The sequence below is a fragment of the Methylocystis echinoides genome (assembly GCF_040687965.1).
GTDB lineage: Bacteria > Pseudomonadota > Alphaproteobacteria > Rhizobiales > Beijerinckiaceae > Methylocystis > Methylocystis echinoides_A.
This window is the reverse complement of record NZ_CP156084.1, coordinates 493,187-945,795: the sequence shown is the minus strand read 5'-3', so window position 1 is coordinate 945,795 and position 452,609 is coordinate 493,187. Positions and strand designations below refer to the sequence as shown.

Sequence of the window (452,609 nt, the reverse complement as noted above, 5' to 3'; positions counted from 1 at the left end):
TCGGCCCGCTCGGCCCCTATCACTCGGCGATCGCCGTCTTCGCCTATCGGGCCGGTCTGTCGCTCGAAGAAACGCGGGCGATGTTCAATGAGAATGTGTTCCAGGCTTTGGGCTATCTGGACATCTGGAACGACGCTGCGCGCGAGCTGCTCGAAACGACGCGCAACGAATTCGACGTCGACCTTTCGACCGACCTCATGAAATGGGCGCGTCGCGGCGTCTTCATGTACAGCCTCGTGCATCCGATGAGCTATGTGCTATTCGATCTCTCCAAGCTCATGTGGGAGAAGGTCGGCCTGAAGCCGCCGGCGACGGATTTCAGCTATTATCAGATCTATGATCTCGCGCGCGCCGAGATCTTTCCCGTGTATCCGCCGATCGCCAAGCTTTTCGGCGTGCAGGGCGGCTATCTGTTCAAGCTGCAGAATCATCACCTCGCCAATGACGTCGGCGACTTCTTGACGCTGCCGCAATATCTCGCCGCCTGTTTCCGCACCTATGAGAAGGAAGGCGCCGAGCGTCTGGGCAATCCGCGCGTCGACGCATGGCTTGCGGACGAGAGCACGAAAAAACTGCTGATTGGACTGGCGCGGGAAAATCTGAAGGCCGGCCGCTTGCCGACGCTCTGAGCGGGGAAGTCTCTCCCCGCTTGCGGGGAGAGGGTCGAGCGGCGCGGTTTGCGGCGCCGGCTTACGCCTCCACTTGCTCCATCTCTCGGGTGAAAGCGCAAATTCGCGGGGCGATCTCGCGGCGGAAGCGCGAGCCGTTGAAGACGCCGTAATGGCCGACGCCTACCTGCAAATGATGCGCCTTGCGCGCCGCGGGAATGCCGGAGCAAAGGTCCTGCGCGGCAAGCGTCTGGCCGACGCCCGAAATATCGTCCTTCTCGCCCTCGACGGTGAGCAGCGCCGTGTGGCGGATGGACCGCAGGTCGATGAGTTCGCCGCGATGGCGCAGAAGCCCGAGCGGCACTTCATGCTTGATGAAGACGCGCTCGACCGTCTGCAGATAGAATTCCGCCGTCAGATCCATTACCGCGAGATATTCGTCGTAGAAATCGCGGTGTTTTTCGGCCGAGTCGCCGTCGCCCTCGATGAGATGGTTGAACATCTCCACATGCGCGGTGACATGGCGCTCGATGTTCATGGCCATGAAGCCCGAGAGCTGCAGAAAACCAGGATAGACGTCGCGGCCCATGCCGGCGTGGGGGAAGGGGACGGTGTGGATGCAGTGGCGGCGGAACCAGTCGATGCCGCGCTTCTCCGCGAGCTTGTTGACCGCGGTGGGATTGACGCGCGTATCGATCGGACCGCCCATCAAAATCATGGATTCGGGCGCCGCCGGGTCGCTCGCCGCCTCCATGGCCGCGACGGCGCAGATCAGCGGCACGGAGGCCTGGCAGACGCCGAGCGTATGGACCGGAACGCCGTCATCGGCGAGGAAACGCATCATCTCTTCGAGATAATCGATGTAATCGTCGAGGTCGAAACTGCCCTCGACGAGCGGGACGGTGCGCGCGTCGGTCCAGTCGGTGATGTAAACGTCGTGGCTCGGCAGGAAGGCCTCGACCGTCCCGCGCAGCAGCGTGGCGTAATGGCCCGACATCGGCGCGACGATGAGGAGCTTCGACTGTTTCGGCGCCGCGTCCGCGAATTGCCGCTTGAAATGCAGCAGGCCGCAGAACGGCTTCATCCAGACGTGCTCTTCGGCGACTTCAACCTCGACGCCGTCGACCTTGGTCGTGTCCAGGCCAAACATCGGCTTGCCGTAGCGGCGCGTCATGCGCTCGAAGAGTTCGGCGGAGGCCGCGATGCTGCGGCCGAGCGAGGTGTGATAGAGCGGGTTGAGCGGGCTCTTGATCGTGTGCAGCAGCGCGTCGGTCGCCGCACGCGCCGGCGCAAAGGCGAGATGCAACATTTCGTAAACGTGGTACGACATCCGATCCATATTCAGAGCTCTCCGCCACTCCTATCCATGTTGCACTGCACAAAACTCTTATAGCCAACTTGTTGCGGAAAGGAAAGGCTGACGCGCGCGCCCTGACCCCGCACATAATGTAAGTCGAGTTCGGCCGCCTGAAAAACAAACTATTTAACGCCCGCGGCGACCCCGACGAGCAGGATAAGCCAAAACACGGCGGCCGATAGTTTGTAAATCGTCAACGCGCGAAAAATATCGGCTGTGGTCGCCGCCCGGAGCCCTTCGCCGAGCACGGCGCCGTCCACTGTCGCGCCGCGATAGGCGCGCGGGCCGCCGAGCGCGAGGCCGAGCGCCCCGGCCATGGCGGCCTCGGGCCAGCCGGCGTTGGGCGAAGCGTGTTTGGCGGCGTCGGCGCGGGCGGCGGCGAAGGCGCGCCGCCCCGAAGCGCCCGGCGTCGCTGCGGCCGCAGCGGCGATCAGCCCGGCCGCAATGCGCGCGGGAACGAGGTTGAAAAGGTCGTCACAGCGCGCCGCCGCCCAGCCGAAGGCGAGATAGCGCTCGGATTTATGGCCGATCATGCTGTCGGCGGTGTTGACCGCTTTGTAGACCAGCGCGCCCGGCAGGCCGAAGAGGGCGAGAAACAGCGCCGGGGCGACGACGCCGTCCGAGAAATTCTCGGCGAGACTCTCGATCGCCGCGCGGGCGACGCCGGCCTCGTCCAACTCGGCGACGTCGCGGCCAACGATTTTGGCGACTTCCCGCCGCCCTGCGTCCAACCCGTCGGCAAGCTCCCGCGCCACCGCCGCGACATGGTCGTAAAGGCTTCTCTGGGCGAGCAGGGCGGAGGCGAGGAGGGCGGTGAGAAGCGCGCCGTAAGGCGCGGCGCCCAAGAGGCGCTCGATGACCTCCCCGGCGGCGAGCGGGGCCGCGACGATCAGCAGCAGCGCCGCCACGCCCTTGCCGCGGCGCATCGGGAAAGGATCGGCGGCGCGGTTGAGCCTTCGGTCGAGCCTGGCGATGAGCGCGCCGATCCAGGTGACCGGATGGCCGATGCGCTTGAACAGGGGCTCGGGGTAGCCGGCGACCGCTTCGATCGCAAGCGCCGCGACGGCGACGCCGAAGCTCATTCGGCGACGTCTCCGCACGCGCCGCAGCCCTCATGCTGAGGAGCGCCACAGGCGCGTCTCGAAGCATGAGGAGCGCCACAGGCGCGTCTCGAAGCATGAGGAGCGCCACAGGCGCGTCTCGAAGCGCGAAGGCGGCCGGCCCCGGCCCCCCGTCCTTCGAGACGCCTGCTTCGCAGGCTCCTCAGGAAGAGGGGCCTCATGTGCGCGACGCCGCCCGCAGCCGTCAGGAGAGCGGAGATCACCGACCGAACAGGCCGGTGACCGAGGCCTTGGCGAGCGCGTTCTGATTGATCGTGAAGCCGGCGATGGCGGTGCGGCCCTTGCCTGCGTCGCCGATCTTGTCGGTCTTCAGCGCATAGACGGTGATGACATAGCGATGCGGCTTGCCGGGCGGCGGGCAGGGGCCGCCGTAGGATCTGTCCCCGAAGTCGTTTTCCAGATGATGCGCGCCGGGCGGCAATTTCTTGCCCGAGGCGTCCCCGGCGCCCTGTTTGAGGCCGCGCACGTCCGGCGGGATGTCGACCACGAGCCAGTGCCAGAAGCCGGCGCCGCCGGTCGGCGCGTCGGGATCGTGCATCAGCACGGCGAAGCTTTTCGTGCCGGCGGGCGGATCGGTCCAAGTCAGTTCCGGGGAGAGGTTGGCGCCCGTGCAGCCGAAGGAGTCGTAGACATGTTTCATGTCGATCCTCTGGCCGTCGGCGATGTCGGGGCTTTTCAGTTCGAAAGCCTGCGCGCCGCCGGCTTCGGCCGTCGCGAACGTCATCAGTGCGAAGAAGGACGTCAGGCTGCGATTCATGGCCAAGCTCCTTTACATGAAATTCGGCGCCCCTTTTAACGGATCGCCGACCCTGTGTCGCGTGGGCCGCGGCGACTTGCTAAACATGGCGCATGACTGACGCGCCAAAAGATCGCCCGTTACGTCGGGGCTGGACGACCGGCGCCTGCGCCACGGCCGCGACGCGCGCGGCCTTCGAGTCGCTCGTTTCGGGCGCGCCGCCGCCCGATCCGGTCGAGATCGCGTTGCCCTCGGGCCGCCGGGTCGCCTTTGCGCTCGCCGAGTTTTCACGCGCCGCGGATTTCGCGCGCGCGGGCGTGGTCAAGGACGCGGGCGACGATCCCGACGTCACCCATGGCGCCCTTGTGCGGGCCACCGTGCGGCGGGCGGCGCCGGGGGCGGGCGTGTCCTTCCTCGCCGGCGAAGGCGTGGGCACGGTGACGCGCCCGGGCCTCCCCGTGCCGCCAGGGGAGCCGGCCATCAATCCCGTGCCGCGTCAGATGATGCGGGAGACGATCGCCGAAGCGGCGCAGAATTTCGGGGTCGGCGGCGATGCAGAGGTCGAGATTTCCGTTCCCGGCGGCGAAGAAATGGCCAAACATACGCTCAACGGGCGCCTGGGGATCGTCGGCGGCCTGTCGATCCTCGGCACGACGGGAATCGTCACGCCCTTTTCCTGCGCCGCCTGGATCGACAGCATTCATCGCGGCGTCGACGTCGCGCGCGCCAGCGGGTTGACGCATGTCGCCGGAACGACGGGTTCGACGTCGGAAGCCGCCGTGCAGGCGCTCTATGGCCTGCCCGAGGCGGCGATGATCGAGATGGGGGATTTCGTCGGCGGCCTGCTGAAGTATCTGCGCACGCATCCCGTCGCGCGCGTGACGATCGGCGGCGGCTTCGCGAAGATGACCAAGCTCGCGCAAGGACGTCTCGATCTGCATTCGGGCCGCTCGAGCCTCGATCTCGCGCGCCTCGCCGAGACGGCGCGCGGCGCGGGCGCCGATGAGGAGACGACCGCGCGCATCCATCACGCCAATAGCGGGCTCGACGCGCTGCTCATCGCCCGCGCCGAAGGGGTCGATCTCGCCGCGCCCGTCGCGCGCGAGGCGTGGAAAACCGCGGCGCGCGCGCTCGGCTCCGGGGAGATGGCGTTGAACGTCATCGTCTTCGACCGCGACGGCGCCCTCTTGGCGCAAACGCCTTTCAGGAGGGCCGGCGATGTCTGACAGAGAAGGGGATAGCGCGAATCCCTTCCTGACCTTCGTCCTCGGCGGCGCGCGCTCGGGGAAAAGCGCCTATGCCGAAGGCCTGATCATGGCGCATCCGGCGCCGTGGATTTACATCGCCACGGCGGAGGCCTTCGACGACGAGATGCGCATGCGCATCGACGCCCATCAGGCGCGGCGCGGCGGCAATTGGCGTACGACCGAAGCGCCGCAGAACTTGCCGCGAGCGATTGGGCAGGCGTCCGCAGAGGCGCCCCTGCTCATCGACTGTCTCGGCATCTGGCTCTCCAATCGCATGCTGGCGGGGGCGGACCTCGCCGCCGACCGCGCGGCGCTGATCGTGGCGCTGATGGCGCGTCGTGCGCCCACCGTGGTGGTGTCGCCGGAAGTCGGCCTTTCGATCGTGCCGGAAAATGCGCTCGCCCGCGCTTTCCGCGACGCCGCGGGGCTCCTGCATCAGGAGGTCGCGCGCGTTTCGGCGCAGGTGGCGCTGGTGGTGGCGGGCTATCCGGTGAAGGTGAAGTAGCGGCTCCTCGCCGACAATGCTTCGACGCGGCCTCGCCCTTCGAGACGCGCGCTTAGGCGCGCTCCTCAGGGTGAGGCCTAATTGAAGCAGATGAAACAGCCCTCATGCTGACCTGGGGACTCAAGCCCCCGCCGCCGTCAACCCCTTCTCGAGATCGGCGAGAATGTCGTCGATATGTTCGAGGCCAATCGAGAGGCGCACATAGCCGGGCGTCACGCCGCTGGCGAGTTGCCCCTCTTCGGCGAGTTGCGAATGCGTCGTTGTCGCCGGGTGAATGGCGAGGCTGCGCGCGTCGCCGATGTTGGCGACATGGTAGAACATCTCCAGCGCGTCGATGAAGCGGCGGCCGGCTTCGAGCCCGCCTTTCAGTTCGAAACCGATCAGCGCGCCATAGCCGCCCTTGAGATAGGCGTCGGCGCGCCGGCGCGCTTCGCCTCTCTGCTGCGAGGGATGGATGACTTTGGTCACTTCGCTGCGCTTGCTCAGGAAATCGACGACCTTCTGCGCATTTTGCACGTGGCGCTCCATGCGCAGCGTCACCGTCTCGATTCCCTGCAAAGTGAGGAAGGCGTTGAAGGGCGAGGGCGCCGAGCCCAAATCGCGCAACAGCGTCGCGCGCGCCTTGAGGACATAGGCCACGGGCCCGAGCGGCTTCACCGCTTCGACCCACACGGCGCCATGATAGCTCGGGTCGGGCGTATTCAGCGCCGGCTGGCGCGCGGGGAATTTTTCCCAGTCGAAATTGCCGCCGTCGATGATCGCGCCGCCGATCGAGGTGCCATGTCCGCCGAGATATTTCGTCGTCGAATAGACGACGATCGCCGCGCCGTGGTCGAGAGGGCGCGCGATGATCGGCGCAGCGGTATTGTCGACGATCAGCGGAACGCCGTAGTCGCGGCCGATCGCGGCGACTTCGGCAATTGGAAAGACGGTGAGCTTGGGATTGGGCAGCGTCTCGGCGTAATAGGCGCGCGTGCGATCGTCCGTCGCGCGGCGGAAATTCTCGGGGTCGGCGGGATCGACGAAGCGGACCTCGACGCCCTGGTCTCTCAGCGTATTGGCGAAGAGATTCCACGTGCCGCCGTAAAGATCGGTCGAGGAGACGACATTGTCGCCGACGCGCGCGATATTTTGCAGGGCGAAGGCCGAGGCCGCCTGTCCCGAGGCCAGCGCCAGCGCCGCAACGCCGCCCTCGAGCGCCGCGAGGCGCGCCTCCAGCACGGCCGTCGTCGGATTGCCGATGCGCGTGTAGATGTGGCCGAGCTCTTTCAGCGCGAACAGATTTGCGGCGTGTTCGGTGTCGCGGAACTGATAGGACGTCGTCTGAAAGATCGGCACGGCGACGGCGCCCGTCGTTTCATCGGCGCGCCAGCCTGCGTGCAGCGCAATCGTTTCCGCATGTTTCGATTCGACAGCCATGGCAATCCTCCCGCCGCAGCTTTCGTAAACGAAAAGCGGGCGCGAGGCGATATTTTCTTGCCGGCGCGACGGCCTCGCCCATCTAGCCCGTGGGGGGCCAATCCGGCCTGCCGCGCGCGGCGGGTCAGGAGCGAGAGCCATGCAAAAAATTCTCGTGATCTCTGCTTTTCTGTCGGCGGGCGCCGTCGCGCCCGCGCTCGCGGTGGATCAGGGAGATCCCAACCCGCCGACGTTTGAAAACGGCCAGCCGGTCATGCCGAAGGGCGCGCAGGCGACGCCGGAATTTCGCCAGGCCGAGGCGCAGGACGCCCCGGTGCAGGGGTCGGGCGTGATCCCCAAATCGACCACGCAGCCGTCCGTCGGCGAGACGTCCGGTCCCGCGGTGGGGACGCATGTCGATCCGCCGACCGTGGTGCAGAAAGACAATCCGGCCGCGCAAATGCATGCGTCGCCCACAGGCCTCGCGGGCCCGAGCGGAACCTCCGCCGGATCGCCCGGCATCGAAGGCAAGGCGGGAACTCAGGCCGGCAAGGAATGGCTGCCGCCGGAAGAGATTCGCAGCAAGAAGCCTAGCAGCTGAGGCGCGGCGCGCAGGCCAGGGCGAAGGCGTATTCCAGCGCAACATCCTCCAGCGCCTCGAACCGTCCCGAGGCGCCGGAGTGACCGGCGCCCATGTGCGTGTGCAGGAGCGCCGGTCCGCCGCCCGTCATGGCGGCGCGGAGCTTGGCGATCCATTTGAGCGGCTCCCAATAGGTCACGCGAGGATCGGTCACGCCCGCAATCGACAGGATCGCCGGATAGGCCTGAGCGCGAATATTGTCATAGGGCGAGTAAGCGGCGAGACGGTCGTAAACCTCTTCATCCGCCAAGGGATTGCCCCATTCGAGCCATTCCGGCGGCGTCAGCGGCAGATCGTCCCGCAACATCGTGTGCAGCACGTCGACAAAGGGCACGCCGGCGATGATTCCGGCGAAGAGCTGGGGCGCCTCATTGGCGACGACTCCCATCAGCAGACCGCCGGCCGAAGCGCCCTGCGCGACGATCGCGCCTTCGCGCGTGTAGCCGGTTTTCACGAGATGCTTCGCCACGGCGATGAAATCGGAAAATGTGTGGGGCTTCCGTTCGAGCTTGCCGTCCTCGTACCAGCGCCAGCCCTTCTCGGTTCCGCCGCGCACATGGGCGAGCGCGTAAACGAAGCCGCGATCGACGAGTGAGAGCACGTCTGAGTCGAAGCGCGCGTTGAGCGCATGGCCATAGGCCCCGTAGCCATAGAGCAGCAGCGGCGCGCCGCCGCGCCCGGGCGTGAAGGTCGCGCGATGCAGCAGCGTGACGGGAATCGTCTCGCCATCCGCCGCCGGCGCGAAGAGCCGTCGCGTGACGTAATTCTTCGGATCGTGTCCCGAAGGGATTTCCTGACGCTTGCGCAGCACGCGGGCGCGCGTCTTCATGTCGTAGTCGTAGGTTTCCTGCGGCGTCGTCAGCGAGCAATAGGTAAAGCGCAGCCTGTCCGTGTCGAATTCGAGGCCGGGATCGAGGCCGAGCGCGTAAGCCTCCTCCTCGAAGGCGATGGCGTGCTCCTCGCCGCTTGTCAGATCGCGGATCATGATGCGCGGCAATGAATTCTCGCGCGTCATCCACACGAGGTAATTGCGGTAGACGGTGAAGGCGACGATCATGGCGCCGTCCCGATAGGGGACGACGTCCCGCCAATAAGCGCGCTCGGGCGTCGCGAGCGGCGCGACGGAGATCCGGAAGTCGTCGGCGCCCTCGGCGTTGTTCATGACGTAGAGAACATCGCCGTGCGGCTCGACGTCGTAGCGCAATTTGGGTTCGCGCCTGGCGACGAGTCGCGGCGGCGCGTCCGCGTCCGCGAGATCGACGAGCCAGCATTCCGAGGCGTCGTGGCCGCGGATCGAGACGATGGCGAAGCGGCGGCAGCGGCTTTCCTCGAGCTCGACGAACCAGGCGCCGTCCGGCTCCTCGATGATCAGGCGGTCGGTTGCGGGGTCGGCGCCGACGTGGTGCCGAAAGACCTGCGCGGTGCGATGATTCTCGTCGACCCGCACGTAGTAGAAGGCTTTCGAATCCGCGCTCCAGACGATCGAGCCCTCGGTGTCGGTCACGACGTCCGACCGGTCCCGGCCATCGGCGAGCGCGCGGGTGCGAATGGCGTAGAGCTCGGAGCCCTTGTCGTCGACGCTCCAGGCGAGCTGTGCGTGATCGGGCGAATGGGCGGCGTCGCCAATGTCGAAGAAGTCATGGCCCTTGGCCAGCGCCTCGCCGTCGAGCAGGATCGTTTCCGCGCCGCCGTCGCGCGGGGCGCGGCAGGCGATAGGGTGTTCGGCGCCTTCGCGGAAGCGTCCGTAATAGGCGTAGGGCCCGTCGGGGTCGGGAACGTCGGCGTCGTCCTCCTTGATGCGGCCGCGCATCTCGGCCACCAGCGTCTTGCGCAACTGGCGAAGCGGCGCGACGACCTGCGCGCAATAGGCGTTTTCGGCCTTAATGAGCGCGGCGATGTCCCCCGGCAGTTTCTTTGGATCGCGCAGCACCTCGCGCCAGTTGTCGGCGGCGAGCCAGGCGTAAGGGTCGTCGAGCACGCGCCCGTGCGTCGTCATCCGAAACGGGCGCCGCTCCGCCACAGGGGGCGTCGCCGAGAAATCGAAGGCGGCGCCGTCAGTCTTTAGAGCTTCAGCCATGCCGTCCCCCCAGAAGGCCCGCGCGGCTCGCGCGCAAGCATTTCTCAAGATTTTCGTCGTTAGCCTTACCATCCGGGGCCTCGGATTTTCGAGTGGAAACCGCCATGAGCATCCTCACTCCCCATTTCAACGCCGGACCGCCGCGCAAGGTCAGCGGCAAGGGCTTTATCGCGCATCTTGTGAAGGGCTTCGCCCCGAACCTCGTCTTGATCCGACTGTCTCTGTCCGCTCTTGCCGGGGTTCTCGCCTTCCACTTCTGGAAGAACGGCCGGCGTTAGGCAAAAGCTTTGCAATTGGCCGCCCGGGCGCTGCAGCAAGACAAGGTCTTGGAAATGTCATAGTGTCCGCCCTGGCCGCGTTCGACGAACGTCGGCCGGGGAGAGTCCGAAGCCGTGCGGCCGGCTTCTAAGAACAAAAGAGACGTTATGTATAAGAGCATCAAGATCATCTTGTCGGCGGGCGCCGTCGTTGCGCTCTCTGGCGCGTCCGCATTTGCCGAAACCGTCTGGAAGCCGCCGGAGGAGGTCGCGCCGAAGGCCGCCGCCGAAGCCGCGCCCGCTCCCGCCGCCGCAACTAGTCAGGCCTCGCCGCAGTCCCCCGCGGACAAGGAAAAGGCCTGCGCCGAGCAGGCCAAGGAGAAGGGCCTGAAGGGCAAGGCGAAAAAGCAATTCAAGGCCGAGTGCGTGAAGTCCTGAAGATAATCGCAGAAGGCGCATATGAGGAGGGCGGGCTCGAAGCCCGCCCTCAGCTGAATCGACAAGCCTGCGAAGCGGCCTCGCCCCGGCCCTCAGTAAACGCGCTCGATGCAGAAATCGACGACTTCGAGCAGAGCGTCCTTCCACGGCGACGACGGGAAGATTTCGAGCGCGTCGCGCGCGATGGCGCCGTAATGGGCGGCGCGCTCGATCGTATCGTCCAGCGCCTTGTGCTTCTTCACCAGACCGCAAGCTGTCTCGACGTCGTCGTCGTTGATCTCGCCTTTCTCCAGCGTGCGGCGCCAGAACTCACGCTCCTTCTCATTGCCGCGGCGGAAGGCGAGCACGACGGGCAGAGTGATTTTGCCCTCGCGGAAATCGTCGCCGACATTCTTGCCGAGCTTGGCGGAGGAGCCGCCGTAATCCAGCGCGTCGTCGATGAGCTGGAAGGCGACGCCGAGATTCATGCCGTAGCTGCGCGCCGCCGCCTCGTCGGCCTTGGGCTTGCCGGCGAGCATCACGCCGACTTCCGCCGCGGCGGCGAAAAGCTCGGCGGTCTTGCGCCGGATCACGCCCATATAGGCGTCTTCGGTCGTCGTCGTGTCCTTGGCGGCGTTGAGCTGCAGGATTTCGCCCTCGGCGATGACGGCCGCGGCCTGTGAGACTACGGTGAGCGGCGGGACCATGCCGGGCTCGACCATCATCTTGAAGGCGTGGCCCAGCAGGAAATCGCCGACGAGCACGCAGGTCTGGTTGCCCCAAAGCATGCGCGCCGCGATCTTGCCGCGCCGCATGTTGGATTCGTCCACGACGTCGTCGTGAAGCAGGGTCGCCGTATGCATGAATTCGATGCCGGCGGCGAATTTGAGGTGGCCGTCGCCCTTGTAGCCGCACATGCCCGCGGTGGCGAGCACGAGCATCGGGCGCAGGCGCTTGCCGCCGGCGGAAATCAGGTGGTTCGCCACTTCCGGGATCGTCGTAACGTCCGAGCCCATGCGTTGGATGATGAGCTGATTGGTGCGCTCGAGGTCCGGGCGGATCAGGTCGAGCAGGCTGTCGAGGCCCGCGGCCTTTTTCTCTTCGAGCGGAATAACGATACCCACGGACCCCCCTACGGCCTGACCCTGAACGGCGGGGCAATTTACGGCCTTGCGCCCTTACCGGCAAGTCGACGCCTCGCCTCGGGCCGCGCCCCGCCTGATCGGAGGGTTATGGACGCCTTGCCGACCACGCGGCGGCCGTGTGACTAATCGCCCATCATGAGCGGGGACGACATCGACGGGTTCATGGAGGGGCGGCTGCGGCTGCGGCAGGGCCGCGGCCATCGCGCCGGCCATGACGCGGTGTTGCTCGCCGCTGCGACGCCGCCTGACGTCGACGGCCTCATTCTCGACATTGGCGCCGGGGCCGGGGCCGTCGGGCTCATGGCCGCGATCCATGCGCCCGAGGCGCGGGTCGGCCTGGTCGAGATCAATCCGCAGAGCTGCGCGCTGGCGCGTGAAAATATCGATCGCAACGGCCTTGCCGCACGCGTCAGCGTCTTTGAGGCGGACATCCTCTCTGCGACATCACGTCGCGCCGCCGGTCTCCTCGACGGGCGCGCTGCGCTGGTCCTCACCAACCCGCCGTTTCACGAGGCCGCGCGTGTGCGCGTGACGCCCGATGCGGCGAAGGCCCGCGCCCATGTCGCCGCCGCGCCGCTCTCGGAATGGGTGCGCGGCGCGCTCGCGCTGCTGGCCCCGGGCGGGCGATTCGCGATGATCCATCGCGCCGACGCGTTAGCCGATTGTCTCGCCGCCGTGGCCGGGCGGCTGGGCGGCGTGGCCATTGAGCCGATTTATTCCCGCGCCGGCGCGCCGGCGACCCGCATCCTGCTGCGCGGGGTGAAGGGCTCGAAGGCGCCGCTGGCCCTGCTGCCCCCGCTGACCCTCTGACGGGCCGGTCACCGACGTCCGCTGATCGAGATGGTCGCGCCTTCCTGCCGCACCATCGAATAGAGCCGCGCCGCGTTCCAGGGCGACAGCCGCACGCAGCCATGCGACGCCGGTCTGCCCAGCGCCCGTGTCGCATAGGTGCCGTGAATGGCGTAGCCGCCGTTGAAAAAGATCGAGTGCGGCATCGGCGCGTTGTCGTATTTGGCGGAGTAATGCATCGGCTGCAGCGCCTTGGCGGAGAAGACGCCGCGCGGCGTCCGGTAGCCGGCCCTGGCCGTTGAAACCGGCCAGCTGTAGCTGCCGCGCGCCGAATTCACATACATGCGCTGGCTGCCGAGATCGATGTGGACATTCACCCGCGCCGCGGCGCTTTGCACGCTTGCCGCGACGAACAGGGAAGCAAGAAAGAGGGCGTTGATACGCAAGGCGACCTCCCGCTTGGAAGTGAGATCCTCACAAGCGGTACATATGCGGCGTTGGCGCGACGTCCACGGCCGCCGCGCCGAAAACCGCACGGGCGCAATCACATACGGGCGACGACCACCAGCCGGCGCACCTCGCCGCGCTTATAGGCTTGCAGAAAGGCGTTGTAGTCGCGGAAGGAGACGCAGCCGTTGGAGTCGCCGTTCGGTCCCAGCATGAAGGTGTGGGCCAGGAGGCCGGCGCGGCCGTAAACCGAGCTGTTGATCGGCGTGAGCCGCAGCGCCTCCACGCCGTGGAACAGCGCTTCGCGCGGCGACAAGGCGTAGACGCTCGGCGGCGTCGGGCCGCGCATGCGCACATGCACATAGCGGGGATCGTCGAGATATTCGCGCAGGCCCGAATGCGCTTCGAGCTTGCTGCCGTCCGGCATGTAAACCGTGTGGGCCGAAATGTCGTAAACCGCGGTTCCGGCGCCCGCGCGGGGCGCCGGGCCGACGGCGTCGTTTTGAGCGGGCGCGGCGGGCGCGGCAGGATTGGTGAGGCCGCCGAAAAGACCGCCGGTGGTCTCGGGCGCGGCATAAGCGAGCGCTTGGGCCGGCGCCTGCTGCGGGCGGCGGGCGTTGCGGCCGGTCTGACCCGCATCGGGCTGCGCGGAGGGCGGCGGCGGCGCGCCGGCGCCGCCGAAGATCTTTTCGAAGAAGCTGCGGTTATCCGCCGGGGCGGGAGCCGTCGCGGGCTCGGCCAGGGCGGCCTGGCGCTCCGGCGCGGGCGCCGCCATGCGACTGGCCAGAATCTTGAGGTCGGACGGCCGGCGCGGCGGCACGGGAACGGTGTCGGCGTCGGGGGACGCGCCTTCCGCCTCGGCCATGAGCTGCGGTTCGGCAGTCGGCGCAGCGGGCTCGGCTTTGGGGGCCTCGAGCGCGGCCGTCGTTTCGACCTTCTGCCCAGGCGCCGCGGCGGTCTTGGCCCAGGGGCCGAGGCCGACGACCAGCGGCCCGTAAGGGTTGCCGGTCGGCGCCGCCAGCGTCTCGGCCGAGGCCAGCGCTTTTTGTCGGTGGGCGTGCCAGCCGATCAGAAGGCTCGACGACAGCGCGGCGCCGCCAAGCGCCACATAAGCAAAGAGCCGGCCGCGCTCTCGTGACAGGAAGCCATGTAAAATCTGGGGTTTCGTCAACATCCGCCCTCGGAAGTACCTTGCGTGGCGCGCCTCGCGGGGCGCCCAGCGGATCCGAATCACGCGCCGGGGCCGACTCAGCTGGCGCGCAAGAACGCCGCAGCAACACTCTGGAAAAGCATCGCGGCCTTGCTTGGGCTTGAATTAGGCGAATTCTTGGCCGTCCCCGGACAGCTTGGCGCAAGGCGCTATAGCGTGTCCAGGCAAAAAGAACTAGTTAAATCTGATAGTTGCGTTCTCGTTGTCTGCTTGAATTGAGGCCGCTGACAGAAAAACGCGCCGTTTCGGAAAGACGGCGCGTCGGACGCGGATCGCCTAGAGATGCGCGACCACCGCCAGTCGGCGCACCTCGCCGCGCTTATAGGCCTGGAGGAAGGCGTTGTAGTCGCGAAAAGACACGCAGCCATTCGAATCGCCGTTCGGCCCGAGCATATAAGTGTGCGCGAGCAGACCGGCCCGGCCGAAAATCGCCCCCTCGCCGCCGACCGGGGTGAGGCGCAACGCCTCGACGCCGTGAAACAGCGCCTCCCGCGGCGTCAGCATATAAAGATGCGGCGGCGTCGGCCCGCGCATGCGCAGATGCACGTAGCGCGGATCGTCGAGATGCTCGCGCAGGCCCGAATGCGCTTCGAGCCGTGCGCCGTCCGGCATGTAAACGGTGCGGGCGGAAATGTCGTAGACCGCGGTGTAACGATCGAAGCGCGCAGCGGGATTGGCGGGGGCGACGGCGCTGCGCAATCCGCCGAACAGCCCGCCCGTATCCGGCGTCGCGGCATAGGCCATGACCTCGCGATTCGGGCGACCCGGCGTCACCGCCGACGCCGTCTGGGGCGCGCCGCCGAAGAGGCGCTCGAAGAAGCTGCGCCCATCGGCCGGCGCAGCGGGAACAACGGTCGAGCCCGAAGCAGCCCGCGCCATCTGGCGCGCGGGCGCCCGCGGCTCGTCCTGGGCGAGGGAGGGCGCTTGCTCCTTGGGCGGTTCCGGCTTCAGCGCCACGGAGAGCTCCGCCGGACGGCGCGGCGGCGTCGGCGCGTCCAGAGTCGCGGCCTCCAGCGCGGCCGCCTTCTCTGTCTCGAGAGCGGCGGGCCGCGCCGGCGGGGTCGGCGCCTCTGCCGCTTGCCAGGGCTGATCGGCCGATTGCGGCTTCGCCTCCGCTCTTGCGATGAAGAGGTTTTGCGCTCTCATGCCGGCGCTGCGGGGCGCAAAGGCGGTGGGCGCATGCGGACCGATGTCCGCAAGGAGGGAGCCGCGAAGACCGGCGCCGGCCGGCTCCAGCTCGGCGACGTCGAGGGTCGGCTCGGGCGGATTTTCGGCGAAGGAGTAAAGCAGGCCGCCGGTCATCAGGGAGAGGACGACGCCGCCGAGCGCCGGTGCGATTTTGTGCGCCCGCCGCGGGGCGCGAACACGGGGAGACGACACATGGTTACGCATGGGCTAACGCTAGCGCGCATGACTTTCGGAATGGTTTCCGAGCGCTTTCGCAGCCGGATCGACTTTGCTTCAAATTGGAACGAGTCGCGCGGCCATTGACCGCAGGCGGCGGCGCCCGTAACTGCTTCTGCGCCGCGACAGGAAGCCCGCATGACCCCGATTGCCGAAGATCTCTCCCCCACGCGCTCCTTCCAGGGCCTGATTCTCACGCTTCAGAAATTCTGGGCGGCGCAGGGCTGCGTCATTTTGCAGCCCTATGACATGGAGATGGGCGCCGGCACCTTTCATCCGGCGACGACCCTGCGGGCGCTCGGCCCCAGGCCCTGGCGCGCGGCTTACGCGCAGCCGTGCCGGCGCCCCAAGGACGGGCGCTATGGCGAGAACCCCAACCGGGTGCAGCACTATTACCAGTTCCAGGTAATCTTGAAGCCGTCGCCGGCCAATCTCCAGGATCTCTATCTCGCCTCGCTCGCCGCAATCGGCCTCGATGCAACCCTTCACGACATCCGATTCGTCGAAGACGATTGGGAGAGCCCGACGCTCGGGGCCTGGGGGCTCGGCTGGGAGTGCTGGTGCGACGGCATGGAAGTCTCGCAATTCACCTACTTCCAGCAGGTGGCGGGCTTCGAATGCGCGCCGGTGTCGGGCGAACTCACCTATGGGCTCGAGCGCCTCGCCTGCTATCTGCAGGGCGTCGACAGCATCATGGAGCTGAACTTCAACGGCCGCGACGGCGCGGAGAAAGTCACTTATGGCGACGTCTTCCTGCAGGCCGAGCAGGAATATTCGCGCCATAATTTCGAGGCCGCCGATACGTCGAAGCTGTTCGAGGACTTCAAGGACGCCGAAGCCGAGTGCCGGCGCCTGCTCGATTTCGGCGCGGGCTCCGGCGACGAGCGGCATCTCATGGCGCTGCCCGCCTATGACCAGTGCATCAAGGCGAGCCACGCCTTCAATTTGCTGGACGCGCGAGGCGTGATCTCCGTCACCGAGCGGCAGAGCTATATTTTGCGGGTGCGCGAGCTGGCCAAGGCCTGCGGCGCCGCCTGGCTGCGCACGGCGGGCGGCGGCGCCAACGGCTGACGCCGTCGGAAGACGCGAAAACCAGGGCCCCCCTCGAAACCGAGGGTTTTGGCGGCGTTCCCGCATGGGGCGCGCGGCGTCCCATCGGGCGCACGACCACCACAAAATCAAAAAAATTGCGGGGCGCGTTGAACGAACGTAAAAGTTGTGCGTTTTATTGTCGCGCTCTAGCTTGAACCGGACGAATCGTTTCCCATGTCTAGGCTTCAAACGAGCGCAAACGTTGGGGTTCGTGCTGCGCGTCGGCGCACGGCGAGGAAGCTGTGCGCCATGCAACAAACCGGGTGAGAGGGTGGCGCCCTGCGTCGCACGACGGCGCGTCGGCGTTGTCCCCATCCTCTGACACGCGGGGTTCGGTCATTGACCGGGGGCATGGTTTGTTCTAGCATTGTTCCTGTTTTGCTCTGGTAGGCAGGCTGTCATGCGTCGTGATCACGGTTTTTCGCCTTTTTTGCCGCCCCGTTCGTCGAACGGTCTGACGCCACGCGGTCAGGAGCTCGATTCGCTCGCCGAGGCGAATGTCCTGCGCGGCCGCTTCTTCTCCTGGCGAGGCGTTTCGGGCCGGCGTTATGTCTGCTCCGTTTTCCAGCGGGGAGAGGAAGGTTTCATTTCCGACCTCGACGGCGGCGTCGTCATTGGCGTGGCCCGGGGCGGCGGCTCCCTTCGTCCCTTATGCGTCCTTGCGGCGCGTGACAACGGGACCAAGCCGCCGCTCGCCCGTCTGGCGCGAGAACTCGGCGTCGACGAGTGGCATGTCCATTTCTGCGCCGGGGACGCAACCGCGCGCGATCTTTCGGGGTCGCTTCTCAACTAGAGCGGCTCTGATTCCAAAGGGGGCGCCTGAACCCCGATAAAAAGGGAGCCGCGATCTCGGTTGCTCGGATCGGCGAATGCTCCGGCGGCGTGAGCGTAGGTCGCGTTTCGTGCATGGTCGTCAGGTCGTCGTTGTGTGAGCGTTGCTGCCTTGCGTGTGTCGTCGTTGCGTGAGCGTGGTCGAGCGTGCGAGTGCAAGGCGTCTTGTAAAATGCGGGTTGCGTGTGTGTCCTAGCAGCCGGGGCTTGCCCCGGCCTTTTTTTGCTCGCGCGAGAATGATGGGCGCCTCAGATGTCCTGGCCGGCGGAGGCCGCGGGGACCGTCCGGCAGGAACATCGGTCGAGCCGGCGTACGATTTCGGCGAGATCGGCGTCGTGAATGTCGAGCTGCATCAAGTGCTCGTAGGTGTTGCGCACATAGGAGGGGTTGTCGCCGGTCAGTCCCACGCCTTCGGCGACGAGACGGGTCATTTCCTCAATGGGCAGGCGGCCGGCGTATTGGCGGTGGCTGCGGTCGACGACATAGGCCAGCGCGTTGACGCAGCTCCCTTCGGCGAATCGCACGCCCACCGTCTTTTCGAGATAGACGGCCGTCACGAGCTCGCGTTCGCGCAGATAGCGGACGGTGCGCTCGCGGTCCCGGGCCGCGACGCGGAAGGCCACGCCCTGGCAGCAGCCGCCTCTGTCGAGACCGAGGACCAGGCCCGGCCGCTCCGGCGTGCCCCGATGGACGTGAGAAAAGATGCAGAGGGAGCGGTGATAGCCATGAACCCAGGCGAGGGCGCTTTCGACGTAGTCGAAGCCGGGGCGCCACATCAGGGAGCCATAGCCGAACACCCAGAGATCCTCGTCGCGGGAAAGCGTCTCCAGCAAGCCTGGTCCCCATCTGGAGCATGAAGCCCACCGGCGAAGACGAGTGGTCCGCGCCGCCCGTCGACTCTTTCAAGTCAATTCCTGCAATGCAACAGGAAAAGGCGGCGCGCCGCGGCCAAGCGAGCGCAAAGAGTCGCGCCTCGCGTCGCTTCCACAAGATATTGCGAGCGTTTTCTTGCTTTCACCCTTCTTTTGTGGCGCTCTTGACGCATGAAATTCGAACGCCTGAGACTTCTGGGGTTCAAGAGCTTCTGCGAACCGACCGACTTCCTGATCCACTCCGGCCTCACCGGCGTGGTCGGGCCGAACGGCTGCGGAAAGTCGAATCTCGTCGAAGCCCTGCGTTGGGTCATGGGCGAAAACTCGTATAAGAACATGCGCGCGTCCGGCATGGACGACGTGATTTTCTCCGGCGGCGGGTCGCGCGCCGCGCGCAATTTCGCTGAAGTCGGCCTTGTCCTCGACAATTCCGCGCGTCTCGCGCCCGCGGGCTTCAACGACGCCGACCAGATCGAAGTCACCCGCCGCATCGAGCGCGAGCAGGGTTCGACCTACCGAATCAACGGCAAGGAAGTCCGCGCCCGCGACGTGCAACTGCTGTTCGCCGACGCCGCGACCGGCGCGCGGTCGCCGTCGCTGGTCCGGCAGGGCCAGATCGGGGAGATCATCTCGGCGAAGCCCCAGGCCCGACGACGCATTCTGGAGGACGCCGCCGGCGTCGCCGGCCTGCACTCCCGCCGCCATGAGGCGGAGCTGCGGTTGAACGCGGCTTCCGAAAATCTCACCCGTCTCGAAGACGTGCTGAAGCAGGTCGAGAGCCAGGGCGACAGCCTCAGGCGCCAGGCCCGCCAGGCCGCGCGCTACCGCGAAGTGGCGGCGAAGATTCGCCAGAACGAGGCGCTCGTCGCCCTCGTCTCCTATCAGATCGCCGCCGACCAGCTGCGCGACGCGGCGCAAAAGCTCGAAGCCGACATTCTCAATGTGCAGGCCCGCACGCTGGCGCAGGCCGAGGCGGCGAAGCTGCAGGCCATCGCCGCGCATGAGCTTCCCAAGCTGCGCGACAAGGAGGCCGAGGCCGGCGCCGCCGTGCATCGCCTCGTCGCCGCCCGTCAGGCGCTCGAGGCCGACGAGCAGCGCGCCAAGCAGCGCATCTCCGAGCTGGCGCGCCAGATCGAGCAGTTCATGCGCGATCTCGAACGCGAGAAGGCGCTGATCGAGGACGCCGCCGAGGTCGCGGAGCGGCTCGAAGAGGAGCGCGCCGAACTCTTGGGCGCCGATCTGCAGGACGACGACCGCGAGAGCGAAGCGCGCGAGCGACTGGCGGAAATCGAGGCGACGCTCGCCGAGACCGAATCGGCCCTCTCCGACGTTCAGCAGCAGCTCGCCGGCGTGAACGCGCGGCGCGCGGCGATCGAATCGGCGCTGCGCGACGAAAACGGGCGCGTCGCCCGCTTCCAGGCGGAAGTCACCCGGCTCGACACGGAATTTGCGCTCATCGCCGGGCAGGGCGGCGGCGCCGAAGAGGCCCAGCGCCTCGCCGAAGCGTTTGAACTGGCCGCCGAGGAGGCGCAGGCCGCCGACGAAGCCGCACAGATGGCGGAAGAGGCGCAGCGCGAGGCGCGCGAGGCGGAGGCCGCCGCCCGTCACCCGGTCGAGCAGGCGGCGCTCAAGGCCCAGCGGCTGGAGACCGAGGTCCGCACGCTCGAAAATCTCCTTCACGCCGGCGCAGGCGGCCTGTGGGCGCCGGTCGTCGACGCCATGGCGGTCGAGAAGGGTTATGAGACGGCGCTGGGCGCCGCGCTCGGCGACGACCTCGACGCCTCGGCCGAAACCTCTGCGCCTGCGCATTGGGCGCTCACCGCCGACGCGGGGGATCCCGCCTTGCCGAACGGCGTGCGTTCGCTGGGCGAGATGGTGGAAGCGCCGCCGGCGCTGCGCCGCCGCCTCGCGCAGATCGGCGTCGTTCTGCGCGCCGAGGGCGAGAGCCTGCGCAAACTGTTGAAGCCGGGCCAGCGCCTCGTCTCGAAAGAAGGCGATCTGTGGCGCTGGGACGGCTTCACCCAGGCGGCCGAGGCGCCGACGCCGGCGGCGCGCCGTCTTACTGAAAAGAACCGCCTCGCCGAGTTGCGCGCCGAGGCGGCGCGCGCCCGCGCCGAGGCCGACGCCCTCGCCGAGGAACTGGAGAGCGCCCGCGAGGCGACGCGCCTCGCGACACTGGCCGACGCCGCGGCCCGCGACGCCCAGCGCCGCGCCCGCGCCCGTCTCGAAGAGGCGCGGGAACGCCATAGCGCCGCCGAGCGGCGAATGGCCCAGATCGGCCAGCGCCTGTCCGCGCTGGAGGAAGCCAAGGCGCAGACCCTCGCCAATCTCGACGAAGCGGCGCAGAAGCGCGAATCGCTCGCCGCCGAACTCGACGGCCTCGACGAGCCGGCCTCGCTCGCCGGCGCGATGGAAAGCCTGCGCGCCCGCGCCATGGTCGAGCGCGCCCAGGCCGGCGAGGCCCGCGCGGCGCTGGCGACGCTGCGCAACGACGCGAGCGCCCGCGCCGCCCGCGTCGCGGCCATCGGGCGCGAGATCGCCTCCTGGGCCGAGCGCCGCGACCGCGCCCAAGATCGACTCGGCGAGTTGGAGGAGCGTCTCGAATCGGCGCGCGAGGAGCAGGAGCGCCTGGCCGAGGCGCCCGACGCCTTCCTCGATCAGCGCCGGGCGCTGATGAACGCCCTCGAAGACGCCGAGGCCGCGCGCCGCGACGCCTCCGACGCCCGCGCCGAGGCCGAGACGCGGCTCGCCGAGGCCGACCGCGCCGCCCGCGCCGCGCTCGACGCAATGAGCGCCGCGCGCGAGGAGAAGGCCCGCAGCGAGGCGCAACTCGAGGCCGCGAGACAACGCGCCGCCGACGTCGAGCGCGCCATCCAGCACGATCTCGAAACGACGCCGGCCGCGCTCGCCGGTCTCGCGGGCGTGGCGGAAGGCGACGAACTCCCCGACATCGCCGAGGTCGAGCGGCGGCTCGAATCCTTGCGCGCCGACCGGGAGCGCCTCGGCGCCGTCAATCTGCGCGCCGAGGAGGAATTGACCGAGATCGACGCCCAGCGCGAGAGGATGGTCGCGGAGCGCGACGATCTCGCCGAGGCGATCAAGAAGCTGCGCGCCGCCATCGCCAGCCTCAACAAGGAGGGCCGCGAGCGCCTGCTCGCCGCCTTCGACAAGGTCAACGCCCATTTCAAGGAGCTGTTCACGCTGCTTTTCGACGGCGGCTCGGCGGAGCTTCAGCTCGTTGAAAGCGAAGACCCGCTGGAGGCCGGCCTCGACATTCTCGCCCGCCCGCCCGGCAAGAAGCCGCAGACCATGACGCTACTCTCCGGCGGCGAGCAGGCGCTGACCGCCATGTCGCTGATCTTCGCAGTGTTTCTCACCAACCCGTCGCCGATCTGCGTGCTCGACGAGGTCGACGCGCCGCTCGATGATTCGAACGTCGAACGCTTCTGCGACCTGCTGGAGGAAATGCGCAAGAAGACCGACACGCGATTCGTGACGATCACCCATAACCCGATCACCATGGCGCGCATGGACCGGCTCTTCGGCGTGACCCAGGCCGAGCGGGGCATTTCGCAGCTCGTCTCGGTCGATCTGGAGCAGGCCGAGAAATTCGCGCTGGCGAGCTGAGCCGCCGGCCGCGGCCGTCACCGGCTCACTGTCTTTGACTGCCCGTCCCGCGGCTGCGCCGGCGCCGGCCTGCCGCCGGTGCGTTCGAGATCGGCGATCAGCCGCTCCATTTCTGAAATCTCCTGCATTTGATCTGTGACGATGCGCCGCGCCAGCTCCCGCACGCGCGGGTCGCGCAGTTGCGCGCGCTCGGCCATGAGGATCGCGGCGGAGTGGTGCGGGATCATCGCGCGCAGAAAAGTCATCTCGTGCACGCCGTCCTGGGTGCGAACCAGCCAGGCGGCGGCGGCGAAGACCGTGATCGCAGCGGCGACGATCACCGAATTGGCGGGGCCGCTGCGATAGACGTCGGGCGAGAACGCAACGAGCGCCGCCGCGACGGCCGCGCCGGCGGCCACGGCCATCCAGAGGCGGCCCGCGCTGAGCCAGATATGATCGGCCTGGTAGACGTTGAGATAGCTCACGCAGAAAATGACCAGGGTCGCGACCGCGATGATAAGGGCGAGACGCGCATATGGCATGGGTTCCTCCCTGTTCCCGCCGCGCGGCGGGACCCCGTGCCGATAACCGTGCAGGGGCCGGGAAGGTCCAAGAGGTCTCGGCCCCGAAACGATCGGCCGCGATGAGCGCGGCGGCTCCGCACGAATGGGGGCGCCTTTCGCAAATGCACAAACTTTCAGCCGCGCAAATCGTCGCAACAAATGGTTTTTCCATATAAATCAAGATATTTGCGCAAAAGCGGCGCGCCTTGACTTAAGAGTGGCCGCTCAATATGTTGCGCGCGGCTCGAAAGGGCCTGGCCGCGAGGCTGGGGTTTTTCGATCAGCCGCTCCCGAAAGCCGGATAAATCCCCGAACCAAGCCGTCCCGGCCATCGTTCATTTTGCGCGCTCACGCAGGGCGCGACGGAGAGAGCCGATGACCGACGACGACAAGCGGGACGCCGAACAGGACGCGCTGAATGCGCGGCTCGAGAAGCTCAACGCCGCGCTGCGTCAGCGTGACGAGGAGCGACTCGCCAAGGAGGCGCCGCCGCCCGAGAGAAGGGGCCTGTCGCGGGCGTTGAGCGTCGGGCTCAACGCTTTTTCCGAATTTGTGGGGGCCGTGCTGGTGGGCGGCTTCGTCGGCTGGAAGGCGGACGAATGGCTCGGCACCAAGCCCTGGCTGATGATCGTCTTGCTCGGTCTCGGCATAGCGGCTGGCTTTTGGAACATTTATCGCGTGGCGAAGCCGAAGGACTGAGCCGTTCGCGAATTGGAACAGTCATCAGGCGCGGCGTATGCGCCTTCAAATCGAGGGCCGGGCGGAAACGTCCGGGCAGGGACGATGAGCACTGAAGCAGCGGCCGCGCCGAATCCGATCGAACAGTTCGAACTGCACCGCTACTTCCCGCATGAAATCGCGGGCGTCGAAACCTCCTTCACCAACGCTTCGCTCTACATGCTGCTCGCCGCGCTGGGCGTCGTGCTGCTGATGGTCATCGCCACCTCGCGCAAGGCCATTGTGCCGGGCCGTTTCCAGGCGCTCGCCGAAATGCTCTACGAGTTCGTCGCCAATACGGTGCGCTCGACCGCGGGCAAGGAAGGGATGAAATTCTTCCCCTTCGTCTTCTCGCTGTTCTCCTTCATCTTGATCGCCAATCTGATCGGCCTCATCCCGTATACTTATTCGGTGACGAGCCAGATCGTGGTGACCGGCGCCTTCGCGCTGCTCGTTATTCTGCTCGTGACCTTCTACGGCTTTTACCGGAACGGGCTGGGCTTCATTAACCTCTTCGTGCCGCATGGGGTGCCGCTGCCGGTGCTGGTGATTCTCGTGCCGATCGAGATCATCTCCTTCCTGTCGCGCCCGGTGTCGCTGTCCATTCGTCTCTTCGCCAACATCCTCGCGGGCCACGTGACGCTCGCGGTGTTCGGCGGCTTCGTCGTGCTGCTGCTCGCGGCCGGCGGCGCCTATGCGGCGCTCGCGCCGGTGCCGCTGCTCGCAATCGTCGCTCTTTATGCGCTGGAGCTTCTCGTCGCCTGCCTGCAGGCGTTCGTGTTCAGCGTTCTCACTTGCGTCTATCTCAACGACGCGATTCATCCGGGCCACTGATAAACATCCAACAATAAAAGTCGCCCCAATAGACTGGAGAAAACTATGGCTACTGAAATGCAGCTGGTTGGCGCGGGTCTCGCCGCGATTGGCACCGGCGCCGCGGCGATCGGCGTCGGCCTCATCTTCGGCAACTTCGTCAATGGCGCGCTGCGCAATCCGACGGCCGCCGCCTCGCAGTTCACCAACGCGATCATCGGCGCGGCGCTCGCCGAAGGCCTCGGCATCTTCGCCTTCGTCATCGCGCTGCTGCTGTATCTGAAGGCCTAAAGGCTTTCTCCGACCGCGCGAGGCGCGCTGCGACAGCGTGCGCCTCGCGGCTTCTCAACGCCCCTCGCAGAGGCGCGTTTTTGCGTTCCATCCGCAGCCGCGTCGAAGACTTTGGATATGTCCATGGCGATCATCTCTCCCGCCTATGCCGCCGAGGCCGAGCAGGAAACCCAAGGAACTCACGAATCCGTGGGCGCGCCGGGTGGCGAGGCTCATCATGAAGGCGTCTTTCCGCCTTTCCAGACCGAGAATTTCGCGCCGCAGCTCATCTGGCTGGTTCTGATCTTCGGCGTTCTCTACATTCTGATGTCGCGCATCGCGCTGCCGCGCGTCGGCGGCATCATCGAGACGCGCGACGCCAAGATCGCCGCCGACCTCGACGCCTCGCGCGACATGCAGTCGAAGGCGCAGGCCGCGGCGCAGGCCAATGACGAACATCTGCGCCGCCGGCGCGAAGAGGCGCAGGCCATCGGCCGCGAAGCCCAGCAAAAGATCGCCAATGAGGCCGCCGCCCAGCGTACGCGCGCCGAGGCGGACGCCGCCGAAAAGATTCGCGCGGCCGAAGAGCGCATCGGCGCCGCCAAGACCGCCGCGCTCGCCAATGTCGAGCAGATCGCGCTCGACGCCGCCGCCTCGATCATCGAGAAACTGACTGGCGTTCCCGCCGAACGCGATCGGCTCGCCGCCGAATATCAGTCCGTGAAGCGCTAAAGGAGACGCGTTCCATGCATTTCGACGCGGAATTCTACGTCGCCGTCGGCTTCACGATCTTCGTGCTCGTGCTGCTTTGGGTGGGCGCCCATTCGAAGTTCGCGGCGCTGATCGACGCCCGCATCAACCGCATCAAGGGCGAGCTCGCCGAGGCGGAGCGCCTGCGTACGGAAGCCGAATCGCTGCTCGCGTCCTTCGAGAAGAAGCGCGAAGAGGCCGAGGCCGAAGCGCGCGCCATTGTCGCGCAGGCGAAGGAAGAGGCGGAGCTGATCGCCGCCGAGGGCAAACGCCGTCTCGACGAGTTCATGGCCCGCAGCGTCAAGCAGGTCGAGCAGAAGATCGCCCAGGCCGAGGCCCAGGCGGCCGCCGAAGTGCGCGCCGCCGCCGCCGACGCCGCCGTGAAAGTCGCCGAAGGCGTCCTGGCCAAGGGCGCGCCGGGCAGGGACTTCGTGACTGCCGGCATCAACGAGGTGAAGTCGCTCGCCGAGCGCGCGCGCTATGTGTCGACCTGAATCGCTCAGGAGCGTGTTAAGATCATTGAAGGCCGGCGTCAGCGCCGGCCTTTTTTGCGTCCGCGCGCCGGCTTGTCGGCGGCGTCGGCTAAGCCTTCCGTGAAGCCGACGAGAACTTCGTACTCTTCCTGCGCCTTGCCGTTCGCCGGCGCCGACAGCGGCTCGGCGAGAAGACTGAAATCGGCGCGCGTCCCGTTGGCGGGGATGACGGCGTTGATTCGATAGTTCTTCGAGGAGACGATCGAATCGTCCTTGGTCTGGCGCAGCGCGACCCGAATGGTTCCGCCGTAAGAGCCAGGCGCGCCGGCGGGGCCGAGCATGGCGTCGCCCTCGACGCCGACGCGGATGACGATCTGGTCGCCGTTGAGGATGCATTCGCGCGCGATGTTCTTGATCGATACCTGGTGATGCACGCTCGCCGCGTCCGCGCCGGCGGGCGCGCGCAGCATCTGCGCGCCGTCCTCCGCGACGATCACGGGACAATCGGTCGTGGCGCCAGGCGTTTGCGGCGATTCCTTTTTGCCGCCGAGGGCCTCGGGCCATTTGGGGAAATCGAAGGCCGTCGCCTCCTGCGCGCCGGACGCCGCCAAGAGGACGAGCGCCGCCAATCCAGCAAAACCCTTGTTCATTCGTGTGAGCGCTCCTCTCGAGGGGCCGCCGTTTCTCATGGCAGCTTCGCGAAACCTTCCTTGAAGCCCTGCAGCGTCAAGGGCAGGCCAATGCCTTCTTCCGGCACCTGATGAATGATGAAGGTCGCCATCTTGCCGTTTTTCAGCTGGTCGACGAGCTTGTCGTCCATCATCACTTCGGCGACGCAGCCGGTTGGCAGACATTTGACAAAACCGGCGCGCCCAATGTCCGTTTGGTCGATTTTCAGACCAAGGCCGTTCGGCAACAATACGCCGAGCGGCGCGACCACGCGCAGCAGGCGGCTCTTGCCGTCGCTGGTCTTGAGCACGATCACCACCAGATTGACGTTGTTCTTGTCTTCGGCGACGACGCTTTGAACCAGCGCGCATTGTTCGGCGGCCGCGCCGGCGGGCGTCTCGCAGCGAATCTCCCAGTCGCCATATTTGGATTTGACCACGCCCTGGGCCAAAGCGGCGCCGCTGACGGCCGCGAGCGCGGCTCCTAAGATGCCCGCGACGAGATGTCGCAAGGGGCCAGGGGACGTCGCGGCGCGCAGAAGACTCATGATCTCTCCAAAAAGCAGAGGGGCGTTCCTGCGCCGACTATGTGCGGAAAAAAGGCCGCATCGCGGCGCGCCGTTGCCTAGCAAATCGAATGAGCCTGTCAAGCCGCCGCCACGCGCGCGCCGCGCCGCGCACCTTGCGGGAATCTTTTCAGCGCGACCATTTGTCAGCCGCGGTACGGCGACGCAGCAATTGCGTGTGGCTTGCGTTTGTGGTTGAACCGGGCCGGGTCGGGCAAAAGCTTGCGGCGGCGAAAGCGTGCTCGAAAATTGCATGAAAAGAATGACACTGTCTGACGAAAAGGTGCGAAAGGCGACCTGCATGTCCACGGGCAATCGAAACTTCCTTTCTGTCGGCGCGCTTGCGGCGGCCGTCGCGCTTCCGGTCGTCCTCTTCGCCGGCTTCGCCTACGCCCAGGTGGAGGGGCAGCCAACGCCGGGCGGCATCGGCCTGCCGGCGACCGTGACCGAGGTCGGCCGCGAGACGCAGTTCTTCTACAACGGCATCCTGCTGCCCATCATCACCTTCATCGCGCTGTCGGTTCTCGGCCTGCTGCTCTATGTCTCCTGGCGCTACAATGAGCAGGCCAGCCCCGTGCCCTCCAAGCTGACGCACCACACGGGCCTCGAGATCGTCTGGACCCTCATCCCCATCCTGATCCTGGTCTTCATCGCCATCCCGTCGTTCCGCATCCTCGCCCATCAGGTCGAGATTCCGGAATCCAAGCTGACCATCAAGGTGACGGGCAATCAGTGGTACTGGTCGTATAAATATCCGGAGGATCAGGGGGGCGGATTTGGCTTCGACCAGCTCATGAAGCCCGATGCCGAGCTGAAGGAGGGCGAGCCCCGCCTGCTCGCCGTCGACAATGAGGCCTATGTGCCGGTCAACGAGGTGGTGAAGCTGCAAATCACGGCCGCGGACGTCATTCACTCCTTCGTGATCCCCGCCTTCGGCGTACGCATGGACGCGGTGCCGGGCCGTTTGAACGAGACCTGGTTCAAGGCCGAGAAGGAAGGCGTCTATTATGGCCAGTGCTCGAAGATCTGCGGCAAAGACCACGCCTTCATGCCGATGGCCATCCGGGTCGTGAGCCGCGAGAAATACGACGAGTGGCTGGCCGAGTCGAAGAAGAAGTTCTCGGCCGCCGAGTCGCGCACGCGCCTCGCCTCGAGCGAGCAGGCTCGCTAACCCGACGCAAGACAACATAAGACATCGAGGACAAAACGATGGCGAGTTCGACTGCCGCAGCGCATGACCATCCGAGGGGCCTGCGCCGCTTTCTCTTCTCCACGAACCACAAGGACATCGGCACGCTCTATCTGATCCTTGCCGTCATCGGCGGCGTGGTCGGCGCGCTCATGTCTGTCGCAATCCGCGCGGAGCTCATGTATCCGGGCATCGGCGTTTTCCCGGGACTCGCGCAGCTCATCAACCACGCCGACCCCTCGATGGGCGCCGACGCCGGCAAAAATCTCTACAACGTCTTCATCACCGCGCATGGCGTGCTCATGATCTTCTTCATGGTCATGCCCGCGCTGATGGGCGGCTTCGCCAACTGGTTCGTGCCGATCATGATCGGCGCGCCGGACATGGCCTTTCCGCGCCTCAACAATATCTCCTTCTGGTTCCTCGCGGTCTCGCTGATCCTTCTGGTGCTGTCGATGTTCGTCGAGGGCGCGCCGGGCATGATGGGCTTTGGCGGCGGCTGGGTCTTCTATCCGCCTCTGTCCTCGAACATCGGCCATCCCGGTCCGGCGATGGACTTCGTCATTCTGTCGCTGCATCTCGCGGGCGCGTCGTCGATCCTGGGCTCGATCAATTTCATCACCACGATCTTCAATATGCGCGCGCCCGGCATGACGCTGCACAAGATGCCGCTGTTCGCCTGGGCCATGCTGGTGACGGCCTTCCTGCTCGTTCTGACGCTTCCGGTTCTCGCCGGCGCCATCACCATGCTGCTGACGGACCGCAACTTCGGCACCATGTTCTATGATCCGGCCGGCGGCGGCGATCCGCTGCTGTTCCAGCATCTGTTCTGGTTCTTCGGCCATCCGGAAGTCTATGTGCTGATCCTGCCGGCCTTCGGCCTCATCAGCCATATCGTGTCGACCTTCTCCAAGAAGCCGGTCTTCGGCTATCTCGGCATGGCCTACGCCATGGTCGCCATCGGCTTCCTGGGCTGCATCGTGTGGGCGCACCACATGTATACGGTCGGCCTGTCGCTCAATGCGCAGCGCTACTTCGTCTTCGCCACCATGGTGATCGCGGTGCCGACCGGCATCAAGGTGTTCTCCTGGATCGCCACGATGTGGGGCGGTTCGATCACCTTCCGCGCGCCGATGGTCTGGGCGATCGGCTTCATCTTCGTCTTCGTCATGGGCGGCGTCACGGGCGTCGTGCTGGCGAATGCGAGCGCCGACCGTCAGCTGCACGAAACCTATTTCGTGGTGGCGCACTTCCACTACACGATGTCGCTCGGCGCGGTCTTCGCCGTCTTCGCGGGCTTCTACTACTGGTTCCCGAAGATGACGGGCTATCTCTACAATGAGACCCTGTCGAAGGCGCACTTCATCGTGTTCTTCATCGGCATCAACCTCACCTTCTTCCCGCAGCACTTCCTCGGCCTCGCCGGCATGCCGCGCCGCTACATCGACTATCCGGACGCTTTCGCGCTCTGGAACTACATCTCGTCGATCGGCGCGTTCATCGGCGTGCTGAGCATGCTGATCTTCTTCTACGCTGTGTATGAAGCCTTTGCGCGGAAGCGTGAGGCGGGCGCGAATCCGTGGGGCCCCGGCGCCACGACGCTGGAATGGACGCTGCCTTCGCCGCCGCCCTTCCACCAGTTCGAGGTGCTGCCGCGCATCTCCGGACCGGGCCACCAGTAACAGACGACAACAGCCGGCGCGGGTATGACCCTGCGCCGGCTGCCGCGATAACCGCGGCCTACTCGTTCCTGTCAGTGTCAAGAGCGACGGCGATGAGCGACGCATCCTATCTCGACGACGGCCAGAGCCCGCGCATTCCGGTTGCCGCGCCGTCCGATTATTTCCGGCTCTTGAAGCCGCGCGTCATGTCGCTTGTCGTGCTGACGGCGCTCGCGGGGCTTCTGCTCGCGCCGACGCCGCCGCATCCTTTCATCGTCTTCACCGCGCTTCTCGCCATCGCTGTGGGCGCGGGCGCGTCGGGCGCGCTCAACATGTGGTTCGACGCCGACATCGATGCGGTGATGACCCGCACGCGGCTGCGCCCGATTCCCGCCGGCCGCATGGAGCCCGAATCGGCGCTCGCCTTTGGCCTCGTGCTGGCGCTGTTCTCGGTCTTCACGCTGGGCTTCGCCACCAACTGGCTGGCGGCCGCGCTGCTCGCCTTCACCATTTTCTTCTACGTCGTGATCTATACGATGTGGCTGAAGCGTTCGACGCCGCAAAACATCGTCATCGGCGGCGCCGCCGGGGCGCTGCCGCCGATCGTCGGCTACGCCGCCGCGATGGGCGACGTCTCGCTCGCGAGCGTGGTCTTGTTCGCCATCATCTTCGTCTGGACGCCGCCGCATTTTTGGGCGCTGGCCATCCTCAAGCATGAGGACTACGGCCGCGCCGGCGTTCCGATGATGCCCAATGTCCATGGCGCCGACCGCACGCGGCTCGAGATCCTGATCTACTCGCTGCTGCTCGCGCCGCTTGGCGTCCTTCCCTGGCTGATGGGCTTTGCGACAGGCGTCTATGGGGTCGTCGCGATCGTTTCGGGCCTCTATCTCGTCTGGCTCGCGGTGCGGGTCTATCGCAAGCGCGAGGGCGACGCAGCGCGCCGCGCGTCACTGCGGCTGTTCCTGTTCTCCATTTCCTATCTGTTCCTGCTGTTCCTCATTATCGTCGCCGAGCGCGCCGCGCATCTCGCCGGATACGTCTAAGCGGGACAAAAGGGAAAACACATGAGCAGCCAGCACAATGAGACGAGAGGCGGCCAGGCCGAGGACGGCGTCGTGCTGACCCCCGAGCAGGCGCGCAGCCGGCGCGCCCGCAACATCGCCATCGGCGTGGCCGTGGCGCTGCTCGCCATTCTGTTTTACGCGATCACGGTGGTCCGGCTCGGCGGCGCCGTCGCCAGTCGGGCAATTTGAGATGACCGGGCCGGCCCCAGAAAAGACGCGTCGCTCTCCGCGCGCCGTCGCCGCGGCGCTGGTGATTGGCTCTCTGGGCATGCTCGGGCTTTCCTTCGCCTCCGTGCCGCTCTACCGCGCCTTTTGCGCCGCGACCGGTTTCGGCGGCACGCCACAAGTGGGAAAAACCGTCGCCGCCACACAGGGCGAACGCCATTTGACAGTCCGCTTCGACGCCAATGTCTCGCGCGATCTGCCCTGGCGCTTCGAGCCGGAGGTCGCGAAAGTTTCCCTGCGCACGGGCGAGACGACGACGGTCTATTACAAGGTCGCCAATCTCTCCGACAAGGAGACGAGCGGCCAGGCCGCCTACAACGTCAGCCCCGATCAGGCGGGCGCCTTTTTCGTGAAGGTGCAGTGTTTCTGCTTCGACGAGCAGCGTCTGGGCCCGCATCAGACGGCCGAATGGCCGGTCGTTTTCTATCTCGATCCCGCGCTCGAATCGGACGAAACGATGCGCCGGGTGCAGGAAATCACCCTGTCCTATTCCTTCTATCCGACCAAATCGCCGGCGAAGACCAGCGACGCGGCCGGGCAGAAGCCAAAGTCCTGACCGCCGGCGACGCACGGCGGGAAGCGTATAACCTAAGAACACGCCGGGCGACCGGCGCATGACGAGGAAAACTAAAAATGGCCGACGGACACGCGAAACCTCAACACGATTATCACCTCGTCGATCCGAGTCCGTGGCCGATCGCCGGCGCCTTCGCCGCGCTCGCCACCGCCATCGGCGCCATCATGTGGATGGCGCAGCACAAGGGCGCGCCGATCTACGGCCAGACCTGGGGCGGAACGCTGTTTTTCGCGGGCTTTGCCGCGATCCTCGCGGTCATGTACGGCTGGTGGAGCGACGTCGTCCGCGAGGCGCAGGACAAGGGCGATCATACGCCCGTCGTCCAGCTGCATCATCGCTACGGCATGATTCTGTTCATCCTGTCCGAGGTGATGTTCTTCGTCGCCTGGTTCTGGGCCTTCTTCAACTCGAGCATTTTTCCCGACGACGTCTGGCAGGTGACCCGCACCGAACTGTTCCAGGGCGTTTGGCCGCCGAAGGGCGTCGAAGTGCTGAGCCCGTGGAAGTTGCCGCTGCTCAACACCGTTATCCTTCTAACCTCCGGCGCGACGCTGACCTGGGCGCATCACGGCCTGCTCCACAACGACCGCGACCAGCTCAAGAAAGGCCTGATCGCTACGATCGCGCTGGGCCTGCTGTTCACGGCCATCCAGGGCTATGAATATGCCCATGCGCCTTTCGCCTTCTCCTTCGATCCGGCGCATCCGGCGGCGACGAATTACGGCTCGACCTTCTTCATGGCCACGGGTTTCCACGGTTTCCATGTGATCGTCGGGACGCTGTTCCTGATCGTGTGCCTCGCCCGCGCCTTCAAGGGCCACTTCAAGCCGGATCAGCATCTCGGCTTCGAGTTCGCCGCCTGGTACTGGCACTTCGTCGACGTGGTCTGGCTGTTCCTGTTCTTCTGCATATATGTTTGGGGGAACTGGGGCGGCGCGATGGAGTAAGGCTCCGCGAGCAACCTCACGACCGGATTGAGACGGTCACGGCGCCGCCGTGGCCGTTTTCTTTAGCAAGCGAGCTTAGAATGGCTGAAGAGCAGGTTTATCCGCCCGCGCAAATCTACATTGACGGGTTGCTCGGCAAGTGCCCCCGCTGCAGCAAGGGACATATGATCAAGGGGCTTCTGCAGGTCGCGCCGCAATGCGAGGTCTGCGGGCTCGACTTCTCCTTCGCCGACACCGGCGACGGGCCGGCGATCTTCGTGATGACCATCGCCGGCTTCATCATTGTCGGCCTCGCCTGGTACATCGAGGTTGTTTATCAGCCGTCGTACTGGATCCATGCGCTGATCTTCCTGCCGCTCTCGGTGATCGTCTGCGTCGGGCTGCTGCGCCCAACGAAGGGTCTGTTGATCGCCCTGCAATATTTCAACAAGGCGGAAGAGGGCCGGCGCGAATCATGAGGAGCGGCGCGCGGGCGCTGTGGGGACCGGCGGTCGCGACCGCGCTCGTCTTCGCGCTGCTCCTCGGCCTCGGCGTCTGGCAATTGCGCCGCCTCGGGGAGAAAGAGGCGCTCATCGCCCGCGTCGAGGCGCGCGTCCATCTCGCGCCGAAGCCCGTCCCGCCGCGCAGCGAATGGGCGTCGCTTGCGCCCGCCGACTATGAATTCGCTCATGTGGCCGCCGAAGGCAGTTACCTTCCGGGGCGAGACGCGCTCGTCTTCATGAAGCCGCCGGAGGGCTTCGGCCTCGAGCCGGGCTATATGGTCGTGACGCCCTTCGCCCTCGCCTCGGGCGGCGAGATTCTCGTCGAGCGCGGTTTTATTCCGGCGTCACGGGCGGATGACGCCGCAGGGCGCGCGCCGCCGGCGGGCGACGTCACGCTCACCGGCCTTCTGCACGCCCCCCAGCGCCGCAACTTTTTTACGCCTTCGGATACGCCGGACCGCTTCACCTGGTTCACGCGCGATCCCGACGCCATCGCCGCCCGGCTGGGCCTCTCGGACGCCGCGCCCTTCACGCTGGCGCTCGAACGCCCCTCGAGTGCGGGGCCGAGCGGCTTGCCGCGCCTCGTTCCGGCGACCCCGGAATTCGCCAACAACCATTTGTCCTATGCGCTCACCTGGTTCTCGCTGGCCGTGGCGCTCGTCGTGATCTTTATGATTTTTGCCCGCGCCCGTCTGGCCCGCGACGGCTAGATCGCGCACACGCCAATGCTTGCGAGGCGCGCGAATATGCTATGAAAGGCGCCGACGCGCGTCCTCGCGTCGCCTGCCCGAATGGATCGAGACAGTTGCGTTATCTTTCGACGCGCGGAGAAGCCGCGCAGCTTGCCTTCGAGGATGTTTTGCTCGCCGGCTTGGCGACGGACGGCGGTCTTTACGCGCCGCTCGCCTATCCGCATGTCGCGCCGGGCGAGATCGCGGCGCTTGCCGGCGTTCCCTACGCCGAGGCGGCGGCGCGGCTCATCGCGCCTTTCGTGAGCGAGGCGGCGTCGGAGGCGGGGCTGCCGGGCCAGGCCGAGGCGGCCTATGCGAGCTTCCGCCACCGCGCCATCGCGCCGCTGACGCAGATCGCCGACAACCTGTTCGTCCTGGAGCTTTTCCACGGGCCGACGCTCGCCTTCAAGGATCTGGCGATGCAGCTTCTCGGCCGCATGATGAACGACCTCCTGGAAAAGCGGAATCTGCGCGCCACCATCGTCGGCGCGACCTCCGGCGACACGGGCGCCGCCGCGATCGAGGCGTTTCGCGGCCTGCCGCGCGTCGACGTCTTCATCCTCTATCCGCATGGGCGCGTCTCGGAGGTTCAGCGGCGGCAGATGACGACCGTCGCCGACGACAACGTCCACACGATTGCGCTGCAAGGGACCTTCGACGACGCGCAGAACATTCTCAAGCGGCTGTTTCGAAACAAGCCGTTCCGCGAACGGGTCGCGCTCGCCGGCGTCAATTCGATCAATTGGGCGCGCGTCGTCGCACAGATGGTCTATTATTTCACCAGCGGCGTGGCGCTCGGCGCGCCGCATCGACGCATCTCCTACGCCGTGCCCACCGGCAATTTCGGCGACGTGCTCGCCGGCTATATCGCCAAGCGCATGGGCCTGCCGGTCGACCGGCTGATCGTCGCCACCAACGCCAACGACATTCTCGCCCGCGCGCTGGCGACAGGGCGATACGAACCGCGCGGCGTGACGCCGACGCAGTCGCCCTCGATGGACATTCAGGTTTCCTCCAATTTCGAGCGCCTCCTGTTCGACGCGACGGGCCGCGACCATGCGGCGGTGCGCGCGGCCTTCGCCTCGCTCGAGCAGTCGGGCGCCTTCGAGATCCCGCCAGCGCCGCTCGAGGCCATTCGAGCCGAATTCGAGGCGCTGTCGGTCGGGGAGGCGCAGACCACGGCGGAAATCGCTCGGACATGGCGCGAAGCCGGCTATGTGCTCGATCCGCATACGGCGACGGGCGTGCGCGCGGCGCGCACACGGCTCGAAAAGGACCCCGCGACGCCGGTCGTCGCGCTCTCGACGGCGCATCCCGCGAAATTCCCGGAGGCGATCGAGCGGGCCATCGGCCACCGGCCGCGATTGCCCGAGCCGCTTGCAGCGCGCCTCGAGGCGCCGGAGCGTTTCACCGTTCTCGAAAACGACGAGGCGCGCGTCGCCGCCTTCATCGCCGAGCGCGCCCGCGCGGCGCAAATTTGAGCGTTACGGGTTGGACATGGCTCTCTTTGGCGTCATTGGCCGTCGCGACATGCCGATCCGGGGCGAGGGGGTGTATCTGCGCCCCTCGGAGATGCGCGACTATGTCGAATGGTCGACGCTGCGCGAGAAAAGCCGGGCGTTTCTCACGCCCTGGGAGCCCATCTGGCCCGCGGACGACCTCACCCGCGCCAGTTTCAGATATCGTGTGCGCCGCCACGCCGAGGAAATGGCCCGCGACGAGGCCTATTCCTTCTTCGTCTTTCGGGAGGAGGACGACGCGCTCATGGGCGGCCTCTCCTTCGGCCACGTCCGCCGCGGCGTCTCGCAGGCGGCGACGCTCGGCTATTGGATGGGCGAGCCCTACGCCGGCAAGGGCTATATGACCCGCGCAGTGCGGGCGGCCTGCGCCTATGTTTTCGAGCGCCAGGGGCTGCACCGGATCGAGGCCGCCTGCCTCCCCAATAACGAGCCCTCCAAGCGTCTTCTGGAGCGGGTCGGCTTTCGGCAGGAGGGTTATGCGCGGGCCTATCTGAATATCAACGGGCAATGGCGCGACCATCTGCTGTTCGCGCTTCTGGAGTCGGACCCCATCCCACCGGGAAAACCTCGCTAACCATACCGTATTTTTATTGCTGAGTTTACGTCTCGCTTCCTGTAGCTTCGCCATATTCCGGCAGACTCGGGAAGCGCGTCGTGATCCTCGACGATATTGAGACGACTCTCGTGGGCGGCGCCGCCGTCGCCCGGCTCGATCTGATGCAGACGGCGCGGCTGATGCTCGATCTGGCGCAAGCCCCGGCGCGGCCGGAAGGGCCCTATTACTTCACCTCGGTGAATGGCGAAGTGCTGGCGCGCCGGGTCTTCGACAAAGAATTCGCCCGGTTGATCGACAACGCCGACTCGATTGCCGCCGACGGCCAGCCGCTGGTCTCGGCTTCGCATCTCTTTTCGCGAAATCCGTTGCCGGAGCGGGTCGCGACAACCGACCTCTATCCGGTCGTCGCGCTGCTCGCGCAACAGACGGGCGCGAGCTTCTATCTTCTCGGCGGGAGCGAAGAGGCGAACCGCGCGGCCTTCGAGGCGACGCGGCGCGCGGCGCCCGATCTGAAAATCCTCGGCCGTTCGCACGGCTTTCTGGAAGGGCGGCGCCTCGCGGAGAAGGTCGACGAGATCAATGCGCTCGCGCCCGACATGCTTTGGCTCGCAATGGGCGTTCCGCTCGAGCAGCATTTCGTGCGCGACTATGCGCCCCGCCTGAAGAATTGAAGATCATCAAGACGTCGGGCGGGCTGTTCGACTTCATCGGAGGGACGAAGCGGCGCGCGCCGAAATGGATGCAGCGGCGCGGGCTCGAATGGGCGTTCCGGCTCGGGCTGGAGCCGAAGCGGCTCGCCAAGCGCTATTTGACGACAAACCCCGTCGCGGCGTTCCTGTTGTTGACGCAGACGCGTTGACGAGGTTTCCCCGAAGCGGGCTTTAACCGATCCGCCCTGCGAGCCGTCCCCACAGCGCATTGCCGGCGTTGAAGACGTAATCCAGCCGTGCGCTCGTGACGCTCTGCGCGCCCTTGCCGATCAGCCAGTCGGCCAGCGCCGGCGCGTGTTTCGTCGGGCAGGCGAAGGTCGCCGTCTCGCCTTGGCGCTCGCGCAGGCGCGCGCCGAAGGTTGCTTCCGCCGCGCGCAGCGTCTCGTCGGAGAGGGGCAGGGCGGCGCGCACCTCGCGAGTCGTGCGGGCCGCCTCTTCCGCCGCGATGCGGGAGAGGATCACCCGCGCGGCTTCGCGCGCCGTCTCGCTCCAGGGCGCGGCCAGCGAGGCGACGAGATTGGCCTGGGAGCGCAAAATCACGCCGTCTTCCAGCACCTTCAGCGCATTGGCGGCGAGGGTCGCGCCGGTCGTCGTAATGTCGACGATGAGATCGGCGGAGCCCGCCGCGGGCGCCCCTTCGGTGGCCCCGGAGCTCTCGACGATGCGATAGTCGCCGACGCCGTGCTGCGCAAAGAAACGGCGGGTCGTGTTCACATATTTCGTGGCGACGCGCAGCCCGCGCCCGTGCCGGGCGCGAAAGCCGTCGGCGATGTCGGCGAGATCGGCCATGGCCCGAACGTCGATCCAGGCCTGCGGCGCGGCGACGACGACATTGGCGTGGCCGAAGCCGAGCGGCGCGAGCAACTCGATTTTGCTGTCCGGGTCGGCGATTTCTTCGCGCACGAGATCTTCGCCGGTGATCCCGAAATGCGCCTCGCCGCGCGCCAGGCGGCTCGTGATTTCGGAGGCCGAGAGAAAAGCGACTTCGACGCCGTCCAGCCCGGCGATGGCGCCGCGATAGTCGCGGGCGCCGCGCCCCTGAGTCAGCTCCAGACCCGCGCGGGCGAAGAAGGCGTTGGCGTTTTCCTGAAGGCGGCCCTTGGAGGGCGTCGCGACGATGAGTTTTTGCGTCATGCCGCGCCCCGCGCTTCGGCGGCGCGCGCCAGCCGGTCGATCCAGACGGCGGCGCCCACGGCCGGAATGTCCGCCGTCGCGCCCAAGGTCTTGAGAAGCCGGTCGTAACGGCCGCCGCCGATGACGGGCTCGCTCGACGCCGCCTGCCGCGCCTCGAAAACGAAGCCCGAATAATAGTCGAGTTGCCGGGCGAAGCTCGCCGAGAAAACCATGGCGTCGAGATCGAGGCCGCGCGCGGCGATGAAGCTCGCGCGCGTGTCGAAGCGGTCGAGCGCTGCGGCGAGATCGAGCTTCGCATCCTCGGCGAGGCGGCGCAAGGCCGCCGAGGCAATGTCGGGCGCGCCCTCGACGACGAAAAAGGCTTCGGCGAGCGCGCGTTTTTCCGGCGAGATTCCGGCCCCCTCCGCGAGCGTCGCCTGGTCGAGAAAGCGCTCGGCGATCTCCGCCGCGCTGCGGCCGCCGACCGCCGTAATGCCGGCGATGGAGAGAAGGTCTTCGACGAGCCGCCGCGCGTCGGCCGGATCGGCCTTGGTCAAGGCGGCGAGCACGCCGGCCTTTTCGGCGCCGTTGCGCTGCGGCGGCGTGAAAATCTGCGACAGCGACTGGCCGCGCGCATGGCCCTTCTCGACGCGACGGCGCCACACCGGCGGCAGATCGAGCCCATCGAGAAAGGCGCCGACCAATCCGGCGTCGCCGATGCGCACGGCGAGGTCGCCGGCGCCGGCGGCGCGGGCGGCGTCGAGGGCGGCGCCGAGAATTTCCGCGTCGGCCGCCTCCCGGTCTTCGCGGCCGAAACTCTCGATGCCCGCCTGAAGAAATTCGCCTTCTCCCGCCGCGCCGTGCATGGGCGCGCGAAAGATCGATCCGCCATAGGCGAAGGCGGCGGCCCGCCCGGCCTGCGGCGCGGCGAGATAGTCGAGGCAGACCGGAATCGTGTATTCCGGCCGCAGGCACAGTTCAGCGCCGGAGGCGTCGGTGGTCAGATAGAGATGGCCGCGAAAATCCTCGCCCGAGCGGTCGAGAAAGACGCCCGCCGGCTGCAGGAGTTTCGGCTCATGGCGGGTGAATCCGGCGCGCTCGAAATGCGCGAGGACGGCCGCAAGTCTGTCGGCGCCTTGTCTCTCCGGGGCTTTCTCTGCGGCGGTCACAATCTTCCTTCCGATTTTGGCGCTTTCTTTAGCAAGCGCCCGCCCCCTGCGCACCCGCTTTCCGGCGGAAAGGTGAATACCCCCGCGGATTTTTTGCCAAGGCGCGAAAAAGCCGCGTCCCGGAGGACGCGGCTCGGTTTTCTAAGCGTATCTCACGGGCCCGTCAGCGCCGGTGCTCCCACCCCCGGCGGGAGGCTTCCGAATGGCCCCTGGGGTCGCCGCGCCAGCCTCGGTGCTCGGCCCCGCGCTCCTGGCCGCCGCCTCGCGCCGCGCCGCGTTCCTCACCGCGCTGTTGCCCGCGCTCCTGCCCGCGCGCCATGGCGCCCCGGTCTTCTTCGCCGCGGGCGCCGCCCCGCTCCTCTTCGCGGCCGCGCGAACGGCCGCCGCCGCCTTCGCGCTCTTCCCGGCCGCGCCGCGCCGCCTGCGCGTGCCGCTCGGGCTCTCCATGCCAGCCGCGTTCGCCTTCCCGGCCGCCGCCGCGCGCAGACCGGCGCTCGTCATAGGCGCCTTCCTCGCGCTCAGCCCAGCCGCGGCCCTCTTCGCCCTCTCTCTCCCAGGTCGACCGCTCCTCCATGCCGCGGCCCCCTCGAGCGCCGCGCATGCCGCGTCCGCCGCTCGGCGGGCCGGCCCAGACTTCCTCGTCCTGGGCCAGCGTCACATGCAACGCCTTGGGTTGCGGCAGCAGAAGCTCCTGGGAGAATTCATCCATCAGCTCCTCGCGCCGCGCCGCCATGCGCCGCCCGAGGGCGGCCGTGTCGACGCCGCCTTCCTGCGCCTTGTTGAAGATGCTTTCGGCGCTCTTTTCCTCTTCCTGGACGTGGTGGCGAACATATTCGCCGAGCACCGACACCTTCGCGTCGAACATGGGATCGGCCGTTGGGGTTCCCATGGCGATTTCCGCGATGAGAATCTTCGCCGTATCGTGCTCCACCTGCGCCTCGTCGAGGAGCGGGTCGTCGACGTGCTCGCGGCAAGCCGGGTAGAAAATCTCTTCCTCGAGCTCTGCGTGAATCGTCAGCTCGAGGCAGATCTGCTGCGCGAGCTTGGCTTTCTCGGCGCGCCGGCGCGCCTGCTCATATTTGTCGAAAAGCTGCTCGACCCGGCGGTGGTCGGACTTGAGCATTTCGATGGCGTCGGTCTTTTGCCCGCCGTCGCCATTCGACCGCTCGCCTTTGGCGGACACATTCTCTTTGTCCCATTCGCTTTGCTTCGCCATGGGGGTGCCTCGAGTCCTGCTGGGAATTGCCCCTTACAGCCGCTTCGGGCGTAACGCTGACGGCGATTGGCCTGTTCCAGACGGTTAAGGTCGCGAAAGGGCGAGAGGTCACTCCTTGGGGAGCTTTCCGAGCAGTTGCTCGAGCGAGTCGGAGCTGACCGCTTTCGGCGGCGAATAGGGTTCGACGACCGAGGCGACGAGGGAAATGGCGACGACGGCGGCGGCCCCGAAAATCGCCTGCGCTAGAAGCTGCGGCCGCGCGCGCTCGAGATGCGCCACGGCGAGGCTGACCTGAGTGATGAAGGCGATGATGATGACCGCCGCCCATTTCCGGTCGTCCGGATAGGCCGCCGCGACGGCGAGCCGCTGCTCGCGCGCCGAGCGCAGCTTCATGACCGTCTCGATCAGCACGCGCTGAAAGGCCGGCTCGATCTTGGCGCTGCTCGCGACGCGCGTCAGCGTGTTCAGCGCGCTTTCGGCCTCGGGTGATTCTTCGCCATTTTCCATGGCTTTCCATTCGAGGCCCACAACGGCCTCGACATAGTCGCGGATGGCGCGGGGCAGAGCGGCGGCGTCGACGCCGTGGTTATCGCTGAGCGCCCCGAGAGTGACGAGCTGCTCGTGCTCCTGGGCGAGCGCGCGATAAGCCATGCCGTTCACCTCCCAGACGTCATGGGACAAGAAGGTCATGAGCAGCCCGAACAGCGTCGCCGGCACGCCGACGAAGGGCGGTACGACGCCTTTGAGGGTTTGCGCGAAGGGGGTGACGGGCGAGGCGAAGCTGAGCCAGGCCAGAAACAGCGCGAAGGCGCCGAAGGCGCCCGTCAGCGTCAACGCCATGGCCTCCGTCGACTGCGCCATCCAGAGATGAATGATGCCAATGTGTTCGAGCACGCCCGCCCTCCCGCGAATCGCCGATCGCGGCATTTGGGCGCCGAATAGCCGGCGGCGCCAGCGCTTACTCAGATCGGAGCGGGCCAGAGCGGGCCGTCCGGCTCCCATTGCTTGGCGGGGCCGCGGGGCCGCCCCTTGCATCGCGGCGCATCCTCTGCCACATAGGTCGCGGGAGGTTGGCGTTGGACGTTTCACTCGCCAACCGGGTCAGGTCCGGAAGGAAGCAGCCCTAACGAGCTTGAGCGGGTCTTCGTCCAGCCTCCTACTTTCCGACAGGCGCGCAGCGCAGGGCCTCGCCGCTTCTGCCCGCGCCTTTTGTCTTTCTGGCGGCGCGTAACGCATGGACCAGGAGCACGACCAGCCGAGATCATCAGTCGAGGACGCCGGACCGTCGCTGTTCGGCGAGGCGGCGCCTGCGGCCGCCTATCGGGTTCTCGCGCGCAAATACCGGCCCGTGACCTTTGCGGACTTGATCGGCCAGGAGCCGATGGTGCGCACGCTCGAAAACGCCTTCGACCTCGGCCGCATCCATCAGGCCTATCTGCTGACCGGCGTGCGCGGCGTCGGCAAGACCACGACCGCCCGCATTCTCGCCCGCGCGTTCAATTACGAATTGCCGGCGACGGATGGCCGCCCGGCGATCAACCAGCCGACGATCCACATGGATGCGCTGGGGGCGCATTGCCAGGCGATCATCGATTCCCGCCACGTCGACGTCCTGGAAATGGACGCCGCCTCCCATACCGGCATCGACGACGTGCGCGAGATTATCGACAATGCGCGCTACCGGCCGGTCATGGCGCGCACCAAAGTTTATATCATCGACGAAGTGCACATGCTCTCCAAGGCCGCCTTCAACGGCCTGCTGAAGACGCTCGAGGAGCCGCCCGAGCATGTGAAATTCATCTTCGCGACGACGGAAATCGACAAGGTGCCGGTGACGGTGCGCTCGCGCTGCCAGCGTTTCGACCTGCGCCGCATCGACGCCGGCCTGCTCGCGGCGCATTTGCGCAAAATCTGCGAGAGGGAACAGGTCGCGATCGATCCCGACGCGCTCGCCATGATCGCGCGCGCTGCAGAAGGCTCGGTGCGCGATGCGCTGTCGCTCCTCGATCAGGCCATCGCCTATGGCGCGGCGCATAGCGCGAGCGGCGCGATCTCCGCCGACGATCTGCGGCTGATGCTCGGCGTCGCGGACAAGTCGCGCGTCATCGATCTCTTCGAGGCCACGATGGCGGGCGACGTGGCGACGGCGATCGCGCTGCTGGAAGATTTGTACAACGGCGGCGCCGATCCGGCGCAGGCGTTGCTCGAAATGGCGGAGTTCGCCCATCTTGCGACGCGGCTCAAGCTCGCGCCTGAAACCGCGCAATCCGCGGCGCTGACGCCCGAGGAGCAGCGGCGCGGGCGCGACGCCGCCCTGCGCCTGTCGGTCCCGGCCCTGACCCGCGCCTGGCAAATCTTGATGAAGGGCGTCGACGAATTGCGCGGCTCGCAGCGTCCGCTGCAGGCCGCCGATATGGTCCTGGTGCGGCTTGCCTATGCCGCCGATCTGCCGACGCCGGGCGAAGCCTTGAAGCAATTGGGCTTCGGCGCCCAAGGCTCGGCGCCGGCGGCCGCCGCCCCGGCGGGCCCGCCGCGCGGCGGGCCTGTGGCCACCCGCGCCGCGCCGCAGCCGCAGGCGGCAAGCGCCGCGAGGCCGGTTCTGGCGCAGGCCCCGGCAGCGCCGGCGGTCACGATCGCGAGCTTCGACGCCCTCGTCGCCCTGGCCGAGGAGAAGCGCGACATTCGCTTGAAAATCGCGCTCGAATCGGAGGTGCGGCTGGTGCGTTTCGAGCAGGGGCGCATCGAGTTCGAGCTTGCCCCAGGGGGCGCGCGCGATCTCGCCTCGCTGCTGACGCAGAGATTGCAGCTTTGGACCAATGAACGCTGGATGGTGTCGGTCGTCGCCGCGGGCGGCGCGCCGACGCTGAAGGAGACGCGCGAGGCGGAAGAGCGGCGCGTCCGCTCGGGGCTCGAGGCCGACCCGGTGGTGGCGAGCGTGCTCGCACATTTCCCGGGGGCGCAGATCGTGGCGGTGCGCAGCCGCGACGACGCCGCCAGCCAGGCTCCCCGCCTCGCCGAGGAGGCGACCGAAGTGCGCTATGACGAGGCGCCCTATGACGACCTGGCGCCCGAGGAGGATTGAGGAGAAGCACCGATGATGGACTTTATGGGCCTGATGAAACAGGCGCAGCAATTCCAGGCCAAGATGGCCGAAGCGCAGCTCGAACTCGAAAACACCGAGGTCGAGGGCGAGGCCGGCGGCGGCCTCGTGAAAGTCAGGCTCACCGCGAAAGGCGCGTTGAAGGCGATTTCGATCGACCCGAGCCTGGTGAAGCCCGAGGAGAAGGAAATTCTCGAGGACCTTATCGTCACCGCCCATATGCAGGCCCGCACCAAGGCCGACGAGGTCATGGCGGAGAAGATGAAGGCGATGACCGGCGGGCTTCAGCTGCCGGCCGGCTTCAAGCTGCCCTTCTGATTTCCTAATCGCCGCAGGGCTATTGATTTCCTCTCTCCGCTTGCGGGGAGAGGGAGCAGGCGGCGGCCGCACCCGAATTGAAAAATGGCCGAACGCGTCGCGGGTCCTGAAATTGAACGTCTGGTGCAGCTCCTGGCGCGGCTGCCCGGACTCGGGCCGCGTTCGGCGCGCCGGGCCGTGCTGCATCTCATGCGCAAGCGCGAGGAGCTGCTCGCGCCGCTCGCCGACGCCATGCGCGTCGCGCAGGAGCGCATCGTCGCCTGCTCGGTTTGCGGCAATCTCGACACCAGCGATCCCTGCACCATTTGCCGCGACGCAAGGCGGGACGGCTCTATCCTCGTCGTCGTGGAGACGGTCGCGGATTTATGGGCGCTGGAGCGCGCCGGGCTGCTCAATGCGCGCTATCACGTGCTCGGCGGCGTCTTGTCGCCGCTCGACGGCGTCGGGCCGGAGGATCTGTCGATCGCGGCGCTGATCGAGCGCGTGCGCGGCGGCGAGGTTTCCGAGATCGTCCTCGCCGTCAACGCGACCGTCGACGGACAGACGACGGCGCATTATGTCGCCGACCTGCTGGCCCCCTTCGGCGTGAAGGTGACCCGTCTCGCGCATGGCGTTCCGGTCGGCGGCGAACTCGATTATCTCGACGAGGGGACGCTGGCCGCGGCGCTGGCGCGGCGCACGGCCTTCTGATCTCCCTCATCGACTGCAGGCTACTTCGCCGGCGCCTTGGCGGCGACGATCTTGTCGAGATCGGCGACGCTGAGTTCGCCCGTATATTTCTCGCCGTTGACGAAGAAGGTCGGCGTCGAGTTCACCCCGAATTTCTCCGCGGCGCGGGCGCGCACGTCGGTGATCTTTTTATAGAGGTCCTGATCCTTGAGCACCGCCTCGAATTTCTCCTGACCAAGGCCCGCCTGCTTGAGGACATTGGCGAGCCCGTCGAGCGGCTGGTCGACAAAGGCCCAATTCTTCTGCTGGGCGAAGAGAAGGTCGACCATTGCGTCACGCTTTTCGCCCATTTCGCGCGCCAGCATGAAGGCGGCGGTCGCGAGCGGATCGAGGGGGAATTCGCGCAGGATGAATTTCACCTTGCCGGTGTCGATGTAGTTCTTTTTCAGCGTCGGATAGACGTCGCGATGGAAGGCGGCGCAATGGCTGCAGGTCATCGAGGCGTATTCGACGATGGTGACGGGCGCATTGGCGTCGCCTTCGACAATGTCGGGCAGGGCGTTGGGCGCCATCAGCTCCGTCGTCGACACCGAGCCGGAGCCCGCCTTCTCGGCCATGGCGGGCGTGAGGGCGAGAGCGAGCGCGCCGCCAGCGGCGACGGCGATCAGGCGGCGGCGGGTGATCGCGAAAAGCGGTAAGAACATATCAGGCCCATAGCTGGAATAATCGTCGAGCCGAACATAGTCGTTCGGCCCGCGATCGCAAACCCCAAAGGACGCGCAGGCCGGCGCTCAGCGCTTGCCGGTGGGGAGCCCATGCCTGGGTTGGAAAAAGTAATACACGAGCGCGATCGCCGCGAAGACGCCGCCCGCCCAGAAGACGACGTCGCCGATCTGAAGGTCCTGCATGCTGAAACTTGCAAGGCTGATGAGCAGCCCGGCGATGGCGAACCAGAGCGGCGACTGGCTGCGCTCCTCCGCCGGCTTGCGCCGGTCCGGCGTATTGTTGGACATTATTCCCTCCCCGACTCGTTTTTTGGCACGATAACCCGTCGACGGAGCCGAATGAAGGGGAGGCGGTCGAGGCCTCGTGTTCCACGGGAAGTGGGTGTCCGATGTGACCGCGTCAGCCGATCAGCGCGGATTGCAGCCAGAGCGACAGATCCTGCTCGAGCTCTTCCCGGCACTGGTCGAGACCGTGCCGGCACTCGGGATAGATGATCAGCTTCTTGGGCTCCCGGGCGCGCGCGAAAATGCGGCGCGAACAGGTATCGGGAAGAATTTCATCCTCGCCGCCATGGATCAGCAGCAGCGGCTTCGGGCTCAAGGCGCCGACGACGTCCGTTCCAGCCGTCTGGCTGCTGAGCGCGGCGACCCCGATCGCCGACGCGCTGAGCACGCCGGCGTTGATGACGACCGCGCCCCCGAAGGAGTGGCCGACGAGGGCCACGCGGCGCTTGCCGGCGCATTCGAGCCAGGAGAGCCCGAGGAGCGCGTCGGCGACGCAGGCGCGCAAATCGCCCGGGCGCCGATAGTCCAACTCCAAAGAGGCGATGCCCGGCGCTTGGAAGCGGCGCGCCAGGCGCCCGTAGACGCCGCCCGCGGGCCCTCCTATCCCGCCGCCGGCGCCGAATGCCCACAATATCGCCGAGTCGCCTTCCGCCGCGTGAACGCGTCCGCGAACCGAGCCCTCGGCGCCCACGATTTCAATGCGCTCCGATTGCGCGTCGAGCGCCTGCCGACGCACCTTTTCGATTTGAGGCTCTGTCGGCGAAAAAGTCGTGCGGGCGCTCGTGGTCACGGCAGCCTCTGAGAGACCAGGACGGCCCCGGCCAGAAGGAAGAGCGCGGCGCCCGCCAACGCCTTGGGCAAGGAAACGACCGCCTCGTCGCCGGTGTCGCTTTGGCCGAGGGTCGGGGTCATCGAGACGCCGCGCGCCGCCATGTCCCGCTCTTGCTCCGATGGCGGCGCGCCCGCCGCTTCGGCGTCCGTCCCTAGGGGGGCGGCCGCAGGGTCCGGGTTCGCCACCTTGTCCCCCGCGAGGCCTCGATCGATGCGGATCCGCAACGCATCCGAGGTCGGCGCAATTTTCTCGCGCATGTGAGAAGCCTCCAGAACGCATCCAACGCGGCCTCGCGCGTTTCGTTCCTGAGGGGGCGATGGACCCTGGCGCCAATCTCCTTGGTCAGCCGCGCGACATGGCCGGCGGTTGCAGCCTCGCAGCTTGTGAACTTTGTCCGCTGCGGGCCAGGCTCGCCGGGTCTCCTTACAGAAGGAGAGGGCGCCGGGCTCGGCGCCGCATCCGCGCACGGCGACGCTCGAAAGCCCGCCTCACGCGTCACATCTCACTCATGTCGGACATACGCATGAAGGGCGGCGCCGCCTCGCCCACCAAGAGCAGGCCGCCGCTTGTGAGAGACTCGGAGTATAAACCAGTGAATCGGGCCCGCGACGAGTCTCTCATGCAGGCCCAACTCGGAGCAGCCGTTCGGCAGGCGCTGAGGGACACGCTCGCCGCGCCGCTTCCCTTCGAGGTTGCGTTCCTGCTTGATCGTCTCGCAGCGAAGGAGCGAGCCGCGGGCCGCAGCGCGTCGGATGCGCCGCGCGGCTGTCGCCTTTAATCGCCGCAGGCGTAGCTCAACTCGCTCCGGCTGATCTGGTCGGCGACCCAGTGCACGCCTCTGGCCCTGTTTGCTTCGATGAAGGCCGAAGCCCGGTTCAATTCGTCTGCGGACAGCGAGAGATTGCACATAAGCGCGACCTGTCGGCCGATTTCCGCCTTGCGCGCCGCGGGCGTCGGCCGCGACAACACAACGCTGACCGCGACAGCCGGAGAAGGCTTGGCGTCGGCCTCGACGGTGGTCATCGCCGCCGCCGCGCAGCCAGCCAAGAGGATGAGCTTTTTCATTCCAGTTCCAGACCTTGTTCTTTGCCCCTTCGCCCGAAGGCGCAAAACACGCTGTGATTGTGACGATGATGCGGCCGCGCTGAGAAGCGAGCAAAGAAACAGGTTCAAACGTCGTTCTGCGCCGCGGCCCGCGTAACGCGCGCCGGCGAGGCGTCGGCCAGCAGTCGCCGCAAGGCCGGCAGGGTTGCGGGCTTGGTGAGCTCGGCGTCGAAACCCGCCTCGCGCGCCCGCTCTCGAATCTGGTCCGGTCCCCATCCCGTGAGCGCCACGAGCGTCGCCGCCCGTCCTTCGGGCAGGGCGCGGATGCGACGCGCGGTTTCATAGCCGTCGAGTTGCGGCATGCCGAGGTCGAGGAAGATGAGATCGGGCCGGAACTCGGCGGCCGCCGTGGTTCCCTCAGCGCCGCTATAGGCGGCGCGTACCGTGGCGCCGAAGGTCTCGAGCAGCGTCACGAGACTGTCCGCGACGTCGCGTTCGTCGTCGATTACGAGAACGCGGCGCGCACTGGTCTCGTCGAACGCTTCGCGCTTCGTCTCCGCCGTCTTGTCCGACGGCTCGCAGACGCTCAGGGGCAGACGGATCGTGAAGGCGCTTCCCGTGCCGAGGCCGTCGCTTTGCGCTTCGACGGCGCCGCCGTGCAGTTCCGCGATGCGACGCACGAGCGCAAGACCGACGCCGATGCCGCCCTGGGCGCGACCGAGCGTCCGGTCGACCTGCGTGAAGAGATCGAAGACATGCGGCAGCATCTCCTTTGGGATCCCGACGCCATTGTCGCGCACGACGATAACCGCGGCGCCGTCCTTCGCCTCGGCGCTCAGCGTGATCCTCCCGCCCGGGTCAGTGTATTTCGCCGCGTTGTTGAGAAGATTGGCGAAGAGCTGGGCCAGTCGCACCGGGTCGCCGTCGACCATGAGCGGTTCCGGCGGCATGACGATGTCGAGCGTGTGTTTGCCGCATTCAATCGACGGGCGCGCCATGTCCAGCGCATTGCGCAGCGCCTCGGCGATGTCGATGGGCTGTTTCTTGAGCTCGATCTTGCCCCTGGTGATGCGCGACACTTCCAGAAGGTCGTCGACGAGGCGGTTGAGATGCTGGGACTGGCGGTCGGCAATCTCCAGAACGGCGACATCGCGCGCCTTCCACTTCCCTTCCTCCGCATCCCTTTGGAGGACATGCACGGCGTTTCGAATGGGCGACAACGGATTGCGCAGCTCATGCGCGAGCGTCGCCAGAAACTCGTCCTTGCGCCTGTCGGACTCGCGCAATTTTTCCATAAGCTCGGAGCGGCTTCTCTCCGCGCGCACGCGTTCGGTGATGTCCGTGTGGCTGATGACGACCGCCGCGGGCGCGCAATGCGCGCGCGCCGCATGCATCAGGAACCATCGTTCCCGATCCGGCGCGTGGCATGGATACTCCATCGAGAATTCCTCGATATCGCCGCTCGATACGCGCTGTATCCCGTCCAGCGCCTCACGCGCGAAACAGTCGCCTTTCTCGGCTGCGGCGCGGCTCACGTCGAGATAATTCGCGCCGATCTCCACGGAGCCGTCATTGCCGCGGGCGAAACATTCCCAGCGGCTGTTGATCGCAAGAATTGCGCCTCCGGCGTCGATCACCGCGATCTCATGCGGCAGCGAGTCGAGCACGCCGCGCAGGAATTCCTCGCGCTTTCGGATTTTCTCTTCAGCGAGTTGACGGTTGCGCGCCTCGGCGGCCTGCACTTGCGCATCGACCGCCGCCCGGATCGCCCGAGTTCGCGCTTCGGTGAGAACGGAGATGCTGAGCCCAATGGCCGAGAAGGCGATCAGCCGCACGAGATTGTCGCTCGATAACGCCTTGAAGGCGCCCGCGGGCTCCATGAAGAAATAAACGCCTGCGACAGACGAAAGAATCGTTGCGACGAGAGCCGGGCCCGAGCCGGCGAAGGCGGCGACCAGCAGCACCGCGAAGATGAAGGTCACGAAGGGCTGGTTATGCACGACGCCGTCAAGCCGGAACCTGAGCGCCGCCGCGGCGAGGACGGCGAGGAGCGCAAAAAGATAGCGACTTGACCAATACATTTGCGCGAGCGTCTCCTGCTCAGCTTTCAGACGCATTCTGATCGCAGGACTAACTCTCCACTAGAAGCGCGGACGGACATAGGCAAGCTGATGCGCGTCATTTCCGCCGGCAGAAAACGAAACCGGACTATTTTTGCAAACTGCCGCGGGAAGCGAGAAGCATGTTTCAAGCGCTGCGTGCGCGCTGACGCGAAAAGGCCCGGTCCTGACGGGCCGGGCCTTTGTCGTCATCTCTGCAAGAAGGGAAGGGGGGGCGCCCCTTCGCTCAGTAGTTGGCGACAGCCGGAGCTGCTGCGCCCCAGTTGAAATGATAATTCACGCCGGCGCGCACCGTATTGATCTGCGGATGACGATGGTAGCCGACCTGAAAACCGAAAGGACCCGTCGAGCCGCCGCTGTTGAGGTCGGTGTAAAGATACTCCGCCTTCGCCGACCAGTTCGGCAGGAACATCCATTCGACGCCGCCGCCGGCGGTCCAGCCGGTGCGCGTGTTGTTGAAGTTGCCCGCCGAAACGCCGCCATAAGCGAAGCCGCCCGTGCCGTAGGCGAGCAGCGTCGGCGTGATCAGGAAGCCGGCGCGACCGCGGACGGTGCCAAACCAGTTTAACGCGATGCCCGAATTGCCGGCGGGCCACAAGGGCGTGAGATAGGCGCCAGGGATGATCGGATCGGGATAGACGGCGAAGTTGTTGTTGCCGCCCGAGCGCATGCTCGTGCCCTGGAAATCGGTTTCGACGCCCACGACGAAGCTTGGCCCGATCTGGTAATTATAGCCGAGCTGACCGCCGCCCACGACGCCGCCGGCGTTGCTGCCGCCATTGTTGTTGCCCGGCAAGTAGTAAATGCCGCCTGTCGCCGTGCTCACATAAGGCGTCATGGCGGAGGGATTGACGCTGTTGGCGCTCCAGCCGCCGCCGAGGTTGAGACCCGCGTAAAAGCCGGTCCACATCGGGGGCGGCGGCGGCGGGGGCACGAAGGCGGGGGCCGCTTTGCGATACGGCAGGTCGGCCGCGAAGGCGGCGCCGCTGAGCGCGGCGAGGCAGGCCGCCGTGAGAAGACCGATTTTTTTCATTACTGAACCCTTACGCTACTTCGGTTTCGGCGGTTTCAGCCGAAAGCCTTTTTTCACACTGGAGAAAACTTGACCGACGGTCGATCCAATTCGCCCCATAAGGTCAATAATCCGTCAACGGTCTTAAGACTTCGCAAACGGCGGCGCTTCGGCTATCGGCGGCGCCGGGGCGCGCCCCGCTGCCGCGCATAAAAAAGCCCGGCCAGCGGCCGGGCTTCGCGCCTTTAGCGGGCGTTCTTCTGAATGGCCTGCATGAGCGGCGATTTCGGCAGCTTGCTGCAGTAGCGCTCGATCTTCTCGGTGTTGCGCTTCACGTAGCGCGTGTCGATCACCGTGAGGTTCTTCGTCGACATCCAGTAGCCGCGCATCCAATTGCCGATGAAGTTCTTGGTGTCGGGATCGTAGCCCGCGAAGTCCTTGCAGGTAATCTCGGACATGTCGATCGTGACCTGCGCGGAGGCCGGGGCGGCGATCATGAAAGCGCCGGCGACGCCGGCGAGAATGACGTTGCGGATCATGTGGCTTGCCGTCCTCTGCTTACTTCTTCTCAGTGGCGCGCTCGAGGCCCACCATCACCGACGTGTCCTTATTGGACTTGCACCAATCCATCACGCTTGCGACGTTCTTCTGGAACAGGGCCATGTCGATGAAGCTGCGGCCGGCTCTCTGTGAGAAGAAGCCGCTCATGAAGGCGGCGAAGTCCGCCTGATCGTCCGGCGACATGGCGAGCACTTCCCCGCAGGTCACCTTCATCATGTCGATCTTCACCTGCGCCTGCGACAGCGTCGGCGCGAGCGCGCCGGCGAGCGCCAGCGCGACGATAAGTTTTTTCATCTAGCTCTCCTTAGCAATAATCCCCTGGCCGACGTGGAGCGTCGCCGCCGGCTTTCGCCGGCGACACCCCCTGCGACGGCCGCGCGGACAATGGCACAGCTGGGTAGTCAAGTCCAAGCGACGCAAGCAGCAAGCCTATCTGGCTGGCAAGTATGGACGTCGGGGGGAGACTGTCCTAGTTTCAGCCGCGCGGCCGCGTTGCAGACGCCGTTTTCCCTCTCACCCGAGATCAGAATCCATGGAATTCACGCGATTACTCGCCAATCCGCGCCGCATTTGGCTAGGCTTGGGCGGGCTCGCCGTCGCCGCCCTCGTCGCCGTCAAGCTGGCTGCGGGCGCTCAAGAGGGGGCCCCCTCGGCCCCGCCGCCGCCGAGCGTCACAGTAGCCCATCCGCTTTCCGAGACGGTTCCGCGTTGGGACGAATTTACCGGCCGATTCGCCGCCGTGCAGCGCGTGGAAGTGCGCCCGCGCGTCTCCGGCGCGGTCGAAAAGATCCATTTTACCGACGGCCAGATCGTGAAGGCGGGCGATTTGCTCTTCACCATTGATCCGCGCCCCTATCAGATCGCGGTCGACAGCGCCCGCGCCGACGTCGCGCGCATGCAGGCGCAGACCACCATGCTGTCGAGAGACGCCGCACGAGGCGAATCGCTCGTTGGCGGCGGCGCCATCACCCGGCGCGACATGGACCAGCGGCGCGGCGGCTCCGACTCCGCCCGCGCCCAGCTCCTGGGCGCCGAGGCGTCGCTGCACAACGCCGAACTCAATCTCGAATGGACGCAGGTGCGGGCGCCGATCGCGGGCCGCGTCTCCGACCGGCGCATCGACATCGGCAATCTGGTGCAGGCGGGGGCAACCCTGCTCACGACCATCGTGACGCTCGATCCGATCTATTTCGAGTTCGACGTCTCGGAATCGGATTTTCTGCATTACGCGCGCAGCGGCGCGGGCCACCAGAAGGCGGGGCAGACGCCGGCCTACATCAGGCTCGCCGACGAGACCGAGTGGAAGCGCAAGGGGACAATCGACTTTCTGGACAATCAGCTCAACGTCCATTCCGGCACGATCCGCGCCCGCGCGGTGATCCCCAACAAGGATCTGTTCCTCACTCCCGGCGCCTTCGGCCGGGCGCGGCTCAATGGCGGCGACGCGTCGGCGCTGCTCATCCCCGACGCGGCGGTCGCCTCCGACCAGACGAGCAAGGTCGTGATGGCGGTGACGCCGGATCACAAGGTCGTCGCCAAGCCGGTCACGCTCGGGCCCCTGCATAAGGGATTGCGCGTCGTGCTCGCTGGCCTCGACCGCGACGATCTCGTCATCACCGCGGGCCTCGCCAATCCCATGGTGCGGCCGGGCGCGACGGTCGCGCCGAGCGAAGCCGCAATCGTCCCGCTGGGGAATTAGCAAAACACATGCGCTTTCCGCATTTCTTCATCGAACGGCCGATCTTCGCCGCCGTCCTCTCCATGCTGCTCACCATCGCCGGCCTCATCGCCGCGCGGACCTTGCCCGTGTCGGAATATCCCGACATCGCGCCGCCGACGGTGGCGATTACCGCGACCTATCCGGGCGCGTCGGCCGAGGTGATCGCCCAGACCGTCGCCTCGCCGATCGAGCAGGAGGTCAACGGCGTCGACGACATGCTCTATATCGCCTCGCAATCGACAGGCGACGGGCTGTTGACGATCAATGTGGTGTTCAAGACCGGCGTAAATATCGATCTGGCGCAGGTTCTGGTGCAAAACCGGGTGGCGATCGCGACGCCGCGCCTGCCGGAGGAGGTGCAGCGCTTCGGCGTCGTCGTCAAGAAAGCTTCGCCCGATCTGATGATGGTCGTGCATCTGCGCTCGCCCGACGGTTCGCGCACGCAGCAATATATTTCAAATTATGCGACGCTCTATGTGCGCGACGTGCTGGCGCGCCTCGAGGGCGTGGGCGACGTCCGGGTTTTCGGCGCGCGCGACTATTCGATGCGCGTCTGGCTCGACCCCGACAAGATCGCCGCGCGCGGCATGACGGCGGGCGAAGTCGTCATGGCCCTGCGCGCCGCCAATCTGCAGGTCGCGGCGGGCGCCATCAACCAGCCGCCGGCGGCGTCTCCGGGCGCCTTTCAGCTCTCCGTGCGCACGCTCGGGCGCCTCTCCGAGCCCGCCCAATTCGCCGACATTGTGCTGCGCTCCGACGCGGAGGGGCAAGTGCGCCTGCGCGACGTGGCGCGCGTCGAGATCGGCGCGCAGGACTATACGGTCAACGCCTATCTCGATCGCGATCCGGCGACGGCCATCGCGATCTTCCAGAAGCCCGGCTCCAATGCGCTCGCCACCTCCGAGGCGGTGGAGGCGGCGATGGTCGAGGCGAAGAAGCAGTTCCCGGCCGGAATCGACTATTCAATCGTCTACAACCCGACGGAGTTCATCCAGCAATCCGTCGATCAGGTCGTGCGCACGCTCGTCGAGGCGATTCTGCTGGTTGTCGTCGTCGTCATCCTGTTTCTGCAGACCTGGCGCGCCGCCATCATTCCGGTGGCGGCCATTCCGGTCTCGCTCATCGGCAGCTTCGCGGTGATGAAGCTCGTCGGCCTCACCTTCAATACGCTGTCGCTCTTCGGCCTCGTGCTCGCGATCGGCATCGTCGTCGACGACGCGATCGTCGTCGTCGAAAACGTCGAGCGCTATCTCGACCATGGCATGACGCCGAAGGAGGCTGCGCACAAGACGATGGACGAGGTCGGGGGCGCGCTCATCGCCATTGCGCTCGTGCTTTGCGCGGTCTTCATCCCGGTCGCTTATATCACCGGCCTCCAGGGCGCCTTTTATAAGCAGTTCGCCATCACCATCGCCTCGGCGACGCTCATCTCGGCCTTCGTCTCGCTGACGCTGTCGCCGGCGCTCGCCGCCATTCTGCTGAAGCCGAGGGGCGCGGAAAAGGAGCCCGAAGGCCGGCTCCTCACGCTCCTCCACGCCTTTTTCGTGCGGTTCAACGCGCTTTTCGAGAAAATGTCGGAACGCTACGGCGTGCTGACGGCGCGGCTCGTGCGCGTGGGGCTCGCGTCGCTCATCGTCTATGCCGGCCTGATCGGCGTCGCGCTGGAGCTCCTGCGGCGTACGCCGACGGGACTGGTTCCGACGCTCGACCGCGGCTATCTCATCGCCGCCTTCCAATTGCCGCCCGGCGCCTCTCTCGAGCGCACCGACGCCGTCATGCGGCAGGCGAGCGACATGATCCTCCAGCGGCCTGGCGTGCAGTCGAGCGTGGTGTTCACGGGGTTCGACGGCGCCACCTTCACCAACGCCCCGAATTCCGGCGTCATCTTCGTCACGCTGAAATCCTTCGCGGAGCGGCACAAGCAGGGGCTCACGGCGATTGGCATCCGCGACGATTTGCGCACGGCCTTGTCGCCGATCAAGGAAGCTTTCGTCTTCGTGCTGGAGCCGCCCGCCGTCCCCGGCATCGGCACTGGCGGCGGCCTGAAGGGCTATGTGCAGGATCGCGGCGGCATGGGGCTGCCGGCGCTCGAAGGCGCGACATGGGCGCTCGCCGGCCCCGCCATGCATCTGCCCGGCGTGGCGCAGGCCTTCACGCTGTTCAATACGCGCACGCCGCAGATCTTCGCCGACATCGACCGCACCAAGGCGGAGATGATCGGCGTGCCGATCTCGCGCGTCTTCGAGACCATGTCGGTCTATCTCGGCTCCGTCTTCGTCAACGACTTCAATATTCTTGGCCGCACTTACCGGGTCATGGCGCAGGCGGATAATCCGCACCGTCTCACGCTGCGCGACATCTCCGAACTCAAGACGCGCAGCGCAACGGGCGAGATGACGCCGCTCGGCGCCATCGCCAACTTTCAGGACACGACCGGCGCCTTCCGCGTGCCGCGTTACAATCTCTATCCCGCCGCGGAAGTGCAGGTGAATCTCGATCGCGGCGTGTCTTCGGGACAGGGCATCGCGATGATCGAAGCGCTCGCCAAGCAGAGCTTGCCGCAGGGCTTCGGTTTCGAATGGACGGAGATCGCGCTCCAGGAAAAGCTCGCCGGCAATACCGCGGCGCTCGCCTTCGGTCTCGCCGTCGTCTTCGTCTTCCTGCTGCTCGCCGCGCTTTACGAAAGCCTCGTGCTGCCGCTCGCGGTCATTCTTATCGTGCCGATGTGCGTGCTCGCGGCCATGGGCGGCGTCGCATTGCGTGGGTTGGACCGGAACATTCTCGTCGAGATCGGCCTCGTCGTGCTGATCGGCCTCGCCGCCAAGAATGCGATCCTCATCGTCGAATTCGCGCGCCAGGGCGAGGACGAGGGCAAGGACCGCTTCGCGGCGGCGATCGAGGCGGCGCGCACGCGTCTGCGGCCGATCCTGATGACGTCGCTCGCCTTCATCCTCGGCGTGTTGCCGCTCGTCGTGTCGCATGGCGCCGGCGCCGAAATGCGGCAGTCGCTCGGCGTCGCTGTGTTCAGCGGCATGATCGGCGTCACTTTGTTCGGCCTGTTGTTCACGCCGATCTTCTATGTGCTGTCGCGCGCGCTCGCGATGCGGGCGCGGGGGCGCGGGCCTTAGTTCTCGAGAAGCGCGACGGTTCCCTGTCCGCCGTCGGCGCAAATGCTGACGATGGCGCGCGCGCCGGGCCCCATGGCGGCGAGTTCCTTGACCGCCTGGCTGAGAATGCGCGCCCCCGTGGCCGCGAACGGATGGCCGAGCGCAACGCTGCCGCCGTTGGGATTCATGCGTTCGCGCGGGAAGCGTCCGAGGTCCGTATCGATCCCGGCCTTCTCCTTCAAATAGGCGCGATCCTCGAGCGCCTTGATGTGACAAAGGACCTGCGCCGCGAAGGCTTCATGAATTTCCCAGAGCGCGATGTCCTCATAACGCAGGCCGCGCCGCGCCAGGACACGCGGGATCGCGAGCGCCGGGGCCATCAGCAGGCCCTCGTGGAAAATATCGACCGCGGCCATTTCGTAATCGACAAGCTTCGTGCGGGGGACAGAGTCCGGCAGCCGGGCGAGCCCTTCGCGCGTGGCGACCCAAATGGCCGCCGCGCCGTCGGTCAGGGGCGAACTGTTGCCGGCGGTGAGCGTGCCGCGCCCGCTCGTGCGGTCGAAGGCGGGCTCGAGTTTGGAGAGCTTTTCCAGCGAGGAGTCGCGCCGCGGAAAGGCGTCTTTCAACACGCCGTCGAGCGGGATAATCAATTCGTCGAAAAAGCCTGCGTCCTGCGCGGCGACGGCGTTGCGGTGGCTTTGAAGCGCCAGCTCGTCTTGTTCCGCGCGGCCGATCGCCCAATGTTTCGCCATCTCCTCCGTGTGCTCGCCCATGCTGCGGCCAGTGATGCGATTGGCGACCTGCGGCACATGCAGTCTGATGTCTTTGGGGCTCAGCGTTCGAATAAGCTCGAGCCGGTCGCGCCAGCCGCGGCGCGCAAAGCGGCGCAAGAAGACCGACAGCGCCTGGCCGAGCCCGAACTGAATGCGGCTCATGCTCTCGACGCCGCCGACCATGGCGAGCGACGGACCGCCGGCGCGCAACATGCCCGCGGCCTCGAAGACGCCGACCATGCTGGTGCTGCATTGCATGATCGTCGTGAAGGAGGGCGCGTGCGGATCAAGTCCGGCCTCTAACCAGACGTCGCGGGAAAGATTGGCGAAGCCGAGCGTCAGCGCGACGGAGCCCCAGACGCCGAAATCGATTGATCCTCTGGCCTGCGCCTTCATCGCGGCGGCGACAGGCGCAGATAATTCGAGGGCGTTGCGTTCGGCGAAAGCGCCGTCCACGGCGGCGAAAGGCGTTCGCAGCCCGGCCGCCAGCCAGATCTCGTCGGAAAACATCTCGAGCCTCGCTTTCTACTCACGCCCGAATTTGCGCGTCCGAGATCGCCGCGTCGAGCGCCGCTTGGCGTCGAAGGGTTGCAGGTTTAACCTCAACCCCTTCCGGTTGTCATTTGCGCGCCTATATTGTTAAGCTGATCGCGCAGTGAAATTATTTTGGAGCATGCGGCATGACAGTTTTTTCTTCGGCTGGTTTCCCCTCCGCCTCTGAGGCGGCCCCCCTACGGGACAAATGGGGTTGGATGGTCGCTTTTGGCGCCGTTCTCGCGCTTGCCGGCTTTGTCGCGCTCGGCAGCGTCGTCTGGGCGACCGTCGCCAGCGTCATGGTCGTCGGCGTCGCGATGGTCGTGAGCGGCGTTGTCGAAATCGTCTATGCGGTCGCCGTGCGTTCCTGGAAGAAATTCTTCCTCTGGACCCTCATCGGCCTGCTCTATGTCGTCGGCGGCGTCGCCGTCATCGAGAACCCGATGCTCGCCGCGGGATTCCTGACGCTGCTGCTTGGCGCGGGGCTCGTCGCTTCCGGCCTGGTGCGCACCTTTCTCGCCTTCCAGCTTCCCAAGGACGCGCCCTGGGGCTTCGTCGTCTTTTCTGGGATCATCACCCTGCTGCTCGGCGGGATCATCCTCGCTCATTGGCCGGTGTCGAGCCTCTGGGTTCTCGGCACGTTCCTGGGCGTCGATCTGATCTTCGCCGGGGCGAGCTGGATGGGTTTCGGCCTGTCGCTCAAGCGCGCTGGCGACAATCGCGTCGGCGCCGTTTCGAGTCAGAGCAGCGCCACGGGTCCGCTCGTCGAGGGCTATGCGCCAGGCTTCGGCCGCAAGCTTTTCGCTGAATTTCTCGGCACGTTCTGGCTGGTGTTCGGCGGCGTCGGCAGCGCGCTGATTTCGGCGGGCTTTCCCCAGCTCGGCATCGGCTTCACCGGCGTCTCCCTCGCCTTCGGTCTGACGGTCCTCACCGGCGCCTACGCCTTCGGCCCGATCTCCGGCGGCCATTTCAATCCGGCGGTGTCGCTGGGCCTCGCGACGGCCGGCCGCTTCCCCTGGAAGGAGCTCGGCCCCTATTGGATCGCCCAGCTCGTCGGCGCGACCTTCGCAGCCTTCGTGCTGCTCAAAATCATGCAAGGCAATATTGATTTCTCGCTCGCCAACGGCTTCGCCGCCAATGGCTACGACGAGCATTCGCCTGCAGGCTACACGTGGCAGTCCGGTTTTCTCATCGAAACCGTGCTGACGGGCTTCTTCCTGCTCGTCATTCTCGGCGTGACCGAAGGCCGCGCGCCGGTGGGCTTCGCGCCGATCTCGATCGGCCTCGCTTTGACGTTGATTCATCTCATTGACATTCCGGTCACCAACGCCTCGGTGAACCCGGCGCGGTCAACCAGTCAGGCGCTCTTTGTCGGCGGCTGGGCGATGGAGCAACTCTGGCTGTTCTGGATCGCGCCGCTGCTCGGCGGCGTCATCGGCGGCCTGATCCACCGCTTCGTGCTGACGGACGAGGTCTGAGGCGACGGTCGTCATCTCCCCTCGGCCTCGTCCGTCGAGACGCGCGCTCGAGCGCGCGTCTCAGGATGAGGCTGCCGACAGGCGGCGTTTCGAAGCATGAGGAGCCGCCGACAGGCGGCGTCTCGAAGCAGGAGGGGCGCGGTCGCCTGCTTGTCTGCGGGTCGCCGCTCAAAGGAGAATCTCATGCGCCTCGTGACGATCGCGGCGCTCCTTCTCGCGTCCTATCCCGCCCTGGCCGCGCCCTCGCTGTTGGGGCAATGGCGCATCGTCGCGATCGCGGGCGTCGAGAAGGTCGACATGGCGCGGACCCGCGCAGATTTTGCAGAGAACGGCCGCTACGCCTCCACCATCGGCTGTAACCGGATCGCGGGGAAGGCTATCGTTTCCTCAGACAGGCTGAGCTTCGGGCCCATGATGACGACGCGAATGGCGTGCCCAGACCCGCTCGATCGCGTCGAGCGCGCCTATCTGGCGGCTTTGCAGGCCGTCCGCGGCTACAGGTTCGAGGGCGGAAAGCTCGCCCTTGTCGGCGAAGACGGCGCGGCTCTGGTGACGCTGGTGCGCCTCCGGTAAGCGCTACGCCGGCAAAGGCGCCTCCAGCCTCCGCGCCGCAAGGCGCGCCGCCTCCGCGCCAGACAACATGGCGCCGTTGAAGCCATGTTCGCCGCCGAAAGCCGAGGCGAGAAATAGCCCGCCGATCGGCGTCGCCGGCGTGCGCGGAAAGCCCATCAGGATCGGCTCATCCGGGGGCAGGGGGGCGAAGCCATAGACGGCGCCCTCCGGCGTGTTGAGATAGCTCGACATGGAGAAGGCGTTGAGCAGCATGCGCGAAGTCACGAGGCCCGAGAAACCGGGATAATCCTGCTCGAGCCGCGCCTGAATGGCGTCCAGCCAGGCCTCGCGGCGCGAGATCCCCTCTTCCTTCGATAGGCCCTTCCAATTGTCCAAACGATCGAGGCCGAGGACGCTCAAGAGAACCGGCGGCTCGTCCCACAGGCTGGAGTCGACCGCCGTAAAATTCGAAACGGCGTGGAGCGGCAGTTCGCCCTTCGGCATGTCCGCCATCGCCGTTGCGCCGTCGCCATATTGGTCGAAGCGGCCCATGGTCGAGGGCATGTTGATCGACAGGAAATTGGAAAGGCCCACTGTCGACGGCTTGGCGCTCAAGCCGAAATTGGCGGAGAACAGCGAGGTCGACAGCGGCCGGGCGCCGAAGGCTTCCTCCATCCTGGCGCGGGCGGGCGGCGCCATCATCGCCGCCGCCGTCGTCGGCGCGCAATTGGCCATCACGACGCGGGCTTCGATGCGCTCCTCATTGTCGCCCGCGCGCCGCGCGACATGGCGCACCGCGATGGCGTTTCCATCGGCGTCGGTCTCGATCTCCGTGACGAGCCGGCCCATCCGCACCTGGCCGCCGGCCTTAGTGATGCATTTGGCGAGCTTGAGGCTCAGCTGCCGCGAGCCGCCCTTGATATAGGCGCCTCCCGAAGCGATGTAGCCGCCCTGCGCCAGCGCATAATAGATCCACCACAGCCGGCGGGGATCGTCGCCGTAATAGAGAAGATTGGCGCCGAGCGCGCATTTGAGGCCCTCGGCCCCGACGAAATCGCGCGTAAAAATCTCGTCCAGCGAATTCATCCATCCGTCAGCGGCCGGCTGAACCTCCCACAATCCGCGCGTGAACTTGGCGAGCGACCCTTCCTCGCGCGCTTGTTTCAGGTTCCACAGCGCGTCGTGAATTTGTTCCACTTCGCCCAGGAACCGCTTGATGGCGGCGTTCTTGTCGGGGAAACGCGCGGCGAGCGCGTCATGGGCGGCCTCGAAGCCCACCGGTAGTTCAAAAGGCTCGCCAATCGGGCCGCCGCTCACCTTGTAAAGCGGGCCGGTCGGAAGCCATTCGATCTCGTCGAGAATGCCGAGCCTGCTCAAGATGTCGTGTTTCACGTCCCGCGGATTTCGCGCGTCCGAGGTCTGATGCAGCGACGCCTCGACCCAGAGGTCGCCGACCTTATAGACCGAGGCCGCGCCGCCGAGGCTGAAATTGCGCTCGAGCAGGCAGACGCTGTAGCCGGCCTCGGCGAGCAGCGCGCCCGCGGTGAGCCCGCCCAGTCCGGAGCCGATCACCACGGCGTCGAATTTCTTGTCGCTCATTTTCAGGCGTCGCCTATGTTCGTGTCTGTCCGAGCCCAAACGGCGCGGTCTGGCCAAAGCCGGAATCGGCGCCAACATAACATGGCGTCGCGCGAGAGCGCGGCCTCCCGGAGGAAGCGTCAATGACAGAAGAAAGTTTCCCCGTCACGCGGACCGACGACGAATGGCGCGCGCGTTTGACGCCCGAGCAATATCAGGTGATGCGCGGGCATGGCACCGAGCGGCCGGGGAGCTGCGCGCTCAATCACGAGAAAAGAGCCGGCGTGTTCGAATGCGCGGGCTGCGACCAGCCGCTCTTCCGCTCGGGCCAGAAGTTCGAAAGCGGCACCGGATGGCCAAGCTTTTTCGATCCTTTGCCGGGGGCGCTCGGCACGACGGTGGACCGCGGCTACGGCATGGTGCGCACCGAAGTGCATTGCAGCCGCTGCGGCTCCCACCTCGGCCATGTATTTCCCGACGGCCCGCCGCCAACGGGGCTGCGCTATTGCATCAATGGGGTGGCGCTGAATTTCGTGCCGGAAATCGCGCCCGCGTGATAAGGCTTGCTGATCGCCCGATAGAGCGGGCGATGCGACAGGCAGGTGCGACAAAAATTTTTTTTACCTGCCTGTTTCCCGCCAGATGGCGCCCCGCCGCCTCCCGTCCTGGACGGGGCAGGGCGGGGCCGACCTGACCGCGCGATCACGATGCAGTCAGCTGCGCGCCCATCGTCTCGGTCTGATGGGAATGACATTATACGAAGTATTTGCAACGTATTCTCAGTTTTGTCGCCGCGCCCCATGCCTACCTCTTCGGATAGGCTAAGGGTAGCAGCCGGTCCCGGCTTGAAGAATATGCGGCGCCTGCGATCGGCGTCGTCGCGCGAGCGGGAAAGGTCAGATTGCTGCGTTGCAGCGTTGCCGGCGCGCGCGTGAATGGCTGCTTGACGGGCAATTTTTATTGCCGTCATACGGAGCGCTGCAATCAAGGACGTTCGATGGGCTCATTGCATGCGGCGGAGGGTCCGGGCGCGAGTCGGGCATCGATGGGCCGAGAGCGAACTTAAAGCGACGGTCGTTTGAAGAGGCCGCGGACGCGATGACGGCGGGACGCCTCCGCCGCGCGCGCATCGGGGGTCGATAATTTCCAGGGCCTGGCAGCACGGGCTCGAGAGGGAGTGGAGCTATATGTCGTCAACTACGTCAGCCGCCGCGCCGGGCGCGAGCGGGAAAGACAACCAGCACCTTTCGCCCAAGTCCGATATTGAGATTTCCCAGGCCGCCAAGATGCGGCCGATCGTCGACGTCGCCCGCGACAAGCTCGGCATTCCGGCCGAGCACATCCAGCCCTATGGCCATTACAAGGGCAAGATTGCGCTCGACTACATCGCCTCGCTCGAAGGCAAGCCCAACGGCAAGCTCATTCTCGTCACGGCGATCACGCCGACCCCCGCCGGCGAAGGCAAGACCACGACGACTGTCGGCCTCACCGACGGCCTCAACTACATCGGCAAGAAGGCGCTTTGCTGCCTGCGCGAGCCCTCGCTCGGCCCCTGCTTCGGCGTGAAGGGCGGCGCGGCTGGCGGCGGCTACGCCCAGGTCGTGCCGATGGAGGACATCAACCTCCACTTCACCGGCGACTTCCACGCCATCGGCGCGGCGAACAATCTGCTCGCGGCGCTGATCGACAATCACGTCTATTGGGGCAATTCGCTCGGCCTCGACACGCGCCGCATTTCCTGGCGCCGCGTCGTCGACATGAACGACCGCGCGCTGCGCTCGATCGTCTCCTCGCTCGGTGGCGTCTCCAACGGCTTTTCCCGCGAGGACGGTTTCGACATCACGGTCGCCTCGGAAGTCATGGCGATCTTCTGCCTGGCGTCGGACTTCGCCGACCTGCAGAAGCGTCTCGGCAATATCGTCGTCGGCCAGACCCGCGAGAAGAAGAACATCCGCGCTTCCGAATTAAAGGCCGCGGGCTCCATGGCGGCGCTGCTCAAGGACGCCATCGCCCCCAATCTCGTGCAGACGCTCGAGAATAATCCGGCGATCATTCACGGCGGCCCGTTCGCCAACATCGCCCATGGCTGCAACTCGGTCATCGCCACCAAGTCGGGCCTGAAGCTCGCCGACTATGTGGTGACGGAAGCCGGCTTCGGCGCCGATCTCGGCGCCGAGAAGTTCTTCGACATCAAGTGCCGCAAGGCGGGCCTCAAGCCCGACGTCACCGTGATCGTCGCGACGATCCGCGCCCTCAAGATGCATGGCGGCGTCGCCAAGGACGATCTGAAGGCCGAGAATGTCGCGGCGGTCGAGAAGGGCTTCGAGAATTTGAAGCGCCACATCGGCAACGTCCGCAAGTTCGGCGTGCCGGTGCTGGTCTCGATCAACAAGTTCTCCTCCGACACTCCGGCCGAAATGGAGGCGCTCAATCGTCTCTGCAAGGCGGAAGGCGTCGACTGCGTCGTGGCGGACAACTGGGGTTCCGGCGGCGCCGGCGCGGCGGATCTCGCCCGCGCCGTGGTGCAGACGATCGAGGCGCAGCCCTCGAAGTTCAAGCCGCTCTACGCCGACGAGCTGCCGCTCGCCGAGAAGGTGCGCACGATCGCCAAGGAGCTCTACGGCGCCGCCGACATCTCCTATGATTCGAGCATCAAGTCGCGCTTTGCGGAACTGGAGAAGGAGGGCTTCGGCCATCTGCCGGTCTGCATCGCCAAGACGCAATACAGCTTCTCGACGGATCAGAACGCCAAGGGCGCGCCCTCCGGCCATACGATCCCGATCCGCGAGCTGCGCCTCTCCGCCGGCGCGGAGTTCGTCGTCGTGGTCTGCGGCGACATCATGACCATGCCCGGCCTGCCGAAGGTTCCGGCCGCCAACAATATCGAGGTGGGCGCGGACGGCCGCATCTCGGGCCTGTTCTAAAGGCCGCGCGCCGGTCTGCCGGCGCTTCAAAAAAAACGCCGGCCGGCGCTTTGCGCCGGCGGACTCCATTGAAACCCAGAAAAGCTCGAAGGGAGCTCACAAATGTCCAATTCCAGAATTCCGGGCCGCAATTTCCTCTTCGTCCCGGGCCCGACCAATCTTCCCGACCGCGTCGTGCGCGCGATGATGGTCGCCTCGGAAGACCATCGCTCGCCCATCTTCCCGGATCTGGTGAAGCCGCTCTTCCCGCAGCTCAAGAAGGTCTTCGAGACCGAGAAGGGTCACGCCTTCATCTTCCCGGCGTCGGGCACCGGCGGCTGGGAAGCGGCGATCACCAACACGCTGTCGCCCGGCGACAAGGTGCTGGCGCAGCGCTTCGGCCAGTTCTCGCATCTGTGGATCGACCTCGCCAACCGTCTCGGCCTCGAGGTCATCAAGCAGGAGCTCCCCTGGGGCACGGGCAATGATCCGGCGCTGATCGAAGAGACGCTGAAGGCCGACAAGAATCACGAGATCAAGGCCGTCTTCGCCACCCACAACGAGACCGCCACCGGCGTGACCTCCGACATCGGCGCGGTCCGCAAGGCCATCGACGCCGCCAAGCATCCGGCGCTGCTCTTCGTCGACGGCGTGTCCTCGGTCGCCTCGCTGCCCTTCCACATGGACGAATGGGGCGTCGACGTCATCGTGTCGGGTTCGCAGAAGGGCTTCATGCTGCCGGCCGGCCTGCTGCTGATGGCGGCGAGCCCCAAGGCGATCGAAGCCGGCAAGACCAACAAGTCGCGCCGCGCCTACTTCGAATTCCAGGACATGATCAAGAACAACGAGACCGGCTATTTCCCCTATACGCCGTCGATCCCGTTGCTGCACGGCCTCAAGGAAGCGCTGTCGGTCCTCTTCGAAGAGGGTCTCGACCAGGTCTATAAGCGCCACCATCACCTCGCCGAGGGCGTTCGCGCCGCGGTCGCGGCCTGGGGCCTGAAGACCTGCGCCAAGGAGCCGAAGTGGAATTCGGACACCGTCACCGCCATCGTGGTGCCGGAAGGCTACAACGCCGCCAAGGTCATCGAGACCGCCTACAAGCGCTACAACCTCGCGCTCGGCGCCGGCCTCTCCGAGGTCGCGGGCAAGGTGTTCCGCATCGGCCATCTCGGCGACCTGAACGAGCTCATGCTGCTCGGCGCCATCGCTGGCGCTGAAATGGCGATGCTCGACAACGGCATCAAGGTCGAGGCCGGCTCCGGCGTCGCGGCGGCTCAGGCCGTCTATCGCGCCAATCCGCTGCTCAAGATGTAATTCGACAAAGCCCTCTCCCCGCACGCGGGGAGAGGGCCTCTCCCGGAGAGGGAGACCGCCGCAAGAAGAATGACAAGGGGGAAGTTGATGTCGCACAAAATCGTTTTTCTCGATCGCGAAACGCTCGACGCCAATGTGCGCAAACCGAATTTCCCGCATGACTATACGGAATATGCGCAGACTTCGCCCGACCAGATCGTCGAGCGCGCCAAGGACTGCGACATCATCATCACGAATAAAGTGCCGCTGCGCGAAGCGACGCTGAAGCAGCTGCCGAAGCTGAAGCTCATCGCCGTCGCCGCCACCGGCACCGACGTGATCGACAAGGCCTATACGACGGCCAATGGGATCACCGTCTCCAACATCCGCAACTACGCCTACAATACGCTGCCCGAGCATGTTTTCGCGCTGATCTTCGCGCTGCGCCGCAATCTCGTAAACTATGTCGACAGCGTGCGACACGGCCGCTGGGGCTACGCCAATCAGTTCTGCTATTTCGACTATCCGATCTACGACATCGCCGGCTCGACGCTCGGCATCATCGGCTATGGCGCGCTCGGCAAGCAGGTCGAGACCCGCGCCCAGGCGCTCGGCATGAAGGTTCTGATCAACGACGTCACCGACATTCCGGGAAAGGTCGACGTCGCGACCATCCTGCGCGAAGCCGACGTCGTCACGCTGAACATTCCGCTGACGCCGCAGACCAAGAACATGATCGGCGCGAAGGAGCTCGCCTCGATGAAGAAGACCGCCTGCATCATCAATACGGCGCGCGGCGGCATCATCGACGAAGAGGCGCTCGCCGACGCGCTGCGCAAGGGCGTCATCGCCGGCGCGGGCCTCGACGTCTTGACCGTCGAGCCGCCGAAAAACGGCAATGTGCTGCTCGATCCGACGATCCCCAATCTGATCATCACGCCGCATGTCGCCTGGGCGTCCAAGGAGGCGATGCAGGTGCTCTCAGATCAGCTCATCGACAATATCGACGCCTTCGTCGCGGGCGACCCGCGCAATGTGGTGACGGCGTAAGGGGCGCGCGGGCTGCGGCGGCGCCGTCAGCCGGAAGGGCGCCTCGAGCGCCCGCAACATTATCGAACGTCCCGGCGCGGATAGCCGGGACAGGCCCGGCCATGACGGGCTGCGTGGTCCGCTGGAGAGATTGATGACCAAGAAGCTTCTTTTCCTTTTCGACACCGACCCCGTCGCCAGCGTTTTCGACACTGTCGTCGGCTATGACGGCGGCGCCGATCACATCATCGGCTACGGCGCCGTGACGCCCGAGAACGTCGGCGCGCTCGTCGACGGCTGCATCTACACGCGCGGCCCGAAGGAGAAGCAATATACGGCGATCTTCGTCGGCGGCGGCTCGATGGTCGCGGGCGAGGCGGTGTTCAAGGCGGTGAAGAAGCGCTTCTTCTCCAATTTCCGCGTCTCCGCCATGCTCGACTCGAACGGCTCCAACACGACGGCCGCGGCAGGCGTCGCGCTGCTCGCCAAGGCGGGAAATCTCAAGGGCAAGAAGGCGGTCGTGCTCGCCGGCACCGGCCCCGTCGGCATGCGCGCCGCCGCCATGCTGAACATCGAGGGCGCGGAAGTCGCCATCACCTCGCGTCAGAAGTCGCGCGCCGAGGCCGCCGCCCAGGCGATCCAGGAGCGTTTCGGCTTCACGCCCACGGCGATCGAGGCCCCTGACAACGCCGCCCGCGCCAGCGCCGTCAAAGGCGCGCAGATCGTCTTCGCGGCGGGCGCGATCGGCGTGCCGCTCCTCGACGAAAAGGACTGGCAGAACGATTCGACGATCGAGCTCATCGCCGACTGCAACGCGCAGCCGCCGCTCGGCGTCGGCGGCGTCGAAGCGATCGACAAGGCCAAGGAGCGCCACGGGAAGATCGTCATCGGGGCGCTCGGACTCGGCGGCCTGAAGCTCAAACTGCATCGCGAATGCGTCGGCAAGCTCTTCGAGAGCGCCGACAAGGTGTTCGACTGCGAAAACATTTACGCCCAAGCGAAAGAACTGGCCTGAGATGAGCGCGAAGACTGAAACGATCGGCAAATTCCTCGACGAACTCGCGAGCGACGCGCCGACGCCCGGCGGCGGCGGCGCCGCCGCGCTCTCGGGCGCGATGGGCGCGGCGCTCGTCTCGATGGTCTGCAATCTGACCATCGGCAAGAAGAACTATGAAGCGGTCTCCGAGGACCTGAAAAAGACTCTGGCCCGCGCCGAAGCGCTGCGCGCCGAGCTGACAAAGGGCATCGACGAAGACGTCGTCGCCTTCAACACGCTGATGGGCGCCTATGGCCTGCCGCGCGCCACGGACGAAGAAAAGGCGAAGCGCTCCGAGGCGATCCAGCACGCCCTGAAGGCCGCGACGCTCGCGCCGCTCGCGACCTGCAAGGTCTGCTACGAGGTGATCGCTCTGTCGAAGGAAGCCGCCGACAAGGGCAATCTCAACGTGATCAGCGACGCCGGCGTCGCCGTGCTCGCCGCCAACGCCGGCCTGCGCAGTTGCGCGCTGAACGTCTTCATCAACGCGAAGTCCATCAAGGACCGCGACTTCGCCGAGAAGCAGCTCGCCGAGGTCAATGCGTTGCTCGCCAAGGCGAACGCCGAGACGGAAGCGGTCTATGAGGTCGTCAAAGGCAAGATCGGCGGCTGACGCGATGCGCGCCAACGCCGCCCAATAACCGCGAAGAACGCGAGGAAGGAACGGGGAAATGGACGTCCACGAGTACCAAGCGAAGGAAATTCTGGCGGCGCATGGCGTAGCCATCCCGCCGGGCACCGTGGCGTTCAGCCCGGATCAGGCCGTCTACGCGGCGACCGAACTCGGCGGCTCGCATTGGGTGGTGAAGGCGCAAATTCACGCCGGCGCGCGCGGCAAGGCGGGCGGCGTCAAGCTGTGCCGCACCTATCACGAGGTCCAGCAGGCGGCGCGCGATCTGCTCGGAAAGCGCCTCGTCACGTCGCAGACGGGCCCCGAGGGCAAACCCGTCCAGCGCGTCTATGTCGAAGTCGCCGATCCTTTCGAGCGCGAGATTTATCTCGGCTTCGTGCTCGACCGCAAACTCGAGCGCGTGCGCGTCATCGCCTCGAAGCACGGCGGCATGGACATTGAGGAAATCGCCCGCACCGCGCCGGACGAAATCCTGCAGGTGATCGTCGAACCGGCCGTGGGCCTGTTGCAGTTCCAGGCGCGCGAACTCGCCTTCCAGCTCGGCCTCAATCTCAAGCAGGTCTCTCGCGCGGTGCAGACGATCATGGGCGCCTATCGCGCGTTCCGCGACAATGACGCGACCATGCTCGAGATCAACCCGCTCGTCATCACCAAGGACGACAAGGTGCTCGCGCTCGACGCGAAAATGTCCTTCGACGACAATGCGCTGTTCCGCCGCCGCAACATCGTCGACATGAACGATCCCTCACAGAGCGATCCGCGCGAGGCGCAGGCGCATGAGCACAGCCTGAATTACATCGGGCTCGACGGCGAGATCGGTTGCATCGTCAACGGCGCGGGCCTCGCCATGGCGACGATGGACATGATCAAGCACGCCGGCGGCAATCCGGCGAACTTCCTCGACGTCGGCGGCGGCGCCTCGCCCGAGCGCGTGGCCACGGCCTTCCGCCTCGTGCTTTCGGACCGCCGCGTGAAGGTGGTGCTCGTCAACATCTTCGCCGGCATCAACCGTTGCGACTGGGTGGCGCAGGGCGTCGTCGACGCGGTGCGCGCCGAGCGCATCGAGGACGTGCCGCTCGTCGTGCGCCTCGCCGGCACGAATGTCGAGGCCGGGAAGAAGATCATTTCCGAGAGCGGCATCCCGATCATCCAGGCGGATACGCTCGCCGAGGCCGCCGAGAAGGCCGTCGCCGCTTACAAAAGCGTGAAGTAAGGGCGGGGGAAGGACATCATGAGCATTCTCATCGACGAAAAAACGCCCATCCTCGTCCAGGGCATCACCGGCGACAAGGGCAGCTTCCACACCAAGGAGATGATCGACTACGGCAGCAAGGTCGTGGCCGGCGTCACGCCCGGCAAGGGCGGCAAGACCCATCACGGCGTGCCGGTGTTCAACACGGTGAGGGAAGCCGTGCGTGAGACGGGCGCCCAGGCCTCGATCACCTTCGTCGCGCCGGCCTTCGCGGCGGACGCGATCATGGAGGCGGCCGACGCCGGCATTCGCCTGATCTGCTCGATCACCGACGGCATTCCGGCGCAGGACATGATGCGCGTGAAGCGCTATTTCCTGCGCTTCCCCAAGGATCGCCGCCCGATGATGGTCGGGCCGAATTGCGCGGGCATCATCTCGCCGGGGAAGGCGATGCTCGGCATCATGCCGGGGCATATCTACAGCCGGGGGCCGGTCGGGCTCATCTCTCGTTCCGGCACGCTCGGCTATGAAGCCGCCTCGCAGCTCAAGGCGCTCGGTCTCGGCATCACGACGTCGGTTGGCATCGGCGGCGATCCGATCAACGGCTCGTCCTTCCTCGATCATCTGGTCCTGTTCGACAAGGATCCCGAGACCGAGGCGGTGCTGATCATCGGCGAGATCGGCGGCCCGCAGGAGGCCGAGGCCGCGGCCTGGATCAAGGAAAACTTCTCCAAGCCGGTGATCGGCTTCGTCGCCGGCCTCACGGCGCCCAAGGGCCGTCGCATGGGCCATGCCGGCGCGATCATTTCGGCGGCTGGCGACAGCGCGGCCGAGAAGACCGAGATCATGAAGTCCTACGGTCTGACCGTCGCGCCCAATCCGGCGGAGTTCGGCACGACCGTCGCGAAGGTGCTCAAGCGCGCCTGATGCAGGCTTTGCGCCGGCGACACCGTCCTGCGGGACGCCGGCGCGGCCATCCCGCCGCCCCGAGAGGCGTTTCAAAGACGCGCATGGAGTTTTCATGACCGAGACAGAGAACACGAGACGCGCGATCAGCCTGCCCTCGGCTTTCGCCACGCGTTCCGTCACGGAGGCGTCGGCCTTTCTGCGCGAACAATTGCTCGCCGTCATCCGCCGCCATATGCCGGAGATCGAAGCCGTGGTGCGCGACAACAAGGCCGGGGCGGGGCTCGCGCCGCGGCAGATGGCGCGCGCGCTGCAGGCGCAGGGCATTATTTTCCAGCTCGTCTCCATTGCGGAACAGGCCTACGCCATGCGTCGGCGGCGCCGTATCGAGCGCGAGAAGGGCCACGACAAGCTGCTGGGCACTTTCGATTATGTGCTCTCCAGCGCGGCGAGCGCGGGGGTCGGCGCCGCCGAGGTTCACGCGCAATTGCAGACGCTGCGCATCCGGCCGGTCATCACTGCGCATCCGACCGAGGCGAAGCGCGTCTCGATCCTGGAAAAATATCGGCGCATCTATCTGCTGATGCGCGAATTGGAATCGACGCGCTGGACCGACCGCGAGCGCGAGGCGCTGGTCAAGTCGATTTACGATCAGGTCGAACTCTTGTGGCTCACGGGCGAATTGCATCTCGAGAAGCCGACGGTCGAACATGAAGTCGCCTGGGGACAGCATTTCTTCCAGGAGAGCATTTTCGATCTGGCGCCAGAGCTGCTCTCCTCCTTCGAGCGGGCGCTGAAGCGTCATTACCCCAGTGAGAAATTCGAGGTTACGCCCTTCTTCCAGTTCGGCTCCTGGATCGGCGGCGACCGCGACGGCAATCCTTTCGTCACCAATGAGGTGACGCGCCGCACCATGCGTCAGAACGCGACGGCGAGCCTGAACTACTATCGCACCCGCGTCGTCGATCTCGTGCGCATGCTGTCGATCAGCGAGCGCGCCGCCGTCATCCCGCCGGCCTTCAAGGAAGAGCTGTCGCGCCGTTTGGCGCAGCTCGACGACGGCGCGGCCATCGCCCAGCGCAATCACAACGAACCCTATCGCCAGTTCGTCACCACGATTCTGCGCAAGATCGACCATACGCTCGCGGCGGCCAACGACGAGCCGGTCTCGGGCCCGCGCTACACCAGCGCCGACAAGCTCATCGGCGATCTCTTGATGCTCGAGGCCGCGCTGGTCGAAGCGAAGAGCGAGGCGCTGGCGACCGATCTGGTGCGCCCGCTGCGCCGCGCCGTCGAAATCTTCCGCTTCAGCACGGTGCGTCTCGACATTCGCCAGAACACGACGCGCACCACCGCAGCACTGCAGGAATTGTGGCGCCTCAAGACGGAAGGGCAGACGCCGCCGGACGTGCGGTCCGACGAATGGCGCGCCTGGCTCTTGAAGGAGCTCGATGCGCCGCGCGCCGCGCCGATCCCGCGCGATGCGCTCACCGCCGACACCCGCGACGTCATCGAAATGTTCGAGGTCGTCGCGGACATGCGCGCGCGGCTCGACCGCGAAGCCTTCGGCAGCTTCATTCTGTCGATGACTTCTTCGGCCGAGGACGTTCTAGGCGTTTATCTTCTCGCCAAGGAGGCCGGCCTCTTCGCCGACGCCGCCGGGGTCGACCACCTCACTTTGCCGGTCGTCCCGCTCTTCGAGACGATCTCCGACCTTCAGGACGCGCCCGCGATCATGCGCGATCTGCTCGCCATTCCTGTCGTTCGCCGCAGCACGCAGGCGCAGGGCGATCTGCAGGAAGTGATGATCGGCTATTCTGACAGCAACAAGGACGGCGGCTTCCTGTCGTCGAATTGGGAGCTGTTCAAGGCGCAGGCGCGCCTGACCGAAGTCGGGCAGGAGATGGGCGTCGCCATCGCCTTCTTCCACGGCCGCGGCGGCTCGGTTTCGCGCGGCGGCGCGCCGACGGGCCACGCCATCGCGGCGCAGCCGGCGGGTTCGATCCGCGGCCGCTTCCGCGTCACGGAGCAGGGCGAAGTCGTCTCCTTCAAATACGCCAACCGCGGCACCGCGGCCTATCAGATGGAGCTCTTGGCCTCCTCGGTCTTCGCTCATGCGCTGCGCTCCGAGCGTGAAGAAGCGCTGGTGCCGCGCAAGGAGTTCGACGAGGCGCTCGAAGAGATCTCCGCGGCCTCCTTCGCCAAATATGCCGAGTTGGTCGCCGATCCCGACCTTGTCGCCTATTTTCAGGCGGCGAGCCCGCTCGAAGAAATTTCGCTCCTCAACATTGGTTCGCGGCCGGCGCGGCGCTTCGGCGCGAAGAGCCTCGCCGATCTGCGCGCCATTCCCTGGGTCTTCGCCTGGGCGCAAAATCGCCACTCGATCACCGGCTGGTATGGCGTCGGCTCGGGCCTGAAAGCGTTTCTCGACGCGCGCGGCGACCGCGGGCTCGAGCTTCTGCGCTGGATGTTCGAGGATTCGCGGATGTTCCGCCTCATTCTCGACGAGGTGGAGAAGACGCTGGCGCTGGTCGATCTTTCGATCGCCAGGCAATACGCCAGCCTCGTCGCCGACGAAGCCGCGCGCGAGAAGATCTTCAAGCTGATCGAGGACGAATATGCGTTGACGCGCGACATGGTCCTGCGCGTCACCGGCGATCGCGAACTGACCGAGCGCTTCAAGGAATATGCCGCGCGGCTCACGCATCGTCTCTCCGTCATCAATGAAGTCAATCGCGAGCAGGTCGAACTCTTGCGCCGTTTCCGCTCGGCGCAGGACGAAACCCAGAAGGAGGACGTGAAAGTGCCTCTGCTCATCTCGATCAGCTGCATCGCCGCGGGCCTCGGGGCCACCGGCTAAATGCATCCTGGCGCGCCTCTCAGGGTCCCTTTTCGGATCGAGGCGCATCTTTGAAACTTAGAGGAAGAAGGAAGGAAATCTTATGAGCTTTACCCTGATCGAACAGGCCACGCCGCGTCTGCACCGCTCCGAGCTCGCTGTCCCGGGCTCCGCGCCGGGCATGTTCGAAAAGGCCGCCCAGTCGAAGGCCGACGTCGTGTTCCTCGACCTCGAGGACGCAGTGGCGCCGGACGACAAGGAGCAGGCGCGCAAGAACATCATCCAGGGCCTCAATGACATCGATTGGGGCAAGAAGACCATGACGCTGCGCATCAATGGTCTCGACACGCATTATTGCTATCGCGACGTCGTCGACGTGCTCGAAGCCTGCCCGCGCCTCGACGTGGTGCTGATCCCCAAGGTCGGCGTGCCGCAGGACGTTTACGCCATCGACATGCTGATCACCCAGATCGAGCAGTACAAGAAGCGCACCAAGAAGATCGGCATCGAGGTGCTGATCGAGACCGCGCTCGGCATGGCCAATGTGGAGGCGATCGCCCAGGCGTCGAAGCGCCTCGAAGCCATGTCCTTCGGCGTCGCCGACTACGCCGCTTCGACCCGCGCCCGCACCACCGTAATCGGCGGCGTGAACCCGGACTACGGCGTCTTGACCGACAAGAACGAGAAGGGCGAGCGCGATTATTACTGGATGGACCAGTGGCACGCCGCCCAGACCCGCATGATGGTCGCCTGCCGCGCCTATGGCCTGCGTCCGATCGACGGTCCGTTCGGCGACTTCAACGATCCGGAAGGCTACAAGGCCGCCGCCAAGCGCGCCGCGGTGCTGGGCTATGAGGGCAAGTGGGCGATCCATCCCTCGCAGATCGAGCTGGCGAACGAAGTCTACACCCCGTCGGAAGCCGAAGTCACCAAGGCCCGCCGCATTCTCGCGGCGATGGAAGAGGCTGCGAAGCAGGGCAAGGGCGCCGTGTCGCTCGACGGCCGCTTGATCGACATCGCCTCCATCCGCATGGCCGAGGCGCTGATCGAGAAGGCCAACGCCATCAGCGGTTCGTAATCGACAGCGCCCCCTCCCCAACCCTCCCCCGCTGAAGCGGGAGAGGGAGCAGGTGGGGGCCTTCATCGACATTGCCGATCCGACCACGCTGATCGTGAGCGTCCCCTCTCCCGCGTGAGCGGGGGAGGGACAGGAAGGGGGTATTCCCCGACAGATTTCCGGAAGAAAGCGATCCATGTCCGCCGATCCCCGCCAGCTTCTCCGCGCCATGTTCGACGCCGCCGTCGGCGCCGCCCATCCGTCCCTTTGCCTGCCGTCGCATCTCGCGAAGATCGCGCCGCCCAAGGGACGCACGATCGTCATCGGCGCCGGCAAGGCGGCCGCCTCCATGGCGGCGGCGGTCGAGGAACATTGGAAGGGCGGACCGCTCGAAGGCCTCGTCGTCACCCGTTACGAGCATGGCGCGCCGACGAAGCAGATCGAGGTGATCGAGGCGTCGCATCCGGTGCCGGACGCAGCCGGCCGCGAGGCGGCCAAGCGCATTCTGCAGAAGGTGCAAGGGCTCACCGAAGACGATCTCGTGATCGCGCTTATTTCTGGCGGCGGTTCGGCGCTGATGGCGTTGCCGGCCGAGGGCGTAACGCTCGAAGAGAAGCAGGCCGTCAACAAGGCGCTCCTCAAGAGCGGCGCGAATATCTCCGAGATGAATTGCGTGCGCAAACATCTCTCCGCCATCAAGGGCGGCCGTCTCGCGCGCGCCGCCGCGCCCGCGCGCGTCGTCGCCTTGATGATTTCCGACGTGCCGAACGACGACCTCTCGGTCATCGCCTCGGGTCCGACCGTCCCCGACCCTACGACCCGTGAGGACGCCCTCGCCGTCATCGCCAAATACAAGATCGACCCGCCGCCGGCGGTGCTCAAGCACCTTTCCAGCCCCGATTGCGAGACGCCGAAGCCGGGCGACGCGATCTTCGATCGGGTCGAGAACATCCTCATCGCCACGCCGCAGGGGTCGCTCGACGCCGCCGCCGCCGTGGCGAAAGCCGCGGGTTATACCCCCTGCATTCTGGGCGATCTCGAAGGCGAGTCGCGCGACGTGGCGCTGGTGCACGCCGGGATCGCCAAGCAGATTGCGCTGCACGGACAGCCCTTCGAGCCGCCGGTCGCCGTCATCTCGGGCGGCGAGACGACCGTGACCGTGCGCGGCAATGGCAAAGGCGGCCGCGACGCCGAATTTCTGCTGGGGCTGACGCTGGCGCTCGAAGGCTTTGGCGATATTTCCGCCATCGCCTGCGACACCGACGGCATCGACGGCGTCGAGACGAACGCCGGCGCCATCATGACGCCGGACAGTTATGCGCGCGCCCAGGCCAAGGGCGTCGATCTCAAGGCGCTCTTCGCCAATAACGACGCCTTCACGGCCTTCGAGGCGCTCGGCGATCTCGTCGTCACCGGCCCGACGCGCACGAACGTCAACGACTTCCGCGTCATTCTCGTGCCGAAGCGGGTTGGCGGCCCCCATAAGAGCGCGCCGCAAGCCAACGAAAGCCAATCCGGGTCGAATCTGCTGCGCTGGCTGGGGCTCGCGCGATAAATCCGTTCATTGCTGCGCCGCCGCAAAGCCCTTGGAGCCGATCGCGGGCCTTGCTAGACTGCCGCGGAAATGTCGCCGGGCTTGCAAGGCCCGGCGCGGCTTTCTGCGAAAGCGGCGTCCATCCCCGGAAGAACATGAACAAGCCCGTAAGCCCTGAAAATTTCGACGCGCGCGGCGCCGCCGCCACGTTCGAGCGCTATCGGCGCGCGGATTCGCCCAAGCCCGCGATCTGGAACGACACGCTCGACCTCATCCTCGCGCATCGCTCGCACCGGAACTATCTCGATCAGCCGCTGCCGCCCGGCGCGCTGGAGACGATCGTGGCTGCCGCGCAATCCGCGTCCACTTCGTCCAATCTTCAGGTATGGAGCGTGGTCGCCGTCGAGGACGAAGCGCGCAAGACCCGCCTCGCCGACCTCGCCGGCGGGCAGAAACACATTCGCGACTGCAAGCTGCTCTTGATCTGGCTGTGCGATCTCGCGCGGCTCGACGCGCTCGCCAAGGACAAGGGCCGCGACGCGGCGGCGCTGCCCTATCTCGAAATCTTCATGACGGGCGTCGTCGACGCCGCGCTCGCCGCGCAAAACGCCGTCGTCGCGCTCGAGGCGCTGGGGCTCGGCTGCTGCTACATCGGCGCCATGCGCAACAAGCCCGAGGACGTGGCGAAGGAGCTGAACCTGCCGCCGAATGTCTTCGCCGTCTTCGGCATGACGGTCGGCGTGCCGGACCCCGCCGCCAACGCCGGCGTCAAGCCGCGCCTCGGCCAGGCCGCCGTGCTGCATCGCGAGCAGTATCAGTGGGGCGACGCCCAGCGCGAGGCGGTCGAGACGCTCGACCACGTGTTCAAGGACTTCCAGAAAGAGCAGGGCCTGCCCGAGCAGGGCTGGATCCGCCAGGTGCTCTCGCGCGTCCGTGGGCCGGATGCGATGAGCGGCCGCGATCGCATCCGCGAGGCGCTGAAGGCGCTCGGCTTCGAACTGCGGTGATGGCGATCCTTGAAGCGCGTGAGTGCGCCTTCTCCCCGGTCCAAGGCTGTCCCCACCCGTCGCCGCTGCGCGGCGACACCCTCCCCGCAAGGGGGAGGGAATGGAACACCGAGCGTGCGAATAATCTGCAGGGTTTCATGAGCGCTCGACGTTGATCCGCGCCCTCGCCGCTATCCCATCCCTCCCCTTTGCGGGGAGGGTGGCCCGCGAAACGGGCCGGGTGGGGTCCAGGGCCAACCCAGAATGCTAGCGAGAGCCGCCTCGCGTCGCTGTCCATCGAGGGCGCTTTCGTGACCGAAACGCTGGTGAAATCCGAGCCGACAGTCGACGGCGAGCGCATCGTCGCCAAGGTCGCCTGGCGCCTCGTCCCCTTGCTGACGGCGGGCTTTTTCGTCGCCTATCTCGATCGCGTGAACGTCGGCTTCGCTGCGCTCACGATGAACAAGGAAATGGGCTTCACGCCGGCCTTTTACGGCTGGGCGGCAGGGGTCTTCTTCATCACGTACTGCCTCTTCGAGGCGCCCAGCAATCATGTGATGCACCGCGTCGGCGCGCGCCGCTGGATGGCGCGCATCATGGTGAGTTGGGGGCTGATCGCGGCGATCACCGCCTTCGTCTGGAGCGAGACGAGTTTCGTCGTTCTGAGGCTGCTGCTCGGCGCGGCGGAGGCGGGCTTCGCGCCGGGCGTGATCCTTTATCTCACTTACTGGATTCCGGCCGCGCAGCGGGCGCGCATCCTGGCCGGTTTTCTGATCGCCGTTCCGCTTGGCAGCGCCGTGGGCGCGCCGATCTCGGGCGTCCTCCTCACGGTCATGGACGGCGTCGCCGGCGTCTCCGGCTGGCGCTGGCTGTTTTTCATCGAGGCGCTGCCCTCGATTGCGCTGGGCCTCGTCTGCTTCTTTTACCTCCCCGACCGTCCGGCCGAGGCGCGATGGCTCGCGCGCGACGAGCGTGATTGGCTCGAGGCGGAGCTTGCGCGCGAAGAGCCGCCTCACGACGAAAACTATTGGGGCGCGCTTCTCAACGGCCGCGTTCTCGCGCTCGGCGTCGCCTATTTCGGCGTCGTGATGGCGCTCTATGGCTTGAGTTTCTGGCTCCCGCAGATCGTCAAGGGCTTTGGCGCCAGCATCCTAGCGACGGGTTTTCTTGCGGCCGTCCCTTACGCCTTCGGCGCGCTCGCCATGTGGCTGTGGAGCAGAAGCTCGGACCACAGAGGCGAGACGGTCCGTCACACCGCGCTTGTCTGCGTCCTCGGCGCCGTCGGCCTCGCTGGCGCGGCTTACGCCCCCACGCCCCTCGCCGCCATGATCGCGCTTACTGTCGCCGCTGTCGGCTCGGTGGCGGCGCTGCCGACCTTCTGGAGCTTCGCGACCCTTACGCTCCGCCCCGCCGACGCGGTCGTCGGGGTGGCGATGATCAATTCCATCGGCAATCTGTCGGGGCTTGCCGGGCCCTGGCTGGTTGGCCTTATAAAAGGCGCGACGGGAGAGTTTTCTGACGCCCTTCTTGCCCTCGCCCTGGGGCCGGCGGTGACGGCCGCGCTGATCCTGCGCGTCGCCGGCCGAAGGCGTTGAAACGGCCCAGCCGCGCGCGTCATTTGCCGAAGCCGCGCAAAAACCGGTAGAATCGCTATTCCTGAATCGGAAAAGATCGAAATGTCGGATTTTTATCGCATCAAGCGCCTGCCGCCTTACGTCTTCGAGCAGGTGAACCGCCTGAAGGCCAAGGCGCGCGCCGGCGGCGCCGACATCATCGACATGGGCATGGGCAATCCCGATTTGCCGGCGCCGAAACATGTCGTCGAAAAGCTCGTCGAGACCGCCGGTCGCCCGCGCACGGACCGCTATTCCGCCTCCAAGGGCATCGCCGGCCTGCGCCGCGCCCAGGCGGCCTATTATCAGCGCCGCTTCGACGTGAAGCTCGATTCCGAGACGCAGATCGTTGCGACGCTCGGCTCCAAGGAGGGCTTCGCCAATATGGCGCAGGCGATCACGGCGCCGGGCGACGTCGTGCTCGTTCCCAATCCCTCCTACCCCATCCACGCCTTCGGTTTTCTGATGGCGGGCGGCGTCATCCGCTCCGTGCCGTCGGCGCCCGGCCCGGCCTATTTCGCCGCGCTCGAACGCGCGATGATCCATTCGATTCCCAAGCCCATCGCCGTCATCGTCTGCTATCCGTCCAATCCGACGGCGGAAGTGGCGTCGCTCGATTTCTATAAGGATCTCGTCGCCTTCGCGAAGAAGCACGACATCTTCATCTTGTCCGACCTCGCCTATGCCGAGGTCTTCTTCGACAATGATCCGCCGCCCTCGGTCCTGCAGGTGCCGGGCGCCATCGACGTGACGGTGGAGTTCACGTCGATGTCGAAGACCTTCTCCATGGCGGGCTGGCGCATCGGCTTCGCGGTCGGCAATGAGCGGCTCTGCGCGGCGCTCGCGCGCGTCAAGAGCTACCTCGATTATGGGGCCTTCACGCCGGTTCAGGTCGCGGCGACCGCGGCGCTCAACGGCCCGGACGATTGCGTGCGCGAGATGCGCGCGATCTACAAGAAGCGCCGCGACGTGATGGTGGAGAGCTTCACGCAGGCCGGTTGGCCGATCCCGGCGCCCTCCGCCTCCATGTTCGCCTGGGCGCCGGTGCCCGAGCGTTTTCGAGGCATGTCGAGCCTCGACTTTTCGAAGCTCCTCATCGAAAAGGCCGACGTCGCGGTGGCCCCCGGCGAGGGCTTCGGCGAGAACGGCGAGGGCTATCTGCGGCTCGCTTTGGTCGAGAATGAACAGCGCATCCGCCAGGCCGCGCGCAATCTCCGCCGCTTCTTCGAGACCGCCGATCAGCACCTTCACAACGTCGTGCCGCTCGCGGCGCGGGGATAGCGACGAAAGCCCCCTCCCCAACCCTCCCCCGCTTTCACGGGAGAGGGAGTAGATCGTGGCCTTCATCGAGTTCGATCGCGAGCGTCCCCTCTCCCGCGAAGCGGGGGAGGGACAGGGAGGGGGCGTTTCCGCTTCAGCCCTGTCCGCTGATCCGCTCGATCTGCGCGCCGCAATCCGAAAGCTTCTTCTCCAGCCGCTCGAAGCCGCGATCCAGGTGATAGACGCGATTGATCGTCGTTTCGCCGCGCGCGGCGAGGGCCGCGATCACCAGCGAGACGGAGGCGCGCAGGTCCGTCGCCATGACCGGCGCGCCGTCGAGATGATCCGCGCCCGTGACAACCGCCGTATCGCCTTCGAGCTTGATGTGGGCGCCGAGCCGGGCGAGCTCTTGCACATGCATGAAGCGGTTTTCGAAAATTGTTTCTGTGATGCGGGACGTCCCCTTCGCCCGTGTCATGAGCGCCATGAACTGCGCCTGAAGATCGGTCGGGAAAGCCGGAAATGGCGCCGTCACGACGTTGACCGGCGCGATCCCGGACCCATTGCGCGCGACCCGCAGCCCTTCATTGGTCTCGCTCACAGTGGCGCCGGCCTCGACGAGCGCGTCGAGCGCCGCCTGCAGGATATCGGCGCGGGCGCCGGCGAGCACGACGTCGCCGCCCGTCATCGCCACCGCCATGGCGTAAGTGCCCGCCTCGATGCGATCCGGCATGACAGCGTGATGCGCGCCGGATAGGGACGTGACCCCCTCGATTTCGATCGTCGAGGTCCCAGCGCCGGAGATGTGCGCCCCCATCTTTTGCAGGCACTCGGCGAGATCGACGATCTCCGGTTCGCGCGCCGCGTTGCGGATCACTGTCGTTCCGCGCGCGAGCGAGGCCGCCATCAGCGCGGTATGGGTGCCGCCGACGGTGACTTTGGCGAAATCGATTTCTCCGCCGACGAGCCCGTTTTTCGCCGTGCCGACCACATAGCCGTTTTCGATCTCGATGTTGGCGCCGAGCTTTTTCACCGCCTCCAGCAGCAGATCGACGGGCCGCGTGCCGATGGCGCAGCCGCCGGGAAGCGACACGCGACATTCGCCCATGCGCGCGAGCAGCGGCGCGAAGACCCAGAAGCTCGCGCGCATGCGCGAGACGAGCTCGTAAGGCGCCGTGGTGTCGACGATCTCACGCGCCGTGAAATGCACGGTGCGGCCGGCGTTTTCGGTGTCGCCGCGGCGCTTGCCCGAGATGGTGAAATCGACGCCGTGATTGCCGAGGATGCGCTCGAGTTGCGTCACGTCCGCCAGCAGCGGCATGTTTTCGAGCGTCAGCGTCTCCTTCGTGAGCAGCGAGGCGATCATCAGCGGCAAAGCGGCGTTCTTGGCGCCGGAGATGGGGATGACGCCATTGAGCGGCGCGCCGCCGACGATCCTGATCTTGTCCATTACGCCTCGCTGTCGTCTTTTTGCGCGGCGGCCCGCAGCGCCCGCTCCCGGGCCTTGCGACGCGCTAAATTGGCCCGGAGCGCCGCGGAAAGCGCGGCGGCGTTCTTCTTCGCAGCAGTCTTTTGAGCTTTTCCGCCTGAATCCGACGCTTTTGCGGCGGGAGGCGGCTCTTTGCCTCGTTCCGTCATGGCTTCGTCAACCGGTAAAGCTTCAAGCCTTCCTAGGGCTTCGCGGGAGGGGTGGCAAGCGTGGGCGGCGCCAGGCACAGGCGGCAGGCGCGGGGACGGCCCCCCATCATCGCCAGGAACGCGCGAGCGACGGCGGAATTCTTTCCGCCCGAGAGATTGCCCCCGCGTCTCGAAATGGCAAGTTCGCGGCGGAAAATTCAGTAAGGATATGGACGCGCCGCGACGTGGGCGGCGCGGCTATATCGCCTGCACCACCAGCGTCGCGTTGACGCCGCCGAAGGCGAAGGAGTTGGAGAGCGCCACCCGGATCGGCATTTTCCGAGCCTCATTGGGGATCGGGTCCACCCGGCATTTGGGATCGGGCTCGACGAAGTTGATCGTCGGCGGCGCGATCTGCTCGCGCAACGCGTTGATCGTCACCGTCAGCTCGAGGCCGCCGCTCGCGCCGAGCGCATGGCCATGAATCGGCTTGGTCGAGGAGACGGGCGGCGGCCTGTCGCCGAAGACCGCGCGCATCGCCTCGGATTCGGTGATGTCGTTGGCGTAGGTCGCCGTCCCATGGGCGTTGAGATAATCGACGGCCGCGGGCGCCAGTCCGGCGCTCTCCAGCGCCAGACGCATGCAGCGCGCCGGACCTTCGACGTCGGCGCGTAGCGGATCGAAGGCGTCGCTCGTCGTGCCGTAGCCGGAGAGTTCGCAGAGCGGCGTTGCGCCGCGCGCCAAAGCGGCGTCCAGCGTCTCCAGAATGAAGACCGCCGCGCCCTCTCCGAGCGTCATGCCGTTGCGTCGCGCGGAGAAGGGGCGGCAGAGGTCGGGCGTCAGCACGCGCAGGGCCTCCCAGGCGCGCATCGAGCCATTGGTGACGCAGGCCTCGGCGCCGCCGGCGATGGCGCGGTCGGCGCGGCCGGCGCGCAGCATCTCGAAGGCTTCGCCGATGGCCTGCGTGGCGGAGGAGCAGGCCGAGGCGAGAGCGAAAGTCGGCCCCTTGGCGCCGTAGCGCATGCCGAGCGTCGTCGGCGCGGCGCTCGGGATGAGGCGGGGAACGGACAGCGTGTCGGGGCGCTTTCCCTCCGCATATTCGCCGTACGAGGTGTCGTCGATCGTCGTCGCGCCGCCGATTCCGGTGCCGATGACGACCGCCGTGCGCGGCCCGCCGACCTCTTTGCGCCCGAAGCCGGCCTGCGCCAACGCCTCGTCGGCGGCGACGATCGAGAACTGGGTGAAGGGATCGCAGTAAGGGAGAAGCTCGGGCTCGAGATAGGCCGCCGGATCGAAATCGGGGACTTGCGCGGCGATCTTGATGCGCCCCGGATAGGGGCGGGCGAGCTTCAGCGGCCGGATGCAGGAGACGCCGCCCTTCGCCGCCGCCCAGAGGGGGGCCGCGCCGACGCCGGCGGCGGAGACCGCGCCCATGCCGGTGACGACAACCCTGCGGCGAGCGGATTCTGTCGTCATGCGGCTGGGTTCCTCTGCAAGAATCAATCGCGGCGCGCGCCGCTGAATCTTTTGTTTGCGCGATAACTCTGTTAAGGCCGCAGCGGCTTTGAACGCAAGCGAGGCCATGCCGTCGCCCGCGCGCCTTGCCTCGCCCGCCGCTCTCGCCTATAAGCTCGCGCCCAGCGCCTGCGTTTCCGACACCCCTGGAGGCGAGCGGCGCTTTTTCTTTTTAAAAAGGACACCGACATGGCCGAGATGAAGACGCTCGCGGCCACGGTGCGCAGCGGGACCGGCAAGGGGGCCGCCCGCAGCGTTCGCCGTGAGGGCCGCATTCCAGCAGTATTGTATGGCGGCGGCGAAGCGCCCACGCCGATTTCGCTCGACAAGAAAGCCACAACCCAGCTGATCTTCGCGGGCCACTTCCTCACGACGATTTTCGAGCTCGACATCGACGGCAAGAAGGAGCGCGCGATTCCGCGCGACTACCAGCTCGACGTCGTGCGCGACTTCCCGCTCCACGTCGACTTCCTGCGCCTGAAGCCCGGCTCGCGCCTCAAGGTGAACGTGCCGGTCCACTTCATCAATCAGGAACAGTCTCCCGGCCTGAAGCGCGGCGGCTCGCTCAACATCGTCTTCCACACGATCGAAATGACGGTGCCGGCCGACGCCATTCCGGAGGCGGTCACCGCCGACCTCGCGGGCATGGACTTCAACGATTCGCTGCATATCTCGGCGATCCCGCTGCCCGAGGGCTGCAAGCCCACCAATCCGGATAAGAACTTCACCGTGGCGAGCCTCGCCCCGCCGGCTGGCGGCGGCGAAGAGGCGGCGCCCGCGGCGGCGGCCGCTCCGGAAAAGAAGAAGTAACAACGAAGAACGCCCTCTCCCGTCGCCGGGGGAGGGCCCCGCGCGGGGAGGGCTCTGTCTCCCTTCGAGGGATCAGCGCTGGACGCCGCCATGCAGCTCTTCGTCGGCCTCGGCAATCCCGGGCGGCAATACGCCAAAAACCGTCACAACATTGGCTTCATGGCGCTGGAGGCGATCGCCCGCCGGCACGGCTTTGCGCAGGCGCGGTCGCGGTTTCAGGGCCTCGTCAGCGAGGGCAATATCGCCGGCGAGAAAGTCCTGCTGCTCGAGCCGCAGACTTATATGAACGAGAGCGGCCGCTCCGTCGGCGAAGCGGCGCGATTCCACAAGATTCCGGTCGCAGATATTGTCGTCTTTCACGACGAGCTCGACCTCGCGCCCGCCAAATGCCGGATCAAGGCCGGCGGCGGCGTCGCCGGCCACAATGGCCTGCGCTCCATCACCGCCCATGTCGGCAACGACTATAAGCGCGTGCGCCTCGGGATCGGACACCCTGGCGACAAGGCGCTCGTGCATGGCTATGTGCTGAACGACTTCGCCAAGAGCGAAGAGCCCTGGGTCGAGGCGCTTTGCGAGGCCCTTGCCGACAACGCCGCGCTTCTCGTGAAGGGTGACGACGCCGGGCTGCAGAACAAGCTGCATCTCGCCATGGAGGCGAAGGGCTTCGGCGCGGTGAAGCGGGTCGGGGAAAAGTAACCTTATTCGAAAGGCGCCCGCCGTCGTCTCTTAACGTCACGGTTGAGAAACCGACGACGTCGGGCCTGCGCGCCCCTTTCACAAATTCCGGGGAGCGCCTATATTCGCTTTGCCGCTTCACGGCGGCTATGGCGATAAACGAACACCGCAATAAACCATTCGGACCCGGGGGCGGTACCCGGCGCCTCCACCAGAGCCCGTCCCGGCGGGCTGCGGCGGGGGCGAAATAGGATCGACGAGGGCGTAAAGGGTGATTTTTCGCTCGGCATGATACCGCCGTTATCGGGTCAAACCTTATAGTTGCCAACGACAACTATGCTCCGGTGGCCGTCGCCGCGTAATGCGGCGCCCACACCGGGATCAAAGCCCTAGGGGTTTGCACTTCTAGGCGGGGCTCGGAGGCGCCTGGCAACAGAAGCCTCCACTTTCATTTTTTCCCGTCTCCCGGGGGCAGGGCGGGGCGGGGCCCGACATCGGGCTCCAGGGACAAGCGCATGGCGACCGATCTTATTCGTTACGACCTTCTCGTTCAGGACGCTATGCGCGGCGTGGTGCGCAAGGTTTTGGGAGACGTCGCGGAGAACGGCTATCTCCCCGGCGACCATCACTTCACCATCAGCTTTCGCACCGACGCCCCGGGCGTGCAGATTTCCCGCCGCCTCGCCGAGCAATGGCCGCAGGAGCTGACCATCATCCTGCAGCACCAATACTCCAACCTCGCCGTCGAAGACGACGGCTTCGGCGTCACGCTATCGTTCCGCTCGATCCCCGAGCATCTCTATATCCCTTACGCGGCCATCACCGGCTTCTACGACCCCTCGGTCGAGTTCGGACTGCGCTTCGAGACAGCCGACCTCGAGGAGGTGGAGGACGAAGATGAAGAGGAAACCGCGCCGCCGCGCCCGAGCCTGGTGAGCGCGCGGGCCGGGGACGAGAAGGCGGAAGCCAAACCAACGCCCGCCAAGGCAGAGAAACCTGCGCCCGAGAAGCCCAGGACGCCGCAGAAGGCCGAGCCGCCAGTTGGGGAATCCGACGGAGAGGGCGACGCAAAAGTCGTCTCCATCGACGCTTTTCGCAAAAAGACCTGATGGGCGAGATCGTCAATCTGCGTCGCGCCCGCAAGGACCGCGCCCGGCGCGAGAAAGACGCGCAGGGGCAGGAGAATCGCATCGCCTTCGGACGCAGCAAGGCGGAGCGTGCGCTGAGCTCTGCGCAAACGCGGCTGGAGACGCGGAGGCTCGACGCGCATAGGCGCGAGACCGGAGAAGAGCCGGCGTGAGCGACCTCCCCGGTTCGGGCCGAGTCGTCAAACATTCCATCGTCATTGCCGGGCATCGCACCAGCGTCTCGCTCGAGGACGCGTTCTGGCTTGCGCTGAAAGAGATCGCGACCGACGAGGGCGTCTCCCTCGCCGCCCTCGTCGCCCGGGTCGACGCGTCGCGGGGCGAGGCGAATCTCTCATCGGCGCTGCGGGTTTTCGTGCTGGCGCGCGCGATGGCGGCGCGGCCGGCTCCGTCGGTCACAAGGGTTCGATGATATCGGCTAGATGAGGCACGAGGCGCACCCTGTAGCGTGCGTTCTTGCAGACGAGCACCCACGCCGATTCGTCCGGCCGCGAGGCGGCGGTGTCGCGCCGGGCGCTTATCGGCGCGTCGCAGGGGTAGCCTTGCAGCCGCACATGCGCGGCGATGATGTCCTTGGGCTTTTCCTGCGCCGTCGCCAGGGCGGCGCCCAGGAACAGGAAAGCAAGGATAAGTCCGCCCCGGCCCATTCTTCTGCTCCTGCATTTCGTCGAGCCAAGACGCCAAAATGACAGGCGCGCCGAGCGCAGGCAACCGCTCTAGCGTCGTGTCTCCGGTCTCAGCCTTCGATGTCCTCGCGCTTGATCTCGAGCTCCAGCCACTCTTCTTCGGCGGCGGAAAGATCCGCTTCGACCCCGGAAAACATTTCGCTCGCCTTGGCGAATCTGGCGGGGTCCTTGGCGTAGAGCTCCGGGTCGTCGAGAAGGGCCTGCAGCTTGGCGCGCTTGGCGCGCAGCTCTTCCATCTTTGCCGGCAGCGTCGCCAGCGCATGCTGCTCCTTGAAGGAGAGTTTCGCCTTGACCGGCTGCCGCTCGGCGGGCTTTTCCCTTGGCGCTTTCTCTTTCGGGGCCTCGCGTGGGCCGCCGCCGCGCGCCTCGACGCCGCGCCCGCGCTGCGCGACCATGTCGCTGTAGCCGCCGGCATATTCGAGCCAGCGGCCGTCGCCCTCGCTCACCAGCACGCTCGTCGCGACCCGGTCGAGAAAATCGCGGTCGTGCGACACGACGATCAGCGTGCCGGGGTAATCGGCGAGCATTTCTTCGAGGAGGTCGAGCGTTTCGAGGTCGAGGTCGTTCGTCGGCTCGTCGAGGACGAGAAGATTGGAGGGCTTGGCCAGGGCGCGGGCGAGCATGAGACGGCCGCGCTCGCCGCCCGAAAGCTTGCCGATCGGCGTGCGCGCCTGCTCCGGCTTGAACAGAAAGTCCTTCATATAGCCGACGACATGGCGCCGCTCGCCATTGATCTCGACCATATCGGAGCCGCCGCCGGTGAGCGCGTCCTGCAATGTCGTCTCCGGCTTGAGGCTGGCGCGGCTTTGATCGAGCGTCGCCATTTCCAGTCCGGCGCCGAGTTTGAGCTTGCCGGCATCGGGCGCCAGGGTTCCGGTCAGGAGATTGATGAGCGTCGTCTTGCCCGCGCCATTCGCGCCGACGACGCCCAGCCGGTCGCCGCGCAGGACGCGGGTGGTGAAGTTCTCCACAATTGCGCGCTCGCCATAGCTCTTGCGTAATTTGACCGCCTCGATGACCAGCTTGCCGGAAAGCTGCGCTTCGCTGGCTTCGAGCTTGACGTCGCCCGTCGGCATGACGCGGTTGCGCCGCTCGACGCGCAGCGCCTGCAGCCCGGCGAGCCGCTTCATATTGCGTTTGCGCCGGCCGGAGACGCCATGGCGCAGCCAGTGCTCTTCATTGACGATCTTGCGCTCGAGCTTATGAGCCTGCTTCTCCTCCTCCTCGAGTTCGCGGTCGCGCCAGGCCTCGAATTCCGCAAAGCCGCGCGAGAGATGCCGCGCGCGGCCGCGGTCGATCCACACCGTCTCGCGCGTCAGATCCTGAAGAAAGCGGCGGTCATGGCTGATGATCACCATCGCCGAGCGCAGCGCGTCGAGACGCTCTTCGAGCCAGAGGATCGTGGGAAGATCGAGATGGTTCGTCGGCTCGTCGAGCAGCAGAATATCGGGCTCCGGCGCCAGCACGCGCGCCAGCGCCGCGCGCCGCCCCTCGCCGCCCGAAAGCGTCGAGGGGTCCTCGTCCCCGGTCAGCCCCAGTTCGGCGAGCAGGGTCTTGGCGACATGCGGGTCGTCGAGCGGACCGAGCCCCGCCTCGACATAGGCGGCGACCGTCGCAAAGCCCGAGAAATCCGGCTCCTGCAGCAGGTAGCGCAAGGAGGCGCCGGGCTGAAGGAACCGCACGCCCGCGTCGGCCTCGATCTCGCCGGCGGCGATCTTCAAGAGGGTCGACTTGCCGGAGCCGTTGCGCCCGACAAGGCAGATGCGCGCGCCGGGGGCGACGGAGAGATCGGCTCCGTCCAAAAGCGGCTTGCCGCCGAGGGTGAGCGTGACGCCCTGCAGGGCGAGAAGGGGAGGCGGGGCCATTGCGCGGGTGCCAGGTCTCGTGTCTTTTTCGGATTGAAGCCTTTTTCCACGGCCCGGCGCGCTTTGCCACCCCTCGCGCGCCAATCCCCGAGGAATAGACCGAGGAACAGACATGTCCTTCACGCCTGAGGAGATCGCGGCCGGGCAGGCGATCTACACGCCGGGGATGCTGAACCTTTACGATCTGCGCGTGCTGTGGATTTCGAACCGCTGGATCTGGAAATGCCCGACGCCGCGTCTGCTCGCCCATTACGACCGGCATGTCACGGCCAATCACCTCGATGTCGGCGTCGGCAGCGGCTATTACCTCGACAATTGCCGTTTTCCCGCGGCCGATCCGCGCGTCGCGCTCATGGATTTGAACCCCCATTCGCTCGCCTTCGCGGCGAAGCGCATCGCGCGCTACAAGCCTGAAACCCATGTCCGCAATGTGTTGGAGCCGATCCCCTTCGAGGGCGCGCCCTTCGACTCGGTCGGCGTCAATTATCTGCTGCATTGCCTGCCGGGCGACATGGCGGCCAAGGCCTGCGCCTTCGATTTCCTCGCGCCTTTGATGAACCCCGGCGCCGTGATTTTCGGCTCCACGCTCTTGCAGGGCGGCGTCGAGCGCAGCGCGGCGGCGCGCTGGCTCATGGCCTATTACAATTCGGACGGGGTCTTCTCCAATACGCGCGACGATCTGGCTACGCTGCGGCGCGAACTCGGCAAACGCTTTACGGATGTAAAGGTCGTCGTCGTCGGCTGCGCGGCTTTGTTTTCGGGGCGGCGCTGAGCGCGCGCTCGAACCCCACCCGGTCCCGCTCCGCGGGACCACCCTCCCCGTAAAGGGGAGGGATGGGACTGCGGCGAGGGCGGGGATCGCCTTCGACGTTTTCTCTTGCAGGCCAGGGCGCCGGGAAGCGGCGACAGGCCATTAACCGGCGAACCCCAGCGCCTTCCGCACCCGCGCCGAATAGCCGTAGAGGTCCGGCCGCTGCACCAGCCGGCCCGCCTCGTCGACGTAAGCCGTGAAATATTCGATGTGCACCGGCAGCGGCTTCGCGAGATTGATGTAGCGCTCGCTTGCGCCGACGAGCCGCTTCACCCGCTCTTCCGACCAGCCGCTCTTGGGGCCAAGCACGGCTTCGGCCAGCGCGAAAGGCTGATCGACGCGCATGCAGCCGTGGCTGAAGGCGCGATGCGTCTGGGCGAAGAGTCCGCGCGACGGCGTGTCGTGCATGTAGACCGCATAGTCGTTGGGGAAGACGAATTTCACCCGGCCGAGCGCGTTCTTCTCGCCCGGCGGCTGGCGCACGACCATCTGGCCGTTGCGGTAAGAGACCTCGTAGCCCGCGCCGACGCCGCCATGCCATTCCTTCTGGATGATGGACTGCGGGACATACCAGGACGGATTGACGATGATCTCGACCATCTCGTCGGAGAAGATCGGCGTCGGCGTCTGCTCCTTGCCGACGATGACGCGGGTGCGATGCGTCACTTCGCCGTTGCGAATGACCGCGAGTTCGAAATCGGGGATGTTCACCTCGATGCGCTCTTCGCCCATGTCGCGCGGCAGCCAGCGCCAGCGCTCCATATTGGCGATGATCTCGGCCTCGAGTTGCGACGTCGACGCGGGCGTCTGCGGGCGATGGCGCTTCGCCTTGGCGGGCGGCAGGGCGTCGGACAGGCCGGCCTCGGCGGCGGCGAGGCGGTCGTCGAGTTCCGGCAGGCCGGCGCGATGCGTGCGCAGCTCCACGAGTTTCTCGCGCAGTTGCTGATAGCCGTAGTGGGGCGGATTGAAGCTCTGCAAGGTTTCGCCCGCGCGCGCGCCGGCGGCGGCGACCTCTGCAACCGCCGCGGCGGGATCTGGCAGCGTCGGCTTCGCGCCGATCAGGCGGGAGAGTTGGCCGGGCTCGAGCCGGCCGCCGCGCGCCTGATAGGCGTAGAGGGCGACCGCTTCGGAGAGCGCCAATTCCTCGGCGACGCTGGCGGCGTTCTGCGCGGAGGGGATCGAGACGCCGCGCAGCTCGAGCCCATCCTCGCTCGCCGCGCGCAGGCGCGTGATGGCGGGGTCGGCGGCCTCGCGCCAGCCCGTTTCGTCCATCCAGAAGGGCGCGAATTGGCGCGCCGCATAGGCGCGTGCGAGCTTGGCGCGCAAGGCGCGGCGCGCGGCGTCTCGGGCGACGTCGGGCGCGGCGGTCCAGTCTGACAGCGCCAGCGCGAGTTCCCGCTGATTGTCGGGCAGAAGGCTCAGGGCGAGGTCCAGTTCGTCCGGCGCCGCGGGCGTCACGCGCAGCCGAGCGGCGGTAAGAGCGACAACAGGCGACGTCTCGTCGGCGGGAAGCGACAGGGCGTCGAAGTCGAGCGGCGCGACGGTCGGCGCCTTCTCGAGCGCAATGAGCGCAACGGCGGCGGGCGGCGCGAAAAGTTCGGGACGGTAAGGCGCAGCCTGAGCGCAGCCGAGCGCCGCCGCGAGCGCGACGCCGGAAAGGCCGAACCGGGCGAGAAACGAAAGAGCCTCCATGGCTGCCCTCGGAACAAAGCGACGCAGGCGCGCTATCGTCTAATACTGTCAAGGATATGGCGCGGTGGCCGCCGGCGCGCGAGCCCTTCGCCCAAAAAAACTACCGCGCGGCCGTCTCGGTGGGAATCGCGCCCCGCCCAGCCTGGGCGGCTGCGTGAAGAATTTCAACGACTGTGGCGCGCCTGCAACAGCATGGCGGCGACGGCGTTCGCCATCGCGGTGGGCGTGGGGCAAGGAGGAACGTCAGGCGGCGTGACGTAAGGGTCGGAAGGGAATCAGAGCCACCATGTAGCGGACAAGGTCCTCCGCGACCTCCGGAACGCGCTTAAGCTCCGTGAGGGTTCGCGGCGCCGGGATAGGCCGGCCGCTTTCTTCAGCAACATCGATCCATAGCGCCAGCGCCTCAGCGGCGTTGGTCATGGCCTCATCTACAGTGTCGCCTGCCGAGACGCAGCCCGGAAGATCGGGAAACCAGACGCCGACAGCCTTTCCTTCTTCTTCTTCGACGATGGCGACGTAGTAGGTCATGCGCGCATCAATCCTTCGGCCACCCTGCCGCTTTGTAGATTGTCCAGACCAGACCGGAACCAAGGTCTTTCTTCGGATGAGGCAAGGGGATTATGGCGCCGGTCTTCGGATTGCGGAAGACATGGTGCGAGCCGGTCACGCGGGTGAGAACCCAGCCTTCTTTTTCGAGGCGGCGTTTGATATCTCGGCTGTTCGTGAACATGCGGCGCCTTGACGGTTTGCTCAGCGCCTATTCGTATACCATCGCGTACGAGGCGGTTTCGAGCCGCGGCGTCTGTCCGCAGATCGTCGCAAAAGCGGCCGCTCAAGTGATCCCTCACCCCGCCTGCAAAAAGCTCTCCAGCACCATCTTCCGCCCGGCCTTGTCGAAATCCACGGTGCATTTGTTGCCGTCGACGGCCGCCACCGTGCCGGGGCCGAATTTCAGGTGGAACACGCGCGAGCCCGCGCCATAGCGTGACGCCGTCGAGGAGCGCGCGATAATTTCGCCGTCGATCGTCACGGGCTGCTTGGCCCGCGCGGGTTTCTCACGGGCGGGCTCGGTGCGGGCGGCCTGAGCGCGTTTCCAGCCGGGCGTCGAATAGTCGGAGCCATAGACGTCGAGATTGGCGAAGCGCGAGACGGCGTAGCCGCCATATTGCGAACCGCTCGGCGCTTCGACCACCTCGACATGGGTCGGCGGCAGATTGTCGACGAAGCGCGACGGCACGGTCGGCTGCCACAGGCCGCGAATGCGGCGGTTGCTGGCGAAGAAGATTTTGGCGCGGCGTTTCGCGCGCGTGAGCCCGACATAAGCGAGGCGCCGCTCCTCTTCGAGGCCCGCGCGGCCCTGCTCGTCGAGCGAGCGCTGATGCGGAAAGAGACCTTCCTCCCAGCCGGGCAGATAGACCGTCTCGAATTCGAGCCCCTTAGCGGCGTGCAGCGTCATGATCGAGACGCGCTCCTGGCTCTTGCCTTCCTCCGCCTCCATCACGAGCGACACATGCTCGAGGAAGCCCGCAAGGTCGGGAAACTGCTCCATCGCGCGCACGAGTTCCTTGAGGTTCTCGAGCCGGCCGGCGGCCTCCGGCGTCTTGTCCTGCCGCCACATCTCCGTATAGCCGGACTCATCGAGCACCATTTCGGCGAGCTCATTTTGCGGCTTCGCGTCGATGAGGCTGCGCCAGCGGTCAAAGTCGGCGATAAGGCTTTTCAGGGCGCCGCGCGGCTTCGCCTTCAGCTCCTCCGTCTCGACGAGCGCGCGCGCCGCCTGCATGAGAGGGACGCGCTCGCGGCGGCCATATTCATGCAGCAATTGCAGCGTCGCGTCGCCCAGGCCGCGCTTGGGCGTATTGACGATGCGCTCGAAGGCGAGATCGTCGGCAGGCTGCGCGACGCAGCGCAGATAGGCGAGCGCGTCGCGGATTTCCGCCCGCTCATAGAAGCGCGGGCCCCCGATGATGCGATAGGGCAGGCCGATCTCGACGAAACGCTCTTCGAATTCCCGCATCTGAAAGGAGGCGCGCACGAGAATGGCGATCTCTTCGAGCGAATGGTCGCGACGTTGCAATTGCTCGATGTCTTCGCCGATGACGCGCGCTTCCTCCTCGCTGTCCCAGACCCCGGTGAGCGTCGGCTTTTCGCCGTCCTCGCCGTCGGTAAACAGCGTCTTGCCGAGGCGGCCCTCATTATGTCCGATGAGATGCGAGGCGGCGGCGAGAATATGGCCCGTGGAGCGGTAATTGCGTTCGAGCCGCACGATCTTGGCGCCGGGAAAGTCCTGTTCGAAACGCAGGATGTTTTCGACTTCGGCGCCGCGCCAGCCATAGACGCTCTGATCGTCGTCGCCCACGCAGCAGACGTTGCGGCGCCCCTGCGAGATCAGCCGCAGCCACAGATATTGCGCGGTGTTGGTGTCCTGATATTCGTCGACGAGGATATATTTGAAGCGCTTCTGATAGTCGGCGAGCACGTCGGGGTTTTCGCGAAAGAGCCTGAGCGACTCGAGCAGCAGGTCGCCGAAGTCGACGGCGTTGAGAATTTTCAAGCGTTCCTGATAGAGCGCGTAAAGCGCCGCGCCCTTGCCATTGGCGAAACTCTCGGCGTCGCCGGCCGGCACCTGGTTCGGCAGAAGGCCGCGGTTCTTCCAGCCGTCGATGCGCATGGCGAGCGCGCGCGCCGGCCAGCGCTTGTCGTCGATGTTTTCCGCCTGCAGCACCTGCTTCAAGAGGCGGATCTGGTCGTCCGTGTCGAGGATGGTGAAATTGGGCTTGAGCCCGACGAGCTCGGCGTGGCGGCGCATGATCTTGGCGCTGATCGCGTGAAAGGTGCCGAGCCATTGCATCGCCTGCGCGCCCTCGCCGACGAGCATTTCGACGCGCTCGCGCATTTCGCGCGCGGCCTTGTTGGTGAAGGTGACGGCGAGGATCTCATAGGCGCGCGCCTTGCCGAGCGCGAGGATATGGGCGATGCGCGTGGTGAGCGCGCGCGTCTTGCCGGTGCCGGCGCCGGCGAGAACCAGCACCGGTCCGTCGAGCGTCTCGACCGCCGCGCGCTGCTCGGGGTTCAATCCGTCGAGATAGCGCGGCCGCTGCGCCGCCGCTGCGGCCCGGGCGGCGAGACCCCCGTCGCGCGGCGTGTAATCTTCCAGATCGGACAACCGTTTCTCCCCATGATTCCGCTTCAAGCATATAGGAGAACGGAACGCGAATCACGAATTTGGGCGATTGGGGCCCGTAAACTGAGCGGCGGCCTCGTCCTTCGAGACGCGCGCTGCGCGCGCTCCTCAGGATGAGGCCTAAGTTACTGGCTGAGACGGGAATAAACCCTCATGCTGAGGAGCCGCCGAAGGCGGCGTCTCGAAGCATGAGGAGCCGCCGAAGGCGGCGTCTCGAAGCATGAGGAGCCGCCGAAGGCGGCGTCTCGAAGCATGAGGAGCCGCCGAAGGCGGCGTCTCGAAGCATGAGGAGCCGCCGAAGGCGGCGTCTCGGAGCGCGAGGGGCGGTCTGGCCAGTTCATGACCGCCCTCAGGCTGGCGCATGGCGCCGATAGAGCCGCTCCATCGCCAGGGCGGCGGCTTCGTCCGCCTTGCCCTCGGGGAAATTGGTCACCACGACGACGCCGAGATCGTTTGCCGCGTCGATCAGGATTTTTGCGAGATTCATCCCATTCGAGCCATTGTGCTGAAGCACGGGCGCGCGGGTCCAGTCGAACTTCATGACGCCCCAGCCCAGCGCATAGTCGCCCTCCTGCGGCGTGCCGGGGCGCGGATGGGGGATTTTGCCCGTCTTGACATGCGGCGCATGGATGCGGGCGAGGGTCTCAGGCTTGACGAGCGCAGGGCCGCGCTTGCCGCGGCCGGCGTTCCATCCGGCCCAGGCCGCGAAGTCGAGCACGGACATATGGGCGACGCCGGCCGGGCCGAGCAGCGGCGGGCCGTCCGCCGCCGGCCCCCACAGCATGGGCGTGATCGCGCCCTTGTCGTCGACGCGATGTCCGACCGGAGCGTCGAACCGGCCCCGCGTCGCCTGCGGGCCGAGGCCGGCGCTCTTGAGCCCCAGCGGCGCGAAGATCCGATCCGTGATCAACGCCTCCCAGGGGCGCCCGGCGGCCTTTTCGATCATCGCGCCGGCGATGAGATAGCCGAAATTCGAATAGTGGAACGCCGCGCCCGGCGGCGTCTGCGGGGCATGGGACTTCCAGGCGGCGAAGGTCTTGAGCCGCAGCGCCGTCAGATTGAAGTCGAAGGCGTCGACGTTGAAATAGAGCTTCAGCATCTGTGGCGTGTCGCTCGGAACGCCGGAGCTGTGCGAAAGAAGCTGCTCCAGCGTCACCGCCGCGAGGCGCGGATTGATCTGCGGAACAGCCGCCCCGAGCACGTCGCCGATCGTCGCGTCCCAGGCGAGTTTGCCCTCGTCGACCAGCATGCCGGCGAGGGTCGCCGTCATCGCCTTGGTGTCGGAGCCCAGATGAAAGCGATCGTCGATTTGAGCTTTTATCTCCGTCCCATGGACGCGCACGCCGGCGACGCCGCGCGCGACAATGGCGCCGCCGCTGACGACGGCCGCCGCCAGCGCGGGAAGGCCGTATTGGCTCCGCAGCGCGTCGAGCTCCTGGTCGAGATTTTGAGGCGCGTCGAGCGCGAGCGTCGGCGCGGGAGCGAAGAGGCTCAGGAGCGACGCCAGACAGATGCGGCGGTTCATCGGGGAGAAAAGCCCGGCGCTATTTGACGGACTGGAACTGCTGCAGCGCCAGCTCCGCCTGTTCGGTCGCCTTGGCGATGCGCTTGTCGTAGCTCGTGCCCTTGGCGAGCTTGACCGCCTTGCGCAGATATTTGATGCCCTTGCGGATCGGATCGACAGGGGTCTGCCAGACGGCGCTGCGGGCGTAGTCGATGGCGTCGTCCGCATGTTCGACGAAGGAGCCCGCCTGAAGCTGCTTGCCGGCGTCGATCGCGGCCTGGGTTTCTGAGATCGCCTCCTGGAGGTAATTCGGATCGGCGTGAGCGGGGCGCGCGAGGACGCCGAGGCCGAGGCCCATGCTCAAAGCGACAATCAACAGGCGGCGCGCGATCATATTCTCACTCCTTGAAATTTGTGGCGAGGTCGACGCCCATAGTGCGCATTTTTGCGCGCGCCTCAACTTTTGGCTGCCGCGCCTCTATGATCGTGTTTTGTTCCGACGCATGGCGGAGGCGGGATCATGCGTATCTTCGTTCTGACAGGGGCGGGCGTTTCCGCGGAGAGCGGCCTCGGGACGTTCCGCGACAAATCCGGGACTGGCCTGTGGGCGCGCTTCGATCCGATGAAGCTCGCGACGCCCGAGGCCTTCGCGCGCACGCCCGAGGCCGTGCATGAATTCTACAATTTCCGGCGGCGCAACCTGCTCTCGGCTAGGCCCAACGCCGCCCATGCCGCACTCGCCCGCTTGCAGCGGGAATTGGCCGCAAGGGGTGGGGCGCTGACCCTCGTCACGCAGAATATCGACGATCTGCACGAACGGGGCGGCGCGGGGGACGTGATCCACATGCATGGGGAGTTGTTGAAGGCGCGCTGCGCGGCCTGCGGCGATCTGCGCGAGCAGCGCGCCGACCTCTCGACTGAAGATCGCTGCGCCGCCTGTGGCCGCGCCGGCGCCATGCGGCCGCATGTCGTCTGGTTCGGCGAGACGCCGCTCTTCCTTGAGGAGATCGCCGCGGCCCTTTCGGCCGCAGACCTCTTCGTGTCCATCGGAACTTCGGGCGCCGTTTATCCAGCGGCGGGCTTTGTGTCACAGGCGCGCCGGCTCGGCGTCGCCACCTGCGAAATCAATCTCGAACCCTCCGACAACGCCGCGCAATTCGACGTCAGACGCTATGGCGCGGCGAGCGCGGCTGTCCCGGCCTGGGTCGAGGAGATGCTGCGTTAGACGCCGGAACCAACCCGGCGACGTGGGGTTTGACCGCGGGGCGGGGCTCGCAGCCTCGAGTCGAGGAATTCGTGATGCGCGCGTTCGCTTTCTCGCGCCGGCCGGCGCAATGTGAGGGCCGGTCAGTTGTCGCCGGGCAATTCCGGGATCGGCAGAATTTCGATGCCGTCCTCGAGCAGGGCCTTCGCCTCCTCGAAGGTGGCGCGACCGCGGATCGGCCGGCGTTCGGCTTCGCCCTCCTCGATCGCGCGCGCCTCCTGCGGGAAGCGTTCGCCGACATCCTCTGAGCCGGCCACGACCTTGTCGCGCAATTTTCTGATCATGCCGCGCAGTCGCGCCGCTTCGTCCTCCTGGCCGCCACGCGCCACATGCGGGGCCATCACCGCACGGGTCACCGCGGTCGAGGCGCAGAAGGGGCAGGCGACGAGGCGCTGCGACGATTGGCTCTCGAAAGTTTCGCTGTCGCGAAACCAGCCATCGAAATTATGTCCTTCGTCGCAGACGAGCGCGTAATGGATCATGCCGAGGCCCCCGCCGCCAGCAGCGGATCGAGTTGGCCGACGTCGTCGAGCGCATAAAGATCGTCGCAGCCGCCAATGTGCTTTCCGTTGATGAAGATCTGCGGCACCGTCGTGCGGCCGCCGGCGCGGTCGCTCATGGCTCGACGGCCGGCCGGATCGCCGGCGACGCTGATTTCCTGGAACGCCGCGCCCTTCCGCGTGAGCAGGGACTTTGCGGCGATGCAGTACGGACAGGTCGGCGTGGTGTAGATTTCGATATGCGCCATTGGGATGGGGGGTCCTCGACCGGCGTTTTCGCTGCGCCGCTTATACGCCCGAAGTCACACGCTTGTCACGGCCCGGGCAAAGACAAGGAGATCGACCCGCGCCGCCCCCGCCCGGAGCAGCGTGCGAGCGGCGGCGTTGGCCGTCGCGCCCGTCGTCAGAACGTCGTCGATCAGGACCACGTTCCTGCTTTCGAGCGAGGTCGCGCGCTCCGGGTCGACTCGGAAGGCGCCGGCGAGATTGAGCGCCCGCTGGGCGCGCGACAGGCCGACCTGCGGCGCCGTCGCCTTCACGCGTAGCAGCGCCTGCGTTTCGACCGGCACGCCGGTTTCGCGCGAGACGACTCTCGCAAGGTCCGCCGACTGGTTGAAGCGACGCGCCGCGAGGCGCAGGCGATGTAAGGGAATGGGCGCAAGGACATCGGCGTCGGCCAAGAGTTCGGCGCCGGCGCGCGCCATCCACCGGCCCATCGGGCCCGCAAGCTCCAGGCGGTCGTGATATTTCAGTCGATGCGCGAGCGAGCGCGCCTTGTCGCTGTCATAGCGCGCCACCGCCCGCGCCCGCGCAAAGACCGGCGGGTTCGCCGCGGCCTCGGGCGAGATGAGTCCCGGCTGGTCCAGATCGCGCTCGAAGGGCGTGCCGAGCCGCTCGCAAAAGGGCCGCTCGATGAAGGCGATGTCCCGCCAGCAGGCGGCGCAGAGCGCGCCATGCTCGGCGACCGCCCGGCGGCAGACGAGGCAAACCGGGGGATAGACGAGGTCGAGCAGCCCCGAGCCCAGGCGCCGCGCCGCGGCGGCGAGAGGGGCGAAGGCTGCGGCGGCAGACTGCATCTTCGCTTTATAGCGCGGCGACCCTTCCCTGTCTCTGCCGGCGTGCGGGGCACGGGGCTATCCGAGCAACCCGCCCCGCGCCGGCGCCAGCGGATTATGCGTCAGCGCCTCGGCGTCGGGCGTGTCGATCGCCGGTCGGTTGATCAGCGCCGCATAGAGGCCCTCGACGAAGGCGCGATCGAGATCCTTCACGATGAAGACGATACGGGTGCGGCGGTCGGCGTCGGGCCAGGCGTCGAGCCGGTGCGGCGGGTGGAAGACGTGCTGGACCCCGTGGATCACCACCGGGCGTTCGGGTTCGTCGGAAAGCGCCACGATCCCCTTCACCCGCAAGAGCCGCGGCCCATGCGTATGGCGCAGCAGATCGATAAAAATATCGAAGGAGGGCGGGGTGAAGGGCGTGTCGCCGGTCAGGCAGAACGCCTGAATGTGGTCGTCGTGACGGTTGACGTCGTGATGCCGATGGCCGTGGTCGTGATGATGGCTATGGTCGTGATGCGCCGACTCGACCGCTTCGGCGTTGAGCCACTCGCGCACGCGCGGGGTCTTGGTCGCGGGATCGTAAAGGCCGCAATCGAGCAGCGCCTGCGGCGTCGCCTCGCCCTTGGCGGCGATCAGAATGCGTGCGCCGGGATTGAGGGCGGCAAGCCTTTCGGTCAGCCGCGCCGCATGTGCGGCGCCGTCCGGGAGGTCTGTCTTGGCGATGACCAGACGATCGGCGACGGCCGCCTGTTTGACCGCCTCTTCATGAGCGTCGAGCGTCGCCTCGCCATTGACGGCGTCCACCACGGCAATGACCCCATCGAGCCGGAATCGCATCACCAGATAGGGGTGGCTCATGATGGTGTGCAGGATGGGGGCGGGATCGGCGAGCCCCGTCGTCTCCAGCACGACGCGCCGGAAAGGCTTGATGCGCCCGTTGTCCAGTCGGCGCAGCAAATCTTCGAGCGTCGTGACGAGATCGCCGCGGATGGTGCAGCAGACGCAGCCCGAACTCATCATCACCATGTCCCCCTCGACCTTCTCGATGAAGAGATGGTCGAGCCCGATTTCGCCGAACTCATTGATGAGGACGAGCGTGTCGGAAAGTTCGGGCGCCGCGAGCAGCGTGTTGAGCAGCGTGGTTTTCCCGGCGCCGAGAAAGCCCGTGAGAATCGTCAGCGGAATCGGCGGCGGCGGCCGGCGCTGCGCCGCCGAAGGGCTGTCGTTCATTGAATCTTGACCTGCGGCTTGGCGGCGGTCTGGGTTTTTGCGGGCGCGGGTTTGGCGGCGGCTTTCTCGCCCCGAGGCTTGCTCACGGCTTTCGACGCGGCTTTCGGCGCGGCTTTCACGACCGGCTTGGCGGCGGATTTGGCTTTGGGTTTCTCGGGCTTTTCGTCGCCCGAAGCCGCCTTGTCGTCTTCGATGATGTTGTCGACGGGGGCCGGCGTCGCGACGGGCGCGATGCGCTTCGCCGCGCGCTTGGCGGCCCGCTTGGCCTGGCGCATGCTGACGGCGTCGGGAGCCGCCCGGCTGATCGGCGAGGCCTCGCCGCCGGCGGGCTCGGGGGCGTTGGCGTAGGCGGAATAATCAGTCTGCTCGCCGATCGGCGCGCCGGGCGCCCGGGCGCGGGCGACGGGGCCGACATAGCCCGGCGCACGGCCGGCGTAGACGGGAACCGGATCGTAATGCGGACGCGGCAGGCGCGCCAGATCCTTGGCGCTGATGCGCTGCTGCGCCGCGGCGGAATCGAGGAGCGGGATGCCGGTCGAGGCGGAGCCGATCGGAATGGACACGTCCTCGACCTCGCTCATGAACTCCGCCGTGGCCGGGCCGCGATTGCGGCACACGCTGTCGCGCATGTCGGGGGCCGGCGCGGGGCCGGCGGCGGCGAGCGAGCCCAACGAGCCGGCCGAGCCGGCGGTCTGGAAGCCGCGGTCGAGCAGAGCGGCGGCCTTGGCGGTTCTCGCGGCGGCCGAGGGCGCGCCGAGCACGACGGCGATCAGACGCTGATTGCCATGGCTGGCGGAGGCGACGACGTTGAAGCCGGCGGGGCAGGTGAAGCCCGTCTTCATGCCGTCGGCGCCGGGATAGCGGCCGAGCAGGCCGTTATGGGTCGGATGGATCTGGCGGCCGAACTGCATGGCCCCGATGTTCCAGAGATTGGCGTATTCCGGGAACTGCACGTAGAGCGCCCGGCCGAGAAGGGCGAGGTCGCGCGCCGACGTCACTTGCCGCGTGTCCGGCAAGCCGTTGGGATTGACCCAGACCGACTGCGTCATGCCGAGCTTCTGCGAGGCGCGGTTCATCTCGTCGGCGAAGGCTTCGACCGAGCCGGAGACGCCCTCGGCGATCGCGACGGCGATGTCATTGGCCGATTTCACCATCAGCATGATCAGCGCGTTCTGCAGCGTCACCTCGGAGCCCGGCCGGAAGCCCATTTTGGACGGCGCCATGCGCGCGGCGCGCGGCGACATCATCAGCGGCGTATCCATCGTGATGCGGCCGGCGCGCACCGCGTCGAGCGCGACATAGGCGGTCATCAGCTTGGTCAGGGACGCCGGATACCAGGAGGCGGTCGGCTGGTCCTGGGAGAGCACCGCGCCAGACGCCACGTCGATGACGAGGGAGGGGGTGGCCTGCGCCGGAAGGGCGAGGGTCGTCGCGAGAAGAGCGGCAAATGCGCCGAGACGCGTGAGTTTCTTCATCGTCGTCATTTGCAATTGCCTCTCCAAGGTCGCGCGGGCGGCGCCGCAGTGGGACAAATAAAGTTAATCCGAAACGGATCAAATGAGGGGAAATTGTGGCCGCAGCCGCTCAACCGCCGGCGCGGCGGCCTGGTTGAGCGCGATGCAGCCGGGCGCCCCGGCCCGCGCGTCCCGTCGCCTGCAGCACGGCCGCTGGGCGATTTTTCGGGCGTTTTTCGCCTGAATGTGCTAGCGCATGCATCGAGCGAAACAATGGAAAAGGGCGTTTCGCCGCCGTCCCTCCCTCGAGCGGACCCCGCCTTTTTCGTCCAGGGACGGCGCGGCCAGGCGCCGAAACGCTTCGACGTGATCGACAAACTCGAATTCCTCATCACCGTCGCCAGCGAAAAGAGTTTTTCGCGCGCGGCGGAGTTGTGCGGGGTCACTCAACCGACCCTCTCCGCCGGCATCAAGCAGCTCGAGGATTCGCTCGGGGTCCTGCTCGTCAACCGCTCGTCGCGCTTCCACGGGTTGACGGCCGAGGGCGAGCGGGTTCTGGAATGGGCCAAGCGGATCGTGGGGGACGCCCGCGCCATGCGCCAGGAGGTGCGGACCCTGCGCGAGGGCCTCTCCGGCCAGTTGAAGATCGCCGTCATCCCGACAGCCGAGGGAATCGTCTCGGCGCTGACGACCCCTTACCGGGAAAAGCACCCGCATGTGCGCTTCAAGGTCATTTCGGCTTCATCCACCGAAGTGCTGGCCATGCTGGACAATCTCGAAATCGACGCGGGGATCACCTATCTCGACAACGAGCCGTTGGGGCGGGTGCGAACCGTGCCGCTTTGTTCGGAACGCTACAGGCTGTTGACAACCGCGGGCAATCCGCTGGGCGACCGCGAGCGCGTGACATGGGCCGAGGTCGGCCGCATCGATCTGTGCCTGCTGACCCCGGACATGCAGAACCGACGGATCATCGAGCGACTCATTGGCGCAGGGGACGCAGAGCCCGCGCCCATCCTCGAGTCGAACTCGGTCATTCTGCTCTACGACCATGTGAAATCCGGCCGATGGGCGACGATTCTCCCGGAAAAGCTCGCAAAAACAATGGGCGCTTCGCCGCCTCTGCGCTCGATTCCGATCGTCGAGCCGGAAGCGGGCTACGAAATCGGCCTGGTGGCGCCGCAGCGCGATCCGGTGATTCCGCTCGTTGGCGCGCTCGTTGCAGAGGCAAAGGCCTTGGCCGAAAGCGGCAGATTGGCCGATTGATAGGCAAGCCCTATGGCGCAACGGCCGAGACGCTATTGATCAGGACCGGGATTTCCGGCACTGTCCTTGGAACAAAACCAATCAAGGGCGCTTGTCTTGAGCTCGACGCCCAAAGCGAGGGAAGAAATGGCTGGCGCTGCTCCTTATAGCGACGAGCGGGCGCGGGAGATCATTGCGGCCCATATGGGCCTCGAAGGACCTGCACTCCCCATATTGCATGCGCTCCAGGCTGAATTCGGCTTCGTTCCGGACTCCGCCGTCCGTGAGATGGCCAACGCGCTGAACATCAGCCGCGCGGAAATGCATGGCGTCGTCACCTTCTACCACGATTTCCATACCTCCCCGCACGGCCGCCATACGCTGAAAATCTGCCGCGCCGAATCCTGCCAGTCTATGGGCGCCGAAAAGCAGGCGAACGAATTCCTGGCCCGCCACAAGCTCGATTGGGGCCAGACGACTCCCGACGGCTCCCTGACGGTCGAGCCGGTCTACTGCCTGGGCCTCTGCGCCCACAGCCCCTCCGCCCTCTACGACAACGAACCGATTGGATTGGTCGACGCCGAGACGCTCGACGAGCTGGTCGAGGAGGCGAAAGGCAAATGACCAAGATCTACATTCCCCTGGACATGGCCGCCGTGGCGATGGGCGCCGACCGCCTCGCCGCCGCCGTCGCCAAGGAGGCCGCCGCCCGCGGCCTGACGATCGAGATCGTGAGAAACGGCTCGCGTGGAATGCTCTGGCTCGAGCCCCTGATCGAGGTGGAGACTCCCGCGGGCCGCGTCGGTTATGGGCCGGCCAAGGCGAAGGACGTCGCCTCGCTGTTCGAGGCGGGCTTCCTGACCGGCGGCGCGCACCCCCTGAATATCGGGGTCGTCGACGAACATCCCTGGATGAAGCGCCAGAACCGCTTCACCTTCGTGCGCTGCGGGATTATCGATCCGCTCTCCGTCGCCGAATATGAGGCCCATGGCGGCTTCGTAGGGCTCAAGCGCGCTTTCGAGCTCGGCGCGCCGGCCGTCATCGAAGAAGTGACGAAGTCGGGCCTGCGCGGCCGCGGCGGCGCCGGCTTCCCGACCGGCATCAAATGGAAGACCGTGGCCGACGCGCCGGCGGACCGCCGTTACGTCGTCGTCAACGCCGACGAGGGCGACTCGGGCACCTTCGCCGACCGCATGATCATGGAAGGCGATCCGCTCTCGCTCATCGAGGGCATGATCATCTGCGGCTACGCGATCAAAGGCTCGAAGGGCTACGTCTATCTGCGCTCGGAATATCCCGTCGTCGCCAAAGTGTTTCAGGCCGCGATCGAGAAGGCCCGTGAAGCCGGCTGGCTCGGCGATAACATCAAGGGCTCGGGCTTCGACTTCGACGTCGAATTGCGCATCGGCGCGGGCGCCTATGTCTGCGGCGAGGAGACCTCGCTGCTCGAGAGCCTCGAGGGCAAGCGCGGCATCGTGCGCGCCAAACCGCCGCTGCCGGCCCATGTCGGCCTCTTCGGCAAGCCGACGGTCGTCAACAACGTCCTCTCCATGGCGACCATTCCGATGATTCTGGAGAAGGGCGCCAAGCATTACGCCGATCTCGGCGTCGGCCGCTCGCGCGGCACCATGCCGCTGCAGATCGCCGGCAATGTGAAATATGGCGGCCTGTTCGAAACCGACTTCGGCATCCCGCTCGGCGCGATCGTCAACGACATCGCCGGCGGCACGCGCAGCGGGCGTCCGGTCAAGGCCGTTCAGGTCGGCGGCCCGCTCGGCGCCTATGTGCCGGTGTCGCTTTTCGACCTTCCGTTCGATTATGAGGCCTTCGCCGCGAAGGACAGCCTCATCGGGCACGGCGGCCTCGTCGTGTTCGACGACACTGTCGACATGCTCTGGATGGCGCGCTTCGGCATGGAGTTCTGCGCGATCGAAAGCTGTGGAAAGTGCACGCCTTGCCGCATCGGCTCGACTCGCGGCGTCGAGACGATCGACAAGATTAGCAAGGGTCAGGACGTCGAGAAGAACATCGAGCTTCTCAAGGACCTGTGCCACACGATGAAGTTTGGCTCATTGTGTGCATTGGGCGGTTTCGCGCCTTATCCGGTCGAAAGCGCTCTTCGTCATTTCCCAGAAGACTTCCGCAAGCCGGCCCTTGAAGCCGCTGAGTGAGGTAGCCGCCATGACGCTTATCAAAGAGATTGATTACGGGACGCCACAGTCCAAATCCGAAAACATGGTCACGCTGACCATCGACGGAAAGAGCGTCACTGTTCCGGAGGGCACCTCCATCATGCGCGCGGCGATGGAGGCGGGAACCGAAATCCCGAAGCTCTGCGCCACGGACAGCATCAAGGCGTTCGGCTCCTGCCGCCTGTGCGTGATCGAGATCGACGGCCGCAACGGCACGCCGGCTTCCTGCACCACGCCGGTCGCGCCCGGCATCGCCGTCAAGACCCAGACCCCCCGCCTCGCCGCCATCCGTCGCGGCGTGATGGAGCTTTATATCTCCGACCACCCGCTCGACTGTCTGACCTGCGCCGCCAATGGCGACTGCGAATTGCAGGACATGGCCGGCGCGGTCGGCCTGCGCGACGTGCGCTACGGCTATGACGGCGCCAACCACGTCTTCGCCCGCAACAGCGGCGAGGCGAACTTCAACTGGAAACCGAAGGACGAGTCGAACCCCTATTTCACCTATGACCCGTCCAAGTGCATCGTTTGTAACCGCTGCGTGCGCGCCTGCGAGGAAGTGCAGGGCACATTCGCGCTGACGATCTCCGGCCGCGGCTTTGATTCGCGCGTGTCGCCCGGCATGGACGAAGCCTTCATGGAGTCGGAATGCGTCTCCTGCGGCGCCTGCGTGCAGGCCTGCCCGACCGCGACGCTGACCGAGAACTCCGTCATCGCCATCGGCCAGCCGGAGCATTCCGAGATCACCACCTGCGCCTATTGCGGCGTCGGCTGCACCTTCAAGGCCGAGATGCGCGGCGAGGAAGTCGTCCGCATGGTCCCCTGGAAGGACGGCAAGGCCAATCACGGCCATAGCTGCATCAAGGGCCGCTTCGCCTATGGCTACGCCCATCACGGGGACCGTATCCTGGACCCGATGATCCGCGAGTCGATCGACGAGCCGTGGCGGGTCGTCTCCTGGGACGAGGCTCTGACCTTCGCCGCCGACCGTCTCAGCGCCGTGCAGGCGAAATACGGCAAGGGGTCGGTTGGCGCGATCACCTCGTCGCGCTGCTCGAACGAAGAGACCTATCTCGTTCAGAAGCTCGTGCGCGCCGGCTTCGGCAACAACAATGTCGACACCTGCGCCCGCGTCTGCCATTCGCCGACCGGCTATGGCCTCAACCAGGCCTTCGGCACCTCGGCCGGCACGCAGGACTTCGACTCGGTCGACGAGGCCGACGTCATTCTCGTCATCGGCGCCAATCCGACCGACGCCCATCCGGTGTTCGGCTCGCGCATGAAGGCGCGCCTGCGTGATGGCGCCAAGCTGATCGTCATCGATCCGCGCCGCATCGACCTCGTGCGGTCGCCCCATGTTGAGGCCGACTACCATCTGGCGCTGAAGCCCGGCACCAATGTCGCGATGATCACGGCGCTCGCCCATGTCATCGTGAAGGAAGGCCTCGTCAACGAATCCTTCGTCCGCCATCGCTGCGACTGGGACGAATTCCAGGCCTGGGCCGATTACGTTTCGCTCGACCGCAACAGTCCCGAGGCCCTCGAATCCGTCCTCGGCGTGAAGGCCGAAGACATTCGTGGCGCGGCGCGTCTCTATGCGCGCGGCGGCAATGCCGCGATCTATTACGGCCTCGGCGTGACGGAGCATTCGCAAGGCTCGACCACCGTGATGGGCATCGCCAATCTCGCCATGGCGACCGGCAATCTCGGCCGCCGCGGCGTCGGCGTGAACCCGCTGCGCGGCCAGAACAATGTGCAGGGCTCCTGCGACATGGGCTCGTTCCCCCATGAACTGCCGGGCTATCAGCACATTTCGGGCGCGGCCGCGCGGTCGGTGTTCGAGGCCGACTGGGGCGTCAAGCTCGATCCCGAGCCCGGCCTGCGCATTCCCAACATGTTCGACGCGGCGATCGAGGGCCGCTTCAAGGGTCTTTATCTGCAGGGCGAGGACATTCTCCAGTCCGACCCGGACACGCGCCATGTTTCGGCGGCGCTCGCCAATATGGAAATCGTGATCGTGCAGGACCTGTTCCTGGTGGAGTCGGCGCATTATGCGCATGTCTTCCTGCCGGGCTCCTCCTTCCTCGAGAAGGACGGCACCTTCACCAACGCCGAGCGCCGCATCCAGCGCATCCGCAAGGTGATGACGCCGAAGAACGGCTATGGCGACTGGGAGATCACCCAGCTCCTCGCCAACAAGCTCGGGATGAAGTGGAACTACAAGAACCCGTCCGAGGTCATGGACGAGATCGCGCGGCTCACGCCGTCGTTCCACAACGTCTCTTACGACCTGCTCGAGGAAGTGGGCTCGGTGCAGTGGCCGTGTAACGACGACGCGCCGGACGGCATGCCGATCATGCACATCGACGGCTTCGCGCGCGGGAAGGGCAAATTCGTCATCACCGAATATGTCCCGACCGACGAGAAGGTGGGGCCGCGCTTCCCGCTGCTGCTGACCACCGGCCGCATCCTGTCGCAGTACAACGTCGGCGCGCAGACCCGCCGCACCGAGAACAGCCGATGGCATGAGGAAGACGTGCTCGAAATCCATCCGCATGACGCGGAAGAGCGCGGCGTCTGCGAGGGCGATTGGGTGAAGGTTGCGAGCCGCGCCGGCGAGACGACGCTGCGCGCCCAGATCACCGATCGCGTGGCGCCCGGCGTGGTCTACACGACCTTCCACCACCCGCTGTGCAACACCAATGTCGTGACCACCGACAATTCGGACTGGGCGACCAACTGTCCGGAATACAAGGTGACGGCCGTTCAGATCTCGAAGAGCAACGGCCCCACCGAGTTCCAGGAGAAGTATCGCGAACTGTCCGACAATGCGCGGCGGATCGCGAGCACCATCGACGCGGCGGAATGATCGACATACCGTCGCCGTCTCTTCGGGTAGATTGCCTGGCGCGCCGTCACGATGTGACGGCGCGCTCTTCACGCGTGATCCCCGAGGAGACGCCGATCGCCTTTACCTATGGCGGGTCCACCCATGCGGTGATGATGGCGACGCCCGCCGATCTCGAAGATTTTGCGGTGGGCTTCGCGATCACCGAAGGGCTGGTGGACCGCGCGGAGGACGCCGGCGCAGTCGAGGTGGTGTCGTCCGAGTTGGGCGTGGAATTGCGCAGCTGGCTCGGCGGCGGGCGCCAGGAGGCCTATGCCGACCGGCGCCGCTCGATGGCCGGCCCGACGGGTTGCGGGCTCTGCGGGGTCGAAAGCCTCGAGGCGGCGACGCGCAGCCTGCCGACGCTCGACAATGCGCTCACCGTGACGGCGGAGGGGCTCATCGAGGCGATGGATCGTATGCCGGGGGCGCAGACGCTCAATCAGGAGACGCGCGCCGTGCATGCCGCGGCTTTCTGGAATCCCGGGTCCGGCGCGCTGATCGTGCGCGAGGACGTCGGCCGCCACAATGCGCTCGACAAGCTCGCCGGCGCGCTGGCGCGCCAGGGCCTCGCCGCATCGCAGGGCGTCGTGCTGATGACGAGCCGCGTCTCCGTCGAGCTCGTGCAGAAAGCCGCCCGGATCGGCGCGCCAATCATCGCCGCCGTGTCGGCGCCGACCGCACTGGCGGTTCGCAGCGCCGAAAAATGCGGTATGACGCTCGTGGCCGTGATGCGGGGCCGCGATTTCGAAATCTTCACCCATCCAGGACGCATCCTCGAACAGGTTTCCGCTCATGTCGCATGATTCAGTTGAGAAGCTCGTGAAAATGGCCAATCAGATCGGCGCCTTTTTCGGGGCGCAGAAGATCGGCGCCGCCGCCGGCATGGCCGAGCATCTGCGCAAGTTCTGGGCTCCCCACATGCGCGAGACCATCTGCGAACATGTCCGCCATGGCGGCGTCGGCCTCGAGCCGATCGCCATCGAGGCCGTCAAGATCCTCGACGCCGAGAAGAAGGGCGCGGCCTGACGCCAGCCTGTCCGTAAACGGAGCGGCGCGTCCGGCCCCCAAGACTGCCGCCCGTCGCAGCATCCCATACGCGCGGTCCAGCGCGCCTTTCCCGAGCTTCGCGCGAGAGCGAAAACCAGCATGACGACAGATTCAACTTGCCCGTGCCGCATGATCGACGCCGACAAGCGCGACTATGTCGATTGTTGCAAGCCCTATCTCGAGGCGGGCAAGGCGCCGCCGACGGCGGAAGCGCTCATGCGATCGCGCTATACCGCCTTTGCGCAAGGCGACGTCGACTATCTGGAAGCGACCTTGGCGCCCGGAACCCGCGACGATTTCGACCGCAAGGCGATCACCCACTGGGCCAGACAGTCGCAATGGCTGGGTCTCGAGGTGCTCTCGACCGAGGACGGGCAGGAGGGCGACGAAACCGGCTATGTGGAGTTCATCGCCAATTTCAGTCTCGACGGCGAACGCTATGCGCATCGTGAGCGCTCGCTCTTTAGCAAGGTGGACGGCCGCTGGTATTTCCAGGAAGAGGCGAACCGCAAAAACCAGCCGATCGTGAAAGGCGCCCAGCCGGGCCGCAATGATCCCTGTCCCTGCGGCTCGGGCAAGAAATACAAAAAGTGCTGCGGCGCCGCCGCCTGAGACTTGGTTGTTAACTGTCCATTAAGCCCGTTTGGGCATTCTCATTTTCAATGGCGCAGCTTCCGATAGAGTTGTGGCGTCGATCTGTAAAATCGCAAGCCGCGTATTCAGTCGATTAGTTGCTTCGGACGGGCTCGCGCCCGCGGCATGACGCCTTATCCGATGAGCCGGCGCGACACCGGCATGTCCCTTACATGTTCTCAGTCCAACAAGGGACATCCTCAAATGGCTAGCATTCTCGTAAACCCATCTGCGATCACCGCCCTCCAGTCGCTGCGCACCACCCAGTCGGCGTTGAACAAGACGCAACAGGAGGTCTCGACCGGCTTGAAAATTTCGAGCGCGGCCGACAACGCCTCGACATGGTCGATTGCCGAGACGATGAAGTCCGACAAGACCGTTTTGGCGACCATCAGCGACTCGCTCTCGGGCGCCAACTCCGTGCTCAACGTCGCCGCCGCGGCCGTCAAGAGCGCGATCACTGTCATGAACGACATCAAGAATGGCATTGCGCAGGCTCAGCAGCCGGGCGCTGATACGGGGAAAATTTTGACGAGCCTGGCGCAGCTCGGCAAGCAGCTCTCGAGCATCGTGGCCTCGGCGAATTTCACCGGCTTGAACGTTCTCGACGGCTCCCAGACCTCGGTGAAATTCATCGCGTCTTACACCGACGGCGCGGGCGCCAATAACTCCTCCATCGCCACAATCGACCTGACGCCGACGACGCTGATCGACAGCGCGGGCGCCGGCACGGGGATTTTGGAACAGGCGCAGGGCGGCGCGGCCGGCGCCGCGACGAATTTCACTTCGCTCGCCGCCGGCGATCTTGCTGCGGCGACGATCGCCGATACGCTCACCAACGCCGACAAGGCGCTGTCCGATCTCACGACCTACGCCGCCGAGATCGGCGCGACGCAGACCCGCGTGACGCAGCAGAACGATTTCATCAAGACGATGAGCGAGGCGTTGACCACCGGCGTGTCGTCGCTCGTCGACGCGGATATGAATGAAACGTCGACCCGCCTGCAGGCGTTGCAGACGCAGCAGCAGCTCGGCGTCCAGTCGCTCTCGATCGCGAACCAGAACGCGCAGATGATCCTGAAACTCTTCCAGTAAGGTTCGAGTGAAATCATGGCCGCGGCTCACGAGTCGCGGCCTTTGCTTAGGCTTGTGGTTGACTACTTGCTTCGGACGGGCGAGGCCCGTGGCATGACGCCTTATCCGTGGAACCGGCGCGACACCGGTATGTCCCTTGTATTTTTCTCAACCGAAAAGGGACAACGAAAATGGCCAGCATCCTCGTAAACCCCTCCGCCATCACCGCGCTTCAGTCGTTGCGCTCGACTCAGGCGGCGTTGAACAAGACGCAGCAGGAGGTCTCGACCGGCCTCAAAATCGCCAGCGCCGCCGACAACGCCTCCACCTGGGCCATCGCCGAGACGATGAAATCGGACAGAGCCGTGTTGTCGACGATCAGCGACTCGCTTTCTGGCGCCAATTCCGTGCTGAATGTCGCAGCCGCGGCGGTGAAGAGCGCCATCACGGTCATGAACGACATCAAGAACGGCATCGCGCAGGCGCAGCAGCCGGGCGCTGATACGACGGAGATTCTCACGAACTTGCAGCAGCTCGGCAAGCAGCTCTCGAGCGTCGTCACTTCTGCCACCTTTACCGGGCTCAACGCGCTCGACGGCTCGCAGACCAGTCCGCTGAAATTCATCGCCTCCTACGCGGACGGGGCCGGCGCGAACAATTCCTCGATGGGCACGATCGATCTGACGCTCACCACCTTGATCGACAGCGCGGGCGGCGGCGCGGGCATATTGGAGCAATCGCAGGGCGGCGCGGCCGGCGCCGCGACGAATTTCACTGCACTCGCGGCTGGCGATCTTGCTGCGGCGACCATCGCCGATACGCTCACCAACGCCGACAAGGCGCTGTCCGATCTCACGACCTACGCCGCGGAGATCGGCGCGACGCAGACCCGCGTGACGCAGCAGAACGAGTTCATCAGGACGATGAGCGAGGCGTTGACCACCGGCGTGTCGTCGCTCGTCGACGCGGATATGAATGAGACGTCGACCCGCCTGCAGGCGCTGCAGACGCAGCAGCAGCTCGGCGTCCAGTCGCTCTCGATCGCGAACCAGAACGCGCAGATGATCATGAAGCTGTTCCAGTAAGCTTCAGGCCGGGCGGGCCGCTATAGACGAGCGGCCCGCCTAGTCGTTTTGTTATTAACCTTTTGTTAATAGATCGATTACAGCTCGTCGCGCAACGCTCGCGCAAGCCCGTGCGCGGACTCTTGGCGTCAAAGGAACAGGGGACGCCTGCTTCGACGCCATGGATCATCTCAGCCTATTCTTCGATAATCTCAAGGCGCTCGGCGGCAAGAAGCTCGCCGCGCTCGGGCTCATCTTCGCGCTCGTCATTGGGATCGTCTCCGCCGCAGCCTATTACCTTTCGCGTCCTGCATTCGAGGTGCTGTACGCCGGGCTCGACCGAGAGGACGTGAGCCGCATCGGCGCCGCGCTGAAGGCGAGCAATATCGCCTTCGACGTAAGCCCGGAAGGGAATGCCGTGTCCGTTCCCTACGGCCAGACCGCGCAGGCGCGTATGCTGCTCGCAGAGCGCGGCCTGCCGCAGAGCGCCAACGCCGGCTACGAACTCTTCGACAAGGTCGGCGCGCTCGGCCTCACCTCCTTCATGCAGGAGGTGACGCGGGTGCGCGCGCTCGAAGGCGAGCTTGCACGCACCATCCAGCTCATTCGCGGCGTCAAGGCGGCGCGCGTTCACATCGTCATGCCCGATGAAGGTTCGTTTCGCCGGGCCAAACAGCCGCCGTCGGCCTCGGTCATCATCCGCACCGAGGGGCCCGACGATTCCAGCGCTGCTCAGGCCATCCGTCATCTCGTCGCCTCGTCGCTGCCCGGCATGACGGTCGATCAAGTGACGGTGCTCAACACGGACGGCATGATCCTCTCATCCTCCGATGGCGAAGCGACCGACGCCGTTCCGGTGAAGACGCTGGCGCTGGAGAAGAGCATTTCAAAAGACATACAGGACAATATCCGACGAACGCTCACGCCTTACCTGAGGCTCCCCAATTTTCAAGTGAGCGTGCGCACGCGCGTCAACACCGATCGTAAGCAGACCAATGAGACGATCTTCGATCCGGAGTCGCGCGTCGAGCGCTCGACCCGCACCGTGAAGGAAACGGCGCAGTCGCAAAACAACAGCGGCGCGCAGTCCACGACCGTCGAGCGCAACATCCCGCAAAACGGCGCCAGCGGCGGCGATACGAAGCAGTCGAACGACGAGAGCAAGAAAAGCGAGGAGCTCACCAATTACGAACTCTCGTCCAAGACGGTGACGACGGTAAGCGGCGGGTACACGATCGAGCGCCTCTCGGTCGCCGTGCTGATCAATCGCTCCGCTTTCGCCGAGCCAGGCAAGGAGCCGCCGAAGCCTGAAATCGTGGAAAGGCAGCTCAAGGAGATTGAAATGCTCGTGTCCTCCGCCGCGGGGCTGAGCAAGGAGCGCGGCGACGCGCTCAAAGTGTCGGCGGTCGATTTCATGTTCAACGAGCACGAAATGACGCCGGAAGAAAATCCGGGCTTCGTCGCCACGCTCCGCAGCCATCTCGGCGCGATTATCAATGCGCTGACGGCGATCGGCATTGCGGCGGTCATCGTGATCTTTGGCCTGGCGCCCGCGCGTCGCGCGCTGCTGGCCGAGGCGCCGCTGGCGCAGGAGCGCATCGAGCCGCCGCCTTTGGCGTCGCCAGGGATCGCGCCGCTCACGCCGCCCGAACCGCCGCTCGCCATTGAACCCGCTTTCGACTCGCCGCCGATGCTTCAAATCCCCGACGAAGGCCTGTTGCCGGGCTCGGCGCTCTTCGAAGGAATCGTCGAAGCGGCGAAGGAGAGCGCGCGCAAAAAGCTCGAGCGCTTGATCGAGCAGGACGACGCCCACGCCGCCGCGATCATGAAGCAATGGATGAGGTCTTAAGGCCGCGCCATGAACATTCACGACGTTTCCGCCTATCTCCTGCGCTTCGACGAGCCGCCTCGGCTGCCCCCGCCGACGCCGATCCTCGAGACATTGTTCGAGCCGTCTATAGAGGGGCTGGGCGAAGAGCCCGCGCCCGAATCTGTCGCGCCTCCTTCCGTCGATCTCGAGGCGCTGCGAAGCGCCTTCGATGAAGAGCTCGCCGCCGCCCTCGAACAGCAGCAGGCCGCGCATGAGGAGAGCTTGCGCCAGGCGCGGACGCAATGGATCGAGCAGCAGGGCGACGTCCTTGCGCGGCGACTTTCCGAAACCCTCGCCCAGGCTTTCGACGCGCTGAGGGGCGACGTCGCCCGCATTCTGGCGCCCTTTGTCGCGCGGGAAGTCGAACAAACGACGGTCGACGAGCTGACGGACTCGATTCGTCGCGCCATCGCCGACGACTCCGCGCCCGCGATCCGGCTCGAGGGTCCAAGGGATCTCATCGAGAAGATGGCCGAGACATTCGCTGCGCAACAGGCGGCGGCGATCCTCACTGAAAGCGACGGCGTCGACGTGACAGTTGATTTCGGCCTGACCAGGATCGAGACGCGACTCGAGGCGTGGATGCGCCGTCTGTGCGACAGCAGGAGCTATGGTTCATGAGTCACAACGGACCCCCGATCATCGTCAAGAAAAAGGTGGAAGCCGAAGAGGAGCATCACGGCGGCGTGTGGAAGCTCGCTTTCGCGGATTTTATGACCGCAATGATGGCCTTTTTTCTGGTCATGTGGCTCATCAACTCGACGTCCAAGGAAACGAAGGCGGTCATCGTTCAGTATTTCAATCCCCTCCAGCTCGTCGACGTGACCAAGGCGCACAAGGGTCTTCGCGATCCCGCGACGGGCTCGGAGGGAAAGAGCGCGATCAATCCGCCCGTGCCTCAAAAACAGGGGAACGGCGAGCCCAAGGATTCGGAGGCGGCGCTGCAGCGGGACCCATTGCAGGCGCTCGACGCGATCGCGCAGGAGGAGCCGCGGCCCAATGCGCGGCCGGCCTCAGCGCCGCGCGATCCGTTCGACCGTTCTCTCAAAAAGGAGATGCGCCCGGCCGCAGAGTCGGGGCCGGCCGAAGATCCGCTTTCGCACGAAAAGCCCAATCCGAAGCAGAGTCCGGCCGCCGCGGGCGAAGCTGCGGCGATGGCGAGCGCGCTTCAGACAGATATCGAGAAGATCGCGGCGCAAGAGGCGCACGCGCCGAAGGTGGAGGTCAAGCAGACGGATGAAGGCCTGCTGATCAGTCTCACTGACGACGCGAATTTTTCGATGTTCGACGTCGGCTCCATCAAGCCGAAGCCGCAGCTCGTGCGAATCATCGGCGAGATCGGCAAAATTCTCGCCGCGAGAAAGGGCGCGGTGGAGCTCAGGGGCCACACCGACGCGCGCTCTTACATGGGCAAGAACTACGACAATTGGCGCCTCTCGAGCGATCGCGCGACGGTGGTCAATTACATGCTGGTGCGCGGCGGCCTGCCGGCGGCGCGCGTCGAGCGGATCATCGGCTTCGCGGAGCGGCGGCCAAAGAACGCCAAGGATCCGCTGTCGCCTGTCAACCGTCGGATCGAGATTCTGCTGCGCGGAGCCGAGCGATGACGCATGTCGGACGCGCCGTCGTCTTTCTCGCGGCGTTGCACGCGAGCGGCGTTGCGCGAGCGGAGGATTTCGCATCGATGGTGCGCGATCTCAACGCCATGCAAAATCTCATGGCCGTGGGCAATAGCGCGGCGCGGGATCGGGCGGCGAAACAGTTCGACCTCATCGACATGGCGATTGAGACCGTCGAGCCCGAGGGCTGGCGAGACGAACGCAATGTGCGCGCCGCGATCGTGTATCTCCTGTGCGGCGGCGCTGCGGCGAGATTGCGTGAAATTCACGAGGCGCAATTCGTCGGCGGCGAGCTCGCCGGCTTGCTCGGCGCGAGCGTCGAATACGCGGATGGCCGCGAAGGCGGCATTCCCAAGGCGCTGATGGAAATGAATGCGCGCGACCTTCCGCCTGTCGTCGGCGGCCATCTGGCGCTCGTGCAGGGCGGCGCGCTGATCGGCGTCGACAATGCGCGGGCGACCGCCCTGTTCGATCTGGCGCGCCTGCTGATGCCGGGCTCGCTCGTGGAGGAAGCGGCGCTGCGGCGCGAGATCGCCATCCTCGACCCCGTGCGCGAGACCGGCAAGCTCGCGATGCTCGCCGGACGCTATATCGCCAAATACGCCGCCTCGCCCTATGCGCAGAACTTCTGGGAGGCGTTTCGCCGGGCGACGGTCGAAGAGAAGACGATCGTCGATCGCCCCGGACCCTTCGAGCCGCTCGTCGACAAGGCGCCGACGACCTTGCGCCTATCCTTTTATCTCGCATTGGCGCGAGGGGCGCTGCAAAGCGGCAAATTCGATCCCGCGCGGAAGGCGATCGACAAGGCCGCCGTCTCGGCGACGACCCCGGCCGCCCAAAAGCGGATCGACGCCTATCGCAGCATCCTTGTCGCGCTGACGGAGGAGCGGGGCGGCGAGGATCTGCGGGCGCTCGAGCAAAAGCGGCTCGAAAAGGAAGACGCCGAGCTGGTCGCGCTCGCGTCGAGCGTCGTGTCGCGGCTCTCCGCGAGAGTCGAGCCGGAGCCGCGGGCCGACGAAGCCCCCTATGAGATGGCTGAGACCGTGCGTCGCGCCCTCGCCCAAAGCGACGAGCTGTTGAAAAGGTCAGCGCGCCCATGACGAACCCTTTGAGCGACGCCATGGGCAGCGCCATGCTGTCCTTGCTGCAAGCCGGACGCATCGCGCCGGACAGCGGCGCCAATCCGCAGGACGCCCCGGCGGGCGGCGACTTTGGCCGCCTCCTCGACAATCTGAGCGACAAGACCGACGCGCCGCCAGCCGACGCGGAGGAGGAGATGGCGGCGCCGCTGACGAATGCATCGCCTTTCTCGCTGCGCTTCTTGCTGACCGCCGACGCGTCGCCTGAAACGGCCGCCGCAATCCCCTTGGTGGACGCAGCCCTGGCGGCGCCGATCGAGTCCGCGCCTTCGCATGAAGAAGAAGATGGCCGCGCCGCGCAAGAGGCGCGCGCCGAGGGGCCGCAGGGCGTATTCTTAGCGCCGGCCGCACCGCTTCCTCCGCTTCAGACGCCCCCGCCCCCCCCTCCACCCGCGACGGCGCAGCTTTCCGCCGCTCAGCCCGGCTCTGCGGAGGCGCCTGATGCGGCCGCCGTCGCGCCGGCGCCGGCGCGCGCCCTGGCGCAGCCGCTCGCTGCGCAACAGTTGGCCCCTGCGCCACAATCGGTGGCGCAGCCAACGAGCCGGTCTGCGGCGTTCCTGTCCCCGCCAGCCCCGCCGGCGTCCGGCGCGTCTCCATCCGGGACGGACGCCGGCGCGGCGAGGGAGCCGTCGCTCGACCATGTGCAGGGTCCCGCCGTCGCCATCCCGGATAAGCAGCGGCGCCTGCAAGACGCCGGGGATATTGCGACGCCAAGGGAGCTTTCTGAGCCGAGGCAGGACGGCGGGGAAGGGCGCGAGACGCCCAATGTCTCATCGAGCGACGCGCGAGAAGACCGCGCCGCGGCCGCGCCGGTCGAGGGCATATCCATCAAACTGGCGCCGTCGTCGGAACTTGCTCCCTCGCCGCTTTTGAAGATCAACGTCGGCGAGATCGTCACGCACCTGCCTGTCGTTGTCGCGCAAACGCTGGTCGCGTCGCCCGGCGCCGACAGCGCGGGCGCCGACGCGTCGGCCGCTGGCCACACCGCGGCGCCGACGTTCGAAAAGCCTGCGGAGGTTGTGAAGATTTTGAGGTTCCAGGTCGAGCCGGCGGCGCTTGGAACGATCGCCGTCAGGATGCGGGTGACGCATGCAAAAGTCGAGATTCAGCTCGACGCGGAATCCCCAAGGACATCGACTTTGCTCATGGACGCGCGCGACAATCTCACCTCGGCGATCGGCGAGACAGGCATGACGCTCGAGTCCTTCAAGGTCAATCTGAGTCCGCCTGTCTCAGCTGCTGCGTCCGGGCAGGATCGCGCGGGCGTTGACGATCAAACGGCGCGTTTTGCGTCACAGCGCGGATTCGACAATGACCAAAGATCCGATCAGCGTCGGCAGCATCAGTCGCCGGCCCGCCAGCGGCAGAGGCGCGACGAGACGCCTGCTCAGACTGGGCCTCTTGGCGTTATTTTGTAACCCGGCCCAGGCGGCGGAAACGATCTGCGAAGCCGAAATGATCCGCGCGTCCCGCGAGACCGACGTGCCGCTCGCCGTTCTCTACGCCGTCGCGCTTACCGAGACCGGCCAACGCGGCGCGCTGCACGCCTACGCGATGAACATCCACGGGCGCCCCTCTTTCAACGCGACGCTCGCCGACGCGCTTTCGACATTCGACCAGGCGCGTCGACAGGGCGAGAGCCTCGTCGACATTGGCTGCATGCAGATCAACTACCGTTATCACGGAAAACAGTTCGCCTCGGTCGAAGAAATGTTCGATCCGGGGAAGAATGTCGACTATGCGGCGCGATTCCTCGCATCCTTGCACAAGAAGGAAGGCAGCTGGACGGCGACAGTCGCGCGCTACCACGCCGGGCCCGGCAATGCGCCCGCCCAGCGCACGTATGTCTGCGCCGTCATTCGCAACATGGTCGCAAGCGGCTTTGGCGCCTGGACAGAGGCGGCCATGGCCTTCTGCGGCCCGTAGCGCTCCTCGAAAAACAGGCTCGGGCAAGTCCCATAACTTATCCAGAGCTTGTCGAACGGCAAGAAAGAACCTGATGAAATGAGCTTCGTCATTGGTCTCATCGTAACGATGGGCTGCATGCTTGGCGGCTTTGCAGCGCTCGGCGGCCATCTGATTGTCCTTTGGCAGCCCTGGGAATTCGTCATCATCATGGGTTCCGCGCTCGGGACCTTCATTGTCGCGAACCCGATCAAGGTCATCAAGGACACGGGCAAGGCCATCGTTCAGGCGATCCTCGAGAAGACCCCGAAGCGGCGCGATTACCTCGACATTCTAGGCCTTCTTCACGCCTTGATGCGCGAATTGCGCAGCAAGTCCCGCACCGAGGTCGAGGGCCATATCGACGCGCCCAACGAATCTGCGCTTTTCACAGCATTTCCAAATGTCTTGAAAAATCCCGAGATCACGACGTTCATTTGCGACTATTGCCGGCTTTACATCATCGGCAATGTGAAGACCTTCGAGATCGAGGCGCTGATCGACGAGGAAATCTCCGCCATTAAGCAGGACAAGCTGAAACCCTATCATGCGCTGACCGCAATCGGCGACGGCCTGCCGGCGCTCGGCATTGTCGCGGCGGTGCTCGGCGTCATCAAGGCGATGGGCGCGCTCGATCAGTCTCCGGAACTGCTCGGCGGCCTCATCGGCGCCGCCATGGTCGGCACATTCGCCGGCATCTTCGTCTCTTATGGAATCATGACGCCGCTCGCCTACAAGGTGAAGGTGGCCCGCACCAAGGATTGTCACGTCTTCTTGATCATCAAGCAGACTTTGCTCGCCTTCATGAATGGGGCGCTGCCGCAGGTCGCGATCGAACATGGGCGCAAGTCCATTCCGGCCTATGATCGGCCATCGATCGACGAAGTCGAGAATGAAACCATCAACGGCGGCGCAGCGGCGGCCGAAGCAGCATGATCCTCAAAGAAGCATTCAAAGAGGGCGGCGAGGAGCTGGTGCTCGTCGGGGACGCGACGATCGATCGCATGCCCGCGCTCACCGCGATCTTCGAGGAAACAGGCGCAAATTTCGCACGCTTTCTCAGCCGCTACGCCAACGGAATCGTCGTTACGACCGAGAATTTCGAAGGCAGCCGGGTTCACGAGCTGGCGGAGAAATACGGAGCGCTGGGCAAAATCTACGTCTTTAGAAGCCAGGAGAATGACACCCGCTTGGCTGTCGCCGTCGACGGGGTCTTTCGCTGCCTTACCTTCGAGCTTCTGCTCGGCTCCGGCGTGATCGACGCCACGCTCGACAGGCCGCCAACGCGCATCGAAGACCGCATCATCGCCTATTGCGTTACGAAGCTCGTCTCGGGATTTGCAGACGCATTTTCGAGCCTGTCGAGGCTTACCTACGATCGTGAGCCCTCGCTCGAGGGGTCGGGTTTCTTCGCGCTCGGCTCCAAGGCGACCGTGGCCGCGCTTGTGCGCATGACGATCCGCTATGGCGACTACGCTGGCCAAATCCTCGTCGCATTGCCGCGCAGCGCGCTCGATCCCTTCCGCGATGCGCTGTCTCGAACGCCAGGCGCGGAAGGAAAGGCGACCGACGAGAAATGGTCGGAAAACCTCTACCAGAATCTTGTGCGCACCGAGGTTCGGGCCGAGGTGCGCCTGGAGGCGCGCGGCTTCACTCTCGGCGACATATCGCGCCTCGAGGTCGGCGACGTGCTACGGCTGCCGATCGCGCCGACGGATCCCATCCGCGTCGTCGCCGAGGGACGGACGCTGTTCTGGTGCACGCTCGGTCAGAAAGACAATATGTATACGGTGAGGCTCGAAGAATTTTCAGATGAGCGCGAATCCTACATAGAAAACATCCTGGGCGTTTGAGACGGACGAAGGAGGATCGCGATGATCGACGATTTGGAAATCGATGGACTTGTTTCCTCCCCGTCTCTGGACGAGGGCCCGTCGCTCGCCGGCATTGAAGACGAACAGAAAGTAAGCTCCAAGCGCATCGACTCCATCCTGCGCATCCCTGTTGTCTTGCAGGTTGTGGTCGGTTCCGCGACGCTGCCAGTGTCAAATCTTTTGAAACTCGGGCGCGGCGCCGTCGTGCCGCTCGATCACCGCGTCGGCGATCCCGTCGACGTCGTCGTCAACGGACGCACCATCGCGCGCGGCGAAGTTGTCGTCGTCGAGGAAGACGGCGCGCGCTTCGGCGTTTCACTGACCGAGATCTGTGAACCGCAGAGCGAGCAAATACGGCTCTAGAAGTCGACTCCGGCATGACGATTCATACCCCGCAGGACGCTGGCCGCCCGTTTGGAGGCCCTGAAAAGATTGCAGCTGTGCTGCTCGCGCTCGATCGGGAGGCGTCGAGCCGGGTGTTGAAGCACTTCGACCACGGCGAACTCAAGCAGATCGCCCGCGTCGCGGCGACGCTCGACGTCGTGCCGTCGGCGACGCTCGAGGAGATTTGCACGGGCCTGATCGAGGAAATCAGCAACGGCCAGCCCGATCTGCAGGGCGGCGAGTCGGTCGCAGAGGATCTGCTGGCGAGCGCTCTGCCGGACGAGCAGGTCGCCGACATCATGTCGGAGCTGCGCGGGCGGTCCAACAAGTTTCTTTGGCGGCGCATCGGCGCGCTCTCCGATCAGTTGCTGGCGGGTTATCTCACGAATGAACATCCTCAGACGGCCGTCATTATGTTGTCGCGCGTCGATCCGGCGGTCGCCGCCCGCGTGCTGGGGCTGTTGCCGAGCATGTTGCGGTCGCAAGCCATGCGGCGGATGCTCGTCTCGAAGCCCGTCTCCGAACATGTGCTGCATATTGTCGAGGAGGCCCTGCAGGAGGACCTCTTCGCCGCGGCGAGCGCGCCCTCGACCAATGAAGTCAGCGCGCGCGTAGCAGGCATCGTCAATCAGCTCGAACGGGAGCAGATCGTGGAGATTATCGAGGGCATCGCTCAATCCGAGCCGGTTCTCGCCGAGCAGCTCAAATCGATGATCTTCTCTTTCGAGGATATCGTAGGCCTGAGCGAGCGCGCGCGCATGATCATTTTCGATCAGGTGCAGATCGACCGGCTGATCCTGGCGCTGCGCGGCGCCGACGCAGCGGTGCGCGCGGCGGTGGTCCCTTGTCTCTCCACGCGCACGCGTCGCATGGTGGAGGCGGAGCTTGCGTCCGCGTCCGAGCCGCCGCGTAAGGAAGTTGTCGCCGCGCAGCGCGAGATCGCCAGTCTTACCTTGCGGCTTTCCAGCCAGGGGCTCATCGATCTCGCCGCCGAGCGGCGCGGCGAGGCGGCCTAAGTGTCGGAAAGCGAAGACGCCGATTCCAAAACGGAAGAAGCCACCGATAAGAAAATCGCCGACGCGCTGGAACAGGGCAATGCCCCCGTGTCGCGCGACGTTCCGTCCGCCTTCGGGATTCTCGGGCTTCTCGGCGCCCTTGCCTTCCTGGCCAAAGCGAGCGTCGCGCAGCTTTCTCACTCACTTCGACTTCTTCTTGGAAACTCCGGCGCGCTGCCGCTGCGGTCGGACGGCGACGCCTCTCGCTATCTCGAGGCTGTCGCCTTCGAACTGGCGCGCTTTCTGACGCCCTTCCTTCTCGTCGCTGTGCTGTCCGGCTTGGTGGGGGCCTTCGTGCAGGGCGCGCCGCGATTGGTGCTCACCCGCATCATGCCGGACCTGTCGCGGCTCTCCCCGATGGCGGGTCTCGCCCGGTTCATCAGCCTCGCCTCGGTTCTGGAAGTTGCAAAATCAGCGATAAAGATTCTCATCATCGGAGCCGCGATGGCCATCGTCGCCTCGGGCGACCGCTCCCTTTACGCCGATGCGATGCGCATGGAGCCGGCGACGCTGCCCTCCATTGCGCTGCGGCTCGTCATTCATCTGACCAGCGTCGTCGCGATCGCGATGTCGCTCTTGGCGCTTGCGGACTTTTTCTGGACACGTTTCAAGTGGCGCCGCGATTCCGCATGAGCCGGCAAGAGCTCAAGGAAGAACTCAAGCAGTCCGAGGGCGACCCGCTGGTGAAGGCGCGCATGCGCTCTCTCGCGATGGATCGCTCGCGACGCCGCATGCTCGCCGCGGTGCCCAACGCAAGCTTCGTTATCGCCAACCCGACGCACTACGCAATTGCGCTGCGCTATGTGCGTGAGGAGGGCGGCGCGCCATTGGTGCTGGCCAAGGGGAAGGATCTCATCGCGCTCAAGATCCGCGAAGTCGCCCAGGAGCATGGCGTGCCGGTGCTGGAGCGCAAGGAGCTCGCGCGCGCCATGTACGACATTGTGGAAGTGGACAAGATGATACCGCAGGAATTCTACCGGCCCGTCGCCGAGCTGATCCATTTCCTGGATAACGTCTCGCGTTCGCGGGCGCCCGGTCCGTCATGAACCCGCGCGCCGAGGGCGTGCATGCTGGGGATGATCTGCGCCTAAAGCTCAGCTTTCTTCGCGAATCTGGTCTTCGGGCCTGAACACCTCGCTCGAGAAAACTAAAAGCACGGCGTCCGTAGAGCGGTAAGTTGTCTCCTTCCACACCGGCTCCTCGATGAGCAGGGCGTGGCCATCCGATTGCAAGGCGACGGTTTCTGTCCTCCCCCCGAGGCGCATGGTGACGGCGATTTGTCCCGATAGGCGTAGCAACAGCTGGTATCCGCGACGCTGGGCATGGCCGGCTCGCGTCGTTCCCGGCGGCGCTCTGTCGACGACAAAGGCGCGTTTGGGGAAAAACGGAAGCGCTTCAAAGTCGACCGGCAACAAGGCGCCCCTCGGCTCGGCGATTGGTTCAAACTCCAGAAGCAAAATTCTCCCATCGAAGAAGCGCGATCGTGTCCTTGGCGGGCAAGGGGGGCCGCTTGGGCGCATTGGAGGCCTGCTTTCTGAAAGCTTCAAGTGCAAATGAGTGCTGCGATCACATCGGCGGCTTCGGCTATTCCCGACCGCTCCACCGCCGGCGCAGGCGGTCTCGACAGAAGGAATTCGAGCGCCTGACGAAACTCTTCCACGCCGCAGTCCAAGGGCAGTTCAGAAAATTGCACGTGTTCCTTGGCCCATGCGACAAAGAATGGCGTCTCAGGCCAGTCCTGGCGGGTGAGCATAAGCAAGCGCACGCCGTTGCACGCGGCCTCTGCCAGCGTCCCGTACCCTTCCTTACTCACCACCGCGTCGACAGAGGCCAGAACATCGATGAACGGCATCGGAAGATCCGCAAGATTCGCCGCTCTGGGCGCGTCGATTTGGGAGGCGTCTCGGACGATCCAGAATATGTCAGCGTCTCGGGGAAGGCGAAAGGAATGATCCCCCGGCGAACCGCCAAACGTCACCAGGACGAGTTTCTGCCCGGGCGGCACATCGAGAAGTCGGCGCAACTCTGCGCCTCTGCGCGCCCCTATTCGAGCCAGCGGGCCGATCGAACGCCGGTTCGACAGATATTCCATGGGCATATGCGGTGTCGTCTGTAGAAAGACGCACGCCGACTGATAGGCCCGCTCGATCTGCTCCCCGATTCTATCGTGTGTCTTCGTGAAGAATTGCCGAGCGTCTCGCCAATTGTAACAACACAGCGCGACAGCAGGGAGCGAGAGACGTTCCGCTGCGGCGAGGCTGACATAGGGGATATCGCTCACCAACAGATCGGGCTCGAATTCGGACATTATTTCCGCGCGGACGCTCACATTTTGCGCCCACGCGTCGTGGAAGCGTCGGAACGCCGCCTCGGTCGCATCCTTGTTTACTGACAGGGGACCGTACATCTCGAGCGTCGGCTCGGGCGGCAGCGGCGCATAGTGGAGATCACAGCCGATAAATTGCTCGACCAGGGCTGGCGAATAGGCGCTCCGCACGGTGACGTGGAGATCGGACGAGGCCGCCTTAAGCCGCGCGATGAGCGGCGCGACCTGCGCCAGGTGGCCTAACCCGTGCGCCGAGACATCAACCAGCAGATTTCTGCGCTTCTTCATCGAACCCAAACAGAGATCACATCCGTTCGTCGATCCAGCGGCAAAGTCGATCCAAACCCTCTTGGAGGTCGACCTGGGGCTCCCATCCGAGGTCTGCGCGAGTCTGCTCGATTTCGCTCGAGGCGTGACGAACGTCGCCATGTCGGTATTTGCCGCAGACGTGCGGAGCCGGGGCGTTGTAGCGAGCGGCGATAATCCGTGCCGTCTCGCCGATCGTGGCGGCGCGGCCGGAGCCTATGTCATAGGGCTGCGCCGAAGGAGCCCCACAAAGGGCGACTTTGGCGAGCGCTCGGGCGACGTCGTCGATGAAAACGAAATCCCGAAGCATGCAGCCGTCTTCGTAAAGTGGAATGCTCTGCCCGGCCTTGGCGATCCTGGCGAAGAGAGGCAGGATCCCCGTATAGGAATTGGTCAGCGACTGGCCTGGCCCATAGACGTTCTGAAGGCGAAGCGTGACGACCTCCGAGCCGAAGGCGTGACTCCACGCCGACATCAAATGCTCTTGGGCCAATTTCGTTGCGCCGTAGACGCTGATCGGGCTGGGTCGCGTCGACTCGGCTGAAAACGGGCGGGGTGAAAGCCCCGGGAAATCCCATTGGCCTGCCTCGAGCTGGCTTCTCGTGCGTTGGCCAGGATAGACGAGGCCGCCTTCGGCGTTGCGCCACGCGCCTTCGCCGTAGACGGCGCGGCTGGATGACAGCACGAAGCGCTTCGGCGCCATCGCATGGCGCGCCAGTCCGTCCAGAAGCTGAGCGGTTCCCACGACATTGACGGCGGCATGGCGCGTCGCCTCCGTCAAGGATTGACCGGTGCCGGTCTCCGCCGCCAGATGGATGACGACCGTCGGATCGAAATCCGCGAAAAGGCGATCCCACGTTCCGGCTTCCGTGACATCGGCGACATGGAGAGCGGCGTGGGGAGCGAGCGCATCCGGACGACGATGGTCGGCGTGAATTTGAGGATGAAGATTGTCTACGACGACAAGCTCGTCGAAGGCGCCCGCGAGCTCTCTCGACAGGGCGCAACCGATAAATCCGGCGCCGCCGGTGATGAGACAGGTATTTTTCGACATGGGTTTTACTTTTCAGTTCGCGGCGGAAGCGCCGCTGAGCGCGCTCTCGCTGCGCAAGAGATTCCGGCGGCGATCGATTTCATCCAGCGCGTCGGTCGATTCCCATTTTCTGGCAAACCATTTCCCCGAGGCGAGGGCGCTTGCAGGGTCTGTCAGTGTCTTGGGGGTCCCATCGTTTGGATGGCTCCACTCCACATAATGGACTTCCTCATCGATCAGCGTCGAGCGAAGGTCCGAATTACCGAGAATAGTTTGGAAGAAAGTTTCGCAAGGAATGTAGCTGTTCTCGAAGAAGCGGACGACGCTGGGATTTTCGTCGATGAATCGCAAAACGTAATCGACGCATTCCCTCGACAGGCACCAATAAGACGAGCCGCCATAGGGATGGAGATTCAACGGGAGGCTCCGGACGATGAATGGCGCTGTCTTCGCCTGGCCTGAGACAAAATACTTATACTTCTTAATTCGTCGCCAGCCCTCGTAGCCCCAATAGGAGGGTTTCGTCGTCGGCTTGACGCGAGGCTGATCATTGGGGGACGTTTGGACCTGTTCGTCTCCGGAGCCGAGGCCGAGCAGACGCTTCAGCCTCGTCAGCTGATAACGCAGCTGAAGGCCGTAATCGCGCAGAATGAAATTCTCCGGGATATCGAACGGCTCATGTTGGATGAGAGATTTTCCGCCCAGCCGACCGAGCGCTTCTTCGACGTGGCGCATGGGGAGGAGCGGATAACATTGGCCGGTTAGCAGGATGGCGTAATCGAGATCAGTGGTCTGGAACCAGCGCATGCCTTCGAGGCTCGCGGCGACATGACCGAAGTCGCCCCACGAAACCTGATGCTGTTTGAGGAAAGTTACATTTGAAAGCCCGCCGAGCGCCCGCTCGAGGTCGGGACGAATGGATGATTTCTTGTCGACGTGAATGCTGCACGGCCTGCCCTCGAGAGCGTGCACCAAACGTTCTGTGAGCTCGGGGCGCTTGTAGGCCGAAATGATAAATCCCACTCTCGCCGGAGTCGAATTGTCAAGCTTCATACGGCCAGCCTCTCGCAATCTACGCAAACCTCGCCTGTCCGACATAGCTCAAAACGCGGCGAGAGACGAGCGCGTCCGTGCGCCCGCGTCCCAGCAGATGGCGTCAGAAGGGAATTAAGCGGAGACGCAAAGCGCCGCCGCATTGCGACGCTTGACGACAAATGTCTGAAATCGCCGGCGTTTCACTGATCAGGGGGCTTTTTTGGCCGTTATTGCGTTATTGAATGAGGAGATCGGCCTGCAGGGTGCCGGCGCTCTTGATCGCCTGCAGGATCGAGATGATGCCCGTGGGTTTGAGCCCGATCTCATTCAGCCCTTTCACCAGCTGTTTGAGGGAGGGCCCCGCGAGCATGGCGACCTGCCCGGCGGGTTCGGCGGCTGAAATCGTGGTCTGGTTGGTCACCGTTGTGCGACCGTTCGAGAACGGCGCAGGTTGCGAGACTTCGGGCGTTTCGCTGATGCGCACAGTGAGGCCGCCCTGGGTAACCGCGACGGGTGAAATCTGCACATCGGCGCCGATGACGACGGTGCCGGTGCGTTCATCGATGACGACGCGCGCGGGCGTTTCCACGGCGACGCGCAAATCGCCGATCTCGGCGAGAAAGCGGGTCGCCTGCGCGCCTCTGGGAAGGGTCAGCGCCACGCTGCGGTCGTCGCGCTCCCGCGCCAACGCAGATTTGTAGCGCTGGCGAGTGAAACCGTTGACGGCGTCAGCGACGCGCACCGCAGTCGCATAGTCCGGATTGCGAAGTTGCAGAATAAGCGGGCCGTCGATCCCGGCGGCGGGACGCGGCGGCTCGCGTTCGATCGTCGCGCCATTCGGGATGCGTCCGACCGTGGCGACGCCATGGGTGAGGGTCTCATTCTGGCCCTGCGCGGCGAAGCCCGAGACGGCGATAGGGCCCTGCGCGATGGCGTAGACGGCGCCGTCAAGCCCCGTCAACGACGTGAGCACCAGCGTGCCGCCCATCAAGGATGTCGCGTCGCCCATGGAGGAGACGGTGACGTCAATCGTCGTGCCCCAGCCCGCGTAAGGCGGCAGCGACGCCGTGACCATGACGGCGGCGACGTTGCGCGTGCGCATGGTGTTGTTGGGGCGTACATTGACGCCCATGCGATCAAGCAGCGCCGAGGCCGACTGCTCCGTAAAAGGCGCATTGCGCATCGTGTCGCCGGTGCCCTGCAGGCCGATCACGAGACCGTAGCCGATGAGCTGATAGTCGCGCGGCCCGACCGGAGACGTGACGTCTTTGATGCGCACATCCGCCGCGGCGGCGGGCGCGAGGAGCAGGACGGCCGCGAGGAGGATGAACCGGCGCATTTAGCCTTCGCCGACGCGGACCGAGCCGTCGCTTTGCACGCGGCCGGAGATGGAAAGGCCGCTGTCCTAATTGCGGACGCGAATGACGTCGCCTACTCCGCCCGGCTGTTGCGCGATCCCATAGGTTACGATGTGCAGTCCGGCCTCGGCAAACACGATCTTTACCTGCGCGCCCACTGCGACGATGCGTGGGGCGTCGACGGCGATCAGCGGAATAGGCTGGCCCGGCAATAGAGTGCGGCGGGCAACCTTGCCGAGCAACGCCGCGCGCGACCGCATGTAGAGCGCCTGCGCCTCCTGGGCGACGACGCCAACGCGCTCGTCGAGCATTGTTTCAGTGATCGCGTCGCCGGGATAGATCGTGACGCGCGCGACCGGGAAACTTTCCTGCGCCTCTGCGCGCGCCAAAGCGGCGGCGGCGAGAAGAACGACAAGCATCGTCCGTGCAAGACTCATCGGATGCCCTTCGAAACGGTTCCGGCCATTTCGTCGGCGGCCTGAATGACCTTGGAATTGAGCTCGAAGGCGCGTTGCGCCGCGATGAGATTGGTTAGCTCTTTCACCGGATCGACGTTAGAGCTCTCGAGATAACCCTGGTTGACGACGCCGAAACCCGGATCGCCCGGCACGCCGACAACCGGCTGCCCCGAGGCTGCGGTCTGGCGGAACAGATTGCCGCCGAGCGCCTCGAGGCCCGCGTCGTTTGGAAAGGTCGCGATCGTGATCTGACCGATCTGCTGTGGGTCGGTTTGTCCGGCGATCATCGCGGAGACGACGCCCGTCTGGCTGATCGAGACGCTCAACGCATTGCTCGGCACGGTGATCGTCGGAGAAAGCTGATAGCCGTCCACAGTGACGAGCTCGCCGTTGGCGTTGGTGCTGAACGAACCGGCGCGCGTATAGACCGTCTCGTTGTCGGCGCCGAGGATCTGAAACCAGCCGCGCCCGTTGAGGCTGAGGTCATACGGATTGCCGGTGTTGGTCATGGCGCCCTGCTGCTGCAGGCTGCGCACCGCGGCGGTGCGCACGCCGAGCCCGAATTGCGAGCCTTGCGGCACGGTCGCGTCGCGGCCGCGGTTGGAGACGCCCTGCAGCCGCTCCGTCTGGTAGAGAAGATCGGTAAACTCCGCGCGCGCGCGCTTGAAGCCCGTCGTATTGATATTGGCGATATTATTGGAGATGACTTCGATATTCTGTTGCTGGGCGCTCATGCCCGTCGCTGCGATGGCGAGTGCTCTCAAGACGCCTGCTCCTTTAGATCGCCATGCGGCTGATTTCCTGATAGGCGGAGACCGCCTTGTCGCGCAGCGCGATGGCGGTGTGCAGATCCCGCTCCGCCTGCATCACTGCGCCGACGACTTTCTGCAAGGAGGCCTTGCCGTCGACGCCGGCGATGGCCGCCGCTTCGCCGTTCTTCAGCGAGTCGACGGTCTGCGCGCTGAACTGCTGGAGGAAGTCGCCGAAGGAGGCGCCGGCGGTTTCAGCAATTGCGGCGGCTCGCGGCGCTTGCGTAAGCGCGGTTGCAGCGGTTTGAGCGAGCGGTCCGACGGCGGCGGCGGCGATGGAAGCGAGTGGAAGCATTTTTCAAGCGCCTTTCAGAAGATCGACGGTCATTGCGACAAGGTCGCGCGTCTGTTTCATCATTTGCAGATCGGCCTCATAGGCGCGGTTGGCTTCGCGCAAATCGCCCATTTCGAGGAGAAGATTGACATTGGGCCGTTTGACGTCGCCGCTGGCGTCGGCGGCGGGATTGCCGGGATCGTGCTCGATCGGAAAGGGCGTCGGATCGGCGCCGACCGAATTGACGCGCACCAGATTGACGCCATTGGCGCGATCGAGCTCGCTGGCGAAGGAAATCGTCTTGCGGCGATACGGTTCCGCTCCGGCGACGCGTCCCGTCGACTGGGCGTTCGCCATATTTTCGGAAACGACGCGCAGTCGGGCGGACTGCGCTTCGAGGCCTGAGGCGGCAATTTTTAAGGAAGCGTCGAGCGGGTCGATCATGACCGCACCACCGCGATCCACATATTGTGGAAGCTGCGCACCAGATTGGTGTCGAGCGTGAAGGCGCCGCGGATTTCGCCGGCCTTGATCATCTCCTGCTCGGGCGACACGGTGTTGCCGGAGATCGTCGTCTCCCAGCCTTCCGCCGGCTTGACGGCGGCGGCCATGGTCTCGGTCGGAGAGGGACGCATATGCAAAGGATCGGCGCCCGCCATTTCCAGCGCGCTGCGCTCCATCACGCGTGCGAAAGGCAAGGTGTCGAGCGCTTTGTAGCCCGGCGTATTCACATTGGCGACATTTTGCGCAACGAGCGATTGCCGGGTGGACAGCCAGCTTTTCTGCTGGTCGATGAGTTTGAAGAGATACACCGGCTCCATATTCGGCCTCACATGATCGAATGAGGCGAAGCTAGGCGCGGGCGCTTGTGTCTGGCTGGAGGGGTGGAGCGCCTCTTTAGGCGGTTTTTACAAATTGGCGCGCCTTAGGCCGATATCCCTCGCGAGCCAGAAGAGCGTCCTTGCGATCGACGCCCCAGCGATAGCCCGACAATCCGCCGTCGCTGCGCAAGACGCGATGGCAGGGGATGGCGACGGCGATCGGATTGGCGCCGCAGGCGCTGGCGACGGCGCGGGTGGCGGTCGGCGCGCCGATGCGCGTTGCAATGTCGGCATAGCTTGCCGTGGCGCCGGGTGGGATCGCGCGCAACGCCTCCCAGACGCGGCGCTGGAACGCGGTGCCGCGCGCGTCGAGCGGGAGATTTGCGGGTGAAGACGGCGCCTCCACGAGGGCGAGCGCTTCGGCGACAAGTCCGCGGCAATCGGCGCCGGCGTCTGTGATCTCTGATTTCGGAAAGCGGCGACGCAATTCGTCGAGAAGCGCCTCAGCGTCGTCGCCCAGCAGAATGGCGCAGACGCCTCTATCGCTCACGGCGATGAGCGCAAGGCCCAGGCTGCACGGGCGCAGGGCGAAGCGGATGGTCGCGGCTTTCAAAGTCTGATTTGCAAGCGACATCTAGCCCTCCACATTATGCCCCGAGCGCCGCGAGTTCTTCGTCGCTGAAGAGTCGCGAGCGCGTAAGAAAGCGCCTTCCGGTTCCGTTGTCGAGCGAGAACATGCCGCCCTGTCCGGGCACGACGTCGATAATGAGCTGGGTGTGTTTCCAGTAATCGAACTGCGCCGCGCCGATGTAAAACAGCGCGCCGCCGATTTCTCCGAGCAAGACGTCATTGTCGCCGATAAGAAAGTCGCCTTTCGGATAGCACATCGGCGCCGAGCCGTCGCAGCACCCCCCGGACTGGTGGAAGAGAATGTCGCCATGGTCCGCGCGAAGACGCGCGATGAAGTCGCGCGCGGCTTGCGTGGCGGTGACGCGTTGAGGCGTGTCGGGTGCGCTCAGGATCTCCTCCCTGTCCCTCCCCCGTTGCGCGGGAGAGGGGACGCTCAAGGCCCGCGCCTGCTCCCTCTCCCGCGCAAGCGGGGGAGGGTTGGGGCGGGTGCTCTAGAAGAACCCCAGTTTTTTCGGGCTGTAGCTCACCAGCATGTTCTTCGTCTGCTGATAATGATCGAGCATCATCTTGTGATTTTCACGGCCGATGCCGGACTGCTTGTAACCGCCGAAGGCTGCATGCGCCGGATAGGCGTGATAGCAGTTGGTCCACACGCGTCCCGCCTGGATCGCGCGGCCGAAGCGGTAGCAGCGATTGATGTCGCGGCTCCACACGCCGGCGCCGAGACCGTAGAGCGTGTCATTGGCGATCTGCAGCGCTTCGTCGTCGTCCTTGAACGTCGTGACCGAGACAACGGGACCGAAGATTTCCTCCTGGAAGACTCGCATGCGGTTGTGGCCCTGCAGGACCGTGGGCTTCACATAGAAACCGCCGGCGAGGTCGCCGTCGAGCAGGTTGCGCTCGCCGCCGGCGAGCACCTTGGCGCCTTCCTGCTTGCCAATGTCGATATAGCTCAAGATCTTCTCGAGCTGCTCGGACGACGCCTGCGCGCCGATCATCGTCTCGGGGTCGAGCGGATTGCCCTGCTTGATCGCCGCGACGCGCTCCAGCGCGCGCGCCATGAAGCGGTCGTAGATCTTCTCATGGATGAGCGCGCGGCTCGGGCAGGTGCACACCTCGCCCTGGTTCAGCGCAAACATCACGAAGCCTTCGACAGCCTTGTCGAAGAAGTCGTCGTCCTCGCGCGCCACGTCTTCGAAGAAGATGTTCGGCGACTTGCCGCCGAGTTCCAGCGTGACGGGGATCAGCGTCTGACTGGCGTATTGCATGATCAGCCGGCCCGTCGTCGTCTCGCCGGTGAAGGCGATCTTTGCGATGCGATTCGACGAAGCGAGCGGCTTGCCGGCCTCGAGCCCGAAGCCGTTCACGATGTTGAGGACGCCCTTCGGCAGCACGTCGCCGACAATCTCCGCCCAGACGAGAATGCTCGCGGGCGTCTGTTCGGCGGGCTTGATCAGGACGCAGTTGCCGGCGGCGAGGGCGGGCGCGAGCTTCCAGGCCGCCATCAGCAGCGGGAAGTTCCAGGGGATGATCTGGCCGACGACGCCGAGCGGCTCGTGGAAGTGATAGGCGACCGTATCGTGATCGATCTCGGATATTCCGCCTTCCTGCGCGCGCACCGCGCCGGCGAAATAGCGAAAATGATCAATCGCGAGCGGCACGTCGGCGGCCATGGTCTCGCGGATGGGCTTGCCATTGTCCCAGGTCTCCGCGGCGGCGAGAAGCTCGAGATTCTCCTCCATGCGATCCGCGATCTTGTTGAGAAGCGTCGCGCGCTCCGCGGCGCTGGCCCGTCCCCAGGCGGCTTTGGCGGCGTGGGCGGCGTCGAGCGCGGCCTCGATATCGTCCTTGTCCGAGCGGGCGATCTCGCACACTTTCTGGCCCGTGATCGGGGAGAGGTTGTCGAAGGTGCGGGCCGACTTCGCGTCCGCCCATTCGCCGTTGACGAAATTGCCGTAGCGGGCCTTGAAGGGCGGTTTCGAGGCGGCGAAAATCTCGTGCTTGGTCATGGGGCGCTTCCTGAGGGTTTCATCCCGGCGCGCGCTTTCGCGCTGTTCTTAGCCGACAGATAGTAACGCACAGGCCCGCGCCAAGAGAAAGGGTCTGCGCCGCCGCATCGCCCGAACTGGGCGCGTCAGGCGGCGACGCAACCCTGGTCAGTCCAGACAGGCTTTCGCCATCGCCTGAAAAGCCCGCGCGCGATGCGAGAGCGCGCGAGAGCCGTCGCCCGGCAGCGCGTGCTTTTCGGCCGACATCATCTCGCCGAAGGTCTTGTCGAGTTCGTCGGGCTTGAAGATCGGATCATAGCCGAAGCCTTTGTCGCCCTTGGGCGGAAAAACCAGCTCGCCGTCGACGCGGCCTTCGAATTCCTCGATGTGGCCGTCGGGCCATACGATCGCCAGCGCGCAGGTGAAATTGGCGCGATAGGGCGGGCGCGCGCCGCGTTCGTCGAGTTTGCGGCGCACCAATTCGCAGGCCGCCTTGAAGTCTCTGGTTTCGCCCGCCCAGCGCGCCGAATAAACGCCCGGCGCGCCCTCGAGCGCATCGACGCAAAGACCCGAATCGTCGGCAAAGGCGGGCAGGCCCGACGCCATCGCCGCCGCGCGCGCCTTCAGCGCCGCATTGCCCCGAAAGGTCGTCTCCGTCTCCTCGGGTTCGGCGAGGCCGAGGTCGCCGGCCGACACGGCGTCGACGCCATGCGGCGCGAGCAGTTGCTGAAGCTCCCAGAGCTTGCCGGGATTATGCGTGGCGATCACGAGCTTGCCGGCGATCTTGCGGTGGGGCGCGCCGCTCGTTGTCATGCTGCGAGCGCCGCCTTTTGCAGCGCAACAAGATCGGCCACGCCCTTTTGCGCGAGCGCGAGCATGGCCCCGAGTTCGTCCTGCGAAAACACCGCCACCTCCGCCGTCGCCTGAATTTCAACGAGGCCGCCAGCCCCGGTGATGACGAAATTGGCGTCGGTCTGCGCCGTCGAGTCTTCGGCGTAGTCGAGATCGATGACAGGCGTTCCGTTGAAGATGCCGCAGGAGACGGCGGCGACATGGTCGCGCAGCGGATTCTCCTTGATGATCGACCGCGACCGCATCCATTCGAAACAATCGCGCAGCGCGAGCCAGGCGCCGGTGATGGAGGCCGTGCGCGTGCCGCCGTCGGCCTGGATCACGTCGCAGTCGAGCACGATCTGGCGCTCGCCGATCGCGGGCAGATTCGTCACCGCGCGCAGGCTGCGGCCGATGAGGCGCTGGATTTCCTGCGTGCGTCCCGTGAGCTTGCCGGCGGAGGATTCCCGCCGCGTGCGCGTATGGGTGGCGCGCGGCAGCATCGAATATTCCGCGGTGACCCAGCCGCGGCCCTGGCCGCGCAGCCACGGCGGCGGCTTGTCCTCGAGCGACGCGGCGCACAAAACCTGCGTATTGCCGAATTTCACCAAGCAGGAGCCTTCGGCGTAACGGGCCACGCCGCGCTCGAAACTCACGGGGCGCATCTCGTCGGGCGCGCGCTTGCTGGGACGCATGAAAAACCTCTCTTCTTTGGAATTAGAAACGTTCTAGCCCGCTTTGGCGCGACTTGGAAGCGCCTCCCTTATTCATTGCTTGCGCTAATTGGAATGTGGTGGGACCATGACGCAACGGAGCTGGCCGAACAGGCTCCGATACATAAGGGAGGAAATGATGGGTGAGTCGACCTCTTCCCACGAAGCGAGAGCGCGGGGTCCGCGGCTGATCGCGCTGGCGGGTCCCTTCCAATGCGGCAAAACCACGCTTCTCGAAGCCATCGTGGCGCATGCCGGCGCCATTCCGCGTCAGGGCGCGGTTGGCGACGGATCGAGCGTCGGAGACGCCAGCGCCGAGGCGCGGGCGCACAAGATGAGCGTCGAAGCGAATGTCGCCAGCGTCGATTTCATGGGCGACCGCTATACGTTCGTCGATCTTCCCGGCTCGGTGGAATTTTCCCACGAAGCGCGCAACGTCCTTCCCGCGGTCGACGCCGCGGTCGTCGTCTGCGAAGTGGACGAGCGCAAGGTTCCTGCGCTGCAACTCACGCTGCGCCAGCTCGAGGAATTGGGCGTTCCGCATTTTCTATTCCTCAACAAGATCGACGCCACCACGATCGACGTGCGCCACGCGCTCACCGTGTTGCAGCCCGCGTCGCGCACGCCGCTGCTCTTGCGTCAGATCCCGATCTGGAACAATGGCGTCGCCGTCGGCTTCATCGATCTCGCGCTGGAACGCGCCTATGTCTATCGCGAACATGCGCCCTCCGAGGTGGTCGAAATTCCCAAAGGCGAGGCGGCGACGGAGAGGGAAGCGCGCTACTCCATGCTGGAGCGCCTCGCAGATTACGACGACGCTTTGATGGAGGAGCTCATTTCCGACATCGAGCCGCCGCGCGATCAGGTTTTCGACGATCTTACCAAAGAATTGCGGGCGGGTCTGGTTGCGCCGCTCTTCATCGGTTCGGCCGAGCGCGGCGCGGGCGTCACGCGCCTGTTGAAGGCGCTGCGCCATGAAGCGCCGGGCGTGGCCGACACGCGTGCGCGTCTCGCGCTGAAGGAAGGCGGGCCGCCGCTGGCGCGCGTTCTGCGCACGGTGCACACCCCGCATGGCGGCAAGCTCTCGATCGCGCGCGTGCTGCGCGGCGCGCTCGCCGACGGCCAGACGGTCGTGTCGACCCATGGCGAGGATCGCATATCGGGACTGTCCCGGCTGCTCGGCCCCAATCTGACCAAGGTGAGCGAGGCGAAAGAGGGCGACGTGGTCGCGCTCGGGCGTCTCGAGCACGTCCAAACCGGCGATACGGTCGTCGCCGACGGCCGCGCCGACGGCGCCGCGCTCGAGACGCGCGCCCCGGTCCCCGACCCCGTGCATGCGATCGCGCTCGCGGTGAAGGACCGCAAAGACGAAATGCGCCTTGCCGCGGCCATGGCGAAGCTCGTCGAGGAAGACCCCTCGCTCGTCTTCGTCCATGATCAGGAGATGTCGCAGATCAAGCTCTATGGCCAGGGCGAGATGCATCTGCGCGTGGCGCTCGAACGGTTGCAGTCGCGCTTCGGCGTCGCCGTCGAGGTGACGAAGCCGAGCGTCGCTTATCGAGAAACGATCCGTCACAAGGTGACGGTGCGCGGGCGCCACAAGAAGCAGTCGGGCGGACATGGTCAATTCGGCGACGTGGTGCTGGAGGTTGCGCCGCGCGGGCGGGGAGAGGGCTTCGCCTTCTCCGAGCGCGTGCACGGCGGCGCGGTGCCCAAGCAATATTTCTCGTCGGTTGAGGCGGGCTGTCAGGACGCCATGACGCATGGGCCGCTGGGTTTCCCTGTGGTCGACGTCGAGGCTGTGCTGACCGACGGCTCCTATCACACCGTCGACTCTTCCGACATGGCGTTTCGGACGGCGGCGCGCATCGGCATGAGCGAGGCGCTGGGCAAGGCCGAACCGATCCTGCTGGAGCCGGTGCTGGCGGTGAATATCTTCGTGCCGAGCGACGCCATGTCGCGCGCGACGGGCCTCGTCTCCGGGCGGCGCGGGCAGATCATGGGCTTCGGGCCGCGCGAGGGCTGGGAAGGCTGGGACAGGCTCGAGGCTTTGATTCCCGAGGCCGAGATGGACAATCTCATCGTCGAATTGCGCTCGGCGACGGCCGGCTCGGGCTTCTTCCAGGCCCGCTTCGACCACCTCGCGGAAGTCGTCGGCAAGCAGGCGCGCGACATTGTCGCGGCGCATGCCGGCCATCCGGCGCGCGCAGCGGTGGGGTGAGGCGACGCCGCTTCCGGTCCCTCTCCCGCATGCGGGGGAGGGATGGGGGTTCACGCCGGAAAACAGCGTCCGAAGGCGGCAAGGAGCCTCGGGTCGCCTTTCAACCTGATGCGGCGGCTGATCAGCGCCCAGGGCAGGCTGGCCTCCTTGCGCAGAAAGCGAATCCAGGTCTCGCCGTCAGCGACGACGGCAAGGTCGGCTGCGCCGACGAGGCCGTCGCGCACGTCGATCTTTCGGTTCGAAATGGCGATCGTCGCCTGCCGGGGCCACGCGCCGGTGAAGGTGAAATGATAGGCGGCGTCGAGACCCGCGGATTGGTTGCGTTGAAAAACATGAGTCAGCGCCGCAAGGAAACTGTCGACATTGGCTGGCCGTAAAACGGAGCCCACGCGCTTGATTTTCTTGTGCGGCAGGCGGCGCGCCACATACTCTTCCGCATCCGAGCCCGCCGAAACGTAAATCGTTTCGGCTTTCTTCCTCAGCGGATCGACGATGTCTCGCAGAAAGCCTGCCTTATCGCTCCGATAGGCGCCGATGACGTCCTCGCCGGCCGGGCAGACGGCGAGGCAATAGGCGGCCTTGTAATTGGGCTTGTACGCGAGGCTCTGCCACATCGAGACGGTCTCCGAGTCGGCGCGCTTGCCACGATAGTCGCGGGCGCTTTTCGCCTCGGCGACGGTTTCGACGAAATCCACGAAGCCGCCCATGAATTCTCGGTAGTTATGCGTATAGCAGGCCGCGAAGTCGAAATGGCCGTCGGCGGCGATGGCCCCCGTGGGGCAGGCCGCGACACAGAGTTTGCATTCGAGACAAGGGTTGTCATCGATCGGCGCGCAGACATGCGCCACGTCGACGTCGATCGCGACCGTTCCGAGCAGAATGAAATTGCCGAACTTCGGATGAATGACGTTACGATGAATGCCCATGAGGCCGAGGCCAGCGGCGACGGCGACAGGCTTGTGGGCGATCACCCACAATTTCCCCGGCCATCTGTCGGCCTCCATCGGAAAGCCCGCGGGCGCAAAGCCGGCGCGCACGCCGCGCGCCTCCAGCGCCCGCGCGAGCGCGTGGGCGGTTTCGTCGCAATCGGCGCCGGCGTGGTGGAATTCATGATTGGCCAGCGAGCGCGCGGGACTGCGCAAATTCTCGCGGCTCATCCGCACGACGAAGGAAATCAGCGTCCGGGCGAAGGGAAAAGCGGCGAGGATCTCGGCGCGCTGATCGTCGAGCGCAGGATTGTCAATCGAGACGAAGCCCGCGTCGTCCGCCCCGGCGGCGAACGCAAGGTCGCGCAGCGTAAGGGCGTCGAGCGTGGCGGCGGCGTCAGCACGTGCAATCATTGCATATACCCCTTTTTAGGCAAGCAGGAGCGTCTCAGTCTCCGTCCGGCGCGCGCGCCGTGATCTTCATGAGATCCTTCAGGTCCGACAAAAGTCTTTGCAGGCGCTCCGCGCCGAATTGGGTTTCGACCGCATGCTGCGCCTCGCGCCAGTGCGGCAAGGCGTTGGCGAGCGTCGCTTCCCCGAAGGGCGTCAGCGTCACCTTGCGCGTGCGCCGGTCTTCGCCCGCCTTGACCTTCACCAGGCTTCGTTTTTCCATGATCGCGAGGTTCCTGGCGAGGGCGCTCCGGTCCATCATGAAAGCCTCTGCGAGCTTGCTCACCGTGGCCCCCCCGGTGAGCGAACAGGCCACCAGCAGCGAATATTGCGTGGGCTCGAGCCCGGTCGACGCCATGAAGCGCCCGTAGAGCTTCGTCACGGCGCGGCTCGCGCGCCGCACATTGGCGGCGGCGCAGCTCTGGGCGCAGGCGCGGATCTCGGCGGGGTCGACGGCCATGAAAGATGCATATGCCCGTTTCTCCGCGCCGTCAATGGGCGCGGCCCCGCAGGCGCCCTACCTATTTGCCTCGGAGTCCTGTGTGGCCGCCAAGCCGTTCACTGCCGGAGCGTCGACATGCGCCTTCTCATTCTTGTGTTCGGGGCGTCTTGCATCACCTTGCCAAGCGCCATGGCGAGCGAGAGCGTGCGCGCGGCCCCGGCAAGCGACGGAGCTCATGCGGTTGCGGAGAAGAAGCCAGACCTCAAAGTCTCGCCCGCGAAGCCGCATTTCCGATGCGCGAAAAAAATCGTGCTGGGTCCGGACAAGAGCGAGACCGCCTGTCTGATGAAGAAGCGTAACGCTTATGCGACGTCACCCGGCGGGAAGGCCGCGCCAGCGCCGCAGCGCGACATGGGTGGGCGCGAACAGGAGCAAAGGAAGTCCGACCATCATTAGCGCGAGCCACGCCGACGCCGGCATCCAGTTTTGCGGCGCCTGATCGCTGGGGCCGAAGACATAGTCCACATTGACGGGGATTAGTCCCGCATCCGGCGTCGGCCCCGGCAAGAACAGATACGAGACGAGCATGAGCGCCCAGGCGAGGCCGGTCCAAGCGAGAAAGGCGCGATGGTCGTAGCCCAGTCTGGAGACCAAATAGAGAAGGAGAAACGGCAGCCAGCCGTGAAAGAGCGACAGGCCACGCAGCAGGGCCGGCGTGGCGGCATTGAACATATAGTCGGTCATGCCGGTGAGGCCGACGCCAGAAAGATTGAATCCGAAATCCACGACCCAGAGAAATTGCGGCGCGAGGATGCCGACCGCCGGCATCGAGACGAGAAGCGCATTTTCGAGCCAGACGCCGGCAAGCGTCGCCAATAAGGCCATATCGCAGAAATAGAGGAAATTGGTCGGGCCGTAATTCGCCAAATAGACCGGGATCAGCACGGCCATGAAGGCGGTGAAGGCAAGTTTGACCGGGAGAGGAATGCGCGACGACATGTCCACCGCTCTCTGAGCATCGTTCATGAACGATGTTCTAAGGCCGTGCCGGCAGTCCTGTCAAGCGCGCGCGTTCCTCTGGCGACGCCTCGGCGCGCGAGCCGCGCAGATCGCGCTGGGCCTAGGCCACGGGCGCGTGCGCGCGGGTCTTCTTGAGGTTCAGGGGCGCGTAATCGCCGTCCTGGGCGAGCTTGTCGCGCGCGCAGGACGAAAGATCGATCTGAAACCCGACGTCGAGCGGAAATTCCGCCGGATCGGCCGCCAGCGCCGCTGATCGATCGATCTGGCGGAGAAAGTCGCCGTTCTCCTGCACGCGCTCGATGAGCGGCGCCTCGCTCTTGTCGAGGATCTTCAGCAAGGGTTTCAGCCAGTAAACGAAAACCTTGGTTGAGAAGCGGTAGAAACCGTTCTGGGAGTCGTGGATCGGCACAAGCGGGTTGGGATCGAACGGCCGCGACCCGATCAGCGAGAAGTCGTTGACGCACAGCCCGTGTTTCACGGCTTTCTCCACCATCCATTGCAACGCGCAGTCGGAAAGGCTCGAATCTTCATAGCCTCCGCCCACGTCGGAATGGACGCCGGGAAACCACGCTTCCTCGTACTGATATTTCTGCGCGAGTTCCGCCTCATTGGCCTGCGCAACCTCCTGTTCGCGTTTCGGGGTTAGCTCCATGCGCGTCGGTCGGAACGGCCAGCGCTTCTCGTCGATGGCGCAGGCGTGATAGGCGTTCAGAATGATCGGGCTGATCTTGGTGTCGTGGAATTGCGTTGGAAAAAACATATTGAGAAGCTTGCCGATGAAAAATCCGAAGGGCGCGCCGAGCGCGCCGACCGTATCCCACACGCCGAGAAATTTGATCGTTTCGCCGCCATGTGTGTGGTTTTTGCGAAAGGCCTTGGACTCTTCGCTGCTCGGATGCCATTTCGGATCGTCGCTTCGATAATGTTTGTAGGCTTCTTCGAGGAGATGAAGCGCGTCGCGACGCAGAATGCCCACGTTGAAAACCATGCCGGCGAGACTGCGCACGGTGAAGGCGCCGCGGCTGAAGCCAAAGAGGAAAATCTCGTCGCCCGCTTCGTAGTTGCTGACGAGAAACTGATAAGCGTCTTTGATGTTCTGGGAAATGCCGAGGCCGAAGCCGCCGCCGGTGATGCGCTCGTCCCAGCGATTGCCGACGCCGCGCACATAATGGACGATCTGGAGGCAGCCATCGCCGTCGCCGGGGCGCGTCAATTCAAAAAGCCGCAAAACATTGGTGGGGCAGGGCTGGCCGTTGCGGCTTTTCTGGTCTTCCTTGTTCCAGGTGCCGTCGCAGAAGACCACGAGGCGCTTGTTCTTTTTCGAAACGGGCGTGGTATCGCTCATTGAAAGATCCTTGAATCAAAACTGAATGCCGCCTGAAAATCTAACTGGTCATTCGAAGGCCTGGCAACCTGAGCCGATTTTCGTCTCTCGCCTCAAAAAAAAAGCCGGCGGCCTCGCGGGCCGCCGGCGATCGCTTTCGCGGCTGAGGCGAAAAACTAGGTCAGATACTGGCCGCCGTTGATGGTCAGCGTCGAGCCGGTGATGAAGCCGGCGTCGTCGGAGGCCAGGAACACGACCGCGCGCGCGATCTCTTCCGGCTCGCCGAGGCGGCCGACGGCGATATAGGGGATGATGTGCTTGTCGAGCACGTCCTGCGGAACCGCTTTCACCATCTCGGTGGCGATATAGCCGGGCGCGATGGCGTTGACGGTGATGCCCTTGGACGCGCTCTCCTGCGCCAGCGCCTTCACGAAGCCGATGTCGCCGGCCTTGGAGGCGGAATAGTTGGTCTGGCCCGCCTGGCCCTTCTGGCCGTTGATCGACGAAATGACGATGATGCGGCCGAAGCCGCGATCGCGCATGCCGTTGATGACCGGGCGCGTGACGTTGAACAGCGAGTTCAGATTGGTGTTGATCACCGCCTGCCACTGCGCCAGCTCCATCTTGTGGAACAGGCGGTCCTTGGTGATGCCGGCGTTGTTGACGAGGATTTCGACCGGGCCGAGGTCCTTCTCGATCGCCGCAACGCCCGCGGCGCAGGCGTCGTAATCGGAAACGTCGAACTTATAAACAGGAATGCCCGTCTCGGCCTTGAACTTATTGGCCGCGTCGTCGTTGCCGGCGTAGGTCGCGGCGACCTTGTAGCCGGCGGCCTTGAGCGCCTTGGAGATCGCCTCGCCGATGCCGCGCGTGCCGCCCGTCACAACTGCTGTTCTAGACACGTTTCTCTCCTTCGTGTTCAAACATCAAGGCTGCGCGCATGACGCGCGCAGCCGCATTTTCTGCTCTTGTTGGAAGGCTCTTAGCGTTCCACGGTCAGGGCGATGCCCATGCCGCCGCCGATGCAGAGCGTCGCCAGGCCCTTCTTGGCGTTGCGGCGACCCATTTCGTGGAGCAGGGTCACGAGGATGCGCGCGCCGGAGGCGCCGATCGGATGGCCGATGGCGATGGCGCCGCCATTGACGTTCACGATGTCGGTGTTCCAGCCCATGTCCTTGTTGACCGCGATCGCCTGGGCCGCAAAGGCCTCGTTGGCCTCGATGAGGTCGAGGTCCGCAACCTTCCAGCCGGCCTTCTCCAGCGCCTTGCGCGAGGCCGGGATCGGGCCCGAGCCCATTACGGTCGGATCGACGCCGGCGGTCGCCCAGGAGGCGATACGGGCGAGCGGCGCAAGGCCGCGCTTCTGCGCCTCGGCCGCGCTCATGATGACCAGCGCCGCGGCGCCGTCATTGATGCCGGAGGCGTTGGCGGCCGTGACCGTGCCGTCCTTGATGAAGGCGGGCTTCAGCTTGGAGACGCCCTCGAGCGTCACGCCATGCTTGATGTATTCGTCGGCGTCGACCACCACGTCGCCCTTCCGGGTCGAGATGGTGTAGGGAATGATCTCGTCCTTGAACTTGCCGGCCTTCTGGGCGGCCTCGGCCTTGTTCTGCGACGTCACCGCGAAAGCGTCCTGCTGGTCACGCGTGATCTGCCACTTCTTGGCGACGTTCTCCGCGGTGATGCCCATGTGGTAGTTGTTGAAGGCGTCGGTCAGGCCGTCGATGATCATCGTGTCGGTGAACTTCACGTCGCCCATCTTGGTGCCGGTGCGCAATTGCGCGGCATGGTTGGACAGCGACATGGACTCCTGGCCGCCGGCGACGATCACGGAGGCGTCCCCGGACTGGATCTGCTGAGCGGCGAGCGCCACGGCGCGCAGGCCCGAGCCGCAGACCTGGTTGACGCCGAAGGCGGTCGCGCTGTCGGGAACGCCGGCCTTGATGGCGGCCTGGCGGGCGGGGTTCTGGCCGTGGGCGGCGGTCAGCACCTGACCGAGGATCACCTCGTCGACCGAGCCCGGCTCTACCTTGGCGCGCTCGAGAGCGGCCTTGACAGCAGCGGCGCCGAGCTCGTGGGCCGGAACCGTTCCAAGGGCTCCGTTGAACGATCCGACGGCGGTGCGCGCCGCGGAAACGATCACGATATCGGTCGTCATGTCTGTCTCCTTGCAGATGGGTCGGGCTCTAAATCAGCCCCTCATGCGCCCGGCCGGGGCGGATGTGGTTGAGCACTTCGCGCTTGCATTCGTCAAGCCGCGGCCCGTTTTGCACGGAATTGAGCGGGAGCGAAAGCCGTCACAGAGGAAAATATTGCCGCAGGCGCCCAAATGCGCTTATCGTCAAGCGGCCGGCCACGGCGTTTTTTTAGGCGGTCCGGCGGGTCGAGGGGAGCGGCGGCAGGCGTATGGCGACGGAAAAAAAACCTACGGTTATCAAGAAATACGCCAATCGTCGTCTCTATGACACGGGCACCAGCACCTACGTCACGCTCGAGGATCTGGCCGCCATGGTGAAGCGCGGCGAAGATTTCGTCGTCTGCGACGCCAAGACCGGCGAGGACATCACCCGCCCGGTGCTGACGCAGATCATTTTCGAGCAGGAGGGCAAGGACGGGCAGAGCCTGCTGCCGATCGCCTTTCTGCGCCAGCTCATTCGCTTTTACGGGGATTCCATGCAGATGCTCGTGCCGAGCTATCTGGAGTTCTCGATCGACAAGCTCACCAAGGAGCAGCAGAAGTTTCGCGATCAGCTGACCTCGGCGCTGCCGGCCGGCCCCTTCGCCGAGCCCACCCGCCAGGCTTTTCAGGCAATCGAGGAGCAGACCCGCAAGAATATGGCGGTGTTCCGCCAGGCGCTGACCATGTTCAACCCCTTCGGCCTGCCCGCCGAGGGCGTCGGCGCCACTACCGGCCCCTCGCTCGACGAGCACGAGGGCGCGGCTGGCAAGGAGGGCGGCGACGTGGCCGAGCTCAAGCGTCAGCTGGACGAGCTGAACAAACGGATCGATAATCTGTCGAAGCCGGGGTAGGGCTGGGCTATTCCCGATGGTAATCTCTTCCGCGGAGCTGCAGCTGCACGAGAGGCACCAAGCGGTTTAAATTTGTTCCACGGCGAATGCCACTCCATAAGCAATCGCGTGCATAAGCACGGACAACTTCATGATGTCGCTCGCTAACTCGTTGGATGTGGCTTCGTTACCCAAATCCCCATGAGCAACAGCGTGTCGGCGTGTTAAAACAGTATCTATATAATCATGCCACAGCGTCCTGTCAGACCTACCTTTTACTTGCATTGGTGAAATCTTGAAATCCTTGGGAGGAGTATGGTACGGATAATGATAAAATATCATCCTCCAACGGCGGATGTTTCTATTTATTAAAAAGCTTTTGTTTATGCTGTCTTCAAAAACGCCTTCAAAATATCTGCCACTTACACAAGTCAATATGGACGAGATGCCAATTTTATCGAAAACTGCCTCAACCACTGAAGCAGAAGGGTTTTTGTTCGGGTTCTCGTTGTATTGAAAAGCGTCAAGGTCAATCGAAACCGAATTTTTTTCGAAGAATTCGGTAAGCTGTGTAACCCGTTTATCTATGTGTCGCTGCTCGACTCCCTCGAAAAAAAGTATTTTATGACAAAAAGTTCTTTGTAATTTCCTTGGCATATTATGAAAGTTCTTACGAAAAAAATTAAAATCAACGATGACGCTCCTTGAGAAGTCTTTTACAAAGCCCTCCAAGTGAGATGCGATAAGAACACTCGTGGATCTGCAAATTGCATTATAGAGCGCCCTGTTTCCAGAGTTCTCATTTGCTTTAATTATTGAACCTGAAATGCATCACGTCGCCGTCGGCGACGACATATTCCTTGCCTTCCAGCCGTAACCGCCCGGCGTCGCGCGCGCCCGCTTCGCCCTTGTTGGCGACATAATCGTCGAAGGCGATGGTCTCGGCGCGGATGAAACCCTTCTCGAAATCCGTGTGGATCACGCCGGCAGCCGCCGGGGCGCGCGTGCCTTTTTCGATCGTCCAGGCGCGGGCCTCTTTCGGGCCGACCGTGAAATAGGTGATGAGGCGCAGCAGGTCGTAGCCGGCGCGGATGACGCGGTTGAGGCCGGGTTCGCTCAGACCCACGGCGTCGAGAAAGTCGTTCTGCTCCTCGGCGGCCATGACCGCGATTTCGCTCTCGATCTTCGCCGAGACGACGACCGACGCCGCCCCTTCCTCGGCGGCGCGGGCGGCGACCTTGGCGGAATTGCCGTTGCCTGCGGACGCCGACTCCTCCTCGACGTTGCACACGTACAGCACCGGCTTCGACGACAGGAGCCCGAGACCGTTGAACGCCACGCGCTCCTCCTCGGAGACTGTCGCCATGCGGGCCGGCTTGCCCTCGCGCAGCAGCACGAGGCAGCGGTTCATGAGCTCGACAAGCTCCTTGGCCTCCTTGTCGCCGCCCTTGGCCTTCTTTTCGAGCGCCACGACGCGCTTTTCCAGGCTTTCGAGATCGGCGAGCATGAGCTCGGTCTCGATCGTCTCGATGTCGCGGATCGGATCGACGCCGCCTTCGACATGGGTCACGTCGCCGTCCTCGAAACAGCGCACGACATGGGCGATGGCGTCGCATTCGCGGATATTGGCCAGGAACTGATTGCCGAGGCCTTCGCCCTTCGAGGCGCCGCGCACGAGGCCGGCGATGTCGACGAAGGTCAGCTGCGTCGGGATGATTTGCTTAGACCCTGCGATCTGGGCGAGCGTCTCGAGGCGCGGATCGGGCACCGCCACCGCCCCGACGTTGGGCTCGATGGTGCAAAAGGGGTAGTTCGCGGCCTGCGCCGCCGCCGTCTGCGTGAGCGCGTTGAAGAGGGTCGATTTGCCGACGTTCGGCAGACCGACGATGCCGCATTTGAAGCCCATATCCGTCCCGCTTGATTGGAGTTGTCCGCTTGGCGCGGGGTATGCGGGGCGGCGCGGCAAAAGGCAAGGGGGCGCGCCGGCGCCCCCTCATTTTCGACGCGCGTCAGAGGCTCTTCAAATATTCCAGAAGGGCCTTTTTCTCATCCGGAGCGAGCTTCACGCCGAACTCATGGCCGCAGCGGCTGTTGCCCGAGCCCCGTTTCGCGCAGTCGTCCGCCGTATAGGTCGAATTCAGGCCCGGCTGCTCTTTCGCGAGGCCGACATTTTCGATGTCATAGGCCCGGCCGACCTTGAACGAAGCGGGACGCTCCGAGGCCGGCTTGAGAAGGTCGGCGAGCGTCGGCACCGAACCATTGTGGAGATAAGGCGCAACGGCCCAGATCCCTTTCATCACACGGGACTCATAGGCGATCGGCGGGGCCTCGCCGGGCTTCTTGTACAAATCCCCCAGCGCCTTTCGCAGCTTTTCGAGCAGCGCGGCCCGCAACGCCGCCGGCGTCGCCGGCTTGATCGGCAGACATTCCTCGACGATCGGGCGGAACACGTCGAGACCGAAATGCAGCGGCGCCTCGAGGATCGAACCGATGACCGAAAGGCCGAGAATGGTGATGATCTTGTCTTTGGGCTTCAGCGGCTTGTCGATGCCCGGAACGAAGGCGATCGACGCGCCTTCGAGCACGCCGGTCTCGGCTTCGCGGCCGAGCACCGTATATTCCTTCGAGTCGGTGCCGACATCCTGGATGGGCGTGCGCCAGGTGTCGGGGTTGCAGACCCGCGCCGCGCCGGTCTTGATCTCGTGACAGCCCTTGGCGCAGCCGCCGTCTTTGGGGTCGCGATGGAAAATCTCGTCGCCTTTGGCGACGAGCGCGGCGTCGAGCGCCCAGGGCCATTTTGGCGGCTCGATCTGTTTCAGAAGAATTTCGAGCCTCTGCAGCCCGGCGTAGTTCAACGAGGAATCGTTGAGGTAATTGATGACGTTCGGAAGGATGGACTTCGTCGGCCGATAGACGCCGAAGACGCCGTAGACCTCGCCCACGTTACGCGCGAGGCCGAGAATGTCGTCGCCGTTGCGCGCGAAGCCCGGCCATTGCGTGATGTCCTGAACCGGGGCCTTCCAGACGAACGGATAACGCACGGGCGCATCCGCGGGGGCGATGTTGTCTCTGTTGATGCGGGTCGGCGGCTCGCCGATATCGAGCCCGGCGACGCGGTTGAAGATCATCGAAACCGCATCGGCGCGGCCGACGCCCCAGCCGGGCGCCGGCAGGGCCTTGCTCATCAGCGCGTGATAGGGCGCAAACCACGCCTGCACGTCATCGCGCAGTTCTCTGCGCGCCTCCTCGCTTTGCGCGCCGACGGCTTTGCCGAAGTCGTCGAACGCCGTCGCGTCTTTCAAAACGTGATCCACCGCCCAATCGATGTCGGCGAGGAGCGATTGAAAATCGGTGAGCGCCGGGCCGCCGTCGACTCGCCAGGAGACGCCGTCGACATCGATCTGCCGCACATGGCACGCCGAGCAGGTCATGCTGAGCGTGCGCACATTGTTTTCCGAAGCTGTGAGGAAGCCCACGGGGAGGCCCGGCGTCGGACTGTCGGGATTGGGCAAATAGCCATAACGGGCGAGGCCGTCGTCGAGAAAGCCCGAGCCATCGGCGCGTTTGAGCGCCTTGAACCAGGCGAAGGGGATGATCCGCGCGCCCTGGTCGCGGGTGTAAAAATCGTTCCGGCTTTCAGGGGTCCATTGTGCGCCCTGGCTTGCAAATTTCACTTCCGCTATCGAAGGGGTTGCGACGACGAGCGCGAGCAGCGAAACGGCGCCAAAACAAGCAAGCGATAAAGGTCTCGAGCTTTTCCTCAACATGGCTTTCTCCAATAATATTCGTAATATTTCAGGCAAATAGCAGAGTACAGCTGGGCCGACAACAGAGTCGGCGGCGTTATCGGCGCGCTTTCCCCAAGGCGCTTCGCGTCGACCGCGTCGACGCCCTGCGCCGGCTTTGCAAAAAAGCCAACTTGGCCAAGGAGTATAGCAGCGGAAACTGATATTTTGAGGAGGCATTTATGAGAAGAGCGCTGCCGGTCTTTATCTTCTTCGCACTGATCGCCGGCGTCGGTCTGGGGATTCATGCGTGGGCCGGCGGAGCGGCGGAGCACCTCATCGCGAACCCCATCGATCCGGCCAAAGCCGCCGCACTGTCCGTGGCCCTCGCCGTCCCTCAGGCTCGGGTCGCCGTCGAGTTGATCGGGCGACTTGCGGATAACGACAAGAAAAACGTCGTCGTCTCGCCGGCGAGCGTCGCCTCGGCCCTGGCGGTCGTGGCCGAGGGAGCTGATTCCAGGTTGAAGACGGCGATTCTCGCCTCGCTCGGCCTGTCTGCCGACGCGCCCGAAAAAGCGCTTGCCGCCCTGCACGAGGCCCGCGCGAGCCTCGCCGTCGACAACGGCGAGCTTTTCGCCTTCGCGGATCGGCTTCTGCTCGCGTCCGGCCTTACGCCGGCGCCGGAACTCGCCGCCCGTCTCGAGGCGCTGGGCGCCAAGCCCGCCAATGTGGATTTCTCGAACCCGGCCGCGATCGAGGAGATCGACGGCTGGATCAACGAGACGACCAGGGGGGCGATCCCTTATCTGCTTCGAAGGCAGCCGCTCCACAAAGTCGTCTTCGTCGCCCTCAACGCGCTCTATTACAAAGGCAAATGGCGCAGGGCCTTCGATGCGGCGCTCACACGGCCAGCGTCCTTTACAGGCGCCGACGGCGAAGCCAGCAAGGTCGACATGATGCAGCTCAAGGCGCCGCAGGCCTATCGCGCAGAGGGGAGCTTCGTCGGCGTCGATCTGCCGTTTCGGGACCGTTTCTCGCTCGTCGTCGTCACGACGGCCGACAAGCCCGCGAAGGCGGCGGAGTTTTCGACGGTCGCCAAGTGGCTGACGGGCGCGGGCTACGAGACTCGCGCAGTCGACCTGAGGCTGCCGCGCTTCAAGCTCGACGGCGGGCCCGTAGAGCTGCTGCCGGCGCTGGATGCGATGGGAGTGGGCGAAGCGCGGCGCGATCCGGAAGCGTTGCGGGCCTTCGGCGCAAACGCCGCGCTCGACATGGTCTTGCAGCGCGCGGTCGTCGAGGTGGACGAGGAAGGGGCGACAGCCGCCGCCGTGACCGCAGCCGTCGCGGCACGCGGAATTCCCCGTGAAGCGCCAAAAATTACGCCGATGACCGTCGACAAGCCTTTTGTCTTCGCCCTTCGCGACGGCAATACGGGCCTGATCTTGGTCGCAGGCTATGTCGCGCGATTGCCTGTCAATGCCACGCGGGGCATTTGAATCGCGCGCAAGCGGCGTGACACGCAGGGGCGCGCTTGGAAAGCTGTTGACCCCGCAGGATCGACGCCTGAAAAGCTCTTGTCGACGATCGTTAGCGAGAGGACGAATCGGCCCACCATGACGCGCGCGAAAATTAGCAGTTTTTGCCTCGCCGCTCTGCTCGCCGCGCCGGCCTGCGGCGCCGCATGGGCGCAATCCCCGGCTGCCGCTCCGGCGCCAGCGCCCGCGACCGCTGCGCCCGTCCCTGCGCCTGCGGCGCCGGCTCCCGCTCCCGCCGCGCCAGGCACGCCCCAGGCCGCCGTCTCCGGGGCTGAGGCGGGCGCGCCGAAGCCGAAGCCAAAGCCGAAACCGCCGGCGCCCCCGCGCGAAACGGCGCTTTCCGACGACCCGACGCCCGTTCTCCAGCCTGAAACCTTCTTCACGACCTCAAAGGCGTCCCAGCGCTACGCGCAGATCGTCGATCTCGGCGGCTGGCCGAGCGTCGGCGTTCCGCTGCGCGCCGGCGCCAAGGGACCGGCGGTCGTGGCGCTGCGCCGCCGCCTCGCCGCTGAGGATGACGCGGTGACGGACACGCGCAAACAAAGCTGGGACGCGGAGCTCACGGCCGCCGTCAAGCGCTTCCAGTTTCGCATGGGGCTGAAGCAGACGGGCGTCGTCGCCGGCGCCACGCTGCGCGCCCTCGACGTGCCGGCGGACGTGCGCTTCCGGCAGCTCGCGTCGAGCGCGCAGCGACTCGCCGGCGTCGATTTCCCCTTCGGCGAGCGCTACATTGTCGTGAACATTCCCTCGACGGCGGTCGACGCCGTAGAGAACGACCGCGTGGTGCGCCGCTATGCGGCGATCGTCGGCGATCCCGAGCATCACTCGCCGGAGGTGCAGGCGAAGATCGTCGCGGTGAACATCAATCCCACCTGGACCGTGCCGACCTCGATCATCAAGAACGAGATCGCGCCGAAAATGCTCAAGGACCCCGGCTATCTCACGCGCTCGCGCATCAGGGTGCTCAACAATCGCGGCGAGGAGGTTGATCCGCGCTCGATCAACTGGGCGAGCGAGCGGGCGGTGAATTACACGCTGCGGCAGGATTCGGGGACCGGCAATTCGCTTGGTTCGATCCGCATCGCAATGCCCAATCCGCACTCCGTTTATATGCACGACACGCCGTCGCGGAACCTGTTCGCCAGCGACTACCGCTTTCTCTCGCACGGCTGCGTGCGGGTGCAGGGCGTCGTCGATCTCGCCGCCTGGCTGCTCGACGGCGCCAATGGCCCTGCGCTGAGCAAGCTGGAAATAGAGGCCAAAATCGCCATCGGCGAGCGCGAAGAGGTCAAGCTCGCGCGACCGGTCCCGGTGGTGTGGGTTTACATGACCGGCTGGGCGTCCGCCGACGGCCGGGTGCATTTCCGCGACGACGTTTACCATCTCGACGAGGCAGGCGGCGTCGCGGAGCAGTGAGGCTCAGCCCCCCCTCTCTACAGCGCTCTCGTGCCAGCCGCGCAGCAGATAGTAAGACAGGGCCGAGAGCGCGCCATAGATGGCGAGGCCGGTCGCCGAGATCAGCGCCAGCGCCGCGAACATGCGCGCGATATCGAGACGAAATCCGGCTTCCACGATGCGATAGGCGAGCCCCTCTCCCTGACCCGAGGCGCCCGCCGACAATTCGGCGACAATGGCGCCGACGAGCGCGAGCCCGCCGCCGATGCGCAGTCCCGTCAGAAACTGCGGCAGCGCCGAGGGCAGCCGCAGATGCACGAGCCTTTGCCAGGCGGAGGCGTGGTAGAGATCGAAAAGGTCGCTGAGCGCGTGGTCGACCGAGGCGAGGCCGAGGGCCGTATTGGAAAGAATGGGAAAGAACGCCACCAGAAAGGCGCAGACCAGCACGGCGCTGTCGGGCTTCAGATAGACGAGCAGCAGCGGCGCGATGGCGATAATGGGCGTTACCTGCAGAATGACCGCGAAGGGCAGAAGCGCCCGCTCCAGCCATTTCGACTGCGCCAGAAGCAGCGCCAGCGCGACGCCGCAAGTGGTGGCGATGGCGAGCGCTTTCAGCGTCACGCCGAGCGTGACGGCGAGAGACGACAACAGCAGGGCGCGATCTTCGATCAGCTTGGAGAAAATCGCGGAAGGCGCGGGCAGCACATAGGGCGGAATGTTCTTCGCCGCGACGATCCACTCCCAAAGTCCGAGGAAGGCCAGAAAGACCGCAAGCGGAATGACGGCGTCGCGCAGCTTCACCGCGTCTCTCCCATGGCGTCGTGCAGGGCGCGCGAGGCGCGGCGGGCCGTCGTGGAGAAAGTCTCGCTCATGCGATAGTCGTCATTGCGCGCAATCGACGGATCGACCTCGATCTCCGCGACGATCGCGCCGCGCGGGCGCGACATGACCACCATGCGCGTCGAAACGAACGCGCTCTCGAAGATCGAATGGGTGACGAAGACAATTGTCGCGCCGAGCCGTTCCTTCAGCGTGACGAGCCCCTCGTTGAGCTTGCAGCGCGTCACTTCATCGAGCGCGGCGAAGGGTTCGTCCATCAAGACGAGCGATGGCCGCGTGATGAAGGCGCGGGCGATGGCGCAGCGCATTTTCATGCCGCCTGAAAGCTCGCGCGGCAGGGCTTTGGCGAAATCCGCGAGGTCGACTCGCTCGAGCGCCTCCATCACCAGCCCTCGCGCCTCGGCCCGACTCCCGCCGGCAAGGCGCAACGGCAGGAAGACATTGTCGAAGACGCTGGCCCAGGGGAGCAGCGTCGGGTCCTGGAAGACGAAGCCGATGTTGTCTCGCGCCGCCTCATCCGCCCAGGCGATGGCGCCGGCGGTGGGCTCTGTCAGTCCCGCGATCAGCCGCAGCACGGTCGATTTGCCGCAGCCGGAGGGGCCGAGCAGCGTCAGCGTCTCGCCCTGCCGGACCTCGAGGTTCAGGCCCGCGAGCGCCGTGACGCCATTGGGAAACGTCTTGCCGATGTCTGTAAGCGAAAGGAGCGGCGGCGAGACCGCGTCATCGCGCCGCGCCGCCGGCCAGCTCGATGGCTTTGCTTTGCTGGCGATGACGGAAGCGTCTGTCAACGCTTGGCCTCCATGCCGACCTTCTTGCCGATGAAGCGCAGCGTGTAGCCCTTCTTGTAATCGAGGTCGGCGGGAACGACGCCGGCCTTGGCCATTTTTTCGAAGAAGCTTTTCATGCGCGCATGCGTCATGGCGCCGACGCCAAGCGTTTGCGCGTCGCCCGAATCGACGACGCCACGCTCCTTCATCTTTTGAAGCGAGAAAGCAATCTGGCCGTCCGTCATCTCCGGATTGTCGCGTTTGATCGCCGCATTGGCCGAGGCGTTATCGCCATTAAGATAATTTTGCCAGCCGATGATCGAGGCGTCGACGAAGCGCTGCACGAGGTCGGGCTTCTTCTCGATCGTGTCGGCGCGCGTTTCGATCGTGGTCGAATAGCCGTCGTAGCCAACGTCCGCGAGCAGAAAGACATTCGGCCGGAAGCCGCCCTGCGTTTCGATGGCGTAAGGCTCCGAGGTGAGCAACCCCTGCTGAATCGACTTCTTGTCGGCGATGAACGGCGCGGAATTGAAGCCGTAGGGCTTCACCTTCTCGTCGCGAAAGCCATAGGCGTCCTTGAGCCATTGCCAGACCGAGGCGCGCATGTCGCCTGCGATGAAGGCCGTCGCTTTGGGAAGGTCTTCGAAGCGATCGAGGCCCTGGCCGGGATGCGACATGAAGATCACCGGATCGATCTGAAACATGCTGGCGACCGTGACGAGCGGCACGTTCTGCTGCACGGATTCGAACATCTGGATCGTATTGGCGCCCATGGCGAAGTCGACGCGTCCCGCCGCGAGCAGCAGCCGCGCGTTGATCTGCGGGCCGCCCTGCTGGATCGTCACGTCGAGGCCGTAGCGTGCGTACGTGCCGTCGGCGAGCGCCTGATAGAAGCCGCCATGCTCCGACTGCGCGCGCCAATTGGTGGCGAAGGTCACCTTGTCGAGGGCAGCCGCCGGGAGCGTGGACAGCAGGGCGAAAAAAGCGGCGAGAAGACGAAGAAACATAAAGCCGAGCGCTCCGTGGTCTCGCGGGGATAAATCACACGCCGCTGGATTTCGAGGAGAAATGAAACTTCTCGACGAGCATCGGCGGGGCCGCCGCCGCGCCGCCGCCGCCGGCCGCGCGCCATGTCCGCTCTGCCGGACCGAGCGCGACGATGTTGGCGAAGAGTTCGCCGAGCCGCTGATTGAAGCGCATATTGCGAACGGGCGCCGTCACGCGGCCGTTTTCGATGAGGAAATTGCCGTCGCGGGTGAGGCCGGTGAGCAGCAGGCTCTTGGGCTCCACCATATTCTCGTACCAGATACGCGTGATCAGCACGCCCCGTTTGACCGAGCGAATCATGTCGTCGAGCGAGGCGTCGCCGCCCGCCATGATGAAATTGCGCGCGAAAGGAATGGCTTCCGCGTCCGTCTTCTGCGCCCAGGCGCGCGAGCGATAGAGCGAAGAGACGACGCCCTTGTCGATGAAGGCGCGGGCGCGGTGCGGCACGCCTTCCCAGCCAACGCCCGCTTCCGGCGCCAGCGGGTCGGCTGGGTCGATGCGGATCGTCAGTTTCTCGTCGAAAAGTTTCTCGCCGATCAATGCGCCGCCGCCCGGGCGCGCATAGAAACTGCGGCCTTCGTCCGCGGCCCGCGCGTCCATGGCGCTCAAGGTCCAGAAGGCGAGTTCCGCCACCGCGACCGGTTCGAGGATGACCGTGTAATCGCCGGGCTCGAGATCAACGGGCTCGGTGTCATGCGCCGCCTTTTCGCAAGCCCGCCGCGCAATGCTTTCAGAATCGAGGCGCGCCGAAAAAAACTCATGTGCGCCCGCCCAGCCCGACCATCTGTCGGATTTGTTGCGCGCGGTGGCGGAAAGGTCGATTTCGCTGCGGCGTTCATAAGCGAAGAGTCCCGCGCTCGTCGCCAGCGTCTCGAACCGCCGCGCGCTGGAGGCGCAGCCGAAGGTGTCGACGCCGACGCGCGCGCCTTCGTCGATCACCCGCGCCGCCTGCGCGGCGAGCGTATCGAGCCGCAGCGCGCTGGCGTTGTCGTCATAGCGCGCCGAGCTTTCGTATTCCTGCGGGCCGAGCGGCGCGACATAGTCGGGATCGACCGGCAACATGCGCGCGATCTCCTCCGAGCGCGCGCGAGCCGCCTCGAGCGCCTCATCGTCGAGTCGCGTCGTCGTGACCGAGCCGACGCGCCCGCCGATATGGGAGGAAATGCGCAGGCTCGTCTCCGAGGTCGCGAGATTGGTGGTGGCGCCGCCGCGCGCGAAGCGCAGGCTGAAATCCTCGCCCCCGTCGATCCGCACCACGCAGGCGTCCGCGTTCGAGCGTGCGATGATGCGCTCAGTGATTGTCCTTGCGTCGTCGGAGGAGAGAAACATGCGCTTTATGCGTCGCCGCTCGTGTTCAGCACGCGCACCTGGCGGAAGCGCGCGGGCGGGCTGCCGTGGGAAACGGGCGCGACCTGCACCGGCTCCGCCTTGCCGCAGGTGAAGGTGCCGTCGAGATGATAGGTCGAGGCGTCTCCGAGCCCGTCCAGCGAATTCCAAAACGGTATCGTTCGGCCCTGATAGGCTCCGTCGCGCAAGAGCTCGCCGAGCTTGCCGTTCTTGATTTCGTAGAAGAGCTGCCCGCCGAATTGAAAATTGTCGCGCTGCTGGTCGATACTCCAGCTTCCCGCGCCGACGACATAGACGCCGTTCTCGATCCCGCCGACGAGATCGTCCAGCGTGCATTTCTCGGGGTTGGGCGCGAGTGAAATATTCGGCATGCGCTGAATCGGAAAAGCCGTGGGGCTGTCCGCATAGGCGCAGCCGTTGGAGGCGGACAGGCCGATGTAATGCGCCTGCCCGAGCGCCATCTGGAAGTTTTTCAAAACGCCCTTCTCGACGATCTTGAATTCGGCCGCTTCAGCGGGCGCGCCGTCGTCGTCGAAGCCGATGGTCGAGAGCGCGCCGGGCTGCGAGCGGTCGGCGACGATCGTCATGAGCTCCGAGCCGAAGCGCAGCGCGCCCCGCATCTGCGGCTTCACGAAACTCGTGCCGGCGAAATTCGCTTCCCATCCGAGCACGCGGTCGAGTTCGGTTGAATGGCCGACAGTCTCGTGAATGGTGAGCCAGAGATTGGTCGGATCGATGATGATGTCGTAATCGCCGGTCGTGACCGGCTTGGCCGCGAGCTTGGCCCGCGCCTGCGCCCCGGCCTCGGCGGCTTCCGTCAGGAGGCCCGCGCAGGTGACATACTCCCAGCCCGCGCCGCGCGCTGGGATCAGACTGTCGCGGGAGGCCATGCGTCCCGCGGCGCGGTCGACCGCCGTGGCGGTGAAGGTCGGATGCACCCGCGTCCGGGTCTGGCGGATGCGCGCGCCGAAACTATTGGCGAAGAGCCGCTCCTCGCGCGCGATCGACAGCGCGGCCCAGCAGAAATCGGCGCCGGCGTCGCGCGCGGCGGCGCAAACGGCAAGCAGAAGATCCGATTTCTCGCGCGACGAAATGGCGAAAGGATCGACCCCCATAGGCATGATCCATTCCGCCTCATGGGCCGGAAGCTGCTCGAGCGCGATCGGCGCGCCTTGAATGGGACGGACCGCGCGGGCGTTCTCGAGCGCGCGCTCGACGCCTGTGCGAATGGTCGCCTCGTCCAGCCGCTTCGCGCCGTAAAAGCCCCATGAGCCGTCGAGCAGGACGCGCAGGCCGAACCCGCGCGTGGACCGCTCGTCGAAATGCTCGAGCCGGTCGTCCTTGGCCTGCGCATATTCACGCAAGGTTTCGCCGAGGCGAATGTCCGCATAGCTCGCGCCGCCGCGTTTCGCGCCATCGAGCGCGAGATCGGCAAGTCTGTCGAGCAGCGCGCGGTCGAGGGCGAAGCGGCTCCCGCTCGTCGCATCGGCCCGCTCCGGGGCGTCCCTGAGGGGCGCAGCTGTTCGCGCCACTGAAGCTTCTCCTTCGGATTCAGTCGACTAATTTGAGCGCTTCGCTGGCGTTTGGCAATTCCCGTAATGCGTCGGCAGCCGCGCGCCAGCCGCACGCGGCCAGGGCTTCGCGCATATGTTCGGGGGCCGGCGCCGTAACGCTCACGGGCGGCTTGCTGTCCTGCATCGGGATCGTGATCGCCCGCGCATGCAGATGCAGCGGCGGCGCGCCCTCGCGGCGGCCATGGCCATAGACCGGGTCGCCGAGGATCGGCCACCCCATGGCCTGCGCATGCACCCTGATCTGATGGGTGCGGCCGGTGTGCGGGGTGAATTCGACGAAGGCGCGGGCGCCGTCGGCCGAGCGGCCGAGCACGCGCCAGCCGGTGCGCGACGGCAGGCCAAGCGGGTCCGGACGCATCCACCAGCCGCGCGCCGCGTCGAGACGGCCCAGCGCCAAGTCGATCTCGCCGGCGTCGCCTTCCGGGGCGCCCTCGACCACGGCCCAATAGGTCTTGCCGACGCGCCCGGTCTTGAACAGCTTCCCCAGCCGATCGAGCGCCTTGCGATGGCGGCCCAGGACGAGGCAGCCCGAGGTGTCCTTGTCGAGCCGATGGGCGAGGGCGGGGGCGCGCGGCAGGCCGAAGCGCAACTGGTCGAAGGCGTCCTCGAGGCTCGGGCCGCCCTTGGGGCCGCGATGCACGGGAACGCCCGCCGGCTTGTCGATGACGAGCATCAGCCCGTCGCGGTGCAGAAGGCGGGAAAGGAGATCCATAAACCGGGTTCTAGCAGGGGGCGGCTATCTCCGCTCGGCCACGCGGCTCGGGAGCGTCATCGCTTCGCCGATGAACCTACCATATTTGTGGAGATATTCATCCGTCAGATGCACGCCGTCGAGCTTGTAATATTCCTCATGGCCCTCGAATCTGTCGACGAAATTGTCGAATTCGAGCACATGCAGGTCGGGATGGTCGCGCCACAGCGCGACGCGGTAAAGCTCGTTCACCTGGAAATCGCAACTGTCGTAGAAACAGCGCAGCACATTGCGCTTCATCCGGCTGAAAAGATTGGGCGGCTTGAACCAGCGCTCGTTCACGCGCGGGATGGAGATCACCTCCACATCGTCGGCGTCGGCAAAATACTCGGTGAGTTTCTTGGTGAACTCGACGTAATTCGCGGCGCCGACGTGCTGAATGACGTCATTGACGCCCGTCATCAAGATCACCTTGTTCGGCGGATTGGAGTCGTAAAGCGAATAAAGCCGGTATTTGGGGAATTTTTCGCGAAGCTCCGAATAGAGAAGGCGCGAATTTCGCCCGTTGAAGCCGATGCTGCAGGCCTGCACGCCGCGTCCGCCGAGCCGTTTCGACACCACCTTGGGCAGTTCCGGAAAAACCTTGCCGTCGGAGGCCCAGGACTCGCCGACGACGAGCACGGTATAATTATTGGGTCCGTCGTTGACGAGCGAGCAGGCGACGACCGGCTCGTCCGTGCGCTTCAGGGTGAGGAGCGTCAGGCCGGTTGTGACGGCGAGGACGAAAAAGCCGCGCCGCAGGCCTGGCAGAAGGATCTCAAGCCCTTGTTTCAACAAAGCGGACGCCCCTTGGACTCATCGGGGCTCGAAACCACGACGCGCCTCAAGCTATCAGCTTTACAGGGCTGCCGCCACTTACGCTTTTTGCTCTAAGTCCACAGACTTAGCCGCCGCGTGTCAGGCGAGGGCGGGTTGCAGCGCCGCGCCGCCGGGCTCCGCAGTCGCCGTCACGCGCCGGCGGGCGACCCAGCCAGCCCGCAACCTTCCGATCGGCCGGTCGAACAGCAGCCAGATTAGCCAGGAGGCGACGAGGATGACGATGACCGCCTCCGAGCACAGGACGAAGCGATCGGCATAGGAGCCTTCGCCCGTGCCGATGGCGCCGATCACCGACCAGTGCAGCAAATAGAAGATGTAGGAAAGGTCGCCGAACATCCGGTCGGTCGAGCCGCTCTTCTGCTTCGTCGTATAGATCGCCCAGGGCGTCATCATCACGGCGATCAGGAGATTGGCCTTGCTGCTGAAGGCGAGGAGCTGGGTCTGCGTCGGATCGGCCGCGACGCTCTTGAAGAAGATCGCCGCATAGACGGCGAGCAGCGCGAAGGTCGCGCCGAGCGAGGCATAGGCCAAACGGCGGCTCGGCTTGAGGTCGTGGGTCGCGGCGGCGACGCCGATGCCGAAGAAATACAGGAAGGGCAGCACCGTCGCCGAGCCGCCGAACTTCGGCGCCAGAAGCGACAGCAGGACGCAGCCGAGCAAAACGAAGATGTTTCTCGACACCAGGAAAACGACGACCGGCGCGACGAGGTAGAACTGCATCTCCATGTCGAGCGACCAGCCCGGCACATTCGCCTGATAAGAAAGCGAATTATAGCCAAGGATCATGACGTTCGAGAAAAGCTGGCGCATCAGGCCGCCGGCCTCCGCCGGCGCGACGCCCCGCCACCACAGAAGCGCCCAGGCGATCGCGGAGCACAGCATGAAGACCGGCGCGACGCGCCAGAAGCGCGAGACGAGGAAGGTGAAATAGGACAGGCTGGTCTTGGAATAGGTCTTCGTCCACATCGTGGCGACCCAATAGCCGCTGAGGACGAAAAAGATCAGCACGGCGGACATGCCGAGATTGAACTTCGTCGTGTGGTGCACGAAGACCGCAAAGGCCAGCGCCATTCTCAGCGCGCCGGGCGACGCAAATTTGTCCGATCCAACCGCCATGACTGCTCCAGGGCCGCCGCATGAAAATCTGACAAATTGCTTTACTCCCTCCCGGCGCGATCGAGCTGTGGCAAGAGGTCGCGAAGGGGCGCGGCGAGGTGTGGCGTGGCGTCGCAGGCGAGCAGAGGCTTGCAGCGGTTGCGCGCCCCCGACGCGCCCACCTACGCCACGAGGCGCCACAAAGGCTGCAAGACATGGGTCCGCACCGCGGGGACTCCCGCCGGCAAGCGGGGGCGTGACGCTGAGCGGGCGGGGCGCGCTCAGGCGAGGCGTTAAACCTCTGTCGAAGATCAGGCGCGGTTGCTACATCTCGTTCATGCCGATCGATTCCCCCACCCCCAAGCTCCGCGTTGAGCTCCGTCAAGGCGTGGCGCGCCTCCTCATCGACAATGGAGCGAAGCGCAACGCCTTCGATCTCGAGATGTGGCGGGCGCTGCCGCCGCTCGTCGCCGCAATCGACGCCGAGCCCTCGGCGCGAGTCGTTTTGGTGTGCGGCGCCCAAGGCCTGCCCTTCTGCTCGGGGGCCGATATTTCGGAATTCTCCACCGTGCGCGCGACAAGCGCCGGCGGGCGGGCCTATGAGCAGGCCAATGTCGAGGCCTTCGACGCCATTTCGTCTTGCTCCAAGCCGACCCTCGCGGCCATATCCGGCTTCTGCATGGGCGGCGGCATGGGGATCGCCGCCGCCTGCGACCTGCGCGTCGCGCAGGAAGGCGCGGCCTTCGCCATTCCGGCCGGACGATTGGGCGTCGGCTATCCGCCCTCGGCCATGCGCTATGTGGTGGCGGCGGTGGGCGCGCAGCGCGCCTTCGAGATGTTCTTCACCGCCCGACGCTTCACCGCGAAGGAGGCGCTCGCTGCGGGGTTCCTGGCGCGGGTTTTCGAATCGGAGAGCTACGAGGGGGCGGTGGACGATCTCTCACAGACGATCGCCGCCAATGCGCCGCTGACGCTTGCCGCGGCCAAGGCCGCCATCCGCGCCGCCGCCGGACTTCCCAATGCGCCGAGCCTCGCAGACTGCGAGGCCCTCGCGGCGCGCTGTTTCGACAGCGCCGATTACATGGAGGGGCGCGCGGCCTTTCTCGAAAAACGCGCGCCGAAGTTCACGGGAAGGTGAGGTGAGCTCAGATCACGTAATCGAACGAGTCGTACGCGAGCCCGCGCAAGAGCTGGTCCATGTCGCGGGCGGGCTCGGCCGCCGCCTCGACGCCAACGACCTTCGCCGGCACGCCCGCGACCACGGAGTTGGGCGGAACCGGGTGCAGCACGACGGACCCCGCCGCGATTCGCGCGCGCTGGCCGATCTCGATATTGCCGAGGATCTTCGAGTCGGCGCCGATCATCACGCCGCGCCGGATCTTCGGATGGCGGTCGCCCGCGACCTTTCCGGTGCCGCCCAACGTCACGCCGTGCAGGATCGAGACGTCGTCCTCGACGACCGCCGTCTCTCCCACGACGAACCCCGTCGCGTGGTCGAGGAAAATCCCCTTGCCGAACCGCGCCGCCGGATGAATGTCGGCGGCGAGCGCGTCCGAGGCGCGGCTCTGGATGTAGAAGGCGAAGTCGCGTTTTCCCGCGCGCCACAGCGCATGGGCGAGGCGCGACGCCTGGATAGCGTGATAGCCCTTGAAATAAAGCAGCGGCTCGATGAGGCGCCGGCAGGCGGGGTCGCGTTCGACATAGGCCGCCGCGTCGGCGCGGAACGCGTCGCCGATCGTGGGCTCGCTGTCGAGCGCGGCGAGAAAGGCGTCGGCGATTGTCGCGGCGTCCATCGCCGAGGCGCCGAGCCGGCCGCTCACGCGATGGATCACCGCCTCTTCGAGGCTATGCCGGTTCAAAAGCTCGCCCATGAACAGGGGCGCGAGGGCGGGGTCGAGCCGCAGCGCGTCCTCCGCCTCCTGCCGCATATGCGCCCACATGGCGTCACGCTCCGCGCAAAGCGCGCCGAGTTCTTGCGGCGGGCGCTCGCTGGCCATTTCTAGAACTTCACCTGCGGCGCCTGCTGCGCCGACTCGCTCGCCGAAAATTCCGCCATCGGTTTGGCGTCCGCAAAGAAAGTCTTCGCCCACAGCAGGGTGGGAAAGGTTCGCAGCGACAAATTATATTCGCGGACGGCCTCGATATAGTCCCGCCGCGCGACATTGATGCGGTTCTCCGTGCCTTCGAGCTGGGATTGCAGCGCCAGGAAGTTCTGGTTCGATTTGAGGTCGGGATAGGCTTCGCTCACCGCGAGCAGCCGGCCGAGCGCGCCGGTGAGCTGCGCCTGCGCGTCCTGGAACTGCTTCATCTTCTCCGGATCGGTGATGCTCGAGGCGTCGACCTTCACGGCGGTCGCCTTGGCGCGCGCTTCGACGACGGATGTCAGCACGTCCTTTTCCTGTTTGGCGTAACCTTGCACCGTCGCCACGAGATTGGGAATAAGATCGGCGCGGCGCTGGTACTGGGATTGCACGGAGGCCCATTTGGCCTTGGCGTTTTCCTCGAGCGTCGGGATTGTGTTGTAGCCGCAGCCCGACAGCGACAGGGCGGCGACAATCGCGACGGCGAGGATGCGCCAGCGGGGCATGAGGCTCATATTCATCTCCATGAAATCGGGACCAGGGCGCGCCCCGGCAAGTTTAGGATAGTCACAAACTTAAGGCCTCGCTCTTCGCATGGAAAGGGCGCGCGCCTGGTCTAGAATGAGCAGGGAAACAGAGGAAGGCGCATGGTCATCGACGACATCATCGGCAATTTCGAGCTCTTGGAGGAGTGGGAGGATCGCTACCGCTATCTGATCGAGCTGGGCCGCACGCTCGAGCCGCTGCCGAAGGAATCCTACGCAGACGAGAACAAGGTGCGCGGCTGCGCCAGTCAGGTCTGGCTCGAGACGACGCGCGGGCGGGACGCCGACGGCGCGCCGACGCTCACTTTCCGCGGCGACAGCGACGCGCATATCGTGCGCGGCCTCGTCGCGCTTGTGCTGGCGCTTTATTCCGGCCGCCGCGCGCAGGAGATCGTGGAGACGGACGCGAGCCCGCTCTTCAAGCAGCTCGGGCTCGCCGAACATCTCACGCCGCAGCGCGCCAATGGCCTGCGCGCCATGGTCGAGCGCATCAAGAAGGAAGCGCGCGACGCCCTGGCGTAAAGCGGCCGTTTGCGCCTCGACGGACGGGGCCGCTTCGCACGCTGACGTTTACAGGCTGGGCCGATAATCCTCCGCGCCCCAGTGCACGAGGCTTTTCGCCCGCGCGGGGCCGGTGGCGGCGGCGCCGATCCCATAATGGCGCGCGAGCCGCGCGAGGGCGATCTTCAGCACCACCTTGCCGGAGCGCGCCGGCCATCCGCGTTCGCTTTCGACCGTCTCCAACCCCTTGAGATAGCCGCACATGTCGGTGAGCAGCCCGGCGAGATCGGGCCCGACGGCGTCATAGGCGCGCGCCAGACGTTTGCGGGCGTCCAAGGCGATCTCCGTGACCACGACGCCGGCGTCCGCTCCCCGCCGCGCGCCGGCGCCGGACGACTCCCAATTGGCGGTGACGCGCTGGAGGATTTGCGCCTGCTCGATATCGCGGCGGAAGCGCTCGCCGGCCTCGATCTGCGCGGGATCGAGGAAGGGCCGCCCATCCGCCCCCTTTCGCCGGGCGAGCAGGCGAGAGGGCTCTCGGCTTCGTTCACCAGCGTCGGCCCCGCGCCTTTTTCCGCCGGACGCCGCGCGTAATCGCCGTGCTGGGCGCGGAACGGATCGAGTTCGGGATCGTCGGCAGCCCGCCGCCGCAGGTAGGCGCGGCCGGCGTCGGTCAGATAGAGGCGACGCGCCGTTCCTTCGCGGACCCATTGCGCGAGCCCCTCCGCCACCGCCGCCTCGCCCGCCTCGGCGGCGATCCGGGCGCGGGCAACGGTGACGCCCTTGCGGGGGGCGAGCACGACGAGCGTGTTCGCGTCGAAATCGCTCGGGGCCGCGCAGGCGCCGGCCTCGCCGAGCGCCCGCGCCAGCCGTTCGAGCGCCCGCGCGGCCGTTTCTTCCCTCGGTCGGCTTGCCTTGCTCATCGCCCGTCTCCTTCCCCCGCGATCAGCCCGAAGACCATGTCGCGCTGGGCGGCGACCGCCCGTTCGAGCCTCGCGGCGCAGCGGTCGAAGGCGGGATTGCTGCGCAGGTCCTCGATGCGGGCGCAGGCGTAGCGCATGGAGGCGCGGTCGCGCGCGAAATCGCGGGCGCAGGCCGAAAGGCTGGCGCCGAGCGCGACGTGATGGAGATAGACCGCGAGATGCCGCGCGCGCGTCACCCTGGCGCGGGTCCGCCAGCGATCAGCGAGGGCGGCCACGGGCACCCCGGTCGCCGCAGCGGCGGCCGCCGCGCTCAGCCCCATGATCGGCGGGGGCGGAAAAACAGTCCTGTCGAGAAAGGCATGCATCGTCTCGGTCTCCCTCTGCGAGATCAATGTAAAGCTTAAGATGGAAAAAAATCCTATTCAAGGGAAAAAATTCTTTCCCCAGGGCGCCGATCTCGGTCGATCCTTCGCGCCTGGAGGATCGAGACATGACCAGAACCCAAAGCGCCCTTGGCTCCCTTGGCGCAAAGAGACAGGTTTTCGAGAGGCTGGAGGCGGCGGCGCGGCCCGCTGTCGACGCGGCGCTCGACGCAAGTCTCGCCGCCTATAACCGCGCCCATGCGCTGTCGCGCTTTCACCGCCTCTCGCAGGAGATCATTGCGAGCGAAACGCCCCAGGCCGCACGGCGAGTGGTTCGGGAGATCGAACGCGCCTTGCGCGCCGAGCGGGCGCGCCGCGGCCATTGGACTTATGACCTCAACCGGCATATCGCGCTCCTTGTCGCGCATCGCGCCGAAAGCGCCCGCCTCGCGCGGCTACGCGGCGCCGCGATCAGAAGCGGCGGGGCCGAAAAAGCGTAGAGTCGCTTTTCAGGCCCGCCGCCTTTGCATAAATTCAACCTCCGCTCCGCTCGCAGGCTCGCTGAATGCTCTTTGTGGAAAGAATTCTGGCGCTCGCCGCCGCCGCCGTCGTCGCAATCTGTCTCGGCGTCGGCATGATGATCCTGGCGTTCAGCCCGGCGCGGCCGGGCGGGGCCTTCAGCGCGTTGAGCGGCCCGATCGACCTCGCCACGGCGCGGCAGATCGTCGAGACCGAGATCGCGCAGGCGCCGGAATATGCGCGCTTCTTCGCGCGGCTGCGCGAAACCTTCACCGGCGATTACGAAAAGACGCTGCAGGAGTTCGCCGAGCGGCTCTCGCAGACGAAGACCGAGCAGAGCGTCGATTACTATCTCTCCGAGGCGGTGCGGCGGCTGCGCCAGTCGCGCGGCAGCCTCGCCGCCAAGGCCGATCCCGAGGCGATGTCGCGCGTCTTCGCCGAGCAGCTCGCGGTGTTGCAGGCCGTGGCGCGGGAAGACAAGAAATTATGCGTCGGCTTTCTCTATGGCGCGACCAATCAGGACTTCCAGCGCTTCGCCGCGGCGCGGCGTCCGCTCGTCGCCCAGATGGCGACCGCCAGCCTCGAGGCGATGGTGAGCGGCAAGACCAAAAACCTCGCCCGCAGCCAGCCGACCGAGGCGGATTTCAAGACGCTCGAGACGGCGCTCGCCGCGCGCGGCCTCGACAAGGCGGAAATCGATGCGCTGCTCGACGGCAAAATGCCCGACCCGCCGCTCGACGACGCCAGGATGTGCGCCGCGGGACAAACCTATCTCGAAGTGCTGCGCACCTTGCCCGAGGCGTCGCGCACGCGGATTTACGGTCTGGCGCTGGAGCTGATGGCGAAGTCGTAACGGCTCAGGCCGGTCGCCCAGGGAGCCCCCAAAGCAAAGCTACTCGTCGACCTCCTCACAGCGAAACGGTCCCCGCCACCGCGCATAGCGCCAGGGGGTGAACGCGCTGGCGCCTGCGGGCAGGCGCTCCGGAACGGGGTCGAATCCCTCGCCGCCGCCCGGCCGGCATCGGCAAATGCGCGCAAAGCCCATCCAGCCTCCCGCCCACAGGCCATGTTTTGCAATGGCCTCCTCCGCATATTCCGAGCACGTCGGCGCATAGCGGCAACTCCGCCCGGCGAAGGCGGAGAAAGTCACGCGATAGACGAGGATCAGCGCGCGCGCGGCGCCAGCGGGGAGGCTCTCCAGGAGGGAAAGGAGGGAAGACACGAACGCCATCTCTTCGTTTTCAACCAGTATCGCCGCCTCGCGCGCCTGTGACGCCCGCGCCTGTCGCGGTTGTCCACGCGGCTCCGCTCTGGCGCGAGCTGCCGGATGCGCGCCGGCGGGACAAGCCGCGGCCATGACGGACCGCACAAGCGGATAACCCAAAGAAGAAAGGCCGCCCTCGCGGGCGGCCTTCTTTTTCACCAGGCTCTTACTCCGCCGGCGGCAGCGCCGGGGCCGGCTCGGCCGCCTCGGCGCGCTGCTCGATGATCAGGTCGTCGCGGCCCGATGCGATGCCGCGGAACTTGGCCATCGCTGCGCCCGTGCCGGCCGGGATGAGACGGCCGACGATGACGTTCTCCTTGAGGCCGACCAGCGGGTCGATCTTGCCGTTGACGGCGGCCTCGGTGAGGACGCGCGTCGTCTCCTGGAAGGAGGCGGCGGAGAAGAAGGAGCGCGTCTGCAGCGACGCCTTGGTGATGCCGAGCAGCACCGGCGTCCCGCTCGCGGGCTTGCCGCCGTTCTCGATCGCCCTGGCGTTCGCCTCGTCGAGCTCGACGTGATCCACCTGCTCGCCTTCGAGGAAGCCGGTGTCGCCCGGATCGGTGATGTCGATCTTCTGAAGCATCTGACGCACGATCACTTCGATGTGCTTGTCGTTGATGTTCACGCCCTGCAGACGATAGACCTCCTGGATCTCGTTGACGAGGTAGGCCGCAAGCTCCTCCACGCCCTTGATCGCCAGGATGTCGTGCGGCGCCGGATTGCCGTCGACGATGTAATCGCCCTTTTCGACGACGTCGCCATCCTGAAGGTGAATGTGCTTGCCCTTCGGGATCAGATATTCGACCGGCTCCGCGCCCTCTTCCGACGGCACGATGCTGAGACGCTGCTTGTTCTTGTAGTCGCGGCCGAACTGAACGGTGCCCGAGATCTCCGCGATGATCGCGTGATCCTTCGGCCGGCGCGCCTCGAAGAGCTCCGCGACGCGCGGAAGACCGCCGGTGATGTCGCGGGTCTTGGCGCTTTCGACCGAGATACGCGCGACAATGTCGCCGGCCTTCACCGTGCCGCCGGGCTCGACCGCGATGATCGAGTCGACAGGCAGCAGATAGCGGGCGTCGCCGCCGCGCTGCAGCTTGGCGATCTTGCCGTCCGCGCTCTTGATGACGATCGCGGGCTTGAGGCTCGCCGAGCGCAGATTGAGGCGCCAGTCCATGACCATGCGCTTGGCGATGCCGGTCGATTCGTCGACCGTCTCCGACATCGACTGGCCTTCGACGAGGTCCTCGAAGCCGATGACGCCGTCCACCTCGCTGATGATGGGACGCGTATAGGGGTCCCACTCGGCGATGCGCTGGCCGCGCTTGACCTTGTCGCCTTCGTCGACCTTCAGCTTGGCGCCGTATTGGATACGGTTCACCGCGCGCTCGGCGCCGTCCGGCCCGAGGATCACGATGGCGACGTTGCGCGCCATGACGATGAGGTCGCCGTCCGAGTTGCGGGCGACATGGCGGTTGCGCACATGCACCGTGCCCTCGAAATTCGACTCGATGAAGGACTGGTCCGCGAGCTGCGCCGCGCCGCCGATGTGGAAGGTGCGCATGGTGAGCTGCGTGCCCGGCTCGCCAATCGACTGCGCCGCGATGACGCCCACGGCCTCGCCCATATTGACGGGCGTGCCGCGCGCGAGGTCGCGGCCATAGCATTTGGCGCAGACACCGTTCTTGGCCTCGCAGGTCAAGACCGAGCGGATCTTCACCTCCTGAATGCCGGCGGCGTTGATCGGCTCGATATGCCACTCCTGGATCATCTCGCCCGCGGGGACGATGACCCTGCCGTCCGGCGCCTTGAGATCCTCCGCCGCCGTGCGGCCGAGGATACGCGTCGCCAGCGACGCGACGACCTGGCCGGCGTCGATGATGGCGCGCATGCGGATGCCGTTCTGCGACCCACAGTCCGTGGACGAGATGATCGAATCCTGCGCGACGTCGACGAGACGACGGGTGAGATAGCCCGAGTTCGCGGTCTTCAACGCCGTATCCGCGAGGCCCTTGCGGGCGCCGTGGGTGGAGTTGAAGTATTCGAGAACCGTCAGCCCTTCCTTGAAGTTCGAGATGATCGGGCTCTCGATGATCTCGCCCGACGGCTTCGCCATCAGGCCGCGCATGGCGGCGAGCTGCTTCATCTGCTGCGGCGAACCGCGCGCGCCGGAGTGCGACATCATGTAGATCGAATTGATCGGCACGTCGCGGCCGTGCTCGTCCTTACGCACCGCGGAGATGCGCTGCATCATCTCCTCGGCGAGCTTGTCCGTGCACTTCATCCAGGCGTCGACGACCTTGTTGTATTTCTCACCCTGGGTGATGAGGCCGTCGTTGTACTGCTGCTCATATTCTTTCGCGGCGGCGCGCGTCTCGGAGACGATCTTCTCCTTCGTCTCCGGCACGACCATGTCGTCCTTTCCGAAGGAGATGCCGGCCTTGAAGGCTTCGCGGAAGCCGAGCGCCATGATGCGGTCGCAGAAAATGACCGTCTCCTTCTGACCGCAGTTGCGGTAGACGGTGTCGATCATGTTCGAGATCTCTTTCTTGGTCATCAGCTTGTTGACGACGTCGAAGGGGATCTTCGTGTGCTTGGGCAGAAGCTGGGCGAGCATCATGCGGCCCGGCGTGGTGTCGTAGATTTTCGCCACGCGCTTGCCCGCCGCGTCATAGGTCCAGCCGCGGCCCTTGATCTTCGTGTGCAGCGTGATGGCCTTGGCGGCGAGCGCGTGCTCGATCTCGCCCTGATTGGCGAAGCACATGCCCTGGCCCGGCTCGCCGTCGCGCTCCAGCGTCAGATAATAGAGGCCCAGAACAATGTCCTGCGACGGCACGATGATGGGCTGACCATTCGCCGGGTGCAGGATGTTGTTCGTCGACATCATCAGCACGCGCGCTTCCAACTGCGCTTCGAGCGACAGCGGCACGTGCACGGCCATCTGGTCGCCGTCGAAGTCGGCGTTGAAGGCCGCGCAGACGAGCGGATGCAGCTGGATCGCCTTGCCCTCGATCAGCACCGGCTCGAAGGCCTGAATGCCGAGACGATGCAGCGTCGGCGCGCGGTTCAGGAGAACCGGATGCTCGCGAATGACCTCGTCGAGGATGTCCCAGACTTCGGGCTTCTCTTTCTCCACGAGCTTCTTGGCCTGCTTCACGGTCGCCGAATAGCCCTTGGCGTCGAGACGCGAATAGATGAAGGGCTTGAACAGCTCCAGCGCCATCTTCTTTGGCAGGCCGCATTGATGCAGTTTGAGCTCCGGACCGACGACGATCACCGAGCGGCCCGAATAGTCGACGCGCTTGCCGAGCAGATTCTGGCGGAAGCGGCCCTGCTTGCCCTTCAGCATGTCGGCGAGCGACTTCAGCGGGCGCTTGTTGGCGCCCGTGATGACGCGGCCGCGGCGGCCGTTGTCGAACAGCGCGTCGACGGCCTCCTGCAGCATGCGCTTTTCGTTGCGGATGATGATGTCCGGCGCGCGCAGCTCGATCAAGCGCTTCAGGCGGTTGTTGCGGTTGATGACGCGGCGGTAGAGATCATTCAAGTCCGACGTCGCGAAGCGCCCGCCGTCGAGCGGGACGAGCGGACGCAGATCCGGCGGGATGACCGGGATTTCCTTCAGGATCATCCACTCCGGCCGATTGCCCGACTGGATGAAGGCCTCGATGATCTTCAAGCGCTTGGCGAGCTTCTTGGGCTTGAGCTCGGTCTTCGCCTCGGCGATCTCCTGACGCAGGGACGCGGCGATGCCCTCGAGGTCCATCGACTCGAGCAGCCGGCGGATCGCCTCGGCGCCGATCATGGCGGTGAACGTGTCCTGGCCGAACTCGTCCTGCGCGGTGAGATATTCCTCTTCCGAGAGGAGCTGGCGCTCCTTGAGCGGGGTGAGGCCCGGATCAATGACGATATAGGACTCGAAGTAGAGGATGCGCTCGAGATCCTTCAGCGTCATATCGAGCAGAAGGCCGATGCGCGAGGGCAGCGACTTCAGGAACCAGATATGCGCGACGGGCGCGGCGAGCGAGATATGGCCCATCCGGTCGCGCCGCACGCGCGCGAGCGTGACTTCGACGCCGCACTTCTCGCAGATGACGCCCTTGTATTTCATGCGCTTGTACTTGCCGCACAAGCACTCGTAGTCCTTGATCGGCCCGAAGATGCGCGCGCAGAACAGACCGTCGCGTTCGGGCTTGAACGTGCGGTAGTTGATCGTCTCGGGCTTCTTGATCTCGCCGAACGACCAGGAGAGGATTTTCTCCGGGCTGGCGATCGAAATCCTGATCTGGTCGAAGGCCTGCGTCGCCACGACCGGATTGAAGAGATTCATGACCTCTTGCTGATTCATGGTCTTCTCCTGGGACGCCGGGGCGCGTGAGCCGCGCCGCCTGCGTCGTAAAATCTCAAGGGTTGGCTACGCCGTCACAGGAGCGAAGCAACGAAGCATTCCAGAGCCGCCGTTGCTGCTCTGGAATGCTGCGCTCGCCATGACGGGGGACAGTCGCATCGACTATTCCGCAGCCTCCGCGGTGGACGGCGCCATCTCTTCCTGCTCCGGCGTGGCGTTGGTGAGCTCGACATTGAGCGCCAGCGAACGCATTTCCTTGATGAGCACGTTGAAGCTCTCCGGAATGCCGGATTCGAAAGTGTCGTCGCCGCGCACGATCGATTCATAGACTTTGGTGCGGCCCGCGACGTCGTCGGACTTCACCGTCAGCATTTCCTGCAGCGTGTAGGCGGCGCCATAGGCTTCGAGCGCCCACACCTCCATTTCGCCGAAACGCTGGCCGCCGAACTGCGCCTTGCCGCCCAGCGGCTGCTGGGTGACGAGCGAGTAGGGGCCGATCGAGCGCGCGTGGATCTTGTCGTCGACGAGGTGATGGAGCTTCAGCATATAAATGTAGCCCACGGTCACCTTGCGGTCGAAGGCCTCGCCGGTGCGGCCGTCGAAAAGCGTCACCTGGCCCGACGAGGCGAGCCCCGCCTTGGTCAGCATGTCGACGATGTCCTTCTCGCGCGCGCCGTCGAAGACCGGCGTCGCGATCGGCACGCCGCGCTTCAGATCCTTGCCGATCTCGATGAGCGTCGTTTCGTCGACGTGATCGAGCTCCTGATCGGGACCATAGACGTCCTTCAAGGCCTCGCGCACCGGCGTCGCGTCCTTGCTGCGCATATAAGCGTCGACCGCCTTGCCGACCTGCTTGCCCAGACCCGCGCAGGCCCAGCCCAGATGCGTCTCGAGAATCTGGCCGACGTTCATGCGGCTTGGAACGCCGAGCGGGTTGAGCACGATGTCCACGGGCGTGCCGTCCTCGAGGAAGGGCATGTCCTCCTGCGGCACGATGCGCGAGACGACGCCCTTGTTGCCGTGACGGCCGGCCATCTTGTCGCCGGGCTGAATCTTGCGCTTCACCGCGACGAAGACCTTGACCATCTTCATCACGCCGGGCGGCAGCTCGTCGCCGCGCTGCAGCTTCTCGACCTTGTCGAGGAAGCGGTTTTCGAGGCCCTTCTTCGACTCGTCGTACTGCTTGCGGACGGCTTCGATCGAGGCCATCAGCGCGTCGTCCTCGATAACGAAGGTCCACCACTGCGAGCGCGGATATTCGTCGAGGATCGCCTGCGTCAGCACCTGATCCTTCTTGAAGCTCTTCGGGCCGGCGATGGCCTTCTTGCCGATGAGGGTTTCGCCGAGGCGCGCATAGACGTTGCGGTCGAGGATCGCGAGCTCGTCGTCGCGGTCCTTGGCGAGCCGCTCGATCTCCTCGCGCTCGATCGCCTGCGCGCGCTCGTCCTTCTCGACGCCGTGCCGATTGAAGACGCGCACTTCGACGATGGTGCCCTGAACGCCCGGCGGCACGCGCAGGGACGTGTCGCGCACGTCGGACGCCTTCTCGCCGAAGATGGCGCGCAGGAGCTTCTCTTCGGGCGTCATCGGGCTTTCGCCCTTCGGCGTGATCTTGCCGACGAGAATGTCGCCCGCCTGCACCTCGGCGCCGATATAGACGATGCCCGCTTCGTCCAGGTTCTTCAGCGTCTCTTCCGAGACGTTGGGAATGTCGCGGGTGATCTCTTCGGGACCAAGCTTGGTGTCGCGCGCCATCACTTCGAATTCGTCGATATGGATCGACGTGAACACGTCCTCCTTGACGATGCGCTCGTTGAGGAGGATCGAATCCTCGAAGTTGTAGCCGTTCCACGGCATGAAGGCGACGAGCACGTTGCGGCCGAGCGCCAGATCGCCGAGGTCCGTCGACGGGCCGTCGGCGATGATGTCGCCCTTTTGCACGACGTCGCCGACGCGCACGAGCGGCTTCTGGTTGATGCAGGTCGACTGGTTCGAGCGCTGGAACTTCATCAGCCGGTAGATGTCGACGCCGGGTTTGGCCGGGTCCTGCTCTTCCGTGGCGCGGATGACGATACGCGTCGCGTCGATCTGGTCGACGACGCCCGTGCGGCGGGCGGCGATCGCGGCGCCCGAGTCGCGCGCGACGATCGGCTCCATGCCGGTGCCGACGAGCGGCGCGTCGGCCTTGACGAGCGGCACGGCCTGACGCTGCATGTTCGAGCCCATGAGGGCGCGGTTGGCGTCGTCGTTCTCGAGGAACGGGATCAGCGCCGCGGCGACCGAGACGAGCTGCTTGGGCGACACGTCCATCGCGTCGACTTTTTCGCGCGGCACCAGCATGACGTCGCCGGCGTGACGGCAGAGCACGAGGTCTTCCGTCAGATTGCCGTCGGCGTCGATCGGCGCATTCGCCTGCGCGACGTGATACTTCGACTCTTCCATCGCCGAGAGATAGGCGACCTCGTCCGTCACCTTGCCGTCGCGGACGCGGCGGTAAGGCGCTTCGATGAAGCCATATTTATTGACGCGCGCGAAGGTCGCCAGCGAGTTGATCAGGCCGATGTTCGGGCCTTCGGGCGTTTCGATCGGGCAGATGCGGCCATAATGCGTGGGGTGCACGTCGCGCACCTCGAAGCCGGCGCGCTCGCGCGTCAGGCCGCCCGGACCCAGCGCCGAGAGACGACGCTTGTGCGTGATCTCCGAAAGCGGGTTGGTCTGGTCCATGAACTGCGAGAGCTGCGAGGAGCCGAAGAACTCGCGCACCGCGGCGGCCGCGGGCTTGGCGTTGATCAGATCCTGCGGCATGACCGTGTCGATGTCGACCGAGGACATGCGCTCCTTGATGGCGCGCTCCATGCGCAAAAGGCCGAGGCGATACTGATTTTCCATCAGCTCGCCGACCGAGCGGACGCGGCGGTTGCCGAGATGGTCGATGTCGTCGATCTCGCCACGGCCGTCGCGCAGGTCGACAAGCGCCTTCACCACGGCGAGAATGTCCTCACGACGCAGCGTGCGCACCGTGTCCGGCGCATCGAGATCGAGGCGCATGTTCATCTTCACGCGGCCGACGGCCGAGAGGTCGTAGCGCTCCGCGTCGAAGAACAGCGAATGGAACATGGCTTCCGCCGTGTCCATGGTCGGCGGCTCGCCGGGGCGCATCACGCGATAAATGTCGAACAGCGCTTCTTCGCGGTTCGAATTCTTGTCGACCGCGAGCGTGTTGCGGATGTAGGGGCCGACGTTGATATGGTCGATGTCGAGCACCGGCAGCTCGTCGAAGCCCTTCTCCAGCAGCAGCGGCAGCGTCTTGGCGGTGATCTCGTCGCCGGCTTCCGCGAAAATCTCGCCCGTGCCCGGGTCGAAGAGATCTTCGGCGAGATACTGGCCGTAGAGGTCTTCCGACGACACGCGGATCGCCTTCACGCCCTTTTCGGCGAGCTGGCGCGCAGCGCGCACGGCGAGCTTCTTGCCGGCCTCCAGGATGACCTGGCCGGTGTCGGCGTCGATCATGTCGGCGACGGCCTTCACGCCCTTCATGCGCTCGGCGTCGAAGGGCATGCGCCAGTTTTCGCCATCCGCCTTGTAGGCGATGGTCTTGTAGAAGGTCGAAAGAATCTCTTCGCCGTCGAGGCCGAGCGCGAACAAAAGCGACGTCACCGGAATCTTGCGGCGGCGGTCGATGCGGGCGTAGACGATGTCCTTGGCGTCGAACTCGATGTCGAGCCAGGAGCCGCGATAGGGAATGATGCGGGCGGCGAACAGCAGCTTGCCGGAGGAGTGGCTCTTGCCCTTGTCGTGGTCGAAGAACACGCCCGGCGAACGATGCATCTGCGAGACGATGACGCGCTCGGTGCCGTTGACGATGAAGGTGCCGTTCGACGTCATGAAGGGCATGTCGCCCATGTAGACGTCCTGCTCCTTGATGTCCTTGACCGACTTCGCCTGCGTATCGGGATCGACGTCGAACACGATGAGGCGCAGCGTCACCTTGAGCGGCGCGGCGAAGGTCATGCCGCGCTGGCGGCATTCGTCGACGTCGTATTTCGGCTGCTCGAACTCGTAGCGGACGAATTCGAGCAGCGCGACCTGCGAGAAGTCGGAGATCGGAAAAACGGATTTGAAGACGGACTGAAGGCCTTCGTCGGGGCGGCCGCCCTTGGGCTCGTCGACAAGCAGGAATTGATCGTAAGAGGCCTTCTGCACCTCGATCAGATTGGGCATCGCCGCCGCTTCGCGGATGTGTCCGAAGAACTTGCGGGTGCGCTTGCGACCGGTGAACTTGCGGGCCGACGTCTGAGCCATGTCGCTTTTCGAGCCTCTCTCATGAGGGCGGCCTGCTCACATTCGAGCCGCTCTCGCCCTGTCGGGCGCCTGCCACATAGCGCCCCTTATCAACCGCGCGCGGCCCCGGCTCGAGCCGGGACCGCGATTCTCGTCTCGCCGCCGCTTTGAAGGCGGCGGGGGAAATTACTTGAGCTCGATCTTGGCGCCGACCTTCTCGAGGGTCGCCTTGATCTTCTCGGCCTCTTCCTTCGAAGCGCCTTCCTTCAGCGGCTTCGGGGCGCCTTCGACGAGGTCCTTGGCTTCCTTCAGGCCGAGGCCGGTGATCGCGCGGACCTCCTTGATGACCTCGATCTTCTTGTCGCCGGCCGCGGCCAGGATCACGTTGAACTCGGTCTTCTCCTCGGCGGCCGGAGCGGCGGCGCCAGCGGCCGGCGCGGCGGCGACAGCCACGGCGGCGGCCGCGGAGACGCCCCACTTCTCTTCGAGCAGCTTGGCGAGCTCAGCCGCCTCGAGGACGGTGAGAGCCGAGAGGTCTTCGACGATCTTTTCGAGATTAGCCATAGTTGCGTCCTTTGAATTTGGTTCTTGACTTGGTTTGCGCGCCTCTTAGGCCGCGTCTTTCTTGGCGTAGGCGCCGAACACGCGCGCGAGCTTGGCGGCAGGCGCGGTCGAGAGCTGGGCGATTTTGGTCGCGGGCGCCTGGATGAGGCCCACGAGCTTGGCGCGCAGTTCGTCGAGAGACGGCATGGTCGCAAGCGACTTGACGCCGTCCGGGTTCAGCAACGTGGCGCCCATGGCGCCGCCCAGGATCACGAACTTGTCATGGTCCTTGGCGAAGGCCACAGCCACCTTCGGCGCCGCCACCGGATCGTCCGAATAGGCGATCAGGGTCGGGCCCTTGAGCAGGGTCCCGAAATCGGCGACGCTCGCGCCATCCAGAGCGATCTTGGCGAGGCGGTTCTTGGCGACCTGAACGGATGCGCCCTCTTCGCGGGCCCGCTTGCGCAGGGCCTGCATTTGGGCGACCGTCAAGCCGGAGTAGTGCGCAACGACGATCGCGCCGGCCTGATTAAAGACCTGGTGCAACGCCGCGACGGCTTCTTTTTTCTCCGCTCTATCCACGGTTGCTCTCTTCATAACTGGCGGGAGGAACCCGCCGGTTGCGACTTGCCGCCCGCGGGCGCGGACGGCTCCGTAGATCCTGTCCCCAGAGCGCCTCGCCGGATGACGAAAGCCCTGGTTGAAGGGGCGTGAACCAAATTCAAAGGACGTTGGCGGTCGAGCCAGCGGCCAAAAATTACGGTTTCCCCGTCTGTGCAGGCCGCTTTCGGACGACAGATTTCTCTGATCGTCCTCCAGCCGATTGAGTCGCTCGGGGTGTGGAAACCCCTTCGACGACGCCGGCAGTCTCGGACAGGACATGGCCGGACGGGACACGAGGCTTTACCCCCGGATCCGCCGGCCTATCCACCGCCTGTCTCCTAAGCCATTGACAAAGCCTTGGTTCGGGCGGAAGCTCCAAATCTGAAAGCGGGGTCGAAGCCCTATGTCAACCCCGGAACGGCTTATTTAAAGGGCCGGCGCCCGTTTGCCAAGAGGTAAATTCGGCGCAGGGTCTTTTTGTGCTCAGCTTAGAGGCGATGTTGCGCCGCCGCTTGGCCTTCATCAGCGCCCTGGCGTGAATTCCATGCGCACGCGCCCGCCGCTCGAATAGTTCATTGATGCGCCGGCGGGGCCCAAATGGCGCGCCGCCGCCCGGCGGCCGCCACGTGAAGCGCCGCCGCCGCGCTTCTCCCCTTCGGCGGCGACGCCGGGGTAGCTCGCGCCGTGCTGGCCGCGCATCGGGCCGAAGGACGCGAGGCAAAGATTGTAGGCGTTGGGGTCCTTTATGGCCTCGCAGTCGTCGATCGTCCGGGGGCCAGCGACGGCGGACGGCGCGAGGGCGCCTGCAAGAAGCGCTGCAAACACGACTGTGCGCGGGCGTCCGAACGCCCGTGTGACGGCCATGGTCTTCCCCTGCGCGCGCGAGGAGACGGAGCCTGCGCCGCCGACCTTCGCCTTCCTCACCGCAGCGACGCCCCGCATTTTCTTTCCGCCTCGGCGACGATCTTCTGCGCCACCACCTCGATTTCCGCGTCGGTGAGGGTTTTTTCGCGCGGCTGCAACGTCACCGCGACGCCGACCGACTTCCTGCCCTCCGGCACGCCGACGCCCTCATAGACGTCGAAGACGCTCACATCGGAAATGAGGGTCTTGTCGGCCCCGGCCACGGCTCGGACCAGATCACCCGCCGGCGCCGTTCGATCCACGATGAAGGCGAAATCGCGGGAGAGCGGCTGGAGGTCGGAGAGCTCCAGCTTCGGCTTGATCTTGGTGGGCTTGGCCTTGGGGGCCGGCAGCGCGTCGAGGATGATCTCGAAAGCGGCGATCGGGCCCTCCACGTCGAGCGCCTTCAGCGCGCGCGGGTGCAATTCGCCGAAATGGCCGACGATCGCCTTGGGGCCGAATTGCAGCGTCGCCGAGCGACCCGGATGGAACCAGGCGGGTCCGCCGGGGACCACCTGCAGGCCGCCGGTCGCGACGCCGAGCGCGTCGAGCAGCGTCAAGGCGTCCGCCTTGGCGTCGAAGGCGCCGGCGCGCCGGGCCGGCGCCGACCAGTGCCGCCCTGCGCCCGCGAGGCCACGGCGGATGCCGGCCGCGGAGAGTCGCTGGCCCTTTTCGGAAGGGTCGAGGAAGATCTGCCCGACCTCGAACAGGTCCTGGTCCCCGAGACCGCGCGCCGCATTGCGGTTGGCGGCGGCGACGAGGCCCGGCAGCAGGCTCGGCCGCATGTCGGAAAGATCGGCGGCGATCGGATTGGCGAGGGCGAGGCCCGGGGCGCCGCCGCCGAAGGCTTCGGCCTGCTCCTTGGCGATGAACGACCAGGTGACCGCCTCGACGAGCCCCTGCGACGCCAGCGCCCGCCGGGCGTTGCGGGCGCGCTTCTGCATCAGAGTCAGCACCGGGGGCGCGACGCCCTCGGCGCGAGGCAAGGGCGTCGACGGCACGTTGTCGACGCCAAGAATGCGCACGATTTCTTCGACGATGTCGGCCTTGCCCTCGATGTCCGGCCGCCAGCTCGGCGTCGTGACGCGCGCGCCTTCCGTCCCGGACTTTTCAACTGTGAAGCCGAGACGCTCGAGAATGGCCGTCGCCTCCGCCTGCGAGACGTCGACGCCGGCGAGGCGCTGCGTTTCCGACCAGGGGAAGTCCACGACCCGCCGCTCGCGCGGAACCGCGCCGGCGATGACGAGCTGAGAAGCCTCGCCGCCGCAGAGATCGACGACGAGTTTTGTCGCGAGTTCAATCCCGGGCAAGGCGAAGTCGGGATCGACGCCGCGCTCGAAACGGTAGCGCGCGTCGGTGACGATGCCGAGTTTGCGGCCGGTGTGGGCGATGTTCTGCGGGTCCCACAGGGCTGATTCGATCAGCACGTCGGTCGTGTCGTCGTTGCAGCCCGAGACCTCGCCGCCCATGACGCCGGCGATCGATTCAACGCCGTGATCGTCGCTGATCACGACCATGCCCGCGTCGAGCTCATGGGTCTTGCCGTCGAGCGCCAGCAGCGTCTCGCCCTTTCTGGCGCTGCGCACGACGAGATCGCCCTTCACTTTCTTCGCGTCGAAGACGTGCAGCGGCCGCGCGCGGTCGAAGGTCATGAAATTGGTGATGTCGACGAGCGCATTGATCGGCCGCAGGCCGATCTCGCGCAGACGCTTCTGCATCCAGGCCGGGCTCGGGCCGTTCTTGACGCCCCTGACGAGGCGCAGTGCGAAGAAGGGGGCGAGATGTTTGTCGCTCTCGGCGAAATCCAGCGTCACGCCCACGGGGCAGGGGAATTTGCCCTCGACGGGGAGGATGTCTTTCTCCTTGAGAACGCCGAGGCCCGCCGCCGCCAGGTCGCGCGCGACGCCGTAAACGCCGGCGGCGTCGGGCCGGTTCGGCGTGAGATTGATCTCGATGACCGGATCGTCGAGGCCGGCCCATTGCGCGTAGACTTCGCCGACCGGCGCGTCTTCGGGCAGTTCGATGATGCCCTCGCTTTCCGTCGCGAGCTCCAGCTCCTCGAAGGAGCACAGCATGCCAAGCGATTCGACGCCGCGGATGACGCCTTTGCCGAGGGTAATCTTCTTGCCGGGGATGTAAGTCCCCGGCGCCGAGAAGACGCTCCTGAGCCCCGCGCGCGCGTTCGGCGCGCCGCAGACGACTTGAACCAGTTCGGGTGCGCCCGTATCGACCTTGCAGACCCGCAGCCGGTCGGCGTTGGGATGCTGCGTCGCCTCGACAATTCGCGCGATCGTGAAGGCTTTGAGCTGCGCGGCGGGATCGTGCACATGCTCGACCTCGAGGCCGATGCGCGTCAACGTCTCGACGATCTCGGCGAGCGTGGCGGAAGTATCGAGATGCTCTTTGAGCCAGGAGAGGGTGAGTTTCATATCTTGACTTCTGTTTCGCGCACGCTTGCGGCCGCGTCATGCCCGCGCTCGTCGCGGGCATCCATGCCATGAGGCTGCAGAACGGATAAGAGCGGCGCCATTCGTTTTCCGTGTCTCTTGTTGCGAAACGCGTCGGCGTGGATGGCCGGGACGCGCCCGGCCATGACGCGCAGGGATTGCGATTTAGCTGCTCAACCCGCCCGCGAGCGTCGGGAAATCCAGCGGCCTGAAACCATAATGCTCCAGCCAGCGCGTGTCGGCGTCGAAGAAGGCGCGCAAATCCGACATGCCGTATTTGAGCATCGCGAGGCGGTCGATGCCGACGCCGAAGGCGAAGCCCTGATAGACGTCCGGATCGTGCCCGCAGTTCCGCAGAACGTTGGGATGCACCATGCCGCAGCCCAGAATCTCCATCCAGTCCTCGCCCTCGCCGAAGCGGATTTCGCCGCCTTGGCGCCGGCATTGGACGTCGACCTCCATCGACGGCTCGGTGAAGGGGAAGAAGGAGGGGCGGAAGCGCAGTTTGACGCCCTTGACCTCGAAGAAGCTCTTCAAGAACTCTTCCAGCACCCATTTCAGATGGCCGAGATGGGTCGACTGGTCGATGACCAGCCCCTCGATCTGGTGAAACATCGGCGTATGGGTCTGATCGAAGTCGCAGCGATAGACGCGGCCGGGGCAGATCACGCGGATCGGCGGCTTTTGCGCCAACATGGTGCGTACCTGCACCGGGCTCGTATGGGTGCGCAGCAGCTTCTTTTCGCCCGCCTCCGGCGCGAGGAAGAAGGTGTCCTGCATCTCCCGGGCGGGGTGGCCCTCGGGGAAGTTGAGCCTGGTGAAATTATAGTCGTCGCTTTCGATGTCCGGGCCTTCGGCTACGGCGAAGCCCATGTCGGCGAAGATAATCGCAAGCTCGTCCATCACCTGTGAGATCGGGTGAATGCGGCCGCGCTCGAGCGGGCTGGCCGCGGCCGGAAGCGTCACGTCGAGCGTCTCGGCCTTCAGACGCGCCTCGAGCGCGGCCTCGGCGAGCGCGACGCGGCGGGCGGCGAGCGCCTCGGTCGCCTTGTCCTTGAGCGCATTGATCTTGGCGCCCTCGGTCTTTCGATCCTCCGGCGCCATTTTGCCGAGGGTGGCGAGCAGCGCCGAGATCGCGCCCTTCTTGCCGAGGGCGGCGACGCGCACGGCTTCGAGCGCCGGCTCGTCGGCGGCCTCGTTGATCTGGCGCAGCGTGTCTTCTTCGAGTCTCGCGATGTCGGTCATGTCGATTGTCTAGGGTGGGCGGGTCACGCTCGTCTCCCTCATCCTGAGGAGCCCGCGTCAGCGGGCGTCTCGAAGGACGAGGGAGACGAGCGTGCGACTCCCTTTCGTCGCCCCCGCGTCGAGACGGCTTTGAAGCCTCCTCAGCATAAGGGCGGAAGGGAGGGGTCCCCGCCGGGAAATCTGTCGGTCCGTCGGGGTTCTGCCACGCGCGGGCGCTTCTGTCGAGGCGGCTAGGGCGTGGGTCGGGGACGATGGGTAAAGAGCTGGGCCAGGGCCGAGGAGGCGACGCGCGAGGCGACGTCGTCGGCGCGGCTCGTCAAGACGATGGGAACGCGGGCGCCGAGCACGATCCCGGCCGTGTCGGCTCCGGCCAGAAAAACAAGCTGCTTGGCCAGAATATTGCCGGCTTCGAGATCCGGGGCGACGAGAATGTCCGGGTCGCCCGCGACCTGCGAGGCGATCTGCTTGGCGTCCGCCGCCTCGCGCGAAATGGCGTTGTCGAAGGCGAGCGGCCCATCGAGGATCGCCCCCTCGATCTGGCCGCGATCCGCCATCTTGCACAAAGCGGCGGCCTCCACCGTCGAAGGGATTTTCGGCTCGACGGTCTCCACCGCGGAGAGCAGGGCGACCTTGGGGCGGGCGAGGCCGATTGCATGGGCGAGGTCGACGGCGTTGCGGACGATGTCGCGCTTGACCTCGAGCGCCGGCAGAATATTGATCGCCGCGTCGGTGACGAGCAGCAGCTTGTGATAGGTCGGCGCGTCGATGACGAAGACATGGCTGATGCGCCGATCGGTGCGCAGGCCGGTCCCTTCGCGCACCACGGCGGACATGAGTTCGTCCGTGTGCAGCGCGCCTTTCATCAGCGCATGCAGCTTGCCCCGGCGCGCCATCTCGACCGCTTGATCCGCCGCCGCATGGCTGTGCGGCGCCTCGACGATGTCGATGTCCTCGAGCGAGACGCCGATCTGCCGGGCGGCGGCCTCCATCTTCTTGCAGGGACCAATGAGCGTCGGCACGATCAGGCCCTTGTCGCGCGCAGCGAGGGCGCCTTCGAGCGAGGGCCGGTCGCAAGGATGCACGACGCCCATGCGAATCGGCGGCAGGGCCTGCGCCCGCGTGATCAACGCGTCGAGCAGCGCGCCGCGCGCGCGGGGAAAAACGGGCGCCGTCGCCTTGCCGCTCTCACTCATCCAGACACCCTATGTGGCGGGATCGCGCGCGATCCGCTCAGTGAAAAATTGCGCGGCGCGGGCCCAGGACGTGTCGTTGTCGCCGCGGAAGTCGAAGCCCTGATGGAAAATGAGCTCCCCAGATGACGCGCGCGTGATCGAGACGCCCATGCTCAGAATCAGCGTGCTGACCTTGTTGACCAGCCCCGTCATGACGAGATCCGCGCCGGCCTTTCTGGCGAGCGCGACCTCGCAGCCGTTGCAGGTGCGAATGTAGGTCTGTTGCAAAATGCGGTCGAGATCCGCCTGAACGGGCGCGCGGTCGACGACGTCATAAGTTCCGAGCCCGGCGAGGCCGTCGGCGATGGCGTCGCGCGCCGCAGCCAGGCGGCGTGCGTGATCGGCGCGCTGGTCGGCGGGCTCGTTGGAGGTGTCGACAATCTCGAAGTCGAGAACGAGAAGTCGCTTGCCGGTCTTCGGCCGCGCGACGGTCTCAGCGGCCGCCGCTTCGATGAGGAAAGGAAACAGCGCCGTGGCGGCGATAAGGCGACGCCGATCGAGGCTCATCCCTTGGCTCCGTATTTGTGCAGATGAGACCCATGCGTCGAGAGCCAGGTTTCGGCGCGGTCGGTGTCGGGGCAGAGGCGCCGCGCCAGCGCCCAGAAGCGCGGCGAATGGTCGAGGTGCATGAGATGCGCCACTTCATGCGCCGCCAGATAATCCAGAACATAGGGCGGCGCCATGATCAGGCGCCAGGAGAAATTGAGCGATCCGGTAGACGAGCAGGAGCCCCAACGGCTCACTGGATCGCGCAGCCCCACGCCGCGCGGCGACAGGCCCAGAGTCGACGTATGACGCGCGACGGCGCTCTCGAGATCGCGGCGCGCTTCGCGCTTGAGGTGATCCTGTACGCGGCGGTGCACATGCTCCGCCTGTCCGGCGACGCAAAGCGCGACGCGCGTCGCCACGTCGTCGCGCTGCTCCGTCCACACGGTGCCGCGGCGCTGCGGCACATGCAGGAGCGCATGATCCACGCCGCGCAGCGGCACGATCGACCCATGCGCGAACGGAATGGTCGCCGGCAGACGATTGAGCCGCGTGGCGATCCAGGCGGCGTGACGTTCGGCAAAGGCCCGCGCGTCGCGAAGCGAAGCGCGGCTCGGCATGGTGAGGACGGCGTCGCGCGCCGCGAAGCGCACGCGCAAGGTGAAACGTCGCGCCGTCGTCGCGCGGCGCAGCGCGACGACAATCGTCTCGCCGGCGTGCTCGAGAGTGATGAGAGACGAACCGTCTCGGGAAGGTCCGTCACGCAGAAGTCGAAGCATCCCGACATGCTAACGAAAGCCGCCGCGAGTCGCGAGTTCGAAAAACGCAACAGACATAAATTTTTTCGTCTGGCCAGGTCGACGGGCTGCGTCAGCGTCACAGATAACGCTGCAGGTCCTTGGCGGCTTCTTCCGGCTTGCGGTTGACGTTGAAGGCGGTCACGAAGCGGCCGTTCTTGTCCATGAGATAGACGACCGTCGTGTGATCGACGGCGTAGTCCTCTTCCTTGCCCGGCGCGCGCTTCGCGTAAATGCGGTATTCACGCAGCATGGGTTCGAGCTGCGGCCGCGGCCCGGTGACGCCAATGATGCGCGAATCGAAATTGGCGAGATATTCCTTGAGGACTTCGGGCGTGTCGCGCTCCGGATCGACCGTCACGAACAATCCGCCGATCTTCGCCTCGGGACCGAGCGCGCGCATGATCTCGGACATTTCGAACAGCGTCGTGTGACAGACGTCGGGACAGTGCGTATAGCCGAAGAAGACGAGATAGGGCTTGCCCAGCAGATCTTTCTCGCTCACCTGCTCGCCCGCTTGCGACGTGAGCTGGAACGGCCCGCCGATCGCCGAGGCCGGCGGCGCGGGAGTCGTGTTGCTGGTGACGGCGACGAAGACGCCGAAAACCAGCGCGAAAAAAGCGCCTGCGCCGATGAGCAGGGTCTTCGAAACGGCTGGGCCGTTTGCAGCGTTCTTGTCGCCGCGCTTGCCGGCTTTGCCGTTGCCTTTAACCGAGCCCTTGGCCATGTCCCCGTTTCCTGTTTCCCTGAAGGCCGCCCGTTTTCGGGGGCTTTTTTTGAATTTTGCGTCTCGTCGTCGAGGACGCGTTCGCCGTCGCTAAAGTCGCCGCTTCGCCGTCAAGCGCATCCCGGCCCGCCCGAAAGCGGCGGATGAGCCGCGCCGCGCGCCGCGAGGGGCGCAAGGAGCTTGCCGACGGACCGCCTCGGGCGTCTTGCCCCCGGGGGCGTGACCTCGTTTGTTCTCCAGATCGACCGCGGCGGCAAGCTCGAGCGTGCTGGACTCCCCCGTTTGTCCGGTGGTCGCGTGCGTACAAACGCTTGCGGCCAGAAGTCCGACACTGACAAGACCAGACGCATGGCTCTTCCTCTCGGGCGCGGAATTTAGCCCGGCCGGCGGCGTTCGCCAAGCCATCGCTCCCCGCGGCCGGATGCGGCTTGAGCGAGAATGATGTAGCCTCCCCGAGACATGTGATTCCAGCCCAAAGCGCGACGATGACAGAGAGTGCGAAGCGACGTCCGAATGCCGAGCCCGGCAAGATTCTCGTCGGCGCGACGCATGGCGCCGAGCCGCGGGCCTACCGCTATCTCACGCTCGCGCTCGGCAATCGCCACGGGCTCATCGCGGGCGCGACAGGCGGCGGCAAGACGGTTTCGCTGCAACTGCTCGCGGAAGGGTTCTCCAATGCGGGAACGTCGGTCTTCCTCGCCGATGTCAAGGGCGATCTTGCCGGACTTTCACGGCCGGGAGACGGCAAGCCGCCCTTCGTGAAACGCGCCGAGGAAATTGGCCTCGCCTATCAGCCCGACCGTTTCCCGGTCGTCTTCTGGGACGTTTTCGGCGAACAGGGCCATATGGTGCGCGCGACCGTCTCCGAGATGGGACCGCTGCTGTTGTCGCGCCTTCTGGGTCTCAACGAGACGCAGGAAGGCGTTCTGAATATCGTTTTCAAAGTCATGGACGAGCAGGGACTTCTGCTCATCGACCTCAAGGATCTGCGCGCGGCGCTCAACCATGTCGCCGAGAACGCCGGCGCCTTCAAGCTCAAATACGGCAATATATCGCCCGCGAGTGTCGGCGCCATTCAGCGCCAGCTTCTCGTGCTGGAGACGCAGGGCGGCGACAGGTTCTTCGGCGAGCCGGCGCTGGACATCAACGATTTTTTCGCAAGCGATCGCGACGGGCGCGGCGTCGTCAATATTCTCGCCGCCGAGCGCTTGATGCGCGCGCCGCAGCTTTACGCAACCTTTCTTTTGTGGATGCTCTCCGAGCTCTTCGAGACGCTCCCCGAGGTCGGCGACCTCGACAAGCCGAAACTCGTCTTCTTTTTCGACGAGGCGCATCTTCTCTTCGAGGACACGCCGAAAGCGCTGCTCTCCGCCATCGAGCAACTGGTGCGGCTCATTCGCTCGAAAGGCGTCGGCGTCTATTTCGTGACCCAGAATCCGCTCGACGTCCCGGACACGGTGCTCGGCCAGCTCGGCAATCGCATCCAGCACGCGCTGCGCGCCTTTACGCCGCGGGACCAGAAGGCGGTGCGCGCGGCCGCCGAGACCTTCCGCAAGAACCCCGCTTTCGACACCGCCGACGCGATCATGCATCTTGGCGTCGGCGAGGCGCTCGTCTCCATGCTCGGCGACAAGGGCGCGCCGGAGATTGTCGACCGCGTGCTGATCGCGCCGCCCGCCGCCCGCGTCGGGCCGGTGAGCGAGGCGGAGCGCGCGGCGGTCATGCGGTCGAGCAGAGTCGCCGGCAAATACGATGCGCCGGTCGACCGCGACTCAGCCTATGAGACGCTCGAGGGGCGCGCGGCGGGCAAAGAGGCCGGAGGCGGCTTGTTCGGAACCATTTTCGGCGGCGTTCTCGGGACGCTTTTCGGTTCGAAAAAGGGCAAGCGCCTCTCTCCTGCCGAAATCGCCATGCGCTCGGCCGTGCAGAGCGCCGCCCGCTCGGCGGGGACGCAGATCGCCAGGCAGGGCGGGCTGATCGCCAAGGAAATTTTGCGCAACATGCTCGGCGGGATGGCCAAATAAAGCCCGGGCGTCACCGGGGCGCATACATCTCCCGCCTGTTGGCCGGCCAAATATTACGGAATCTTAATCCCGACTTTAGCGACTTGTCACCCGCGACCGATTTTCCCGGCCGCCATTTCCGGCCTATACTAATCTCGTTTCGATCGGCGATCGTGCGATCGACCATTGCGGGCTCGCCGTCGCCCGGGGGCCCGTCAGGAGGGACGAGATATGGCGAATTCCTTGCCCATCGTCGCGGAAGGCGGCCTCGCCCGCTACCTCGCCGAGATCCGTCGTTTCCCGATGCTGGAGCCCCAGCAGGAATATATGCTCGCCAAGCGCTGGCGCGAGCACGAAGACCCCAAAGCCGCCCAGGAGCTGATCACCTCGCATCTGCGCCTCGTCGCCAAGATCGCCATGGGCTATCGCGGCTACGGCCTGCCGATCGGAGAGATCGTTTCGGAAGGCAACGTCGGCCTGATGCAGGCCGTCAAGCGCTTCGAGCCCGACCGCGGCTTTCGCCTCGCCACTTATGCGATGTGGTGGATCCGCGCCTCGATTCAAGAATACATCCTGCGCTCCTGGTCGCTCGTGAAGATGGGCACCACGGCGAGCCAGAAGAAGCTGTTCTTCAATCTGCGCAAGGCGAAGAGCCGCATCTCGGCCTTCGAGGAGGGCGACCTCAAGCCCGAGCATGTCGAGACGATTGCGACGCGGCTCGGCGTCTCGCGGCAGGACGTCATCGAGATGAACCGCCGCATGGGCGGCGACGCCTCGCTGAACGCGCCGCTGCGCGAGGAGGGCGAAGGCGAGTGGCAGGACTGGCTCGTCGACGACAGCGACAGTCAGGAGCACGTGCTCGCCGCGCAGGAAGAGAGCAACAACCGCATGACGGCGCTGCGCGGCGCCCTCGACGTCCTCAATCCGCGCGAGCGCCGCATCTTCGAGGCGCGCCGCCTCGCCGACGAACCGGTGACGCTGGAGCAGCTTTCCGAGGAGTTTGGCGTCTCCCGCGAGCGGGTGCGGCAGATCGAGGTCCGCGCCTTTGAAAAGGTGCAGGCGGCGGTGAAGAGCGGCGTCGCCCGCCTGGAAGAGGCGCAGCACGCGGCGATGTAACGCCGATCTGGACGCCGCGCCCCGCGCTATATGACCTCCCGGCGGAGGAGGTCGAGAGATGGCGCATTGGCTGATCGCCGGCGCGAGCCGGGGCATTGGACTGGAGCTGGCGCGGCGGCTCGCCAAGCAGGGCGAACGCGTCACCGCCAGCGTGCGGAGCGAAAGGGGACGCGCGACGCTCGCGACGGCTCTGGCGCCCCTTGGGGACCGCGGACGGATTCTCAGCTTCGACACGCGCGACCAGTCGCAGATATCGGCCGCGGCGGCGCAGGTTACGGAGCCGGTCGACGTGCTGGTCGCCAACGCCGGCGCCTATGGACCGAAGCGGCAGACGGCGCTCGACATGGACTTCGAGGGCGCGCTCGACCTTTTCTCCGTCAATTCGCTCGGACCGCTTCGCGTCGCTCAGGCTTTCTTGCCTCAGCTCCGGTTGGGTGAACGTCCGCGCATCGTAATGATGTCGAGCGTGCTCGGCTCCATGGCCCTCGCGGGAACCGTCAACGCGGCCTATCGCGCCTCCAAAGCCGCGCTCAACAAATTTGCCCAATGTCTCGCCGACGAGTTGAGGCCGGCGGGCGTCGCCGTCGTTTCGCTGCATCCGGGCTGGGTGCGCACCGACATGGGCGGGCCGGGGGCGACGCTCAGCGTCGAGGAAAGTGCTGAAGGAATCATCAAGGTGGTCGAGAGCCTGACGCTTTCGGATACGCGCCGCTATGTCGACTATCGCGGCGTCGACATTGACTGGTAGTCCTTACGAAATCTTTCCCTCCGGCCCTCATTCTGTCGCCGCGACGCCGCGACGCGCCGCGCATTGGCCGCAGGCAAATGACGACAATAGTGGGGCCAGGAGCCGATATTCTGAGACACCTCGGCGGCGAGGCGCGTCTCGATGCAATCGGCGCCGTTTTCAGTCAGGATGACAGCGAGCATATCAGCCTGATGTTCCGCCACGCCCCGCCGAGCGGCGCGCGCTCCGTGATCATTACGGCGGAGCCCGGCGGAACATTCAGCATGAAATGCTACGGACCGATGCGCGTCGGCTTCGAAGCGCCGACAATTGGGCGCGCAACGGGGATCGTTGCGGAAAGTCTCGCCAGCGTCCTCGGAAAGCTCACGGGCGTCGAAAGCCTGCATCATCATCATTTCTGAGCGGAGCGCCGCGCTGAAGCCAGGGTCTCCAGCGCCTGCGCCTGCAGCGCCTCGGCGTCGGCTCTCGGCAATTTGCGTGGCGCCGGCACGTCGAGCGTCGCCAGGACATGGGCCGGCCGCGGCGACAACAGGAAAATTTTGTCCGCAAGCGCGATGGCCTCGCCGAGATCATGGGTCACGATCAGGGTGGTGATGCGTCTCTCGTCGATGAGCGCCGCGATCCTGTCGCGCAGTTCACGCGCCAGCGCCGCGTCGAGCGAGACCAGCGGCTCGTCGAGCAGCAGCAGATCGGGTTTGACGGCGAGCGCGCGGGCGAGCGCAGCGCGGCGGGCGAGGCCCAGCGACAATTCGCCGGGGAAGTGCGTGGCGTGCTCGCTGAGCCCGAGCTCGTCGAGCAGCGCGGCGACCTCCTGCGACGTCGCCTCCGGCGCCGCAATGGCGACATTATCCTGAATGTTGCGCCAGGGCAGCAGCCGCGGCTCCTGGAACGCCATGCCGAGACGCCCATGCGCCGGCAGCGTAATGCGGCCGGTAAAATCCCGGTCGAGGCCGGCGATGAGGCGCAGCAAGGTCGTTTTGCCGCAGCCGGAGGGGCCGACGACCGCGCCGGCTGCGCCCATGGGCAGGACGAGCCGGAGATTCTCCAGCGCGCGCAGCGGCGGGCCGCCGGCGCGATGATGGTCCTTAGCGGTTATGGCGACGTCGAGCGCCGCCGCGCCGCCAGCGGGCGACATATTGTTCAAGGGGCTGCACCAGGAGCGTTTCGACGCCGAGCATCAGCGCGACGAAGGGAAGAGCGTAGGCGAGCAGCAGCTTCATGTCGAAGAGCTGGAACGCCATGTTGATTTCGAAGCCGACGCCGTTCGAGCGGCCGAGCAGCTCCACGACGAGCACGATTTTCCACACGAGCGACAGGCCCGAGCGCGTCGCCGCCGCGACATAGGGCGCAAGCTGGGGCAGGACGAGATGCCGAAGGCGCGCCGCGCGGGAAAAGCGGAAGGCCTGCGCCATCTCCTCGAGTTGCGGATCGAGGGCGCGGGCGCCCTCGCGAATGACGACGACGGCGTTCGGCAGCTTGTTGAGCGCCACGGCTCCGATCGCCGCGGCTTCCGTCAGCCCGGCCCAGACATAGGCGAGAACAATGACGACGAGCGCCGGCAGATTGAGCAGCGCCACCAGCCAGGGATCGAGCAGGCGGTCCAAGATCTTGTTGCGGCCCATCACATAGCCGATCGCCGCGCCCAGGCTCATGGCGAGCGTGAAGGAGGCGACGACGCGGGCGAGCGTGACGGCGAGGTTCGCGAACAAGGCCCCGGAGCGGGCTTCCTCCATCATCGTCTCCAGGACGAGGAAGGGACCCGGGAGCCGGCGCGGATCGGAGAGCCACGCGCCGATCTGCCAGAGGCCAAGGAGCGCCGCGAGCGAGGCGAGGCGGATCAAAGTCCCTTGCCGCCCTTGTAGAAAGTGCCGGGATCCAGCGTCTTGCCGGGGCCGACGAGCTTCTCGCCGCCGATGTCTGCGAGCACGCGGTAGAGCAGGGCGGCGTCGGCTTCCTCCGCCGCGACGCTGCGCCTCGGGATCGCCGCGACGTAGCGCTTGCGGTAGACGGCGAGGGCGGCGGGGTCCTTCGGCCCGATACGCTGCGCGGCCGCCGCCCAGGCCTTGTCGTCGCTTTGGATGAGCGCCTTCGCCTTCGCCGTCATGGCGAAGAAACGCGTTAGCGCGTCTTTGTTCCTGGCGGCGAAGGCGTCGTCGAAAACATAGCCGGTGACGACCACGTCGCCTTTGGCGCCGAGCGCCTTTTCGACGTCTGCGATTTCGATCGCGCGCGCGAAGCCCTTGGCCTCGAGATCGGCGGCGAAGTTCCAGAATTCGAGCGCCGCGTCGATTTCCCCCTGGCTCGCTTTTTCGGCGATGAGCGGCGGGGCGCCGTAAAGAATGGTCGCGCCTTTTTCGAGATCGACGCCTTGCTTCAAAGCAAAGGCTTTCAGCATCAGCCAGCTCTTGTCGAACGGCCCGCCGGCGACGCCGAGCTTCTTGCCGAGAAGATCCCTGACCGCGCGAATGGCGGGGTCTTTGGTCATGACCGCGCCGACGCCCGTCGAATAGGGATAAAGGGTCAGCCGCGCGCCCTGCGCCCGCTCGCGCGCCACCCACAGCCAGTCCGAGACGATGATGTCGGCGGAGCCGCCCTGGAGGGCAATCTTTCCGGCCTCCGGCGCGCCGAGCTCCGTCACCTCGAGGTCGAGCCCCGCCTCCTTGTCCAGCCCGAAGGCGCGCACGACCGCGAGCTCCCAGCCGGTCGTGCCAGTCTTTTGCAAGGCGAGCCGCAGCTTCTCGGCCTGCGCCGGCGCAGCGGCGAGCAAAGCGGCGAGAACCGCGAGGAGGATGCGTTTCATCGTTCTTCCCTGTGATTTCCAGGGTCTTTAGCGCAGCTTCGCCCTCGCGTCGATTGGCGCCAGCATCTTCTCATAAACCGCCAGCGTCTCCGCGACATGGCGCGCCCGGGTCGCCGGGGCGGCCCAATAGGCGTCATAGGCGCGTTTCGACATCTCGGCGATCGTCGCGTCATTGACGAGCGCGCGGATCGCCGAGGTGAGCGAGTCGACGTCGCCGCTTCTGAACCAGAGGCCGGTGACGCCATGCTCCACCGCCTCGCGCGCGGCGCAGCCGTCCGCGACGATGGTCGGCGTTCCCATGGCCTTGGCCTCGAAGGCCGTGAGGCCGAAGGTCTCGTGCCAGAGCGAGGGGAAGACGAGCGCCCGCGCCGCGCGCATCGCCGCGCGGACCTCGGCCGGCGCGCGCCAGCCGAGAAGCCGCGCCTGCGGAAAGCGCCCGCCGAGCTCAGCGGCGAGCGGCCCGTCGCCAATGAAAACCGGCGTCACGCCTGCGCGCCGCGCCGCTTCGGCGAAGAGGAAGACGCCCTTCTCGGGCGACAGCCGGCCCACGAAGAGGAAGTCGCCCTCCGTCGGATCGCGTTTGTGGCCGAGCGGCTCGGCCTCCACAGGGTTGGTGACTCGGTGGACGCGGGCGTCCGCAGGCAGGCAGCCCTTCAGGACTTTTTCCTGCAGATCCGACAGCAGCACATAGTCGGAAAAGGTCTCGGCGAGGCGCGTGACACGCCGGCCGACAAGAAGCCGCGCATTGCGCCACAACTTGTGTGCGTAACTGCGGGAATCGCAATTGGTCGCCCAGCAGGCGGCGGACAGCGGGATAAGCGGGCAGGCGGCCTCCCGCCTGAAATTGTAAAAGGCGCCGTTGGGGCAATCGAGGAAGAAATCGTGCATCGTCAGGACGGCCGGAATGCCGGATGCGCGGATCGGCCCGGCGATCGACGGGGAGAGCGCTTTCGCCCAGCCATGCACATGGACGATCGTGTTTGCGCGCGGCAGCCTCGCCAGAGTCTCGCCGAGCGCCCGCGCCGCCACGCCGTTCCACATCCCTTGCCGCGCCGCGTCGAGACGCGAGGGATTATCGAGTAGGTCCCTCTGGCCGAGGCAAACGGCCTCGATTCCGGCCTCCGCGAGCCGGCGGTCGACGGGCCCGCAGGCGGCGAAAAAGACCACCCGCGCTCCCGCTTGCGCAAGTCCGAGGGCGCTTTCGAGCGCAACCTTGTTCTGTCCGCCGTTGACATAGGTGTGGTCGGCGCAGATCAGGACGGTAAGCTGGGTCATGCGGTAAAGATTAAGTCTGGGGCGCTTGCAGGGGGGTTAAGGTTTGCTCTCCGTAAAAGCGGGACCCGGAGCAGCCGCTGATTTCCGCGCTCGAATCGCGCTAATATGGCGCCATGGCCACCAAACCTGATCTTTTCGGCGGCGCGCCCCGCAAGGCGCCCGCGACCAAGCCCGCAGCAAAGCCCGCGACGCCCGAATATTCCGCCGCCTCCATCGAGGTTCTGGAGGGGCTCGAGCCGGTGCGCCGCCGTCCCGGCATGTATATCGGCGGCACCGACGAGACGGCGATGCACCACCTCTTCGCCGAGGTGCTCGACAACGCCATGGACGAGGCCGTCGCCGGCCACGCGAGCTTCATCGAGGTGACGCTCGAGCCGGGCGGCTGGCTCACCGTAACGGACAACGGCCGCGGCATTCCGGTCGGGCCGCACCCCAAGATGAAGGACAAATCGGCGCTGGAAGTCGTGATGACCGTGCTTCACGCCGGCGGCAAATTCGATTCGGGCGCCTATCAGACCTCCGGCGGCCTGCATGGCGTCGGCGTTTCCGTGGTCAACGCCCTTTCCGAAAAGCTCGAGGTCGAGGTGGCGATCGCCGGCCAGCTTTACCGCCAGGAGTTTTCGCGGGGCCACGCTCTCGGCAAGCTGAAGGAGATGGGCAAGGTTTCGAACCGCCGCGGCACGCGCGTGCGCTTCAAGCCCGATGCGCAGATTTTCGGCGAGAGCGCCCATTGGCGGCCCGCGCGGCTTTTCCGTATGTCGCGCTCCAAGGCCTATCTGTTCGGCGGCGTCGAAATCCGCTGGCGCTGCGACCCCTCGCTCATCGAGCCCGGCGCCGATACGCCCGCCGAGGCGGTGCTGCGTTTCCCGGGCGGCCTCAAAGATTACCTGGCCCGTGAAATCCACGGCAAGGAGCTCGTCACGGACCAGCCCTTCGTCGGCAAAGTGACTCGCGAGGGCGGCCATGGCTCGCTCGAATGGGCGGTGTCCTGGTTCGCCGAGGATGACGGCTTCGTCCATTCCTACTGCAACACGATCCCCACGCCCGACGGCGGCACGCATGAAGCGGGTTTCCGCAACGCCCTGCTGAAGGCGCTGAAAGATCACGCCGAGCGCATCAACCAGGCGAAGCGCGCCAAGGACGTCACCGGCGACGATCTCATGGGTCAGGCGGCGGCAATGATCTCCGTCTTCATTCGCGAGCCGGAATTTCAGGGCCAGAACAAGAGTCGCCTGATGACGGTCGAAGCCTCGCGCATCGTCGAGAGCGCCGTGCGCGACGCCTTCGACCATTGGCTCGCCGCCGCGCCGACCCAGGCCAACAAGCTGCTCGATTTTGCGGTGACGCGTGCGGAAGAGCGCCTGCGCCGCCGCGCCGAAAAGGACATCGCCCGCAAGACGGCGACGCGCAAGTTGCGGCTGCCCGGCAAGCTCGTCGATTGCACCAACAACTCCGCCCAAGGGTCCGAGCTTTTCATCGTCGAGGGCGACTCGGCGGGCGGCTCCGCGAAGGAGGCGCGCAATCGCGTCATGCAGGCGGTGCTGCCGCTGCGCGGAAAGATCTTGAACGTCGCCTCGGCGACGAAGGACAAGCTCCTCGCCAATCAGCAGCTTGCGGACCTCACCCAGGCTCTCGGCTGCGGGCTCGGCGCACATTACCGGGACGAGGACCTGCGTTACGAGAAAGTCATCGTGATGACCGACGCCGACGTCGACGGCGCGCATATCGCCTCGCTGCTCATCACTTTCTTTTATCGTCAGATGCCGCGGCTGATCGAGAACGGCCATCTCTATCTCGCCCAGCCGCCGCTCTACAAACTGACCCAGGGCCCAAAAACCGTCTACGCCCGCGACGACGACCATCGCGACGAACTCATTCGCACGGTGTTGACCGGCAAGGGAAAGGTCGAGACCAACCGCTTCAAGGGCCTTGGCGAAATGAGCGCCGCACAGCTCAAGGAGACGACCATGGACCCGACAAAGCGCACGCTGCTCAAAGTGGTGCTGCTCGGGGAAGAACGCGAAGAAGTCGCCGATTGCGTCGAGCGACTCATGGGCAATAAGCCCGAAGCGCGCTTCGCCTTCATTCAGGAGAAGGCGGCTTTCGCCACCGAGCTCCTGGATGTCTGATCGCAAAGGGCGCTTTGCCTTTGCAGCCTCTCGCGGTCTAGTATGTGTCGGTCCATGACTGGAGAGCAGAAGTTTGACTGAAACGAGCTCACTCCAGAAGCGCGCCGCGCCGGCGCCTGTCGCCGCAGCCTGCGAGGCTTGCCGCGATCCCGCCTATGCGCTGGAGCGCATGCAATTGGCGCTCGACGCCGGGCGCACCGGCGTCTGGGATTGGAATCTCGTCACGGGCGAAGTCCATATCGACGCGCGCGTGCGTCAGCTATGGGGCCTCGACGACGAAACGGAGCCAAACTTCGACGTTTTTCGCAATGCGCTCCATCCGCAGGACCGCCGCCGCACCAAGGAGGCTGTTGGCCTGGCGCTCGATCCCGGGCAGGACGGCGATTACGAAATCGAGTATCGCGTCATCGGCATGCAGGACAGGATCGAGCGCTGGGTGGCGATCCGCGGCCGCACCTTTTTCGAGGGTGGACGCGCCGTGCGCATCCTCGGCACCGCGCGCGACATCACCGAGCGCAAGATGCGCGAACATCACGTGCGCGTGCTGCTGCGCGAGCTGGTGCATCGCTCGAAAAATCTTCTTGCCGTCGTGCAGGCCATGTCGCGGCAGACCGCTGCGGGCGCGCCCTCGGTCGAGGACTTCCAGCGCAAGTTCAGCGCGCGATTGCAGGCGCTGTCGATGGCGCATGATCTGCTCGTGTCGCAGGACTGGCGCGGCGCGTCGATGCACGATCTCGTGCGTGCGCAAATGGCCTATTGTCTCGACGTCGCCAAGGACAACGTCGCCGAACACGCCGAGATCGAGGGGCCGAAACTCATGTTGAAGCCGGAGGCCGCGCAGAACATCGGCCTCGCTCTGCACGAACTCGCAACCAACGCGTTGAGCTATGGCGCGCTGTCGCGCCCCGAAGGCGGCATTTCCCTCAAATGGGGCCTCGAGGACGGCAGGCTCGTCATCGAATGGCGCGAGAGCGGCGGGCCGGCGCTCGCCACGCCGCCGCGCGAGGGTTTCGGACACAAGGTCGTCAAGCGCCTCGTCGCGCAGGCGCTCGACGGCGAAGCGACCTTGAGTTTTCCGCCCGACGGGCTGGTCTGGACGCTCTCGATCCCCGCGAGTTTCGCGATGATCCGCGAATAGGCTCACGCGGCGCCGTAGGCCGTTCGGAAGACAGCGAGATCATTCTGCGTCTGCTGCGCATAAAGCATGGCGAAAGACGCCAGCGCGTCGTCGAAGGCTTCGCCTTTGCCCATGTAGCCGGCGAGCCGCGCCGGCCGGGACGACCGCGCATGGGCGCGCGCCAGCGTATAGCCGCAGAGCTCCACATAGCGCGGGAAGGCCTGATCCTTCAGCAATTCCGAGATCGAGCCGAGACGGCGCGTCTTGAGATGGCGCAGGTAGAAGCGCCCGTCGGCTTCCGGATCGTCGACGCTCGCGAGGAAGATGTCGCTTGCGGCCTGCATGACGCGCTGACCGGCCGTCACGCGTTTGCCCTGGGAGCCCGGCCAGCGCGCGAAGCCGAAGCGCTCGAGCACGGAAGCCTTGGCCTCTTTCACCTGAAGCGCCAAGGGCTGCTCGTCCTCCGAGATGAACAGACCGATGGCGCAAAATGTCCCGACGCTGCCGACGCCGACGGCCTTGAAGGCGGTGTCGCAGAGGCGGTAGCGTTTGAGAAGCGTGGCGACCGGCTCCTGAAGGCCGCCAGCGATGAGACGCGCGAACAGCGCCCCGAGATCGATGCGCGCCTCGGGGTCGCTCATCTTGTCGAGATGGACAAGTTTGGGGGGCTTCTCGACGAAGCGCCAGCCGTCCTGCGTGCGCGCGATCTTCGGCAGGCCGTCGATCCTGTCCTGCGGACCCTTGCCCGCATAGATCGCGGCGCTCAGCCTGTCGTGCAGAACCCGGTCGCTCAGAAATCTCAGTAGTTCGCGCAGACGCACCCGCACGTTCCAGATTTCCATGGGGGACATGACGGCGAGCTCGAGCATGCGCTCCCGATAGGCCCTGACGCCGCGCCGCGCGAATTTTCGCGCCTCCCCTGCCGAATAGCCCATGTCCGTCGCGGCGACGGCGACGCTCGCCGCCAGACGACGGAGGTCGCAGACAATGTCGATCTGCGGCAGCGTCTCGTCGAAGTCGTTGACGTCGAAGAGCACATTGCCCTCCGGCGACAGGAAGGCGCCGAAATTCATCAGATGGCAGTCGCCGCAGGCCTGCGCCGTGACGCCCGGCGCGCGTTGGTGGGCGAGGTCGAAGGCCATGACGTCGGCGGCGCCGCGCAGGAAGGCGAAGGGCGACTCGGCCATCAGCTTGAGCCGCAGCTCGCGCAACGACGCCAGCCGGTCGCCGAGCGTCGTGTCGATGACGGCGAGCGGGTCACGGTCCGCTGGCGGGCAAAAATCGGCCAAGGCTTCGCGGGGCGTCGCCTCGCGCAGCCGCTTCCCGCGCTTATAGTCCTCCCGACGGCTGTGGGCGGAGGAGTCGGCTTGGGTTAGAGCGTTCTCGGTCATGGCGCGATGCTAGCCGCGGCGACATGACGAGTCGATGTCGCGCCCGCCTATCCCAGCAGATCAATCAGCGGCGAGACGAGCGGCGCGTCGGCCGGCGGCATGTCGTATTGGCGCAGATCGCGCGCGCGCACCCATTTCACCGCCTGCCCTTCCGTGGGCGCGACGAAGCCCTCCCATTTGCGGCAGACGTAGAGCGGCATCAGCAGGTGGAAGTCGTCATAGGCGTGGCTCGCGAAGGTGAGCGGCGCGAGGCAGGGGGCCTTCACGGCGATGCTCAACTCCTCCGCAAGTTCGCGGATCAGCGCCTCTTCCGGCCGCTCGCCGGGATCGAGCTTGCCGCCGGGAAATTCCCAGAGCCCCGCGAGCTGTTTGCCCTCGGGCCGCTGCGCGATCAGCACGCGATTGTCCGCGTCGACAAGCGCGCAGGCGACGACGAGAAGAAGTTTCATGAGCGCCCTTATTTGCCGGAGACGATGACCTCCACGGGCTTGGTCTCCGCGCCGGTGACGGTCACCTCCTCATATATCAGGCCGCCCTCCGACAGAAAGGCGCCGTCCGGCTTCCAGATCACCTGCGTCGAGAGGAAATAGTCGCCCGGCGGCACATTTTCGAAAACGAAGCGCCCCGTGGAGCCGGCCTTGGTCGCGCGCGTATGGGAGAGATAGCCGGGATCGGGGTCGTTCTTGGGGACGGATAGGGCCGGCGCGAACTTCGCGCCGTGGAAATAATAATCGAGCCGCGCCCGGGAATAGCGCGTCGCGGGAATGAGCCGCACCACCTCGCCGGACGCAAAGCGGACATTCACATGGCCGGTCTTGTCGGGCAGGAAGGCCTGTCCGGTAATCGTCGTCTTTCCGGGCTTGTTGATGAAGGCCGCCTCGGCCGGGTCGAAACTAACCTGCGGCGCCGGCGCTGAATTGCAGGCGGCAAGGAAAAGCGGAAAAAACACGACGGGAAAGATACGCGCGAAAACCATCCGCAGAGCGCTCCAGCGAGACTGTCGACACTATGGCACAGTCTCAGCTTGGCGCTCAACGGCACGGCTGTTTCTTTCCGGCGTTCCCCACCCGTCGCGCTTCGCGCGCCACCCTCCCCGCAAGGGGGAGGGATGGGAGTCCGTCAGCTTCGATAGTCGCCGTTGATCGCGACATATTCCTTGGTCAAATCACAGGTCCATACCGTCGCGGCGCCGGCGCCGAGGCCGATGTCGACATTCACGACGATTTCCTGCCGCTTCATGATCTGCGACACTTCCTGCTCATTGTAAGCGGGATCGCGCAGGCCCTTGTGAGCGACCCGCACGCCGCCGAACCAGATGGCGAGCTTGTCGCGTTCGGCGCGTTCGCCGGCCTTGCCGACCGCCATCACGACGCGGCCCCAATTGGCGTCCTCGCCGGCGATGGCGGTCTTGACGAGCGGCGAATTGGCGATCGCGAGCGCGATGCGCTTGGCCGCTTTGGCGTTTTCGGCCCCCGTCACGGTCACCTCGACGAATTTGCGGGCGCCTTCGCCGTCCTTCACCACCTGATGCGCGAGATCGAGCAGCACTTCGTCGAGCGCGCGCTTGAAGTCGGCCAGGCGCTTGTCGCTCGCCTTGTCGATCTTGGGCGCGCCGCGTTTCTTGGCGGCGCCGGTGGCGAAGAGCAGCAGCGTATCCGAGGTCGATGTGTCGCTGTCGACAGTGATGGAATTGAACGACCCCTGCGCCGACTTCGATAGCATGGCCTGCAAGGCGTCCGCCGCGATGGGCGCGTCGGTGAAGACGAAAGAGAGCATCGTCGCCATGTCGGGCGCGATCATGCCGGCGCCCTTGGCCATGCCGCTGATCGTCACGTCGACGCCCGAGATGACCGCTTTGCGCGTCGCGAGCTTTGGAAAGGTGTCCGTGGTCATGATGGCGCGGGCGGCCTCGAGCCACGCGTCCGGCCGCGCCTCGTGGGCGAGCTTCTCCAGCACGCCGTCGAATTTCGTCGCGTCGAGCGGCTCGCCGATGACGCCGGTCGAGGCGATGAAAATCTGCCGTTCGCTCGCGCCCGTGGCGGCGGCGGCGATCTTGGCGGAGAGCTTCACGGCGTCGGCCCCGACCCTGCCGGTAAAGGCGTTGGCGTTGCCGGAATTGACGAGCAGCGCCTTCGCCTTGCCGCCTTTGAGCCGGGCGCGGCACCAGTCGACGGGCGCGGAGGGACATTTGGATTTGGTGAAGACGCCCGCAACCGTTGCGCCGGCGTCGAGAACCGCCAGCATGACGTCGGTGCGCCCGGCGTAGCGCACGCCTGCGGCGCCGGCGGCGAAGCGTACGCCCTCGAGCTGCGGAACCTCCGGGAGGGTTTGCGGCGCGAGCGGAGAAAGCGGGGCGGTGTGAGCCATGTCTCTAACCCTTGAATCACGTGCAGGCGGCGAGGAAGACGTTCGCAGCTGCGAGAAGGGTTTGGCGGGGCCGGCCAACGTCGTCAAGACATGTCTTGGCGCGCGTTCTAAGATTGAGGCTTGGCGCGTTACACCAATGTCGCGCGCTCGCGGTTTTGCTGAATATTTCGAGAATCGGTTTTGAGGAGAAATCAGTGGCCAAACCCACCTATGAAATTGGTCTCGTTCTTTCGGGCGCCATTTCGGCCGGCGCCTATTCGGCCGGCGTCATCGACTTTCTCATCGAAGCGCTCGACGCCTATGAGGCCGCGAAGGCGCGGCCCGATTGGGACGGCCCGACCCATGACGTGCGGATCCCGATCATGGGCGGGGCCTCGGCCGGCGGCATGACGGCGGCGATCGCCGCGCTGCACGCCTTTCACGACCTCCAGCATGTCTGGCCGGGCGAGCCGCTTCCGCAGCCGCCCGCCAACCGCCTTTACTCGAGCTGGGTCCACGACATCGACATTTTGCGGCTTCTGGAGACGACCGATCTCGACGGAACGCAGTCGAAAAAGGGCGTGCGCTCACTTCTGTGCTGCGACGTCATCGACGAGATTGTCGCCAACGCCTTTAATCTGAGCGGCGCGCTGCGTCAGGCCCATTGGGTCGGTCGCGGCGACGACCGCGCCTTGCGGGTTTTCCTGACGCTCACCAATTTGCGGGGCGTGCCCTATTCGTTTCAGCTTTTTGGCTCGGACGATCCGCGTCGCTACGGCATGCTCAACCATGGCGACTATCTCGATTTCAAGATCGGCGTCTCACCGGCGCCGGCGGCCGGGGCCTATGCGCTCGACGTCCGACAGACCGGCCCCGGGGACTGGGATCTTTATCGCACCGGCGCCAAGGCGACGGGGGCCTTTCCGGTCGGCCTCGCGCCGCGATTCATTTCGCGCAAGGCGGCAGATTATTGGAGCAGCCTGCGCGTGGGACTCGAAAATGACGACGCCTTCTCGCCCGTTTTTCCGGATGACTGGGTGAAGGCGAACGACCCTTACGCCTTCGTTTCCGCTGACGGCGGCACGATCGACAATGAGCCGCTGGAACTGGTGCGGCGTTATCTCGCGGGGCCCGGCGAGCGCAATGCGCGCAGCGCCGAGAGGGCCAACCGTTCCGTGATCATGATCTCGCCCTTTCCGAATTTGCAGAAGACAACCTATGAGGGGCGCGGGGAGCGGATCGTGGACATTGCGCCCCGGCTTTTCTCGACGCTCATCGACCAGGCGCGCTTCAAGCCGGACGAGCTAATGCTCGCCGAGAACGAACGGGTCTACTCGCGCTACATGATCGCGCCAGAGCGTCCGCGCAACCGTAACCCCGAATCCAAGCTCTATCCGATCGCCTGTGGCGTGCTCGGCGGCTTCGGCGGCTTTCTGCATCGTTCCTTTCGCCACCACGATTATTTGCTCGGCCGACGCAACGCGCAGGCGTTCTTCCGCGCGAATTTTTCGCTTCCGGTCACAAATCCGCTGTTCGCCGAGTTTCCCGAGGCGCGCCGCGACAAATGGCTGGTGCGGGATATCGTCAGCGGCGCCTTGCGAACGCATCGGACGGCGGAGGGGGAGCAACCCGGCTTGCCGATCATTCCGCTGACGCCGGAACTGACGAAGGAAATCGTCATCGGGGACGCCGATCTGCCGCGCCCGCAAGTCTTCGATAATCCCGCGGTCTCCGGCCAGCTGAGGGCGGCGATCGACGCCCGCGCCTCGCGCGTGGTCGACGTGCTCGTCGACAATGACCTCAGCGCGATGATTTCGGGACGGTTCGGCTACTTCAAGCGTCTCGGCGCCAAATATTTCGGCGCCGACGTCCTGTCGACGAAATTCGCCGAGGCCATTTTCGACCCCGGAGGCGCGCTCGACGCTGTGAGAAACGCCTTCTACGAGACGTAAGCGACGGACGACGCGCCGGCGCGCCTGACGGGCCCCGGCGCGACTCTCTCGTTACTTCTTCGGGGCGGGGGCGGCGGGCGCCGCCGGAGCGGCCTTGTCGGCGTCGACCGGCGGCTCCGTGCGCTCGATCTTGGCGCCTTCGCGCAGCTTCATCACGAGATCGCTCTGCGCCTTCTGCACGACATAGCGGGCGACCTGATCCTTGATCTGATCCAGCGGCGGGAAGACCTTCGGGCGCGACTCGTCGAGCTTGATGATGTGCCAGCCGAACTGGGTCTTCACCGGCTCGGAAATCTCGCCCGGCTTCATCTTGGCGGCGGCGTCGCCGAATTCCGGCACCATGCGGTCCTTGGTGAACCAGCCGAGGTCGCCGCCCTTGGAGCCCGGATCCTTCGACACTTCGCCGGCGACCTTCGAGAAGTCCTCGCCGCCCTTCACGCGCGCCAGGGCCTTCTTCGCCTCCTCCTCGGTCGGCACGAGGATGTGATGAGCGTGATATTCGGTTTCGGGCTTCTGGTTCTTGGCGGCCTCGTCATAGGTCGCCTTGATCGCCGCGTCGGTGGCCGCCGCCTTGGCGACATTGCCGAGCAGCGTCTCCATCAGCGCCTTGTCGCGCAGATAAGCCATTTTCTTGGCGAAATCCGGCGTCTCGGCGAGCTTGTCGGCCTGCGCCTTCTGCACGACGAGCTGCTCGTCGATGAGGAAGTCGAGCACATAGCTGTCGCGCGCCTTTCCCTGGAGCTGGTGCGGAATGCCGGGTCCCAGATCTTCGATAGCGATCTTCAAATCGTCGTCGGTGATCTCGACGCCGTTGACCTTGGCCAGAACCTTTGCCTGCGCCGGCGCGGCGCTCGCCATCAGGACGACGAGGCCGATCGTCCCGAACGTGGCGCGGGTCAGGGAACGCGCATTCTTGCGGGCATGTGACATGAGATGCTCCAAAAAAGAGGCGAACCGCCCCAAAAACCGCCGCCAGCCGGCGAAAAAAGGTTCCTGCGTGACGAACCGGGCGTATCTATGCTCGCGGGCGAGCGTCTGACAACTCCCTGCCGCCGGACATTTCCGCGCCTTTCACAGGGCCGACGACCGTTACGAAGATCTCCCGGGTCTTCCTCTCCGTCTCCGCCAACAGCGCTTCGAGATGCGAGAGGTTGGGAGAGTCGCCGACGCGCAGCAGGAGATCCGCCAGACCGCGCGGCGCGTCTGCCGGCTGGAAGGCGCCGTCGATCGCGAGCCGCAGCAATTGCAGAAGGCCCTGATACAGACGATAGGCGGCAAGAAGCGCCTCGGCGGCGCCGGGATCGAGCAGGCGTGCGTCGCGGAGCCTGACAAGCGCGTCGGGCGTCGTGGTCGAGAAGACCTCCGGGCGCGCCGCGCCATGCAGAAGCATCAGATATTGGGCCAAAAACTCGATGTCGATCAGCCCGCCGGCGACCTGCTTGACCTCCCAGGGATTTGTCGACCCCTTCTCCTTCTCCAAGAGCCGGCGCATGGCGAGCGCGTCCGTCTTCAGTTTCTCGGGGCTGCGCGGAAGGGTCAGCGCCGCGACGATCGCGTCCTCGACGCGCGCCGCGAAATCCGCCGGCCCGGCGATCACGCGCGCGCGGGTCAGGGCCATATGCTCCCAGGTCCAGGCCTCTTCTGACTGATAACTGACGAAAGAAGCGAGGCTCACCGCGATCGGCCCCTTGTTGCCGGAGGGCCGCAGGCGGAAGTCAGTCTCGTAAAGAAGGCCCTCGGCCGTCGGCGCCGAGAGCGCGGTGATCAGCCGCTGCGTCAGCCGTGCATAATATTGCGGCGTATAAAGCGCGCGCTCGCCGCCGACGGACTCGGCGAGCGGGTCGGCGTCGTAGAGGAGCATTAAATCGAGATCGGAAGCCGCGGTCATCTCGCGGCCGCCGAGCTTGCCCATGGCGACCACCGCGGCCGCGCCGCCGTCTATGCGCCCATGGACCTTTTCGAACTCGCGGCGGACGACGTCGAACAAGGCTGCGATGAGCGTTTCCGCCAAGCGCGAATAGGCGGCCCCAGCCTCCGCCACCGACACCGAGCCGGTCAGCACGCGCACGCCGATGAGAAATTTCTGCTCCTGCCCGAAGATGCGGGCGCGGTCGAGCGCGTCCTCATAGGAGCGCGCCTCTGCAAATTGCGCGGCGAGCCGCGCGCGCAGGTCGTCCTCGCTCGGGACGCTTTGGAAAAAGGCGGGCTCCATCAGCGCATCGAGCACGCGCGGGCGTCTCGAAATGGTGGCCGAGAGTTTCGGCGCCGAGCCGGTGATCGCCGCGATGAGCTGCAGCAGGCGCGGCTGCGAAACGAGCAGCGAGAAGAGCTGCACGCCGGCCGGCAGTTTCTGAATAAGCTTGTCGAAGGCGAGGAAGGCCTGGTCGGCGTTTTCCGTCGCGGCGAGGGCTTCGAGCAGCGACGGCGTGAGTTCGGTGAGGCGCTCGCGCGCGACCGTCGAGCGCGTCGCGGCGTAGCGGCCGAAGTGCCAGCCGCGAATGGTCGCGGTGACCATCTTGGGGTCCTTGTAACCCATCCGCGCGAGCGTTTCGATCGTGCCCGGATCGTCGTCGCCGCCGGTGAAGACCAGATTGCCGCCCGTAGACGACAGTTGCGGCGCGCTCTCGAAGAGGCGCGCGTAATGGCCCTGCACGACATCGAGACGCTTCAGCAGCGCCTCGGCGAAGTCGTCGAACCCCGAAAAGCCCATCATGCGGGCGATGGTCTCGACGCCCTCGGCTGTTTCAGGCAGCGTGTGCTTCTGCTCGTCGGCGACCATCTGGATGCGATGCTCGACGTCGCGCAGGAAGAGATAGGCCTCGCGCAGATCGTCGCGCGCCCGCGCCTCCACCCAGCCGCTATCCACAAGTTGATCGAGCATGGGGAGCGTCGCGCGGCCGCGCAGGCGCTTGTCGCGACCGCCGGTGATGAGCTGCTGCGTCTGCACGAAGAATTCGATCTCGCGAATGCCGCCGCGGCCCAATTTGATGTTGTGGCCGAGCACGGCGATTTTGCCATGGCCCTTGTGGGCGTGGATCTGGCGCTTGATCGAGTGGACATCGGCGATGGCCGCGAAGTCGAAATATTTGCGCCAGATGAAGGGCGCCAGTTCTTCGAGGAATTGCTCGCCGGCGTAAATGTCGCCGGCGACCGGGCGCGCCTTGATGAAAGCGGCGCGCTCCCAGTTCTGGCCCATGCTTTCGTAATAGGAGAGCGCCGCTTCGAGCGGGATGGCGATCGGCGTCGCGCCGGGATCGGGCCGCAGCCGCAGATCGGTGCGAAACACATAGCCCTCGCTCGTCCCGTCGCTCATGATTTTCACTATTCGCTTCGTGAGCTTCACGAAGAGGTCGACGTCCTCCAGCGGATCGGCGACGCGGGCGCGGGCGCGGTCGAAAAAGACGATGAGGTCGATGTCGGACGAATAGTTCAGCTCGAAGGCGCCGCCCTTGCCCATGCCGAGGAAAATCCAGCCCGAGCCGCGTTCGGGATCGCGCTGGTCGGCGAGCTCCAGCTTGCCGGCGTGCTGAGCCTGCCGCAGGGTGAAGCGGATCGCGGCGGAAAGCGTCGCGTCGGCGATTCGAGTCAGGGCTTCGGTCGCCTCGAGCGTCTCCCAGGCCTTGGAGAGGTCGGCAAGGGCGATGACGAGCGCCGCCTCCTGCTTGATGAGGCGCACCCGCCGCATCAGCTCGGCTTCGTCGTCCGTTTTGAGGCCGCGGGCCGCCTCGACGAGCCCCGCGACGCGCGTCTTCGGGTCGGCGGCGAGCAGGCCCGCGAGCCGCGCCGGGTCGCGCGCCGCGAGGTCGGTGAGGTAAGGCGAAGAGCCGAAGACGCCGAAGAGCAGATCGCGCGCCTTCGGGCTTTCGGCGAGGAAAGCGGCGAGCGCGCCCGTGTCCTTCTCGAGCACGCGGTCGAGCGCCTGCTGGGCCTTGCCGGCGTCGGCGGGGGCGATAATGACTCTCGCCCGGTCAATGAGGGCGTTGGCGTCGCGCGTCACGGGTTTCCTCTCCGTGGCCGTCTGATGCGGCCTTTGCCAATGGGTATAATCCGGCTATGCGGGCAAATCAGCCCCGATGGTCAAGGAACGCGCAAGGCCCATGTCGAAGACCGAAAACGCCGCCAGTCTGGCCCGCATCGCCGAAGCGCTCGAGCGCCTCGCGCCCCCAGCGCCGCCGCCCCCGGATTTCAAAAAAGCCGAAGCCTTCGTCTGGCGCGCGGGCGGCTCGGTCTTTCATCCGGTCGCGCAGGTCAACCGCGTCGCGCTGACCCTGCTCGAGGGCATCGATCTTCAGCGCGACATCCTCTTTTCCAACACCGAACGCTTCGCCCGCGGGCTCCCGGCCAATAACGCGCTGCTGTGGGGCGCGCGGGGCATGGGCAAGTCCTCGCTGGTCAAGGCGGTGCATGGCGCGCTGGCGGGGGAGGGGCGGCTCAAGCTCGTCGAAATCCACCGCGAGGACATAGAGGCGCTGCCCGATCTCCTCGGCGCGCTCGCGCCCGCGCCATTTCAGTTCGTCGTTTTTTGCGACGATCTCTCCTTCGACGGGCCGGAGACGAGCTACAAGGCGCTGAAAACCGCGCTCGAAGGCGGGGTCGAGGGACGGCCCGCCAATGTGCTGTTCTACGCCACCTCCAACCGGCGTCACCTCATGCCGCGCGACATGATGGAGAATGAGGCCGCCGGGGCGATTCACGGGAAAGAGGCGGTGGAGGAGAAGGTCTCGCTCTCCGACCGCTTCGGTCTCTGGATTGGCTTCCACACCTGCAGCCAGGACGATTATCTCGCCATGGTCTTCGGCTACGCGCGCCATTACGGGCTCGACGCGCCGGAGGCCGACATCAGGGCGCAGGCGCTGGAATGGGCCATGACCCGCGGCGCCCGCTCGGGCCGCGTCGCCTGGCAGTTCGTGACGGATCTCGCGGGGCGGCTGGGGAAGAGACTTTAGGAGCATGCAATGGGACGACGCGGCGTTTACTTGGCGGCGGGCGCCGCGGCGCTCATCCTCCTGCTGCTCTGGCTTTTCCTGCCGGTCCGCGAGGAGGATGTGGCCGGCCGGATCGAGCGCAGCGCCGGTTTCGATCTCGTCGCCGCATGCAACGAGGCCGCCGGCGGGCGGGCGCGGTTCGCCCCCGGCGACGTGCGCCAGACGCCGGCTGAAACGCCCCATGGCGTCGTGGCGCTCGCCTCCGTGCTCGAGGCGCGACGCGACGGCCTGATCTGCCGGTGGAACGGCGTCGATCCGCCGACGATCCTGCGTGCGCGACCTTAGTGGTCGCCGTGGGCGTGGTCCTCCGCGCCCGGCGGAACAGCGATGATCGACCCCTTGCCCTCCGGCATGTTCGCCGGCAGCAATTCGAAGTTCAGGAGCACGACCGGTCCCTGGCCGACATTGCTCGACTCATGGGTCATCGCGCCTGTCTCGGTAAAGCAGTCTCCCGCTTTATAGATCGTCGTCTTGCCGCCGATCTCGTATGTCATCTCGCCGGACTGGATGCAGCGCAGGCCGGGGCCGAGATGGTGATGGGCGTGCATATAGCCGCCGGGATCCATGGTCACTTCCGTGACGCGAATGCGATATTTGCCGTTGAGCTCGGAGAGATGGCCGAGGTCGGCGAGTTCCGCCTTCACAGTGGCGTGAAAACCCTTGAGGTCGACCCCGTCGGCGTGGACGGCGGCGGCGGGCAAGAGGGCGAGGAAGAGGGCGAGGAAGGCTGATCCGAAGGCGTATCTGGCGAGCATGGTTTCCCTCATTTTTGCCCAGACTAGCCTGTCGGCCCCGCGCTGCAAGCGACCTTGTCACGTCCTCGCCCGCTCCCAATGGCGCCTTGGTCTGCACATTGGCGGGCGGACGGGCGGATTTACGAGCCTTTGGCGCCCCCTTCACTCCGGCCGTCCGCTGGCCTAAGAGAAACGCCATGCGCGACGCCCCACAGCTCAAACCCGCCGCCGACACGCTTGCCGAATTGCGCGCCGAGATCGACCGCATCGACCTCGACATGCACCGGCTGCTCATGGCGCGCGGCGAGATCATCGACCGCCTGATCGCGGCAAAGCGCGCGCAGGGCGGCGGCTGCGCCTTCCGGCCGGACCGCGAGGCGCAAATGATGCGCGCGCTCGTCGAGCGGCATCGCGGCCTCTTGCCGGTCGACGCGGTCGAGGGCGTCTGGCGCGTCATCGTTTCGACCTTCACCTATGTGCAGGCCAACTATTCAGTTCACGCGGACGATTCGGGCGGCGACGCGCAAATGCGCGACAGCGCGCGCTTCCACTTTGGGTTCACGGTCCCTTACGTGCCGCACCATGGCGCCGGCCCGGTGATTGACGCCGTGGCGGCGTCGACGGGCGATCTCGGCATGCTGCGCGCCGCCGGCGGCCTCGCCGACGGCGCCTGGTGGATGCGGCTCATCGGCGCGAATACGCCCAAGATCATCGCGCGTCTGCCCTTCGTCGAGCGGCCCGATCATCCCGCCGGCCTGCCGGTCTTCATCGTGGCGCGGCCGGCCGCCGACGCCGCCTCGCGCGACATTCTGCTCTATGCGCTCACCGTGCCGCGCTGGTCGCACGCCATTCCGGCGGTCGTGTCGTCGCTCGAGGGCGAGATCCTCGCGAGCGCCCCGTTTGCCGGCGGCCTCTCCCTGATGGTCGCCGCCCCCGGCCGGGTCGAGGCCGCGCGCTTTGCGCAGGAGCTGGCGTCCGCCGGCGCCGCCGACGCCGTCGTCGAGCCGATCGGCAGCCACGCCGGCCGGTATGAACTCAACGAAGCGCGCAGCGGCGTCTTCGCGCCAAGGAGCTAAGGTGAGCTCCGATCGACGAACGGGTCGAAGGCGCGTACGCCTGTCGCGTTGACGTCGCGGGTGTTGCGCGTGACGAGCGTGAGGCCGCGGGCGATCGCCGTCGCAGCCAAAAGCCCATCGACTAAGGGCAAAGGGTTGGGGACGCTCAAGCGCGCCCAAACTGTGGCTATCTCCTCGTCGACCGGCAAGACGCGGTCCTCTAGCCCTTGCCTGACCGCATTCAACCAGAGCTCAAGCTTGTCCGCCTGAAGGGGGTCCCGAAGCCTTTTCAGCTCGACGCCACGTCGGATTTCGGCAAGGACCAGCACGCTCGTCCCCAATTGGCCCGTGTCGACCGTTTCCGCCCAGGCCAAAACGTTGGGATGCGCCCGCCGACCCTTCCGCAACTCCGAGATGACGTTTGTATCGACCAGAAATTTCACAAGCCCACCTCGCGCCAGCTCTTCTGGCGAGGGTGTTCAAACACGCCGTCGAAAGCCTCGTCGGGCAGCTCCGAGCCAAAAAGATCGAGGGCGGTTCTAGCCCGCTTTTTTTCGAGCGCGGCGAGGATAGCGTTACGGAGTGCTTGCGCTTCCGTTTCATCACCGCGGAGGATGTCGAGAATCCGGCCGATCATTTCGGCGTCGTTGATTTTCTGGAGGCCGCCGCCGTGGTCAGACGACCGGTCTGACGATCCCTTGTCGCCGACGCGCCGGAAAACGACCGTTTCGCCCGGCATGTCGACCTGCTCCGCCCGGTAGCCGGCCGTCACCCAAACTTTGGTCATGACGTTGTTCGAGTCGTTATTGGACCACCAGGCTCTGTGAGCGCGTGCGGCCGGCGGCAGCGTAAAGCCGAGGGCGTGTTCGATTTCCCTAAAAGTGCAGCGCACCTCGCGTTGCGGGTGCCGCTCGAGAAACGAAGCGAGAGGAGAGTATTTGGACATGGCGGGATCCATAGTTGCACAGAAACACTAACACACAGGGTGTGTTTATCAACCGCTACGGGCGCGCGCGGCTTTTTACGGATCTCGACTTGCTCTCGCCGCGCCGAGGCTTAAGAAGAAGGGCAACCTCCCCAAAAGGCGCGAAAACAGAAGCAAGGCAAAGATGACCCGTCCCGTCCCCCGCCCCACTGTGCTGGAGATCGACGCCTATGTGCCCGGCAAGAGCGCGGCGCCCGGCGCGGGCCGCGTGTTCAAGCTCTCGGCCAATGAGACGCCGCTCGGACCTTCGCCCGCCGCCGTGCAGGCTCTGCGCGACATGGCGCATGAGATCGCCATCTATCCGGAAGGCTCTTCCCGCGTCCTGCGCGAGGCGATTGGCGCGCACTATGCCCTGGATCCCGCCCGCATCATCATGGGCGCGGGCTCCGACAATATTCTCGAGTTGCTGGCGCTCGCCTATATCGGCCCGGGCGAAGAGGGACTCTACAGCCAATATGGCTTCCTCGAATATAAGATCGTGACCCTCGCCGCCGGCGGCGTCCCCGTCGTCGCGCCGGAGAAGCATTTCACGGCGGACGTCGACGCCCTTCTCGAACGGGTGACCGAGAAGACGAAAATCGTCTTCCTAGCCAACCCGAACAACCCGACCGGCAGCTATCTGCCGGCGAGCGAAGTGGCGCGGCTTGCGGAAAACCTGCCGCCGCAGGTGCTGCTCGTGCTCGACGCAGCCTATGCGGAATATGTCGTCCGGCCGGACTACGAGGCCGGGATCGCGCTCGTCGACAAGCACGAAAATGTCGTGATGACGCGCACCTTTTCGAAGATCTATGGCCTGGCCGGCCTGCGCCTCGGCTGGGCCTATGGCCCGCGCCACGTCATCGACGCCTTGAACCGCATCCGCTCGCCGTTCAACATTTCCACCGCCGCCAGCGCAGCGGGCGTCGCCGCGGTGCAGGATGTCGCGCACATTCAGGCGGCCGTCGCGCATAATGAGAAATGGCTGCCCTGGCTCACCCGGGAAGTCCGCGGGCTCGGTCTCGAGGTCCTGCCGAGCGTCGCCAATTTCATCGCGATCCGCTTCCCGGACCGACCCGGCCGCTCGGCGGCCGAGGCCGACCGCTTCCTCACGTCGCGCGGTCTCGTGCTGAGGGGCGTTGGCTCCTATGGAATGGCGGATTTCCTGCGCCTGACGATCGGCGTCGAGGAAGCCAATCAGCGGGTCGTCGCCGCGCTCGGGGATTTCATGGCGGAGACGAAAGCCGCGGCCAATGGCTGACGCCGTTTTCGCGCGGGTCGCCATCGTCGGCGCCGGCCTCATCGGCTCCTCCATCGCCCGCGCGGCGCGCGACTATGGCGCGGCGCGGCAGGTCGCCGTTCTCGACGCCTCGCCGCAGGTCATGGACCGCGTGCGGGAGCTCGGCATCGCCGACGAGACGAGCGGCGAGGCCCCGCAGGCGCTCAAAGGCGCCGATCTCATCATCATCTGCACGCCGGTGGGCGTGTGCGGCGCGGTCGCCGAGACTCTCGCGCCGCATCTCGAGCCCGGCGCCATTCTTTCCGACGTCGGATCGGTCAAAGGCGCGGTGGTCGCGCAAGTCGCGCCGCATGTGCCCGAGGGGGTGCATTTCATTCCGGCGCATCCCCTCGCCGGCACGGAATATTCGGGCCCCGACGCGGGCTTTGCGTCGCTCTTCCAGAACCGCTGGTGCATCCTGACGCCGGGGGAGGACGCCGACCCGCGCGCGGTGGCGCGGCTAGACGATTTCTGGACGCGGCTCGGCGCCAAAGTCGAGGCGATGAGCGCCGATCACCATGACAAGGTGCTCGCGCTCACCAGCCATCTGCCGCACCTCATCGCCTACAACATCGTCGGCACGGCGGATGATTTCGGCGAACAGACGCGCTCGGAGGTGATCAAATTCTCCGCCTCCGGCTTTCGCGACTTCACCCGCATCGCCGCCTCGGACCCCACGATGTGGCGCGATATCTTCCTCGGAAACCGGGAGGCCGTGCTGGAAATGCTCGGCCGCTTCAACGAGGATTTGAGCGTGCTGCAGCGGATGATCCGACGCGGCGACGGAGAGGGGCTTTTCGCCTTCTTCACCCGCACCCGCGCCATCCGCCGCTCCATCATCGCCCAGGGCCAGGACACGGCGGCGCCGGACTTCGGGCGACGAAAATCCGATTAATTCGGCTAGAATCTGATTAAGGCTCGTCAAGGCTGCGGAGATATTCCCTCTTCAACTCGAGCGCGAGTATATGATACAAGGTTGACAATAACGGCTACCTTCAAGGTGAGCATATGATTGTCTACCTCATCGCCGGGCAGGGCGAGCGGGACGCGATCGCCACGCTGCTTTCTGACCAGGCTTATGAAATCAGGCGCTTTCAGGACGTCGCGACGTTCCTGGCCGAAGCCGAGCTGCAGCTTCCAGGGTGCGTCCTGGTCGACCTGCAGCCGGCGGACGTCGCCATGATGCGGCGGTTGCGGGCGATTTGCCGGCCCCTGCCGATCATCGTCCTCTCGTCCCGGGCCAATGTGGCGCTGGCGGTCAGCGCCATGAAAGAAGGCGCCGCCGACTTTCTGCAAAAGCCCTTCGATCCCGAGAGATTGCGGGCTTCCGTGGGCGCGGCGCTCGCCGATAGTCGCGCCCGGGTCGAACGCGGCCGCAAGAAGCAGGAGTTGCTGGCGCGCTTCAAATCGCTCAGCGCCCGCGAGCGGGACGTCGTCGACGCCGTTCTGCACGGCTGCGCCAATCGCGAGGTGGCGTCGCTCCTGGGGATCAAGCTCCGCACCGTCGAGATCCATCGGTCGAATGCGATGAGCAAGCTGGGCGCGCGCTCGCTCCCAGACCTCGTGCGCATCTGGCTCGACGTGGACGCCTCGGTTGCGCGGCTGAACGCCGAATAATCAGCCGCGCAAGCTGGCGCGGGGCTCAGCGGCCGGAAAGGGCCGACGCGCTCCGCCCAAGCTGCGCGACCGCCTTCAGGTCTTGCCGATCTTCAACACGTCATTGGCGTTGCGCGCAATGACGTCCTTCACCCTTCCGGCGATGGCGGCGAGGAGCCAGGGAAGCTGCACGTCGATGCGCACCATGTCGGCGAGCACCGTCATCTGCGCCGTGGCTTGCTGCCCCAGCGCCGTGACCTTGATCGTCGCGACGTCGCCGGCCCAGGTCACTTCTGAGTGCGCGACCTTGTCGACATATTCGCGCTGCAGCGTTTCCAGCCGCTCGGCAAGCCGCTTCTTTGCGGTCTCCACGCTCATGTCATGCGGCACGGTCACGGTTATGGTGTTTTGCATCGGCGTCTCTCTGCGTCACGCCTGATGTAGGCGCCGCCCGCCGCAAAATAAAGCGCCCTCGGGCCTCATCCTTAAGGAGCGCGCGCAGCGTGCGTCTCGACGGATGAAGCGGCCTCGGAGCTTGTCACAAAAAGCCGAGGCCCGGGAGCGCAAGCTCCCGGGCCTCGCGTTCTCGGCTTCGCGGCCGTCGGGGCGTCTTCCGCCGCGCCGGCCGGAAAAGCGTCCCTTAGTAGGAGTAGTACATATCGAACTCGACCGGATGCGGGGTCATCTCGAAGCGCATCACGTCCTGCATCTTGAGTTCGATGTAGGAGTTGATGAAGTCCTCGTTGAAGACGCCGCCGGCGGTCAGATAGGCATGGTCGGCCTTGAGGTTCTCGAGCGCCTCGCGCAGCGAGCCGCACACCGTCGGGATCGCCTTCAGCTCTTCCGGCGGCAGATCGTAGAGGTCCTTGTCGGCCGGCGCGCCCGGATCGATCTTGTTGACGATGCCGTCGAGGCCCGCCATCAGCATCGCCGCGAAAGCGAGATAGGGGTTCGCCGTCGGGTCGGGGAAGCGGACCTCGATGCGCTTGGCCTTCGGGCTCGAGCCGAACGGAATGCGGCAGGACGCCGAGCGGTTGCGCGACGAATAGGCGAGCAGCACCGGCGCCTCATAGCCCGGGACCAGACGCTTGTAGGAGTTGGTCGACGGGTTGGTGAAGGCGTTCAGCGACTTGGCGTGCTTGATGATGCCGCCGATGTACCAGAGGCACTCCTGCGACAGGCCAGCGTATTTGTCGCCAGCAAAGACCGGCTTGCCTTCCTTCCAGATCGACTGGTGGACGTGCATGCCCGACCCGTTGTCGCCGAAAACCGGCTTCGGCATGAAGGTCGCCGACTTGCCGTAGGAATGCGCCACCTGATGGATCGCATATTTGTAGATCTGCAGATGGTCGGCGACGGTGACGAGGGTCTCGAACTTCAGGCCGAGCTCGTGCTGGGCAGAGGCCACCTCATGGTGGTGCTTCTCGACCTTGACGCCCATGGCCGCCATGGCCGCGAGCATTTCGCCGCGCATGTCCTGCGCCGAGTCGACCGGCGGGACCGGGAAATAGCCGCCCTTGGTGCGAACGCGGTGGCCGAGGTTGCCGCCCTCATAGGCAGTGCCGGAGTTCGTCGGCAGCTCGACGGAGTCGAGCTGGAAGCCCGTGTTGTAGGGGTCGGAGGAGAAGCGAACGTCGTCGAAGACGAAGAATTCGGCCTCGGGGCCGAAAAAGGCCACGTCGCCGACGCCGACCGACTTGACGTGCGCCATCGCCTTCTTGGCGATCGAACGCGGGTCGCGGTTATAGGGCTGGCCGGTCGAGGGCTCGACCACGTCGCAGACGATCGACATCGTCGAGGCCGCGAAGAAGGGGTCCATGGTGCAGGTTTCAAGATCGGGCAGGAGGGTCATGTCCGACTCGTTGATCGCCTTCCAGCCGGCGATGGAGGAGCCGTCGAACATGATGCCTTCGGTCAAAGCGTCTTCATCGACGATCGAGACGTCGAAAGTGACGTGCTGCCACTTGCCGCGCGGGTCGGTGAAGCGGAAGTCTACGTATTTGACGTCGTTGTCTTTGATTTGCTTGAGTACGTCCTTGGCCGTTGTCATGTCCGTCCTTGCCTCTTGCTTGTCATTGGATGTGCGCGTCTGCGGCGCCTCGGCGCGGCGAAACAGTCTTTCCAGAAAGCTCATGATGGTGGCTCGAGCAGGTTAAATCGCATCCGCGCCGGTTTCGCCGGTGCGGATACGGATCGCGCCTTCGATGTTCGAAACAAAAATCTTGCCATCCCCGATGCGGCCGGTCTGGGCGGCCGTGCGGATGGCTTCCACCGCACGGTCGACGGCCTCGTCCGCGAGAACGATCTCGATTTTCACTTTCGGCAGGAAATCAACGACATATTCGGCGCCCCGATAGAGCTCGGTGTGCCCTTTCTGGCGGCCGAAGCCCTTCGCCTCGGTGACGGTGATGCCCTGCAGTCCCGCCGCCTGCAGCGCCTCTTTCACCTCATCGAGTTTGAAAGGCTTGATGATCGCCTCGACCTTCTTCATCGCTTATCCCCGCTGCGTCTTAGCCCTCGCCCGCATCCGCGCTTCGCCGTTAGCGACGCCGCCGCGCTTCTACCATTTGAGCGAATTCCGCGCCATGGCCAAAGGAGCGGCGCCGGAATCTAAGGAATTGCCCGTCTGATGCTCAAGATGCACGCTTTTAGGGCTATGTGTGATTATTTTTAAGGCAATCAGTCGACATAGGCGACGACCGGCAGATCCGCCCGCCCGCCCCATTCCGACCAGGAGCCGTCATAGACCGTCGCGGGGGCGCGGCCCGAGGCCGCGAAGGCGAGGCTCAAAATACAGGCCGTCATGCCGGAGCCGCAGCTGGCGATGGTCGCCTTGTCTGGCGAAAGGCCTGCGGCGGCGAAGGCGGCGTCGAGCCCCGCCTTGTCCTTCAGTCGCCCGCCCTCGACGACCTCCTGGAAGGGCAGGTTATACGCGCCGGGCATGTGGCCGGGGCGCAGACCCGGACGCGGCTCCGGCGCGCGGCCCATGAAGCGTTCTGCGGCGCGGGCGTCGACGATCTGGGCGTCGCCGGCCATGAGCGCGGCGTTGACGCGGGCCGTATCCGCCACGAGGGACGGGTTGACTCTCGGGGTGAAATCGCGGGGCTCGTGGGCGGTCTCCCCTGTCGCGAGCGGACGGCCTTCAGCCTTCCAGGCGGGCAGGCCGCCCGCGAGGATCGAGACCCTGTCGGCGCCGAAGACATGCAGCGTCCACCACAGGCGCGGCGCGGAGAACAGGCCGACGCTGTCATAGACGATGGCGTGCATGCCGTCGCCGAAGCCGAGACGGCGCATTTCGGCTGCGAAGACCTCCGGCGCGGGCAGCATATGCGGCAGGCCCGTCGAATGATCGGCGACGCCGTCAATGTCGAAGAAGACCGCTCCGGGGACGTGGCCGGCGAGATAGTCCGCCCGCGCATCGCGGTTGGCGGCGGGCATGTGCCACGAGGCGTCGAAGACGCGCAGATCGGGAGAGTCGAGATGATCCGCCAGCCACTCTGTGGAGACGAAGAGGGTCGAAGGGTCTGTTTGTCGCGACATGATCCCGTTCTCAAGTCATTCGCCGTCGCCGTTTCGAACCGGCGCGGGGTGCGCATGGAGAATACGCCTTTTCATTGTGCGGCGCGGCTTGCATCCGGCGCCGCCAAGGTGAGAATACGCTGATTCGATTCACACTGTCTTCGGCGCTCGCATCCTCATGCTCGACATCCCCGGCAAAGCCTGCGGCTCCTGTTTTTTCTGCTGCAAGGTGCTCGAAATCGAGGAGCTCAAGAAGACGGCTGGAAAACTCTGCGGGCATTGCGCGCAGACCGGCGGCTGTAGCGTTTACGCAACGCGTCCGCAGGTGTGCCGCGACTATTACTGCCAGTGGAAGGAAGATCGCGGCCTGCCGGCGACGATGCGGCCCGACAAGGTCGGCACGCTGCTGATGGACGATCCGGACAGCGACGAGTACCACGCCGTCTGCGACCCCGAAAAGCCCTTTTCCTGGCGCAATCCTCTCATATTCCGTCATCTCGTGGCGGAGGCGAAGGCCGGCCGCATCGTCATGGCGAAAGCGGGGCTGCGGGCCTGGCGCATCTATGCCGACGGACATTGGCAGGAGTCGGCGTGAGGTCTGACCCGCCGCTCAGCCTTTTGCAACAGAGGCGTCACCCGATGATGAGCCTGACCCAAAAACGCGCCTCCGCCGTCCTCGCCGCGCTGCTCTTTTGCGCCGGCGCGGCTCAGGCGGAAACGATCAAGGCCCATTACGCACTGACCCTGATGGGGCTTTCCATCGGCAGCGCTTTCGCGTCGGGCGTCGTCGACCGAAATTACCGCATCGACATTTCGATGCGGACCACCGGCCTCGCCAATCTCGTCAGCAACACCAAGGGGGCCGCCACCGCGAGCGGCGGATTGAGCGCCGTCGGCCCGTCGCCCTCTGCCTACGCCAACACCACCTCGAACGAGGATGACGTCCGCACGGTTCGCATGTCGCTGGCCGGCAACGCCGTGCGCATGGTGGAGGTGAAGCCGGAGCCCTGGGACGCGGATCAGCGCATCCCCGTGACGGATGGGAACAAGAAGCGCGTGGTCGATCCGGTCAGCGCGCTGATCATGAGCGTGGCGCAGGGGCAGGAGCTCGCCGGCCCCGCCGCCTGCAACCGCACGATTGCGGTCTTCGACGGAGTCACTCGATTCGACGTTGCGCTTGCTTATGCGGGCGAGCATGTGGCGAGCACGAAAGGCTTCTCGGGCCCAGTCGCGGTCTGCTCGGCCCGCTATACGCCCATCGCCGGCCATCGGCCCGACAGCAAATCGACCCGATACATGGCCGAAAACCGCGACATGAACGTCTGGCTCGCGCCGCTGCCGGAGGCGCGTGCATGGGTGCCGATCCACATCGACATCAAGACCGCAGCGGGCGATCTCGTCATCGACGCCTCGGAGTTCCAGATCGGTTCGAAACGGGCCGACTCGGCGCGTTGAGAGACGCGCATTGGCGCGTCAATCGATGCGCACTTCCTTTGTCTTCTTCCGGTTGCGGCGGTCGGACTCGTATTCGAGATATCGAATCTCCTTCGGTTCGCCGTCGGCGCGCAGGCAGAAGGCCGGACGCGGCGAGAAGCCGCCGGCCGGATTTTCGAAACAGTCCGTGAAACGAAGTTCGCACTGGAAGAGGGTCTCGGTCTTCGGCGCGGCGCGCGCGGCGACCGCCCGGGCCTTGTCGACCGCCTGCCGGCAAAGCTCGGCCTCGAGCCCCCAGGCCTGGCAGTCGGCGACGCTCGCCATGTATTTGCCGTCCGCCGCGCAGGCGGGAATTGTGCGCCGCGCATAAAAGATCCAAACGCCGGCGGCCGCCAGCGCGACGAAGACGAGGATATATTTCAAAGGCGCATTCGCCATGTTCGTACTCTGCTCGAAAATCGTGGGGACATTAGGCGTGACGAGTCCGCGACGGCAAGCGCAATCTCCGCCAGTCGGCCGCTCTTCCGCGACATCTCGCCGCCGGGGGCGCGCGCCATGTCGCTTGACAAGGGTAGGCGACTACAATAGTTCGTTTGCTCACCGCATTTCGGAAACCACAGATGAAAAGCTGTGGAGCGATATGGCTCACCGGGCGCGGACAGAGCCGAACAGATGTGCGCCCACCCTTTCGAGGGTCGCGTTTCTACGCTATGGGAACATGTCCGCGATGCGATCCTAAAACGCAAATCTGACAACTTCGCTCGAAACGGCGAAGCAGATAGAAGCATGTCGGTTCGTCTTTACGACCGCCAAAAGTGTGACAGAAGGAGGAGATAATGGGCGCTATTCTCGAATTGACCAGCTATGCGGCGACCCCGGTCGGCATGATCGCGATCATCGTCATCGGCGCGGCTGCTTACTTCGCCGCTCGCTGGGTCTTCACCGACTAATCCAGCGGAAAAGAATTTAGCCTATCGAGGCGCGGCGCGTCGGCTTTGGCCGATGCGGCGCGCCTAACTTTTTGCGGTTCTGATTTTTCATCTCATGGCGTCTCAGCCAGCCGTTCCGTGGGATAAGGCTTGCGCCTCGGCGCAGCGCGAGTATTCTAGCGCCATCGCCCGAACGGGCAGGTATTTGTCCCACGCCTTCAAAAAGAATCACCGCTCGCAATCAAGGCGCTGGTATTCTCCTTTGGCGGTTTTGGCTCATGCGCGGAGCTCCGCGCGAGCCTGGAGGAAAGAATGGCGCCTACCTCTTCGATCGGGGCTGCAGAGAGTCAGACGGAGCTCGACCGGGGGAGCAAAGGCGACGCCGACCTCGGCCGGGCGCGGCCCCGCCCGGAGAACGACGACGGCGCCTTGTCGGTTCAGGGCCGCATCGACGTCGCCATCGCCGACAAGAGCCCGCTGATCCTCGCCGGGCTCGACAAGCTGCTTTCCGACGACAAGCGCTTCAATCTGGTGCTGAAGGTGACGGACGGCGAGGAATTCCTCGAGGCGGCGCGCCAGCAGAAATTCGCGATCGCCGTCATCGGCTGGCAATTGCCGACGCTCCACGCGCGCGACGTGCTGCGCGCCCTGTCCCGACAGGTCTCGGCGCCCAAGATCGTGGTCTACAGCGGCACCAATGATCCCGCCGCGCCTGCCGAAACGCTGCAACTGGGCGGCGCCGGCTTTGTCTCCAAGCGCGCCCCGCCGGAGCGGCTCCTCGACGTTCTCGCGGCCGTCGCCGCGGGCGACATGGTCTTCCCCTTCGTCGACATCCGAAAGATGCGCAGCGACCCGTTGGAGAACCTCACGCTGCGCGAGCGCAGCCTGTTGTCGGCGCTGGGGTCGGGCCACACCAACAGCCAGCTCGCCAAGGATTTCGGCGTCTCGATCAACACGATCAAATTTCATCTGCGCAACCTTTTCGAGAAGCTCGAAGTGCGCAACCGCGCGCAAGCCATCGCGCTGTTTCTCGAAATGAAGCACGGCGCCTGGCCGGGAAGCGGCGGCGGCCGCAGCATGGAGCCGACGACCACGACGAGAGGCCGGCGGCGCGGCGAATAGCCTCGCCCGTCAAGGCGCCGGAAACAGCGCGTCGGTCTTGCCGGTCAGCCGATAGGCGGCGAGGCCGATCCATTCGTGCAACGCGGCTTCCGCGAGCAGGAAATTTATGGTGGCGTGGCGGGGCGCGCTCCAGTTCCGCAGCGCGTCTGTCGCCCGGTAATCCACAGGATAGGGGATTACGGCAAAGCCCGCCCTGCGGAAAATGCCGACCGAGCGTGGCATGTGCATCGCCGACGTCACGAGCAGCCAGCGCTCGCCCGCCTGCGGTTTCACGAGGTCGCGCGTGGCGACGGCGTTCTCATAGGTGTTGCGCGACTTGTCCTCGTAGATCACATCGCCCCGATCGAGACCCGCCTCGCGCCAGAACCGGGCGACCGCCTCCGCCTCCGTATGGGTCGAGCCGGCGAGCGCCCCGGAGCCGCCGGTAAAGACGAGGCGCGCCGCTGGATAGAGGCGCTTGAGCGCGATGGGCGCCGTGAGCCGCTCGGCCGCCTCATTCATCGCGACGCTGTCGTGGATGGCGCTCATTTTTTCATCCACGGAGCCGCCGAGCACGATAATCCCGTCTGGCGCGGGCGCGTCGGCCGGGGGCGGCGCAAAACGCTCTTCCAGCGGCAGGGCGAGAAGGTCGGGGAGCGGCGAAAATCCGATCAGCAACAACAGCGCAATGGCGACGGCGGCGAGCGCGCGTCCGGTCTTTTTATGTCGGGTCAATCCGAGCGCAACGCCGAGAGTGCCCGCGAAAATCGCGAGATGAACCGGCGTGACGACGAACTCGAGAATCTTGGACAGGATGAAGAACATCAGCGCGCGCCGACCCTCTCTTCGCGCCCTCGCGCCGAGCAGCTTCGTCGGCGTGAGGGCGAAAAGGAGGCCTTTTACATATTCGGATAATTGGGCCCGCCGCCGCCTTCCGGCGGCACCCAGGTGATGTTTTGCGCCGGGTCCTTGATGTCGCAAGTTTTGCAGTGGACGCAGTTTTGCGCATTGATCACGAAGCGCGGCTCTTTTTTCGACACGTCGTCGGCGTAGACGACTTCATAGACGCCGGCCGGACAATAGAGGCGCGCCGGCTCGCCATAGACCCGCAGGTTCTTCTCGATCGGAATCGACGGGTCCTTCAGCTTCAAATGCACCGGCTGGTCTTCCTCGTGGTTCGTATTCGACACGAAAACCGAGGAGAGCTTGTCGAAAGCCGGCTTTTGCGTGAGCTTCGGATAGACGATCGGCGTCACTTCGGAGAGCGGCTTCAGGCAGGCGTGATCGGGCTTGCCATGCGACTGCGTGCCGAAGAAGGAGAAGCCGAAGAGTGAATTGGTCCACATGTCGAGACCGCCGAGCGCGGCGCCGAGATAGGTGCCATATTTCGACCAGAGCGGCTTGACGTTGCGCACCGGCTTCAGATCGCGCCCGATGTCGGAAGCGCGCCAGGCGGCGTCATAGGCCGTCACCTCGTCATAGGCGCGCCCTTCCGAAATCGCCGCGGCGACGTGATCGGCCGCGAGGATGCCGGAGAGAATGGCGTTATGCGACCCCTTGATGCGCGGCACGTTCATGAAGCCCGCCGCGCAGCCGAGGAGCGCGCCGCCGGGGAAGACGAGCTTGGGCACGCTCTGCCAGCCGCCCTCGGTGAGCGCGCGCGCGCCATAGGCGAGGCGTTCGCCGCCCTCCAGCGTCGGCGCCACGAGCGGATGGCATTTGAAGCGCTGGAATTCGTCGAAGGGCGACAGCGTCGGGTTCGAATAGTTGAGATGCACCACGAAGCCGATCGACACGAGCCCGTCCTCGAAGTGATAGAGGAACGAGCCGCCGCCCGTGTCGGACTGTAGCGGCCAGCCGAAGGAATGCTGCACGAGGCCGGGCTTGTGCTTTTCCTTCGGGATGCGCCACAGCTCCTTGAAGCCGATGCCGAACTTCTGCACGTCGCTGTCCTTGGCGAGCGCATATCTGGCGATGAGCTCCTTGGAAAGCGAGCCGCGCGCGCCCTCGGCGAAGAGCGTGTATTTGCCGCGCAGCTCCATGCCGCGGGTGAAGCTGTCCTTCGGCGCGCCGTCGCGATCGACGCCCATGTCGCCGGTGGCGACTCCGCGCACTTCGCCGGCGTCGCCGTAGAGGAGTTCGGTTCCGGCGAAGCCCGGATAGATCTCGACGCCCAGGCCTTCCGCCTCGGCGGCGAGGAAGCGCACGAGATTGCCGAGCGAGCCGATGAAGTTGCCGTGATTGTTCATCAGCTTCGGCATCAGGACGTTGGGCAGGCGGACGCCGCTCTTTTCGGTGAGCACGAGAAACTGGTCGTCGTGAACCTGCGTTTTGAGCGGCGCATCGTCGCGCGTGCGCCAGTCCGGCAGCAGCCGGTCGAGGCCGATGGGATCGATGACGGCGCCGGAGAGAATATGGGCGCCGGGCTCCGAGCCCTTTTCGATGACGACGACGGAAAGATCGGGCGCAACCTGCTTGAGGCGAATCGCTGCGGCGAGGCCGGCGGGGCCCGCGCCGACGATCACCACGTCGTAATCCATGCCTTCGCGCTCGGGCAATTCCGTAATCTCTTCAGCCATTTCCGATCCCTTTTCGCGTCCCTCTGGCGCCTGTGGCGGCGCACTGTAGCCTTTTTGCGCGCAACGCGCCAAAAGGAGTTTGCGCCGGTTCGAATCGACAGGCGGGCTTGCGCGCAAGGAGGCGGCAGGCGATGCGACGCGTGGCCGCTTTGGCGGTAATCCTTCTCGCGCTCGGCGGTTTCTTCGCCTGGCGGATGATGCGCGATCGGGACGCCGCTCAGGCGCCCTTTCTCGGCTATGTCGAGGGCGAGGTGCTCTATATTGGCCCCAATGAGGGGGAGCGGCTCGCGAGTCTCGCCGTGGCGGCGGGCGCCGTGGTCAAGCCGGGCGATTTATTGTTCGCGATGTCGACGACGCTGCTCGATCGGCAGCGCTCGGAAGCCCTGGCGCGCATCGGGCAGTTCGAGGCGCAACTGCAAAATCTGCGTGCGGCGATGAACCGCCCGGAACAGGTCGCGGTGTTGCACGCGGGATTGGAGCGCGCCGAGGCGGCCTTGACTCTCTCGCGCAACGACTATGACCGCCAGCTCAAACTCTATCGGTCGGGGAATGTCGCCAAAGCGACGCTCGACCGCGCGGAAATGGCCTTGCGACGCGACGAGGCGAGCGTCAAGGAGGCGCGCCGGCAGGTGAATGCGGCGCTGATCCCCGGCCGCTCGCAGGAGATCGAGGCGGCTGAGGCCGCCATCCGCCAGGCGCGCGCGCAGCTCGAGGCGATCGACATCCGCCTCGGCCGGCAGAAGGTTCGCGCGCCGGCGGCGGGCGTCGTCCAGGACGTGTTCTTCCGCCCCGGCGAAGTGGTCAACGCCGGCCAGCCGGTCGTGGCGCTGCTGCCGCCTGAAAACCGCAAGGTGCGCTTCTATGTCCCGGAGCCCCGGCTCGCCGCCGTGAGAATCGGCGGGCAGGTGAAGGTGGGCTGCGACGGCTGTCCGGATGACCTTTTCGGCCGCATTTCCTTTGTCGCCAGCCGCCAGGAATATACGCCGCCCGTCATCTTCAGCGACGTCGAGCGGGCCAAGCTCGTCTTCAAGGCGGAGGCGCGCCTCGAGGGGCGGGCGCGGGAACTGCCGCTTGGGATGCCGGTTTCGGTGACGCCGCTGGCGCAAACGGCGGGGGCCGAGAGGTGACGGCCGTGCGCGCGCTCGACTCGCCGCCGCGCCGCGTGGATGGCCGGGCCGATCCCGGCCACGACCGCTGAGGGGCCGGGCTCATGTCTGCCGAAGTCATTGCCGCGCATCCCGACATCGCCATCGACGTCAAAGGCCTCACCAAGGTGTTTGGAGCGAAGACGGTCGTCGACAATCTGACGCTCACTGTCGCGCGCGGCCACATACAGGGGTTTCTCGGGCCCAATGGCAGCGGCAAGACGACGACGATCCGCATGCTCTGCGGCCTGCTGACGCCCGACGCCGGCGAAGGACGGTGTCTGGGCTATGACATCCGCACCGAGCAGGACGAGATCAAGCGCCACGTCGGCTATATGACGCAGGGCTTCTCGCTGTATCGCGACCTGACGATTCGCGAAAATCTCGAATTCGTGGCGCGAATCTACGGGCTCGCGGCCCCGGAACAGGCCGCCCAGGCGGCGCTGGAGCGGCTCGGGCTCACCGGGCGCGCCGATCAGCTCGCGGGCGAGCTATCGGGCGGCTGGAAGCAGCGGCTGGCGCTCGGCGCCTGCATTTTGCCGGCGCCTTCCTTGCTGCTGCTCGACGAGCCCACGGCGGGCGTCGATCCCAAGGCGCGGCGCGATTTCTGGGACGAAATCCATCACCTGGCCAATGAAGGCCTGACCGTCCTCGTCTCGACGCATTACATGGACGAAGCCGAGCGCTGCCACGAGATCGCCTATATCCTCGACGGCAAGCTGCTCGTGTCAGGAACGATAGACGACATCATCGCCAAGGCGGGCCTGACGACCTATGTGGTCTCCGGCGAAGGCCTCGACGCTTTGGCCGAGCAGCTGAAGACGATGCCCGGCGTCGATATGGTGGCGCGCTTCGGCGCAGCTTTGCATGTCGGCGGACGCGACGCCGCCGCCATCGAGGCGATCGCGCACCGCTACGCCAGCAGGTCGCAGCGCTGGGCGCATGACGAGGCGACGCTCGAAGATGTTTTCATCGATTTGATGACCCGCAACCATCGCAGCGCCAGATGACGCACGCGCCGGGACATGCCCCTGTGAAACCCCCGCGGCTCGGGCCGATCGCGCAGGCCTGGCAGCGGCTCGTCGCCATGTTCGTCAAGGAGTTCATCCAGCTGCGCCGCGATCGTCCGACGCTCGGCATGATCGTCGGCATTCCACTGTTGCAGTTGCTGCTGTTCGGCTACGCCATCAACACCGATCCCAAGCATCTGCGCACCGCGCTGCTGTCGAGCGACGACAGCCCCATCGCGCGCGCGCTCGTCGGCGCGCTGCGCGCCACCGACTATTTCGACATCCGCTATTTCGCCCAGGGCGAGGCCGACGCCGATAAGCTGATCCTTTCGAACAAGGCGCAGTTCGTCATCCAGATACCGCCGGATTTCTCGCGTCGGCTGGTGCGCGGCGAGCGGCCTTCCGTTCTCCTCGTCGCCGACGCCACCGATCCGACCGCGACGGCGGGCGCGGTCGCTGCGGCCTTGGGCGCGGTGACCCAGGCGCTCGACCGCGAACTCACCGGACCGCTCGCGACGCTTGCGCAAAACCCGCCGCCCTTCGATCTGCAGGTGCAGCGGCGCTACAATCCGGCGGGAGAGACGCGACGCAACATCGTGCCGGGACTGATCGGCACGATTCTGACGATGACCATGCTGATTTATACGGCGCTTTCAGTGACGCGCGAGATCGAGCGCGGGACGATGGAGGCGCTGCTCGCCATGCCGGTGAAGCCCGTTGAAATCATGCTCGGCAAGATCACGCCCTATGTGCTCGTCGGCGCCGTGCAGATGGCGACGATTCTCATTGTCTCGAGCTTTCTGTTCCGCGTGCCAATCGTCGGCTCGCTCTTCGTGCTCGTGCCGTTGACGCTGCTCTTCATCATCGCCAATCTGTCGATGGGCTACACACTCTCCACAATCGCCGCGAATCAGCTCCAGGCGATTCAAATGACCTTCTTTTTCTTCCTGCCGAGCATGCTGCTTTCGGGCTTTCTGTTTCCCTTCTATGGCATGCCGCGCTGGGCGCAGGTTCTCGGCGAAGTTCTGCCGCTCACGCATTACCTGCGCATCGTCCGATCGGTCATGCTGAAAGGATCGGGCTTCGCCGATTTGGCCGCCGACGCCGGCGCCTTGGCGGTTTTCACGCTCGTCGCCATGTCGATCGCCGTGATGCGCTTCCGTCAGACTCTGGATTGATTGGGCCTTTGGCGCTCGCTGGTCAGCCTCCCTAAAGGCCGCGCCGCTATTTTGGGGCGCTGCACCACCTCTCTAGCAGGAGCGCCTTTTTGCAAACCGCTCAACCCCTTCCTTCCCCCGCCATCCCCAACGTCGCGGAGACGCTGCGCCTGCTGACCGAGGCGGAGATCCGGCGCATGTTCGGCATGGGTCTGTTCCCTTGCGACGGCGCCAATCTCGACGCCGTCGCGCCGCTCGCCGCGGCGATCGACACCGCCATTTTCGTTTCCCAGCACCTTCCCGAAACGCCCGCCTTCGTGGATTCGGGGGCGCTGCTCGATGAAGCGATGCGCCGGCGCGAGGTCGAGGGGCTGGTCCTGGAATTCGGCGTGTTTTCGGGTCGAACGATCAATCGCCTCGCCGCCCAGACGCCGCAAAAGATTTACGGCTTCGACAGTTTCGAGGGCCTGCCGGAGGATTGGCGGCCGGACGTCGGCAAGGGCAGTTTCCGCGCCGGGCTTCCCGCAGTCGCGGCGAATGTCGAATTGGTCGTCGGCTGGTTCGACCGGACGCTGCCGGATTTTCTCGCGCGCAACGAGGGTCCGGCGTCCCTCATCCACATCGACTGCGATCTCTACTCTTCGACCAAAACGGTCTTCGACTGCTGCGCCGATCGCATCGTTCCCGGAACCATCCTCGTCTTCGACGAATTCTTCAATTACGTCGGCTGGCGGCGTCACGAGTTCCGCGCTTTCACGGAATTCGCCGAAAAGGCGAAGATCGACTTCGACTATATCGGCTACGTGCCGTCGCATCAGCAGGCGGCGGTGCGCGTCCGGGCCACGGGACGTCAATCCGCCCCCGTCAAGAGCCGCGGCGGCAGGAAGCGCGCCGCCTGACGCGGCGGCCGCGCTCTGGATCGAGCGGGCCCGACGGACGTTGACGCGGCCAGCTTCCGGCCTAACATTGTGGCAGAAGGAGGCGCCCATGTCAGAGCCAAACTCCGATCCGATCTCGCGCTTCAACACGATCGTCAAGGTCGCCGCCGTCATCGCGCTGCTGCTCGGCGGCTACAATCTCTGGTCCTTTTTCAACAGCAGCCGCTATCAGGCGCTTTGCGGCGCGTCTTATTGGGACCTCAATCGCGCCCAGCTCGATTCCTGCCTCGATCAGAAGCGGGCGCTGGAAGGCAAATAATGGGCGCGAAGAGAAGCGGCGTCGGGAAAGCTTTCGCCCTTCTGGCGCTTGTCACGCTCCCGGCGACGGCCCCGGCGAAGGAAATACATCTCGATTGCGAACGGTCGAATCAATCGGCGATGGTCGACGTCGACACCGACCGGCGGTTCCTGCAGATCATGTGGGGCGAGGGCGTCGCCGAGGAATACAAGCAGGGGGATTTCTATATCTCCGGCCCCGACAAATATGGCCGCAAGGAAAAGGTCGTCTCTGTGATGAACGCGGACGGAAGCGTCATCACCTTCGGCACGGACCGGCTCTGCATGGAAGACGGCGCGAAAAAATGCAGCGAGCAGCATGTGCGCAATACGCTCGACGTGGGCCGCGGCGAGATGAAATATGCCAATGGCGACGAGATCGCCGTGCTGGCCTGCCTTCCGGCGCCGCCAGGGCGTCGGTTTTAGCTCGGCTTCACGCTACATACGTCAGGCTTTGCAGGAAGAAGCCCGCAAATAGCAGAAGCCCCGCGTCCCTGTTCGAGCGGAAGAGGGTCAAGGCGAGGGAGGTCGGCGCGTCTTCGCGCGTCAGCGAGACCTGCCAGGCCAGATGCGCGGCATAGGCCGCGACGCCCAGCCAGACGAACAAGCCGCCGCAGATCATGTGCGCGGCGAGCGCAACGCAGAGCGCCGAGCCGGCGTAAAGTCCGCCCACGGCGCGCTTGACCTGCGCGCCGAAAAGACGCGCCGTCGACCGTACGCCGGCGATGGCGTCGTCGCGCACGTCCTGCAGCGCATAGATCGTGTCGAAGCCGATCGTCCAGAGAATGCAGCCGGCGTAAAGCAACACTGCCGGAAGGCCGAGCGAGCCCGTCTGCGCAGTCCAGCCGAGCATGGCCCCATAGGCGAAGGCGAATCCCAAGACGGCCTGTGGCCATGAGGTGAATCGCTTCGCGAAGGGATAGACGAGCACGATCAGCGGCGAGAGGAACCCCAGCGCGATCGTATAGCCGTTGAAGGAGAGCAGCACCGCGAGGCCGATGAGGCATTGCGCCACGATGAACCACAGCGCGGCGCGGGGGCTCACTCGTCCGCTCGCCAGCGGCCGGCCGCGCGTGCGCGCGACTTTCACGTCGATGTCGCGGTCGACGTAATCGTTATAGGTGGAGCCCGCGCCGCGCATGACGACCGCGCCGATGAAGAACAGCGTCAGATGCCAGAGATTGGGCGGGCGATGCAACGCGGCCGAGGCGAGCGCGCTGGATTCCCAGCAGGGCAGCAGCAACAGCCACCAACCGACCGGACGATCGAGCCGGGCGAGTTGCACATAGGGGCGCAGACTTTCCGGCGCATGGCGCCATATCGGATGATCCCTTTGCGCGTCGGGCAGGGCGGCGTCGTCGCCGCCGTCGCTTAAAAGACTCACAGCGGTCCGGACGGGAGCTTCGGCGGGGCCATGCCTCCGCCGCTCGCGGCCTGCTCGCGCTGCTGCTGCTCCATCTGCTTCATCTTTGCGGCGGCCGTGCAGGCCTGAGAGGCGAAGACCTTGGTCTTGCTCGCCGCCTGTTTGAAACCGTCGAGAACATTATCCGGAATGTTGCACCATTCCTTGTTCTTGGTCATGTAGCCCGCCATCTCGCTCTCGACGCTGACGAGCTTCTTGGCGACGGGGCAGGCGGCGTTAGGGTCCATTTTGCCCTTTCCCGCCTTGCCGATGGCGTTCAGGGCCTGGATTTGCGCCATGCGGCGGTCGGTCAGTTTCTGAAAGTCCTCCTGACAGGACTGTGCATGGGCGGCGCCCGCCGCGGCGAAGAAAGCCAGCAGCGACAGGCCCGCGACAAATCGCGAAAAAGAGGGGGCGCTGATCTTCATGACGGGGGTCGCCTCTGCAAAGGACGCCTTCTGTTAACAGCAGGCTTGCCGCTCGTGCAAGTTTTCGACAACCTGTCAGCGAACAAAACGGCCGCTTCATGGCGGCCGGAAGGCGGCGGGCCCGGCCCGCCGCAGCCTCGTCCCAGGACATCCGGTCTTGTCCCACTACGATTTTTCCGCGCAACGCCTCTTTGTCGAGACGGCGCTCGCGCCGGGCGTCGAGTTCGTTCCGCCGCCCGAAGCGCTCAACTATCTGCTCAACGTCCTGCGGCTGCGCGCGGGCGATCCTCTGCTTCTTTTCAACGGGCGGGACGGCGAGTTTCTCGCGCATCTCGCGGAGGTCACGCGGCGCGCGGCGACGATCCGCGTCGAGCGGTTGACGCGGGCGCAGACTCTTCGCGCCGATCTCGACTATTGCTTTGCGCCGCTGAAGCAGGCGCGCCTCGATTATATGGCCCAGAAGGCGACGGAAATGGGCGCCGGCCGGCTCACGCCCGTCATTACGCGCCGCACGCAGGCGCGCCGCGTCAATATCGCGCGGCTGAAGGCCAACGCCGTCGAGGCGGCCGAGCAATGCGGCGTGCTCGCCGTGCCCGACGCCGCCGACGCCGTCGATCTGTCTGATTTCCTCGCCGCCTTTCCCCCCGGCCGACTGCTGGTCTTTTGCGACGAGGATGCGCCCATCGCCAATCCCCTGCACGCGCTCGCGGGCCGTTCGGGACACGGAATTTCGGTGCTTGTCGGCCCGGAGGGCGGATTTGACGACGCGGAGCGGGCCGCCGTGACGCGCCTTCCCAACGTCGCGCGCGTCTCGCTCGGCCCGCGCATTTTGCGGGCGGATACGGCGGCGGTGGCGGCCCTCGCAATCGTTCAGGCGACGATTGGCGACTGGGCCTGTTAGTTTTTTGTAAACGCTGTTTAATCAATCCTTTCACGTAAACGGAAAATAAATCGGAATGTGTTTTTTAATCCACAGGTGACGGACAGATCCCCCGTCTGGGACACGATGCTGCCACGATGTTGAACTTAAGTGTCGAAATCGCAGAAACGAGTCGGGCGGCGACGCTTGGCCTTCTGCAAAGGGATTGGGCAAGAGATTGCAGACGCCTTGTGGCGCGCAATCGGAGAAAGGCTGACCGCCAATGATGTTCGCCGACTTCCGCCCCAATGCGCCGCTCGCCATCGCAGCGGCCGTCGCGCTCGCGGCGTCTTTTTCGGCCCTCCCGGCGAAGGCTGAGACGTCGAATCATTGCGCGCGCTATGGGGCTGATTATGTGGCCGTCGCGGGTTCGAATGGCTGCGTCAAGATTGGCGGCCATGTCCGCGTCGACATCGCCCGCGCGCCGGTTGCGCCGATGGGCTACGCCGCCATGCACGACGGCGTGCAGCGCACCTCGCAGCTCCAGCCGATGGCGCCGTTCGGTCTCAACGACCTCTTCCCGCGCTGAGCTGACTTAGCCAAGAGCGCCTCAGCCGGGGCGCTTCCTGGACTGCTCCAAAGACTCGAGACTGAGCGTAACGCGCTTGCGCCGCGAGAGCAGAAGTTCGATCCCGCGCTCGCCGCGCGGGCTTTTTTTTGCTCAGAAGGGAATCACGCAGTCGCTGAAGGCCCCGTCGACGGAGCCGCCCCAGGGTCCGTGATAGGCTTCGAGCCGGCGCTCGGCGAGCGTACGCCCCTCCGTGACGATACGCTCCAGCGGCGCGAGATAGATCGTTTCGTCTTGCCCCTGCGCATTGGTCTTGGCCCGCCGCCTGAGGCCGGCGGCGGCGAGATCGAGCGCGTCTCGGGCGACGTCGCGGACGCTACGGCCGTTGATCGTCGCGTTGAGGGCCAGCGCCGGCGCGTCTTCCCGAAGCTTCTGACGCGCCTCGGCGCTCCACCCCTTGGTGAGCTGGCGCGCCTGGTCCAATGCGACGCTGTCATAGAAAAGCCCGGCGAACATCGCCGGCAGGGCGGTCATATGAGATCGTGGCCCGCCGTCGGCGCCGCGCATTTCAAGATAGGTCTTGAGCCGCACCTCCGGGAAGATCGTCGAGAGATGATTGGCCCAATCCGAGATTGTGGCGCGCACGCCCGGCAATTGCGGCAGGCGCCCCGCCAGCAGGTCGCGGAAACTCGCGCCGGCGACGTCGTGATAGACGTCGCCGCGCTTGACGAAATACATCGGCACGTCGAGGGCGTAGTCGACATAACGCTCGAAGCTGAAGCCCTCCTCGAAGACGAAGGGCAGCATGCCGGTGCGGTCCCGATCGGTGTCGAGCCAGATATAGGAGCGCTGCGAGAGGCGGCCCGTGGGCTTGCCGTCGAGGAAGGGCGAATTGGCGAAGAGGGCGGTCACGATCGGCTGCAGCGCCAGGCCGACGCGCATTTTCTCGACCATGTCCGCCTCGCTGACGAAGTCGAGATTGGCCTGAATGGTCGCGGTGCGGAACATCATGTCGAGGCCGCGCGAGCCGACTTTCGGCATATAGGCGGCCATGATCCGGTAGCGCTGCTTGGGCATGACCGGCGTCTCGGCGCGCGACCATTTGGGGCTCGCGCCGAGGTCGAGAAATTCGACGCCGAGCGATTTCGCGACGCCCGCCAGAGCCGAAAGATGCGCGCCGAGCTCCGTCGCCGTCGCGTGAATGTCGGAGACCGGGGCGCCGGAGAGTTCGAACTGCCCGCCGGGTTCGATCGAAATTGCGCCGCCGCCGTCGATTTGGGCGAGGCCGATCAGCGCGTCGCGGTCCATGATCGGCGTCCAGCCGGTCGCCTCCTGAACGCCCTCGAGCAACCGGCCGACGCCGCAGCGGCCGTCGACGCAATCATAGGGAACAGGCGCGCGCGTGTCCGAATAGAAGGGAATCTTTTCATGTTCGGTGCCGACGCGCAGCGCCGCCCCGGAGGGCTTGCAGCCGGCGGCGAGCCAGTCCACAAGCGCCTCACGGGACTCGATCGGCGTCGTGTCTGTTACGTCGCGAGCCATGGTTCGACTAATTTTTCCATTAATGTAGGGTCGAAAGGACCAATGGAGGCGCAAGGGAGTCGGCGGGGCTGCGCCATGCGCCGGCGCGGCGCGGCGGGGAGCCGTCCCGTCGCCGGACGCCGGATGGATGCCGGAAAAGACGCCCGGACGCAAGAGCGCCGGCTTCGCGCAAACATAAGTCCTTAAGCTCTAGCTCGCATATTACGGGAAGTCTTGAGCCTTGGAGCGGGAGGCTTGGTTGGATAAGATTTTACGGCGCTTCGTCGCACAGGAGGGCGGCAGCACCTTTTTGGAATATGCGGTTATCGCCGCCTTCGTGGCGATCGCCATCGTGGCGGGGGCCTCGTCGATCGGCGTAAAATTGTCAGCCACCTATCTCGGGAGCATCGCGCCCAATTTGTAGGGTCGCGCGTCGCCCGATCCGACGCTTCGGATCGGGCGACGCGGCCAATCAGCGTTTTCCGAGAATTTGACCGAGGATGGCTTCGAGGTCGGAAGCGCCGCTCTGGCCCGTCTGCCGACTGGCGTTCTGCCCGACCTGAAGCGTCTTCTTGATCTCTTCAATGGCCTGCTGGATCGAGGCCTGATCGAGGCCCGCCGGCAGGCCGCCGGGGCCGGCTCCGCCCACGTCGGCGTCGAGAGGGCCGCCGCGGTCGAAGCGCCCCCCTTGGGACTGGGGCGGCGCGCGGCGTCCGCCGAGCAGCGAGCCGAGGATGGAGCCGAGAAGTCCGCCCAGCCCGCCGCCGGCGTTGCCGCGTGGCGTCGGCGCAGGCTCGGGCGCTGGGCGGGGCGCGCCGCCGCCGGCGAGAATCTGTTCGAGAACGCCGCCCAGCCCGCCCGAACCGGCGAGCTGCCCCAAAACGCCGCCGAGCCCCTTCTCATTGATATTCTTGGTCAGCCCGCTGAGCAGCACGGAGACGAGGACGGGCAGGAGCTGGCCGAGGATGTCCGCCCGCACCCCGGACTCGCGCGCGGCCGCCTGCAGGACCTGGCCGGTCGCGGCCGGAGAGCCGAACATCTCGTTCAAGAGATCGCGCCCGAGATCGACCGACTCCTGGCTGTGCGCCGCCTCGGGCTCGTCGAAGAAGGAATAGCGCGACGCCCCCGCCATGGCGCCGAGCGTCTTTTCGAAGACCTGGGGCTCCTCGGCGGCGTGGTTGAGGCCGATGGCGAGCGCCGGGGCCAGCGCGTTGATGGCGCTGTCGATCTGTTCGTTTGTGAGGCCGAAGCGGTCGGCGAGATTGGCGACGAGCTGGCCGCCTTGGGCCGTGGAGAGAAGGGATTCGAGATCGGACATGATTCCTCCCGCTGACAATGAGGGGAGTCGCGCTCCCGTCTCTTTGTTCCAAACCCGCGCTGGCCCGTCGGATTTTGCGCAATGTTAGCGCAGACCCCGCCGAATCGATAGCCCGAGCCGCGGGCGGGCGAAGGCCCGGCCAGCCGCTTGCCGGGCGGCTGGCTTGACAGAGCCCGACCGGCGCGACATTGCTTCCCGCCGATCGACGCCGATATGGTCATGTCGTCCCGAAACGGGCGAAAGGCCGATTGCATCGCGCGGCCGCGCGCAACCTCGCCGAAGGCCATTCATGAATGTTCAGCCCCGCGGCGCGAAGCCGCCGCTCAAGATTCTCCTGTGCTCTCCGCGCGGCTTCTGCGCCGGGGTCGTCCGCGCGATCGACGCCGTCGAGCGGGCGCTCGCCAAATACGGCCCGCCAGTCTATGTGCGTCACGAGATCGTCCATAATCGCTATGTCGTCGAGTCGCTGAAGGCCAAGGGCGCTGTTTTCGTCGAGGAGCTGGACGAGATTCCGAGCACCGACGCGCCGGTGATTTTCTCCGCTCACGGCGTCGCCAAGGCAGTCTCCGCCGAGGCGCAGGCGCGCAACCTTCTCGCCATTGACGCGACGTGCCCGCTGGTGACGAAAGTCCACCGTGAGGCGGAAATCCACTGGAAGCGGGGACGCCGCGTTCTGCTCGTCGGCCATTCCGGACATCCGGAAGTGGTCGGCACCATGGGCCAATTGCCGGAAGGCGCGGTGGTGCTCGTCGAATCCGTCGACGACATCAAGGATCTGTGCTTCGACGACGAGCAGAACCTCGCCTATGTGACGCAGACGACGCTGTCGCTCGACGATTCGCAGGAGATCGTCAGCGCGCTGCAACGTCGCTTCCCGTCCATTATCGGCCCCCATAAGGAAGACATCTGCTATGCGACCACGAACCGCCAGGCGGCGGTGAAGGAGGTCGCGCCCAATGTCGACGCCGTGATCGTCGTCGGGTCGCCCAATTCCTCCAATTCCCAGCGTCTTCGCGAAGTCGCGGAGCGCGCCGGGGCGCCGGCGCAACTGGTGCAGGGCAGGGGCGAGATCGACTGGTCGATCTTTGGAAACATCTCCTCGCTCGGCATCACCGCGGGGGCGTCGGCGCCGGAAGTGCTCGTCGAGGAGATCATGGACGCTTTCGCGGAGCGGTACGAGATTGCGGTCGAAACCGTGTCCACGGCGGATGAAAGCGTCTCCTTCCCGCTGCCGAAGGAGCTGCGGGCGATGGCCTGACGGGCGCTGCTCTTTGGAAAAACGTCCATGGCCGTTTACACCCAGGTCGACGATGCGGAGCTGATCGCGTTTCTGTCGACCTATGACATCGGCGACCTGCTTTCCTGCAAGGGAATTGCGGAGGGAGTCGAGAATTCGAATTATTTCCTCCATACGAGCGCCGGGAATTTCATCCTCACGCTCTATGAGCGGCGCGTGGCGGAGGCCGATCTGCCCTTTTTCCTCGGCCTCATGGAGCATCTCGCCACCAAAGGCGTCACCTGCCCGCAGCCTGTGCGCAACCGCGCCGGGGCGGCGCTTGGGCGACTCGCCGGTCGTCCGGCGATGATCGCCACTTTCCTCGACGGCTACGCGGTGCATCATCCCGAGCCGGCGCATTGCGCCGCGCTTGGCGATGCATTGGCGCGTCTTCACCTCGCCGGCGCCGGCTTTCCGCTGCGGCGAGAAAACGCCTTGTCCGTCGACGCCTGGCGCGGGCTTTTCGCTCCCGCCGCGGACCGCGCCGCGGAAGTGGCCGATGACCTGCGCGAGACGGTCGAGTCGGAGCTCGACCTGCTCGAAAACCGCTGGCCGCGGGATTTGCCGCGCGGGGTCATCCACGCCGATCTCTTCCCCGACAACGTCTTCTTCCTCGGCGATAAGATTTCAGGCCTCATCGATTTTTATTTCGCCTGCTGCGACGCGTTCGCCTATGATCTCGCGATCTGCTTCAACGCCTGGTGCTTCGACGCGGCGCACGCCTATGCGCCCGAAAAGGGCGTCGCGCTGCTCGAGGCCTATGCCCGCCTGCGGCCGCTGACGCCCGCGGAAATAGACGCCTTTCCGCTCCTCGCGCGCGGCGCGGCGCTGCGTTTCCTGCTTACCCGTTATGTGGATTGGCTGAACGTGCCCGAGGGCGCGCTGGTGCGGCCGAAGGACCCGCGCGAATATCTCGCGAAGCTGCGCTTCCACCGCACCGTTTCCGATATTGGCGGCTACGGCCTCGCCCTGTGACGAAGCGCGTCTCGATCTGGACCGACGGCGCCTGCTCGGGCAACCCCGGCCCCGGCGGCTGGGGCGCGATCCTGCGCTTCGGCGACCGCGAGCGGGAGCTCTCGGGCGGCGAGCCGCTCACCACCAATAATCGCATGGAATTGATGGCGGCCATCATGGCGCTCGAGACGCTGACGCGGCCCTGCGCCGTCGATCTCTACACGGATTCCCAATATGTGCGCGGCGGCGTCACGTCCTGGATCAAGAACTGGAAAACGCGCGGCTGGAAAACCGCCGACCGCAAGCCGGTGAAGAATGTCGAGCTCTGGCAGCGGCTCGAGGCCGCAGAGGCGCGCCATGACGTCAACTGGCATTGGGTGCGCGGCCATTCGGGCGACGAGATGAACGAGCGCGCCGACGCCCTGGCCCGCGCCGGCATGGCGCCTTTTCAGCCACAGCGCCGCGCGCCCGGCTGAGCGCCCCTTGCGCGGCGCTTCCGCGCGCCTATTTCTTAATCAAACCCAGGATCTCTTCTCTAACCTGCGGGCGCGGTTACGGCCGCGCCCCTTTTTGCGCCATCTTCTTGACACCTGCGCCCTTCAGACAAGGATGCGTCTCCAGTATGCGCGTCTTGGCTGATTCTCTTTCTTCAGGGGCAGGACGTTCATGCACCAGCCCAGAAAATGGTGGGTCGGACTGCCGGTCCTCGCCGGCGTCGTCTATGGCGCGACGCAATGGCTGACGCCGCAGGTCGAGGCTGACCTCGCCGCCCGGGTCGCGGCGCGGCTCGGCGTTGCTCCTTCCGCCGTGTCCGTCTCGGGCCGAGACGTGACCCTCTCCGGCGTTGCGCCGGACGCGGCTTCGGCCCTGCGCGACGCGCAAGGCGTCCGCAAGCTCGTCTTCTCCGGCCCCGCCGCGCCCGCGCCCGCGCCCGCCGCCTCCGCCTCGGCCTCTCTGGCGGAGGCGCAGAAACCTGTTGCACGGCCCGAACCTTATGTGTTCGCCGCGACCCTCGGCGACAGCGTCGTCGCGCTCGACGGCAAGCTGCCCGACGCGGCCCTGCGCGAGAAGATCGTGTCGCTCGCCGCGGCGGCGGGCGCTGGCCGCGCCGTCAGCGACGGGGCGAAGATCGACGCCGGCGCCCCGGCCGGGGACTATGCGGCGGCGCTCGTCGTCGCGCTCGAGGCGCTTGCCGCGCTGGAGCGGGGCAAGGCGACGCTTTCCGACGCGCGTCTCTCCATCGAGGGCGCCGGGCGGATGAACGTGCGCGCCGACGCGCTGGCGTCGCAGGTGAAGGCGCGCTTGCCGCAGGGGTTCGACCTCGTCCGCATCGAGGTCTCGCCGGGTCCCGTTTCGCCTTACCTGTTCGACGCGGCGCGCAAGGGCGGCGGCGTGACGCTCACGGGCTTTGCGCCGGACGAGATGACCCGCGGTCGCCTCGCGGCGTCGGCGCGTCGGCGCGTCGGCGACGCGACGGTGGAGGACCGCCTCGAAATTGCGCCGGGCGCGCCGGCCAAATTCACGGAAGCCGCGGTCGCCGCTTTGGCCGCGCTTGGCCGTCTCGACGAGGGCCGCCTGCAGATCGCCGACTCCGCTGTCCTGCTTTCCGGCGTGGCGCGCTACGAGGGCGCTCGCGCCGCGATCGCCGCAGCGCTCGACGAGCGTCTGCCCAGGGGTTTCACCAGCGACGTGCGTCTCGTCGCCCAGGCGGCGGGCGCGCCGCTCGACGCCGCCGGCTGCCGCGCCGCCCTCGCCGGGCTGTCCGCGACGCCGATCGCTTTCGACGCCGACGACTCGGCTGTCAGCGAGGAGTCCGAGGCGCTCATGGACAGGCTGACCGCCGAGGTCCTGCGCTGCAAGGGCGTTGCGATCGAGGTCGCAGGCCATTGGGACGACCGCGACGTCGAAGCCGCCCGCGAGCGCAGCAAGCGGCGCGCCCAGCGCGTGGTCGACGCCTTCGTCAAGGCGGGCGCCGATCCATTTCGTGTCTGGGCCATGGGGTACGGGGCGGAGCGTCCGATCGCCTCCAATGACACGGAGGACAATCGCGCCCGCAACCGGCGCATCGAGTTCAACGTGAAATGACGGCTTTGATGACCTAACCGCAGGAAAGGAGAGCGGCGAATGGCCTATTTGCTCATGCTCGGCTGGCCTTGGTTTGCTGGCGCCTTTGCGCTCGGCGCGCTTGTTGGCTTTCTGACCTTCTCGCGCGCGAAAGGAGCGACCTTCTCGGGGGGCTGGATCGTTTTGCTCGGCGCGGTCGCTCTCGCGACAGGCTATGGCGCTTCCTTTGCGGAAGTGCTGTCGGGCCGGGAAGCGACGACCCTGGACATTGCCGTCCTCGCCGGCCTCGCCTATGCGGCGGGTCTCCCGCTCGGCGGCTGGCTGAAATCACTCGCCGCCGACGCCGAGAAGAAGCGGCCGGCGCCGACCCCGATCATGGTCGCGCCCCCCACCGCCCCACTCGCTTTGGAGCCGTCGATCCCCCTGGCGGAGTCGTTCATCGCCACGACGGCCGCTGTGGCCCTCGATTCGGCGGCGCCGAGCGTCGGCGTGCTCGCCAACGGCCATGCCGGAGAAGCGGCGCCGCTCGAGCTCCTTTCGGACGCCGTCGCCTCTGGCGTCATCGAACACGCCCGGACCGCCGCGCCCCGGCCCGCCCGCGACAAGAAGGCCGCGCCCGGCGTGAAGCCCGAAACGCTCCCCGCCCCGCGCGACGGCGGCGCCGACGATCTCGCCCGCATCAAGGGAATCGGCCCGAAGAGCCTCGAAAAGCTCAACGCGCTCGGCGTCTTCCATTATGATCAGATCGCGACGTGGAATCTCGACAACGCCAAATGGATCGGCTCTGCGATCGGCGCGCCGGGCCGCGTCGAGCGCGACAGATGGATACAGCAGGCGCGGGACCTCGCCGGCGCCGGAACGGGACGCTGATGAAGGGTTTGCTGATGCGCGCCGCGGTCGGCGCGCTGCTTTTCTCCCCTGCGCCGCTGTCGGCGCAGGACATGTTGCAGGGCGTCGATCTCTCTCAGCCCGCCTATTCCCAGTCGGAGCTCACGCGCGCCGAGGTCGAAGCGGCGCTGAAAGCCGGCAAGTCCGACTTTTCCGGCAAGAGCCTCAATGGCCTCGATCTCTCCGGGCTCGATCTGTCGCATGTAAACTTCCGCGCCGCGCGCCTCAACAAGGCGCGCCTCTCCGGCGCCAAGCTCGACGGCGCCATTCTCGATCAGGCCTGGCTCATGCAGGCGGATTTGACCGGCGCCTCGCTCAAGGGCGCGCAGGCCTTCGCCGCGCAGATGCAGCGCCTGCGCGGGGACGGCGCCGATTTTTCCGGCGCGCGACTCGCGGGCGATCTGACCGGGGCCTCGCTGCGGGGCGCAAAGTTCGAAGGCGCCAATCTTTCTGCGGATATGAAGAACCAATCGATGGGACTGATGCGCGCCGTGCTGCGCTCGACCTATCTCGAAGGGGCGAGATTCGGCAAAGCCAACCTCATGAGCGCCGATCTGCGCTTCGCCCATGCCGCGGGCGCCGATTTCCGCAACGCCAATCTGATGAACGCCGACGCGTCCGGCGCAGATTTCACCGGGGCGCTGTTCGACGGCGCCATGACCAAGGATCTCGATCTCGATTCCGCCCAGATCGATGCGGCGGCGGAAGCCGCCCTCGCGCCAGCGCAGCACCTCGACCGCGCCCGCCGGCAATGACGCAGGAGTCGATCAGAATCGGCGTCGATCTCGGCGGAACCAAGATCGAGGCGATTGCGCTGGATTTCTCGGGCGAGATTCTGGCGCGCCGCCGCGTCGCGACGCCAAGCCAGGACTATGACGAAATCATCCGCGCCGTCGCGGCGCTCGTGCGCGACATGGAATTGGAGACCGAGCGGCGCGGGACCGTCGGCGTCGGCGCGCCCGGCTCGATCTCCACGCATACGGGCCTGGCCAAGGGCTCCAACACTCAAGTTGTCAACGGCAGGCCGCTCGACGCCGATCTGTCGCAGGCTCTGTCGCGTCCCGTGCGTGTCGAGAACGACGCCAATTGTTTCGCTCTGTCCGAGGCCGTCGACGGCGCGGGGCAGGGAGCGCGCGTCGTGTTCGGCGTCATTCTCGGCACCGGCGTCGGCGGCGGCGTCGTCGTCGACGGCAAGGTTCTTACGGGACGCAATCGCATCGCCGGCGAATGGGGCCATACGCCGCTGCCCTGGATGACCCCCGAGGAATATCCCGGCGCGCGCTGTTTCTGCGGTCACGACGGCTGCGTCGAGACTTTCCTCTCCGGCCCCGGCCTCTCGCGCGAATACGCGCGGCGCGCGGGCGCGGCGGCGACGGGGCAGGAGATAACCCAGCGGGCCGAACGCGGAGAGGCGGCGGCGCTTGCAGCGCTCGACGCCTACCAGGACCGTCTTGCCCGCGCGCTCGCCATGGTGATCGACGTCCTCGACCCGGACGTCATTGCGCTGGGCGGCGGCGTTTCCAACATCGAGCGGCTTTATGCCGGATTGCGCGAACGCGTGGCGAAACACGCCTTCACCGATGCGCTCGACACGAGGATTCTGCGCAACCGCCACGGCGACTCGGGCGGCGTGCGCGGCGCCGCCTGGCTGTGGCGGTGAAAGGGGCCGCCTTTCAATCTCCCGACTTGGCGTGTAAGCGAATGACGACGGCGCGTCCTTCGCGCCCTTGATCTTAGGAGCCTCCCTCGATGGGCGCCTCGGGCGACGTCGCGAACGCAACCAAGAAGCTGGCCTTCCTCTCCTCTGGCACGCCGGAGGCCGAGGAGGCGCGGCTGCGGCTCGTCGAGAAATATGGCGACGTGCCGCCGGAAGAAGCCGACTGCATCGTCGCGCTCGGCGGCGACGGGCTGATGCTGCGCACGCTGCACAGCTACATGGATTCCGGCAAGCCCATTTACGGCATGAATCGCGGCTCGGTCGGCTTTCTGATGAATCAGTATCGCGAAAGCGGACTGCGCAAGCGCATCGCCGAGGCCAAGGCCTCGATCATCCATCCGCTCTTGATGCACGCCACCAATGTGCACGGCGATGAATTTTCCGCCCACGCCATCAACGAGGTCTCGCTGCTGCGCCAGACCTCGCAGATCGCGAAGCTGCGCATTCTGATCAACGATCAGGAGCGCCTGCCGGAACTCATCACCGACGGCGTGCTCGTGTCGACGCCGGCCGGGTCGACGGCCTATAATCTTTCGGCGAACGGCCCCATCCTGCCGCTCGACGCGCCCTTGATGGCGCTCACGCCCATCTCGGCCTTCCGCCCCCGCCGCTGGCGCGGCGCCTTGCTGCCCGACGCGGCGAAAGTGCGCATCGAAGTGCTCGAAGCGGCGAAACGTCCGGTCTCGGTCGTCGCGGACCACGACGAATTCCGTGACGTCGCTTATGTGGACGTGGAGATGGACCAGGGCGCCAATCTCGTCCTTCTGCATGATTCCGGGCATTCGCTGGAAGAGCGGATCCTGCGCGAGCAATTCGGCTATTGAGGAGCCCCGGCAAGCGTGTCCGAGATCGAACCTTTCCGGCTGCATATCTTCGTTTGCGCCAACAAGCGCGACGGCCGTCCCGCCTGTGAGGATCACGGCGCCAAGGCGGCGCTCGCCCAGGCCAAGGAGGCCCTGAACGCGCTGCCCGCCGCGGACCGCGAAGGCGTCCGCCTCTCCGCCGCCGGCTGCCTCGGCCGCTGCGCGCACGGGCCGGTGGCCGTGGCCTATCCGGCGGGAGAGTGGATCAGCTATGCGTCGGCGGAGGAGCTGACGGCGTTCGTGCTGCGAGCCGTGAAGAAGGACTGAAGGGCTGCTTCACGCCGCCTCGCGCAGCTCCGCGTCGAAAGCGTCGAGGTCGATGAGCGGCGCGCGGGCGGGAGTTTCCAAAATCGCGGCGGCGGGCAAAACCTCGGGGATGTGAGAGTCCGCAGCGAGGCGCGCGGTTTCGAGGCGCGCCTGCTCCAAAGCCGCTTCGCGTTGGAAACGCCGCAGCAACGCTTTCAGCCGGTCGAGTTCGCCGTTGTCGATCGCGGCGCAGGCGGCGAGCACGTGCTCGATCAGAACCAGCGACAGCCGCGCGTCGCTGTGAGGCGCCATGGCGTGGTCGCGCTGCGCCTCGAGCGCGGCGCGAAACGCCGGGAGGAATTTTTCCGGCAGGCCGGCGCGCGCGTAGAGCGCCGCAAAGCCGGCGCCGCGGAAGTCGCGCAACAGGCCCGCGACCTTCTCCTCGCGCAGGCCCGATAATTCTGTCAGCGTCGCCTCGAAGAGGTCGCGATTGCCGGAGAGAAGCGCGCGCAGGACGAGACTGGCGGTGAGCTGGCCGGAGGCGCAAAGATGCTGCACGAGTTCGCGCACGCCGCGGCGGCCGTCCTGTTCGGCGGCGTCTGCGACGATGACCACATTGGCCTTGTCGCGTTCCTCCTGCGACAGACGTTCGGCGCGCGCTTGCGTCAGCCAGCCGCAGTCGACGACGAAGGCGGAGAGGCTCGCGGCGGCGGCGTTGACGAGAGCGTTGCGCACGGTCGCCGGCAGCCAGGGCCGCGACAGCAGCGCCTCGCGCATTTCGCCGTCGTCGCCGAAACGCTCGACCATGCGGCAAAGCGAAAACGCCGTGATTTCCGCGCCAGGGTTGACTGCGAGCGAGATCGACGCCTCGCGCGCGCCGATTTCCGCCAGCGCGGCGCAGACGCTAGAGGGCACGCGGGCGCGCAGGGCGATGGCGGTTTGCGCGAAAACGTCGCCGATGGCGGCGCAGTCGATGAGTTCCGCGTCGGAGAGCAAAGGCGAGCGCGACAGGATCGGACTCGCGACGTCGGACTGATCGCAGGCGAGGGCGGAGACGAGCGCGCGCGGCGCGTCGACGGCGCTCGCCAGATTCTCGGCGAGCGCGCGGCGCACCAGCGGAGAGGAGTCCTCGGCGAGCGATGTCAACGTGAGTTCGGCTTCGCGGCGTTGCGAGGAGTCGAGGTCGGCATAGAGATAGGCGCGGGCCAGCGCCCCGGCCGCTTCCGCGCGCTGGGCGGCGTTGGCCGTCTGCGCCCAGGACAGGAAATGACGCATGATCATGGAAAGCTTCCCCGTAAACGCCACAGTCAAGGTTAAGGGATCATCTGCGTTTATGGTAAATGCGCGGTTTAAGGGCGTGTCGCCTTGCCCAGGGGCGGCGCGGTGACGCGTTCCGTTCTGGTTCTATCGGCGGACAGGCGGAAGTCCGCGATCGACGCGCTGTCGAGTGGGGCGTCGGCGCTGTTGCTGCGCCTCGGGCCGGCCGGCGGCCTGGCCCGCGACGAAGCGCGGGATTGGGCGCGGGGCTTCATCGAGGCGGCGCGCCGGCGCGATAATCGGCCCGACATCTACATTCAGATCGCCGGATTGCGGAGCGCAGACTCGGAGGAGGACGTCGCGGCCCTTGCTATTGCGGGGGTCGACGGATTTTTCCTCGAAGGCTGCGAAGGGCGTGTCGACGTCCAACAGCTCTCGGTGCGGCTGGCGGCGCGGGAGGCTGAGGCGGAGCTGGCGCCCGGCGCGCTCCGCATCGTCGCCCTCGCCGCGCAGACGCCGGCGGGCGTGTTCGCTTTGGGCGATTATGCGGGCGCCTCGTCGCGCCTCGCGGCGCTCGCCATGGACGACGCGGCGCTTCCCGCGGGCGCGGCCGCGCGGGCGATGGCGCGCACCCTGCTGGCGCTGGGCGCGGCGGCGGCCGAGGTCGGCGCCCTCGACGCCGCGCCGACGTCGCGAGGCAGCGCGCTCGAGGCCGCCTGTCAGAGCGTCCGCCGCGACGGCTTCTCCGGCCTCGTCACCGCCGCGGCCGGCGAGATTCCCGTCATCAACCGGGTGTTCGGCGGACCGTGATCGACAAATGGCCACGATCGCGCGCATAGAGGGAGCCATGAGCAACGTGAGAGTCCGAGCCGCCGGTTGGCTTCTCGTTTTGGCGCTGCCGCATGTGGCGGCTCCTGTGCTGGCGCGCAGCGGCCATCCGCCGGATCAGAATGCGCCCCCGGCGATGGCCAAGGCTCCCAATGCGGAGGGGCTCGGGACCTTGCGCCTGAGCGCGACCCTCGGGGCCGCCGATACGCAGCCCGTGCGCAGCGGCATGGTCTGGCGCGTCTTTGAAGAGGCGGTTCAGGCGGACGGATCGCACAAGCTCGTCGCGCAATCGGAGGAGGCGACGCCGACCTTCTCGCTGCCCGACGGCGCCTATATCGTCCACGCCGGCTTCGGCCTCGCGGGCGTCACGCGGCGCGTCGCGATGGACGGGCGCCATGTTTCCGAGCGCCTGCCGCTCAACGCCGGCGCCCTGAAGCTCGTCGACATGCTGGGCGAGAGCAAAATCCCCCCGCAGCGCCTCTCGATTTCGATCTATGTGCCCGAGCGCGGCAATTCCGAAGCCAAGCTCGTTCTGGCCAACGCCAAGGGCGACGAGGCGATCTGCCTGCCGGAGGGCGCTTATCACATCGTGTCGACGCTGCTCGACACGACCCAGGGCGCGCAGGGCGGCAACAACGCCACGAACTCCGTGGTGACGGCCGATCTCAAGGTGCCGGCGGGCAAGCTGATCGAAGCCACGCTCAAACACCACGCCGCGACGATCACCTTAAAGCTCGTCAAGGCGCCGGGGGGCGAGGCGCTGGCGAATACCAGCTTCTCGATCCTCACCCCTGGCGGCGACGTCATTCGCGAGCTCATCGGCGCCTTCCCTTCGCTCGTTCTGGCGGAAGGCGAATATGTCGCCATCGCCCGCCACGAGGGAAAGACCTATCAGAACACCTTCCGGGTCCAGTCCACCAAGGACGCCGACGTCGAAGTCGTCATGAAGGACGACAAGTCGCCCGAGGAAGCGCCGCAGTAGCGCCTCGCTCACAGACTCAAAACTCTCCTGGCGCCTCGCCGGCGTAGCGCGTTGGCTCCAAGCTGGCTGCGCAACATGGCGCCGGGTGGCTCTTTGGAACTGGCGCCTTCTGTATATATTTTAATCATTGTGATTGCGATCTAATCGTTCGCTGCACAAAATTGCAGCCTCTTGGTTGCCAAATAAACAGATTAGCCAAGGATTCGCTCATGTCGTCTTTCACTTTGCGCGGCCGCGCCGCGTGTCTTGCTCTTCTGTCTTGTGTCTGCCTCGCCGCCTCGGCGACTGCACAGGGGCGCGATCACGGCGTTCGGCGCCCAGCGCAGCAGGAACGCGATTTTTATGCGACGGTTCCTGCGGGCGACGCCCATATTACTCCCGCCGCCAGCCATGAGTGCTTCACCACCAGCAGCCCCATGGAGGCCACGAAGGGAATCCGTCACTGGAGCGGCCGCTGCTGATTGGACGAGCGGCAAAAAAAGAAAGTCGGCGACGACGTCGCCGACTTCTTTGTTTTCTTTGGTTCCCCGTCCGTAAGCTCAGAGCAGCGAGAAGGGGATGATCACGTCCATGTTGAACATGCCCTGCGAACGGCTCTGGCCGTTGCCGTTGGGACCATTGATGCCGCGGAAGAAGGGCGTCGTGCCGTTCACGGCGGTGTCCCAGCGGAACTCCGGACGGATGATCAAGCCGGTGATGATCGGCAGTTTCGGCAGCTCGGGGGTGATCGTCGTGCCGATCGTGAGCGCCAGATAGCTGGTGCCGACATTCGCCGGACGGAAGATGCAGGACGGGCAGAAGAAGCCGTGCAGCGCATTGATCGCGTCGAAATAGCCCGGATAGGCGGCGACGAAGAAGTTGTTGGCGTCGCGATAATATTCGACGCGGCCATTGACCTTGAAGATGTCGTTGACCTTGTACGACGCATATTGCGCGATCGCGTAGGACTCGGCGCCCTTGGGATATTGCGGGAGATAGGAGAGCGCGGTCGTCGGAAAGCCGGTCGGGGCGACGAAGTTCGGGAAGAACTGATCGTACAGGAAGTACGAATTCTGCGGAACGCCGCCGAGCGCCGAGGCCGGGTTCCAGCCGCTTTCGCGGTTGAAGGCCATGTCGGTGATGAGCGTCAGATTCTCCGTCACCTTCCAGGTCGTGGTCAGGTTGGCGTAGGTGCGGTTCGTGGAATTGGGGTTACAGACGCAGGCGAAGGGCGTGTTCGGCCAGGAAGCGATGGGCAGGCCAAATCCCGGATTGTACGGACCGCCGATCTGCTTCGGATTTTCCGGACCGGTGTGGACGATGCCGAGAATGGTCAGATTGCCGTCGAGCAGGTTGAGGCCGAAACCGCCGTGGAAGGACGGAGAGGCGTTGTTGTCGCCGGGCCAGCCGATGAAGGTGTTCACGCCGGTCGTGACGCCGGCATAGACGTCGAGCCAGTCGCGGACATGCGTCGTGGTCATGACGCCGGTGTGGAGGAAGGGCCCGAAATTGAAGATGTAGGAGTGGCTGTAGAAGAGGTTGTCCTTGGCGTACATGACTTCGGCGCCATTGTACGTCGGGAAAATGCCCGCCTTCACGTCGATGCCGCCCTGCGACAGGAAGGTCTTCCAGGGCAGATGGGCCTGAACGTTCGCCTCGAGCGGACCGATCTGGGTGTCGGTGTGCATCCAGTATTCGGTCGTCCCGGTCAGATGGTTGTAGCGCATGTCCTCGCCGAGCTGGACCTGCGCCTTGAAACCGAAGTCATAGGTGTCCGACTTCGGATCGAGCGGCCGCTGCATCGTGACCACGAGGCCGTTGAAGGTCGGCTGGTTGGCGTCGGACGTATAGAGGTGGCCCCAGTTCCACTTGTTGAAGGGCTGGTTGAAGTTCATCGCGATACCGCCCTCGACGTAACCGTCGATCGTGAGCGTATCGAGCCAGGCGGGCGGCGGCGGCGGCGGCGCTTCGGGCGCCTTCTTGGTTTTCAGATCGGCCGCCAGGGCCATGCTGGCGGCGAGGGACGCCGCGGTCACGATGGGGAGGTAGTACCACTTCATGCCAGGAACTCCGGTATCGGGAGGCGAAGACTGCACCGATAACAACGCCACCTCGGTCTTGCTTCAAGCTCATCTCGGGCGCAAATGCCTATTCCTTAGGCAAAACCGCGGGTTCCGGACATTTGTCTTCTCGAATGTGGCGCCGATGTCACATTTTGATCGGCTCCAGGAGAACTGTAACTTTCCAATTGGTTAACCATACGAGCACGAAGTCCCGCATTGCGTGTATCGCCAGGCATGGCGCCCGCTCGGAGTGATTCGGTCGTCCCGCCTGCTTGCCGAAGCGACGCCGGAGTCCAACTTTCTTAAGGCGGCCGCGTTCACGACGGCTCGGAAAGAGGGGGTAAATGTCGCAGGGTGAAGAAATAATCGGTCCCGACTTCGCACTTGGGATCGCTTCCGGCGAGGTTGCGGAAGGGGCGCCGATGCGGGGGCATGTCGCCGGCAAGGCCGCGATCATGGTGCGCAAGGGCGGCGAGGTCTTCGTCGTCGGCGCGTTCTGCACGCATTACCACGGGCCGCTGGCGGAGGGGCTCGTGGTCGGGGAGACGATTCGCTGCCCCTGGCATCACGCCTGTTTCAGCCTGCGCAGCGGGGAGGCCGAGCGCGCGCCGGCCTTCGACGCGCTGGCGCGCTGGCGGGTCGAGCAGATCGAGGGCGTGATTTTCGCCCGCGAGCGGATCAGGACGGCGGCCCCCAAGACTGCGCCGGCGCGCGCGCCGGGGAGCGTCGTCATCGTCGGCGCGGGCGCCGCCGGCTTCGCCGCGGCGCATGCGCTGCGCGCCGAGGGCTATGACGGGGCGATCGAAATGGTCGGCGCGGACCCCGCAGAGCCCTATGACCGCCCCAATCTGTCCAAGGATTATCTCGCCGGCTCGGCGCAGCCCGATTGGCTGCCGCTGCGCGATCCCGCCTGGTACCGCGACAACCGGGTCAGTCTGCGCCTCGGGCGGCGCGTTCTTTCGCTCGATCTCGCGCAGCGCCGCATCCTGCTCGAGGGCGGCGAGAGCGTTGGTTTCGACGCCCTGCTGCTCGCCGCCGGGGCCGACCCGGTGCGACTGCCCATTCCGGGGGCGGACGCGTCGCATGTTCATTATCTGCGCAGCCTCGCCGACGCCGACCGCCTCATCGCCGCGGCTGCCGGAGCGAAGCGGGCGGCGGTCATTGGCGCGAGCTTCATCGGGCTCGAAGTCGCCGCCTCATTACGCGCGCGCGGGCTCGAGGTCCATGTCATCGCGCCCGAGGCCGTTCCCATGGCCCGCATTCTGGGGCCGGACCTCGGGGCCCATATCCGCCGGCTTCACGAGAGCCACGGGGTCGTCTTCCATCTCGAAGACACGGCGACGGAGATTGGCGCTGACGCGCTGACCTTGAAGAGCGGCGGCGCGCTTGCGGCGGATGTCGTCGCCATTGGCGTCGGCGTCCGACCGAACGTCGCGCTCGCGGAAGCCGCCGGCCTCGCCGTCGACAAGGGGGTGCTGGTCGACGAATATCTGGAAACGAGCGAGCCTGGCGTCTATGCGGCGGGCGACATCGCCCGCTGGCCCGACAAGATCACCGGCGAGCGCGTTCGGGTCGAGCATTGGGTCGTGGCCGAGCGGCAGGGCCAGACCGCGGCGCGCAACATGCTCGGGCGCCGCGAGCGCTTCGAGGCGGCGCCCTTCTTCTGGTCCCAGCACTACGATCAGGCGATTTCCTACGTCGGCCATGCGCCGGCCTGGGACCGGGCGGAGCTGTCGGGCGATCCGGCGGCGGGCGATTGCGCGGTGACGTTCTATGCGGGCGGCCGCAAACTCGCCGTGGCGACGCTCGGACGCGATCTCGAAAGCCTGCAGGCGGAAGTGGCCTTCGAACGGGCGATTGGCGCGCTGTAAGAGGGTGTGCGGGGCGCGGACCAGGTCCGCGCCCTTTTTCCTTATTCGAAACGGCCCGCCGCATGGCCGAGCATGGTGTAGACCTTGCCCGCGTCGCTCGTGAGCAGGTCGAGCGCCTTGCCGCCGTCGCGGTCGCCGCGGCTCGTCTCGAGCAGCAGCTCCTCGAAGTGGCGCACGTAATGGTCGAGCGTCGCGCGGAACTCCGGGTCGAGCCGGTAGCGGCGGCGGATTTCCTCGAAGGTCTGGTGGCCCTGCGCCGTATAGAGGCGCCGCCCGAACAGGCCGCCCTTCTCGCCGCGCTGGTAGCGCCGCCATAGTTCGACGACGGCCGCATTGTCGACCATGCGCGCGATGTCGAGCGTCAGCCCGTCGAGCGCTCCGGCGCCGGCCCGCGCCGGACGCGGCCCGCGGCCGCTCTCGTCGCCCTCTTCGCGCGAGGCGCGGGCGAGGAGATCGCTGAGCCAGCCGCCCTGCGTGTCCCGCCCGGCGGCGACGTCAGCCGCGCGCGGCGCGGGGGCCGGCGCCGGCGCGGCGACGCGCGGGCGGGGCGGTTCGGCGCGGGGCGCTTCATAGGGGCGGCGCGGGGCCGGGGCCTGCTCGGCGACGTCATAGACGCGGCCGGAGCGCGCCACGAGGTCGGTGAGTTCGTTGAGGGCCTTCACCTGATCGCCGACGACGCGGCGCAGCGCCGAGGCCTGTTCGGCGGTTTCGCGCGGCAATTCGACCGCCCCCCGTCGCACCTCGTCGCGCGTTTCCTCGAGCTCGCGATGAATGTCCCTCGACAGCGCGCGGATCTCTTCCGCCGTCGACTGGAAGCGCGCGCTCGCGTCGCCGAAGAGGCGGTTGATCTCGTCATTGGCCTTTGTGAAGGCGGCGCGCAGCGATTCCTCGGTCTCGGCCCTTTGGCTCTCCGCGGCCGAGCGGAGATCGGACAGGCGCGCCTCGACGAGCGCGGCCGTCTCGCGCGTGGTCGCCGAGAGGGCGCCGCCGACGGCTTGCGAGCGGTTCTCGATTGCGCGGAACGCTTCCTCCATCTTCGTCGTGAAGTCGGCCATGACGGTTTCGACTTCGGCGCGCTTGCCGTCGACGAGGGCCATGACGTTCTCGAGCGAGCGGCGGCGGGCGTCGAAGGCCTCGTCGAGCGCCTGCTGGCTCCTGGCGAGCTGAGCGGCGCTCTGGACGAGCGTTTCCTCTCGCTGGGTCAGCGTCTCGACGATGTCATGGGCGCTGTTGACCGTGCCGCTTGCGGCTTCGTTGATCTTTTGGACCTGGCTGGAGACGTCGCGGATCGCCGTTTGGAACTCGGCGAGCCGCGTGCCCAGCGCGCGCTCGAGCGCGACGAGATTGCCGCCCGTCTTGTCCATGATCCCCTGCAGCGAGCTGTTGGTCTGGTCGAGCTTGTCGAGCACGGTCGGCAGCTCGGCGCGGATCTTGTCGTTCATGGCGATCAGCGCGCCGATCGAGTGTTGCGCGCCGGCGTCGAGGGCGGTGGTCAGCGACGCCGCCGAGCGGTCCATGGCCTCCGCCAGTTCGTCGCGCTTGTCGCCGAGATGGCGAACGATCGCCGCGCCCCGCGTCTCGATCGTGTTGGCGATCAGCTCGCCGACGCTCGTCAGCTCATGGGTCACGGCGCCGCCGCGGTCGCCCAGAGTGGCCTCGATCTGCGCCAGCCTGTCGTCGAGCGCGCTCTGGATCTGCGTCAGTCGGGAGTCGAGCGCGCCGCTGATCTCGACGACGCGTTCGGTAAGCGCCTTGCCGAGATCGCCCGTGCGCGCATGCAGCGTCGTGTCGAGCGCGCGCCGCGCATCCGACAGCGTGTGGTTGATGTCCGCGAGCCGCGCCCCGATCGACTCGATGACGCCCCTGCCACGTTCGTCGATCTCCGACGACACGGCCCCGAGGCGTTCGACAACGTTTTTCTCAAAGAGTTCGATGCGTCCGTCGAGCGTGTCGGCGAGATCCTTGGCGCGCCCGCCGAGCGTCTCGTTGATCTCCGACGCCTTGGTCGCCAAAGTCTCGGCGATTTCGGAAGAGCGCGACAGCAACACCGAATCGACGTCCTTGATCTTCTCATCGAGGCTGCGGACGACCTCGCGGCCGCCTTCGCCCATCACGCGGGCGACCTGCAGCGCGTGGCTCGCGAGCGAGGCCTGCAGCCGCTGGCCGCCGGCGCCGAGGCCAGCGTCCATCTGCTTTACGAGCGCCTCGATGCGCTCCGCCGCCTCGCGGGTGCGGGCGTCGCTGACGCTCTCGAAAGCTTCGATCTTCGTCGCCATGGCGGAGGCGATGTCGATTGCCCGGGTCTCGAGCTTCTCGACGAGTTGTTCGCCCTTCTCGCCGATCGTGTGGTCGATCACGTCGAGCTTGGCGCTCACGTCGCTCGCCAGCTTTCCGACTTCCTCGCTCAGGCGCGAGAAGGCGGAGACCGCGGTGGCGTCGAGCTCGCTGACGAGCTTGGCGCCGCGCACCGAAATCGCTTCGTCGAGCGACTCGAGCCGCGTGTCGATCTCATTCGCGAAGTGACGCGAGTTGTCGCCGATGCGCGAGGCGAACTGGTCGACCTGCTCGGAGAATTTTTCGGCGAATACGCCGCTATTGACGCTCATGGTCTGATCCAGCGCGTCGAGCTTGGCGTCGAGCGCCTGGGTGAGCTCCTGCGATTTCTCGTCGAAGCGGTTGAGCAGGCGGTCGGATTGGGCTGCAAGGCCCTCAACGAGCTTGCCGCCTCCGGTCGTCACCGCGCCGTCGAGCGCGCTCAGCCGCGCCTCGATCTCCTCGGCGAAGTGGCGGGAATTATCGCCGATCTGCGCCGCGAGATGCGTCGCCTGCGCCGCGATGCGGTCGACCAGCGCGCCGCCTTGTTCGACGATGGCGTGGTCGATGGCGTTGAGCCGGTCGTCGACGCTCGCGACGAATTTTTCGGTCTGCGCGCCGATGCGGGCGTCGGCGTCTTCCGTCCGCTCCGCGAGGCTTTGGACCAGCTCCGCGCCGCGGCCGCCAATGACTTCTTCAATGACCGTGAGCCGCTGCGCCACGTCGTCGGTGAGCCGCGCGGCGTTCGCGGCCACACGGTCGGCGATCTCTTCGCCGTCGCGCAGAACGGCGCTTTCGAACTGGCCGAGCTGCTGGCCCAGCGTCGCGGTGATGCGGTCGCCATGTTCCGCGAGGGCGACGACGACGTCCTGGCCCTGCGCGACGACGGAATTCTCGAAGGCCGCGAGGCGATCGGACAGAAGTTCGTTGAGCCGCTCGCCCTGGGTCGAGATCGCGACGACGGCGTCGCCCGCCGTCGTGGCGAAACGTTCGTGCAACCGGTCGGAATTGTCGGCGAGCGCGGCGCTCGCCTCTTCGACGACGCGGTGCAGATTTTCGCGCAGCGCGGCGCCATGCGACTCGAATTCCTGCATGGCGCGTTCGCGCGTCGTCTCCATTGTCTGCGCGACGAGCATGCCGGCCGTCTCCAGCGCCGTCAGGCGCTCGCCGAGCAGCTCGTCGACGCGATGCGCATGTTCGGCCACGATGGCGGCGACGTTGTCCCCGTGGCTCTTGACCGACTCCTCGAAGCTTCCGACTCCGGTCGCCAGCGTGCTGGCCACGCGGGCGCTTTCCTCTTCGAGGCGCCGCGCCGTTTCGGCGTTCGCCTGCTGCACCGCGTTCTCGAAGGCGCGCAGCTTTTCGGCAAGGTCCTCGCTCGATGAAAGCGATTGGTTGAGCACGCGCTCGGCGATCTCCGCGCCCTGCCGCAGGAAAGTGTCTTCGAAGGCGGCGAGCCCCCTGGCGAAGGCGGCGTTGACCTCGTCGCTCTTCGAGGAGATGCGGTCGGCGGCGTCGCCGCTGTGGCGGGCGACGGCGTCGGCGAAAGCTGCGAGACCCTCGGTGATGGCGGCGGTCGCCTGATCGCCGTGCTGCGCGACGCGCGCGGCGACCGCTTCGCTTTGGCGCAGAATGGCGTCCTCGAGCGACGCGAGGCCCACGGAGAGATTGGTCAGGGCGCGGTCGCCCTGTTCGGCGACGCGCGTTGCGGCTTCTTCGCTCTTGCGGGCGACCGTCTCTTCGAGCGTGGCGATCTGGCGGGCGAGTTCGCCCGTGGCGCGCTCGCCATGCGTCGACACAAGGCTCGCGACTTCCTCGCTCTTGTTGACGATGGCTTCTTCGAGCGCGGCGATCTGCCGCGCGAGTTCGCCGGCGGCGAATTCGCCGTGGGTGGAGACGAGCGCCGCAACCTCTTCGCTCTTGCGGGCGACGGTCTCCTCGAGCGTCGCGATCTGCCGGGCGAGCTCCTCGGCGGCGCGGCCGCCCTGCGTCGACATCAAGTCGGCGACCTGCGCGCCGCTGCGGGCGATCGTCTCCTCCAGCGCGGCGAGTTGCCGCGACAATTCATTCGTGGCGCGCTCGCCCTGGGAGGCGACGACCATGGCGACCGTCTCGCCCTGGCGAGACACGCTCTCTTCGAAAGCGGCGAGACGATCGGCGAGCAGGGCGTGCGCCCGGTCGCCTTCGGAGACGACGCGGGCGGCGATGGCCTGACTCTGCTGGAGGACCGCGTCTTCGAAGACCGAAATGCCGGTGGCGAGATTGGAGAGCGCGCGCTGCCCATGTTCCGTGACGCGGGCGGCGATCGCCTCGCTGTGGGCGCCGACCTCTTCGGTATGCGCCGCCATCGCGTGCTGGAACGCGGCGAGCCGCTCGGCGAGGGTCTCGGCCGACCGCTCGCCCTGATCGGCGAGGCGGGCGCCAAGCTCCTCGTGGCGCTGCGCGAAAGCATGTTCGAACCGGGCGACCTGATCCGATAGCGCGGCGGCGGCGTTCGCGCCGCTCTCCGTCACGCGCAATGCGATGTCCTCGCCCTGCTGGGCGACGGCGGCCTCGAGCGCCACGATGTGGCGGGCGATGTCGCGGGCGGCGCGCTCGCTCTGCTCGCTCACGCGCTCGGCGGCCTGCTGCGTGCTCTCCGAGAGCGTCGCTTGGAAGGCGGCGAGCCGCTCGCCGAGCGTGGCGTCGAGCTGGCCGCCATGTTCGGTCACCCGGGAGATCATTTCTTCGCCGCGGGTGAGCACGACGCGCTCGAAATTGCCGAGCCGCTCGGCGAGCGTCTCGTTGACGCGATCGCTATGCGCGCCGAGCGCCGAGACGGCGTAGGCCGCGAGGTCGGCGAAGCGATCCTGAATCGTCTCGCCCTGGTTGGCGAGCGCCGCGGCGGTCTCGTCGATCGTTTTGGAGAGCGACTCGCGCAGCGTCTGGCTGCGCTGCTCGAATTCCTGCTGAGTCCTGGCGTTGGCGTCGTCCATGGCGCCGAGAAGGCGCGTTTCCGCGCCCTCGAAGACGGATCGCGCCTTCTCCACCTGGTCAGCGACGCCCGTGGTGAGCCGTTCGGCGGTCTCGGCGAGCGATCGGTCGAGCGCGCCGCCGTGCGTCGTCACCGCCTCCTGAATGGCGCCGCCAGTTTCGGCGAGACGCGCGATCAGCGCGTCCCCCTGGCTGCCGACGGACTCCGTCAACGTCGTTCCCAGCGTTTCGAAGCGTTGGACGATCTCGGCGCTGCGGGCGCTGAAATCGGACGTCGCCGCCTCGCTCGCCTTTTGCAGTTTCTCGCTGACCTCGGCGACGCCGTCCGTGAAGCGACGGCTCACATCCGCCGAGGCCCCGCCGATCTTCTCCGCCACGGCGTCGCCCGTCTCGGTCAACACGCTGATCACGCGCCCGCCATGCGAAGCGAGGGTGGATTCGAAATTGTCGCCGGCTTTCTCGAGCGACAGCTTGATCTCCTCGCCTTTCGAGCCGAGCGAGGACGTGACGCGCGCGCCCGCCGCGCTGACCGCCTCGGCGAGATGCGCCGAAGTGGCCGAGAGCTCCTGCGAGAGGGAGTCGCGGGCGCCGTAAAGCGCATTGCGGGCGTTGTCGGCGTTGACGAGAATGGCCTCGCGCTCGCGGGTCAACTCGTCGATGAGAAGGCGGATGCGGCGCTCGTTTTCCGTATAGGAGCGTTCGAGATTCGACACCTCCGTGCGCACGATCACCTCGAGCTCGCCGGCGCGCGCCAGCGCGCGTTCGATGCCGTCGCCCATCGACGCCGCCTCGCGGCGGATCGCCTGCGACAAGGAGACGACCTGCTCGGTGGCGATGGTTTCGGGCTCGATCAGGCGGATGGCGACCTCCGTCATGGAGTTGGCGATGAGCCGCATTTCATGCGCGCGCCGCGCCATCAGGCCGGTGATGAACAGAAAGATTGTCGGGCCGACCAGCGCCGCAATGGCCAAGATGGGCTTGGGCGCGAGCAGCGCGCCGTCGGCCTCGATGATCTCGCTTTGATGAAAGTAGACATAGAAAATCCAGCATACCGCCCAGAGCGCGATGGAGGCGAACGTCATCCCCATGATCGAGCGGTTGGGCGGAATTTGCAGCGCGGCGCGCAATTCGCCGACGGTGCGGCGATCGTCGTTGGCGGGCGCGATCGGCGGCCCGATGAGCGAGGCGGGCTTCGCGGGCTCGCGCGCCTCGGTCTTACGGGACATTGATTGGGCGATGCTGGGCTGAGCGGGGCCGGGCGCCGGCTGCGGGGCAGGGGGCGTCCTGGCCGGCTCGTCGGCCTTGTCGAGGGCCGCGGTCCTGGCTGCGCTCGTCGCCGGCGCGGCGTCATCCGCCGCCGGCGGCGCGCCGAGATCGAGCGCCTCCTCGATCGCAGACAGAGCAGCCGAGGCCGCGTCCTGAATTTTGCCCGATTTCGACATTCGACGATCTCCGGGCGGCCAGCCAAGCGCAGCCGCCCTCTGCTGCGCGCCGCACGGGCGCGGAAAGGATTAACCAAACATTACAGCCCCTCACCCGCAATGGAAACACAAGCCTCAGACGTAATCGGAAACTTCGTTAACGCGGCTTTCAGGACTTACGCGCGAGGCTGAGCGTCCCGGCCTCTCGACCTTGCCGGCAGGCATGCCACATATGCTTGTAAGCTCGGCGATTTTTAGGAGCGGCAGGCGCGGGGGCAAAAGCGGAGCAACTGATGGCCAACCTGGCTGCTGTCAACCTTTCCCTCAATCACCGCAGCGGCGACCCTAACCCGCCCGAAGCCGTTCTCGATCTCGTCTGCCTGTCGCGCCAGACCTTTGGCGATCACGCGCTCGAGACGGAGCTGCTCGCCCTGTTCGAGCGGCAGGCAGCGCAGCTCGCTACGCGTCTCGCCGCGCCCCGGAGCATGGGCGACGCGGGCGCCCGCATCGATCTCGCCCATATGTTGAAAGGCTCGGCCCGGTCGGTCGGCGCCTTCGCGGTCGCCGCGGCGGCGGAAGCCTATGAGACGGCGCTGCGCGCGGGCGACCCAGGCGAGGCCGCGCTGTGCGACAGGCTTCTCTGCGAGATCGAAGCGGTGCGCGCGGCGATCGCCGATTTGCTTTAAGGGGGCCGAAGAGGACTCAACGAAGCGGCGCGTGCGCCTTAGCCGCCGCCCGCGGGTTGCGCGTCTTCCCCGCTTCCCCCCGGCGCTATCCGCCTCGCAGGCCTGTCGCGCAGAGACTTGGAGAGCTGCTCCAGCGACGCCGGCTTGGTCAGATGCGCGTCGAAGCCGGCCTCTTTGGTCTTGGCGCGGTCCCGGGCTTGTCCCCAGCCCGTCAGGGCGACGAGCGTCGCCGTTTGTCCGGCGGCCGTCCGCCTGATCCGCCGCGCCGTCTCGAAACCGTCGACGCCGGGCATGGCGAGGTCCAAAAACACCAGTTCCGGCGAGAAATCCTCAACGAGGGCCACGCCTTGGGGGCCGTCATAGGCGACGCGGACGGTTGCGCCGAGACTCTCGAGAAGCAGTTTCAGACTATCCGCGACGTCTTGCTCGTCGTCGATCACCACGACCCTGGCCGCGTAAGGCGCGGGCGCGCGCTCCGCCTCGGGCGAGGGGCGCGCCGTCGCCTGCGGAGCAAGCGGGAGGGTGATGACGAATTCGCTGCCGGCGGCTGGCCCCGCGCTGAACGCCTCGATCCTGCCGCCGTGGAGTTCGACGAGCTTGCGCGAGAGGGCGAGGCCGATCCCAAGGCCGCCTGATTTGCGGTCGCCGTGGTCGACCTGCGTGAAAAGGTCGAAAACATGCGGCAAGGCGTCGGCCGGGATGCCCCGGCCGTTGTCGCGCACGCGAATGACCGCGTCAAAGCCTCGCCGTTGCGCCTCAATCTCGATCAGTCCGCCTTCCGCCGTAAATTTGGCCGCGTTGTTGACGAGGTTCGTTAAGGCCTGGGAAAGGCGCATGGGGTCGCCGTCGACAATGAGCGGCGGATCGTCGTCGATGCGCGTGACCAGCCGGCGCCGGCCGCTCTCGATCTGCAGCAGGGTGGTTTCGAGCGCGTTGCGCACGACGGCGGCGACCTCGGTCGGCTCCCTGCGCAGCTCGATCTTGCCGCTGTCGATGCGGGAAATTTCGAGGAGATCGTCGACAAGCTTGACGAGGTGGACGACCTGGCGCCCCATCATGCCGAGCAGGGCGACGTCGCGCGATCCGCTCTCCTGGGCCCTCCTCTTCAACAGCTCCACGCCGTAACTGATCGGCGCAAGGGGGTTTCGCAATTCATGCGCGAGCGTCGCCAGAAATTCGTCCTTGCGCTTGCTGGCGGCCCGCAGCGCAGCCTCTGTGCGTTTGCGTTCGGTGGCGTCGCGATTGGCCTCCAAAACGAGCTTGCGCCCGCCGGTCTGGATCAGCTGCTGCCGGCTCTCGACGCAAATTGTGCGGCCGTCCTTGCTGATCTGCTCCAATTCGCCGGCCCATTCGCCCGCGCTCAACAGCCTTGCTTCGTAATGCTCCCGGCTGGCGGGGAAGCGCGTTTGCAGCAATTGGTGGCTGGACCACCCGAAGGCTTCACCGCTGGAATATCCGTAGAGATGCTCGCATCCGCGGTTCCAGGTCTTGATCCCGCTGTCCCAGTCCCAGACGAAGATCGGGTCGAAACAAAGATCGACCAGCCGGGATTGCTGCTCGAGCGCCTCTTCCATCCGCCGGTGTTCGGTAATGTCGATGGCGACGCCGCCGGTGCCCTGGATCGTCCCGGATGCGTCCTTCATGGGGAATTTGCTGACCAGCGAATAATGCAGAACGCCGTCGGCGTGTTCGAGCGTCTCGATGGTGACAACGCCGGCGTCTCTCGCGATTGCACGCTGATCGTTGCTGCGGAACGCCTCGGCCGTCTCGGCGTCGAAGAGGTCGACGTCGGTCTTGGCGTAAATGTCTTCCAGGGGCTTTTGAAATGCGGCCTCCGCGGCCTCGTTGACGTAAACGTAGCGGCCTTCCGCGTCCTTGATCCAGGCGAGGCCGGGGAGATGGCGCATGAAGCTCGCAAAACGCGCCTCGCTTTCACGCAAGGCGTCTTCCGCGTCCTTGATTTCGGTGATGTCGGTGTTGGTGCCGAACCATTTGATGATGCGCCCGCCGTCGTCCTTCAGCGGGACAGCGAGCGTATGGAACCAGCGATACGCCCCGTCATGCCGACGGATCCGAAAATCGACGGAGAGATCCTCGCCGCGCGTGTGCGCCGCGCGCCATTGCGCGGCGGTCCGCTCGAGGTCGTCCGGGTGCAGCCGGTCGAGCCATCCGTAACCGAGCTGGGCCGCTTCCGGAACGCCGGTGTAGGCGATCCACTGCGGGCTGAGATAGTCGCAGGGGCCCTCCGGCGCGCAGGTCCAGACCAATTGCGGCAACGACTCCACGACCTGCCGGAAACGCCGCTCGCTTTCGCGCAGGGCCGCGTCGCCTCTGCGCCGCTCCGAGACGTCGCGCAGGACGCCGAGAACGGCGTTGCGTCCCCGGCGCCGAATGCGCCGCGCCGAGAGCTCGGCGTCCAGCCGCTCGCCATTCTTGTTGAGAATGCGCAGAGGATAGCGCTGGGGCGGTTCGGGGCCGTCGCCGACGCCCGCCTCGTAGCGGGCCGTCCAGAGGGGCAGGAACTCCGGCGCAACGACGCTTTCGAAAGGCAAGCGCTCAATCTCATGCGGCGCATGGCCGAGCATCGCCGACAGCGCCGGATTGGCGAAGACGAATCGGTCATCCTGCGCAATGAACACGCCGTCGCCGAGGGCGTCGAGCAGGGTTCGGCAAAAAGCCTCCCTTTCGTCTGCGTCGGCGCCTTGGGGCGCTTCAAGCTCCACAAGCGATCCGAAATAGCCGAGAAAGCGCCCGTCGGGCGAGAAGCGCGGCGTTCCGGCGGCGCGCGCCGCGCAAGGGGCGCCGTCGGCGCGCCGCACGCCGAGCGGCAGGCGAAAGGGGGCCGGCGCCTCGGCGCTCAGCGCCTTCTCCAACCCCGCTCGATCGCCGGGATGGATCGCCTTCAGCCACCCGAGGCCGAGCGCCGCCTCCGGACTTTGTCCCGTGAACGCCAGCCAGGCCGGATCGATGAAGGTCCAGCGGGCCTCGCTGTCCGTCATCCAGCTCGCGGCCCAGACCTCGCAGGCGTCCATTCTTCTTCCCAAGCAGCTGCTCTATCGTGAAGATATCGGCGCGCCGCGCGAAGGAAAGCCCGGCCGGGCCTTCTCCGCCGTCGACGCCGACGTCACGCCTCAGAACGGCCCGATCGGAAAGTATTTCAGATAGAGTTCGCCGAGCGCGCCGCGCCGGTCGAGCTTGGCGAGGGCGTAATCGAGGGCGCGGCGCAGCGGCTCATTGCCCTTCTTGACGGCGATGCCGACGCCTTCGCCGAAGAAGCGCGGATCGGTGAAGGGGCCGTCCTTGAAGACGCAGCAGCCCCCGGCTTCGGCCCCGTTGAGCCAGAACGACAGGCTGATGGCGTCGCCGAAGTGGGCCGACACCTTGCCGGTCTTGAGCGCGTTGCGGGCGAGCGCCGGCGTTTCGAAGGCCACGCGTTCGGCGCTCGGATAGAAGGTCTTGAGGAACGCCTCGTGCCGCGATCCGGCGACGACCGCAACCTTGCGGTCGCCGATCGCCTCCGGCGTCGCGGCGGTCAGGGTGGTGTCGGCGAACATGGCGAAGCGGCCGGGCGTGAGAAAATAGGGGGCCGTGAAGTCCGCCTGCTTGCGGGTCTCGTCATTGATCGCGAGCGAAGCGATGACGGCGTCGGCGCTGTTGTCGTCGAGCCCGGGGACGAGCAGCTCCCAGCTGCGCCGCTGGATGGTGCAGGGCGTCTCCAGCTCGGCGCAGATCGCGCGCGCGAGATCGACGTTGTAGCCGGCGAGCTGCCCGTCGGCGAGGAGGAAATTGAACGGCGGGAAATCGTCTTCGGTGAGAAAGCGGATTTGCCGGATGCGGGAGAGGTCCGGCTTCTGCAGCGGATGATTGGGGTCGAAAAAGGACGGGACGGCCGTCTCGGCCCGCGCCGGCGCGGACCCGGCCGCAAACGCCAGCAGAGAGGCGGCGAGGACGCTCAGGCGAAAACGAAGCACGGGCGCTCCCTCAAAGATAAATGCACACCCAACCGTGGGTTGCTTGCGACAAAGCCGCCGACAACTAATAGTTAAGGTTCAGCAGCATTGCGCGCCATCAGAGTTTTATTCATGTCCGAGGCGTCGGTCGACCTTTATTACGCCGAACCTTCGCTCCGGCCGCGGGAGGAGGGGCAAGGCCCCCGCCGCCGCACCCTGGGTAACGCGCCGGTAGCCCCGGTCCGCCGCGCCCCGGGCCGCGCCGAAACGTCGCCGCGTCCGCCCGCCGTCGAAATCGCCTTCTTGGCGAAATACGGCGTGCCGCTCGACGTGCTCCACTACGCGACGACTCTCGCACGACGACAGGGGGTCTCGGCGGACGCGGCGTTGCTCGCCGAGGGGCTCGTGGCGGATGAGGTCTTCTACCGAGCGCTCGCCGACCATCTGGGCGTCCCGTTCCTCGAGGCCGGCATCGAGCTCCCGTTGGGCGCCGCCGTCGGCGCCGAAAGAGGCTATGTTCCCCTGCGCGGCGAAAGCGACGGCCCGCGCTGGCTGTTCGCCCCGGTCGGCGCCGAAATTTTCAGGCTGATGAGCGTCGTCCGCGCGGCTCGGGGACGCGCGCTCTTCGCTCTGACGACGCGGACGCGTTTCATTGAGGCGCTTCGGGACGCGCTGGCGGGCGAGGTCGCGCGGGCGGCGAGCCTGTCGGTCGAGCGCGTCGACCCGCGGCTTTGCGTGCGCAGTTCGCTGCGGCGCGGCCCTCTCGCGGTCGCGACCGTCCTGCTCTGCACGGCGATCGCCTGTCTCTTCACGCCTTGGGCGGGCCCCCGTCTTCTCGCCGCCTTGCTTCTCGCAGGGGCGTTTCTAGCGGGAATTGTCCTCCGTCTTTGCGCCTCCTGGTCGAGCATTCGGGCGAGCGACCGCGAGGTCGCGATCGAGGAGGCGCAGTTGCCGGTCTATACGGTGGTGATCGCGCTCTACAGGGAGGCGGCCGTCGCCCGCCAGCTTTCACGCGCCATCGACCGCTTGGATTATCCGCGGGCCAAGCTCGATGTAAAATTCGTCGTCGAGCACGATGACGAAGAGACGCTTGCAGCCTTGCGCTCTTATCCGCCGCGCACGCCGCACGAGATCGTGGTCGCGCCGCCAGGGGCGCCGCGGACAAAACCCCGCGCCCTCAACATCGCCATGCCGTTCGCGCGCGGGTCCCTGGTCGCGGTGTTCGACGCCGAAGATCTTCCCGACGCGCGCCAGTTGCGTCGCGCCGCCGCGCACTTCCATCACGCGGCGCCCGAACTCGCCTGTCTGCAGGCGAGCCTCGTCATCGATAATGGCGGCCTCAACTGGATGACGAGGCTGTTCGCGCTCGAATACGCCGCTCTGTTCGACGTCTTCAACAAGGGACTCGCGGCGCGCCGCCTGCCGCTCTTCCTTGGCGGCACGTCGAATCATTTCCGGCTCGCGGCGTTGCGCGAGATCGGCTTCTGGGACGCCTATAACGTCACCGAGGACGCCGACCTCGGCCTGCGTCTCCTGCGCGCCGGTTACGAGCTGCGCATGTTCGACTCGCACACCTTCGAGGAGGCGCCCGCGACCTTCCGGGCGCTGGTGAAGCAGCGCGCCCGCTGGCTCAAAGGCTGGATGCAGACGGCGCTCGTGCATTGCCGCCATCCGGCGCGCTTTTTCGCCGATCTCGGGCCGCGCGGGGCTTTCGCCGTGCTCGCCATGTTCGCGAGCGGGATTATGGGGCCCCTGTTCGGGCCGCTGCTGACCGCGCGGCTTCTTTACGACGCGCTCTTCGGCGCCTTGCTCGCGCCCCGCACCGGCTTCGAGACGGCGTGCAGCGCGCTCTGGTGTTTCGTCGCCGTCTCCGGCCTCGTCTCGCTGCTGGCGCCGCTGCTGCTCGGCGCCCGTCGCCGCGGCCTCTTCGGCTTTTGCGGCGCCCTGTTCTACCTGCCGCTGTGGCTCCTGATGTTGAGCCTCGCCTGTTGGCGCGCGTTCTTCGAATTATGGCGACGGCCCTTCCATTGGGAAAAGACCGAACATGGCTTGACCCTGCGCGGCAAGTCGGACGACTTCGGGGAAGACGAGCCGCCTTTCGAGGCGCTCGGCGCGCGCGGAATTGATGCGGCAGTCTTCCCGTCCGACCCCTTGGGAACCCCATTCTGGTGGACCGAGACGCCGCCGGATGACGGGGCGAGGCGAGCCGAGCCGCGCTTGACTGAGCCTCCGGCATGACGGATTCGCCCCCCTTCAGCTTCGACAAGGCTTCGGAAGCCCTGGGTCAAATCAAGGCGGCCAGATCGCTGAAGGACTTCGAGGACGTCTTTTTGAAGATCATCGGTGAGATCGGCTACCGCTACTTCGTTTTCGGCGGCATTCCCGAAGACGGAAAAAATCTCGGCGCCTGCATCGTCTCCATGCATATGCCGCAGGGATGGGACAAGCTCTATTTCGATTTGGGCTTTGTCGACGTCGACCCCGTCCTGAAGCGCTGCGTGGCGTCGCCCGATCCGTTCTTATGGGCGGACGTTGTGGCGGGGCTGAGCGTGAATTCGCCCGAATACGCCTTCATGCGCAAGGCCGAGGAGCACGGGCTGACCCATGGCGTGTGCTTTCCCGTGCATGGCGTCAACGGGCTCGAAGCGGGCGTCTCGCTCAGCGGCGGCGCCAAGGCGCCCAGCACGACGGAGATGCGCAACCTGCATCTCTTCTGCCTTTACGCCTTCAACAAGCTGAAGTCGATCGCCAAGGGCAGCGCGATCAGCGTTCCCGCGCTCACCAAGCGCGAACGCGAAATCCTGCTGTGGAGCGCCTTTGGAAAGACCAACCGGCAGGTCGCGGAGATTCTCTTCCTCTCGGAAAAGACCGTCGCCACGCATTTCAAAAAGATCATCAAGAAACTGTCGGTTCAGAACAAAGCGGAGGCCATCGCCCTCGCCTTGCGCGCCGGCCTCATCCCCGGTTAGCGGCCCCGGCGCCGCCCTTTGTCGCGCCAATCTCGCTGACGAGCCGCTTTCGATCCTGCAAGGGAATTCGCGACGCCGCCAGCACCAGCGCCTTCATGCAGGGCTCTTCCAGAAAATAGAGCAGCATCATGGATTCCGCCGCCACATTGACGGCCGCTCCCAGCGCATGTCGCGCGAGCGTCATGTTTGGACTTGGCTCGGCGTCGTCCGAAAGGTTGCTCAGCAACCGCGTGAGGGTCAACTCTACGACCGTTCGATCCTTAAGCTGCTTGTTGGCGGATGAGAAAGGTTGGGCGGGCTCGGGATTATTCATTTTCTCAGTGTGCTCTGGGCGCGGTCCGTTCAGCCGGTCCTTCGAAAAGTTCAAGGGGGGCGCCAGCTGAAAAGGGCGCCGACGCATTTGTTGTGAACGGCGCTTTCGAGTTATTGGCGTCACCGCCGCTGCACGGAGTTCGGATTGTAATAGATTGTATTCAAGTCGATTTTACCATACCCGGAAAAGGGTATTTCGCGCGGCGCGCCCAGCCGCGATTCTGCGAACCTCCAAGCCTCCCGGCCTAAAAAAAAGTCAGGCGAAAAGCCACTGCTTGAGCAGGAAGCCGGCGCTGAGCGCCTTGCTGTAATGCTCATGCAGCGCGGTGTGGGTCAGCCCCGCGCGCGGCAGGTCGCTTTTCTTCAGGCGCCGGAAGAATGGAATGACGACATCCTCGAAATTGCCGACCGTATATTTGCCGCCGTGCCGGTCGGCGACGCGCTCCGCGACATTGGTGAAGAGCAACATCAGCGCCTTGAACAGCGCCGGATTGGCGATGTTGTCGTCGATGTCGTGCAGACCCAGCCCGTGCCGGCAGGCCCGCAGATAGGCGTTGAGCACGGCATAGACCTCTTCCGGCGGCGCGCCGACGAACGCGCCCTTGATGGAGCGCAGGCCGGCGTTGAAGGTGACGCGCGAGATCATGCCTTTCTTGCGCTCGGCCGGGCTGAGCAGGTTGGCGAGCGCGCTGTCCTTGCGCGTGTGAAACAGGTCGAACACATTGTGGAGCAGCGCCTCCGTCTCGCTCTCGACTTCCGAGAGGCGGCGGATGTCGAGCAGCAGCTCATTGGGCACCGGCCGCTGCTTGGTGTTGATGTCCATGAACAGGCGGCATTCCTGCGCGCGGCTGAGCCTGTTGTAAATGACGACGGGCACGCTCACCGAAGATTTGGCGAGCTTGAAGCCGTAGACGCGATGCTGGCCGTCGATGATGAGAAAGGCCTTCTTGTCCTTGCGGAACGTCAGCGCGCCCGTCTCCTTGTCGTAGGTCAGATGCGCCCGCGCCTGCGCCGAGAGCACGACGGCGCCGGGCACCGTCCCGAAGCCGGCGTCGATATAACGGGCGATGGATTTGGCGCGCTTTTGGTCGAGCAGGCGCTGGAAGCCGTCGATCGGATTGTCGACGCGGGGCTCCACCATGCATGTCTCGGCGAGCAGATCGCTCGGCAGCACGAGGGAATAAAAACGATGCTTGCCCTGGGCGACGACGAGCGCCTTTTCGCAAACCGTCTTCGCCTTGGCGCTTTCGCGGTCCGGCGACAGCGCGGCGGCGTCGTCGGCGAGGGGGGAGGAGTCGGCGAGATCGCCCTGCGGGTCCCGATCCATGTCTGTCCATCCTATCGCAGCGCGAACTTGACAGCGTTCGCGGAAGCTGACTCAGACGAATCAAAATCGGCACTCGCCGAAGGCTAGGCGCGAATTGGCGATCGAACAAGCGTTTAAGCCCGCAAGGCGTGAGCCAGGCCAGCCTTGGGCCTTCCTTTGGCGGCGAGGGGGATGTAGATAATGCGACAGGCGGCCCGGCGGGCTGGAGGCGCATCGCCCATGTGGTCGATCATCAGGTCGCTTCGGCGAGTGACAGGACAGCCGCTGACGCGGCGCTTCAACAGAAGATTTCGAATGAACCGTTACGAACGCACCCCCCAACCGGCCGGCGAGGCGGAAGTCGAATATCTCGACGGCGAATATCGCGTTCGCAAGCCGGGCGCCTATGTGCGCTGCGCCGTCACCGGTGAGCCGATCCCGCTCGAGGATCTGCGCTACTGGAACGTCGATCTGCAGGAGCCCTATAGCGGCCCGCACGCCAAGCTCATGAAGCTCGGGCTCAAGAAACCGGATTGAGCCGCGCCCGCCGCAGCGCATCGGCGAGAACGGCCGCCAGCGCCCCGGCGTCGGCGAAGACGAGGTCGACCGGAAGGACGTCGACGTGAGGCGCATTCTTGGGCAGACGGACGGCGTCCTTCTCCGTCGTCACGAGACAAGCTTGGCTGCGGCGCGCCAACCCGGCAAGAACCGCCATATCGCGTCTGCTGAAGCGGCGATGGTCCGCGAAGGAGCGGCGCGCGACGATCTCCGCGCCGATGCTTTCCAGGCTCCGGAAAAATTTTTCCGGCCGCGCGGTTCCGGCAAAAGCGACAACCCGTAGGCCGGCGAACTTTTGCGCCGTCGGCGGCGTGAGCAACGCGGCCGGGAACGCCGGTCTTTCGGCGATCGCGGCAAGCCGAGCCCCCGCCGCGCCGTCGCCGATGACGAGCAGCGCGTCTGCAGCGTCGAACTGAGCGGCAAGCGGCGCGCGCAGCGGACCGGCCGGCAGGCAACGGCCATTGCCGCCGCCGTAGTCCGCGTCGACGACGAGAAGCGAGAAATCCGGCGCGACGCGCCGGCTGTGGAAGCCGTCGTCGAGGATCAACGCCGTCGCGCCCATGTCGCGCGCCAGTTCGGCGCTCGCCGCCCGGTCGGCCCCGACGATGGTCAGACCATGGCGCGCCAGCAGCAGCGCCTCGTCGCCCGTCTCATCGACAGTGGCGGCCGCGTCAACGACGAAGGGGGCTGCGCGGATGTTGCGCCGTCCGTAGCCGCGCGTCAGCAGGGCCGGGCGCTCCCCCTGGGCCGCGAGCAGCGCGGCGAGCGCAATGACAGTGGGCGTCTTGCCGTCGCCGCCCGCCGTCGGTCCACCGACGACGATCGTCGGCAAAACGGCGCGGGGCGCCGCGCGTCGCAGCCCCCGCTGCGCGATCGCGCCCGAGAGCGCGCCAAAAGGCGCCAGCAGACGCGCGGCCGGGCCGTCGCCGCGCCAGAAGGCGGGCGCGCGCAGCACGGCTCATCGCCCCGCAATGGCGACTTGCGCGAGGAAAGGTTCGACCGCGGCGATGATGCCGCGAGCGGCGCCGCCGAGTTTCTCCACCGTCTCGACGCCGGCGCGGCCCATGCGCCGCATGCGCGCGGGGTCAGAAAGGAGATAATGGACCGCGCGCGCCAGCGTCTCCGCGTCGGCGACGCGCGCCGCCGCCTTCGCAGCGGCTAGCTCGTTATAAACCTCGCTGAAATTGTCGACATGCGGCCCGAACAGAACCGCACAGCCGAGCTTCGCCGGCTCGATCGGGTTCTGCCCGCCCCCGGGCATAAGCGACTTGCCCATGAAAACCACGCCGGCGCTGCGGAAGACGAGCCCGAGCTCTCCCACCGTATCGGCGACATAGACGCCGATGTCGCGGCGCGGTTCGCCGTCGCGCGTGCGCAGGCCGACCGGAAGGCCGCGCGCCGCCGCGAGCTCCGCGACCGCGGCGCCGCGTTCGCGATGGCGCGGCACGACGATGGTCAGAAGCGACGGGATTTTCCGAGCAATCTCCGCGTGCGCCGCAAGGATGATCTCTTCTTCGCCCTCATGGGTCGACACTGCGGCCCATACCGGACGGCCGCCGATCGCGCCGCTGAATTCGGCCAGTCGCGCCGCGTCGGCGGGGGGCGGGGGCGCGTCATATTTCAGATTGCCGGCGATGCGCACGCAGGGCGCGCCGAGCGCAATGAAGCGCGCCGCGTTTTCGGAATCCTGGGCCAGGCAGAGATCGACGCCGCCGAACAGCTTGCGGGCGGCGCCCCGCAGGCTCTGCCAGCGCTCCGCGGATTGGCGCGAAATCCGGGCGTTGGCCAGAACGAGCGCAATGCCGCGCCGATGCAGCGACGCGACCATGTTGGGCCAGAGTTCCGACTCGGCGAAGATGGCGATGTCGGGCCGCCAGTAGTCGAGGAACTGCTCGACGAATTGGGGGGCGTCGAGCGGCATATACTGGTGGAAGGAGCCGGCCGGCAGCCGTGCGGCGAGCAGCCGCGCCGAAGAGACCGTGCCGCTCGTCACCAGCACTTCCGCGCCGCGCTGAATGAACCGCTCGATCAAGGGCAGCAGCGAGAGCGATTCGCCGAGGCTCGCGCCATGCAGCCAGACGAGGCGCCCCGGCGGCCTGTCGCGCGAGGCGAGGCCGAGGCGCTCGTCGAGCCGGGCCGGGTCTTCCTTGTCGCGAGAGGCGCGCCAGTTGAGCGCGGCCCCGGCGAGGGGCGTCAAAGCGATGGTCGCCAGTCGATAGAGCTTCAGAAGCGGCATGATTCCCGTTCGTTTGACCCTGGCCGCGCCTTGCGCCAAGGCCGCGGGCGCCGGCAAAGGGGTTCCCTCCCGCCCCCGCCGAAGGGCCTCACTTATCGTGCCGAAAGCGGGCTGAATTTAGGAAAGCGCCTGCCTGCTTGTCTGATTTCAGAGCTTGTCGTGTTCCGGGTCCAGCAACTTGTAGAGGTGCACGACGAAATAGCGCATATGCGCATTGTCCACGGTCGACTGCGCCTTGGCTTTCCAGGCCGCGAGGGCGCTGTCGTTGTCTGGATAAATACCGACGACGTCGAGCTTCGACGGGTCGCGGAAGGAAACGCCGTCGAGCGTCTCGAGCTCGCCGCCGAAGACGAGATGCAGAAGCTGCTTTTCCTGTTTCGGGGGCGTCGCATGCTTTGTCATGACCACTTTATTCCTTTCGAAACGGTCCGGGCGATGGCGAGAGTTTCCTCAATAAGGGGCTTGGGCGCGGCCACCAGCATGCCGCGTTTCGACGAGCTGCGGTTATAGGTGAGCGCGCCACCCTCCACCTCGGCCAGCGCAACCCCGGCTTCGCACAAAATGACGTCGGCGGCGGCGATGTCCCAGTCGCGGGCGTTGGGGGACGAGATCACGAGGTCGTGACGGCCGGCGGCGATGTCGACGAGGCGCAGCGCAAGGGACGGCGTGCGCGGCGCGAGCGCGATGTTTTGGGGCAAGTCGGCAAGCCGCGCATGCAACGGACGCGGCGCGATCGCGAGCGCGCCGGCAAGCGATTCGCGAATCCGCGGCCCGAGCCGCTCGCCGTTCAAGAAGGCGCCCTGTCCGCGCGCGGCGGTGAAGGTCTCTCCCCGCGCCGGCGCGTGCACCACGCCGGCCGTCGGTCGGCCGCCTTCGATCAGCGCGATCGAGACGGCCCAGCGTTCGTCGCCCTGCGTGAAGGCGTTGGTGCCGTCGATGGGATCGACGATGACAATGCTCTCGCGCGACAGCCGCGCGTCGGTATCGGCCGTTTCCTCGGAGAGCCAGCCGGCCTGCGGCGCGAGGCGGCGCATCGCTTCGAAAAGAAAGCGGTCGACCGCGAAATCGGCCTCCGTGACCGGCGAACCGCCGCCCTTGTAGGAAATGGCCGCCGCCGTCCGCGCGCCGCGCCTGAAATAGCCCATGGCGATGTCTCCGGCTTCGCGCGCGACATCCTCCAGGCGGGACAGGAAGGCGGACAGATCGGATTGGGCGAGGGGCATCGAATGAAGCAGTAGGGGAGGCGTCGCGCGCTCGCAAGCCGGTCCGGGATGCGAATTGCCGACAATTTGAACAATCGCCTTTCCGGCTGCTTCACCCTGAGGCCGCAATCCAGTCGGAAAAGCAATGGTTTATGTGCAATTTACCGTGCTTGTTAGCAACTTGCGGCGCCTCCCCGCGCAAAACTTCGTCTCATCAGGGCGAACGACGCCCAAGGGCAGCGGGGAGAAAGACATGTTTGACGCCGGTCATGCGAACAAAAGCGAGGAAGCGCTTTTCGTGCAGCGCGACTGGCGGGCGGATGGCGGGTCGCGCCGCGTGCGGGTGACGCGCCGCGACATTCTCATCGCGCGGCGCTTCGGCGGCGTGAAAATGAGAATCACCGTCCCGGTCCCCGCCTATCGGGGGGTGCTGCTCGAAGTCGCGGCGGGGGCGGCGGGCGCGCCGCGCTATCGCCTGCTGCTCGCCCATCGCGACCGCGATCTCGATGTGGTGCTGGGCGAGACCCAGGACAGCGCCGCGGCCGCCGCCGACTGGAAATATTGGGCCGCCTGGCTCGACTTGCCCCGCCTCGCGGCGGAGAGCGAAGACGCCGCGAAGGCCGGCGCCCGTGAAATCGCCCCGCCGCCGCGCCGCGGCGCCTCCTCGGTTCGCCGCCGGCGTCCGCGCTTCCTGGCCTTGCGCAAGGGCGGCGACGCCCGCCGCATGGCCGAGATTTTCGCCGGTGAGCGCGAGATCGCCTGCTACGAGTGAGACGGCTTAGAGCTTCTCTTTCAACTTCTTGGCTTCCGCCTCGACGGTGCCCCAAGCGCTCTTGAGCTTGGTCATGAAGGAGCTGCTCGGCTCCTTCTTGCAGTCGTCGATAATCATGGGAACGACCTTTTCCGTTCCTTCGATGTCGACGACGCCGCCGGGCTTGCCGCTCTTGGCCTTGGCGGTCGCCCAGTAGATCACTTTCGGCTGGAAGTCGCCTTCTACGGCGAGGAACTCCTCGCAGCTCCAGTTGGAGACGGGCTTCTTGGCGTCCGCCTGCGCGGATTGAGCGCAAAAGGCGGCGACGGCCAGGACGAGATATCGCAGCTTCATGAAAGGCTCCTTCAAATCTTGTCTTTCCAAAGAGCGCGCCCGCCTCGCCAGCTCAGGCGAGCGACACGCTCATGTAATGAGTTTAGGCGCTTCGTGGCGAGATTGCACGGGAGCGGCGCTCCCGCGACGTCACGAGCCGCCTGGCGCGTCGATCTTCGTCCCCGGCTCCTCGGCAGGCGTCGTCTTCTTTTCAACCTGCCCCGAAATGGTGACGCGCTCCGAAAAGGCGAAGAGCACGGTCGACAGCACGAACGTCAGATGGATGGCGATGTAATAAGTGAGGTCGCGCTCTTCGAATTTCGGCACGTCCATGAAGACTTCGAGAAGCTTGATCGCCGAGATGGCGACGATGGTGGTGAGCAGGTTGAGCTTGAGCTGCGGAAAGTCGATGCCGCCCATCCAGTTCGGCCAGCCCTCGCGCGGCGTCGCCGGCACGCCCGAGACGAAATTTTCATAGACCGAGATGGTGACGATCATGACGAGCGCGCCGGTGAGCGTCAGGTCGATGAGCCCGAGCAGCTCCAGGATGATCCTGTCTTCGGTGCTGGAGCCAATGGAGAGCAGAATGCCGAGGACGTGGCGCGCGGCGTTCACCATGAGCGCCAGCAGCCCGAGCGTCAGCATGACGAAGAAGGGCGCCAGCAGCCAGCGGGAGAGAAACAGATAGTGCTCCAGCAGGCGCTTCAGCATGTCGGCCTCTTTGGCGCGACATGCGCCCCGCGCTTATCAAACTAGGCGCGGGGCGCGAGGGGGCCATCCCAAACAGTCGTTGCGCGCGTTTCAGGAGACGACCTTGTCGAACCCCTCCCGGATAAGGTCTTCCTTCAGTTTGCGCCCGATGAAGACGAGGCGCGACTCGCGCGGCTCGTTCTCCCTCCACTCGCGCTGCAGGTCGCCGTCAAGAATCATGTGCACGCCCTGGAAGACGAAACGGCGCGGTTCGTTCTTGAAGGCGACGATGCCTTTGCAGCGGAGAATGTCCGGCCCTTCCTGCTGCACGAGCTCATTGAGCCAGGGAACGAAGCGTTCAGGATCGACGTCGCCCGGATGGCGAAGGGAGATCGACTGCATCTCCGTATCGTGGATTGCCTTCAGATGGCCATGGCTGTCGTGCTCGTGGTGGTCATGATGCGCGTGGCCATGATCATGGTGGTCGTGGCCGCATCCGGGGCCGCACGCGTGATCATGATCGTGATGGTGGTCGTGACGATCATGGTCATGGCCGTGATCATGATCATGGTCCTCGGCCTCGAGGAAACTGGGTTCGATCTCCAGAATGCGCTCGAGATCGAAGGCGTTGCGCTCGAGCACGGCTTTGAGCGGCACATCCGCCTTCACGGCGCGATGCAGCGTGGCGTAGGGGTTGATGCCCCGGATGCGCGCTTCGATTTCTTCGAGCTCTTGCGGCGTGACGAGATCCGTCTTGTTGATAATGACAACGTCGGCGAAAGCGATTTGCGTCTTCGCTTCCGGCGCGTCCTTGAGACGGTGACTGAGCCATTTGGCGTCGGCGAGCGTCACGACCGCGTCGAGCCGGGCGGCGTCCTTTACGTCGGCGTCGACAAAGAAGGTCTGGGCGACGGGGGCCGGATCGGCGAGCCCCGTCGTTTCGACGATGATGGCGTCGAACTTGCCGCGCCGACGCATCAGCCCCTCGATGATGCGAATGAGGTCGCCGCGCACGGTGCAGCAGATGCAGCCGTTGTTCATCTCGAAGACTTCCTCGTCGGCGCCGACGACGAGGTCGTTGTCGATGCCGATCTCGCCGAACTCATTGACGATGACCGCGTAGCGGCGGCCATGCTGCTCGGTGAGAATGCGGTTGAGGAGCGTTGTCTTGCCAGCGCCGAGATAGCCGGTGATGACGGTGACGGGAATCTTGTCGCTCACGGAAACATTCCTGTGTCTGTCGAAGCCGCCTCTCCCTCCCCTGCTGAGGCAGAAGAGAGGACGCGCGCCGATAACGGTCGCGATCTACCCGTCACCGGCGCAAGCGGGAGAGGGGCGGGGAGGGGCTTAGGGCCCCAAAGCTTTGGCCAATTCTCTAACATTGTGGCGCATCATGTCGATATAATTTGCGCCGCCTTCGCCGGGGCCGGACAGCGCATCCGAATAGAGCGTGCCGCCAATGCGGGCCCCGGTCTCCGCGGCGATGCGCTTTGCGAGCCTGGGGTCGGCGATATTCTCCAGAAACACAGCCCCGACCTGATTTTGCTTTACGGCCTGAATGATGCGAACAATGTCGCGGGCGCTGGCCTCGGCTTCGGTCGAGACGCCCTGCGGGGCGATGAAGGCCACCCCATAGCGCGCGGAGAAATAACCGAAAGCGTCATGGGTCGAGACGACCCGGCGCCTGTTCTCCGGGATTGCCCCGAGCGTGTCGACAATCTCTCTGTCGAGGGCGTCGAGCCTGACGAGATAGTTTTCCGCGCGACTCCGGTAGGCCTCGGCGCCGGGAGGATCCGCGGCGATGAGGGCGTCGCGAATTTCGCCGACGTAGATCTTGGCGTTGGCGACGTTCTGCCAGGCGTGGGGATCCGTTCCCTCTTCGCCGGCGCGCGACGTCACGCCGCTCCCGAGCGTCACGACGGTCCCCTTGCTCTTGGCCGCGGCGATGAGGCGGTCGAGCCAGCCCTCGAAGCCGAGCCCGTTGACGAAGATGACTTTCGCCTGGGCGATGCGCCGCGCGTCGGCCGGCGTCGGCTGGTAGACATGGGCGTCGCCGTCGGGCCCGACCAGGGTCGTCACGACGACGCGGTCGCCGCCGACCTCCTGAACGAGGTCGCCGATGATGGAGAAGCTCGCAACGACGGGAAGCTTCTCGGCGTCGGCTGCGGCCGGCGCCGCGAGCGTGGCGAGAAGCAGGCCCAAAATGCAGCGGCGGGTGGGCATGAAACGTTATCCTTCAAGATGCCGGCGCGGGCGCTTCAGGCGAAGCGCGCCGCCGGCGCGTCCGAAAATCAGCGAGCCGAGATAAATGAGGCCAGCGGCCAGGATGATGGCCGGGCCGGTCGGCGCGCCGGTCTCGTTGGAAAAGACCAGCCCGGCGTAAACGCAGGCCATCGCGAGGACCGCAGCCAGCGGCAGGGCGACCGACAGCTCATGCGTCCAGAGCCGCGCGGCGGCGGCGGGCAGCATGATCAGGCCGACGGCCATCAGCGTGCCGAGCGCCTGAAACCCGGCGACGAGATTGAGCACGACGAGCGCGAGGAAAAGGAAGGGGACGAATTCGCCGAAGGGCGTCGTCTGGCGCAGGAAAAGCGGATCGAGCGTGTCCATGACCAGCGCGCGGTAGAAGAGCGCGAGCGCGACAAGCGTCAGCGTGGAGACGCCCGCGAGCATATAGAGCGACGCGTCGTCGAGGCCGAACACCGAGCCGAACAGCACATGCAGGAGATCAACGCTGGAGCCCTTGAGCGACACCAGCGTGACGCCGAGCGCGAGCGAGACGAGGTAGAAGGCCGCCAGCGAGGCGTCCTCGCGCAGCGTGGTGAAGCGTGAGGCGGCGCCGGTCGCGAGCGCCACGACCAGGCCGGCGACGAGGCCGCCGAATGTCATCGCCGGCAGCGACAGGCCAGCTACGAGATAGCCGACGGCGGCGCCCGGCAAGACCGCGTGAGACAGCGCGTCCCCGGCAAGCGACATGCGCCGCAGGATCAGAAAGACGCCGAGCGGCGCGCCCGAGACGGCAAGCGCCAGCGCGCCGACGAGCGCGCGGCGCATGAATTCATAATCGAGGAAGGGCGACACGAAGATCTCAGTGAACATGCGCCGCGTCCTCGTCGCGCAGACATTCGCGCGCCTGCCTGTCATAGGCTTCGGACATGGCGCGCGCCCGCGCCAGATTGTCAGCGCAGAGCGTCGAATGAGTCTCGCCCCAGGCGATGGGTTCGCGGGCGAGCAGCAAGGTTTGCGGAAAGGCGCGGCGCGCGAGGTCGAGCTCGTGCAGCACCGCGACCACCGTCCGTCCCTCCGTGCGCCACTGCGCGACGAGCGCGAGCAGATCCTCGGTCGTCGACTCGTCGATGGCGCCGAAAGGCTCATCGAGCAAAATCAGCCGCTGATCCTGCACAATGAGGCGCGCGAACAAAGCGCGCTGCATCTGGCCGCCGGAGAGCGTATCGATCGGCCGATCCTCCATGCCGGCCATGCCGACGCGGTCGAGGGCCGCGTCGGCGCGGACCCGCTCCGTCGTGTCGAGGCGCCCGAAGAGGCCGATCCGCCGCATCGCGCCCATGGCGATGAAATCGCGCACATTGATGGGAAAAGAGCGGTCGACCTCGATGAGCTGCGGCAGATAGGCGACCTCCCGCGCGGATAATCCTGCGCGGTCGATGCGGCCGCCGAGCGGCGGCAAGAGCCCCGCCAGCGCCTTCAAGAGCGTGGATTTGCCCGCGCCGTTGGGACCGCAGACCGCGAGCGCCGCGCCCGGCGCAATCTCGCCGTCGAGATGATGAACCGCGGGGCGCCGGTCGTAGCCCAGCGTGAGATTGACGAGGCGGACGGACCCCGGAAGGGCGGCAACGGTCAATGGAGCGCCCAATAAACTCCCGCCCAGAGGAGGGCGATGACGAAGGAGACCCCGGCCAGACGCGCGCCCGCCGAGGCCTCGAGCGGCGACAGGCGGTCCTGGCGTCGGCCGGATTGGCGCAGATGCGCATGCGCCGGACGCGTCAGCGCTTCGCCGCCGGCGTGGTCATGGGCGTGGCGATGGCCTCGGGTGGTCGCGTCGGTCATGTCAAACGTTATAATATAACGCGACGCCAGAACAAGGGCCCCGGCGCTCCTGGCCTTGGCCACCATTTTTGACGCTTCGGGCGGGGGAACGACGCTTCCGCCATGGACAGGGCGCCGCGACTCTGGTATCTCCCCAGCACGGGTCAGGCGCTCCGCAAGCGCCCGGAGACCTATTCCCTATTTGGACAGCCTGGCTCCAGACAGCCTGCCAGGCCGCCCCACAGAAAGCAGGATGGTTTCGTGCAAGTTCTCGTTCGCGACAACAATGTCGATCAGGCTCTGAAGGCGCTGAAGAAGAAGATGCAGCGCGAAGGCATCTTCCGCGAGATGAAGCTGCGCGGCCATTACGAGAAGCCGTCCGAGAAGCGCGCCCGCGAGAAGGCCGAGGCCGTCCGCCGCGCCCGCAAGCTCGCCCGCAAGAAGCTGCAGCGCGAGGGTCTGCTGCCGGTGAAGGCCAAGGCCACCGGCCGCTAAATCGTATTTTTGCCGTTTGGTGAACGCTTTTTTAACGCCCTGGGCGGCAAAGAACGGACTCGTTTGGAAGCGTTGACGGACGAGAGGGTTTAAAGGCATGGGCTTTCGCCTAACGGCTTGCCGACGGGTTTTGCTCGGCGGCGCGGCGCTGTCTGTGCTTGCGCTCGGCGGCTGCGAGACGGCGAGCGGCATTCGGCCGCCCGGCCGCGGAATCGCGGAGATCGCCGACACCGACCCCAAAGCCGCCTCCGCGAATATCGAATCGCTTTCCGAAGTGATCCGGCGCAACCCCACGAGCGCGGAAGCCTATAATACGCGCGGCGTCGCCTATGCTCGCGTCGGCTCCTTTCAGGAAGCCATCGCCGATTTCACCCAGGCGACGAAGATCGATCCCAACAACGCCGCCGCCTACACCAATCGCGCGCTCGCAAGCCGTCAGGCGGGACAGAACGAGGCGGCGCGCGCCGATTTCGACCGCGCCGTTCAAGCCAATCCCAACCATGCGCCGGCCTATGTCGGGCGCGCCAATCTGTTGCGCGCGCAGGGCAATCTCGATCAGGCGCTGTCCGACCTCGACACGGCGATCCGCCTCAATCCCGAGAACGCCCAGGCTTTCCACGCGCGCGGGCTGATCTATCAGAAGCGCGGCGACAACGCCCACGCGGTCACGGATTTCGACAACGCCATCGACCGCGATCCTTTCGCGGCCGCCCCCTATCAGGCGCGCGGCGAGAGCTTCGTGGCGCTTGGCAAATATGACAAGGCGATCGAGGACTTCAACGCGGCGCTCAACGTCGACAACAAGAATTCGCTCGCCTGGGCCTGGCTCGGCCTCGCCTATGATAAGAGCGGCAATCGCGCCAAGGCGGTCGACATTTATCAGCGCGCCTTGCAGCTCGATCCGCAGCAGCAGATCGCCAAGCAGGGACTGCGCGGCGGTTAGCCGGCGGGCGCCCCTCCCCTCATAAGGAAAGCTTTACGACGCGCCCCGCGGCGCGGCCGTCATTTTCGGCATTCATCGCTCGGCAATGACGGCTGAGGGCCCTGCAATCAAGCCTGGGTCTTGATGCCGATGAAGGTGCCGCGCATGTCGGTATGGTAGTAGCCTTCCGTCATGCTTTTGGCGATGTCCTCGCCGAGACCGTCGAATTGCTCGAGCACCAGATCGAAGCCGGCGTCGCGGATGGTCTGGAGAAGATATTCGCGCTGTATCCAGAACGACCGCGTGTTGTCCCAGGACGACCAGCGATGCTCTTCTCTTTTGCGGAAAGAATCCTTGTCGAGAAATTCGGCGAACCAGCGCCCCGGCACGCCTTCGTTTGTCGTCAGCGGCGAGAGATTATGGATCGGATGCTGGATGTCGTAGGTGGCGGCGAAATGCGTCTGAAAGATCGCGATCCGGCTCGTTAGCGAGGAAATCATCTCGATGAATTTCCGCGGCTGTTCGAGGTGATACAGCAGACCGCAGCAGAACACGCCGTCGAACTTGCCGTATTTGCGCAGGTTCCAGGCATTGTCCTTGACGAAGGTAAGATTGGGCAGATCGGTTCTCGCCTTGACGAATTTGCACGCGGCGAAGTTCGATTCCCGCACCTCGAGGCCGGTGACCGAGAAGCCCAGTCTGGCCAATTCGACCGAATATCCGCCCTCCAGGCAGCCGAGATCGGCGAGGCGTATGTTTTCCCGATCTTGCGGGAAGACAGTCGTGAGAATGCGCCGCGCGGCGACGAACCAGGGAACCTGATCCATCGGCGTTCCGTCAGGCTTCGTATAGGTTCCGTCATCGAGACGAATATTGTGCGCGGTAAAGGTCGGGACGCCGGAATCCTGGCCCTGACCGATCCATTTACGAAGACTGGAGAGTGACAATTTTTCTGCCCGCTTATTGGATTAAGTCGCCGAAACTAGCAGAGGGGCAGAGCTCGAGCAACCTGACCCCCGTCGGCGGGGCGCGGCGCAACCTTGCAGGGGGCGAAGCAACGTCTGCTATCCGCCATGTTTCTCGCGGTCGCGCTGATCCTCGCGCCATTGGCGGTAGAGTTGAATCAAAAAGGCGGCGACCAGGACGATCGCCGCGCCGCCGATGGACAAATTGCGCTCGAGAGCCGCGTGGTCGAAGCCATGCAGCGTTTCAGCGAGGGCGGGGTCGGTCGCGGCCATGTCCCCCGCGACCCAGCCCAGGAGGCCGGCCCCCGCCCAGACCAGCGCTGGAACCCGCTCGAGGATCTTGAGCAGGAAGCCCGCGCCAAACATCACGATCGGGACAGAGAGCGCGAGGCCGAAGACGATGAGATAGGTCGAGCCCCGCGCGGCCGCGGCGATCGCGAGAACATTGTCGAGCGACATGACGGCGTCCGCCATGATGATCGAGATGACCGCGCCCATGAGATCGGGCTTGGCCGCCACGTCCGAATGCTCGGTCTCGTCGATGAGAAGCTTCACCGCAACAAGGAGCAGAAGGAGCGAGCCGAAGACCTTCAGATAAGGAATGCTCATCATCTGCACGACGAGCAGCGTGAAGATGACGCGCAGGATCACGCCGCCGAGCGCGCCCAAGAAAACGCCCCAGCGCCGTTGCCGGACGGGCAGGCTGCGGCAGGCGAGGGCGATGAGGATCGCATTGTCGCCCGACAGCAGAATATTGATCCAGATGATCTCGAGGACTTCCCAGCTGATCGTGAGTTGCGAGTCCATGGAGTCCTTTCCCGGCTGCGGCGCGCGCCGACTGCATTAGCCTGTTTCGCCCCGGGGCGAAAGGATGCGCCTCTGTGAGCCCTTCGGCGTCTGCGGCGACGGAACATTTGCGGCGAAGATTTGTTCACTTGGCTCAGCGGACCTCGTGAAAGGTCCGGCAGTCGGTTTTGAGGAGGCGACGATGGGAATGGCGACGCAAAGCGGCAATCTGATCTCCAGCGAAAACGTCGAAGGCACGGCCGTTTATGACCCCTCCGGCAACAAGATTGGCCAAATCGATCATCTGATGATCGACAAGGTGTCGGGGGTCATTCGCTATGCGATCATGACCTTCGGCGGTTTCCTCGGGATCGGCGAAGGCGAGCATCCGCTGCCGTGGAAGGCGTTCAAATATGACACGAACCTCGGCGGTTACGTGACCAACGTCACCGAGGATCAGCTCAAGAACGCCCCCGAATATACCGATCAGAGCTGGACGGACCGTGACTGGGAGTCGCGTCTGCATCAGCATTTCGGCTCGCGTCCCTATTGGGAGGAAGGCGGCGCCGGCATGGGCTCGACGAGCACGCAGTCGGGTCGCGGAACCGACCAGACGGCCGGCTTCTGATAGACGGACCCAAGGGCAGGGCCGCCGAGAGGCGGCCCTGCTTTTGTACGCGCCGGTTTCGTCGTTACGGAGAGACGTTCGCGAAGATGGCTTTGCTCTAACGCACTGCGACCGCGCAGTGCTCGCGGTTGCAGATCTTTTGAACGAATGCGACCGCGCAGTGCGCCGGTTGCAGGTCTTTTGAACGCAATGCAACCGCGCAGTGCGCGGTTGCATGTCTCGTGGCTCCGGCGGAGGGCAGGGGGCCGGTCTGCAGAATTAATCAGCAGGGGCAGCGGCAGGAACCGCCGCTATAACCGTAATAGGCCGGGTAGGCCGGGTAGGCCGCGCCGTACGTGCCGCAGCCCATGGCTGGGTAGCCAGAGCCCCAATAGCCATAACCGTAGGGAGACGTGGCTGCGCCGAGCGCCAGTCCGCCGAGCAGGCCGGCGCCGAGGCCCAATCCCAGGCCGCCGCCGTAGCCCCATCCGCCATAGCCCCAGCGCCCGTAACCCCAGCCCGGACGGAATCCGCCGTAGCCCCAATGCCGGCCCCATCCGCCGCCCCAGCCATAACGCCCCCATGCCGAGGCGGGCGTTGCGACCGCCAGCGTGCTGACGAGCATCGTGGCGGCGAGTGCGGTCGTAATCATCTTGCGTGTGTTTGTCATCGCTACGTCTCCAAGGGTTGTTGTCGGACAAAGCCCCAGGGCCACCCGTGCAACGCGAGGTCATTTTTCTTGTTCCGGCGCGTCGAAAGCTCAGAGACTGACAGCCGCCTGCCCTCGACGGGCGAGGATCGCCGCGCGCCAATGACTTGCGGCGCAGAAAATTTTTCTTGAGTTTTTGCGCCTGACGCGAAGGCGCCGATCGGCGTCTACGGCGACGCGCTGCGCTCGAAGGCGACCTCGAGCGCGCGTCCGTCGTGTCCAGTCACGCGCGCCTCGATCATGCGGCCGGCAGGAACCTCCGGCGTATGCGCCAACGTGAAATCGGCCGCGCGCGCCATGCCGCCGCGTTCGACGAGGAGGCGCAGGGTCTTGCCCTGCTGCGCGTCGAGATGGCGCGCGAGGGCCTGTTCGCCCCTTTGCCGCAGCATCGCCGCACGCGCCTTGGCGACGTCGTGCGCAACCTGCGGCATGCGCGCCGCCGGCGTCCCGGGGCGCGGCGAAAAGGGAAAGACATGCAGATGCGTCAGGCCGCAGTCGTCGACGAGCGCGAGCGTCTGCGCAAACATCTCTTCCGTCTCTGTGGGAAAGCCCGCAATGAAATCGGCGCCGAAGACGATATCGGGCCGCGCGTCGCGCAAGGCTTTGCAGAAGCGGATGGCGTCGGCGCGCAAATGGCGCCGCTTCATGCGCTTGAGAATGAGGTCGTCGCCGGATTGCAGCGAGAGATGCAGATGCGGGCAAAGACGCGCTTCCTCGCTGAACGCGACGAACAGCTCCTTATCCGCTTCGATGCAGTCGATCGACGAGAGGCGCAGCCGGGCGAGATCTTTGACCGCGCCGAGCAGCAACCGCACGAGCCCGCCGAGTTTCAGTCCATCGGCGTCGTAGCTCGTCAGATCGACGCCGGTCAGCACGATCTCCTGCTTGCCTTTCTCGACGAGCGCGCGGGCTTGGGCGACAATTTCCTGCGGCGCCGCCGACCGGGAAGCGCCGCGCCCCGCCGGGATGATGCAGAAGGTGCAGCTGTGATCGCAGCCGTTCTGCACGGCGAGGAAGCCGCGCGTGCCCTCCTCCGCCGCCGCCGCACGCGTCGCCGGCTGTTCGGCGATGACGCGCGAGACTCCCGACATCGCTTCGAAGCTTTGGGGATCGATGCGCGCCGCGCAGCCGGCCACGACGATCTGCGCCTGCGGCCTTTCGCGATGCAGTCGACGTATGGCCTGACGCGCCTGTCGCGTCGCTTCAGCGGTGACGGCGCAAGTATTGACGATGACGGCGTCGGCCGCGCCGGCGTGTTCACGTGCAAGCGCTTCGGAGTCGACCATATTCAGTCGGCAGCCGAAGGTAAGGGTCTCGACTGGGTGCGCCGGCGCGCTCACGTCGCCGCATCCTCGAATAGCGCGGCCGTGAGCCGCGCCTCGAATTCGAATTCCACCGGTCCGGTCATCAGCACGTGATTGTCGGTGCGCCAGTCGATCGTGAGGTCGCCGCCAGGCAGCCGCAGACGTGCGCGCCGCTCGCTCAACCCGGCGCGCACGGCGGCGACGAGCGTGGCGCAGGCCGCTGAGCCGCAGGCCTGGGTGGCGCCCGTGCCGCGCTCCCAGACGCGCAGCAGAATGTCGTCGCGCGCGAGGATCTGCGCGAAGGAAATATTGGCGCGCTCGGGGAAGAGCGGGTGGCGTTCGAGCTTCCCGCCGAGCGTCTCGAGCGCGACGGCGCGCGCGTCCGGCACGAAGAACACCGCATGCGGATTGCCCATGCTGACGGCCGAAAAATGCGCCGGCGCGCCTTCGACCGGCGGGTCCAGCGCCACGGCGCGGGTGTCGGCCTGCCGCGCGAGCGGGATCTCGCGCCAATCCAGCCGCGGCTCGCCCATGTCGACGGTGAACAGCGTCTCCGCCTCGCGCCGCGTCTCGATCCGGCCGGCGTCGGTTGCGAGCAGGAGCCGCTCCTTGCCTTCCCTTGCGAGCGCATAGGCGACGCAGCGGGTTCCATTGCCGCAGGCGCCCGAACGCGAACCGTCGACATTGTAGATGCGCATGAAGGCGTCGTCGCCCTCGGCGCGCGGGTCGTGCACCGCCATCAGCTGGTCGAAGCGCAGGCCCGGCGCGGCCGCGATGGCGCGCGCCTCCTGCGGAGCGAGCACATGGTCGAGCCCGCGCAGGTCGAGCACCAGAATTTCATTGCCCGCGCCGTTCATGCGCAGGATCGGTCGATTGTCGAGCGGATGCGGCATCGGTCCTTCCAAAGGCGTCTCGTATATAGAGACTGCGCCGCCCAAGGGCTACTTTGACAAACGCCGCTTTGCCACGCCCACACCTCTGTCGCATTTTCGCGCGAGGAAGGCAGGCGATTCGCGGCGTGGAAGGACGCATCGAGACATGGACGAGGAACCCGGTCTGATCGACAGCTTGCGGACGCATTGGCGGTCGCTGGCGATTTTCACCTTGCTCGTCGCGACGGCGGCGATCGTGGCCGAGCGTCGGTTCGCCGCCGGGCCCGAGGAGGGGCCGGAAAAACCCGCCGCCGCCGCGCCCGAGGCCGCAAAGCCAGACGCCGCCGCGCCGCAGGACGAGGCGGCGAAGCCCGCGACCCCCGACGCCGCGCCCGCCGTCGCGAGCGAGACCGTCATGGTCGACGCCCGCCCCGCGGCGGTGCTGAAGGGGCAGGGCAAATGGGAAGGCGCGGCCAAGACGCTTTCCGACGCCATCAAGAAGCTCAACGCCGCCGTCGCCAAGGCGGGATTGACCGCGAACGGCCGGACGATCGCCGTCTTCACCAAGACCGACGATACAGGTTTCACCTTCGAGGCCATGGCCCCGTTGAGCGCCGCGCCGGAAGGCAAGCCGAAGCTCGCCGATGGGGTGGAGATCGGCTCTTCGCCCTCCGGCAAGGCGATGAAATTTCAGCATCGCGGCGCCTATGACGAGATTGACGCCACTTATGAGGCGATCGCCGCCTATCTCGACGAGAAGGGGCTCGACACCAAGGATCTGATCATCGAGGAATATCTGAATGATTTCAAAGGCGAAGACGCTGAGGTCGACGTCGATATCTACGTCTTTGTGAAGTAACTGGGGAGCCGGCGCGCGATTCGGGCCAGGGAGGGGAGCGGGCGGATGCGGCCCTGCGGGGCATTGCTCGGGTCTCGCGGAATCGGCTAAGCAGCAACGGCTCGGCCGAACAGACGGCCGCGGGTCGACATCATGCGCATATTCCGACTTTTCTGCCTTTTCGCGTGCCTCGCCCTCACGGACGGCGCCGCCGAGGCGCACGCCATTGTCCTGAACTCGACGCCACGCCCCGACGCGACGGTGAAGGGCGAGAGCATCGCGATCGAAATCCGCTTCAATAGCCGGATCGACGCGGGCCGCTCGCATATCAAGCTCGTCAAGTTGGACGGCGACGTCGTCTCTCTGCCGCTCGCCAATTCCGCCTCCGAAGACACGTTGCAAGCGACGGCGACCGGGCTAGCGCCTGGCGGCTACCGGCTGCACTGGCAGACGCTCAGCCCGGATGGGCACATCACGCAAGGCGACATACCGTTCCGGGTCAGCCGCTGACATGCAGCTGTTTATCGAAATTTACGGCTTTCTCAGCGTGGTTCTGCGCGGCTTTACCCTGGCCGCACAGTCAGTTGCGGTCGGCGGGCTCGCTTTTCTGCTGATGCTGGTCTGGCCGCTCGCCGGCGCGCTCGGCGCGTCGGGCCCCGTGCTCGAGCGCCGCGCTCTGCGGCTGGTTTTCCTCTCCGCCTGTGCGCTGCTCGCCGCTGAAGCGCTCGCGGCGGCGGCGCTCACCCTCATGCTGGCCGGCACGCTGGAAATCCCTATCGATCAGGCGGCCGAAGCGCGCGCCGTGGCGGTCGCTCTCATGGCGGCGGTTCTCGGCGCGGTCATCGCGCTCGCCGCCTGGCGCGCCCGGCGCGGGGGCGGGGCCATCCGTTCGGCCGCGCCGGTGCTGGCGGCGCTGCTGCTCGGCGTTCAGGCGGGCGCCACCCACGCCGTCAGCCAGTTCGAGGGCGCCGTCGCGCTCGCCGCGGCCGAACTGCTCCATATGGGCGGGGCGGCCGTCTGGATCGGCGGCATCCCCTATTTTCTGATGGCGCTCACCGACGTAACGGACCCGACCGCCCGCGCCAGCGTCGCGCGGCGCTTCTCGCTCATGTCGGTTGGGGCTGTCGCGGCGCTGCTCGCCGGCGGCCTGTTGATGGCGGTCTACTACGTCGGGACGCCGCGGGCGCTCTACGGCACCTCCTATGGCGTGATGCTCACCGCCAAGATCACGCTGCTGCTCGGCCTGCTGTTCCTCGGCGGCCTCAATTTCCTCGCCGTGCGCAAGTTGAAGAACGAGCCGGCGGGCCCGCTTCTGCGCACGCGCCGTTTCGCCGAGACGGAGATCGGCGTCGGCCTCACGGTCATTTTCTGCGCCGCGTCGCTCGCCTCGCTGCCGCCGGCGCGCGACCTCCCCAACGATCGGGCGAGTTTCGCGGAGATCGTCGACCGGTTGGAGCCGCGTCTGCCGATACGGCTGGATAGTCCGGATTTCGAGGCGCTCTCCGCCGCTCTGCCGCCGGAGGCGTTGAAAAACCTGCCGCCGGGCGCCCAGCCGCCGCGCTCGCCGGCCGACATCGCCTGGTCGGAGTATAATCACCACTGGGCGGGACTTTTCGTCGTCGCCATGGGCGTGATGGCGCTCCTGGAGCGCATGAGCCGCCGCCTCGCGCCCGTCATGCGCCATTGGCCGCTGGTCTTTCTCGGCCTCGCGGGCTTCCTGTTTCTGCGCGCCGACGAAGCGGTCTGGCCGTTGGGCCGGCTCGGCCTCATCGAGAGCCTGCGCGATCCGGAGATTGCGCAGCACCGGCTGCTGACCCTGCTCATCGTCGCCTTCGGCCTCTTCGAGTGGCAGGTGCGGCTCGGGCGCATCAAGGCGTGGTGGGCGGCTTATGTCTTTCCGATCAGCACGGCGACGGCGGCGGCCTTTCTGCTCACCCATTCGCACGCGCTCAGCAATCTCAAGGAAGAGACCCTGATCGAGATCACCCACACGCCGCTCGCCCTCGTCGGCGTCGCGGCGGGCTGGTCGCGTTGGCTGGAGTTGCGGCTCGATGGCGAGGCGAAGAAGATCGCCGGGCTCGTCTGGCCGGTGGCCTTCATCTTCGCCGGGCTGATGCTGGTGTTTTATCGCGAAGCCTGAAGGCCCGCCGAAAAATCCGTCCAGCGCTCCGACGGCGCCGCTCCGAAGGCCACGCGGAACGCCGCGTCGAAAGCCTCGCCGCTTTCCAGACCCCGCATCAGCGCAAAGAAGGCGCGGCGGTCGCTCTCGCGCAGCCAGCCGATGAAGAGCGCCGCCTGCCGATAGGCGAGACGCTGCCGGAACGTGCGCAAATCGCAGCCCGCGTCGCAGGGGGGCGCCGCGGCGAAAGGGATCGACAGGAAATTGGTCCAGGGGGACTGATCGAGAATGATCGCGTAGCCATGACGGATCGCCTCGCGCGCCTCGGCGTCGCTGACGCTCTCCGCCGCGCCGCCGTCGGAAGCCAGCACCGCGAGCCCTTCGGTGAACCAGTGCGGCGGCCGCGGCGCCTTGCGCGGCCGCCAGCCGAAGAAATGCACGTGCGAGAGCTCATGCGTCAGCACGCTGGCAAGGCGGTCGCCTTCGCTCTTGCAGAGCGTCGGCGACAGCACGGCCCGCCCCGCGCGGGACACCCCGGCGACCTTGCGGTCGTTCAGCCCATTCGCGCGGGCGTAAGTCTCGAAATCGTCATAGACGCCGACGACAGGCGGTCTCGCGAAGGGGCGCCCGTGCTCGGCTTCGATCTTGGCGACCGCGCCGGGAAGGACGGCCGCCACGGCCTCGGCGCAGGCGCGCGCCTGCGGCTCATAGTGCACCCTTGCGTCGCCGGGGAGCGCGGGGAGATCGGCGGGGTCGTTGAACTCGGCCAGCAAGGCGGCGCGCAGTTGCGGCTTTATGGCGAGCGAGAGGAGGATGGCCGCGACGAGGGCGAGGGCGGCGGAGGCGAGGAATTTGAAGACTCCCGAGAGCGTCATCCCTCGCCTCCTATGCCGCGCTTCAGTCCGAGGCGTTCTCATCCGGGCGAAATTCCAGAAGGTCGCCGGGCTGACAGTTCAAAACCTCGCAGATTTTTTCCAGCGTATCAAAGCGCACGCCCTTCACCTTGCCTGATTTCAGCAGGCTGACGTTTTGCTCGGCGATGCCGATCTGCTGCGCGAGGTCGCGCGAGCGCATCTTGCGTTTGGCGAGCATGACGTCGAGGTTGACGATGATGGGCATCAGACGATCTGCGCGTTTTCGTCGGCGATTTCGGCAGCTGTCTTTTGTATATGCGCAGTCGCGAGAAGGCCAAAGAGCAACAGGAGCAAGGCGAGATCGTTTGGAATGAGATAGACGCTCACGATCCGCAGCTTTTGACCGGCGGGAAAATGCAGAGTGAGCAGGACGGAGAGCAACGGGCGCGTTGCAATGTCCAAAGATTGCGCGACGATGCCGAAGAGTGCGGTGCGTCGTAGCCAGAGCGCCGAATCCAGCACGAAAATGCGCCCGTCGAGATAAAGCGTGAACAGACGCCACGCGCTATAGCAGGCATAGGCGGCCAGCAGCCATATGACGAATTGCACGGCAAAGGCCGAGGCCTGCTGCCAAGGCTCGATCTGGGACAAATCTTTGTTCAGCATATGCCCATGATGGGCGTCGATGGCCGCCACGTCGCTCCAATAGGCGGCGAGGCCGTAGAGCAACCATAGCGCAAAGATCACGGCGGAAAAGCGCGTGGCCTGGCAAATCCAGCCGATGCGCCGACGCAGCGCGGTTTCCAATTCGCGGGGGGTCGGCTGAGAGGAGAGGGGAAGCGCCTCGATCATTTTGAGCCTCAGGAAGGAAGGAATGCCCGTTCAGTCCAAGTTGACACATGAATAATTTAATGTAAAACATTAAAATATTCGTTTCCAGAATGGAGTCTGCCGATGCGATCGAGCTTGTGGCTGTCCCGATTGATATCTGGCGTCGGCCTTTTCACCCTTGCGGGCTGCATCCCGATTGCAACGCAATGGAAGCTGCGCCATTTCGACCCGGCGACCGCCGACATCGCCCAATTGCGCGTCGCCGTGCGGCCGCCGGCCTGGGCCACGGCGACGCCGGAGAGAACGGTTCTTGCCGCGAAATACGAGTTCGCTGACGGCGGGCCGGGGCGGACGCTCGACATCCATCTTCGCCGCGGAGCGCATCCGGAAGATCGCGTCGCGCTCGAGCGGCTCACGCCCGCCGCTGAGTCGCTCGTCGTCTACGAGGCGGCGGCCGCGGATCTCGTCGCTATCAGGGCCTTTCAAGCGGAAATCGGGAAAGCCGATCAGGGCGGCCGCCACGGTCGCGGCGAGGCGACGGTCGTCGGCAGCCTCGCCTGTCGAACCGCCGATATCCCGGAGGGCCCAATTCTGGTCGACGCCTATATCCACGCCAGCGACGAGCTTGGCTGGCTCCCGCTCGCTGAGGCGGCCGATCTCAAGGCGTATATGCCGGCGAACGAAAACATTGAGGATCGCGCGCCATTTTGCGAGAAACCGGCCGGCCGCGGGGCGCGCTGAGACGCCCCCTCTCTGTCCCTCTCCCGCGTCGACGGGGGAGGGGTGGGAAGCGGCCTTACGCCGCCTTCGCCTTCTCCATCATCTCGACGAACCGCTTGAACAGATAATGGCTGTCCTGCGGGCCGGGCGAGGCCTCGGGGTGGTGCTGGACGGAGAAGGCCGGGCGGTCGGTGAGCGCAATGCCGCAATTGGAGCCGTCGAAGAGCGAGCGGTGGGTCTCGACGGCGTTGGGCGGCAGGCTGTCGCGGTCCACGGCGAAGCCGTGATTCATCGACACGATCTCGACCTTGCCGGTGGTGAAATCCTTCACCGGATGGTTCGCGCCATGATGGCCCTGCGGCATTTTTTTCGTCTTTGCGCCGACGGCCAGCGCCATCATCTGATGGCCGAGGCAAATGCCGAAGGTCGGCAACTTCGCCGCCAAGAGGTCGCGGATCACGGGCGCCGCGTATTTGCCGGTCTCGGCCGGATCGCCGGGGCCGTTGGAAAGAAAGACGCCGTCGGGATTGAGCGCCAGAATCTCCCGGCTCGTGGCCGTGGCGGGCGCGACGATCACCTCGCAGCCCTGATCGGCGAGCAGGCGCAGAATGTTGCGCTTCACGCCATAGTCGATGGCGACGACGCGGAACTTCGGCTGGCCGTCGCGCGCGCCATAGCCGGCGCCCAGACGCCAGGGCGTCTCGCTCCAGTCATAGCGCTCCTTGGCGCCGACGGAGGGGACGAGGTCCATGCCGTCGATGCCCGGCCAGGCGGCGGCCTTGGCCTTGAGCGCGGCGAGGTCGAACCTGCCGTCCGGCGCATGGGCGATGACGGCGTTGGGCATGCCGCGCTCGCGGATGAGCGCGGTCAGCGCGCGCGTGTCGATGCCGTAGAGCGCGACGATCCCGCGCTGGGCGAGCCAGTCGGCGAGCGGCGTATCGGCGCGGAAATTGGAGGGCTCGGTCACCGGCTGGCCGAAGATCGCGCCGACCGCCCCGGCGCTTTTTGCGAGGTCGACCGTCTCGATGTCCTCGTCATTCGCGCCCACATTGCCGATGTGCGGGAAGGTGAAGGTGACGATCTGCGCGGCGTAGGAGGGGTCGGTCAGGATCTCCTGGTAACCGGTCATCGCCGTGTTGAAGCAGACCTCGCCCACGGCCTCGCCCACGGCGCCGAGGCCATAGCCCTCGATCACTTCGCCGCTCGCGAGCACCAGCACGCCGGTATGCACCGGCTTCGTCCAGCCATTGTCTTGATCGAGGGTCATCGTTCCGTCCGTTGCGTTCGGCGGGCAGCTGCTATTGACAGCCGCCCGGCCGCGCGTCATGCCCGCGCTCGACGCGGGCATCCATGTCCGGTGATGTCGTCACCGCGATGCGCCGGCCCGTCGGCGTGGATGGCCGGGACGAGCCCGGCCATGACGCTTTTAAGAAATTTCACAGCCAGGTGGATGTAATCCATCCGCCCCCCAAATGGAAACCCTATGCGCGAGAAGATCACACAGGACTTGAAGGACGCGATGAAGGCGGGCGACCGCGCCAAGGTCGACGCTTTGCGGCTCATCAACGCGGCCCTGAAGGACAAGGACATCGAGGCGCGCGGCTCGGGCAAGACCCTCTCCGAGGACGACGTGCTGGCGCTTCTGCAGAAAATGATCAAGAGCCGGCAGGAATCGCTCGACATCTACGAAAAGGCCGGTCGGACCGATCTCGCCGAGAAGGAAAAGGGCGAAATCGCCGTGATTTCCGCCTATCTGCCGCAGCAGCTCTCGGAAGCCGAGGCGGCCGAAGCGGTGAAGGCGGCGATCGCCGAGACAGGCGCCGCCTCCATCAAGGACATGGGCAAAGTCGTGGCCGCGCTCAAGGCGAAATACACGGGCCGCATGGATTTCGCCAAGGCCAGCGCCGCGGTGAAGGCGGCGCTGAGCGGCTGATCAGCCCTTCAGCCAGTCGCCGAAGGCGAGCCACCAGGGCGTCGTCGAGACGATGAGGCGGAGCGGCTGCATGGCCAGAATGAAAAGCCCGCCAAAGAGATAGGCGGGATGGACGCGCCGCCGCGACGCGAAATCGTAGACGATGCAGGCGATGACGAAGAGATCCTGAAGGCCGAAGGAGGCGAGCGGTCCGGCGAGCGCAAAGACGCCGGGAATGCGCGCGATCGCCGCGTCGAGCATGGCGATGCTCGCGAGCAGCATCAGCCGCTTGTGCGTCTCGCGGCGCTTGCGCAGCAGAAAGCCGGCGCCGGCGAGAATCGCGAAAACGGTGATGCCGAAGAAGGGCAGCACCAGAAAGGAGCGCGGATCGAGCCCCGGCGGCGTGTGGTTGGTGCGGATGGCGTGAACGGCCGCCATGACGCCCAGGACGACCATGACGGCGGCGAGACCGAAGCCCGCGAGGCCGAGCCTTTTATGCAACGCCGGCCTGTCATTGGCGATGAGCGACGCCTGCACGAGGAAAATCACGTACCAGGACGCGAAGGCCGCGCCATGCAGATGCAGGAGCGGCGGCAGCGGCGGCGCGCCGGAGAACGTCTTGAGGAAGAAGGTCGGCGCGAAGCCGACAAAGACCGTCACGGCCATCGCCGCCGCCATGGCCGTATAAAACAGCTTGTCCTTATTCGTCGTCGAAAGCGTTGAGGATGAAGTCGCCGCCGTCATTTGCAGCCCCCCTTATGGCGCATGAACGGGCTTCACCCTAAGATGTTGCCGGCTTGAGCTGAATACGTAATCTCCCCGAGCGCGCGCCTGCTAAGCGCCTCCCCACAGGGCGTAGAAATGATGCGGCGGCCCGCGACCCGCGCCGAGGTCGAGCGCCTCCGCCGCCTCCAGCGCGCCTTCTAGCCAGACTTTGGCGGCGGCGATGGCGTCGATCAGCGGCGCGCCCTTGGCGAGGCCGGCGGCGATGGCGGAGGAGAGGGCGCAGCCCGTGCCATGGGTGTGGCGGGTCTCGATTCGGCGGCCGTGGAACAGCCTGGTTTCGCCCTCCGCGACGAGGACGTCGACCGGATCCCCCGCGAGGTCGCCGCCCTTGACCAGCACCGCCCGGGCGCCGGCCTCGATCAGCAGGCGGCCCTGCGCCGTCATGTCCGCGACGTTGCGGGCCTGCGGCGTCTCGGTGAGCGCTGCGGCCTCGAAGACATTGGGCGTGACGAGCCGGGCAAGCGGCAGCAGGGTCACGAGCAGCGCGCGCTCGAGCCCGGCGGCCGCGAGGCTCACGCCCTGGGTCGGGACCAGCACGGGGTCGAGCACGACGTTTCGCGGCGCGTCTCCCAGCGCCGCGGCGACGGCGGCGGCGATCTCGGGCGTCGCAACCATGCCAATCTTGATGGCGTCAGGGCGAATGTCCGACATCACGGCGGATATCTGCGCCGCGACAATATCGGCCGCCAGCGGATAGGCGGCGACGACGCCGCGCGTGTTCTGCGCGGTCAGGGCGGTGATCGCCGCCATGCCGTAGCAGCGGAAGGCGGAAAAGGTCTTCAGATCCGCCTGCGCCCCGGCGCCGCCGGAAGGATCGGAGCCGGCAATGGCGAGGAGCTTCGGAATTTCGCTCAAACCGGCTCCGCTCCTCTGTCACTGGCTCAGCTGTGCAGTTCTTTCCCGCCGGGCCAGGCAGGCTCCTTCTTCTGCTCGTAGTCGCTATAGGCCTTTTTGAGGCCGCACAAGACTTCCGCCGAGGTCTCGAACATCGCCTTGAGCTGCGGCTCCTCGACTTTCTCGATATCCTCGCGCAGCCGGTTGATCGTCTCCTGGAGATGCAGGGACATGTCCCGAATGCAGTGGTGCGGGTCGCTTTCGGCTTTGTTGGTCATGGCACGGCTCGATTTGTGTCGAAGTGCGTGTTCAACCCCGGAGCCGGCGGCGGCGTTCCCCGCTCTTCTCGCGCGCGGGCGCAGGAGACAGGATTGGCGGGTTCCTCCTCTCCCGGCTTGCGGGGAGAAGTCGGGTGAGCGGCCCGGGGGTGAGCCGGGCAAGGAGGCAAGGAGGAAGAGTCGTGAGTTTGGCGCCGCGCGGCGCGCGCTCCTTTGAGACGATCGAACTCGGCGACCTGCACAGGCTGGCCTCCGTCGCGCTCGCGCGGATCGACGCCGCCTTTGCGAAGCGCCCCGCCAAGCGGGCTCTTTACGAAGGCCGTCTCCTGGGGGTCTGCCTGTGTCAGGGCGCCGCTGATCACTATGTCGACCCCGTCTCGAGCCGCGGCGTCCATGATTTCGATCTGTGGGCGTTCTTCGCGCGCCCCGTCGGCGGCAAATTATGGAACCGCAAGCCCTTCACGGCGGATTTCGGCCCGTCGAAATTCGGGCGCAGCCCGCTCGATCCGGCGCGATACGCAGGACGGCGCGTGGATGTTCTGTGGCGCGACGTCACGGTTATCGCCGAGGAGGCGCCGGCGGCGTCGCTGCGTCGCTATTTCGAGGAGCCGCGCACGGCGAGCGCGCGAGCGCTGCGGCTGAAGGCCGCCGTGCTGGTCTTGCCGGAACATTCCGCCGGCGAGGTCCTGTGGCGGCCGTAGAGCTACCCCTTCGGCAGGGTCAGCAGCCCCGCCGCGCCATCCTCCGCGCCATAGAGCAGCCGCGCGCCTTTGGCGTCCCAGGCCAGCGCGCTGATGCGGGCGTTTTTCGCTCCTTCGGCCGGCTTGCGAATGAGGATCTCCGAGCCGTCGGTGATTCGCGCGAGCATCACCAGCCCGTCGTCGAATCCGATGGCGACGACCAGCGCGCCGGGGTGGAAGGCGACGCGGGTGACCGGGACATTGGCGCGAACGCCGCATTCGCGCGGCGTCTGGCCCATCGGCCCGTCCTTGCCCGTGAACGGCCAGATGATGCAGGCGTCGGCGCCTGAGGTCGCGAGCCATTTTCCGTCATAGGACCAGGACAGGCTGCGCGTCTTGCCCGGATAGCCCGCCATGCGCATGTGCTTGCTGTCGGCGAGCCGCCAGCCATGCAACGTATTCTCCTGCATGGAGGTGATCAGAAAGCGCCCATCCGGCGAGACCGTGGCGTCGAGATGCGAGCCGCTCCAGGTCAAGACCTCGGGCTTGCCGGCGTTCGGGAACCACAGCGTCGCGCCATTGTAATGAGCGGCGGCGAGGCGATAGCCCTTGGGGAAGAAGGCGAGGCCCCGGCAGGTCGACGGCAGATCGAGCGACTTGACTTCACCCTTGGCGGAACGGGCGCGGGCGTTGCGCCCCACGGACCAGGCGACGGCGCCCTCCTGGAGAGCGACCGCGTCGATCCATTTGCCCTGTTCATCGGCGAGGGTTTCCGTCGCTCCCGAGGGCCCGGTCGCGACCACGCGTCCGTCATCGCCGCCCGTGATCAGGCGGCGCCCGTCGCTCGCGGCGACCAGTATGGCGGCGTCGGGATGGGCGGTCACGAGGCGGACTTCCTCCGCTTCCCCGAGACGGATGACGCCGTCGGCCAGCGCGAAGAACGGCGCGTCGCCGAGCCAGGCGCCGGCGACGACCGGCTGGCCGAGCGCGAGCGGCTCGACTGCGGAGGTCAGCGAAGGATAGTCGGCCAAATTTTCTCTCTCGTCAGGCGGCGTCGTCGGCCGAGGCCGCGCCAAAGCCGATCGGCACGACCGGGCGGCGCTTGCGGAACTGGCCGCGCATTACCAGAGCGAAGGCGATGGCGTCGAGCCCGGCGAGGGTCAGCCACCAGAGCTGCTGGGCCGCCGGGCCGAGCAGGCAGATGACGAAACCGGCCCCGATCCCGCCGAGCAGAAAGGGCGCAAGCGCCGGGCGGGCCTCCCCGACGAGGAGGCTCGCGCGGGCCAGCACGAGGGCCAGCGCGAGCGCGCCGACCGCGCCGAGATCGAACCAGATCTGAAAGACGAGGCTGCGCGGCGTCATGGCGGGCAGATAGCCGCCGAGCATGCCCCAGGTTGCGGCGCCGAAGCCATGGCCGAGCAGGGTGCGCCATCCGTCGCTGGCGATCATCTGACCCCAGAAGGCAAGATGGCGGAAAAAACCCTGGGCAGGGTCCGTCCAGACCGCATGGGCGCCGAGCGCAGCCAGCGGCGCGAACAAAACGATCGCCGTCATGAGCCCGGCGAGGACGACCGACATGGTTCGCGCCCGGCCGAAAGCCGCGGCGAAGACCAGCGCGCCGCCGAACAGCGCGGGCAGGGCGTTGGGAGCCCCCGCGAGACCGCAGGCGACGATGGTCGCAAAGCCCAGGGCGCCCGCCCAAAACCAATGGCCGCGCACGGCGAGCGCGCCCATCCCTGGCCAGACGAGCAGTGCGAGGCCGAGGCCTGCGCGACCGAGCGGGCCGACGTCGAGAATGTCCTCGACCGTATATTTGGGCGCGAGCAGCAAGGTCACCGCGACAAGCGCCAGCGCCGCCGCGCCCACGCCGATCGGAAGCAGATTGAGATTGGACGTCTTGGTGCGCAACGGCATGAGTCCCGCCGCCGCCGCGACCAGCAGCATCGTCCCCGCCGCTTTGGCGAAGCGTTCGGCCGATCCTTCGAACGGCGTCCAGATCAGCGACACGCCCGCCCATATGCCAAGCAGGAGCGCCGCCCAGACAGGCGGCGACTGGAACAAGGCGCGCAGCGAGCCGCCCGAGCCGCCGTTGGTATGGGACAGCATCGCGGAAACCAGCAGCAGCGCCGCGCCGATGGGCAAGAGGATATAAACGGTCTGGCGCGCCAAAATCGGCGCGGGCAATGCGATGACGAACAGCATGAAAACGCCGAGCCGAAGCAGGAGGCGGGCAGCCTCCTCGGCGGGGTCTTCGGCGGGTCGTCTCGAAATGGTAATCATGCCAATCGCGCCCGTGGGGCTTTGCAATTTGTCCTTCTCTTCAGATTAGACCGATTCCACCGCGGGCAAGTGTGCTGCAGCGCAAAATTCTCACGGCGACGCCGCTTTTTCGGGAAGCTGTGTCTCTTTTGCCCATTCGTCGCGGACCGTGGGCTCTGGCTCCGAGCCGGCGCGTTCTTGCAATGCAAGGAGGCGTTCGGGCGCGAGCCGCGCCAGGGCCCAGACGGCTGCGCCGCGAATAAGCGGATCAGGGTCGTCGAGCAGCCGCTCCGCGGGCGCGGCGAGCGCCGGGTCGCCGCTGTTGCCCATGGCGATCAGCACATTGCGCAGGAAGCGCCCACGGCCGATGCGCTTGATCGGCGAGCCGGAGAAGAAGGCGCGAAATCCCGCCTCATCGAGCCGCGCGAGGTCTCCGAGCGGCGGACTTTCCAATTCAGGCCGCGCCGCAAGCTTCGCCTCCCGCGCGGTCTGCGCGAATTTGTTCCAGGGACAAACGGCGAGGCAGTCGTCACAGCCATAGATGCGGGCGCCGATGGCGGACCTGAAGGCGCGCGGAATCGGGCCTTTGTGCTCGATCGTGAGGTACGAGACGCAGCGTCTTGCGTCGAGCCGGTAAGGTCCGAGAAAGGCTTGCGTCGGGCAGGCGTCGAGGCAGGCGCGGCAGGAGCCGCAATGATCGGGCTCGGGCGCGTCGGGCGCGAGGTCGAGCGTCGTGAAAATGGCGCCCAGAAACAGCCAGGAGCCGAAGTCCCGTGACACGAGGTTGGTGTGTTTGCCTTGCCAGCCGAGACCCGCGCTCTGGGCGAGCGGCTTTTCCATCACGGGCGCCGTGTCGACGAAGACTTTCACATCGCCGCCGCCCCCGCGTTTCAGCATGAAGGCGGCAAGCTGCTTGAGCCGGCCCTTGATGACGTCGTGGTAGTCGCGGTGGCGCGCATAGACGGAGATCGCGCCCGCCCCCGGGGTTGCGAGGGCGGCGAGGGGGTCGGAAGCCGGGCCGTAATTGACGCCCAGCATGACGACGCTTCGCGCCTCGGGCCACAACGCCTTCGGCGCGGCCCGTCGGTCCGCGGTCTCCGCCATCCAGGCCATGTCGCCATGGGCGCCCATGTCGAGCCAGGCGCGCAGCCGCAAAGCGAGTTCGGGCGCCGCCTCGGCGGCCGTAAAGCGGCAGGCGTCGAAGCCAAGCGACAGGGCGTGGGCGCGGATCGCGCTTTCGAGGTCCATTGCGGCGAATATAGCGCGAACCGCCGTTTGCCGGCCTTCCCGAATGGGCGGGCTTAGAAGTCCAGCAACGCGTAGACGGGGCCGGGCGTCATGCCGGGCGCGCGATCGGCGAGCAGCGGCCGAAAGGCGGGGCGCGACTTGATGCGCTGATACCAGTGTTTCGCCGCCTCGTCCTCATCCCACGGCGCATCGCCGACGTAATCGACGCAGGAGAGATGCGCGGCCGCGGCGAAATCGGCGTAGGACAGGCGATCGCCGGCTAGCCAGTTCCGATGGCTCGTGAGATAGCCGATATAGCGCATGTGATGGCGGATATTGGCGCGCGCCACGCGCACGAGATCCATGTCCGGCGCGCCGCCCTGCGGCGAGAAGCGCTTGTAGACTTTCTCCGTGACCAGCCAGCCCGAGACTTCCTCGAAGAATTTGACGTTGAACCAGTCGACGAGACGTCTCGTCTCGATGCGGGCGAGCTTTTCGGTCGGCAGCAGCCGATGCGGGCCGCGCCCGTCGCCATAGGCCTCGTCGAGATAGTCGGCGATGACCCCGCTCGTAACGATGGCGCCGTCGTCGTCGACGAAGACCGGGGTGCGTCCCGCCGGATCGAGAGCGAGGAATTCGGGCCTCCGGTCGAAGGGGCGTTCCTCGATCAACTCGGCGGCGACGCCATATTCGGCGAGAATCAGCCGGACAAAGCGGGAGTGCGGGCAGAGCGGGTAATGGTAAAGAAGGGGCATGAGGCCTGTTCGCGGGGCGCGGGACGGCCGCGCTCGGGTTCTAGTAAGGTTGAACTGGACTAGCGCTCTTTTCCGCCACATGGAACCATGCGTCGGCGGAAATCGCGCGGCCACGCAACGGAGCGGTAGCAATCGAAGAACTTTGCCAAGTTTTTCTTAAGGACCGAGCCTAAAACCGCAAGCCGGCTGTTTTGCGGCCTTTATGGCGCAGCTCAAGGATAGCTCATGATTCGTCTTGTTTTCGTGGTTTCGCTGATTCTCGTCGGTTACGCTCAAGCTGAGTCCCTCAAAGATTCGGTCCCCAATGTGGCGGTCGTCGGCGAGGCGGCCGAAGACGTCGCGCCGGACCGGGCGATCCTGCGCTTTGGCGTCGTGACCGACCGTCCGACAGCCGCCGCCGCCGCCGCCGACAACGCCGCGGCCGTGACGGCGATCCTCGCCGACCTCAAGTCGCTCGGCGTCGCCGACGCGGATGTGCAGACGGAAACCGTCTCCCTCGCGCCGCTCAATCCGGACGAACGCGACGCCAAGGGCAAGCTGCGGCCGGCTCAGGGCTACCGCGCGAGCAATATGCTCACGGTCTTCGTCAAGCCGGTGGACAAGGCGGGCGACGTCATCGGCCGGGTCATCGACAAGGGGGCCAACAGCGTCGAGGGGGTCGATTACGATCACTCGAATGTCGAAGCGAAGCGGGACGACTTGCGCGCCAAAGCCGTGAAGGACGCCGAGCGCCGCGCGCGCATCTATGCGGAGGCCGCGGGGCTGCGTCTGGCGCGGGTGATCGAGATCCGTCCGCTGTCGGACGAGCAGCCGATCGCCTTCAAGGCGCGCGTCGCAGCCGCTCCGCCGGCGGCCTCCGTTCCGCTGCGGCCCGGCGCGCAGCGCATCAGCGAGCGCGTCTCGATCATCTGGGCGCTGGGGCGTTGATGAAACGGGCGGCGCTTTGCCGTGCAGATTGCGAGAAATAACAGCGCGGCGCCTAGCGGCTTGCACGCCATTCGGGCGCTGCGCTGCAGCAGTCGCGCTGTAAAATGCGTTGGGCGGATAGGCAATGGCCATATCGGGCCATATCGCCCGCACATGTGAGGCCGCCCATGGCGAACGTCATTTTTTATGAAAAGCCCGGCTGCGCCAGCAACGCCAAACAGAAAGCTCTGCTGATCGCCTCCGGCCATCGGGTCGACGCCCGCGACCTTTTGCGCGAACCTTGGAGCGCATCGAGCCTCCGTCCCTTCTTCGGCGAAAAGCCGGTGCGGGAGTGGTTCAATGCGGCGTCTCCACGCGTGAAGTCGGGCGAAGTCAATCCGGATCGCGTCAATCCGCAGGAGGCGATCGTCATGATGATCCTCGATCCCGGCCTCATCCGCCGTCCGCTGATGCGCATCGGCGACCACTGCGAGTCGGGCTTCGACCCTGCCCAAGTGCGCCGCTGGATCGGACTCGAGCCGGAGGCCGAGGGAGTCACCGACCGCTGCGCCATGGACGCGGCCTGAGGCTTTCCGGGGCCAACTCTAGAACGGAACAAAGGCGACGTCTCACGGATTTCTTGTCGGAAGGGAAGCAAGAGACGAGAGCCGATGCTGCTTGAGCATATCGATTCCGAGGTCATCCGCGAGGAGAACGGCTTTTCCTTCTCCATGCGGGTCGCCGGTACGCAGCAGACAGTCCGCGTCTTCGTCTCCGACGAGGCGCTCGAGGGCGACTTCGGCGTTCCCGAAGAAGAAGACGAACTGCGCGGGCAGTTCGACTCGGACCGCCCCGAGCTCGAGTGCGTCGCCAGCGAGAAATACAGCCTCGGGCGCGTCGCCGCCGACGGCGTCGTCGCCATCACCCTCGCCGACGTGATGAAATTCATCGAATAAGCCGCTGTCCGCGCCCGAACTGTCTACACGGCCAAAAAAGCGCTTGCGTCGTAGTCTAGTCCAGCTATAGACTTTGTAAGTCTTATAGATGGAGTGGTTAGCATGGCTAAGGCTAGGGAGGGGCTTATTTCGCTTCTTCGCATCGCGATGGTCGCCGGCGTCGGTTTGGGCCTGCTTGGCGTTGCGTCGGCGCAGGCGGGGCAGACGCTGCTGAACGTGTCCTATGATCCGACCCGAGAGCTCTACAAGCAGATCAACCCGGCGTTCATCGCCGACTGGAAAGCGAAGACGGGCGAGACGGTGGAAGTCCAGGCCTCGCACGCCGGGTCCGGCGCGCAGGCGCGCGCGGTGATCGACGGTCTCAACGCCGACGTCGTGACATTGGCGCTCGCCGCGGACATCGACGCCATCGCCAGCAAGAGCGGCAAGATTTCTGCGGACTGGCAGAAGCGCCTGCCCAATAACGCGTCGCCCTATACGTCGACGATCGTGTTCCTGGTGCGCAAAGGCAATGCGAAGGGGATCAAGGATTGGGACGATCTCGCCAAGCCGGGCGTCGCGGTCATCACGCCCAATCCGAAGACGTCGGGCGGCGCCCGCTGGAACTTCCTCGCGGCCTGGGGCTACGGGCTGAAGAAATTCAATGGCGACGAAGCGAAGACCAAAGACTTCCTGAAGGCGATCTTCCGCAATGCGCCCGTTCTCGACACGGGCGCGCGGGGCTCGACGATCACCTTCGCGCAGCGCGGTCTCGGCGATGTGCTGATCGCCTGGGAAAACGAGGCTTTCCTCGCTTTGAAGGAATTCGGGCCCGACAAATTCGAGATCGTCGCGCCGAAGCTCTCGATCCTTGCGGAGCCGCCGGTTGCGGTCGTCGACGCCAACGCTGAGGCCAAGGGCAACAAGAAGCTCGCGGAGGCCTATCTCGAATTCCTCTACAAGCCGGAGGCCCAGGCCATCATCGCCAAGAATTTCTATCGCCCCGCGCATCCGGAAGCGGCCGCCAAGGAGGATTTGAAGAAACTCCCCAAGATCGAATTGATCACGATCGACAAGACCTTCGGCGGCTGGGCCGCCGCGCAAAAGAAGTTCTTCGCCGACGGCGGCGTCTTCGACGACATCCAGAAACAAGAGCCGGCGAAGTGACCTCCCCGACCTTCGCAGGCCGTTACGCTCGGCGCTTCACAGCGCCGAGCGTAATTCCAGGTTTTGGCCTCACCTTCGGCTACACGATCCTTTACCTGGGACTCGTCGTGCTGTTCCCGCTCGCGACGCTCGTGTGGCGCTCATCGGGGCTGGGGCTCTCCGGGCTTTACCAGATCGCCACGGAGCCGCGCGTCGCCGCGGCGCTGCACACGACCTTTTTGATGTCTTTTCTGGCGGCGGTCGTCGACCTCGTCTTCGGCCTGATCGTCGCCTGGGCGCTCACGCGCTACAATTTTCCCGGCCGGCGCCTGTTCGACGCTTTCGTCGATCTCCCCTTCGCCTTGCCGACGGCGGTGGCGGGCATCTCGCTTGCGGCGCTCTATGCGCCGAACGGCTGGTTCGGCGCGCCGCTCGCGGACGTCGACGTCAAGATCGCCTTCACGCGCTGGGGCATTCTCGTGGCGCTGATCTTCATCGGTCTGCCCTTTGTCGTGCGCACGGTGCAGCCCATTCTCTCAGAACTTGAAATCGAGCTCGAAGAGGCCTCGGCCACTTTGGGGGCGTCGCGCGTCCAGACAGTCGTACGCGTTCTGCTGCCGCCGCTGGCGCCGGCGCTGCTCACCGGCTTCGCGCTCGCTTTCGCGCGCGGGGTTGGCGAATACGGCTCGGTGATCTTCATCTCCGGCAACATCGCCTATGTGTCGGAGATCGCGCCCTTGCTCATCATCGTGAAGCTCGAACAATACGACTATGCGGGGGCGACGGGCATTGCGACCATCATGCTGGCGATCTCGTTCGTCGCGCTGCTCGTCATCAATCTCGTCCAGGCTTGGAGCCGAAAGAGGTTTGGCTATGTCTGAGGCGGTGGTTTCTTCTCTCGCAGCGCCGCAGCGGCGCGCCAAGGCGCGGCCTGTCACACAGGACGCGCCCTTGGCGCGTTACGCGGTGATCGGAATTTCAGTCGTCTTCCTGCTGATCTTCCTCTTTGCGCCGCTCGCCGTCGTCTTTACCGAAGCGCTGAGCAAGGGCTACGCCGCCTTTGTCGAAGTCTTTCGCGAACCCGACGCCATTGCGGCCGTAAAACTGACCCTGTTCGTCGCCGCCATCGTCGTGCCGGCCAATCTGATATTCGGATTGGCGGCCGCCTGGTCGATCGCCAAATTCTCATTTCCTGGAAAGAGCCTGCTCATCACGCTCATCGATCTGCCGTTTTCGGTGTCGCCGGTCGTGTCGGGCCTGATCTATGTCCTCGTTTTCGGCGCGCAGGGCCTGTTCGGCAAATGGCTCACGGCGCATGACGTGCAGATCATCTTCGCCGTGCCCGGCATTGTGCTCGCCACCATTTTCGTCACCTTCCCTTTCATCGCGCGCGAACTCATCCCGCTGATGCAGGAACAGGGGACTGTCGAGGAGGAGGCGGCGCTGACGCTCGGCGCCTCCGGATTCAAGACCTTCCTCACCGTGACGCTGCCCAACGTCAAATGGGGCCTGCTCTATGGCGTCTTGCTGTGCAATGCGCGCGCGATGGGCGAATTCGGCGCCGTGTCGGTCGTATCTGGACACATTCGCGGCCTCACCAATACGATCCCTCTGCAAGTCGAGATACTTTACAATGAGTACAACAATGTCGCGGCTTTCGCTCTCTCGGTCCTTCTGGCGAGCCTTGCGCTCGTCACCCTTGGGCTCAAGACCTTCCTCGAATGGCGCCACGCTGACGCGCTCGCCGGGCGCGCCAGGCGCCATTGAGGCGCATGGCGTCGCGATTCGCATCGAAGGCGTCGAGCAGGATTTCGGCGCCTTTCCAGCGCTGCGCGACGTCAGCCTCGACATTCGGCCGGGCGAACTCGTGGCGCTGCTCGGGCCCTCCGGCTCCGGCAAGACAACGCTGCTGCGCGTCATCGCCGGACTGAACACGCCCGATCGGGGCCACGTCTATTTCGACGACAAGGATGCGACGGCGCTTACCGTGCAGGAGCGACGCGTCGGGTTCGTCTTCCAGAATTACGCGCTGTTCAAACATATGACGGTCGCGGAAAATATCGCCTATGGCCTGAAGGTGCGGCCGCTGCGCTCGCGGCCGGCGCGGCGCGACATCGCGGCGCGGGTCGAGGAGCTTCTGCGCTTCGTCCAGCTCGACGGGCTCGGCGGCCGCTATCCGGCGCAGCTCTCCGGCGGACAGCGCCAGCGCGTGGCGCTGGCGCGCGCGCTGGCGATCGAACCGCGCGTGCTGCTGCTCGACGAGCCCTTTGGCGCTCTCGACGCCCGCGTCCGCAAGGATCTGCGCCGCTGGCTGCGCGACGTGCACAAGGAGACAGGGCTCACCACGGTTTTCGTCACGCACGATCAGGACGAGGCGATGGAGCTCGCCGACCGCGTCGTCGTGCTCAACGAGGGGCAAATCGAGCAGATCGGCACCCCGGCCGAACTCTACGATCAGCCCGCGTCGCCCTTCGTGATCTCCTTCGTGGGCGAGGCGGTGGCGCTTCCGGTCATGATCGCAGCCGGGCACGTGAAGTTCGGCAATCGGGAGCTGCATATCGACACGCATGGCTTGCGCAGTGGTCCGGCGCGGGTGTTTTTCCGCCCGGCCGACATCGCCGTCGCCAGCAGCGGCCAGGGCGAGCTCGAAGGGCGCGTCGAGAGCTTGCGCCGCACGCCGGCGGGCGTGCGCGCGCGTATCGCCATCGACGGCTATGACCAGACGCTCGAGATCGATTCCCCGCTCGAAAAGGCCGCCGCGCCAGGCGACCGCGTGCCGCTCACGCTCGCCAATGCGCGTATTTTTCCGGCGCGTGAAGAAGACTATATCGACGCAGGGGAGGGCATTTGACGGCCGCCGCCGAAGCCCCTTACGAGGAAGCCATCTCCTCGCCCGACTGGAACTCGGATCTCTATTTGAAATTCGAGGAAGAGCGGACGCGCGCCGCACGCGATCTGCTCGCGCGAATTCCTTATTGCGAAACAAGAGCCGTCTTCGATCTCGGTTGCGGTCCGGGCAACAGCACGGAATTGCTGACGCGGGGGTTTCAGGGCGCAGAAGTCGTCGGCGTCGACAAGTCCGACAATATGCTCGCCGTCGCCCGCGCGCGGGTGCCGGTCGCGCGCTTCATCAAGGAAGACATTGCGCATTGGCGCCCGCCCGCGTCGGCCGACGTTATCTTCGCCAACGCCACCCTGCATTTCCTGCCGGATCACCGCAGCGCGATCGAGCGTCTGGTCGAATCGCTTGGCCCCGGCGGACGACTCGCCGTGCAAATGCCCGACAATACGTTCGAGCCGTCGCATGCGGCGATGCGCATGGTCGCCGCCGACGGCCCCTGGGCGAATCGCCTCGTGCCGGTCGCCAAATCGCTCACGGTCATCGGTCAGGCCGAGGAGTATTATGATTTGCTGGCGCCGCTTTGTCGGTCCATCGACATCTGGAAGACGGTCTATATTCACCCGCTCGAAGGGCCGGATGACGTCGTCCAATGGTTCGCCGGGTCGGGCCTGCGGCCGTTTCTCGATCTGCTGAGCGCGCCGGAGAGCGCCGATTTCCTCGCACGCTACCGTGAGCGATTGGCGCAGGCCTATCCCCGTCAGCCGAACGGCAAGGTGCTGTTGCGCTATCCGCGGCTCTTCTTCGTCGTGCAAAAATAGCGGGGCGAGGGACAGAGTGTTGCTTTCCCGCAACGACGAGCAGTTAAGTTCATTTAGTCGATTAAATCGCTAGACAAGGACTTGTTCGTAGCGTTGATTTGACCTCAGTCAGGCTGGCGCCGCGGCGCGACCTCGTCGGCTGAAAGAAAACCAACAAGCGAGAATTCCTCCCATGGCAAAGTTGCGACATTTGAAACTCGGCGTGGCTGTTGCGGCTCTGGCGGTGTCGACCGGCGCTGTGCGCGCAGAGGATCAGAAGGCGTCGCCCTCTGTCGCGACGAAGACGGAGTCCGCCGCCGGGAAAGGCAAGCAGTCGGACGCGACGCGCGGCGAGGCGAAAGCGGATCAAAAAGGCGTGGCCGCCAAGGGCGACGGGGCCAACAAGGGCGACGCCGCCAAGGGCGACGCGGCGAAGGGCGACGGGGCCAAGGGCGCGGCGGCGAAGCCGGGCGACGCCAAGCCAGAAGAGAAGAAGAGCTATTACGTGCCGACGCGCGGCTATCGCCTCGAGCCGCAGCCCGACATTCCGCCTTACGTGCGCAATCTCGGCAAGACCTATCCGCAGTTCGAAGGGATAGACTGGCTCAACGTCGGCCTCGATTCGCGCGTGCGGTTCGAATATCGCCAGAACGACTATCGGCCGTGGACCGACACGACCACTTTTCCGCCGACCTCGCAGCGGCGCTATTTCCCCAATTCGCTGTGGCTGTCGCGCACCCGCGTTTATCTCGGCATCCAGAATATCCTCGATCCGTTCCGCGCCGTGGTCGAGTTTCAGGATTCCCGCGCCTTCAACAGCATCTATCAGCTGCAGGGCCAGGAGATTAACCAGACCGATCTGATTTCGGCCTATGGCGAACTCTATTTCAAGGACGCCTTCGGCAAGGATCCGCGCGGCAACGATCGTCCGCTCACGGTGCGCGCCGGCCGCTTCCACTTCGAACTTCTCGACCGCCGCCTCATCGCCGAAAACGAGTTCCGCAACACGACGAATAATTTCGAAGGCTTCCGCGTCAAGGTCGGCAAGAAGGACAACGACTGGGACCTCGACAGCTTCTTCATGCGGCCGGTGGTTCGGCTGCCCTATCAGTTCGACCGGCCCGACTGGCAGAACTGGGTCTATGGCAGCGTGTTCAGCTTCCGTCGCTTCTCGGAATACGTCACCGTCCAGCCGTATTTCCTCGGCCGCACCCAATATGGCGACCCGTCCAATCCGTCGAATGCGCTCAAGACCCATCGCGAGACCTATGCGCCGGGCGTGCGCATGTATGGCGTCATCGGCAATTTCGATTACGACTTCGACATCAACAAGCAGTTCGGCTCCTTCGGGCGCCTGCAGACGGCGGCGCCTTATCTCGGCACGAACACCTCGATCCAGATCACGCCGACCTTCATCAACCAGGTCACTTCGCAAAACAGCGTCGAAGTGACGGTGCCGCACAACGCCTTGGCCTGGGGGCTGGAGCTCGGCTACACTTTCTCCGAGCACCCCTGGAAGCCGCGCATCAGCACGGTCTATGTCTATGGCTCGGGCAACGGCAGCCCGTTCAATTACTCGAACAGCAATTTCGATATTTTCTACGGCTTCAACCAGCCGTTCTCGCGCAACGACTATTTCGCCTGGAACAACATCAAGGACCCGAAGGTCCGATTGGAGTTCACGCCGGCGAAGAACCTGCAGATCGACACGGCGTTCAGCGCCTATTGGCTGGCGAGCCCCGCCAACGCCTGGGACCGCGCCAATCTGTTCGCGCCGCTCGGCAACAGGGGCAATTTCCTCGGCACGGAATTCGACATCCGCGCCCGCTACAAGCTGTCGCAATTCATCAACATCACGGCGAGCTATGCGCGCTTCTGGCCGGGGTCGTTCACATCGAGCTTCGCGCCGCCGGTGGCGTTCCAGCAATGGCCGTCGCCTTATTCCAACGCGGCCTTCGGCGTCACCCAGACCGGCACGACCTGGGGCCTGACCTCGAAGCCGACGGACTTCTTCTATCTGGAGGCGACGGCCAACGCCTTCGGCGACGGCCAGCCGATCACCAAGGATCCGGTGACGCAGCTTTGGGGCGCGGTGGGCCCGGGCGGCAAGCCGTTGGCGCCGAGCTGGCGCGACGTCTATGTGGGCCTGAACGGCGGCGGCGCCTGGTCGAACCCGACGACGCGGACGGTGACGGGCGCGACCTCGCAGGCCGTCGCCAGCAATCCGGTCGCGGCGGCGTCGCGGCTGATGGATGGCGACAACCAGCTGGCCGGCTTCATCGGCGGCCTGCAGCTCGGCGCCAACTGGCGCTTCGATCCGGGCGTCGTGGCGGGCGTCGAGGCCGATCTGCATGGCGTGTCGGGCAACACCGACACGACGATGCAGGGCTCGGTGATCGCCGTCGGCAGGCCGACTTATGTGAACTACGGCCAGCGCACCGCGACGCTGAACTATCTCGGCACCATCCGCGGGCGCCTCGGCTTCTTGCCGACGCCGACGCTGCAGGTCTATGGGACCGGCGGTCTGGCCTATGGCGGGGTCATTTCCAATACGGCGCTATTTACGGCGCCGAACGGCAATCCCGCGGTCTCCAACTGGACGCTGTCCAGCGCGCAATTCACCGACTCGCTTCTCGGCTGGACGGCGGGCGGCGGCGTCGAATGGATGTTCATGCCGAACTGGAGCGTGAAGGCCGAATATCTCTATTACAATCTCGGCGACGCGACCGCGACCGGCTATAACGCCTTGCGCTACAGCGGCGCGAATATCGGCCTGCCGAACGTCGCCTATAATTACGGCCTGACCACCCGCACCAAATTCGACGGCAATCTCGTCCAGGCCGGAATCAACCGACACTTCGATCTCTTCGCCGAGCAGTGAGCCGCGCGCGAGGGCCTGCGCGATCTGCGCAGGCCTCTTCGCCGCTTTAGGTCGTCGTATTGCTGAAACCGCGTTGGCGCAGGAGCGGCTCCGCAGTCGGCATCCGACCACGAAAGGACGTATAGGCGTCGGCGGCGTCCTGCCGACCGCCGGCCGCATAAATAAAGGTCTTGAGCTTCTCCGCGACATCTGCGTCGAAGGGGTCGCCCGTCTCTTTGAAGGCTTCGAAGGCGTCGGCGTCGAGCGCCTCCGCCCAGAGATAGCTGTAGTAACCAGCCGAATAGCCGTCGCCCGAAAAGATGTGACTGAAGTGCGGCAACCGATGCCGCATGACGATTTCCTCCGGCATCCGGATCTTTGCGAGACTCTCCCGCTCGAAGTCGCCGACGCTGAGGTCCTCTGGAAAGCTTTGGGCATGAATGTCGAGATCGACATAAGCGGAGGCGCAGAACTCCACCGTCGCGAAGCCCTGATTGAAATGCCGAGACGCGGCGATGCGCTGGAGGAGATCGTCGGGCATGGGCGCGCCGGTTTCGGCGTGCCGCGCGAACTGCTTCAGGACGGCGGGCTCGAGAAGCCAATGTTCGAAGAGCTGTGAAGGCAATTCGACGAAATCGCGCGCGACGCTGGTTCCCGAGACCAGAGGGTAAGTGACGTCGGACAACATGCCATGCAGGGCGTGTCCGAACTCGTGGAACAACGTGCGCGCGTCGTCGAGACTCAACAGCGTCGGCTCGCCCTCCGCGCCCTTGGTGAAATTCATGACATTGACGATGATCGGCCGCACCTCGCCATCGAGCTTGTGCTGCGAGCGGAAGTCCGACATCCAGGCGCCGCTGCGCTTCGAGGGCCGCGCGAAATAATCGGCGAGAAACAGCGCCACATGACGGCCGTCGCGGTCGAGGGCCTCGAAGGCGCGAACGTCGGGATGATAGAGATCGAGCCCTTCCTGCGCGACGAAACGCAGGCCGAAAAGTCTCTCGGCGACATGGAAGGCGGCTTCGATCATCCGATCGAGCTGAAAATACGGGCGCAGCGTCGTCTGGTCGAGATCGTAAAAATCCTTGCGAACGCGCTCCGCGTAATAGCGCCAATCGTGGCCCGCCACTTCGAAGTTGGCGCCTTCCGCGTCGACGAGCGCCTGAATATTGGCGCGCTCTTCGGCGGCGCGCGCCAGCGCCGGCGTCCAGACGCGATCGAGGAGATCACGCACCGCTTCGGGCGTCTTCGCCATCGTGTCGTCGAGCTTGTAATCGGCGAAGCTCTCAAAGCCCAGAAGCGTCGCGCGCTCTTCGCGCAATTCGAGCATTTCGCGGATGACCGCAGCGTTGTCAGTCTCGCCGCCGCTTTCGCCGCGGCGCGTCCAGGCGCGATAGACGATTTCGCGCAGATCGCGGCGGGCCGAGCTTTGCAGAAAGGTTTCCGCGCTTGAGCGCGCGAGGCTCACCGCATATTTCCCCGGCGCGCCGCGCTCGATCGCGAGCCGCGCGGCCGCCGCGCGAAAATCGGGCGAAAGTCCATCGAGGTCTTCTTCGTCAAGAAGCAGCAGCCAGGCCGATTCATCGGCAAGGACATTCTGAGAGAAGCTGGTGGAGAGCGTTGCGAGCCGCTCCATGATCCCCTTGAGCCGCTCTTTCTGCTTTTCGTCGAGCCTCGCCCCCGCGCGCACGAAGTTCTTGTGCGTGAGCTCCAGAACGCGCCGCTGCTCGGCCGTCAAGCCGAGGCCGGCGCGCTTTTCATGGAGCGCGTCGACGCGCGCGAACAGCGCCTTATTCATGGAGATTTCGCTCGCATGCCGCGACAGCGCGGCCGCCATCTCCCGCTCGCTCGCCTGCAACGCGGGGTTCGTGTCCGTCGCCGTGAGATTCCAGAAGACCGAGCCGACGTCGGTCAAAGTCTTCCCGGCGCGCTCCAGCGCCTCGATCGTATTTTCAAAGCTGGGCGACTCGGGATTTTGCGCGATGGCGTCGATTTCCGCCTTGTGACTGGAGAGGGCGACGTCGAACGCCGGGCTGAAGTCTTCGCTCTTGATCGCGCCAAAGGGCGGCAGTCCAAAAGGCGTGTCCCAGGTCGTCAGCAGCGGATTCGTGGAGTGCGGCATGGTCTTTCTCGGAAAGGCGCGCGCGCCTCGGGCGCGCAGGGGAAGACGTGGCGGTTTTTTTGAGGAAACTTAAAACCAGTCTTCGAAAGAAAAAGGCTCGAAGCCTTCGAGCTCCATTTCGATCGCGAAGGAAACGCCTCTGGAAATGAGCTGGTTGGCGAAGCCGATCCCGGCGACGGGCGTCGCGTGGGAGGACGACAGCTCCGCCACGGGCTCCCCTTCTATCACCGCCTGCTCCTTGCGGGCGATGCCGAGGACGCGCCCAGCCATCGGCGCCAGAACCGGAACGTCGCCGACTGAGCCGAGCGTGGCGCCGGGCTGTACGGCGGCGCCGATGGAGACATCCGCCCGGAAGAGACCAGCCGCCGGCGCGAGGACGTCGCGATGCTCGGGCGCGGCGGGCCGTCCGCGATTTTGCGCCGCCGCGCCTTTGCGACGAATGGCGCCGGGGTCGGGACCCTCGGTTTCAACGACGAGGTCGCAATCGCGATCGGGGAGGAAACCGGCTCCAAGTCCGATCGTGAGTTCGGCGTCGTCCGGGGAAGCGAGCGTTACGGGCTCTTTGTCTTCATGGACGGCGACGACGACGTCCCACGGCCAGCGCTCCAGCGCATCCGAATAGCGCCCGCGCAGGAGCGGAATAAACTCGCGCGTCCGCAGGCCGAGCTGGAATTCGGCGTTCACGTCGGCGCGCCGCGCCTCGACCCCATCGAGCAGGGCGTAGCCGTCGTACCAGGCGTCGGCGAAGCTCATCCGTCGGCGAAGCATGAAGGGCGCGGTCGCCCGGTAGAGGCTGACGGCGTAGCCCTCCGCAAAGAGGCGGCGGGCCACGGCCGAGGCCGTTTCGCCAATCCCGCAAACCAATATGCTTCTGTCATTCGACATTGGCCGCTCCCGCCGACCCGTTACGCAATGCTACGTCATATGGGCGAAAAAGCCCACATAAGGATGCGCGTCGGACAGGCCGACGCCCGACTGCCGCCAACGGGCGCAAGGGAGCAAGTAAGGCGCCAGCGAAAGAGGCAGCCTAACGAAAACGCCCCGCCGTTACATCCACGGTCGGGGCGCCTCTTGTGTCAGCGTCTCCGCCGACTTGTCAAAAGGCTACCCGACTATTTGAGCAAAATAAAGGCGCCTGACACGTCAAAAGTCAGCCTCCCGGCGGCCGGCTGATCGCCCAGACATAAGCGGCGACGGCGGCGACGTCGGCGTCGTTCAGGTCGGCGCCGCCCCTGGGCGGCATGGGGCTTCTGAATTCCCTGGGTTGGCTCACGCCTTTGGCGATCACGTTGCGGATCGAGGCGAGGCTGCCGTCGCCCCATAGCCATTTGCCGCGCGTGAGATCGGGACCGAGCGGGGAGCCCTTGCCATTGTCGCCGTGGCAGCCCGAGCAGGTTCCGCCAGCCGCATGGCCGTTGAAGATGCGCTCGCCTTGCGCGACGTCGGCGTCGCTCGCGCCGGCCGGCGTCGGCAGCTTGCGTCCTTCCATGTGTCCGGCCTGCGGATTTGTTCCCTCCGGCGGCCCGGCTTCGCGTCCGGCGGTTTGCGCCGGCGCCGCTGGCGCCGCTTCCACCCCGGTCGTCGCGACGTCGCCATGGAAGGTGATGCGCCAGATGCGTCCGACGACGTCGTCCGAAACATAGAGCGCGCCATCCGGCCCGACGGCGACGCCGGAGGGACGATGCGCGGCGCCGCCCGGATCTTTGTGCGAACCGGCGAAACCGTCGGCGAAAACCACGTAGTCGCCCGTCGGTTTGCCATCGGCCATCGGCTGGAACACGACATTATAGCCGGCCTGCGGGGCCGGCGCGCGGTTCCACGAGCCGTGAAAGGCGATGAAGAGTCCCCCGTCATAAGCGCTTGGAAACTGTCCGCCACGGTAGAGGGCGAGAGCGTTGGGCGCCCAATGGGCCGGGAAGGCGGCGAGCGGGCCCTGCTTCTCGGCGCAGATTCCAACGGCTTTGCCGCCATCGCCGCCATATTCCGGCGCCAGTACGCGCTTTTGCTGCGCGCCGTCGTAATAGCATTCGGGCCAGCCGTAATCGGCGCCTTGTTTCAGCTCGAGCAATTCTTCGGCAGGCAATTCCGGGCCCTGCTCGGGCCTGTAGAGTTTCGGCCAGTTTTCGGACAATTGATCGCGGCCATGCTGCGTGACGAAGATGCGGTCGCCGTCGACGGCGATGCCCTCGCCATTGCGAATGCCCGTTGCAAACCGCTCGTTGGGCGAAAACTTCTGGTCTCGCTTCTTTGCGTCATAGCGCCAGACGCCGGCGCGCGTTTCGAGCTCCCGGCAGGGGACGAGGCCCGGGGATTCGCGCATGCGATTTTGCGCCTGGCAGGAATTCGTCGCCGAAGCGGAATCGAGATAGAGATTGCCCCGCGCGTCGATGGCGAAGGGATGCATGGGATGATCGCCGGTGAGCGGCAGACCGGAGACGACTGTCTCCGGCTTTCCCGACGGCGCGATCTCGCCTTGCGGAAGGCTGTAGCGCACGATCCTGTCGCCTTCTTCCGCGTAAAGTCCGCCGTCGTAAAGGGCGACGCCCGTGCCGCCGGAGCCGCCGCCGACGGGCGTCTCGCCGAAGCGTTTGACGATCTCCGCGCGGCCGTCGCCGTCGCCGTCGCGCAAGGCGACAAGGAAGCCGCCCGCCGGGGGTCGGGAGCGCCCGTAGTAGCGTCCGCTCCAGCTATTGACGTAAACGACGCCGTTCGGGGCGACCGCCATGTGCCGCGCGTGTCCGAGGCGGTCGGCGAAGATCGTGGCGCAAAAGCCGCGCGGCAGGGTCAGCCCGGCGTCGCCTCCCGGGCAGGCGGCGGCGCTCGGCGCGGCTGCTGACGGCCCCGCGGACAGCGCCAGCGCCAGGGCCGCAAACGAGACGACGCACAAGGCGCCTGTTGAGCTTCGCCGCATGAGCGCCTCCTGCTTGTCGCGCGCCCCTTGAATTAGGGCGCCATACGGTCGCAAGGAAGCAGGCGCGGGCCTTTCCGTCAGCCTTCGCGGCGATCGAGATGCTCCCGCACCGCGATGACGACGGATCCGAACTCGGTCAGAAATTCGGGGTCGCCCCACAGGCATCGCTCCGTGGCCATGAGATAGCGCAGCTTCTCGATGAATTCGGCGTCGCTTCGGCACGGGCGCATGGCGACGTCATAGCGGGCGATGTCCTCCTCCCGGCTGGCGTTGAGAAAGCCGTCATCGTCCTCGTGCGTCGCTTCGAACTTCTCGAAGGCCGCGCGATGCGCCTTGATGACCTTGGAAAGGCCAGACGAGAGAGATGGGATCATCGGCGCGCTCCTTTCGCTGCCCCTCCCGGAATTATGGGGCGGCTTCGGACGCCCGCCGCTCTTCGATCGCTTCACGCGCCTATTTTCTCCGAGGCGGGCGGGGCGGCGAGGTCGCGCCACAGCGACGCCAGCGCCGCCATGATGGCCGGTCCGAGGAAAAGCCCCAGCAGCTGGAAACATTCCACGCCGCCCAGAATGCCGAGCAGAACCCAAAGAAAGGGGATTTTCGTCTCGCCGCCGATCAGCGCCGGGCGAACGAAATGGTCGGCGACGAAGACGACGATCGCGCCCGTGATCGCGATCATGGCCGCCTGCGCCGCGCCGACGCTCACGGCGGCGACGAGCGCCGCGACGCCGATGGCGATCGCTGCGGCGAAGGGGATCATGGCGGCGAAGGCGGTGAGCGCGCCGAGCAGGATCGGGTGCGGCGTCCGCGTGAGGACATAGCTTGCCGTCATGATCAGGCCTTCCCCGAGCGCGACGAGCACCAGCCCGTTCAGCGTGCCGCGCACCGAAACGATGACCTGCCCCGCGAGGCGTTCGCCGCGCGCGCCGAAGAGCTTGCGCGAGGCCACGCGCGATTGGCTGATGACGCTCTCTCCAGAGCGGAAAAGAAAGAACAGCGTCAGCAGGCAGACGATGAACAGCATGGCGCGGCGAATGGCGTTGGCGCCGAGGCCAGCCCCGACTTCGCGCGCCGAGGCCGTGTTCAGCTCATGGAGAAGCTCGGTCGCCCAGCCGGCGTGGGAGAGATGCGCCGCCCACCATTGAGCGACCCAGGGGCCGGCATAGGGAAGGCGCGCGAGCTGTTGGGGAACGGGGAGCCCGGCGTCTCCCGCCGCTCGGGCATAATCGATGAGCTGACGCATTTCGACGAGCGCGTCGACCGTCAGCGTCGCGACCGGCGCAAGAATGACGACGCCGACGAGCGCCGTACACAGGAAAGCCGCCGCTTCGGCGGAGACATGCGCGCGGCGCCGGAAGCGCCAATAGAGCGGCCACAGCGCCACCGCGAAGACGAGCGCCCAAAGCAGCGCGTGAAGATAGCCGGAAAGGACATAAACGCCGGCGGCGAGCAGCAGGGCGCCAACGATGGCGGAAGCGACAGTCTGCCGCCACGACATGGGTTCGATCTGGCGCCTCGACGCCGCTTCTGCTTCCATCGCGTTCGTCCTCTGTGAATGTTCCCCCCGAAGGTCGCAGAAACGGCTTCGCTTGCCCAGCGGCGCGCTGGCGCCTGACGGACGCGCGACAGTCCATTAAACTCGGGCGCGATGGACTCGACTCCGATGGAGGAACCAGGAACCGGCGAGCCGGCCGACCCGCCGCGGCCGCGCAAGATCATTCACGTCGACATGGACGCCTTCTACGCCTCCGTCGAGCAGCGCGACAATCCGGACTTGCGCGGCAAGCCCGTCGCCGTCGGCGGCGCGCGGGAGCGGGGCGTGGTGGCGGCGGCGAGCTACGAGGCGCGGCGCTTCGGGGTTCGCTCGGCCATGCCCTCGGTCACCGCGCGACGGAAATGTCCGGAGCTGATTTTCGTCCGCCCGAGATTCGACGTCTATCGGGAGGTTTCCCTGCACATTCGCCAGATCTTCGCCGAATATACGCCGCTCATCGAGCCGCTCGCGCTCGATGAGGCCTATCTCGACGTCACCGACAATCTCAAGGGCATGTCGTCGGCGACTGAGATCGCAGAGGAAATTCGCGCCCGAATCCGCCGCGAGACCGGGCTGACGGCCTCCGCCGGGGTTTCCTACAACAAGTTCCTCGCGAAAATCGCGTCAGACCATCGCAAGCCCGATGGGCTTTTCGTCATTACGCCCCGCATGGGTCCGTCTTTCGTGGAGACGCTGGAGGTCGGCCGGTTCCATGGCGTCGGACCCGCGACGCGCGACAAAATGAATCGGCTCGGCATTGTCGCCGGCGCCGACCTCAAGGCGCAGTCGATGGCGTTCCTGGAGCGCCATTTCGGCAAGGCCGGGGGCTATTATTATTGGATTTCGCGGGGCGTCGACGCGCGTCCCGTGCGCGCCAACCGCCTTCGGAAATCCATCGGCGCGGAAAATACTTTTCTGGAGGACATTTTCGACCTGGCGGCGGCGCGGGCGGCGTTGGCGCCGATCGCCGACAAGGTCTGGCGCGCCTGCGAGAAGAACCGGATCCGCGGCCGCAGCGTCACGCTCAAAGTCAAATACGCCGATTTCCGGCTCATCACGCGCTCGCGCACGGGCGCGGCGGCGGTCGCTTGTCAAAGCGAATTCGAGGAAATCGCTTTCGCTCTCCTCGAACCGATCTTCCCGACCGCCAGGGGCGTGCGTCTGCTGGGCCTCAGCCTGTCCGCGCTCGAAGGGGAGGGGAGCGCTGCGCCGCGTCAGCTCGCCTTCGACTTGAGCCCGGATTGAGGCGGCGGCTGAGGCCTCATCCCAAAGCATGAAGCGGCGACGCGGGACGCGCCGCCGCAGGCTTGTCCTATTCTTCGAACACGCCTTCCAGCGCGTAATGGGAGATGGTCTTGCGGTTGGCGATCAATTCGTCGACCGTCGGCTCGCCCTTCAGCGCGCGCGAGATGGCAAGCTTCGTCGCCTCGTAATTGGTGCGGTAGAGATCTCTCTTGTCGAGGTTCTCGTCCGTCGCGCAGCGCGGGTCGAGCCAGATCATGATGATCATGCAGAGTTCGTTCGCCTGCGCCTTCGGAATGATCCCTTCCGCGACGCAATCGACGATGGCGTCGGCGGTCGCCGCCTGCACCACGCCGCCGAGCAGCTCGACATAGGCTTCGGACTTCACCGTCATCTTGGTGGTCATCATGGTCGCGGGGCGAACCTGCTGGTTGAGGTCGCGGATGACGAACATGCGCGGATGGCCCGCAACCTGCCCGGTCATGGCGGCGAAGGCGTGTCCGACCGGCCCCTTCACATTCCCAATCAGCACTTCCGGCATTGCGTCCGTATATTGCCCCTCCGCCGCGAGAACCGTCGCCTCGCCCGTCGCCAGCCAAATATCGCTCATGCTGCGTTCCTCATTGTTTTCCGATGCGCGCGCATAGCATTGCGCGTCGTCGCAGGAAAGCCGGCGCGGCTTTAGGGCTCCCGCGCGGCGGTCGCGGCCGCCTTGCGGCCGACGAGCGCAGCGAGCGTCGTCCGCTCGCGGTCGAGCGCGGCGAGAAGGCCGGCCTTGAGTCGCGCGACCAGTCCGGGCCCCTCGTAGACGAGGGCCGAATAAAGCTCAACGAGGGTCGCGCCCGCCTCGATCTTGGCGAGCGCGGTCTCCGCGCTGTCGATCCCGCCGACGCCGATCAGCGGAAACTGGCGTTCGACCCGCAGAAAGGTCTGCGCGAGCATATAGGTGGAGAGGGCGAAGAGCGGCGCGCCCGACAGGCCGCCGCCTTCGGAGGCTTGAGCGGCGCGCAGCGTCGCGGGCCGGGAGACGGTCGTGTTCGAGACGATCATGCCGTCGACGCGCCGCTCGCGCGCCACGCGCACAATGCCGTCGAGTTGCTGCAGAGAAAGATCCGGGGCGATTTTCAGCAGCACAGGCCGTCGCACGGCGGCGGCGTCGCGGGCCGCGATCACACGCGCGAGAAGGTCGGAGAGCGCCCCGGGCTCCTGCAAATCCCGCAGGCCGGGCGTATTGGGCGAACTGACGTTGATCGTGAAATAATGCGCCACTTCCGCAAAGGCCCTGACGCCCGCGACATAATCGGCGACGCGGTCCTCCGCCTCCTTGTTCGCGCCGATGTTGACGCCGACGAGGCCCGCGGGCACGCGCCGAGAGAGACGCGCCAGCGCCGGCCCGTGTCCCGCATTGTTGAAGCCGTAACGGTTGACGACGCCGCGGTCCTCGACGAGACGGAAGGCGCGGGGCCGCGGATTGCCGGACTGCGGGCGCGGGGTCAGGGTGCCGACCTCCACGAAGCCGAAACCGAAACCGAGCATGGCGTCGGCGACCTCGGCGTCCTTGTCGAAGCCCGCCGCGAGGCCGATCGGATTGGGGAAGTCGAGCCCAAAGGCGGAGACGGCGAGCCGGGGATCGTCTCTCTGGGGCGCACGCGCCGGGAGAAGCTTCAGGCCGGCGATGGTGGCGCGATGCGCGTCCTCGGCGTCGAGCAGGCGCAGAAAAGGCAAAGCGAGACGGAAAGGATCAATCATAGCAGGCCCGTGAAGTCATGGCGCCCGCTCCGCAGCGGCAGCGGCGCGACGCTTGTGACGGCGTCCAGAGACAGCGGGGCGTAGAGATGCGGGAACAGCGCGCCGCCGCGGGAGACTTCCCATTTCAGCGTCGGGCCCAACCTTTCCGCCGTGACGGCGACCAGGAGCAAATCGGTCTGCCCGGCGAAATGCCTGGCGGCGGTTTCCTGGGCCTGATCTGCGGTGGAGAAATGGATGTAGCCGTCGGCGAGGTCGACGGCGGCGCCTCGAAAAACGCCAACGGTCTCCGCGGCGCGCCATTCGGGCGCGGAGACGATTTTGTAGATGAGCGTCAACGTCGTTTTGCCCCTTCCGTCTCCCTCCCGCGCGAGCGCAGGAGGAGGACGCGCCGTTTTCGTGTTCCGCTCTTTTCGCATCGGCGTCAAAGGGTTGGAGCGGGGATCACTCCGCCGCCCTGGCGCTCGCCGCCTGCTTTTCGGCCTTGCTCGGCAGGCGCGCGATCATTGCGATCAGCGCGCGGTCAGAGAGCGCCACCAGACGCTCGCCGCGATTGAGCCAGGCGACGACGTCCTCGATTGTCTCGGCGTCGGCGATCTTGGCCTCGGCGACCGCCCGATCGGCGGTGATCGCGCCGCGTTGGCGCGGCTTGCGCGTCGGCAGCCAGGCTTCGTGCAGCGCCCGCAGCTCGGGGTCGGCATGGAGGGCGGTAAGGCCGTTGACTTCGTCCTCCTCCGCGCGCCCCAGCGCCTTCGAGAGCGCCTTGCCGCGCTTGGCGATCGGCGGCGTCGTCGTCTCTTCCGGCGTGACCAGCACGCCGGCGCGGCGAAAGACGAGGCCGAGCCAGCGCTGGCTGGTGAGCCAGGAAATCGGAATGGCGAGGATGAGGCCGGCGATCGTCGGCGACATCCAGGCGACGAGCGAGGGCGAGATCAGAAGGCCCGCGACGAGACTGAGCGCGCCGAGCGCCACATGCGAGCGGTGGCGGCGCACGATGTCGATGAAGGGCACGGAGCCGTCGTCGCGACGCTGGGGATCCCAGCCGGTGTCGAAGCCGAAGACGATATGCACGACATGGCCGGTCTGGATCAGCATCATGATCGGCGCCAGCAGCGCCGACAGCACGATCTCGAACAGGGTCGAGATCAGCAACATGAAAACGCCGCCCGAGCCCCTGCGCGTCTCCGGCTCGTAGATGGCGACGAGCAGGCCGAAGAATTTCGGCGCGAGCAGAATGCCCATGGTCAAGGCGAAGAGCTCGAGCGAGCGCTCCGCGTCAAATCGCGGGAAGGTCGGAAAGAGCGCGAATTCGCTCGTGAAATATTCCGGCTTGAAATAGCTCGCCTGGAAAACGATCACGATGCCGACGAGGAGTTGCAGCAGCCACAGCGGCGATGTGAGATAACCGAAGATGCCGGTCAAAAAGTGCTGGCGAGACGCCCAGCTGAGCCCCCGCGCGAAGAGCACGCGCGTGTGCTGGAGATTGCCCTGGCACCAGCGCCGGTCGCGGATCGAAAGGTCGATGAGCGAGGGCGGGCTCTCCTCATAGGAGCCGCCGAGCGTCGGCATCATATAGACCGCGTAGCCGGCGCGGCGGATCAGCGCCGCCTCGACGAAGTCGTGCGACAGAATATGGCCGCCGAACGGCGGCCGGCCGCGCAGATCCGGCAGGCCGCAGTGGCGCGCGAAAGCCTCGGTGCGGATGATCGCATTGTGTCCCCAGTAATTGCCGTCGCGCCCCATCCAGCAGGAGAGGCCCACGGCGATCACCGGCCCATAGATGCGCGCGGCGAACTGCTGCACGCGGGCGAAGAGCGTGTTGCGGTTGATGATCAGCGGCAGCGTCTGGATGATGCCGGAGTCGGGGTCGGCCTCCATCGCCGCGGCGAGGCGCACGATGGTCGGGCCGGTCATCAGGCTGTCGGCGTCGAGCACGACCATATGCGCATAGGCGCCGCCCCAGCGCGAGACGAAATCCTCTATATTGCCGGCCTTGCGGCCGACGTTCTTTTCACGCCGGCGATAGTAGATGCGCGCCTTGGGGCCGAGCCGGCGGCGGATGCCGATGAACGCCCGTTCCTCCGCGACCCAGACGTCGGGATTGGTCGTGTCCGACAGAAAGAACCAGTCGAAATGCTCGCCCAGGCCCGTCGCCTGCACGTCTTCGTAGATGGTTTGCAGCGCCGCGAAGACCCGGCTCGGCGCCTCATTGTAGATCGGCATGACCACGGCGGTCTTTTTAGCGAGCGTTGCCGGCAGGGCGGGAGCCGGCCGCTTGGAGAGAAGCGCCGCGAAGCCGACGACGGCGCTCGCGAAACTCAGCGCGATCCAGGAGAAATTGAGCACGAAGAGCGCCAGCAGCGCCCATTTCAAGGTCGTGACGCCGCCGACGTCGATGACCTTGTACATCTGCCAGCCGCCGTAAACCGTCAGCGCCAGGCCGCCGCCGAACGTCACGAGACGCGCGAGCCAGGGAGTCTCCCACAGCTGCGGGGCCAGCGGTTTGCGAAACTGCCGGCTGTCATATTTGTAGAGGTTTTGCGCCGGCATCGACAGCCGCTGCTCGATGGGGGTCGGCGGGGCCGCGGCAGGGTCGATATTGTTTTGCGCCGGGGGAACGGCGTCGACGGGCGCGAGTGTCAGGGAGTCCATCTATAAAGCCAGGTTTCGCTGATCGGCTCCTCGTCCGCGTGCAGGACGAGGCGCATTTCGCAGTAGTTCTCGCCGGCCGGGTCGAGGTCGAATACAACGCGGCACGTCTTCGCCTGCGGATTGAGAAACGTGCGAACGTTGGTGGCCGATCCCGGAGAGGTGGTCAAGGCGGCCGAAAGTCGCGCGGTTTTTTGCGGATCGGCAAGAACCTCGCCCGAAAAAACGACAATAAAACGGCGTCGCTTCAGGCCTGGCAAATGACCCGCCCGCGAGTCGACGGCCGCCGCCATGGGCGGCCGGCTCGGCGGGTCCCAGCACCAGAACTGCCGATAGGCGAACGTCGCGGCGCCGCCGCCGACCAGGGGCGTCTTCGGCCGCCAATAAGCGACGATATTTTCGTTGTTCTCGGATTCGGACGGGATTTCGACGAGTTGCATCGCGCCCTCGCCCCAATCGCCGAGCGGCTCGACCCAGAGCGACGGGCGGCGCTCCCAATGCTGGTCGTCGTCCTGATAGTCGGCGACGTCGCGTTTTCTCTGCAGCGCGCCGAAGCCCTTGGGATTGACGTCGACGAAGGACGAAAATTGCAGCTCCTCGCGATTGGAGACCGGCCGCCACAGCCATTCGCCCGCGCCGGTGAGCATCTGGATGCCATTGATCGCCGCCGCCATGGGCCGCAGATCGTTGTTGCGTCGCCGGGAGTCGAGGGGCGTGTGAAGCGAGGCCGCAGCGAAGCCCGCAAGCCCGTAATGATCGACGTTGGTGCGGGAAAAGAGCGTCAGCTCGGTGTCGATCAGCGTCGCCTCGCCGGGGCGCAGGGTGAAGCGATAGACGCCGGCGACGCTCGGCGAATCGAGCAGCGCGTGAATGACGAGCGCATTGTCGCCGAGCGTCGGCCTTTCGATCCAGAACATGCGGAAGGCGGGAAATTCCTCGCCGCGCGGATCGGCGGTGCGAATGGACAGCCCGCGGGCGGTGACGCCCAGATTCTGGCCAGCCGCCACGGCGCGATAAAAGCTCGCGCCCTGGAAGATCGCGAGTTCCGCCTCGCCGCCGCCGGGCGCCGCGTGAAGCACGCGAAAGCCCGAATAGCCGAGATCGGGCAGTTTTTCCGGAATCTTCAGGCCGCCATAGTCGAAACGGTTCCGGTCATAGGCGATTTTCGTCGCGGCGCCGTTCTCGACGACGAACAGGTCGACGGCGGTCGTGAAAATATTGCCGCGGTGCAGCGGCTCGATGGAAAAACCCTTGTTCTCTCCAGTCCATAGCGCCGAGCCGGGCTTCGTCTTGATGCCGACGAACTGTTCATAGGAGAGGCTTGCGAATGGCTCGCGCAGATCGCTTGGCGGCGGCGCGTAGGGCTTGGCGGCGAGCGCGCGCGCCAGATCGACGATGAGCTGCTGGGAAAAGGGCGCTGGGGCCGGCGGGGCCGGCGGCTGGCTGGGCTGCGCCTGCGCGACAGCGGGCGCGAGGCCGGAGGCGAGAGCGCCGAAGGCCGCTTTCAAGACATCTCTTCGTTCAAACATTGAGCAACCGGGAGCGGGGTCGGGGGGCGGCTTTGTCGCGTCTTTCCTCTATAGAAGAAAATCGTGGAACCGAAAGGGCATTGTTCCGGCGCGCGGCGTTGCGGGTCGGCCCTTGCCCTCGCCCGCTCGAATCTGCAACAAACAGGCCGCCGACCGCGCGCCTTCGCCGCAACCTCGAAACCAAAGGCCCGTAATGCCGAGCCAGCGCAAAGCGCTCGCCGTCGTCCTCGCCGCGGGCGAGGGGACGCGCATGAAATCCGACCGGCCGAAAGTGCTGCATCAGGTGGCGGGACGCTCCATGCTCGCCCATGTGCTCGCCGCCGTCGCCGTCGCCGGCGTCGAATCGGTGGCCGTCGTCGTCGGCCCTGGCCGCAACGACGTGCGCGACGAGGCCTTGCGGCTCGCCCCGCATGCGCGGGTCTTCGTGCAGGCGGAGCGGCTCGGCACGGCCCATGCGGTTCTGGCCGCGCGGGAGGCGATTGCGGACGGCTGCGACGATCTTCTCGTGCTTTTCGCCGACACCCCGCTCGTCACCGGCGCGACCATCCTCGCTCTCCGTGCGGCGCTTGCGGAGGGCGCCGGCGTTGCGGCGCTGGGCTTCGCGGCGGCCGATCCCTTTGGCTATGGCCGGCTGCTGCAGGACGACTCGGGGCGCCTGCTCGCGATCCGCGAGGAAAAGGACGCAAGCGACGCCGAGCGCGCCGTCCGCTTGTGCAACGCCGGCCTCATGGCGATCGACGGCGGGAGCGCGCTCGACTGGCTCGGCCGGATCGGCGCCGCGAACGCCAAGGGCGAATTTTATCTCACCGACGTGATCGAGATCGCCCGCGACGCGGGGCGGACGGCGCAGGTCGTGCGCGCCGAGGAGACGGAAGTGCTCGGCGTCAACGACCGCATTCAGCTCGCGCAGGCGGAGGCCGTCGCCCAGAACCGTCTGCGCCGCGCCGCGATGGCGGCCGGCGTGACCATGGTCGCGCCGGAGACCGTCTTTCTCTGCGCCGACACGGCTTTCGGCCGCGACGTGCTGATCGAGCCGCATGTCGTTATCGGGCCGGGCGTCTCCATCGCCGACGGGGCGGTGATTCATGCCTTTTCGCATCTCGAGGGCGCGAGCGTCGGGGCCGGGGCGACGATCGGCCCCTATGCGCGGCTCAGGCCGGGAGCCAGGCTGGCCGAAAAGGCCAAGGTCGGCAATTTCGTGGAAATCAAGAACGCCAACGTCGCGACGGGGGCCAAGGTCAATCATCTGACCTATATCGGCGACGCGGACATTGGCGCGAACGCCAATATCGGCGCGGGAACAATCACCTGCAATTACGACGGCTTCTTCAAATACCGGACCGAGATCGGCGAGAACGCCTTCATCGGCTCCAATTCGGCGCTGGTGGCGCCGGTGAAGATCGGGGCGGGGGCCTATGTGGGGTCGGGCTCGGTCGTCACCAAGAACGTCGCCGCGGACGCCCTCGTCGTGGCGCGCGGGCGGCAAATGGAGAAGGCTGGCTGGGCGGCGTCGTTCCGCGCCGCGCAGGCTGCGAAGAAGGCGGCGAAATAGACCGCCGGTTGCAATTTCGCCGCAGCCGCGCGCTTGTTGTCGTTCCGCCGCGCGCTCCGGCGCCGGGATGGCGACGCTTTTGTGGGTTTTTTGGAGGCTGCCATGTGCGGAATCGTCGGGATTTTAGGAAAGGGCCCCGTCGCCGGGCAGCTCGTCGAGGCCCTGAAGCGGCTCGAATATCGCGGCTATGACTCCGCTGGCGTCGCCACGCTTGAAGGCGGCGGCCGGCTCACCCGCTTGCGCGCGAGCGGCAAGCTCAAAAATCTCGAGGAAAAGCTCGCAGCGACGCCGCTGGCCGGCGCGATCGGCATCGGCCATACGCGCTGGGCGACGCATGGCAAGCCGACTGAGAACAACGCGCATCCGCACGCCGCGGCCGATCGCGTTGCGGTTGTCCATAACGGCATCATCGAAAATTTCCGGGAGCTCCGCGAGGAATTGACTGGCCGCGGCCATAAGTTCGCGTCGGAGACGGATTCGGAGGTCGTGGCCCATCTCGTCGCCGAGCGGCTCGCCGCGGGCGACGCGCCGGAGGCGGCGGTCGCGGCGGCGCTCAAGCGGCTCAAGGGAGCCTTTGCTCTGGCCTTTCTCTTCGACGATCAGCCCGATTTGCTCATCGGCGCGCGGCGCGGCTCGCCGCTGGCCGTGGGCTGGAGCGTAGACGGCGCATATCTCGGCTCGGACGCGTTGGCGCTCGCGCCTTTCGCCACCTCCATTGCTTACCTGGACGAAGGCGACTGGGTGGCGCTGCGCCGCGACGGCGCGCAATTTTTCGACGCCGCCGACATGCCGGTCGAGCGCCGCCGCCTGCCGCTGACGCCGGGCTCCTTCCTGGTGGACAAGGGCAACTATCGCCACTTCATGGCGAAGGAAATCCACGAGCAACCAGAGGTCGTCGGCCGCACGCTCGCCCATTACCTCGACCTCGCGGAAGGTGTCGTGCGCCTGCCGTTCGAGTTGAATATCGATCCGAAGTCGCTGTCGCGCGTGACGATCTCGGCCTGCGGCACCGCCTTTTACGCCGGCCTCGTCGCCCGCTACTGGCTGGAGCGCTTCGCCCGCCTGTCGGTCGAGATCGACATCGCCTCGGAGTTTCGCTACCGCGATCCGCCGCTTCCCGACAACGGGCTGATGATCGTCGTCTCCCAGTCCGGCGAGACCGCGGACACGCTCGCCGCGCTGCGCTACGCCAAGGAGCATGGGCAGCACATTCTGTCGATCGTGAACGTCGAAACGTCGACCATCGCCCGCGAGAGCGACACGGTGGCGAAGACCCTCGCCGGGCCGGAAATCGGCGTCGCCTCCACCAAGGCCTTCACCTGCCAGCTCGCCGTCTTCGCCTGCCTCGCTTTGGCGCTCGGCCGGGCGCGCGGCGTCCTGACCAAAGAGCGCGAGCAAGAGCTCGTCGCCGAACTCGTCGCCGCTCCCGGCCAGATGGCCGAGGCGCTCAGTCGTGAGGCGCAGATCGAGCCCGTCGCCCGCGACGTGGCGCGCGCCTCCAGCGTCCTCTATCTCGGCCGTGGCCCCTCGTTTCCGCTCGCCATGGAGGGCGCGCTCAAGCTCAAGGAGCTCTCTTACATCCACGCCGAGGGCTATGCGGCCGGAGAGCTCAAGCACGGCCCCATCGCGCTCATCGACTACGCCATGCCGGTGATCGTGCTGGCGCCGCCGGACGCGAGCCTGGAGAAGACCGTCTCGAATCTCCAGGAAGTCGCGGCGCGCGGCGGTCATCTCATTCTGATCGGCTCGCCGCGCGCCCGCGACGCGGCGGCGGCGGAGCTGGCGGGCTATATCGAGATGGCCGAGTCGGTCGCCGGTCCCTTCGCGGCCCTGGTCTACGCCGTGCCGGCGCAGCTCCTCGCCTATCACGTCGCGACGTTCATGGGCAAAGACGTCGATCAGCCCCGCAATCTGGCGAAGAGCGTCACCGTGGAGTAGGGGCGGCCCCCGTCGACGGCAGACGGGCGCCCGCCATTGACAGCGCCCCGCCCAAACTGGTCTATGCGGGGCCAATGCGGCCGCGCGGCCGCGCCAAAGCAAAGGACGTCGACCCGTTGCTCGCATCCATCCCGCCCGCCTATGTCGCCCCCTTCGAGCGGGCCTGGCGTCACCGGGAGCTGATCCGCGCCGTGGTGCGGCGCGAATTCATCTCACGCTTCCGCGGCTCGCTGCTTGGCCCCGCCTGGGCTGTGCTCTCGCCGCTCATCATGCTGCTCACCTATACGGTGCTGTTCTCCATCACCGTGCCGCAACTCTCCGCCGGCATGAGCGTGACGGAATACGCCAGCGGCATCTTCATCGGATTGATCGTCTTCAACCTCTTCAGCGAACTCGCCTATCGCGCGCCGATCCTGCTCCACGAGCATGTGAATTTCGTGAAACGCTCGATTTTTCCAAGCGAGACCATCGCCTGGACCGCGACCATTCGCGCCTTCACTTACGCCGGCGTGGCCTTTGCCGTTTACGTCGCCTTCCGACTGGTCACCGCGGGAACGCTGCCGCTGACGATCGTCTTGACGCCCCTGCTGATCGTTCCCTTCGCGCTGTTCATTTTGGGCGTGGTCTGGTTTCTCATGGCGCTCGGCGCCTTCACGCGCGACGTCGCCCATATCATGGCCTCGATCGTGCCGGTGCTCATGTTCGCGACGCCGATCTTCTACCGGCTGGAGCAGATCGACGCGATGTCGCCCTCGACAGCCTATTGGCTACGCCTCAATATTGTCGGAGATTACATAGAAATGATGCGCGCCCTGGCGCTCGACGGGCGTCTGCCGAATATTTTCGGCTATCTTATCGTCGTCGCCGTCTCCTACGCCATCTTCCTGGGCGGCTATCAGTTCTTCATGCGCTATAAATCGGTCATCGTCGATGTCATCTGAGCCCTCCATCCGCTGCGCGGGCATCGGCAAAGCCTTTCAGCTTTACGCCCATCAGAATGATCAATTGAAGCAGGTCCTCTTTGGTCTGTGGAAGAAATTCTACAGGGAAAAATGGGTCCTGCACGACGTCAATTTCACGGTAGGCAAAGGCGAGCGGGTCGGCATCGTCGGCCGCAACGGCGCGGGCAAGACGACCCTGCTGCAGATTCTGTGCGGCATCACCATGCCGACCAAGGGCGTTTTCGAGGTCGACGGCCGCATCGCGCCGATCCTTGCGCTCGGCTCCGGTTTCGACGGATTATTGACCGGGCGCGAGAACGCCCGCATCGGCGCCGCCATCCTGGGACTGTCCCGCAAGGAGGTCGACGCGCGGATCGAGGACATCGCCGCTTTCGCCGACATCGGGCCCTTCTTCGAGCAGCCGATGCGCACCTATTCGATGGGCATGATCGCGCGCGTCGCCTTCGCGATCTGCGCCCATGCGGACGCCGACGTGCTGATCGTCGACGAGGCGCTGTCGGTCGGCGATGAAATCTTCCAGCGCAAATGTGAAAGATATATTCAGGAATTCAGCCGGACCGGCACGATCCTGATGGTCTCGCACGACCTCAACTTCCTCGAAAATCTGTGCGACCGCGTGCTTTGGCTGGAAAATGGCGTGGTCCGCGAGATCGGCGCGCCCGCCAAAATCATCGCCGATTACCGCTCCGCGATGATGTCTGGGCAGCCTGCTGTTGTTCAGGCGAGTTGACCAAAAAAATAGCCCGGCGTGGCCGGGCTAAGTCTGGCTTGAAAGAGAGCAACTACCCGCGTCAGGCCGCCTTTCGGCTGTCTGGGCGGTCCATCTCGGCCTGCCACAGCGACAAGACCGCCAGGGCGATCGCCACGATAGAGGCCATGGTTTCGCGTCGCATCGCGTCGGGCGGGAAATCGACCTTGAACGCGCGCTCGATCGCGACCATCAAACGCGCCGCATCGAAAGACGTCATGCCGAGGGCGTAAAGATCGGCGCTCGGGGTCAGCTGCGCCGCCGGAACGTCTAGGCTCATCTCTTCCTCGATCAAGCGCTGAATCGTTGCGAACATTTTAGCTCTCCGCGCCGCTTCCGAATTTCCATGCTGTGACGGTAATGGAGCAGAGGGCGGGAGGCTGTGCGGGGCCGCACGCGTCGCGTGGGTCTGGGATGCGTCGATCAGGCGATCGGCGCGGCGTAGCCCGGCGCCGTCGAGAAGTCTTCGACGCGCCTTGGCCTCTGGCTGTAACTCAGCCGCGCGATGAGCCAGAGCGAAACGAAAATTTCCGCAGCGAGCAAGGCCAGAAGGAGAAGCGCGAACCAGGCGTTCACGCGCAGCAGCGATTCCAGCGCCACGAGATAGACGATATGCGCCGCCGGGACGGCGACGATCGGGAGACTGCCCGACGCGCCGCGCCGCCCGGTGATATTGCCGAAGGCGAGCGTCAGCGCGATGGCCAGAAGCGTGTGGGCAAGAGCGAGCGCCGGCACGCCGAACCGCTTGGCGGCCTCCGCCATCCACTCGCCATATTGTCGGGGGTCGGCTTTCGCCGTCGTGCGATTGGCGAGGAAGGCGAGGCCGGGGAGTTCGTAAACGCCGCGCCAGCCGCGGTCGGGAAGCGCGCCGTTGCCCTGCATCGGGAGCGCCATGGCGTATTCGTCGAAGTTGGCGATGCGCACCTCGCCGCCGGTGATCGAGCGGGTCTGAATGCTGCCGTTCGAAAGCGCGATGATGACGCCGGCCTCGTTGCGGCGGAATTCCGCGCGCGCCGCGGTGATCGTTTCTTCCTGCATTTTCTCGACCGAGAGCTGCCGCAGGAAGAGGTTGGCCGCGATGTCGGGCGTGATCCAACGTTCGATATAGAGAGTCTTGCCGCCGGAAGAGAAGCTGTAGAACCGCGCCGCGTCGAGCATGCGATGGTTGAGCGAATTGCGCACGACATTGAGCACGTCCTGCATATTGCTCGCATAATGCGGCGCGACGAAATTTGCGAGGACATAGCCGAGGAAGACGATGACCGCGGCGAGGCTCAACGCCGGCCGGCAGATCGCCCAGGGCGACAGGCGCAACGCGTACATCACGGCGATCATGCCCTCGCTCGCCATGCGCGAGAATTCCAGCGCGGCGGCGACGCCGATGGCCATGGGCAAAGTGACGAAAGCCACCGTCGGCGTCACGCCGACGAGGGCCGGTATGACGAGCCCGCCGCGCACGGCGGCCGGCGGCAGCTGATACAAAAGATAAGACAGAACGACCGGAACCGAGAGCGCGAGCTGCACGACGAGCACGGAGAAGCCAACGCGCTTGAGAAGATAGGAAAACAGCAGGCGGGGCATCGCCTAAGGCTCTCTCTTCGTCGTCATCGCGCCATCCTGCCGCGTCATTTCTTGAAACGCGCCCATGCAGCCTTCGAATATTCCGTCCAGGCGGGGTCGAAGACGCCGCGCGCGGGCAGGGCGGTCGCGCCCGCCCAATGAGCGAAATAGATTTCCTTGCCCTCGTAATCGAGCGGCTTGCCGTCCTTGAAGGTCACCCCCGGCGCCTTGTAGAAGCTTTCGTGAGACGCGCCGGGCACGACATGGGGCAATAGCTCGATCTTGAGCCCGCGGCGATGGGTGACGAAATTCACGAGCGGCTGCGCGAAGAGCTGGCCGCGTTTGCGGACGTCGTGGAAAATCTCCGAATCCGCCTTCATCGTCTCGATGAAATTGGAAAGCGTCAGATATTTGTTGGACGTGACCCAGAAGCCGTCGTTGAAGAGCAGCACGTTGTCCAGGAAAGGATATTTGCTGCGCCGATCATTGTAGACGTATTCGAAGCTGGGCGAGGCGACGATGAATTCGGTTTTCCCGGCCTCGAGCCTGCCGAAGATCGGCGTGAAGTCGCGAAACAGGATCACGTCGACGTCGACATAGGCGACTTCGTCGAGCGGCAGAGCGAGCGCCTGCAGCTTGCGCAGACGGCGGCGATTACTGTTGAAGATCCCGGGGTAGAGCTCATGGGAGAGCTTGTCGATCTCGACCGGCTCCTCGGCGACATAGGTCGCGCCATAGAGGTCCGCCGCGCGGCGGGTCATTTCGACATTGTCGTCGTAGGGGATGAGATAGAGGGGCAGCGACGAATTGGTGTCGCGGTAGCTCTCGAGGAACGGCAGCAGCCAGTCGATGATCTTGTCGTTGCCGACAATGGCGACGCCATAGCGCTTTTGCGGGGCGGCCGCGCCGGCCTCGGCGTCGGGGGCCTGCAGGGGTGGATTCGGGAGACGAAGGCTCATATAGGGGGGTGTACTTGTAAAATTCGGGCAAAAGCAAGGGGGCGGACGATTGGTCGAGATTTCCGAGGCGCCGCCGGGCGATGCGCCGCCCCTCGGCAGGCCGCTTTTGGGAAAAACGGTCGCCGTCGTGCATGCCGCCTGGCACAGTTGCGGCAGTTATCAGGTCAATGTCAGCCAGATCGCCGCCTATCGGGCGCTCGGGGCGCGCGTCCTCTCGATCGCCATGATGGACGACATTGGGGCCCCGCCGCTGAAGGGCGGCCGCTGGCCGTCCTATGTCGCCGCGACGCAGGGCGTCGGCGCCGACCGGCGGTTTTATTCCGGCGCGCCCGTTTCCGCGCTCGCGGGGCGGCTGCTGATCGACGGCTGGTGGCGGCTCATCCATGGCGATCAGGCGAGCTGGCTCGTTGAACTCGCCAAGCGCGCGCCTTTGCCGGAGGGTTTCGCGGACGAGTCGGTCGACCTCATCCACGCCAATCATTATTTCACGCTTCCCTTTGTCGAAACTTTGAAGCAGGGCCGCCGGATTCCAGTGCTGCTGGAGACGCAGGACATTCAGGCGCGCCAATATGCGCTGCGCAACAAGGGCGGTTTCTTCATCCCGCCCTATGCGACCTATGACGACATGTTGAAGATCGAACTCGATTGGATGCGCCGCGCCGATCTCTGCGTGCATCTCAATGAGGAGGAGGACCGCGACTTCCGTCGACTGCTGCCGGAGGCGAGGCATCGGCTCATCTATCCCGCCGTGCCGGAGGCGCCGCGCGCGCGCGGGCGCGACATCATCATCGTCGCGAGCGACAATTACGCCAACTATCTGAGTCTACGCTGGTTTCTTGAGAATGTCGCGCCGCGCGCGGCGGGCGCCAAAGTCGCCATATACGGAAACGTCGACGGCGGCGTGAAGCGCCGCGATCCGGCGCTCTACGAGTCGCACCGCCCGCTGTTCAAGGGCCGCGTCGAGGATATCGGGGCCGTCTACGCCAACGCCGGCTGCGTGCTGTTGCCGACGGTTGAAGGGCATGGCCTGTCGATCAAGGCCGTGGAGGCGCTTTCCTGCGGGGCGCCGCTGGTGGCGACGCCGCTCGCTTTCCGCGGCATGAATATCGAACCTGCGGCGCTTTCCAACGTCGCGCTCGCCGGGGACGCCGCGCAATTCGCCCAATATTGGCAAGAGGCGCAGGCGCGCGCGGATCGAGGCGAAACGCCGCCGCTCGCAAGCGATACGCGGCGCCTCTACGAGGAGGCGTTCAGCCCGCAGGCCTATGCGCGCACGCTCGCCGCGGCGCTTGACACGATCACGGCATGAGCGGCTCCCCGCTCGCCGGCCGGCGCGTCGCGCTTCTGCATCCGGCCTGGCACTCCTGCGGCACCTATCGCGTCGTGCTCGGTCAGATCGCCGCCTATCGCGCCCTCGGCGCCGAGGCGTCGCCCATCGCGATCAGCACCGATCCGGGGTTCCTCCCGCAACGGCGCTGGCTATGGCGTTCCTTTCTGACCGCTACCCCCGAGCTCGACGGGAGCCCCCGCCATCTCGGCGGCGCGCCGCTGCATGTTCTCTTCGAGCCAGGCTTTTTCGGAGGAGTCGTCTGGCCCTATCTGCATGGCGACCAGGCGGCGATCCGCCTCGGGCTCGTCTCCCGCGCGCGGTTCTCGCCGGGGGTCGAGGAGGCGGAATATGACCTTGTCCACTGCAACCATTTCTTTCTGATGCCGGCGGCGCGGCGCCTCGCCCGCGGTCGCGCGCCGATCCTTTTGGACACCCACGACCTTCAGGCGCGGCAATTCGCGCTGATCAATGAGCGCATGCCCTGGTTGCGCCCGCGCGTGACCTATGAGGAGATGCTGGCGCAGGAGCTCGCCGCCATGCGCGGCGCCGACCTTCTCCTGCATCTCAATGCGCGGGAGGCGGAGGAATTTCGCGGCCTTCTGCCCAAGAAGCGACACGCGCTGCTCTATCCGCCGACGCCGCCGGCGCCCACCGGACCGGGCGGGCCGGACATTGTAATCGTTTCGAGCGACAATACGGCCAATGTCGAGAGCCTCATTTGGTTCCTGCGCGAGGTGGCCCCCCGGGCGCCGGGCGTCGAAGTGAAGATCGCCGGCAGCGTCGCCGATGGCGTCAGGGCGCGGGCCGGCGAGCTTTATGCGGCTTACAAGAACTGGTTTCTCGGACGCGTCGCGGAGCCCGGCGCCGTCTACGCCGGCGCCCGGCTGGTTCTGCTGCCCACGATCGGCGGCACCGGCCTTTCCATCAAGACGGTCGAAGCCATGTCTAGCGGCCTGCCGCTGATCGCGACGCCGCAGGCCTTGCGGGGCATGGACGACGCAGCGCTGGCGCTCCCGGGCGTCACGATCGTCGAGACGGCCGAAGCTTTCGCCGCCGCGCTCAGGGCCGCCGCGGTCGCGCCGCCCCCTTCCGATTCGCAGCGCGCCTCGAGCGCGGCCAGGGCCTATTACGAGAGGCGTTTTTCGCTCGCCGCCTATCGGGCGGGGCTGCAAGCCCTGGCTGCGCCGCTGATGGCGGCCGTCTCGTAAACTCTCTCCCCTCGATTTCAAGCACTTGCGCGCGACTGTGACCCGGCCGCAACGCCGCCGCAAAATTGGCCAAATGGGTGGCGCCGCAGATTTCGCCTTGAAAGGTCGAGTGTTAATTTGACGACTGAGTTTTTTCGATGCTGCGCCGGGGACCGGGCGGCCTTGCTGTTGGAGAGATGATCAAATGACTTTCAAGGCTACGGTTTTTGGCGCGATCGCGTCGCTTGTCGCCGTCGGCGCCGCTGTCGCCGCGGATCTGCCCAGCTACAAGGCTCCCCCGCCGCCCCCGCCGCCGGCGGTGTTCGATTGGACGGGCTACCACTTCGGCGTGAGCGGCGCCTGGGGCGGCGGCTCCGCCGGCTACAATTCCAATATCTCCGCGCTTGGCTTCGGCGGCATCGCCGGATGGACGAACGTTCAGTCGTCCTATGACACGAGCGGCTATCTCGTCGGCTTCCAGAGCGGTTCGACCTGGCAGCTCCCCAACAATGTGGTTGTGGGCTACGAGTCGGAGTTCAACTACGCGGACGTGAACTCCAATAACGGCGGCGTATGGGGCGACACGCTGCGCAGCAATCTGCGCTGGTTCGGCGCCGAGCGCCTGCGTTTCGGCTACGCCTTCGGCCGTCTGCTGCCCTATATCACGGGCGGCCTCGCCTATGGCCAGTTGCACACCACTGGCGTTTACAGCTTCGCGGGCATTCCCTTCCCGACCTCGGTCAGCCATTGGCAGGCCGGCTGGACGGTGGGCGCGGGTCTCGAATACGCCGTTCTCAACAATATCAGCGTGAAGGCCGAATATCTCTATACGAGCCTCCAGGGCAACTTCGGCTCGAGCTTCGGCCCGCAGGCCTATCGCACCTTCGTCGGCTCGGGCTTCGACACGCATATCGCCCGCATCGGCATCAATTACAACATCAAGAACTTCGGCGCTCTGATCGGCATGCCCAACCTGGGGCTGTAAGGCTCAGATCGCCGCAGAAAATCGAAAGCCCGGCTCGCCGCCGGGCTTTTTTATTGCGCTTTTCCCGGTCTCGACGCCGCGCGCCGATGCGTTATTCTTCTGCTCATGATCCGACAGTCGCCGATCATCCCGCCCGCGGCCAATCTGGCGTTGCTCACCGAGCGCTCGCGCGAGATTTTCAGACAGCTCGTCGACAGCTATCTCGCGACCGGCGAGCCCGTCGGCTCCCGGCAATTGTCGCGTCTGCTGCCGATGACCCTCTCGCCCGCCTCTGTCCGCAACGTCATGCAGGACCTCGAGGAGCTGGGCCTGATCTATGCGCCGCACACCAGCGCCGGCCGTCTTCCAACCGAGCTCGGGCTTCGCTTTTTCGTCGATTCCATGCTCCAGATCGGCGACCTCGCCGACGCCGAGCGGGTCCGCATCCAGGCCGGTGTCGAGGCCGCCTCCAAGGATCGTGATTTCGAGGGCGTGCTGGCGGAGGCGACGAGCCTGCTTTCGGGCCTTACCCGGGTCGCCGGCGTCGTCGCCGCCACCAAGGAGAATGTGCGCCTCAAGCAGATCGATTTCGTCAGGCTCGAGCCGGAGCGGGCGCTCGCAATTCTCGTGGCCGACGACGGCACGGTGGAAAACCGCGTCATTCCGGTGTCGCGGGACCTTCCGGCGTCGGCTCTCGTGGAGGCCGCCAATTATCTCAACGCCCGCATCACCGGGCGCACGCTGGCCGAGGCGCGCGAAGGCATAGAGGCGTCGCGCCGCGCCGCACAGACTGAGCTCGACGAATTGACGGCCCGGCTCGTCGAGGCGGGGCTTGCGAGCTGGGCCGGCGCATCCGGCGAAAGCCGCCAGTTGATTGTGCGCGGACAGGCGCATCTCCTCGAGGATCTCACCGCCGCCGCCGATCTCGAACGCGTGCGCCTCCTCTTCGCCGATCTCGAAACCAAGACGGGCGTGATCGACCTTCTGGAGCGCGCCGAACAGGGCGAAGGCGTTCGCATCTTCATCGGCTCCGAGAACAAACTCTTCTCCTTGTCGGGCTCTTCTCTGGTGGCGGCGCCGCTTCGCGACAGCGAGCGTCGCATCATCGGCGCCCTCGGCGTGATCGGGCCGACGCGACTCAATTATGCGCGCATCGTGCCGATGGTGGATTACACGGCGAAGATCGTCGCCCGCGTGGTGGGCGGCGCCTGACGCGTCGCCTTAAAAGCCAAGCTCAAGACCGCATAACCGCCGCGCCGCCAGCCGCGTCGCGATCATTTGCCGCTACGATTCGAGGCGTTAATAAGATTTTACTGTGAAGCTTATGTTATTTGCGTCACAATAAGGAGCGATATCCGGCGCCCCTGTGACGGGTCGAAATTGCGCGCAACCTTCTGAAAGAAGGAGCTAACAAGCGCCGTCTTCAGCATTTTTGACTTGAGCTGAGCTTATTTACATGTTGAGATTTTGCCGCAATCTTCTTCAATAAGGCGTCGAGGAGCGCTACACCCATCCGTTAGCGTATCGCGGAGGCATAAATGGACTCGCTGGATCTCGATCAGGTCGTCGACGAAATCATTCCGAGAGGCGATCAAAACTCGAAAAACCTGCGTCCGGTCGATTTGGCTCTCCGCCAGTCATTGCACGGCGGCGACGAGGCCGACGCGGCGCTTGCGCTCGTTTCCGAAGCGGCCGAGGCGATCCGCAAGCTCGAGGAGCAATCCGCTCAGGCGGTCGCGCGCGCGCATAACGCCGCCAATACGGTGATGGAGAAATTGGAGCGCACGGTCGCGCGCGCCGAGCGCGCCGAGGCGGGGTTGCGCCAGGCCGAGGCGGAGATCAACGAACTTACCGCGAGCGCCATGCAGGCGCACAAGGATCTCGAGATGCTGCAATCGCTGCTGGCGTCCAGGGAAGCCGATCTTGCGGCGATGGAGCAGCGCGCGGCGTCCGCAGAAAAGCGCGCCGATGAGGCCAACGCCTCCATTCAGCGCATCGTCACCGCGATCCGCACGCAGCTTCCCGTCGCCGCCAGCCTCGGCGACGGCCAGGGCGCTGACTGAGCCGCCGCCTGGCGCGCGACGACGCCTCGATCGCGCGCGCCAGTCTGCAGCATGAAAGCATGAATATTCCCCGGCCCTATCGTGACAGTCGCGACGACGAGCGCGCCTTTCACAAGATCCGGATTGCGTCGAGCGGCAGTGCTCAGACGATCAGCGACAGCGTCTTGCACGACATGGCGACGCTCGACTCGAAAAGCGCCGCTCTCCTGCAATTCATCTCCGTCGTGCTTGCCGCGCTCACCTTTTCGCTGGGGCTCGTCGACGGCGGCGCACCTTACGCGCATGTCATTCGCGCGGGCGTTTTTGCCTTTATGGGCGTGTTCGGCTTCGCCGCATGGGCCGATTTGCGTTGCCTCAAGTCCATCGGCCCGGCGCGGCTCATCTATATGCAATCGGCCGAAGAATTCGAGAACGCGATGCTGACGGAGATTTCCGAGCGCCGCGACAAATATCTGCTGTCGCTGCGCGTCACCGAAATCGCCTTCATGCTGCTCGCGCTTTTCATCTTGCTCTGGGTGCTCTTCGCCGCGCGAGCGCATTCTATCTTCTAGACTTCCAACCATGGCTGAGAGCGCCGCCCGCTCCGTCCCTTTCCAGTAGGTCATAGGCCAAAAGGATAAGTATCGGGCGCTTCATGGGGTCGACCGCCCGGCAGCGGCGTCACGGCCTGCGTCTCTTCGAACCAGACATAGGCGTCGAACTGTTCTGCCAGAACAGCCTCGAAGTAATGGCTGAGGAACTCCGTATCCGGACGGTAGACGACGCCGATCGCGCGCTCTAGCATAGGTTCGCTCAAGACCTCCGCGAGAGAGCGTTTGCGCGGCTCGCGCCAATTGGTGAGCGATCGTTGGAGTCCGCTCCTGCGAAACGCGTATTCGTAACTATCTTCGCGCGCCGGCAGCACGGTCTTGATTTCCATCGGATGGTCCCAGTCCGACGCCGCGGCGACCGAGCCGCGATCCGTGCCGAAGCCGATGAGCGCGGCGTCGTCGCCGAACGCCGTGCGGCAGAGTTCGCCAATGTTGAATTCCCCCGCCCAGCCCATCGCGGTCGCCGCTGCATTGCCAATATGGGAATTATGCGCCCAGACGACGGCTTTCGCGCCGGGTCCGCGATGCTTCAGCAGCGCCTGGAGCGTGTTGAACATGTGCCTGTCGCGCAAGTTCCAGGATTCACGCGATCCGCGATACATGAGCCGATAATATTCTTCCGCGGCGCGCACGACTCTTGCGTTCTGCGCGGCGTCGAAAAACGCTTCGCCGTCGCTTCGCATGTAATCGAGCCGCCTGGAGAGCAGGTCGATAAGCTGCTCGGTCGCTTCGTCCTCGCAGGGCTTTTGCTGACCCCGCAGGACGGCGCGCCCGTAAATGGCGGGCGCGTCCTGCCATGGCGTGAGGCAGGCGTAGCGTCGTCGGGCGGCCTTCGCCGCCTCGGGATCGACCTGATCGAGATAGTCGACGACGGCGCCGATCGAGGCGCCGAGGCTGTAAACGTCGAGACCGTGGAAAGAGACGCGGCTTTCGGCCGGGCGTCGCGCATTGTGGTCGCGCAGCCAGTTGAGAAAGTCCATGACTTCGACATTGCGCCACATCCAGGTCGGGAAGCGGGCGAAGGCCTCGGCGGAATCGTCTTTCGGCGCATGATGGCGCACATAGCGGTCGATCCTCGCCGCGTCTGGCCAGTCGGCTTCGACGGCGACGATGGCGAAGCCGTGGTGCGCAACCAGTTCACGCGTAATGGCCGCGCGCGCCCGGTAGAACTCCGAAGTGCCATGCGTCGCCTCGCCGAGCAGCACGACGCGGGCGTCGCCGAATTTTGCGAAGAATCGTCCGAAGGCGTCGGCGCGCTCCGGGGGTGGGAGAGACTCGCTCTCGCCGATGAGGGCATGCGTCACGGCCGAGCGGATGCTTTCACGGTTCAAGGCGGCCATCGACGTCTCCTTGAAGAAAACGCGCAAGCGTTCATTTAGGCGGACGCCTCGAAACAACCACCTTGCGCAGACTATCCGAACGCCTGCGTGATATCTGCAAGGAGATCATTGGCGTGCTCTATGCCGATCGACATGCGTATGAGCGACGGCGTAATCCCGATCTCGCGCCGCGCCTCCTCGCTCAAGCCGGAATGGACGGTTGTCGCGGGATGGCAGATGAGCGACTCCGTGCCGCCGAGGCTGACGGCGAGCTTGAAGATTTGCAGACGGTTGAGAAAGGCGAAAGCTTCCGCCTGGCCGCCGGCGACGTCGAACGAGAAAGTCGATCCCGCCGACTTGGATTGGCGCGCCATCAGCTGACGGGCCGGGTGGTCGTTTGCCAGGAGAGGCGGGTAATGCACGCGGGCGACTTTAGGATGTTCCGACAAGAAACGCGCCACGATTGCGGCGTTGGTCGCCGCACGCTCCATGCGCAGCGATAGCGTCTCGAGGGAGCGCGTCAGCATCCAGCAGGAGTGCGGATCGAGCTGCGTGCCGATGGCGCTGCGCATGGTGCGCACGGGCTTGAGATTGGCGGCCGAACCGATGATTGCGCCGCCAATGAGATCACTGTGACCCCCGACATATTTGGTGAGGGAATAGAGCGACAGATCGGCGCCATGCGCCAGCGGCGACTGGAACACGGGCCCGAGAAGCGTATTGTCGCAGCAGACGATCGGCCGCACGCCCTGACGATGTCCGATCTCCTCGGCGATCTGACGCACGAGCGCGATGTCGACCAGACTGTTCATCGGGTTTGAGGGCGTCTCGATGAAAATGATGGCGATGCGGCCTTCGGCGCTGGCGCGTTTCGCCGCGGCGCGGATATTTTCCGCGTCGAGCCCGTCGGTGAAACCCACGCCCTTGACGCCCAGAGGCGCGAGCGTTCTGGCGATAAGAACTTCCGTGCCGCCATAAAGCGGCCGGCTGTGCAGGACAAACTCGCCCGGCCGCACATAGGCGAACATCAGCGTGGCGATCGCCGCCATGCCGGAGGCGAAGACAAGCCCCGCCTCGGCCTTCTCGTGGATGGCGAGGCGATCCTCGACGATTTCGAGATTGGGATGATTGAAGCGCGAATAGACGAGTCCAGGCGGCGCGTCGGCGGGAAGCGGCTGCCGCCCGGCCATATAATCGAAAAAGTCGCGACCCTGCTCGGCCGTCTCGAAGACGAACGTCGAGGTGAGAAACACCGGCGGCTTGACCGACCCCTCGGAGAGGCTCGGGTCGTAGCCATAGCTGAGCATCAACGTTTCGGCCTGCAGCTCATGCTCGCCAATCTTGGACTTGTGATAACGCGGAGTGGCCATGTCTGGTCCTTTCCGGCTCGAGATCGGTCTGTTTGAACCAAATAAATAGCGCCGACTGCGGCAGGATCATTCGCCCGCTTCAGGGCTTGGACTTGTCCACGCGAGCGAATTGGGGCAGTTTCCCCGTCCGTCCAAAGCCCCTCGGCCCCTCCGGAAGAAACACACGATATGCAGAAGACGAGCACATCGCCGCGCGTGAAAATCGCCGCCCTTGTTTTCAGCGTGGCGATTTTTTGCGCAGCGCTCGTTGGAGTCGATCTCCTCATCTCCCGCCTTTCGCCGACCGGCGTCAATGAGCTGGATGCGCAATTGGGCTGGCGGCTCAAAAAGAACTTGATCTACAAGCGCGAAAAAACTGCGCTGAGCGGCCGCAAGTTCGACGTGACTCTGACAACTGACCCCTTCGGGACGCGAACCTACGGCGCCAATCGCGACGCCCCGGTGAAAATTCTCGTGCTCGGCGATTCCTACACAGGCGAGCCCTACGCCTCCGACGATCAGATGTGGTACGCGGCCTTCGTGCGCCATCTTGCGCGCCTGACCAACCGGCCGCTCGACGATTTCTATGTCGTCGCGGCGGCGTCGGGGGGCTATGGCACGTTGCAAAGCCTGTTGCTTTCCGACGAGGTCAAGAGTTTCTACACGCCGACGCTGCTGGTTCACCAGTTTTGCGACAATGATTTCGCCAACAACAGTTTCGAACTCGAACGGAAGTCCATCGTTCTCAATCAGTGGATGCTCAGGCCCTATCTCGCCAAGGATCGGCAAACGATCGTTTTCCACGAGGAGACGCTGGCGCGGCTCTATCGCTCGATGCTGTTTCGTTCGTCGCTCTTCGGACTTTTCGACAGGGCGCTGCAGGTGTCTCTGTCAAATCATTACGGCGGCTATCTGATGATTTCCCAGAAAGACAAGGACGCCTATTTGAAAGAACTGCGGGCCACGACCTATGATCCCGAGGCGATCGATCTGACCCGTTTTCTGCTTGCAAAAATACGCAAAAACTTCGAGTCGGCGCCGGCGCTGCTCGTCGATTGCCCCATCGAGGATTCGACTTTCAACCGTATCTGGGTCGACGTCGCAAAGGCAGCCGGCTTTGTTCCGATTACCGCGCCGTCCGATCGTCTCGTCGACGCCAGGACGCGCGGCGAAGCGGATCTCTTCGGCGCCGATGGGGCGCATCTGTCGGACCGGGGCAATGAGGAGATGGGGCGCATTCTGGCCGAGTCGGTGAAAGAGCTGGGGGTGCTCGGCGGCCAATGAGGCGAGCGGGCGCGAGGCGCGTCGCTTATTTTCGCTCAATCACAAGACAGCCGATGTCGTCGGCCTGTTCTTCGCCCTGCGCGAAATCGTCGACCGCTGTAAAGACCCGGGACATCAACGCGGCGGGCGCCAACGCCGGCTCAGCTTGAACCGTCTGCACGAAGCCGCTCTCGCCGAACTCCTCCTTCGCCGCATTCATCGCTTCGGTGACGCCGTCCGTGACGAGGATCAGTCGATCGCCCGGTTCGAGCTGCGCCTCGGCCATACGCGCGACGCAGCTTGCGTCGATCCCGAGCGCCGCGCCAGTCGACAAGAGGCGCGTGAGAGCGCCAGCTGACGAGACATGCGCCGGCGGCACATGTCCGCAATTGGCGTAGCGCAACGCGCCGGTGCGCAAGTCGAGGACGCCGAAAAAAACGGTCGCGAACATGGCGGCGTCGTTCTCTTCGCAGAGCAGGGCATTCGCGCGATTGACGATCTCGCCGACATCCTGCCGGTCGCGGCCGAGCGTTCTCAGAAGCGTGACGACAATCGAGGCGAAAAGACTCGCTGGCGTGCCTTTTCCACAGACGTCGCCGATCGCGAAGGCGAGCCGGTCGTCGTCCAGCATGAAAAAATCGTAGAAGTCGCCGCCGACCTCGCGCGCGGGCCGCATGCGCGCCGCGATTTCCACATCGGAGCGGCGGCGATTGATCGCCGCGTCCTTGGGAAGAAGCGACTGCTGAATGAGCGCGGCGCTCGCCATTTCATCCTCGCGGCGCCTCTTGCGGACGATCTCGGTGGCGAAGCGGCGGAAGGCCGCGGCGAAAGTCGCGAGGGCGGGCGGCGGATTGCCGAGATCCTCGAGAATGCGGCTGTCGAATTTGCGTTGCTCGAGCGCGGCGAGCGCGTTGGAATAAAGCCCGAGCGCTTCGTTGACGGCGCCGAGCTGACGGCCGAGCTGCTCCAGCGCCTTCAGCAGAAGCTCGGGCGACTGGCGCCCGAGTTCGAGAAGCTCGACGCGTCCGATCTCATAGAGGCGCACGGGCGTCGCCGCCGTCATGCTCGCCGTGCGCGGCAAGCCGGCGAGGGCGCCGATTTCGCCGATGAGCCGTGGCGCCTCCAGGATGGCGAGCGGCGCGGCGCCATAGGCCGTCTCCGCAAAAACTTGCACGGCGCCCTCATCGAGAAAGAAGGCGGAGTCGCTCTGATCGCCTTGTCGCACCAGCGTCTCGCCGGGCTGCAGGTCGAGCTTCCGTGCGCTCGCGACGAGGCTCCGGATCGCGTCGCGCGTCGCGCCGTCCAAGAGTTCGAAGGGATTCGCGCCCGGCTGCGTCATGGCTCGCCGCCTTCGATAAATTCGAGGACAACGACGTTTGCGCCTTCAAACCGGTTGCACTCGATGCGATCGGCGAAGCGCCGGACAAGCGAGACGCCCCAACCGCCTGGCCGCGATTGGCTTAGGGACGGATCGCTCCTCCTCTCCGGCGCGTCGAGAAGATCGAAGGCTGCGCCATCGTCCTCGAGGCGCAGACGAAGCCTGTCGGGGAGGCGATCCAGAGCGATAGCCACCGCCAACCGCTCTCGCCCGCCGTGGTTCATGGCGTTGACGAGAAGCTCTTCGGCGCAAAGCTGCGCGCCGAAGGACTGCCGCTCCGTCGCGCCGAGCGCGCGCGCTTCAGAGGCGATCCAGGCGACCGCCGTCTGAATGTCTCCGGCCGCGAGGCTGAAGCCGGCGCGCCGCGTTTGAGGAGCGTCCGTCAAGACGCCTCCTGCGTTTCGGCGTCGCCGCCGATCAGGGTCGCCATGGCGAGCGAAATGAGCGCGGCGAGCGACAGGTAGAAGGCGGGCGCGAGCGGATTGCCGGTGATCTTGGTAAGGAAGACTGCGACCATGGGCACCGTTCCGCCAAAGACCGAGAGCGAGAGATTATAGCCGATCGAGAGGCCGGAACATCTTACATGCTTGGGGAAGGCCTCGACGAGAAACGCGGGGCTCGCGCCATAGCCCGACATGAACAGCGCGAAGGCGCATTGTCCAAGCAGGATGGCGCCGAGATGCGGGACGCTCATCAGCCGGAAGAGCGGCCAGGCGAAGAGCGCGAGCCCGAGGGCGCCGGCCATCAGCACGGGCTTGCGGCCGATTTTATCGGAGAGCGCGCCGGCGAGCGGCGTGAAGATCAGCATGAAGAAGATCGCGATGCTGTTGAGCGTCAGCGCCGTGGAGGCGGAAAGATGCTGCTGTTCCTTGAGCCAGGTCGAGACATAGACGAAGCAGAGATAGAAACCGACGCCGTTGCCGAGCGTGAAGCCCACGACCTTGAGGATGGTGCGCCATTGCGTGCGGAAGGCCTCGAAAACCGGCGATTTGCGCGCTTCTTCGGTCTGCACGATCGCTTGATCGGGCGGCAGGCGGCGGCGAATGACGAAGACGACGAGGCCGATGAGCAGCCCCGTAAAAAAGGCGAGGCGCCAGCCCCATGAAGCGGCCGCCTTCTCCGGCAGGAACGCCATGAGCGCCGCGCCGACCGCGGAGCCGAGCAGCAGACCGCCGAGCGCGCCGAAGGGCGCGAAGCTGCCGACAAAGCCGCGCCGGCTCGCCTGCGCTTCCTCGACCAGCAGCACCATGGACGTCGTATATTCGCCGCCGACGGCGAGACCCTGCGCCAGACGCAACAGGATCAACAGGGCAGGGGCCGCGAGGCCGATCTGCGCATAGGTCGGCAGGAGCGACATCAGCAGCGTCGGGATGATCATCAATATGACCGAGCCGACGACGGCGGCGCGACGGCCGAGGCGGTCGCCGACATGGCCGAAGAGCAGCCCTCCGAGCGGCCGGGCGATAAAGCCGACGGCGAATACGCCGAAAGAGGCGATGAGCGAAACGGACGGATCGTCGGAGGGGAAGAACTGTGAGCCGATCGCGGCGGCGAAGAAGCCATAGACGCCGAAATCGTACCATTCCATCACATTGCCGGCGAGGCCGGCGATCACGGTCCGGCGCTCGGCGGCGCGCGTCTCGAGATTGACCTCATGCGCGGTGCGCGCGATCTCGCCCCCGATCAAATCCATGCGCGCGATCTGGCGGATGCGCGGCTTGACCCTTTGTAACTCCTTTGGCGTCAGAATGCGCTCGAAGACGAAACATGCGTCGGCGAGCGACGTGAGCGCGACGTCGGTCGGCGACGGGATATCGTCATTATAGAGCAAAGCGAGGATGCGCTTCTTCGCCTCCGGCCTTTCCTGCCCCTCGACCACAGGATACCGCCGCCCCTTGAGCACCCAGAGAAAGGCGTGATCGCTCTGGCGCAAGACGCCGCGCGCGCAGAGGTTGGAGAGCGCCGCCCGGCGCATCGCCGGCGCGTGGCGGGACAGGCGCGTGATCCAGCCCTGCGCGCTGAGACGCTGCGGCTCGGCGGCGATCTCGGCGAGCGCCGTATCGAGCGCCGCGTCGCCGGTGGACGCGGCGTCCACGGCGTAGACGCCGTCGAGATCCGAATCGATACGCCCGCGTAGCGCAAGATCCATCAAGGCCGCGCCGGCGATTCCACAATTGAGATAGATTTCCGGCACGCTGTCGAATTCGCCGCCGCTGTCCTCTAAGGTGAGAAGCAGAAATTCCTCGATCAGGCTGATCTGCGACACGGAGACCGGGCTCCCGGCGCGATCTACGGCTATGCTCATGTCTGCTCCTTGAAAAGAACGTCCCCCGCTGGACGACCGGCGGGGAGAGGGTCTAAAGCTACGGCGGCGTCCGATAATAAGTGCCGGTTGCATAACCGTCACCGGGGAAATGTAAAAATGGATTTGACCCATGAGCTTTCGAACGGCTTGCGCGTGGTCAGGCCGATGAGCCGTATCGACAGCGGCACGGCCGCGGCTTTCGAGGAGCAATGTGCGGCCTTGCTCGACGACGGCCCCCACAAGGTCGTGGTCGATTTTTCGCAAGTGGAATACGTCAGCTCCGCGGGGTTGAGAGCGCTCCTCATTGCGGCGAAGAAAGCAAAGTCGCTGGGCGGCGCGCTGACGCTTTGCGGTCTGCGCGGCAATGTCAAAGAGGTGATGGCGGTAAGCGGCTTCGACGTTATTCTCGGTTCGCATCCGAGCGTTCAGGAAGCTGCGGCGGCGCTCCAAGGCTAGGACTTTCCGCTCGATGACGCCGTCCGGCGCGTTACCTCTTCGAGACGATGAGGGAGAGAGGATGGACTGCGCCGGGAGTTCGCTGCTGACCGATCTTTATCAGCTGAAGATGGCCGAGGCCTATCTGACGCAAGACGTCGTCGAGACCGCCGTTTTCGAATTTTTCGTCCGCCGGCTTCCGCCGAGCCGGGGCTTTCTGGTGGCGGCGGGGCTCGAGCAGGCGCTCGCCTTTCTCGAAACTCTCAGTTTTTCCAAAGAGGATATCGACTGGCTCGCCAGCACCGGGATGTTCGGCGCAGCCTTTCTCGAGCAGCTTGCGGCGTTCCGCTTCACCGGCGACGTGCACGCCATGCCCGAAGGTACGGTCTTCTTCCCCAACGAACCCATTCTGCGCGTCACGGCGCCTCTGCCGCAGGCGCAGCTCGTCGAGACGCGGCTCATCAACATCCTGCATCTTCAGTCGCTGATCGCCTCGAAGGCGGCGCGCCATGTGCTGCTGGCGCAAGGCCGGCAGCTCGTCGATTTCGGCTTGCGCCGCGCCCACGGCGCCGAAGCCGGGTTGATGGCGGCGCGCGCGAGCTATCTCGCCGGCTATGACGGCACGGCCACAGTGCTCGCCGGCAAATGTTTCGGCGTGCCGCTCTTTGGCACGATGGCCCACTCCTTCATCCAGGCTTTCGACGACGAGAGGAAGGCTTTCGAAGCTTTTGCGGAGAGTCATCCCGATGATCTCGTGTTGCTGCTCGACACTTACGACACGGAAGCCGCGGCGCGGAAGCTCGTTGCGCTGGCGCCGGGCTTGGGCGCGCGCGGCGTAAGCGTCAAGGCGGTTCGTCTGGATAGCGGCGATCTCGTGGCTTTGTCGAAAAGCGTGCGCGCGATCCTGGACGCAGGGGGATTGAAAGACGTCCGCATTCTCGTCAGCGGGGGACTCGATGACGCGGACATTCGCGCCATCATCGAGGCGGGCGCGCCCGTCGACGGGTTCGGGATCGGCACGAGCCTCACGACCTCTTCCGATGCGCCCGCGCTCGACTGCGCGTATAAGCTCGAAGAATATGCGGGCGTGGCGCGGCGCAAGCGCTCCAGGGGCAAGGAGACCTATCCCGGACGCAAACAGGTGTGGCGGCGTTTCGGACCGGACGGCGGAATGTGCGGCGACGTGATTTCGCTGGAAGACGACACGCACGAAGGCGAGCCTCTGCTGCGTTCCGTGATGCGGCAGGGCCGTCGGCTTGCGCCTACGCCGTCGCTCGCCGAAAGCCGCGCGCGCGCGAAGGAAAATCTCTCAAAGCTCCCTGTCGCCTTGCAGCGGCTCGACGCCGCCGCCACCTACTGCGTCGACATTGGCGCGGCGTTGCGGGCGTTGGTCTCCGAAGTCGATCGCCGCACGGAGGGAGGGGCGCCTTCATGACTCACAAGGTCGGCGAGAACGACGCGCTCCTCGTCGTCGACGTGCAAAATGATTTCTGCCCCGGCGGCGCGCTGGCGATTTCGAATGCCGACGAAATCATCCCGCGCATCAACAGGCTTGCCCACGCCTTTCCCCATGTCGTTCTGACGCAGGATTGGCATCCGCCCGGGCATGTCTCGTTTGCTTCTGCACATCCCGGCCGGAAGCCGTTCGAAATCATCGACCTGTCCTACGGCGAACAAGAGCTTTGGCCGGATCACTGCGTGCAGGGAACGTTCGGCGCGGCCTTTCATCCCACGCTCGCAATCCCCCATGCCGAACTGATCATGCGCAAGGGATTTCACCGCGACATCGATTCCTATTCGGTTTTTTTTGAAAATGACGCCAGGACGCCGACGGGCCTTGCTGGCTATTTGCGCGAGCGCGGCCTCACGCGCGTGTTCATCGCGGGGCTGGCCTTCGACTTTTGCGTGCGCTTTTCAGCCGAAGACGCGACGCGTCTCGGCTTCGAGGCCGTGATCGTCGAAGACGCCACCCGCGCCATCGACAGCGACGGGTCGCTCGCCCTTGCGCGCGAAAGCCTCGCCGCCTGTCGTGTCGCCTGCGTCCATGTCGACGCGTTCGCGCGTCTTTGAGGCCTATCCTTTCACGCAGATCATGGGCCTGAGAAAGGCGACTTTCTTGGCGAGGCCCGACGCTTCCGCCGAGTCGACGACGGCCCCGACATCCTTATAGGCGCCGGGCGCTTCCTCGGCGACGCCGCGCATCGAGGGGCTCTTGACGATGATCCCCTGCGCGCGAAGGTCGTCGACGACCTGCCGGCCGCCCCACATCCGCGTCGCGGCGTGGCGGCTCATGCGCCGTCCTGCGCCGTGGCAGGCGGAGGAAAAGGCGCGCTCTTCGCTCGTCGTCACGCCCGCGAGGACAAAAGAGCCCGTCCCCATGCTGCCGCCGATGAGAACCGGTTGGCCGAAGGCCCGCAGCGACTCGGGCAGCCGCTCGTCGCCGGGACCGAAGGCGCGCGTCGCGCCCTTGCGATGGACATAAAGATCGCGCGTCCCGCCGTCGACCGCGTGCCGCTCGACCTTGCAGGTGTTGTGCGAGACGTCGAACATCAGCGGCAGTTCCCCGTGCTGGAAAAAGCGGGCGAAGACCTGCCGCGTGAGATGGCCGATGATCTCGCGATTGGCGAGGGCGCAGTTGATGGCCGAGCGCATCGCGCCGAGATAGCGGCGCCCGAGGTCAGACTTGATCGGCGCGCAGGCGAGCTCCCGGTCGGGAAGCGCAATCCCGAGCGCCGGCGCCGAAACCGCCATCTCGCGCAAGAATTCCGTGCCGATCTGGTGGCCGAGCCCGCGCGAGCCGCAATGGATGGTGACGACGCATTCGCCGCGTTTCAATCCATAGCCCTCGGCGACGACGGGATCGAAAATGTCGACGACTTCCTGAACCTCGAGATAATGGTTGCCGGAGCCGAGCGTGCCCATTTCACGGCGCTGACGCTTGCGCGCAAATTCGGAGACTTCGGCCGGATCGGCGTCAACGGCCCGCCCCCGCTCCTCGATGCGTAGAAGATCCTCTTCCCGTCCGAACCCCCGCTCGACGGCCCATCTGGCGCCTCCCGAGAGCATCGCCGTCATTTCCTGATCGTCCAGGCGAAGCTCGCCCTCGGCGCCAAGACCGACCGGGATATGTTCATAGAGCGCCGCCGCGAGATCATCCTGGACAGCGTGGATCTGATCCGGCGTGAGCCCCGTGAGATGGGTGCGCACGCCGCAGGACACGTCGAAGCCCACGCCCCCCGCCGAGACCACGCCGCCCTCGTCCGCGTCGAAAGCGGCGACGCCGCCGATCGGAAAGCCGTAGCCCCAATGCGCGTCGGGCATGGCGTAGGCGGCGCGCGCCACGCCGGGAAGTTTGGCGACATTGGCGATCTGCTCCAAGACCTTGTCGTCCATTTCGGAAACCAGCGTCTCGGCTGCGTAGATGATCGCCGGCGCCCGCATCCCGTCACGCGGCGAAAGCCGCCAGGCGGATTCGGACAGTTTCTCGAGTCGGGAAATATCCATTTCTGCCCCTCTCGCGCTCTCTTCCGCCTAGACGTCGACCACACATTGTGCGCGCCACTGGCCCGGCGAGTCCTCCGCCACGGCCAATTCGGTGAAAGTTGCGCCTTTGGGCTCGACAGCCGGCGCATGGCGATCTCTCGAGACGGCTTCGCCATGAGCGCGCGCCGTCAGACGGCCCTTGCCGATTTTTATGTCGAAGGTCCCGAAAATCATCCGCCGCTCCGCCATTTCGAAGATCAGGGCGTTGAGCCAGTCGAGGAACAGCAGATCGAGGCTCGGCGCCTCCCGTTCGATCTCGACCGTCTCGGCGCCGCGCACCAGAGCGGGGTCGGTGATCGCGGCGACGAGCGCCAGCGCTCCCTGCTCGAAAGCCTGCGCCGGCGTCGCGCCGAAACCCCGGATCCCGAGGTCGGCGTCATGCGGGAAATGCTCCCAGCGCTTGCTCGGGGCGGGCGGGGAGGGGATCGCTGGCGGATCGCTCATAACGGCGCGCCTCCGGTCGCCGGAGCAATGGTCGCGCACAAAACCGGCAGGCGTCAATGCACGCCCAAGCGCTCCCGCGCGCAGCTGGAAAGCGCTCCCGCGCGCACCTGGAAAGCGCTCGACGCCCGCACCTGGAAAGCGCTCGAATTGCAATTTTTCTGGCTATGAATTAGCTGTCCCGCCAGCTTTTAGACGGCGGCCGTTCTGATCCCGACAGGCCGCGATCCGGGGTCCTATGCTCCATGCCTGATTTAAGAAGTCCTCTCAAAGTATTAAGCGCAATTCTCGTTGCGGCTGTTCTTGCGTGGGCTGGCTATGCATTTATCGAAGCGAACCGCCATCTTGTCCTTTACGAGGTGTTTCTCGTATTCCTTCTGTTTGCTTACTTCGTTGTTGTTCTCCGCGGCGGCTGGCGCGACGTCGCCTTGATATGCGCCTCGCTCGCCTTCGGGATCGTGGCCATCGAAGTCGTTTTGTGGCGGATGAACAATTCGCCCACCACCTTTCGCGAGAAAGGCAGTTGGGGGATAAAGGGCGAACTTGGCTTGAGTCCGATCCGACCCGGCGTCATTCATGAGAAGAAAATCGCCGCCAATGGGGACGTGATCTTCGACGTCTCCTATACGATCAAGGACGATTTGACGCGCAAGGTCGATTCGGCGCAGGGGCCGCTCGTGGCCTTCTTCGGCGATTCTTTTACCTATGGCGCGGGCGTGAACGACGGCGACACGCTGCCGCAGATTTTCGCCGATCTGACCAAGGGCGCCTATCACGTCGTCAATTTCGGGGTTTCCGGATATGGGCCGCAGCAGACGCTGCGCGCGCTGGAGACGGACCTCTATCCGGTCCTCAAGGAGAACCCGCGTCTGTTCGTCATCCAAACGGCGCCCTGGCACGCCTTCCGCACCTCTTGCAAGGCGGACAACGCCTGGTTCGGACCGAGCTACGAACTGGAGAATGGCGAACCGGTCTATCGCGGCTCCTGCGCCTCGAGGCAGTCGACCTTCAGACGGGCGATGACGACTCTGCTGCGTTGGACGGAGGCCTATGACCATTTCATTGGTCAGCGCGAAAAGCCGGTCGAGCCTCAGGACATGGAGCTCTACATCGACATCATCGCCAGGGCGGCCGACATCGCCAAGCAGAAATACGGCGTGCCGACGATCGTTCTCTACCTGCCGGACGATCTTTCCAATCCGCGCTACCATTTGGGGCCGTCGATCACCAACGCCGTGCTCATGGAGCGGCTGCGCCAACGGGGCGTGAAGGTGGTGGATTTGATGATTGATGTGACCGCCTATCCTGGTCAGCAGCTCATCATCCCCGGCGACGGCCATCCCACGGGACTTCTCAACCGGATCTGGGGCGAGCGCCTGCGTGATTACGTGGCCTCGGAATTCACGTCCGTCGCCGCGGACGCAAAATAGGCGAGGCCCCGCATATGACCCGCTCTCTCCCCCTCAAGACCTCGGCCGCTCTCCTTCTTGCGGGAGCCGCAATTTTCGGCGTCCTCAATTTCGTGCAGCCGTCTCGCTACGTGGTTCTTCTGATCGTGGCGATCGTCTTCGCGACGTTTGTCTATTTCATCGCCATTCTGCGGGGACGCTGGCGGGACGCGGCGCTGCTCTGCGCCACGCTCGCCTTTGGCTTCGGAATCATCGAAGTCGTGTCTTTGCATCTCGGCGGCTTTGCGACCACCTACAAGGACCGAGGCAGCTGGGCGCGGGTGGGCGAGCTCGGCTGGCGGCCAGCCCGCCCGGGGCCGATCCACGAAAAGAAGATCGCGCCCAACGGCGACGTCGTTTACGACGTCGTCAACACCATCGACGAGAATCTGACGCGTAAGGTCAACTCGGCTGCGGAGGGCCCGACGGTCGCCTTTTTCGGAGACTCCATGACCTTCGGCGCGGGCCTCAACGATAATGAGACCCTGCCGCAGGCCTTCGCCGATGTGACTGAACGCCGTTTCCGCGTGCTCAATCTTGCCGTGACCGCCTATGGCCCGCAGCAGTTTCTGCGCGCGCTGGAGATCGGCGAGCACGACGCGCTGCTGAAAAAGGACCCTCGCCTTTTCGTCATGCTCACCGCCCCGTGGCATGCGGGCCGGACCTCCTGCAAGGAGCGTAACCAATGGTACGCGCCGCGCTATGTCTTCGAAAACGGAGCGCCGGTCTATCGCGGCTCCTGTGCAGAGGCGGCGTCGGGCCTCTTCGGCGCCGCCCGCGCGCTGCTGCGCTCGACCGAAATGTTTCACTACTTCTTCGAATCCCGGGAGCCGCCGATCGAGGAAGCGGATGTCGATCTTTACGTCGCGGTTCTGGGCAGGGCGGGGGAGCTTGCGCGCCAGAAGTATGGCGCTGAGACCTTGATCATGTATCTGCCGGACAATGTCGCGTCCGAGCGTTACCGGCTCGGCCCCGCCTATGGAAACGACGCCATCATGGAGAAGCTTCGCGCCGCCGGCCTGCATGTCGCCGAGGTCAAGCCGATTGATCCCGCGGCGTACCCCGGCCGCCCCCTGTTCATCCCGGGCGACGGCCACCCGACGGGTCTTACGGATCACATCTGGGCCGAGCAGATCAGGGACGTTGTGATGAAGGACTTCGCCGCCGCCTGGCGGTGACGAAAGGGCGAACAAGGGCCAGCCCCGACCGTTAGGTGGGGGCGACGCGGTTCGAGTCTGACGCCGCGACGCCTCATTCTTGGGAAGAGCGCATGGCCGAGATTTGGGACGCGATCATTGTCGGCGCGGGGCCGGCAGGCCTGAGCGCCGCGCTCTATCTGGCGCGTTTTCGCCGATCGACGCTCGTCATTCACGACGGGCGCAGCCGGGCCGCCCAGATTCCGCTCACCCATAATGTGCCGGGCTGCCCGTCGGGCGTGTCTGGCGAGCGGCTTCTCTCGAGAATGACGCGCCATGCCGTTGAATATGGCGCCGCCCTCGTGGGCGCGCATGTCGAAAGCGCGTCGATCTGCGACCGCGGTTTCGCGCTTCGCTCGAACGATGGAACAGGGTGGTCTTGCCGGGCGCTCGTCCTCGCCACCGGCGTCGATCAGAACGACGTGCCGATCGAAGCGCGGGCGCGTCAGGCGGCGATCGACGCCGGCGTGTTGCGCTATTGTCCGATCTGCGACGGCTATGAGCATATTGGCCAGCGCATCGCCGTCATCGGCTGCGATCGGCAAGGCGCGGGGGAGGCGCTGTTCCTTCGGCGATACTCCGCCGACGTCACGCTGATTCCCAGACGCTACGCCGATCTCGACAGCGCGATCTTGCAGAAGCTGCTCGACTCCGGCGTGCGCGTCCTCAAGGCCCCGGTCGCGCGCTTCATTTTCCGAGAGCGCGAAATGAGGCTGCAATTCCAGAACGGAGCCGGCGAAGCCCATTTCGACGTTGTTTATCCCGCGCTCGGCTTGCATCCACGCTGCAAGCTGGCGACAGAGCTCGGTCTCGCCGTGGACGACGCAGGCGCTTTAGGCGCTGAATCCATATTTGGCACGAAGGTCCCGGGCCTTTACGCCGCGGGGGACGTCGTCGCCGGCCTCGACCAGATCAGCGTCGCCATGGGGCACGGCGCCATCGCGGCCACAAAAGCGCATAATTGGCTGCGGGACCAGGACGGCCAGGCGCTCGAACGCTGACCTCAGCCTATGCTTCCGGGTCCAGCGCGTCGGCGACGGCGTCCTTTTTGCGCTGGGGCAGCTGTTTCATCGTCAGGATGAACGCCGCAAGCGCAAAGCAGATGGCGTTCGGCGCGATCAGCGCCCAGTCCCCGCGCAGGACGCCATAAGACATCCACAATGCGAAGGCGGCGACCGTCAGGACATACATCTTGCCGGAGATCGACTCTGTGTCCCTCGTCTTGATGATCTTCCAGGCTTGCGGGGCGAAGCTCGCCGTCGAGCAAATGGCGGCGGCGGCCCCAATAAAGCCCGCGACGTCCATGTCCGCTCCTTTCGGCCAATGGCGCATGAACGACAGCGGCGCGCTCGATGTTCCAGCGGCCTGGACGCTCTCGGAACCAGCGCCTGCGACATCGGTTCTGCGTTGGGGGAAGAACCTTCGAAGAGGGAGGCGGAAATGGAACGCCGCGCCATAGCAGAGCTTGTCGGGACGGCACGAGTCTATGGACCCGAGGAATTGGAGTGGGCCGTGCGCCGGCGCAGGCTGGAGCGTCTCGCGAGCGTGCTCGAGTCGACGCGCGAGCCGGTCAAGCTGTTTTCAACGATGGAATGCTATCCGAGACGGGAGCGTCTGACGCTTCGGATGGAGCATTCGCCGCTCGCAGTCGCTTACCACGATGCGCAGTTCCGCCGCGAAGGCCTGACGGGCGACAGCGTCGGCGAAGGCATGGCCTTCTTCAACTTGTCCATGCGCGAGGCGCATGCGCTGCTGTGCGATTGCGGCTACGGCGGGTTTTCGCTGCTGCGCATGCCGCTCTCCAGCCTGATCGCCCGGCGCGCAAGAAAACTTGCCGCCAAGCGCAATCTCGCCGAGTGGCGTGAATTGGCGGCCTCCTGGATGGATGCGGCGACGTCGCGCCTCTCGGCCTGGAAGAAGCACACCGCTTGATCAAGATCAGCCGATCTGGCTTGCCGCCAGCATGAGCGAAGGCTTAAAGGGCTTCCGGGAATCGCTTCCGGAGGCCTTTTTCTTTCGGTCTATTGCTAACGACTGGCGACAATTACGCTTGGCTGTCTGGGCGCTCTGGTTTTCTCTTCGAAAATGCCCTATGAAGCCGCGGTTCCGTAAAGCGGTCGGGAAACCGCCTTTGGGAGGGAAAACGAATGCGAAAGCTGTTGCTGTCGGCTTCAGTGGGTATCCTCGCTCTTGTGACATCGGGTCAGTCCTACGCGCAGAAGTGGCAGCTTACGCCGGAAGATGCCGCGAAATACGCGCCTCCTGCTCCTGCCGCGACCGCGCCTGCGCCGGCCGCCTCGACGTCGGCCGCGACGTCTTCGGACGAGCTTCTCGCTTTGCAGAAGGACCCCAAGCAGTGGGTGTCGCCGACGGGCGACTACGCCAATGTCCGCCATTCGGCGTTGAAGCAGATCACCGCCGACAATGTGGCGAAGCTGCAGCTCGCCTGGCAGTTTTCGACGGGCGTTCTGCGCGGCCACGAGGGCGCGCCGCTGGTCGTGGGCGACGTGATGTATCTGCATACGCCGTTCCCCAACATCGTTTATGCGCTCGATCTGAAGGATCCCGACCACAAGATCCTCTGGAAATACGAGCCCAAGCAGGATCCGTCGGTCGTGCCGGTGATGTGCTGCGACACGGTCAACCGCGGCCTCGCCTATGGCGACGGCAAGATCTTCCTCGCCCAGGCCGACACGACGCTCGTCGCGCTCGACGCCAAGACCGGCAAGCTCGTCTGGTCGGTGAAGAACGGCGATCCGTCCAAGGGCCAGACCTCGACCGCCGCTCCGCATGTGTTCAAGGACAAGGTCTTCGTCGGCATCGCCGGCGGCGAGTTCGGCGTGCGCGGCCATATCACCGCCTATTCGGTGAAGGACGGCAAGCAGGCGTGGCGCGGCTACTCGATGGGCCCGGACGCCGACACGCTGATCGACCCCGACAAGACCACCCATCTCGGCAAGGTCGTGGGCAAGGATTCGGGCATTTCGACCTGGCAGGGCGACCAGTGGCAGACGGGCGGCGGCACCACCTGGGGCTGGTATTCCTACGACCCGGAGCTGAACCTCGTTTATTACGGCTCGGGCAACCCCTCGACGTGGAACCCGGTGCAGCGCCCGGGCGACAATCGCTGGTCGATGACGATCTGGGCGCGCGACCTCGACACCGGCAAGGTGAAGTGGCTCTATCAGATGACGCCCCACGACGAGTGGGACTATGACGGCATCAATGAGATGGTGCTGGCCGATCAGCCGATCGGCGGCAAGACGGTCAAGACGCTGGTTCACTTCGACCGCAACGGCTTCGGCTATACGCTCGACCGCACCAACGGCGATCTGCTGGTCGCCGAGAAATACGATCCGGCGGTGAACTGGGCGACGAAGGTCGACATGGACAAGGCGTCGCCGACCTATGGGCGTCCGCTGGTCGTCGACAAATATTCGACGCAGCACAATGGCGAGGACACCAACACGCAGAACGTCTGCCCGGCGGCGCTGGGGTCGAAGGACCAGCAGCCGGCCTCCTACGACGCGGCGACGGGTCTGTTCCTGGTGCCGACGAACCACGTCTGCATGGATTATGAGCCGTTCCGCGTGAGCTATACGGCGGGCCAGCCCTACGTCGGCGCGACGCTGGAGATGTTCCCGGCGGGGCGGGTTCTCGGCGACGGGACGAACCACACCGGCAATTTCATCGCCTGGGACGCGAAGGTCGGCAAGATCGTGTGGTCGAACAAGGAGCAGTTCTCGGTTTGGGGCGGGGCGACGTCGACGGACGGCGGCGTGACCTTCTACGGGACGCTCGAAGGCTATCTGAAGGCGGTCGACACCAAGACCGGCAAGGAGCTCTACAAGTATAAGACGCCGTCGGGCATCATCGGCAACGTCATCACCTATGAGGCGGGCGGCAAGCAGTATGTGGCGGTGCTGTCGGGCGTCGGCGGCTGGGCGGGCATCGGTCTGGCGGCCGGTCTCTCCAAGTCCAACGAGGGCCTCGGCGCGGTCGGCAATTACGCCTCGCTCGCCAATTACACCGCGCTCGGCGGCGTGCTCAGCGTGTTTGCGCTGCCGAACTAAACGGCAAAGCAGGCCCGTAAACTAACAACCGGCGCTCGGCGAATTCATTCCGCCGAGCGCCGTCTTTGTAACGAGGAGAGAAAGTATGAGATCGTCGCTTTTCGGGGCGCTGGCCCTGGGCGTCATGACCTTTGTGGGAACCTCCGCCATGGCCGAGGCGCCCGGAGACCCCAAGGCCGTCAAATCGACCGACGGCAAATATTTCGACGCCAAGGGCGATCCCACCTATAACGTCGCGGCCGACGGCACGGTGGACTGGTACACCTTCTCCGGCTATCGCCGCTATCACGCCGAATGCCACGTCTGCCACGGCCCGAACGGCGGCGGCTCGACCTACGCCCCCGCGCTGAAGGATTCGGTGAAGCGCTTCAATTATGCGGAATTCGCCGGCATCGTGATTGGCGGCCGTCAGAACGGCAACAGCGTCATGCCGGCCTTCGCCGACAACAAGAACGCCGTCTGCTACGTCGACGACCTTTACGTCTATCTCCGCGCGCTCTCGACCGGCGCCATCCAGGCCGGCCGCCCGGAGAAGAAGGAAGCCCGTCCCGAGGCCTTCGCCAAGGCCGAAGCCGAGTGCATGAGCGCCAAGTAAGCAAATTGGCCCGACTGCGGCGCAGCCGCAGTCTGGCTACTCGTATAGCTGACGTTTACCGCTTTCGAATTCTTGGGCCTCGGCTCGTCAGCCCCGGTCGCTTTCTCTGATCATATGCCTGAGCATGAACCCGACGGCGTAAGAGAAAATAGCGCCGAAGAGGCCGAGAAAGGCCGAGTTTACATATTTTGGCTGGAGACCTTCGGAAAACATACGCGCGATCGATACGCCGATGAGCAAGACGAAAGGCGCGGCGATGGCGATTCCGATCCAGTAGACAATGGTCCCGATTTGTCTTGGCATTTTGGTCTCCAACCGATCCCTAAGCTTATCTGTCGAGAGGGCTTTCTCCCCAGCGCAGTTCCCGCCATTCGACGCGCTTTATCGGCCGCGCGCCGCCCCTGGCTTCGGCGGGGGCGAAACAATCTTCCAGGCGCGGATGTTATCCGATGGTCTCCAACCATGGGAGGGACGCTCATGCACGTCCAGGAAATGATCAGTGCGCACCCCGACGTAAAGGGTCAGGTCAATGACGCGCTCATCCGCTGCATCGAAGAGTGCTACGATTGCGGCCAGTCCTGCCTGTCCTGCGCCGACGCCTGCCTCGGCGAGCAAGACGCGAATCAGCTGAAGCAGTGCATTCGCCTCAATCTCGATTGCGCCGACGTCTGTTTCGCCACAGGGGCCACGGGCGCGCGGCGCACGGGCTCGAATGAAGAGCTTATCCGTTCGATGCTGGAAACCTGCGCGGTGGCCTGCCGCCTCTGCGCGGAAGAGTGTGAGAAACACGCATCTCGTCACGAGCACTGCAGGGTCTGCGCCGAATCCTGTCGGCGCTGCGAAGAAGCCTGCGAGGGCGCCGTTCGCACCATCGGCTTCCGGCATTAGCCCAGAAACGCCCAGCGGGGATGGCCTCTCTCCCGGTCAGCCCCGCATCGGGCGCGCCGCCCTACGTGATTCTCCCGATTGGCCTACCACGTCGACGCATGACACTCTGGCGCAAAGGCGTTGCGTTCCGGGGGGAGTTGCATCATGCGTCTTGTGCTTGTCGACCATGGCGGCGAGCGCATCCGGGGCGATTCCGCTCGCTTTGCCGCGCGCTCGCCCGAATGGGCCGAATGCACTTTCCGCGAAGTTGGCGTCGCGAAGCTCTCCTTGATGGCGGCCCGCCTGTTGGACGAGAGCGAAGGCCGGTTCAGCTGGCGCTATCAATATTCATCCTTCGGACCGGCGCGTCGCGGCGGCGGTTACGACGTCTTTTCGTGCAGCGACGACCTCGATGAGGCGCCGCCGGCGCATTTCGAGGACATTTCCAACGTCATGTGCGAGTGCTTCTACGTCGGCCACGTGCACTGCATCCCGCCTGTGATCTCGCTGCATTCGCGACGGCGCGCGGCGAAAGCCGCCCATTCCGACGGTGGCGCGCCGCGGCCCCGCGTTCACGCATCCCGGCGCTAACCGACCCTTGGCGCCGAAGGCGGGGCCGCAGCGATCTGCGGGCGGACCCGCCGCAAGGGCGTCAGACGAAAGCCCGCCGCAATCAGGCAAAGCAGAAGCAGGCCGATCAGCACCGGGGCCCTTGTTTCCGACACGCTGACCAGAATGCCGATGACGCCGATCAGAAAGGCTGCGGCGACCAAGCTCGAGAACGGCCACAACGGCGACCTGAACGCGGGAATGGGTTCGCCCTGTTCAGCGAGCCGCCGCCGGAATTTGACATGCGTGTAGAGGATGCTCAGCCAGATCAAGATGCCGATGAAGGTCACGGCCGCGGTGAGATATTCGAAGGCTTGGGCCGGCGTAAAATAGTTCAAGCCGGCGCCCAGGAACAGAAAGACGACGGTCATCAGCATGGCGCGGATCGGAATGCCGTTCGGCGCAATGAAACTGAACCACGCGGGGGCCTGCTGCGCTTTCGCGAGCGTGTAGAGAATCCTGCCGCTGCTGAAGATTCCGCCGTTGCAGGAGGAGAGGGCCGCGGTCACGACGACGAAATTGATGAGCCCCGCCGCTTTCTCGAGCCCCATGCGTTGGAATACCTGCACGAAGGGGCTGCCGTCGACGCCGATCCGGTTCCAGGGAAAAATAGCCAGGATGACGAACAGCGCGCCGACATAAAAGATGATGATGCGCCAGACGAAGGAATTGATCGCCATCGGAATCGTCGTCTGCGGGTTTTCAGCCTCGCCGGCGGCGATGCCGATCATTTCGACGCCGACATAGGCATAAACGACCATCTGCATCGAGAGCAGGCAGCCGGCGACGCCCTCGGGGAAAAAGCCGCCGATCTGCGTCAGATTTGAAAGGCCGACAGGCCCCCATTCGCCGGGGAAGCCGAAGATAATGACAAAGAGGCCGAGCCCGATCATGACGAGAATGGTCGCGACCTTGATGAGGGCGAACCAGAACTCGAACTCGCCGAAGACGCGGGCCGTGAAGAGATTGACCATCCCCATCATCGCAATCGCGGAGAAGGCCCAGATCCATTGGCCCGAACCCGGAAACCAGTATTGCATGTAAATGCCGACCGCCGTGACCTCGGCAATAGCGATGATCGTCCAGTAGAACCAGTATCCCCAGCCGACGAGATAACCGAGAAAGGGGCTGACATAGTGGGAGGCGTAGGCGGCGAAGGACCCCGTCACCGGATGATAGATCGCCATCTCGCCCAAGGCGCGGAGGATGACGAACACCATGGCGCCGGCGATGAGATAGGCGAGTAGGATCGATGGCCCGGCGACTTTGATGGCGGAGGCGGAGCCGAGGAACAGGCCCACGCCAATCGTGGAGCCGAGCGCAAGCAGCCGCATCTGCCGCACGCCGAGACTGCGTTTGAAGCCGTCGTGATCCTGATCCATGAGCGGGTCTCTATATTTCTTGAAAGGAATAGAAAGCGTCTGGAAGCTTGGCGATTGACGCGCGCCAAAGTTCAGTCAACTTAAGCGAGCCGCGCCGCGTCGGCTAGACCATACCGAGCATTGGCCGGGGGCGGAGCCGGCGACGCGCGCCAAAGCGAGGAAGCGGCCATGTTGCAGCGCAGGCTCGGAGCCCATGGTCCGATCGTCTCGGCGGTCGGCCTCGGCTGTATGGGGATGACCGATCTCTACGGGCCGGCGGATCGCGCGACTGGGCAAGCCACGATCCGAGCGGCGATCGACGCCGGCGTTTCATTGCTCGATACGGGCGACTTCTATGGCATGGGAGAGAATGAACTGCTGATCGCGGAGGCGATCAGGCCGTTTCGCCGCGAGCAGATTCTACTGAGCGTCAAATTCGGCGCTTTGCGCGATCCGGGCGGAAAATGGATGGGCGTCGACGGTCGCCCGGCGGCCGTGAAGAACTTCCTCGCCTATTCCTTGAAGCGCCTTGGGGTCGATTACATCGACGTCTATCGTCCCGCGCGTCTCGATCCTTCCGTGCCGATCGAAGAGACGATCGGCGCCATCGCCGACATGGTCAAAGCTGGTTACGTGCGTTTCATCGGGCTCTCGGAAGTTGGATCGGAAACGCTGCGCCATGCAGTCGCCGTCCATCCGATCGTCGATTTGCAAATCGAGTACGGTCTATTCTCCCGCGATATCGAGACGTCCATCCTCCCGCTGTGTCGTGAGCTCGGCGTTTCGATTACCGCCTACGGCGTCCTCGGCCGCGGGCTTGTCGGCGGAAATTGGACGGCGGACCGAATGATCTCCGCCGATGATTACCGCGGCGCAGTCCCGCGTTTTCTCGGGCCGAATGTCGAGAAGAATCTCCGGCTGGTGGACACGGTCAGAGATGTCGCCCAGGCCCACGACGCCACCGTCGCCCAGATTGCAATCGCCTGGGCGTTGTCGCGCGGCGCGGATATCGTGCCGATCATCGGCGCCAGGCGGCCGGAGCAACTCGTCGACGCGGTTGCGGCGCTGCGCGTCGAACTCGGTCCAAACGAGGTCCAGGTCCTCGACGCTCTAGCCGCTTCCGTTTGCGGAACGCGCTATCCCGCTGCCCAATTGGCCCATCTCGACAGTGAAAGAGGTTAGGGACCTTGTCCCTGGCGTTGATCGCGCGGCCGCAGGCGGGGGCGGATCTTTGGGAGGATACGGGAGCCCAATGAACCGCCCCACCGCAGCCGCGAGTCGCCACAGCCGCCACGCCGGCGCAGGTTACATTGCTGCGCAGGCTAGAAAGTAACGCCTCGGCCTTGCCGAAAAATTTCCCATCGGTGTCTGAACGGCCCGCGCTCGGGACGCGACGGGGCAGGAACGGCCGCACGCGACAGCGCCGGAGCGTCGCGATTGATCGGTGAAAAGATCAAGAGAAAGATCAGCTTGGCGTTTCGGGCCCATCGCCTTTCCGCCTCCGCTGCCCAGTCAGCATTGTTTCCGCAATATTTCAGCGCGCGGAGCCTCGACGGCTGTCTGTGCTCGTGAGCACATCGCCGACCGCGGCGCCCGTGCGAGGCCACCGTTGGGGCTGGCCGCTTGCGAGCGGTTCGGCTGGGCGGTCCGTCGTTTCCCTCATTCGGCGGGCCGCCTTCTCTTGAAAGCGCTTGGCGCTGCGGCGTCAGGAGGCGCGCGGCAGCCAGAGGTCGACAGACGTGCCTTTCCCTTCGGCGCTCCTGAGCCGCATCGCGCCGCCCGATTGCGCCACAAAGTCCCGGATCATCGAAAGGCCGAGGCCTGTGCCAGATTGTCCGCTCTTTGTCGTAAAGAGCGGCTCCGCGGCGCGGTCGAGCGTTTCTTTGTTCATGCCGCAACCGGTGTCCGAGGCGGTCAGCCGGACATAATCGCCCTTGGTCAGAGCGGGAAAATCCGGGGCCTCCTGCTCGACCCGCTCCTCGACGACCTCGATTGTAAAGGCGCCGCCACGCGGCATTGCGTCTCGCGCATTGGTCGCCAGGTTCACCAGCGTCAGCTCGAGCAGGTGCGGCTCGACCATGATTGCCGGCAGCCCGGGAGGCGCATTCAGAACACAGACGATGTCGGGCCCCAGCGAATAATGCAAAAGCTGCCGCATGCCCTCGAGCAGCTCGGGGATAGAAACCGGCTTGGGCTCAAAATCTGTGCGCCGGGCGTAAAGGAGCAGTCGCCCGGCCAGATTTGCGGCCCGTTCTGCGGTTGCGAGGGCGTCGAACGCATGGGCCTGGGGCTGCCCTTTCAATTGCCTCTGCAGCACGCGCAGGTTCGCCATGATGACCGCCAGCACATTGTTGAAGTCATGGACGACCGTGCTGGTGAACTGGCCGATGCTCTCCATTTTTTGCGCCTCGAAGAGTTTCGCCAACGCCTCCTTGGCTTGCGCGGTTCGCTCTTCGACCTGACGCTCGAGATCCGAATTGAGACGGCGCAGCCGTTCTTCGCTTTCCCGCAGCCGCTCTTCGACCTTGCGGTATTCTGTAACGTCCACCTCGACGACGACGCCGCCGACGATCCGTCCTTGAGGGTCGACGATCGGAGCTGAGTTGTTGAAGAAGAAGCGTCGCTCCCCGGTCTGGAAGTGTTCGGACTGCACGAGCTCGTTGCGAACCACCTCGCCCGTTCGCAAGGTGCGGGCCATCGCCCATTCTTGCGCCGTCAGGCGTTGGCCGGAGTGCGGCCAATAGCCCACCCAATCAGAGTAGCCCTCCCAATTCGCGGTGACAGGCGGGGCCCCCCACAGATCGCGGCTGGCGGCGTTGTCACGAATGATCTTGCCATGGGCGTCTGCGATGATGACGCCAACTGGCAGCGCATCGAGCACGGCGTTGAGCATGGATTTGCTCAGCTCTCCATCGTTGTCAGCCTCGAGCTCGGTCATTTGTCTTTCTGAGTTGGTCAAGAGCATGCTTTTAAAGCAGCATAATCGGGGCGACTTGTCTGCTCACAAATGAACATAAGGCCGGGGAGCGCGGTTAACGCCTAACTAAAGGTCAGAAGTCGCACGCTGGTGGAGAATGGCTACCAATCCCTGCGCCGGTGAGCAGGAGGGCAACAATCTGCTGCGCGCCCTCCGCCCAAACGATCTGGCGTTGCTTACGCCCTATCTAGAGATCTGGTCGGGCGCTCGCGGCCAGGTCATCTACAATCCCGGCGACGACGTCACCCATGTCTATTTCCCCTGCGGCGCAAGCGTCGCCTGCTTCTTGACGCCGCTCCCGGAGGGAGAGCTTATCGAAGCCGCCCTCGTGGGCCGAGAAGGCGCGATCGGGGGCGTGGTGAGTGAAGGAAATCTTCCCGCCTTCGCCCGCGCCGAGGTGCAATCCGCGGGTCAGTTTCTGCGGATGCCGATCAAGCGGTTGGACGCGGCGAAGCGGTCTTCGCCTGCTATCCGCACCCTCTTCGCGCGCTACGCTGACTGCCTGCTCGCCCAGGTGTTTCAATCAGTCGCCTGTAACGCCGCGCATACGATCGAACAGCGAACGGCGAAATGGCTGCTCGCCGCGATGGACCGCACCGGCCAGGAGAAGCTTGCGCTCACGCAAGATCAATTGGCGGGAATGCTCGGCATTGGCCGCAGTTATCTGACCCGCGTGGTCAAACCGCTGCGGGAGAGAGGGCTGATTGATACGGGACGCGGAATGATCCGGGTGCTCAATCGCAGCGCGCTCGAAACCGTCTCCTGCGGGTGTGACGAAGCATGGCGGCGGCATTTTGGCGTCGCGCTGCGCGGCGTCTATCCCGGTCCCCGCGATTAGGGTGCGAACTCCAGAGGGTTTGGGAAAGAATGTATCAGCCGCCGAGGCGCGCGTCTGGCGCCGGACGTTTTTGCGGCGGGAACAGGCCGAGCGGATCATCGATCCACATCACCGCTATCCCCTGGCGCTCGGCATAGGACAACGCCTGCAGGAAAGCGTCCGCAACCGGCAAGCGCTCCGGAAAGGCGTCCGGCGCGGGACTTCTTCCGAACACCTCAATGGCGACCCGGGCGAAAATGGACGGCTCGGCGTTCGCGTCGCGGCGAATATGCAGGGCGATAATGGGCCCATTCGGCAGGGCGCTTCGGTGTTCGACAATCCTGATCACGCGCCTCTCCACTATCGCTTCAGCTCTTCAGGGAAATTATAGGCGGGTGGCGCGTCTGAGAAAATCGCAGAGATGATCGACGCGCGGGCCCATGGCGTCGATCCAGCCCATCAAACTTGCGACGCCATGCACGACGCCGTTCCAGGCATGAAACTCGAGCTGAGCGCCAGCCGCGTCGGCGCGCGCCGCCAAAGATCTGGAATCGTCCAGCAACGGATCGAACTCGCAGGCCGCGACGTAGAGCGGCGGCAGGCCCGTCAGCTTGGCGAGTAGCGGAACCGCCAGCGGATTTCGCCGGCTGGCTTCATTTTGAAGATAGTCGTTGAGGTATCGACCCATGTCGGCGGAGCCAAGAAAATATGCGCCGCCGCCGTAGGCGCGATGGGACGGCGTTTCGAGGTCCAGGGAATAGGCGCCGTACAGCAGCGCGGCTGCGCGGATCGGGCTGTCGCCGGCGTCGCGCAGCGCGAGGCAGAGAGCGAGCGCGAGGTTGGCGCCGGCGGAGTCTCCAATGACTGCCAATCTGCTTGCGTCAACGCCGAGGGTCGATCCCTCGGACGCCGCCCAGCGGACGGCCGCGATGCAGTCGTCCAGCGGCGCGGGAAAAGGATGCTCGGGCGCGAGAGCATAGTCGACGCTCAGGCACCGAAGACCCGATCTTTGCGCGATCTGGCGGGCGAAGCCGTCATAGGTGTCGACGCTCCCCATGACCCAGCCGCCGCCGTGCAGCAGAATGACCGTTGGCGCCGGGGCGGCGGCGCCTGGATCATAGAGTCTGATCCGCGCGCGACCGCTTGGTACGCTGATCGTGCGCTCTTCGATATGCGGGAGCGCGGGGGCGCCTGCGCCGAAGAAAAAGGACAGGCTGGAATTGATCGTCCGAAGTTCGTCCGGCGAAAGCTGCGCCGGAGGGGGCAGTCCCTTCAGTCGCGCATAGATCATGCGCAGGACGTCGCGCAGTTGTGGATCGAGCGGGCGCCATGCCGGCTCGAATTGCGCGAGCCAGACGTCGGTCGCCGGTCGATCGCCTGCATCGCCGGACCAGGTGGCGCGGTCGCCCGTCGCCTTGGTCGGGTCTTGGCCTGGTGCGCTCATTCGATTCTCTTTCGCGAAAAGCATAACAACAAAATCATTAGCGGGGGTCGCGGCCTTGGACCAGGCTTTGCGTTTCTTTGCCTGGGACGCGCCAAAAACATCGCATTTACAGTAAGCGGCGATCTCGTTTAGTCCTGATGCTCCTTCCACTAAACGCGGTGACCCTCACGTGACTATTCCCCCGATCGACCCTTGGGTCGCTGCTGGCGTTGTCTTATCGACAGCCTTGACCGACGCCGTCTATGTCTTTTTCAATGCGGCGGTGTCGATGCGCCGCCGCTATGCAGCGGCCGGCTGGAGCAGCACGTGGTACGTGCTGTCAGCCTTCGCTGTTATCAGTTATACGTCGAATTGGGCCTATGTTCTGTTCGCCGCGCTCGGCGCATGGATCGGCGGTTTCTTTTCCATCACGGCGCTCGAACGCTTTGCGCCGCTTCCGCCGCACTATCGTCGAGACAGGAAAAACTAAGTCTCCTAAGTTGAAGGCGCGCGGCCTTATTTCGCTTGGCTTTGCATTTGCCAACTGTAACGGTTTTAGAGCAGAATTGAGTACATCCGGCTCCTTCGGTTTCGAAAGGATTGCCTATGAGAAATTTTTTATTGGGCGTGGTTGGTCTCACGCTCTTCGGCTTCCTTGTTTTGTGGATGCTTCCGCCGCTTCCCGGAGCCTCGCGGAAAACCGACGACGCCGAAGCTCGCGCGCCCGCGCCGGCGGCGACGCCGCCGACCCCACATGTTGCAGAGACTGTTGTGACTCCCGCTGTCGCGCCGCCGGCGGCTCCGATTGCGGAAAAGCCGGCGCCGATCCCGGCAGAGCCTGTCTCGCCGTCGCCGCCGACCGCAATGGACACACCCGCCGCTCCCACGCCCGCGCCAGCGCCGTCGGTGACCCCTGCAAAGCAGGCCGCGCCCGCTTCGAGCCAAGCCCCCAAAAGCCGGATGACGAGAGAACCCGCCAGGCCGAAGCCCGCGCCGGTTGCAAGGAAGGCGACAACCGCCTCGCTTGCAAAGAAGCCTGCGCCGTCGAATCCGGGGAAAAAACCGAAAGGCCGCTGACCGCCTCGCGCTCCCGGCCCGGCGGCGACACAGAAGCGACAACCGGTTAAAGCGCTACAATGTCAACCTAAACTGGCCTAGGGAACTCCATTCACACGGGCGTCTCCTAGCAATCGAGCTTCGCCCCGAAAGCCGTTGGCTGAAAGCGTTATAGTTCTAAAATTGGAACGGTTCACCAACGCTAACGGGACAGGCACAATTGGGTTGGCGGGGATTTGCGGGCAGCAAGAGAGGCTGAACTGGAGTGGTGCGTATCGGCAGTTGCAGTCTCGGTTGGAGCGGAGTTCCCAGCGGGTTAATCGGAATAACCGGCCTCAGAGACGGTTGTATTGCGAGTTGAGCAGAAGCAACGCCACAGGTTACGACGAGAGCAATAGAAGCAAGAAAGAGTGATTTCATGACGAAATCCTCCAGGTGATGGATGATTCCAAGTTCATATAAAGGGGGGTTGTCGCCACATGTCAATTTTGATGTCGACAATCTCACCTTTTCCGAATCTGCCTTGGTGGTTTGCTACAGTTTGCCGCTGGCATCTTGATCGCATTGGCCGCTGGGTGGTGGGCGCCACCAGACTCGCAAATAACGGCGTGACGGCGCGGCAACTAAACGCGATCTACGGCTGGGCCGACGGCTCGCAAGAGTCGGCGCGCTACAGCCAAAAGGCCGACCGGAAACGACTCGTGCGGGATGGAATGGCCAAGTTCGGAGAGAACGAAACAGGGTTCTATGGAGCACCCGGCTCCCCCGTGCGGACGGGAGACCTGAAAGCAAAGTAGAATCAATGCCTGTATTTTGCATTGGTAGGCCGGGAGGGACTTGAACCCCCAACCAGTCCGTTATGAGCGGACGGCTCTAACCAATTGAGCTACCGGCCCCTGCGCCATTGAGCGGGCGTTACGTCCCTATACAGCAAACCGTCGGAGGGGCAATATCGCCGCGCGAGGGATGGGGACGATGAAGGAAGGCGAGGCGCGGGCGGAGATCGTGGCCGGAGCTTTGGAGCTCGAGCGGCTGGGGCTCAATCACGGCTCGGCGGGAAATCTGTCTCTGCGCCTGGGCGAGGCCGCGCTGGTCACGCCGAGCGGCGTTTCCGCCCGGGACCTGCGCCCGGAGATGATCGCCCGCATGCCGCTTTCGGATACGACCGGGGCCTATGAGGGGCCGCTGCCGCCGTCGAGCGAGTGGCGCTTTCATCTCGACGTCTATCGAGCGCGGCCGGACGTTCGGGCCGTCGCGCATATGCATTCGACCTACGCCACGACGCTCGCGACGCTGCGGCGCGAGATCCCCGCCGTGCATTACATGATCGCCGCTTTCGGCGGCCCGAGCGTGCCCTGCGTCGGCTACGCCTCCTACGGGACGGCGGAGCTCTCTCGGCTCGTGGTCGAGGGGTTGCAGGACCGAGACGGCGTCCTGCTCGCCAATCACGGCGCCATCGTCGTCGGGGACACTATGGGCAAGGCCTTGTGGCGGGCGGTGGAATTAGAGGCGCTGGCGCAGGTCTACTACCTCGGCGCCGTGGCGGGCGAGCCCGTCATCCTCCCCGACGACGAAATCCTTCGGACCGTCGAACGCTTCAAGAGCTACGGCCCGCGCGACCGTTAGCCGGCGAGATCGGGAAAGAGCTCCGAAAGGCCGCTTTCGGTCGCCGCGCAGACGCCGCGCTCCGTAATGAGCCCCGTCACATAGCGGCCGGGCGTCACGTCGAACGCCCAGTTGCGCGCCGGCGAGCCTTCGGGCGTCACTTGCACCTCCGCCACCGCGCCTTCGGCCGTGCGGCCGCTGATATGCGTCACTTCACGCGGGCCGCGCTCCTCGATCGGGATCTCCGCCACGCCGTCGGCGATGCGCCAGTCGATGGTCGAGCTCGGCAAAGCGACATAAAAGGGCACGCCATTGTCATGGGCGGCGAGCGCCTTGAGATAGGTGCCGATCTTGTTGCAGACGTCGCCGCTGCGCGTCGTGCGGTCCGTGCCGACGATGACGAGATCGACGAGGCCGTGCTGCATCAAATGGCCGCCGGCGTTGTCGGCGATCACCGTATGCGGCACGCCTTCGCTCAGGAGTTCGAAAGCGGTCAGGCTCGCGCCCTGATTGCGGGGGCGCGTCTCGTCGACCCAGACATGAAGGGGCGCGCCCGCCCGCGCCGCCTTGTAAATGGGCGCCAGAGCCGTGCCCCAATCCACGGTGGCGAGCCAGCCGGCGTTGCAATGGGTGAGGATGTTCACCGGCTCGCCCCGCCGCCGTTCCGCCGCTGCGCGGATCAGCGCCGCGCCATGGTCGCCGATCGCCGCGCAGCAGGCGACGTCTTCGTCCGCGATCCGGCCGGCCTCTGCATAGGCCAACGCCGCCCGCTCGGCCGGCGCCGCCGAAAGCAGCAGCGCTTGGACCCGGTCCAGCGCCCAGCGCAAATTGACGGCGGTCGGGCGGGTCGCGAGCAGCGTCTCACAGGCGGCCGCGATCGCCGCGTCCGCGGGGTCCGCCGCAGCGGCGAGCGCGAGGCCGTAAGCCCCGGTCACCCCGATCAATGGCGCGCCGCGCACGATCATGTCGCGGATCGCCTTGGCGGCGTCGTCCATGGTGGCGAGCGTCGAGGTCTCGAAACGATGGGGCAGGCGGGTCTGGTCGATGACATGGACTCGCCGGCCGTCGGCGTCGAGCCATATCGTTTGGAAGTCCTGGCCGTTGATGCGCATGATTCGCCGGTCGGAGGGGGCGGGTATTTGCCCTTGTGCCTTTTGGCCCGGAACTTGTAAACGGGGCGGGCGCGGCGCACGGGCGGCGCGGTCGGCTGGGGAGCGTCCATGACCTATTGCTGCGGCATTCTGGTGCGCGACGGCATCGTGCTCGTCGCAGACACCCGCACCAACGCCGGCCTCGACAATATCGCCACCTTCCGCAAGCTGCATATTTTCGAGAAGCCGGGCGAGCGCGTGCTTCTGCTGGCGACGTCCGGCAATCTATCCGTCACCCAGGGCGTGGTGAATTTTCTCTCCGAAGGCTTCGAGAATCCCGACACTGGCGAGGTCGAAAACGCCATGACCGCGTCGACCCTGCTCCAGGCCGCGCAACTCGTCGGCCGCGCCGTGCGGCGCGCGCGCATGGAGGCTTTCAATTCCGCCGAACAATCAGCCGGCGTCAGCTTCGACGTGTCGCTGCTGCTCGGGGGCCAGATCGCGGGCGGTGCGCCGAGGCTCTTCATGATCTACACCGCCGGCAATTGCATCGAATGCACGCCGGACACCAATTACCTGCAGATCGGCGAGCACAAATACGGCAAGCCGATCCTCGACCGCGCGGTCAACTTCGACACCGACATTTACGACGCGCTGAAGATCGGGTTGATTTCGATGGATTCGACCATCCGCTCCAACCTGTCCGTCGGTCTGCCGATCGACATTGCGCTGCTGCGCCGCGACGCGTTCCAACTCGAAGTCTCGACGCGCATCGATTCGAGCGACGAGTATTTCAGGGATTTGCGCGAGCGCTGGTCCAAGGCGCTGCGCGCCGCGCATATGGCCATCCCCGCGCCGCCCTATCGAGGCCGCGCCCCGTGACCACGCTCGCGCCCGCCGATCCGGCGTCGATCGTGCGCGCGGCGGAGATTTTGCGCGACGGCGGGCTGGTCGCCTTTCCGACCGAGACCGTCTATGGCCTCGGGGCCGACGCCACGAGCGGCTGGGCGGTCGCGCGCATCTATGACGCCAAGTCGCGCCCTTCCTTCAATCCGCTGATCGCTCATGTTTCCGACATCGACGCGGCGCAGCGCGAGGCTTTGCTCCCGGAAGCGGCGTTGACGCTCGCACAGGCGTTCTGGCCCGGCCCGCTCACCCTTGTGGCCCCCGCGGCGCCGGGCGGCTCGGTGTGCGACCTCGCGCGTGCGGGGCTGCCGAGCGTCGCGCTGCGCATCCCAGACCATCCCGTAGCGATGGCGCTCATCCGCGCGTTCGGTCGGCCGATCGCGGCCCCCTCGGCCAATCGCTCGGGCCATGTCAGCCCGGTGACGGCCGCGCATGTCGCGGAAGACCTCGCGGGCCGGGTGGACATGATCCTCGACGGCGGCCGCACGGCGGCGGGGCTCGAGTCGACGATCGTCTCCTTCTGCGCGGACGCGCCCACGCTGCTGCGGCCGGGCGCGATCCCGCGCGAGAAGATCGAGAAGCTTCTGGGCCAGAAGCTCGTCGCCCCGGCGCATGCGGAGGTGACCGCCCCCGGCATGACCGCCTCGCATTATGCGCCCAACGCTAGGCTTCGACTCGAAGCCCATGAGCTCATCGAGGGGGAGGCGGCGCTCGATTTCGGGGGCCGGCTCAGCGGCCGCGCGCCGCCTGGGACCGTGACGATCGACTTGTCCCCGAACGGCGATCTCGTGGAAGCCGCGGCCAATCTCTTCGCTTCTCTGCGTGAGCTCGACGCCCGAGGCGTCGAGAGGGTGGCGGTCGCGCATATTCCCGAACGCGGGCTCGGCGAGGCCATCAACGACCGTCTGCGCCGGGCCGCCGCCCCGAAGCTGTAGTCAGGCCGCCAAGGCCGCCGGCGCGGCCGTCCGCAGATGAAAGTCCTGCGTCACCGCGCGCGGCTCGCCCTTCCACAGGAAGGGACACTCATAGCCCCGCGCAGCGAAATCGCCGTCGCCGGCTGCGGACATTTCCACGGCGAGCCGTGTCAGGCGGTTCAAAACGGGCTCCTTCACCCAGGAAAAGAGCGCCGCCTCCGGCAGGACATCGCGCATCGCCGCCCGCCGCGCGATGTTATTGGCCTCGCTCATGCGCGCCTGCCAGCCGGGCTGGGGCTCCTGCCAGTCATTGGCGACGATCGCGGGTCCGCGGTAGATCCGCGCCTCTCGCTCTGTGCGCTCGATCAGCGCCATTTCCCCGGGCCGAACGCCGGCAAGGGTGAAGAGCGTCGGCCGGCCCAGCGGCTCGCGAGCGATGAGACGCACCGCCTCCTCGAAGGTCTCACAGGTCTCGAAGGCGTAGCGCAGCAGATGGTCCGGCGGCCAGCCGCCTTCGAGCGACAGCGCGTCGCGCAGATTGACGGCGGCGTCCAAGGCGAAGCCGAGCGGACCGCGGAGGCGACGCTTCATCGGCGCCTGATTGATGACGGCGCAGAAGCGTCCCGGCGCCATGGCGGTCAGCACGCCCACGGCGCCCGGCCAGGTGGCGTTGTAGAATTCGCCCGCCGGCCCCGATTGCCACGCCATCTCCACGGCCTGGCCGAGCCCCTGAAACGGCCAGTCGAGCGTGCGGCGGATGCGCGGCAGGCCGTCCGCGCCCTCGAAGGCTTGGGTCGTGCAGGCGAAAAGATAGGCCATGTTGAGCGTAACGGCGCCCGGAAAGCCGAGAATTTCAGCAACATGCTCGAGCTCGGCGCGGTATTTCGACGCCGAACGGCGCAGCCAGTTCGCGGCCAGTCGATCGATCGGCGACAGGCAAATGCGCCCGAAAGGCGCGGCCTTGCCGAGGCAGGCGTCGCGAAGCGCCGCGGCGGCCTCGGTCCGCGCCCTGGCGTGAGCGATGGGGCCGCCATCGCGCAGGTCGAGGAAGGGGATCGGGTGCATCATGGCGTTCCTGTCACCGAAGCGTCATCCAAGCGATACGGATTTCATATCCGGCTGTCATAATACAGTCAAAAATAAGATAGGTTTGGGCGCGCTGCGGAAAACGCCGCTTTCCGCTAAAACTTTCGTCCCCGAGCCCGACCGATTCGGCGGCTCCTTCCATTTCGAGACGCCAGATGTCCCACGCCGTCGCCGCCGCTTTTCTCGCGCTCGATGCTCATGCGCCCACGCTTGAAGCGGTTCGGACGCTCGACCTCTTCGCCGCCGACGCCGCCCGCTTCGAGAATTTCAGCATCGGGCTCGATGATTTTCTCTTCGATTTTTCCAAGCACAAGGTCACGCGCGAGACGATTGATCTGCTCGTCGCGCTCGCGAAGGCGCGCGATGTCGAAGCGCGGCGCGACGCGCTGTTTCGCGGCGACGAGGTCAACAACACGGAACGGCGCGCGGCGATGCATATGGCGCTGCGCGATCTTTCGGGCCGGCCGCTGATTATCGGCGGCGTCGACATGCGCCCGGCGATCGACGCCGAACGCGAGAAGGTCTTCGCCTTCGCCCGCGCCATTCGCAGCGGCGACGCAAAGGGCGCGACGGGCCAGACATTCACCGATGTCGTCAACATCGGCATTGGCGGCTCGGATCTTGGCCCCGCGATGGCGGCGCGCGCTCTCTCGCCTTACGCCGATGAAGGGCTGCGCACGCATTTCGTCTCCAATGTCGACGGCGCCGATCTCGCCGATACGCTCGCGAACCTCGATCTCGCGCGCACGCTTTTCATCGTCTCGTCCAAGACTTTCACGACGCAGGAGACAATGGCGAACGCCGCCAGCGCCCGCGCGCGTCTCGTCGCGGCGCTGGGCGAAGCGGCGGTCGCCAAACATTTCGCCGCCGTGTCGACGAAACTCGACAAGGTCGCCGCTTTCGGCGTCGACCCCACTTGCGTCTTCGGCTTCTGGGACTGGGTCGGCGGCCGCTACTCGCTGTGGTCGTCGATCGGGCTTGCGCTCGTCATCGCCGTCGGACCGGAGAATTTCACCGAGTTCCTGCGCGGCGGCTGCGACATCGACGAGCATTTCCGCTCAGCGCCGCTCGATCGCAATATTCCCGTCTTGATGGGGCTGCTCGGCGTCTGGCATCGCAATGTGATGAAACGCTGCGCGCATGCGGTCATTCCCTACGACCAGCGTCTGGCGCGCTTCCCCGCCTATCTGCAACAGCTCGATATGGAGTCGAACGGCAAGTCCGTTACGCGCGACGGGCGCCTCGTCGGCCACGCCACCGGGCCGGTGATTTTCGGCGAGCCCGGCACCAACGGGCAGCACGCCTTCTTCCAGCTGCTGCATCAGGGAACCGACGTCACCCCGATCGACTTCCTCGTCGCCGCCGAGCCGACGGCCGCCGACGCGCGTCATCATGCGCTGCTCGTTGCGAATTGCCTCGCACAGGCCGAGGCTTTCATGCGCGGGCGCACGCTCGACGAGGCCAAGGCGCAATTGCGCGGGCAGGGGCTTTCCGACGAAGAAGTCGAGCGGCTCGCGCCGCATAAGGTATTTTCAGGCGACCGGCCGTCGAGCGTCTTTCTCTATCGCCGCCTCGATCCGCGCACGCTCGGCCGCCTTGTCGCGCTCTATGAACACAAGGTTTTCGTGCAGTCCGTGATCTGGGACATCAACCCCTTCGACCAATGGGGCGTGGAGCTCGGCAAGGAGCTTGCGAACCGGCTCGCGCCGATCGTCGAGAACGCCTCGGGGCCGACGACGGGGCTGGATCAATCCACCGCCGGGCTCATCGAGTGGCGGCGCGCGCATAGGTAAGCGCGCCCGCCCCCCTGTCCCGATCAGCGGCGAGGAGTTCAGATCGCCTTCGCCACGAGAATGCTCGTGAGCGTCGGCAACGCATTGCCGAGAAGCTCGAATCCGCCGAAGCCCGCCTGGCGCAACAGCGCTTCGATTTCCTCAACGCGGCGCGGCTCGCCGCGACCCATGGCGAGCGTATAGAAGCCATAATAGGCGTCGAGCGGCTCGGCCCCTTTGACGCCCGACATCGCCTCGATGACGAGAAGCGTCGCGCCGGGCTCCAGCGCCTGGCGGATATTGCGCAAGAGCGCGAGCGCCCGCGCGTCATCCTGATCGTGAACGATGCGAATGAGGGTGACGACGTCGGCGCCCCGCGGCAGCGGATCGCGCAAGAAGTCGCCGCCGATGATGTCCGTCCGCGACAGGAGGCCGGCGGCGTCGAGCCGCGTCCGGGCGCGCTCGGCGACGGCGGGAAGATCGAGGAGGGTCAGTTGCAAATGCGGCGCGCGCGCCGCCGCCGCGCAGAGAAACACGCCCTCGCCGCCGCCGACGTCCATCAGCCGTTTGTGGCGAGAGATGTCATAGGCGTCGAGCGCCTCCTGCGCCACCATCGGCTGCGAGGCCGCCATCAGCGCGCTGTAGGGCGCAACCGCGTCGGCCTGAAGCGCCGTGGGCTGTTCGAGATCGGAATAAGGCCAATAATCGGCGAGCCGCGCGCGCTTTTCGCCCTTGAGCAGCGCCACCGGGTCGGCGAGATCGGCGTAGAGCAGGGGCTGGTGCTCGACGAGCGACAGCGCGGCGCGGTTGCCCGCAAAGGCCGCCCCGAGCTGGCCGAGCCCGTAGCGCTCGGCGCCACGCCGCTCGGCGAGATCGAGCGACGCCGCGGCGTCGAGCAGCCGCCGGGTCGCCGCCTCGGACAGGCCGAGCCGGCCGGCCAGCGCCGGGACCGTCAGCGGCCCGGCCGCCAGAACATCGAAAAGCTTCAGCCGCGCGCAGGCGAACAGCACCTGCGAATAGACGAAACCGGCCGTGAGATCGAGCGCCGCGCGGGCGCGCCGGCGGGCGATGGGCCGCGTGAACGGATTGGCGAGCGACCAGCGCTGGAAATGGGGATCAGCAATGAGGCGGTCCCGCCACGCCCGCAATCGGTCCCGCCACTCTTCAAAGAAAGGTGCCACAAAGCGCGCCATCCCGACCCTCCCGTGATTGCGCCGGAATAGCATGAGCTTTCCTGGCCCAGAAGCGGCTCCGACGTTGCAGGCGGCCGCCGCTTCCTGTAGAAGAAGACCCGGACTCGCGTCACGCGCCCGTAGCTCAGCTGGATAGAGTGCTGCCCTCCGAAGGCAGAGGTCGCACGTTCGAATCGTGCCGGGCGCGCCAGTCAGATCAGAGAGCTAGAGGCAGGGGCGGCTGAGAGCTGCTCAGCTTAGCCGCCGCCCAGCTATCTGCGAGCAGCCGACAGCCATCGTCCAGCACGCTTGCGTCAACAGCAGGCGCCAAAGGTGGCAACGCCTCCCATGGCGGCGGCAGGCCGCTAGCCGAGGGAGAAACGGCTCAAGGGCCATGTGCGCCGACGCACCGACGTTCGCTTTTGGATGAGCTACCGTCAATCATCGAAACACGGACAGGACTGACGGAGCCCACCATGACCAAGCTGATCACGATCTTCGCGGCCTTCGCTCTGACCCTGAGCATCGGCTTCGCTAGCACGGCTTCCGCCGCTCCTGAGGGTTTCAATAACTTCGATGGCTCCGCCTGCTACTGCATGGACCCGTGATGTTTCTTTGGGACCGAAAAGGCAAGGTGGCGTCTTCATCCGCTCCCTTTGCGCGATGTCGCAAAAGGCGAGCATCCACGGCTCGGACGCCGAGAGCTCAGCATGTTGGCAAGGTTCATGGCAGAGCCACAAGTCAACAGCGAAGTTCTTGAGCAAGCCCCTTGTCAGACGATCAGTGACAGATCCTGATGCGCGACAGAATTGTTGATCCCCAGAATGGCGACGTTCACTGTGCGGACGTCGAACGTCACGTGATCAATCGCGCGTATCGCGGCCTGATAGGCCGCATCCGTGACGCTATGGGGGACGAGGATCTCCCCGCCTGTCTGCCCCGACGCATTCGCATAAGCCAGTGAAACGGCGATCTTGTTCTTGAAGGAATCCTGGCGCTCGACCGCAGCTTGGAATTCTGAAGACGACAGGCTCGCTGCGTTTGCGGGAATATCGTAACTGATCATCGCCTGCACGAATGCGCCGGCGATTTGAGCGCGTGCAGCTTGCGTGCCCAGGCCCTCGCTTCGAAGGCCTTGCAATTGGCTGGTCCAATATCGAATGCCGCCAGCATCGCCAGCGTTCCCGCCGATGTTCGTGTATAGCGCCTCGACAAACTGAGGATCGCTCAACCTGCCGTATGTCGCGTCGAAGAAGGCGCTCTGGGTTGTGACAAAGGCCTGCCCGAGCGCCTTTGCGTCTTGCGACGTCGTGCTTCCCACATGCGCGTTCGCCAATGTCACCCCCCGAGCGTCAGGTTGCTGGCGGAGGTAGTCAACCCAATAGGAATAGCCGGGCATCTCAGCGGCCCGATCATAAAGGGCCGCATAAAGGCCGAGCAACAATTGCTGAGGCGTCGCCGACGCCGGGGGCGACGAGGGGGGCGCAGGAGTGAGGCTCGATGTCGCGACCGTTTGATCTCGGAATTGCAGAAACTCCACGCCGGTAATGCTGTCGCGGCCATCGCGACCGGCGACTGCGTCGCTCACGATAAAGCCCCCTGCTCCATTCGAAGAAATTTTGTAGTCGGCGGAGTTTCCCTTGAAGACGAAGGTGTCGGCGACAGGCGAGCCAATGATCGTTTCATTACCGGGAGCGCCATTGATGAATACATAATCTTCACCGGTGAGCCAATTGTAGTATTTTCCCTGTACGAACTGCCAGGCCGACATGTTCAGCGAACCGCCGCTCGCCATGTTTACGATGAAGTCCGTTCGTCCCCACGCGCCGTAGATTTGCACGTCATTGCCGATAAGGCCGTCGCCGAACTGAGAGGACGAAAAGGTTGCCTTGCCGGGCATGTCCATCGCCATCCAGTTGTAATTGATCTGCTCGAAACTATAAAAAACGGCCTGCGAGAAATCGAAGTTCTCGAGATAGCCGGGCGGCATGCCATGCCCGGCCCAAATAGCGTCTTGATTGCTGTCGCCGTAGTAAACGCCCGTGAGAACAGGGTTGAAGTTATCAACGACGGTCGTCATTTGGCTTTCTCCCACTCACGAAAGTCGTCCCGGACGCGCGTTGCTCGGACTGGCGGCGCATTGATGCATTCCGGCCACCAACTCAAAGTTGCAGTCTCCGCAAGCCGGCGACGCCGAAAAGCCGACTGCGTCACGCAATTTGGCGGCGGCGTGAGAGCGCGGGATTTCCGAGGCCGCGCCTTCGTCATAGCTTGAGCGTTGCTGGTTAGCAACAGTTGGACACGATCTGCGCGCATGGCGCCGAATGCGGTTGCTATTCAGGCGACGCTTCTCGAATATACGGCCATGCTCACGCTCGACCATCGTCGAAAGTCATGCGCCGCCGCGTTCATCGCGGTCGCTCTGGCTTTCTCGCTTGTCGTTCAAGGGGGCGTTTCCTTGCTGCTGGAGCGGGGGGGTGGTCACGCGGGCTACGCCAGGGTCGTCACCCTTTCACAGTGGGTCGCCGGCGTCAGATGCGCCAAGGACGGGTCCCAGTCGGACCTACCCACGGGCGGGCATGCGGGCGGGACGAGTTGCGCCTCATGCGTGATGCCGGGCGACAAGGGCTCGGGGCTCGTCGTCGCGCCGCTTTCGGCCCTCCTGCTGGCGATTCTGCGACCGGAGAGCGCCAACCAGCCGAGTTATGCGCATGAAGACCCGCCGCTCGCATCCGGCCTTGAGGGCTGGGCGAGCACGTGGACATCGCAAGGTCCGCCTTCGACCTGATCGTCTTTCGGACGTGTCGGCGAATAGAGCGCGTCTTCCGCCACATACAATCTTTCAAAACGGCGGCGTTCGTCAGCGCATGAGTTGTTCTCGGCTGCGGGGCCTGAAGATGGCTCTTCCGCAGACCCGTGAGCCGTTGCGATTCAGGGAAAAGGACTCGTCGACGCGAAGCCTCCTCGACGCTGAACCGCGCCCATCAAAACAGGCCGCTTCCCATTTGCCTGCGGGGAGGGCCTTCAGCAAGCAGCTTTCAACCCAGGATGGACTTCAATGAAATCGACTGCCTCTCTCGCGGCGTTCGCGCTCATGCTTTCCGCTGGCGGCGCGCTCGCCGCCGACCTTCCCGCTCGCAAGGCCCCGCCGTTGCCGCCGGCGCCGCCGCCGCCGCTGTGGAGCGGTTTCTATGTCGGTTTGAACGCCGGCTACGGCTTTGGCGGCAGCAATGGCGTCACGACCGCGACGTCCGCCTGGGATCAATATGCGTCAACCTATTTCACGACATGGGCGGTTCCAAATCTGGCGGGCACATTCGGGGCGATCCAGGCCGCCAACTCGGGGCAGGGCTCGGCGAATCTGAGCGGTTTCGCCGGCGGCGGCCAGATTGGCTACAACTATCAGTGGGGTTCAAGCGTGCTCATCGGCCTGGAGGCGGACATACAGGGCGCCACCATGAATGGTTCCGGGAGCTATGCGGGAGCCGCCGTCGACTCCTACCGGATGGGTAGAATGAACATGCCGCACGCCGACCGACAGGTGTTCGGCTACGGCAACGTACAGGCGTCCCTCGACTGGTTCGGCACTGTGCGCGGGCGCCTGGGTTATCTCGTCACCCCCACTCTTCTCGTCTATGGCACGGGCGGACTGACCTATGGCGGGGCTACGGTGAACGCCAATTATGTGAGCGTAACCAATTGGATCAACACGGGCATGCTGAATTACCCTTACTCGCAGACTGGGTTTGGGAGTGGAAATGCGTCGACCACGCTCGTGGGCTGGAACGCCGGCGGCGGCCTGGAATGGCTGTTTACGCCGAACTGGTCTTTGAAGGCTGAAGCGTTCTACTACGATCTGGGCAATCTCACTGTGCAGGGATATGCGAACACGCCGGCTTCCGGGCTTCCTGCTCAAATGGGCGCGGTGATCGGCGAAGCGCAGGGGCTCTTTCCCCACACGCGGGTCAACGTAAACGGCGTGATTGCTCGCGCCGGCGTCAATTACCACTTCAACTGGGGCGCTTCCGCTCCGGTCATCGCGAAATACTGACGCGCGCCACGTCGTCAGCTTACCGGAGGAGGGTCCCCCCTCTTCCGGCGACCGCCGCTGTTCGAAACCCAAACTGCTCGTCGCTGACAGATTGCGTTCTTCGGCGCGCCAGGCGGCTTTCCGCTCAGAGAGAGTGAAGCGATGTTACAAGCGCGACTCCTGACATGCAGTGCGATTGTTCTGGGCGTCGGACGGCTTGCCGTTTCGGAGGCCGTCGCCCAGACGAAGCTCCCGGATCTTTACGTTTCCGCAAGCCGGCCGACGCCCGTTCGGGCGACGACGGCGCAGCCGCCACAGCCCGTGCAGGAGACGGCGCCGATCAGCCGACCTTCGATCGTCGACGAACAGAAGATCGAGGTTCTGCGCGTCCAGTCCGAAGATGCTACGAAGCTTCTCGAGCGGACGCCGGGCGTCACCATGTATGAAGCGGGCGGCGTCTCCCGCCTTCCCGTTATCCAGGGCCTTGCGGACGATCGTGTGAAAATTCTCACGGGCGGCGTGAGCATCACTTCCGCCTGCGCCAACCATATGAACCCGCCGCTCTCCTATACCGGCTCGAACAACGTCGAGAAGATAGAGGTCTATTCGGGGGTCGTGCCCGTCAGCAAGGGGGGCGACTCCATCGGTGGGACCATCATTGCAGAGCCGAAATCGCCCGTGTTTTTGGCGCGGAGCCCCGGCGCCTCGGAGGAAAAACAGGTCGGCGGGACGATGGCGCCGTTGTTCCAGGCGGGTAAGTGGGCGCACGGTTCGGACGTGAACATGCTTGCCTCTGGAGAAATTTCAAGCGCCTATCGCTCGAACAACGTCGGGATCAGCACGTCGGCGACGGTCAACGAGGCAATGGATCGTTTTGCCTTCCTCTATAACGGTTCTTGGGCGCGCGGCCGCAATTACAACGCAGGCGGAAACAATGCAGAGGCGTTCTCGACAGACTTCATTTCCGAGAATCATTCCGGAACCCTGGCCTATCGGGCCGATGGGCATTTGGCGTCGCTGCGCGTCGCGTACGAAAACATCCCCTATCAGGGATTCGTCAATCAGCGCATGGATATGATCGGGAACCGGGGGTATCTGGCCGAGGCCAAATATAACGGAACGATCGACTGGGGCGTTGTCGACGCGCGTCTCTACTGGAATTCCACCGCGCACAAGATGGGTTTCTTGCAGGACAAGCAGCCCAACAACATGCCGATGGATACAACCGGCCTCGATTACGGCTATTCGATCAACCTCGATCACAGGATCGACGAGCGGCTCCTGTTGCGAGTGGGGAGCGAATTCCATGGCTTCAGGCTGAACGACTGGTGGGAGCCGATTCCCGGCGGCGGCGTGATGACGATGCTGGACAACACGACCTTCATGGCGCCGTTTCCGGACATCTACAGCATGAAAATGCTCATGATGACGCCCTTCACACAGTGGAACATCCAAAACGGAATGCGAAACCGCTGGAGCCATTACGCGGAGGTCGAAACCAACTGGTCGCCGCAACTCGAAACGCTTTTTGGCGTGCGCAGCGATCTGGTCTTCTCCAACGTCGACGCGGCCCAGGCGTATGATCCCAACAATCCGACGATCATGCCCATGCTGACTTCCGGCAATCTCTGGCGCCCGGGAGAGATGCAGAATCCTGACGCGACGGCCGCCGCTCTCTTCAACCAGCAGGACCGCCGGCGTTTCGATCCGAATTTCAACATCACCGCGCAGTTTCGCTACAAGCCGACCGAAAATACGGCCTTCGAGGCCGGCTATGCCCGCAAGACTCGATCGCCGAATCTCTATGAGCGTTACTCCTGGGGCGTAAGCTCCATGACGACGGCGATGATCAATCAGTTTGGCGACGGCAACGGCTATGTCGGCAATCTCGCCCTGCAACCGGAAGTCGCTCACACGGTTTCCGTTTCGGGGGCCTTCAAGGACAAGGAGCGCGGCATAGAGGCCAAGATCGCTCCCTATTTCAGCTTCGTCAATAATTTCATCAACGCGCAGCGCGTCAGCAGCTTCCGCTTTGGCGGCTACTACAATGCCGGTCCCTATACGTTCCAGGAGCTGCAATTCGTCAACCACAGGGCGATCATCTATGGCGTCGACGCCAATGGCCGCGCCAAACTCTATGAAGAGGACAGCCTCGGTCGCTTCGATCTAACCGCGCTCGTAAGTTACACTTACGGCGTCGATCTGGACGTGGCAATCCGCAGAATTGCCTCGCGACCACGGGGCAGAATGTCACCCTGCAGGACTATTACCAGGATACGCAATGCTACATTCTGACCTCGTCGCAGCGCGCAGGCGACGGTCTCTACCACATCATGCCGATAAACGCGCGCGTCGGTCTGGAACACAAATTGGGCGGCTGGACGAACGCTTTTGAGGTTTACACGGTCGGCGCGAAGACGCATGTGTCGGTGCAAAGAGCGGAGCAAATGACCCCCGCCTATACGCTGTTCAACTTCCGCAGCAGCTACGAGTGGCAAAATTTCAGGGTCGACTTCGCGATCGAAAATCTGACCAATACACTCTATTTCCCAGCGCTGGGCGGCTTCAACATGGCGGGCTACATGGTCTGGACGAATTACAACTACAGCCGTTTCCCCGTTCCGAGCCCTGTGCCGGGAATGGGCCGCAACGTCATTGCTGGCTTGACGGTTAAGTTTTAGTGGCGAAAGGCTGACGACCCTGCTGCCGAGGGTCGCCATTCACTCGGCGATCGGCGTCGTAAATCCAGCGAAGCCGCCGGAGGGGTTTCAAACTCCGGCGGCTTCTTCGGTCAGCGGGTTGGTCGCAGGGGTCCGCCAGCCGATGGACGGACAATATTCCGGGCGACCACGAAGCGTATGTGCTTTGGCGCACGACGCGGACCGCAGAGGGCGCTCAGGCGGCGCCGCGCGTGCGAATCGGGGGGAAGCGCGCCGAGAGATATCGGAGACGGGGGAAAGGCCATTGGACCGACGCGCCCTCCCTTCGCTTCTTCCCTCAAAGCCACTTCTTTCGCCACCAGCGAACGAGGCCGGTGATTGAGAGAACCACGACGCCAATCGCGAACACGTCGTTGATCCACTTCCATTCCGACCAGAGGAGCGTTCCCATGTGCAGACGCAGGATCCAGTTAATCCAGGGAACGCCTTCGTCTGGTGGTTGAGCGACTTCGAAGGATTCCAGCGAATGACCCTCTTCGTCGGTGACGAAGAACTTGTTCGAACTCTTCCACAGCAGCCTGTCGTCGAGCTCAGTCACGTCGGTCGGCATGAACATGCCTTCCATGCCGCCCATGCCCAGTTTCTTCCGTCGTTCCGCCGCGTCCGGCGGCGCAGCGGGACGCGCCCCGCCGGGGCCGGGTACGCCGAGCATGCGCGATTTCTCGGGCGCGGCGACGATTTCCTGGGCGCGGTCGTCAGGACGGATCGTGGACGGTCCCGCCATGCCATTGGCGACAAGCACCTTGTCTCCGATTCGGCGTAGCCGTGCGGCGGCGACCACCGGCCGGCCGCTCGCGTCTTCCTCGCGCGCGAAGGTCTGGCCGCCGTCCGCCGTCGTGAACATGCCGATGCGGCTGCCGATCGTGAAAACCCCCGGCGCGTCCGGATAGGCCACGATGGCCTCGATCCAGCCGTCCCAGGATTTCAGCGCGAAGGCCGGCGTGAGATAGGCTTGCGGCACCTGCACCGAGCGCATCCACATCAGGAGCTCGCGGCCATGGCCGAGCAGAACCCCCGTAACCGAGAGATAGAGAAGCATCACGACCGACGCCAAGCCGACAGTCGGGCTGTGCAGGTTGAAGAGCCACTTGATCGTCGTCTTCTTAGCGGCCTTCGAGGCGCGCCCCGCTTCACGGCCCTGCGACTTCCAATATTTTGGCAGTCCCCAGTAGAGCAGCCCGGTGAGCGCCAGCAGAAACATGCCGAGGCCGCCAATGTCGTTCATGACAAGCGACGTCAGCGGATCAAAGAAGGCGCGGCCGAAATGCAGGTCGTGGACGAAGTGGATGAGGTCGACGGTCGGCGGCCGGGTCTGTTCGTCGAGCGGCGACAGCGCGATCTCTTCGATCTGGCCATCGTCTGTCCCGAAGCGCAGCACTTTCGACTTGTCGACGACGAGCAGGAGCTGGTCGGCCCGGTCGCTCGCGGCGATCGCGGTGACATGCGCGCCCGCAAGTCCCGCCGGCGCGGCGGCGGCGCCCTTGTCGGTCGAGCGATAGACGCCGTTGTCGGTCGCAAACCACAGACGTCCCCAGCCGAGAGCCGGATCGGGCGTAACGCCCGAAATTTGCGGATGGTCGCCGTCGACGAAGCGAGTGGCCGTCCAACTCGCGCCGCCGTCGGAAGAGGCCCACAAACCGCGCGGGCCTCCGGCGATGCGGTTCGAGGACGACGTCGGGTCGATCTGGTGGAAACGGACCACGTTTCGTGCGGCGAAGTCCTGTAGGTCGACGGGCGTCAGCCAAGCGGGCGCCTTGCCCTGCTGCATCCAGCGCCACTCGTCGTGATCCATCAGAAAGCCGGTCACGCCGAGCGCCGCGAGCCAGCCCAGGCCGGCCAGGCCCGCCCATTTGTGAATGACGAACGACCATCGGTAGAGCCTGGAGCCGCCCGCCTCCGTCTTCGGCGCGGGACGCTGGGCGGTCTCCGTCACGCCAGGGGCGTCGTCAATGGCGGACCGGCGAAAAAAGGAGTCTAGAAAAGTCATGCGAGCCTCCCTCGCAACAGTGGCGAACCGCGCCGCGTCTCTTGGCGCGCAGCCGTGTCAGACGGCGTGAGTCCTGCGGCGGGCGTTTCGGTTTTGGGAGATCAGACGACGAGCGCGGGAGGCGCGCGAGAGCGCAGATCGTCCGGCGTGTCGTCGGTCACATGCCCGAGACGCTGGGCGAAGCCACGCCGGGTCGACGCCTCATCACGCATCAAGAAGGACGCGGTCGAGATCGCCGGGAGGCCGACGGCGTCGCTGAGCTGACAGGCGCCGCAACAGGCGCCGGCCCGTTTCGACGCGTCATTCGTCTCTTCGCCGCCAAGGCACAAGGCGTGGGCCAGCGCCGCAGACGCGGAATGTTCGACGCCGCGTTCGGGCGACTGGTGCGCAGCGCCGAGCAGGACGGCGACAAGGGTCGAGAGCGCGTAGACCGCGACCAGCCCCAGCCTGACAAATTTGAAGACGCCGCGCATACGTCGAAGCTAGGACCGCTAAGACGCAGCTGTCAAGCTAACTGTGACGTTCAAGTCACACTGCGTTTGTTTTCAGTCGAGCCTGCCGCCTCGAGCTTGACCGTATTCCCCGGCGATGGTGTTTTTCGCCAATGATGCGGAACCAGCCGGTAAAGCCATGGACAGAGACTCGCGGCGCGCTGATTGCCGGCTGCGTGGCGCTGTTCTTGGCTTTGCAGGGCTTGCTGGCGCCCCTCGCCGCCGTCGCCCACGCCGCGCACCCGGTTGACGGCGCGTCGGTCAGTTCTCTGGTCGACTCCGAAATCTGCCATAAAGGCGACGCTGGCGATCCCTCCGAGCGCGCGCGCCACAACCCCCACGACTGCTGCATCCTATGCCAGGTCCATGCGCGCGACGCGGCGTTCGTCGCCGTCGCCGCATCGGCGTGGATCGCATGCGCGTTGATGCGTGACGCCGCGCCGCGAGCAGCCGTTTATCCCGAGCCGAAAGACGCACGGCCGAAGTCGGCCGGCTGGGCAAGCAGCTGGTCCTCGCGCGCGCCCCCTTTCTTCTCCTGAGCGCATGAGCCGCGGCGCAGGCGCGTCGCCAATTCCATTCGTTCGCACGGCCCCTCAACGCGGCCGATCAGGAGAATTACATGCACGTCCCGCACCTGCTGCGCGGCGGCGCGTCCGCCGTCGCCCTTCTTTGCGCCCTCGATTCCGTCGCCGAGGCCCAGACATCGCTTCCCACCATCAGCATCGGGCCCGCGCGTCCAGGCCTCTCGCGTCGTCCGGCGGCGGCGAGCCCCTCGACGGGGACGACTGGCTCCGGCGCTAATCAGCCTGCGCCGGAAAAAGAAATCGTCGTCGAGACCGCGACCCGCACGCAGAAGAAGGTGAGCGAGGCCCCCGGCGACCTGACCGTCTTCAGCCAGGAGTATATCCAGCGCCGCGATGCGCCGCGCCTCGGCGCGATCATTCGCGACGCGCCGGGCATCTATTCATGGGGCAACAGTCTCGGCTATGCGGCGCCCTCCGCCAATCGCGCCGGCCGCTTTTCTTTCCGCGGCATTTCGGGCCTGCAGCGCACCTTGTTCCTCTACGACGATCAGATCATGAACGACCCGATGTTCGGGTCGTTCAATTATTCGCAATATTTCATGGACGACATCGAGCGCATCGAGACGCTGCCCGGCGCATCCTCGGCGCTTTATGGCGCAAACGCCTATGCGGGCGTCGTGCGCGCCTTCAGCAAAATACCGGAAAAGCGTGAAATTCTGGCCCGCGGCGAATCGTCTTTCGGGGAGTTCTCCCGACAGGCCGGGGACGTCATCTATCGCGATCGTTTGCCAAACGGCGTCGGATGGAGCGCGGGGGGCCGCTGGGAAGGCAGTTCCGGCTTCAGAGACAACGTCATTCAGCGCGCGCTGGTCGCGCCCTACGTCGCCGGGGCCATCCCGACCGTCAACGCACAGGGGCAGCAGCTGTGGAATCTCGGTCTGCAGGGCGAGGCGAAATGGCGGACGGTCAATTCGCAGCTCAAGCTCTATTACGACTACGACAACGCGACCAAATTCGGTGCGGGGGTCAGCTATTTTCTCAGCAATTCCATGCAGGGGCTGTTCGAGAGCTATGCGCCCTATTCCAGCTATCTCGCCTATAATGCGCGCGTCTCGGGCGCGAACCGCATCACGCCGAGCGCAGTTCTCGGCGCAGGCCTCGCGTACGAATCGAATGTGATCAGCTACGGCTTTGCGAAACATCGATTCTCCGAGGAATCGGAGATCAAGCTGAACGTCAGCAACATGGCGCGAGTCTATCGGTTCACGACGCCTTCTTCCGCGACGGGCTCCAACGCCTGGGCGCTGGGCGGAGCCGGCGTCTATAATAATTATCCGCAGAACCTGTTCAGCGCGAGCGTGCAATACACCTTCCCGGTGAAGTTCCTCCCCTTCTTCGCGCATCACCTCACGACGGGCGTGGGCACGGATCGCGGCGCCGCGACGTTTCAGGCGTATAATGTCAGCGACTGGACCAATTTCGGATCGTCGACGCTCTTCACGAGCAGCATGCAGGGGGTCTCGAATTTCGTTTGGGGCTTCGTGCAGGATGAAATCAAGGTCACAAATTGGCTGACGGCCTATCTCGGGGGCCGCGTCGACTGGTGGCATACGCATGGCGTGCGCGTCACGGGTGGCGCGCCCTACGATAATTTTCCGGGCCAGGACGTCGTAAACTTCAATCCGAAAGTTTCACTCGTCGCCAACATGCCCTGGGAGAACGGCGTGATGCGCGCCTCCGCCGGCCGCGCCTTCCGCGCGCCGACGCTGAACGCGCTTTACGTCGACAGCACGCGCGGCAATGTGCGCAGTTTCTCCAACCCGAATTTGAAGCCCGAGACGGCCATTTCCTGGGAGGTCGGCTACGAGCAGTTTTTCAAGCAGACGGGAACCTTCGCCAAGGCGACCTTCTTCGAAAGCTGGCTCTCCGACTACAACTCCACCCGTCGCCTGCCGGCGCCGAGCATCATCCAGAACTGGTCGACGACGGTGAACACTGGCGAAGCGGTTGTGCGCGGATTCGAAATCACCGGCTCGCAGCAGATCACCGACTGGCTGACGGCCTATGCGACCTACACCAATGTTTTCGACGCCCAAACCCTCGAGGCGCCGGATCAGCCGGAAACGGTCGGCAAGCGTCTCCCGAACGCGCCGCGCAATCTGTTCAACGCCTCTCTCGAAGCCAATTATGGCGATTGGACCAGCACGCTTACTGGAAGATATACGGCTGACAGTTACGACCTTGCGACCAACGCCGACTTCGTGCGCGGCGTCTACGGCAGCTTCGACCGCTTCTGGCAGCTCGACGCCTATATCTCCTACAAGCCGACCAAATTTGCGGAGATCTACTTTGCCGGCAATAATATGCTCGGCCGCTACTATCAATTTACGATCAACCCTGGCGCCTTTTTCACGGCGGGGCTGAAACTGACCTACTGAACCGACGCAACGCATACGCGGTTGAAGACCGACAGAAGGAAGGACGCTCGGGATGCGCGCATCTGACTCCAAAAATAGAGAAAAGTTTCGAGACGGGCGCGCGTGCGCGCCGCTCGCTCTCGTCATCGCCCTGGCCGCGGGGCCGGCGCTTGCGGAGGAGGCGGCGCCGACGGGAGCGCCGCCGTCGGGCGACGCACATGCGCAGCACAGCGCGGCTGAACACGCCAAACACGCGATGCGCCTGCCGACGGGCGTCGTCAGCCTCGACGTCGTCGCGGAGGGCGGCCGGCTGCATTTGCTGACGGGACGGCATGCGCAGGGCGCCACGACCATCTGGCACCAGGTCTCCGCCGACGACGGCAAGAGCTGGTCAGCTCAGACGCAAGTCGAGGGGCCATCCGGCGCCGGCGCCACGGTGACGCGCGGGTCGGACGCCCGCATCGCCGTCGTCGACGGCAAGCTCATCGCCATGTGGATGAGCCATGTCGACGGCGCGTCGCATGGCGGCGCCGGCCCGATGGTCGCTGCGCGCTCCAGCGACGGCGGCAAGACATGGACGCCGCTCGCCGGTCCCGCCGATTGGGCAAAAGGGCCGCATTCCTTCTTCACGCTCGCCTCGGACGGTAAGACGCTTCACGCGGCCTGGCTCGATAGCCGCGACGGCCCGCCGCCGGCGCCGGGCGCGCAGGGATTGCGCTACGCGTTTTCGACCGACGCCGGCGCAAACTGGTCGAAGAACGCCACGCTCGACGCCGCCTCCTGCGCCTGCTGCTGGACGACCGGCAAAGCCGACGCGGCTGGTAATTTCTACGTTCTCTATCGCGACAAGCAACCCTCAGACATGGCGATCGGCGTGGTCGAGCCCAAGACGCATCAATGGACGCGGCTGGCGACGGTCGGCGCCTTCGGCTGGGATTTCCCCGGCTGTCCGCATATCGGCGGCGGACTGGCGATCAAGAGCGGCAAGCGGCCCGAGATCCATGCGGTCGTGGGCACGCGCAAGAAGGAGAGCGCCGGCTTCTATCACCTCAAATCAACGGACGGCGGAAAGAGCTGGTCGGAGCCGCGACGCCTCGGCGACGATACGGCGGCGCATGGCGATCTCACGCTGGGCAAGGACGGTCGTCTCGCCGCGGTATGGGACATGGTCGACCCTGACGCCGGCGACGGCAGCCTTGGCGTCTTCGCCTCGACGTCGACCGACGACGGGCTCCATTGGACGCCGGCCAAGCGGCTGTCGCCGCTGAAGATCACGGCCTCCCACCCGAGAGTCGTCGCCACGAAGAGCGGGTTTCTCGCTTTGTGGACTGAACAGCCCGGTCCCGACGAACAACGCCTCATGATCGCGCCGATCGGCAAGGACGTCGAGCTGCGTCAGACCAACCTTCAGGCGCGCTGACTTTAGCCAGAAGGCTTCCCCCAGCCAGAAGGCTTGCGCCGTTGCTGACGCGCGCGGTACGCGCCGGGCGCGCAGCCGGTCATCGCCGAAGACTTCCATGTAGGGAGGATTGCGGCGTGACCGCCAGGCGGCCTCCTCTTCGACCATGGATTTGTTCATCTGCGCTTTCCAGCGTCCGCCCGGGAAAGGCGACTCTACAAGGTCTTACTGTATCCTCCGAGGCAGACCCGAGCTTCAGTCAAAACAGGACGAGCCAAGCCACGCAAATGACGCAGATGCAGGTGAGCGCGACGCCGATCAAAGCGGCCGGCCAATCCCTGTCTTTCGCCGCCTTATAGGTTGAAACAGCCAGGAGGAGGCCGGAGACCGAAAAAGCCAACACGCCAAAGATTGGCAGAGTGGAGACAGCGCGCGCCCAGAAAGGGCGGACAACCGGCGTAAGCTCTACGAAAGACATTGATTAGACTCACAGTGACCTATGCTCTCCCCTTTGCGGGCGCCGTCGAGCGACGCGCGTTCCTTGCCTGCTCCAGGGGTTCGTCGCATTGGGTATCAGATGCGTCTGTCCCGGTCCGTATGCGGGCGCATTGCGCGAGGTTGCGCAAGCGTCGTACCTTAGACGGGAGCGCCGCGCGCCGTCCCCGGGAGTGGCGTGGGCCGGGCTATTTGCCGCTTGCGGGCGTGTGGCAATTTGCCACGAGCAATCTCAAAGAAATTGCCATGATGAAACCGTCGCGGGAGCGCTACGTGCGGTGCGCCAGCACCCAAACGCGGGCTGCGCTACGGTAACGCTTAGTGGAGCCGCGACGACGCAGCCCATTGACAAAGGCCCCACCCTTGCGCGCGGATGTTAGGTAACCGGGCGAGCGCGCTCAGGGTAAAGCCAATGCTTGGGCGCCTGCTAGGCTTTGAGCGAGGGACGCCGATAAAGCGCCATGAGTATTTCCTGTGGCTTTAGACGTCATCCGATCCGGATCGGACTCTTGCGGCGGCGTCGGCAATTCTTGTCCAGGGTAGCATTGGATGCATATGGCTCTCTCTAATATTGACGCACTCTGGGTTGTAGACTGGTCGACTGATCGCGACGGGCAATGCAGCTACATTGATCCTCTTTGGCGCGAAATCACGGGCCAAAACGCCGATTCAGCCTTGCAGGAGGGTTGGCTTGAAACGGTTTACCCCGGCGATCGCGATCAGGTAAGGGCGGAGCTGACGCGGGCGATACAATCGGAGCAGCCTTTCCAGATCGTCTTGAGGCTCAGGCGCGCGGATGGACATTTTCGCTGGGCGATGGCGGTTGGCGCGGCGAAACGCGACGAACAAGCCGCATTTATCGGCTACAACGGCTCGATCATCGACTTCCACAACCGAGTAGAAGCCGAGCAGGAGCTTGCCGAAACACGGCAACGCCTCGAAGCAATCATGAACGCCGCGCCGATCGGCCTGAGTTATTCGAGCGATCCGAGCTGCGCGTACATTACCGGCAACAAGGCGCTTTTTGCACAATTTGAAATCAATGCCCGCGACAATATTTCGGCGCTTGCTCCTGACCCGGCCGACGCCGGTCGCCGAGTTCGCTTCTTCAACCAGGGCCGCGAATTAACGGGTTCAGAGCTTCCCTTGCAGGCGGCGGTGCGCGAACGACGCGAAGTCGAACCTTTCGAAATCGACGTGCAACTGCCGAGTGGCCGTCGGTGGACGGCGGAAGCTTCCGGCGCGCCCATTATCGGGCCAGACGGCCGCCTGCTTGGCGGGGTCGCCGTCACCGTCGATATTACCGAGCGCAAGAAGCACATTGAAGCATTGCAGGGGAGTGAAAAGCGTTACCGCTTGCTCTTCGAGACGAGTCGCGACGGCATCGTCACCGTCGATCTGAGCGGCCATATTCTCGAGGCCAATCCAGCCTATCAGCGCATGCTCGGCTATACCGGCGCTGAACTCCGTCAATTGACCTATCAGGAGCTGACCCCGGCGATCTGGCGCGACATGGAGGCCGCCATCGTGCAGGAGCAAGTCCTGCCGCGCGGCGAATCCGACGAATATGAGAAGGAATACATCCGCAAGGACGGAACCGTTTTTCCGGTCAGTCTCCGCACGTGGACCGTGACCGACGACGCCGGAGTAGTTGTCGGCATGCGTGCATTTGTGCGCGACATCACCGAGCGTAAGCGCGCCGAGGAGAAGCTGCGTGAAAGCGAAAGGCTGCTGCAGGCGGTGCTCGATGGCAGCCCCGACGCAATTTTTCTCAAAGACGGAGAGAGCCGACTGCTGCTGGCCAATCCCGCGACATTCGCCGCAATTGGCAAGCCGGCCGATTTTTGCCTCGGCAAGACCGACGAGGAGGTCTTCGACAATCCAGAGGATGGGCGCGCCATCATGGCCAATGATCGCCGCATCATGGAGTCGGGGCAAACCGAGACCTTCGAGGAAACGCTGGGCACCGCTTTCGGGACCCGTTGCTATCTGACGAACAAGGCGCCTTACCGCGACGCCGCGGGCAATATTGTCGGCATAATAGGGACCGCGCGCGACATCACCGAGCAAAAAAGGGCCGAAGCGGCGTTGCGCGAGCGTGAGCAGCGGATGCGGCGTTTCTACGAGGCCGGCCTTCTAGGCGTGATCTATTGGAATGTGGCTGGAGAGGTTACGGACGCGAACGACAAATTTCTGGAGATGGTCGGCTATTCGCGCGCAGACCTTCAGGAAGGACGGATCAACTGGCGGAAAATGACGCCGCCGGAGTTCCAGTTCGTCGATGACGCCGCGATACTTGAAGCGCAAGCCGCAGGATCGAACGCCTCGCCATTCGAGAAACAGTTTTTTCACAAGAACGGCGCGCGCGTGCCGGTTATCGTCGCCGGAGCAATGTTCGACGAAACCCGTACCAATGGCGTGGCGTTCGTCCTCGATATTTCCGAGACAAAGCGGGCGGAAGCCGAGTTGCGCGAAAGCGAGGAACGCTTCCGCGTTTCCTTCGCCAACGCCGCCATAGGCTTTGCGGTGAACGCGCCAGACTTCGGTTTCCTGGACGCCAACCCCGCTTATTGTGAGCTCACCGGATATACGCTGGAGGATCTTCTCGCCCAAGACGGTTCGCAGCTCATCCATCCTGACGACCGCTCGGCCAATCTAGCCTTGACGGAGCGGATGCTCGCCGGCGAAATTCCAAGCTTCGTCGTCGAAAACCGCTACATTCGCAAATGCGGCGAAGTCATCTGGGTCCGAAAGAGCGTCTCGCTCATCCGCAATATTAGCGGCGCCCCCAGGTGGATCATCACGCTCGTCGAAGACGTCACCGAGCGCAAGAAAGCCGAACAAGCCCTCCGTGCGAGCGAAGCCCGGTTGCGGCTGGCGACCGAGGCCGCAAAGATCGGCGCGTTTGACTGGGACATCCCCGCGGGCGTGAATACTTGGACTCCGGAATTGGAGGCGATGTATGGTCTCGCGCCCGGTGAATTCGCTGGATCGCAGGCGGCGTGGGAGCAGCTGGTTCACCCCGACGACCGCGCCGGCGCGATCGCCAAGGTCGAGGAAACCCTTGCGACCGGCGAGCCGGTTGAACACGAGTGGCGAGTCGTTTGGCGAGACGGCTCGGTGCGTTGGATCGCAGGCCGTTTCCAGGGTTTCACGGATAGCGCCAAAAGGCCCGTGCGTCTCACGGGCGTGAACATCGACATCACTGAGCGCAAACGGGCGGAATTGGCGCTACGCGAGAGCCAGCAGCAGCTGGCGCTGGCGTTGGAAGCCGGGCAACTCGGGTTCTGGGACTGGGACGTGCCCAGCGGCCGGGTTCAGTTCGGCGGTCGCTGGGCGTCCATGCTCGGCTACGACCTCGACGAGGTGGAGTCCCATGTGCGGGCGTGGGAAGTGCTCGTCCATCCCGACGATCGGGACTCTGTCGCAGCCAAGCTGATCGACCATTTGGAAGGGCGCGCCGACTTCTATGAATGCGAGCACCGCCTGCTGCACAAGGATGGCTCCTGGCGCTGGATTTTGGATCGTGGTCAAGTGGTGGAGCGCGACGCCGACCGCCGCCCGCTCCGGGCGATCGGCACACACGCCGACGTGACGGCGCGCCACGAGGCGGAAGTCGCCCTGCAAGAAGCCGACCGACGCAAGGACGAGTTTCTCGCCACCTTGGCGCATGAATTGCGAAACCCGCTCACGCCTATTCGCAACGCGGTGCACTTGCTGAAAATCAAGCATGGTTCAGAGCATCCCGAAGCGCATCTTTTTAATATGATGCAGCGTCAGGTCGATCATCTTGTCCGGCTTGTAGACGACCTGCTCGAAATCTCCCGGATCAGCCGTGGCAAGATAGAACTGCGCAAGGAGAATGTGGCCCTGGCGGAATTCTTGTCGGCTGCATTGGAAACCTGCCAGCCGCTCATCGACAAGAAAACCCATTGCGTCGTCATGAAGACCCCCGATGAGCCGGCGTGGGTTTTTGGCGATCCGGTGCGTCTCTCTCAGATTGCCGCCAATGTCATCCATAACGCTGCAAAATACACGCCGCCCGGGGGGCGCCTTGAAGTCGAGGCGGCGCGCGCGGGCAACGACGTCGTTCTGCGCTTTCGCGACAATGGCGTCGGCATCAGCGCCGAGATGTTGCCGCACGTCTTCGAACTCTTCGCCCAGACAGACGGTCAAGCTCGGCTTTCCGAAGGGGGGCTCGGCATCGGGCTTGCGCTTGTGCGCAAACTCTTGGAGCTGCATGGCGGGCGAATTGAAGCGCATAGTGAAGGCGTTGGACGCGGCAGCGAATTCGTGGTTTGGCTGCCTCTCGGCACGGCGCCCACGGCCGTCACGGCGTCGACCAACGAGGCGGCGACTCGGGACAGGATGGCGGCGCGGATACTTGTCATTGACGACGACGCCGATGTTGCAGACAGCTTCGGTCTGTTGCTGGAGGGCTTGGGGGCGACTGTTCGCAAGGCTTATAGCGGTCCCGCCGGCATTGCCCTTGTCGAGACGTTCGACCCCGATCTGATCTTTATAGACGTCGGCATGCCCGCTGTGGACGGCTACGAGACAGCGCGTCGCATTCGACGTAGCAGCCGGGGGCCTCAGTTCACCCTCGTCGCGCTGACGGGTTGGGGTCAGGACGAGGATCGCCACCGCGCGAAGGAAGCGGGCTTCGATCTGCACCTCACCAAGCCGGCTTCGATCGACGCGGTGCAAGACTTGCTGAACGCCCTGCCAAGTTCGACGGGCGGCGATGGCTCAGCTAAAAGCTAAGCTCTCGTCGGATCACGCCCGACGTGTCGCCGAAGCGGGCGGGGCGGCTCCTGGCGAGCGCAGCCGCGGCAATTAAGCAAAGATATTGGAAGGCGGCCCGCTCGATGAGGGAACGGCGGGCCGCCCCAGCCGGCCGCATAACGGCGCCAGCCCCGCGCAAACCTCCCAAAAGCGAGCCAGCGCCGATGCGCGGCGACGCACAGACGGCGCTAGGAAAGACTATTGCCGAAAGTCCTATTTGCGATCGCCAGCCATTGATTCGCCAGAGCGCATCCGCCAGACGCCCAGACCCGCCGCTCGTGCTATTTTGTAAACGGAATGAATTGTGCTGAGATAAATAAGCGGGGACCTTCCTTGCCTAGTTTGCGACATCGAGAGCGATCCTCATGAAGGTGACGATTGCGGGCGCCGGCGGCTATCTCGGAGAACACATCGTTCGGGCCGCGTTGGCCGAAGGACACGACGTCGTCGCTATCGTGCGGAGCGGGTCCAGCGCAAAATTCCCAAGCTCGGTGCGACGACTCGAAGGCGATCTGCATGAGGCCGCCTATGTCGCCGACGCGCTGGCCGACTGTGAGGCCGCGATCTTCGCAGCCGGTAGGAATTTCAAGCCGGATCTGCCGCTAGACCAATATTTGGCGCAGAATGTCGAGCTAACGAAGATATTCTTCAACGCGATTTCAAGCTCGAATCCATCGGCGCGCGTTATCTTCACCTCGTCGATGTCAGCGATGGCCGGCAGTCTCGAGCCATTGGTCTTCAACGAGACGAGCGGCCGCGCTCATGTCTGCGTCGCGCGCCTCAATGCATATGATCGGGCGAAAGTGGCCTGCGAACAATTGGCGCGCGAGGCGGGCGCCGCCGGTCGCAACGTGGTGATCCTCAATCCTGGCCTCATGCTGGGCCCCGGCGCTTCGGTAAACAGCTCAGTTTCGAGCGCCTTGCTCCTGCAATGGTTCTGTCTGAAGCGATTCCCGATCATGGTTGCGTGCGGCGGCCACAGCGTCTGCGACGTGCGCGACGTCGCGCGCGCCCATGTGGCGGCGCTCACGGAAGGCCACGGCCAATACATCCTGGGCGGAGAGAATATCGATGCGCTGCAGCTTTATGACTTGATGTCTGAGCAGACGGGGATCAGACGACCGCCGCGGGCTCCCCTTTGGCTCGTATCCGCCCTTGTAACTACTCTCGACGCAGCATCGGCCCTGACATTCGGGTGGCTGCGCAGCCCCTTGCATCGCGACTTCGTGCGCTCGCAACCCCTGTTTTATTGGGGGAGCTCCGACCGCGCGACGTGTGAATTGCACTACAGGCGGCGGCCTCTGACCCAGACCATACGCGACACGATCGCAGACTTCGTGGGCCGCGGCCTCGTTCCCAGTGACCTGCGATTTGCCGCGTCCATCACCGACGAGAACCGCGATGCGCTGCTGCTGTTCAGTGAGTTGGCGCGCAGCCATATTCACCGCACGCATCTCCTGCCGCGCTTGCCGGAGATTCTAGCAGCGTGCCGCCAGAATCACGAACTTGCCGCCGCCCTCGACACGGCCTTGTCCGGCGCTTGTTATGATCACGCACGCGGACGCTTCCACTGGACCGGCGATCGCCCCGAAGCTGCGCTCGGTCGGTTGAGGAGATTGCTCGATTATTGCTACTACGCCTCCGACGAATTCCGCGAAAGAATGAGTTGAGAATGCGCCGGGAGCGAACAGGCATTTGCATCATTGGCGCCGGCGCCGCTGGCGGCATTCTGGCCTATCGACTTGCAAGCGCCGGGCGCGACGTCCTCTCCCTCGAGCAGGGGGCCTCCATCACGGATGATTACTTCAACAATGGTCTCCCGCCGGCGCAGGACGAACACTTCGGCATTTCGCGGGAGCGATCGTGGGACGACCCGCCGAGCGACGTTTTTTTCGACGCAAATGCGAAGGCGCGCCGTCTGTATGCTTCGGCTGACATTGCCTCGACGAGCCAAGAGGCGGCGGCCGTCTTTTGCAACCGTCAGATCTTCCGGCTCAACGGCAAGCAAAATCTGTGGGGTGGCGTCGCATTGCGAATGTCGCCGCGGGACTTCCGCGCGCGTGATTTTGGCGACGGCGACATCAACTGGCCAATCGATTACGACGACCTCGCGCCTCACTATACGGAAATTGAGCAATTGATCGGCGTGTGCGGCTCACATGAGAACCTTGCCGCTCTTCCCGACGGCGATTTTCTTCCGCCGCTTCCGCTACGGCGCCCAGATGTGGCGATGCAGTCGGCAGTCCGAAGGATGCGTCTCCTGCCGCTACGGGCGATTCCAACCCGAAAGGCGATCGAGACCCGGGCCGATGCGCCTAATGTCTGTTTGCAGTGCGGCCACTGCGTGCACGGTTGCCGAACCGGCAGTATCTACAAATTCTCGAGCCGATTGCTGCCGCTCATCGAGGGACGGCGCAACTTTCGCATTGCGTACGAAACGAAGGTCTTGCGCCTGAGGCGCGCTTCGGGCTCTTCGCGTATCGAAGCCGTCGAATGCCTGGACACGTCGAAACAAGAGCGCTTCGAGGTGCTGGCCGATACATTTATCGTCGCCGCTGGCGCATTGGAGACTTCCCGCCTCCTTCTCAATTCGACGGACGACGCGTGGCCAAACGGGCTCGCCAATTCCTCGGGGCTGGTCGGCTGCTATTTGCAGGACCATGTGCGCGCCCGCGCTTCCGGTTCGCTCTGGTGGCTTGGCGGCAGCAAGCCCGCCGATCCCCCCGGAATCGGCGATCACCTTCTGATCCCGCGTTTTCTGTTCAGCGCCTCCGATTTTCGTGGCGGCTTTCAGATCCAGTGCGGACACATGTTGCCCTGGCTTCCATTTTATCTGGACGGCATGGCGGTTTTTCCGGCGCGCCTGAAAGACCTGCTCGCGCGTTGGCTGTTTTCCACCTATGTCGGTCTGTTCTTCATGGGCAAACCGAGCGCGCGCATCAGCAACCGCTTACGCCGAAGTAATAAATGCGACCGTTACGGCGTGCCGCAGGTCGATGTGGACTACGCCTGGAGCAACGAGGATTTGCAGATGCAGAAATCAATGCAGCTGTGGGGCCGAAAGATATTGCAAGCCGCTTTTGCGATTGGCGTCAACGCCGCGCCCGATACGCTGCCTGGTCTTGGAATACACTATGCGGGCGTCTGCCGAATGGCCGCCAACCCACATGACGGCGTCGTGGACCGCGGATGCCGCAGCTTCGACCACCCGAACCTGTACTTATGTGACGGGGGCGTCATGCCGGATCTCAGCGAGAAGAACCCGACCTTAACAATTATGGCGCTCGCCAACCGGCTGGCGGCGACCTTGTCGAGCCGTGGGGCGGATCAGTAAACCGGACGACTTAATCTGCGTCCGTTCCAATCATCTTATTCTTCACCCGTTCAAAATGCGCGGATGGATCGTAGAGCTGGACGTCCAGTTGCAACGTTGTTGCTGAAAGCTTCCCGATCGCAGAGAGCGCAGCGTAGGAGGCGACAACACGATCCCGCTGCGAAATGATAAGGTTGACGCGGGCGTTGAGCAGAGCTTGCTGGGCGTTGAGCACGTCCAGGGTGGTGCGGGCCCCCACTTTTGCTTCTTCGCGAACGCCGCGCAGCGCCGCCTCGGCAGCTTTTATCGCCAATTCATCCGTTGCGGTTTGAGATCTGGCGGTGTTGAGTTGGCCATAGCTCGAAATGACCGCCGCGCGAACGTTTCGCCTTTGTGAGTCGAAATTCAGCTTCTCGCGCCCCAGGGTTTCCTTCGCCTGCCGAATGGCGGCGTACTCCTCGCCGCGTTGGTAGAGTGGAACATCCAAGTTCAGGCGCACCGCGGCGTTGAATTCCCTGGAGTTAGGCGCTGCGAGCACCGCCTCGCGCAGGGACAATAGCGAATCATATTGCTGTGAGACCTGCCCATCGAGCGAAAGCCGCGGCGCAAGATTGCTCCACGCCGCATTCACTGCGAACTCCGCCGCGTCTACTTGATGCCGAGCTGCGTCCAGGGACGGATGTGTGTTTAGGGCGAGCTCAATTGCTTCGTCGACAGACTTCGGCAGGAGCCGTTCAACCGAACTCGCGGGCTCGAGCCGTCCGGGCGGCTCTCCAATGATCTGCTCGTAAATTGCCAGGCTGTTCTTGAGCTGAGCCTGCGCCCCAAAAAAATCCGAGCGGGCTTGCGCGAGCGATGCTTCCGCCTGAGCTACGTCGGTGCTGGTGAGATCCCCCTCTTGCACTTTGCGACGCGTGTAATTGAGTTGAGTTTGCAGAATTGAAATATTGTTCTTGCGCAAAGAGAGCACAGCCGTGTCGCGCAAGACATTCATGTAGGCTTTCGCTGCGTCCTGCAAGATCGACTGCTCGGAGAGATCGGCAACCGAACGTGCGGCGAAGACTCCCGATTCAGCCTGATGTACTGCGTTTTCAGTACGGCCCCCGTCGAACAGCGGCTGCGAGACGTAGACCTTCACATCCCGTGGATAGGCTGCGAAATTGGTCGAGTACGAAAAGGGCTGTCCCGTAGCAGGGTTTCTCAAGGTGACGAACTGTCCGTTAATCGGCGACCGCACTGGCGGAAAGCCGAGTTTGAGGTCAGTTCGCTGGGCCCCCGCTCCGGCCTCGAGTTTTGCAATAGGCCGAAGACCCGACCACGCGCGCGCAATGTCTTCATCTCTGATCCTTACCGTCGCTCTTTGTTGGTTTAGATCAGGATTGCTGCTGTAAACGCGCGCAAGGGCGCGCGCGATCGTTTCCGCCGGGGCGGAGCGCGGAGTCGAGACGAGAAGCGCGAGGGCGATCGCCAACGACAAGTTACGCTTCGTCGGTTTCTTCATAAATGTCCGACCTGCTAAGCTTAAGAGTGTGCAGCTGCGAAAGGATCTGGCGGTCTTGCGATAAAATGCGCCATAGCAAGGAGCAAAATACTGGCCAGAACAAGGCCACATTCCTTTGATTCCAGTCTTACTTGAGCTTGACCGATTGAGCAGGAAAAGAGCCGCGACGAAAGATAGGTTACCATCTGTAACTCGCGGAATCACTGGCGGCGCAGCGCTCATTTTTCTCTCCAGGGGCGTCCTCTGGCGAACTGCAGTAAGCTGGTGTCGATAAGCATGGAGTGATGATTTAGTTGTGATTGCGTCGTCACAAGAGTTGGCGCATCGAATACTCAAGCTCCAGCGCTGTCACCTAGTGATGAGTCGGTGTGCAGGCCACGCTTAGATCACACTTCTTAATAAATTGCATGTATGTTTGCATCAAAATATGTTTTCGATTAGACTGGCGTAGAGTTATACAAATGCATTTTGTGCATGAAAAATAAGCTTAGCAGCGCTCACTATCATCGTTCATTGCTTCACAGTTAGGCGTTTCGACGTTTTTCTCCCTAATTGTTGCCTGTCAAGTGTACCCGGATGCAAACGCCGTCCTGAGTTAGAATTGCTCGCCAGCGCCGGTCGCGCTTTATCTCTGAATGATTGTTTCGAGACGCTCGACGCAGACAGCCTCATTTCGAAACTGCATAAATAATTCACATCAAATAATTAAGGGGCTCAAAAATGTGGCGCCCATGGATGCAACCAAACCGAGACTTCGCGCGTTTGCGCTATGATCACGCTGCGACGCAGCATTTTTGTCCCGGAGCGTGGTGGCTTTGCCAGACTACAACGGAGCATTTCCTGATTGGAGGTTTGGATGGAAAGGAACTCCGATGACGGCTCCCACTCAAACGGCGCAAGATTCGATTCAGGTTCGAGCGTTGTCGAGAGTCCGGCTACGGAATGCCAGTTTCGCGGGACCATTCCAACTCCGCCCCGTGAGATCACCGACGGTAGTCCTCGTGAAAAACTGCTTTGCGCGCAAAAGCAGCGAGATGCGTGCCGAGAGAAGTTCGAACGAGCCCGGTCTGCCGTCAGTTTAAGCCGCGAGATGATAGACGCGCTTGAGGAGCAGTTGACCAGATTCTCATATATCGGTTCCGTAGTAACAGAAGAATGCGTTGCATCAATCATGAAGTCGATCGGCGGCGTAGAGCGGCCGCAGGTAGAGTTTTCTCCTGAAACTATGACTGTCTGGCAGCAAATGATCGATATTGAGAAGAGGCTCGCTGCGGCAAAGAAGGCCGGCGAGATTCTTGAGAGAGAGTTGCAGGAAGCCGAGCATGCGTTCCGCGACGCAGAAGACAGAGTGAAAGGCGCTGCTATAGCTATGGCCGCGCTTGTTGTCGAACCGATCGCCGAAGAGCTTGCAGGCATAGAAACCCGAGCAGCGGTGCTGAGACGAATACTATTGGGTTACGCAGCGCTGCGTCATGCAGGCCAGTTTTTGCCTCTAAATAGGAGGGCCGCCATGTTGCTAAGGGGTCAGAAAGCCGCTCATGACCCGCAAGTCGTCGAACATTGGGGGACATTTCTAAATGAGCTCGATCGAAATGCTGACGCGTCTTTCGTCGTGAAGGAGTTCTCCTGACGGCACGTTTCTTGAAGGCGTCACCGATGGTTTGGAGAATATGGAATGGCATTAGCGAAGTCTTTTGGTCGGCCCAGTAATCTCGAAACAGGTTATCGCCCGGCGCCGAGTTGCGTCCCGCGCGTCGCGGATTCGGGAGTAGCCATGGAAACGGTTCTAGCGCTCACGCCGAGCCATAAGCTCGACGCCACGATCGCCATTGCAGCCGCACGCGCTGGCGCAGTTGGAATTTTGGACCTCGGCTTCCGTCAGAACCGGTCTGCGGTCGAGAGAGAGATCGTAAGATTGAGAGACGCGATCGGCGCAGCGTCGTGGGGCGTGCGCTGGGATACGCTCGGTTTGCCGGCCCGCGGGATGGACCGGCTGGCCGAGACGCTGCCTTTCAAAGTCCCCCTGTTGCTGATCGGCGGAAGAGAGGAGCCAACAGCGGAGTTGCTCTGCGCCGCGCGACGACTTGCGGATCGCGTCGTCGTCGAAGCGAGCGACGCGAAGTCTGCTGTGATGGCTGACGCTGCGGGTTATGATGGCGTCATCGCAAACGGCAGCGAGGTTGCCGGACGCGTCAGCAAGACGGCGTCGTACATCTTGGCGCAGGAGCTTCGAGGGCTCGTTCGAATTCCTTATTGGATCAGAGGCGGCGTCGGTCCGCGTGTCGCGGCCGCCACTCTTGTAGCAGGCGCCAAGGGCTGGGTTCTCGCCGAGCAGCTGTGGCTTTCTGAGGAAGGTCCCTGGTTCCTGAGAGGAAAGAAGCTGCCGGACTTCGATGGAAGCGAATCAGTCGTTCTGGGACGAGACGACGATCTTTTCAGAATTTCCGCGCGGCACGGCAGGAGCAAGTTCAAGGAGCTCGAACTGGCCTGCGCGCGCGGCGAGGATTGGCGCCAATCTCTCGAGGCGAAGCTCGCAGACGATCATGACCCGATCATCCCGCTTGGACAGGACATCGCCTTGGCGGCTCCCCTCGCGCGTCGCTACGGCACGACTGGGCGGATCATTCAAGCGATTCGCTCAGGGGCTGAAGAGAGAATTCGGCAGGCGGCGGAGCTGAAGCCATTGGCGCCCGAATCCGCCCTGGCGAAGGCGCATGGCGTGCGCTACCCGATCCTACAGGGTCCGATGACGCGCGTAAGCGATGTCGCGCCTTTCGCCAAATCCGTATCAGAGGCTGACGCGCTTCCCTTCCTTGCGCTCGCCGTCATGCCGGGACCGCAAGCGAGAGAGTTGCTGCTGAAAGCGCGGGAGACCATGGGCGGAAAGCCTTGGGGCGTCGGCATGCTCGGCTTTCTCCCACTGGAATTGCGCCAGGCGCAGATGGAAGCCATCAAGGAGATCAAGCCGCCTTACGCCATCATCGCAGGCGGGCGGCCCAGCCAAGCCAGGGAGATGGAGGAACTCGGCGTTAGTACGTACTTACATGTTCCTTCGCCCGCGTTGCTTCAGGGCTTCATCAACGAAGGCGCCCGGAATTTCATCTTCGAGGGCAGCGAGTGCGGCGGCCACACAGGACCACGCTCGAGCTTTATCTTGTGGGAGTCGGCGTTGGAGGTCCTCCTCGCTTCCGACGTCAAAGACCCGGGGTCGTTTCGAATTCTTTTTGCAGGCGGGGTCCACGACGAGATTTCTGCGGCCATGGTTTCGATTCTGGCGGCGCCGCTTGTCGAGCGCGGCATGGCTGTGGGCGTCTTGATGGGCACGGCCTACCTCTTTACGGAAGAAGCCGTGCGATCGGGCGCCGTCACGCAGGGTTTCCAAGACGAGGCCCTGACTTGCCGAGATACTGCTTTGTTGCAGTCCGGCGTCGGCATTTATACACGATGCGCGAAGACGGCGTTCTGCGACGAATTCGATGACGCCCGACGCAAGCTTTTGCTCGAAGGCAAGTCCGAGAACGACATCCTGATGGCGCTCGAGTTGCTCAACATCGGGCGCCTGCGCATTGCTTCGAAAGGCGTTGTCCGCAACGAGACGCCGGAAAACGGCGGCCGCTACCGGCCTGTCGACTTGGAAACGCAGCGTCGCGACGGATTGTATATGATGGGCGAAGTGGCCCGCCTGCGCAGTCAGAAGACGACCATGGCGGCTCTCCACGAAGCGGTGACCATCGGCGCCGGTAAGGAGCTCGATGCAGCTGCGGGCGTCTTCGCCAAGCCGACGACCAGCGTGACGTCGGCGTCGGGGGAGCCGATCGCCATTGTTGGAATGGCGTGCCTGATGCCACAGGCGAACGATGTGGAGACATACTGGCGGAACATATTGCTTGGAGTGGATACGATACGCGAAGTGCCCCCGGATCGTTGGCGCATGGAAGACTATTTTGATCCCAACCGCGGCGTCAAAGATAAGGTCTATTCTAAGTGGGGCGGCTTTCTCGAGGACATCGCATTCGAGCCGGCTGCTTTCGGCATTCCGCCCGCAAGCCTCTCCTCCATCGAACCCGTTCAGCTGCTCGCGTTGTATGTGGCCAAAAGGGCTTTGCAGGACGCCGGCTTCGAGCAGAGGCCGTTCCCGCGCGATCGCACCGCGACGATCTTTGCATCTGGAGCGATGAACGACTTGGGGACTGAATATGTCTTCAGGACGCTTCTCGCGAAGTTTCTTCCCAGGGTCGAAGGGATATCGAAGGAAGCCGCCGCGCAGATCAAATCGTCGCTCTACACGCAAGACTTGCCTAACTGGACGAGCCACTCGTTTCCTGGCTTCCTGGGCAATGTCGTGGCGGGCCGAGTAGCAAACCGCCTGGATTTGCGTGGAGCGAATTTCACGGTTGACGCGGCTTGCGGCTCGGGACTGGCCGCGCTGGAGGTCGGCGTACGGCAGCTTCGCCACCACAGCGCGGATGTCGCGCTCGTCGGGGCCGTTGACGCCACGAATGGGCCGGTCGGCTTCATGTCCTTCGCTCAAACGCTTGCTCTGTCTCCTCGCGGCCGCTGCCGCCCGTTCGACGAAAGCGCCGATGGCATCGCCCTCGGCGAGGCCATCGCAGCCGTCGTGTTGAAACGGTTGAGCGACGCCGAGCGTGATGGAGACCACATTTACGCTGTGATCAAAGGCGTCGGCTCTTCGAGCGACGGGCGCAGCCGCACATTGACGGCGCCCAGTTCACAAGGACAGGTGTTGGCGCTGCAACGCGCTTATGAGGACGCGGGCGTCGATATCGGCAGCGTCACGCTGATCGAAGCGCATGGCACCGGCACCGTGCTGGGCGACAGATCCGAAGTCGAGGCGCTGTCAATGGCGTTCCCGGCCTCCCAGTCAGCGCAGAAAACCTGCGCCGTGGGCTCGGTCAAATCAATGATCGGACATACCAAGATCGCGGCAGGCCTGGCGTCGATCATCAAGGCGAGTCTCGCCCTCGATCAGCGCGTGCTCCCGCCGACGATCGGCGTCGAGCGTCCACTTCCTCAGTTCGAGCCGTCTCCATTTTACGTCAATACGGAAACGCGGCCCTGGATCACCAGGCCCGCCGACCAACCAAGAAGATGCGGCGTAAGCGCCTTCGGCTTCGGCGGAACAAATTTCCATACGGTTCTGGAGGAGTACCAGGGTGAGTACCGCGAGCACGACGCCCGCGATCTCAACCCTAGAAACGCTGAAATCTTCACGCTTTGTCGAAGCACCCGCGCCGACCTCGAGAACGCTGCAACGACTCTACTGCGCGCCGCATCCGAGACAAGTCAGCCCTCTTTGGCCCAACTCGCGTATTCTTGGCACTTGGATGAGGCGAAGGCGAGGCCGAAGAACGGAGGACAAGTATTCCATTTGTCCATCATCGCAACGTCCGCGGACGATTTGAAGACGAAGCTTAGATCTTTCTCGGATGAGTCGAACGGCGGCAAGCCGGCGCCCGGCGTGTATTTCTGCGACAAGACGAACATCGAAGCAAGCGGCAAGGTCTGCTTTCTCTTTCCCGGCCAGGGCTCCCAGCAACTCAATATGTTGCGCGATCTCGTGACGTCGCGTCGCGCGAGCCATACGCTTTTCGAGCGAGCTGACGCTTTGCTGGAGAAGTCTCTCTCGCGACCCTTATCGTCGTATATTTTCCCGCCGCCGGCCCTGTCGAAGGTCGAGGCGGATCGGCAGAAGTCCGAACTCAATGATACGCGCATCGCTCAACCGGCGCTTGGAGTGATCGAGCTCGCGGCTTACGATCTACTCAGTGAGTTTGGATTGCGGCCGCATTTTCTGGCGGGTCACAGTTTCGGTGAGTATGTCGCGCTATGCGTAGCGGGAGCGATGTCTCGGGAGGAGCTTATCCGGCTGTCCGAGGCGCGCGGCCGCATTTCCGCGAAGGCGGGCGGCGGCCAGAAAATGGCGATGGCCGCCGTCAACGCCGCTGAAGCGAGAGTTGCTGAAGCCATAGCAGGGCCGAGCCTGGCGGTTGAAATAGCGAGCCTCAATGCGCCCGATCAGACGATCATCGCCGGCGCCAGCGAGGCGATAGAAGAGGCGATCAAAGCGTTCGACAAGGAAAACGTGAGAGCCATGCGGCTCGCGGTGACTGCTGCATTCCACACGCAAGCGATGGGAGCCTCTTTAGGCGAGCTTGTCGACGTTCTGGACCGGATCGACGTCAAGACTCCAGCCACTCCAGTGTTCAGTAATACAATCGGCAAGCGATTTCCCGATGAGCCCCAGGCGATCAAGACGCTGCTCGGGCGGCACCTGGTGGAGCCGTTGCGCTTCGTCGATGAAATACAAGAACTGTATGATGAAGGAGCGAGAGTCTTCGTCGAATGTGGGCCAGGCGTCGTGCTGAGCCGGCTTACTGATAACATTCTGGGCAAGCGCCCGCACGCAACGCTCTCTTTGGACGTCGCTGGGCGCCCGGGGTGGCAGCAGCTTGCGCATGTTCTCGCGCAATGCGTTACTCTCGGTCTTCCGGTCAATCTCGATATTTGGTTTCGAAACCGGGGTCTCGCGCCCGTTGGGCTGGAGGAGGCGCTCCAGCGCGCCCGCGCCAGCACGAATCCGCCGCAACTCGCCTGGCGAGTTAATGGGGGGCGGGCTGAACCCTGGTATGCCGCGAAGACCTCCGCAACAGGCCGAAAGCGGCACAGCGAGCTCGCGCCAGCGAAGCGCGAGGATCAGCGGCCGGAGCCTGCGCCATCCATCCCTAGCGAGAGGCCGGCAAATCCGGCAAGTAATGGCGTAATTTATAAATTTGACAGGAGATCAAAAGTGCAGACTGACGAACAGAGCCATAGGCCAGCGGCCCCGCCGCCGACGGCGCCGAATATTGCTCTGTCACCGACCTCGTTCGGGGCAGAAGTCCAATCTAACTTGTCGAGTCTAATCGACCTGCAACGTCAGCAGCAAGAAACGCTGTGGCGCTTCATGGAGTTTCAGGAACGCCTTATGAGCTCGGGGCTTTCCCACTCTTCGCCAGCAGCCTTTGCCGCTTCAGCCGCCGCAGCTTCGCTCTCAACCGAGGCGGCGCCCCTTCCAGTCCGCGCCGCGACGACATCGGAGCCTCTGCAGCGCGCCGCGGAACCCCCGGCAGCGCTCGCGAGGCGTATTGTTCCTCCCGCGCCCGTCCTCCCGAAGTTTGTTACGTCCCCCAGCAAAGTCGAACCGAAGACTCAAGTGCAGGCGCTAAATGGAACAGCGGCGCCGACTCCGGAGAGACGGGGGCCGGAGCCCGCCGCACGAACGCCAAAACCCGCCGAGGCCCCGGCGCTGCCGCCAACCCCTCAGTTCAAAAATGATCTGATTCGCGTCGTCGCGGAACGCACAGGCTACACGGAGGAGATGCTCGATCTCGATGCGCATGTTGAAGCAGATCTGGGCATCGACTCGATCAAGCGAATCGAGATCTTCAGCGAGTTGAAGGATCACTACCCCTTTATGGAGGGACGAGATCAAGAGACGGTGTTCGAAGAGCTTTCGAACCTCAAAACCCTGAGTGCAGTCGTCGCCTGGTACGATTCACTGCGGTCAGCAGACAAGGCGGGAGGCTCTGAAACTGGAAAAAAATCTCCGACTCCGTCGCAGTCTTCGCCTGAGGCGACGGAGTCTTCAAACATGCAGGCCCTCGCGCACGACGCTCGTCGTTACGCGGTAATCCCCTTATCTGCGCCCTTGGGCGCGGATGAGCAGCAGGAACTCCTCTCCAGTGACCGCGTATTGCTTGCGATTGGCGCGCCCGAGACCATGAGCAGCCATTTCCGTGCTGCGCTGGCGGCCAGACACTGTCAGTTTGTCGAAATTTCCGCCGCTGGCGAGACCAAGATGGTTGGCGCCAATCGCGCCGAGGTCGACTTCTCTTCGATCGACGGCGTGAAGAAGCTCAGCGCATTGCTTCACGACCAAGGAAAGAGGGTCGGGGCCATCGCAAACTTCGCAATGGGTGGGGCGGAGGCGACGCAATTCGAAGCCGCGCGCCGATTATTTCTCCTGCTAAAGGCCTTCGAGTCTGATCTGAGGTCCGACAAGCGCGGGAACTGGCTTCTCAACATAACCGCGCTGGACGGACACTTCGGTCTGCGTCGCACACAGCGGTTCGGGGTTCTTCCTGCAGGCACTTTGGGCGTGGCGAAAACCGCCGCAATCGAATGGCCTGAAGTGACGGTCAAATGCCTCGACGTCGATCCCGACATTGATCCAAATAGTCTCGTCGAACATGCCATCCGCGAAATCACGAGCGGGGACCGGGCCACAGAAGTTGGCTTCACGGCGGATGGTCGCTTCGTTCTAGACTTGAAGCCAGACAGCGGAGAAGATCAGAACCTTTCTAACCTCAGCCTCGAACGAAACTCTGTCTTGCTCGTGACTGGCGGCGCTTACGGGATCACCTCGGATATTGTTAAAGCCTTCGCGAGCAAATTTAAGCCAATCATAATTCTTACCGGCCGCAGCCGGCTGTCAGAGCCAGAGTCCCCTGAGACGACTGCGCTCAAAAACGTTGAAGAGCTTCGAAAGTTCTTGATCGAAGACATGCGCGCCGGCAATCCAAAAATCAAGCCGGTGGAAATTGAGAGAGCGCTGCAGCGAATTCTCAAAAACCGCGAAATATCCAGAAATCTCGACGAAATGCGCCTCGCTGGCGCTCGGGTGGAGTATCACTCGATCGACCTGCGCGACAAGCAGGCGTTCAGCAAATTGATCGCGTCCATCTACGAGTCTCACGGACGCATCGACGGAGTATTGCACGGAGCCGGCGTCGTCGACGACAAGCTCATTCGAGACAAGCAGCTCCAGTCGTTCGACGAGGTATTCTCGACAAAGGTTGTCCCGGCGATGGTGTTGGCCGAAAATCTGAAGCCGGAAACGCTGAAATTCTTCGTGTTCTTTTCTTCTATCGCCGGACGATTTGGAAATGCCGGTCAAGCCGACTATAGCGCAGCCAATGAGGTCATTAACAAACTTTCTGGGCGTTTGCGGGTAGATTGGCCGCATGTACAAACCGTCGCAATAAACTGGGGTCCCTGGGACGGTGGGATGGTTCGACAGGAACTACGCGCATTCTTCGCCGCGAAAGACATTTATCCGATTGGTTTGGAGGAAGGGACGCAACGTTGTCTCGAAGAGTTACAATATGGAGCCGACGGGCCGGCAGAAATTGTCGTCACCTCTAGTCTCGATGAGATCGTCAAATTGACAACGCGTTTGAAAGCGCCTGCTTCGGCGGAGCTAACGGTATAGCTGCAAAGGCAAGAAGCAGGAAAAGGAAAGCACTATGTCTCAATTTGCTCCCATTCTGACAGGGTTCACGCCAATCCGGCTCGCTGACCCGACCCCCCAAGGCATGAGCTTGGAAATTTCGGCCTACGCATTTGCGAAGTCTCAATTCCGAAAGCGGGAGCACGAGGATGGAGTCGAGTTCTCCAGCGTCTACAAAGATGTACGTCAGAAATTCTTAAATTACGCGCTTCCTCAGGACGTCATCAAGCGTCGGCAACTGGTTTTCTTTCCCAAGCTTTCGGACATAAAGTTCGACAATGGGCAATTCAGCTTGAACGAACCGGAGCACGATTATCTCAAGCTGTTTGATAATTATGAAGATCTAACACCGAAGGACATCAAGGCTCGACATGGAAGCTATGCGAAAGTGGTCGGAGACTGCTTGGACGAAATGTACTCCGGCGTAGATGAAGCGCCGGACGACCTCATCCATGTAACCTGCTCCGGCTATCTCGCTCCGAGCCCAGTCGAGCGGATGGTGTCTCGCAGGGAATGGTTCAACACGACAGTAACGCACAGTTACCATATGGGTTGTTACGGGGCCTTTCCGGCGATCAAGATGGCCCATGGATTTCTTTCATCTTCCCGGTTCAGCGTAACGCCGCCAAAAGATCGTGTGGATATCGTCCACAGCGAGCTCTTGTCCGCCCACTGCGATACAGCTGAGCTCAAGGCTGAAAATATAATAACGATGACGTTATTTGCTGACGGCTTCATCAAATACTCCGTCGTGGACGAAGAATGGATAAATCAGCGTGGCCAGCCCGGGCTAAAAATTCTAGCCTTCAACGAGCATCTTCTGCCCAATTCCGCAGACGACATGACATGGGTGCCGGGCTCTACACGCTTCCATATGACGCTTTCAGTGATGGTTCCGGTCATCATCAAACAGTCGGTTCGTCCCTTCGTCGAAAACCTGTTCCGACGCATCAATCTTGATTATGAACAGGAGAGAGAGAGGCTCATGTTCGCCATTCATCCTGGCGGCCCCAAGATAGTGGAGCACATTCAGGAAAGTCTTGGCCTTACAGATGATCAGGTCGCGATCAGTCGTTCTATTTTCGTCGAAAACGGCAACATGTCGTCTGCGACGGTGCCTCATATCTTGAAGGAAATTTTAGAGGAACCTTCGATTACGCGTGGAACGCGGGTCGTCTGTCTCGGTTTTGGCCCAGGGCTAACTGCGACCGGACTTATCGTGGAAAAAGTATGACTATGGGAAAGCACGACCCGACCGATCTGACCCTCGGAGATGCGACCGCCTCCGTCGACATTTCCGGTCGTTCGCTGGTTGGCGCTTCGCCGCTTGTGAGCCGGGTGCTCGAGGCAGAACAACAAACAGGAGATTTCGAATCGGCTGGATTCGGGGCCTCGCGCATTGGAGCCCCTGACGATTTGGAACCAGAGAACTCCCTTGATGAAAGTCCAATCCTTCCATTCTTGGGGCCGGTCAAGCTTTACGAGCCGGGAAAGGCGATAAGATTCGATCGGCGACTCTGCTTGCAACGAGATCTCTATCTGGAAGATCACTCATTTGTGCACGCGCCAGGAGTAAAGCCCGCGTCATCGTGTCTGCCGGTATTGCCCATGACCATGAGTCTAGAGGCGATGGCGGAAGCCGCCGCTTGCCTGGCCCCGGGGGAAGGATTGCTCGGCTTCGAGAATGTCACGGCGACTCGGTGGATCGAGCTTGAAGACACTGACGCCACAAATCTCTTCTTCGCTGCGGACTTTGTTGGTCGAGACCCTTCCACGGGCGTAACGCGGATTAAGACGTCAATTTACGTCCCGGCCCAAAAGGCTCCCGCTATTGAAGCAACAGTCTTGTTCGGGAGCGACTACTGCGTTGGGCTCGATTTCGAATTCTCAGAGTTCGAGAACCCGCGGTCCTTTCCACAGTCTGGCGAGGCGCTTTACGCCGAAAGGCATATGTTTCATGGTCCAAGCTTCCAGTGCCTTCATGGCGAAATGATCGTTGCAGACAATGGCGCGATAGGCGACTTCGTGATCTTGTCATCGGAAAATCTTTTCGATTTTACGCGAAGCCCGCAACTCCTCGCGTGCCCGACTCTATTGGATGCCGTGGGCCAGTTCATCGGCGTTTGGGCTTTGGCGCATGAACGTTTCGCGTTTCCAATTGGATTGGGCAGGCTGGAAATTTATTGCCCTACGCCGCCGGTCGGCACGCTCACGCCGGTTCGGTTGGAAATTACAAACGATCAAGGAAAGATGCTCCAGGCGAATGTCGAGATCCAGGACGGCCAAGGCGGCGTCTGGATGAGGATCGCCGACTGGCGCAGTTGGAAATTCAAATGGCCTCGACGCATCGTTGACTTCCGTCGCTTACCTCATCGCTATCTTTTGAGTCGAGACGCGCCAATCGGCCCAAGTGCGCCCCAAAGCGTATCCTTGATGGTTTCGGACGAGGATTTGCGTGGTTTCGATCTCATGTTGCTCGCGCGTTATTACTTGGATGAAGTCGAATTTCAGCGATACAAAGCCTTGAAGCGCTTTCCTGAACGCCAGCGACAGTGGCTCCTGGGGCGGGTCGTGGCCAAGGACGCCGCTCGGAAATGGGTCAGGAGCGATCTCTCTCAGGACTTTCTTCATCCGGCGGCCGTGCCTCTAAATTCCGACGATGGCGACGGACCGCCACGCGTAACCCTAGGCGCCGCGGGCGTTGCGCCGAAAATCTCTATAGCGCATTGCAACGATCGTGCGATTGCGATAGCGCAGAGCGAACCGGTGGGCGTGGATATTGAACAAATTAAAACCAGAGATGCGGCAGTGTTGGAAGCATTCATATGTGATCGTGAGCGGGACTTGCTTGCAGCTTTCAGTCCTGAGGAGTTCGACGTCTTGTGCACCAAATTATGGTGCGCCAAGGAGGCTGTCGCCAAGCTCCTTGGAGTTGGGATTGGAAGTTTGATGAAATCGCTCGAAGCGGTGCAGATCATGGAAAACGGAGAGATCATAATCATGGATCAGGCGCGCGCCCGCGTATATCCGGTTCAGACGTTCCGTGACGAAGATTATATCCTTGCATATGCGACGCAAGTGGCTGCTTCGGAGCAAGTCGCCATGACCTGAACTTTATCCAAGTTATGGAGGTAAATATGTACTTCCTGCCTGACGAAGAAATCGAGATCACTTGGATGCGGAACCCGACGAGCGAGATGTTAGAGGGCCATGCTTGGTATAATGATGCTTATTGCTTTTTCGAGTCGGAGCCGAGCGCGGATAATGAAAGAAAGCATCGGGGCATGGTCTACAAATTATACGCCTTGACGGGTCAAGCATTAGCGAACGAATTGGCCAGAGAGAAGCTTTTCGAGTTGAGCGAGGGGCCGTCTCGCTTTGCGAAGCTCGCGCCCTCGCTCGCGGTCGGTCTAGGAGATCGGCAGACCCCTGGTGTCGTATTCATCGGCCGGTTTGTCGCATTGCCAAGCCAGGATCGCCGCCGCGCCGATTCGGGCAGGCGTCTTCAATGGGCGCAGGACCGTATCGCGGACGCCATCCCGCCCGGACTGAGAGCGATTTTCTCGCGCGCGCGATCCCGTTCGCCCAAGCAAAATAAGCGCGTCGCCTGACAGAGCGGCGCGCCTCCTCAAAATATTTCTCATACGCAAGCGGTAGGTAAGGCGGTCCGATGTCATCCCGGAGTAGCGCACGGACCGTCCCCCTCGGATTCGATCGGCCCGACCGTTCGAGCAGAATCCGCCTGGGTCTGACGATATTAATTGCATGGCGTAACCTGATTCACGATCGGCTACGTTTTGCAGTCACTCTTGTCGGCATCGCCTTCTCAACTCTTCTCATCGGAATTCAGTTGGGAATGCTTTTAAATTTCATGCATACGACTTCCATAATCGTCGATCAGGCGGGCGCGGATCTGTGGATAGCCGCCCCGCGCGCGCTGAGCGTTGATCTCGCAACGCCAATCCAGGAACGAAGAAGATTTCAGGCTCTTTCAGTGCCTGGAATCGAGCGGGCCGAATCGTATTTTTTGCACTTTAGCTTCTGGCAGAGGAGCGATGGTTTGCGGCAGACCGTCATCGTTATCGGGGTTGACCCAGATGCGGAGATGGGGCTTCCTCCGAGTTTGGCGAAGGGTCCAAGCGTGAGAGAAGCGCTAGCCAGCCCGGACGGGGTCGTTATCGATGAGCTGTATGCGGAGAAATTAGGGGTAACCGGGCTCAATCAAGTCGCAGAAATAAACGATCGGCGCGCTCGAGTCGTCGGCTTTACCCGTGGAATGCGTACATTCACGCAATCGCCCTATGTGTTTACGTCTTTGCGAAATGGACGCCTATTTCTTCGTAAGTCGGATAATGACATTACATATGTGCTGATAAAGCTGAAGAACGGCGCCGATCAAAACGATGTTATTGTAAAGTTAAAGAATAAGATGCCTGATGTCGACGTTTTGACCGCGTCTGAGTTCTCGCGGCGGAGCGAGATGTATTGGCTTTTTACCACAGGCGCTGGCGCTACGATCATCGGTTCCGCGCTTCTCGCGCTGCTGGTTGGCATTGTGATCTCTGCGCAGACGCTCTACGCCAGCACCATGGATCGGCTCCCTGAATATGCGGTCATTCGAGCGATTGGCGGGCCTCGGTCATATCTTTACTCAATCGTTATCCAGCAGGCGGTAATTGGCGGAGCTTTGGGAAGCGTCCTGGGGCTGACCATTGTCGCCATCATCGTAGTTGTTGCCGAAAACTTAAGCTCCCGGCCAGAAGTTCCAATATGGCTCGGAATTCTCATCGGATGTCTTTCTATTGCAATGTGCGTCGGCGCATCCGTTGTTTCTCTTAGCAAAATAACCGCCATCGATCCGGTCAAGGTCTTCCGATGACACAGACCGTCCTCACTGCGGCGAATATTACCCATACTTACGAATTGGGCCCTCATCAGGTTACCGTGCTGCATGACATCAATATCGAGATCCGAGCTGGTGAGGTCCTGCTGCTTGCGGGACCGTCGGGGAGCGGGAAAACGACGCTTCTTCAGATCCTAGGCTGCCTTCTCAAGCCGACGTCGGGGCAGGTGATCGTCTGTGGTGAGAGGGCTTCGGGACGCGACAGCGAGGCTCTCGCGGCGCTGAGGTTGAGATACTTTGGCTTCGTGTTTCAAGCGTATAATTTGTTCCCTGTGCTGACAGCGACTGAGAACGTAATGGTGGCGCTAGACCTGCTGGGCGTCGGAAAGCAGCAAGCTATGGAGCGGGCGCGCGCCCTCTTGATAAAAGTCGGCCTGGGAGAACGGCTCGACTCATATCCTTCTCAATTGAGCGGCGGCCAGAGACAGAGGGTCGCCATAGCGAGATCCATGGCCGCCGGCCCGCCAATCTTGATGGCCGACGAGCCGACCGCGGCTCTCGATGCAGAGAGCGGGCAGAAGGCGATGCAGCTGTTTTGTGCTTTGGCGAAACAAAATCATGCAGTTGTGATCGTAACCCACGATCCACGAATTTTTCATTTGGCCGATCGTATTATACATTTAGAGGATGGCCGTATCACGCGCTGTGAGACTGCGCCCCGGCGCTGGCCGCACGAAAAGGAATCCGCCGGATGAAGCTCTCTAAAGGGACCGCGATCGCTATTGTCGTTGCCTTCTCAGCGGTAGCCTTATGGTTCGGCTTTGGAGGTACGCCCGAGGCGACGTCCGTTAACGCCACCTCGTCCAGAGCCTCCACGCCCGAGGTCACGCCGCACGTGGCCGTGGCGCCGGGTCTCATTGAGCCGTTGAACGAAGAGCGTGAGGTCGCCGCCGAAGCTAATGGGATTTTGAGAGAGGTGCGCGTCGAGGAAAACGATGAAGTGACGGCCGGCGAGGTGATCGCGATCGTGAACAACGCCGAGCAGGCCGCCCGTTTGGACTCGGCGCGCGCCGAACTGGCGCTGCGCCGGGCGGAATTGGACAAAACGGTTAACGGCGCGCGGCCCGAACAGCGGCGAGAGGCGCAGGCGGCGCTTTCAGAGGCGCATGCAGGTCTCGACTACGCTCGCCGGGAATACGACCGGCGGGCGCCTCTCGTAAAAAGCGGCGTTTCGCCGAAGGCAGTGTTGGACAAGGCCGCGTCAGATCTGGACGTAGCTAAAGCGCGGGCGGCTGCGGCGGCGGAAAAGCTTGCCGCTATTGAGGCGGGGTCCCGGAGCGAGGATATCGCCGCGGCTCAGGCTCATGTTGATCTAGCCAAAGCGAACGTTGCGCTGGCCTCGGCCTTGCTGGATAAAACCCTCATCAGGTCGCCGATTTCTGGAATCGTATTGCGTCGAATGCGCTTGGGGGGCGAGTCGGTCTCTGCGACGCCTCCGACCCCGATAGCGATCGTCGGGAATATCAACGGCTTGCAGGTGAGAGCGGAGGTGGACGAGACGGACGCCGCGCGTGTCAAAGTTGGGCAACGCGTCGAAATTCTAGCGGATGCTTTTCCTGGCAAAAAGTTCCGCGGAACGGTCTATCGGGTCGCCTCCCGAATGGGCGCAAAGCAAATCCAGACTGGCCGTCCTGCGGACAAACTCGACGCCAAGATCCTTCAAGCCTTCATTCATCTTGATCCAAATGTGAGGGCGCCGATCGGCCTTCGCGTAGATGCGTATTTCTTAACCCCTGCTCCTCCTCTTGGCGAACGTCCCCTAGCAAAGCAAAGGATGTCCCATGAAAGGACCGAGGCCTCCGTGGCGGGCTCTCGCTGACTAAATGGCTTAACGGTCCGGAGAGAACCGATGCAACGCGCGCAGGAAACCGTGAGGATTGTGATAAGCACGGTCTTCCAAGACGCCGGGGACGCAACCCGCGCCATCGAGATTGCGCTCGGTCTGAGAAAATACGCGCCCGCGGACATTGACTACGACATCATATTCATTTCTCGCGGCAGCCGGTTCGAGAAGAAAGTTCTCGACCTCGGGTTCAAGATTCATCACGCCGAGCCGAGAACGAAAGGCGTTGGAGAGCGCCACGATTACAAAATGACCGAAAGTAATTTTATTGGCGACAAGGCGCTCGCTAAGGCATTGATAGAGGGTGAAATTTCAGCATATCAGCGCCTTCGGCCAAATGTGGTGCTCTATGGCTTCTGGCCCATGGCGGGCATTGCCTATAGGATGCTGGAGCAAGATATTCTCGGAATCTGTTATGTACCCATTCCCCTTACGACAGAACAAATGTTGGATGTGATCAAGGAAGTTCCAGAGGACGCGCCTCTCGGAAACTTGCTTCCTCCGCCAATTCGAAAAGCCGTCTTCAGGATGGTCCCGCGAGCGATAAAGAAGCGTTGTCCGCCGTTGCGGCAACCGAATATCTTGTGGGCGGCGCGTCAGGTGGGATGGAAAAAGCCTCTCGTAAACATATTCGACCTTTTGAAAGCCGATCTCACAATTGTTAACGATTTTCCGGATTTTTATGGTTCGGGCGGTTTTTCCTCCGATATCGTATTCACAGGTCCTGTGTTTTCGCGATCCGAGAAAGACACATGCGTGGACGCTCCGATAAGGGACATATTCCAGGATTCCACTAAGCTCAGGCTATTTTGTACGCTCGGCAGTTCCGGCCTGAAAGGCCAGTTACTGGAAATCGTCAAGGCATTCACCTTCGGTATCGGCAGAAACTGGTCGGGGGTAGTTCTTTCACCGGAGTCCGTTTGCCCGATCGATGAGGCGAGATCGGTTCTTGGAGACAGGGAGAACGTTTATATTACGGACAAGTTTGTCCCAGCGGAAGCCGTCAATGCAATGGCGGATATCGTCATCTGTCATGGCGGGCAGGGAACGCTACAGACCGCGATCTGTTCGGGCACCCCGCTTGTCGGCGTGGCCGCCCAGGCTGAGCAATTCGTGAATCTTGCCAATATCGAAGCGAGCGGATCCGGCATTCATATTCCGAGGAGTAAATGGACCGCCGCGAACATACAGAAAGCGGTCCAGCAAATTGTTGAAAGCGAGCGCTTTGGAAAAGCTGCCAAAGACCTTGGCCAGCGCATGTCCGCCATGGACGGGCAGAGAAACAGCGCTGAAGCAATATGGCGAGCTATTGCTTTGAAACGCGCCGGCAAGGCGAGTTGTCTCGAGAACGTTCCCTAGAGGGCCTCCAAGCCGAAAGCGAAATTACAAACTTCGCAAGGCCGACAGTTACACCGTCGGCCCGCCAAAGACGGCGACGACCTGCCTTGCTGCGGGTTCAACGACAAGGATGCGGCGGCCGGCGACGATAAACTTGTAGCCGCCAAGTTTTGGCTCCTGCCGGACGAGCCTGCGAGGGAAGGTTGAGAGGCGCACGTTGGGCGGGACATGCGCGCCCACTTCGATCGGAAGCGCGTTCCCTTTCAGTTTAGCTGACCGCCAATCGCCGACTGCGGCGAAAACAGCGAGTTCGCGTTCGCGAGAAAGCTGAAAGTCTTGCCGAGCGATGTTGGATTTCTCTTCGTCGCCCTGCTCTCCAGCGAGTTCGCCTGGCGCACGTGAAGAAGGCGATGCGGCGGCTTCCGATTTCGTCCCGGGAGCCGGGGGCTTTATTTCGGAGAGAAAGTCTTTGGAAGCATAAAGAGGCGGCTCTCTCGCCGGTTCGGTGTTTTGGGCGTGTTCATGGACCTGTGCGGATGGCGGCGCGGGTTCAGACCGATTCGTGTCCGTTGCAGTGAATAAATAGGCGGCGAGCGCGAGGGCGCCGAGCTGTGCCGCAATCACGCCGAGTTGAGGGACAGTGGGGTTGCTCTCTCTGTCTCCGTCTTCGAGCGCCTTGGCCTCGAGAAGACGGGCTTGGCCTTGCTCGGCTGCGCGCTGAGCGCTTTTTGCGACCGCGGCTGCCGCGGCCGCAAAGGCAATCAGCGCATCCCGCGACGCCTGCGCGCCGCAGTCCTGAATGGCGCCATTGAAAGTGAGATTTTCGTCAATTGAACGCAGGGAAATTCTGCGACGCATCAGGTCGCGAATCGCGTCGGATATTTCTGCGTAACTTGCGCCGAGCGCGCCCACGCTGCTCACGACCAGCGTATCTCCGGCTCCTAGCCTCTTATGCGCCGCTTTGCTGAGACGCCGCGCATCGTCATCCTGTGCGCCGAGGGCCTGATCGATTGTAATGCCCATCGCTTCAGCACGGCGCCATTCGCGTGCGAGCCGTTGGCCAAGTTGAGGCGCAGGCGCTTCATAGAGGTATGTCGTCACTTCCGTTCCGGCTTTTGCAGATCGGGCTCACAACAAATAGGTTCTATGGCGCTCATGGCACGCTGTCCGTTACTTGCGGGAGGGTCGTTTTTTCTCCAGGGGCCGCGCGACGCTCAAGCGCCCTCGATTGGCAAGCTCAAGGTCTAGCTTATTCGTCTGTCCTCTTGGGCGCCCCACCCCCTCCTTTTGGGCAAAAGCGTGTCCAACGCTGGCCAAAATGGCGCCTATCGAGACCTGCGCCGGCGGGGTAGGTAGTCTTCGAAGCTTGTTGAAGCTTCCCCTCCGGAGGAATTATTAATGAAAAAACTTCTTCTCGTTTCGGCCGCTGTGGCCCTGTCCACCAACTTCGCCTTCGCCCTCGACATCAGCCAGTCGCTGAAGCTCAACCAGACGATCGGCGATACCTCGAAGGGCGGCTTCGCCCTGAACAAGTCCTTCCTCGTGCAGGCGCAGGTTCCGGTCAACAGCACCACCGGCAAGGTTTCGCAGAGCGCTGAGCTCGGCCAGAAGATCGGCGACACCTCCAAGGGCGGCGACGCGATCAACAAGAACGTCGTGATCCAGGCTCAGGTCCCGCTGAACTTCGGCGCTCCGTGAGACTTGCTCACCTCGATGCTTAAAAAGGTCGCGGTCTGAACAGGCCGCGACTTTTTCTTATGAAGCTTCCCTGCGGCGGGAGAGCGTCTTGCGAAGGCGGCTCGCCGCAAGCTGTCAACGGCGAACCGCCCCCTCCGGGCGCTTCCAATAAGAAACCCGGCGTCACAAGCTTGACATAGAGCGGCCGGCAACGCTACCGCCAAGACGGCCGCGTCACAACAGCCGCTAGCAAAACATTGTCGAGGGAGGCTGAACTGCCGAGCAAGACATTGCCTGTGCTGCTCAGCGTCATCGCGGGAGCGACGGATACTATTTGCTTCCTGGGATTGAACGGTCTCTTTACGGCTCACATCACCGGAAATGTCGTGGTGTTGGCCGCCAATTTGGTCACCGGCAAACCTGCGGTGGCGTCTTATCTTCTCTCCGTCCCAGTCTTCATGTTCGTACTTTATATGACGCGTATGCTGGCGATCCGCTTTGAAAGGATCGGCCTTCCTCCGCTGCGGCCGCTGCTATTCATCCAACTGCTGTTTCTCGTCGCCTGCCTGGAAATCTCGGTCTTCGACGGATCGAGGCTTCATCCCCAGTCTGTCGCAATGCTCCTGGCCGGCATGTCCGCCGTTTGCGCTATGGCGGTCCAAAATGCGCTCGCTCAGATCGCGTTCAAGAAGGTCCCCTCGACCGCAGTGATGACGACCAACGTCACGCATTTCGTTCTGGACCTGACGGAGCTCGTGCACGCGCGCGATTACGCCGCTGCCCGCGACCGCGCCTTACGGACGCTGCCCGTCATCGCCGGCTTCGTCCTCGGATGCGCGCTTGGCGCAATCTACCAAGCCGCGGCAGGTTTGTGGTCGCTGAGCCTGCCGACGAGCCTCGCGCTTGTCGCGCTCCTCATCGCAGAGATGTAGAGTTCTTCCACGCAAAACGCCCGCGCGAGGGCGCGGGGCGTTCTCTGCGCCAGCGGCGGGCTAATCCTTGTCGTGGTCCCGATCGCGGTCTCGATCGCGATAGCGATAGAAGTCGCGATCACGGTCCCGGTCCCAGGTCCTTTCGCCGCGGCCCCATCCTTCGTGGCGGCCACGGTCCCAGCCATAGTGGCGCCCCCGATCATGGCGGTAGCCCCAATCTCGGTCGCGATCCCAGTCGCGGTCGCGATCTCGATCGCGCATGCTGTAGTCGCGATCATAATCGCGCCAGCCGGCGCGTTCATGCGCCGGCGCGATGCTCGGAAGCGCGAGAACGCCGCCCAACAACGCCGCGCAGAGGGACAGTTTACGAAGCATGCCAATTCCTCCCCTGGTGAGGTCAGTTCCATCGCGGGGAACTTCGTCCAGGACCAAATAGGGGCGATTATGGTTTTGCGAGCTCGGCGGCGCGTTCTTTGGGCGCTGTCGCGTCAGCCGCGGTCGGCGAGCCACTCCTTGGTCTGAGGACTCTGCTCGAGCGCGCCCCAGGAGACGCCGACGGCCAGGCCTGTCAGCACGATCAAAGCGATGCGAATGCGGCGAAGAACGGCCATGGCCGCGCCCCTTTCTGTCACATGCAGTTGATCGGGAAATGGCCCCGCGACGCCGCGTCGGCAAGCACGGCGCCGTCGTCCGCGAAGGGGAATGGCTGGGAGAAAGGCTCCCTCAAGGGCTAAATCGCCCAGATGCGGCCGCCTCCGGGCTGGAAACGCTTGATTTCGGCGCGGCCTCGAATAGGAAGGGCGGGTGAGGCCACCAAGAGAAAAGCCCAAGATGAGTGACGAGTTCGCCAGCCTGTCCGACCTTGAAGTTCTTTCGCTGATCCATCGCGCCAATGAGGAGCTGGCGCGCCGCAAGGAGGCGCACAGGGAAAACCTTCGGGCGGACATCGAGCAAAAGCTCAGGAACGCCGGTCTCGACCTCACCGATCTCTTTCCCGAGATCGAGGGCAAGCCCGCGCGGGAAAGGAAATCCGCCGAGCGGGCGAACAGCAAGGCCGTCGCAGCCAAATATCGAAACGCCGCCAGCGGCGACACCTGGTCGGGTCGCGGCGCGCATCCGCCGCAATGGGTGAAGTCGATCCTGATCGAGCGCGGCTGGTCCATCGAGGAATTCAAGGCCTCGGACGAATTTCTGGCTTGAGCCAGCATCTGGCTTCGCCCAGGTCACACACGCCCTCCCGGCGCTTGCGCTGCGCTCGCCGGGCCGCTGCGCCCAATCGGCCGGCGACGCGCCGTCCCGCCGTCAGGTCGCCTTTTTTCCCTCCGGAAAGCCAATGATACGCGTCGAAAACGTCAGCAAGCAAAACGGATCGCAGATCCTCTTCATCGAAGCTTCGGCGGCTCTCTTGAAAGGCGAGAAGACAGGCCTCGTCGGCCCCAACGGCGCCGGCAAAACGACCCTGTTCCGCATGATGACCGGACAGGAGCAGCCCGATGAGGGCCAGGTCTCGGTCGAGCGGGGCGCCACCATCGGCTATTTCAGCCAGGATGTCGGTGAAATATCCGGCCGCAGCGTGGTGACCGAGGCGATGGACGGCGCCGGTCCGGTCAGCGCCGTGGCGGCCGAACTGAAGGCGCTGGAAGCCGCCATGGCGGACCCCGACCAGGCCGACGATATGGACGAAATCATCTTACGCTACGGCGAAGTTCAGGGCCGTTTCGAGGAGCTCGACGGCTATGCGCTGGAAGGCCGAGCGCGCGAAGTGCTCGCGGGGTTGAACTTCTCGCAGGAGATGATGGACGGCGACGTCGGCGCGCTGTCGGGGGGATGGAAGATGCGCGTGGCGCTCGCCCGCATCCTGCTCATGCGCCCGGATGTGATGCTGCTCGACGAGCCGAGCAACCATCTCGACATCGAAAGTCTGATCTGGCTGGAGGAGTTTCTGAAAGGATACGACGGCGCGCTGCTCATGACCTCGCATGACCGCGAATTCATGAACCGCATTGTCAACAAGATCATTGAAATCGACGGCGGCGCGTTGACGACCTATGCCGGGAATTACGAGTTTTACGAGCAGCAGCGCGCGCTCAGCGACAAGCAGCAGCAGGCGCAGTTCGAGCGTCAGCAGGCGATGCTCGCCAAGGAAATCAAATTCATCGAGCGATTCAAGGCCCGCGCTTCCCACGCCGCGCAGGTCCAGAGCCGCGTGAAGAAGCTCGAGAAAATCGAAAGGGTCGAGCCGCCGCGCCGCCGCCAGACCATTCTCTTCGACTTTCCGCCCGCGCCGCGTTCGGGCGAGGACGTGGCGAGCCTCAAGAATGTCCACAAGAGCTACGGCGCGCGCCGCATCTATGAGGGTCTCGACTTTGCGGTGCGGCGGCGGGAGCGCTGGTGCGTGATGGGCGTCAATGGCGCGGGAAAGTCCACTCTGCTCCGGCTCGTCGCCGGCGCCGCGCGGCCGGACGCCGGCGAGGTGACGATCGGCGCAAGCGTTAAAATGGGCTATTTCGCGCAGCACGCCATGGAGTTGCTCGACGGCGACCGGACGGTCTTCGAGACGCTCGAGGACGCCTTTCCGCAGGCCGGGCAGGGATCGCTGCGCACGCTCGCCGGCTGCTTCGGCTTTTCTGGGGACGACGCGGAGAAGAGGTGCCGCGTGCTGTCTGGCGGCGAAAAAGCGCGGCTCGTCATGGCGAAGATGCTCTACGATCCGCCGAATTTCCTCGTTCTCGACGAGCCGACGAACCATCTCGACCTTGCGACCAAGGAAATGCTCATTGCAGCGCTCGCCGGCTATGAGGGCGCGATGCTCTTCGTCTCGCACGACCGGCGCTTCCTCGCGGCGCTCTCCAACCGGGTGTTGGAGCTTACGCCCGAGGGGCTTCACAAGTACGAGGGCGGATATACGGAATATGTCGCGCGCACGGGCCACGAGGCGCCCGGGCTGCATTAGCGGCGAACCCTCCCCACAAGGGGGGAGGAATTCGTCGCCTTAGGCGCAAACGGCCTTCCCGCCCTCGTGCAACACGAGCCGCGGACGTCCGAGCAAGGCGTTTTCCTCTGAGCCGATGACGCGCAGAGACTGGACATGCAGCCGGCGAACCGGCATGCGTCCGAGCCAGTCGGGGTCATTGGCGGGGGCGAAGGAGCCCAGCACGAGGGAGTGCGTGCGGCCGAAATGGCGCAGCGGCAGGAGCAGGACTTCCAGATCGAGCCTCGGCAGATCGCCGGCGCCGCTACGCGCGCCCATTATCACGGGACGCGCCTCATCGGTCACGGCGGCGAACGCCGAGACGACGGCGGCGCGATCGCGCTCGTCCCAGAATTCCAGGAAGGAGCGCCCCTTTTGCTCCCCCAGCCACAAGGCGTTGATGCGGGTGCCGCACATTTTCATCGGGAAGCGGCCGGCGTGGTCGAAGTGCACGATGAACACATTGGCGAGCAGACGCCGGATGGCGGTAAATTCTATGTCGTTGCGCTCCGGCGCGAGACGGGCGCCCTTGAGGCTGCGCCAATAGTCGTGGAGTTCTTTCGAGACCAGCTGCTTCATGTCCTGCTCCTGCCCGAGCAATGCCGTCTCTTCTCGCCTCCCAAGGGTCGAAGCGGCGGCGTGGTTATCGAGGGATTACCCTGTGGCCGGAAATGTTAGCGGGCAGCTCTCACCAGACGTTTATCCGGACGACTAAAATTGTCGGCGTCTGAAGTTAAAGAGCATTCAGGCTTCAATAAATGGTCAAGCTACAGATACAACCTGCGCGGGAAGCGCCAGGCAACCAGCGTTAACTGACGCGCTTCTTCGCCCTCCGGCGCGGCGCGCCGGCCGCGAAGCGGCGCGCCGGCTCCGGGGGCGTTTCGCTCGCTTCCTGGCGCCACAAGCGGGCATAGACGCCATTAAGGGCGAGAAGCTCGCGATGCGTCCCGCGCTCCACGATGCGGCCCGCGTCCATCACGAAGACGCGGTCGCATTCCATGACCGAGTTCAGCCTGTGCGTGACGAGCAGGATCGTACGGCGTCGTTTCAGACGATGCAGCGTCTCGGTGAGCAGCGCTTCGTTTTGGGGATCAAGCGCGCTCGTCGGCTCGTCGAGTACGAGGAAGGGCGCTTCGCTCAACAGCGCTCTGGCGATGGCGAGCCTCTGACGCTGCCCGCCGGAGAGATTCGCGCCGCCTTCGCTGAGCATGGCGTCATAGGCGTCGGGAATCGCTTCGATGAATTCCGCCGCCCCCGCCAGCGCCGCCGCCTCCTCGATGTCCGCCCGACTGGCGGCGGGACGCCCATAGGCGATATTCTCGGCGACGCTTGCCGGCAGCATGAAGGCGTCTTGCGTCACGAAGGCGAAATGCGCGCGCAGATCGGCCAACCGCACGTCGCGAATGTCGACGCCATCGAGGCGCAACGCGCCCTCGAGCGGATCGTGGAATCGCAGCATCAGCCTGAGCAGGGAGCTCTTGCCGGTCCCGCTCGGACCGACGAAGGCCGCCATTTCGCCCGGCGCGATGGTCGCGGTGAGGTCGTTCAGCACCAGGCGGCCCGGCAGATAGCCGAAGGAGAGATGGTCGAGCGTCAGTCGACGCGGCGCCGCAGGCAGCGGCCGCGCATCCGGCGCGTCCTTGATCGACTCCGGCGTATCCAGCACGAAAAACACGCGCCTTGCGGCGGCCTCGAATGTCCGCACCTTCGAGAAAAACTCGGCAAGCCATTTGAGCGGGTCCCAGAGCTTGCGCAAATAGTCCATGAAGATCATCAGCGCGCCGACGGTCATGCCGTCGGCCACAGGCGCGAGAAACTGGTCCCGGTAGACGAGCCAGCCGCCATAGCCGAGAATGATGGCGGCGCCGAGCGACAGGATGAGGTCGCGCGCCAGCGGATAGAGCTGCTCCTGCCAATTGAGGCGCAGGAGCGCGTTCACGCTGCGCAGGACAGCTTGCTGGAAGCGCTCGAATTCAGAGGGTTCGCGGCGGAACGCCTGCGCCAGCGGCACGCGCGCCATCGCCTGCTGAATATGCGCCGTAAGATCCGCGTCGATTTGCTTCGACTCGAGCGCGCGCTTGTGGATTTTCAAGCCGAACCGCCAGTTGCTCCACACGATCAGCGGCGCCACCGAATAGGCGGCGAAGGTGAGCGGCGGGCTGCGGGACAGAAGGATGGCGGTCATGACGGTGAGCGTGACGGCCGCGACAGACGAGCCGATGATGATGTCGATAATGCCCCACGGGCCGAAAGCGTCCGTGGTGAGGCGATAAATGGAATCGCCCTGCGGACGCGACTGGTGGTAGCCGAGATCGAGCCTTTGCAGCTTGCCGAAAAGATCGGCGCGGACGCGCGTCGTTCCCCAGTAATTGAGGTAATAATTGATCATCATCCGGGCCATCCAGGCCGAATAGCCGATGACCTGCAGCAGCAGGCCGATGATCACGAGGCCGAGAATCTGGCCAGGCCTGTCGGGGGGCAGCAACGCTAGGAAGTAGACGTGCAGCCAGCCGGTTTTCGGCTCGTGCGTCAGGACGGTGTCGACGAGAATGGCGAGCGGCCAGGCTTCCAGCAGGCCGACGCCGACAGAGACGCCAATGAGCGCCACGAGCGTCGCGATCCAGGGCCAGTCGGGTGCAAAATAGCCGTAAGCTCTCTGATAGGCGGCGAGCTTGTTGCTCTGGCGCGGCGCGTCGGCGGTCGGGCTCATGGCGCCTTAACGCGCGAGGCCTGCAAAAGATCGGGGGCGGCGCCGTCCCGCGGCCGGCGTTTTCCCTGTTGGCGCAAGGCGAAGCGGCTTGTCAGCCCGTCAGATGTCGAGACCAAGCGTCAAATCGTCGCTTGCGCGCCGAGCTGACGCCGTTTTTCGCACGGGCTTAAGGGGCTCTCTTTTACGCAAGCCCATGTTTTTCTTGAGGGTGCAGATCGAGCCCCTCTAGGTGTTCGTACGTACTTCCCATGCTCGGCGCGCAAACGATCTAGCGCTGATCGCCTCGATGGTCTGGCGACGGGCGACCGGCGTTTCGGAGGCTGAAACGCCGGCGTCCGAGCACCCAGGCGAAAGGCCGCTCGGCACGGACAATGGCGCTGGCCGGCAGGCGGCCCTCGGGGCCCGGAACATGCGCTCGGGCGTTCGTTTCGGCAGGGGCCCGCAAGGTTCCCGAACTCCAGCGCGAGGTTGAATGGGAGGTCACTATGGCCCGCACACATGGTACGGAAGGCGAAAAAGGCTCTCAGAAGGCCAAGGGCACGATGACGGTTCAGGAAGCCGGCCGGATGGGCGGCGAGATCCGCAAGGAAGAGCTCGGCCCCGAGGGCTACTCGGAAATCGGCAAGATGGGCGGCGAGGTCCGCAAGGAGCAGCTTGGCCACGAAGGCTATTCCGAGATGGGCAAGAAGGGCGGCGAGGCCCGTAAAGAGCAGCTTGGCCCGGAAGGTTATTCGGAACTCGGCAAGATGGGCGGCGAGGCGCGTAAAGAGCAGCTCGGCCCCGAAGGCTACTCGGAACTCGGCCATAAGGGCGGCCAACGCGTGAAGCAGCTCATCGAAGAGGGCAAGCGCGCAGAAGGCGCCGGCGAAGAGGAAGAGGAAAGCGAGACCAAGGGCCGCGGCAAACCGCGTCACTGAAGGCAGTCGCCCGACGGCGAGCGCGCTTGACTAAATGGAGAACGACATGGCGCAGCGACAGACTGGGCAGAAGCCGGGAAAATCCGGCGCAGGACAGATGACTGTCGAACAGGCCGGCCATCTCGGCGGCGAAAAAGGCGGCCAGAAGGGTGGCGAACGCGTCAAGGAGCTCATCCAGGAAGGCAAGCGCGCCGAAGGCCCGGGCGGCGCGGGGAAGGGCGGCAAGTCGAAGTCGCGCCACTGAGCCGCCCGTTCTCGTCAACAGGAGGAGGCCATGCCGCAGAAGCGGACTGAACCTGAAAAGTCCATCAAGCGCGGTCAGATGACGGTCGAAGAGGCGGGGCGCCTCGGCGGCCACAAGGGCGGGCAGCGCGTAAAGGAGCTGATCAAGGAGGGTAAGCAAGCCGAGCGTGAGGACGCCGGCGAAGACCTCGAGAACATGGAAGACGAAGAAGAGGAGGACGGCGAAGCCTAACGCGATGGTTTCGCCGAAACGGCGAGAGGAAAAGTCATGCCACAGAAACAGACAGGTTCGCAGGGTGGAAAATCGGCGCCCAAGGGGCCGATGACCGTGAAGGAAGCCGGCAAGATGGGCGGCGAAATCCGCAAGGAAGAGCTGGGGCCCGAGGGCTATTCCGAGCTCGGCCACAAAGGCGGACAGCGCGTGAAAGAGCTGATCGAGGAAGGCAAGCGCGCCGAGGGCTCGTCCGGCAAGGGCAAGAAGCACTAAAGCGGAGAAGCCTCATGCCTCGAACGACCGAAAACACGGGCGAGGGTCGCGGCAGCGGCCATAAAGGTCCCGCCAAGGGCTTCGCATTCGGCGTGGCGTCGGTGACGCAGGCGCTCCATGGGACGAGCTTCCCGATCTCCAAGGAAGATCTGATCCGCCAGCACGGCAAGGAAGAGGTCAACTGGACAAAGGACAGTTCCGAGCGCTTGGGCGACCTTCTGAAGGACGTGGACAAGGACGAGTTCCTGTCCGTCGCCGACGTTGCTTCGGCCGTCTCGGAAGCGCACAGGCAACAAGGCCAGGGCGAGGACGAGGACGAGGAAGAGTAGCGCCCTCGCTCGAGTGACCGTCGGCCAGAGGGGGGTCGGCGGGACTATCGAATTTTTCAAAGCGACCCATCGATTTATCGGGGCTGGAAACTTGACCGGGGCGAGCCCAGTTGAGATCAGCCGCGGCTCGTGGCCGTAAGTTTTTTCAGGAGGACACGGGATACATCTTGAGGGCTCCCACTAGCCGAAACGCGGCGGGCTCGCAGCCTGAAAGCAGATGGCGGCGCGGCCGCCATTTGCGCCCGCGCGTCCGAGGCGCTAAAACGCGCTCCTTCACCTACGCCAAGCGACTTACGCCGATCCGTGTCGGCGATTGAGCGCGACAGGAGCGACAAATGGTTGCGGTTACATTCCCCGACGGGGCGTCCCGTCAGTTCGAGCCCGGCGTCACGGGCTTCGACATCGCCAAGAGCATCTCCCCGTCTCTCGCCAAGCGCAGCGTCGCCATGACGCTCGACGGGGAACTCGTCGACCTCATGAAACCCGTCCAGAAGGACGCGCGAGTCGAATTCGTTTCACGCGACGATCCGCGCGCGCTGGAGCTCATCCGCCACGACGCCGCCCATGTGCTGGCGGAGGCCGTGCAGGAGCTCTATCCCGGCACGCAGGTGACGATCGGCCCGGTGATCGAAAATGGTTTCTATTACGATTTCCAGCGCGCGGAGCCCTTCACGCCCGAAGACCTGCCGGCGATCGAGAAGAAGATGCGCGAGATCATCGCCCGCGACGCGCCGATCGTGCGCGAGGAATGGGACCGCGAGCACGCCAAGACATGGTTCATCGCCAAGGGCGAGACGTTCAAGGGCGAATTGATCGACAGCATCAAGTCGGACGAGCCCTTGAGCGTCTACAAACAGGGCCACTGGCTCGATCTCTGTCGCGGCCCGCATCTGCCGTCGGTCGGCAAGATCGGCGGCGCCTTCAAGCTGATGAAGGTCGCCGGCGCCTATTGGCGCGGCGACTCGACGAAGCCGATGCTGTCGCGCATCTACGGCACGGCCTGGGCGACGCAGGAAGAGCTCGACGCCTATCTGCACCGGCTCGAGGAAGCGGAACGCCGCGATCACCGCCGCCTCGGGCGCGAGATGGACCTCTTTCATTTCCAGGAGGAAGGGCCGGGCGCCATCTTCTGGCATCCGAAGGGCTGGACGTTGTTCCAGACGCTCGTCTCCTATATGCGGCGCAAGCAGAAGGCGGCGGGCTATATCGAAGTGAATACGCCGCAGGTGCTCGACCGCGCCTTGTGGGAGACGTCGGGCCATTGGCAGACGTATCGTGAGAACATGTTCGTCACCAAAACGGAGGACGAGCGCGTCTTCGCGATCAAGCCGATGAACTGCCCTGGCCACGTGCAGATCTTCAAGAACGGGCTCAAATCCTATCGTGATCTGCCGGTGAAGATCGCGGAGTTTGGCGTCGTACATCGCTACGAGCCCTCGGGCGCGCTGCACGGCATGATGCGCGTGCGCGCCTTCACGCAGGACGACGCCCATATCTTCTGCTCCGAAGATCAGATCATGGACGAGGCGCTGAAGATCAACGACCTCATCTTGACGATCTATCGCGACTTCGGCTTCGAGGACGTGGTCGTGAAGCTCTCGACGCGACCCGAAAAGCGCGTGGGTTCGGATGAAGCCTGGAACAAGGCCGAAGCCGCGCTCGGGAAGGTGCTCGACGAACTTGCGCGCCGCGGTCTGAAGACGAGCGTTCAGGAAGGCGAGGGCGCGTTTTACGGGCCGAAGCTCGAATATACGCTGCGCGACGCCATCGGCCGTGAATGGCAATGCGGCACGACGCAGGTCGACTTCAATCTGCCCGTGCGTTTCGGCGCCTTCTACATCGGACCGGACAGCGAGAAGAAGACGCCGGTGATGATTCACCGCGCCATGTTCGGCTCGCTCGAACGCTTCACCGGCATTCTGATCGAGCATTACGCCGGGCATCTGCCGCTCTGGCTGTCGCCGCTGCAGATCGTCGTTTGTACGATCACCCAGGAGGCGGACGACTACGCCTATGAGGTCGCGGCGGTCGCGCGCAAGCTCGGACTCAATGTCGACGTCGACGCGCGAAACGAGAAGATCACCTACAAGGTGCGCGAACATTCGCACGCCAAGGTCCCGGTGCTTCTCGTCGCGGGCAAGAAGGAGGCGGCCGAGCGCACGATCTCGATGCGCCGCCTCGGCTCGCAGCAGCAGACGCAACTCGCCATCGACGAGGCGCTGAAGCTGCTGGCCGAAGAGGCGACGCCGCCGGATGTGCGAGGGTGAACGGCAAATTTTGACGATAGATGACCCAGAGGCGCTCACGTCTCTGGGTCATTCATTTTCAGAGACGGTTGCGAGGGACAATGCAGCCTGACTACAAGCAGTGGCTGGAGAATCAGAAATACGACAGGGCGACGATAACCGCGCAGCTCCATCGCGTGGGTCGGGTCGAGAAAAATTACGGAGATCTCGACGACCATTACGCCAAGGACCGTCTCGCCTCAGTGATAAGCGATTTGAAATATTCCGCCGACGACAGACGCCGGGGAAAGCCAAATCCAACGAAGATACCTTTTGAGGGCGACGCCTATAGCAATCTTGCGTCATATCGCAACGCGATCGTTCTCTATCAGCGCTTTCGGGACGAAGCATCGCTTCCAAAGGCGCGAGCAGGCGGGGAAGAGTCTGCCGCGGACGCTGTAGGGCCGGAGCCAAGCCAGCGCTTTGGCCTCGAGCGCGACCTGCAGGCGTCGCTTCGAAAAGCGATCGAACAGCTCGAAGCCGGCCTGACAATTGTTGACGAGGGCATCGAGCGTAGCGTTGATTCCGGAAGAATTGACATCACGGCGCGCGATGCGGCCGGCAGGCTCGTTGTCATAGAACTGAAGGCCGGAACGGCTGGCCGAGACGCGATCGGCCAGATCCTCAGCTACATGGGAGATGTGAGCGCCGAGGAAGGGTCGGTCGAGGTCAGAGGCGTTCTGGTGGCGTCCGATTTCGACTCGAGAGCCGTCTCGGCCGCGCGCATGGCTCCCCGACTTACTTTGCGGCGCTACAGCGTCGCTTTTCGTTTTCAGGAATGCTGACTGCCGCGTACGGGCAGAGCCGCCCGTGGCTTTTTCACGGATTGACGCGACGCGCGTCCCCACAGAAACGCCCCCGCGAGCAGACCCAGCGCCGCCAGAACGCCGCCGCCGCGCAAATAGGCCGGGTCGACCGCAAGAAGGCTGTCCTTCGCGCGGCTCGTGAAACGTCCCCGCGCGCCATGATCGCTATCGTCCGGGCCAAGGAGTTCGTCCGGATCGCCGGGGCGCACGGGGTCGTTCGACAGCTGATTTTCATAGGCGTTGCGCGCCAGATAACGATCCAGCAAGCCGGGCGCGACGATCTGCCCGAGGATGGACTGCACGGTGGGCGCGCCGAGCCAGAGTTCACGGGGCGCGCGTCGCGCCTCGACGGCGCCGACAACCGCCTCGGCGACAGATTCCGGCTCATAGACAGTCCCGATCGGCTGGTGCCGATGCGCAAAATGCATATGCGACCAGTCGAACTGCGGCGTGTTCACGCCGGGGAGCTGAACCATCGTCAGACGAATGCGACTCTTGTCGTGCAGAAGTTCCGCGCGTAGCGCGTCTGTAAAGCCGCGCATGGCGAACTTTGCCGCGCAATAGGCCGATTGCAGCGGAATGGCGCGATAGGAAAGCGCCGAGCCAATCTGGACGATATGGCCCTCGTCGCGCCCGCGCATGTGGCGCAGCGCGGCCAACGTCCCGTGCACGGCCCCGAGATAGGTTACTTCGGTCACGCGCCTGAATTCTTGCGGCGTGATCACGTCGACTGGCCCGACGACCGTCTCCATCGCGTCGTTCACCCAGACATGTATGCGGCCCCACCGGGCGACGACGTCTTCGGCCGCGCCGAAGACCTCATCGGCCTTGGCGACGTCGGTGACGAGCGCAAAGGCTTGGCCGCCCGCCGTCGCGACATCGCGAGCGGCGCCGTCCAATCCTTCGGGGCTGCGCGCGAGCAGAGCCACGCGACAGCCGCGACGGGCGAATGCGACGGCGACGGCGCGGCCAACGCCGGCCGAGGCGCCCGTGACGACAATGACGGGAGGTTCGCCGTTCGAAGTCCCTGGCATCCGCCGCCCCTTTCTTGAGTTGAGCGCGCCAATTAGGTTGAGACCCGCTCCGCGGCCGACAACCGGAGCAGGGGACTTTAATGAGGCTGCGCCTTTTCCATCTCCTGCTGCTGCGCGGGGGACGGGCTCCGCACGAGTCCATAGGGCGCCAGCGGCACGGTGAGACAGATGCTCTGCGCCGGCAGCACCTCCCGCCAGTCCCGAATCAACTGCTTATAGGCGAGGCCGACGGCGCGCGGCTTGCGGTCGAGATCGTAGAGTCCCAGCGGACAGACTTTGCCGCGCGCTTCGCGCAGGGCGATGTCCCAGTCGATCTGATCGGTGAGCGAATACCAGGTGAAGCCGACGATGGGCACGCCGCTGTTTCTGACGCGCAGCACATTCGCCCATTCCTTGCGCAGCCAGCGCACCGCCTCGTCGCCGCGCGGGCCTTCGCATGTGTTGGTTTCCGTATGCATCACCGGCAGGCGGTAGCGATCGTAATATTGCCGGGTGATTTCGTTGTAGCCGAAGATTTCGCCGGACGACGTCATGGTCCCATCGGCGGCGACGTTGTGCTCATTGGCGCCGTAATAGTCATTGCCCATGATGCAATGGCTCTTCAGGTGCCGCTGCATGAAGAAATTATACTCCTGCCGCGTCATACCGTTATCCATGAGGAAGACGAACATCTGGGAATTTACGGCGCGGCCGTAGTTGAGATCGAGCGACAGGAATCTGCGCTCGTTGAAGTCTTCGGACGGCGCGATCGCGGCTGGATTCTCGGCGTGGAAATATTCCGTCGACTCGCTTTGCACGAAGATCGCGTCGGGCCGCGCCGCGAGGATCGTGTGCATCGCCTGCACATTGGCTTTCACAATATGCTTGAGCGCCGTCACGAAGGCCCGATCCGTCGTCATCTGCTCGTTCCACCACCCATAGGCGGCCGAGAAGGTCGCGCAAACGAACATCTCGTTGATCGGCGTATAGAGTTGCACGGCGGGGAAGCGCTTGGCGAAGGCGTGGGCGTAGCGCGCGAAGAGGCGGGGGAAATCGGGATTTTGAAAATCGCCGATGAAGTCCGGCACGCCGAAGTGACAAAGATCGGCGATGGGGATGACGCCGCGCCGCTCGAGATCGCCGAACGCCAGATCGGCGAATTCCCAGTCATAGCGGTCCGGGCCGAGCCACGTCGTGCACAAGGGCAGGCCATAGCGCAGCGTCTTGACGCCGAGATCCTGCACGAGGTCGAAGTCCTCGCGCCAGCGCCGGTAGTGCCCGCAAAGCTCCATCTCGTCGATTCGCGTGCGGCCGTGATGGATCGTCGGGCAGCTGTTTTCGATCCCCGTGCTGAACATGAAATGCGCCATCGTACGGTCCTCGCGTCCGCCCATGCGGATAGCTAAGGAGCGGCGCGCCGATGAACAGGCGCGCTCCACGGCCGAGCGTCAGGTTTCGCCGGGGGGCGGGGACAAAGCGAGATGACCCCAGGGCCGCCTGAAGCCGGGGCCGGTCTGTCGCCAGCCTTCAGCCGCGAGATCTTTCGCGACGGCGCGGTTGAACCAGCCGTGACCGATGAGCGCCACGTCGCCCTGGAGCGCCGCCTCCCGGAGTTCATCGCAGCATGTGCGGACGCGGCGGCGCAGATCGGCGCGCGCCGGCGCCAGGGCCGGGTCGAAAGCGCCGCGCGCCCGGGCGAGGGCGAGCCAGACGATTTCCGGCCATTGGCCGGGCAGGCGCGGCGCTCTGGGCGGCGCCTCGCGGAACGAGGCGTCGACGACGTCGGCGGTCGCGCCCAGCCGAGAGAGCGTCTCGGTCACGCGCGGCGCATCGCTGGCGTAGATTCTCGACGCCCTCCGCAGGATCGGAATCAGCTGCGCGGGCGGGCGGGCGCAGGCCTCGATCCCCGCCTCCTCATAGGCCGAGATGAAAGCCGCGAAGGCCTGAAACGACAAAAGCCCCGACGCCTTGACGGCGACGGGGCCATGTCGGATCAGGACGATCGACGACAATCAGGCGATCGCGCCGGCCTGCTTCTTCTCGATCTCGCGCTTGAGCGCGCGGGCGCCCTGCGACAGCTCTTCGTCGCGGGCCTTCGCCAGAAAGGCGTCGAGGCCGCCGCGATGCTCGACCGAGCGCAGCGCCGCGGCCGAAATGCGCAGGCGCACCGAGCGCGCGAGCGCGTCGGAGGCCAGCGTCACATTGACGAGATTGGGCAGGAAACGCGTGCGCGTCTTGCGATTGGAGTGGCTGACGAGATTGCCCGTCTGCACGCCCTTGCCGGTCAGCTCGCAACGCCGGGACATGGAACTTCCTTTCAAACCAGTGTAGCGCTTCCATACGTCGGGAGGGCTAAAGCCCGCACGCCGCGACGGATGGGTGGAAACGACGGAAAAAGGCTCGCCGCCCCAGCGCCGAGCCCTGTTCGCGAGCCTTATAAGAGCAAAGCCCGGCGAGCGTCAACCGGCCGGAAGGCTAAAGCCGTCGCAGGGCCGGGGAAAGCGGCGGCTGCGGCGCAATCGCCTCTAGACATTGGCCGCGTTCTGGGCTCTAAGCCTCCTCGTCGCTCCGGACGGGTCCAGGCGCGCCTGCGCCGTTCAGCCGCCCGGAATCATCGAAAATCGACAGAGCCGGAGCCTGTCCTCCCGCCGAGCCCCGCCAATTGCCCGGGGCGTCGAGCGCGAAAAGACAAAGGTTGGGGAAATTCCTATGGCCAAAGCAATTCTCCATATGCTCAGCACATTGAAGCATATGAGCCCGTTCGACGTGAACATGGCCCTGGACGCCGGCTATGACGCCGCGATTCCCTATACGAACGTCACGCTCGACGAAGTGACTGCGCTGGTGCAGGACGCCATGTTCTCCCGCGCGCCCTCGGCCGCCCTGAAGACGGGCATTTTCTTCGCCGGTCGCGACGCCGTGCTCGCCCTCGACATGCTCGAGGCGGCGCAGAAGGCGCTGCTGAAGCCCTTCGAAGTGTCGCTCTTCGCCGACCCCTACGGCTCCTTCACCACCGCCGGCGCGATGGTCGCCTGCACCGAAAAGGTCCTGCGTGAAAAGAAGGGCCGCGAGCTCAAGGGCTCCAAGATCGTCATCTATGGCGCGACCGGCGTGGTCGGCTACTCCTCGGCGGTGATCGCGGCGCTGGAAGGCGCCGCCGTCACGATCGTCGGCTACAGCGGCCTCGACCGCGTCGCCAAGCAGGCCGACGAGATGAACAAGCGCTTCAACATCAAGGTGACGCCGGCCGACGGCAGCAGCCATGAGATGGTGCGCGAGCTTTTGCTGAAGCACGAGATAGCGCTCTGCGCCGCCCGCGCCGGCGTTCAGGTTCTGTCGAAGGAAGACCTGGCGGCCGCCAAGGATCTGCTCATCGCCGCCGACGTCAACGCCGTGCCGCCGCTGGGCGTCGAGGGCTGCGGCCTGCACGACAATGGCGTCGTCATTTCCGAGCATGGCGCTCTCGGCATCGGCGCGCTTGCCATCGGCAATGTTAAATACGGCGCCGAGTCCGGCCTGTTCAAGCAGATGGTCACCTCGGACAAGCCGCTGTGCCTCGATTTCCGCCACGCCTTCGCGCTGGCGCGTCAACTCGTCTAATTCTGGCGCGCCTGCGGCCAGGCTTGGCGCGGGCGCGTGAAACTGGTTGAGTGCGCGCCGCGGAGAAACTGCAGCGCTTCTCAAGGCCGGCGCGGCATTGCGCACGGTTTATTCACAAAACGCCTGCCGCGGGGCGGGTCGTCAGGTTTCTTTGAAAGGAAACGCACATGGCTTTGATCAACAAGATGCTGGTCGGCGAGTCGCTCGTCGGCGAGGGCAACGAAGTCGCTCACATCGACCTCATCATGGGTCCGCGCGGTTCGGCCGCTGAGCTCGCCTTCGCGAACGCGCTCGTCAACAACAAGGACGGCTTCACGACGCTTCTCGCGGTCGTCGCGCCGAACCTGCTCTGCAAGCCGAACACGATTCTCTTCAACAAGGTCACCATCAAGGGCGCCAAGCAGGCCGTCCAGATGTTCGGCCCGGCGCAGCACGGCGTCGCGAAGGCGGTCGCCGACTCGGTCGCCGAGGGCGTGATCCCGGTTTCGGAAGCCGACGACCTGTTCATCTCGGTCGGCGTGTTCATCCACTGGGACGCCAACGACGACAAGAAGATTCAGGACTACAACTATCAGGCCACGAAGGAAGCCATCGCCCGCGCCGTCCGCGGCGAGCCGAAGGCCTCGGAAGTCGTCGCCAAGCGCAACGAAGCCAAGCACCCCTTCGCCCCGAATTGATTTCGGGCTCCAGCTCGGTTTTGAAGGGGAGCCCTCACGGCTCCCCTTTTTCTTTTGCACCGTCTAGATGTCGTTAGCTCAGGAGAGCTCGAGAAATGCGCAAGTGACGGCGACCATCGGCTGGGACATTGGCGGCGCGCATGTCAAGGCGGCGCGCGCCGAAAACGGGCGGCTCGTCGCCGTCGCCCAGCGCGCCTGCGCGCCGCATCTGGGCCTCGCCCATCTCGAAGCGCCGATCCGCGAGACGCTCGTCGAGCTTGGCCCCGCCGCGCGCCATCGCGTCACCATGACGGCGGAGCTCTCCGACGCTTTCGAGGACCGGGGGCGTGGGGTCGTCTCCGTCGCCGCGGTCGTTGCGCGCGAGATTGGAAACGAAGACATTCTGTTTTACGCCGGGGCGCGAGGCTTTGTGTCGCGCGCCGAAGTCGCCGGCGCCGCCCGTTCGATCGCGTCGGCGAATTGGCGCGCGAGCGCCGAACTCGTGGCGCGCCATTGCGACGACGCGCTTTTCATCGACATCGGCTCCACAACGACGGATCTCGTTCCGATTCGGAACGGCGCCGTTGCGGCGCGGGGCGAGACCGACGCGGAGCGGCTTGTTCATGGCGAATTGGCCTACGCCGGCTTCTCGCGCGGCGCGCCCCAAGCCTATGCGACGCGGGCGCCCGTCGACGGGCTCTGGACGCCGCTCGTCAACGAGGCTTTTGCATCGATGGCGGACGTTCGGCGCGTGCTCGGCGATCTGCCGGAAGGGGAGAGCGTCGCCGATCTGTCGCCAACGGCCGATGGGCGGGGCAAGACGGCGGCGGCGTCGAGCGCCCGTCTGGCGCGGCTCGTGGGCCGGGACGGCGGCGATTTGTCGGCGGCGCAGATTCGGGCCTTGGCCGATCATCTCGCCCGCGCCCAACTGCGGGCGATCGAGGACCAGATCGCTTTATTGGCGTCGCGCGAAGCCATTTCAGGCGACATGTTGTTCGTGGGCGCCGGCGCGGGGCGCGGTCTCGCCGCGCGGCTTGCGACGTCGCAAGGCCATGCCTACCGGGATTTCGCCGGCTTCGTCGAGGCGCCCGACGCCCTGGCGTCATTGGCCGCCGATTGTGCGCCAGCCGCGTCGCTCGCGCTCTTGGATTGTTAATGGCTCAGGATTAGCTTCGTCCTCCTTTGGGGGGCGTTTTGAAGAACTGGCATATTATCGCGGCGGCGATGGCGGTCACCTCGGCAGGCTCTGCGCTGCTCGCGCCGAGCTTCTCGCTCCTGCCCGCGCTTCTGGCGCTCGCGGGCGTCGTCTGTGCGAATTGCGTCTTCCTGGCGGGGCGCTTCGGCGAGGCGCTGGAGCGGCCGGTCGAGTGGAGATGGCTCGCAGTCTGCGCGGGCGTCGGTCTGTCTTTGGCGGTGCTGGGCGGCGAGGGCCATCTCTTTTTTTCGAAAGATGACTGGCTCGGTCGCGACGCCGTGCTCGCCGATCTCGTGAGCCGCGCGATGCCGGCGTTCTATCGTCACGAGGGCGGCGACTTCATTCTCCGCGCGCCGCTCGGGATGTATCTCCTCCCTGCCGCTGTCGGCAGGATCGCCGGCCTTCAGGCGGCGCATTTCACGCTCGTCGGGCAGACGACGTTCCTGCTTGCCGCCTTCTTCTACGCCATCACGCTCGTCTGGCCCCGCGGCAGGCTGGCGTTCATTTTTCTGTTCGTCTTTTTCAGCGGGCTGGACAGCATCCCGGTTCTGATCAAAACGGGAGGGGCGTCGCTCTTGCGCGTCCCCGCCTTCTGGGTCGAGATTGGCTATTTTCCGCCCAATCTCTCGCAAGTGTTCTGGTGCCCGCCACACGCGCTGCCAGGCTGGTGGTTTGCTGCGCTCGCTGTGCTCTACCTGCGGCGTGAAATCGATCTTGCCGCCCTTTCCGCCGCGAGTTTGCCGCTCCTGCTCTGGTCCCCGCTCGCCTTGATGGGCGCCGCCGCAATATTTGTCCCGCTGGCGCTGCTCTCGCCTCAGGAGATCACGCGGCCGCGCTTCGCCTTCGCCTGTATGTCCGCTCTCGGGTTTCTCCCTCTTCTCGCCTATCTTGGGGCTGGCGCAGACGGCGTGCCACATCGCCTCCAGATCTTCGAAAGCGGATTTGCCGACGAATATGTTCTGCTGCTGATCTTCGGCTTGACGCAGCTCGCCTTTGTTTTCGTATTCTGGAAAAGGCTCGACGTCTGGTTTCGGCCGCTCCTGGCCATCTCCGCCCTTCTTCTGCTGATATCTCCGCTGTTCAATCTCGGCTACATGAACGACGCCACGCAAAGGGTCTCGATCGCCCCGCGGGCGCTGCTGGCCTTTGGCTTCGACGCGTTGCTGATCGATTTCTTTTTCGCGCGCGCATGGGCGCCGCTCGCCGCGGGCGCGCTCGTTTTCCTCATCGGCGCCATGTCGCCCGCGCTTGAACTCTACGACACGCTGACGACGCCGCGCTTCTCCATTAGCGATTGCAATCTGCTCACGGTCTATCGCAAGCACAATCACGATCGCTATCTGCCGACCTATATCGCCGCCATCGATTCCTTCCCGTCCTGGCTCTTCGCCGGCGGGCCGAAAAGCGCGCCGCTCGAAGTCGAGACGCGCCTTTGCTGGCCCGATCGCGTCTATGGCGAGAAACTCTTCAACTGGCTCAAGCCCGAGTATCGAATCTGGCTGCGCGAACCCAGACCGGAGGATCTGAGCGCCAAGTAATTAGGCTTCAGCTCGCCGCTTCATTCAGATGGGCCGCGATTTTTTCCATCACCGTGTCCCACGCTTCACGCTCGGCGTCTCCGGCCGTCTTGTCGATCGCGATCCTGAGGTAGGCGATTTCGCTGTCGATTTTTTCGCGCGGCAGCCGCCCGAGGCGCGTCGCGAGAATGGCGGCTTCCAGCACCGCGGCGCGGGCGCGGTTCATGCCGAGGTAGGGGCGGTGCGACTCGGTGTGCTTCACACGGCAGAAGAAGCGCGGGCGAATCTCGTCGTCTTCGACGCGGGCGATTTCGAGTTCGGCGTGAGCGAGCGCGCAGGACAGGCGCGGGGCCGGCCAGCCTTCGATGTCGGTGAGCGGAAAGCTGCGTGTTCCGGTCACAAGCCCCGCGAAGACGCGCGCGTCATCCGTGAAGCTCGCGGTGAACTTCTTCCCGTGCTCGAGATTGAAAAGCGTTGTCGAGGGCCTGAAAGGCGCGGCGATCCAATATTCACCTTCCTCGATTAGGCCGAGCGGCGCCACATGCGGGCGCCCGTCCGGCGACAGCGTCGTGACGACGCATTCATGAATCAGAGGCATTTCCTTTTCCCTCGCCCGCCTTGCGCAGCGTGTGTCCTGCTTCCTTGAAGCGGGTCGCTTCTTCTTCGTTGATGTCCATGGCGACGCCGAAGTCGAGCGGTTCGTCCTGTCGGTAGCGCTTGCCGAGTTTGAAGGCGAGTTCCGCCTTCATCAGCTCTGCGCCGAGATAAAAGGCGTGCGCGCCGTCGTGCTCGACATTGAGATGCGGAAACAGCGCCATGGCGTCCTTTTCGACCGCGTGGAACTGTTTGGCGAAAATATGCACGCCGTCCTGCGTCGTCTCGATGCGGAAATTCGAGTCGCGCAGTTCGCGCGCCAGCTCGGCGATCTCGGCCGGCGTCGAGGCATAGGGGCGCTTGTCGTGCACCTGCAGCAGCGCGTCGCTGTAGCCTTTCGGCAAAGCGCGGTCGGCGCGGGAGGCATACATCAGACGGCGCGCCGCGTCGTGCTCCTGCAGCGTGCGCCGCGTATGCGGGCTGACCTGCACGGTGAGCAGGTGGCGGATATGAAGCTCCGAGCAGACGCCGAGCATCGCCGCCGTAATCCCGGCCGTATCGGCGTCGGTCAGTTCGGTGAGATTGCCGGTGCCCATCATGATCTCGGCCTCGGGCTCGCGCGCGCGCAGCTCGACATAGCGCGCGATCGAGGCCGCAAAGCCGAAGTGGATGGGGTCCAGAATGGGGTCGAGAATGAAGTCGATGCCCCGCGCACGCGCGATCCGCGCGGCCCGTTGCAGGGAATCGAGATCGCCATGCGGGCGCGGCACCAGCACCGGAACGAGAGGCGAATTGTCGGGCAGGATCGCGAGCGTCTCTTCGTCGAGGCTCAAGAGATGATCGGCGCCCGCGGCCACGGCGCGCTCGAGCTCCGCAATATTGGCCGAGTCCACTGAGACTTTCAGCCCTTCCGCCTTCAGCGCGGCGATCGTCTCTTCCATATGGTCGAAAGGCGTGTCCGGCAGGCAGCCGAGATCGATGACGTCGGCGCCGGCGCGCGCCAACTCGCGGGCCTTCCCCACGACCTCGGCGACGCTCATCTTGGAGGCGTCGACGATCTCCGCGAAAATGCGCATGTCGTAGCGCGAGAGGTCCGGCGGGACGCCGCCGCGTCCCAGATAGGCGGGGAGATCGGCGATCTCCTCTGGCCCGCGCTCGAATCGCACGCCGAATTCGTCCGAAAGAACGTCGAGATCGGCGCGGCAGCGGCCGGGGACAATGACCCGATCGGCCGCGACGGGGCGGGGCAGGCGGCGCAGGATGATGTCCTGCGTCATCAGCGCCGCGACCTTGACGCCAATGTCGTGAATGCGCCACTCGCGCGCCGCCTCGCCAAAGCCCGCCACCATCCGCTCCAGGCGCGGATAGGCCAGGTGGCCGGTGAGAAACAGCAGGCGCTCGCTCATGCTCGGGCTTTCTTGAAGGGGTCCGGCCGACGTAACTTAAGTGTCGGCGCGTGGCCGGCCCACCCCTCTAGGGGACGGCGGGAAGCCCAGTCAATCGCGGCGGGCGCATGGCGAGTCTATCCCGCGCCATGGCCGGCTTGGCCATCTACGTCACAACGTCCAAGGTCTTGCGGCCGTAAACGCCCGTGACAAGCGCAAGCAAGGGTGGCAGGGGAGTTGCCGGCTCACCCTTGCTCCGCCAGTTCGCGCTTGCGCCGCTCGACGGCCTCCTGCAGCGCCGCGAGGCTCTCGACGACTTGCGTGGCCTCGAAGGATTTGAGCTTATCGGTGTTTTCGAGGTCGATTCTGCGCGGATAGACCATCACCATGCCCTTGGGGGCGCGGGTCTCGAGCTCCGGCGCGGTGTCGCAAGCGAAGACGATGGTTGGCACGCGGCATTTGCCGGCCTGGGCGAAGACATTGGTCGCCAGATTGTCGGAAATGCCGACAACGGCCTTGGCGACCGTGTTCGACGTCGCCGGGGCGACCACCAGCGTGTGATAGACGTTGTAATAGAAGCCGCCGACCGGGGCGGCGCTCGCGGTCGTGTCCTTGAAGATGCGGATCGTATCGGGGAGATTGAGGTCGTGCTTGTACATGCGCACGACTTCCGCCGCCGCCTTGCTGACGAAAAGGTCGCAATGGTCGAGCGAGCGGATCATTTCCAGACATTCGGTAAAAAAATGGCCTGAGCCGGTGAGCGCCCATCCCCAGCGCGGCGTGACGACGTTCTTTTTTGTCATGAAGCAATCTTCTTGAGTTGGACAGGCGCGCCGGGCAGGGCGCCGCCAGCCAGTTGCGCGCCCGCTGAGGCGAGCGCGCCGGGGCCGGCGACGACGACGGGCGTACCGTCGACATAGGCTGGAAAGGCCGGATCGACAACGCCGGCCGAGACGAGGCTCGCCAAAGCAGAATCGGCGCCGACGTCCACGCTCTTGATCATCAGCAAGGCCGACGCGCCGCTGCGGCGCGCGAGCCAGGCGGCGAGACTGTCGGAGGTGACGTCCCAGCCCGGCGTGATATCCGACGCAGCGCAAACCATGGCCGATGCGCGCCAGAGCGCCGGCCGGCCCTGCGCATGGGCGGCGTCGATGTCCTCAAGCGTCGCGGCGAGATCGAGGTTGTAAAGTTGCGACAGCGCGAGCGCATATTGCTCCATGGCGAGCACGGCCATGGCGTGGGCCGTCTTCTCGTCGAAGCCCAGCCGGGGCTGCGCGGCGCGCACGGCGTCGGCGAAGGGGCCGCCGCCTGAAACGATCGTCAGCCGATGCGGCCAGCGTCGCAGGGCGGCGATCCAGCGCGCGAGATTGGGCGAGGCGTGGAGGCTGCCGCCGATCTTGGCGACGAGGAGGGGCCGCGCGCCCTCGGGGGCCTCTCGCGCCATGGCGTCAGTTCGGCTTGACGCGGCGGGCGTCGGGATGACGCTCACGACGGATTTTCACACCGACGGCGCCGGGCGCCACGTCGAGCTTTTCCACCTGCACCGTCACCGAACGCACGCGCTCGTGCAGCAGAACGCTTTCGGCCAGGCGCTCGGCGATGGTCTCGACCATGGCGATATGGCCTCCGGCGAGGATCACTTTGATCGCGTCCATGATGACGTCATAGGAGAAGACCGCGCGCATGTCGTCCGTGACGTCGACCCGGGCGACTTCGGCGTCGACGTTGAAGCGGACCCGCTGCGTATGGCCATATTCATGCGCATAGGCGCCGACTTCCATCGGCACGACATAGTCGTGCAGAAACACGCAGTCTGTCTCGTTGAGGCCCGGCGGCTCGATATAGCCCCGCGCGATCAGCGCCCATTCGGCGGCGAGCGTGTCGATCTTGTCGCGGCGCGTGGGGATCAGGTCGCGGATGAGCCGGGTGGCGCCGGCGTCGATGCCGGCGCGGCGGTCGCCATGGGCGCACAGGGCGCCGCGAAACCCCAGAACATCCGGGCCGGTGACGAGAAGCCGCGGCACGTCGGGCGGCTCCAGGGCGCCCGCGAGGCCGGCCGAAAGATTGAGCTCGCGGCACAGCCCGGTGAACTCCGAGAGCGCCCCGACCGGCATCATGTCGATGAGCCGTCCCTTGCCCTTGTGGGCGGTGTCGAGCATGGCGCCGTGGAAGCCCGCCGCCGCCAGATCGGGCAGAGACGCGAAGTCGGGGCCGAGATCGGCGAACAGGACGGCGACAATCTTGAGCCGCTGGGCGAGCGGCGACAGGGCGGCGACGATCTCGCCGGCGTCAGGCGTGAGCGGCAGGGCGAATTTGACATAGTCGACGCCGGCGTCGGCCGCCTCCTCGAAGGCGCGGCGGGCGTGCGCGACGTCATGGGGCAGATCGACCACGGCGCTCACCGGCCGGCGGCCGTCCACGGCGGCGACAATATCCGCGACCTGCGCCAGCGGCAGCGCGCCGAGCGCGCCGCGCGCCGGATCCTTGCAGTCGATGATGTCGGCGCCGTGGGCGAGGGCGATCTCCGCTTCCTCGCGCGACAGAACGCTGGCCAACATCAGGGTCATTTATCCGGACTCCAATCCTTTGCGCGCTGTCGAAACGAGGGAGAAGCGAGCGCCCCCGGCGCTGAGCCTCCATATACGGTCCGGCCGGTTCTGTGAATGCGAGGGCTACTCGATCTGCGACCCATTGGCCGCGAGCACCGCCGCCGCGAGATAGAGGGACCCGGCGATGAGCACGCGCGGCGGCTGGTCGAACCGGCGCGACGCCAGAATCCGCAAAGCTTCCTCGACGTTCGGGGCGGCGGCCGCGGCTGGGATGCCCTCGGCCCTGGCCATGGCGGCGACCTCCTCGGGCGGCCAGCTCTTGTGCTCGCCTTCGACCGGCACGGCCACGACTTCGCGCGCGAGCCCGGCAAAATGCCGTAGCAGGGCGCCGACGTCCTTGGTCGTCTGGGCGCCGCAGATCAGCGCCAGCGGGCGCGGCGCGCGGTCGTGGAATTCGGCCATGGCTTCGGCCAGCACGCGGCCGCCGTCCTCATTGTGGCCGCCGTCGAGCCAGACTTCGGCGCCCGGCGGCGCGAGATCGACGACGGGTCCGCGCAGCAGGCGTTGCAGGCGCGCCGGCCATTCGGCGCGGGCGAGCCCCTGCTCCATGGCGATCAAGGGGAGATCCGGCGCGACCGTCCGCAGCGCGGCGAGCGCGCCGGCGGCGTTTAGATGCTGGTGGCGGCCGGCGAGACGCGGCAGCGGCAGGTCGAGAAGGCCGCGCTCGTCCTCGAAGACCAGCCGTCCATTCTCCTCACGGACATGGAAATCCTGCCCTGCGACAAAAAGCGGCGCGCCGACGCGGCGGGCCTCGCGCTCCAGCACGCGCTCGGCGCCCTCGTGCTGAAAGCCGATGATCGCAGGAGCGCCCGGCTTGAAAATGCCGGCCTTCTCATAGGCGATCTTCTCCACCGTATCGCCGAGGAACTCCATGTGGTCGAGCGACACGGAGGTGACGATCGTGGCTTTCGGCGCGCGGATGACGTTCGTCGCGTCGTAGCGGCCGCCCAGTCCCGTTTCGAGCAGCAGCCAGTCGGCGGGCGTCTCGGCGAAGAGCGCGAAGGCGGCGGCCGTCGTCACCTCGAAGAAGGTGATCGGCTGGCCGCCATTGGCTTCCTCGCAGCGCTCCAGAACGGCCTTGAGCCGCGCGTCGTCGACGAGCTTGCCGCCGCCTTCCGCGCCCAGCCGGATGCGCTCGTTGAAGCGAATGAGATGCGGCGAGGTATAGACATGCACGCGCTGGCCGGCGGCCTCCAGAATGGCGCGCAGAAAGGCGATGGTCGAGCCCTTGCCATTGGTGCCCGCGACATGAATCGTCGGCGGCAGGCTGAGATCGGGACGGCCGAGCGCCGCGAGCAGCCGCTCGGTGCGCCCGAGCGACAGATCGATTTTCTTGGGATGGAGCGTGAGCAGTCGCGACAGGATCGCGTCATGCTGATCCATGGCGGCCGCGCCTCGCGTCAGGCGGCGCGGCGCGGCGGCGCCTTGGTGAAGAGGCCGCACAGGCGCGCGAGCGTCTCGCGCATCTCCTGGCGCGGCACCACCATGTCGACCATGCCGTGATCGCGCAAATACTCCGCGCGCTGAAAGCCTTCGGGCAGTTTCTCGCGGATCGTCTGCTCGATGACGCGCGCGCCGGCGAAGCCGATGATGGCGCCGGGCTCGGCGATCTGCACGTCGCCGAGCATGGCGTAGGAGGCGGTGACGCCGCCCGTCGTCGGATTGGTGAGCACGACGATATACGGCAGGCGCGCATCGCGCAGCCGCTGCACCGCGATCGTCGTGCGCGGCATCTGCATCAGCGAGAACATGCCTTCCTGCATGCGCGCGCCGCCGGAGGCGGTGAAGATGATGAAGGGCGTGCGCCGCGAGAGCGCATGTTCCGCGCCGGCGACGATCGCTTCGCCCGCGGCCATTCCGAGCGAGCCGCCGAGAAAGTCGAAGTCCTGCACGGCGACGGTGACCTGCGAGCCGTCGAGCTTGCCCGTGGCGAGAGTCACGGCGTCCTGGGCGCCGGTCTTTGCGCGATATTCCTTCAGCTTGTCGACATAGCGCTTGATGTCGCGGAATTTGAGCGGGTCGAGCGGCGTCTCGGGCGTCGGCAGCAACTCGAGTTCGCCATTGTCGAAGAGCGTCGCGAGCCGCACGTCCACGGGGCAGCGCATGTGATAGCCCGAACCCGGCACGACATAGAGATTGGCCTCGATGTCCTTGTGAAAGACGAGCTGGCCGCTCTCGGGGCATTTCACCCAGAGGTTTTCCGGGGCTTCGCGCTTGATCAGCGCCTTGATCTTCGGCGGAACGACGTTGGAATACCAGTTCATGCCCAAAGCCTCGTGAGCCAGGAAAGTGCGCCGCCGTTCTTCGCGGGGGCGGGGCTTCTCTGTGCGCCGCGCACGCCGCCCGCAATGCTCGACACAAGCGCGATCACCGCCTCGACGCTCTTGTCGGTCGCCCTGTTGTCGGGGCCGAGCGACGCCTTCAACGCCTCGACCAGCGCCGAGCCGACCACGACGCCATCGGCGTTGCGGGCGATTTCCGCGGCGTTTTCAGCGTTCTTCACGCCGAAGCCGACGGCGATGGGCAGATCGGTATGGCCTTTGATCCGCCGCACCGCGGCGCTCACGCCCGCATAATCGGCAAGCGCCGCGCCGGTGATGCCGGTCAACGAGACATAATAGACGAAGCCGGAGGTGTTTTCGAGCACCTTGGGCAGCCGCTTGTCGTCGGTCGTGGGGGTGGCGAGGCGAATGAAATTGAGCCCCGCGTCACGCGCCGGGATACAAAGCTCCTGGTCTTCCTCGGGCGGCAGATCGACGACGATCAGCCCGTCCACGCCCGCCGCCCGCGCGTCGACGAGGAAACGCGGCACGCCATAGACGTAAATCGGGTTGTAATAGCCCATCAGGACGATGGGCGTTTTGTCGTCGCCGGCGCGGAAATCGGCGACGAGCTTCAGGGTTTTCTTCAAGGTCATGCCCGCCTTGAGCGCCCTCAGGCCCGCGGCCTGAATGGCGGGGCCGTCGGCCATGGGATCGGTGAAGGGCATGCCGACTTCGATGACGTCGGCGCCGGCGGCGGGCAGGGCCTTGACGAGGGCGAGCGAGGTCGCCGGATCGGGATCGCCGGCCATGACGAAAGTCACGAGAGCGGCGCGCCCCTCGGCGGCGAGGGCGGCAAATCGGTCGTCGATACGGGTGGACATAAGAAGTTGCGGTCTTTCCGGTTCGGCGGTTGGCCCGCCCGATTTCGCTGATGGCTTAGTCCCTGGCCCGGCTCCCGTCCACTCCTTTTGCGTCCCGGTTCGGAAGCGCTGGCCTCGCCGCGGCGGCGATGCGCCTCGAGCAGACCTGCCGCCGCCATCCTCCCCCGTACGGGGAAGGCGGCCGTCGCGCGCCGCGCTGGACGCCAGGGAGCGGCTTGGTGGGCGGCTGCGCTAAATTGTCACTTGCGCGCCGAGCTCAACGACGCGGTCGGGCGGGATGGCGAAAAAGTCGGGCGCGCTGGAGGCCTGCTTGGTGAGCGAGACATAGAGCTTGTCCTGCCAGGGCGGCATTTCGGAGGAGGGGCTCTCCTTTACCGTGCGCCGGCCGACGAAGAAGCTCGTCGTCATGACGTCATATTGGAAGCCCGCCTTGCGCATCAGGGCGAGGGCGGCCGGCGCGCGCGGGCTTTCCATGAAGCCGAAATGCAGCGTGGCGACGGCAAAATCCGATGACAGCCGCTCGATTTCAAAACGTTTCCCGACCGGTACGCGCGGGCAGTTCTCGGTGCGCACGCAAAGGAGCAGCACCTGTTCGTGCAGCACCTTGTTGTGCTTGATGTTGTGCATGAGCGAGGCGGGCGCGATGTTGGGGTCGTTGGTCAGAAAGATCGCCGTGCCGGGCGCGCGCATCGGCTTCGATTTCTCGAGCATGGGAATGAGCTCCATGATCGGTATCGAATCGCGGTGAGTCTTCTCGTTGAGAAGCCGCGTGCCGCGCACCCACGTCCATATGACGATCATCGAGCAGCCGCCGAGCGCCACCGGGACCCAGCCGCCGTCGACGATTTTCAAGAGATTGGCTGTCAGGAAGGCGCCGTCGATCGCAAGAAACGACGCGATGACGAGGAGGCTCGTCCAGAGCGGCCATTTCCAGTGATAGCGGACGACGACGAAGGCCAGCGCCGTCGTCACGACCATGGTCCCGGTCACCGCGATGCCATAGGCGGAGGCGAGCGCCGAGGAGCTTCTGAAGGCGATGACGAGCAGCAGCACGCCCAGGAGCAGCAGCCGGTTGACACGCGAGATGTAAATCTGCCCTTCCTGCATGGCCGAGGTATGGGTGATGTCGAGGCGCGGCAGAAGCCCGAGCTGGATCGCCTGGCGGACGATCGAAAAAGCGCCGGTGATCACCGCCTGGCTGGCGATGACGGTCGCCGCCGTCGCCAGCAGCACCAGCGGCAGCAGCGCCCAGTCGGGCGCGAGCAGGAAGAAGGGATTGGCGACGGTCTCCGGCCGCGACAGCATCAACGCGCCCTGGCCGAGATAATTCAGGAGCAGCGCGGGCAGCACGAAACAGAGCCACGCCGCCTGGATTGGGAAGCGTCCGAAATGGCCCATGTCGGCGTAAAGCGCCTCCGCGCCCGTGACGCCGAGAAAGACCGAGCCGAGAACGGCGAAGCCGAGCCAGCCGTGCTCCAGGAGGAAGCTCACGCCCGAACGTGGGTCGAAGGCCGTGAGCACCTGCGGCGCGTCGGCGATATGCATCGCGCCGAGCCCGCCGATGGCGGCGAAGAAGGCGACCATGATCGGCCCGAAGAAGCTGGCGACGCGCGCCGTGCCGTGACTCTGCACCCAGAACAGGCTGATGAGGATAACGAGCGTGATCGGCACGACGTAATCGCTGAAGCGATGGGTCACGAGTTCGAGGCCCTCGACCGCGGACAGGACAGAAATCGCCGGGGTGATGATGGCGTCGCCGGAGAAGAGCGCCGCGCCGGCGACGCCCAGGAGAAAGATGGCGGCCGACCTGCCGCCGACAGACGATTCGGCCAGCGCCATCAGCGACAGCGTGCCGCCTTCGCCACGGTTATCGGCGCGCATCAGGAACAGAACATATTTGAGGGTGACGGTGAACAGCAGGGCCCAGATCAGCAGCGAGATCGCGCCGATCACCGCCTCCTCCGTCAGCATGTCGGCCTTCACGCTATGGGAAAGCGACTCGCGCAGCGCATAGAGCGGGCTCGTGCCGATGTCGCCGAAAACCACGCCGATTGAACCGAGGATCAGTCCGGCCGATGAATGTCTGGCATGCCCCGAATCTGTCGCGGCGTCGTCCGTCGCCCGGGCCCCGATCCGTTCATGTTTCATCGTGACGCTCCGCTGGAAATCGAACCCGTGACCGCGGGATTAACTGATTTCGGCGCAGGCGGCGCGCGTGCAAAAACCGTCGTCGCGCCCTTAATTCCCGAGCCGCGGTTAAGCAGCAACAACATCTCCACGCGATGAACGGCTTAATCCGTAGACCGCTTCATTGCGACAATTTACAAGGAGCGCGTCCCGCCTCAGATCGTGACCTGCGCGCCAAGCTCGACGACGCGGTCGGAGGGGATCGAGAAAAAGTCCGTGGCGTTCGCCGCCTGCTTCGTCAAGGCGACATAGAGCTTGTCCTGCCAGACGGGCATCTCGGACGCCGCGCTCTCCTTGATTGTGCGCCGGCCGAGGAAGAAGCTCGTCGTCATGATGTCATATTTGAAGCCCGACTTGCGCATCAGCGCCAAGGCGGCCGGCACGCGCGGGCTTTCCATGAAGCCGAAATGCAAAACGGCGCTGGCGAAGTCGTCGGAGAGCTTCTGCAGCTCGAAGCGCTTTTCGGGCGCAACGCGCGGGCGGTTCTCGGTTCGCACGCAGATGATCAGCACGCGTTCGTGCAGCACCTTGTTGTGCTTGATGTTGTGCATGAGCGCCGCCGGCGCCACCTTGGGATCGCTGGTCAAAAAGATCGCTGTTCCCGGCACCCGGGTCGGTTTCGATTTCTGCAGCATGCCGATCAGATCCATGATCGGAATCGAGTCGCGATGGGTCTTTTCCGCAAGAAGCCGCGTGCCGCGCACCCAGGTCCACATGACAATCATCACGCAGCCGCCGAGCACCAACGGCACCCAGCCGCCCTCCTTGATCTTGAGCATGTTCGCGGCAAGGAAGGTGAATTCGACGATGAGGAAGGAGGCCGCGAAGACGATCGCGAGCCAGAGCGGCCAGCCCCATTTGCGCCAGGCGACGATAAAGAGCAATGAGGTGGAGAGCACCATGGTGCCCGTGACGGCGATGCCATAAGCGGAAGCGAGCGCCGACGAGCTCTTGAAGGCGATGACCAGGAGCAGCACGCCGACCAGCAGCAGGCGATTAATGCGGCCGATGTAGATCTGGCCTTCCAGCATCGCGGAGGTGTGGGTGATTTCGAGGCGCGGCAGCAGCCCGAGCTGGATCGCCTGCCGCGAGAGCGAAAACGCGCCGGTGATGACCGCTTGCGCCGCGATCGTCGTCGCCAGGGTCGAGAGGATGACGAGCGGCAGCAGCAGCCAGTCGGGCGCCATCAGAAAGAATGGATTGCCGACCGCCTCCGGCCGCGACAAAACCAGCGCCCCCTGGCCCAGATAATTCAAGAGTAGCGCCGGCAATACGAAGAACAGCCAGGCGAACTGGATCGGGCGGCGGCCGAAGTGGCCCATGTCGGCGTAAAGCGCCTCGACGCCCGTGACCGCCAGAAAAACGGAGCCGAGCACGGCGAAGCCGAGCCAGCCATGGGTGAGGAGAAAGACGACGCCGCGGCGCGGATCGAAAGCCCCGACCACCTGCGGCGCGTCGGCGATATGCGACGCGCCGAGCACGCCGAGCGTGAGGAAAAACACCAGCATTATCGGCCCGAACAGGGCGGCCACCCGCGCCGTGCCGTGGCTTTGCACCCAGAACAGCGTCACCAGAATGAAAATGGTGATCGGCATCACATATTCGCTGAAGCGATGCGTCACCAGTTCGAGGCCCTCAATGGCGGAGAGCACCGAGATCGCCGGCGTAATCATCGCCTCGCCGGCGAATAACGCCGCGCCGCCGACGCCGAGCAGGAAGGCGATCCGCGTCTGGCGGCCGAGCGCCGTCTGCGCCAGCGCCATCAGCGAGAGAATGCCGCCTTCGCCGCGGTTGTCGGCGCGCATGACGAAGAAAATATATTTGATCGTGACGGTGAAAATCAGCGCGAAGATCAGTAGCGAGATCGAGCCGATAACGCCTTCTTCCGTCAATGCGTCGGCCTGCGCCTCATGGGCGAGCGACTCGCGTAGAGCGTAAAGCGGGCTCGTGCCGATGTCGCCGTAAACGACTCCGATCGAGCCGACGATGAGACCGAGAAATCCCCCCTTGCCGTGCTCATGCCCCTGTTCATGATGGCCGGCCGCTCCTGCGGCGGCGCGCGGCTCCGCCCCCATCTGCTGGGTCATAAAGCGTTCCTTTTGGAAAAACAGTCGGGCGCGTCGCAGGACGCGCGAGGGGGGAGGGGCCGCTCGACGACAAGCTTCCGGGCAAACACGGACAAAGCCCTCTCAGCGCGAAAGGGCGTCCTTCCGCAAACGGAGCGGCCATATACGCTTTTTTGGGCAGGATGAGAAGGCCGAGTTTTGCGCCGCAAAATCGTTTAGGCTCGCCGTCGCGCGGCGGGACGCCCAACCTATCTTCTGAAGGGGCGCGCAGCAGGGGAGGGAGCCGCCATGACGCAAGGGTCTCGAGAGGAAGGCTTTGCCGCCGCGGCGGGCGCGATTTCGGCCCATGTCGTTCACACCAGCGCCGAGGGGCTGGAGGCCGGTCTCGCCACTCTGCCCAGCGGCTCCCCGGCCTATTACGCGCTGCCCGAGGGCGGCCGGGATCTGCCGGTGGTTCTGGTGGCGCAGGAAATCTTCGGGCTGCACGAACATATTCGCGACATCGTCCGCCGTCTGGCAAAGCTCGGCTATTTCTCCGTCGCGCCCGACTATCTCATTCGCTACGGCGACCCCATGGCGGCGCCTGACGTCGACGCGATCCGCGCCATTGTCGCCCGCGCCCCGGACCCGGAAACGATGGCGTTCTTCGATGAGGCGCTGGCCTTTGCGGAGAGTCGCGACGCCGACCCGAAGCGCGCAGCGATCACCGGCTTCTGCTGGGGCGGCCGCATCGCCTGGCTCTACGCCGCGCATCGTCCGGAGCTTGCGGCCTGCGTTCCCTGGTACGGCCGTCTCGACGGCCCGCACACGCCAGAGCAGCCGCGCTGGCCGATCGACGTCGCGGGGGAGATCAAGGTCCCGACGCTCGGCCTCTACGGCGGCGCGGACCCCAGCATTCCGCTCGACTTGGTTCAGCAGATGATGCAGCGGCTCGCCGAAGCGGGCGCGCCGGCGGACATCATGGTCTATGACGACGCGCCGCACGGCTTCTTCGCCGATTACCGAGCGAGCTACCGGGAGCAGGAGGCGAAAGACGCCTGGGGGCGGATGCTCGCTTGGTTTCGGGCGTATGGGGTCGGCTGACGCGTTTTTTTAGAAATCGCTCGCCAAGCCCTTGACCTCCCAGTCGCCGTAGCGGGCGGGATCGAGCCCGCCGCGGCCGCCGAGCTCCTCCGGCGGTCGATCGGCGGCGGCGGCTCGCCGGCGCGCTTCGGCCTCGGCCAGCGCGCGCCGCGCGGCGGGGGACAAACGGCGATCCGCTTCGGGCGCCGCTGCAGGTTCTTTTGTTTTTGCTGTCTCGGACATGGCTACCACCGAGGTTCTCGCCCGCCGACGCCGGCTTGTGCTATGATTTCGCCAGACGGGGCAGCGGAGACGGCCGCTTGAGCGATAGTAGATCATTCCGCGGGCGGCCGAAAACAGGGCGTCAATCGACAAGGCAGGGTTTCGTTCCGGCGGAAGCCGCCCGCGAGGCGGAGGCCGCGAAGATTCCTGGCCTTCCGGCGCGCCTCGCCGCCGCGGCGATTATCGCCGACGTGGCGCAGGGCGGGCATCGCCTGGATGAATGTTTCTCCCCACAGGCCGTGCCGAGCCGTCTGACGGGCTTCGACGCCCGCGACGTCGCGCTGGCGCGCTCCATCGCCACTGTCGCGCTGCGCCGCCTCGGCGTCATTCGCCATGCGCTGGCTGCGCTTCTGGAGACGGGTCTGCCGCGTCAGGCCGGCCGGCTCGAATTCACGCTGATCGCCGCAGCCGCACAGCTTCTCTTCCTCGACGCGGCCGACCATGCGGCGATCGACCTCGCGGTCCGCGCGACCAAGCTCGAACCGAAGACCAGCCCCTATTCGGGACTGGTCAATGGCGTGCTGCGCAATCTGCTGCGCCGGCGCGAAGAGTTTCTGGAACTCGCGGCGAGCGGCGATTTCGATAGCCCCGCCTGGCTCCTGCAGCGCTGGCGCAAGCATTATGGCGAGGAGACGGCCCGCGCCATCGCCGCCATGCACATGCGCGAGCCGCCGCTGGATCTGTCGGTCAAATCCGATCCGGAAGACTGGGCCGAGCGCCTCGACGGCGTCGTGCTGCCGACCGGCTCCGTGCGGCTGCGCACGCATGCGCCCATCGCCGAACTTCCCGGCTATGATGAAGGCGAATGGTGGGTGCAGGACGCGGCGGCGGCGCTGCCCGCGCGACTCCTCGCCCCGAAGCCCGACGAACGCATCCTCGACATGTGCGCCGCGCCCGGCGGCAAGACGGCGCAGCTCGCTCTGGCGCGCGCCCATGTGGTGGCGCTCGACCGTTCGGCCGAGCGTCTCAAGATCCTCGCGGCCAATCTTGCGCGCCTCGGGTTGCGCGCCGACGTCGCGGTCGCCGACGCGACCGGCTATCAGGCGCAGCCCTTCGACGCCATTCTCATAGACGCGCCCTGTTCGGCGACCGGCACGGCGCGCCGCCATCCCGACGTGCCCTGGACCAAAAAGCCCGGCGACATCGACGCGCTCGCCGCGTTGCAGACGAAAATGCTCGCCCGCGCCGCGTTGCTCACGAAGGCGGGCGGGCGCATCGTCTATTGCACCTGTTCGCTCGAGCCGGAGGAGGGCGAGCAGCAGATCGCAAGCTTCCTGCGGCGCAATCCAGACTTTCGGCGTGAGCCGGTGAAGTCCGAGGACGGCGTCCCGGCGGAATTCGTCAACCGCGACGGCGATTTGCGCACGCTCCCCTGCTATTGGCCGAATGACGACGCTCGACTTGCCGGCATAGACGGGTTTTTCGCGGCGCGGCTCGTACGACAGGCCTGATCCGCAAATTACTCGCCCACCGCGGCGAGGGCGACCTGCTGAGTCGCGCAGGCCCCGAGCAGCGCGTCGAGCGCCTCGAGCTCCGCGGGCTTGGTGAGATGCCGGTCGAAACCGGCTGCGCGCACCCGCGCGTCCACCTGGTCTTTTCCCCAGCCGCTGAGCGCGACCAGGAGGATGTCGCGGCCCCTGGGCAAAGCGCGAATGCGGCGCGCGGTCTCAAAACCGTCGAGGCCGGGCATGCCGAGGTCGAGCAGGACAATTTCCGGCTCGAATTCCACGACGCGCGCAAGCCCCGTCTCTCCGGAATAGGCCGCCTTGGCGACCGCTCCAAGCTCTCCAAGCAGCGCAGCGAAACTGTCGGCCACATCCCTCTCGTCGTCGATGACAAGGGCACGGCGCGCTTCCCGCGCTGGCGCGCGCCTGGGCGCCGCAGGGCGCGCCGCTTCCCCGGGCGCCGCTGGCAAACGGACGACGAAGACGCTGCCGCAGCCGACGCCGTCGCTTTGCGCCTCCACTGCGCCGCCATGCAGATGCAAGAGGGTGCGCACCAGCGCGAGACCGATCCCGAGCCCGCCTTTCGCGCGCCCGAGGGTCCTGTCGACCTGCGCGAAATAGTGGAAAATATGTGGAAGCATGTCCGGGGGAATGCCGACGCCCGTGTCTCTGACCGTGACGACGACGTCATTCTCGCGTCTTTCGGCGGCGAGGGAGATCGTGCCGCCATGTTCGGTGTATTTGGCGGCGTTGTCGAGCAGATTGGTAAAGACCTGGGTCAGTCGAACGACGTCGCCGTCGACAGTAAGGGGTACGCAGGGGAACTCCGCCTGCAGCGCGTGACCGCCCGCCTGAATAGCGGGTTGCGCCGTCTCAATGGCGTGCCGAAGGACCTGGCGGAGGTCGATCGCTCCTTTCTTCAGTTCGATTTTCCCGCGCGAGATGCGCGAGAAATCCAGAAGCTCGTTGACGAGGCGAATCAAGTGCTCGACCTGGCGTTCGGCCATGGCGAGAAGGTCCTTGTCGCGCTGACGCGTCAAAGCCCCGTCGTGGCGCAAGACGTAAATGACGTTGCGAATCGGCGACAAGGGATTGCGCAGCTCATGCGCCAGCGTGGCGATGAATTCGTCCTTGCGCCGGTCCGCCGTTCTCAGCGCCTCCTGGGCGCGTTTGCGTTCGGTGATGTCGCGCACGAAGGCGCGCACGCCGACGACGTTTCCCTGTCCGTCGTGGATGGGCCAGGAACGCACGCTAACGGGGAAGACCGAGCCGTTCTTGCGTATGCACTCCTTCTCGTATTCGCCGGAGTCGCCGAGGGGCAGAATGCGCTCTCGCATGATGCGCTCATCGGCGTCCCGCCAGCTTTCAGGCGTAAGGTCGTGACACCCCATCGTCCGTAATTCCTCGAGCTCATAACCGAACATCGAGACGAAAGCCGCATTGGCGTCTTGTATTCTTCTATCCAAATCGATCGTCACGATGCCGTCCCGGCTGGTCTCGAACAATCGACGGTACCGCTCCTCGCTCTCGCGCAGCGTCTCGTTGGTTTCTTCCCGCAGGAGGCTGCGGGTGCGTCCGATTTCGGCTGCGACCAGCGTGCGCTGTCGCGCGCCATACCACCCGACCCCGAGTGCGAAGACGAAGCCGAACGCTATGAAAACCACGACGCGCAGAACATCGGCGTCGGCGCCGATTTGAAGCGAACCCCGCGGCTCGAGGAAGAAGTATGCGCCGCTGATCGCGGCGAGAATCGTGCTCAAAGCGCCGGGGGCCGGCCCCGCGACGACCGTCGTCAGAATAGCCAAGAAAAAGTAGAGGATAAAAGGGCGTTCGGCGAAGATGCCGCCGTAGAAATAAGGAACGGCGGTGCCGACGGCCGCGGCCAGGACCGCGACGGCGTAGGGCGCGGCGATGTGGCGCGCGCGATGAGCGAATGCGTTCTTCAAAATCGGGCTCGCGGTCCAGGCCCGCGCGCCAACGCGGCCCTGCATCAACAAGGACTATTCCAAAAAAGCCTGATAGGACCAGGTCTTGGCAGTTTTGAGGCGCCGGATCAACGCGCCGCGAAAGGCGAGAACGCTTCGACGACGTCGCGGTAGACTTGCCGCTTGAAGGGCACGATGAGATCGGGAAGAGTCTCGAGCCTCTCCCATCGCCAGTCGTCGAACTCGGGCTTGTGGCCGCCGCCGCCGGGGGCGTGAATGTCAATTTCGCTGTCGACCCCGAGAAAACGCAGGGCGAACCAGCGCTGCGACTGGCCGATGTATTTGCCGCTCCAGCGCTTCTTGGCGTCCGGGGGCAAGTCGTAGGAGAGCCAGGCCGGCGCTTCGGCGAGAAATTCGACGCTGGAGACGTTCGTTTCCTCGTAGAGCTCGCGGATCGCCGCTTGGAACGGCGTTTCGCCCTCGTCGATCCCGCCCTGCGGCATCTGCCACATATAGGGTTCGGCCACCTGATCGAAGGCGCCCTTGGCTTTCCGATGGCCGACGAAAACGAGGCCCTGCGCGTTGAACAGAGCGACGCCGACACAGGGGCGGTAGCGCGTGTCCGGCGCGTTCATCGGGTGTCGCTCGCGGCGGCCGCGGCGCTGCGCGGGGCCAGGGCGGCGGATACCGGGACGAGCGCAACGCCGCGGCGCTCGAGATCGCGCGCGAAAGGCGCGATTCTCGCGATCGCCGCCGAGCTGGCGTTGGCGAAGCCGATGGCGACTCCCTTCTCACGCGCGACGGCCTCCAGCCGCGCCAGGGCCGCATCCATGGCCTGCGGAGCGCCGCGCGCGTCGACGACAATGTCGACCTTCGCGTAAGGGGCCGCCAATTTCTTTGCGATTCCAGCGGCTTGCGACTGCGGAGACAGCCCGTCGTCGAGATAGAACAGCCCGCGCCGGGCGATCTCGCCCAATGCGACAGACATGGCCGTCTCATCGGCCGTGAAGCGTCCGCCAAGATAATTCATGACGCCAGCATAACCCGCAAACCGGCTCATCAGCCAGTCCAGATCGTCCGCGCCGCCGTCGCCTGCGCCAGTGACGAGCGTATGCGGCCCCGGGTTGTTTCGCGGATAGTCGAAAGGCTCCATCGGCGCCTGCAACAGGGCTTCATGGCCGCGCCCGCGGGCCTGCGCGACGAGGCGATTCAGCTCAGCGCCATAGGGCGCGAAGGCCAGGGTCACGTCCTCGGGAAGCTCTTCGATCGCCGCCTGCGAGGATTGTGGATTGAGCCCCACGCCGCCGACGACGATCGCCAGGCGCGGCGCGCCGGCCTTGAGCGCTGCGCGGGCCACGAAGGGGCGGGCGTAGACGTCCATCGGCCGCGCCCCGTCGTCCCCGGTCTTCGGCAGCAGACCGTAGCGGCCCTTTTCGGTCACCCGGCGATCCGGCGCGGGCGCGAGCCGCGCGCCGGAAGCGGGTTCGACGCGGATGATTCGGGCCGACCCGGCCTCGCCGCGGCGGGTGACCTTGACGCCGGAAACGAATTCCATGTCCGCGGCGGCGTTGTCCCCTTGTGGGGTTTCCGACGGGCGCACGGCGGCCGGCGGCGGCGCGCGAGAGGGCGGGTCCGGCGCGGGCTCGATTCGGGCGAGGGCGTAGGGTTGCCCCCCGCCCGGATCGACGGGAGCAAGGTAGAGCGCGGCGACGCCCCCCGCCATGAGGGCGCCGGCGGCGAGGGTAAGCGGCGAGCCGCGCAGGGCGCGCGCCCGGCGCGGCGGTCTCGGCTTGCCGCCAAGCGGCGCGTTCAATTCGTCGGTCATCGGGGCGCCCGCTCGCAGTTCAAGGCGAAAGCCTTTGGCGAATCAGCGCCTATTGTGAAGTTTCAGCCTGGTCCCGTCGAGCCTGGGGGCGCTCAAGCGCCGAGCACGCCGTCGGCTTCCATCAGCTCCAAGAGCATGCCTTCGCGCAGCCCGCGATCGGCGATTCGGGTGCGCGTCGCTGGAAACATCTCGCGGATGGCCTCGAAAATCGCACAGCCCGCGAGGACGAGATCGGCGCGCTGCGGACCGATGCAGCCGTTCGCCACGCGCTCGTCGAAATCCATGGCGCGCAGCCGCTCGATCGCCCGCGTCGCCTCGGCGTCGCTCATCCACAGCCCGTCGACGCGCCAGCGATCGTAGCGTTCGAGCCCGAGGTGCACGCCCGCGAGCGTCGTCACCGTGCCGGAGGTGCCGAGAAGATGGAAGCGCGAGCAGCGGGCGATCTCTGCGGTTTCGTCGACGAAATGGACCAGGGCCGCACGCGCGTGCTCTTTCATGGCCGCGAAGGTGCGGGCGTCGACCAGCCGGCCGCCAAAATGCTCGGCGAGCGTCACCACGCCGAGCTCCAAAGAGGTCCAGCTGTGCAGCTCGCGGGCCTCGCCGGAAACGGGCGAGCGCGTGAGCCAGACGAGCTCTGTCGAGCCCCCGCCGATGTCGAACAGGAGCACGCTGGCCGCGTGGGGGTCGGCGAGCGAGCCGCAACCGCGGGCCGCGAAGCGCGCCTCGGTTTCCCGGTCGATGACCTCGAGCTCGAGGCCGGTGCGCTCGCGGACGCGGGCGACGAACTCCTCGCCATTGGCGGCCCCCCGGCAGGCCTGGGTGGCGACGAGCCTGGCGCGCGTGACGCTCCGCGCCTCCATCTTGGCGCGGCAGACGTCGAGCGCGGCGATGGTGCGCTCGATGGCGGCTTCGCTGATTCGCCCGGCGCGGCCGAGGCCCTCGCCGAGCCGCACGATCCGCGAAAAGGCGTCGACGACGCGCAGAAAATCGGAATTGCGGCGGCGCGGCCGACGTTCGGGGCGCGCGATGAGCAACCGGCAATTGTTCGTTCCGAGGTCGAGCGCCGCGTAAGTATGGCCGGTCCAGGTGGCCGAGGGACCCGGGCCGGCCGCATCCGCGGCCGCGACACGGGCCTGCGTCCGTGTCGCCACCATTGCCTCCAGACCTGGCTCCGCACGCGCGGGCCGCTCGGTCCCTGCCAAGTTCATGCTCCCGCGATAACCGGTTTCTCGCGCCTTCGCCGCTCGCGCGACCCCATTCGCGTCATTATCCTAAATGCAGGATTGCGGACCCGCCCGCAAGGGGCGGCCCGCCCGGGCTTGGCTCATGGTCCGGCGGCGCGATCCCGCGGCGGGGCGGTTGACAGCGCGCGCGGCTCTCTCTAGATCACGTCTCGCTTCGGCGCAAAAAGCCGAACCCGTTGGGGGATAGTTCAACGGTAGAACAGCGGACTCTGACTCCGTTAATCTTGGTTCGAATCCAGGTCCCCCAGCCAGCTAACCCCCTGATTTCCTGTGTCTCCGCCATTCGTGCGGCAAACCTCGCGACTGGGCGATGAGACGCGCGGCGTCAACTCGACCGGGCGCTGACTGGCGAGGATGGCCCAGCTAGGACAGGCGCAGCAGCACAGCGAGATAATCCCGCCGTAGCCACAGCCGTGCAGCCATCGCTTCAACTCTGTCGTCGTGGCCAGCCTTCTCCCTCGTTTTCACCGGTACGTAGGCTTTCACTCCGACGGTAGGGCTCGTCGGAAATACGAGATGAACTGGTGGGCTGGATTCATTCTCTTGGCGTCGCTCTTGATCGACTCGACCTTGGCTCAAGGCACTGCGGATTTAGGTTGTCGCGTCCCCGCTCGTCATTCGAAGTGCATCTTGCTCCTTGACGGCCGCAGGTCGAACTGGGTTTTCGACTCGGCCCGCGCCCGCCTTAATATCTCTTATTTCTATAGAACGCGGTTGGCGGGCTTGTGCTGGATTCCGAATGCGCGCCGAAGCGTTTGAGATCAGATCGAAGCCGTCACTCCCGAGTAGGAAGCCCGCGCAGATTAAAACCCCAAGAACCGCGAGTTTGCCGACGTTGAAAAACACCTTCAAATTTGGCCATCAACGCAGCGCTCGCGAAATTCATATAATCGAGCAGTAGAATCGCGGCGGAACTGCCCTTGTGTGATGCAGAAGCTCCAGCTCGCCCATGCTCCTGAGCCATCGCTGCGGATCCAAGACGTAACCTTGATCCGCTCGAGCTCCCCAGCTCGGTAGCATGCGAGAGGCTTTTCCTGCTCGTCGGTAAAGCGAGAATCCTGCTTCCCGCGCAGCATCGACCAAAACCGGGAACCTTGCGCAGTTCAGTGAGCGCGCAGCGATAGTTCCGCTTCGAACGCTTATGTGGCGATCGTCAGCACGCTCTGTATATGTGCGAATGGCGTGGTTGACGCCCTTATCTTGTCTCAAAGGAGAGGGATATTTTTTGTGTGTTGATTCGCGCGACTCCAAACGCTGACGCGCTTCCGCATAAGCAATGGTCCCATGATGACAGGCGATATTATGAAGACGATAGCCGGGCCGTCGCGGGTCGCCGAACGATCTATCGGTCACGCTGCTGTCGGCGACGCGCGGACGCGGCTGCAAATCGCTTCCCCTCCAATAAAGGGCCGCCTGACATGAGCGAGGACCGGCGGAAACTCTATGACATCTTGGTCGTCTGTGCGTTGCGATATGGCTTGACCCAGGACAGCCGCTTCGCCTTGGCTGCGCTCGTGACCTATCGAACCTTGCACAAGGTCCTGAGGCCCGAAGCAATGGACTACGTCGAGGGTAAGCTGACCGAGCTTCGGGACAGAGCTGTCGCGACGATGCCGCCCCGAAGCAGGGCTGACGACAGCTACGTCGCGCTCGCCGCCTTTATTCGATCAATGGGATTAGCAGAGGCGCTCAAGGGCGAGAGTACGATGCAGTTTGACGATCACAGAGCAAAGATGGGCCTGCGCCAGTTGGCGCCAGAGCTTGCCAAAGCCATCGAGACTTGTGACCTTCGAGGCGTTCACAAGTTCTCGAAACAAGAATACGCGACATAAGCCACAACGGGATCATCCCACGCCTCCGGCGGTCGGTTGTCGGCAGGGAAATCATGCTCATCGCCTCGTGAGCGGGGTTAAATGCGAGAAAGACGATGGCGGAAGAAATAGAATATTACCGGGGCCACCGGTTGGAAATACGGACGTTCGGGCCTGGGTGGATCGTCTTTATTTATCCTCCCGGCGACATGTTTGCCTGCAAAGAACCTCCCTCGACGCGCGAATCGAATCAACGCAGCGAAGTGGTGACCCAAGCCAAAGCTCTGGTCGACGGCTTTTTCCCGCCAAGCGTCGCTTGCAACGCGCTGTCCTTCTCCGGCGAGCGAGAACAAACCTTAGCCACAACGAGGGCCAGCGAGATGAGAGCGACATTCATCGAAAAAGCAGGTGGCAATTAAACGACGCGAGACGAAGGCCGCTTGGCGCGAGTCGGCGCGAAGGCATACAAAAGAGCAAGGCTGCCCCAGGCCGAATTGCATCTTCGCGACACGATCTGCGCGCCATGAAAGATGACAAGGCGCCGCTCGAAAGATTTCCGAGCGCACTCAAATCCCCAACGCAATTGCGATTGGACACGACCGGATTGATTCTTTAAATCTCGAGGTTCGAAGTATTTCTTTGCCTTCCGCGCGCTCGACAAAGGGTCGCGTGCGTCCCCGATGCATCGCCCACAAATCAGAATTGGCGTTTGCGACACAATTTAAGCCTCGAAGACAAGGCGTTAACACTCAGTTAACCATATCGAGGCGAAACTCTTCTATCCCGTCGAGAGTCGGACATGACACAATCTTTCGCTCAGCACATCCGATTTCGAGGCCTGTCCTTTCCTCTTCTCGCGCTCGAGCCGGAAGCGCCGGTCCCCGACTGGATCGTCCGGCTCGACGAATATTTGGCGCGCTTCCCGGTGTCGTTCGCCAAGAAGCCGATCGTCGTCGACGTGTCGAAACTGAGCATCGGGCGCGCCGATTTGATGGCGTTAGTAGAATCCCTGTCTCGGCGACGCATTCGCATCATAGGCCTTTCAGGCTTAGATTCCTCGTGGGCGTCGGATGATCTTCCTCCAATCCTGAGCTGCGGTCGCGCCCCTGCAACCGTCGGCAAACCAGGCCTCGCAACTTCAAGCGACGGGACTTCCGGTGCGATTGCTCGAGAGGAACCGCTCGGCTTCGACGAGACGGCCGAAACTCGAAACGGACCGCAGGCGGAACAAAGACGTTCATCGCCCGACTATGCTGGCGCCCCCGCGGCGGTCGTCGCGCCGCTTGTCGTAGAAGAGCCGGTGCGCTCCGGACAATCTATCGTTTGCAGGAACGACGTGACGGTGATCGGTTCGGTCGCCTGGGGCTCCGAGGTCGTCGCCGGCGGATCGATCCATATTTACGGAACCGCACGCGGACGAGTCATGGCCGGGGCCTACGGCGACGCGCGCGCCCGCATTTTTTGCCGCCGGCTCGAAGCCGAACTCATAGCCGTCAACGGCGTCTATATGACGGCGGAAAAAATCGACGCGAATCTCGTCGGCCAGGCCGTCCAAGTTTGGTTGGAGGACCAGAAGATCAGAATCGCAAGGTTTGACTGAGAGGCGCAACACATGCCCAAAGTTGTGGTCGTTACCTCCGGTAAGGGAGGCGTTGGAAAGACGACGTCAACCGCCGCTCTCGGAACCGCTCTGGCCCAAGCGGGCCAGAAGGTCGTCGTTGTCGATTTCGACATCGGCCTGCGGAACCTTGATCTCGTGATGGGCGTGGAGCAGCGCGTCGCCCACGACCTCATTAACGTGATGCAAGGCGACGCGAAGCTGAACGATGCGCTGATCCCTTGCGCAGACCTTAACAATTTGCATCTCCTGCCAGCCTCGCAGACGCAGGACAAGGATGCCCTCACAGAATCCGGCGTGCGCCGCGTCGTCGACGAGCTGCGCGAGCAATTCGACTGGGTTATTTGCGATAGCCCGGCGGGAATCGAAGTTGGGGCTACTTTGGCGATGCGCTTCGCGGACATCGCGGTCATCGTCACCAACGCCGAAGTTTCTTCGGTGCGCGATTCCGATCGAATTATTGGCCTGCTCGACGCCAAGACCGAACGCGCCGAGAGAGGCGAGCAGCTCGAGAAGCATTTGCTGCTCACACGCTATGACGCCGGCCGCGCCGCCCACAGAAGCATGTTGAGCGTCGACGACGTGGTCGAGATTTTGGCGCTCCCGCTTCTCGGCGTCGTGCCTGAAAGCGAAGAGGTTTTATCCGCTTCGAATCTCGGCTCACCCATCACGCTGCATAAGCCCGCGAGCGCTCCAGCCCGCGCCTATGCTGAGGCCGCGCGGCGGTTGTGCGGCGCCGGCACAGCTTTCGATACCCCCACAAAGAGGCAGGGTCTCCTTGGCAGATTGTTAGGTCGGAGGGCGGCATGAGTGACACCTCGGCGTCGATCGCGCGCGGGCGCCTGCAAACAATCTTTGCACGCGAGCGGAACACCGCAACCGAGGAGCCGCCCATCGTCGGCGGCGCGCAACAGCAGGCTCTGTCTGCACCGATCGAGCATGTCCCGGTCGTCCCGGACAAAAATGACGTGAAGCCCTCGGGGTGCGACGATCCTTGCGCTCGCGAGATCGAGGTCAAAAATGAAAAGTCGGCCGAGCCATCGGAGATCGCGCCGTTGCAGAGCGCTTTTCCGCCATCGACCGGAGCGGCTGCGGCCGAAACGATCAGTCAACCGATCGCTGCGTCGGCAAACATGGGTGGAGCATTTCGTTCACAACTTTCCTTGCTCTCGGCTGCTGCGGTAATTCTCGTCATGGGCGGTGCGGCATGGTGGCTCAATAAGAGCGAAGCGACGACGGGCTCGCCCGAGACAGCGTTGTCGGCGCAATCGGAAAAAATATCGCTTCCGCCTCTCGATGAACCTGTTCCGACGAAAACGAGCGAAGCGGCCGTGAGCCCGTCGTCGCCCTCGTCGTCAGAACTCATGGCGCGGGGAGAGGAAGGCCATGCGACGCCAGTGCAGCCCATGACTCGCAGCCTCGATAGCGGCGAGCAGATGAAGGTTCAGAGCAACAAGGAAACCGTCATTCCCGCCTTCAGCGTCGAGACAAGACTCGCTGATTTTTTAAAACAGGAGTCAGTCGGCTCCAGCGAATTCGATCTCGATAGGATTGGCTTTGGCCCGACGAGCGCCATATTGACCCCCGCGTCTGCTGAGCAGTTGCAGAATATTGCGAATATTTTGGCGCAGCGACCGAAACTCAGAATCTCCGTGAACGCCTATGTCGACGGATTCACAAAAGGAGCGCCGGGCTCAAAGCTCTCGAGGGCTCGCGCGAACAGCGTCATTCGCGCGCTGTCGCGCAGCGGCTACAAATCGCGCATAACCGCCCAGGTAGTCAGACGCGACCGCGTCGAACGCTCAGGCGATGCAACGGAAACCAGTGGGCAAGGGCAGCGCGTTTCGCTTACCGTCACAAAGTGAGATGAGACTCGCGGCAAAGGCGGCCGCGTGAATGAGCCTATCCGCTCTAATCAACGCGGGTTAGTGAAATTGCCTTGAAACAGTGTCTCGAAAAAGCCACGAGGAGGTGGACTTTCGATTTCAGCTGGAGGCGCTTGTCCGGTGGCCGCCTCCTGCTCGCCTTCAATCTTCCTTTTCTTGTTTGAAGCGAGCTTAACCTTCCTGGGCTTGGAGTGCTTGATCAAACCGGTGGGTGTTTCATCGACTGATAGTTTGGCTTGCTCATCGGCAGCCGAAGCTTGGCTCGCTTTCGGGGCTTCCTCTATCTCTGTGGGTGTCTTATGGACACGCATGTGCCGGACGTGTTCATTGGGTGGATCGTCGACTGCAATCGTCAGAGCCGGGGCTGCTTGCACAGGGTTTTGGCTGACGACCACCTTCGGGCTGAAGGTGGTCGCGCAGGCAAAGCCTACTATTCCACCAATCACAAAAACACCGAGGTATTTTTGCATTTTGCTCTTTCCAATTTGAACTCTGCGACTCGCCTTTCGTGAAGCGGGGGAGAGCTCGACTGGAAAATCATAAATTATTCTATGCCAGGAGCGAACAGGGCAACGACGAGACGGTGAACGGAAGCTTAATCAGGTTGGCTTGGCAGTCCGAACCTCTTTCTGACTTGCAACAAGAACCTGCTCGCTGCGATGCAGCCATGTCCGACACGCGCATACTCCAATTGGACCTATCAGCGGGTGCCCATCAGATCAATTACGCTGAGCCATGGCGCTAGCGGCGCCTCCGATCGGGGTTGCGTCGTACTTTCCGCACTGGATCAGTTTCAGCCTGACCATTGCCCTGAACCGTGCCCGCTCCGAGGCAGCAGCAGCGGGCCGTCTCGGTCACGAGACTTGATGAGAGTTGCTGAAATCAAGGTTTCTCGTCGATAAACGGTTTGTAGCTGTAGATGCGCACTGCGGGATAGATCCTTCGTCCCAACGGGGCTGCACCCCATCGTACTGCCCTCTGCGGAGGTACGATTATTATGCCTCCCTGTGGCAGCCAGAGTCGTGCCGATGGCGCTAGAACAGTCGGATTGAATCCGAACTGAGCGAAGCCTTGTGCCGCGACAGCTGTAGGCGTTACTAAAAGCGCCAGCGTCAGAACGGTTGGTTTGAGAGTAGTCATTGGCCTTTGCCATCACGGGGCCGCTATTTGGCCAGGATGAACAATTATGATGGCGCGGAACTCATCGAATGACAGACATCTGAGGTTGTGGGCTTAGCAGCTTAAGTCCGATAAGGGAGCATCGCTCCGCGTAGCGAAAGCGGGCGGTGGTCTCTTTGCCCCCCCATACACCCAGCCTCATGCAGTTATTGATCAAAGCGCTTGCGGGGGAGGATCACGAGTTGAACTGCCACGGCATGGGCTGAAACGACGCCGCCCAAAAGTCTGCCAAACCAAAAGTCTACCGACAGCGTCGAAGCCGTTTCGATCCAGTCATAGAGGGACTGCACAGGGTGCATCTACCGGCATCGTACCTCTGCGCCTTTCACAACCGCGCTAACTCTTCTCACTATCGAGGGGGGAGGGGAGGAGACGATGGCGGACAAGAATAGGGTCGGTTTAGTCGGAGCCGCGCTGCTCGGAGGATGGCACCTCGTGTGGTCGGTCCTGGTCGCCACAGGAGTTGGTCAGGCGATCTATGACTTCATCCTGTGGGCGCACATGATCCGTCTTAGCATCGTGATCGGGCCTTTCAATCCTTCGGCGGCAGCGACACTCGTCCTGATGACGGCTGTGTTCGGCTATGTCATCGGCTACAC

The 452,609-nt window shown here is 65.1% G+C and carries 423 protein-coding genes, 3 tRNA genes, 2 other RNA genes and 5 pseudogenes (2 of these 433 running past the window's edge); 222 read left to right on the top strand and 211 right to left on the bottom strand.

All coding sequences use genetic code 11. The features are described from left to right. A protein-coding gene (locus RVU70_RS04545; protein ID WP_363349893.1) for a WcbI family polysaccharide biosynthesis putative acetyltransferase crosses the window boundary here: on the top strand, window positions 1–629 show its 3' portion. The gene continues 439 nt to the left of window position 1, outside the view; the window shows 629 of its 1,068 coding nt (coding positions 440–1,068); its start codon lies off the left edge, out of view; it ends in the stop codon at window positions 627–629. A gap of 61 nt (window positions 630–690) precedes the next feature. On the opposite strand, the gene RVU70_RS04540 is transcribed toward RVU70_RS04545, so the two are convergent. The 3 genes from RVU70_RS04540 to RVU70_RS04530 form a co-directional block, all read right to left on the bottom strand. Then, window positions 691–1,947, bottom strand: a complete 1,257-nt coding sequence (locus RVU70_RS04540; protein ID WP_363349892.1) for a polyhydroxyalkanoate depolymerase — start codon at window positions 1,945–1,947, stop codon at window positions 691–693. 140 nt (window positions 1,948–2,087) lie between these two features. Further along, the gene (cbiB, locus tag RVU70_RS04535; RefSeq protein ID WP_363349891.1) at window positions 2,088–3,047 is read right to left on the bottom strand and encodes an adenosylcobinamide-phosphate synthase CbiB; all 960 of its coding nucleotides are present in this window, start codon (window positions 3,045–3,047) and stop codon (window positions 2,088–2,090) included. 238 nt (window positions 3,048–3,285) lie between these two features. Further along, window positions 3,286–3,843 carry a YbhB/YbcL family Raf kinase inhibitor-like protein gene (locus tag RVU70_RS04530; protein ID WP_363349890.1) on the bottom strand — a complete coding sequence of 186 codons (558 nt, stop codon included), beginning with the start codon at window positions 3,841–3,843 and terminating at the stop codon, window positions 3,286–3,288. A 92-nt stretch (window positions 3,844–3,935) separates the two neighbouring features. Here RVU70_RS04530 and RVU70_RS04525 point away from each other — a divergent pair, with 92 nt between their 5' ends. Together RVU70_RS04525 and cobU are read left to right on the top strand one after the other, a co-directional pair. Then, window positions 3,936–5,048 carry a cobalt-precorrin-5B (C(1))-methyltransferase gene (locus RVU70_RS04525; protein ID WP_363349889.1) on the top strand — a complete coding sequence of 371 codons (1,113 nt, stop codon included), beginning with the start codon at window positions 3,936–3,938 and terminating at the stop codon, window positions 5,046–5,048. After that, window positions 5,041–5,574: a bifunctional adenosylcobinamide kinase/adenosylcobinamide-phosphate guanylyltransferase gene (gene cobU / locus RVU70_RS04520; RefSeq protein WP_363349888.1), complete on the top strand. Its 534-nt coding sequence runs from the start codon at window positions 5,041–5,043 to the stop codon at window positions 5,572–5,574. Before RVU70_RS04525 ends, cobU begins: the two co-directional genes overlap by 8 nt. 120 nt (window positions 5,575–5,694) lie before the next feature. Here cobU and RVU70_RS04515 read toward each other — a convergent pair whose 3' ends face one another. Continuing rightward, the gene (locus RVU70_RS04515) at window positions 5,695–6,993 is read right to left on the bottom strand and encodes a PLP-dependent transferase (protein ID WP_363349887.1); all 1,299 of its coding nucleotides are present in this window, start codon (window positions 6,991–6,993) and stop codon (window positions 5,695–5,697) included. Between the two features lie 139 nt (window positions 6,994–7,132). Between RVU70_RS04515 and RVU70_RS04510 the strand changes: the two genes are divergently transcribed. Then, a complete protein-coding gene (locus RVU70_RS04510) occupies window positions 7,133–7,573 on the top strand; it encodes a hypothetical protein (protein ID WP_363349886.1) in 441 nt (146 codons plus the stop codon). On the opposite strand, the gene RVU70_RS04505 is transcribed toward RVU70_RS04510, so the two are convergent. Continuing rightward, window positions 7,563–9,689 carry a S9 family peptidase gene (locus RVU70_RS04505; protein WP_363349885.1) on the bottom strand — a complete coding sequence of 709 codons (2,127 nt, stop codon included), beginning with the start codon at window positions 9,687–9,689 and terminating at the stop codon, window positions 7,563–7,565. The genes RVU70_RS04510 and RVU70_RS04505 overlap by 11 nt on opposite strands. Before the next feature lie 104 nt (window positions 9,690–9,793). Here RVU70_RS04505 and RVU70_RS04500 point away from each other — a divergent pair, with 104 nt between their 5' ends. After that, entirely contained in the window at window positions 9,794–9,967 is a 174-nt protein-coding gene (locus RVU70_RS04500) for a hypothetical protein (RefSeq protein WP_363349884.1), read from the top strand. Between the two features lie 147 nt (window positions 9,968–10,114). Continuing rightward, window positions 10,115–10,384 carry a PsiF family protein gene (locus RVU70_RS04495; RefSeq protein ID WP_363349883.1) on the top strand — a complete coding sequence of 90 codons (270 nt, stop codon included), beginning with the start codon at window positions 10,115–10,117 and terminating at the stop codon, window positions 10,382–10,384. Window positions 10,385–10,476: 92 nt separating this feature from the next. Here RVU70_RS04495 and RVU70_RS04490 read toward each other — a convergent pair whose 3' ends face one another. Next, window positions 10,477–11,487, bottom strand: coding sequence for a polyprenyl synthetase family protein (locus RVU70_RS04490; protein WP_363349882.1), 1,011 nt, complete (start codon window positions 11,485–11,487; stop codon window positions 10,477–10,479). Between the two features lie 156 nt (window positions 11,488–11,643). Between RVU70_RS04490 and RVU70_RS04485 the strand changes: the two genes are divergently transcribed. Further along, window positions 11,644–12,318 carry a methyltransferase gene (locus RVU70_RS04485; RefSeq protein WP_363349881.1) on the top strand — a complete coding sequence of 225 codons (675 nt, stop codon included), beginning with the start codon at window positions 11,644–11,646 and terminating at the stop codon, window positions 12,316–12,318. An 8-nt stretch (window positions 12,319–12,326) separates the two neighbouring features. Here RVU70_RS04485 and RVU70_RS04480 read toward each other — a convergent pair whose 3' ends face one another. The 3 genes from RVU70_RS04480 to RVU70_RS04470 form a co-directional block, all read right to left on the bottom strand. After that, on the bottom strand, window positions 12,327–12,743 hold the full coding sequence (locus RVU70_RS04480; protein ID WP_363349880.1) for a L,D-transpeptidase: 417 nt from the start codon (window positions 12,741–12,743) through the stop codon (window positions 12,327–12,329). A 98-nt stretch (window positions 12,744–12,841) separates the two neighbouring features. After that, on the bottom strand, window positions 12,842–13,918 hold the full coding sequence (locus tag RVU70_RS04475) for a tlde1 domain-containing protein (RefSeq protein WP_363349879.1): 1,077 nt from the start codon (window positions 13,916–13,918) through the stop codon (window positions 12,842–12,844). Between the two features lie 312 nt (window positions 13,919–14,230). Next, complete coding sequence (locus RVU70_RS04470; RefSeq protein WP_363349878.1) at window positions 14,231–15,346, bottom strand: DUF2778 domain-containing protein; 1,116 nt, start codon at window positions 15,344–15,346, stop codon at window positions 14,231–14,233. A gap of 150 nt (window positions 15,347–15,496) precedes the next feature. Here RVU70_RS04470 and RVU70_RS04465 point away from each other — a divergent pair, with 150 nt between their 5' ends. Both RVU70_RS04465 and RVU70_RS04460 read left to right on the top strand, forming a co-directional pair. After that, window positions 15,497–16,429: a glycine--tRNA ligase subunit alpha gene (locus RVU70_RS04465; protein ID WP_363349877.1), complete on the top strand. Its 933-nt coding sequence runs from the start codon at window positions 15,497–15,499 to the stop codon at window positions 16,427–16,429. A gap of 421 nt (window positions 16,430–16,850) precedes the next feature. Beyond that, window positions 16,851–17,243 (top strand): hypothetical protein, encoded by a 393-nt coding sequence (locus tag RVU70_RS04460; protein WP_363349876.1) that lies wholly within the window; start codon window positions 16,851–16,853, stop codon window positions 17,241–17,243. 286 nt (window positions 17,244–17,529) lie between these two features. Here RVU70_RS04460 and RVU70_RS04455 read toward each other — a convergent pair whose 3' ends face one another. Next, complete coding sequence (locus tag RVU70_RS04455; protein ID WP_363349875.1) at window positions 17,530–18,114, bottom strand: gamma-glutamylcyclotransferase; 585 nt, start codon at window positions 18,112–18,114, stop codon at window positions 17,530–17,532. 210 nt (window positions 18,115–18,324) lie between these two features. On the opposite strand from RVU70_RS04455, the gene smc reads away from it, so the two are divergent. After that, window positions 18,325–21,780, top strand: coding sequence for a chromosome segregation protein SMC (gene smc / locus RVU70_RS04450; protein ID WP_363349874.1), 3,456 nt, complete (start codon window positions 18,325–18,327; stop codon window positions 21,778–21,780). A gap of 17 nt (window positions 21,781–21,797) precedes the next feature. On the opposite strand, the gene RVU70_RS04445 is transcribed toward smc, so the two are convergent. After that, window positions 21,798–22,301 carry a DUF305 domain-containing protein gene (locus RVU70_RS04445; protein WP_363349873.1) on the bottom strand — a complete coding sequence of 168 codons (504 nt, stop codon included), beginning with the start codon at window positions 22,299–22,301 and terminating at the stop codon, window positions 21,798–21,800. A 155-nt stretch (window positions 22,302–22,456) separates the two neighbouring features. Then, complete coding sequence (locus RVU70_RS04440) at window positions 22,457–22,654, bottom strand: hypothetical protein (RefSeq protein ID WP_363349872.1); 198 nt, start codon at window positions 22,652–22,654, stop codon at window positions 22,457–22,459. A gap of 43 nt (window positions 22,655–22,697) precedes the next feature. Here RVU70_RS04440 and RVU70_RS04435 point away from each other — a divergent pair, with 43 nt between their 5' ends. The 5 genes from RVU70_RS04435 to RVU70_RS04415 all read left to right on the top strand — a co-directional run bounded on the left by RVU70_RS04435 (window position 22,698) and on the right by RVU70_RS04415 (window position 25,366). Then, window positions 22,698–23,021 (top strand): AtpZ/AtpI family protein, encoded by a 324-nt coding sequence (locus RVU70_RS04435; protein WP_363349871.1) that lies wholly within the window; start codon window positions 22,698–22,700, stop codon window positions 23,019–23,021. Window positions 23,022–23,105: 84 nt separating this feature from the next. Beyond that, a complete protein-coding gene (locus RVU70_RS04430) occupies window positions 23,106–23,873 on the top strand; it encodes a F0F1 ATP synthase subunit A (RefSeq protein WP_363349870.1) in 768 nt (255 codons plus the stop codon). Between the two features lie 45 nt (window positions 23,874–23,918). After that, window positions 23,919–24,143 (top strand): F0F1 ATP synthase subunit C, encoded by a 225-nt coding sequence (locus RVU70_RS04425; protein ID WP_341105183.1) that lies wholly within the window; start codon window positions 23,919–23,921, stop codon window positions 24,141–24,143. Between the two features lie 123 nt (window positions 24,144–24,266). Then, window positions 24,267–24,854, top strand: a complete 588-nt coding sequence (locus tag RVU70_RS04420) for an ATPase (protein WP_363349869.1) — start codon at window positions 24,267–24,269, stop codon at window positions 24,852–24,854. A gap of 14 nt (window positions 24,855–24,868) precedes the next feature. Next, a complete protein-coding gene (locus RVU70_RS04415; RefSeq protein ID WP_363349868.1) occupies window positions 24,869–25,366 on the top strand; it encodes an ATP F0F1 synthase subunit B in 498 nt (165 codons plus the stop codon). Window positions 25,367–25,404: 38 nt separating this feature from the next. On the opposite strand, the gene RVU70_RS04410 is transcribed toward RVU70_RS04415, so the two are convergent. Both RVU70_RS04410 and RVU70_RS04405 read right to left on the bottom strand, forming a co-directional pair. Then, window positions 25,405–25,995: a hypothetical protein gene (locus RVU70_RS04410; RefSeq protein ID WP_363349867.1), complete on the bottom strand. Its 591-nt coding sequence runs from the start codon at window positions 25,993–25,995 to the stop codon at window positions 25,405–25,407. A gap of 35 nt (window positions 25,996–26,030) precedes the next feature. Further along, window positions 26,031–26,561: an invasion associated locus B family protein gene (locus RVU70_RS04405; protein ID WP_363349866.1), complete on the bottom strand. Its 531-nt coding sequence runs from the start codon at window positions 26,559–26,561 to the stop codon at window positions 26,031–26,033. Window positions 26,562–26,880: 319 nt separating this feature from the next. Here RVU70_RS04405 and coxB point away from each other — a divergent pair, with 319 nt between their 5' ends. From coxB to RVU70_RS04345, 12 genes are all read left to right on the top strand, one after another. Further along, on the top strand, window positions 26,881–27,750 hold the full coding sequence (gene coxB, locus RVU70_RS04400) for a cytochrome c oxidase subunit II (RefSeq protein WP_363351213.1): 870 nt from the start codon (window positions 26,881–26,883) through the stop codon (window positions 27,748–27,750). A gap of 38 nt (window positions 27,751–27,788) precedes the next feature. Beyond that, on the top strand, window positions 27,789–29,450 hold the full coding sequence (gene ctaD / locus RVU70_RS04395) for a cytochrome c oxidase subunit I (RefSeq protein WP_363349865.1): 1,662 nt from the start codon (window positions 27,789–27,791) through the stop codon (window positions 29,448–29,450). A 92-nt stretch (window positions 29,451–29,542) separates the two neighbouring features. After that, window positions 29,543–30,475 carry a heme o synthase gene (locus RVU70_RS04390; RefSeq protein ID WP_363349864.1) on the top strand — a complete coding sequence of 311 codons (933 nt, stop codon included), beginning with the start codon at window positions 29,543–29,545 and terminating at the stop codon, window positions 30,473–30,475. A 21-nt stretch (window positions 30,476–30,496) separates the two neighbouring features. After that, window positions 30,497–30,685 carry a hypothetical protein gene (locus RVU70_RS04385; protein WP_363349863.1) on the top strand — a complete coding sequence of 63 codons (189 nt, stop codon included), beginning with the start codon at window positions 30,497–30,499 and terminating at the stop codon, window positions 30,683–30,685. A 1-nt stretch (window position 30,686) separates the two neighbouring features. Next, a complete protein-coding gene (locus tag RVU70_RS04380) occupies window positions 30,687–31,277 on the top strand; it encodes a cytochrome c oxidase assembly protein (protein ID WP_363349862.1) in 591 nt (196 codons plus the stop codon). 77 nt (window positions 31,278–31,354) lie between these two features. Beyond that, window positions 31,355–32,245, top strand: a complete 891-nt coding sequence (locus RVU70_RS04375; RefSeq protein ID WP_363349861.1) for a cytochrome c oxidase subunit 3 — start codon at window positions 31,355–31,357, stop codon at window positions 32,243–32,245. Window positions 32,246–32,325: 80 nt separating this feature from the next. Beyond that, on the top strand, window positions 32,326–32,703 hold the full coding sequence (locus RVU70_RS04370; RefSeq protein WP_363349860.1) for a DUF983 domain-containing protein: 378 nt from the start codon (window positions 32,326–32,328) through the stop codon (window positions 32,701–32,703). Then, complete coding sequence (locus tag RVU70_RS04365) at window positions 32,700–33,437, top strand: SURF1 family protein (protein ID WP_363349859.1); 738 nt, start codon at window positions 32,700–32,702, stop codon at window positions 33,435–33,437. Before RVU70_RS04370 ends, RVU70_RS04365 begins: the two co-directional genes overlap by 4 nt. A 95-nt stretch (window positions 33,438–33,532) precedes the next feature. Then, window positions 33,533–34,939 carry a threonine synthase gene (thrC, locus tag RVU70_RS04360; RefSeq protein WP_363349858.1) on the top strand — a complete coding sequence of 469 codons (1,407 nt, stop codon included), beginning with the start codon at window positions 33,533–33,535 and terminating at the stop codon, window positions 34,937–34,939. A gap of 16 nt (window positions 34,940–34,955) precedes the next feature. Then, window positions 34,956–35,552 carry a GNAT family protein gene (locus tag RVU70_RS04355; RefSeq protein WP_363349857.1) on the top strand — a complete coding sequence of 199 codons (597 nt, stop codon included), beginning with the start codon at window positions 34,956–34,958 and terminating at the stop codon, window positions 35,550–35,552. Window positions 35,553–35,632: 80 nt separating this feature from the next. Beyond that, the gene (locus RVU70_RS04350) at window positions 35,633–36,205 is read left to right on the top strand and encodes a WecB/TagA/CpsF family glycosyltransferase (RefSeq protein ID WP_363349856.1); all 573 of its coding nucleotides are present in this window, start codon (window positions 35,633–35,635) and stop codon (window positions 36,203–36,205) included. Then, window positions 36,202–36,393: a WecB/TagA/CpsF family glycosyltransferase gene (locus tag RVU70_RS04345; protein WP_363349855.1), complete on the top strand. Its 192-nt coding sequence runs from the start codon at window positions 36,202–36,204 to the stop codon at window positions 36,391–36,393. Before RVU70_RS04350 ends, RVU70_RS04345 begins: the two co-directional genes overlap by 4 nt. Before the next feature lie 22 nt (window positions 36,394–36,415). On the opposite strand, the gene hisG is transcribed toward RVU70_RS04345, so the two are convergent. The 4 genes from hisG to RVU70_RS04325 form a co-directional block, all read right to left on the bottom strand. Further along, window positions 36,416–37,378, bottom strand: a complete 963-nt coding sequence (gene hisG, locus RVU70_RS04340) for an ATP phosphoribosyltransferase (protein ID WP_363349854.1) — start codon at window positions 37,376–37,378, stop codon at window positions 36,416–36,418. After that, window positions 37,375–38,526: an ATP phosphoribosyltransferase regulatory subunit gene (locus tag RVU70_RS04335; RefSeq protein WP_363349853.1), complete on the bottom strand. Its 1,152-nt coding sequence runs from the start codon at window positions 38,524–38,526 to the stop codon at window positions 37,375–37,377. Before RVU70_RS04335 ends, hisG begins: the two co-directional genes overlap by 4 nt. A gap of 163 nt (window positions 38,527–38,689) precedes the next feature. After that, window positions 38,690–39,742 (bottom strand): hemerythrin domain-containing protein, encoded by a 1,053-nt coding sequence (locus RVU70_RS04330; RefSeq protein ID WP_363349852.1) that lies wholly within the window; start codon window positions 39,740–39,742, stop codon window positions 38,690–38,692. A 108-nt stretch (window positions 39,743–39,850) separates the two neighbouring features. Further along, complete coding sequence (locus RVU70_RS04325; protein ID WP_363349851.1) at window positions 39,851–40,636, bottom strand: hypothetical protein; 786 nt, start codon at window positions 40,634–40,636, stop codon at window positions 39,851–39,853. 170 nt (window positions 40,637–40,806) lie between these two features. Between RVU70_RS04325 and ffs the strand changes: the two genes are divergently transcribed. From ffs to recR, 4 genes are all read left to right on the top strand, one after another. Further along, an RNA gene (gene ffs / locus RVU70_RS04320) (signal recognition particle sRNA small type) lies at window positions 40,807–40,903 on the top strand. 73 nt (window positions 40,904–40,976) lie between these two features. Further along, window positions 40,977–42,824 (top strand): DNA polymerase III subunit gamma/tau, encoded by a 1,848-nt coding sequence (locus RVU70_RS04315; RefSeq protein ID WP_363349850.1) that lies wholly within the window; start codon window positions 40,977–40,979, stop codon window positions 42,822–42,824. 12 nt (window positions 42,825–42,836) lie between these two features. Beyond that, window positions 42,837–43,160, top strand: a complete 324-nt coding sequence (locus RVU70_RS04310; protein WP_363349849.1) for a YbaB/EbfC family nucleoid-associated protein — start codon at window positions 42,837–42,839, stop codon at window positions 43,158–43,160. Window positions 43,161–43,244: 84 nt separating this feature from the next. Further along, window positions 43,245–43,850 (top strand): recombination mediator RecR, encoded by a 606-nt coding sequence (gene recR, locus RVU70_RS04305; protein ID WP_363349848.1) that lies wholly within the window; start codon window positions 43,245–43,247, stop codon window positions 43,848–43,850. A 20-nt stretch (window positions 43,851–43,870) separates the two neighbouring features. On the opposite strand, the gene RVU70_RS04300 is transcribed toward recR, so the two are convergent. The 9 genes from RVU70_RS04300 to RVU70_RS04260 form a co-directional block, all read right to left on the bottom strand. Continuing rightward, window positions 43,871–44,533, bottom strand: a complete 663-nt coding sequence (locus RVU70_RS04300; RefSeq protein WP_363349847.1) for a DsbA family protein — start codon at window positions 44,531–44,533, stop codon at window positions 43,871–43,873. Window positions 44,534–44,620: 87 nt separating this feature from the next. After that, entirely contained in the window at window positions 44,621–44,842 is a 222-nt protein-coding gene (locus RVU70_RS04295; RefSeq protein WP_363349846.1) for a hypothetical protein, read from the bottom strand. 112 nt (window positions 44,843–44,954) lie between these two features. After that, window positions 44,955–45,629, bottom strand: coding sequence for a hypothetical protein (locus RVU70_RS04290; RefSeq protein WP_363349845.1), 675 nt, complete (start codon window positions 45,627–45,629; stop codon window positions 44,955–44,957). After that, window positions 45,626–45,928: a hypothetical protein gene (locus RVU70_RS04285; RefSeq protein ID WP_363349844.1), complete on the bottom strand. Its 303-nt coding sequence runs from the start codon at window positions 45,926–45,928 to the stop codon at window positions 45,626–45,628. The genes RVU70_RS04290 and RVU70_RS04285 overlap by 4 nt, the downstream gene beginning before the upstream one ends. Before the next feature lie 517 nt (window positions 45,929–46,445). Further along, the gene (locus RVU70_RS04280) at window positions 46,446–46,736 is read right to left on the bottom strand and encodes a hypothetical protein (RefSeq protein WP_363349843.1); all 291 of its coding nucleotides are present in this window, start codon (window positions 46,734–46,736) and stop codon (window positions 46,446–46,448) included. Window positions 46,737–46,840: 104 nt separating this feature from the next. Beyond that, a complete protein-coding gene (locus RVU70_RS04275; RefSeq protein WP_363349842.1) occupies window positions 46,841–48,832 on the bottom strand; it encodes an ATP-binding protein in 1,992 nt (663 codons plus the stop codon). A gap of 229 nt (window positions 48,833–49,061) precedes the next feature. Further along, window positions 49,062–49,868, bottom strand: coding sequence for an outer membrane beta-barrel protein (locus RVU70_RS04270; protein ID WP_363349841.1), 807 nt, complete (start codon window positions 49,866–49,868; stop codon window positions 49,062–49,064). 224 nt (window positions 49,869–50,092) lie between these two features. Further along, entirely contained in the window at window positions 50,093–50,386 is a 294-nt protein-coding gene (locus RVU70_RS04265) for an HdeA/HdeB family chaperone (protein WP_363349840.1), read from the bottom strand. A 19-nt stretch (window positions 50,387–50,405) separates the two neighbouring features. Continuing rightward, entirely contained in the window at window positions 50,406–50,702 is a 297-nt protein-coding gene (locus RVU70_RS04260; protein WP_363349839.1) for an HdeA/HdeB family chaperone, read from the bottom strand. Window positions 50,703–50,940: 238 nt separating this feature from the next. Here RVU70_RS04260 and RVU70_RS04255 point away from each other — a divergent pair, with 238 nt between their 5' ends. Then, on the top strand, window positions 50,941–52,107 hold the full coding sequence (locus tag RVU70_RS04255; protein ID WP_363349838.1) for an efflux RND transporter periplasmic adaptor subunit: 1,167 nt from the start codon (window positions 50,941–50,943) through the stop codon (window positions 52,105–52,107). A gap of 8 nt (window positions 52,108–52,115) precedes the next feature. Continuing rightward, complete coding sequence (locus RVU70_RS04250) at window positions 52,116–55,256, top strand: multidrug efflux RND transporter permease subunit (RefSeq protein ID WP_363349837.1); 3,141 nt, start codon at window positions 52,116–52,118, stop codon at window positions 55,254–55,256. Here the strand turns inward: RVU70_RS04250 and RVU70_RS04245 are convergent. Further along, window positions 55,253–56,518 (bottom strand): acetyl-CoA C-acyltransferase, encoded by a 1,266-nt coding sequence (locus RVU70_RS04245; RefSeq protein WP_363349836.1) that lies wholly within the window; start codon window positions 56,516–56,518, stop codon window positions 55,253–55,255. The two genes, RVU70_RS04250 and RVU70_RS04245, sit on opposite strands and share 4 nt — an antisense overlap. Window positions 56,519–56,688: 170 nt before the next feature. Between RVU70_RS04245 and RVU70_RS04240 the strand changes: the two are divergent. The 3 genes and pseudogenes from RVU70_RS04240 to RVU70_RS04230 all read left to right on the top strand — a co-directional run. After that, a pseudogene (locus RVU70_RS04240) lies at window positions 56,689–57,132 on the top strand (HdeD family acid-resistance protein); the annotation flags it as partial. 201 nt (window positions 57,133–57,333) lie between these two features. After that, window positions 57,334–58,020, top strand: a pseudogene (gene aqpZ, locus RVU70_RS04235) (aquaporin Z); the annotation flags it as partial. A gap of 183 nt (window positions 58,021–58,203) precedes the next feature. After that, a complete protein-coding gene (locus RVU70_RS04230; protein ID WP_363349835.1) occupies window positions 58,204–58,593 on the top strand; it encodes an META domain-containing protein in 390 nt (129 codons plus the stop codon). 3 nt (window positions 58,594–58,596) lie between these two features. On the opposite strand, the gene RVU70_RS04225 is transcribed toward RVU70_RS04230, so the two are convergent. Then, a complete protein-coding gene (locus RVU70_RS04225) occupies window positions 58,597–60,171 on the bottom strand; it encodes an FAD-dependent oxidoreductase (RefSeq protein WP_363349834.1) in 1,575 nt (524 codons plus the stop codon). Between the two features lie 122 nt (window positions 60,172–60,293). Here RVU70_RS04225 and msrB point away from each other — a divergent pair, with 122 nt between their 5' ends. The 14 genes from msrB to RVU70_RS04155 all read left to right on the top strand — a co-directional run bounded on the left by msrB (window position 60,294) and on the right by RVU70_RS04155 (window position 78,453). Beyond that, window positions 60,294–60,707 carry a peptide-methionine (R)-S-oxide reductase MsrB gene (gene msrB, locus RVU70_RS04220; protein ID WP_363349833.1) on the top strand — a complete coding sequence of 138 codons (414 nt, stop codon included), beginning with the start codon at window positions 60,294–60,296 and terminating at the stop codon, window positions 60,705–60,707. Between the two features lie 630 nt (window positions 60,708–61,337). Further along, the gene (locus tag RVU70_RS04215; protein ID WP_363349832.1) at window positions 61,338–63,074 is read left to right on the top strand and encodes a formate--tetrahydrofolate ligase; all 1,737 of its coding nucleotides are present in this window, start codon (window positions 61,338–61,340) and stop codon (window positions 63,072–63,074) included. A gap of 102 nt (window positions 63,075–63,176) precedes the next feature. Continuing rightward, entirely contained in the window at window positions 63,177–64,370 is a 1,194-nt protein-coding gene (locus tag RVU70_RS04210) for an aminotransferase class V-fold PLP-dependent enzyme (RefSeq protein ID WP_363349831.1), read from the top strand. Between the two features lie 87 nt (window positions 64,371–64,457). After that, window positions 64,458–65,399: a D-2-hydroxyacid dehydrogenase gene (locus RVU70_RS04205; RefSeq protein WP_363349830.1), complete on the top strand. Its 942-nt coding sequence runs from the start codon at window positions 64,458–64,460 to the stop codon at window positions 65,397–65,399. A gap of 133 nt (window positions 65,400–65,532) precedes the next feature. Beyond that, window positions 65,533–66,393: an NADP-dependent methylenetetrahydromethanopterin/methylenetetrahydrofolate dehydrogenase gene (locus tag RVU70_RS04200; RefSeq protein ID WP_363349829.1), complete on the top strand. Its 861-nt coding sequence runs from the start codon at window positions 65,533–65,535 to the stop codon at window positions 66,391–66,393. 1 nt (window position 66,394) lies between these two features. Beyond that, entirely contained in the window at window positions 66,395–67,027 is a 633-nt protein-coding gene (fchA, locus tag RVU70_RS04195; protein WP_363349828.1) for a methenyltetrahydrofolate cyclohydrolase, read from the top strand. 58 nt (window positions 67,028–67,085) lie between these two features. Then, complete coding sequence (locus RVU70_RS04190; protein WP_363349827.1) at window positions 67,086–68,258, top strand: malate--CoA ligase subunit beta; 1,173 nt, start codon at window positions 67,086–67,088, stop codon at window positions 68,256–68,258. An 18-nt stretch (window positions 68,259–68,276) separates the two neighbouring features. Beyond that, entirely contained in the window at window positions 68,277–69,164 is an 888-nt protein-coding gene (gene sucD / locus RVU70_RS04185) for a succinate--CoA ligase subunit alpha (RefSeq protein ID WP_363349826.1), read from the top strand. A gap of 94 nt (window positions 69,165–69,258) precedes the next feature. Further along, window positions 69,259–72,003 (top strand): phosphoenolpyruvate carboxylase, encoded by a 2,745-nt coding sequence (locus tag RVU70_RS04180; protein WP_363349825.1) that lies wholly within the window; start codon window positions 69,259–69,261, stop codon window positions 72,001–72,003. 82 nt (window positions 72,004–72,085) lie between these two features. After that, window positions 72,086–73,060 (top strand): CoA ester lyase, encoded by a 975-nt coding sequence (locus tag RVU70_RS04175; RefSeq protein WP_363349824.1) that lies wholly within the window; start codon window positions 72,086–72,088, stop codon window positions 73,058–73,060. A 175-nt stretch (window positions 73,061–73,235) separates the two neighbouring features. Beyond that, entirely contained in the window at window positions 73,236–74,594 is a 1,359-nt protein-coding gene (locus RVU70_RS04170) for a glycerate kinase (protein ID WP_363349823.1), read from the top strand. A 134-nt stretch (window positions 74,595–74,728) separates the two neighbouring features. Further along, window positions 74,729–75,580: an NADPH-dependent oxidoreductase gene (locus RVU70_RS04165; RefSeq protein ID WP_363349822.1), complete on the top strand. Its 852-nt coding sequence runs from the start codon at window positions 74,729–74,731 to the stop codon at window positions 75,578–75,580. Window positions 75,581–75,870: 290 nt separating this feature from the next. Beyond that, entirely contained in the window at window positions 75,871–77,154 is a 1,284-nt protein-coding gene (locus tag RVU70_RS04160) for an MFS transporter (RefSeq protein WP_363349821.1), read from the top strand. Between the two features lie 81 nt (window positions 77,155–77,235). Beyond that, on the top strand, window positions 77,236–78,453 hold the full coding sequence (locus tag RVU70_RS04155) for an LL-diaminopimelate aminotransferase (RefSeq protein WP_363349820.1): 1,218 nt from the start codon (window positions 77,236–77,238) through the stop codon (window positions 78,451–78,453). Between the two features lie 133 nt (window positions 78,454–78,586). Here RVU70_RS04155 and murA read toward each other — a convergent pair whose 3' ends face one another. Both murA and RVU70_RS04145 read right to left on the bottom strand, forming a co-directional pair. Beyond that, entirely contained in the window at window positions 78,587–79,882 is a 1,296-nt protein-coding gene (gene murA, locus RVU70_RS04150; RefSeq protein WP_363349819.1) for a UDP-N-acetylglucosamine 1-carboxyvinyltransferase, read from the bottom strand. Window positions 79,883–80,307: 425 nt separating this feature from the next. Then, window positions 80,308–81,525 carry a beta-ketoacyl-[acyl-carrier-protein] synthase family protein gene (locus tag RVU70_RS04145; protein WP_363349818.1) on the bottom strand — a complete coding sequence of 406 codons (1,218 nt, stop codon included), beginning with the start codon at window positions 81,523–81,525 and terminating at the stop codon, window positions 80,308–80,310. Between the two features lie 228 nt (window positions 81,526–81,753). Here RVU70_RS04145 and RVU70_RS04140 point away from each other — a divergent pair, with 228 nt between their 5' ends. The 6 genes from RVU70_RS04140 to RVU70_RS04115 all read left to right on the top strand — a co-directional run bounded on the left by RVU70_RS04140 (window position 81,754) and on the right by RVU70_RS04115 (window position 84,606). Then, on the top strand, window positions 81,754–82,374 hold the full coding sequence (locus tag RVU70_RS04140) for a 50S ribosomal protein L25/general stress protein Ctc (protein ID WP_363349817.1): 621 nt from the start codon (window positions 81,754–81,756) through the stop codon (window positions 82,372–82,374). Window positions 82,375–82,464: 90 nt separating this feature from the next. Continuing rightward, window positions 82,465–83,070, top strand: a complete 606-nt coding sequence (gene pth / locus RVU70_RS04135) for an aminoacyl-tRNA hydrolase (RefSeq protein ID WP_363349816.1) — start codon at window positions 82,465–82,467, stop codon at window positions 83,068–83,070. 72 nt (window positions 83,071–83,142) lie between these two features. After that, window positions 83,143–83,496, top strand: a transfer-messenger RNA (tmRNA) gene (gene ssrA / locus RVU70_RS04130). Between the two features lie 68 nt (window positions 83,497–83,564). Next, window positions 83,565–84,158 (top strand): ClpXP protease specificity-enhancing factor SspB, encoded by a 594-nt coding sequence (locus RVU70_RS04125; protein WP_363349815.1) that lies wholly within the window; start codon window positions 83,565–83,567, stop codon window positions 84,156–84,158. Beyond that, window positions 84,158–84,349, top strand: coding sequence for a DUF4169 family protein (locus RVU70_RS04120; RefSeq protein WP_363349814.1), 192 nt, complete (start codon window positions 84,158–84,160; stop codon window positions 84,347–84,349). Before RVU70_RS04125 ends, RVU70_RS04120 begins: the two co-directional genes overlap by 1 nt. Beyond that, window positions 84,346–84,606, top strand: a complete 261-nt coding sequence (locus RVU70_RS04115) for a ribbon-helix-helix domain-containing protein (RefSeq protein WP_363349813.1) — start codon at window positions 84,346–84,348, stop codon at window positions 84,604–84,606. The genes RVU70_RS04120 and RVU70_RS04115 overlap by 4 nt, the downstream gene beginning before the upstream one ends. Here RVU70_RS04115 and RVU70_RS04110 read toward each other — a convergent pair. Continuing rightward, window positions 84,590–84,841 (bottom strand): hypothetical protein, encoded by a 252-nt coding sequence (locus RVU70_RS04110; protein WP_363349812.1) that lies wholly within the window; start codon window positions 84,839–84,841, stop codon window positions 84,590–84,592. The genes RVU70_RS04115 and RVU70_RS04110 overlap by 17 nt on opposite strands. 89 nt (window positions 84,842–84,930) lie before the next feature. Further along, window positions 84,931–86,745: an ATP-binding cassette domain-containing protein gene (locus RVU70_RS04105; protein WP_363349811.1), complete on the bottom strand. Its 1,815-nt coding sequence runs from the start codon at window positions 86,743–86,745 to the stop codon at window positions 84,931–84,933. Between the two features lie 112 nt (window positions 86,746–86,857). Here RVU70_RS04105 and RVU70_RS04100 point away from each other — a divergent pair, with 112 nt between their 5' ends. Further along, entirely contained in the window at window positions 86,858–87,517 is a 660-nt protein-coding gene (locus RVU70_RS04100) for a class I SAM-dependent methyltransferase (RefSeq protein WP_363349810.1), read from the top strand. 141 nt (window positions 87,518–87,658) lie between these two features. Here the strand turns inward: RVU70_RS04100 and RVU70_RS04095 are convergent, their stop codons facing one another. The 6 genes from RVU70_RS04095 to smbP all read right to left on the bottom strand — a co-directional run bounded on the left by RVU70_RS04095 (window position 87,659) and on the right by smbP (window position 94,330). Then, complete coding sequence (locus RVU70_RS04095; protein WP_363349809.1) at window positions 87,659–89,248, bottom strand: L,D-transpeptidase family protein; 1,590 nt, start codon at window positions 89,246–89,248, stop codon at window positions 87,659–87,661. Between the two features lie 243 nt (window positions 89,249–89,491). Beyond that, window positions 89,492–89,776 carry a type II toxin-antitoxin system HicB family antitoxin gene (locus tag RVU70_RS04090; protein ID WP_363349808.1) on the bottom strand — a complete coding sequence of 95 codons (285 nt, stop codon included), beginning with the start codon at window positions 89,774–89,776 and terminating at the stop codon, window positions 89,492–89,494. Window positions 89,777–89,783: 7 nt separating this feature from the next. After that, window positions 89,784–89,978: a type II toxin-antitoxin system HicA family toxin gene (locus RVU70_RS04085; RefSeq protein WP_363349807.1), complete on the bottom strand. Its 195-nt coding sequence runs from the start codon at window positions 89,976–89,978 to the stop codon at window positions 89,784–89,786. 114 nt (window positions 89,979–90,092) lie between these two features. Next, a complete protein-coding gene (locus RVU70_RS04080; protein WP_363349806.1) occupies window positions 90,093–92,414 on the bottom strand; it encodes a UvrD-helicase domain-containing protein in 2,322 nt (773 codons plus the stop codon). A gap of 367 nt (window positions 92,415–92,781) precedes the next feature. After that, window positions 92,782–93,957: a serine hydrolase domain-containing protein gene (locus RVU70_RS04075; RefSeq protein WP_363349805.1), complete on the bottom strand. Its 1,176-nt coding sequence runs from the start codon at window positions 93,955–93,957 to the stop codon at window positions 92,782–92,784. Window positions 93,958–93,976: 19 nt separating this feature from the next. Then, complete coding sequence (smbP, locus tag RVU70_RS04070; RefSeq protein ID WP_363349804.1) at window positions 93,977–94,330, bottom strand: small metal-binding protein SmbP; 354 nt, start codon at window positions 94,328–94,330, stop codon at window positions 93,977–93,979. A gap of 126 nt (window positions 94,331–94,456) precedes the next feature. Between smbP and RVU70_RS04065 the strand changes: the two genes are divergently transcribed. After that, window positions 94,457–95,161: an NAD-dependent deacylase gene (locus RVU70_RS04065; RefSeq protein ID WP_363349803.1), complete on the top strand. Its 705-nt coding sequence runs from the start codon at window positions 94,457–94,459 to the stop codon at window positions 95,159–95,161. Window positions 95,162–95,283: 122 nt separating this feature from the next. On the opposite strand, the gene RVU70_RS04060 is transcribed toward RVU70_RS04065, so the two are convergent. The 5 genes from RVU70_RS04060 to RVU70_RS04040 are packed head-to-tail and all read right to left on the bottom strand — an operon-like array spanning window position 95,284 to window position 99,472. Next, complete coding sequence (locus RVU70_RS04060) at window positions 95,284–95,682, bottom strand: DUF1178 family protein (RefSeq protein ID WP_363349802.1); 399 nt, start codon at window positions 95,680–95,682, stop codon at window positions 95,284–95,286. Beyond that, a complete protein-coding gene (gene grxC / locus RVU70_RS04055; RefSeq protein ID WP_363349801.1) occupies window positions 95,679–95,948 on the bottom strand; it encodes a glutaredoxin 3 in 270 nt (89 codons plus the stop codon). The genes RVU70_RS04060 and grxC overlap by 4 nt, the downstream gene beginning before the upstream one ends. 54 nt (window positions 95,949–96,002) lie before the next feature. Next, window positions 96,003–96,776, bottom strand: a complete 774-nt coding sequence (locus RVU70_RS04050; protein ID WP_363349800.1) for a ComF family protein — start codon at window positions 96,774–96,776, stop codon at window positions 96,003–96,005. Window positions 96,777–96,833: 57 nt separating this feature from the next. Next, complete coding sequence (locus tag RVU70_RS04045; RefSeq protein ID WP_363349799.1) at window positions 96,834–97,988, bottom strand: GTP-binding protein; 1,155 nt, start codon at window positions 97,986–97,988, stop codon at window positions 96,834–96,836. Then, on the bottom strand, window positions 97,985–99,472 hold the full coding sequence (locus RVU70_RS04040; protein WP_363349798.1) for a D-alanyl-D-alanine carboxypeptidase family protein: 1,488 nt from the start codon (window positions 99,470–99,472) through the stop codon (window positions 97,985–97,987). The genes RVU70_RS04045 and RVU70_RS04040 overlap by 4 nt, the downstream gene beginning before the upstream one ends. 336 nt (window positions 99,473–99,808) lie before the next feature. On the opposite strand from RVU70_RS04040, the gene RVU70_RS04035 reads away from it, so the two are divergent. The 20 genes and pseudogenes from RVU70_RS04035 to RVU70_RS03940 all read left to right on the top strand — a co-directional run bounded on the left by RVU70_RS04035 (window position 99,809) and on the right by RVU70_RS03940 (window position 120,518). Then, window positions 99,809–100,708, top strand: coding sequence for a LysR family transcriptional regulator (locus RVU70_RS04035; protein WP_363351211.1), 900 nt, complete (start codon window positions 99,809–99,811; stop codon window positions 100,706–100,708). A 126-nt stretch (window positions 100,709–100,834) separates the two neighbouring features. Further along, a complete protein-coding gene (locus RVU70_RS04030) occupies window positions 100,835–101,311 on the top strand; it encodes a formate dehydrogenase subunit gamma (RefSeq protein WP_363349797.1) in 477 nt (158 codons plus the stop codon). After that, window positions 101,308–102,858: an NADH-quinone oxidoreductase subunit NuoF gene (locus RVU70_RS04025; protein WP_363349796.1), complete on the top strand. Its 1,551-nt coding sequence runs from the start codon at window positions 101,308–101,310 to the stop codon at window positions 102,856–102,858. The genes RVU70_RS04030 and RVU70_RS04025 overlap by 4 nt, the downstream gene beginning before the upstream one ends. Window positions 102,859–102,868: 10 nt before the next feature. Further along, window positions 102,869–105,748 (top strand): formate dehydrogenase subunit alpha, encoded by a 2,880-nt coding sequence (gene fdhF / locus RVU70_RS04020; RefSeq protein WP_363349795.1) that lies wholly within the window; start codon window positions 102,869–102,871, stop codon window positions 105,746–105,748. Beyond that, complete coding sequence (fdhD, locus tag RVU70_RS04015) at window positions 105,745–106,572, top strand: formate dehydrogenase accessory sulfurtransferase FdhD (RefSeq protein ID WP_363349794.1); 828 nt, start codon at window positions 105,745–105,747, stop codon at window positions 106,570–106,572. Before fdhF ends, fdhD begins: the two co-directional genes overlap by 4 nt. A 22-nt stretch (window positions 106,573–106,594) precedes the next feature. Further along, window positions 106,595–106,795 carry a formate dehydrogenase subunit delta gene (locus RVU70_RS04010; protein WP_363349793.1) on the top strand — a complete coding sequence of 67 codons (201 nt, stop codon included), beginning with the start codon at window positions 106,595–106,597 and terminating at the stop codon, window positions 106,793–106,795. Window positions 106,796–106,915: 120 nt separating this feature from the next. Beyond that, a complete protein-coding gene (locus RVU70_RS04005) occupies window positions 106,916–107,428 on the top strand; it encodes a YchJ family protein (RefSeq protein ID WP_363349792.1) in 513 nt (170 codons plus the stop codon). A 225-nt stretch (window positions 107,429–107,653) separates the two neighbouring features. Next, on the top strand, window positions 107,654–108,544 hold the full coding sequence (locus tag RVU70_RS04000) for a flagellin (RefSeq protein ID WP_363349791.1): 891 nt from the start codon (window positions 107,654–107,656) through the stop codon (window positions 108,542–108,544). Between the two features lie 170 nt (window positions 108,545–108,714). Next, window positions 108,715–109,608 carry a flagellin gene (locus tag RVU70_RS03995; RefSeq protein WP_363349790.1) on the top strand — a complete coding sequence of 298 codons (894 nt, stop codon included), beginning with the start codon at window positions 108,715–108,717 and terminating at the stop codon, window positions 109,606–109,608. Between the two features lie 160 nt (window positions 109,609–109,768). After that, window positions 109,769–111,436 carry a flagellar basal-body MS-ring/collar protein FliF gene (gene fliF / locus RVU70_RS03990; protein ID WP_363349789.1) on the top strand — a complete coding sequence of 556 codons (1,668 nt, stop codon included), beginning with the start codon at window positions 109,769–109,771 and terminating at the stop codon, window positions 111,434–111,436. 9 nt (window positions 111,437–111,445) lie between these two features. Further along, window positions 111,446–112,078, top strand: a complete 633-nt coding sequence (locus RVU70_RS03985; RefSeq protein ID WP_363349788.1) for a hypothetical protein — start codon at window positions 111,446–111,448, stop codon at window positions 112,076–112,078. Further along, entirely contained in the window at window positions 112,075–113,064 is a 990-nt protein-coding gene (locus RVU70_RS03980) for a flagellar motor protein MotB (RefSeq protein ID WP_363349787.1), read from the top strand. The genes RVU70_RS03985 and RVU70_RS03980 overlap by 4 nt, the downstream gene beginning before the upstream one ends. Next, window positions 113,061–114,176, top strand: coding sequence for a hypothetical protein (locus RVU70_RS03975; protein ID WP_363349786.1), 1,116 nt, complete (start codon window positions 113,061–113,063; stop codon window positions 114,174–114,176). Before RVU70_RS03980 ends, RVU70_RS03975 begins: the two co-directional genes overlap by 4 nt. Then, window positions 114,173–115,633, top strand: a complete 1,461-nt coding sequence (locus tag RVU70_RS03970) for a flagellar hook-length control protein FliK (RefSeq protein WP_363349785.1) — start codon at window positions 114,173–114,175, stop codon at window positions 115,631–115,633. Before RVU70_RS03975 ends, RVU70_RS03970 begins: the two co-directional genes overlap by 4 nt. A gap of 37 nt (window positions 115,634–115,670) precedes the next feature. Next, on the top strand, window positions 115,671–116,141 hold the full coding sequence (locus RVU70_RS03965; protein ID WP_363349784.1) for a transglycosylase SLT domain-containing protein: 471 nt from the start codon (window positions 115,671–115,673) through the stop codon (window positions 116,139–116,141). Between the two features lie 78 nt (window positions 116,142–116,219). Continuing rightward, window positions 116,220–117,095, top strand: coding sequence for a flagellar motor stator protein MotA (gene motA, locus RVU70_RS03960; RefSeq protein ID WP_363349783.1), 876 nt, complete (start codon window positions 116,220–116,222; stop codon window positions 117,093–117,095). Further along, entirely contained in the window at window positions 117,092–118,012 is a 921-nt protein-coding gene (locus RVU70_RS03955) for a FliM/FliN family flagellar motor switch protein (RefSeq protein WP_363349782.1), read from the top strand. The genes motA and RVU70_RS03955 overlap by 4 nt, the downstream gene beginning before the upstream one ends. A gap of 21 nt (window positions 118,013–118,033) precedes the next feature. Further along, complete coding sequence (gene fliN, locus RVU70_RS03950) at window positions 118,034–118,396, top strand: flagellar motor switch protein FliN (protein ID WP_363349781.1); 363 nt, start codon at window positions 118,034–118,036, stop codon at window positions 118,394–118,396. 14 nt (window positions 118,397–118,410) lie between these two features. After that, complete coding sequence (locus RVU70_RS03945; protein ID WP_363349780.1) at window positions 118,411–119,433, top strand: FliG C-terminal domain-containing protein; 1,023 nt, start codon at window positions 118,411–118,413, stop codon at window positions 119,431–119,433. After that, window positions 119,434–120,518 (top strand): annotated as a pseudogene (locus RVU70_RS03940) (flagellar biosynthesis protein FlhB). It begins immediately after the preceding gene. 48 nt (window positions 120,519–120,566) lie between these two features. Here the strand turns inward: RVU70_RS03940 and RVU70_RS03935 are convergent. The 15 genes and pseudogenes from RVU70_RS03935 to rph form a co-directional block, all read right to left on the bottom strand. After that, window positions 120,567–120,992, bottom strand: a complete 426-nt coding sequence (locus RVU70_RS03935) for an FdtA/QdtA family cupin domain-containing protein (protein WP_363349779.1) — start codon at window positions 120,990–120,992, stop codon at window positions 120,567–120,569. Between the two features lie 23 nt (window positions 120,993–121,015). Next, the gene (locus RVU70_RS03930; protein WP_363349778.1) at window positions 121,016–122,086 is read right to left on the bottom strand and encodes a hypothetical protein; all 1,071 of its coding nucleotides are present in this window, start codon (window positions 122,084–122,086) and stop codon (window positions 121,016–121,018) included. Window positions 122,087–122,102: 16 nt separating this feature from the next. Next, a complete protein-coding gene (locus RVU70_RS03925) occupies window positions 122,103–123,158 on the bottom strand; it encodes an NAD-dependent epimerase/dehydratase family protein (protein WP_363349777.1) in 1,056 nt (351 codons plus the stop codon). Between the two features lie 12 nt (window positions 123,159–123,170). Further along, window positions 123,171–124,190: a beta-1,6-N-acetylglucosaminyltransferase gene (locus RVU70_RS03920; protein WP_363349776.1), complete on the bottom strand. Its 1,020-nt coding sequence runs from the start codon at window positions 124,188–124,190 to the stop codon at window positions 123,171–123,173. Window positions 124,191–124,407: 217 nt separating this feature from the next. Further along, the gene (locus RVU70_RS03915) at window positions 124,408–125,511 is read right to left on the bottom strand and encodes a flagellar basal body P-ring protein FlgI (protein ID WP_363349775.1); all 1,104 of its coding nucleotides are present in this window, start codon (window positions 125,509–125,511) and stop codon (window positions 124,408–124,410) included. Window positions 125,512–125,577: 66 nt separating this feature from the next. Continuing rightward, window positions 125,578–125,967 (bottom strand): flagellar basal body P-ring formation chaperone FlgA, encoded by a 390-nt coding sequence (flgA, locus tag RVU70_RS03910; protein ID WP_363349774.1) that lies wholly within the window; start codon window positions 125,965–125,967, stop codon window positions 125,578–125,580. Further along, the gene (flgG, locus tag RVU70_RS03905) at window positions 125,964–126,752 is read right to left on the bottom strand and encodes a flagellar basal-body rod protein FlgG (RefSeq protein WP_363349773.1); all 789 of its coding nucleotides are present in this window, start codon (window positions 126,750–126,752) and stop codon (window positions 125,964–125,966) included. Before flgG ends, flgA begins: the two co-directional genes overlap by 4 nt. Before the next feature lie 13 nt (window positions 126,753–126,765). Continuing rightward, window positions 126,766–127,092 (bottom strand): flagellar hook-basal body complex protein FliE, encoded by a 327-nt coding sequence (locus RVU70_RS03900; RefSeq protein ID WP_363349772.1) that lies wholly within the window; start codon window positions 127,090–127,092, stop codon window positions 126,766–126,768. A gap of 3 nt (window positions 127,093–127,095) precedes the next feature. Continuing rightward, window positions 127,096–127,515: a flagellar basal body rod protein FlgC gene (flgC, locus tag RVU70_RS03895; protein ID WP_363349771.1), complete on the bottom strand. Its 420-nt coding sequence runs from the start codon at window positions 127,513–127,515 to the stop codon at window positions 127,096–127,098. Then, window positions 127,512–127,892 (bottom strand): flagellar basal body protein, encoded by a 381-nt coding sequence (locus tag RVU70_RS03890; RefSeq protein ID WP_363349770.1) that lies wholly within the window; start codon window positions 127,890–127,892, stop codon window positions 127,512–127,514. The genes flgC and RVU70_RS03890 overlap by 4 nt, the downstream gene beginning before the upstream one ends. 76 nt (window positions 127,893–127,968) lie before the next feature. Continuing rightward, a pseudogene (locus RVU70_RS03885) lies at window positions 127,969–128,490 on the bottom strand (methylated-DNA--[protein]-cysteine S-methyltransferase); the annotation flags it as partial. A gap of 49 nt (window positions 128,491–128,539) precedes the next feature. Continuing rightward, complete coding sequence (locus RVU70_RS03880) at window positions 128,540–128,911, bottom strand: DUF779 domain-containing protein (RefSeq protein WP_363351209.1); 372 nt, start codon at window positions 128,909–128,911, stop codon at window positions 128,540–128,542. A 102-nt stretch (window positions 128,912–129,013) separates the two neighbouring features. Continuing rightward, window positions 129,014–130,531 (bottom strand): aldehyde dehydrogenase, encoded by a 1,518-nt coding sequence (gene adh, locus RVU70_RS03875; protein ID WP_363349769.1) that lies wholly within the window; start codon window positions 130,529–130,531, stop codon window positions 129,014–129,016. Window positions 130,532–130,678: 147 nt separating this feature from the next. Next, window positions 130,679–131,323 carry an RdgB/HAM1 family non-canonical purine NTP pyrophosphatase gene (gene rdgB, locus RVU70_RS03870; RefSeq protein ID WP_363349768.1) on the bottom strand — a complete coding sequence of 215 codons (645 nt, stop codon included), beginning with the start codon at window positions 131,321–131,323 and terminating at the stop codon, window positions 130,679–130,681. Beyond that, the gene (rph, locus tag RVU70_RS03865; protein ID WP_363349767.1) at window positions 131,320–132,036 is read right to left on the bottom strand and encodes a ribonuclease PH; all 717 of its coding nucleotides are present in this window, start codon (window positions 132,034–132,036) and stop codon (window positions 131,320–131,322) included. The genes rdgB and rph overlap by 4 nt, the downstream gene beginning before the upstream one ends. A 157-nt stretch (window positions 132,037–132,193) precedes the next feature. On the opposite strand from rph, the gene RVU70_RS03860 reads away from it, so the two are divergent. Then, the gene (locus RVU70_RS03860; RefSeq protein WP_363349766.1) at window positions 132,194–134,275 is read left to right on the top strand and encodes an elongation factor G; all 2,082 of its coding nucleotides are present in this window, start codon (window positions 132,194–132,196) and stop codon (window positions 134,273–134,275) included. Between the two features lie 50 nt (window positions 134,276–134,325). Here RVU70_RS03860 and RVU70_RS03855 read toward each other — a convergent pair whose 3' ends face one another. The 6 genes from RVU70_RS03855 to RVU70_RS03830 all read right to left on the bottom strand — a co-directional run bounded on the left by RVU70_RS03855 (window position 134,326) and on the right by RVU70_RS03830 (window position 140,595). Then, window positions 134,326–135,615, bottom strand: coding sequence for a 4Fe-4S ferredoxin (locus tag RVU70_RS03855; protein WP_363349765.1), 1,290 nt, complete (start codon window positions 135,613–135,615; stop codon window positions 134,326–134,328). Between the two features lie 34 nt (window positions 135,616–135,649). Next, window positions 135,650–136,111, bottom strand: a complete 462-nt coding sequence (locus RVU70_RS03850; protein WP_363349764.1) for a MarR family winged helix-turn-helix transcriptional regulator — start codon at window positions 136,109–136,111, stop codon at window positions 135,650–135,652. Between the two features lie 354 nt (window positions 136,112–136,465). Next, complete coding sequence (locus RVU70_RS03845; protein WP_363349763.1) at window positions 136,466–137,119, bottom strand: hypothetical protein; 654 nt, start codon at window positions 137,117–137,119, stop codon at window positions 136,466–136,468. Between the two features lie 94 nt (window positions 137,120–137,213). Then, a complete protein-coding gene (locus RVU70_RS03840; protein WP_363349762.1) occupies window positions 137,214–138,458 on the bottom strand; it encodes a DUF2235 domain-containing protein in 1,245 nt (414 codons plus the stop codon). Between the two features lie 155 nt (window positions 138,459–138,613). After that, a complete protein-coding gene (phbB, locus tag RVU70_RS03835; RefSeq protein ID WP_363349761.1) occupies window positions 138,614–139,339 on the bottom strand; it encodes an acetoacetyl-CoA reductase in 726 nt (241 codons plus the stop codon). Window positions 139,340–139,419: 80 nt separating this feature from the next. Beyond that, entirely contained in the window at window positions 139,420–140,595 is a 1,176-nt protein-coding gene (locus tag RVU70_RS03830; protein ID WP_363349760.1) for an acetyl-CoA C-acetyltransferase, read from the bottom strand. 248 nt (window positions 140,596–140,843) lie between these two features. Here RVU70_RS03830 and phaR point away from each other — a divergent pair, with 248 nt between their 5' ends. Next, window positions 140,844–141,467, top strand: a complete 624-nt coding sequence (gene phaR / locus RVU70_RS03825; RefSeq protein ID WP_363349759.1) for a polyhydroxyalkanoate synthesis repressor PhaR — start codon at window positions 140,844–140,846, stop codon at window positions 141,465–141,467. 66 nt (window positions 141,468–141,533) lie between these two features. Here phaR and RVU70_RS03820 read toward each other — a convergent pair whose 3' ends face one another. The 3 genes from RVU70_RS03820 to RVU70_RS03810 all read right to left on the bottom strand — a co-directional run bounded on the left by RVU70_RS03820 (window position 141,534) and on the right by RVU70_RS03810 (window position 145,213). After that, window positions 141,534–142,214 (bottom strand): HEPN domain-containing protein, encoded by a 681-nt coding sequence (locus RVU70_RS03820; RefSeq protein WP_363351207.1) that lies wholly within the window; start codon window positions 142,212–142,214, stop codon window positions 141,534–141,536. A gap of 40 nt (window positions 142,215–142,254) precedes the next feature. Continuing rightward, window positions 142,255–143,352 carry a redox-regulated ATPase YchF gene (ychF, locus tag RVU70_RS03815; RefSeq protein ID WP_363349758.1) on the bottom strand — a complete coding sequence of 366 codons (1,098 nt, stop codon included), beginning with the start codon at window positions 143,350–143,352 and terminating at the stop codon, window positions 142,255–142,257. Window positions 143,353–143,455: 103 nt separating this feature from the next. Continuing rightward, window positions 143,456–145,213: a di-heme-cytochrome C peroxidase gene (locus RVU70_RS03810; RefSeq protein WP_363349757.1), complete on the bottom strand. Its 1,758-nt coding sequence runs from the start codon at window positions 145,211–145,213 to the stop codon at window positions 143,456–143,458. Between the two features lie 200 nt (window positions 145,214–145,413). Between RVU70_RS03810 and RVU70_RS03805 the strand changes: the two genes are divergently transcribed. Together RVU70_RS03805 and RVU70_RS03800 are read left to right on the top strand one after the other, a co-directional pair. Continuing rightward, window positions 145,414–146,667 carry a serpin family protein gene (locus tag RVU70_RS03805; protein ID WP_363349756.1) on the top strand — a complete coding sequence of 418 codons (1,254 nt, stop codon included), beginning with the start codon at window positions 145,414–145,416 and terminating at the stop codon, window positions 146,665–146,667. A gap of 117 nt (window positions 146,668–146,784) precedes the next feature. Beyond that, window positions 146,785–148,122 (top strand): L,D-transpeptidase family protein, encoded by a 1,338-nt coding sequence (locus tag RVU70_RS03800; RefSeq protein WP_363349755.1) that lies wholly within the window; start codon window positions 146,785–146,787, stop codon window positions 148,120–148,122. A 3-nt stretch (window positions 148,123–148,125) separates the two neighbouring features. Here RVU70_RS03800 and RVU70_RS03795 read toward each other — a convergent pair whose 3' ends face one another. From RVU70_RS03795 to RVU70_RS03760, 8 genes are all read right to left on the bottom strand, one after another. Then, entirely contained in the window at window positions 148,126–148,902 is a 777-nt protein-coding gene (locus RVU70_RS03795; RefSeq protein WP_363349754.1) for an ABC transporter permease, read from the bottom strand. After that, window positions 148,899–149,729 (bottom strand): ABC transporter ATP-binding protein, encoded by an 831-nt coding sequence (locus tag RVU70_RS03790; protein ID WP_405044844.1) that lies wholly within the window; start codon window positions 149,727–149,729, stop codon window positions 148,899–148,901. The genes RVU70_RS03795 and RVU70_RS03790 overlap by 4 nt, the downstream gene beginning before the upstream one ends. Beyond that, a complete protein-coding gene (locus RVU70_RS03785; RefSeq protein ID WP_363349753.1) occupies window positions 149,726–150,715 on the bottom strand; it encodes an ABC transporter substrate-binding protein in 990 nt (329 codons plus the stop codon). The genes RVU70_RS03790 and RVU70_RS03785 overlap by 4 nt, the downstream gene beginning before the upstream one ends. A gap of 34 nt (window positions 150,716–150,749) precedes the next feature. After that, window positions 150,750–152,084 carry a TldD/PmbA family protein gene (locus RVU70_RS03780; protein ID WP_363349752.1) on the bottom strand — a complete coding sequence of 445 codons (1,335 nt, stop codon included), beginning with the start codon at window positions 152,082–152,084 and terminating at the stop codon, window positions 150,750–150,752. A 5-nt stretch (window positions 152,085–152,089) separates the two neighbouring features. Then, window positions 152,090–153,634: a TldD/PmbA family protein gene (locus RVU70_RS03775; protein WP_363349751.1), complete on the bottom strand. Its 1,545-nt coding sequence runs from the start codon at window positions 153,632–153,634 to the stop codon at window positions 152,090–152,092. Between the two features lie 19 nt (window positions 153,635–153,653). Then, window positions 153,654–154,388: an RNA pseudouridine synthase gene (locus RVU70_RS03770; protein ID WP_363349750.1), complete on the bottom strand. Its 735-nt coding sequence runs from the start codon at window positions 154,386–154,388 to the stop codon at window positions 153,654–153,656. Between the two features lie 24 nt (window positions 154,389–154,412). Beyond that, window positions 154,413–155,201 (bottom strand): SGNH/GDSL hydrolase family protein, encoded by a 789-nt coding sequence (locus tag RVU70_RS03765; protein ID WP_363349749.1) that lies wholly within the window; start codon window positions 155,199–155,201, stop codon window positions 154,413–154,415. A 123-nt stretch (window positions 155,202–155,324) separates the two neighbouring features. Further along, entirely contained in the window at window positions 155,325–156,362 is a 1,038-nt protein-coding gene (locus RVU70_RS03760) for an acyltransferase (RefSeq protein WP_363349748.1), read from the bottom strand. A 316-nt stretch (window positions 156,363–156,678) separates the two neighbouring features. On the opposite strand from RVU70_RS03760, the gene RVU70_RS03755 reads away from it, so the two are divergent. Further along, a complete protein-coding gene (locus RVU70_RS03755) occupies window positions 156,679–157,479 on the top strand; it encodes an enoyl-CoA hydratase (RefSeq protein ID WP_363349747.1) in 801 nt (266 codons plus the stop codon). Window positions 157,480–157,486: 7 nt separating this feature from the next. On the opposite strand, the gene cysE is transcribed toward RVU70_RS03755, so the two are convergent. Then, window positions 157,487–158,338 (bottom strand): serine O-acetyltransferase, encoded by an 852-nt coding sequence (gene cysE / locus RVU70_RS03750; RefSeq protein ID WP_363349746.1) that lies wholly within the window; start codon window positions 158,336–158,338, stop codon window positions 157,487–157,489. A gap of 2 nt (window positions 158,339–158,340) precedes the next feature. Further along, a complete protein-coding gene (locus RVU70_RS03745) occupies window positions 158,341–158,937 on the bottom strand; it encodes a LemA family protein (protein WP_363349745.1) in 597 nt (198 codons plus the stop codon). A 132-nt stretch (window positions 158,938–159,069) separates the two neighbouring features. Here RVU70_RS03745 and RVU70_RS03740 point away from each other — a divergent pair, with 132 nt between their 5' ends. Then, entirely contained in the window at window positions 159,070–159,489 is a 420-nt protein-coding gene (locus RVU70_RS03740; RefSeq protein WP_363349744.1) for a SufE family protein, read from the top strand. 48 nt (window positions 159,490–159,537) lie between these two features. On the opposite strand, the gene RVU70_RS03735 is transcribed toward RVU70_RS03740, so the two are convergent. After that, complete coding sequence (locus tag RVU70_RS03735; protein ID WP_363349743.1) at window positions 159,538–160,179, bottom strand: DUF6456 domain-containing protein; 642 nt, start codon at window positions 160,177–160,179, stop codon at window positions 159,538–159,540. Window positions 160,180–160,387: 208 nt separating this feature from the next. After that, window positions 160,388–160,756 (bottom strand): chromosomal replication initiator DnaA, encoded by a 369-nt coding sequence (locus tag RVU70_RS03730; protein WP_363349742.1) that lies wholly within the window; start codon window positions 160,754–160,756, stop codon window positions 160,388–160,390. 125 nt (window positions 160,757–160,881) lie between these two features. Between RVU70_RS03730 and RVU70_RS21595 the strand changes: the two genes are divergently transcribed. Both RVU70_RS21595 and RVU70_RS03720 read left to right on the top strand, forming a co-directional pair. After that, a complete protein-coding gene (locus tag RVU70_RS21595) occupies window positions 160,882–161,253 on the top strand; it encodes a DUF6477 family protein (RefSeq protein ID WP_405044843.1) in 372 nt (123 codons plus the stop codon). A 65-nt stretch (window positions 161,254–161,318) separates the two neighbouring features. Further along, complete coding sequence (locus RVU70_RS03720) at window positions 161,319–162,125, top strand: hypothetical protein (protein ID WP_363349741.1); 807 nt, start codon at window positions 161,319–161,321, stop codon at window positions 162,123–162,125. Between the two features lie 39 nt (window positions 162,126–162,164). Here RVU70_RS03720 and yidD read toward each other — a convergent pair whose 3' ends face one another. From yidD to RVU70_RS03660, 12 genes are all read right to left on the bottom strand, one after another. Then, window positions 162,165–162,494, bottom strand: coding sequence for a membrane protein insertion efficiency factor YidD (gene yidD, locus RVU70_RS03715; RefSeq protein ID WP_363349740.1), 330 nt, complete (start codon window positions 162,492–162,494; stop codon window positions 162,165–162,167). A 208-nt stretch (window positions 162,495–162,702) separates the two neighbouring features. Beyond that, window positions 162,703–166,878 (bottom strand): DNA-directed RNA polymerase subunit beta', encoded by a 4,176-nt coding sequence (gene rpoC / locus RVU70_RS03710; protein WP_363349739.1) that lies wholly within the window; start codon window positions 166,876–166,878, stop codon window positions 162,703–162,705. A 162-nt stretch (window positions 166,879–167,040) separates the two neighbouring features. Further along, the gene (gene rpoB / locus RVU70_RS03705) at window positions 167,041–171,180 is read right to left on the bottom strand and encodes a DNA-directed RNA polymerase subunit beta (RefSeq protein ID WP_363349738.1); all 4,140 of its coding nucleotides are present in this window, start codon (window positions 171,178–171,180) and stop codon (window positions 167,041–167,043) included. Between the two features lie 165 nt (window positions 171,181–171,345). After that, window positions 171,346–171,723: a 50S ribosomal protein L7/L12 gene (gene rplL, locus RVU70_RS03700; protein ID WP_363349737.1), complete on the bottom strand. Its 378-nt coding sequence runs from the start codon at window positions 171,721–171,723 to the stop codon at window positions 171,346–171,348. Window positions 171,724–171,768: 45 nt separating this feature from the next. Next, on the bottom strand, window positions 171,769–172,284 hold the full coding sequence (rplJ, locus tag RVU70_RS03695) for a 50S ribosomal protein L10 (protein ID WP_363349736.1): 516 nt from the start codon (window positions 172,282–172,284) through the stop codon (window positions 171,769–171,771). A gap of 543 nt (window positions 172,285–172,827) precedes the next feature. Then, complete coding sequence (locus tag RVU70_RS03690) at window positions 172,828–173,247, bottom strand: hypothetical protein (protein ID WP_363349735.1); 420 nt, start codon at window positions 173,245–173,247, stop codon at window positions 172,828–172,830. Continuing rightward, a complete protein-coding gene (gene pheT / locus RVU70_RS03685; RefSeq protein ID WP_363349734.1) occupies window positions 173,226–175,637 on the bottom strand; it encodes a phenylalanine--tRNA ligase subunit beta in 2,412 nt (803 codons plus the stop codon). Before pheT ends, RVU70_RS03690 begins: the two co-directional genes overlap by 22 nt. A 183-nt stretch (window positions 175,638–175,820) precedes the next feature. After that, window positions 175,821–176,900 (bottom strand): phenylalanine--tRNA ligase subunit alpha, encoded by a 1,080-nt coding sequence (pheS, locus tag RVU70_RS03680; RefSeq protein WP_363349733.1) that lies wholly within the window; start codon window positions 176,898–176,900, stop codon window positions 175,821–175,823. A gap of 230 nt (window positions 176,901–177,130) precedes the next feature. Continuing rightward, on the bottom strand, window positions 177,131–178,093 hold the full coding sequence (locus RVU70_RS03675; protein WP_363349732.1) for a bifunctional enoyl-CoA hydratase/phosphate acetyltransferase: 963 nt from the start codon (window positions 178,091–178,093) through the stop codon (window positions 177,131–177,133). A gap of 9 nt (window positions 178,094–178,102) precedes the next feature. Then, the gene (locus RVU70_RS03670; protein WP_363349731.1) at window positions 178,103–178,639 is read right to left on the bottom strand and encodes a DUF3280 domain-containing protein; all 537 of its coding nucleotides are present in this window, start codon (window positions 178,637–178,639) and stop codon (window positions 178,103–178,105) included. Further along, window positions 178,636–179,397: a SprT family zinc-dependent metalloprotease gene (locus tag RVU70_RS03665; RefSeq protein ID WP_363349730.1), complete on the bottom strand. Its 762-nt coding sequence runs from the start codon at window positions 179,395–179,397 to the stop codon at window positions 178,636–178,638. The genes RVU70_RS03670 and RVU70_RS03665 overlap by 4 nt, the downstream gene beginning before the upstream one ends. A gap of 97 nt (window positions 179,398–179,494) precedes the next feature. Continuing rightward, window positions 179,495–180,142: an SCO family protein gene (locus tag RVU70_RS03660; protein WP_363349729.1), complete on the bottom strand. Its 648-nt coding sequence runs from the start codon at window positions 180,140–180,142 to the stop codon at window positions 179,495–179,497. Between the two features lie 485 nt (window positions 180,143–180,627). Between RVU70_RS03660 and RVU70_RS03655 the strand changes: the two genes are divergently transcribed. The 4 genes from RVU70_RS03655 to RVU70_RS03640 all read left to right on the top strand — a co-directional run bounded on the left by RVU70_RS03655 (window position 180,628) and on the right by RVU70_RS03640 (window position 184,410). After that, entirely contained in the window at window positions 180,628–182,166 is a 1,539-nt protein-coding gene (locus tag RVU70_RS03655) for a helicase HerA-like domain-containing protein (RefSeq protein WP_363349728.1), read from the top strand. A 210-nt stretch (window positions 182,167–182,376) separates the two neighbouring features. Next, window positions 182,377–183,261, top strand: coding sequence for an RNA polymerase sigma factor RpoH (gene rpoH / locus RVU70_RS03650; protein WP_363349727.1), 885 nt, complete (start codon window positions 182,377–182,379; stop codon window positions 183,259–183,261). A 58-nt stretch (window positions 183,262–183,319) separates the two neighbouring features. Next, window positions 183,320–184,009 carry an SDR family oxidoreductase gene (locus RVU70_RS03645; protein WP_363349726.1) on the top strand — a complete coding sequence of 230 codons (690 nt, stop codon included), beginning with the start codon at window positions 183,320–183,322 and terminating at the stop codon, window positions 184,007–184,009. A gap of 77 nt (window positions 184,010–184,086) precedes the next feature. Beyond that, a complete protein-coding gene (locus RVU70_RS03640) occupies window positions 184,087–184,410 on the top strand; it encodes a hypothetical protein (RefSeq protein WP_363349725.1) in 324 nt (107 codons plus the stop codon). On the opposite strand, the gene RVU70_RS03635 is transcribed toward RVU70_RS03640, so the two are convergent. Genes RVU70_RS03635 through RVU70_RS03620 form a run of 4 tightly spaced genes read right to left on the bottom strand, consistent with a single transcriptional unit; the run spans window position 184,401 to window position 188,084 of the window. Beyond that, window positions 184,401–185,144 carry an ATP-binding cassette domain-containing protein gene (locus RVU70_RS03635; protein WP_363349724.1) on the bottom strand — a complete coding sequence of 248 codons (744 nt, stop codon included), beginning with the start codon at window positions 185,142–185,144 and terminating at the stop codon, window positions 184,401–184,403. The two genes, RVU70_RS03640 and RVU70_RS03635, sit on opposite strands and share 10 nt — an antisense overlap. Next, entirely contained in the window at window positions 185,095–185,850 is a 756-nt protein-coding gene (locus tag RVU70_RS03630) for an ABC transporter permease subunit (RefSeq protein WP_363349723.1), read from the bottom strand. Before RVU70_RS03630 ends, RVU70_RS03635 begins: the two co-directional genes overlap by 50 nt. Beyond that, window positions 185,847–186,809, bottom strand: coding sequence for an ABC transporter substrate-binding protein (locus RVU70_RS03625; RefSeq protein ID WP_363349722.1), 963 nt, complete (start codon window positions 186,807–186,809; stop codon window positions 185,847–185,849). Before RVU70_RS03625 ends, RVU70_RS03630 begins: the two co-directional genes overlap by 4 nt. Before the next feature lie 27 nt (window positions 186,810–186,836). Next, entirely contained in the window at window positions 186,837–188,084 is a 1,248-nt protein-coding gene (locus RVU70_RS03620; RefSeq protein ID WP_363349721.1) for a glycosyltransferase family 4 protein, read from the bottom strand. A gap of 113 nt (window positions 188,085–188,197) precedes the next feature. On the opposite strand from RVU70_RS03620, the gene parE reads away from it, so the two are divergent. Further along, window positions 188,198–190,213 carry a DNA topoisomerase IV subunit B gene (parE, locus tag RVU70_RS03615; protein WP_363349720.1) on the top strand — a complete coding sequence of 672 codons (2,016 nt, stop codon included), beginning with the start codon at window positions 188,198–188,200 and terminating at the stop codon, window positions 190,211–190,213. Between the two features lie 73 nt (window positions 190,214–190,286). Further along, window positions 190,287–191,351, top strand: a complete 1,065-nt coding sequence (locus RVU70_RS03610; RefSeq protein WP_363349719.1) for an HWE histidine kinase domain-containing protein — start codon at window positions 190,287–190,289, stop codon at window positions 191,349–191,351. A 2-nt stretch (window positions 191,352–191,353) separates the two neighbouring features. On the opposite strand, the gene RVU70_RS03605 is transcribed toward RVU70_RS03610, so the two are convergent. The 4 genes from RVU70_RS03605 to argJ all read right to left on the bottom strand — a co-directional run bounded on the left by RVU70_RS03605 (window position 191,354) and on the right by argJ (window position 195,088). Beyond that, window positions 191,354–192,721 (bottom strand): DUF2252 family protein, encoded by a 1,368-nt coding sequence (locus RVU70_RS03605; protein WP_363349718.1) that lies wholly within the window; start codon window positions 192,719–192,721, stop codon window positions 191,354–191,356. 47 nt (window positions 192,722–192,768) lie between these two features. Continuing rightward, complete coding sequence (locus RVU70_RS03600) at window positions 192,769–193,170, bottom strand: (deoxy)nucleoside triphosphate pyrophosphohydrolase (protein WP_363349717.1); 402 nt, start codon at window positions 193,168–193,170, stop codon at window positions 192,769–192,771. An 8-nt stretch (window positions 193,171–193,178) separates the two neighbouring features. After that, entirely contained in the window at window positions 193,179–193,697 is a 519-nt protein-coding gene (locus RVU70_RS03595) for a carboxypeptidase regulatory-like domain-containing protein (RefSeq protein ID WP_363349716.1), read from the bottom strand. Between the two features lie 143 nt (window positions 193,698–193,840). Next, a complete protein-coding gene (gene argJ, locus RVU70_RS03590) occupies window positions 193,841–195,088 on the bottom strand; it encodes a bifunctional glutamate N-acetyltransferase/amino-acid acetyltransferase ArgJ (protein WP_363349715.1) in 1,248 nt (415 codons plus the stop codon). Window positions 195,089–195,282: 194 nt separating this feature from the next. On the opposite strand from argJ, the gene RVU70_RS03585 reads away from it, so the two are divergent. Further along, complete coding sequence (locus RVU70_RS03585) at window positions 195,283–197,019, top strand: patatin (protein WP_363349714.1); 1,737 nt, start codon at window positions 195,283–195,285, stop codon at window positions 197,017–197,019. Between the two features lie 51 nt (window positions 197,020–197,070). Here the strand turns inward: RVU70_RS03585 and RVU70_RS03580 are convergent, their stop codons facing one another. Together RVU70_RS03580 and RVU70_RS03575 are read right to left on the bottom strand one after the other, a co-directional pair. Continuing rightward, a complete protein-coding gene (locus tag RVU70_RS03580; RefSeq protein ID WP_363349713.1) occupies window positions 197,071–197,949 on the bottom strand; it encodes a peptidylprolyl isomerase in 879 nt (292 codons plus the stop codon). Window positions 197,950–198,034: 85 nt separating this feature from the next. Further along, window positions 198,035–201,016 (bottom strand): bifunctional [glutamine synthetase] adenylyltransferase/[glutamine synthetase]-adenylyl-L-tyrosine phosphorylase, encoded by a 2,982-nt coding sequence (locus tag RVU70_RS03575; protein ID WP_363349712.1) that lies wholly within the window; start codon window positions 201,014–201,016, stop codon window positions 198,035–198,037. Window positions 201,017–201,116: 100 nt separating this feature from the next. Here RVU70_RS03575 and RVU70_RS03570 point away from each other — a divergent pair, with 100 nt between their 5' ends. Together RVU70_RS03570 and RVU70_RS03565 are read left to right on the top strand one after the other, a co-directional pair. After that, the gene (locus RVU70_RS03570; RefSeq protein ID WP_363349711.1) at window positions 201,117–201,965 is read left to right on the top strand and encodes an ATP-binding protein; all 849 of its coding nucleotides are present in this window, start codon (window positions 201,117–201,119) and stop codon (window positions 201,963–201,965) included. Between the two features lie 9 nt (window positions 201,966–201,974). Next, window positions 201,975–202,289 carry a hypothetical protein gene (locus RVU70_RS03565; RefSeq protein WP_363349710.1) on the top strand — a complete coding sequence of 105 codons (315 nt, stop codon included), beginning with the start codon at window positions 201,975–201,977 and terminating at the stop codon, window positions 202,287–202,289. Here RVU70_RS03565 and RVU70_RS03560 read toward each other — a convergent pair. Beyond that, window positions 202,286–202,759, bottom strand: a complete 474-nt coding sequence (locus tag RVU70_RS03560) for a cupin domain-containing protein (RefSeq protein ID WP_363349709.1) — start codon at window positions 202,757–202,759, stop codon at window positions 202,286–202,288. The two genes, RVU70_RS03565 and RVU70_RS03560, sit on opposite strands and share 4 nt — an antisense overlap. Window positions 202,760–202,935: 176 nt before the next feature. Between RVU70_RS03560 and RVU70_RS03555 the strand changes: the two genes are divergently transcribed. Beyond that, complete coding sequence (locus RVU70_RS03555; protein ID WP_363349708.1) at window positions 202,936–203,814, top strand: chorismate mutase; 879 nt, start codon at window positions 202,936–202,938, stop codon at window positions 203,812–203,814. On the opposite strand, the gene RVU70_RS03550 is transcribed toward RVU70_RS03555, so the two are convergent. Then, a complete protein-coding gene (locus tag RVU70_RS03550) occupies window positions 203,811–204,236 on the bottom strand; it encodes a type II toxin-antitoxin system VapC family toxin (protein WP_363349707.1) in 426 nt (141 codons plus the stop codon). The genes RVU70_RS03555 and RVU70_RS03550 overlap by 4 nt on opposite strands. Further along, on the bottom strand, window positions 204,233–204,751 hold the full coding sequence (locus RVU70_RS03545; RefSeq protein ID WP_363349706.1) for a hypothetical protein: 519 nt from the start codon (window positions 204,749–204,751) through the stop codon (window positions 204,233–204,235). The genes RVU70_RS03550 and RVU70_RS03545 overlap by 4 nt, the downstream gene beginning before the upstream one ends. A gap of 151 nt (window positions 204,752–204,902) precedes the next feature. On the opposite strand from RVU70_RS03545, the gene hisC reads away from it, so the two are divergent. The 3 genes from hisC (at window position 204,903) to RVU70_RS03530 (ending at window position 207,650) form a co-directional block, all read left to right on the top strand. After that, window positions 204,903–206,015 (top strand): histidinol-phosphate transaminase, encoded by a 1,113-nt coding sequence (hisC, locus tag RVU70_RS03540; protein WP_363349705.1) that lies wholly within the window; start codon window positions 204,903–204,905, stop codon window positions 206,013–206,015. After that, entirely contained in the window at window positions 206,008–206,928 is a 921-nt protein-coding gene (locus RVU70_RS03535) for a prephenate/arogenate dehydrogenase family protein (protein WP_363349704.1), read from the top strand. Before hisC ends, RVU70_RS03535 begins: the two co-directional genes overlap by 8 nt. A 113-nt stretch (window positions 206,929–207,041) precedes the next feature. Next, window positions 207,042–207,650 (top strand): LuxR C-terminal-related transcriptional regulator, encoded by a 609-nt coding sequence (locus tag RVU70_RS03530; protein ID WP_363349703.1) that lies wholly within the window; start codon window positions 207,042–207,044, stop codon window positions 207,648–207,650. Window positions 207,651–207,725: 75 nt separating this feature from the next. Here RVU70_RS03530 and RVU70_RS03525 read toward each other — a convergent pair whose 3' ends face one another. The 4 genes from RVU70_RS03525 to sseA all read right to left on the bottom strand — a co-directional run bounded on the left by RVU70_RS03525 (window position 207,726) and on the right by sseA (window position 211,169). After that, on the bottom strand, window positions 207,726–208,043 hold the full coding sequence (locus RVU70_RS03525) for a polyhydroxyalkanoic acid system family protein (protein ID WP_363349702.1): 318 nt from the start codon (window positions 208,041–208,043) through the stop codon (window positions 207,726–207,728). A gap of 226 nt (window positions 208,044–208,269) precedes the next feature. Further along, on the bottom strand, window positions 208,270–209,679 hold the full coding sequence (gene glnA, locus RVU70_RS03520; RefSeq protein ID WP_363351201.1) for a type I glutamate--ammonia ligase: 1,410 nt from the start codon (window positions 209,677–209,679) through the stop codon (window positions 208,270–208,272). Window positions 209,680–209,781: 102 nt separating this feature from the next. Further along, complete coding sequence (locus RVU70_RS03515; protein WP_016921979.1) at window positions 209,782–210,120, bottom strand: P-II family nitrogen regulator; 339 nt, start codon at window positions 210,118–210,120, stop codon at window positions 209,782–209,784. Window positions 210,121–210,308: 188 nt separating this feature from the next. Beyond that, entirely contained in the window at window positions 210,309–211,169 is an 861-nt protein-coding gene (sseA, locus tag RVU70_RS03510; protein ID WP_363349701.1) for a 3-mercaptopyruvate sulfurtransferase, read from the bottom strand. 157 nt (window positions 211,170–211,326) lie between these two features. Between sseA and RVU70_RS03505 the strand changes: the two genes are divergently transcribed. Both RVU70_RS03505 and RVU70_RS03500 read left to right on the top strand, forming a co-directional pair. Further along, complete coding sequence (locus RVU70_RS03505) at window positions 211,327–211,743, top strand: hypothetical protein (RefSeq protein ID WP_363349700.1); 417 nt, start codon at window positions 211,327–211,329, stop codon at window positions 211,741–211,743. A gap of 44 nt (window positions 211,744–211,787) precedes the next feature. After that, entirely contained in the window at window positions 211,788–212,603 is an 816-nt protein-coding gene (locus RVU70_RS03500; RefSeq protein ID WP_363349699.1) for a DUF3108 domain-containing protein, read from the top strand. Window positions 212,604–212,621: 18 nt separating this feature from the next. On the opposite strand, the gene RVU70_RS03495 is transcribed toward RVU70_RS03500, so the two are convergent. Beyond that, complete coding sequence (locus tag RVU70_RS03495) at window positions 212,622–213,020, bottom strand: DUF1190 domain-containing protein (protein ID WP_363349698.1); 399 nt, start codon at window positions 213,018–213,020, stop codon at window positions 212,622–212,624. An 803-nt stretch (window positions 213,021–213,823) separates the two neighbouring features. Between RVU70_RS03495 and RVU70_RS03490 the strand changes: the two genes are divergently transcribed. Continuing rightward, a complete protein-coding gene (locus tag RVU70_RS03490; RefSeq protein WP_363349697.1) occupies window positions 213,824–214,633 on the top strand; it encodes a response regulator transcription factor in 810 nt (269 codons plus the stop codon). Window positions 214,634–214,642: 9 nt separating this feature from the next. Here RVU70_RS03490 and RVU70_RS03485 read toward each other — a convergent pair whose 3' ends face one another. Both RVU70_RS03485 and RVU70_RS03480 read right to left on the bottom strand, forming a co-directional pair. Further along, a complete protein-coding gene (locus RVU70_RS03485; protein WP_363349696.1) occupies window positions 214,643–215,437 on the bottom strand; it encodes a YdcF family protein in 795 nt (264 codons plus the stop codon). Between the two features lie 74 nt (window positions 215,438–215,511). Further along, window positions 215,512–217,191 (bottom strand): electron transfer flavoprotein-ubiquinone oxidoreductase, encoded by a 1,680-nt coding sequence (locus RVU70_RS03480; RefSeq protein WP_363349695.1) that lies wholly within the window; start codon window positions 217,189–217,191, stop codon window positions 215,512–215,514. A 131-nt stretch (window positions 217,192–217,322) separates the two neighbouring features. Between RVU70_RS03480 and RVU70_RS03475 the strand changes: the two genes are divergently transcribed. The 6 genes from RVU70_RS03475 to RVU70_RS03450 all read left to right on the top strand — a co-directional run bounded on the left by RVU70_RS03475 (window position 217,323) and on the right by RVU70_RS03450 (window position 222,143). After that, entirely contained in the window at window positions 217,323–218,318 is a 996-nt protein-coding gene (locus RVU70_RS03475; protein ID WP_363349694.1) for an HlyD family efflux transporter periplasmic adaptor subunit, read from the top strand. Between the two features lie 83 nt (window positions 218,319–218,401). After that, window positions 218,402–219,346 (top strand): ABC transporter ATP-binding protein, encoded by a 945-nt coding sequence (locus tag RVU70_RS03470; protein ID WP_363349693.1) that lies wholly within the window; start codon window positions 218,402–218,404, stop codon window positions 219,344–219,346. 77 nt (window positions 219,347–219,423) lie between these two features. After that, window positions 219,424–220,524 (top strand): ABC transporter permease, encoded by a 1,101-nt coding sequence (locus RVU70_RS03465; protein ID WP_363351199.1) that lies wholly within the window; start codon window positions 219,424–219,426, stop codon window positions 220,522–220,524. An 89-nt stretch (window positions 220,525–220,613) separates the two neighbouring features. Continuing rightward, window positions 220,614–221,402, top strand: a complete 789-nt coding sequence (locus RVU70_RS03460; protein WP_363349692.1) for a class I SAM-dependent methyltransferase — start codon at window positions 220,614–220,616, stop codon at window positions 221,400–221,402. 88 nt (window positions 221,403–221,490) lie between these two features. Continuing rightward, window positions 221,491–221,700, top strand: coding sequence for a hypothetical protein (locus RVU70_RS03455; RefSeq protein ID WP_363349691.1), 210 nt, complete (start codon window positions 221,491–221,493; stop codon window positions 221,698–221,700). Beyond that, window positions 221,700–222,143 carry a hypothetical protein gene (locus tag RVU70_RS03450; RefSeq protein WP_363349690.1) on the top strand — a complete coding sequence of 148 codons (444 nt, stop codon included), beginning with the start codon at window positions 221,700–221,702 and terminating at the stop codon, window positions 222,141–222,143. Before RVU70_RS03455 ends, RVU70_RS03450 begins: the two co-directional genes overlap by 1 nt. A gap of 7 nt (window positions 222,144–222,150) precedes the next feature. On the opposite strand, the gene ubiA is transcribed toward RVU70_RS03450, so the two are convergent. After that, entirely contained in the window at window positions 222,151–223,101 is a 951-nt protein-coding gene (gene ubiA, locus RVU70_RS03445; RefSeq protein WP_363349689.1) for a 4-hydroxybenzoate octaprenyltransferase, read from the bottom strand. Continuing rightward, on the bottom strand, window positions 223,098–223,547 hold the full coding sequence (locus RVU70_RS03440; protein ID WP_363349688.1) for a hypothetical protein: 450 nt from the start codon (window positions 223,545–223,547) through the stop codon (window positions 223,098–223,100). The genes ubiA and RVU70_RS03440 overlap by 4 nt, the downstream gene beginning before the upstream one ends. Window positions 223,548–223,704: 157 nt before the next feature. Between RVU70_RS03440 and RVU70_RS03435 the strand changes: the two genes are divergently transcribed. Together RVU70_RS03435 and RVU70_RS03430 are read left to right on the top strand one after the other, a co-directional pair. Continuing rightward, complete coding sequence (locus tag RVU70_RS03435; RefSeq protein WP_363349687.1) at window positions 223,705–224,448, top strand: 16S rRNA (uracil(1498)-N(3))-methyltransferase; 744 nt, start codon at window positions 223,705–223,707, stop codon at window positions 224,446–224,448. A gap of 241 nt (window positions 224,449–224,689) precedes the next feature. Next, window positions 224,690–224,995 carry a hypothetical protein gene (locus RVU70_RS03430; protein WP_363349686.1) on the top strand — a complete coding sequence of 102 codons (306 nt, stop codon included), beginning with the start codon at window positions 224,690–224,692 and terminating at the stop codon, window positions 224,993–224,995. Window positions 224,996–225,127: 132 nt separating this feature from the next. On the opposite strand, the gene RVU70_RS03425 is transcribed toward RVU70_RS03430, so the two are convergent. Continuing rightward, complete coding sequence (locus RVU70_RS03425; protein WP_363349685.1) at window positions 225,128–226,516, bottom strand: glutamate--cysteine ligase; 1,389 nt, start codon at window positions 226,514–226,516, stop codon at window positions 225,128–225,130. A gap of 238 nt (window positions 226,517–226,754) precedes the next feature. Between RVU70_RS03425 and RVU70_RS03420 the strand changes: the two genes are divergently transcribed. After that, window positions 226,755–226,919, top strand: coding sequence for a pilus assembly protein (locus RVU70_RS03420; protein ID WP_363349684.1), 165 nt, complete (start codon window positions 226,755–226,757; stop codon window positions 226,917–226,919). A 48-nt stretch (window positions 226,920–226,967) separates the two neighbouring features. On the opposite strand, the gene RVU70_RS03415 is transcribed toward RVU70_RS03420, so the two are convergent. Then, window positions 226,968–227,813 (bottom strand): DUF937 domain-containing protein, encoded by an 846-nt coding sequence (locus RVU70_RS03415; protein WP_363349683.1) that lies wholly within the window; start codon window positions 227,811–227,813, stop codon window positions 226,968–226,970. Window positions 227,814–228,102: 289 nt separating this feature from the next. Here RVU70_RS03415 and ispH point away from each other — a divergent pair, with 289 nt between their 5' ends. The 9 genes from ispH to RVU70_RS03370 all read left to right on the top strand — a co-directional run bounded on the left by ispH (window position 228,103) and on the right by RVU70_RS03370 (window position 235,842). Beyond that, on the top strand, window positions 228,103–229,071 hold the full coding sequence (gene ispH, locus RVU70_RS03410; RefSeq protein WP_363349682.1) for a 4-hydroxy-3-methylbut-2-enyl diphosphate reductase: 969 nt from the start codon (window positions 228,103–228,105) through the stop codon (window positions 229,069–229,071). A gap of 27 nt (window positions 229,072–229,098) precedes the next feature. Further along, a complete protein-coding gene (gene thrB / locus RVU70_RS03405; RefSeq protein ID WP_363349681.1) occupies window positions 229,099–230,064 on the top strand; it encodes a homoserine kinase in 966 nt (321 codons plus the stop codon). Next, window positions 230,061–230,519 (top strand): ribonuclease HI, encoded by a 459-nt coding sequence (rnhA, locus tag RVU70_RS03400; protein WP_363349680.1) that lies wholly within the window; start codon window positions 230,061–230,063, stop codon window positions 230,517–230,519. The genes thrB and rnhA overlap by 4 nt, the downstream gene beginning before the upstream one ends. Before the next feature lie 190 nt (window positions 230,520–230,709). Further along, window positions 230,710–232,128, top strand: a complete 1,419-nt coding sequence (locus RVU70_RS03395; protein ID WP_363349679.1) for an OmpA family protein — start codon at window positions 230,710–230,712, stop codon at window positions 232,126–232,128. Between the two features lie 39 nt (window positions 232,129–232,167). Beyond that, the gene (locus RVU70_RS03390; RefSeq protein WP_363349678.1) at window positions 232,168–232,977 is read left to right on the top strand and encodes a hypothetical protein; all 810 of its coding nucleotides are present in this window, start codon (window positions 232,168–232,170) and stop codon (window positions 232,975–232,977) included. After that, window positions 232,977–233,750: a pentapeptide repeat-containing protein gene (locus RVU70_RS03385; RefSeq protein ID WP_405044842.1), complete on the top strand. Its 774-nt coding sequence runs from the start codon at window positions 232,977–232,979 to the stop codon at window positions 233,748–233,750. The genes RVU70_RS03390 and RVU70_RS03385 overlap by 1 nt, the downstream gene beginning before the upstream one ends. Beyond that, on the top strand, window positions 233,747–234,655 hold the full coding sequence (locus RVU70_RS03380) for an ROK family protein (RefSeq protein WP_363349677.1): 909 nt from the start codon (window positions 233,747–233,749) through the stop codon (window positions 234,653–234,655). Before RVU70_RS03385 ends, RVU70_RS03380 begins: the two co-directional genes overlap by 4 nt. Window positions 234,656–234,744: 89 nt before the next feature. Beyond that, the gene (locus tag RVU70_RS03375; protein ID WP_363349676.1) at window positions 234,745–235,536 is read left to right on the top strand and encodes an NAD kinase; all 792 of its coding nucleotides are present in this window, start codon (window positions 234,745–234,747) and stop codon (window positions 235,534–235,536) included. A gap of 15 nt (window positions 235,537–235,551) precedes the next feature. Then, a complete protein-coding gene (locus tag RVU70_RS03370) occupies window positions 235,552–235,842 on the top strand; it encodes a (2Fe-2S) ferredoxin domain-containing protein (protein ID WP_363349675.1) in 291 nt (96 codons plus the stop codon). 9 nt (window positions 235,843–235,851) lie between these two features. On the opposite strand, the gene RVU70_RS03365 is transcribed toward RVU70_RS03370, so the two are convergent. Then, window positions 235,852–237,102: a DUF2336 domain-containing protein gene (locus RVU70_RS03365; RefSeq protein ID WP_363349674.1), complete on the bottom strand. Its 1,251-nt coding sequence runs from the start codon at window positions 237,100–237,102 to the stop codon at window positions 235,852–235,854. 102 nt (window positions 237,103–237,204) lie between these two features. Here RVU70_RS03365 and RVU70_RS03360 point away from each other — a divergent pair, with 102 nt between their 5' ends. Together RVU70_RS03360 and RVU70_RS03355 are read left to right on the top strand one after the other, a co-directional pair. Then, the gene (locus RVU70_RS03360) at window positions 237,205–237,888 is read left to right on the top strand and encodes an aldolase (RefSeq protein ID WP_363349673.1); all 684 of its coding nucleotides are present in this window, start codon (window positions 237,205–237,207) and stop codon (window positions 237,886–237,888) included. Between the two features lie 37 nt (window positions 237,889–237,925). Continuing rightward, window positions 237,926–238,888, top strand: coding sequence for a hypothetical protein (locus RVU70_RS03355; protein ID WP_363349672.1), 963 nt, complete (start codon window positions 237,926–237,928; stop codon window positions 238,886–238,888). 539 nt (window positions 238,889–239,427) lie between these two features. Here RVU70_RS03355 and RVU70_RS03350 read toward each other — a convergent pair. Continuing rightward, complete coding sequence (locus RVU70_RS03350; RefSeq protein ID WP_363349671.1) at window positions 239,428–240,927, bottom strand: outer membrane beta-barrel protein; 1,500 nt, start codon at window positions 240,925–240,927, stop codon at window positions 239,428–239,430. A gap of 347 nt (window positions 240,928–241,274) precedes the next feature. Between RVU70_RS03350 and RVU70_RS03345 the strand changes: the two genes are divergently transcribed. After that, entirely contained in the window at window positions 241,275–242,801 is a 1,527-nt protein-coding gene (locus RVU70_RS03345; RefSeq protein ID WP_363349670.1) for an FAD-dependent oxidoreductase, read from the top strand. Between the two features lie 41 nt (window positions 242,802–242,842). On the opposite strand, the gene RVU70_RS03340 is transcribed toward RVU70_RS03345, so the two are convergent. Further along, window positions 242,843–249,529 (bottom strand): apolipoprotein acyltransferase, encoded by a 6,687-nt coding sequence (locus tag RVU70_RS03340; protein ID WP_363349669.1) that lies wholly within the window; start codon window positions 249,527–249,529, stop codon window positions 242,843–242,845. Between the two features lie 272 nt (window positions 249,530–249,801). On the opposite strand from RVU70_RS03340, the gene RVU70_RS03335 reads away from it, so the two are divergent. Then, the gene (locus RVU70_RS03335; protein WP_363349668.1) at window positions 249,802–250,194 is read left to right on the top strand and encodes an Hpt domain-containing protein; all 393 of its coding nucleotides are present in this window, start codon (window positions 249,802–249,804) and stop codon (window positions 250,192–250,194) included. Window positions 250,195–250,232: 38 nt separating this feature from the next. On the opposite strand, the gene RVU70_RS03330 is transcribed toward RVU70_RS03335, so the two are convergent. Together RVU70_RS03330 and RVU70_RS03325 are read right to left on the bottom strand one after the other, a co-directional pair. Then, entirely contained in the window at window positions 250,233–253,226 is a 2,994-nt protein-coding gene (locus RVU70_RS03330; protein ID WP_363349667.1) for a PAS domain S-box protein, read from the bottom strand. A 99-nt stretch (window positions 253,227–253,325) separates the two neighbouring features. Further along, on the bottom strand, window positions 253,326–254,165 hold the full coding sequence (locus RVU70_RS03325; RefSeq protein ID WP_363349666.1) for a transporter substrate-binding domain-containing protein: 840 nt from the start codon (window positions 254,163–254,165) through the stop codon (window positions 253,326–253,328). Between the two features lie 111 nt (window positions 254,166–254,276). On the opposite strand from RVU70_RS03325, the gene RVU70_RS03320 reads away from it, so the two are divergent. Both RVU70_RS03320 and RVU70_RS03315 read left to right on the top strand, forming a co-directional pair. Next, on the top strand, window positions 254,277–256,382 hold the full coding sequence (locus RVU70_RS03320; protein ID WP_363349665.1) for a glycosyltransferase family 2 protein: 2,106 nt from the start codon (window positions 254,277–254,279) through the stop codon (window positions 256,380–256,382). Then, the gene (locus RVU70_RS03315; RefSeq protein WP_363349664.1) at window positions 256,379–257,113 is read left to right on the top strand and encodes a LuxR family transcriptional regulator; all 735 of its coding nucleotides are present in this window, start codon (window positions 256,379–256,381) and stop codon (window positions 257,111–257,113) included. The genes RVU70_RS03320 and RVU70_RS03315 overlap by 4 nt, the downstream gene beginning before the upstream one ends. Here the strand turns inward: RVU70_RS03315 and RVU70_RS03310 are convergent. After that, window positions 257,100–257,426, bottom strand: a complete 327-nt coding sequence (locus RVU70_RS03310; protein ID WP_363349663.1) for a hypothetical protein — start codon at window positions 257,424–257,426, stop codon at window positions 257,100–257,102. The genes RVU70_RS03315 and RVU70_RS03310 overlap by 14 nt on opposite strands. Before the next feature lie 255 nt (window positions 257,427–257,681). Then, window positions 257,682–258,752, bottom strand: coding sequence for a DGQHR domain-containing protein (locus tag RVU70_RS03305; protein ID WP_363349662.1), 1,071 nt, complete (start codon window positions 258,750–258,752; stop codon window positions 257,682–257,684). A gap of 294 nt (window positions 258,753–259,046) precedes the next feature. On the opposite strand from RVU70_RS03305, the gene RVU70_RS03300 reads away from it, so the two are divergent. Further along, entirely contained in the window at window positions 259,047–259,268 is a 222-nt protein-coding gene (locus tag RVU70_RS03300; protein ID WP_341105493.1) for a DUF2093 domain-containing protein, read from the top strand. Here the strand turns inward: RVU70_RS03300 and lpxK are convergent. From lpxK to RVU70_RS03280, 4 genes are all read right to left on the bottom strand, one after another. Beyond that, window positions 259,252–260,244, bottom strand: a complete 993-nt coding sequence (gene lpxK / locus RVU70_RS03295; RefSeq protein ID WP_363349661.1) for a tetraacyldisaccharide 4'-kinase — start codon at window positions 260,242–260,244, stop codon at window positions 259,252–259,254. The two genes, RVU70_RS03300 and lpxK, sit on opposite strands and share 17 nt — an antisense overlap. A 3-nt stretch (window positions 260,245–260,247) precedes the next feature. After that, complete coding sequence (locus tag RVU70_RS03290; protein WP_363349660.1) at window positions 260,248–261,525, bottom strand: 3-deoxy-D-manno-octulosonic acid transferase; 1,278 nt, start codon at window positions 261,523–261,525, stop codon at window positions 260,248–260,250. Between the two features lie 147 nt (window positions 261,526–261,672). Beyond that, window positions 261,673–261,927: a DUF4170 domain-containing protein gene (locus RVU70_RS03285; RefSeq protein WP_363349659.1), complete on the bottom strand. Its 255-nt coding sequence runs from the start codon at window positions 261,925–261,927 to the stop codon at window positions 261,673–261,675. Further along, window positions 261,924–262,748, bottom strand: coding sequence for a 3'(2'),5'-bisphosphate nucleotidase CysQ (locus tag RVU70_RS03280; protein WP_363349658.1), 825 nt, complete (start codon window positions 262,746–262,748; stop codon window positions 261,924–261,926). Before RVU70_RS03280 ends, RVU70_RS03285 begins: the two co-directional genes overlap by 4 nt. Before the next feature lie 232 nt (window positions 262,749–262,980). Between RVU70_RS03280 and RVU70_RS03275 the strand changes: the two genes are divergently transcribed. Next, window positions 262,981–263,499, top strand: coding sequence for a DUF6101 family protein (locus tag RVU70_RS03275; RefSeq protein ID WP_363349657.1), 519 nt, complete (start codon window positions 262,981–262,983; stop codon window positions 263,497–263,499). 6 nt (window positions 263,500–263,505) lie between these two features. Here the strand turns inward: RVU70_RS03275 and hdeA are convergent, their stop codons facing one another. From hdeA to RVU70_RS03240, 7 genes are all read right to left on the bottom strand, one after another. Next, window positions 263,506–263,832 (bottom strand): acid-activated periplasmic chaperone HdeA, encoded by a 327-nt coding sequence (hdeA, locus tag RVU70_RS03270; RefSeq protein ID WP_363349656.1) that lies wholly within the window; start codon window positions 263,830–263,832, stop codon window positions 263,506–263,508. Between the two features lie 129 nt (window positions 263,833–263,961). Next, on the bottom strand, window positions 263,962–264,522 hold the full coding sequence (locus tag RVU70_RS03265) for a YqhA family protein (protein WP_363349655.1): 561 nt from the start codon (window positions 264,520–264,522) through the stop codon (window positions 263,962–263,964). 90 nt (window positions 264,523–264,612) lie between these two features. Beyond that, a complete protein-coding gene (locus tag RVU70_RS03260; RefSeq protein WP_363349654.1) occupies window positions 264,613–265,722 on the bottom strand; it encodes a GTP-binding protein in 1,110 nt (369 codons plus the stop codon). Between the two features lie 126 nt (window positions 265,723–265,848). Continuing rightward, window positions 265,849–266,724, bottom strand: a complete 876-nt coding sequence (locus RVU70_RS03255) for a metal ABC transporter substrate-binding protein (RefSeq protein WP_363349653.1) — start codon at window positions 266,722–266,724, stop codon at window positions 265,849–265,851. Window positions 266,725–266,730: 6 nt separating this feature from the next. Continuing rightward, window positions 266,731–267,600: a metal ABC transporter permease gene (locus RVU70_RS03250; protein ID WP_363349652.1), complete on the bottom strand. Its 870-nt coding sequence runs from the start codon at window positions 267,598–267,600 to the stop codon at window positions 266,731–266,733. Next, entirely contained in the window at window positions 267,590–268,363 is a 774-nt protein-coding gene (locus RVU70_RS03245) for an ABC transporter ATP-binding protein (RefSeq protein ID WP_363349651.1), read from the bottom strand. The genes RVU70_RS03250 and RVU70_RS03245 overlap by 11 nt, the downstream gene beginning before the upstream one ends. Continuing rightward, window positions 268,360–268,569, bottom strand: a complete 210-nt coding sequence (locus RVU70_RS03240) for a hypothetical protein (RefSeq protein WP_363349650.1) — start codon at window positions 268,567–268,569, stop codon at window positions 268,360–268,362. The genes RVU70_RS03245 and RVU70_RS03240 overlap by 4 nt, the downstream gene beginning before the upstream one ends. 240 nt (window positions 268,570–268,809) lie before the next feature. On the opposite strand from RVU70_RS03240, the pseudogene rpsU reads away from it, so the two are divergent. Further along, window positions 268,810–269,028 (top strand): annotated as a pseudogene (rpsU, locus tag RVU70_RS03235) (30S ribosomal protein S21); the annotation flags it as partial. A 112-nt stretch (window positions 269,029–269,140) separates the two neighbouring features. Continuing rightward, window positions 269,141–269,986 carry a tetratricopeptide repeat protein gene (locus RVU70_RS03230; protein ID WP_363349649.1) on the top strand — a complete coding sequence of 282 codons (846 nt, stop codon included), beginning with the start codon at window positions 269,141–269,143 and terminating at the stop codon, window positions 269,984–269,986. Window positions 269,987–270,093: 107 nt separating this feature from the next. Here RVU70_RS03230 and RVU70_RS03225 read toward each other — a convergent pair whose 3' ends face one another. Next, the gene (locus RVU70_RS03225; RefSeq protein WP_363349648.1) at window positions 270,094–270,912 is read right to left on the bottom strand and encodes a methyltransferase domain-containing protein; all 819 of its coding nucleotides are present in this window, start codon (window positions 270,910–270,912) and stop codon (window positions 270,094–270,096) included. 117 nt (window positions 270,913–271,029) lie between these two features. Next, window positions 271,030–271,737 (bottom strand): TerC family protein, encoded by a 708-nt coding sequence (locus RVU70_RS03220; protein WP_363349647.1) that lies wholly within the window; start codon window positions 271,735–271,737, stop codon window positions 271,030–271,032. A gap of 187 nt (window positions 271,738–271,924) precedes the next feature. Between RVU70_RS03220 and RVU70_RS03215 the strand changes: the two genes are divergently transcribed. Then, window positions 271,925–272,344 carry a PRC-barrel domain-containing protein gene (locus RVU70_RS03215; protein ID WP_363349646.1) on the top strand — a complete coding sequence of 140 codons (420 nt, stop codon included), beginning with the start codon at window positions 271,925–271,927 and terminating at the stop codon, window positions 272,342–272,344. A 262-nt stretch (window positions 272,345–272,606) separates the two neighbouring features. Here RVU70_RS03215 and RVU70_RS03210 read toward each other — a convergent pair whose 3' ends face one another. From RVU70_RS03210 to dapF, 3 genes are all read right to left on the bottom strand, one after another. Then, complete coding sequence (locus tag RVU70_RS03210; RefSeq protein WP_363349645.1) at window positions 272,607–272,993, bottom strand: hypothetical protein; 387 nt, start codon at window positions 272,991–272,993, stop codon at window positions 272,607–272,609. Window positions 272,994–273,199: 206 nt separating this feature from the next. Beyond that, on the bottom strand, window positions 273,200–274,372 hold the full coding sequence (locus tag RVU70_RS03205) for a MiaB/RimO family radical SAM methylthiotransferase (protein ID WP_363349644.1): 1,173 nt from the start codon (window positions 274,370–274,372) through the stop codon (window positions 273,200–273,202). Further along, the gene (gene dapF, locus RVU70_RS03200) at window positions 274,369–275,229 is read right to left on the bottom strand and encodes a diaminopimelate epimerase (RefSeq protein ID WP_363349643.1); all 861 of its coding nucleotides are present in this window, start codon (window positions 275,227–275,229) and stop codon (window positions 274,369–274,371) included. The genes RVU70_RS03205 and dapF overlap by 4 nt, the downstream gene beginning before the upstream one ends. 145 nt (window positions 275,230–275,374) lie before the next feature. Here dapF and RVU70_RS03195 point away from each other — a divergent pair, with 145 nt between their 5' ends. The 3 genes from RVU70_RS03195 to RVU70_RS03185 all read left to right on the top strand — a co-directional run bounded on the left by RVU70_RS03195 (window position 275,375) and on the right by RVU70_RS03185 (window position 278,186). Then, window positions 275,375–276,067 carry a GyrI-like domain-containing protein gene (locus RVU70_RS03195; protein ID WP_363349642.1) on the top strand — a complete coding sequence of 231 codons (693 nt, stop codon included), beginning with the start codon at window positions 275,375–275,377 and terminating at the stop codon, window positions 276,065–276,067. Window positions 276,068–276,199: 132 nt separating this feature from the next. Then, window positions 276,200–276,556: a copper resistance CopC family protein gene (locus tag RVU70_RS03190; protein ID WP_363349641.1), complete on the top strand. Its 357-nt coding sequence runs from the start codon at window positions 276,200–276,202 to the stop codon at window positions 276,554–276,556. Window position 276,557: 1 nt separating this feature from the next. Further along, window positions 276,558–278,186, top strand: coding sequence for a CopD family protein (locus RVU70_RS03185; RefSeq protein ID WP_363349640.1), 1,629 nt, complete (start codon window positions 276,558–276,560; stop codon window positions 278,184–278,186). Here the strand turns inward: RVU70_RS03185 and RVU70_RS03180 are convergent. From RVU70_RS03180 to RVU70_RS03170, 3 genes are read right to left on the bottom strand one after another with little or no spacing between them, the layout of a single operon-like run. Then, window positions 278,171–279,040 carry a hypothetical protein gene (locus RVU70_RS03180; protein WP_363349639.1) on the bottom strand — a complete coding sequence of 290 codons (870 nt, stop codon included), beginning with the start codon at window positions 279,038–279,040 and terminating at the stop codon, window positions 278,171–278,173. The genes RVU70_RS03185 and RVU70_RS03180 overlap by 16 nt on opposite strands. A 22-nt stretch (window positions 279,041–279,062) precedes the next feature. After that, complete coding sequence (locus RVU70_RS03175; RefSeq protein ID WP_363349638.1) at window positions 279,063–279,284, bottom strand: helix-turn-helix transcriptional regulator; 222 nt, start codon at window positions 279,282–279,284, stop codon at window positions 279,063–279,065. After that, on the bottom strand, window positions 279,284–279,871 hold the full coding sequence (locus RVU70_RS03170) for a DUF2975 domain-containing protein (protein WP_363349637.1): 588 nt from the start codon (window positions 279,869–279,871) through the stop codon (window positions 279,284–279,286). The genes RVU70_RS03175 and RVU70_RS03170 overlap by 1 nt, the downstream gene beginning before the upstream one ends. 102 nt (window positions 279,872–279,973) lie before the next feature. Here RVU70_RS03170 and RVU70_RS03165 point away from each other — a divergent pair, with 102 nt between their 5' ends. Further along, window positions 279,974–280,591, top strand: coding sequence for a hypothetical protein (locus tag RVU70_RS03165; protein ID WP_363349636.1), 618 nt, complete (start codon window positions 279,974–279,976; stop codon window positions 280,589–280,591). Window positions 280,592–280,646: 55 nt separating this feature from the next. Here the strand turns inward: RVU70_RS03165 and carA are convergent, their stop codons facing one another. Next, the gene (gene carA, locus RVU70_RS03160; protein WP_363349635.1) at window positions 280,647–281,837 is read right to left on the bottom strand and encodes a glutamine-hydrolyzing carbamoyl-phosphate synthase small subunit; all 1,191 of its coding nucleotides are present in this window, start codon (window positions 281,835–281,837) and stop codon (window positions 280,647–280,649) included. Window positions 281,838–282,053: 216 nt separating this feature from the next. On the opposite strand from carA, the gene RVU70_RS03155 reads away from it, so the two are divergent. Further along, window positions 282,054–282,503, top strand: coding sequence for a GatB/YqeY domain-containing protein (locus tag RVU70_RS03155; RefSeq protein WP_363349634.1), 450 nt, complete (start codon window positions 282,054–282,056; stop codon window positions 282,501–282,503). Here RVU70_RS03155 and RVU70_RS03150 read toward each other — a convergent pair whose 3' ends face one another. The 3 genes from RVU70_RS03150 to RVU70_RS03140 form a co-directional block, all read right to left on the bottom strand. After that, the gene (locus RVU70_RS03150; RefSeq protein WP_363349633.1) at window positions 282,504–283,226 is read right to left on the bottom strand and encodes a hypothetical protein; all 723 of its coding nucleotides are present in this window, start codon (window positions 283,224–283,226) and stop codon (window positions 282,504–282,506) included. Window positions 283,227–283,316: 90 nt separating this feature from the next. After that, a complete protein-coding gene (gene thiD / locus RVU70_RS03145) occupies window positions 283,317–284,123 on the bottom strand; it encodes a bifunctional hydroxymethylpyrimidine kinase/phosphomethylpyrimidine kinase (protein WP_363349632.1) in 807 nt (268 codons plus the stop codon). Window positions 284,124–284,149: 26 nt separating this feature from the next. After that, window positions 284,150–284,380: a hypothetical protein gene (locus tag RVU70_RS03140; protein WP_363349631.1), complete on the bottom strand. Its 231-nt coding sequence runs from the start codon at window positions 284,378–284,380 to the stop codon at window positions 284,150–284,152. A 182-nt stretch (window positions 284,381–284,562) separates the two neighbouring features. Between RVU70_RS03140 and RVU70_RS03135 the strand changes: the two genes are divergently transcribed. Further along, on the top strand, window positions 284,563–285,081 hold the full coding sequence (locus RVU70_RS03135; RefSeq protein ID WP_363349630.1) for a hypothetical protein: 519 nt from the start codon (window positions 284,563–284,565) through the stop codon (window positions 285,079–285,081). Between the two features lie 2 nt (window positions 285,082–285,083). On the opposite strand, the gene RVU70_RS03130 is transcribed toward RVU70_RS03135, so the two are convergent. From RVU70_RS03130 to RVU70_RS03115, 4 genes are all read right to left on the bottom strand, one after another. Further along, on the bottom strand, window positions 285,084–286,091 hold the full coding sequence (locus RVU70_RS03130; RefSeq protein WP_363349629.1) for a WD40 repeat domain-containing protein: 1,008 nt from the start codon (window positions 286,089–286,091) through the stop codon (window positions 285,084–285,086). Window positions 286,092–286,104: 13 nt separating this feature from the next. Continuing rightward, window positions 286,105–287,340: a hypothetical protein gene (locus tag RVU70_RS03125; protein WP_363349628.1), complete on the bottom strand. Its 1,236-nt coding sequence runs from the start codon at window positions 287,338–287,340 to the stop codon at window positions 286,105–286,107. A gap of 90 nt (window positions 287,341–287,430) precedes the next feature. Then, the gene (gene queG / locus RVU70_RS03120; protein ID WP_363349627.1) at window positions 287,431–288,567 is read right to left on the bottom strand and encodes a tRNA epoxyqueuosine(34) reductase QueG; all 1,137 of its coding nucleotides are present in this window, start codon (window positions 288,565–288,567) and stop codon (window positions 287,431–287,433) included. Between the two features lie 53 nt (window positions 288,568–288,620). Next, complete coding sequence (locus tag RVU70_RS03115; RefSeq protein ID WP_363349626.1) at window positions 288,621–289,301, bottom strand: glutathione S-transferase family protein; 681 nt, start codon at window positions 289,299–289,301, stop codon at window positions 288,621–288,623. A gap of 225 nt (window positions 289,302–289,526) precedes the next feature. Between RVU70_RS03115 and RVU70_RS03110 the strand changes: the two genes are divergently transcribed. From RVU70_RS03110 to RVU70_RS03070, 9 genes are all read left to right on the top strand, one after another. After that, window positions 289,527–290,228 carry an SIMPL domain-containing protein gene (locus RVU70_RS03110; RefSeq protein ID WP_363349625.1) on the top strand — a complete coding sequence of 234 codons (702 nt, stop codon included), beginning with the start codon at window positions 289,527–289,529 and terminating at the stop codon, window positions 290,226–290,228. Between the two features lie 167 nt (window positions 290,229–290,395). After that, on the top strand, window positions 290,396–290,794 hold the full coding sequence (locus tag RVU70_RS03105; RefSeq protein WP_363349624.1) for an ArsC/Spx/MgsR family protein: 399 nt from the start codon (window positions 290,396–290,398) through the stop codon (window positions 290,792–290,794). 84 nt (window positions 290,795–290,878) lie between these two features. Beyond that, window positions 290,879–291,163, top strand: a complete 285-nt coding sequence (locus tag RVU70_RS03100) for a DUF1488 family protein (RefSeq protein WP_363349623.1) — start codon at window positions 290,879–290,881, stop codon at window positions 291,161–291,163. 147 nt (window positions 291,164–291,310) lie between these two features. Beyond that, window positions 291,311–292,309 carry a sulfate ABC transporter substrate-binding protein gene (locus RVU70_RS03095; RefSeq protein WP_363351195.1) on the top strand — a complete coding sequence of 333 codons (999 nt, stop codon included), beginning with the start codon at window positions 291,311–291,313 and terminating at the stop codon, window positions 292,307–292,309. After that, window positions 292,306–293,169 carry a sulfate ABC transporter permease subunit CysT gene (gene cysT / locus RVU70_RS03090; RefSeq protein ID WP_363349622.1) on the top strand — a complete coding sequence of 288 codons (864 nt, stop codon included), beginning with the start codon at window positions 292,306–292,308 and terminating at the stop codon, window positions 293,167–293,169. Before RVU70_RS03095 ends, cysT begins: the two co-directional genes overlap by 4 nt. Beyond that, window positions 293,162–294,055, top strand: coding sequence for a sulfate ABC transporter permease subunit CysW (gene cysW, locus RVU70_RS03085; protein WP_363349621.1), 894 nt, complete (start codon window positions 293,162–293,164; stop codon window positions 294,053–294,055). The genes cysT and cysW overlap by 8 nt, the downstream gene beginning before the upstream one ends. Beyond that, window positions 294,051–295,139, top strand: coding sequence for a sulfate/molybdate ABC transporter ATP-binding protein (locus RVU70_RS03080; protein ID WP_363351193.1), 1,089 nt, complete (start codon window positions 294,051–294,053; stop codon window positions 295,137–295,139). Before cysW ends, RVU70_RS03080 begins: the two co-directional genes overlap by 5 nt. 32 nt (window positions 295,140–295,171) lie before the next feature. Further along, window positions 295,172–295,948 carry a trans-aconitate 2-methyltransferase gene (gene tam / locus RVU70_RS03075; protein WP_363351192.1) on the top strand — a complete coding sequence of 259 codons (777 nt, stop codon included), beginning with the start codon at window positions 295,172–295,174 and terminating at the stop codon, window positions 295,946–295,948. Window positions 295,949–296,120: 172 nt separating this feature from the next. Beyond that, window positions 296,121–298,808 (top strand): alginate export family protein, encoded by a 2,688-nt coding sequence (locus RVU70_RS03070; protein ID WP_363349620.1) that lies wholly within the window; start codon window positions 296,121–296,123, stop codon window positions 298,806–298,808. 46 nt (window positions 298,809–298,854) lie between these two features. On the opposite strand, the gene RVU70_RS03065 is transcribed toward RVU70_RS03070, so the two are convergent. The 5 genes from RVU70_RS03065 to RVU70_RS03045 all read right to left on the bottom strand — a co-directional run bounded on the left by RVU70_RS03065 (window position 298,855) and on the right by RVU70_RS03045 (window position 305,357). Continuing rightward, the gene (locus RVU70_RS03065) at window positions 298,855–300,909 is read right to left on the bottom strand and encodes a M3 family metallopeptidase (protein WP_363349619.1); all 2,055 of its coding nucleotides are present in this window, start codon (window positions 300,907–300,909) and stop codon (window positions 298,855–298,857) included. A 69-nt stretch (window positions 300,910–300,978) separates the two neighbouring features. Beyond that, entirely contained in the window at window positions 300,979–301,794 is an 816-nt protein-coding gene (locus tag RVU70_RS03060) for a hypothetical protein (RefSeq protein ID WP_363349618.1), read from the bottom strand. 265 nt (window positions 301,795–302,059) lie between these two features. After that, window positions 302,060–303,820: a c-type cytochrome gene (locus RVU70_RS03055; protein ID WP_363349617.1), complete on the bottom strand. Its 1,761-nt coding sequence runs from the start codon at window positions 303,818–303,820 to the stop codon at window positions 302,060–302,062. A 77-nt stretch (window positions 303,821–303,897) separates the two neighbouring features. Then, window positions 303,898–304,194, bottom strand: a complete 297-nt coding sequence (locus RVU70_RS03050) for a hypothetical protein (RefSeq protein WP_363349616.1) — start codon at window positions 304,192–304,194, stop codon at window positions 303,898–303,900. Between the two features lie 71 nt (window positions 304,195–304,265). Then, window positions 304,266–305,357, bottom strand: a complete 1,092-nt coding sequence (locus RVU70_RS03045; protein WP_363349615.1) for an AI-2E family transporter — start codon at window positions 305,355–305,357, stop codon at window positions 304,266–304,268. 126 nt (window positions 305,358–305,483) lie between these two features. Between RVU70_RS03045 and dinB the strand changes: the two genes are divergently transcribed. Beyond that, entirely contained in the window at window positions 305,484–306,599 is a 1,116-nt protein-coding gene (dinB, locus tag RVU70_RS03040; protein ID WP_363349614.1) for a DNA polymerase IV, read from the top strand. A 67-nt stretch (window positions 306,600–306,666) separates the two neighbouring features. Here the strand turns inward: dinB and fae (RVU70_RS03035) are convergent, their stop codons facing one another. The 5 genes from fae (RVU70_RS03035) to RVU70_RS03015 form a co-directional block, all read right to left on the bottom strand. Next, window positions 306,667–307,206 (bottom strand): formaldehyde-activating enzyme, encoded by a 540-nt coding sequence (fae, locus tag RVU70_RS03035; RefSeq protein ID WP_363349613.1) that lies wholly within the window; start codon window positions 307,204–307,206, stop codon window positions 306,667–306,669. 71 nt (window positions 307,207–307,277) lie between these two features. Then, entirely contained in the window at window positions 307,278–308,345 is a 1,068-nt protein-coding gene (locus RVU70_RS03030) for a quinone-dependent dihydroorotate dehydrogenase (protein WP_363349612.1), read from the bottom strand. Next, on the bottom strand, window positions 308,342–308,680 hold the full coding sequence (locus tag RVU70_RS03025; RefSeq protein WP_363349611.1) for a DUF952 domain-containing protein: 339 nt from the start codon (window positions 308,678–308,680) through the stop codon (window positions 308,342–308,344). The genes RVU70_RS03030 and RVU70_RS03025 overlap by 4 nt, the downstream gene beginning before the upstream one ends. 106 nt (window positions 308,681–308,786) lie before the next feature. After that, entirely contained in the window at window positions 308,787–310,994 is a 2,208-nt protein-coding gene (mdoH, locus tag RVU70_RS03020) for a glucans biosynthesis glucosyltransferase MdoH (protein ID WP_363349610.1), read from the bottom strand. Next, complete coding sequence (locus RVU70_RS03015) at window positions 310,982–312,520, bottom strand: glucan biosynthesis protein (protein ID WP_363349609.1); 1,539 nt, start codon at window positions 312,518–312,520, stop codon at window positions 310,982–310,984. Before RVU70_RS03015 ends, mdoH begins: the two co-directional genes overlap by 13 nt. A 193-nt stretch (window positions 312,521–312,713) precedes the next feature. Between RVU70_RS03015 and glmU the strand changes: the two genes are divergently transcribed. The 4 genes from glmU to RVU70_RS02995 all read left to right on the top strand — a co-directional run bounded on the left by glmU (window position 312,714) and on the right by RVU70_RS02995 (window position 317,702). Further along, window positions 312,714–314,072 carry a bifunctional UDP-N-acetylglucosamine diphosphorylase/glucosamine-1-phosphate N-acetyltransferase GlmU gene (gene glmU / locus RVU70_RS03010; protein WP_363349608.1) on the top strand — a complete coding sequence of 453 codons (1,359 nt, stop codon included), beginning with the start codon at window positions 312,714–312,716 and terminating at the stop codon, window positions 314,070–314,072. A gap of 102 nt (window positions 314,073–314,174) precedes the next feature. Then, the gene (gene glmS, locus RVU70_RS03005) at window positions 314,175–316,010 is read left to right on the top strand and encodes a glutamine--fructose-6-phosphate transaminase (isomerizing) (protein ID WP_363349607.1); all 1,836 of its coding nucleotides are present in this window, start codon (window positions 314,175–314,177) and stop codon (window positions 316,008–316,010) included. Window positions 316,011–316,126: 116 nt separating this feature from the next. Then, the gene (locus tag RVU70_RS03000; protein ID WP_363351190.1) at window positions 316,127–316,951 is read left to right on the top strand and encodes an ABC transporter permease; all 825 of its coding nucleotides are present in this window, start codon (window positions 316,127–316,129) and stop codon (window positions 316,949–316,951) included. Beyond that, a complete protein-coding gene (locus tag RVU70_RS02995) occupies window positions 316,941–317,702 on the top strand; it encodes an ABC transporter ATP-binding protein (RefSeq protein ID WP_363349606.1) in 762 nt (253 codons plus the stop codon). Before RVU70_RS03000 ends, RVU70_RS02995 begins: the two co-directional genes overlap by 11 nt. A gap of 61 nt (window positions 317,703–317,763) precedes the next feature. Here the strand turns inward: RVU70_RS02995 and RVU70_RS02990 are convergent, their stop codons facing one another. From RVU70_RS02990 to RVU70_RS02980, 3 genes are all read right to left on the bottom strand, one after another. Then, window positions 317,764–318,036, bottom strand: coding sequence for a phosphopantetheine-binding protein (locus RVU70_RS02990; protein WP_363349605.1), 273 nt, complete (start codon window positions 318,034–318,036; stop codon window positions 317,764–317,766). Window positions 318,037–318,143: 107 nt separating this feature from the next. Next, window positions 318,144–319,301, bottom strand: a complete 1,158-nt coding sequence (locus RVU70_RS02985) for an LptF/LptG family permease (RefSeq protein WP_363349604.1) — start codon at window positions 319,299–319,301, stop codon at window positions 318,144–318,146. Between the two features lie 44 nt (window positions 319,302–319,345). After that, window positions 319,346–320,239: a hypothetical protein gene (locus RVU70_RS02980; RefSeq protein WP_363349603.1), complete on the bottom strand. Its 894-nt coding sequence runs from the start codon at window positions 320,237–320,239 to the stop codon at window positions 319,346–319,348. 49 nt (window positions 320,240–320,288) lie between these two features. On the opposite strand from RVU70_RS02980, the gene RVU70_RS02975 reads away from it, so the two are divergent. The 6 genes from RVU70_RS02975 to RVU70_RS02950 all read left to right on the top strand — a co-directional run bounded on the left by RVU70_RS02975 (window position 320,289) and on the right by RVU70_RS02950 (window position 326,334). Next, window positions 320,289–321,548, top strand: a complete 1,260-nt coding sequence (locus RVU70_RS02975; protein WP_363349602.1) for a glycosyltransferase — start codon at window positions 320,289–320,291, stop codon at window positions 321,546–321,548. Beyond that, window positions 321,545–322,777 carry a glycosyltransferase gene (locus RVU70_RS02970; RefSeq protein ID WP_363349601.1) on the top strand — a complete coding sequence of 411 codons (1,233 nt, stop codon included), beginning with the start codon at window positions 321,545–321,547 and terminating at the stop codon, window positions 322,775–322,777. The genes RVU70_RS02975 and RVU70_RS02970 overlap by 4 nt, the downstream gene beginning before the upstream one ends. Before the next feature lie 184 nt (window positions 322,778–322,961). Beyond that, window positions 322,962–323,741, top strand: a complete 780-nt coding sequence (locus tag RVU70_RS02965) for an outer membrane beta-barrel protein (RefSeq protein ID WP_363349600.1) — start codon at window positions 322,962–322,964, stop codon at window positions 323,739–323,741. Between the two features lie 105 nt (window positions 323,742–323,846). After that, on the top strand, window positions 323,847–324,932 hold the full coding sequence (hrcA, locus tag RVU70_RS02960; protein WP_363349599.1) for a heat-inducible transcriptional repressor HrcA: 1,086 nt from the start codon (window positions 323,847–323,849) through the stop codon (window positions 324,930–324,932). A gap of 326 nt (window positions 324,933–325,258) precedes the next feature. After that, window positions 325,259–325,783: an ABC transporter permease gene (locus RVU70_RS02955; RefSeq protein ID WP_363349598.1), complete on the top strand. Its 525-nt coding sequence runs from the start codon at window positions 325,259–325,261 to the stop codon at window positions 325,781–325,783. A 59-nt stretch (window positions 325,784–325,842) separates the two neighbouring features. Then, the gene (locus tag RVU70_RS02950) at window positions 325,843–326,334 is read left to right on the top strand and encodes a hypothetical protein (RefSeq protein ID WP_363349597.1); all 492 of its coding nucleotides are present in this window, start codon (window positions 325,843–325,845) and stop codon (window positions 326,332–326,334) included. A 50-nt stretch (window positions 326,335–326,384) separates the two neighbouring features. Here the strand turns inward: RVU70_RS02950 and RVU70_RS02945 are convergent, their stop codons facing one another. Together RVU70_RS02945 and RVU70_RS02940 are read right to left on the bottom strand one after the other, a co-directional pair. Continuing rightward, complete coding sequence (locus tag RVU70_RS02945) at window positions 326,385–327,713, bottom strand: erythromycin esterase family protein (RefSeq protein ID WP_363349596.1); 1,329 nt, start codon at window positions 327,711–327,713, stop codon at window positions 326,385–326,387. Between the two features lie 71 nt (window positions 327,714–327,784). Beyond that, window positions 327,785–329,062 carry a cystathionine gamma-synthase family protein gene (locus RVU70_RS02940; protein ID WP_363349595.1) on the bottom strand — a complete coding sequence of 426 codons (1,278 nt, stop codon included), beginning with the start codon at window positions 329,060–329,062 and terminating at the stop codon, window positions 327,785–327,787. Between the two features lie 168 nt (window positions 329,063–329,230). On the opposite strand from RVU70_RS02940, the gene RVU70_RS02935 reads away from it, so the two are divergent. After that, window positions 329,231–330,325 carry an SGNH/GDSL hydrolase family protein gene (locus RVU70_RS02935; protein ID WP_363349594.1) on the top strand — a complete coding sequence of 365 codons (1,095 nt, stop codon included), beginning with the start codon at window positions 329,231–329,233 and terminating at the stop codon, window positions 330,323–330,325. Between the two features lie 25 nt (window positions 330,326–330,350). Here the strand turns inward: RVU70_RS02935 and RVU70_RS02930 are convergent, their stop codons facing one another. Genes RVU70_RS02930 through RVU70_RS02920 form a run of 3 tightly spaced genes read right to left on the bottom strand, consistent with a single transcriptional unit; the run spans window position 330,351 to window position 333,987 of the window. Next, window positions 330,351–331,643: a SpoIIE family protein phosphatase gene (locus RVU70_RS02930; protein ID WP_363349593.1), complete on the bottom strand. Its 1,293-nt coding sequence runs from the start codon at window positions 331,641–331,643 to the stop codon at window positions 330,351–330,353. Beyond that, entirely contained in the window at window positions 331,640–332,068 is a 429-nt protein-coding gene (locus RVU70_RS02925) for an ATP-binding protein (protein ID WP_363349592.1), read from the bottom strand. The genes RVU70_RS02930 and RVU70_RS02925 overlap by 4 nt, the downstream gene beginning before the upstream one ends. Then, window positions 332,065–333,987 carry an MFS transporter gene (locus RVU70_RS02920; protein ID WP_363349591.1) on the bottom strand — a complete coding sequence of 641 codons (1,923 nt, stop codon included), beginning with the start codon at window positions 333,985–333,987 and terminating at the stop codon, window positions 332,065–332,067. Before RVU70_RS02920 ends, RVU70_RS02925 begins: the two co-directional genes overlap by 4 nt. Before the next feature lie 117 nt (window positions 333,988–334,104). Here RVU70_RS02920 and RVU70_RS02915 point away from each other — a divergent pair, with 117 nt between their 5' ends. From RVU70_RS02915 to pncA, 3 genes are all read left to right on the top strand, one after another. Then, complete coding sequence (locus RVU70_RS02915; protein WP_363349590.1) at window positions 334,105–334,443, top strand: STAS domain-containing protein; 339 nt, start codon at window positions 334,105–334,107, stop codon at window positions 334,441–334,443. A gap of 61 nt (window positions 334,444–334,504) precedes the next feature. Next, window positions 334,505–335,857, top strand: a complete 1,353-nt coding sequence (locus tag RVU70_RS02910) for a nicotinate phosphoribosyltransferase (RefSeq protein ID WP_363349589.1) — start codon at window positions 334,505–334,507, stop codon at window positions 335,855–335,857. After that, window positions 335,854–336,492, top strand: coding sequence for a bifunctional nicotinamidase/pyrazinamidase (pncA, locus tag RVU70_RS02905; RefSeq protein WP_363349588.1), 639 nt, complete (start codon window positions 335,854–335,856; stop codon window positions 336,490–336,492). The genes RVU70_RS02910 and pncA overlap by 4 nt, the downstream gene beginning before the upstream one ends. Before the next feature lie 3 nt (window positions 336,493–336,495). Here pncA and RVU70_RS02900 read toward each other — a convergent pair whose 3' ends face one another. Further along, complete coding sequence (locus RVU70_RS02900; protein ID WP_363349587.1) at window positions 336,496–337,926, bottom strand: RtcB family protein; 1,431 nt, start codon at window positions 337,924–337,926, stop codon at window positions 336,496–336,498. Between the two features lie 27 nt (window positions 337,927–337,953). Then, the gene (locus RVU70_RS02895) at window positions 337,954–338,409 is read right to left on the bottom strand and encodes an archease (RefSeq protein ID WP_363349586.1); all 456 of its coding nucleotides are present in this window, start codon (window positions 338,407–338,409) and stop codon (window positions 337,954–337,956) included. A gap of 27 nt (window positions 338,410–338,436) precedes the next feature. On the opposite strand from RVU70_RS02895, the gene RVU70_RS02890 reads away from it, so the two are divergent. After that, a complete protein-coding gene (locus tag RVU70_RS02890; RefSeq protein ID WP_363349585.1) occupies window positions 338,437–338,577 on the top strand; it encodes a hypothetical protein in 141 nt (46 codons plus the stop codon). Between the two features lie 104 nt (window positions 338,578–338,681). Here RVU70_RS02890 and RVU70_RS02885 read toward each other — a convergent pair whose 3' ends face one another. After that, window positions 338,682–338,984 (bottom strand): hypothetical protein, encoded by a 303-nt coding sequence (locus RVU70_RS02885; RefSeq protein WP_363349584.1) that lies wholly within the window; start codon window positions 338,982–338,984, stop codon window positions 338,682–338,684. Here RVU70_RS02885 and RVU70_RS02880 point away from each other — a divergent pair. The 3 genes from RVU70_RS02880 to RVU70_RS02870 all read left to right on the top strand — a co-directional run bounded on the left by RVU70_RS02880 (window position 338,955) and on the right by RVU70_RS02870 (window position 342,051). Then, window positions 338,955–339,836, top strand: a complete 882-nt coding sequence (locus RVU70_RS02880) for an SGNH/GDSL hydrolase family protein (RefSeq protein WP_363349583.1) — start codon at window positions 338,955–338,957, stop codon at window positions 339,834–339,836. The genes RVU70_RS02885 and RVU70_RS02880 overlap by 30 nt on opposite strands. A gap of 14 nt (window positions 339,837–339,850) precedes the next feature. Next, on the top strand, window positions 339,851–341,032 hold the full coding sequence (locus tag RVU70_RS02875) for a hypothetical protein (RefSeq protein WP_363349582.1): 1,182 nt from the start codon (window positions 339,851–339,853) through the stop codon (window positions 341,030–341,032). Window positions 341,033–341,124: 92 nt separating this feature from the next. Further along, window positions 341,125–342,051 carry an NAD(P)/FAD-dependent oxidoreductase gene (locus RVU70_RS02870; protein ID WP_363349581.1) on the top strand — a complete coding sequence of 309 codons (927 nt, stop codon included), beginning with the start codon at window positions 341,125–341,127 and terminating at the stop codon, window positions 342,049–342,051. Window positions 342,052–342,058: 7 nt separating this feature from the next. Here RVU70_RS02870 and RVU70_RS02865 read toward each other — a convergent pair whose 3' ends face one another. Further along, complete coding sequence (locus RVU70_RS02865; protein WP_363349580.1) at window positions 342,059–342,355, bottom strand: SemiSWEET transporter; 297 nt, start codon at window positions 342,353–342,355, stop codon at window positions 342,059–342,061. Between the two features lie 135 nt (window positions 342,356–342,490). On the opposite strand from RVU70_RS02865, the gene RVU70_RS02860 reads away from it, so the two are divergent. The 3 genes from RVU70_RS02860 (at window position 342,491) to RVU70_RS02850 (ending at window position 345,718) form a co-directional block, all read left to right on the top strand. Then, window positions 342,491–342,982 (top strand): hypothetical protein, encoded by a 492-nt coding sequence (locus RVU70_RS02860; RefSeq protein WP_363349579.1) that lies wholly within the window; start codon window positions 342,491–342,493, stop codon window positions 342,980–342,982. A 215-nt stretch (window positions 342,983–343,197) separates the two neighbouring features. After that, window positions 343,198–345,123 (top strand): lanthanide-dependent methanol dehydrogenase XoxF5, encoded by a 1,926-nt coding sequence (gene xoxF5 / locus RVU70_RS02855; RefSeq protein WP_363349578.1) that lies wholly within the window; start codon window positions 343,198–343,200, stop codon window positions 345,121–345,123. 85 nt (window positions 345,124–345,208) lie between these two features. Then, the gene (locus RVU70_RS02850) at window positions 345,209–345,718 is read left to right on the top strand and encodes a c-type cytochrome, methanol metabolism-related (protein ID WP_405044841.1); all 510 of its coding nucleotides are present in this window, start codon (window positions 345,209–345,211) and stop codon (window positions 345,716–345,718) included. Between the two features lie 87 nt (window positions 345,719–345,805). Here RVU70_RS02850 and RVU70_RS02845 read toward each other — a convergent pair whose 3' ends face one another. After that, a complete protein-coding gene (locus RVU70_RS02845) occupies window positions 345,806–346,021 on the bottom strand; it encodes a hypothetical protein (protein WP_363349577.1) in 216 nt (71 codons plus the stop codon). A 174-nt stretch (window positions 346,022–346,195) separates the two neighbouring features. Here RVU70_RS02845 and RVU70_RS02840 point away from each other — a divergent pair, with 174 nt between their 5' ends. Next, a complete protein-coding gene (locus tag RVU70_RS02840) occupies window positions 346,196–346,606 on the top strand; it encodes a four-helix bundle copper-binding protein (RefSeq protein ID WP_363349576.1) in 411 nt (136 codons plus the stop codon). 144 nt (window positions 346,607–346,750) lie between these two features. After that, window positions 346,751–347,176 carry a hypothetical protein gene (locus tag RVU70_RS02835; protein ID WP_363349575.1) on the top strand — a complete coding sequence of 142 codons (426 nt, stop codon included), beginning with the start codon at window positions 346,751–346,753 and terminating at the stop codon, window positions 347,174–347,176. Here RVU70_RS02835 and RVU70_RS02830 read toward each other — a convergent pair. Further along, the gene (locus tag RVU70_RS02830; protein WP_363349574.1) at window positions 347,173–348,576 is read right to left on the bottom strand and encodes an amino acid permease; all 1,404 of its coding nucleotides are present in this window, start codon (window positions 348,574–348,576) and stop codon (window positions 347,173–347,175) included. The genes RVU70_RS02835 and RVU70_RS02830 overlap by 4 nt on opposite strands. Window positions 348,577–348,744: 168 nt before the next feature. Between RVU70_RS02830 and RVU70_RS02825 the strand changes: the two genes are divergently transcribed. Next, window positions 348,745–349,737 (top strand): aldo/keto reductase, encoded by a 993-nt coding sequence (locus RVU70_RS02825; RefSeq protein WP_363349573.1) that lies wholly within the window; start codon window positions 348,745–348,747, stop codon window positions 349,735–349,737. Window positions 349,738–350,260: 523 nt separating this feature from the next. Here the strand turns inward: RVU70_RS02825 and RVU70_RS02820 are convergent. After that, window positions 350,261–351,493, bottom strand: coding sequence for an ATP-binding protein (locus RVU70_RS02820; protein WP_363349572.1), 1,233 nt, complete (start codon window positions 351,491–351,493; stop codon window positions 350,261–350,263). A 136-nt stretch (window positions 351,494–351,629) separates the two neighbouring features. Here RVU70_RS02820 and RVU70_RS02815 point away from each other — a divergent pair, with 136 nt between their 5' ends. Next, a complete protein-coding gene (locus RVU70_RS02815; protein WP_363349571.1) occupies window positions 351,630–352,370 on the top strand; it encodes a Crp/Fnr family transcriptional regulator in 741 nt (246 codons plus the stop codon). A 34-nt stretch (window positions 352,371–352,404) separates the two neighbouring features. Here RVU70_RS02815 and RVU70_RS02810 read toward each other — a convergent pair whose 3' ends face one another. Continuing rightward, on the bottom strand, window positions 352,405–352,698 hold the full coding sequence (locus tag RVU70_RS02810) for a hypothetical protein (RefSeq protein ID WP_363349570.1): 294 nt from the start codon (window positions 352,696–352,698) through the stop codon (window positions 352,405–352,407). Between the two features lie 36 nt (window positions 352,699–352,734). Beyond that, window positions 352,735–353,793: an alpha/beta hydrolase gene (locus tag RVU70_RS02805; protein ID WP_363349569.1), complete on the bottom strand. Its 1,059-nt coding sequence runs from the start codon at window positions 353,791–353,793 to the stop codon at window positions 352,735–352,737. 169 nt (window positions 353,794–353,962) lie between these two features. Between RVU70_RS02805 and RVU70_RS02800 the strand changes: the two genes are divergently transcribed. Both RVU70_RS02800 and RVU70_RS02795 read left to right on the top strand, forming a co-directional pair. Next, complete coding sequence (locus RVU70_RS02800) at window positions 353,963–354,262, top strand: hypothetical protein (protein ID WP_363349568.1); 300 nt, start codon at window positions 353,963–353,965, stop codon at window positions 354,260–354,262. A gap of 1,045 nt (window positions 354,263–355,307) precedes the next feature. Continuing rightward, window positions 355,308–355,625, top strand: a complete 318-nt coding sequence (locus RVU70_RS02795) for a hypothetical protein (RefSeq protein ID WP_363349567.1) — start codon at window positions 355,308–355,310, stop codon at window positions 355,623–355,625. Between the two features lie 22 nt (window positions 355,626–355,647). Here the strand turns inward: RVU70_RS02795 and RVU70_RS02790 are convergent. Then, a tRNA-Ile gene (locus tag RVU70_RS02790) sits at window positions 355,648–355,724 on the bottom strand. Between the two features lie 79 nt (window positions 355,725–355,803). On the opposite strand from RVU70_RS02790, the gene RVU70_RS02785 reads away from it, so the two are divergent. Continuing rightward, the gene (locus RVU70_RS02785) at window positions 355,804–356,454 is read left to right on the top strand and encodes a class II aldolase/adducin family protein (protein WP_363349566.1); all 651 of its coding nucleotides are present in this window, start codon (window positions 355,804–355,806) and stop codon (window positions 356,452–356,454) included. Here RVU70_RS02785 and mtnA read toward each other — a convergent pair. Continuing rightward, entirely contained in the window at window positions 356,451–357,545 is a 1,095-nt protein-coding gene (mtnA, locus tag RVU70_RS02780; protein WP_363349565.1) for an S-methyl-5-thioribose-1-phosphate isomerase, read from the bottom strand. The two genes, RVU70_RS02785 and mtnA, sit on opposite strands and share 4 nt — an antisense overlap. A gap of 108 nt (window positions 357,546–357,653) precedes the next feature. Here mtnA and RVU70_RS02775 point away from each other — a divergent pair, with 108 nt between their 5' ends. Both RVU70_RS02775 and RVU70_RS02770 read left to right on the top strand, forming a co-directional pair. After that, window positions 357,654–358,406 (top strand): peptidase, encoded by a 753-nt coding sequence (locus RVU70_RS02775; RefSeq protein WP_363349564.1) that lies wholly within the window; start codon window positions 357,654–357,656, stop codon window positions 358,404–358,406. Continuing rightward, a complete protein-coding gene (locus RVU70_RS02770) occupies window positions 358,403–359,365 on the top strand; it encodes an L-threonylcarbamoyladenylate synthase (RefSeq protein ID WP_363349563.1) in 963 nt (320 codons plus the stop codon). The genes RVU70_RS02775 and RVU70_RS02770 overlap by 4 nt, the downstream gene beginning before the upstream one ends. Here RVU70_RS02770 and RVU70_RS02765 read toward each other — a convergent pair whose 3' ends face one another. Then, the gene (locus RVU70_RS02765; protein WP_363349562.1) at window positions 359,366–360,412 is read right to left on the bottom strand and encodes a hypothetical protein; all 1,047 of its coding nucleotides are present in this window, start codon (window positions 360,410–360,412) and stop codon (window positions 359,366–359,368) included. Between the two features lie 173 nt (window positions 360,413–360,585). Between RVU70_RS02765 and pgi the strand changes: the two genes are divergently transcribed. After that, entirely contained in the window at window positions 360,586–362,223 is a 1,638-nt protein-coding gene (gene pgi, locus RVU70_RS02760) for a glucose-6-phosphate isomerase (protein ID WP_363349561.1), read from the top strand. A gap of 38 nt (window positions 362,224–362,261) precedes the next feature. Here the strand turns inward: pgi and RVU70_RS02755 are convergent, their stop codons facing one another. Beyond that, window positions 362,262–363,383, bottom strand: a complete 1,122-nt coding sequence (locus tag RVU70_RS02755; protein WP_363349560.1) for a methyltransferase — start codon at window positions 363,381–363,383, stop codon at window positions 362,262–362,264. Window positions 363,384–363,508: 125 nt separating this feature from the next. Here RVU70_RS02755 and RVU70_RS02750 point away from each other — a divergent pair. Both RVU70_RS02750 and RVU70_RS02745 read left to right on the top strand, forming a co-directional pair. Continuing rightward, window positions 363,509–363,585 (top strand) — tRNA-Arg (locus RVU70_RS02750). Between the two features lie 265 nt (window positions 363,586–363,850). Further along, a complete protein-coding gene (locus tag RVU70_RS02745; RefSeq protein ID WP_363349559.1) occupies window positions 363,851–363,982 on the top strand; it encodes a hypothetical protein in 132 nt (43 codons plus the stop codon). Window positions 363,983–364,146: 164 nt separating this feature from the next. Here RVU70_RS02745 and RVU70_RS02740 read toward each other — a convergent pair whose 3' ends face one another. After that, on the bottom strand, window positions 364,147–365,454 hold the full coding sequence (locus RVU70_RS02740) for a DUF4214 domain-containing protein (protein WP_363349558.1): 1,308 nt from the start codon (window positions 365,452–365,454) through the stop codon (window positions 364,147–364,149). A 234-nt stretch (window positions 365,455–365,688) separates the two neighbouring features. Here RVU70_RS02740 and RVU70_RS02735 point away from each other — a divergent pair, with 234 nt between their 5' ends. The 4 genes from RVU70_RS02735 (at window position 365,689) to RVU70_RS02720 (ending at window position 370,085) form a co-directional block, all read left to right on the top strand. Continuing rightward, window positions 365,689–366,162, top strand: a complete 474-nt coding sequence (locus tag RVU70_RS02735; RefSeq protein ID WP_363349557.1) for a hypothetical protein — start codon at window positions 365,689–365,691, stop codon at window positions 366,160–366,162. Between the two features lie 270 nt (window positions 366,163–366,432). After that, complete coding sequence (locus RVU70_RS02730; RefSeq protein ID WP_363349556.1) at window positions 366,433–367,425, top strand: porin family protein; 993 nt, start codon at window positions 366,433–366,435, stop codon at window positions 367,423–367,425. A 141-nt stretch (window positions 367,426–367,566) separates the two neighbouring features. Beyond that, window positions 367,567–369,699, top strand: coding sequence for a TonB-dependent receptor domain-containing protein (locus RVU70_RS02725; RefSeq protein WP_363349555.1), 2,133 nt, complete (start codon window positions 367,567–367,569; stop codon window positions 369,697–369,699). Window positions 369,700–369,737: 38 nt separating this feature from the next. Then, on the top strand, window positions 369,738–370,085 hold the full coding sequence (locus RVU70_RS02720) for a hypothetical protein (RefSeq protein WP_363349554.1): 348 nt from the start codon (window positions 369,738–369,740) through the stop codon (window positions 370,083–370,085). Between the two features lie 316 nt (window positions 370,086–370,401). Here RVU70_RS02720 and RVU70_RS02715 read toward each other — a convergent pair whose 3' ends face one another. Both RVU70_RS02715 and RVU70_RS02710 read right to left on the bottom strand, forming a co-directional pair. Continuing rightward, complete coding sequence (locus tag RVU70_RS02715) at window positions 370,402–372,111, bottom strand: PepSY-associated TM helix domain-containing protein (RefSeq protein ID WP_363349553.1); 1,710 nt, start codon at window positions 372,109–372,111, stop codon at window positions 370,402–370,404. Window positions 372,112–372,212: 101 nt separating this feature from the next. Beyond that, a complete protein-coding gene (locus tag RVU70_RS02710) occupies window positions 372,213–372,584 on the bottom strand; it encodes a DUF2946 family protein (protein ID WP_363349552.1) in 372 nt (123 codons plus the stop codon). 131 nt (window positions 372,585–372,715) lie between these two features. On the opposite strand from RVU70_RS02710, the gene RVU70_RS02705 reads away from it, so the two are divergent. The 3 genes from RVU70_RS02705 (at window position 372,716) to RVU70_RS02695 (ending at window position 376,963) form a co-directional block, all read left to right on the top strand. After that, a complete protein-coding gene (locus tag RVU70_RS02705) occupies window positions 372,716–373,141 on the top strand; it encodes a hypothetical protein (protein WP_363349551.1) in 426 nt (141 codons plus the stop codon). 80 nt (window positions 373,142–373,221) lie between these two features. Next, window positions 373,222–375,564 carry a TonB-dependent receptor domain-containing protein gene (locus RVU70_RS02700; protein ID WP_363349550.1) on the top strand — a complete coding sequence of 781 codons (2,343 nt, stop codon included), beginning with the start codon at window positions 373,222–373,224 and terminating at the stop codon, window positions 375,562–375,564. A 52-nt stretch (window positions 375,565–375,616) separates the two neighbouring features. Further along, entirely contained in the window at window positions 375,617–376,963 is a 1,347-nt protein-coding gene (locus RVU70_RS02695; protein ID WP_363349549.1) for a sialidase family protein, read from the top strand. A 238-nt stretch (window positions 376,964–377,201) separates the two neighbouring features. Here RVU70_RS02695 and RVU70_RS02690 read toward each other — a convergent pair whose 3' ends face one another. Further along, complete coding sequence (locus tag RVU70_RS02690) at window positions 377,202–377,420, bottom strand: hypothetical protein (RefSeq protein WP_363349548.1); 219 nt, start codon at window positions 377,418–377,420, stop codon at window positions 377,202–377,204. A 572-nt stretch (window positions 377,421–377,992) separates the two neighbouring features. On the opposite strand from RVU70_RS02690, the gene RVU70_RS02685 reads away from it, so the two are divergent. From RVU70_RS02685 to RVU70_RS02675, 3 genes are all read left to right on the top strand, one after another. After that, window positions 377,993–382,201, top strand: a complete 4,209-nt coding sequence (locus RVU70_RS02685; protein WP_363349547.1) for a PAS domain S-box protein — start codon at window positions 377,993–377,995, stop codon at window positions 382,199–382,201. 386 nt (window positions 382,202–382,587) lie between these two features. After that, window positions 382,588–383,892, top strand: a complete 1,305-nt coding sequence (locus tag RVU70_RS02680) for an NAD-dependent epimerase/dehydratase family protein (RefSeq protein WP_363349546.1) — start codon at window positions 382,588–382,590, stop codon at window positions 383,890–383,892. 365 nt (window positions 383,893–384,257) lie between these two features. Further along, window positions 384,258–385,556 carry a GMC family oxidoreductase gene (locus tag RVU70_RS02675; protein ID WP_363349545.1) on the top strand — a complete coding sequence of 433 codons (1,299 nt, stop codon included), beginning with the start codon at window positions 384,258–384,260 and terminating at the stop codon, window positions 385,554–385,556. Window positions 385,557–385,566: 10 nt separating this feature from the next. On the opposite strand, the gene RVU70_RS02670 is transcribed toward RVU70_RS02675, so the two are convergent. Continuing rightward, window positions 385,567–387,258 carry a TolC family outer membrane protein gene (locus RVU70_RS02670; protein ID WP_363349544.1) on the bottom strand — a complete coding sequence of 564 codons (1,692 nt, stop codon included), beginning with the start codon at window positions 387,256–387,258 and terminating at the stop codon, window positions 385,567–385,569. Window positions 387,259–388,126: 868 nt separating this feature from the next. Here RVU70_RS02670 and RVU70_RS02665 point away from each other — a divergent pair. From RVU70_RS02665 to RVU70_RS02630, 8 genes are all read left to right on the top strand, one after another. Beyond that, window positions 388,127–388,666, top strand: coding sequence for a hypothetical protein (locus RVU70_RS02665; RefSeq protein ID WP_363349543.1), 540 nt, complete (start codon window positions 388,127–388,129; stop codon window positions 388,664–388,666). 354 nt (window positions 388,667–389,020) lie between these two features. After that, window positions 389,021–396,307: an SDR family NAD(P)-dependent oxidoreductase gene (locus tag RVU70_RS02660; RefSeq protein ID WP_363349542.1), complete on the top strand. Its 7,287-nt coding sequence runs from the start codon at window positions 389,021–389,023 to the stop codon at window positions 396,305–396,307. 34 nt (window positions 396,308–396,341) lie between these two features. Then, the gene (locus RVU70_RS02655; RefSeq protein WP_363349541.1) at window positions 396,342–397,559 is read left to right on the top strand and encodes a 3-oxoacyl-[acyl-carrier-protein] synthase III C-terminal domain-containing protein; all 1,218 of its coding nucleotides are present in this window, start codon (window positions 396,342–396,344) and stop codon (window positions 397,557–397,559) included. A 2-nt stretch (window positions 397,560–397,561) separates the two neighbouring features. Next, entirely contained in the window at window positions 397,562–399,436 is a 1,875-nt protein-coding gene (locus RVU70_RS02650) for a 4'-phosphopantetheinyl transferase superfamily protein (protein ID WP_363349540.1), read from the top strand. Window positions 399,437–399,995: 559 nt separating this feature from the next. Next, entirely contained in the window at window positions 399,996–401,204 is a 1,209-nt protein-coding gene (locus RVU70_RS02645) for an ABC transporter permease (protein WP_363349539.1), read from the top strand. After that, window positions 401,201–401,923 (top strand): ABC transporter ATP-binding protein, encoded by a 723-nt coding sequence (locus RVU70_RS02640; RefSeq protein ID WP_363349538.1) that lies wholly within the window; start codon window positions 401,201–401,203, stop codon window positions 401,921–401,923. The genes RVU70_RS02645 and RVU70_RS02640 overlap by 4 nt, the downstream gene beginning before the upstream one ends. Beyond that, a complete protein-coding gene (locus tag RVU70_RS02635; RefSeq protein ID WP_363349537.1) occupies window positions 401,920–403,047 on the top strand; it encodes an efflux RND transporter periplasmic adaptor subunit in 1,128 nt (375 codons plus the stop codon). The genes RVU70_RS02640 and RVU70_RS02635 overlap by 4 nt, the downstream gene beginning before the upstream one ends. Window positions 403,048–403,077: 30 nt before the next feature. Beyond that, a complete protein-coding gene (locus RVU70_RS02630) occupies window positions 403,078–404,430 on the top strand; it encodes a nucleotide disphospho-sugar-binding domain-containing protein (RefSeq protein ID WP_363349536.1) in 1,353 nt (450 codons plus the stop codon). Between the two features lie 48 nt (window positions 404,431–404,478). On the opposite strand, the gene RVU70_RS02625 is transcribed toward RVU70_RS02630, so the two are convergent. Beyond that, window positions 404,479–405,510 carry a DUF1236 domain-containing protein gene (locus RVU70_RS02625; protein ID WP_363349535.1) on the bottom strand — a complete coding sequence of 344 codons (1,032 nt, stop codon included), beginning with the start codon at window positions 405,508–405,510 and terminating at the stop codon, window positions 404,479–404,481. Between the two features lie 297 nt (window positions 405,511–405,807). Here RVU70_RS02625 and RVU70_RS02620 point away from each other — a divergent pair, with 297 nt between their 5' ends. Both RVU70_RS02620 and RVU70_RS02615 read left to right on the top strand, forming a co-directional pair. After that, the gene (locus tag RVU70_RS02620) at window positions 405,808–406,107 is read left to right on the top strand and encodes a hypothetical protein (RefSeq protein ID WP_363349534.1); all 300 of its coding nucleotides are present in this window, start codon (window positions 405,808–405,810) and stop codon (window positions 406,105–406,107) included. Between the two features lie 275 nt (window positions 406,108–406,382). After that, a complete protein-coding gene (locus RVU70_RS02615; RefSeq protein ID WP_363351186.1) occupies window positions 406,383–407,018 on the top strand; it encodes a YoaK family protein in 636 nt (211 codons plus the stop codon). A 60-nt stretch (window positions 407,019–407,078) separates the two neighbouring features. Here RVU70_RS02615 and RVU70_RS02610 read toward each other — a convergent pair whose 3' ends face one another. Both RVU70_RS02610 and RVU70_RS02605 read right to left on the bottom strand, forming a co-directional pair. Beyond that, window positions 407,079–407,393, bottom strand: coding sequence for a hypothetical protein (locus RVU70_RS02610; protein WP_363349533.1), 315 nt, complete (start codon window positions 407,391–407,393; stop codon window positions 407,079–407,081). Window positions 407,394–407,506: 113 nt separating this feature from the next. Further along, window positions 407,507–407,629 carry a hypothetical protein gene (locus RVU70_RS02605; RefSeq protein WP_363349532.1) on the bottom strand — a complete coding sequence of 41 codons (123 nt, stop codon included), beginning with the start codon at window positions 407,627–407,629 and terminating at the stop codon, window positions 407,507–407,509. A 220-nt stretch (window positions 407,630–407,849) separates the two neighbouring features. Here RVU70_RS02605 and RVU70_RS02600 point away from each other — a divergent pair, with 220 nt between their 5' ends. Beyond that, window positions 407,850–408,218 carry an H-NS histone family protein gene (locus tag RVU70_RS02600; protein ID WP_363349531.1) on the top strand — a complete coding sequence of 123 codons (369 nt, stop codon included), beginning with the start codon at window positions 407,850–407,852 and terminating at the stop codon, window positions 408,216–408,218. A gap of 133 nt (window positions 408,219–408,351) precedes the next feature. Continuing rightward, window positions 408,352–409,971, top strand: coding sequence for an ABC-F family ATP-binding cassette domain-containing protein (locus RVU70_RS02595; protein WP_363349530.1), 1,620 nt, complete (start codon window positions 408,352–408,354; stop codon window positions 409,969–409,971). A gap of 39 nt (window positions 409,972–410,010) precedes the next feature. On the opposite strand, the gene RVU70_RS02590 is transcribed toward RVU70_RS02595, so the two are convergent. Both RVU70_RS02590 and RVU70_RS02585 read right to left on the bottom strand, forming a co-directional pair. Further along, window positions 410,011–410,568, bottom strand: coding sequence for a PAS domain-containing protein (locus RVU70_RS02590; protein WP_363349529.1), 558 nt, complete (start codon window positions 410,566–410,568; stop codon window positions 410,011–410,013). Between the two features lie 229 nt (window positions 410,569–410,797). Beyond that, a complete protein-coding gene (locus RVU70_RS02585) occupies window positions 410,798–412,699 on the bottom strand; it encodes an ABC transporter ATP-binding protein (RefSeq protein WP_363349528.1) in 1,902 nt (633 codons plus the stop codon). Window positions 412,700–413,184: 485 nt separating this feature from the next. Between RVU70_RS02585 and RVU70_RS02580 the strand changes: the two genes are divergently transcribed. The 7 genes from RVU70_RS02580 (at window position 413,185) to RVU70_RS02550 (ending at window position 417,745) form a co-directional block, all read left to right on the top strand. Further along, window positions 413,185–413,616: a KGG domain-containing protein gene (locus RVU70_RS02580; protein ID WP_363349527.1), complete on the top strand. Its 432-nt coding sequence runs from the start codon at window positions 413,185–413,187 to the stop codon at window positions 413,614–413,616. Between the two features lie 46 nt (window positions 413,617–413,662). Continuing rightward, window positions 413,663–413,860: a hypothetical protein gene (locus tag RVU70_RS02575; RefSeq protein ID WP_363349526.1), complete on the top strand. Its 198-nt coding sequence runs from the start codon at window positions 413,663–413,665 to the stop codon at window positions 413,858–413,860. A gap of 30 nt (window positions 413,861–413,890) precedes the next feature. After that, the gene (locus RVU70_RS02570; protein WP_363349525.1) at window positions 413,891–414,091 is read left to right on the top strand and encodes a hypothetical protein; all 201 of its coding nucleotides are present in this window, start codon (window positions 413,891–413,893) and stop codon (window positions 414,089–414,091) included. Window positions 414,092–414,127: 36 nt separating this feature from the next. Continuing rightward, window positions 414,128–414,346 carry a hypothetical protein gene (locus RVU70_RS02565; RefSeq protein ID WP_363349524.1) on the top strand — a complete coding sequence of 73 codons (219 nt, stop codon included), beginning with the start codon at window positions 414,128–414,130 and terminating at the stop codon, window positions 414,344–414,346. Between the two features lie 14 nt (window positions 414,347–414,360). Further along, a complete protein-coding gene (locus tag RVU70_RS02560) occupies window positions 414,361–414,675 on the top strand; it encodes a hypothetical protein (protein WP_363349523.1) in 315 nt (104 codons plus the stop codon). A 335-nt stretch (window positions 414,676–415,010) separates the two neighbouring features. Next, window positions 415,011–416,942 (top strand): threonine--tRNA ligase, encoded by a 1,932-nt coding sequence (thrS, locus tag RVU70_RS02555; RefSeq protein WP_363349522.1) that lies wholly within the window; start codon window positions 415,011–415,013, stop codon window positions 416,940–416,942. 80 nt (window positions 416,943–417,022) lie between these two features. Beyond that, window positions 417,023–417,745: an endonuclease NucS domain-containing protein gene (locus RVU70_RS02550; protein ID WP_363349521.1), complete on the top strand. Its 723-nt coding sequence runs from the start codon at window positions 417,023–417,025 to the stop codon at window positions 417,743–417,745. On the opposite strand, the gene RVU70_RS02545 is transcribed toward RVU70_RS02550, so the two are convergent. The 4 genes from RVU70_RS02545 to rpmB form a co-directional block, all read right to left on the bottom strand. Continuing rightward, entirely contained in the window at window positions 417,733–418,800 is a 1,068-nt protein-coding gene (locus RVU70_RS02545) for an SDR family oxidoreductase (protein ID WP_363349520.1), read from the bottom strand. The genes RVU70_RS02550 and RVU70_RS02545 overlap by 13 nt on opposite strands. Before the next feature lie 77 nt (window positions 418,801–418,877). Beyond that, on the bottom strand, window positions 418,878–420,149 hold the full coding sequence (locus RVU70_RS02540; protein ID WP_363349519.1) for a family 1 glycosylhydrolase: 1,272 nt from the start codon (window positions 420,147–420,149) through the stop codon (window positions 418,878–418,880). Between the two features lie 78 nt (window positions 420,150–420,227). Beyond that, window positions 420,228–420,791, bottom strand: coding sequence for a histidine phosphatase family protein (locus tag RVU70_RS02535; RefSeq protein ID WP_363349518.1), 564 nt, complete (start codon window positions 420,789–420,791; stop codon window positions 420,228–420,230). Further along, on the bottom strand, window positions 420,792–421,085 hold the full coding sequence (rpmB, locus tag RVU70_RS02530; RefSeq protein WP_363349517.1) for a 50S ribosomal protein L28: 294 nt from the start codon (window positions 421,083–421,085) through the stop codon (window positions 420,792–420,794). It lies immediately after the preceding gene. 403 nt (window positions 421,086–421,488) lie between these two features. Between rpmB and RVU70_RS02525 the strand changes: the two genes are divergently transcribed. The 4 genes from RVU70_RS02525 to RVU70_RS02510 all read left to right on the top strand — a co-directional run bounded on the left by RVU70_RS02525 (window position 421,489) and on the right by RVU70_RS02510 (window position 425,768). After that, a complete protein-coding gene (locus RVU70_RS02525) occupies window positions 421,489–422,379 on the top strand; it encodes an NAD(P)-dependent methylenetetrahydromethanopterin dehydrogenase (RefSeq protein WP_363349516.1) in 891 nt (296 codons plus the stop codon). A gap of 167 nt (window positions 422,380–422,546) precedes the next feature. Continuing rightward, entirely contained in the window at window positions 422,547–423,056 is a 510-nt protein-coding gene (gene fae, locus RVU70_RS02520) for a formaldehyde-activating enzyme (protein WP_341104053.1), read from the top strand. Window positions 423,057–423,159: 103 nt separating this feature from the next. Next, window positions 423,160–424,191 (top strand): hydantoinase/oxoprolinase family protein, encoded by a 1,032-nt coding sequence (locus RVU70_RS02515; protein ID WP_363349515.1) that lies wholly within the window; start codon window positions 423,160–423,162, stop codon window positions 424,189–424,191. A gap of 38 nt (window positions 424,192–424,229) precedes the next feature. After that, window positions 424,230–425,768, top strand: a complete 1,539-nt coding sequence (locus RVU70_RS02510) for a hypothetical protein (RefSeq protein ID WP_363349514.1) — start codon at window positions 424,230–424,232, stop codon at window positions 425,766–425,768. A gap of 7 nt (window positions 425,769–425,775) precedes the next feature. Here RVU70_RS02510 and RVU70_RS02505 read toward each other — a convergent pair whose 3' ends face one another. The 10 genes from RVU70_RS02505 to RVU70_RS02460 form a co-directional block, all read right to left on the bottom strand. Continuing rightward, window positions 425,776–426,345, bottom strand: coding sequence for a DUF447 domain-containing protein (locus RVU70_RS02505; protein ID WP_363349513.1), 570 nt, complete (start codon window positions 426,343–426,345; stop codon window positions 425,776–425,778). Continuing rightward, complete coding sequence (locus RVU70_RS02500; RefSeq protein WP_363349512.1) at window positions 426,329–427,747, bottom strand: DUF6513 domain-containing protein; 1,419 nt, start codon at window positions 427,745–427,747, stop codon at window positions 426,329–426,331. The genes RVU70_RS02505 and RVU70_RS02500 overlap by 17 nt, the downstream gene beginning before the upstream one ends. Before the next feature lie 224 nt (window positions 427,748–427,971). Next, window positions 427,972–428,529, bottom strand: a complete 558-nt coding sequence (locus RVU70_RS02495; RefSeq protein ID WP_363349511.1) for a flavoprotein — start codon at window positions 428,527–428,529, stop codon at window positions 427,972–427,974. Next, the gene (locus RVU70_RS02490; protein ID WP_363349510.1) at window positions 428,526–429,215 is read right to left on the bottom strand and encodes a uridylate kinase; all 690 of its coding nucleotides are present in this window, start codon (window positions 429,213–429,215) and stop codon (window positions 428,526–428,528) included. The genes RVU70_RS02495 and RVU70_RS02490 overlap by 4 nt, the downstream gene beginning before the upstream one ends. Then, the gene (locus RVU70_RS02485) at window positions 429,175–430,293 is read right to left on the bottom strand and encodes a (5-formylfuran-3-yl)methyl phosphate synthase (protein ID WP_363349509.1); all 1,119 of its coding nucleotides are present in this window, start codon (window positions 430,291–430,293) and stop codon (window positions 429,175–429,177) included. Before RVU70_RS02485 ends, RVU70_RS02490 begins: the two co-directional genes overlap by 41 nt. 105 nt (window positions 430,294–430,398) lie before the next feature. Next, window positions 430,399–431,718, bottom strand: a complete 1,320-nt coding sequence (locus RVU70_RS02480; protein ID WP_363349508.1) for a folylpolyglutamate synthase/dihydrofolate synthase family protein — start codon at window positions 431,716–431,718, stop codon at window positions 430,399–430,401. 17 nt (window positions 431,719–431,735) lie between these two features. Then, the gene (gene accD, locus RVU70_RS02475; RefSeq protein ID WP_363349507.1) at window positions 431,736–432,599 is read right to left on the bottom strand and encodes an acetyl-CoA carboxylase, carboxyltransferase subunit beta; all 864 of its coding nucleotides are present in this window, start codon (window positions 432,597–432,599) and stop codon (window positions 431,736–431,738) included. Beyond that, window positions 432,596–433,480, bottom strand: coding sequence for a tryptophan synthase subunit alpha (gene trpA / locus RVU70_RS02470; RefSeq protein WP_363349506.1), 885 nt, complete (start codon window positions 433,478–433,480; stop codon window positions 432,596–432,598). The genes accD and trpA overlap by 4 nt, the downstream gene beginning before the upstream one ends. Window positions 433,481–433,711: 231 nt before the next feature. Then, the gene (locus RVU70_RS02465; RefSeq protein ID WP_363349505.1) at window positions 433,712–435,628 is read right to left on the bottom strand and encodes a potassium transporter Kup; all 1,917 of its coding nucleotides are present in this window, start codon (window positions 435,626–435,628) and stop codon (window positions 433,712–433,714) included. A 194-nt stretch (window positions 435,629–435,822) separates the two neighbouring features. Next, window positions 435,823–437,754 carry a potassium transporter Kup gene (locus RVU70_RS02460; RefSeq protein WP_363349504.1) on the bottom strand — a complete coding sequence of 644 codons (1,932 nt, stop codon included), beginning with the start codon at window positions 437,752–437,754 and terminating at the stop codon, window positions 435,823–435,825. Window positions 437,755–438,021: 267 nt separating this feature from the next. On the opposite strand from RVU70_RS02460, the gene RVU70_RS02455 reads away from it, so the two are divergent. Next, complete coding sequence (locus tag RVU70_RS02455) at window positions 438,022–438,816, top strand: dienelactone hydrolase family protein (RefSeq protein WP_363349503.1); 795 nt, start codon at window positions 438,022–438,024, stop codon at window positions 438,814–438,816. 9 nt (window positions 438,817–438,825) lie between these two features. On the opposite strand, the gene RVU70_RS02450 is transcribed toward RVU70_RS02455, so the two are convergent. Further along, a complete protein-coding gene (locus RVU70_RS02450) occupies window positions 438,826–439,038 on the bottom strand; it encodes a DUF1674 domain-containing protein (RefSeq protein ID WP_363349502.1) in 213 nt (70 codons plus the stop codon). 77 nt (window positions 439,039–439,115) lie between these two features. On the opposite strand from RVU70_RS02450, the gene RVU70_RS02445 reads away from it, so the two are divergent. Then, entirely contained in the window at window positions 439,116–440,528 is a 1,413-nt protein-coding gene (locus RVU70_RS02445; protein WP_363349501.1) for a transcription antitermination factor NusB, read from the top strand. Window positions 440,529–440,536: 8 nt separating this feature from the next. Here the strand turns inward: RVU70_RS02445 and RVU70_RS02440 are convergent, their stop codons facing one another. The 4 genes from RVU70_RS02440 to RVU70_RS02425 form a co-directional block, all read right to left on the bottom strand. After that, the gene (locus RVU70_RS02440) at window positions 440,537–442,468 is read right to left on the bottom strand and encodes a PAS domain S-box protein (RefSeq protein WP_363349500.1); all 1,932 of its coding nucleotides are present in this window, start codon (window positions 442,466–442,468) and stop codon (window positions 440,537–440,539) included. A gap of 107 nt (window positions 442,469–442,575) precedes the next feature. Beyond that, window positions 442,576–443,082, bottom strand: a complete 507-nt coding sequence (locus RVU70_RS02435; RefSeq protein ID WP_363349499.1) for an RNA pyrophosphohydrolase — start codon at window positions 443,080–443,082, stop codon at window positions 442,576–442,578. Then, window positions 443,079–444,272: a divergent polysaccharide deacetylase family protein gene (locus tag RVU70_RS02430; RefSeq protein WP_363349498.1), complete on the bottom strand. Its 1,194-nt coding sequence runs from the start codon at window positions 444,270–444,272 to the stop codon at window positions 443,079–443,081. The genes RVU70_RS02435 and RVU70_RS02430 overlap by 4 nt, the downstream gene beginning before the upstream one ends. Before the next feature lie 92 nt (window positions 444,273–444,364). Next, window positions 444,365–445,426: a Ppx/GppA phosphatase family protein gene (locus tag RVU70_RS02425; protein WP_405044840.1), complete on the bottom strand. Its 1,062-nt coding sequence runs from the start codon at window positions 445,424–445,426 to the stop codon at window positions 444,365–444,367. A gap of 267 nt (window positions 445,427–445,693) precedes the next feature. On the opposite strand from RVU70_RS02425, the gene RVU70_RS02420 reads away from it, so the two are divergent. The 6 genes from RVU70_RS02420 to RVU70_RS02395 all read left to right on the top strand — a co-directional run bounded on the left by RVU70_RS02420 (window position 445,694) and on the right by RVU70_RS02395 (window position 450,810). Then, window positions 445,694–445,767: transfer RNA gene (locus RVU70_RS02420), tRNA-Gln, on the top strand. Window positions 445,768–446,934: 1,167 nt separating this feature from the next. Beyond that, on the top strand, window positions 446,935–447,348 hold the full coding sequence (locus tag RVU70_RS02415) for a hypothetical protein (protein WP_363349496.1): 414 nt from the start codon (window positions 446,935–446,937) through the stop codon (window positions 447,346–447,348). A 95-nt stretch (window positions 447,349–447,443) separates the two neighbouring features. Beyond that, window positions 447,444–447,746: a hypothetical protein gene (locus RVU70_RS02410; protein ID WP_363349495.1), complete on the top strand. Its 303-nt coding sequence runs from the start codon at window positions 447,444–447,446 to the stop codon at window positions 447,744–447,746. Between the two features lie 380 nt (window positions 447,747–448,126). Continuing rightward, window positions 448,127–448,927, top strand: coding sequence for a septum site-determining protein MinC (gene minC, locus RVU70_RS02405; protein ID WP_363349494.1), 801 nt, complete (start codon window positions 448,127–448,129; stop codon window positions 448,925–448,927). A gap of 12 nt (window positions 448,928–448,939) precedes the next feature. Beyond that, window positions 448,940–449,755 (top strand): septum site-determining protein MinD, encoded by an 816-nt coding sequence (gene minD / locus RVU70_RS02400; RefSeq protein WP_363349493.1) that lies wholly within the window; start codon window positions 448,940–448,942, stop codon window positions 449,753–449,755. Further along, window positions 449,674–450,810: an OmpA family protein gene (locus RVU70_RS02395; protein ID WP_363349492.1), complete on the top strand. Its 1,137-nt coding sequence runs from the start codon at window positions 449,674–449,676 to the stop codon at window positions 450,808–450,810. Before minD ends, RVU70_RS02395 begins: the two co-directional genes overlap by 82 nt. Before the next feature lie 50 nt (window positions 450,811–450,860). On the opposite strand, the gene RVU70_RS02390 is transcribed toward RVU70_RS02395, so the two are convergent. Continuing rightward, window positions 450,861–451,301 carry a hypothetical protein gene (locus RVU70_RS02390; protein WP_363349491.1) on the bottom strand — a complete coding sequence of 147 codons (441 nt, stop codon included), beginning with the start codon at window positions 451,299–451,301 and terminating at the stop codon, window positions 450,861–450,863. Between the two features lie 1,084 nt (window positions 451,302–452,385). On the opposite strand from RVU70_RS02390, the gene RVU70_RS02385 reads away from it, so the two are divergent. Beyond that, window positions 452,386–452,609 carry the 5' portion of a hypothetical protein gene (locus RVU70_RS02385; protein WP_363349490.1) on the top strand. 55 nt of this gene lie beyond the right edge of the window, so the window shows 224 of its 279 coding nt (coding positions 1–224); it begins with the start codon at window positions 452,386–452,388; its stop codon lies beyond the right edge, outside the window.

Coding starts and splice junctions, on each gene's coding strand:
- RVU70_RS02680 (WP_363349546.1), top strand. CDS start 382,588: ATGAAGGTGACGATTGCGGGCGCCGGCGGCTATCTCGGAGAACACATC.
- RVU70_RS04525 (WP_363349889.1), top strand. CDS start 3,936: ATGACTGACGCGCCAAAAGATCGCCCGTTACGTCGGGGCTGGACGACC.
- coxB (WP_363351213.1), top strand. CDS start 26,881: ATGTCCACGGGCAATCGAAACTTCCTTTCTGTCGGCGCGCTTGCGGCG.
- hdeA (WP_363349656.1), bottom strand. CDS start 263,832: ATGAAGCTGCGATATCTCGTCCTGGCCGTCGCCGCCTTTTGCGCTCAA.
- RVU70_RS03335 (WP_363349668.1), top strand. CDS start 249,802: ATGGCCAACCTGGCTGCTGTCAACCTTTCCCTCAATCACCGCAGCGGC.
- RVU70_RS03845 (WP_363349763.1), bottom strand. CDS start 137,119: ATGAACGATGCTCAGAGAGCGGTGGACATGTCGTCGCGCATTCCTCTC.
- hrcA (WP_363349599.1), top strand. CDS start 323,847: ATGATCCGACAGTCGCCGATCATCCCGCCCGCGGCCAATCTGGCGTTG.
- RVU70_RS03180 (WP_363349639.1), bottom strand. CDS start 279,040: ATGACGCTCTCGGGAGTCTTCAAATTCCTCGCCTCCGCCGCCCTCGCC.
- RVU70_RS04410 (WP_363349867.1), bottom strand. CDS start 25,995: ATGAACAAGGGTTTTGCTGGATTGGCGGCGCTCGTCCTCTTGGCGGCG.
- sucD (WP_363349826.1), top strand. CDS start 68,277: ATGAGCATTCTCATCGACGAAAAAACGCCCATCCTCGTCCAGGGCATC.
- RVU70_RS04385 (WP_363349863.1), top strand. CDS start 30,497: ATGAGCAGCCAGCACAATGAGACGAGAGGCGGCCAGGCCGAGGACGGC.
- msrB (WP_363349833.1), top strand. CDS start 60,294: ATGACAGAAGAAAGTTTCCCCGTCACGCGGACCGACGACGAATGGCGC.
- rph (WP_363349767.1), bottom strand. CDS start 132,036: ATGCGTCCCAGCAAGCGCGCGCCCGACGAGATGCGCCCCGTGAGTTTC.
- RVU70_RS02805 (WP_363349569.1), bottom strand. CDS start 353,793: ATGAGCGCACCAGGCCAAGACCCGACCAAGGCGACGGGCGACCGCGCC.
- RVU70_RS02900 (WP_363349587.1), bottom strand. CDS start 337,926: ATGGATATTTCCCGACTCGAGAAACTGTCCGAATCCGCCTGGCGGCTT.
- RVU70_RS03840 (WP_363349762.1), bottom strand. CDS start 138,458: ATGAGCGATACCACGCCCGTTTCGAAAAAGAACAAGCGCCTCGTGGTC.
- RVU70_RS03100 (WP_363349623.1), top strand. CDS start 290,879: ATGCTGCTTGAGCATATCGATTCCGAGGTCATCCGCGAGGAGAACGGC.
- RVU70_RS03675 (WP_363349732.1), bottom strand. CDS start 178,093: ATGAGTGAGAGCGGCAAGGCGACGGCGCCCGTTTTTCCCCGCGCGCGC.
- RVU70_RS04230 (WP_363349835.1), top strand. CDS start 58,204: ATGCGCCTCGTGACGATCGCGGCGCTCCTTCTCGCGTCCTATCCCGCC.
- RVU70_RS03095 (WP_363351195.1), top strand. CDS start 291,311: ATGGTCGCCGGCGTCGGTTTGGGCCTGCTTGGCGTTGCGTCGGCGCAG.
- RVU70_RS03965 (WP_363349784.1), top strand. CDS start 115,671: ATGATCCGCGCGTCCCGCGAGACCGACGTGCCGCTCGCCGTTCTCTAC.
- RVU70_RS04500 (WP_363349884.1), top strand. CDS start 9,794: ATGAGCATCCTCACTCCCCATTTCAACGCCGGACCGCCGCGCAAGGTC.
- RVU70_RS04440 (WP_363349872.1), bottom strand. CDS start 22,654: ATGGCCGGGACGGCTTGGTTCGGGGATTTATCCGGCTTTCGGGAGCGG.
- RVU70_RS04270 (WP_363349841.1), bottom strand. CDS start 49,868: ATGAAAAAAATCGGTCTTCTCACGGCGGCCTGCCTCGCCGCGCTCAGC.
- RVU70_RS03475 (WP_363349694.1), top strand. CDS start 217,323: ATGCGACGCGTGGCCGCTTTGGCGGTAATCCTTCTCGCGCTCGGCGGT.
- RVU70_RS02745 (WP_363349559.1), top strand. CDS start 363,851: ATGACCAAGCTGATCACGATCTTCGCGGCCTTCGCTCTGACCCTGAGC.
- rpoH (WP_363349727.1), top strand. CDS start 182,377: ATGGCGAATTCCTTGCCCATCGTCGCGGAAGGCGGCCTCGCCCGCTAC.
- RVU70_RS04100 (WP_363349810.1), top strand. CDS start 86,858: ATGTCCTTCACGCCTGAGGAGATCGCGGCCGGGCAGGCGATCTACACG.
- RVU70_RS02450 (WP_363349502.1), bottom strand. CDS start 439,038: ATGTCCGAGACAGCAAAAACAAAAGAACCTGCAGCGGCGCCCGAAGCG.
- RVU70_RS03015 (WP_363349609.1), bottom strand. CDS start 312,520: ATGTTTGAACGAAGAGATGTCTTGAAAGCGGCCTTCGGCGCTCTCGCC.
- RVU70_RS02720 (WP_363349554.1), top strand. CDS start 369,738: ATGCCGATAAACGCGCGCGTCGGTCTGGAACACAAATTGGGCGGCTGG.
- RVU70_RS02425 (WP_405044840.1), bottom strand. CDS start 445,426: ATGGTGGCGACACGGACGCAGGCCCGTGTCGCGGCCGCGGATGCGGCC.
- RVU70_RS04090 (WP_363349808.1), bottom strand. CDS start 89,776: ATGACCTACTACGTCGCCATCGTCGAAGAAGAAGAAGGAAAGGCTGTC.
- RVU70_RS03785 (WP_363349753.1), bottom strand. CDS start 150,715: ATGTTTCTTCGTCTTCTCGCCGCTTTTTTCGCCCTGCTGTCCACGCTC.
- RVU70_RS04215 (WP_363349832.1), top strand. CDS start 61,338: ATGTCGTCAACTACGTCAGCCGCCGCGCCGGGCGCGAGCGGGAAAGAC.
- RVU70_RS03720 (WP_363349741.1), top strand. CDS start 161,319: ATGCTCTTTGTGGAAAGAATTCTGGCGCTCGCCGCCGCCGCCGTCGTC.
- RVU70_RS03495 (WP_363349698.1), bottom strand. CDS start 213,020: ATGGCGAATGCGCCTTTGAAATATATCCTCGTCTTCGTCGCGCTGGCG.
- RVU70_RS02830 (WP_363349574.1), bottom strand. CDS start 348,576: ATGGATCAGGATCACGACGGCTTCAAACGCAGTCTCGGCGTGCGGCAG.
- RVU70_RS03760 (WP_363349748.1), bottom strand. CDS start 156,362: ATGGCGGTTGGATCGGACAAATTTGCGTCGCCCGGCGCGCTGAGAATG.
- RVU70_RS03660 (WP_363349729.1), bottom strand. CDS start 180,142: ATGGCCAAGGGCTCGGTTAAAGGCAACGGCAAAGCCGGCAAGCGCGGC.
- RVU70_RS03380 (WP_363349677.1), top strand. CDS start 233,747: ATGACGCAGGAGTCGATCAGAATCGGCGTCGATCTCGGCGGAACCAAG.
- RVU70_RS02815 (WP_363349571.1), top strand. CDS start 351,630: ATGGCTACCAATCCCTGCGCCGGTGAGCAGGAGGGCAACAATCTGCTG.
- recR (WP_363349848.1), top strand. CDS start 43,245: ATGGCCGAACGCGTCGCGGGTCCTGAAATTGAACGTCTGGTGCAGCTC.
- RVU70_RS02835 (WP_363349575.1), top strand. CDS start 346,751: ATGCGTCTTGTGCTTGTCGACCATGGCGGCGAGCGCATCCGGGGCGAT.
- RVU70_RS03565 (WP_363349710.1), top strand. CDS start 201,975: ATGGGACGACGCGGCGTTTACTTGGCGGCGGGCGCCGCGGCGCTCATC.
- RVU70_RS02610 (WP_363349533.1), bottom strand. CDS start 407,393: ATGCTTCGTAAACTGTCCCTCTGCGCGGCGTTGTTGGGCGGCGTTCTC.
- RVU70_RS03255 (WP_363349653.1), bottom strand. CDS start 266,724: ATGCCCACCCGCCGCTGCATTTTGGGCCTGCTTCTCGCCACGCTCGCG.
- pncA (WP_363349588.1), top strand. CDS start 335,854: ATGACTCACAAGGTCGGCGAGAACGACGCGCTCCTCGTCGTCGACGTG.
- fdhD (WP_363349794.1), top strand. CDS start 105,745: ATGATCGACATACCGTCGCCGTCTCTTCGGGTAGATTGCCTGGCGCGC.
- RVU70_RS02950 (WP_363349597.1), top strand. CDS start 325,843: ATGAATATTCCCCGGCCCTATCGTGACAGTCGCGACGACGAGCGCGCC.
- RVU70_RS03620 (WP_363349721.1), bottom strand. CDS start 188,084: ATGACCCAGCTTACCGTCCTGATCTGCGCCGACCACACCTATGTCAAC.
- RVU70_RS02875 (WP_363349582.1), top strand. CDS start 339,851: ATGACCCGCTCTCTCCCCCTCAAGACCTCGGCCGCTCTCCTTCTTGCG.
- RVU70_RS03525 (WP_363349702.1), bottom strand. CDS start 208,043: ATGCAAAACACCATAACCGTGACCGTGCCGCATGACATGAGCGTGGAG.
- RVU70_RS02870 (WP_363349581.1), top strand. CDS start 341,125: ATGGCCGAGATTTGGGACGCGATCATTGTCGGCGCGGGGCCGGCAGGC.
- RVU70_RS03055 (WP_363349617.1), bottom strand. CDS start 303,820: ATGCGGCGAAGCTCAACAGGCGCCTTGTGCGTCGTCTCGTTTGCGGCC.
- RVU70_RS03125 (WP_363349628.1), bottom strand. CDS start 287,340: ATGATTACCATTTCGAGACGACCCGCCGAAGACCCCGCCGAGGAGGCT.
- RVU70_RS03490 (WP_363349697.1), top strand. CDS start 213,824: ATGGCGCCTACCTCTTCGATCGGGGCTGCAGAGAGTCAGACGGAGCTC.
- RVU70_RS04310 (WP_363349849.1), top strand. CDS start 42,837: ATGATGGACTTTATGGGCCTGATGAAACAGGCGCAGCAATTCCAGGCC.
- RVU70_RS02645 (WP_363349539.1), top strand. CDS start 399,996: ATGTCATCCCGGAGTAGCGCACGGACCGTCCCCCTCGGATTCGATCGG.
- RVU70_RS02860 (WP_363349579.1), top strand. CDS start 342,491: ATGGAACGCCGCGCCATAGCAGAGCTTGTCGGGACGGCACGAGTCTAT.
- RVU70_RS03640 (WP_363349725.1), top strand. CDS start 184,087: ATGACGACAATAGTGGGGCCAGGAGCCGATATTCTGAGACACCTCGGC.
- fliF (WP_363349789.1), top strand. CDS start 109,769: ATGGATCATCTCAGCCTATTCTTCGATAATCTCAAGGCGCTCGGCGGC.
- RVU70_RS04445 (WP_363349873.1), bottom strand. CDS start 22,301: ATGCCATATGCGCGTCTCGCCCTTATCATCGCGGTCGCGACCCTGGTC.
- RVU70_RS03430 (WP_363349686.1), top strand. CDS start 224,690: ATGATGTTCGCCGACTTCCGCCCCAATGCGCCGCTCGCCATCGCAGCG.
- thrS (WP_363349522.1), top strand. CDS start 415,011: ATGGTTGCGGTTACATTCCCCGACGGGGCGTCCCGTCAGTTCGAGCCC.
- RVU70_RS02660 (WP_363349542.1), top strand. CDS start 389,021: ATGGACCGGCTGGCCGAGACGCTGCCTTTCAAAGTCCCCCTGTTGCTG.
- RVU70_RS03805 (WP_363349756.1), top strand. CDS start 145,414: ATGAGAAGAGCGCTGCCGGTCTTTATCTTCTTCGCACTGATCGCCGGC.
- RVU70_RS03755 (WP_363349747.1), top strand. CDS start 156,679: ATGCCGATCGATTCCCCCACCCCCAAGCTCCGCGTTGAGCTCCGTCAA.
- RVU70_RS04280 (WP_363349843.1), bottom strand. CDS start 46,736: ATGAAAAAGCTCATCCTCTTGGCTGGCTGCGCGGCGGCGGCGATGACC.
- RVU70_RS03060 (WP_363349618.1), bottom strand. CDS start 301,794: ATGTCGAATGACAGAAGCATATTGGTTTGCGGGATTGGCGAAACGGCC.
- RVU70_RS02985 (WP_363349604.1), bottom strand. CDS start 319,301: ATGCCCCGCCTGCTGTTTTCCTATCTTCTCAAGCGCGTTGGCTTCTCC.
- RVU70_RS03665 (WP_363349730.1), bottom strand. CDS start 179,397: ATGCTTCGACTTCTGCGTGACGGACCTTCCCGAGACGGTTCGTCTCTC.
- RVU70_RS02715 (WP_363349553.1), bottom strand. CDS start 372,111: ATGACTTTTCTAGACTCCTTTTTTCGCCGGTCCGCCATTGACGACGCC.
- RVU70_RS03535 (WP_363349704.1), top strand. CDS start 206,008: ATGGCTGACGCCGTTTTCGCGCGGGTCGCCATCGTCGGCGCCGGCCTC.
- RVU70_RS04155 (WP_363349820.1), top strand. CDS start 77,236: ATGTCGGATTTTTATCGCATCAAGCGCCTGCCGCCTTACGTCTTCGAG.
- RVU70_RS02525 (WP_363349516.1), top strand. CDS start 421,489: ATGGCCAAAGCAATTCTCCATATGCTCAGCACATTGAAGCATATGAGC.
- RVU70_RS03240 (WP_363349650.1), bottom strand. CDS start 268,569: ATGACCGACGCGACCACCCGAGGCCATCGCCACGCCCATGACCACGCC.
- pgi (WP_363349561.1), top strand. CDS start 360,586: ATGTCCCACGCCGTCGCCGCCGCTTTTCTCGCGCTCGATGCTCATGCG.
- RVU70_RS04245 (WP_363349836.1), bottom strand. CDS start 56,518: ATGTTTTCCGACGAGATCTGGCTGGCGGCCGGGCTGCGAACGCCTTTC.
- RVU70_RS03800 (WP_363349755.1), top strand. CDS start 146,785: ATGACGCGCGCGAAAATTAGCAGTTTTTGCCTCGCCGCTCTGCTCGCC.
- RVU70_RS03505 (WP_363349700.1), top strand. CDS start 211,327: ATGCTCGACATCCCCGGCAAAGCCTGCGGCTCCTGTTTTTTCTGCTGC.
- RVU70_RS02540 (WP_363349519.1), bottom strand. CDS start 420,149: ATGGCGCATTTCATGTTCAGCACGGGGATCGAAAACAGCTGCCCGACG.
- RVU70_RS03465 (WP_363351199.1), top strand. CDS start 219,424: ATGTTCGTCAAGGAGTTCATCCAGCTGCGCCGCGATCGTCCGACGCTC.
- RVU70_RS04495 (WP_363349883.1), top strand. CDS start 10,115: ATGTATAAGAGCATCAAGATCATCTTGTCGGCGGGCGCCGTCGTTGCG.
- RVU70_RS03265 (WP_363349655.1), bottom strand. CDS start 264,522: ATGCTGAAGCGCCTGCTGGAGCACTATCTGTTTCTCTCCCGCTGGCTG.
- RVU70_RS02885 (WP_363349584.1), bottom strand. CDS start 338,984: ATGAATGACGCCGGGTCGGATCGGACTCAAGCCAAGTTCGCCCTTTAT.
- RVU70_RS03995 (WP_363349790.1), top strand. CDS start 108,715: ATGGCCAGCATCCTCGTAAACCCCTCCGCCATCACCGCGCTTCAGTCG.
- RVU70_RS03830 (WP_363349760.1), bottom strand. CDS start 140,595: ATGACGACCGATATCGTGATCGTTTCCGCGGCGCGCACCGCCGTCGGA.
- RVU70_RS03455 (WP_363349691.1), top strand. CDS start 221,491: ATGTCAGAGCCAAACTCCGATCCGATCTCGCGCTTCAACACGATCGTC.
- RVU70_RS03365 (WP_363349674.1), bottom strand. CDS start 237,102: ATGATCATGCGTCATTTCCTGTCCTGGGCGCAGACGGCCAACGCCGCC.
- RVU70_RS02650 (WP_363349540.1), top strand. CDS start 397,562: ATGGGAAAGCACGACCCGACCGATCTGACCCTCGGAGATGCGACCGCC.
- RVU70_RS03955 (WP_363349782.1), top strand. CDS start 117,092: ATGATCCTCAAAGAAGCATTCAAAGAGGGCGGCGAGGAGCTGGTGCTC.
- glnA (WP_363351201.1), bottom strand. CDS start 209,679: ATGACAACGGCCAAGGACGTACTCAAGCAAATCAAAGACAACGACGTC.
- argJ (WP_363349715.1), bottom strand. CDS start 195,088: ATGGCTCACACCGCCCCGCTTTCTCCGCTCGCGCCGCAAACCCTCCCG.
- RVU70_RS03175 (WP_363349638.1), bottom strand. CDS start 279,284: ATGCCCATCATCGTCAACCTCGACGTCATGCTCGCCAAACGCAAGATG.
- cobU (WP_363349888.1), top strand. CDS start 5,041: ATGTCTGACAGAGAAGGGGATAGCGCGAATCCCTTCCTGACCTTCGTC.
- RVU70_RS03810 (WP_363349757.1), bottom strand. CDS start 145,213: ATGTTGAGGAAAAGCTCGAGACCTTTATCGCTTGCTTGTTTTGGCGCC.
- RVU70_RS03580 (WP_363349713.1), bottom strand. CDS start 197,949: ATGTCACATGCCCGCAAGAATGCGCGTTCCCTGACCCGCGCCACGTTC.
- RVU70_RS03170 (WP_363349637.1), bottom strand. CDS start 279,871: ATGATCGAGGCGCTTCCCCTCTCCTCTCAGCCGACCCCCCGCGAATTG.
- hisG (WP_363349854.1), bottom strand. CDS start 37,378: ATGACGCAAAAACTCATCGTCGCGACGCCCTCCAAGGGCCGCCTTCAG.
- trpA (WP_363349506.1), bottom strand. CDS start 433,480: ATGTCCACCCGTATCGACGACCGATTTGCCGCCCTCGCCGCCGAGGGG.
- RVU70_RS02465 (WP_363349505.1), bottom strand. CDS start 435,628: ATGAAACATGAACGGATCGGGGCCCGGGCGACGGACGACGCCGCGACA.
- RVU70_RS02840 (WP_363349576.1), top strand. CDS start 346,196: ATGCACGTCCAGGAAATGATCAGTGCGCACCCCGACGTAAAGGGTCAG.
- RVU70_RS02565 (WP_363349524.1), top strand. CDS start 414,128: ATGCCACAGAAACAGACAGGTTCGCAGGGTGGAAAATCGGCGCCCAAG.
- RVU70_RS03030 (WP_363349612.1), bottom strand. CDS start 308,345: ATGATTGATCCTTTCCGTCTCGCTTTGCCTTTTCTGCGCCTGCTCGAC.
- RVU70_RS04040 (WP_363349798.1), bottom strand. CDS start 99,472: ATGACGACGATGAAGAAACTCACGCGTCTCGGCGCATTTGCCGCTCTT.
- RVU70_RS02965 (WP_363349600.1), top strand. CDS start 322,962: ATGACTTTCAAGGCTACGGTTTTTGGCGCGATCGCGTCGCTTGTCGCC.
- RVU70_RS04075 (WP_363349805.1), bottom strand. CDS start 93,957: ATGAACCGCCGCATCTGTCTGGCGTCGCTCCTGAGCCTCTTCGCTCCC.
- RVU70_RS02955 (WP_363349598.1), top strand. CDS start 325,259: ATGGACTCGCTGGATCTCGATCAGGTCGTCGACGAAATCATTCCGAGA.
- RVU70_RS04485 (WP_363349881.1), top strand. CDS start 11,644: ATGAGCGGGGACGACATCGACGGGTTCATGGAGGGGCGGCTGCGGCTG.
- RVU70_RS03860 (WP_363349766.1), top strand. CDS start 132,194: ATGGGTGAGTCGACCTCTTCCCACGAAGCGAGAGCGCGGGGTCCGCGG.
- pheS (WP_363349733.1), bottom strand. CDS start 176,900: ATGACCGACATCGCGAGACTCGAAGAAGACACGCTGCGCCAGATCAAC.
- RVU70_RS03210 (WP_363349645.1), bottom strand. CDS start 272,993: ATGACAAACACACGCAAGATGATTACGACCGCACTCGCCGCCACGATG.
- RVU70_RS03280 (WP_363349658.1), bottom strand. CDS start 262,748: ATGCCCCTCGCCCAATCCGATCTGTCCGCCTTCCTGTCCCGCCTGGAG.
- mtnA (WP_363349565.1), bottom strand. CDS start 357,545: ATGCGCATCAACGGCCAGGACTTCCAAACGATATGGCTCGACGCCGAC.
- grxC (WP_363349801.1), bottom strand. CDS start 95,948: ATGGCGCATATCGAAATCTACACCACGCCGACCTGTCCGTACTGCATC.
- ispH (WP_363349682.1), top strand. CDS start 228,103: ATGAATGTTCAGCCCCGCGGCGCGAAGCCGCCGCTCAAGATTCTCCTG.
- RVU70_RS04420 (WP_363349869.1), top strand. CDS start 24,267: ATGGCGATCATCTCTCCCGCCTATGCCGCCGAGGCCGAGCAGGAAACC.
- RVU70_RS03220 (WP_363349647.1), bottom strand. CDS start 271,737: ATGGACTCGCAACTCACGATCAGCTGGGAAGTCCTCGAGATCATCTGG.
- RVU70_RS03740 (WP_363349744.1), top strand. CDS start 159,070: ATGGTCATCGACGACATCATCGGCAATTTCGAGCTCTTGGAGGAGTGG.
- RVU70_RS02570 (WP_363349525.1), top strand. CDS start 413,891: ATGCCGCAGAAGCGGACTGAACCTGAAAAGTCCATCAAGCGCGGTCAG.
- RVU70_RS04085 (WP_363349807.1), bottom strand. CDS start 89,978: ATGTTCACGAACAGCCGAGATATCAAACGCCGCCTCGAAAAAGAAGGC.
- RVU70_RS03195 (WP_363349642.1), top strand. CDS start 275,375: ATGGACGAGGAACCCGGTCTGATCGACAGCTTGCGGACGCATTGGCGG.
- RVU70_RS03395 (WP_363349679.1), top strand. CDS start 230,710: ATGCACCAGCCCAGAAAATGGTGGGTCGGACTGCCGGTCCTCGCCGGC.
- RVU70_RS04505 (WP_363349885.1), bottom strand. CDS start 9,689: ATGGCTGAAGCTCTAAAGACTGACGGCGCCGCCTTCGATTTCTCGGCG.
- parE (WP_363349720.1), top strand. CDS start 188,198: ATGGCCACCAAACCTGATCTTTTCGGCGGCGCGCCCCGCAAGGCGCCC.
- RVU70_RS02995 (WP_363349606.1), top strand. CDS start 316,941: ATGTCATCTGAGCCCTCCATCCGCTGCGCGGGCATCGGCAAAGCCTTT.
- RVU70_RS04180 (WP_363349825.1), top strand. CDS start 69,259: ATGACCGAGACAGAGAACACGAGACGCGCGATCAGCCTGCCCTCGGCT.
- RVU70_RS03275 (WP_363349657.1), top strand. CDS start 262,981: ATGTTTGACGCCGGTCATGCGAACAAAAGCGAGGAAGCGCTTTTCGTG.
- smc (WP_363349874.1), top strand. CDS start 18,325: ATGAAATTCGAACGCCTGAGACTTCTGGGGTTCAAGAGCTTCTGCGAA.
- RVU70_RS04435 (WP_363349871.1), top strand. CDS start 22,698: ATGACCGACGACGACAAGCGGGACGCCGAACAGGACGCGCTGAATGCG.
- RVU70_RS03305 (WP_363349662.1), bottom strand. CDS start 258,752: ATGGATCGGGACCCGCAGGGCGATCTCGCCGACTCCTCCCCCCTCGCC.
- RVU70_RS03315 (WP_363349664.1), top strand. CDS start 256,379: ATGACGGATTCGCCCCCCTTCAGCTTCGACAAGGCTTCGGAAGCCCTG.
- RVU70_RS02710 (WP_363349552.1), bottom strand. CDS start 372,584: ATGCGCGGCGTCTTCAAATTTGTCAGGCTGGGGCTGGTCGCGGTCTAC.
- RVU70_RS02765 (WP_363349562.1), bottom strand. CDS start 360,412: ATGATGCACCCGATCCCCTTCCTCGACCTGCGCGATGGCGGCCCCATC.
- RVU70_RS02665 (WP_363349543.1), top strand. CDS start 388,127: ATGATAGACGCGCTTGAGGAGCAGTTGACCAGATTCTCATATATCGGT.
- smbP (WP_363349804.1), bottom strand. CDS start 94,330: ATGATCGCGCGCCGCCTGTTGATTGTCGCTTTGAGCATGGGCCTCGGC.
- RVU70_RS02895 (WP_363349586.1), bottom strand. CDS start 338,409: ATGAGCGATCCGCCAGCGATCCCCTCCCCGCCCGCCCCGAGCAAGCGC.
- RVU70_RS04390 (WP_363349864.1), top strand. CDS start 29,543: ATGAGCGACGCATCCTATCTCGACGACGGCCAGAGCCCGCGCATTCCG.
- RVU70_RS04460 (WP_363349876.1), top strand. CDS start 16,851: ATGCGTCGTGATCACGGTTTTTCGCCTTTTTTGCCGCCCCGTTCGTCG.
- RVU70_RS03645 (WP_363349726.1), top strand. CDS start 183,320: ATGGCGCATTGGCTGATCGCCGGCGCGAGCCGGGGCATTGGACTGGAG.
- RVU70_RS04540 (WP_363349892.1), bottom strand. CDS start 1,947: ATGGATCGGATGTCGTACCACGTTTACGAAATGTTGCATCTCGCCTTT.
- RVU70_RS02575 (WP_363349526.1), top strand. CDS start 413,663: ATGGCGCAGCGACAGACTGGGCAGAAGCCGGGAAAATCCGGCGCAGGA.
- RVU70_RS04470 (WP_363349878.1), bottom strand. CDS start 15,346: ATGCGTAACCATGTGTCGTCTCCCCGTGTTCGCGCCCCGCGGCGGGCG.
- RVU70_RS03230 (WP_363349649.1), top strand. CDS start 269,141: ATGGGCTTTCGCCTAACGGCTTGCCGACGGGTTTTGCTCGGCGGCGCG.
- RVU70_RS03415 (WP_363349683.1), bottom strand. CDS start 227,813: ATGTCCGATCTCGAATCCCTTCTCTCCACGGCCCAAGGCGGCCAGCTC.
- motA (WP_363349783.1), top strand. CDS start 116,220: ATGAGCTTCGTCATTGGTCTCATCGTAACGATGGGCTGCATGCTTGGC.
- fae (WP_363349613.1), bottom strand. CDS start 307,206: ATGAGCGATATTTGGCTGGCGACGGGCGAGGCGACGGTTCTCGCGGCG.
- phaR (WP_363349759.1), top strand. CDS start 140,844: ATGGCGACGGAAAAAAAACCTACGGTTATCAAGAAATACGCCAATCGT.
- rpoB (WP_363349738.1), bottom strand. CDS start 171,180: ATGGCTCAGACGTCGGCCCGCAAGTTCACCGGTCGCAAGCGCACCCGC.
- RVU70_RS02590 (WP_363349529.1), bottom strand. CDS start 410,568: ATGAAGCAGCTGGTCTCGAAAGAACTCCACGACTATTGGCGCAGCCTC.
- RVU70_RS03250 (WP_363349652.1), bottom strand. CDS start 267,600: ATGTTCACTGAGATCTTCGTGTCGCCCTTCCTCGATTATGAATTCATG.
- RVU70_RS02845 (WP_363349577.1), bottom strand. CDS start 346,021: ATGCCAAGACAAATCGGGACCATTGTCTACTGGATCGGAATCGCCATC.
- RVU70_RS03355 (WP_363349672.1), top strand. CDS start 237,926: ATGAGCAACGTGAGAGTCCGAGCCGCCGGTTGGCTTCTCGTTTTGGCG.
- RVU70_RS03390 (WP_363349678.1), top strand. CDS start 232,168: ATGGCCTATTTGCTCATGCTCGGCTGGCCTTGGTTTGCTGGCGCCTTT.
- RVU70_RS03855 (WP_363349765.1), bottom strand. CDS start 135,615: ATGATTGCACGTGCTGACGCCGCCGCCACGCTCGACGCCCTTACGCTG.
- RVU70_RS02685 (WP_363349547.1), top strand. CDS start 377,993: ATGGCTCTCTCTAATATTGACGCACTCTGGGTTGTAGACTGGTCGACT.
- glmU (WP_363349608.1), top strand. CDS start 312,714: ATGCCGAGCCAGCGCAAAGCGCTCGCCGTCGTCCTCGCCGCGGGCGAG.
- RVU70_RS03555 (WP_363349708.1), top strand. CDS start 202,936: ATGCGCGACGCCCCACAGCTCAAACCCGCCGCCGACACGCTTGCCGAA.
- rpmB (WP_363349517.1), bottom strand. CDS start 421,085: ATGTCCCGGCGTTGCGAGCTGACCGGCAAGGGCGTGCAGACGGGCAAT.
- pth (WP_363349816.1), top strand. CDS start 82,465: ATGCAGCTCTTCGTCGGCCTCGGCAATCCCGGGCGGCAATACGCCAAA.
- ctaD (WP_363349865.1), top strand. CDS start 27,789: ATGGCGAGTTCGACTGCCGCAGCGCATGACCATCCGAGGGGCCTGCGC.
- RVU70_RS03780 (WP_363349752.1), bottom strand. CDS start 152,084: ATGTTTCTCTCCTCCGACGACGCAAGGACAATCACTGAGCGCATCATC.
- RVU70_RS04005 (WP_363349792.1), top strand. CDS start 106,916: ATGACGACAGATTCAACTTGCCCGTGCCGCATGATCGACGCCGACAAG.
- RVU70_RS03600 (WP_363349717.1), bottom strand. CDS start 193,170: ATGAAACTTCTTCTCGTCGTCGCCTGCGCGCTTGTCGACGCGGACAAT.
- RVU70_RS03440 (WP_363349688.1), bottom strand. CDS start 223,547: ATGAAGATCAGCGCCCCCTCTTTTTCGCGATTTGTCGCGGGCCTGTCG.
- RVU70_RS04010 (WP_363349793.1), top strand. CDS start 106,595: ATGGCCAATCAGATCGGCGCCTTTTTCGGGGCGCAGAAGATCGGCGCC.
- RVU70_RS03215 (WP_363349646.1), top strand. CDS start 271,925: ATGGCGACGCAAAGCGGCAATCTGATCTCCAGCGAAAACGTCGAAGGC.
- RVU70_RS03345 (WP_363349670.1), top strand. CDS start 241,275: ATGTCGCAGGGTGAAGAAATAATCGGTCCCGACTTCGCACTTGGGATC.
- RVU70_RS03155 (WP_363349634.1), top strand. CDS start 282,054: ATGCGCGAGAAGATCACACAGGACTTGAAGGACGCGATGAAGGCGGGC.
- RVU70_RS04315 (WP_363349850.1), top strand. CDS start 40,977: ATGGACCAGGAGCACGACCAGCCGAGATCATCAGTCGAGGACGCCGGA.
- fae (WP_341104053.1), top strand. CDS start 422,547: ATGGCTTTGATCAACAAGATGCTGGTCGGCGAGTCGCTCGTCGGCGAG.
- RVU70_RS02825 (WP_363349573.1), top strand. CDS start 348,745: ATGTTGCAGCGCAGGCTCGGAGCCCATGGTCCGATCGTCTCGGCGGTC.
- carA (WP_363349635.1), bottom strand. CDS start 281,837: ATGACCCTCGATCAAGACAATGGCTGGACGAAGCCGGTGCATACCGGC.
- RVU70_RS03545 (WP_363349706.1), bottom strand. CDS start 204,751: ATGGATCCCGCCATGTCCAAATACTCTCCTCTCGCTTCGTTTCTCGAG.
- RVU70_RS03735 (WP_363349743.1), bottom strand. CDS start 160,179: ATGGGTCCGCGAAGGAACGGCGCGTCGCCTCTATCTGACCGACGCCGG.
- RVU70_RS04415 (WP_363349868.1), top strand. CDS start 24,869: ATGCATTTCGACGCGGAATTCTACGTCGCCGTCGGCTTCACGATCTTC.
- RVU70_RS04225 (WP_363349834.1), bottom strand. CDS start 60,171: ATGAGCGACAAGAAATTCGACGCCGTGGTGATCGGCTCCGGACTGGGC.
- RVU70_RS02700 (WP_363349550.1), top strand. CDS start 373,222: ATGCACGTCCCGCACCTGCTGCGCGGCGGCGCGTCCGCCGTCGCCCTT.
- RVU70_RS04045 (WP_363349799.1), bottom strand. CDS start 97,988: ATGAACGACAGCCCTTCGGCGGCGCAGCGCCGGCCGCCGCCGCCGATT.
- thrB (WP_363349681.1), top strand. CDS start 229,099: ATGGCCGTTTACACCCAGGTCGACGATGCGGAGCTGATCGCGTTTCTG.
- fdhF (WP_363349795.1), top strand. CDS start 102,869: ATGACGCTTATCAAAGAGATTGATTACGGGACGCCACAGTCCAAATCC.
- RVU70_RS02655 (WP_363349541.1), top strand. CDS start 396,342: ATGTCTCAATTTGCTCCCATTCTGACAGGGTTCACGCCAATCCGGCTC.
- RVU70_RS02915 (WP_363349590.1), top strand. CDS start 334,105: ATGGATTTGACCCATGAGCTTTCGAACGGCTTGCGCGTGGTCAGGCCG.
- RVU70_RS02775 (WP_363349564.1), top strand. CDS start 357,654: ATGACCTATTGCTGCGGCATTCTGGTGCGCGACGGCATCGTGCTCGTC.
- RVU70_RS02705 (WP_363349551.1), top strand. CDS start 372,716: ATGATGCGGAACCAGCCGGTAAAGCCATGGACAGAGACTCGCGGCGCG.
- RVU70_RS03530 (WP_363349703.1), top strand. CDS start 207,042: ATGATTGTCTACCTCATCGCCGGGCAGGGCGAGCGGGACGCGATCGCC.
- cbiB (WP_363349891.1), bottom strand. CDS start 3,047: ATGAGCTTCGGCGTCGCCGTCGCGGCGCTTGCGATCGAAGCGGTCGCC.
- RVU70_RS04330 (WP_363349852.1), bottom strand. CDS start 39,742: ATGGCGAAGCAAAGCGAATGGGACAAAGAGAATGTGTCCGCCAAAGGC.
- RVU70_RS04260 (WP_363349839.1), bottom strand. CDS start 50,702: ATGAAAAAACTTATCGTCGCGCTGGCGCTCGCCGGCGCGCTCGCGCCG.
- ychF (WP_363349758.1), bottom strand. CDS start 143,352: ATGGGCTTCAAATGCGGCATCGTCGGTCTGCCGAACGTCGGCAAATCG.
- RVU70_RS03670 (WP_363349731.1), bottom strand. CDS start 178,639: ATGAGCCTCGATCGGCGTCGCCTTATCGCCGCCACGGCGCTGTTTCCT.
- RVU70_RS04285 (WP_363349844.1), bottom strand. CDS start 45,928: ATGCGCGAGAAAATTGCGCCGACCTCGGATGCGTTGCGGATCCGCATC.
- RVU70_RS02850 (WP_405044841.1), top strand. CDS start 345,209: ATGAGATCGTCGCTTTTCGGGGCGCTGGCCCTGGGCGTCATGACCTTT.
- RVU70_RS03300 (WP_341105493.1), top strand. CDS start 259,047: ATGAACCGTTACGAACGCACCCCCCAACCGGCCGGCGAGGCGGAAGTC.
- RVU70_RS03450 (WP_363349690.1), top strand. CDS start 221,700: ATGGGCGCGAAGAGAAGCGGCGTCGGGAAAGCTTTCGCCCTTCTGGCG.
- RVU70_RS02785 (WP_363349566.1), top strand. CDS start 355,804: ATGAAGGAAGGCGAGGCGCGGGCGGAGATCGTGGCCGGAGCTTTGGAG.
- RVU70_RS02630 (WP_363349536.1), top strand. CDS start 403,078: ATGCAACGCGCGCAGGAAACCGTGAGGATTGTGATAAGCACGGTCTTC.
- RVU70_RS03425 (WP_363349685.1), bottom strand. CDS start 226,516: ATGGCTCGCGACGTAACAGACACGACGCCGATCGAGTCCCGTGAGGCG.
- RVU70_RS03975 (WP_363349786.1), top strand. CDS start 113,061: ATGACGCATGTCGGACGCGCCGTCGTCTTTCTCGCGGCGTTGCACGCG.
- pheT (WP_363349734.1), bottom strand. CDS start 175,637: ATGAAACTCACCCTCTCCTGGCTCAAAGAGCATCTCGATACTTCCGCC.
- RVU70_RS02725 (WP_363349555.1), top strand. CDS start 367,567: ATGTTACAAGCGCGACTCCTGACATGCAGTGCGATTGTTCTGGGCGTC.
- RVU70_RS03930 (WP_363349778.1), bottom strand. CDS start 122,086: ATGAAGAAGCGCAGAAATCTGCTGGTTGATGTCTCGGCGCACGGGTTA.
- RVU70_RS04050 (WP_363349800.1), bottom strand. CDS start 96,776: ATGCAGTCTGCCGCCGCAGCCTTCGCCCCTCTCGCCGCCGCGGCGCGG.
- RVU70_RS04355 (WP_363349857.1), top strand. CDS start 34,956: ATGGCTCTCTTTGGCGTCATTGGCCGTCGCGACATGCCGATCCGGGGC.
- RVU70_RS04000 (WP_363349791.1), top strand. CDS start 107,654: ATGGCTAGCATTCTCGTAAACCCATCTGCGATCACCGCCCTCCAGTCG.
- RVU70_RS02675 (WP_363349545.1), top strand. CDS start 384,258: ATGTCGCCGCGGGACTTCCGCGCGCGTGATTTTGGCGACGGCGACATC.
- RVU70_RS03730 (WP_363349742.1), bottom strand. CDS start 160,756: ATGCATGCCTTTCTCGACAGGACTGTTTTTCCGCCCCCGCCGATCATG.
- RVU70_RS03920 (WP_363349776.1), bottom strand. CDS start 124,190: ATGAAGCTTGACAATTCGACTCCGGCGAGAGTGGGATTTATCATTTCG.
- RVU70_RS02605 (WP_363349532.1), bottom strand. CDS start 407,629: ATGGCCGTTCTTCGCCGCATTCGCATCGCTTTGATCGTGCTGACAGGC.
- RVU70_RS03340 (WP_363349669.1), bottom strand. CDS start 249,529: ATGTCGAAATCGGGCAAAATTCAGGACGCGGCCTCGGCTGCTCTGTCT.
- RVU70_RS02460 (WP_363349504.1), bottom strand. CDS start 437,754: ATGACCCAGCAGATGGGGGCGGAGCCGCGCGCCGCCGCAGGAGCGGCC.
- RVU70_RS02990 (WP_363349605.1), bottom strand. CDS start 318,036: ATGTTCGCAACGATTCAGCGCTTGATCGAGGAAGAGATGAGCCTAGAC.
- cysW (WP_363349621.1), top strand. CDS start 293,162: ATGTCTGAGGCGGTGGTTTCTTCTCTCGCAGCGCCGCAGCGGCGCGCC.
- RVU70_RS02795 (WP_363349567.1), top strand. CDS start 355,308: ATGTCAATTTTGATGTCGACAATCTCACCTTTTCCGAATCTGCCTTGG.
- xoxF5 (WP_363349578.1), top strand. CDS start 343,198: ATGCGAAAGCTGTTGCTGTCGGCTTCAGTGGGTATCCTCGCTCTTGTG.
- RVU70_RS02585 (WP_363349528.1), bottom strand. CDS start 412,699: ATGAGCCCGACCGCCGACGCGCCGCGCCAGAGCAACAAGCTCGCCGCC.
- RVU70_RS04475 (WP_363349879.1), bottom strand. CDS start 13,918: ATGTTGACGAAACCCCAGATTTTACATGGCTTCCTGTCACGAGAGCGC.
- RVU70_RS03595 (WP_363349716.1), bottom strand. CDS start 193,697: ATGGTTTTCGCGCGTATCTTTCCCGTCGTGTTTTTTCCGCTTTTCCTT.
- RVU70_RS04265 (WP_363349840.1), bottom strand. CDS start 50,386: ATGATCCGCAACGTCATTCTCGCCGGCGTCGCCGGCGCTTTCATGATC.
- RVU70_RS02595 (WP_363349530.1), top strand. CDS start 408,352: ATGATACGCGTCGAAAACGTCAGCAAGCAAAACGGATCGCAGATCCTC.
- RVU70_RS04515 (WP_363349887.1), bottom strand. CDS start 6,993: ATGGCTGTCGAATCGAAACATGCGGAAACGATTGCGCTGCACGCAGGC.
- RVU70_RS03290 (WP_363349660.1), bottom strand. CDS start 261,525: ATGCCGCTTCTGAAGCTCTATCGACTGGCGACCATCGCTTTGACGCCC.
- RVU70_RS02920 (WP_363349591.1), bottom strand. CDS start 333,987: ATGAGCATAGCCGTAGATCGCGCCGGGAGCCCGGTCTCCGTGTCGCAG.
- RVU70_RS02890 (WP_363349585.1), top strand. CDS start 338,437: ATGGTCGCGCACAAAACCGGCAGGCGTCAATGCACGCCCAAGCGCTCC.
- RVU70_RS04170 (WP_363349823.1), top strand. CDS start 73,236: ATGTCCGCCGATCCCCGCCAGCTTCTCCGCGCCATGTTCGACGCCGCC.
- RVU70_RS03150 (WP_363349633.1), bottom strand. CDS start 283,226: ATGACGGCGGCGACTTCATCCTCAACGCTTTCGACGACGAATAAGGAC.
- RVU70_RS03070 (WP_363349620.1), top strand. CDS start 296,121: ATGGCAAAGTTGCGACATTTGAAACTCGGCGTGGCTGTTGCGGCTCTG.
- RVU70_RS04125 (WP_363349815.1), top strand. CDS start 83,565: ATGGCGACCGATCTTATTCGTTACGACCTTCTCGTTCAGGACGCTATG.
- RVU70_RS02600 (WP_363349531.1), top strand. CDS start 407,850: ATGAGTGACGAGTTCGCCAGCCTGTCCGACCTTGAAGTTCTTTCGCTG.
- RVU70_RS03515 (WP_016921979.1), bottom strand. CDS start 210,120: ATGAAGAAGGTCGAGGCGATCATCAAGCCTTTCAAACTCGATGAGGTG.
- RVU70_RS03375 (WP_363349676.1), top strand. CDS start 234,745: ATGGGCGCCTCGGGCGACGTCGCGAACGCAACCAAGAAGCTGGCCTTC.
- fliN (WP_363349781.1), top strand. CDS start 118,034: ATGATCGACGATTTGGAAATCGATGGACTTGTTTCCTCCCCGTCTCTG.
- RVU70_RS03915 (WP_363349775.1), bottom strand. CDS start 125,511: ATGCGCCGGTTCATCCTCCTCGCGGCCGTCCTGCTCCTCGCGCCCGCC.
- RVU70_RS03570 (WP_363349711.1), top strand. CDS start 201,117: ATGTCGAAGACCGAAAACGCCGCCAGTCTGGCCCGCATCGCCGAAGCG.
- RVU70_RS02550 (WP_363349521.1), top strand. CDS start 417,023: ATGCAGCCTGACTACAAGCAGTGGCTGGAGAATCAGAAATACGACAGG.
- RVU70_RS04375 (WP_363349861.1), top strand. CDS start 31,355: ATGGCCGACGGACACGCGAAACCTCAACACGATTATCACCTCGTCGAT.
- RVU70_RS04250 (WP_363349837.1), top strand. CDS start 52,116: ATGCGCTTTCCGCATTTCTTCATCGAACGGCCGATCTTCGCCGCCGTC.
- RVU70_RS04110 (WP_363349812.1), bottom strand. CDS start 84,841: ATGGGCCGGGGCGGACTTATCCTTGCTTTCCTGTTCCTGGGCGCCGCC.
- RVU70_RS02695 (WP_363349549.1), top strand. CDS start 375,617: ATGCGCGCATCTGACTCCAAAAATAGAGAAAAGTTTCGAGACGGGCGC.
- RVU70_RS02485 (WP_363349509.1), bottom strand. CDS start 430,293: ATGACCCTGATGTTGGCCAGCGTTCTGTCGCGCGAGGAAGCGGAGATC.
- RVU70_RS02495 (WP_363349511.1), bottom strand. CDS start 428,529: ATGACAAAAAAGAACGTCGTCACGCCGCGCTGGGGATGGGCGCTCACC.
- RVU70_RS02910 (WP_363349589.1), top strand. CDS start 334,505: ATGGACTGCGCCGGGAGTTCGCTGCTGACCGATCTTTATCAGCTGAAG.
- RVU70_RS02560 (WP_363349523.1), top strand. CDS start 414,361: ATGCCTCGAACGACCGAAAACACGGGCGAGGGTCGCGGCAGCGGCCAT.
- RVU70_RS04295 (WP_363349846.1), bottom strand. CDS start 44,842: ATGTCCAACAATACGCCGGACCGGCGCAAGCCGGCGGAGGAGCGCAGC.
- dapF (WP_363349643.1), bottom strand. CDS start 275,229: ATGCCGCATCCGCTCGACAATCGACCGATCCTGCGCATGAACGGCGCG.
- RVU70_RS04145 (WP_363349818.1), bottom strand. CDS start 81,525: ATGACGACAGAATCCGCTCGCCGCAGGGTTGTCGTCACCGGCATGGGC.
- RVU70_RS02635 (WP_363349537.1), top strand. CDS start 401,920: ATGAAGCTCTCTAAAGGGACCGCGATCGCTATTGTCGTTGCCTTCTCA.
- RVU70_RS02410 (WP_363349495.1), top strand. CDS start 447,444: ATGGCGGAAGAAATAGAATATTACCGGGGCCACCGGTTGGAAATACGG.
- RVU70_RS02940 (WP_363349595.1), bottom strand. CDS start 329,062: ATGGCCACTCCGCGTTATCACAAGTCCAAGATTGGCGAGCATGAGCTG.
- RVU70_RS02930 (WP_363349593.1), bottom strand. CDS start 331,643: ATGACGCAGCCGGGCGCGAATCCCTTCGAACTCTTGGACGGCGCGACG.
- RVU70_RS03945 (WP_363349780.1), top strand. CDS start 118,411: ATGACGATTCATACCCCGCAGGACGCTGGCCGCCCGTTTGGAGGCCCT.
- RVU70_RS03850 (WP_363349764.1), bottom strand. CDS start 136,111: ATGGCCGTCGACCCCGCCGAGATCCGCGCCTGCGCCCAGAGCTGCGCC.
- RVU70_RS03890 (WP_363349770.1), bottom strand. CDS start 127,892: ATGGAGCCGGTGTATCTCTTCAAACTCATCGACCAGCAGAAAAGCTGG.
- RVU70_RS02670 (WP_363349544.1), bottom strand. CDS start 387,258: ATGAGCGCTGCGCCGCCAGTGATTCCGCGAGTTACAGATGGTAACCTA.
- RVU70_RS04380 (WP_363349862.1), top strand. CDS start 30,687: ATGACCGGGCCGGCCCCAGAAAAGACGCGTCGCTCTCCGCGCGCCGTC.
- adh (WP_363349769.1), bottom strand. CDS start 130,531: ATGACCAAGCACGAGATTTTCGCCGCCTCGAAACCGCCCTTCAAGGCC.
- RVU70_RS03165 (WP_363349636.1), top strand. CDS start 279,974: ATGCGATCGAGCTTGTGGCTGTCCCGATTGATATCTGGCGTCGGCCTT.
- RVU70_RS03500 (WP_363349699.1), top strand. CDS start 211,788: ATGATGAGCCTGACCCAAAAACGCGCCTCCGCCGTCCTCGCCGCGCTG.
- RVU70_RS03115 (WP_363349626.1), bottom strand. CDS start 289,301: ATGCCCCTTCTTTACCATTACCCGCTCTGCCCGCACTCCCGCTTTGTC.
- RVU70_RS03350 (WP_363349671.1), bottom strand. CDS start 240,927: ATGAAGTGGTACTACCTCCCCATCGTGACCGCGGCGTCCCTCGCCGCC.
- rpoC (WP_363349739.1), bottom strand. CDS start 166,878: ATGAATCAGCAAGAGGTCATGAATCTCTTCAATCCGGTCGTGGCGACG.
- RVU70_RS04370 (WP_363349860.1), top strand. CDS start 32,326: ATGGCTGAAGAGCAGGTTTATCCGCCCGCGCAAATCTACATTGACGGG.
- RVU70_RS03480 (WP_363349695.1), bottom strand. CDS start 217,191: ATGGCTGAAGAGATTACGGAATTGCCCGAGCGCGAAGGCATGGATTAC.
- RVU70_RS02580 (WP_363349527.1), top strand. CDS start 413,185: ATGGCCCGCACACATGGTACGGAAGGCGAAAAAGGCTCTCAGAAGGCC.
- RVU70_RS02690 (WP_363349548.1), bottom strand. CDS start 377,420: ATGTCTTTCGTAGAGCTTACGCCGGTTGTCCGCCCTTTCTGGGCGCGC.
- RVU70_RS03925 (WP_363349777.1), bottom strand. CDS start 123,158: ATGTCGAAAAATACCTGTCTCATCACCGGCGGCGCCGGATTTATCGGT.
- RVU70_RS02505 (WP_363349513.1), bottom strand. CDS start 426,345: ATGCCTCTGATTCATGAATGCGTCGTCACGACGCTGTCGCCGGACGGG.
- flgA (WP_363349774.1), bottom strand. CDS start 125,967: ATGAGTCTTGCACGGACGATGCTTGTCGTTCTTCTCGCCGCCGCCGCT.
- RVU70_RS02970 (WP_363349601.1), top strand. CDS start 321,545: ATGAGCGGCTCCCCGCTCGCCGGCCGGCGCGTCGCGCTTCTGCATCCG.
- RVU70_RS03485 (WP_363349696.1), bottom strand. CDS start 215,437: ATGTTCTTCATCCTGTCCAAGATTCTCGAGTTCGTCGTCACGCCGGTT.
- glmS (WP_363349607.1), top strand. CDS start 314,175: ATGTGCGGAATCGTCGGGATTTTAGGAAAGGGCCCCGTCGCCGGGCAG.
- RVU70_RS03050 (WP_363349616.1), bottom strand. CDS start 304,194: ATGATCCCATCTCTCTCGTCTGGCCTTTCCAAGGTCATCAAGGCGCAT.
- RVU70_RS04425 (WP_341105183.1), top strand. CDS start 23,919: ATGGCTACTGAAATGCAGCTGGTTGGCGCGGGTCTCGCCGCGATTGGC.
- RVU70_RS03635 (WP_363349724.1), bottom strand. CDS start 185,144: ATGTCGCCCGCTGGCGGCGCGGCGGCGCTCGACGTCGCCATAACCGCT.
- RVU70_RS04465 (WP_363349877.1), top strand. CDS start 15,497: ATGACCCCGATTGCCGAAGATCTCTCCCCCACGCGCTCCTTCCAGGGC.
- RVU70_RS03320 (WP_363349665.1), top strand. CDS start 254,277: ATGTCCGAGGCGTCGGTCGACCTTTATTACGCCGAACCTTCGCTCCGG.
- RVU70_RS04200 (WP_363349829.1), top strand. CDS start 65,533: ATGACCAAGAAGCTTCTTTTCCTTTTCGACACCGACCCCGTCGCCAGC.
- minC (WP_363349494.1), top strand. CDS start 448,127: ATGACACAATCTTTCGCTCAGCACATCCGATTTCGAGGCCTGTCCTTT.
- RVU70_RS02390 (WP_363349491.1), bottom strand. CDS start 451,301: ATGCAAAAATACCTCGGTGTTTTTGTGATTGGTGGAATAGTAGGCTTT.
- RVU70_RS03605 (WP_363349718.1), bottom strand. CDS start 192,721: ATGACCGAGAACGCTCTAACCCAAGCCGACTCCTCCGCCCACAGCCGT.
- RVU70_RS02455 (WP_363349503.1), top strand. CDS start 438,022: ATGACGCAAGGGTCTCGAGAGGAAGGCTTTGCCGCCGCGGCGGGCGCG.
- flgC (WP_363349771.1), bottom strand. CDS start 127,515: ATGATCGACCCGCTCGACGCTTCCTTAAAAATTGCCGCCTCAGGCCTC.
- RVU70_RS02935 (WP_363349594.1), top strand. CDS start 329,231: ATGCAGAAGACGAGCACATCGCCGCGCGTGAAAATCGCCGCCCTTGTT.
- RVU70_RS02865 (WP_363349580.1), bottom strand. CDS start 342,355: ATGGACGTCGCGGGCTTTATTGGGGCCGCCGCCGCCATTTGCTCGACG.
- RVU70_RS02640 (WP_363349538.1), top strand. CDS start 401,201: ATGACACAGACCGTCCTCACTGCGGCGAATATTACCCATACTTACGAA.
- RVU70_RS03110 (WP_363349625.1), top strand. CDS start 289,527: ATGATTCGTCTTGTTTTCGTGGTTTCGCTGATTCTCGTCGGTTACGCT.
- RVU70_RS03935 (WP_363349779.1), bottom strand. CDS start 120,992: ATGCGCCCAAGCGGCCCCCCTTGCCCGCCAAGGACACGATCGCGCTTC.
- RVU70_RS02430 (WP_363349498.1), bottom strand. CDS start 444,272: ATGACCGACGAATTGAACGCGCCGCTTGGCGGCAAGCCGAGACCGCCG.
- RVU70_RS02730 (WP_363349556.1), top strand. CDS start 366,433: ATGAAATCGACTGCCTCTCTCGCGGCGTTCGCGCTCATGCTTTCCGCT.
- RVU70_RS04430 (WP_363349870.1), top strand. CDS start 23,106: ATGAGCACTGAAGCAGCGGCCGCGCCGAATCCGATCGAACAGTTCGAA.
- RVU70_RS02980 (WP_363349603.1), bottom strand. CDS start 320,239: ATGAGCCTTCGTCTCCCGAATCCACCCCTGCAGGCCCCCGACGCCGAG.
- RVU70_RS03105 (WP_363349624.1), top strand. CDS start 290,396: ATGGCGAACGTCATTTTTTATGAAAAGCCCGGCTGCGCCAGCAACGCC.
- RVU70_RS03285 (WP_363349659.1), bottom strand. CDS start 261,927: ATGACAAAGCATGCGACGCCCCCGAAACAGGAAAAGCAGCTTCTGCAT.
- RVU70_RS02435 (WP_363349499.1), bottom strand. CDS start 443,082: ATGAACGCGCCGGACACGCGCTACCGCCCCTGTGTCGGCGTCGCTCTG.
- RVU70_RS04300 (WP_363349847.1), bottom strand. CDS start 44,533: ATGTTCTTACCGCTTTTCGCGATCACCCGCCGCCGCCTGATCGCCGTC.
- RVU70_RS04275 (WP_363349842.1), bottom strand. CDS start 48,832: ATGCGTCTGAAAGCTGAGCAGGAGACGCTCGCGCAAATGTATTGGTCA.
- RVU70_RS04065 (WP_363349803.1), top strand. CDS start 94,457: ATGCGTATCTTCGTTCTGACAGGGGCGGGCGTTTCCGCGGAGAGCGGC.
- RVU70_RS04210 (WP_363349831.1), top strand. CDS start 63,177: ATGTCCAATTCCAGAATTCCGGGCCGCAATTTCCTCTTCGTCCCGGGC.
- RVU70_RS21595 (WP_405044843.1), top strand. CDS start 160,882: ATGACCAGAACCCAAAGCGCCCTTGGCTCCCTTGGCGCAAAGAGACAG.
- RVU70_RS04095 (WP_363349809.1), bottom strand. CDS start 89,248: ATGGAGGCTCTTTCGTTTCTCGCCCGGTTCGGCCTTTCCGGCGTCGCG.
- RVU70_RS03330 (WP_363349667.1), bottom strand. CDS start 253,226: ATGGACGCCTGCGAGGTCTGGGCCGCGAGCTGGATGACGGACAGCGAG.
- dinB (WP_363349614.1), top strand. CDS start 305,484: ATGGAGGAACCAGGAACCGGCGAGCCGGCCGACCCGCCGCGGCCGCGC.
- RVU70_RS03385 (WP_405044842.1), top strand. CDS start 232,977: ATGAAGGGTTTGCTGATGCGCGCCGCGGTCGGCGCGCTGCTTTTCTCC.
- RVU70_RS03985 (WP_363349788.1), top strand. CDS start 111,446: ATGAACATTCACGACGTTTCCGCCTATCTCCTGCGCTTCGACGAGCCG.
- RVU70_RS04190 (WP_363349827.1), top strand. CDS start 67,086: ATGGACGTCCACGAGTACCAAGCGAAGGAAATTCTGGCGGCGCATGGC.
- RVU70_RS04105 (WP_363349811.1), bottom strand. CDS start 86,745: ATGGCCCCGCCTCCCCTTCTCGCCCTGCAGGGCGTCACGCTCACCCTC.
- RVU70_RS03140 (WP_363349631.1), bottom strand. CDS start 284,380: ATGACCAACAAAGCCGAAAGCGACCCGCACCACTGCATTCGGGACATG.
- RVU70_RS03065 (WP_363349619.1), bottom strand. CDS start 300,909: ATGCCGCACTCCACGAATCCGCTGCTGACGACCTGGGACACGCCTTTT.
- RVU70_RS04140 (WP_363349817.1), top strand. CDS start 81,754: ATGGCCGAGATGAAGACGCTCGCGGCCACGGTGCGCAGCGGGACCGGC.
- RVU70_RS02740 (WP_363349558.1), bottom strand. CDS start 365,454: ATGACGACCGTCGTTGATAACTTCAACCCTGTTCTCACGGGCGTTTAC.
- RVU70_RS03900 (WP_363349772.1), bottom strand. CDS start 127,092: ATGCTTCCACTCGCTTCCATCGCCGCCGCCGCCGTCGGACCGCTCGCT.
- RVU70_RS04405 (WP_363349866.1), bottom strand. CDS start 26,561: ATGAGTCTTCTGCGCGCCGCGACGTCCCCTGGCCCCTTGCGACATCTC.
- mdoH (WP_363349610.1), bottom strand. CDS start 310,994: ATGGACTCCCTGACACTCGCGCCCGTCGACGCCGTTCCCCCGGCGCAA.
- RVU70_RS03980 (WP_363349787.1), top strand. CDS start 112,075: ATGAGTCACAACGGACCCCCGATCATCGTCAAGAAAAAGGTGGAAGCC.
- RVU70_RS02415 (WP_363349496.1), top strand. CDS start 446,935: ATGAGCGAGGACCGGCGGAAACTCTATGACATCTTGGTCGTCTGTGCG.
- hisC (WP_363349705.1), top strand. CDS start 204,903: ATGACCCGTCCCGTCCCCCGCCCCACTGTGCTGGAGATCGACGCCTAT.
- RVU70_RS02480 (WP_363349508.1), bottom strand. CDS start 431,718: ATGGATCAGCATGACGCGATCCTGTCGCGACTGCTCACGCTCCATCCC.
- RVU70_RS02545 (WP_363349520.1), bottom strand. CDS start 418,800: ATGCCAGGGACTTCGAACGGCGAACCTCCCGTCATTGTCGTCACGGGC.
- RVU70_RS03625 (WP_363349722.1), bottom strand. CDS start 186,809: ATGAAACGCATCCTCCTCGCGGTTCTCGCCGCTTTGCTCGCCGCTGCG.
- RVU70_RS04255 (WP_363349838.1), top strand. CDS start 50,941: ATGGAATTCACGCGATTACTCGCCAATCCGCGCCGCATTTGGCTAGGC.
- RVU70_RS02820 (WP_363349572.1), bottom strand. CDS start 351,493: ATGACCGAGCTCGAGGCTGACAACGATGGAGAGCTGAGCAAATCCATG.
- RVU70_RS04205 (WP_363349830.1), top strand. CDS start 64,458: ATGTCGCACAAAATCGTTTTTCTCGATCGCGAAACGCTCGACGCCAAT.
- rplL (WP_363349737.1), bottom strand. CDS start 171,723: ATGGCTAATCTCGAAAAGATCGTCGAAGACCTCTCGGCTCTCACCGTC.
- murA (WP_363349819.1), bottom strand. CDS start 79,882: ATGGACAAGATCAGGATCGTCGGCGGCGCGCCGCTCAATGGCGTCATC.
- RVU70_RS02735 (WP_363349557.1), top strand. CDS start 365,689: ATGGCGCCGAATGCGGTTGCTATTCAGGCGACGCTTCTCGAATATACG.
- RVU70_RS02620 (WP_363349534.1), top strand. CDS start 405,808: ATGAAAAAACTTCTTCTCGTTTCGGCCGCTGTGGCCCTGTCCACCAAC.
- RVU70_RS04030 (WP_363349797.1), top strand. CDS start 100,835: ATGGCTGGCGCTGCTCCTTATAGCGACGAGCGGGCGCGGGAGATCATT.
- RVU70_RS03185 (WP_363349640.1), top strand. CDS start 276,558: ATGCAGCTGTTTATCGAAATTTACGGCTTTCTCAGCGTGGTTCTGCGC.
- RVU70_RS03745 (WP_363349745.1), bottom strand. CDS start 158,937: ATGAGCCTCATGCCCCGCTGGCGCATCCTCGCCGTCGCGATTGTCGCC.
- RVU70_RS03655 (WP_363349728.1), top strand. CDS start 180,628: ATGACAGAGAGTGCGAAGCGACGTCCGAATGCCGAGCCCGGCAAGATT.
- RVU70_RS03770 (WP_363349750.1), bottom strand. CDS start 154,388: ATGGATCTCCTTTCCCGCCTTCTGCACCGCGACGGGCTGATGCTCGTC.
- queG (WP_363349627.1), bottom strand. CDS start 288,567: ATGGACCTCGAAAGCGCGATCCGCGCCCACGCCCTGTCGCTTGGCTTC.
- RVU70_RS02500 (WP_363349512.1), bottom strand. CDS start 427,747: ATGAGCGAGCGCCTGCTGTTTCTCACCGGCCACCTGGCCTATCCGCGC.
- cysE (WP_363349746.1), bottom strand. CDS start 158,338: ATGGCCAGCGAGCGCCCGCCGCAAGAACTCGGCGCGCTTTGCGCGGAG.
- RVU70_RS04530 (WP_363349890.1), bottom strand. CDS start 3,843: ATGAATCGCAGCCTGACGTCCTTCTTCGCACTGATGACGTTCGCGACG.
- RVU70_RS04175 (WP_363349824.1), top strand. CDS start 72,086: ATGAGCTTTACCCTGATCGAACAGGCCACGCCGCGTCTGCACCGCTCC.
- RVU70_RS03190 (WP_363349641.1), top strand. CDS start 276,200: ATGCGCATATTCCGACTTTTCTGCCTTTTCGCGTGCCTCGCCCTCACG.
- RVU70_RS03690 (WP_363349735.1), bottom strand. CDS start 173,247: ATGCGGGGCGTCGCTGCGGTGAGGAAGGCGAAGGTCGGCGGCGCAGGC.
- RVU70_RS04365 (WP_363349859.1), top strand. CDS start 32,700: ATGAGGAGCGGCGCGCGGGCGCTGTGGGGACCGGCGGTCGCGACCGCG.
- fchA (WP_363349828.1), top strand. CDS start 66,395: ATGAGCGCGAAGACTGAAACGATCGGCAAATTCCTCGACGAACTCGCG.
- accD (WP_363349507.1), bottom strand. CDS start 432,599: ATGAACTGGTATTCCAACGTCGTTCCGCCGAAGATCAAGGCGCTGATC.
- RVU70_RS03470 (WP_363349693.1), top strand. CDS start 218,402: ATGTCTGCCGAAGTCATTGCCGCGCATCCCGACATCGCCATCGACGTC.
- RVU70_RS03310 (WP_363349663.1), bottom strand. CDS start 257,426: ATGAATAATCCCGAGCCCGCCCAACCTTTCTCATCCGCCAACAAGCAG.
- RVU70_RS03560 (WP_363349709.1), bottom strand. CDS start 202,759: ATGCTCGCCAGATACGCCTTCGGATCAGCCTTCCTCGCCCTCTTCCTC.
- RVU70_RS04025 (WP_363349796.1), top strand. CDS start 101,308: ATGACCAAGATCTACATTCCCCTGGACATGGCCGCCGTGGCGATGGGC.
- RVU70_RS04060 (WP_363349802.1), bottom strand. CDS start 95,682: ATGATCCATTACGCGCTCGTCTGCGACGAAGGACATAATTTCGATGGC.
- RVU70_RS04120 (WP_363349814.1), top strand. CDS start 84,158: ATGGGCGAGATCGTCAATCTGCGTCGCGCCCGCAAGGACCGCGCCCGG.
- RVU70_RS02945 (WP_363349596.1), bottom strand. CDS start 327,713: ATGGCCGCCTTGAACCGTGAAAGCATCCGCTCGGCCGTGACGCATGCC.
- RVU70_RS04165 (WP_363349822.1), top strand. CDS start 74,729: ATGAACAAGCCCGTAAGCCCTGAAAATTTCGACGCGCGCGGCGCCGCC.
- rdgB (WP_363349768.1), bottom strand. CDS start 131,323: ATGACAACGAGCGGCGCGCCCCACCGCAAGATCGCCGGCAAGCTCGTG.
- sseA (WP_363349701.1), bottom strand. CDS start 211,169: ATGTCGCGACAAACAGACCCTTCGACCCTCTTCGTCTCCACAGAGTGG.
- RVU70_RS03970 (WP_363349785.1), top strand. CDS start 114,173: ATGACGAACCCTTTGAGCGACGCCATGGGCAGCGCCATGCTGTCCTTG.
- RVU70_RS04510 (WP_363349886.1), top strand. CDS start 7,133: ATGCAAAAAATTCTCGTGATCTCTGCTTTTCTGTCGGCGGGCGCCGTC.
- RVU70_RS03045 (WP_363349615.1), bottom strand. CDS start 305,357: ATGGAAGCAGAAGCGGCGTCGAGGCGCCAGATCGAACCCATGTCGTGG.
- minD (WP_363349493.1), top strand. CDS start 448,940: ATGCCCAAAGTTGTGGTCGTTACCTCCGGTAAGGGAGGCGTTGGAAAG.